The 423,767-nt window shown below is 69.6% G+C and carries 387 protein-coding genes, 2 tRNA genes, 5 pseudogenes and 2 riboswitches (1 of these 396 cut by a window edge); of the genes and pseudogenes, 179 read left to right on the top strand and 215 right to left on the bottom strand.

What is annotated here, in order from left to right; translation table 11 throughout:
- Positions 1-243: the beginning of a GNAT family N-acetyltransferase gene (locus AC6EUL_RS00255; RefSeq protein ID WP_499868165.1), read on the bottom strand. The gene continues 261 nt to the left of window position 1, outside the view; 243 of the gene's 504 nt are visible here — the first part of the coding sequence; the start codon lies at positions 241-243; its stop codon lies off the left edge, out of view.
- Between the two features lie 17 nt (positions 244-260).
- The gene (locus tag AC6EUL_RS00260; RefSeq protein WP_499868600.1) at positions 261-2,258 is read right to left on the bottom strand and encodes a 4Fe-4S binding protein; all 1,998 of its coding nucleotides are present in this window, start codon (positions 2,256-2,258) and stop codon (positions 261-263) included.
- A gap of 282 nt (positions 2,259-2,540) precedes the next feature.
- Between AC6EUL_RS00260 and AC6EUL_RS00265 the strand changes: the two genes are divergently transcribed.
- From AC6EUL_RS00265 to AC6EUL_RS00325, 13 genes are all read left to right on the top strand, one after another.
- On the top strand, positions 2,541-3,287 hold the full coding sequence (locus AC6EUL_RS00265; RefSeq protein ID WP_499868167.1) for a biotin/lipoate--protein ligase family protein: 747 nt from the start codon (positions 2,541-2,543) through the stop codon (positions 3,285-3,287).
- Positions 3,284-3,859: a DUF6505 family protein gene (locus tag AC6EUL_RS00270; RefSeq protein ID WP_499868169.1), complete on the top strand. Its 576-nt coding sequence runs from the start codon at positions 3,284-3,286 to the stop codon at positions 3,857-3,859. Before AC6EUL_RS00265 ends, AC6EUL_RS00270 begins: the two co-directional genes overlap by 4 nt.
- A gap of 35 nt (positions 3,860-3,894) precedes the next feature.
- On the top strand, positions 3,895-4,905 hold the full coding sequence (locus tag AC6EUL_RS00275) for a DUF6352 family protein (RefSeq protein ID WP_499868171.1): 1,011 nt from the start codon (positions 3,895-3,897) through the stop codon (positions 4,903-4,905).
- Complete coding sequence (locus tag AC6EUL_RS00280; RefSeq protein ID WP_499868172.1) at positions 4,905-5,480, top strand: DUF3305 domain-containing protein; 576 nt, start codon at positions 4,905-4,907, stop codon at positions 5,478-5,480. Before AC6EUL_RS00275 ends, AC6EUL_RS00280 begins: the two co-directional genes overlap by 1 nt.
- Positions 5,477-6,151 (top strand): DUF3306 domain-containing protein, encoded by a 675-nt coding sequence (locus tag AC6EUL_RS00285; protein WP_499868174.1) that lies wholly within the window; start codon positions 5,477-5,479, stop codon positions 6,149-6,151. Before AC6EUL_RS00280 ends, AC6EUL_RS00285 begins: the two co-directional genes overlap by 4 nt.
- Before the next feature lie 168 nt (positions 6,152-6,319).
- The gene (locus tag AC6EUL_RS00290; protein ID WP_244479525.1) at positions 6,320-6,922 is read left to right on the top strand and encodes a TorD/DmsD family molecular chaperone; all 603 of its coding nucleotides are present in this window, start codon (positions 6,320-6,322) and stop codon (positions 6,920-6,922) included.
- A gap of 68 nt (positions 6,923-6,990) precedes the next feature.
- Complete coding sequence (locus AC6EUL_RS00295) at positions 6,991-7,230, top strand: formate dehydrogenase (RefSeq protein WP_056219196.1); 240 nt, start codon at positions 6,991-6,993, stop codon at positions 7,228-7,230.
- Between the two features lie 7 nt (positions 7,231-7,237).
- Positions 7,238-10,180 (top strand): formate dehydrogenase subunit alpha, encoded by a 2,943-nt coding sequence (locus tag AC6EUL_RS00300; protein WP_056273118.1) that lies wholly within the window; start codon positions 7,238-7,240, stop codon positions 10,178-10,180.
- A 16-nt stretch (positions 10,181-10,196) separates the two neighbouring features.
- Positions 10,197-10,793, top strand: a complete 597-nt coding sequence (gene fdh3B, locus AC6EUL_RS00305) for a formate dehydrogenase FDH3 subunit beta (protein ID WP_055955987.1) — start codon at positions 10,197-10,199, stop codon at positions 10,791-10,793.
- A gap of 71 nt (positions 10,794-10,864) precedes the next feature.
- A complete protein-coding gene (locus AC6EUL_RS00310; RefSeq protein WP_056273121.1) occupies positions 10,865-11,905 on the top strand; it encodes a formate dehydrogenase subunit gamma in 1,041 nt (346 codons plus the stop codon).
- 39 nt (positions 11,906-11,944) lie between these two features.
- Positions 11,945-12,184 carry a hypothetical protein gene (locus tag AC6EUL_RS00315; RefSeq protein ID WP_056219187.1) on the top strand — a complete coding sequence of 80 codons (240 nt, stop codon included), beginning with the start codon at positions 11,945-11,947 and terminating at the stop codon, positions 12,182-12,184.
- Positions 12,185-12,202: 18 nt separating this feature from the next.
- A complete protein-coding gene (locus AC6EUL_RS00320) occupies positions 12,203-12,826 on the top strand; it encodes a hypothetical protein (RefSeq protein WP_499868181.1) in 624 nt (207 codons plus the stop codon).
- A gap of 2 nt (positions 12,827-12,828) precedes the next feature.
- Positions 12,829-13,683: a shikimate 5-dehydrogenase gene (locus AC6EUL_RS00325; RefSeq protein WP_499868183.1), complete on the top strand. Its 855-nt coding sequence runs from the start codon at positions 12,829-12,831 to the stop codon at positions 13,681-13,683.
- A gap of 298 nt (positions 13,684-13,981) precedes the next feature.
- Here AC6EUL_RS00325 and AC6EUL_RS00330 read toward each other — a convergent pair whose 3' ends face one another.
- Positions 13,982-14,218: a helix-turn-helix domain-containing protein gene (locus tag AC6EUL_RS00330; protein WP_056219182.1), complete on the bottom strand. Its 237-nt coding sequence runs from the start codon at positions 14,216-14,218 to the stop codon at positions 13,982-13,984.
- A 192-nt stretch (positions 14,219-14,410) separates the two neighbouring features.
- On the opposite strand from AC6EUL_RS00330, the gene AC6EUL_RS00335 reads away from it, so the two are divergent.
- On the top strand, positions 14,411-14,770 hold the full coding sequence (locus tag AC6EUL_RS00335) for a c-type cytochrome (protein ID WP_056219179.1): 360 nt from the start codon (positions 14,411-14,413) through the stop codon (positions 14,768-14,770).
- A gap of 106 nt (positions 14,771-14,876) precedes the next feature.
- Here AC6EUL_RS00335 and pufC read toward each other — a convergent pair whose 3' ends face one another.
- The 12 genes from pufC to AC6EUL_RS00395 form a co-directional block, all read right to left on the bottom strand.
- Complete coding sequence (pufC, locus tag AC6EUL_RS00340) at positions 14,877-15,998, bottom strand: photosynthetic reaction center cytochrome PufC (RefSeq protein ID WP_056383135.1); 1,122 nt, start codon at positions 15,996-15,998, stop codon at positions 14,877-14,879.
- Complete coding sequence (gene pufM / locus AC6EUL_RS00345; RefSeq protein WP_056383138.1) at positions 15,995-16,987, bottom strand: photosynthetic reaction center subunit M; 993 nt, start codon at positions 16,985-16,987, stop codon at positions 15,995-15,997. The genes pufC and pufM overlap by 4 nt, the downstream gene beginning before the upstream one ends.
- Positions 16,988-17,014: 27 nt before the next feature.
- Positions 17,015-17,839: a photosynthetic reaction center subunit L gene (gene pufL / locus AC6EUL_RS00350; RefSeq protein ID WP_056219170.1), complete on the bottom strand. Its 825-nt coding sequence runs from the start codon at positions 17,837-17,839 to the stop codon at positions 17,015-17,017.
- 108 nt (positions 17,840-17,947) lie between these two features.
- Positions 17,948-18,136 (bottom strand): light-harvesting antenna LH1, alpha subunit, encoded by a 189-nt coding sequence (gene pufA / locus AC6EUL_RS00355; RefSeq protein WP_018043293.1) that lies wholly within the window; start codon positions 18,134-18,136, stop codon positions 17,948-17,950.
- A 14-nt stretch (positions 18,137-18,150) separates the two neighbouring features.
- Positions 18,151-18,372, bottom strand: coding sequence for a light-harvesting antenna LH1, beta subunit (gene pufB, locus AC6EUL_RS00360; protein ID WP_056273133.1), 222 nt, complete (start codon positions 18,370-18,372; stop codon positions 18,151-18,153).
- 152 nt (positions 18,373-18,524) lie between these two features.
- A complete protein-coding gene (locus tag AC6EUL_RS00365) occupies positions 18,525-18,740 on the bottom strand; it encodes a hypothetical protein (protein ID WP_499868189.1) in 216 nt (71 codons plus the stop codon).
- A 134-nt stretch (positions 18,741-18,874) separates the two neighbouring features.
- Positions 18,875-20,341: a chlorophyllide a reductase subunit Z gene (gene bchZ / locus AC6EUL_RS00370; protein WP_499868191.1), complete on the bottom strand. Its 1,467-nt coding sequence runs from the start codon at positions 20,339-20,341 to the stop codon at positions 18,875-18,877.
- A complete protein-coding gene (gene bchY, locus AC6EUL_RS00375) occupies positions 20,341-21,951 on the bottom strand; it encodes a chlorophyllide a reductase subunit Y (RefSeq protein ID WP_499868193.1) in 1,611 nt (536 codons plus the stop codon). The genes bchZ and bchY overlap by 1 nt, the downstream gene beginning before the upstream one ends.
- 6 nt (positions 21,952-21,957) lie before the next feature.
- Positions 21,958-22,974 carry a chlorophyllide a reductase iron protein subunit X gene (locus tag AC6EUL_RS00380; protein ID WP_499868195.1) on the bottom strand — a complete coding sequence of 339 codons (1,017 nt, stop codon included), beginning with the start codon at positions 22,972-22,974 and terminating at the stop codon, positions 21,958-21,960.
- The gene (bchC, locus tag AC6EUL_RS00385) at positions 22,971-23,906 is read right to left on the bottom strand and encodes a chlorophyll synthesis pathway protein BchC (RefSeq protein ID WP_499868197.1); all 936 of its coding nucleotides are present in this window, start codon (positions 23,904-23,906) and stop codon (positions 22,971-22,973) included. Before bchC ends, AC6EUL_RS00380 begins: the two co-directional genes overlap by 4 nt.
- Positions 23,907-24,015: 109 nt before the next feature.
- A complete protein-coding gene (locus AC6EUL_RS00390; RefSeq protein ID WP_499868199.1) occupies positions 24,016-25,167 on the bottom strand; it encodes a methyltransferase in 1,152 nt (383 codons plus the stop codon).
- 1 nt (position 25,168) lies between these two features.
- Complete coding sequence (locus AC6EUL_RS00395) at positions 25,169-26,038, bottom strand: polyprenyl synthetase family protein (protein WP_056353397.1); 870 nt, start codon at positions 26,036-26,038, stop codon at positions 25,169-25,171.
- A 96-nt stretch (positions 26,039-26,134) separates the two neighbouring features.
- On the opposite strand from AC6EUL_RS00395, the gene crtD reads away from it, so the two are divergent.
- Together crtD and AC6EUL_RS00405 are read left to right on the top strand one after the other, a co-directional pair.
- A complete protein-coding gene (gene crtD / locus AC6EUL_RS00400; protein WP_499868202.1) occupies positions 26,135-27,658 on the top strand; it encodes a 1-hydroxycarotenoid 3,4-desaturase CrtD in 1,524 nt (507 codons plus the stop codon).
- The gene (locus tag AC6EUL_RS00405; RefSeq protein ID WP_499868203.1) at positions 27,616-28,515 is read left to right on the top strand and encodes a carotenoid 1,2-hydratase family protein; all 900 of its coding nucleotides are present in this window, start codon (positions 27,616-27,618) and stop codon (positions 28,513-28,515) included. The genes crtD and AC6EUL_RS00405 overlap by 43 nt, the downstream gene beginning before the upstream one ends.
- A 6-nt stretch (positions 28,516-28,521) precedes the next feature.
- Here the strand turns inward: AC6EUL_RS00405 and AC6EUL_RS00410 are convergent, their stop codons facing one another.
- The 22 genes from AC6EUL_RS00410 to bchF all read right to left on the bottom strand — a co-directional run bounded on the left by AC6EUL_RS00410 (position 28,522) and on the right by bchF (position 52,451).
- Positions 28,522-28,683 carry a hypothetical protein gene (locus tag AC6EUL_RS00410; protein ID WP_156389829.1) on the bottom strand — a complete coding sequence of 54 codons (162 nt, stop codon included), beginning with the start codon at positions 28,681-28,683 and terminating at the stop codon, positions 28,522-28,524.
- Positions 28,680-29,816, bottom strand: coding sequence for a phytoene/squalene synthase family protein (locus AC6EUL_RS00415; RefSeq protein ID WP_499868206.1), 1,137 nt, complete (start codon positions 29,814-29,816; stop codon positions 28,680-28,682). Before AC6EUL_RS00415 ends, AC6EUL_RS00410 begins: the two co-directional genes overlap by 4 nt.
- Positions 29,797-31,323: a phytoene desaturase gene (locus AC6EUL_RS00420; protein ID WP_499868208.1), complete on the bottom strand. Its 1,527-nt coding sequence runs from the start codon at positions 31,321-31,323 to the stop codon at positions 29,797-29,799. The genes AC6EUL_RS00415 and AC6EUL_RS00420 overlap by 20 nt, the downstream gene beginning before the upstream one ends.
- A gap of 108 nt (positions 31,324-31,431) precedes the next feature.
- A complete protein-coding gene (locus AC6EUL_RS00425; protein ID WP_056353379.1) occupies positions 31,432-32,064 on the bottom strand; it encodes a LysE family translocator in 633 nt (210 codons plus the stop codon).
- Between the two features lie 303 nt (positions 32,065-32,367).
- Complete coding sequence (locus AC6EUL_RS00430; protein WP_499868209.1) at positions 32,368-32,958, bottom strand: GNAT family N-acetyltransferase; 591 nt, start codon at positions 32,956-32,958, stop codon at positions 32,368-32,370.
- 114 nt (positions 32,959-33,072) lie between these two features.
- Entirely contained in the window at positions 33,073-33,981 is a 909-nt protein-coding gene (gene bchO, locus AC6EUL_RS00435) for an alpha/beta fold hydrolase BchO (protein ID WP_499868211.1), read from the bottom strand.
- Positions 33,982-33,991: 10 nt separating this feature from the next.
- Positions 33,992-35,689 carry a magnesium chelatase subunit D gene (locus tag AC6EUL_RS00440; protein ID WP_499868213.1) on the bottom strand — a complete coding sequence of 566 codons (1,698 nt, stop codon included), beginning with the start codon at positions 35,687-35,689 and terminating at the stop codon, positions 33,992-33,994.
- Positions 35,686-36,657, bottom strand: coding sequence for a magnesium chelatase ATPase subunit I (bchI, locus tag AC6EUL_RS00445; protein WP_499868602.1), 972 nt, complete (start codon positions 36,655-36,657; stop codon positions 35,686-35,688). The genes AC6EUL_RS00440 and bchI overlap by 4 nt, the downstream gene beginning before the upstream one ends.
- Positions 36,658-36,903: 246 nt before the next feature.
- Positions 36,904-38,121: a 5-aminolevulinate synthase gene (gene hemA / locus AC6EUL_RS00450; protein ID WP_499868215.1), complete on the bottom strand. Its 1,218-nt coding sequence runs from the start codon at positions 38,119-38,121 to the stop codon at positions 36,904-36,906.
- A 107-nt stretch (positions 38,122-38,228) separates the two neighbouring features.
- Positions 38,229-39,080, bottom strand: a complete 852-nt coding sequence (gene puhE / locus AC6EUL_RS00455) for a putative photosynthetic complex assembly protein PuhE (RefSeq protein WP_499868217.1) — start codon at positions 39,078-39,080, stop codon at positions 38,229-38,231.
- A 1-nt stretch (position 39,081) separates the two neighbouring features.
- The gene (gene acsF / locus AC6EUL_RS00460; RefSeq protein ID WP_200917666.1) at positions 39,082-40,125 is read right to left on the bottom strand and encodes a magnesium-protoporphyrin IX monomethyl ester (oxidative) cyclase; all 1,044 of its coding nucleotides are present in this window, start codon (positions 40,123-40,125) and stop codon (positions 39,082-39,084) included.
- 44 nt (positions 40,126-40,169) lie between these two features.
- Entirely contained in the window at positions 40,170-40,469 is a 300-nt protein-coding gene (locus AC6EUL_RS00465; RefSeq protein WP_056219521.1) for an O2-dependent cyclase accessory protein, read from the bottom strand.
- Positions 40,469-40,945: a photosynthetic complex assembly protein PuhC gene (gene puhC, locus AC6EUL_RS00470; RefSeq protein WP_499868219.1), complete on the bottom strand. Its 477-nt coding sequence runs from the start codon at positions 40,943-40,945 to the stop codon at positions 40,469-40,471. Before puhC ends, AC6EUL_RS00465 begins: the two co-directional genes overlap by 1 nt.
- Positions 40,946-40,949: 4 nt before the next feature.
- Positions 40,950-41,603 (bottom strand): photosynthetic complex putative assembly protein PuhB, encoded by a 654-nt coding sequence (gene puhB / locus AC6EUL_RS00475; RefSeq protein WP_499868605.1) that lies wholly within the window; start codon positions 41,601-41,603, stop codon positions 40,950-40,952.
- A 29-nt stretch (positions 41,604-41,632) separates the two neighbouring features.
- Positions 41,633-42,409, bottom strand: a complete 777-nt coding sequence (puhA, locus tag AC6EUL_RS00480; RefSeq protein WP_056273189.1) for a photosynthetic reaction center subunit H — start codon at positions 42,407-42,409, stop codon at positions 41,633-41,635.
- Between the two features lie 12 nt (positions 42,410-42,421).
- Positions 42,422-43,840 carry an MFS transporter gene (locus tag AC6EUL_RS00485; RefSeq protein WP_056273192.1) on the bottom strand — a complete coding sequence of 473 codons (1,419 nt, stop codon included), beginning with the start codon at positions 43,838-43,840 and terminating at the stop codon, positions 42,422-42,424.
- Positions 43,837-44,538 (bottom strand): magnesium protoporphyrin IX methyltransferase, encoded by a 702-nt coding sequence (bchM, locus tag AC6EUL_RS00490; RefSeq protein ID WP_056490516.1) that lies wholly within the window; start codon positions 44,536-44,538, stop codon positions 43,837-43,839. Before bchM ends, AC6EUL_RS00485 begins: the two co-directional genes overlap by 4 nt.
- 14 nt (positions 44,539-44,552) lie before the next feature.
- Complete coding sequence (bchL, locus tag AC6EUL_RS00495; protein WP_056219099.1) at positions 44,553-45,446, bottom strand: ferredoxin:protochlorophyllide reductase (ATP-dependent) iron-sulfur ATP-binding protein; 894 nt, start codon at positions 45,444-45,446, stop codon at positions 44,553-44,555.
- Entirely contained in the window at positions 45,443-49,153 is a 3,711-nt protein-coding gene (locus AC6EUL_RS00500; protein ID WP_499868223.1) for a magnesium chelatase subunit H, read from the bottom strand. The genes bchL and AC6EUL_RS00500 overlap by 4 nt, the downstream gene beginning before the upstream one ends.
- Positions 49,128-50,669: a ferredoxin:protochlorophyllide reductase (ATP-dependent) subunit B gene (gene bchB, locus AC6EUL_RS00505; protein WP_499868225.1), complete on the bottom strand. Its 1,542-nt coding sequence runs from the start codon at positions 50,667-50,669 to the stop codon at positions 49,128-49,130. The genes AC6EUL_RS00500 and bchB overlap by 26 nt, the downstream gene beginning before the upstream one ends.
- Positions 50,670-50,673: 4 nt before the next feature.
- Positions 50,674-51,951, bottom strand: coding sequence for a ferredoxin:protochlorophyllide reductase (ATP-dependent) subunit N (locus tag AC6EUL_RS00510; RefSeq protein WP_499868227.1), 1,278 nt, complete (start codon positions 51,949-51,951; stop codon positions 50,674-50,676).
- Positions 51,948-52,451, bottom strand: a complete 504-nt coding sequence (bchF, locus tag AC6EUL_RS00515; protein WP_056273211.1) for a 2-vinyl bacteriochlorophyllide hydratase — start codon at positions 52,449-52,451, stop codon at positions 51,948-51,950. The genes AC6EUL_RS00510 and bchF overlap by 4 nt, the downstream gene beginning before the upstream one ends.
- A gap of 310 nt (positions 52,452-52,761) precedes the next feature.
- Here bchF and AC6EUL_RS00520 point away from each other — a divergent pair, with 310 nt between their 5' ends.
- The 8 genes from AC6EUL_RS00520 (at position 52,762) to AC6EUL_RS00555 (ending at position 61,173) form a co-directional block, all read left to right on the top strand.
- Positions 52,762-53,646, top strand: coding sequence for a cobalamin B12-binding domain-containing protein (locus AC6EUL_RS00520; RefSeq protein WP_499868229.1), 885 nt, complete (start codon positions 52,762-52,764; stop codon positions 53,644-53,646).
- Positions 53,647-53,717: 71 nt separating this feature from the next.
- Complete coding sequence (ppsR, locus tag AC6EUL_RS00525; RefSeq protein ID WP_499868231.1) at positions 53,718-55,163, top strand: transcriptional regulator PpsR; 1,446 nt, start codon at positions 53,718-53,720, stop codon at positions 55,161-55,163.
- A gap of 132 nt (positions 55,164-55,295) precedes the next feature.
- Positions 55,296-56,180: a chlorophyll synthase ChlG gene (gene chlG / locus AC6EUL_RS00530; protein ID WP_056273219.1), complete on the top strand. Its 885-nt coding sequence runs from the start codon at positions 55,296-55,298 to the stop codon at positions 56,178-56,180.
- Positions 56,177-57,538, top strand: a complete 1,362-nt coding sequence (locus tag AC6EUL_RS00535) for a BCD family MFS transporter (RefSeq protein WP_499868233.1) — start codon at positions 56,177-56,179, stop codon at positions 57,536-57,538. The genes chlG and AC6EUL_RS00535 overlap by 4 nt, the downstream gene beginning before the upstream one ends.
- A gap of 4 nt (positions 57,539-57,542) precedes the next feature.
- On the top strand, positions 57,543-58,739 hold the full coding sequence (locus AC6EUL_RS00540; RefSeq protein WP_056219070.1) for a geranylgeranyl diphosphate reductase: 1,197 nt from the start codon (positions 57,543-57,545) through the stop codon (positions 58,737-58,739).
- A gap of 8 nt (positions 58,740-58,747) precedes the next feature.
- Positions 58,748-59,245, top strand: coding sequence for a TspO/MBR family protein (locus tag AC6EUL_RS00545; protein ID WP_499868234.1), 498 nt, complete (start codon positions 58,748-58,750; stop codon positions 59,243-59,245).
- Positions 59,246-59,248: 3 nt separating this feature from the next.
- Positions 59,249-59,557 carry a hypothetical protein gene (locus AC6EUL_RS00550; protein ID WP_499868236.1) on the top strand — a complete coding sequence of 103 codons (309 nt, stop codon included), beginning with the start codon at positions 59,249-59,251 and terminating at the stop codon, positions 59,555-59,557.
- Between the two features lie 35 nt (positions 59,558-59,592).
- Positions 59,593-61,173 (top strand): c-type cytochrome, encoded by a 1,581-nt coding sequence (locus AC6EUL_RS00555; protein ID WP_056353334.1) that lies wholly within the window; start codon positions 59,593-59,595, stop codon positions 61,171-61,173.
- Positions 61,174-61,285: 112 nt separating this feature from the next.
- Here AC6EUL_RS00555 and map (AC6EUL_RS00560) read toward each other — a convergent pair whose 3' ends face one another.
- Positions 61,286-62,035 carry a type I methionyl aminopeptidase gene (gene map, locus AC6EUL_RS00560; RefSeq protein ID WP_056490546.1) on the bottom strand — a complete coding sequence of 250 codons (750 nt, stop codon included), beginning with the start codon at positions 62,033-62,035 and terminating at the stop codon, positions 61,286-61,288.
- A gap of 177 nt (positions 62,036-62,212) precedes the next feature.
- Here map (AC6EUL_RS00560) and hrpB point away from each other — a divergent pair, with 177 nt between their 5' ends.
- Both hrpB and AC6EUL_RS00570 read left to right on the top strand, forming a co-directional pair.
- On the top strand, positions 62,213-64,717 hold the full coding sequence (hrpB, locus tag AC6EUL_RS00565) for an ATP-dependent helicase HrpB (protein ID WP_499868237.1): 2,505 nt from the start codon (positions 62,213-62,215) through the stop codon (positions 64,715-64,717).
- Positions 64,714-65,157 (top strand): DUF805 domain-containing protein, encoded by a 444-nt coding sequence (locus AC6EUL_RS00570; protein WP_499868239.1) that lies wholly within the window; start codon positions 64,714-64,716, stop codon positions 65,155-65,157. The genes hrpB and AC6EUL_RS00570 overlap by 4 nt, the downstream gene beginning before the upstream one ends.
- Before the next feature lie 5 nt (positions 65,158-65,162).
- Here the strand turns inward: AC6EUL_RS00570 and lpxB are convergent, their stop codons facing one another.
- From lpxB to AC6EUL_RS00615, 9 genes are all read right to left on the bottom strand, one after another.
- Positions 65,163-66,335 carry a lipid-A-disaccharide synthase gene (lpxB, locus tag AC6EUL_RS00575; RefSeq protein ID WP_499868241.1) on the bottom strand — a complete coding sequence of 391 codons (1,173 nt, stop codon included), beginning with the start codon at positions 66,333-66,335 and terminating at the stop codon, positions 65,163-65,165.
- Entirely contained in the window at positions 66,332-67,246 is a 915-nt protein-coding gene (locus AC6EUL_RS00580) for an LpxI family protein (protein WP_499868243.1), read from the bottom strand. The genes lpxB and AC6EUL_RS00580 overlap by 4 nt, the downstream gene beginning before the upstream one ends.
- Positions 67,243-68,055: an acyl-ACP--UDP-N-acetylglucosamine O-acyltransferase gene (gene lpxA, locus AC6EUL_RS00585; RefSeq protein ID WP_499868245.1), complete on the bottom strand. Its 813-nt coding sequence runs from the start codon at positions 68,053-68,055 to the stop codon at positions 67,243-67,245. Before lpxA ends, AC6EUL_RS00580 begins: the two co-directional genes overlap by 4 nt.
- Positions 68,052-68,507, bottom strand: a complete 456-nt coding sequence (fabZ, locus tag AC6EUL_RS00590) for a 3-hydroxyacyl-ACP dehydratase FabZ (protein ID WP_407067255.1) — start codon at positions 68,505-68,507, stop codon at positions 68,052-68,054. Before fabZ ends, lpxA begins: the two co-directional genes overlap by 4 nt.
- Positions 68,508-68,688: 181 nt before the next feature.
- The gene (lpxD, locus tag AC6EUL_RS00595; RefSeq protein WP_499868246.1) at positions 68,689-69,747 is read right to left on the bottom strand and encodes a UDP-3-O-(3-hydroxymyristoyl)glucosamine N-acyltransferase; all 1,059 of its coding nucleotides are present in this window, start codon (positions 69,745-69,747) and stop codon (positions 68,689-68,691) included.
- 45 nt (positions 69,748-69,792) lie between these two features.
- Positions 69,793-72,381: an outer membrane protein assembly factor BamA gene (bamA, locus tag AC6EUL_RS00600; RefSeq protein ID WP_056219042.1), complete on the bottom strand. Its 2,589-nt coding sequence runs from the start codon at positions 72,379-72,381 to the stop codon at positions 69,793-69,795.
- A 335-nt stretch (positions 72,382-72,716) separates the two neighbouring features.
- Positions 72,717-73,877 carry an RIP metalloprotease RseP gene (gene rseP / locus AC6EUL_RS00605; RefSeq protein WP_056273249.1) on the bottom strand — a complete coding sequence of 387 codons (1,161 nt, stop codon included), beginning with the start codon at positions 73,875-73,877 and terminating at the stop codon, positions 72,717-72,719.
- A gap of 184 nt (positions 73,878-74,061) precedes the next feature.
- A complete protein-coding gene (locus AC6EUL_RS00610) occupies positions 74,062-75,639 on the bottom strand; it encodes a DHA2 family efflux MFS transporter permease subunit (RefSeq protein ID WP_499868247.1) in 1,578 nt (525 codons plus the stop codon).
- A 9-nt stretch (positions 75,640-75,648) separates the two neighbouring features.
- Positions 75,649-76,899 carry an HlyD family secretion protein gene (locus tag AC6EUL_RS00615; protein ID WP_499868248.1) on the bottom strand — a complete coding sequence of 417 codons (1,251 nt, stop codon included), beginning with the start codon at positions 76,897-76,899 and terminating at the stop codon, positions 75,649-75,651.
- Positions 76,900-77,040: 141 nt separating this feature from the next.
- Here AC6EUL_RS00615 and AC6EUL_RS00620 point away from each other — a divergent pair, with 141 nt between their 5' ends.
- Positions 77,041-77,685 (top strand): TetR/AcrR family transcriptional regulator, encoded by a 645-nt coding sequence (locus tag AC6EUL_RS00620; RefSeq protein ID WP_499868249.1) that lies wholly within the window; start codon positions 77,041-77,043, stop codon positions 77,683-77,685.
- 8 nt (positions 77,686-77,693) lie between these two features.
- Here the strand turns inward: AC6EUL_RS00620 and dxr are convergent, their stop codons facing one another.
- The 8 genes from dxr to AC6EUL_RS00660 all read right to left on the bottom strand — a co-directional run bounded on the left by dxr (position 77,694) and on the right by AC6EUL_RS00660 (position 85,372).
- Positions 77,694-78,857, bottom strand: coding sequence for a 1-deoxy-D-xylulose-5-phosphate reductoisomerase (dxr, locus tag AC6EUL_RS00625; RefSeq protein ID WP_499868251.1), 1,164 nt, complete (start codon positions 78,855-78,857; stop codon positions 77,694-77,696).
- A 12-nt stretch (positions 78,858-78,869) separates the two neighbouring features.
- A complete protein-coding gene (locus AC6EUL_RS00630; protein WP_499868253.1) occupies positions 78,870-79,733 on the bottom strand; it encodes a phosphatidate cytidylyltransferase in 864 nt (287 codons plus the stop codon).
- 2 nt (positions 79,734-79,735) lie between these two features.
- Positions 79,736-80,569, bottom strand: coding sequence for an isoprenyl transferase (locus AC6EUL_RS00635; protein ID WP_082501245.1), 834 nt, complete (start codon positions 80,567-80,569; stop codon positions 79,736-79,738).
- A 63-nt stretch (positions 80,570-80,632) separates the two neighbouring features.
- Complete coding sequence (gene frr, locus AC6EUL_RS00640) at positions 80,633-81,199, bottom strand: ribosome recycling factor (RefSeq protein ID WP_056219022.1); 567 nt, start codon at positions 81,197-81,199, stop codon at positions 80,633-80,635.
- 563 nt (positions 81,200-81,762) lie between these two features.
- Positions 81,763-82,485: a UMP kinase gene (gene pyrH / locus AC6EUL_RS00645; protein ID WP_056219019.1), complete on the bottom strand. Its 723-nt coding sequence runs from the start codon at positions 82,483-82,485 to the stop codon at positions 81,763-81,765.
- A gap of 167 nt (positions 82,486-82,652) precedes the next feature.
- Positions 82,653-83,576 (bottom strand): translation elongation factor Ts, encoded by a 924-nt coding sequence (gene tsf / locus AC6EUL_RS00650; protein WP_056273267.1) that lies wholly within the window; start codon positions 83,574-83,576, stop codon positions 82,653-82,655.
- A gap of 185 nt (positions 83,577-83,761) precedes the next feature.
- On the bottom strand, positions 83,762-84,829 hold the full coding sequence (locus tag AC6EUL_RS00655) for a 30S ribosomal protein S2 (protein ID WP_056219011.1): 1,068 nt from the start codon (positions 84,827-84,829) through the stop codon (positions 83,762-83,764).
- A 168-nt stretch (positions 84,830-84,997) separates the two neighbouring features.
- Positions 84,998-85,372 carry a PH domain-containing protein gene (locus AC6EUL_RS00660; protein ID WP_499868259.1) on the bottom strand — a complete coding sequence of 125 codons (375 nt, stop codon included), beginning with the start codon at positions 85,370-85,372 and terminating at the stop codon, positions 84,998-85,000.
- 95 nt (positions 85,373-85,467) lie between these two features.
- On the opposite strand from AC6EUL_RS00660, the gene AC6EUL_RS00665 reads away from it, so the two are divergent.
- The 21 genes from AC6EUL_RS00665 to AC6EUL_RS00765 all read left to right on the top strand — a co-directional run bounded on the left by AC6EUL_RS00665 (position 85,468) and on the right by AC6EUL_RS00765 (position 104,463).
- Positions 85,468-86,229 carry a pyridoxine 5'-phosphate synthase gene (locus tag AC6EUL_RS00665; RefSeq protein ID WP_499868261.1) on the top strand — a complete coding sequence of 254 codons (762 nt, stop codon included), beginning with the start codon at positions 85,468-85,470 and terminating at the stop codon, positions 86,227-86,229.
- On the top strand, positions 86,226-86,639 hold the full coding sequence (acpS, locus tag AC6EUL_RS00670; RefSeq protein WP_056353278.1) for a holo-ACP synthase: 414 nt from the start codon (positions 86,226-86,228) through the stop codon (positions 86,637-86,639). The genes AC6EUL_RS00665 and acpS overlap by 4 nt, the downstream gene beginning before the upstream one ends.
- Positions 86,640-86,755: 116 nt before the next feature.
- A complete protein-coding gene (lepB, locus tag AC6EUL_RS00675) occupies positions 86,756-87,556 on the top strand; it encodes a signal peptidase I (RefSeq protein ID WP_056218999.1) in 801 nt (266 codons plus the stop codon).
- 13 nt (positions 87,557-87,569) lie between these two features.
- On the top strand, positions 87,570-88,364 hold the full coding sequence (gene rnc, locus AC6EUL_RS00680; protein ID WP_056218996.1) for a ribonuclease III: 795 nt from the start codon (positions 87,570-87,572) through the stop codon (positions 88,362-88,364).
- A gap of 79 nt (positions 88,365-88,443) precedes the next feature.
- A complete protein-coding gene (gene era / locus AC6EUL_RS00685; RefSeq protein WP_156389836.1) occupies positions 88,444-89,346 on the top strand; it encodes a GTPase Era in 903 nt (300 codons plus the stop codon).
- A gap of 127 nt (positions 89,347-89,473) precedes the next feature.
- Positions 89,474-90,394 carry a class I SAM-dependent methyltransferase gene (locus tag AC6EUL_RS00690; protein WP_156649910.1) on the top strand — a complete coding sequence of 307 codons (921 nt, stop codon included), beginning with the start codon at positions 89,474-89,476 and terminating at the stop codon, positions 90,392-90,394.
- Positions 90,395-90,408: 14 nt separating this feature from the next.
- Positions 90,409-91,146: a pseudouridine synthase gene (locus AC6EUL_RS00695; RefSeq protein ID WP_156394235.1), complete on the top strand. Its 738-nt coding sequence runs from the start codon at positions 90,409-90,411 to the stop codon at positions 91,144-91,146.
- 67 nt (positions 91,147-91,213) lie between these two features.
- Positions 91,214-91,477, top strand: coding sequence for a PepSY domain-containing protein (locus tag AC6EUL_RS00700; RefSeq protein ID WP_056273282.1), 264 nt, complete (start codon positions 91,214-91,216; stop codon positions 91,475-91,477).
- Between the two features lie 447 nt (positions 91,478-91,924).
- Complete coding sequence (rpsF, locus tag AC6EUL_RS00705) at positions 91,925-92,401, top strand: 30S ribosomal protein S6 (RefSeq protein ID WP_055956175.1); 477 nt, start codon at positions 91,925-91,927, stop codon at positions 92,399-92,401.
- 3 nt (positions 92,402-92,404) lie between these two features.
- Positions 92,405-92,692 (top strand): 30S ribosomal protein S18, encoded by a 288-nt coding sequence (gene rpsR / locus AC6EUL_RS00710; protein ID WP_056173092.1) that lies wholly within the window; start codon positions 92,405-92,407, stop codon positions 92,690-92,692.
- Between the two features lie 163 nt (positions 92,693-92,855).
- Entirely contained in the window at positions 92,856-93,881 is a 1,026-nt protein-coding gene (locus AC6EUL_RS00715) for a DUF2232 domain-containing protein (RefSeq protein WP_056218984.1), read from the top strand.
- Between the two features lie 30 nt (positions 93,882-93,911).
- Complete coding sequence (rplI, locus tag AC6EUL_RS00720; RefSeq protein ID WP_056218980.1) at positions 93,912-94,475, top strand: 50S ribosomal protein L9; 564 nt, start codon at positions 93,912-93,914, stop codon at positions 94,473-94,475.
- 290 nt (positions 94,476-94,765) lie between these two features.
- Positions 94,766-96,253, top strand: coding sequence for a replicative DNA helicase (locus AC6EUL_RS00725; RefSeq protein ID WP_056218979.1), 1,488 nt, complete (start codon positions 94,766-94,768; stop codon positions 96,251-96,253).
- Positions 96,254-96,371: 118 nt separating this feature from the next.
- Positions 96,372-96,878, top strand: a complete 507-nt coding sequence (locus AC6EUL_RS00730) for a DUF29 domain-containing protein (protein WP_499868267.1) — start codon at positions 96,372-96,374, stop codon at positions 96,876-96,878.
- Between the two features lie 20 nt (positions 96,879-96,898).
- Positions 96,899-97,996, top strand: a complete 1,098-nt coding sequence (alr, locus tag AC6EUL_RS00735) for an alanine racemase (protein ID WP_499868269.1) — start codon at positions 96,899-96,901, stop codon at positions 97,994-97,996.
- A gap of 48 nt (positions 97,997-98,044) precedes the next feature.
- The gene (gene radA, locus AC6EUL_RS00740) at positions 98,045-99,481 is read left to right on the top strand and encodes a DNA repair protein RadA (protein WP_499868271.1); all 1,437 of its coding nucleotides are present in this window, start codon (positions 98,045-98,047) and stop codon (positions 99,479-99,481) included.
- 396 nt (positions 99,482-99,877) lie between these two features.
- Positions 99,878-100,483 carry a CvpA family protein gene (locus AC6EUL_RS00745; protein WP_056218968.1) on the top strand — a complete coding sequence of 202 codons (606 nt, stop codon included), beginning with the start codon at positions 99,878-99,880 and terminating at the stop codon, positions 100,481-100,483.
- A 107-nt stretch (positions 100,484-100,590) separates the two neighbouring features.
- Positions 100,591-102,081 (top strand): amidophosphoribosyltransferase, encoded by a 1,491-nt coding sequence (gene purF / locus AC6EUL_RS00750; protein ID WP_056218966.1) that lies wholly within the window; start codon positions 100,591-100,593, stop codon positions 102,079-102,081.
- Between the two features lie 7 nt (positions 102,082-102,088).
- Complete coding sequence (locus AC6EUL_RS00755; protein WP_499868275.1) at positions 102,089-102,838, top strand: SDR family NAD(P)-dependent oxidoreductase; 750 nt, start codon at positions 102,089-102,091, stop codon at positions 102,836-102,838.
- A gap of 41 nt (positions 102,839-102,879) precedes the next feature.
- Positions 102,880-103,299: a dihydrofolate reductase gene (locus AC6EUL_RS00760; RefSeq protein ID WP_499868277.1), complete on the top strand. Its 420-nt coding sequence runs from the start codon at positions 102,880-102,882 to the stop codon at positions 103,297-103,299.
- A gap of 36 nt (positions 103,300-103,335) precedes the next feature.
- A complete protein-coding gene (locus tag AC6EUL_RS00765) occupies positions 103,336-104,463 on the top strand; it encodes a carboxylate-amine ligase (RefSeq protein ID WP_499868279.1) in 1,128 nt (375 codons plus the stop codon).
- 9 nt (positions 104,464-104,472) lie between these two features.
- Here the strand turns inward: AC6EUL_RS00765 and der are convergent, their stop codons facing one another.
- The 3 genes from der to AC6EUL_RS00780 form a co-directional block, all read right to left on the bottom strand.
- Positions 104,473-105,831 carry a ribosome biogenesis GTPase Der gene (der, locus tag AC6EUL_RS00770; RefSeq protein WP_499868281.1) on the bottom strand — a complete coding sequence of 453 codons (1,359 nt, stop codon included), beginning with the start codon at positions 105,829-105,831 and terminating at the stop codon, positions 104,473-104,475.
- Positions 105,832-105,877: 46 nt separating this feature from the next.
- Positions 105,878-106,591 (bottom strand): tetratricopeptide repeat protein, encoded by a 714-nt coding sequence (locus AC6EUL_RS00775; RefSeq protein ID WP_056218953.1) that lies wholly within the window; start codon positions 106,589-106,591, stop codon positions 105,878-105,880.
- A gap of 120 nt (positions 106,592-106,711) precedes the next feature.
- Complete coding sequence (locus AC6EUL_RS00780) at positions 106,712-107,320, bottom strand: NnrU family protein (protein ID WP_056273304.1); 609 nt, start codon at positions 107,318-107,320, stop codon at positions 106,712-106,714.
- A 119-nt stretch (positions 107,321-107,439) separates the two neighbouring features.
- On the opposite strand from AC6EUL_RS00780, the gene AC6EUL_RS00785 reads away from it, so the two are divergent.
- A complete protein-coding gene (locus AC6EUL_RS00785; RefSeq protein WP_499868284.1) occupies positions 107,440-108,624 on the top strand; it encodes a hypothetical protein in 1,185 nt (394 codons plus the stop codon).
- On the opposite strand, the gene AC6EUL_RS00790 is transcribed toward AC6EUL_RS00785, so the two are convergent.
- Positions 108,608-109,519, bottom strand: a complete 912-nt coding sequence (locus AC6EUL_RS00790; protein WP_499868286.1) for a LysR family transcriptional regulator — start codon at positions 109,517-109,519, stop codon at positions 108,608-108,610. The two genes, AC6EUL_RS00785 and AC6EUL_RS00790, sit on opposite strands and share 17 nt — an antisense overlap.
- A gap of 100 nt (positions 109,520-109,619) precedes the next feature.
- Here AC6EUL_RS00790 and AC6EUL_RS00795 point away from each other — a divergent pair, with 100 nt between their 5' ends.
- The gene (locus tag AC6EUL_RS00795) at positions 109,620-110,618 is read left to right on the top strand and encodes an aldo/keto reductase (RefSeq protein ID WP_499868288.1); all 999 of its coding nucleotides are present in this window, start codon (positions 109,620-109,622) and stop codon (positions 110,616-110,618) included.
- 9 nt (positions 110,619-110,627) lie between these two features.
- Here the strand turns inward: AC6EUL_RS00795 and AC6EUL_RS00800 are convergent, their stop codons facing one another.
- Positions 110,628-113,204: an ABC transporter permease gene (locus AC6EUL_RS00800; protein ID WP_499868291.1), complete on the bottom strand. Its 2,577-nt coding sequence runs from the start codon at positions 113,202-113,204 to the stop codon at positions 110,628-110,630.
- Positions 113,205-113,208: 4 nt separating this feature from the next.
- Positions 113,209-113,922: an ABC transporter ATP-binding protein gene (locus AC6EUL_RS00805; RefSeq protein ID WP_244476365.1), complete on the bottom strand. Its 714-nt coding sequence runs from the start codon at positions 113,920-113,922 to the stop codon at positions 113,209-113,211.
- 110 nt (positions 113,923-114,032) lie between these two features.
- Between AC6EUL_RS00805 and AC6EUL_RS00810 the strand changes: the two genes are divergently transcribed.
- Both AC6EUL_RS00810 and thpR read left to right on the top strand, forming a co-directional pair.
- Positions 114,033-114,713 (top strand): arylesterase, encoded by a 681-nt coding sequence (locus tag AC6EUL_RS00810; protein WP_407067249.1) that lies wholly within the window; start codon positions 114,033-114,035, stop codon positions 114,711-114,713.
- Between the two features lie 4 nt (positions 114,714-114,717).
- Positions 114,718-115,257 (top strand): RNA 2',3'-cyclic phosphodiesterase, encoded by a 540-nt coding sequence (thpR, locus tag AC6EUL_RS00815; protein WP_056273320.1) that lies wholly within the window; start codon positions 114,718-114,720, stop codon positions 115,255-115,257.
- A gap of 20 nt (positions 115,258-115,277) precedes the next feature.
- Here thpR and coaA read toward each other — a convergent pair whose 3' ends face one another.
- The 11 genes from coaA to petA all read right to left on the bottom strand — a co-directional run bounded on the left by coaA (position 115,278) and on the right by petA (position 123,986).
- Positions 115,278-116,282, bottom strand: coding sequence for a type I pantothenate kinase (gene coaA, locus AC6EUL_RS00820; RefSeq protein WP_056219487.1), 1,005 nt, complete (start codon positions 116,280-116,282; stop codon positions 115,278-115,280).
- 20 nt (positions 116,283-116,302) lie between these two features.
- A complete protein-coding gene (locus tag AC6EUL_RS00825) occupies positions 116,303-116,626 on the bottom strand; it encodes a phosphoribosyl-ATP diphosphatase (protein ID WP_056218930.1) in 324 nt (107 codons plus the stop codon).
- Between the two features lie 92 nt (positions 116,627-116,718).
- Complete coding sequence (hisF, locus tag AC6EUL_RS00830) at positions 116,719-117,495, bottom strand: imidazole glycerol phosphate synthase subunit HisF (RefSeq protein WP_056273323.1); 777 nt, start codon at positions 117,493-117,495, stop codon at positions 116,719-116,721.
- A gap of 17 nt (positions 117,496-117,512) precedes the next feature.
- Positions 117,513-118,271, bottom strand: coding sequence for a 1-(5-phosphoribosyl)-5-[(5-phosphoribosylamino)methylideneamino]imidazole-4-carboxamide isomerase (gene hisA / locus AC6EUL_RS00835; protein WP_499868294.1), 759 nt, complete (start codon positions 118,269-118,271; stop codon positions 117,513-117,515).
- 48 nt (positions 118,272-118,319) lie between these two features.
- On the bottom strand, positions 118,320-118,982 hold the full coding sequence (hisH, locus tag AC6EUL_RS00840; protein WP_056273328.1) for an imidazole glycerol phosphate synthase subunit HisH: 663 nt from the start codon (positions 118,980-118,982) through the stop codon (positions 118,320-118,322).
- On the bottom strand, positions 118,979-119,464 hold the full coding sequence (locus AC6EUL_RS00845) for a DUF2628 domain-containing protein (protein WP_499868296.1): 486 nt from the start codon (positions 119,462-119,464) through the stop codon (positions 118,979-118,981). The genes hisH and AC6EUL_RS00845 overlap by 4 nt, the downstream gene beginning before the upstream one ends.
- Positions 119,465-119,501: 37 nt before the next feature.
- On the bottom strand, positions 119,502-120,104 hold the full coding sequence (gene hisB / locus AC6EUL_RS00850) for an imidazoleglycerol-phosphate dehydratase HisB (RefSeq protein WP_056218915.1): 603 nt from the start codon (positions 120,102-120,104) through the stop codon (positions 119,502-119,504).
- Between the two features lie 97 nt (positions 120,105-120,201).
- Positions 120,202-121,077: an S-methyl-5'-thioadenosine phosphorylase gene (locus AC6EUL_RS00855; RefSeq protein WP_056273332.1), complete on the bottom strand. Its 876-nt coding sequence runs from the start codon at positions 121,075-121,077 to the stop codon at positions 120,202-120,204.
- Between the two features lie 100 nt (positions 121,078-121,177).
- Positions 121,178-122,068 carry a cytochrome c1 gene (locus tag AC6EUL_RS00860; RefSeq protein ID WP_499868299.1) on the bottom strand — a complete coding sequence of 297 codons (891 nt, stop codon included), beginning with the start codon at positions 122,066-122,068 and terminating at the stop codon, positions 121,178-121,180.
- A 22-nt stretch (positions 122,069-122,090) separates the two neighbouring features.
- Positions 122,091-123,377, bottom strand: coding sequence for a cytochrome b (locus tag AC6EUL_RS00865; RefSeq protein ID WP_056218907.1), 1,287 nt, complete (start codon positions 123,375-123,377; stop codon positions 122,091-122,093).
- 33 nt (positions 123,378-123,410) lie between these two features.
- A complete protein-coding gene (gene petA, locus AC6EUL_RS00870) occupies positions 123,411-123,986 on the bottom strand; it encodes a ubiquinol-cytochrome c reductase iron-sulfur subunit (RefSeq protein WP_056218904.1) in 576 nt (191 codons plus the stop codon).
- A gap of 588 nt (positions 123,987-124,574) precedes the next feature.
- Between petA and AC6EUL_RS00875 the strand changes: the two genes are divergently transcribed.
- Together AC6EUL_RS00875 and AC6EUL_RS00880 are read left to right on the top strand one after the other, a co-directional pair.
- A complete protein-coding gene (locus AC6EUL_RS00875) occupies positions 124,575-124,958 on the top strand; it encodes a TerC family protein (protein WP_499868302.1) in 384 nt (127 codons plus the stop codon).
- Positions 124,959-125,151: 193 nt separating this feature from the next.
- The gene (locus AC6EUL_RS00880; protein WP_499868304.1) at positions 125,152-127,341 is read left to right on the top strand and encodes an ATP-binding protein; all 2,190 of its coding nucleotides are present in this window, start codon (positions 125,152-125,154) and stop codon (positions 127,339-127,341) included.
- Positions 127,342-127,380: 39 nt separating this feature from the next.
- Here the strand turns inward: AC6EUL_RS00880 and AC6EUL_RS00885 are convergent, their stop codons facing one another.
- The 8 genes and pseudogenes from AC6EUL_RS00885 to AC6EUL_RS00920 all read right to left on the bottom strand — a co-directional run bounded on the left by AC6EUL_RS00885 (position 127,381) and on the right by AC6EUL_RS00920 (position 136,657).
- Positions 127,381-128,310: an amino acid ABC transporter substrate-binding protein gene (locus AC6EUL_RS00885; RefSeq protein ID WP_499868608.1), complete on the bottom strand. Its 930-nt coding sequence runs from the start codon at positions 128,308-128,310 to the stop codon at positions 127,381-127,383.
- A 309-nt stretch (positions 128,311-128,619) separates the two neighbouring features.
- Positions 128,620-130,296 (bottom strand): porin, encoded by a 1,677-nt coding sequence (locus tag AC6EUL_RS00890; RefSeq protein ID WP_056218894.1) that lies wholly within the window; start codon positions 130,294-130,296, stop codon positions 128,620-128,622.
- 721 nt (positions 130,297-131,017) lie between these two features.
- A complete protein-coding gene (locus tag AC6EUL_RS00895) occupies positions 131,018-131,185 on the bottom strand; it encodes a hypothetical protein (RefSeq protein ID WP_499868306.1) in 168 nt (55 codons plus the stop codon).
- Positions 131,186-131,217: 32 nt separating this feature from the next.
- Positions 131,218-131,610, bottom strand: a complete 393-nt coding sequence (locus tag AC6EUL_RS00900; protein ID WP_499868610.1) for a transporter substrate-binding domain-containing protein — start codon at positions 131,608-131,610, stop codon at positions 131,218-131,220.
- Positions 131,611-131,959: 349 nt separating this feature from the next.
- Positions 131,960-132,224 (bottom strand): annotated as a pseudogene (locus AC6EUL_RS00905) (cation:dicarboxylate symporter family transporter); the annotation flags it as partial.
- Between the two features lie 279 nt (positions 132,225-132,503).
- On the bottom strand, positions 132,504-133,121 hold the full coding sequence (gene eda, locus AC6EUL_RS00910; protein ID WP_499868308.1) for a bifunctional 4-hydroxy-2-oxoglutarate aldolase/2-dehydro-3-deoxy-phosphogluconate aldolase: 618 nt from the start codon (positions 133,119-133,121) through the stop codon (positions 132,504-132,506).
- A 32-nt stretch (positions 133,122-133,153) separates the two neighbouring features.
- Positions 133,154-134,977: a phosphogluconate dehydratase gene (gene edd / locus AC6EUL_RS00915; protein WP_499868310.1), complete on the bottom strand. Its 1,824-nt coding sequence runs from the start codon at positions 134,975-134,977 to the stop codon at positions 133,154-133,156.
- A gap of 201 nt (positions 134,978-135,178) precedes the next feature.
- The gene (locus AC6EUL_RS00920; protein ID WP_499868312.1) at positions 135,179-136,657 is read right to left on the bottom strand and encodes a SulP family inorganic anion transporter; all 1,479 of its coding nucleotides are present in this window, start codon (positions 136,655-136,657) and stop codon (positions 135,179-135,181) included.
- A 340-nt stretch (positions 136,658-136,997) separates the two neighbouring features.
- On the opposite strand from AC6EUL_RS00920, the gene AC6EUL_RS00925 reads away from it, so the two are divergent.
- On the top strand, positions 136,998-138,248 hold the full coding sequence (locus tag AC6EUL_RS00925; RefSeq protein WP_499868314.1) for a GGDEF domain-containing protein: 1,251 nt from the start codon (positions 136,998-137,000) through the stop codon (positions 138,246-138,248).
- A gap of 32 nt (positions 138,249-138,280) precedes the next feature.
- Here AC6EUL_RS00925 and AC6EUL_RS00930 read toward each other — a convergent pair whose 3' ends face one another.
- Together AC6EUL_RS00930 and AC6EUL_RS00935 are read right to left on the bottom strand one after the other, a co-directional pair.
- Entirely contained in the window at positions 138,281-138,919 is a 639-nt protein-coding gene (locus AC6EUL_RS00930) for a L,D-transpeptidase (RefSeq protein ID WP_499868316.1), read from the bottom strand.
- A gap of 75 nt (positions 138,920-138,994) precedes the next feature.
- Positions 138,995-139,432 carry a globin family protein gene (locus AC6EUL_RS00935; RefSeq protein ID WP_499868318.1) on the bottom strand — a complete coding sequence of 146 codons (438 nt, stop codon included), beginning with the start codon at positions 139,430-139,432 and terminating at the stop codon, positions 138,995-138,997.
- A 1,360-nt stretch (positions 139,433-140,792) separates the two neighbouring features.
- Between AC6EUL_RS00935 and AC6EUL_RS00940 the strand changes: the two genes are divergently transcribed.
- Entirely contained in the window at positions 140,793-141,662 is an 870-nt protein-coding gene (locus AC6EUL_RS00940) for a DUF4336 domain-containing protein (RefSeq protein WP_499868320.1), read from the top strand.
- 44 nt (positions 141,663-141,706) lie between these two features.
- On the opposite strand, the gene AC6EUL_RS00945 is transcribed toward AC6EUL_RS00940, so the two are convergent.
- From AC6EUL_RS00945 to AC6EUL_RS00955, 3 genes are all read right to left on the bottom strand, one after another.
- A tRNA-Leu gene (locus tag AC6EUL_RS00945) sits at positions 141,707-141,792 on the bottom strand.
- A gap of 37 nt (positions 141,793-141,829) precedes the next feature.
- Positions 141,830-143,014, bottom strand: coding sequence for an FAD-dependent monooxygenase (locus AC6EUL_RS00950; RefSeq protein ID WP_499868322.1), 1,185 nt, complete (start codon positions 143,012-143,014; stop codon positions 141,830-141,832).
- A gap of 17 nt (positions 143,015-143,031) precedes the next feature.
- On the bottom strand, positions 143,032-143,286 hold the full coding sequence (locus AC6EUL_RS00955) for a zinc-finger domain-containing protein (RefSeq protein ID WP_055956304.1): 255 nt from the start codon (positions 143,284-143,286) through the stop codon (positions 143,032-143,034).
- Between the two features lie 213 nt (positions 143,287-143,499).
- On the opposite strand from AC6EUL_RS00955, the gene map (AC6EUL_RS00960) reads away from it, so the two are divergent.
- The 6 genes from map (AC6EUL_RS00960) (at position 143,500) to AC6EUL_RS00985 (ending at position 149,318) form a co-directional block, all read left to right on the top strand.
- Positions 143,500-144,330, top strand: a complete 831-nt coding sequence (map, locus tag AC6EUL_RS00960) for a type I methionyl aminopeptidase (protein WP_056218859.1) — start codon at positions 143,500-143,502, stop codon at positions 144,328-144,330.
- Positions 144,331-144,340: 10 nt separating this feature from the next.
- Positions 144,341-145,054, top strand: coding sequence for a RadC family protein (gene radC / locus AC6EUL_RS00965; RefSeq protein WP_056218856.1), 714 nt, complete (start codon positions 144,341-144,343; stop codon positions 145,052-145,054).
- A gap of 102 nt (positions 145,055-145,156) precedes the next feature.
- The gene (locus AC6EUL_RS00970; protein ID WP_056218853.1) at positions 145,157-146,596 is read left to right on the top strand and encodes a circularly permuted type 2 ATP-grasp protein; all 1,440 of its coding nucleotides are present in this window, start codon (positions 145,157-145,159) and stop codon (positions 146,594-146,596) included.
- A 128-nt stretch (positions 146,597-146,724) separates the two neighbouring features.
- Entirely contained in the window at positions 146,725-147,669 is a 945-nt protein-coding gene (locus tag AC6EUL_RS00975) for an alpha-E domain-containing protein (RefSeq protein WP_056218850.1), read from the top strand.
- A 37-nt stretch (positions 147,670-147,706) separates the two neighbouring features.
- Entirely contained in the window at positions 147,707-148,534 is an 828-nt protein-coding gene (locus tag AC6EUL_RS00980; RefSeq protein ID WP_499868325.1) for a transglutaminase family protein, read from the top strand.
- 31 nt (positions 148,535-148,565) lie between these two features.
- A complete protein-coding gene (locus AC6EUL_RS00985) occupies positions 148,566-149,318 on the top strand; it encodes a proteasome-type protease (protein WP_056218845.1) in 753 nt (250 codons plus the stop codon).
- Here the strand turns inward: AC6EUL_RS00985 and AC6EUL_RS00990 are convergent, their stop codons facing one another.
- The 9 genes from AC6EUL_RS00990 to AC6EUL_RS01030 form a co-directional block, all read right to left on the bottom strand.
- Positions 149,319-150,392, bottom strand: a complete 1,074-nt coding sequence (locus AC6EUL_RS00990; RefSeq protein ID WP_499868327.1) for an NAD(P)H-dependent flavin oxidoreductase — start codon at positions 150,390-150,392, stop codon at positions 149,319-149,321.
- Between the two features lie 18 nt (positions 150,393-150,410).
- Positions 150,411-151,067, bottom strand: coding sequence for a thiamine phosphate synthase (locus AC6EUL_RS00995; RefSeq protein WP_499868328.1), 657 nt, complete (start codon positions 151,065-151,067; stop codon positions 150,411-150,413).
- Between the two features lie 40 nt (positions 151,068-151,107).
- The gene (locus AC6EUL_RS01000) at positions 151,108-151,893 is read right to left on the bottom strand and encodes a thiazole synthase (protein ID WP_499868330.1); all 786 of its coding nucleotides are present in this window, start codon (positions 151,891-151,893) and stop codon (positions 151,108-151,110) included.
- Positions 151,894-151,927: 34 nt separating this feature from the next.
- Complete coding sequence (gene thiS, locus AC6EUL_RS01005; protein WP_056218832.1) at positions 151,928-152,140, bottom strand: sulfur carrier protein ThiS; 213 nt, start codon at positions 152,138-152,140, stop codon at positions 151,928-151,930.
- The gene (gene thiO / locus AC6EUL_RS01010) at positions 152,137-153,342 is read right to left on the bottom strand and encodes a glycine oxidase ThiO (protein ID WP_499868611.1); all 1,206 of its coding nucleotides are present in this window, start codon (positions 153,340-153,342) and stop codon (positions 152,137-152,139) included. Before thiO ends, thiS begins: the two co-directional genes overlap by 4 nt.
- Before the next feature lie 77 nt (positions 153,343-153,419).
- A riboswitch (TPP riboswitch) is annotated at positions 153,420-153,548 on the bottom strand.
- Positions 153,549-153,593: 45 nt separating this feature from the next.
- On the bottom strand, positions 153,594-154,841 hold the full coding sequence (locus tag AC6EUL_RS01015; protein WP_056218825.1) for an adenylate/guanylate cyclase domain-containing protein: 1,248 nt from the start codon (positions 154,839-154,841) through the stop codon (positions 153,594-153,596).
- A 238-nt stretch (positions 154,842-155,079) separates the two neighbouring features.
- On the bottom strand, positions 155,080-157,074 hold the full coding sequence (rpoD, locus tag AC6EUL_RS01020) for an RNA polymerase sigma factor RpoD (RefSeq protein ID WP_499868333.1): 1,995 nt from the start codon (positions 157,072-157,074) through the stop codon (positions 155,080-155,082).
- A gap of 200 nt (positions 157,075-157,274) precedes the next feature.
- Positions 157,275-159,191 (bottom strand): DNA primase, encoded by a 1,917-nt coding sequence (gene dnaG / locus AC6EUL_RS01025; RefSeq protein ID WP_499868335.1) that lies wholly within the window; start codon positions 159,189-159,191, stop codon positions 157,275-157,277.
- Between the two features lie 86 nt (positions 159,192-159,277).
- A complete protein-coding gene (locus AC6EUL_RS01030; RefSeq protein WP_056218815.1) occupies positions 159,278-159,739 on the bottom strand; it encodes a GatB/YqeY domain-containing protein in 462 nt (153 codons plus the stop codon).
- Positions 159,740-159,947: 208 nt separating this feature from the next.
- Between AC6EUL_RS01030 and carA the strand changes: the two genes are divergently transcribed.
- The 8 genes from carA (at position 159,948) to AC6EUL_RS01070 (ending at position 169,758) form a co-directional block, all read left to right on the top strand.
- Entirely contained in the window at positions 159,948-161,189 is a 1,242-nt protein-coding gene (carA, locus tag AC6EUL_RS01035) for a glutamine-hydrolyzing carbamoyl-phosphate synthase small subunit (RefSeq protein WP_056273425.1), read from the top strand.
- A gap of 212 nt (positions 161,190-161,401) precedes the next feature.
- Positions 161,402-161,779, top strand: a complete 378-nt coding sequence (locus AC6EUL_RS01040) for a hypothetical protein (protein ID WP_056218810.1) — start codon at positions 161,402-161,404, stop codon at positions 161,777-161,779.
- 163 nt (positions 161,780-161,942) lie between these two features.
- Entirely contained in the window at positions 161,943-165,428 is a 3,486-nt protein-coding gene (gene carB / locus AC6EUL_RS01045) for a carbamoyl-phosphate synthase large subunit (protein WP_499868339.1), read from the top strand.
- 126 nt (positions 165,429-165,554) lie between these two features.
- Positions 165,555-166,031, top strand: coding sequence for a transcription elongation factor GreA (gene greA / locus AC6EUL_RS01050; RefSeq protein ID WP_181017364.1), 477 nt, complete (start codon positions 165,555-165,557; stop codon positions 166,029-166,031).
- Positions 166,032-166,038: 7 nt separating this feature from the next.
- Positions 166,039-166,551, top strand: coding sequence for a hypothetical protein (locus AC6EUL_RS01055; protein ID WP_499868341.1), 513 nt, complete (start codon positions 166,039-166,041; stop codon positions 166,549-166,551).
- A gap of 50 nt (positions 166,552-166,601) precedes the next feature.
- Positions 166,602-167,627 (top strand): mitochondrial fission ELM1 family protein, encoded by a 1,026-nt coding sequence (locus tag AC6EUL_RS01060; protein ID WP_499868343.1) that lies wholly within the window; start codon positions 166,602-166,604, stop codon positions 167,625-167,627.
- A gap of 14 nt (positions 167,628-167,641) precedes the next feature.
- Positions 167,642-168,616, top strand: a complete 975-nt coding sequence (trxB, locus tag AC6EUL_RS01065) for a thioredoxin-disulfide reductase (protein WP_499868345.1) — start codon at positions 167,642-167,644, stop codon at positions 168,614-168,616.
- Positions 168,617-168,867: 251 nt separating this feature from the next.
- On the top strand, positions 168,868-169,758 hold the full coding sequence (locus tag AC6EUL_RS01070; RefSeq protein WP_055956592.1) for a LysR family transcriptional regulator: 891 nt from the start codon (positions 168,868-168,870) through the stop codon (positions 169,756-169,758).
- A 57-nt stretch (positions 169,759-169,815) separates the two neighbouring features.
- On the opposite strand, the gene msrP is transcribed toward AC6EUL_RS01070, so the two are convergent.
- The 4 genes from msrP to AC6EUL_RS01090 form a co-directional block, all read right to left on the bottom strand.
- Positions 169,816-170,772, bottom strand: coding sequence for a protein-methionine-sulfoxide reductase catalytic subunit MsrP (gene msrP, locus AC6EUL_RS01075; RefSeq protein WP_056273437.1), 957 nt, complete (start codon positions 170,770-170,772; stop codon positions 169,816-169,818).
- A gap of 135 nt (positions 170,773-170,907) precedes the next feature.
- The gene (locus AC6EUL_RS01080; RefSeq protein ID WP_499868347.1) at positions 170,908-172,602 is read right to left on the bottom strand and encodes an AMP-binding protein; all 1,695 of its coding nucleotides are present in this window, start codon (positions 172,600-172,602) and stop codon (positions 170,908-170,910) included.
- A gap of 85 nt (positions 172,603-172,687) precedes the next feature.
- Positions 172,688-173,383, bottom strand: a complete 696-nt coding sequence (locus AC6EUL_RS01085; RefSeq protein WP_200941281.1) for a hypothetical protein — start codon at positions 173,381-173,383, stop codon at positions 172,688-172,690.
- A gap of 5 nt (positions 173,384-173,388) precedes the next feature.
- Positions 173,389-174,885, bottom strand: coding sequence for a leucyl aminopeptidase (locus AC6EUL_RS01090; protein ID WP_499868349.1), 1,497 nt, complete (start codon positions 174,883-174,885; stop codon positions 173,389-173,391).
- Positions 174,886-175,167: 282 nt separating this feature from the next.
- Between AC6EUL_RS01090 and lptF the strand changes: the two genes are divergently transcribed.
- The 5 genes from lptF to rsmA all read left to right on the top strand — a co-directional run bounded on the left by lptF (position 175,168) and on the right by rsmA (position 182,023).
- Complete coding sequence (gene lptF / locus AC6EUL_RS01095; RefSeq protein WP_056218783.1) at positions 175,168-176,337, top strand: LPS export ABC transporter permease LptF; 1,170 nt, start codon at positions 175,168-175,170, stop codon at positions 176,335-176,337.
- 15 nt (positions 176,338-176,352) lie between these two features.
- Positions 176,353-177,441 carry an LPS export ABC transporter permease LptG gene (gene lptG / locus AC6EUL_RS01100; protein ID WP_056218780.1) on the top strand — a complete coding sequence of 363 codons (1,089 nt, stop codon included), beginning with the start codon at positions 176,353-176,355 and terminating at the stop codon, positions 177,439-177,441.
- A 56-nt stretch (positions 177,442-177,497) separates the two neighbouring features.
- Positions 177,498-180,107 (top strand): LPS-assembly protein LptD, encoded by a 2,610-nt coding sequence (locus tag AC6EUL_RS01105; protein ID WP_499868612.1) that lies wholly within the window; start codon positions 177,498-177,500, stop codon positions 180,105-180,107.
- Between the two features lie 108 nt (positions 180,108-180,215).
- On the top strand, positions 180,216-181,166 hold the full coding sequence (pdxA, locus tag AC6EUL_RS01110) for a 4-hydroxythreonine-4-phosphate dehydrogenase PdxA (RefSeq protein WP_499868614.1): 951 nt from the start codon (positions 180,216-180,218) through the stop codon (positions 181,164-181,166).
- Positions 181,167-181,180: 14 nt separating this feature from the next.
- Positions 181,181-182,023 (top strand): 16S rRNA (adenine(1518)-N(6)/adenine(1519)-N(6))-dimethyltransferase RsmA, encoded by an 843-nt coding sequence (rsmA, locus tag AC6EUL_RS01115; protein ID WP_499868616.1) that lies wholly within the window; start codon positions 181,181-181,183, stop codon positions 182,021-182,023.
- A gap of 88 nt (positions 182,024-182,111) precedes the next feature.
- On the opposite strand, the gene AC6EUL_RS01120 is transcribed toward rsmA, so the two are convergent.
- The 3 genes from AC6EUL_RS01120 to AC6EUL_RS01130 form a co-directional block, all read right to left on the bottom strand.
- A complete protein-coding gene (locus AC6EUL_RS01120; protein WP_056378751.1) occupies positions 182,112-183,110 on the bottom strand; it encodes a Tim44 domain-containing protein in 999 nt (332 codons plus the stop codon).
- Between the two features lie 115 nt (positions 183,111-183,225).
- A complete protein-coding gene (locus tag AC6EUL_RS01125; RefSeq protein WP_499868353.1) occupies positions 183,226-184,341 on the bottom strand; it encodes an ATP-binding protein in 1,116 nt (371 codons plus the stop codon).
- Between the two features lie 87 nt (positions 184,342-184,428).
- On the bottom strand, positions 184,429-185,061 hold the full coding sequence (locus AC6EUL_RS01130; protein WP_056273458.1) for a S24 family peptidase: 633 nt from the start codon (positions 185,059-185,061) through the stop codon (positions 184,429-184,431).
- A gap of 218 nt (positions 185,062-185,279) precedes the next feature.
- On the opposite strand from AC6EUL_RS01130, the gene AC6EUL_RS01135 reads away from it, so the two are divergent.
- The 3 genes from AC6EUL_RS01135 (at position 185,280) to AC6EUL_RS01145 (ending at position 187,351) form a co-directional block, all read left to right on the top strand.
- Positions 185,280-185,672, top strand: coding sequence for a DUF952 domain-containing protein (locus tag AC6EUL_RS01135; protein ID WP_056218757.1), 393 nt, complete (start codon positions 185,280-185,282; stop codon positions 185,670-185,672).
- Complete coding sequence (locus AC6EUL_RS01140; RefSeq protein ID WP_499868356.1) at positions 185,669-186,748, top strand: quinone-dependent dihydroorotate dehydrogenase; 1,080 nt, start codon at positions 185,669-185,671, stop codon at positions 186,746-186,748. The genes AC6EUL_RS01135 and AC6EUL_RS01140 overlap by 4 nt, the downstream gene beginning before the upstream one ends.
- 228 nt (positions 186,749-186,976) lie before the next feature.
- Positions 186,977-187,351: a response regulator gene (locus AC6EUL_RS01145; RefSeq protein WP_499868358.1), complete on the top strand. Its 375-nt coding sequence runs from the start codon at positions 186,977-186,979 to the stop codon at positions 187,349-187,351.
- A 51-nt stretch (positions 187,352-187,402) separates the two neighbouring features.
- Here AC6EUL_RS01145 and AC6EUL_RS01150 read toward each other — a convergent pair whose 3' ends face one another.
- The 6 genes from AC6EUL_RS01150 to AC6EUL_RS01175 form a co-directional block, all read right to left on the bottom strand.
- Positions 187,403-188,872, bottom strand: a complete 1,470-nt coding sequence (locus tag AC6EUL_RS01150) for a PAS domain S-box protein (protein WP_499868360.1) — start codon at positions 188,870-188,872, stop codon at positions 187,403-187,405.
- A gap of 324 nt (positions 188,873-189,196) precedes the next feature.
- Entirely contained in the window at positions 189,197-189,649 is a 453-nt protein-coding gene (locus AC6EUL_RS01155; protein WP_499868362.1) for a BLUF domain-containing protein, read from the bottom strand.
- Positions 189,650-189,818: 169 nt separating this feature from the next.
- Positions 189,819-190,475 (bottom strand): SOS response-associated peptidase, encoded by a 657-nt coding sequence (locus AC6EUL_RS01160; RefSeq protein WP_499868364.1) that lies wholly within the window; start codon positions 190,473-190,475, stop codon positions 189,819-189,821.
- 3 nt (positions 190,476-190,478) lie between these two features.
- Entirely contained in the window at positions 190,479-190,787 is a 309-nt protein-coding gene (locus AC6EUL_RS01165) for a hypothetical protein (RefSeq protein WP_244476371.1), read from the bottom strand.
- On the bottom strand, positions 190,747-190,956 hold the full coding sequence (locus AC6EUL_RS01170) for a hypothetical protein (protein WP_056218733.1): 210 nt from the start codon (positions 190,954-190,956) through the stop codon (positions 190,747-190,749). Before AC6EUL_RS01170 ends, AC6EUL_RS01165 begins: the two co-directional genes overlap by 41 nt.
- A 337-nt stretch (positions 190,957-191,293) precedes the next feature.
- On the bottom strand, positions 191,294-191,554 hold the full coding sequence (locus tag AC6EUL_RS01175) for a hypothetical protein (RefSeq protein ID WP_056218729.1): 261 nt from the start codon (positions 191,552-191,554) through the stop codon (positions 191,294-191,296).
- Between the two features lie 344 nt (positions 191,555-191,898).
- On the opposite strand from AC6EUL_RS01175, the gene AC6EUL_RS01180 reads away from it, so the two are divergent.
- Positions 191,899-192,090 carry a hypothetical protein gene (locus AC6EUL_RS01180; protein ID WP_056218727.1) on the top strand — a complete coding sequence of 64 codons (192 nt, stop codon included), beginning with the start codon at positions 191,899-191,901 and terminating at the stop codon, positions 192,088-192,090.
- Between the two features lie 384 nt (positions 192,091-192,474).
- Here the strand turns inward: AC6EUL_RS01180 and AC6EUL_RS01185 are convergent, their stop codons facing one another.
- The 4 genes and pseudogenes from AC6EUL_RS01185 to AC6EUL_RS01200 form a co-directional block, all read right to left on the bottom strand.
- The gene (locus AC6EUL_RS01185) at positions 192,475-192,693 is read right to left on the bottom strand and encodes a hypothetical protein (protein WP_056273483.1); all 219 of its coding nucleotides are present in this window, start codon (positions 192,691-192,693) and stop codon (positions 192,475-192,477) included.
- Positions 192,694-193,054: 361 nt separating this feature from the next.
- Entirely contained in the window at positions 193,055-193,621 is a 567-nt protein-coding gene (locus AC6EUL_RS01190; protein WP_499868367.1) for a PilZ domain-containing protein, read from the bottom strand.
- Positions 193,622-193,773: 152 nt separating this feature from the next.
- A pseudogene (locus tag AC6EUL_RS01195) lies at positions 193,774-194,174 on the bottom strand (hypothetical protein).
- Between the two features lie 95 nt (positions 194,175-194,269).
- Positions 194,270-194,447 (bottom strand): annotated as a pseudogene (locus AC6EUL_RS01200) (recombinase family protein); the annotation flags it as partial.
- Between the two features lie 978 nt (positions 194,448-195,425).
- Here AC6EUL_RS01200 and AC6EUL_RS01205 point away from each other — a divergent pair.
- The gene (locus AC6EUL_RS01205) at positions 195,426-196,397 is read left to right on the top strand and encodes an alpha/beta fold hydrolase (protein WP_499868369.1); all 972 of its coding nucleotides are present in this window, start codon (positions 195,426-195,428) and stop codon (positions 196,395-196,397) included.
- Between the two features lie 24 nt (positions 196,398-196,421).
- Positions 196,422-196,721, top strand: a complete 300-nt coding sequence (locus tag AC6EUL_RS01210; protein ID WP_156389575.1) for a hypothetical protein — start codon at positions 196,422-196,424, stop codon at positions 196,719-196,721.
- 788 nt (positions 196,722-197,509) lie between these two features.
- On the opposite strand, the gene AC6EUL_RS01215 is transcribed toward AC6EUL_RS01210, so the two are convergent.
- The 3 genes from AC6EUL_RS01215 to AC6EUL_RS01225 all read right to left on the bottom strand — a co-directional run bounded on the left by AC6EUL_RS01215 (position 197,510) and on the right by AC6EUL_RS01225 (position 200,870).
- Positions 197,510-198,544, bottom strand: coding sequence for an efflux RND transporter periplasmic adaptor subunit (locus AC6EUL_RS01215; RefSeq protein WP_499868373.1), 1,035 nt, complete (start codon positions 198,542-198,544; stop codon positions 197,510-197,512).
- Positions 198,528-200,228 (bottom strand): ABC transporter transmembrane domain-containing protein, encoded by a 1,701-nt coding sequence (locus AC6EUL_RS01220; RefSeq protein WP_056379492.1) that lies wholly within the window; start codon positions 200,226-200,228, stop codon positions 198,528-198,530. The genes AC6EUL_RS01215 and AC6EUL_RS01220 overlap by 17 nt, the downstream gene beginning before the upstream one ends.
- 360 nt (positions 200,229-200,588) lie before the next feature.
- Entirely contained in the window at positions 200,589-200,870 is a 282-nt protein-coding gene (locus tag AC6EUL_RS01225) for a hypothetical protein (protein WP_499868374.1), read from the bottom strand.
- 360 nt (positions 200,871-201,230) lie between these two features.
- Here AC6EUL_RS01225 and AC6EUL_RS01230 point away from each other — a divergent pair, with 360 nt between their 5' ends.
- On the top strand, positions 201,231-202,121 hold the full coding sequence (locus AC6EUL_RS01230) for a LysR substrate-binding domain-containing protein (protein ID WP_244472736.1): 891 nt from the start codon (positions 201,231-201,233) through the stop codon (positions 202,119-202,121).
- 124 nt (positions 202,122-202,245) lie between these two features.
- Here the strand turns inward: AC6EUL_RS01230 and AC6EUL_RS01235 are convergent, their stop codons facing one another.
- Both AC6EUL_RS01235 and AC6EUL_RS01240 read right to left on the bottom strand, forming a co-directional pair.
- Positions 202,246-203,934, bottom strand: coding sequence for a methyl-accepting chemotaxis protein (locus tag AC6EUL_RS01235; protein ID WP_499868377.1), 1,689 nt, complete (start codon positions 203,932-203,934; stop codon positions 202,246-202,248).
- Positions 203,935-204,298: 364 nt separating this feature from the next.
- Positions 204,299-204,790: a hypothetical protein gene (locus AC6EUL_RS01240; protein WP_499868378.1), complete on the bottom strand. Its 492-nt coding sequence runs from the start codon at positions 204,788-204,790 to the stop codon at positions 204,299-204,301.
- On the opposite strand from AC6EUL_RS01240, the gene AC6EUL_RS01245 reads away from it, so the two are divergent.
- The 3 genes from AC6EUL_RS01245 (at position 204,783) to AC6EUL_RS01255 (ending at position 209,647) form a co-directional block, all read left to right on the top strand.
- Complete coding sequence (locus AC6EUL_RS01245) at positions 204,783-206,735, top strand: ATP-binding response regulator (protein ID WP_499868380.1); 1,953 nt, start codon at positions 204,783-204,785, stop codon at positions 206,733-206,735. The two genes, AC6EUL_RS01240 and AC6EUL_RS01245, sit on opposite strands and share 8 nt — an antisense overlap.
- Before the next feature lie 819 nt (positions 206,736-207,554).
- A complete protein-coding gene (locus tag AC6EUL_RS01250) occupies positions 207,555-208,001 on the top strand; it encodes a TadE/TadG family type IV pilus assembly protein (protein WP_056273508.1) in 447 nt (148 codons plus the stop codon).
- Complete coding sequence (locus tag AC6EUL_RS01255) at positions 207,998-209,647, top strand: TadG family pilus assembly protein (protein WP_499868382.1); 1,650 nt, start codon at positions 207,998-208,000, stop codon at positions 209,645-209,647. The genes AC6EUL_RS01250 and AC6EUL_RS01255 overlap by 4 nt, the downstream gene beginning before the upstream one ends.
- 529 nt (positions 209,648-210,176) lie before the next feature.
- Here AC6EUL_RS01255 and AC6EUL_RS01260 read toward each other — a convergent pair.
- The 5 genes from AC6EUL_RS01260 to AC6EUL_RS01280 all read right to left on the bottom strand — a co-directional run bounded on the left by AC6EUL_RS01260 (position 210,177) and on the right by AC6EUL_RS01280 (position 217,721).
- Positions 210,177-212,501, bottom strand: coding sequence for a TonB-dependent receptor family protein (locus tag AC6EUL_RS01260; RefSeq protein ID WP_499868384.1), 2,325 nt, complete (start codon positions 212,499-212,501; stop codon positions 210,177-210,179).
- Between the two features lie 493 nt (positions 212,502-212,994).
- Positions 212,995-214,371: a PepSY-associated TM helix domain-containing protein gene (locus tag AC6EUL_RS01265; protein ID WP_499868386.1), complete on the bottom strand. Its 1,377-nt coding sequence runs from the start codon at positions 214,369-214,371 to the stop codon at positions 212,995-212,997.
- A 43-nt stretch (positions 214,372-214,414) separates the two neighbouring features.
- A complete protein-coding gene (locus AC6EUL_RS01270; RefSeq protein ID WP_156389577.1) occupies positions 214,415-214,816 on the bottom strand; it encodes a hypothetical protein in 402 nt (133 codons plus the stop codon).
- Between the two features lie 38 nt (positions 214,817-214,854).
- On the bottom strand, positions 214,855-217,023 hold the full coding sequence (locus tag AC6EUL_RS01275) for a TonB-dependent receptor (RefSeq protein ID WP_499868389.1): 2,169 nt from the start codon (positions 217,021-217,023) through the stop codon (positions 214,855-214,857).
- A 108-nt stretch (positions 217,024-217,131) separates the two neighbouring features.
- Positions 217,132-217,333, bottom strand: a riboswitch (cobalamin riboswitch).
- A 76-nt stretch (positions 217,334-217,409) separates the two neighbouring features.
- On the bottom strand, positions 217,410-217,721 hold the full coding sequence (locus AC6EUL_RS01280; protein ID WP_056273520.1) for a hypothetical protein: 312 nt from the start codon (positions 217,719-217,721) through the stop codon (positions 217,410-217,412).
- Positions 217,722-218,028: 307 nt separating this feature from the next.
- On the opposite strand from AC6EUL_RS01280, the gene AC6EUL_RS01285 reads away from it, so the two are divergent.
- Entirely contained in the window at positions 218,029-220,326 is a 2,298-nt protein-coding gene (locus tag AC6EUL_RS01285; protein WP_499868390.1) for an FdhF/YdeP family oxidoreductase, read from the top strand.
- Positions 220,323-220,628 carry a hypothetical protein gene (locus AC6EUL_RS01290; protein WP_056211561.1) on the top strand — a complete coding sequence of 102 codons (306 nt, stop codon included), beginning with the start codon at positions 220,323-220,325 and terminating at the stop codon, positions 220,626-220,628. The genes AC6EUL_RS01285 and AC6EUL_RS01290 overlap by 4 nt, the downstream gene beginning before the upstream one ends.
- 12 nt (positions 220,629-220,640) lie before the next feature.
- Here the strand turns inward: AC6EUL_RS01290 and AC6EUL_RS01295 are convergent, their stop codons facing one another.
- From AC6EUL_RS01295 to AC6EUL_RS01310, 4 genes are all read right to left on the bottom strand, one after another.
- Entirely contained in the window at positions 220,641-221,441 is an 801-nt protein-coding gene (locus AC6EUL_RS01295) for a hypothetical protein (protein WP_499868391.1), read from the bottom strand.
- A 48-nt stretch (positions 221,442-221,489) separates the two neighbouring features.
- Positions 221,490-222,596 carry an alkene reductase gene (locus AC6EUL_RS01300; protein WP_499868393.1) on the bottom strand — a complete coding sequence of 369 codons (1,107 nt, stop codon included), beginning with the start codon at positions 222,594-222,596 and terminating at the stop codon, positions 221,490-221,492.
- A gap of 143 nt (positions 222,597-222,739) precedes the next feature.
- Entirely contained in the window at positions 222,740-223,336 is a 597-nt protein-coding gene (locus tag AC6EUL_RS01305; protein ID WP_499868395.1) for a hypothetical protein, read from the bottom strand.
- 82 nt (positions 223,337-223,418) lie between these two features.
- Positions 223,419-224,303 carry an HpcH/HpaI aldolase/citrate lyase family protein gene (locus tag AC6EUL_RS01310; RefSeq protein WP_056211552.1) on the bottom strand — a complete coding sequence of 295 codons (885 nt, stop codon included), beginning with the start codon at positions 224,301-224,303 and terminating at the stop codon, positions 223,419-223,421.
- 173 nt (positions 224,304-224,476) lie between these two features.
- On the opposite strand from AC6EUL_RS01310, the gene AC6EUL_RS01315 reads away from it, so the two are divergent.
- Complete coding sequence (locus AC6EUL_RS01315; RefSeq protein ID WP_499868397.1) at positions 224,477-224,806, top strand: ACR/YggU family protein; 330 nt, start codon at positions 224,477-224,479, stop codon at positions 224,804-224,806.
- Between the two features lie 13 nt (positions 224,807-224,819).
- Here AC6EUL_RS01315 and AC6EUL_RS01320 read toward each other — a convergent pair whose 3' ends face one another.
- From AC6EUL_RS01320 to AC6EUL_RS01355, 8 genes are all read right to left on the bottom strand, one after another.
- Entirely contained in the window at positions 224,820-225,158 is a 339-nt protein-coding gene (locus tag AC6EUL_RS01320; RefSeq protein ID WP_499868399.1) for a hypothetical protein, read from the bottom strand.
- Positions 225,159-225,202: 44 nt separating this feature from the next.
- Positions 225,203-225,574, bottom strand: a complete 372-nt coding sequence (locus tag AC6EUL_RS01325) for a tRNA-binding protein (protein ID WP_499868401.1) — start codon at positions 225,572-225,574, stop codon at positions 225,203-225,205.
- A 6-nt stretch (positions 225,575-225,580) separates the two neighbouring features.
- Positions 225,581-226,405, bottom strand: coding sequence for an FTR1 family iron permease (locus AC6EUL_RS01330; protein ID WP_056211543.1), 825 nt, complete (start codon positions 226,403-226,405; stop codon positions 225,581-225,583).
- Positions 226,406-226,452: 47 nt separating this feature from the next.
- Positions 226,453-227,778 (bottom strand): 4Fe-4S binding protein, encoded by a 1,326-nt coding sequence (locus tag AC6EUL_RS01335; protein ID WP_244479790.1) that lies wholly within the window; start codon positions 227,776-227,778, stop codon positions 226,453-226,455.
- 151 nt (positions 227,779-227,929) lie between these two features.
- Positions 227,930-228,271, bottom strand: a complete 342-nt coding sequence (locus tag AC6EUL_RS01340) for a cupredoxin domain-containing protein (RefSeq protein ID WP_499868403.1) — start codon at positions 228,269-228,271, stop codon at positions 227,930-227,932.
- A gap of 5 nt (positions 228,272-228,276) precedes the next feature.
- Entirely contained in the window at positions 228,277-228,840 is a 564-nt protein-coding gene (locus AC6EUL_RS01345) for an iron transporter (RefSeq protein ID WP_499868405.1), read from the bottom strand.
- 186 nt (positions 228,841-229,026) lie between these two features.
- On the bottom strand, positions 229,027-230,400 hold the full coding sequence (locus AC6EUL_RS01350) for an MATE family efflux transporter (protein WP_499868407.1): 1,374 nt from the start codon (positions 230,398-230,400) through the stop codon (positions 229,027-229,029).
- A 45-nt stretch (positions 230,401-230,445) separates the two neighbouring features.
- Entirely contained in the window at positions 230,446-230,919 is a 474-nt protein-coding gene (locus AC6EUL_RS01355) for a gamma-butyrobetaine hydroxylase family protein (RefSeq protein WP_056211534.1), read from the bottom strand.
- A gap of 161 nt (positions 230,920-231,080) precedes the next feature.
- Here AC6EUL_RS01355 and moaA point away from each other — a divergent pair, with 161 nt between their 5' ends.
- Both moaA and AC6EUL_RS01365 read left to right on the top strand, forming a co-directional pair.
- Positions 231,081-232,118 (top strand): GTP 3',8-cyclase MoaA, encoded by a 1,038-nt coding sequence (gene moaA / locus AC6EUL_RS01360; RefSeq protein WP_056273558.1) that lies wholly within the window; start codon positions 231,081-231,083, stop codon positions 232,116-232,118.
- A 76-nt stretch (positions 232,119-232,194) separates the two neighbouring features.
- Positions 232,195-233,061 (top strand): NAD(P)-dependent oxidoreductase, encoded by an 867-nt coding sequence (locus AC6EUL_RS01365; RefSeq protein WP_499868617.1) that lies wholly within the window; start codon positions 232,195-232,197, stop codon positions 233,059-233,061.
- On the opposite strand, the gene miaA is transcribed toward AC6EUL_RS01365, so the two are convergent.
- Positions 233,039-234,001 carry a tRNA (adenosine(37)-N6)-dimethylallyltransferase MiaA gene (miaA, locus tag AC6EUL_RS01370; RefSeq protein ID WP_056211530.1) on the bottom strand — a complete coding sequence of 321 codons (963 nt, stop codon included), beginning with the start codon at positions 233,999-234,001 and terminating at the stop codon, positions 233,039-233,041. The genes AC6EUL_RS01365 and miaA overlap by 23 nt on opposite strands.
- Before the next feature lie 19 nt (positions 234,002-234,020).
- Here miaA and serB point away from each other — a divergent pair, with 19 nt between their 5' ends.
- Positions 234,021-234,917 carry a phosphoserine phosphatase SerB gene (gene serB, locus AC6EUL_RS01375; RefSeq protein WP_056273562.1) on the top strand — a complete coding sequence of 299 codons (897 nt, stop codon included), beginning with the start codon at positions 234,021-234,023 and terminating at the stop codon, positions 234,915-234,917.
- A 357-nt stretch (positions 234,918-235,274) separates the two neighbouring features.
- Here serB and AC6EUL_RS01380 read toward each other — a convergent pair whose 3' ends face one another.
- The 6 genes from AC6EUL_RS01380 to AC6EUL_RS01405 form a co-directional block, all read right to left on the bottom strand.
- A complete protein-coding gene (locus AC6EUL_RS01380) occupies positions 235,275-236,813 on the bottom strand; it encodes a DegQ family serine endoprotease (RefSeq protein ID WP_499868618.1) in 1,539 nt (512 codons plus the stop codon).
- Between the two features lie 106 nt (positions 236,814-236,919).
- Complete coding sequence (gene hflC / locus AC6EUL_RS01385; RefSeq protein ID WP_056211525.1) at positions 236,920-237,873, bottom strand: protease modulator HflC; 954 nt, start codon at positions 237,871-237,873, stop codon at positions 236,920-236,922.
- Entirely contained in the window at positions 237,870-239,036 is a 1,167-nt protein-coding gene (gene hflK / locus AC6EUL_RS01390; RefSeq protein WP_499868411.1) for an FtsH protease activity modulator HflK, read from the bottom strand. Before hflK ends, hflC begins: the two co-directional genes overlap by 4 nt.
- A 275-nt stretch (positions 239,037-239,311) precedes the next feature.
- Positions 239,312-239,809, bottom strand: a complete 498-nt coding sequence (locus tag AC6EUL_RS01395; protein ID WP_499868413.1) for a dihydrofolate reductase — start codon at positions 239,807-239,809, stop codon at positions 239,312-239,314.
- Positions 239,809-240,603 carry a thymidylate synthase gene (locus AC6EUL_RS01400; protein ID WP_499868414.1) on the bottom strand — a complete coding sequence of 265 codons (795 nt, stop codon included), beginning with the start codon at positions 240,601-240,603 and terminating at the stop codon, positions 239,809-239,811. Before AC6EUL_RS01400 ends, AC6EUL_RS01395 begins: the two co-directional genes overlap by 1 nt.
- Positions 240,604-240,710: 107 nt before the next feature.
- Positions 240,711-241,538, bottom strand: a complete 828-nt coding sequence (locus AC6EUL_RS01405) for a CPBP family intramembrane glutamic endopeptidase (RefSeq protein WP_499868416.1) — start codon at positions 241,536-241,538, stop codon at positions 240,711-240,713.
- 434 nt (positions 241,539-241,972) lie between these two features.
- Between AC6EUL_RS01405 and AC6EUL_RS01410 the strand changes: the two genes are divergently transcribed.
- The gene (locus tag AC6EUL_RS01410; RefSeq protein ID WP_056273570.1) at positions 241,973-242,641 is read left to right on the top strand and encodes an SspB family protein; all 669 of its coding nucleotides are present in this window, start codon (positions 241,973-241,975) and stop codon (positions 242,639-242,641) included.
- Positions 242,642-243,007: 366 nt separating this feature from the next.
- Here the strand turns inward: AC6EUL_RS01410 and AC6EUL_RS01415 are convergent, their stop codons facing one another.
- Positions 243,008-244,417, bottom strand: a complete 1,410-nt coding sequence (locus tag AC6EUL_RS01415; protein ID WP_056211514.1) for a cytochrome P450 — start codon at positions 244,415-244,417, stop codon at positions 243,008-243,010.
- Positions 244,418-244,560: 143 nt separating this feature from the next.
- Here AC6EUL_RS01415 and fumC point away from each other — a divergent pair, with 143 nt between their 5' ends.
- The 3 genes from fumC (at position 244,561) to AC6EUL_RS01430 (ending at position 246,552) form a co-directional block, all read left to right on the top strand.
- A complete protein-coding gene (gene fumC, locus AC6EUL_RS01420; protein ID WP_056211512.1) occupies positions 244,561-245,973 on the top strand; it encodes a class II fumarate hydratase in 1,413 nt (470 codons plus the stop codon).
- A gap of 14 nt (positions 245,974-245,987) precedes the next feature.
- On the top strand, positions 245,988-246,179 hold the full coding sequence (locus AC6EUL_RS01425; RefSeq protein ID WP_056273581.1) for a DUF4169 family protein: 192 nt from the start codon (positions 245,988-245,990) through the stop codon (positions 246,177-246,179).
- Between the two features lie 154 nt (positions 246,180-246,333).
- On the top strand, positions 246,334-246,552 hold the full coding sequence (locus AC6EUL_RS01430; RefSeq protein WP_056211508.1) for a ribbon-helix-helix domain-containing protein: 219 nt from the start codon (positions 246,334-246,336) through the stop codon (positions 246,550-246,552).
- Here AC6EUL_RS01430 and AC6EUL_RS01435 read toward each other — a convergent pair.
- The gene (locus AC6EUL_RS01435) at positions 246,502-247,341 is read right to left on the bottom strand and encodes a helix-turn-helix domain-containing protein (protein WP_499868418.1); all 840 of its coding nucleotides are present in this window, start codon (positions 247,339-247,341) and stop codon (positions 246,502-246,504) included. The two genes, AC6EUL_RS01430 and AC6EUL_RS01435, sit on opposite strands and share 51 nt — an antisense overlap.
- 88 nt (positions 247,342-247,429) lie before the next feature.
- Between AC6EUL_RS01435 and AC6EUL_RS01440 the strand changes: the two genes are divergently transcribed.
- Positions 247,430-248,413 (top strand): MBL fold metallo-hydrolase, encoded by a 984-nt coding sequence (locus tag AC6EUL_RS01440; RefSeq protein ID WP_499868420.1) that lies wholly within the window; start codon positions 247,430-247,432, stop codon positions 248,411-248,413.
- A gap of 7 nt (positions 248,414-248,420) precedes the next feature.
- On the opposite strand, the gene AC6EUL_RS01445 is transcribed toward AC6EUL_RS01440, so the two are convergent.
- The 4 genes from AC6EUL_RS01445 to AC6EUL_RS01460 form a co-directional block, all read right to left on the bottom strand.
- The gene (locus AC6EUL_RS01445; protein WP_056211501.1) at positions 248,421-249,803 is read right to left on the bottom strand and encodes a heterodisulfide reductase-related iron-sulfur binding cluster; all 1,383 of its coding nucleotides are present in this window, start codon (positions 249,801-249,803) and stop codon (positions 248,421-248,423) included.
- Positions 249,804-249,966: 163 nt separating this feature from the next.
- Complete coding sequence (locus AC6EUL_RS01450; RefSeq protein WP_499868421.1) at positions 249,967-251,154, bottom strand: FAD-binding protein; 1,188 nt, start codon at positions 251,152-251,154, stop codon at positions 249,967-249,969.
- 101 nt (positions 251,155-251,255) lie between these two features.
- Positions 251,256-252,710, bottom strand: coding sequence for a lipopolysaccharide biosynthesis protein (locus tag AC6EUL_RS01455; RefSeq protein WP_499868422.1), 1,455 nt, complete (start codon positions 252,708-252,710; stop codon positions 251,256-251,258).
- Between the two features lie 88 nt (positions 252,711-252,798).
- Entirely contained in the window at positions 252,799-253,809 is a 1,011-nt protein-coding gene (locus AC6EUL_RS01460; RefSeq protein ID WP_499868424.1) for a magnesium transporter CorA family protein, read from the bottom strand.
- Positions 253,810-254,022: 213 nt separating this feature from the next.
- Between AC6EUL_RS01460 and groES the strand changes: the two genes are divergently transcribed.
- Both groES and groL read left to right on the top strand, forming a co-directional pair.
- Complete coding sequence (gene groES / locus AC6EUL_RS01465) at positions 254,023-254,310, top strand: co-chaperone GroES (RefSeq protein WP_018042554.1); 288 nt, start codon at positions 254,023-254,025, stop codon at positions 254,308-254,310.
- Positions 254,311-254,395: 85 nt separating this feature from the next.
- Positions 254,396-256,039: a chaperonin GroEL gene (gene groL / locus AC6EUL_RS01470; protein ID WP_056273599.1), complete on the top strand. Its 1,644-nt coding sequence runs from the start codon at positions 254,396-254,398 to the stop codon at positions 256,037-256,039.
- A gap of 645 nt (positions 256,040-256,684) precedes the next feature.
- Here groL and AC6EUL_RS01475 read toward each other — a convergent pair.
- Complete coding sequence (locus AC6EUL_RS01475; RefSeq protein WP_499868427.1) at positions 256,685-257,317, bottom strand: 2OG-Fe(II) oxygenase; 633 nt, start codon at positions 257,315-257,317, stop codon at positions 256,685-256,687.
- A gap of 195 nt (positions 257,318-257,512) precedes the next feature.
- On the opposite strand from AC6EUL_RS01475, the gene AC6EUL_RS01480 reads away from it, so the two are divergent.
- Both AC6EUL_RS01480 and AC6EUL_RS01485 read left to right on the top strand, forming a co-directional pair.
- Entirely contained in the window at positions 257,513-257,806 is a 294-nt protein-coding gene (locus AC6EUL_RS01480; RefSeq protein WP_156389580.1) for a hypothetical protein, read from the top strand.
- Between the two features lie 138 nt (positions 257,807-257,944).
- Complete coding sequence (locus AC6EUL_RS01485; protein ID WP_499868429.1) at positions 257,945-260,056, top strand: ABC transporter ATP-binding protein/permease; 2,112 nt, start codon at positions 257,945-257,947, stop codon at positions 260,054-260,056.
- A 3-nt stretch (positions 260,057-260,059) separates the two neighbouring features.
- Here AC6EUL_RS01485 and AC6EUL_RS01490 read toward each other — a convergent pair whose 3' ends face one another.
- Genes AC6EUL_RS01490 through AC6EUL_RS01500 form a run of 3 tightly spaced genes read right to left on the bottom strand, consistent with a single transcriptional unit; the run spans position 260,060 to position 261,658 of the window.
- Positions 260,060-260,776, bottom strand: coding sequence for an LrgB family protein (locus tag AC6EUL_RS01490; RefSeq protein ID WP_056270712.1), 717 nt, complete (start codon positions 260,774-260,776; stop codon positions 260,060-260,062).
- On the bottom strand, positions 260,773-261,171 hold the full coding sequence (locus tag AC6EUL_RS01495; protein ID WP_056270714.1) for a CidA/LrgA family protein: 399 nt from the start codon (positions 261,169-261,171) through the stop codon (positions 260,773-260,775). Before AC6EUL_RS01495 ends, AC6EUL_RS01490 begins: the two co-directional genes overlap by 4 nt.
- Positions 261,172-261,184: 13 nt before the next feature.
- Positions 261,185-261,658, bottom strand: coding sequence for a tellurite resistance TerB family protein (locus AC6EUL_RS01500; protein WP_056218101.1), 474 nt, complete (start codon positions 261,656-261,658; stop codon positions 261,185-261,187).
- 225 nt (positions 261,659-261,883) lie between these two features.
- Between AC6EUL_RS01500 and AC6EUL_RS01505 the strand changes: the two genes are divergently transcribed.
- A tRNA-Thr gene (locus AC6EUL_RS01505) sits at positions 261,884-261,959 on the top strand.
- A gap of 397 nt (positions 261,960-262,356) precedes the next feature.
- On the opposite strand, the gene msrA is transcribed toward AC6EUL_RS01505, so the two are convergent.
- On the bottom strand, positions 262,357-262,875 hold the full coding sequence (gene msrA, locus AC6EUL_RS01510; RefSeq protein WP_056270717.1) for a peptide-methionine (S)-S-oxide reductase MsrA: 519 nt from the start codon (positions 262,873-262,875) through the stop codon (positions 262,357-262,359).
- A 746-nt stretch (positions 262,876-263,621) separates the two neighbouring features.
- Between msrA and AC6EUL_RS01515 the strand changes: the two genes are divergently transcribed.
- Together AC6EUL_RS01515 and AC6EUL_RS01520 are read left to right on the top strand one after the other, a co-directional pair.
- Complete coding sequence (locus AC6EUL_RS01515; RefSeq protein ID WP_499868431.1) at positions 263,622-264,047, top strand: DUF3291 domain-containing protein; 426 nt, start codon at positions 263,622-263,624, stop codon at positions 264,045-264,047.
- Positions 264,048-264,301: 254 nt separating this feature from the next.
- The gene (locus tag AC6EUL_RS01520; protein ID WP_499868433.1) at positions 264,302-264,682 is read left to right on the top strand and encodes an energy transducer TonB; all 381 of its coding nucleotides are present in this window, start codon (positions 264,302-264,304) and stop codon (positions 264,680-264,682) included.
- A gap of 2 nt (positions 264,683-264,684) precedes the next feature.
- On the opposite strand, the gene AC6EUL_RS01525 is transcribed toward AC6EUL_RS01520, so the two are convergent.
- The 4 genes from AC6EUL_RS01525 to AC6EUL_RS01540 form a co-directional block, all read right to left on the bottom strand.
- Positions 264,685-264,978, bottom strand: coding sequence for a hypothetical protein (locus AC6EUL_RS01525; RefSeq protein WP_499868435.1), 294 nt, complete (start codon positions 264,976-264,978; stop codon positions 264,685-264,687).
- Between the two features lie 113 nt (positions 264,979-265,091).
- Complete coding sequence (locus AC6EUL_RS01530) at positions 265,092-266,387, bottom strand: arsenic transporter (RefSeq protein WP_499868436.1); 1,296 nt, start codon at positions 266,385-266,387, stop codon at positions 265,092-265,094.
- A gap of 147 nt (positions 266,388-266,534) precedes the next feature.
- On the bottom strand, positions 266,535-266,960 hold the full coding sequence (arsC, locus tag AC6EUL_RS01535) for an arsenate reductase (glutaredoxin) (RefSeq protein WP_056353059.1): 426 nt from the start codon (positions 266,958-266,960) through the stop codon (positions 266,535-266,537).
- Complete coding sequence (locus AC6EUL_RS01540; RefSeq protein ID WP_056212433.1) at positions 266,960-267,307, bottom strand: ArsR/SmtB family transcription factor; 348 nt, start codon at positions 267,305-267,307, stop codon at positions 266,960-266,962. Before AC6EUL_RS01540 ends, arsC begins: the two co-directional genes overlap by 1 nt.
- Before the next feature lie 47 nt (positions 267,308-267,354).
- On the opposite strand from AC6EUL_RS01540, the gene arsH reads away from it, so the two are divergent.
- The 3 genes from arsH (at position 267,355) to AC6EUL_RS01555 (ending at position 269,482) form a co-directional block, all read left to right on the top strand.
- Complete coding sequence (arsH, locus tag AC6EUL_RS01545; protein WP_499868438.1) at positions 267,355-268,152, top strand: arsenical resistance protein ArsH; 798 nt, start codon at positions 267,355-267,357, stop codon at positions 268,150-268,152.
- An 84-nt stretch (positions 268,153-268,236) separates the two neighbouring features.
- Positions 268,237-268,488, top strand: coding sequence for a DUF2171 domain-containing protein (locus AC6EUL_RS01550; RefSeq protein ID WP_056212438.1), 252 nt, complete (start codon positions 268,237-268,239; stop codon positions 268,486-268,488).
- Positions 268,489-268,600: 112 nt separating this feature from the next.
- The gene (locus AC6EUL_RS01555; RefSeq protein WP_056270737.1) at positions 268,601-269,482 is read left to right on the top strand and encodes an esterase/lipase family protein; all 882 of its coding nucleotides are present in this window, start codon (positions 268,601-268,603) and stop codon (positions 269,480-269,482) included.
- Positions 269,483-269,671: 189 nt separating this feature from the next.
- Here the strand turns inward: AC6EUL_RS01555 and dps are convergent, their stop codons facing one another.
- Positions 269,672-270,226, bottom strand: a complete 555-nt coding sequence (gene dps / locus AC6EUL_RS01560) for a DNA starvation/stationary phase protection protein Dps (protein ID WP_056270740.1) — start codon at positions 270,224-270,226, stop codon at positions 269,672-269,674.
- A gap of 672 nt (positions 270,227-270,898) precedes the next feature.
- On the opposite strand from dps, the gene AC6EUL_RS01565 reads away from it, so the two are divergent.
- Together AC6EUL_RS01565 and AC6EUL_RS01570 are read left to right on the top strand one after the other, a co-directional pair.
- A complete protein-coding gene (locus AC6EUL_RS01565; RefSeq protein ID WP_499868442.1) occupies positions 270,899-272,164 on the top strand; it encodes a glycosyltransferase family 4 protein in 1,266 nt (421 codons plus the stop codon).
- Positions 272,165-272,220: 56 nt separating this feature from the next.
- A complete protein-coding gene (locus AC6EUL_RS01570; protein ID WP_056212444.1) occupies positions 272,221-273,045 on the top strand; it encodes a WecB/TagA/CpsF family glycosyltransferase in 825 nt (274 codons plus the stop codon).
- A gap of 13 nt (positions 273,046-273,058) precedes the next feature.
- Here AC6EUL_RS01570 and AC6EUL_RS01575 read toward each other — a convergent pair whose 3' ends face one another.
- On the bottom strand, positions 273,059-274,183 hold the full coding sequence (locus tag AC6EUL_RS01575; protein ID WP_499868444.1) for a glycosyltransferase family 4 protein: 1,125 nt from the start codon (positions 274,181-274,183) through the stop codon (positions 273,059-273,061).
- 8 nt (positions 274,184-274,191) lie between these two features.
- A complete protein-coding gene (locus AC6EUL_RS01580; protein ID WP_499868445.1) occupies positions 274,192-274,971 on the bottom strand; it encodes a polysaccharide deacetylase family protein in 780 nt (259 codons plus the stop codon).
- A 200-nt stretch (positions 274,972-275,171) separates the two neighbouring features.
- Between AC6EUL_RS01580 and AC6EUL_RS01585 the strand changes: the two genes are divergently transcribed.
- On the top strand, positions 275,172-276,173 hold the full coding sequence (locus tag AC6EUL_RS01585) for a lipid II:glycine glycyltransferase FemX (protein WP_056212449.1): 1,002 nt from the start codon (positions 275,172-275,174) through the stop codon (positions 276,171-276,173).
- A gap of 22 nt (positions 276,174-276,195) precedes the next feature.
- On the top strand, positions 276,196-277,500 hold the full coding sequence (locus tag AC6EUL_RS01590; RefSeq protein WP_499868447.1) for a lipopolysaccharide biosynthesis protein: 1,305 nt from the start codon (positions 276,196-276,198) through the stop codon (positions 277,498-277,500).
- A 40-nt stretch (positions 277,501-277,540) separates the two neighbouring features.
- On the opposite strand, the gene AC6EUL_RS01595 is transcribed toward AC6EUL_RS01590, so the two are convergent.
- The gene (locus AC6EUL_RS01595) at positions 277,541-278,602 is read right to left on the bottom strand and encodes a helix-turn-helix domain-containing protein (protein ID WP_499868449.1); all 1,062 of its coding nucleotides are present in this window, start codon (positions 278,600-278,602) and stop codon (positions 277,541-277,543) included.
- 427 nt (positions 278,603-279,029) lie between these two features.
- Between AC6EUL_RS01595 and AC6EUL_RS01600 the strand changes: the two genes are divergently transcribed.
- The gene (locus tag AC6EUL_RS01600) at positions 279,030-280,427 is read left to right on the top strand and encodes an O-antigen ligase family protein (protein ID WP_056270752.1); all 1,398 of its coding nucleotides are present in this window, start codon (positions 279,030-279,032) and stop codon (positions 280,425-280,427) included.
- 155 nt (positions 280,428-280,582) lie between these two features.
- On the top strand, positions 280,583-282,694 hold the full coding sequence (locus AC6EUL_RS01605; RefSeq protein ID WP_499868450.1) for a GumC family protein: 2,112 nt from the start codon (positions 280,583-280,585) through the stop codon (positions 282,692-282,694).
- Between the two features lie 18 nt (positions 282,695-282,712).
- On the opposite strand, the gene AC6EUL_RS01610 is transcribed toward AC6EUL_RS01605, so the two are convergent.
- From AC6EUL_RS01610 to AC6EUL_RS01625, 4 genes are all read right to left on the bottom strand, one after another.
- On the bottom strand, positions 282,713-283,678 hold the full coding sequence (locus AC6EUL_RS01610; RefSeq protein WP_056494819.1) for a UDP-glucuronic acid decarboxylase family protein: 966 nt from the start codon (positions 283,676-283,678) through the stop codon (positions 282,713-282,715).
- Positions 283,679-283,888: 210 nt separating this feature from the next.
- A complete protein-coding gene (locus AC6EUL_RS01615; protein WP_499868452.1) occupies positions 283,889-285,874 on the bottom strand; it encodes a right-handed parallel beta-helix repeat-containing protein in 1,986 nt (661 codons plus the stop codon).
- Between the two features lie 192 nt (positions 285,875-286,066).
- Positions 286,067-286,276: a hypothetical protein gene (locus tag AC6EUL_RS01620; protein WP_056212464.1), complete on the bottom strand. Its 210-nt coding sequence runs from the start codon at positions 286,274-286,276 to the stop codon at positions 286,067-286,069.
- Positions 286,277-286,589: 313 nt separating this feature from the next.
- Positions 286,590-288,461 carry an ABC transporter ATP-binding protein gene (locus tag AC6EUL_RS01625; protein ID WP_499868454.1) on the bottom strand — a complete coding sequence of 624 codons (1,872 nt, stop codon included), beginning with the start codon at positions 288,459-288,461 and terminating at the stop codon, positions 286,590-286,592.
- 109 nt (positions 288,462-288,570) lie between these two features.
- On the opposite strand from AC6EUL_RS01625, the gene AC6EUL_RS01630 reads away from it, so the two are divergent.
- The 11 genes from AC6EUL_RS01630 (at position 288,571) to hslU (ending at position 298,407) form a co-directional block, all read left to right on the top strand.
- Positions 288,571-289,038, top strand: a complete 468-nt coding sequence (locus AC6EUL_RS01630; protein WP_056270768.1) for a tRNA (cytidine(34)-2'-O)-methyltransferase — start codon at positions 288,571-288,573, stop codon at positions 289,036-289,038.
- A gap of 85 nt (positions 289,039-289,123) precedes the next feature.
- Positions 289,124-289,813, top strand: a complete 690-nt coding sequence (locus AC6EUL_RS01635; protein ID WP_499868456.1) for a PspA/IM30 family protein — start codon at positions 289,124-289,126, stop codon at positions 289,811-289,813.
- Positions 289,814-290,046: 233 nt separating this feature from the next.
- Positions 290,047-290,316, top strand: a complete 270-nt coding sequence (locus tag AC6EUL_RS01640; protein WP_055948388.1) for a YiaA/YiaB family inner membrane protein — start codon at positions 290,047-290,049, stop codon at positions 290,314-290,316.
- Positions 290,317-290,381: 65 nt separating this feature from the next.
- Entirely contained in the window at positions 290,382-291,308 is a 927-nt protein-coding gene (gene hemF, locus AC6EUL_RS01645) for an oxygen-dependent coproporphyrinogen oxidase (protein ID WP_056212471.1), read from the top strand.
- The gene (locus AC6EUL_RS01650) at positions 291,305-291,895 is read left to right on the top strand and encodes a suppressor of fused domain protein (protein WP_499868458.1); all 591 of its coding nucleotides are present in this window, start codon (positions 291,305-291,307) and stop codon (positions 291,893-291,895) included. Before hemF ends, AC6EUL_RS01650 begins: the two co-directional genes overlap by 4 nt.
- A complete protein-coding gene (locus AC6EUL_RS01655; protein ID WP_056270781.1) occupies positions 291,895-293,016 on the top strand; it encodes an ATP-dependent DNA helicase in 1,122 nt (373 codons plus the stop codon). Before AC6EUL_RS01650 ends, AC6EUL_RS01655 begins: the two co-directional genes overlap by 1 nt.
- A gap of 83 nt (positions 293,017-293,099) precedes the next feature.
- Entirely contained in the window at positions 293,100-293,495 is a 396-nt protein-coding gene (locus AC6EUL_RS01660; protein ID WP_499868460.1) for a GFA family protein, read from the top strand.
- A gap of 112 nt (positions 293,496-293,607) precedes the next feature.
- The gene (gene hslV, locus AC6EUL_RS01665) at positions 293,608-294,144 is read left to right on the top strand and encodes an ATP-dependent protease subunit HslV (RefSeq protein ID WP_156389583.1); all 537 of its coding nucleotides are present in this window, start codon (positions 293,608-293,610) and stop codon (positions 294,142-294,144) included.
- A 79-nt stretch (positions 294,145-294,223) separates the two neighbouring features.
- Positions 294,224-295,894 carry a methyl-accepting chemotaxis protein gene (locus AC6EUL_RS01670; RefSeq protein ID WP_499868462.1) on the top strand — a complete coding sequence of 557 codons (1,671 nt, stop codon included), beginning with the start codon at positions 294,224-294,226 and terminating at the stop codon, positions 295,892-295,894.
- Between the two features lie 129 nt (positions 295,895-296,023).
- Complete coding sequence (locus AC6EUL_RS01675) at positions 296,024-297,094, top strand: hypothetical protein (protein WP_499868463.1); 1,071 nt, start codon at positions 296,024-296,026, stop codon at positions 297,092-297,094.
- Positions 297,094-298,407, top strand: coding sequence for an ATP-dependent protease ATPase subunit HslU (gene hslU, locus AC6EUL_RS01680; RefSeq protein WP_056212486.1), 1,314 nt, complete (start codon positions 297,094-297,096; stop codon positions 298,405-298,407). The genes AC6EUL_RS01675 and hslU overlap by 1 nt, the downstream gene beginning before the upstream one ends.
- Before the next feature lie 187 nt (positions 298,408-298,594).
- On the opposite strand, the gene AC6EUL_RS01685 is transcribed toward hslU, so the two are convergent.
- From AC6EUL_RS01685 to AC6EUL_RS01695, 3 genes are all read right to left on the bottom strand, one after another.
- Entirely contained in the window at positions 298,595-299,671 is a 1,077-nt protein-coding gene (locus AC6EUL_RS01685; RefSeq protein WP_056353022.1) for an MBL fold metallo-hydrolase, read from the bottom strand.
- Between the two features lie 79 nt (positions 299,672-299,750).
- Positions 299,751-300,836, bottom strand: coding sequence for a Rieske 2Fe-2S domain-containing protein (locus tag AC6EUL_RS01690; RefSeq protein ID WP_499868465.1), 1,086 nt, complete (start codon positions 300,834-300,836; stop codon positions 299,751-299,753).
- A 409-nt stretch (positions 300,837-301,245) separates the two neighbouring features.
- On the bottom strand, positions 301,246-301,818 hold the full coding sequence (locus tag AC6EUL_RS01695; protein WP_082487640.1) for a hypothetical protein: 573 nt from the start codon (positions 301,816-301,818) through the stop codon (positions 301,246-301,248).
- A 183-nt stretch (positions 301,819-302,001) separates the two neighbouring features.
- Between AC6EUL_RS01695 and pgeF the strand changes: the two genes are divergently transcribed.
- The 3 genes from pgeF (at position 302,002) to AC6EUL_RS01710 (ending at position 304,906) form a co-directional block, all read left to right on the top strand.
- Entirely contained in the window at positions 302,002-302,790 is a 789-nt protein-coding gene (pgeF, locus tag AC6EUL_RS01700) for a peptidoglycan editing factor PgeF (RefSeq protein WP_499868466.1), read from the top strand.
- 264 nt (positions 302,791-303,054) lie between these two features.
- Positions 303,055-303,930 carry an outer membrane protein gene (locus tag AC6EUL_RS01705; RefSeq protein WP_499868468.1) on the top strand — a complete coding sequence of 292 codons (876 nt, stop codon included), beginning with the start codon at positions 303,055-303,057 and terminating at the stop codon, positions 303,928-303,930.
- Positions 303,931-304,147: 217 nt separating this feature from the next.
- Positions 304,148-304,906, top strand: a complete 759-nt coding sequence (locus tag AC6EUL_RS01710; protein ID WP_499868469.1) for a DUF2076 domain-containing protein — start codon at positions 304,148-304,150, stop codon at positions 304,904-304,906.
- A 112-nt stretch (positions 304,907-305,018) separates the two neighbouring features.
- Here the strand turns inward: AC6EUL_RS01710 and AC6EUL_RS01715 are convergent, their stop codons facing one another.
- Positions 305,019-305,861: a L,D-transpeptidase gene (locus AC6EUL_RS01715; protein WP_499868471.1), complete on the bottom strand. Its 843-nt coding sequence runs from the start codon at positions 305,859-305,861 to the stop codon at positions 305,019-305,021.
- 246 nt (positions 305,862-306,107) lie between these two features.
- Here AC6EUL_RS01715 and AC6EUL_RS01720 point away from each other — a divergent pair, with 246 nt between their 5' ends.
- From AC6EUL_RS01720 to moaD, 4 genes are all read left to right on the top strand, one after another.
- Positions 306,108-306,842, top strand: coding sequence for a chemotaxis protein (locus AC6EUL_RS01720; RefSeq protein WP_499868473.1), 735 nt, complete (start codon positions 306,108-306,110; stop codon positions 306,840-306,842).
- Positions 306,843-306,920: 78 nt separating this feature from the next.
- Positions 306,921-309,014, top strand: coding sequence for an excinuclease ABC subunit UvrC (gene uvrC, locus AC6EUL_RS01725; protein WP_499868474.1), 2,094 nt, complete (start codon positions 306,921-306,923; stop codon positions 309,012-309,014).
- Between the two features lie 58 nt (positions 309,015-309,072).
- Positions 309,073-309,672 carry a CDP-diacylglycerol--glycerol-3-phosphate 3-phosphatidyltransferase gene (gene pgsA, locus AC6EUL_RS01730; protein WP_056212502.1) on the top strand — a complete coding sequence of 200 codons (600 nt, stop codon included), beginning with the start codon at positions 309,073-309,075 and terminating at the stop codon, positions 309,670-309,672.
- 13 nt (positions 309,673-309,685) lie between these two features.
- A complete protein-coding gene (moaD, locus tag AC6EUL_RS01735) occupies positions 309,686-309,937 on the top strand; it encodes a molybdopterin converting factor subunit 1 (RefSeq protein WP_499868475.1) in 252 nt (83 codons plus the stop codon).
- Positions 309,938-309,988: 51 nt separating this feature from the next.
- Here the strand turns inward: moaD and AC6EUL_RS01740 are convergent, their stop codons facing one another.
- Entirely contained in the window at positions 309,989-310,948 is a 960-nt protein-coding gene (locus AC6EUL_RS01740) for a metal ABC transporter substrate-binding protein (protein ID WP_499868477.1), read from the bottom strand.
- Between the two features lie 181 nt (positions 310,949-311,129).
- On the opposite strand from AC6EUL_RS01740, the gene AC6EUL_RS01745 reads away from it, so the two are divergent.
- Together AC6EUL_RS01745 and AC6EUL_RS01750 are read left to right on the top strand one after the other, a co-directional pair.
- On the top strand, positions 311,130-312,911 hold the full coding sequence (locus AC6EUL_RS01745; protein WP_499868479.1) for an ABC transporter ATP-binding protein: 1,782 nt from the start codon (positions 311,130-311,132) through the stop codon (positions 312,909-312,911).
- A gap of 55 nt (positions 312,912-312,966) precedes the next feature.
- Positions 312,967-314,007: an aldose epimerase family protein gene (locus AC6EUL_RS01750; RefSeq protein WP_499868481.1), complete on the top strand. Its 1,041-nt coding sequence runs from the start codon at positions 312,967-312,969 to the stop codon at positions 314,005-314,007.
- 20 nt (positions 314,008-314,027) lie between these two features.
- On the opposite strand, the gene AC6EUL_RS01755 is transcribed toward AC6EUL_RS01750, so the two are convergent.
- The 4 genes from AC6EUL_RS01755 to tesB all read right to left on the bottom strand — a co-directional run bounded on the left by AC6EUL_RS01755 (position 314,028) and on the right by tesB (position 320,174).
- A complete protein-coding gene (locus AC6EUL_RS01755; RefSeq protein ID WP_499868482.1) occupies positions 314,028-316,706 on the bottom strand; it encodes a DNA translocase FtsK in 2,679 nt (892 codons plus the stop codon).
- A gap of 312 nt (positions 316,707-317,018) precedes the next feature.
- Positions 317,019-318,524: an ammonium transporter gene (locus AC6EUL_RS01760; protein ID WP_056212514.1), complete on the bottom strand. Its 1,506-nt coding sequence runs from the start codon at positions 318,522-318,524 to the stop codon at positions 317,019-317,021.
- Between the two features lie 90 nt (positions 318,525-318,614).
- Positions 318,615-318,953: a P-II family nitrogen regulator gene (locus AC6EUL_RS01765; RefSeq protein WP_055948310.1), complete on the bottom strand. Its 339-nt coding sequence runs from the start codon at positions 318,951-318,953 to the stop codon at positions 318,615-318,617.
- A 342-nt stretch (positions 318,954-319,295) separates the two neighbouring features.
- Positions 319,296-320,174: an acyl-CoA thioesterase II gene (gene tesB / locus AC6EUL_RS01770; protein WP_499868485.1), complete on the bottom strand. Its 879-nt coding sequence runs from the start codon at positions 320,172-320,174 to the stop codon at positions 319,296-319,298.
- A 275-nt stretch (positions 320,175-320,449) separates the two neighbouring features.
- Between tesB and AC6EUL_RS01775 the strand changes: the two genes are divergently transcribed.
- The gene (locus AC6EUL_RS01775; RefSeq protein ID WP_499868487.1) at positions 320,450-321,706 is read left to right on the top strand and encodes an FAD-dependent monooxygenase; all 1,257 of its coding nucleotides are present in this window, start codon (positions 320,450-320,452) and stop codon (positions 321,704-321,706) included.
- Positions 321,707-321,790: 84 nt separating this feature from the next.
- On the opposite strand, the gene ppa is transcribed toward AC6EUL_RS01775, so the two are convergent.
- From ppa to AC6EUL_RS01790, 3 genes are all read right to left on the bottom strand, one after another.
- A complete protein-coding gene (gene ppa / locus AC6EUL_RS01780) occupies positions 321,791-322,339 on the bottom strand; it encodes an inorganic diphosphatase (protein ID WP_056212520.1) in 549 nt (182 codons plus the stop codon).
- Positions 322,340-322,463: 124 nt separating this feature from the next.
- The gene (locus AC6EUL_RS01785) at positions 322,464-322,793 is read right to left on the bottom strand and encodes a hypothetical protein (protein WP_056352998.1); all 330 of its coding nucleotides are present in this window, start codon (positions 322,791-322,793) and stop codon (positions 322,464-322,466) included.
- A 75-nt stretch (positions 322,794-322,868) separates the two neighbouring features.
- A complete protein-coding gene (locus AC6EUL_RS01790; protein ID WP_056270834.1) occupies positions 322,869-323,375 on the bottom strand; it encodes a GNAT family N-acetyltransferase in 507 nt (168 codons plus the stop codon).
- A 214-nt stretch (positions 323,376-323,589) separates the two neighbouring features.
- On the opposite strand from AC6EUL_RS01790, the gene AC6EUL_RS01795 reads away from it, so the two are divergent.
- Positions 323,590-324,315: a fused DSP-PTPase phosphatase/NAD kinase-like protein gene (locus tag AC6EUL_RS01795; protein ID WP_056352996.1), complete on the top strand. Its 726-nt coding sequence runs from the start codon at positions 323,590-323,592 to the stop codon at positions 324,313-324,315.
- An 85-nt stretch (positions 324,316-324,400) separates the two neighbouring features.
- Here AC6EUL_RS01795 and AC6EUL_RS01800 read toward each other — a convergent pair whose 3' ends face one another.
- From AC6EUL_RS01800 to AC6EUL_RS01820, 5 genes are all read right to left on the bottom strand, one after another.
- A complete protein-coding gene (locus AC6EUL_RS01800; RefSeq protein ID WP_156389716.1) occupies positions 324,401-324,559 on the bottom strand; it encodes a hypothetical protein in 159 nt (52 codons plus the stop codon).
- A gap of 234 nt (positions 324,560-324,793) precedes the next feature.
- A complete protein-coding gene (locus AC6EUL_RS01805; protein ID WP_056381622.1) occupies positions 324,794-324,994 on the bottom strand; it encodes a hypothetical protein in 201 nt (66 codons plus the stop codon).
- 123 nt (positions 324,995-325,117) lie between these two features.
- Positions 325,118-326,404 (bottom strand): oxalate/formate MFS antiporter, encoded by a 1,287-nt coding sequence (oxlT, locus tag AC6EUL_RS01810; RefSeq protein ID WP_499868492.1) that lies wholly within the window; start codon positions 326,402-326,404, stop codon positions 325,118-325,120.
- 304 nt (positions 326,405-326,708) lie between these two features.
- Positions 326,709-327,566: a prephenate dehydratase gene (locus AC6EUL_RS01815; protein ID WP_056270842.1), complete on the bottom strand. Its 858-nt coding sequence runs from the start codon at positions 327,564-327,566 to the stop codon at positions 326,709-326,711.
- A gap of 24 nt (positions 327,567-327,590) precedes the next feature.
- Positions 327,591-328,334 (bottom strand): 3-deoxy-manno-octulosonate cytidylyltransferase, encoded by a 744-nt coding sequence (locus tag AC6EUL_RS01820; protein ID WP_056352993.1) that lies wholly within the window; start codon positions 328,332-328,334, stop codon positions 327,591-327,593.
- Between the two features lie 315 nt (positions 328,335-328,649).
- On the opposite strand from AC6EUL_RS01820, the gene AC6EUL_RS01825 reads away from it, so the two are divergent.
- Positions 328,650-329,528 carry a c-type cytochrome gene (locus AC6EUL_RS01825; protein ID WP_499868494.1) on the top strand — a complete coding sequence of 293 codons (879 nt, stop codon included), beginning with the start codon at positions 328,650-328,652 and terminating at the stop codon, positions 329,526-329,528.
- A gap of 102 nt (positions 329,529-329,630) precedes the next feature.
- Here the strand turns inward: AC6EUL_RS01825 and AC6EUL_RS01830 are convergent, their stop codons facing one another.
- Both AC6EUL_RS01830 and AC6EUL_RS01835 read right to left on the bottom strand, forming a co-directional pair.
- Positions 329,631-329,966, bottom strand: a complete 336-nt coding sequence (locus AC6EUL_RS01830) for a type II toxin-antitoxin system PemK/MazF family toxin (protein ID WP_499868496.1) — start codon at positions 329,964-329,966, stop codon at positions 329,631-329,633.
- A gap of 40 nt (positions 329,967-330,006) precedes the next feature.
- Positions 330,007-330,174 (bottom strand): hypothetical protein, encoded by a 168-nt coding sequence (locus tag AC6EUL_RS01835; protein WP_499868498.1) that lies wholly within the window; start codon positions 330,172-330,174, stop codon positions 330,007-330,009.
- A 220-nt stretch (positions 330,175-330,394) separates the two neighbouring features.
- Here AC6EUL_RS01835 and AC6EUL_RS01840 point away from each other — a divergent pair, with 220 nt between their 5' ends.
- Genes AC6EUL_RS01840 through AC6EUL_RS01860 form a run of 5 tightly spaced genes read left to right on the top strand, consistent with a single transcriptional unit; the run spans position 330,395 to position 336,681 of the window.
- Positions 330,395-332,278 (top strand): extracellular solute-binding protein, encoded by a 1,884-nt coding sequence (locus AC6EUL_RS01840; protein WP_499868621.1) that lies wholly within the window; start codon positions 330,395-330,397, stop codon positions 332,276-332,278.
- Positions 332,275-334,134 carry an extracellular solute-binding protein gene (locus AC6EUL_RS01845; protein ID WP_499868500.1) on the top strand — a complete coding sequence of 620 codons (1,860 nt, stop codon included), beginning with the start codon at positions 332,275-332,277 and terminating at the stop codon, positions 334,132-334,134. Before AC6EUL_RS01840 ends, AC6EUL_RS01845 begins: the two co-directional genes overlap by 4 nt.
- Before the next feature lie 9 nt (positions 334,135-334,143).
- Positions 334,144-335,247 carry a microcin C ABC transporter permease YejB gene (locus AC6EUL_RS01850; RefSeq protein ID WP_056212538.1) on the top strand — a complete coding sequence of 368 codons (1,104 nt, stop codon included), beginning with the start codon at positions 334,144-334,146 and terminating at the stop codon, positions 335,245-335,247.
- Positions 335,244-335,747 carry a GNAT family N-acetyltransferase gene (locus tag AC6EUL_RS01855; protein ID WP_499868502.1) on the top strand — a complete coding sequence of 168 codons (504 nt, stop codon included), beginning with the start codon at positions 335,244-335,246 and terminating at the stop codon, positions 335,745-335,747. The genes AC6EUL_RS01850 and AC6EUL_RS01855 overlap by 4 nt, the downstream gene beginning before the upstream one ends.
- Before the next feature lie 43 nt (positions 335,748-335,790).
- Positions 335,791-336,681: an alpha/beta fold hydrolase gene (locus AC6EUL_RS01860; protein ID WP_499868504.1), complete on the top strand. Its 891-nt coding sequence runs from the start codon at positions 335,791-335,793 to the stop codon at positions 336,679-336,681.
- Between the two features lie 4 nt (positions 336,682-336,685).
- Here the strand turns inward: AC6EUL_RS01860 and AC6EUL_RS01865 are convergent, their stop codons facing one another.
- The 4 genes from AC6EUL_RS01865 to AC6EUL_RS01880 are packed head-to-tail and all read right to left on the bottom strand — an operon-like array spanning position 336,686 to position 343,572.
- Positions 336,686-338,770 carry a hypothetical protein gene (locus tag AC6EUL_RS01865; RefSeq protein WP_499868506.1) on the bottom strand — a complete coding sequence of 695 codons (2,085 nt, stop codon included), beginning with the start codon at positions 338,768-338,770 and terminating at the stop codon, positions 336,686-336,688.
- 28 nt (positions 338,771-338,798) lie between these two features.
- Positions 338,799-341,618, bottom strand: a complete 2,820-nt coding sequence (locus AC6EUL_RS01870) for a DUF4159 domain-containing protein (RefSeq protein WP_499868508.1) — start codon at positions 341,616-341,618, stop codon at positions 338,799-338,801.
- A 10-nt stretch (positions 341,619-341,628) separates the two neighbouring features.
- A complete protein-coding gene (locus AC6EUL_RS01875; protein ID WP_499868509.1) occupies positions 341,629-342,564 on the bottom strand; it encodes a DUF58 domain-containing protein in 936 nt (311 codons plus the stop codon).
- A 3-nt stretch (positions 342,565-342,567) separates the two neighbouring features.
- Positions 342,568-343,572, bottom strand: coding sequence for an AAA family ATPase (locus tag AC6EUL_RS01880; protein ID WP_499868510.1), 1,005 nt, complete (start codon positions 343,570-343,572; stop codon positions 342,568-342,570).
- Positions 343,573-343,811: 239 nt separating this feature from the next.
- Between AC6EUL_RS01880 and AC6EUL_RS01885 the strand changes: the two genes are divergently transcribed.
- From AC6EUL_RS01885 to AC6EUL_RS01900, 4 genes are read left to right on the top strand one after another with little or no spacing between them, the layout of a single operon-like run.
- The gene (locus AC6EUL_RS01885) at positions 343,812-344,390 is read left to right on the top strand and encodes a DUF1285 domain-containing protein (protein ID WP_499868512.1); all 579 of its coding nucleotides are present in this window, start codon (positions 343,812-343,814) and stop codon (positions 344,388-344,390) included.
- Complete coding sequence (locus tag AC6EUL_RS01890) at positions 344,387-345,028, top strand: CoA pyrophosphatase (protein ID WP_499868514.1); 642 nt, start codon at positions 344,387-344,389, stop codon at positions 345,026-345,028. The genes AC6EUL_RS01885 and AC6EUL_RS01890 overlap by 4 nt, the downstream gene beginning before the upstream one ends.
- 34 nt (positions 345,029-345,062) lie before the next feature.
- Positions 345,063-345,320 (top strand): DUF6111 family protein, encoded by a 258-nt coding sequence (locus AC6EUL_RS01895; RefSeq protein ID WP_056212558.1) that lies wholly within the window; start codon positions 345,063-345,065, stop codon positions 345,318-345,320.
- Positions 345,317-346,555, top strand: coding sequence for a CCA tRNA nucleotidyltransferase (locus AC6EUL_RS01900; protein ID WP_499868515.1), 1,239 nt, complete (start codon positions 345,317-345,319; stop codon positions 346,553-346,555). Before AC6EUL_RS01895 ends, AC6EUL_RS01900 begins: the two co-directional genes overlap by 4 nt.
- Positions 346,556-346,576: 21 nt before the next feature.
- Here AC6EUL_RS01900 and atpC read toward each other — a convergent pair whose 3' ends face one another.
- The 8 genes from atpC to AC6EUL_RS01940 all read right to left on the bottom strand — a co-directional run bounded on the left by atpC (position 346,577) and on the right by AC6EUL_RS01940 (position 353,683).
- Complete coding sequence (gene atpC / locus AC6EUL_RS01905) at positions 346,577-346,978, bottom strand: ATP synthase F1 subunit epsilon (RefSeq protein ID WP_056212562.1); 402 nt, start codon at positions 346,976-346,978, stop codon at positions 346,577-346,579.
- A gap of 82 nt (positions 346,979-347,060) precedes the next feature.
- The gene (locus AC6EUL_RS01910; protein ID WP_108039879.1) at positions 347,061-347,309 is read right to left on the bottom strand and encodes a hypothetical protein; all 249 of its coding nucleotides are present in this window, start codon (positions 347,307-347,309) and stop codon (positions 347,061-347,063) included.
- A 4-nt stretch (positions 347,310-347,313) separates the two neighbouring features.
- Complete coding sequence (gene atpD / locus AC6EUL_RS01915; protein WP_056212566.1) at positions 347,314-348,774, bottom strand: F0F1 ATP synthase subunit beta; 1,461 nt, start codon at positions 348,772-348,774, stop codon at positions 347,314-347,316.
- Positions 348,775-348,819: 45 nt separating this feature from the next.
- A complete protein-coding gene (locus AC6EUL_RS01920) occupies positions 348,820-349,695 on the bottom strand; it encodes a F0F1 ATP synthase subunit gamma (RefSeq protein ID WP_499868518.1) in 876 nt (291 codons plus the stop codon).
- Between the two features lie 121 nt (positions 349,696-349,816).
- A complete protein-coding gene (atpA, locus tag AC6EUL_RS01925; protein ID WP_056179751.1) occupies positions 349,817-351,346 on the bottom strand; it encodes a F0F1 ATP synthase subunit alpha in 1,530 nt (509 codons plus the stop codon).
- A gap of 69 nt (positions 351,347-351,415) precedes the next feature.
- Positions 351,416-351,988 (bottom strand): F0F1 ATP synthase subunit delta, encoded by a 573-nt coding sequence (locus tag AC6EUL_RS01930; RefSeq protein ID WP_056212570.1) that lies wholly within the window; start codon positions 351,986-351,988, stop codon positions 351,416-351,418.
- Positions 351,989-352,243: 255 nt separating this feature from the next.
- Positions 352,244-352,954: a DsbA family protein gene (locus tag AC6EUL_RS01935; RefSeq protein WP_056212572.1), complete on the bottom strand. Its 711-nt coding sequence runs from the start codon at positions 352,952-352,954 to the stop codon at positions 352,244-352,246.
- A gap of 102 nt (positions 352,955-353,056) precedes the next feature.
- The gene (locus AC6EUL_RS01940; protein ID WP_056212574.1) at positions 353,057-353,683 is read right to left on the bottom strand and encodes a 2-hydroxychromene-2-carboxylate isomerase; all 627 of its coding nucleotides are present in this window, start codon (positions 353,681-353,683) and stop codon (positions 353,057-353,059) included.
- A 208-nt stretch (positions 353,684-353,891) separates the two neighbouring features.
- Here AC6EUL_RS01940 and AC6EUL_RS01945 point away from each other — a divergent pair, with 208 nt between their 5' ends.
- Complete coding sequence (locus AC6EUL_RS01945; RefSeq protein WP_499868521.1) at positions 353,892-355,133, top strand: argininosuccinate synthase; 1,242 nt, start codon at positions 353,892-353,894, stop codon at positions 355,131-355,133.
- A 38-nt stretch (positions 355,134-355,171) separates the two neighbouring features.
- On the opposite strand, the gene AC6EUL_RS01950 is transcribed toward AC6EUL_RS01945, so the two are convergent.
- The 4 genes from AC6EUL_RS01950 to mtgA form a co-directional block, all read right to left on the bottom strand.
- On the bottom strand, positions 355,172-356,068 hold the full coding sequence (locus AC6EUL_RS01950) for an NAD(P)H-hydrate dehydratase (RefSeq protein WP_499868523.1): 897 nt from the start codon (positions 356,066-356,068) through the stop codon (positions 355,172-355,174).
- Positions 356,065-356,829: a histidine phosphatase family protein gene (locus tag AC6EUL_RS01955; RefSeq protein WP_499868524.1), complete on the bottom strand. Its 765-nt coding sequence runs from the start codon at positions 356,827-356,829 to the stop codon at positions 356,065-356,067. Before AC6EUL_RS01955 ends, AC6EUL_RS01950 begins: the two co-directional genes overlap by 4 nt.
- A gap of 80 nt (positions 356,830-356,909) precedes the next feature.
- Positions 356,910-357,476: a hypothetical protein gene (locus tag AC6EUL_RS01960; protein ID WP_499868526.1), complete on the bottom strand. Its 567-nt coding sequence runs from the start codon at positions 357,474-357,476 to the stop codon at positions 356,910-356,912.
- Between the two features lie 104 nt (positions 357,477-357,580).
- The gene (mtgA, locus tag AC6EUL_RS01965; RefSeq protein ID WP_082514021.1) at positions 357,581-358,279 is read right to left on the bottom strand and encodes a monofunctional biosynthetic peptidoglycan transglycosylase; all 699 of its coding nucleotides are present in this window, start codon (positions 358,277-358,279) and stop codon (positions 357,581-357,583) included.
- A 117-nt stretch (positions 358,280-358,396) separates the two neighbouring features.
- On the opposite strand from mtgA, the gene AC6EUL_RS01970 reads away from it, so the two are divergent.
- Positions 358,397-359,359 (top strand): polyprenyl synthetase family protein, encoded by a 963-nt coding sequence (locus tag AC6EUL_RS01970; protein ID WP_499868527.1) that lies wholly within the window; start codon positions 358,397-358,399, stop codon positions 359,357-359,359.
- Positions 359,360-359,422: 63 nt separating this feature from the next.
- Positions 359,423-360,529: a 3-isopropylmalate dehydrogenase gene (leuB, locus tag AC6EUL_RS01975; protein ID WP_499868529.1), complete on the top strand. Its 1,107-nt coding sequence runs from the start codon at positions 359,423-359,425 to the stop codon at positions 360,527-360,529.
- Positions 360,530-360,617: 88 nt separating this feature from the next.
- On the opposite strand, the gene AC6EUL_RS01980 is transcribed toward leuB, so the two are convergent.
- The gene (locus AC6EUL_RS01980; protein WP_056212588.1) at positions 360,618-361,025 is read right to left on the bottom strand and encodes a hypothetical protein; all 408 of its coding nucleotides are present in this window, start codon (positions 361,023-361,025) and stop codon (positions 360,618-360,620) included.
- 140 nt (positions 361,026-361,165) lie between these two features.
- Positions 361,166-361,945 (bottom strand): hypothetical protein, encoded by a 780-nt coding sequence (locus AC6EUL_RS01985; protein WP_499868531.1) that lies wholly within the window; start codon positions 361,943-361,945, stop codon positions 361,166-361,168.
- Positions 361,946-362,262: 317 nt separating this feature from the next.
- On the opposite strand from AC6EUL_RS01985, the gene AC6EUL_RS01990 reads away from it, so the two are divergent.
- The 8 genes from AC6EUL_RS01990 to truB all read left to right on the top strand — a co-directional run bounded on the left by AC6EUL_RS01990 (position 362,263) and on the right by truB (position 373,471).
- A complete protein-coding gene (locus AC6EUL_RS01990; RefSeq protein ID WP_499868532.1) occupies positions 362,263-363,276 on the top strand; it encodes an LLM class flavin-dependent oxidoreductase in 1,014 nt (337 codons plus the stop codon).
- A 265-nt stretch (positions 363,277-363,541) separates the two neighbouring features.
- Complete coding sequence (locus AC6EUL_RS01995; protein WP_056212594.1) at positions 363,542-364,573, top strand: aspartate-semialdehyde dehydrogenase; 1,032 nt, start codon at positions 363,542-363,544, stop codon at positions 364,571-364,573.
- Positions 364,574-365,272: 699 nt separating this feature from the next.
- On the top strand, positions 365,273-366,091 hold the full coding sequence (rimP, locus tag AC6EUL_RS02000) for a ribosome maturation factor RimP (RefSeq protein WP_499868534.1): 819 nt from the start codon (positions 365,273-365,275) through the stop codon (positions 366,089-366,091).
- A gap of 74 nt (positions 366,092-366,165) precedes the next feature.
- The gene (nusA, locus tag AC6EUL_RS02005; protein WP_499868536.1) at positions 366,166-367,767 is read left to right on the top strand and encodes a transcription termination factor NusA; all 1,602 of its coding nucleotides are present in this window, start codon (positions 366,166-366,168) and stop codon (positions 367,765-367,767) included.
- Between the two features lie 74 nt (positions 367,768-367,841).
- On the top strand, positions 367,842-368,585 hold the full coding sequence (locus AC6EUL_RS02010; RefSeq protein ID WP_056212604.1) for an RNA-binding protein: 744 nt from the start codon (positions 367,842-367,844) through the stop codon (positions 368,583-368,585).
- A gap of 73 nt (positions 368,586-368,658) precedes the next feature.
- Positions 368,659-371,577 (top strand): translation initiation factor IF-2, encoded by a 2,919-nt coding sequence (gene infB, locus AC6EUL_RS02015; protein WP_499868538.1) that lies wholly within the window; start codon positions 368,659-368,661, stop codon positions 371,575-371,577.
- A gap of 297 nt (positions 371,578-371,874) precedes the next feature.
- Positions 371,875-372,309 carry a 30S ribosome-binding factor RbfA gene (gene rbfA, locus AC6EUL_RS02020; protein ID WP_056352948.1) on the top strand — a complete coding sequence of 145 codons (435 nt, stop codon included), beginning with the start codon at positions 371,875-371,877 and terminating at the stop codon, positions 372,307-372,309.
- 133 nt (positions 372,310-372,442) lie between these two features.
- Positions 372,443-373,471, top strand: a complete 1,029-nt coding sequence (gene truB / locus AC6EUL_RS02025; RefSeq protein WP_056270930.1) for a tRNA pseudouridine(55) synthase TruB — start codon at positions 372,443-372,445, stop codon at positions 373,469-373,471.
- 406 nt (positions 373,472-373,877) lie between these two features.
- Here truB and AC6EUL_RS02030 read toward each other — a convergent pair whose 3' ends face one another.
- A complete protein-coding gene (locus AC6EUL_RS02030; RefSeq protein WP_499868540.1) occupies positions 373,878-374,252 on the bottom strand; it encodes a hypothetical protein in 375 nt (124 codons plus the stop codon).
- Positions 374,253-375,245: 993 nt separating this feature from the next.
- On the opposite strand from AC6EUL_RS02030, the gene AC6EUL_RS02035 reads away from it, so the two are divergent.
- Both AC6EUL_RS02035 and AC6EUL_RS02040 read left to right on the top strand, forming a co-directional pair.
- Positions 375,246-377,438, top strand: a complete 2,193-nt coding sequence (locus AC6EUL_RS02035) for a TonB-dependent siderophore receptor (protein WP_499868542.1) — start codon at positions 375,246-375,248, stop codon at positions 377,436-377,438.
- Positions 377,439-377,502: 64 nt separating this feature from the next.
- Positions 377,503-378,447 (top strand): alpha/beta hydrolase, encoded by a 945-nt coding sequence (locus AC6EUL_RS02040; RefSeq protein WP_499868544.1) that lies wholly within the window; start codon positions 377,503-377,505, stop codon positions 378,445-378,447.
- A gap of 367 nt (positions 378,448-378,814) precedes the next feature.
- Here AC6EUL_RS02040 and AC6EUL_RS02045 read toward each other — a convergent pair whose 3' ends face one another.
- The 5 genes from AC6EUL_RS02045 to AC6EUL_RS02065 form a co-directional block, all read right to left on the bottom strand.
- Complete coding sequence (locus AC6EUL_RS02045; RefSeq protein ID WP_056270939.1) at positions 378,815-379,990, bottom strand: M20 aminoacylase family protein; 1,176 nt, start codon at positions 379,988-379,990, stop codon at positions 378,815-378,817.
- A gap of 92 nt (positions 379,991-380,082) precedes the next feature.
- The gene (gene cueR / locus AC6EUL_RS02050) at positions 380,083-380,550 is read right to left on the bottom strand and encodes a Cu(I)-responsive transcriptional regulator (protein ID WP_156653333.1); all 468 of its coding nucleotides are present in this window, start codon (positions 380,548-380,550) and stop codon (positions 380,083-380,085) included.
- 5 nt (positions 380,551-380,555) lie between these two features.
- The gene (locus tag AC6EUL_RS02055; protein WP_499868546.1) at positions 380,556-383,054 is read right to left on the bottom strand and encodes a heavy metal translocating P-type ATPase; all 2,499 of its coding nucleotides are present in this window, start codon (positions 383,052-383,054) and stop codon (positions 380,556-380,558) included.
- 164 nt (positions 383,055-383,218) lie between these two features.
- A complete protein-coding gene (locus AC6EUL_RS02060) occupies positions 383,219-385,516 on the bottom strand; it encodes a PBP1A family penicillin-binding protein (protein WP_499868548.1) in 2,298 nt (765 codons plus the stop codon).
- Between the two features lie 247 nt (positions 385,517-385,763).
- Complete coding sequence (locus AC6EUL_RS02065) at positions 385,764-386,408, bottom strand: HdeD family acid-resistance protein (protein WP_056270948.1); 645 nt, start codon at positions 386,406-386,408, stop codon at positions 385,764-385,766.
- Positions 386,409-386,628: 220 nt separating this feature from the next.
- Here AC6EUL_RS02065 and AC6EUL_RS02070 point away from each other — a divergent pair, with 220 nt between their 5' ends.
- Both AC6EUL_RS02070 and AC6EUL_RS02075 read left to right on the top strand, forming a co-directional pair.
- Complete coding sequence (locus tag AC6EUL_RS02070; protein WP_499868549.1) at positions 386,629-387,900, top strand: HlyD family secretion protein; 1,272 nt, start codon at positions 386,629-386,631, stop codon at positions 387,898-387,900.
- Positions 387,897-389,537 (top strand): DHA2 family efflux MFS transporter permease subunit, encoded by a 1,641-nt coding sequence (locus AC6EUL_RS02075; protein WP_056212622.1) that lies wholly within the window; start codon positions 387,897-387,899, stop codon positions 389,535-389,537. The genes AC6EUL_RS02070 and AC6EUL_RS02075 overlap by 4 nt, the downstream gene beginning before the upstream one ends.
- 1 nt (position 389,538) lies before the next feature.
- On the opposite strand, the gene AC6EUL_RS02080 is transcribed toward AC6EUL_RS02075, so the two are convergent.
- Positions 389,539-390,726: a transglycosylase SLT domain-containing protein gene (locus AC6EUL_RS02080; RefSeq protein ID WP_499868551.1), complete on the bottom strand. Its 1,188-nt coding sequence runs from the start codon at positions 390,724-390,726 to the stop codon at positions 389,539-389,541.
- A 314-nt stretch (positions 390,727-391,040) separates the two neighbouring features.
- On the opposite strand from AC6EUL_RS02080, the gene AC6EUL_RS02085 reads away from it, so the two are divergent.
- The 11 genes from AC6EUL_RS02085 to AC6EUL_RS02135 are packed head-to-tail and all read left to right on the top strand — an operon-like array spanning position 391,041 to position 402,931.
- Positions 391,041-392,231 carry an inositol-3-phosphate synthase gene (locus AC6EUL_RS02085; RefSeq protein ID WP_499868553.1) on the top strand — a complete coding sequence of 397 codons (1,191 nt, stop codon included), beginning with the start codon at positions 391,041-391,043 and terminating at the stop codon, positions 392,229-392,231.
- Complete coding sequence (locus AC6EUL_RS02090; protein WP_499868555.1) at positions 392,231-393,154, top strand: hypothetical protein; 924 nt, start codon at positions 392,231-392,233, stop codon at positions 393,152-393,154. The genes AC6EUL_RS02085 and AC6EUL_RS02090 overlap by 1 nt, the downstream gene beginning before the upstream one ends.
- Positions 393,155-393,185: 31 nt before the next feature.
- A complete protein-coding gene (locus tag AC6EUL_RS02095; protein ID WP_499868557.1) occupies positions 393,186-394,370 on the top strand; it encodes a class I SAM-dependent methyltransferase in 1,185 nt (394 codons plus the stop codon).
- Complete coding sequence (locus AC6EUL_RS02100; RefSeq protein WP_056212631.1) at positions 394,370-395,386, top strand: Gfo/Idh/MocA family protein; 1,017 nt, start codon at positions 394,370-394,372, stop codon at positions 395,384-395,386. The genes AC6EUL_RS02095 and AC6EUL_RS02100 overlap by 1 nt, the downstream gene beginning before the upstream one ends.
- Before the next feature lie 19 nt (positions 395,387-395,405).
- Positions 395,406-396,995 carry a YcaO-like family protein gene (locus tag AC6EUL_RS02105; RefSeq protein WP_056381489.1) on the top strand — a complete coding sequence of 530 codons (1,590 nt, stop codon included), beginning with the start codon at positions 395,406-395,408 and terminating at the stop codon, positions 396,993-396,995.
- On the top strand, positions 396,992-397,837 hold the full coding sequence (locus tag AC6EUL_RS02110) for a sugar phosphate isomerase/epimerase family protein (protein WP_499868560.1): 846 nt from the start codon (positions 396,992-396,994) through the stop codon (positions 397,835-397,837). Before AC6EUL_RS02105 ends, AC6EUL_RS02110 begins: the two co-directional genes overlap by 4 nt.
- Positions 397,834-399,057, top strand: a complete 1,224-nt coding sequence (locus AC6EUL_RS02115) for a glycosyltransferase family 4 protein (RefSeq protein WP_499868561.1) — start codon at positions 397,834-397,836, stop codon at positions 399,055-399,057. The genes AC6EUL_RS02110 and AC6EUL_RS02115 overlap by 4 nt, the downstream gene beginning before the upstream one ends.
- A gap of 4 nt (positions 399,058-399,061) precedes the next feature.
- On the top strand, positions 399,062-399,826 hold the full coding sequence (locus AC6EUL_RS02120; protein WP_499868563.1) for a PIG-L deacetylase family protein: 765 nt from the start codon (positions 399,062-399,064) through the stop codon (positions 399,824-399,826).
- Positions 399,816-400,526, top strand: coding sequence for a uracil-DNA glycosylase (locus AC6EUL_RS02125; RefSeq protein ID WP_499868565.1), 711 nt, complete (start codon positions 399,816-399,818; stop codon positions 400,524-400,526). Before AC6EUL_RS02120 ends, AC6EUL_RS02125 begins: the two co-directional genes overlap by 11 nt.
- Positions 400,527-400,584: 58 nt before the next feature.
- Positions 400,585-401,622, top strand: a complete 1,038-nt coding sequence (locus tag AC6EUL_RS02130) for a lysylphosphatidylglycerol synthase domain-containing protein (RefSeq protein WP_056270971.1) — start codon at positions 400,585-400,587, stop codon at positions 401,620-401,622.
- 28 nt (positions 401,623-401,650) lie between these two features.
- Entirely contained in the window at positions 401,651-402,931 is a 1,281-nt protein-coding gene (locus AC6EUL_RS02135; protein WP_499868568.1) for an ATP-binding protein, read from the top strand.
- Positions 402,932-403,030: 99 nt separating this feature from the next.
- Here the strand turns inward: AC6EUL_RS02135 and AC6EUL_RS02140 are convergent, their stop codons facing one another.
- Positions 403,031-404,524 carry an AMP nucleosidase gene (locus tag AC6EUL_RS02140; protein WP_056381478.1) on the bottom strand — a complete coding sequence of 498 codons (1,494 nt, stop codon included), beginning with the start codon at positions 404,522-404,524 and terminating at the stop codon, positions 403,031-403,033.
- A 259-nt stretch (positions 404,525-404,783) separates the two neighbouring features.
- On the opposite strand from AC6EUL_RS02140, the gene AC6EUL_RS02145 reads away from it, so the two are divergent.
- Both AC6EUL_RS02145 and tsaA read left to right on the top strand, forming a co-directional pair.
- Complete coding sequence (locus AC6EUL_RS02145; protein ID WP_499868571.1) at positions 404,784-407,159, top strand: bifunctional diguanylate cyclase/phosphodiesterase; 2,376 nt, start codon at positions 404,784-404,786, stop codon at positions 407,157-407,159.
- Positions 407,160-407,265: 106 nt separating this feature from the next.
- Complete coding sequence (gene tsaA / locus AC6EUL_RS02150; protein WP_056270984.1) at positions 407,266-407,763, top strand: tRNA (N6-threonylcarbamoyladenosine(37)-N6)-methyltransferase TrmO; 498 nt, start codon at positions 407,266-407,268, stop codon at positions 407,761-407,763.
- A 27-nt stretch (positions 407,764-407,790) separates the two neighbouring features.
- Here the strand turns inward: tsaA and AC6EUL_RS02155 are convergent, their stop codons facing one another.
- The 3 genes from AC6EUL_RS02155 to AC6EUL_RS02165 are packed head-to-tail and all read right to left on the bottom strand — an operon-like array spanning position 407,791 to position 413,152.
- Positions 407,791-410,898 (bottom strand): efflux RND transporter permease subunit, encoded by a 3,108-nt coding sequence (locus tag AC6EUL_RS02155; RefSeq protein ID WP_499868573.1) that lies wholly within the window; start codon positions 410,896-410,898, stop codon positions 407,791-407,793.
- 59 nt (positions 410,899-410,957) lie between these two features.
- Complete coding sequence (locus tag AC6EUL_RS02160; protein WP_499868575.1) at positions 410,958-412,049, bottom strand: efflux RND transporter periplasmic adaptor subunit; 1,092 nt, start codon at positions 412,047-412,049, stop codon at positions 410,958-410,960.
- The gene (locus AC6EUL_RS02165; RefSeq protein WP_244472728.1) at positions 412,046-413,152 is read right to left on the bottom strand and encodes an efflux RND transporter periplasmic adaptor subunit; all 1,107 of its coding nucleotides are present in this window, start codon (positions 413,150-413,152) and stop codon (positions 412,046-412,048) included. Before AC6EUL_RS02165 ends, AC6EUL_RS02160 begins: the two co-directional genes overlap by 4 nt.
- Positions 413,153-413,398: 246 nt before the next feature.
- Between AC6EUL_RS02165 and AC6EUL_RS02170 the strand changes: the two genes are divergently transcribed.
- Entirely contained in the window at positions 413,399-413,971 is a 573-nt protein-coding gene (locus tag AC6EUL_RS02170; protein ID WP_056212657.1) for a TetR/AcrR family transcriptional regulator, read from the top strand.
- Between the two features lie 174 nt (positions 413,972-414,145).
- On the top strand, positions 414,146-414,373 hold the full coding sequence (locus AC6EUL_RS02175) for a hypothetical protein (RefSeq protein ID WP_499868578.1): 228 nt from the start codon (positions 414,146-414,148) through the stop codon (positions 414,371-414,373).
- Here AC6EUL_RS02175 and AC6EUL_RS02180 read toward each other — a convergent pair.
- Together AC6EUL_RS02180 and AC6EUL_RS02185 are read right to left on the bottom strand one after the other, a co-directional pair.
- Positions 414,331-415,233: a histone deacetylase family protein gene (locus tag AC6EUL_RS02180; protein ID WP_499868580.1), complete on the bottom strand. Its 903-nt coding sequence runs from the start codon at positions 415,231-415,233 to the stop codon at positions 414,331-414,333. The two genes, AC6EUL_RS02175 and AC6EUL_RS02180, sit on opposite strands and share 43 nt — an antisense overlap.
- A gap of 10 nt (positions 415,234-415,243) precedes the next feature.
- Complete coding sequence (locus tag AC6EUL_RS02185) at positions 415,244-416,242, bottom strand: NAD(P)/FAD-dependent oxidoreductase (protein ID WP_499868582.1); 999 nt, start codon at positions 416,240-416,242, stop codon at positions 415,244-415,246.
- Positions 416,243-416,353: 111 nt separating this feature from the next.
- Here AC6EUL_RS02185 and AC6EUL_RS02190 point away from each other — a divergent pair, with 111 nt between their 5' ends.
- Positions 416,354-417,553 carry a ceramide glucosyltransferase gene (locus AC6EUL_RS02190; protein WP_499868584.1) on the top strand — a complete coding sequence of 400 codons (1,200 nt, stop codon included), beginning with the start codon at positions 416,354-416,356 and terminating at the stop codon, positions 417,551-417,553.
- Positions 417,554-417,647: 94 nt separating this feature from the next.
- A complete protein-coding gene (gene eat / locus AC6EUL_RS02195) occupies positions 417,648-419,018 on the top strand; it encodes an ethanolamine permease (RefSeq protein ID WP_499868585.1) in 1,371 nt (456 codons plus the stop codon).
- A gap of 112 nt (positions 419,019-419,130) precedes the next feature.
- Here the strand turns inward: eat and AC6EUL_RS02200 are convergent, their stop codons facing one another.
- Both AC6EUL_RS02200 and AC6EUL_RS02205 read right to left on the bottom strand, forming a co-directional pair.
- Entirely contained in the window at positions 419,131-419,532 is a 402-nt protein-coding gene (locus tag AC6EUL_RS02200) for a response regulator (protein WP_499868587.1), read from the bottom strand.
- A 112-nt stretch (positions 419,533-419,644) separates the two neighbouring features.
- A complete protein-coding gene (locus AC6EUL_RS02205; protein ID WP_499868589.1) occupies positions 419,645-421,297 on the bottom strand; it encodes a sensor histidine kinase in 1,653 nt (550 codons plus the stop codon).
- Positions 421,298-421,634: 337 nt separating this feature from the next.
- On the opposite strand from AC6EUL_RS02205, the gene AC6EUL_RS02210 reads away from it, so the two are divergent.
- The 3 genes and pseudogenes from AC6EUL_RS02210 to AC6EUL_RS02220 form a co-directional block, all read left to right on the top strand.
- On the top strand, positions 421,635-422,351 hold the full coding sequence (locus tag AC6EUL_RS02210) for a glutamine amidotransferase-related protein (RefSeq protein ID WP_499868591.1): 717 nt from the start codon (positions 421,635-421,637) through the stop codon (positions 422,349-422,351).
- Positions 422,352-422,717: 366 nt separating this feature from the next.
- Positions 422,718-422,987 (top strand): annotated as a pseudogene (locus AC6EUL_RS02215) (transposase); the annotation flags it as partial.
- 202 nt (positions 422,988-423,189) lie between these two features.
- Positions 423,190-423,405, top strand: a pseudogene (locus AC6EUL_RS02220) (IS3 family transposase); the annotation flags it as partial.
- Positions 423,406-423,767 lie beyond the last annotated feature (362 nt).

Here is a 423,767-nt window from a genome sequence, read left to right on the forward strand (position 1 = left end):
CGGCACGGGCGCGAGTGATCGGTTCAAGGGCGGAACTCGTCCGAGCGGCCAGGGATACGCAACCGCATACCCCGCGACGCCTGCATGCGCGTCGCTCAGAGCCAGACACAGGCGGGCTCCCAACGCGAGCCGTTCGCCGAAATGCGCCGCATCCTCCGGATGGTCCGGGAACAGCCGGTCGGCCAGGGCGACGACCTGTACGAGATCCCGTTCCTCCATGCTCCGCCACGTCCAGTCGCCCATGGCAGCGGCCGATCCGGCTAGATCGCCTCGCCGCGGGCGGCGCGCTCGCGGAGATAATCCTCCGTGGTGCGCGGACGGTCGCGCTCGGGGCCGGCATGGGGATCGAAGCCCTGATTCACCGCGACCTCGACACGACAATCTTCGCACATCATGAGGGCCTGCACGCGCGCTTCGCCGGCTTCGCCCCGGAACATCCAGTGCCGATCGCGCAGCTTCTCCACTACGCGCTCGATGGTGCTGCGCGTGCCGAAGGGCTTGGCGCAGGCGATGCACGCGAAGGGCTCCTCCTCCTTCAACACCCGCCGTGGCGCGGCCCAGGCCTCGAAATCGACGCCCGGCTTCAGGGTGATGACACTCTCCGGGCAGGTATTCGCGCAGAGACCGCACTGCACGCAGAGGCTCTCCTCGAAAGCGAGGAACGGCCGGTCGGCACTGTCCGACAGTGCATGGGTCGGGCAGGCGCCGACGCAGGCCAGGCAGAGCGTGCAATCCTCGGTGCGGAACTCCAGGCCGCCGAATGGAGCCCCCCCGGCCAGCGCGATGCGCGCCACCGGCTCGGGGGCTGCCGCATGCATCTCGTTGAAGGCAAAGCGTAGAACCTCTCGCTTGCCGCCGATCGGCATGAAACGAGAGGGAACGCCGGCCGCTTTTCCGACCCGCTGTCCTGTCAGGGTGGCGCCCAGAACATCCGGGTCGTCGGTTTCGATCAGGGAGACGACCGGCTCTGAGGTTCCGCTGCCAAAACCGAGCCCGCGCGCCAGGGTGTCGCCGAGGGCCACCGCCCGGCGCAGACTGTCGAGGTCATGCTTGGGTCGGTCGCGGGCGAGAATGCGGACCCCGGCGGCGCCGTACGCAAAGAGTGCCGCGAAGGCCTCCGGGCCCAGTTGCGTGATCTCGTTCACCCGCACGGGCAGCACGTGGGCCGGCAGGCCGTCTCCATGACGGGCGAGGGCGTCGATCAGGGGTTCGCCGTGGTCGCCATCGTGAAACAGTATCACGCCGTCACGACCGCCAGCGGCCTGGTAGGCGACCATCAGGGTCCGCAGCCGGCGCATCAGCGCATCGGCCGGCGGCAGGGCATAGGCGGCAGCCCCGGTCGGGCAGACCGATGCGCAGTTTCCGCACCCGGCGCAGATATAGGGATCGATCACCACCGTATCGCCCGCTGGCGCGATCGCCCCCGTCGGGCAAACCTCGAGACAGCGGGTACAACCGGTGATGCGGGAGCGTGAATGAGCGCAAAGCTCGGCGTGGAAATCCACGAAGCGCGTCTTGTCGAAGGTGCCGACGAGGTGTGACGCCTCCGTGATCAGGCGCTCGACCGCCGCCGGATCTCGCGGATCCGCGCGGAGATAGCCGAGCCGGACCTCGTGCGCCGGAAACAGGGCGGTGCCGCCGCTGACGTCGATGACGATGTCGCAGGTCGAAGTGGCGCCGTTGCGGCTCGCTCCGAACAAGAGATGCGATCGGGACGACGGAGCCGGCAGAGCATAGTCGTCGATGCGCAGCTCGAAGGCCCCGAGCCGTCCCTTGGCGCCGGCGATCGTCCCCTGCACGATTGGAAAGTCGTTGCGCTTAGGCGGCTCGACCGTCTCCGGCCGGCTCAGAAGCACCGTCACGTCAAGGTGCTCCGCGAGACGGCGGCCGATCTCGATGGCGGTCGCATCGCGACCATAAACAAGTGCGATGCCCTGGCTCTCGATCGCGACGGTGGCTGCATCCGGGACCGGCTCGGCGCTGGCGGCGAGCAATGCTGCCATCTTCGGGCCAGCCGCGTCACCCTGGGACGACCAGCCTGCCGTCTCGCGAATTTTGGCGTAGACCACCCGGTCCTCGGCGCCGAGCTCGGAGGCGACCTCGTCGAAGAGGGGCGACTGAAGGGTGCAGGATACGGTGACCGCACCGCCCGCCTGCACGGCGCCCCGAAATCGGTCGAGCTCGCGGCCGCAGAGCTGATCGGCCACCCTGAGCGTCCCGCCGCACCCACGGCCGATCGCCTCGGCGTCGAGCGACATCGTCTTCTCGCAGGTGCAGGCGAATACGATACGGTCGGACACGGACGAACCCTGGATGGATCTGGGGAAGCTGACGCAGACGACGGGCCGGCACAGCGATGGCCTCTTCGCGTCGTCGTTCGTATCTCATATACTCAAATGGTTCAAAACTGCGATCCGACACCGGAGCGCAGCGACGACACGTCCCGCGCGCATCTTGCGCCTTGTGCCTCGGTCGCCGGGACGACATCTCGGTGGCAGCGCTTCTCCCGCAACCGGTTCCTCGCGAGTCCTGCCTTCTCCGTGACGACAACCCCAGACCTCGATCTCCGATCGACAGCGCTCGCTCTGCCACCGGCATTCACCGGCCGCCTGGTGGGAGGTGCCTGCGATGCCTTCACGGAAGCCCGGTCGCTGGCCGAGCATCAGGGGGCTGATGCGGCGGGCACCCTCGTGCTTACCGAACGCGCGGGCGTGCTCGACCTTGCAGTGATTCTGGCGCCGGAAGAGCCGCTGGTCTCGGCGCGCCGCGCATTCCTGGCTGCCATGACGGCCCTGGCCGACGCTGTTGGCGCGCATGGTCCACCGGAGATGCCGCTGACCTTCGGCTGGCCCGACGTGCTCGTCTTCGACGGCGCCCGGCTCGGGGGTGGGCGGTTGGGCTGGCCCGCCCACTGCCCGGAGGAATCGACGCCGGACTGGCTCGTCTTCTCGGCCATGCTTCTTCTCTCGAAAGGAGCCACCGGCGATCCGGGGCTCACTCCTGGTTCGACGGCCCTCGACGAGGAGGGCTTTCCGGCGGACATCCGGTTTCCGCTGGTGGAGAGCTTTGCCCGCAATCTGATCCGGACGTTCTCCCTTTGGACGGAAGATGGCTTCGACGGGATCGCCGCCCGCTACCTCGCGCACCTGCCGACTCCGCCGGGTGTGCCGGTCCATATCGATCGGGCCGGCGACGTCATCCTGGGTGAGTCCGAGCGCTGGCCTCTGACGCGGCTGCTGCGCGAACCGGCATGGCTTGATCCGGAAACCGGGACGGTCCGTTTATGACGGCGCTCAAGCTGCCGCGCACACTGCGGCTCGACCCCTCTGATTCCTTCGTTTTCGCGCATCCGGCCGAGCCGGGTGAATGGGCGGTGACGGGGTCGTTTCTCTTCTGGGACCAGGATCTTTCCGCCCTGGAGGGGAAAGCGCGCGCCGCCTTCCGGTCCGGTTTCGTCGGGGTGACGTCTCTCGGCTTCTCGACCCTGGTGGTGGTGACCGAAGCGTCCGAGACCGAGCGCGATGCTGCGGTCGAGGATTTGGCTCGACATCTTCACGAGCGTCTCGGTGCACCGGACCGGGTGACCGCACGGGCGGCGGCCCGCGAAGAGCTCGACTTCGCAGCCTCCCTCTGCGGCGTTCCCGTCGGGAGCGTCGTAGCGATGCACCGGACCCAGACGGACGGCGAGATCACCGAAGCCTTCCGGACGTTGCACCAGCGCGATGCCGGAACGCCGGGAGCTGACCGTCTGCATGCCCATGCCCGCGCCTTTCGCTTCGTGGAGACCGATGAGGAGGAACCCGAGGAACGCGCCGATCTCATCGGGCTCGCGCGCGCTTCGGCTTCCTCGGGAAACTGATCGATGCCAGCCCTCGTACCGGGACAGACCCTGCCATGACCGAATTCTGGGTCTCCAGCGGCCACCACCTGACGCAGCGCACCGAGGGTGGCGGATTGGCCGTCACCGACGAACTGATCCTCGCCTATCTGGCCCGCCCGGAGGTATTGCCGCCCGACGACGCCTGCGCCGCGGAGCGTGGCCTGTATGCCGACCTGCTCGCCCATCCACGCCGCGTCGTATCAATGGAGGCCGTGAGGGCCATCGCGGATCCGGATGCTCGGGAAAACTGGGAGGTGCTGCTTGCCTTCCGAGACCGCCTGTTGGCGGCGCGCTCGATCGAGGCAGCCTATCTCGGAATGATCCGGGAGGGCCTGCAGGGCATTCCCTCGCTGTTCCTGAACCAGCTGGTCCACCTGATCCTGCGCAACGCCCTCGACGGCTGCGACGACCCGTTCGTGCTGCGCGCGGCGGAGCTGTTGTTCCGGCCTCAACGGATCAGTCGCCTCGACAACGCCGTTCTCCTGGCCGACGCCGAGGTGATCGAGGCGCGGGAAGGGAGCGCCCCCCTGTCGCCGCTGGTGAGCATGCTGGGCAAGGACGCGGCGAACGAACTCGACATCCTGAACGAGGACAATGCCTGGAGCTATTGGAGCCGCTCCGATGCATTCTCGATGGCGCTGAACCTCGGCTCCAGCATGCGCAGCCGCGTGGCGCTGGCCCGGGTGATCGAGGCTTTCGTCGGGCACCTCCTGAACGTCGAGGTTCGGGTCAACCCGCTCGACAAGCTCGAGGATTCCGACTGGCGCTGGTTCGTCGGCCTGGATGCGGAAGCGACGCGGATCGGCAACGCCCTCTGGCGCGGAGAGCCGGTCTCGAACGCCGACCAGGAACGCGTCATCGCGCTCTTCAGCCTGACGTTCACCGACCGGACACGCCTCGAAGACTCGGTCGGCGACCGTCCGGTCTACCTCCTGCTGGCGGCGACGGGCGCGAACCTCGTGACGCTGAAGCCGCACAATCTGATCGCGGGTCTTCCCCTCAAGACAGCGCAGGCGCCTTGCTGATGCCGAACGATCCGACAATCCTCGACGAAGATGCGGGCGGACGAGCGCTGGACGACCCTGAGCAGGATCGCGCCAGGCCGCAGAATCATTTCGAGGTCGGTATCCTCGTCGCCCGACGGCGCCTGCGCGGCCCCTGGGCGACCCATGCCTGGCTGCCGGTCGCGGCACTCCCGGCGGCGCCTCCCGTCGCGAACTGGACCCCGCTTGCAGAAAACGAAGAGGAATCAACGTTCTACGCCGGATCCTACGAGGTTCTCCTCCACCCCGCGGAGACCTCGCATTATCGCGACAACCTCGTGTCCGGACGTCCTTCCCTCTGGGTCTCGTTGCGCAAACTCGGTGAGGATTCTTACGAGATCGCGACTGTGACGGCGGACCCCTACGAGGGCGAGGCCATGGCGGAAGGCATCGGCGAGATCGTGGAGGCGGTCCCGATGCCGACGGAATGCCAGGGCATCCTGCTCGCGTTCTTCGAGGCGTTCCATGTCGAGCGAAAGTTCGAGAAGCGAAAGCGCGACCGCGCCGATCCGGAAGCGCTGGCGCGGGGCGGTCAGGGCAAGGGACGCGGCGAATGAGCGAGAGCCTTCTCTCACGCTGGGCGCGACGCAAGCAGGAGGTTCGTCAGCACGAGCGCGCGCAGGCGGTCACGGAACCGTCGGTGCTCGCGGTCCCGCCCGAACCGCAAGTCGTTGACGAAGCTCTGGTTTCCACGGAACCAGCGCTCGATGACGAGAGCCTGGCGGACGCGATCGCCCGGTTGCCGAAGATCGAGGATCTGACCGCGGAGACCGAGCTCGTTCCGTTTCTCAGGGCGGGGATTCCGGCGGCGCTGCGAAAAGCCGCCCTTCGGCGGATGTGGTCCGTCGATCCGGCGATCCGTGATTTCGTCAGCGAGGCCCGGGAATATGCCTACGACTGGAATACGCCCGGTGGGGTGCCCGGGCTCGGACCCATGCTCCCCACGGACGACATCACGGCGATGGTCGAGCGGATCATGACCGGCCACGCCCCGAAGCCGCCGCAGGAGCCCGTCGGTATCCAAGAGGGTGACGTCGAGGTCGCGCCGTCGACCGTCCCGGTCGCGGATGAAACCGCCGCGGAAACGCAGATGGTCTCCATCCAGGACACGCCGACCGCGCACGTCGGCGCGGAGGACCTTCATCCATCGCAGAATGGCGAGCGCACGTTTCAATCGGCCCCGATTGTTTCGCCCCTGCGACGCCATGGCGGCGCGATGCCGAGCTAATGCGAAGAAACGCGATTGCCGTTCGGTGAAACCCTTTTTATTATCAATACAAACTAGACCGCACCTCAGGTGGAGCGGCGGGGGCCGGAAGGGTCGAGGAGTGGTATGCGTTCCGGTGCGCCGTTTTCAGAGCCGCCAGGGGAAGTCGGCGTCGGGGTGATGGATCGGATGGACGAGGCCACGACGGTGAGCTTGGCCCTGGACGAAGTCGATCACCTGCGCGCGCAGCAGTACGACCTTCTTGCGGTCCTCCTCGGCCGTCCTCCCACGGCGAATCTTCTTCGTGCGTTGGCGGGACTCGCGGGCGGCGACAGCGTCCTGGGCCGCGAGGTCGCTTCCCTCGCAGCCCTGGCCCGGGAGACGTCAGCGGATGCCGTGGAGCGGGAATATTTCGCGCTTTTCGTCGGTGTCGGGCGGGGAGAGCTTCTGCCCTACGCCTCCTACTACCTGACGGGGTTCCTGAACGAGCGGCCCCTCGCCCGGGTTCGCGAGGATCTCTCGGGACTGGGCATCGAGCGCGACCCGGCGACGACCGAACCCGAGGATCATCTCGCGATTCTCTTCGACGTGATGGCCGGGCTCACGGCCGGACGGTTCGAGGCCGAGCCCGGTGCCGCGCGCGCGTTCTTCCTCCGGCACATCGCGCCGTGGGGCGAACGTTTCTTCACGGATCTGGAGCGGGCCAAGGCGGCGCGCTTCTATCGCCCGGTCGGGGCCCTGGGACGGGCCTTCCTCGAGATCGAGGCGGCGGCTTTCGCGATGGATGCCTGAGGCATCCGTCTCTTTGGATCATGGCGCTCGACCCCGTGTCGGAGAGCGCCGGAGGGAGTGTGTGGGCGATGGGACAGGATCAGAAGGACCAGCTCGGCCGTCGCCAGTTCTTCCGCGCGCTCGGCGGCGGCACGGTGGCGGCCGCGGCCGGCATGGCGTCGCCGCTCTCGGTCACCGAGGCGCAGGCCTATGACCCCGGCACGGACGAGACCCGGTCGCGCTACCGCCTCACGGACGAGGTGAAGGCGTTCTACCGGACGAACGGCTACGAGACCCTTCAGAACAGCACGAACGCCGGAAAGAAGTGAGCCTGCGATGCTGACCAAGCGCAAGAGCGGCGAGGCGAGCCGCACCAAGCACCAGGCCGTCGCCGCGGGCCTCGCGGCCGGCGTGCTCGACCGTCGCGGCTTCCTGAAGAAGTCGGGCCTGACCGCCGGCGCCCTGGCGGCGGCCGGCACGATCCAGCTCGGATCGGTCCGTCAGGCCCGCGCCGCCGGCTCGTCGGCCGTCGGCCCCGACGTCCAGATCAAGAAGAACGTCTGCACCCACTGCTCGGTGGGCTGCACGGTGACGGCCGAGGTGGTGAACGGGGTCTGGGTCGGCCAGGAGCCGTCCTATGCGAGCCCGATCAACCGCGGCACGCACTGCGCCAAGGGCGCGGCGATCCGCGAGCTGGTCTCGTCCGACCGGCGCCTGAAGTACCCGATGAAGCTCGTCGGCGGCCAGTGGCAGCGCGTCTCTTGGGAACAAGCCATCGAGGAGATCGGCGACAAGCTCGGCGCCATCCGCGAGAAGAACGGCGCGGACTCGGTCTACTGGCTCGGCTCGGCCAAGTTCACCAACGAAGCCGCCTACCTGATGCGCAAGTTCGGCGCCTTCTGGGGCACCAACTCCGTCGATCACCAGGCACGCATCTGCCACTCGACCACGGTGGCGGGCGTCGCCAACACCTGGGGCTACGGCGCCCAGACCAATTCCTACAACGACATCCGCAACGCCAAGACGATGATCATCCTGGGCGGCAACCCCGCCGAGGCGCACCCGATCTCCATGCAGCACGTGCTGTCGGGCAAGGAGATCAACCGCGCGAACATGATCGTCATCGATCCGCGCTTCACCCGCACGGCGGCCCACGCCACCGAGTACGTGCGCATCCGCTCCGGCACCGACATTCCGGTGGTCTGGGGCATCCTCTGGCACGTCTTCCAGAATGGCTGGGAGGACAAGGAGTTCATCAGCCAGCGCGTCTACGCCATGGACGACGTCCGCAAGGAAGTCGCCAAGTGGACCCCCGAGGAGGTCGAGCGCGTCTCCGGCGTGCCCGGCGAGCAGCTGCGCCGGGTGGCGGAGAAGTTCGCCAAGGAGAAGCCCGCGACCCTGATCTGGTGCATGGGCGCGACCCAGCACACGGTGGGCACCGCCAACGTGCGCGCCCTCTGCATCCTGTGTCTCGCCACCGGCAACGTGGGCAAGCCCGGCACCGGCGCGAACATCTTCCGCGGCCACACCAACGTGCAGGGCGCCACCGATCTCGGTCTCGATGTCACCTCGCTGCCGCTCTACTACGGTCTCGTCGAGGGCGGCTGGCGCCATTGGGCCCGCGTCTGGGACGTGCCCTACGAGTGGCTGCAGTCCCGCTTCGACGAGGTTCCCGCCGCGGCCGGCCGCAAGGCCCGCTCGCGCAAGGAGAACATGGAAGCGCCCGGCATCACATCGACGCGCTGGTTCGACGCCGTGAACCTGCCGCCGGAGCAGATCGACCAGCGCAGCCCGATCAAGGCGTTCATGGTGTTCGGCCACGGCGGCAACACCGTGACCCGCCTGCCCGAGGCCATCGAGGGCATGAACAAGCTCGAGCTCCTGGTGGTCGCCGATCCGCATCCGACCACCTTCGCGGCCCTCGATGCCCGCCAGGACAACACCTACCTGCTGCCGATCTGCACCTCGCTGGAGATGGAGGGCTCGCGCACGGCTTCCAACCGCTCGCTCCAGTGGGGCGAGCAGATCGTCAAGCCGGCCTTCGAGTCGAAGAACGACTACGAGGTGCTCTACCTCCTCGCCAAGAAGCTCGGCTTCGCCGAGACGCTGTTCAAAAACATCAAGGTCGAGAACAACGTCCCTTCGGCCGAGGATCTGCTGCGGGAGATCAACCGCGGCGGCTGGTCGACCGGCTATTGCGGCCAGAGCCCCGAGCGGCTGAAGGCGCACATGCGCAACCAGCACAAGTTCGATCTCATCACCCTGCGGGCGCCCAAGGACGACCCGGAGGTGGGCGGCGACTATTACGGCCTGCCCTGGCCGTGCTGGGGCAAGCCCGAGCTGCGCCATCCGGGTTCGGCCATCCTCTACAACACCTCCCTCCACGTGAAGGACGGCGGCAGCACATTCCGGGCCCGGTTCGGCACCGAGCGCAACGGCCAGACCCTGCTGGCCGAGGACAGCTTCACCAAGGATTCCGACCTCACCGACGGCTACCCGGAATTCACCTTCGGGGTGTTCAAGAAGCTCGGCTGGGACAAGGACCTGACGGCGGACGAACTCGCCACGATCCTCAAGATCGGCGGCGACAAGGCCGACACCGTGAGCTGGGCCACCGACCTGTCGGGCGGCATCCAGCGGGTCTGCCTCGATCACGGCGTGATCCCGTTCGGCAACGGCAAGGCCCGGGCGAACGCCTGGAACCTGCCCGACCCGGTGCCGGTGCACCGCGAGCCGGTCTACTCGCCGCGCCCCGACCTCGTGGCGAAGTACCCGACCCGCCCCGACGAGCGGCAGTTCCGCATGCCGAACATCGGCTTCTCGGTGCAGAAGGCGGCCGTCGAGCGAAACGTGGCGCGCGACTTCCCCATCATCCTCACCTCGGGCCGCCTTGTGGAATACGAGGGCGGTGGCGAGGAGACCCGGTCGAACCCGTGGCTGGCCGAGTTGCAGCAGGACATGTTCGTCGAGATCAACACCGGCGACGCCGTCGAGCGCGGCATCAAGGACGGGTCCTGGGTCTGGGTCACCGGCGCCGAGAACAGCTCGAAGGCCAAGGTCAAGGCGCTCGTCACCGACCGTGTCGGCAAGGGCGTCGCGTTCATGCCCTTCCACTTCTCGGGTTGGTACGAGGGCAAGGACATGCGCGACTACTACCCGAAGGGCACCGACCCGGTGGTGCTCGGCGAGAGCGTCAACTCGGTCACCACCTACGGCTTCGATCCTGTGACGGGCATGCAGGAAACGAAGTGTACCCTATGCCAGATCAAGGCCGCGTGAGAGGAGCGCATCGACCATGGCCCGTATGAAGTTCCTCTGTGACGCCGACCGTTGCATCGAGTGCAACGCCTGCGTCACCGCCTGCAAGAACGAGCACGAGGTGCCCTGGGGCATCAACCGCCGTCGCGTCGTGACGCTCAACGACGGCAAGCCCGGCGAGCGCTCGGTCTCGATGGCGTGCATGCACTGCACGGACGCGCCCTGCGCGGCCGTGTGCCCGGTGAACTGCTTCTACACCACGGCCGACGCGGTGGTGCTGCACTCCAAGGACATCTGCATCGGCTGCGGCTACTGCTTCTACGCCTGCCCCTTCGGCGCGCCCCAGTATCCGCGCGTCGGAAACTTCGGCTCGCGCGGCAAGATGGACAAGTGCACCTACTGCTCGGGCGGCCCGGAGCCGGACCTGTCGGTGGCCGAGTACGAGAAATACGGCTCGAACCGCCTCGCCGAGGGCAAACTCCCCCTCTGCGCGGAGATGTGCTCGACCAAGGCCCTGCTCGCCGGCGACGGCGAGATGATCGCCGAGATCTATAAGCAGCGCGTGATCAAGCGCGGCTACGGCTCCGGCGCCTGGGGCTGGAAGACGGCCTACCGCGAGACCGTGGCGATCTGATCGCCCCCTCGCCCCTGGAGCCGGCGGCCATCCGGCGGCTCCATGACGACACGCCATCGAAAGGAACGCCGATGCGGCGGGCAGTCACGCTCCTCAGCACCCTCGTCGTCGCGACGACGCTCCTGGCCGCGCCGGGCGCGTTCGAACCGGCACGCGCCCAGAATCCGATCACGCAGGATGGGCAGAACCCCATGGGCGCCAGGCCCACGGCGGATTCGGTGAACGAAGAGTTTCTCTTCAAGAACGCGGACAAGATCACCGGCCGGATCAGCATCCCCGATCGGAAGGCCGCGAACCTGATCCAGCCGCAGGGTCGCGAGTACCAGTCGTTCCGCGAGCACTACCTGCCGTGGATCGGGGCCGCCCTCATTCTCGGCATGATCGGCGCGCTGGGGGCGTTCTTCCTCTGGCGCGGGCGCATCCTCACGGAGCACAGCCAGGAATCGGGCCGGAAGATCCTGCGCTTCAACACCTTCGAGCGCTTCACCCACTGGATGACGGCCGTGTGCTTCATCATCCTGTCGCTCTCCGGCCTGAACTACATCTTCGGCAAGCGCCTGCTGATGCCGCTGATCGGCCCCGAGGCCTTCGGCGCCCTGGCGCAGTGGGCCAAGTACAGCCACGTCTATCTCGCCTGGCCGTTCATGTTCGGCGTGGTGATGATGTTCGTGGTCTGGATCAAGGACAACATCCCGAACCGCCTCGACTGGGACTGGATCAAGGCCGGCGGCGGGTTCATCGGCAAGAAGCACCCGCACGCGGCCCGCTTCAACGCCGGTCAGAAGGGCGTGTTCTGGATGGTTGCCGGCTTCGGCGCCGCCATGAGCATGACCGGCCTGATGATGCTGTTCCCGTTCGCGCTGCTGGACATCAATGGCATGCAGGTCATGCAGGTGATCCACTCGCTGATCGGCATCGCCTTCATCGCCGGCATCCTCGCCCATATCTACATCGGCACGCTCGGCATGAAGGGCGCCTACGACGCCATGGGCAGCGGCAAGGTCGACCTGGCCTGGGCGCGTGCCCACCACGATCTCTGGGTGGAGCAGGAGCAGGCGAAGACGGCGAGCGGCCCGCAGCTCTCCGGTCGCCACCCCGCCCCCGCCGAGTAACCGAACACCCTGCACGCCCGCGCGGCGAGGACCCCGACCATGAAAGCCTTCATCCTCGCCATCATCGCGGCCATCGGGCTCGGCGTCGTGGCGATGTACGCCCTGACGAGCAATCAGACGTTCGCCTACCAGGCCTTCGCGACGTCGGGCGCCCGCGTGTCGGAGCCGGGCACCAATCTCGTCGGGGAGAAGTGGAACGGGGATCCGCAGACGAACGACACCGGGGAATCGGCTCACGGCAAGGCCACCGGCGAGCCCTCCCATCCGAAGCGGTCCTGATCCTTCCAGCGATCACCGATGAAAACCACGAGCCCGGACCACAGGGGACCGAAGATGATCCGACGCCTGCCCTTCGCCGCACTGCTCCTGTCGGGCTGCCTCGCGGCGTCCGCGGCCTTCGCGCAGGATGCGGCGCCCGCCCCGGCGGCGGCGCCCGCGAAGGGACCGGCGAACCTGTGCCAGGAACTGATCGCGTTCGTGCAGAAGCCGGAGGAGAAGAAGCAGGAGGCCGCCACGCCGCCCAAGCAGGCCACCGCCGTCTCCAATGCCTCCGGCAAGAGCGACGGGCAGCCCTCCACGGCCGGCGGTGACCCGCAGCAGAAGTCGGGGCTGAGCGGGCCCACGAACACCGACACCAAGGCGCCCACCAGCGACACCCGGGCCCCCGTCAGCGACGGCAAGACCGTCCTGGCGCAGGCCAATGCCGCCGCCAAGTCTCCGCCGCCCCCCGGTGCGCCGGCGCCGAGCCCGAAGCCGGATCCCGCCGTCGTGGCGCAGCTCGAGGCCGCCGCCGGAGCGAACGACCAGACCGCCTGCCGCGCGGCCGCGCGCGCCATGCGCGTCGCCGGCGTCATCATGCCCCCGCCCCTCCTGGCGCTCGCCGCCCTGAACCCGAAGCTCTTCGCGGGATCGCAGCCCTGAGGGTGGGCGGGACGGCGGAGAACGCGGAGGCGGGTCTGCCCGCGCGTCCCCTCATCGGACGGGACACGACCCTGTGCATGTCCCTGTCGGCCCGGCCGGGGCATTTCGGGTCGCGGTTCCACAACCGGCTCTACGCGCTGCTCGGTCTCGACTACGTCTACAAGGCGTTCTCGACCACCGACCTGCCCGGGGCGATCGGCGGCATCCGCGCCCTCGGCATCCGCGGCTGCGCGGTCTCGATGCCCTTCAAGGAGGCGGTGATCCCCCTCCTCGACACCCTTGATCCGTCCGCGCGGGCGATCGACAGCGTCAACACCATCATTAACGACGGCGGCACGCTGACCGGCGCGAACACGGACTATCTTGCCGTGCGCGCCCTATTGGCCCGGCACGCGATCAATCCGGCGACGCCGTTCGTCGTGCGCGGGTCCGGCGGGATGGCCAAGGCGGTCGTGGCGGCCCTGCGCGATTCGGGTTTTCGGCATGGGACGATCGTCGCGCGCAACGCGGCGGCGGGTGCGGCCCTGGCGGAGCGGTCCGGCTTCGCCCATGCGACCGCGCTCGGCGACCGCACGGCGCCGCTCCTCGTCAACGTCACGCCCCTCGGCATGGAAGGGCCGGATGCCGGGGCCCTGGCCTTTCCGGAGGCGGCCATCGCCGCCTGCGCCATCGCCTTCGACGTGGTCGCCCTGCCCTCCCGGACGCCGTTCCTCGCGGCGGCGGAACGCCTCGGGAAGCCGTGCATCACCGGGCACGAGGTCCTGGTCCTGCAGGGCCTCGAACAGTTCATCCGCTACACCGGCGTGACGCCGTCCTCCGCGCAGGTGGCGGATGCGGCCGCCTTCGCCCGGACCTGACGGGACGAGGGCGCGCGGGCGTTCAGCCCGAGGTCACCCGGGCGACGACGGCAGCGATCGACGCCATCGTGCCGAGGAGGCGCCGCGGTCGTGACCGGACCGGCACCCTTGGCGTTTCTTCCTCGGCGCGGACCATCCGGCCTTCGCCGCGGGGGACATCGGTCATTCGCGAACGAGCCTTGCGGGACCTTCGGCGAGCGTTCGCCAAGTGAAGGCGACGGCGCGCTTCGGGCGAGCGTCCAACGCGAAGACGGGCTGGATCCGATGCCGGCAGCGCCGGTGTCGGGAGAGTGGCAGTCTACGCGCGCGGAGGGCCGTGCCGATGCCCGCCGCCTGTCCGCGCCGCGACGCGGGCCTGCGCCTCCGCCGCGAAGAAGGCGTCCAGGACACGCACGAGGTCCGGGTTCGGTTTCTTCATGCCGTTGATGAAACGCGATATCCGCGGCTGGTTGATCCCGAGTTCCCAGGCGAGGCGCGCCTGGCTCCAGCCGGTGCGATGAAGGAACTGGCAGACGTCGGCGGGTTGGACCGGCATGGCTCCACCTGGGGCGATGGATTTCGCGCAGGGGCCTAAGGGTAGGCCCCCCAATCGGCCAAACCAGACGATCGCCGCCCTTAATCCCTCCCGGACGATCACGTTGCCGTGACAATCGTTGCGGTTCGCATTACTTTTGATAGCGGCGCTTTAGCTAGGTTTCACCACCAGAACGTTCTGCGAGGAAACCCCATGCGACACACGATCTACGGTGCTCTATTTGCCGCCCTGCTCCCGATGGCCGCGCATGCCGAGGGGGATGCCGCGGCGGGGGAGAAGGCGTTCGCACCCTGCAAGGCCTGTCACGCCTTCGGCAAGAATGGGGTTGGACCGAACCTGACCGGCGTCGTCGGCCGCAAGGCCGCCTCGGAGGAAGGCTACACCTATTCCGCCGCGCTCAAGGGCTCCGGGATCACCTGGGACGAGGCCAACCTGCACGAGTGGCTGAAGAACCCGAAGGCGAAGGTCCCGGGAACCAAGATGGTGTTCGCCGGCTATCCCGACGACAAGAAGATCGACGATGTGATCGCCTACCTGGCCTCCAAGAAGTAGTCCCGCGCGACGAGACGCGTCGCTCTTCGCGGACCGTCTCCGAACGTCGAAACGCCGCTGGAGACCTGTCCAGCGGCGTTTCGTGTCCGATCGGGAGACGGCCGGCCTATTGCGGCGTCGGAACGGGCATCGCGGGCTGATCCGGAACGGGCGATGGGGTGACCGGCGGACTGGGATCGGCGGCGCTCGCCGTCTCGGTCGACTTGGCGAGCTCGGGATAGGCGTCGATGACGTTCGCACCGTTCAGGGGCTTGCTGACCCCGTTGTGGCAGGTGGTGCAATTGACCTTCGGCACGTCACCCAGAGCGCCGAGGCGGTTCGGGGGGAACGTCGAGAGCAGCGGCTCGAGGTAATTGCCGTTGATGTCCCGCACCATCCGGATGCCGTGCCAGGCGGTGGTCCGTTGCGGCGTGCTCTGCGACCAGTTCGAGATCGCCCGGGTGTTGTGACAGAAGGTACAGTTGACCCCCAGTCCCTCCGACATGTGGATCATCAACCCGTAGGTCTTCTCCGCATCCTGGATCGGTTTGCCCTTGGTCGTCGGCAGCGCCGTCGTCGCATTCACCCGGATCGCATTGTTGTCGATGGTCTTGTCGGCGAGGTATTCGGTGAGGGTGTCGTAGGGGAGCGAGGCCAGGCCGACCGACGGCGCGGCCATGTTCTGCCCGTTGTTGCGGGCGATGAAGCCGCCCGGGCGATTGGGACCCGGCTGGGTGAACCAGATATTGGCCGGCACCGGCTGTCCCCGGTGGCAGGTGTAGCAGGTGACGCCCGCACCGCCGACGTGGTTCTCCTTCCAGGAACTGTTGATGTGCTGCGTCATCTGCAGCATCCGGCGGGCGACCTTCTTCTGATAGAGGCTGTCGTCGGCCATGTTCTCGGTATTGTGGCAGTAGGTGCAGCCTTGTTCGGGGCTGACCCACTCGGTCATCGACGCCATCAGGCGATTGAACTCGTTGACGCTGACGTTCTTGAGGACCTGGACGTTCTCGTAGGTCGTACCGGCGAGCTCCTCGCCGGGCTCGGCGGGATCGGCGGGCGCCGGCGCCAGGTTGGCGTCCCGGGTGTCCTCGACGGCTTCGCGGGTGTGGACCTGCGCCATCGCGGTCCCGCGAAAGCCATTCTGTTGGACCGCCAGCGGCGGTCGGTCCCAGTCGGTCAGACCGACCATTGCCACGGTGAGGAAGAAGGCGATGGAAGCTCCGAGGACGGCGAAGAAGGTCTTCATGGAGCTCCCCCTGGCAGGGTTGTGGGCGACACACTCAGCGGATCGACGACCGGCGGATAGACCTGCGGGTAGGACGGGGCGACGCCGTGCTTGACGGCCCAGAGGTACCAGTTGTCGACGACCGTCCCGGTGAGCAGGATTCCGATGCCGCCGGTGAGCGTCGTCAGGACCGCGAACCACCAGGCCCAGCGGTGGATCGATTCCATGGTGGCGTTGAAGCCCATGGTCCAGCGCCAGAACAGGGCGGCGCGCTCGGTGGCGGTGCCGCGGTCGACGATCTGGTCGATCTCGCGCTCGCCGCCGAAGCGGCTCACGGCCAGGATGGTGCCGCCATGCATCGCGAAGAGCAGCGTCGACCCGTAGAGGAAGACGATCGAGAGCATGTGGAAGGGGTTGTAGAACAGGTTGCCGTAGCGCAGCGAGAAGGCGGCGGTCCAGTCGAGGTGGGGGAAGATGCCGAACGGGACGGCCTCGCTCCAGGATCCCATCAGCACCGGCCGGATGAAGCCCAGCACCAGGAACAGCCAGATCGCGGAGGCGAAGGCCCAGGGCACGTGGTAGCCGAGGCCCAGCGCCTTGGCGCGCCGGAACAGCCGCAGCCACCAGAGCAGGATCGAGGCGGTCAGGAAGAAGCCGGCGATCAGCCACCAGCCGCCCTCGGCCAGCGGCGGCAGGACTTTCAGGCCGTATTGCGGACGGGGCGGTTCGAGGGCGAGCCAGGGCAACTGCCGCACGAACTGGATCGGATCCCAGTTCACGCTCGCCCACATGTTGAGGCCGATGATCTCGAAGGCGATCAACCCGCAGGCGAAGGAGAGCGCCCCGAGATAGCCGATGTAGATCGGGCCGACCTGCGCATTGCCGATGAGGCCGAACAGGTAGGAGTTGAACGGCGTGCCCCAGCGCTTGTTGGAGTCGACCGGGATGCCGAGGTCCGGCTGGACCGGGCGGACCTGCACTTCGGAGAAGATGTTCTGGTAGTAGGCCATGGTGTCGCGAGCCTCCCTATTCCGAGATCAGCGCCAGACGGGGAGATTGAGCCACCAGCCCCACCATTCGGGCCAGCCGCGGGTCCAGAACGGGCCGCTGATGACGATGCAGACCGCGCTCCAGAAGCCGGCCGACAGCGCCAGGAACAGGCCGAGCCGGTGGATGCCGAGCGTGCCGATCGAGTAGCCGATGGTGTCGCGGAAGAACGTGTCCTCGTGCTCGGGAGTCTTCACCACCTCGCCCTTGCCCGGATTGGTCGAGGACAGGATCAGCGAGCCGTGCAGCGAGAGCGCGAGCGTTGTGGTGAAGAAGAACGTCACCGCCAACATGTGCGCGGGATTGTAGTGGAAGTGCAGGTACTGGTAGCCGGTGTTCGAGACCCAATCGAGGTGGCTGAGGATGCCGTAGGGGAACCCGTGCCCCCAGGCGCCCATCAGGAGCGGCCTGACCACGACCAGGGTCACATAGGCGAAGATCGCCACCGCGAAGGCGAAGGGCACGTGGTAGCCGATGCCGAGCTTGCGGCAGATCTCGACCTCGCGCAGGGCCCAGGACGAGAAGGCGCCGACGGCGCAGAAGGTGATGATCTGCCAGAGGCCGCCCTCCTGGAGCGGCGCCAGGGCGAGCCCGTACTTCAGATCGGGCGGCGCGATGTTGATCTGCCAGATGTTCCAGGTCGGTCCGAGCGCCGCACCGTAGATGATCAGCGCCGTTCCAAGCACCGAGAAGAACAGCGTCGTGACGCCGAAGAAGCCGACGTAGAATGGCCCGACCCAGAAATCGAACAGGTCGCCGCCGACCAGGGTGCCGCCGCGGATGCGGTATTTTCGCTCGAAACTCAGCATCGCCATCGCGACCTCCCCGCTCCACCACGTCTCTCGACCACGTCTGTCGGCGATGGCCGACGGGGGGCTTTTGGGGCCCGCCCGCCGATCATCCGTGCTTGCGGTGCGCGCCGGTCAGGCGGGCATCGTGGGCAGAACCAGCGTCTGCGCGTTGGCGGCGCGCGGCGCCTTGGGACCTTCCAGCCAATTGAACCGGTCGGTGCTGAGCAAGATGAAGTGGATCAGCAGCGCCAGAATGAAGAGGAAGGTGAAGAGCGCCACCAGGGTGCGGCGCGGATCGAAGAGAAGCCAGACCTTGTGCATGATGAGGGTCCTTCTCAGGAGAGCAGGGAGGCGACGCCCTGGGCGGCCGTCTCGAGGGCGGCGTAGCCCTTCGGTCCGGGCAGCCAGGGGCGCCACAGCCACACGAGGATGTGGGCGACCACGGCGATCGCCGTGAAGATGATGAAGCTGGTCAAGAAGATCGCGTGGAACTCCTTGGCTTCCGGTTCCGTCAGCCCGGACAGGCTGCTCGGTTTCTCGACAATGCCATTGGCCATTGGGTCAAACCTCCGCTTTGGCTAGCCGCGCCCGCACGTCCGGGTACGGTGGGTGTCACCGGACCGCGCGGAGCGGCCTCGGCGGTCCTTCCCGCCTGTTCGGACGGGAGGTCGATCGGGGGCGGGCGGAACGCCTCGACCCGAGGGCGAAGTCAGCCCATGAACACGAAGGGAATGGCCGAGACGGCCATCGCCCGGGCCTCGGCGAAGACCGAGCGCCGCCGCTGCGGCAGCGCCGTCCGGGCCTGCGGGATCACGCGCTGCACCAGCGCCGCGATGAGGAAGAACGGATAGGTGCTGGCCAGGATGATCCGGAACTGGACCTCGTCCTGATGCAGGCGCGACACCGGACTGAGCGAACGTTGCATGGGATGGGTCTCCTCTCGGCGTTCCGCGGCGGGACGCGTCCGGGTCGGGACGCGCGGGGTCGGCATCAACCGCTTGGACGGCGCCGCGCCGTTCCAATCGGAAAGGGAATGGGCGCGGAGGCCGGGACGCGCGCTCATGCGGCGGCTCCCAGGCTGGCCTCGGCGCGGGCGCGCTCGACGTGATCGGCGATCACCCGGCCTCCGCCCTCGCCGCGCGCGACGCGCTCGGCGGCATCACGCAGGCGCTTGGCCGCCGAGATCCGCACCAGCACGGGATGGGCCTCGACGAGTTCGTCGAGACGGGCCCGGGCCGCCTCGTCCCAGGGCAGCTCCCGGTGGAGCCGCGCCGGGGTCGCCTCGACCCTGTCCATGTCGCGGGCCAGCGGCAGGATGTGGAAGAGCATGTCGAACAGGGCGTTGCAGACCTCCTGGACGAGGTAGGTCGCGCCGGCGAACCCCATGAAGGGCGTGCCGGTGTGGCGCCGGATGATCGCGCCGGGGAACGAGGCCGGCACGAACACCGCCCGGGCACCGGCCTCGGCCGCATACATCCGCTCGTTGAAGGAGCCGAACAGCACCAGAGGCGGGGTCTTCGCGATAAGGTCGCGGATCTCGGCGTTGTCGGTCTTCGCACCCGCCTTGCGAGCCACGGCGAAGTGGCAGGGCAGGCCCATCTCGTCCTCGAGGAAGTGCCGGACGCCCCGGGCGTAGGTCTCGGAGGCCACGATGCCGAAGCTCGCGGTGCCGAAGAAATCCTGCGTCACCGAGCGCCACAGGTCCCAGACCGGCTTGATCGAGGTGTGCTTCTCCCGCGCGATGAAGGGCTCGGGATCGAGGCTGAGGGCCTCGCCCAGGGCGCGCAGGAACCGCGTCGTCGAGTGGATGCCGATGGGCGCCTGGAAGTAGGGGCGCTCCAGGGCCTCGCAGAGCAGGCGGCCGAACTCGCGGTAGAGGCAGATATTGGCATCCGCGTTCACCAGGGCGGGCACGTCGGCGAGGTGCGAGCCGAGGGGGAAGACGAGGTTCACCTCGGCGCCGATGCCCTCCACCAGGCGGCGGATCTCGGCGAGGTCGGAGGGCATGTTGAAGGTGCCGTAGGCCGGCCCGATCAGGTTCACCCGGGGCTTCACGCCCTCGCTGCGGGCGGGCCGGGCCGGGATGCCCTTCTTGGCGAAGCGCTTGGCGCCGTACTCGTTCCAGAGCCAGGCCATGGCCCGGTCGGCGGCCTGCCACTGGTCCTCGTCGATGGTGCGCGGCAGGAAGCGCTGGAGGTTCGTGCCCTCGGGGGTCACGCCGCCGCCGATCATCTCGGCGATGGAGCCGGTGACGACGACGCTCGGCTGGGCCGGATCGAGGGTGGCGTGGGCCCGCTTCATCGCGGCCTCGGTGCCGTGGCGGCCGAGTTCCTCCTCGGCCAGGCCCGTCACCACGATGGGCAGTTCGTGCGGCGGCAGGGCGTCGGTGTAGTGCAGCACCGAGGTCACCGGCAGGTTCTCGCACCCCACGGGGCCGTCGATGACGACCTGCAGCCCCTTGATGGCGGTGAAGACGTAGACGGCGCCCCAGTAGCCGCCGGCCCGGTCGTGATCGAGGACGAGCATCAGGCCATCTCCCCGATCGGCGCGTGTTCGAACTGTCCCGGCGCGGGCTTGGCCCGCACGGCCGAGGCGACGTTCCGACGGAGCTTGGGCACATCCTCCCAGATGCCCGCGGCATGACCCTCGCCGACCCCGTCGAAGAACGCCCGCATGGCATCGAAGCGGCCGCGGTTGCCGAGCGCCGCGTTGATGACCTTGGCCAGCGACCCGGCGCCGGCGACGCCCATCAGCGGGCGGGCCGAGATCAGGTTGGTGAAGTAGAGGGCCGGGATACCGAGGGCCTTGGCCTTCTGCACCACCGGCGTGGTGCCGATGGCGAGGTCCGGCCGCGCGTCCCGCATGGCGCCGAGGTCGTCCTCCAGGGAGGCGCGGTAGCGCACCGTGACGCCGCGCGCCTCGAGCCAGGCCTGGTCGGCCTCCGAATAGGGCGTGCGCGGACAGGCGGTGCCCACATAGGCCAGGTCCGCGCCGCTCTCGACGAGGAGGCGCCCGACCAGCAGTTCGGACCCCTCGTACCCCGACAGCGTGATCCGGCCCCGGATCGGGTTGGCGGCGAGCGCGTCCCGGATCATCGGCAGGAGCCGGTTCTTGGCGGCCTCGACGGTGGCACGGGGCACCGCGCAGGCTTCGCCGATCCGGTCGAGCCAGTCGGCGGTGCCGTCATGGCCGACCGGGGCCGAACCCACGACGGGGCGACCGGCGGCGGCGAATTCCCGGATGGAAGCGGTGTAGAACGGGTGGATCGCCGCGACCGCCGTGCAGTCGAGGGCCGCGTAGAGTTCGCGCCATTCCCGCGTCGGCACCACCGGTCCGGCGCTGAGTCCGAGGGGCTCCAGCAGGCCGCCGATGACGACCGGGTCGGCCGGAAACATCTCGCCGAGGAGGGCCACGGTCGGGCGCTCGGCCCGCCCCGTGCGGGGCGCCTGGACGGGACCCTGCTCGGCCTCCGAGCGGGCGACCTTCAGCATCGCCCCGGCGAGCACGTCCTTGGCCTCGGCATGGGTCGGCACCCCGAAGCCCGGCACGTCGATCCCGATGATGCGGACCCCGTCGATCGCCTTCGGCAGGAGGCGCAGGGGCACGCCCGAGGCGGTGGGAACGCAGAGATTGATGACGACGACGGCGTCGTAGTCGGCGGGTTTGGCCACCTGGAACACCGCCTCGCGGATGTCCTCGAACAGCTTGCCGGTGACCAGGGTCTCGGAGTTGAAGGGCACGTAGCCCACGCTCCGCCTGGCGCCGTAGAAATGCGACGTGAAGGTCAGGCCGTAGACGCAGCAGGCCGAGCCCGAGAGGATCGTCGCCGTGCGGCGCATCCGCAGGCCGACCCGGAGCGAGCCGAAAGCGGGGCACATGCTCTGGGGCTGGTCGTGCGGGCCGGCGGGGTAGTCCGTCCGAAGCTGCTCGAGCGTCTCGGACATGCCGGCGGCCTCGGCCGCTGCCCGCATCGTCGCTTTGCCCGAGTGGCAGCCCAGGCCGTCCGCCTTCGCGGCAGCGAGGTTCACCACCTCGGCCGGGGCCGCGACGGGGGCCAGGGTCGAAGCCGGGCGCTCATGGCCGGCGCGAAGGGTCTGGCGGGCGCGGAGGTCGGCGATGTCGAGGGTGACGGCCATGATGCGTCAGACCTCGTCGTAGACGACTTCGAGGGACGGCTTCACGACCTGCGTCGTGCCGCACATGTCCGCGAAGGTGGCGGGCACCAGGGTGACGCCCCGGCCGACGGCCTCGCCCTTGAACAGGCCGAGGAGCCCATCCTGGCTGAGGGGCGTCGGATGGTTCGGCGCCGCCGCGTGGACGTTCCGGGCGAGATCGGAGAACAGGGAGCCCCAGGGGCTCTCGGGCCGTCCGATGATCTCGTAGTTCGCGCTCTTCCTGCGGATGTCGTCGTCGGCCGGGATCGAGGCCAGGACCGGGATGCCGACGGCGGCCGCGAAGGCCTGCGCCTCACCGGTGCCGTCGTCCTTGTTGATGACGAGGCCGCCGACACCGACGTTGCCGCCGAGCTTGCGGAAGTATTCCACCGCCGAGCAGACGTTGTTGGCGACGTAGAGCGACTGGAGATCGTTCGAGCCGACGACGATGACCTTCTGGCACATGTCGCGGGCGATCGGCAGGCCGAAGCCGCCGCAGACCACGTCTCCGAGAAAGTCGAGGAGGACGTAGTCGAAGCCCCATTCGTGGAAGCCGAGCTTCTCCAGCAATTCGAAGCCGTGGATGATGCCGCGCCCTCCGCAGCCTCGCCCGACCTCGGGGCCGCCGAGCTCCATGGCGTAGACGCCGTCGCGCTTGAAGCAGACGTCGCCGATGGCGACCTGCTCGCCGGCGAGCTTCTTCTTGGTCGACGTCTCGATGATCGTCGGGCAGGCGCGTCCGCCGAACAGCAGCGAGGTCGTGTCGCTCTTCGGGTCGCAGCCGATCAGCAGGACCTTCTTGCCCTGCTGGGCCATCATGTAGCTGAGATTGGCGAGGGTGAACGACTTGCCGATGCCACCCTTGCCGTAGATCGCGATGATCTGCGTCTCCTTGGAGGCGGCCACCGGCACGGGATCCGGCTCGATGCCGGCCTCGGCGCGAAGGCTCTCGGAAGCCGTCAGGGCGCCGCCGTTCAGCTGCGTGGCCTTCAGCTGGATGTTCATGCGGCTCTCCAATCCAGGATCATCTTCAGGCATCCGGCGTCGCCGAAGGCCGTGCGATAGGCGTCCGGTGCGTCCGCGGCCGGGCGCCGATGGGTGACGAGGTCGTCGAGGCAGAGGCGCTCCTCGGCGATGAGCGCGAGGGTCGCGGCGAGATCCTCCGGCCGCCACTGGGCGGCGACGCGGATCCGGGCTTCCCGGAGAAAGGCCGGCGCGAAGGCGAAGCCGAGGCGGTCTTCGTAGAACCCGGCGAGAACGACCTCGCCACCGGGCGCGAGGCGCGCGATCCCCGTATCGAGGATCGTGGAATCGCCGCTGACATCGAGGATCGTGGCGTAGTCGCGCCGCGCATCGTCGTCCGGAGCGAGGACGGGATAGGGACCCTCGCTCGCGCGCCGCACCGGGTTGGTCTCCCAAACCTGCGGCGTCCCCCCGAGGGCCTGGGCAATCCGCGCGACGAGGCGGCCGAGGACACCGTGGCCGATGACGAGGAGCGGCTGGCGCAGGTCGATCCCCGCCAGGGCGTGCCGCGCGGTGGCGGCCAGGGCGATCAGGGTTCCGCGCTCGCCCCACGCGTCGTCGATGGGAACGAGGCGCTCACCGGCGCTGACGAGGTGGGACGCGGCCCCGCCGAACAATCCGCGGACCGGACCGAAGCATCGCGCGCCGGGAACGAACACCGTCTGCCCGACCCGGACGCCACTCGCAACCCCGGCCTCGACGACCTCGCCCACGGACTCGTAGCCGGGCACCAGCGGGTAGCCCATGCCGGGAAACGACGGCATCCGGCCCGACCAGAGCAGGCGCTCGGTTCCTGTGCTGATGCCGCTCCAGCGGATCGCCACGACGGCATCGGCCGCCGTGGGAGCATCGAGAGCCAGGCATTCGAGGCTGATCCGACCGGGATCGCGGAGGACGACGGCATCTGTCTGCATCGCGCCTGCCCTCCCCCCATCCATCGACTCGGTTCGTTCAGTCCCGAACCCTTATGTCATCCTAGATAGACACGTTGGAACGTCAAGACAAACTTACATGGGACATGGCTTATCGCGTTGACACCAACAGGCGCGTCAGCAGAGGACGGCGCGTTGCGACCTCGACGGTGCGCCGGAAGCCTGCTTCGGAGAGAAGCGCCCTGAGTTCCCGCGCGGAGCGGCACCGCCCGCTGCCCATCGCGAGAAGGTAGAGGCCGAAATAGGCGTCCGTGATGGGCTCACCGCCGGGCGTGCCACTCATGGGCTCGGCAAGGATGAGACGCCCGCCGGGGGGAAGCGCTTCGCGTACCGCCGCGAGCAGGATGCGGACGGTTGCGTCGTCGTGATCGTGCACCACCCGCACCAGGGTGATCGCGTCGGCGCCGGGCGGGAGCGGGTCCGTCCGGAAGCTGCCGCCGAAGGCCTCGAAGCGGCCCGCGAGCCCGGCGCGCATCATGCGCTCCTCGGCGCGATCGGCCACCGCCGGCAGGTCGAAGAGCCTGAGCTGAAGGTCCGGCGCGACGCGGCCGGCCGCCGTCAGGAAGGCGCCCTCGCCGCCGCCGACATCCATGAGGCAGCGGTGGCGCCGCATCGGGTAGGCCTCGAGGAGATCCTCCGCGATCAGCGCCTGGGAGGCCGACATCAGCCCGCTGTAGGACGCAACCGCGTCGCCCTGCAGATCGGGCCCGTCTCCGGACGCATAGGGCCAGTACCCGGCGAGACGGGTCGGTCCCGCCTCGCCCTGCAGGAGGGCCACGGGGTCGCGCAGGTCCTCGTAGAGCAGCGCGTGGTGCTCGATCATCCGGCCGATCGCGGGGTTCCCCACCAGGGCGGCGCCGAGATCGGCCAGGAGGCAGTGGCCGTCCGGCAGCCGGCGGATCAACCCGAGGGAGGCCGCGGCCTTGAGGAGACGCGTCCCGGCCTCGGGCGCGAGCCCCATCCGGTGGGCGAGCGCCGCTTCCGGCACCGGCCCCTCCGACAGCATGCCGAAGAGATCGAGCCGAACGCAGGCGAACAGGGTCTGCGAATAGGTGAAGCCCGCGCAGAGATCGAACAGGGCGCGCGTCCGCGCCTGGGCGATCCGCCGCGTCAGGGGAAAGCCGGCCGCCCAGCGCTGGAATCGCGGATCGGCGACGAGGCGGGCCCGTAACGCGTACCAGCGCGCCCGAAGGCCACCGGCGCCTGCCCGGGCCGGTGGATCGAGGGTGGCGCCGCGCGCCACCTTACGCCAACTCCCGTGCCAGGCTCGCCGGCAGGAAGAGCCGCGTCTGCGCCTCGATCTCGGCGCGCAGCGTCTCGGCTCCCGGACAATCCGGAATGACGTCGACGGCCTCGCGCACCAGGCGCTTCAGGCGCGTGAGCGCCCCGCTCATCCCGAGGAGGGCGGCGGCGTTCGGGCGACCGAGGGTCGAGTCGCGGCCGACGGGCTTGCCGACCTCCTCCTGACGGCAGGCGACGTCGCGCAGATCATCGGCCACTTGGTAGGCCTCGCCCAGGCATTCGCCGAGGAGACGCCACGGGAGCGACGGTACGCCCGCCGCGGCGGCCCCCGTGACCGTCGCGGCGGCGAAAAGGGCCCCGGTCTTGGCCTGTTGATACTCGGTCAACGCCACGGTCGGCTCAGACTCCCAGGCCTGGCCGGCGGCGATCCCGGAGGGCGAACCGGCCGCCCGGGCCACGAGGCCGACCAGGGCGGCGAGCCGCTTCGGGTTCCGGGCGGCGCCGCGCGCCAGCGTCTCGAAGGCGGACACGATGAGGGCGTCGCCCGTCAGCACCGCCAGGGGCTCGCCGAAGGCCGCATGGACGGACGGCTGGCCGCGCCGAAGGGGCGCGTCGTCGAAGCACGGCAGATCGTCGTGGACCAGGGAGGCACAGTGCAGAAGTTCGATGGCTGCCGCCGCTGCGTCCGAGGCTGCCGGATCGTCGTCACCGCAGGCGCGCGCCACCGACAGGCACAGGCGGGGGCGGATCCGGTGTCCGCCGGGGAAGACGGCGTAGCGGATCGACTCCGCGAGTCGTGGCGGCGCTCCGGGTGCTTCCAGGTGGGAAACGGCGGCGTCGAGGGCCTGCTCGATGCGACGGTTGGCGTCCATTGGCCGTAACTCCCATGCCGCTTGTTCTTGGACATCAAAAGTGTCATTACTAATTGACAGTCGTCAAGTCAGATTTACTTGACGGGAGGGAACCACGTGAAGATCGTCATCATCGGCGCGGGGATCGGAGGTCTGGTGGCGGCCCTGCGGCTCGCCCATGCGGGCCTCGACGTGACGGTGCTGGAGCGGGTGCAGCGGCCGGGCGGCAAGATGCGACGCGTGCCGGTGGGCGAGGCGGCGGTCGATGCCGGTCCGACCGTGTTCACGATGCGCTGGGTCTTCGAGGAGATCTTCGCCGAATGCGGCGCGGATCTCGCCGCCCATGTCGGGCTGGAGCCGGCCGCGATCCTGGCCCGCCACGCCTGGGGACCGGGCGAACAGCTCGACCTCCACGCCGATCCGGACGCCTCCGAGACGGCCATCGCGAACTTCGCCGGGGCGCGCGAGCGCGACGGATACCGCCGGTTCCGCGCCCGGGCGGCCGAGGTCTACGCCACCCTGGAGGGGCCCTTCATTCGTGGCGAGCGCCCGAGCCCGATCGATCTGACCCGCCGGGCCGGCCTCTCGGGACTGGGCGACCTCTGGCGAATCCAGCCCTTCACGACCCTGTGGCGCGCGCTGGGCGACTACTTCGAAGACCCGCGCCTGCGCCAGCTCTTCGGCCGCTACGCGACCTATTGCGGCTCGTCGCCCTTCGCGGCCCCCGCGACCCTGATGCTGGTGGCCCATGTGGAGAGCCAGGGCGTCTGGCACGTGGCCGGCGGCCTCAGCCGCCTCGCCGCCGCGATCGCCGATCTGGCGGCGGAGCGCGGCGCCGGATTCCGCTACGGGACGGCCGCGCGGGGCATCGCCGTGCAGGGCGGCCGCGTCGTCGGCGTCGATCTCGACGACGGCGAGCGGCTGGCCGCGGATGCCGTCGTCTGCAATGCCGATGTGGCGGCCCTGGCCGACGGCCTGCTCGGACGCGACGCCGCCCGGGCGGCCGAGACCGTCCCGGCCTCCGAGCGGTCGCTCTCGGCGGTCACGCTCTGCGCGCAGGCCCGCGCCGAAGGCTTTCCGCTCTCGCGGCACACGGTGTTCTTCTCGGGCGACTCCGCCGCGGAGTTCGCGCGCATCCGTGCCGGGCATCTGCCGGACGATCCCACGGTTTACGTCTGCGCGCAGGATCGCACCGACGCGAACGCGCCGTCGGGTCGGCCCGAGCGCCTGCTCTGCCTCGTCAATGCCCCGGCCCGGACCTTCAGCCCCTCGGAGATCGAGACATGCGTGACCACGATGCGGCGGCGCCTGAGCGCGAGCGGATTGACCCTCTCGGAGACGGCGGATTCGGTGACGACGGGCCCGGCGGAGTTCGCGCGCCTGTTCCCGGGATCGGCGGGCGCCCTCTACGGACGGGCGTCCCACGGCTGGATGGCCTCGTTCAAGCGCCCGGGCGCCCGCACGCGGATTCCGGGCCTCTACCTCGCGGGGGGGAGCGTCCATCCGGGTCCGGGGGTGCCGATGGCGGCGCAGTCCGGGCGGATCGCGGCGGACAGCCTGCTGCGGGACCGGAGCGGCGCCCGCGCTTCGATACGCGGGTGGATCGCGACGGCTACGTCTGGTGGTACGTCGATGCCCTGAGCGAGGACGGCCGCCAGGGCCTGACCATCATCGCCTTCATCGGCAGCGTGTTCTCGCCCTATTACGCCTGGGACCCCGCCCGCGACCCCTTCGATCACTGCGCCGTCAACGTCGTGCTCTACGGGGAGCGGGCCAACCGCTTCTGCATGACCGAGCGGGGCCGTGCGAGCCTCCACCGGAATGCGGACCACATCCGGATCGGTCCGAGCGGCCTGTCCTGGGACGGCACAATCCTGACGATCCGCCTCGACGAGGTGACGGCGCCGATCCCCTCGCGGGTCCGGGGGACGGTGCGCCTGCGCCCGGGCGGCTTCACGCCGGGCCCCCGCACCCTCGACGCGCGGGGCCAGCACCGCTGGTGGCCGATGGCGCCCTCCTCGCCGGTGGAGGTGGCGCTGGAGGAGCCCGAGATCGCCTGGCGCGGAACCGCCTACTTCGACACCAACCACGGCGACACGTCTCTCGAGGCCGCATTTCGCGATTGGACCTGGTGCCGTGCCGACCTGCGCGACGGGGCCGCGATCCTGTACGACGTGAACCGGACGGACGGCACCCGGCAGGAACTCACCCTGTGCTTTGCCGCCGACGGAACGCCCCGGGACATCGATCCGCCGCGGCGTGTCGCGCTGCCGCCGACGCGGTTCTGGCGCATGCCGCGCGAGACACGCAGCGACGATGCGCGTGCCGAGGTCGCGCGGACCTTCGAGGACACGCCGTTCTACGCGCGCTCGTGGTTACGCTCGACCCTGCGCGGCGAGGCGGTGCGCCCGGTTCACGAGAGCCTGTCGCTCGCGCGTTTCCGTCACCCGCTGGTCCGGCTGATGCTTCCGTTCCGGATGCCGCGCCGGACGCGCTGAAACGGATCAGGCCGGCGGGTCCTTCGCCCGCTCGGCCACCGCGCGCTGGGCCGCCGCCCGGTCGCGCCGGATGCCGCGCTTCAGGACGACGAGCTGCCAGATCGCCAGCCCGAGGGCGAGCGCGAAGACGAGACCGATGTCGAAGGCGGCGAAGAGCGGGTCGGTCACGGGCCGGCCGGCAGCGCGGCCTCGCGCGCCCGCAGGGTCTCGACGAGGTCGAGGACCCGGGCCGCCTGGGCGGGGACGTTCCACCAGGCCGTCGGCACCGGCACGGGCTGGGCGGCCACGGCCTCCACCAGGAAGGCGGTCTCGGCCAGGGCCGGCTCGGCCAGGTCTCGCTCGATCAGGCCCGGCGCGGCGGCCAGGGGCAGGAGGGCCCGGGCCATCAGGGCGGCCTTGCGCCGGCCGGGAACGCGGGCGCGGGTGGCGACCGGGTCGAGGCCGCCACGCTCGAGGTCGCGGCCGATCTCGGCGTAGATCAGGCGGGCGGCGCGGATGGCGGGCCGGCAATCGAGGGGCAGCCCGGGAATGCCCGCCTCGGCCCGGGCGTAGAGCAAGTCGGCGACGGCGAGCAGACGACCGACGATCGCCCGCAGTTCCGGGCCGGCGACCGGATCGGCGAGGAAGGCGTCCGGGTCGAGGCCGGCCTCCCGCATCCAGGCGAGCGGCAGGTAGAGGCGCCCGGCCCGGGCATCCTCGCCGACGTCGCGGGCGATGTTGGTGAACTGCATGGCGACGCCGAGGTCGCAGGCCCGGGCGAGCACGGCGGCGTCGCGCACGCCCATCAGCACCGTCATCATCGCGCCGACGCTGCCGGCGACCCGGGCCGCATAGGCGGTGAGGTCGGACAGGGTCTCGTAGCGCCGCCCCTGCGCGTCCCAGGCCAGCCCCTCGATGAGGGCGGCGGGCAGGGCCTGGGGCAGCGTGTGGCCGGCCACGAGGTCGGCCATGGCCCGGTCGGCGGGGGAATCGGAAGGGGCTTCGTCGTAGATGCGGGCGAGGCGGGTGGCGAGGCGCGCCAGGGCCGCCGGACGGTCGCGGGCCGGGGCATGGTCCACCGCGTCGTCGGACAGGCGGCAGAAGGCGTAGAGCCCGTAGGCCGGCCGCCGGACCCGGGCCGGCAGCAGGGCGGAGGCGGCAAAGAAGCTGCGCGAGCCGTCCCGGATCGCGGCCCGGCAGGCGGCATGGTCGGCGGCATTCGCATGGGGTATCGCCCAGAGCGGCGGCCGCTCCGGTTCGCGCCGGACGGCGTCGAAGAACGGGCGGGCGGGCCGAACGATTTCAGGCGAAGAGACGCGCATCCGGCACCACCATGTCGAGGACCTTGGCCGAGGACAGGACGCCGGGAAGCCCGGCACCCGGATGGGTGCCCGCGCCGACGAGGTAGAGATTGCGGAACGCCGACGAGGCGTTGTGCGGCCGGAACCAGGCCGACTGCGTCAGCACGGGTTCCAGGCCGAAGCCGGAGCCGCGAAAGCTCAGGAAGTCGCCGGCGAAATCCGCGGGGGTGGTCACGCGGGAGGTCACGATCGAACCCGCGAGGCCCGGCATCACCGAACGCTCCAGGCTGTCGGCGATGGCCTTGCGGTAGGGCTCCGCGAGCACCGACCAGTCCTGCCCGCCGGCGAGGTTCGGCACCGGCGCCAGCACGTAGAACGCGTCGCAGCCCGGCGGCGCCAGGAGCGGGTCGGTGGCGGTGGGGCGGTGCAGGTACAGGCTGAAATCCGGCGCCAGCACCTTCCGGACGAAGATGTCCTCGATCAGTTCGCGATAGCGCGGCCCCATCAGGATGGTGTGGTGGGCGAGGTCGGGGAACTGCCGGTTGGTGCCGAAGTACCAGACGAAGAGGCCCATGGAGGAGGACGAGGCCTTCAGCTTCGCCCGGTGCCAGGACCGGCCCTCCCCGCCGAGCAGCGACAGGTAGGTCTCGGCGGAATCGGCGTTCGACACGACGATGTCGGCGGCGATGCGGGTGCCGTCGGCGAGGGTAACGCCGGTGGCCGCCCCGACCGCGACGTCGATGCGGGCCACGTCGGCCCGGCAGCGAAGGGTGCCGCCCTGTCCCTCGATCAGCCCGACGAGTCCGTCGACCAGGCGGCCGGTACCGCCCATGGCGAAATGCACGCCCCAGCGGCGCTCCAGATGGGCGATCAGGCAGTAGATGGCGCTGGCCCGGAAGGGCGAGCCGCCGATCAGCAGGGGATGGAAGCTGAAGATCGTGCGCAGGCGCTCGTCGCGGATGTAGCGCGCCACGAGGTCGTAGACCGAGCGGTGACCGCCCAGCCGCAGCAGCGACGGCGTGATCCGCAGCATGTCGCGGACCGAGGAGAAGGCGACGTGCCCGAGCTCCTCGAACCCGACCCGGCAGATCGCGGCGCTGCGCTCCATGAAGCGCTCGTAGCCGGGAACGTCCTCGGGCGAGAACCGCGCCACCTCCGCCCGCATCGCCTCCGGGTCGCCGCTGTAGTCGAAGGTGGCGCCGTCCGGGAAGCGGATGCGGTAGAAGGGCAGCATCGGCGCCAGGGTGACGTCGTCGGCCATGCGTCGTCCGCACAGGCTCCAGAGTTCCTCGAACAGGAACGGCGCCGTGACGATGGTCGGCCCGGCATCGAAGGTGAAGCCGTCCTGGCGGTGGACGCGGGCCCGCCCGCCGGGCTGGTCCAGGCGCTCCAACACCGTCACCCGGTAGCCGCGCGCGCCGAGGCGCACCGCCGCCGCCAGCCCGCCGAAGCCGCTGCCGATCACCACCGCGTGCGGGCGGGGAGACCGGGTCGTCGCGAGGCTCGGCGAGTCGGCGAGTGTCAACATAATCTGACACTATTCGTGGTCAGGCGTCGGGCGCAAGCGCGATTCTGCGCCGGCCTCGCCGGCACGCCGCCCCGACCCGTCCGGCAACTCACCGGAGCCGGCGAAGGGTCAGCGCCGCGCCTCGGTCATCATCCGGACGGCGAGGCCGGCCAGGACCGTTCCCATGATCCAGCGCTGGACCATGGCGAACGAGGGCCGGCGCGTCAGGAACAGGGCGATCGACCCGGCCGAGACCGCAATCGCGGCGTTGACCAAGACGCTGAGGACGATCTGGATCGCCCCAAGGCCGAGGGCCTGGGCGAAGACGCTGCCCCGGGCCGGATCGATGAACTGCGGCAGCAGCGACAGGTACATCACCGCGATCTTCGGGTTGAGCAGGTTCGTCAGGAAGCCCATCAGGAACAGCTTCCGGGGACCGTCCTGCGGCAGGGCCTTCACTTCGAAGGGGGAGCGTCCCCCGGGCCGCACCGCCTGCCAGGCGAGCCAGAGCAGGTAGAGGCCGCCGACGATGCGGATCGCGTCGTAGGCAAACGGCACCGCCAGGACCAGGGCGGTGAGACCGAAGGCGGCGCACAGCATGTAGACCACGAACCCGAGGGCGACGCCGCCGAGCGAAATCAGGCCCGCCCGCGGGCCCTGACAGATCGAGCGCGAGATCAGGTAGACCATGTTCGGCCCGGGCGTCAGCGCCATGCCGAGGGCGACCGCCGCGAACGCGAGGAGGCTCGTGGTTCCGGACATCGTCGGGTCCCCTTCCGTGAGAAGCCTGGGGGCGGGCGAGCCCGGACGGCTGGAGCGGCCGGCGCACGATCCGCGCCGGTCCCTCGTCATCGGACATCGGGGGCGCGATGGCTACGGGACACAGCCGACCAACCCCAGCCATTTCCCTCGGACCGGGCGGAGACGCTTTCGGCGCGGACCCGTCTTGCGGACCATCGGCGCGCGAAGCCACCTCGATCTCGGCGCTCGTCCGAACCGGGGCTCCGTCAAGCCCGCATGTTCGAGGAACTCGTCGTCGCGGTCACGCTGCTCGTGGCGGCCACGCTAGCGCGGCTTGGCGAGCTGCCAGGTCAGGTGGGTCCGCACGGTGGGCCAGTCCGGCGCGACGATGCTGTAGACGCAGGTGTCCCGCAATGAGCCGTCCGCGAGGCGCTGGTGGTGGCGCAGGATGCCGTCGAGGCGCGCCCCGAGGCGCTCGATGGCGCGCCGGCTCGCCTGGTTCAGGACATGGGTGCGGAACTCGACGGCGAGGCAGCCGAGGGCCTCGAAGGCGTGGCCCAGAAGCAGGCGCTTCGCCTCGGTGTTGAGATGGGTGCGCTGGACCCGCGCGGCGTACCAGGTCGAGCCGATCTCCACCCGCGGCCCGGCGGCGTCGATGTTCATGTAGGTGGTCATCCCGACAGGGCGCCCGCCGGGCCCGTCGAGGACGGTGAAGGGCAGCATCGTGCCGAGGTCCCGCAGGCCGAGCCGGCGCTCGATCTCGGCCGCCATCGTCTCCGGGGCGGGGATCGCCGTGTACCAGAGGCGCCAGAGCTCGCCGTCCTGCACCGCCTCGGCCAGGGCCGCGGCGTGGTCGTGCGCCAGCGGCACGAGTTCGACGTGCCGGCCGGTGAGGGTGACGGGCGCCAGGGCCATGGGCAGAAACCTCCCGGACGGGGGCCGGGCCGGCACCGTCGTCGGACATCCAAGATCGGACCATCCCCAGTCGGGCGTCCTCGCGCCCGTCGGTGCGGCCGGGCTGCGTCCGCGTCAAGTCCCGGCGGACGGTTGGACGGCGACCTGCTCCCGGTAGGCCGCGACGATCGCCTCGGCGATGCGATCCGGCGCCTCCTCGTGGGCGAGGTGCCCGAGGTTGCGGATGAGGCGGACCCGGGCGTCGGGCAGCCGGTCCTTCAGGGCGAAGGCGGTCTCGGGAGCGATCGCCTTGTCGTCGCCGCCGACGAGCAGCAGCGTCGGCACCGCGAGCCGGCCGATCTCCCTGTCGAGAGCGGCGAGGTTCCAGTTCGCCATCATGCCGAGGGCGCCGGCCACGTGGCCCGGGCAGCGGAAGAGGCGCCGGTAGAGTTCGAGGCCGCGGGCGTCGAGGCGCGAGCCGGTGCCGCGGATCAGGCGCTCCACCGCCGGACGGTCGGCGGTCCAGGCGAAGATCCTCGGGGTGACGGGGTTCAGGAACAGCATCCGGGCGAGCCCCGGGAACAGCACCGAAGCGAGGCCGGGAAACGGCGTCAGGGCGCCGTTCAGGGCCACCAGCAGGCGGGGCGCGAGCCCGTCGAGGCAGAGCCGCACCAGGATCGCCGCGCCGGCGGAATGCCCGACCACGAGGTCCGGCGACAGGTCGAGGGTCCGCAGGAGGTCGCGGATCGCTCCGGCCATGCCGGGCAGGGACAGGCGCCCGGCGGGCAACGGATCCGTGAAGCCGTGGCCCGGCAGGTCCGGGGCCACGACCCGGAAGTGTTCGGCGAGCAGCGGCGCGAGGCCGGCCCAGGAATGGGTGGCCGCGCCGGTGCCGTGCAGGAGCAGGACGACGGGGGCCTCCGGCGCCCCGAACTCCTGCACGTGCCAGGTCAGGTCGCCGGCGCGGACGAACCGGCTCGCGGCGCGGTTGGGCCAATCCGCGCCGTCGCGCTCCCACTGGGGCCGGTCGCTCGGCGCAGGCATCGCAGATCCTTCAGCGGGCCGAGCGGATCGCGGTGCTCATGGCCGCGGCATCGGCATAGGGAAGCGGGACATAGCGCGCGCCCATCGCTTCGGCGAGGCGCCGCGCGGTCTCCTGCGGCCGCGCCGCGGTGTCGATGAGGATCGTCCGGATGGCGTCGGCCCTCAGGAGGCCGGCGGCGTTCAGGGCTTCGGCGCCGGCCGCGACCCGGCCGGGCGCCCCGGAGCGGGCGACGTTGGCGCGCCCGTCGGTGAGCACCACCACCACGGGGGTGCCGCCGCCGCGCCGGACGGCGCGGGCGAGGGTGCCGGCGGCGTCGAGGCCCGAGGCCAGCGGCGTGCCCCCGCCCCCGGGCAGGGCCGAGAGGCCGCGCCGGGCCCGCGCCAGGGCGCGGGTCGGGGCCAGGACGATCTCGGCCCCGGCGCCCCGGAACGCGACGAGGGCGACCTTGTCGCGCCTGACATAGGCCTCGGCCAGGAGCAGCTCGACGGCGCCCTTCGCCTCGGCCAGGCGCTCCAGGGCGGCCGAACCGGAGGCATCCACGGCGAAGATGGTGGTGGTCTCGCTGCGCTGGCGGAACCGCGTGATGCGAAAATCGTCGCTGCGCACCTGGATCAGGCGCGGGGCTCCCTCCGCACCGGAGCGCAGGCGCTGCCAGGGCGCGGCGGCCCGCAGGGTCGGCAGGAGGGCGAGGCGGCCGGTGCGGGGCGAGCCGGGCCGGGTGCCTGCCGGACGTCCGCTGCGCGGCGCCTGCATCACCGCACCGACGCGCCCGGCCTTCGGTGAGGGCGGCGCCGCACCGGCCTGGGCCAGGCGAGCGAGGAGATCCGGCGGAATTGCCGCGCGGGCGGCCTCGGCGAGGCTCTCGGCGCCCGGTTCGAGACCTTGATCGGACGACTCGGTCCCGTCCGATGCGGGCGACTCGGGCCGATCCGCCGGCGCCGCCTCCGCGTCCTCCGGGCTCGACGGCAGGCGCGTCGCGCGCGGGGCGAGGACGAGGCAGGCGGCCTCGCGAACGTCTCGCGCGCGAAGCGTCTTGTGCCCCGCCAGCAGGCGGGCGATCCGCAGGGCCAGCAGGGGCGCCCGAAGGGAGGCGATGCCGAGCGCGGCCGCGACCGCGCAGAGATCCGCGACCGCGGCGTCGGGTTCGAGGTCCGGGTCGTCCGGTTCCGGCTCGCCTTCGGTCGCCGCCCCTTGCGTGTCGCCCCAGGCGAGACCGGTCAGGTCGAGGCGGAAGGCCAGGCGATCGGCCAGGGCCTCGGGAACCGCGGCGTCGTCGCCCTCCCCCTCGTCGAGGAGGATGAGGCCGATCCGCGTGCGGGTCCGCGCCGCCAGTCCGTCGCGCTCGACGCGCACCTCGCCGGCATCCAGAGCGGCGGCGAGGCGAGCGGCGGTGCCGGAGGACAGGCGCTCCGCCATGGGCACCACCACGAGCCCGCCATCGGCCTCGGCCAGAAGGCCGGACTGGGCGACGGGCCGCCCCGCCGCCAGGGTCGCGGTGAGGTCGAGTCCCCCGAGGAGGCGGTCGTCGGCGATGCCCGCCGGCATCCGGCGGACGGGCCGGGCGGGTGCGAGTTCGCCTGCGAGACGGTCGAGCCAGAGGTCCCGCACCGGGCCGGCCCCGGCCCGGACGAGGACGCCGCCGCAGGCATGTGGGTCGCGGGCGACGAGGTGCGCCACGCGCAGGGCGACGGCCCAGGCGGGGCTCATTGGCCCAGGATGTCCTCCACGGCGCGGGCGACCCGCGCGGTGGAACCGGATTCGTCGAGGGGGTTGCGGCGCAGGCGGTGGCGCAGGGCCGAGGGGGCGATCCGGGCCAGGTGATCGAGGCCCACGGTCTCGGCGCCCTCGTAGGCGGCGAGCGCCCGGGCGGTGCGCATCAGCGTGAGTTCGCCGCGCAGGCCGTCGGTGCCGAGCGCCAGGCAGAGGCGCGCAGCGGCCTCCAGGGTGGCATCGGGCACGGCGAGGGCGGGAAGCAGGGCGCGGGCGGCGGTCAGCGCCTTGCGGATGGCGCGGTCGGCCTTGGCGTAGCCGGCGCAGAAGGCCGCCGGATCGCGCTCGTAGGCGTCGCGGCGGCGGACAACGTCGATGCGGGTCGGCAGGTCCGTGGGCGTCGAAACCTCGACGGCGAGGCCGAAGCGGTCGAGGAGCTGGGGCCGCAGCTCCCCCTCCTCCGGGTTGCCGCTGCCGACGAGGACGAAGCGGGCGGGATGGCGGATGCTGAGGCCCTCGCGCTCCACGGTGTTCACCCCGGAGGCGGCGACGTCGAGGAGGAGGTCGACGAGGTGGTCCTCCAGCAGGTTGACCTCGTCGATGTACAGGAAGCCGCGATTGGCCCGGGCGAGCAGGCCCGGCTCGAAGGCCTTCTCGCCGCGGGTCAGGGCGCGCTCCAGGTCGAGGGCGCCGACCACCCGGTCCTCGGTGGCGCCCAGCGGCAGGTCCACCACCGGCACCGGAACGGATTCGGCCCGCAGCACCGCCTGCTCGCGGCAGCGATGGCAGTGCTCGGCGGGCCGGCCGGGATCGCAGGCATAGGGGCAGCCGACCACCGCCGCCATCGGCGGCAGCAGGGCGGCAAGGCCCCGGATCGCCGTCGACTTGCCGGTGCCGCGGTCGCCGAACACCAGCACGCCGCCCACCGCCGGATCGACGGCCGCGATCAGCAGCGCCCGGCGCATCTCGTCCTGGCCGACGATGGCCGAGAAGGGGAAGGTCGGCGTGGCCGAGGCCGTTTGGGCCTGCGGCGCCTTGACCGGACCCGCGGCCCGGAGGATCGGCGGCGTCTCGCTCGAAGGCGTCGCGGAGACCGGTTTGAGGGACATCGCTCGGATCGATCCATTCACGATCATGGGCTTGATCTTCCTTGCGCGAGACCGTGTGCGGGGTCCCCTGCCCCCATGCGGGGTGCAGGGTTCGCGGGCGTCCTACTCGGCCGCCGCGCGCTGGACGCCCATCCGGCCCCAGATCGTGCTCAGCGCGCCGACGAGGTGGTCGATGTCGCCGTCGCAATGCAGGGGCGAGGGCGTGATCCGGAGGCGCTCGGTGCCGCGGGGCACGGTGGGGTAGTTGATCGGCTGGACGTAGATGCCGAACTCGTCGAGCAGGGTGTCGCTGATCGCCTTGCACAGCACGGGATCGCAGACCATCACCGGCACGATGTGGCTGTCGTTCGGCAGATAGGGGATGCCGGCGGCGTCGAGGCGGGTGCGCACCGCGGCGACCCGCTCCTGGTGCCGGGCCCGCTCGGCTCCGCTCGCCTTGAGGTGGCGGATGCTCGCCGCGGCCCCCGCCGCCACGGCGGGCGGCAGCGAGGTGGTGAAGATGAAGCCGGAGGCGAAGCTGCGCACGAAGTCGCAGAGCCTGGCCGAGCCGGTGATGTAGCCGCCATGGACCGCGAAGGCCTTGCCGAGCGTGCCCTCGATCACGTCGAGGCGGTGGGCGAGGCCGTCGCGCTCCGAGATGCCGCCGCCGCGCGCGCCGTAGAGGCCGACGGCGTGCACCTCGTCGAGGTAGGTGAGCGCGCCGTGCGCCTCGGCGACGTCACAGATCTCCGCGATCGGGGCGATGTCGCCGTCCATCGAGTAGACCGACTCGAAGGCCACGATCTTCGGGCGGCCCGGATCGACGAGGCGCAGCTTGCGGTCGAGATCCTCGGGGTCGTTGTGGCGGAAGATGTGGCGCTCGGCGCGGCTCGCCTTGATCCCCTCGATCATCGAGGCGTGGTTGCCGGCATCCGAGAAGATCGCGCAGCCGGGGAGCTGGCTCCCGAGGGTGCCCAACGCCGCCCAGTTCGAGACGTAGCCGGAGGTGAAGAGCAGTGCGGCCTCCTTGGCGTGGAGGTCGGCGAGCTCGCGCTCGAGGAGCACGTGGTAATGGTTGGTGCCCGAGATGTTGCGGGTGCCCCCGGCACCGGCGCCGCAGCGATCCAGGGCCTCGTGCATGGCGTCGAGCACGGCCGGGTTCTGGCCCATGCCGAGATAGTCGTTGGAGCACCAGACGGTGACGGGCCGCGTGCCGGCCGGCGTGTGGTGGGTGGCGTGCGGGAAGCGGCCCGCCTGCCGTTCGAGGTCGGTGAAGACGCGGTAGCGACCCTCGCGATGCAGGCCGGCCAAAGCAGAGCCGAAGATCTCTTCGTAGTTCATGCCCGTCCCCTTCCCTCGTTGCACGGCGGGTTTCGGCCCGCTCGCCCATCCTGCCGCCGCGGCGGCGTCGATCGAGCCGGTCCGCGCGCGCGGACCGGGAACCTGTTTCAGCGTCCCTCGGCCTCGGCGAGGCGGGGCTCGCCGACGCAAGGGCTTTCCCCGCGCGCGGCCGGGACGGGCGAGGACACCGGGCCGCCCCGGTCCGGTTTCGGCAGGCTCCACTGCCACAGAGCGGCCGAGGGCAGCGGCAGCATGAGGAAGCCGTGTTCCAGGGTGGCCAGCGCCATCAGGGTCGCCAGGATGCTGAGGCCGGCGACTTCGTGGGCGGTGATGCCCTCGGCCAGGGCCGCCAGCACCAGGGCGGCGGTGGCGAGGCCGGCCGCCGTCACCGAGACCGGGAACAGCGGGTTCATGGCGCGCACCCGCAGGTAGCTGCCGAGATAGGCGAGGTGCTCGGGCAGGAATTCGGCGTTGAGGTTGCGCACCCCGAGGAAGAGGTTCAGCCGGGCGGAGAGATTCATCCCCCACAGGACGAGGTAGGTCCACAGGGCGAAGAGGTTCGGCTGGCGCCAGGTCAGGACCAGGATCGCGAGGCCGCCGGCGACGATGGCCGCCTCGTGCCACAGGCTGGTGGCCGCCGCCGCGCGAAAGCGCCGGAAGCCCCGTGCGTCGGGCGGGCAGCCCTCCGCCCGGGGGCCGGAGACGTAACCCATGTAGTAGCTCATCTCCTGCCAGCCCCAGACCACCAGGGCCGCCGTGAAGGCGACGTATGCGCCGCCCGCGCTGGCATCGCCGGCCGAGGCGCCGATGGCCCACAGCGCCAGGGCGAGCACGCCCGTGCCCGCCGCCATGCTGACCCCGTGCGTCGCGCGCGGGCGGTGGTCGAGGAGCAGGATCAGGCCGGTGGAGAACCACCAGACCAGCACCGCATAGAGGGCGGGAAGCGCGTAGGCGGCCATCCTACCAGACCGGCTCGAGGCGGATCTCCGCCGGCATCGGGTTGTCGCGGGTCGGCAGGGCGTAGAGCCGGGCGAAGTTCACCGCCGAGGCGGCGACCCAGGCGCCCTGCTTGAGCTTGCCGAGGAAGCCGCCTTGCGCCTTGGCATCGGCGATCCCCACCGAGCAGGCGAGCAGCCGGTCGAGGGCCTGCTTGAAGCGCGGGTTGTCGAGGTCCAGCGTCAGCGGGAACGTCTGCTTCGAGATCTCCGAGGTGATCCGGAAGACCTGGAAGTCGTAATCGGTCGGATCGACCCCGAGGGCCTCATGGAAGGCCGGCCGGCAATGGTCGCGGACATACATGGTCGCGAAGACCGCCAGGAGGAAGAACTTGATCCAGTAGCGGTTGACACCGGAGGTCAGCTTCGGGTTGGCCCGCATCAGCAGGGCGAAGGCCTCGCCGTGGCGGAACTCGTCGTTGCACCACTTCTCGAACCACTTGAAGATCGGGTGGAAGCGGCGCTCGGGCCTGCGCTCCAGCTCGCGGAAGATGGTGATGTAGCGGGCGTAACCGATCTTCTCGGAGAGATAGGTGGCGTAGAAGATGAACTTCGGCCGGAAGAAGGTGTACTTCTTCGACTTGGTCAGGAAGCCCAGGTCCACGCCGATGCCGAAATCCTTCAGCACGTCATTGATGAACCCGGCGTGCCGCGCCTCGTCCCGGCTCATGAAGCCGAACAGCTCGCGGATGTCGGGGTTCTTGGCGCGCTTGCGCATCTCGGCATAGAGCACGCAGCCCGAGAACTCGGCGGTGATCGACGAGACCAGGAAGTCCATGAACTCCTTGCGCAGGGCCGGGTCGAGCCCGGACATGTCGCAGTCGAACTCCGAATTGCGGGTGAAGTGGCGCTTGTTCGGATCGGCGCGCAGCTCGGCGATGAGCTTGTTCCACTCGGCCCGGACGGGCTCGACGTCGGTGCGGTCGAGTTCCTCGAAGTTGGTCGTGTAGAAGCGCGGCGACAGGAACGTCGTCTCCTGCGCGGCCTTGGTGGCCTCGTTGAGGGGCAGTTTGGGCGCGGGAGCCTTGGGAACGGACTGCTGGATGGCTGCGGTCACAGGCGCCTCCTCTCGGAAAAGCTGACTTCGTAGAGTTCGGTGAGCTCGAGGTGGCCCGCGAGCTTGGTCCAGAGCCGCTCCAGGCGTCCGGCGCGGGTCACGGTGGCGGTCCGGCGCACCACGAGGCGTTCGCCGTAGGGCACCGAGGTGGGCGCGTCGTGCACCTGCACGGCGTCGCCGGGCTCGATCTCGAAGCTGGCGTCGAGGACCACGTGGGCGTGCAGGCTCTCGGGCGTCTGTTCGATCTCGACGGTGCAGGGGACGTCGACGGTGCGGCGTCCGTTCAGCCAGGCCATCATCGTGCGGCTCCGTCGTTCGGCATCAGGCGGGCGAAGGCGGCGAAGTTCGAGGGACCGAAGGCGCCGAAATCGACGCTGCGGCCGGTGAGCGCGTCGTCGAGCCGGAGGGAGCCGTCGTCGAAGCGCGTCAGGCGGAAGGGGACGTCGCGCGGCAGGCCGGCCCGGAGCCGCCCCTGCGCGAAGCCCCGCAGGGTGGCACGGATGAAGTTGTCCGCGCCCGGCCGGACGGTGGCGACGAGGTCGCCGTGCTCGGCATCCCGCAGGGTGATCGAGCCGTCCGCCGCGTCGTCGACCCGGAGGGCGAGGCTCTGGACGGGGCGCGCCGGCTCCATCCGGGTCAGGCCGATGCTCTCGACCCGGCCGACGGTCACGGCCACCACGACGAAGCCGAGGAGGAGGCCGACGCCGACAACGAGGGACCGCGAGGTACGGCCGGCGGTGCGTGCGAGGGGATGCGGGTTGGATCGGGTCATCGGATCAGCTCGCAGTGGCGAGGCGCGGGCCGGGCGCCACGCGCGGCCGCAGGATGACCGGGCCGGCCGTCTCCTCCGGCGCCGCGCGATGGGCCGCCAGCGCGCGGGCCAGGATCGCGGCCACCTCGCCGCCCTGCGCCACCGTGCGCAGCATCGGCTCGGGCCGGTTCACGTGCCAGGGCCGGGCATGGGGCCAGAGGTGGAGGTAGGCGACGCGGTTGCTCGGGCGAAGGCGCAGGGGCAGGTCGGCGCTGCCGTCGCCATAGAGGTGACAGCCGGCCGCCTCCACCAGGGCGAAGGGCAGGTTCAGGGTCATCGGCAGGGCGATGCCGATCCGCAGGACCACCCGGCGGTTGGTGATGGTGTAGGTGGTGGTGCGGGCCGAGAGCCAGCCGAGGAGGCCCAGGAGCAGGACCGCACCGGTGCCGATCGCCAGCGTGGGCAGGGCGAGCGACGTAGCCTCCCGCACCTGTCCGGCGAGGGCCGCCGGGAGCGCCGCCCACAGGGCCAGCCCGACGAACCAGAGGCCGACGAGGCGCAGATGCAGCGCCCGGAAGGCGATGCCGAAGCCGCAGGGGCGTCCCTGCCAGAGGATGTGCTCGCCGGCGGGCAGCGGTGCCGGCAGGCCGGGCGGCGCGTCGAAGGCGTTGGCGGGCAGGTGCGGCACGGGCCGCCTGATGGACCGGTTCACAGGATGGCCTCCTGCCGGGTGGGGGTCGCGTAGAGGGTGCCGCCGCCGTAGAACGCCATGATCCGCTCCTCCTCGTTGAGGGTGACCGAATCCGGATCCTTGGTGGTGGGGACGTCGGCGAACTGGTGCGCCAGCAGGGCTTCGCAGGTCACGCGCTGGGAGAACCGGCCGGTCCGGCAGAAGGTGGCGGGCATCAGCACCCGCCGGCCGCCGGCGCCGAGCTCGACCTCGTAGTAGCGCACCATGGATTCCCCGCGATCGACCCAGAGATCGCTCACGGTGCCGGCCACCTGCCGGTCGGCGCCGAACACCGACATGCCGATGGGGTTCGGGCCGAGTTCATGGACCACGAAGTGCTCCGCGACCCGCAGGGGCACGATGCGCTTCTCGCGATCCCAGGTCTCGTCGTGGCTGTCCTCGCGGTCGGCGTAGGAGCCGGGACCGATGGCGTCGTGCAGCCCATCCGTATCGGGCTCCAGCGGCGCGCCCGGCCAGACCTCGTGCTTGTGGCCGCGATAGGTCCAGGGGGTGCGCTCGCCGGTCTGGGGCGCGTGCTTCACGTGGCCGTTGGAGAGGAAGAAGGCCTTCGGCGACGGGATCAGGAACGGGTCCGGGGGCATCGCCCGGCCGCGGGCGGCCTCGGATTCGAGCGGGTAGCCCTCGCGGCGATCCTCGCGGCGCAGGTAGAAGACGAGGCCGGCGAAGAAGATCCAGAACGCGTAGAGGACCAGCTGCGCGACGTCGACGTAGCCCGTGATTTCACCTCTCGGCATGGCCGGTCTCCTTCAGGCTGAGCGAGGCAGGGATCGAGGAAGAGGCGTGCGGCTCTCGGGCCGGACGAGCGGGCCGATGGCCAGCAGCGTCGCGAACAGCAGCGCGATCTCAAGATGGTAGACGATGAGGTACCCGGTGGAGGGCAGGTTCAGCGCCTCGCCGAGCCGGCCGGTCTCGGCCAGATGCGCGCCGAGATCGCGCAGGATGCCGCTCGCCGCGATGGCGAGGCCGGCCGCGCTGGCCTGGACCGCGCCCCAGGCGCCGAGGGCGAGGCCCGTATCCTCCGGGCCGGCCTTGGCCATGGAAGCCGTCAGTGTCCCGTGAGCGAAGAGGCCGCCGCCGAGGCCGATCAGGGCGACGCCCACGGCGAAGAGCCGGGCGGAATCCAGGGGCGCGGCGAAGACCACCGCGGAGAAGGCCGCGATGCCCACGACCGCCCCGGAGGCCGCGACCCGGAAGGCGTCGCCGCCCCGGTCGAGCCAGCGCGCCGCGATCAGGAGCCCGAGGCCGCCGCCGGCGGCCAGCAGCGCGGTCAGGGCCGTGGTGGCGGCCACCGGCAGGTGCAGGATCTGGCCACCATAGGGCTCGAGCAGGATGTCCTGCATCGAGAAGGCAGCGGTGCCGAGCCCGGTGGCGACGAGGCGGCGGCGCGCCCGGCCCTTGCCGGCATAGAGGGCCCAGGAGTCCGAGAAGGTCGGCCGGGGCAGGTCACGCGCCGTGCGGGTGGGCGACCGGGGCTCCTGCTTCCAGAGGGCGATGCCGTTGAGCACGACGGTGAGGAGCGCAGCCCCCTGGATCACCTTGATGAGGCGCAGGGCCGAGAAATCCGCCAGCAGCAGCCCGAAGGCGATGGCGCTCACCACCATGCCGGCCAGCAGCATGACGCAGAGGAGCGCCACCACCCGCGGTCGCGCATGGGCCGGGGCGAGGTCGGTGGCCAGCGCCAGGCCCACGGTCTGGGTGGTGTGGAGGCCGGCGCCGACCATGACGAAGGCGAGCGCGGCGGCCACGTGGCCGGGCCAGGCCGGGCCGGTGGTGTCGCCCGACAGGATCAGCAGGGCGAAGGGCATGATGGCCAGCCCGCCGAACTGCAGCAACGTGCCGAACCAGATGTAGGGCACCCGGCGCCAGCCCAGGACCGAGCGGTGGGTGTCCGAGCGGAACCCGACGAGCGCCCGAAACGGCGCGAAGATCAGCGGCAGGGACAGCATCACGGCGACGATCCAGGCCGGCACCGCGAGTTCGACGATCATCACCCGGTTGAGGGTTCCGATGAGCAGCACCGCGGCCATGCCGACCGTGACCTGGAACAGGGCGAGCCGCAGCAGGCGCCCCATGGGCAGCTCCGCTGTCGCCGCGTCGGCGAAGGGCAGGAAGCCGGGACCGACGCGTTGCAGGGCGCGGGCCATGGAGGCGCCAAGGCGGGTCATGGCAGCCGCTGGAGTTCGAAGGCCTGGGACAGGTAGAACCCGCTGTTCACCCGGTGCGCGCGCGCGACCCGGACACCGGCCAGGGCCGGCTCCGCCGCCAGGCGACGGCGCAGGTCCGCCGCGCCGACGGGCACGATGGCGGGCGCCCGGTCGCCGCGCGGGAAGGCGCGGCCGGCCATGTGCATCAGCGTGAGAAGGGGCGTGCGCGGCGCGACGGTGAAGAGGATGCCGGCCTCGGTCCGGGCCGCCAGGGCCGCGAGCGCCTGCACGATGTCGGGCGTGGCGTAGTGGATCAGGGAATCCATCGCCACGACGTGGTCGAATCGGCCCAGCGCGGGGTCGAGCATGTCGCCGACCCGGAAGTCGATCCGCCCCGGGGCCGACAGGGTGGTGCGCTCCCGGGCGAGGCCGATCAGCGTCGGCGACACGTCGATGGCGACGACCTCGGCGCCGCGGCGCGCCGCCTCCAGGCTCAGGGCCCCGGTGCCGCAGCCGGCATCGAGGAGGCGCCGGCCCGTGAGGTCGTCGGGCAGCCAGGACAGGAGGTTGGCCCGCATGGCGTCGCGGCCGGCCCGCACCGTGGCGCGGATCTTCGAGACCGGCGCGTCCGAGGTCAGCCGGGCCCAGGCCTCGACCGCGGTGCGGTCGAAGTAGGTGGTGAGCTGGGAGCGGCGGGCGGCGTAGCTGTGCGAGGTCATGGTCCGGCGCCCGCTCAATCGAAGCCGAGGAATTCGAACAGGTCGCGGTCCTTCATGGGGATCGCGTTGAGCGGCTTGCCGCCGGCCCAGAGATGCGCCGCAAGACGCATGTACTCGGTGGTGACGGCTTCGAGTTCCGGCGTCGGCTCCATCTCGAACAGGGTCGACTTCTTGAGGCGCGAGCGCCGGACCACGTCGAGGTCGGGGAAGTGCGCGATGCGCTCGAGGCCCACGGCGGCATTGAAGCGGTCGATCTCGTCGGTCTTGGCCGAGCGGTTGGCGATGACCCCGCCGAGGCGCACCGGATAGTTCTTCGCCTTGGCGTGGATCGCGGCCACGATCCGGTTCATGGCGAATATCGAGTCGAAGTCGTTGGCGGTGACGATGAGGGCCTGGTCGGCGTGCTGGAGCGGCGAGGCGAAGCCGCCGCAGACCACGTCGCCGAGCACGTCGAAGATCACCACGTCGGTGTCCTCGAGGAGGTGGTGCTCCTTGAGGAGCTTCACCGTCTGGCCGACGACGTAGCCGCCGCAGCCGGTGCCCGCCGGCGGGCCGCCGGCCTCGACGCACATGACGCCGTTGTAGCCCTCGGCCACGAAATCCTCGATGCGCAGCTCCTCGGAGTGGAACTGCACGGCCTCCAGGGCATCGATCACGGTCGGGGCCAGGCGCTTCGTCAGCGTGAAGGTCGAATCGTGCTTGGGGTCGCAGCCGATCTGCAGCACGCGCTTGCCGAGCTTGGAGAACGCCACCGACAGGTTCGACGAAGTGGTCGACTTGCCGATGCCGCCCTTGCCGTAGACCGCGAACACCTTGGCGGTGCCGATCTTGAGGTTCGGGTCGAGCTCGACCTGGACGCTGCCCTCGGGCTGGCGCGCGGTGACGGGATTGCGGATGGCGATGTTCATGCGGCGACCCCTGCGGTGATGCCTTCGACGCGGTCCTCGAGTTCCTCCTCGGCGCGGTCGAGCGCGTCGCGCGTCTCCGCGTCGGGGGTCCAGAAGCCGCGCTGGTGCGCCTCGATCAGCCGGTGAGCCACCTTGGCCGAAGCGGTCGGGTTGAGGGCCGCCATGCGCGCGCGCATGGCGGGGTCGAGGACGTAGGTCTCGGTGATGCGCTGGTAGACCCAGGGGGCGACGCCGTTGGTGGTAGCCGACCAGCCCAGGGTGTTGGTGAGGTGCGCCTCGATCTGGCGCACGCCCTCGTAGCCGTGGCCGAGCATGCCCTCGGTCCATTTCGGGTTGAGCATCCGGGTGCGGGTCTCCAGGGAGACCTGCTCCGTCAGGGTCCGGACCACGCCTTCGCCGCGGGTCTGGTCGCTGATGAAGATCGGCACCGCCGCGCCGCGGGCTTCGGCGACGGCGCGGCCCATGCCGCCGAGACCGTCGAAGTAGTGGTCCACCGAGGTGACGCCGACCTCGACCGAATCGAGGTTCTGGTAGGCGAGATCGACGGTGGCCAGCACGGCCCCCATCAGGGCGCGCTGGGCGGTGGGCACGCCGGTGCGGCCGTAGGCGAAGGATTTGCGCCGCGCGAAGGTCTCCGAGATCTCGTCGGCTTCTTCCCAACGACCGGATTCGACGAGCTGGTTGACGTTGGCGCCGTAGGTGCCCTCCGCGTTGGAGAACACCCGCAGGGCCGCGGTCTCGAGGTCGATCCCGTGCTCGGCCCGGAGCGCCAGGGCGTGCTTGCGCACGAAGTTCCGGTCGGACGGCTCGTCGGCGGTGGCGGCGAGATAGGAGGCTTCGGCCAGGAGCTTGGTCTGGAGCGGCAGCAGATCGCGGAAGATGCCCGACAGGGTCACGACCACGTCGATGCGCGGGCGACCCAGGGTTTCGAGGGGGATCAGAATGGCGCCGCAGAGGCGGCCGTAGCCGTCGAAGCGCGGGGCCGCGCCGATCAGCGCCAGGGCCTGGGCGATGGGACCGCCCTCGCTCTTCAGGTTGTCGGTGCCCCAGAGCACGAGGGCGATGCTCTCGGGCAGCGCCGCGCCCTCGTCGCGGTAGCGGGCCAGGAGACGCGCGGCCTGCCGGGCGCCGTCCGCGAGGGCGAAGGCCGAGGGCAGGCGGTAGGGGTCGAAGCCGTGCAGGTTGCGGCCCGTGGGCAGGATGTCCGGGTTGCGCAGGAGGTCCCCGCCGGCGACCGGGGCGATGAAGCGGCCGTCGAGGGCGGCGAGGAGGCCCCGGATCTCGTGATCCCGTGACAACAGGAGATCGGTCTCGCGCAAGGACGCGAAGGCGGCGCGGTTCGCATCGGAGGGGCCGAGACCGCCCTGCGCCAGGGCGGCGTCGATGGCCGCGCCGGCCACCAGGGCCTGGAGGCCGGCACGGGTGGGCACGAGGCCGTGGCTGGCCTCCGCCAGGGCGAGGAGGATGTCGGTCCGCTCCTCCGGCGGCGTCGCCTGCCCGACCACGTGGAGGCCGTGCGGGATCAGGGTGTGCTCCAGTTCATGGAGTGCCGTGCCGAGGCCGTGGACGTGGCCGGCGAGATCGGCGGTCCAGGCGGGCTCGGCGGCGACGAGGTCGAGGCCGGCGCCCTGGGCCTGGATCAGCTCGGCGAGATCGCGGCGCTCGCCCACCGCCTCCGGCTCCAGGCCGCGCCAGCGTTCGATCGAGGCCTTGAGGTCGATCAGGCCGCGATAGAGTCCGGCCTGGGCTAGGCTCGGGGTCAGGTAGCTCACCAGGGTCGCGGCCGAGCGGCGCTTGGCCAGCAGGCCCTCGGACGGGTTGTTGGCGGCGTAGAGATAGATGTGGGGCAGCGCGCCGATCAGCCGCTCGGGCCAGCAGGCGCCGGACAGGCCGGTCTGCTTGCCGGGCATGAATTCCAACGCCCCGTGGGTGCCGAAATGCAGGACCGCGTCGGCGCGGAAATCCTCGCGCAGGTAGCGGTAGAAGGCCGAGAAGGCGTGGGTCGGGGCGAAGCCGCGCTCGAACAGCAGCCGCATCGGGTCGCCCTCGTAGCCGAAGCCCGGCTGGACGCCGACGAAGACGTTGCCGAACTGCGCGCCGAGTACGAAGATCTGCGAGCCGTTGCTGTTCTGGCGGCCGGGGGCCGGCCCCCACTGCGCCTCGATCTCGGCGAGGTGGCGCTCGCGGCGGACATGGTCGTCGGCCGGGATGCGGTGGTGGACGTTGGCGGGCGTGCCGAACCGGGTGGCGTTGCCGTCGAGCACCGCCCCGCGCAGGGCTTCCACGCTCTCGGGCAGATCGACCGCGTAACCCTCGGCCTTCAGGGCCGCGAGGGTGTTGTGGAGGGAGTGGTAGACCGACAGGAAGGCGGCAGTGCCGATGCTGCCGGCGTTGGGCGGGAAGCCGAACAGCACCACGGCGACCCGGCGCTCGGCCCGCGCCTTGCGGCGCAGGACCACGAGGCGCTCGATGCGGGCGGCGAGCATGTCGGCGCGCTCGGGATGCACGACCATGTCGCGGGCGCTGGCGCCGAGGGAGCGGCTGGAGCGTCCGCCGAACACCATCGGACTGGTCGCGCCGTCGAGCTCGGGGATCGCCACCATCATGGTGGCCTCCACCGGCGACAGGCCCCGGTCGGAGGCCTCCCACTGCTCCAGGGTCTGGAACTCGAGGGCGTGGGCCGCGAGGTAGGGCACGTCGAGGTCGGCGAGGAGCGCCTGGGCCCCGGCGGCGTCGTTGTAGGCCGGGCCGCCCACCAGGGAGAAGCCGGTGAGCGAGACCAGCGCGTCGATGGTCGGGCGCCCGTCGTGCCGGAAGAACGCATCGATGGACGGGCGGTTGTCGAGGCCGCTGGCGAAGGCTGGCACGACGCTGAGCCCCCGCGCCTCCAGGGCGGCGATGACGCCGTCGTAATGCGCCGTGTTTCCGGCCAGCACGTAGGAGCGCATGACGAGGAGGCCGACGCGGCCCTTCAGGGCGCCGGCGGGTGCGGGCACCTTCGCCCCGTCCTCACCGATCCGGCCGGCCATGCGCGGATGATACAGCCCGGTCTCGGGGTAGCTGAGCGGCGCCGGCGCGGCGGCGATTCGGCGCCAGCCCTCGCGCGGGCCGGCGGCGTAGCGGCCGACCAGGAAGCGCACGAGGTTGGCGATGTTCTCGTCCGAGCCCGAGAGCCAGTATTGCAGGGTGAGGAAATAGGCCCGGACGTCCTGGGCCGAACCGGGAATGAACCGCAGGATCTTGGGCAGCTTGCGGATCATCGCCATCTGGCGGGCGCCGTTGCCCTGGGCGCCGGGCTTGCCGCGCAGCTTCTTCAGGAAATCGAGGGCGCCGCGCTTGGTGCTGTCCATGTCGAAGCGGTTGAGGCGGGTGGTCTTCACCACCTCGCTCGCCGACAGGCAGCCGATCATGGCGTCGCAATGCGGGCGCCGGGCCAGCAGGGACGGCAGGATCGCCCGGACGTGCTCGTCCATGAACAGCATGGTGGAGAGGACGATGTCGGCGCGGGCGATGTCGGCCTTGCAGGCCTCCAGGGCGGTGGCGTCGGTGTCCCAGGCGGCGGCCGCGTGGAAGTCCAGGGTGAGGCCCGGCAGGTCGCGGGCGAGCCGTTGGCGGGCGCGCTCCAGCGCGCTCGCCACGTGGTTGTCCATCGTCACGAGGACGACCCGGAGCGCCGGGCGCTCAGCGTCCGAAATGCGCTTTGGCATCGTACAATGTCTCGACGGTGATGAGCGGCAGGGCACGTTCCCGTGCGAAGCGCTCGGTGTTCGCGCGGGCCTTGCCCCGCACGAAGAACGGGATCTTCTTCAGTTCCTTCTCGGCATCGGTCGCCCAGGTCAGGAGAATCGGTTCTGCGGCCACAGAAGGTGCCGGGGCGACCGGCTGCGGCGCAGCGACGCCGTGCCGGGGCAGGTGCGAGGGCGCGGCGGCACCGTGGAACTCGGCATCCTCGCGGAACATGCCGAGCAGGTGTTCCTCCAGGCCCATCATCAGCGGGTGGACCCAGGTGTCGAACAGGACGTTGGCGCCTTCGAACCCCATCTGCGGCGAGTGGCGCGCGGGGAAGTCCTGGACGTGGATCGGCGCCGAGATCACCGCGCAGGGCAACCCGAGGCGCTTGGCGATGTGCCGCTCCATCTGGGTGCCGAGCACGAGCTCCGGTCCCGCGGCCTGGATCGCGGCCTCGACGTCGAGGTAATCGTCGGTGATCGTGGCCTCGATGCCGTGGAGCGCCGCCTCGGCCCGGACCTCGCGGGCCAATTCGCGGGTGTAAGTGCCCAGGCCCACCACCTTGAAGCCGAGTTCCGTGGCGGCGACGCGGGCGGCGGCCAGCGCGTGGGTGGCGTCGCCGAAGATGAAGACCCGCTTGTCGGTGAGGTAGGTCGAATCGACCGAGCGCGAATACCAGGGCAGGCGCGAGGGGGCGCTGGCGAGGACGGGGGCGGGATCGACGCCCGCGGCGGCGGCCACCGCCTCAACGAAGCGGATGGTGGCCTGGACGCCGATCGGCACGATCTCGACCATCGGCTGGCCGAAGGTCTTCTGCAGGTGCAGGCCGGCGGCGCGGGCGATCTCGGGATAGAGCACGACGTTGAAGTCTGCCGCGCCGAGGCGTCCGAGATCGGCCGGCGTCGCGCCGAGGGGCGCGACCACGTTCAGGTCGATGCCGAGCGCCCCGAGGATCTTGGTGATCTCGACGAGGTCGTCGCGGTGGCGGAAGCCCAGCGCCGTGGGGCCGAGGATGTTGCAGAGGGGGCGGCGCCCGTCGCGCGCGCTCGGCGTGCCGCCGGCCAGCGCCCGGACGAGGCGGTAGAGGGTCTCCGAGGCGCCCCAGTTCTCCTTCTTCTGGTACGCCGGAAGCTCCAGGGAGATGACCGGGATCGGCAGGTCGAGGGCGCGGGCGAGGCCGCCCGGGTCGTCCTGGATCAGCTCGGCGGTGCAGGAGGCCCCGACGATCATCGCCTGCGGCTGAAAGCGCGCGTAGGCCTCTCCCACGGCGTTCTGGAAGATCGCGGCGGTGTCGGCGCCGAGATCGCGGGCCTGGAAGGTCGTGTAGGTTACCGGCGGGCGGGCGTCGCGCCGCTCGATCATGGTGAAGAGCAGGTCGGCATAGGTGTCGCCCTGCGGCGCGTGCAGCACGTAGTGCAGGCCCTGCATGGCGGTGGCGATCCGCATGGCGCCGATATGCGGCGGTCCCTCGTAGGTCCAGAGCGTGAGCTGCATCGCCTCAGACCTCCAGCCGGGCGCGGCGCTTCAGCGGGCGCGCAAACAGTTCGGCGAGGTCTCCGGCCTGGTCGTAGCCCTGGATCGGGGTGAACAGCAGCTCGATCGACCACTTGGTCGCCAGCCCTTCCGCCTCCAGCGGGTTGGCGAGGCCGAGGCCGCAGACCGTGAGGTCGGGCTTTTCCGACCGGCAGCGATCCATCTGCGCGTCGAGGCTCTGACCCTCCACCACCTTCGTGCCGGCCGGCAGCAGCGCCAGTTCCGGCGCATGGTGCTGGCGATGGAGGTAGGGCGTGCCGACCTCGATCAGCGCCGCCCCCATCTCGCGCGACAGGAAGCGGGCGAGCGGCAGTTCGAGCTGCGAATCGGGAAAGAAGAACACCCGCTTTCCGGCGAGGCGCTCCCGGTAGAGATCGAGGGCGACGGCGGCGCGGGCTCGACCCGGGGCGGTGACGCGGGCGAATCGCTCGGCCGGGACGTCGAAGGCCTCCGCGGCGGCAGCGAGCCAGCCTGTCGTGCCCTCCGCCCCGAGGGGGAACGGCGCCGGGAGCCGCTTCGCACCCCGGGCCTCGAGGGCGCGGGCGGTCTCGGCCAGGAAGGGCTGGGCGAGGAGGAAGCGGGTGTTGGGCCCGACCGCCGGCAGCGCCCCGGCGCGGCGCGCGGGCAGGAAGGCCACGTCGGCGAGGCCGAGATCCGTGAAGAGGCGGGCGAACTGGTCCTCGACCACGTCGGCCAGGGCGCCGACCACCAGGAGCGCGGGCGCCCCGGTCTCCGCGGCGCGGGGCATCTCGGGGACGAGGGCGGCGAGGCAGGCATCCTCCCCTTGCGTGAAGGTGGTCTCGATGCCGCTGCCCGAGTAGCTCAGCACCCGCACGTCGGGGTGGAAGCTGCGGGACAGGCGCTGGGCCGCCCGCGACAGGTCGAGCTTGATCACCTCCGAGGGGCACGAGCCCACGAGGAACAGCAGGCGGATGTCGGGGCGGCGCTCGATCAGGCGGGCGACCACCCGGTCGAGCTCCTCGTTGGCGTCGACGAGGCCGGCGAGGTCGCGCTCGTCGAGGATCGCGGTGGCGAAGCGCGGCTCGGCGAAGATCATCACCCCGGCGGCGGACTGGATGAGGTGGGCGCAGGTGCGCGAGCCGACCACGAGGAAGAAGGCGTCCTGGATCTTGCGGTGCAGCCAGACGATGCCGGTCAATCCACAGAACACCGCGCGCTGGCCGCGCTCCTGGCGGATGTCGCAGCCCGTCTCCAGGGCGGGAAGCGGCGCGTGGGCGTTCATCGCGCCGCCTCCGCGACGAGGCGGGACGGCCGCGTGTGGAGCCGGGCGGCGCGCAGCTTCAGCACGAATTGCGCAGCGTTGACGGCGTAGGAGGCGTAGGCGGCCAGGGCGAGGCCCATCAGGCCGGCGGTGTCGAGGGCGCCGGCGGCCAGCGCTACGAGGTAGGCGGTGTGCAGGGCCAGCACGAGCATGCTGACCATGTCCTCCCAGTAGAAGGCTGGGGCGAAGAGGTAGCGGCCGAAGACGGCCTTCTCCCAGATCGAGCCCGTGACCATGATCGCGTAGAGCACAAGGGTCTTCACCACCACGGACGCGTTGGCGGCGGTCGCGCCTTCACCTGTCCACAGGGTGCGCAGGACGAGGCCCAGACTCACGGCGAACACGAGGAATTGAAGGGGGGCCAGAACCCCCTGGACCAGGGTCCAGCGGGTGGCGTCGCGACGGGCGCGCTGATCGGCGTCGTAGAGAGGTCGTCTGGGCCTGTCCGCACTCCGGATCATGCTGTCCGCCCCCCTGTGGAGACCCCTTGCGACCAGGTCGCCGGGCCTCGTTGAAGGGGAGGTTAGGAAGGCGGTCCCGATGTGTCAAGCCAGCTTTACGTCAAAAGAGAATGACAGATTGAATGCAAAATAGTTACAGGGTGCGTATTGATAAAGTCAGTTTCGGGCGTATCGTGCGACTTCATTGCAGAGGCCGGCCAAGCTGGCCCTCCCCGGCGCCGGGGTACTGAGGCGCGTGCTCAGACGTCCCGGAATTCGACGCGCAAGATCGAACCGACAGTAAAGCCGTCAGCCACATTGGGAGGGACCAATGGATGATGTGAGTCAGTTCGGTGATCGCTTGCGCTACGAACCATCCAGCCGGGATGTCGCGGACCTGTGCGAATCCCGCATCAGCGCCCAGCTCGCAGTCTTCGGACATGCGATCCGGCTGCAACGGGATCTGGCGCGCGTCGTCGAATCCGAGATCATTCCACGCCTGATGCTGGCGCACCGGATCGAGCCGGCCCCGGAGCCGACGGACGTGCTGCCGAGCGAGGAGCAGATCGCGGCCTTCACGGCCCTCATGCTCGACCCGGCCGGCGACGATGTGGAGGGCCGGCTCGCCGAACTCCTGGCGACCGGCCTTGGGACCGACAGCCTCCTCCTCGACCTCCTCGCACCGACGGCCCGCCACCTCGGCACCCTGTGGGAGGAGGACCTCTGCGACTTCGTCGAGGTGACCCGCGCCATGGGGCGGCTGCAGCGAATCATGCGCGAGATCACGAGCCGCTTTCGCAGCGAGCCCGTGGCCCCCGCCGTGAACCGGAAGATCCTGCTGCTGCCCTGTCCGGGAGATTCCCACAGGTTTGGCCTCACCCTGGTGGAGCAGTTCTTTCGGGAAGCCGGCTGGTCGGTGACCTCGACGATCACGCAGCCGGAGACGGACAGCCTCCGCTGCATCCAGGAGGAGTGGTTCGACGTCGTGGGACTGTCCCTCGCCTCCGAGACCCTGCTTCCGACGATGACCGAGACCGTGGCGGCCTTGCGCCGGAATTCTCGGAACGAAGCGCTGCGGGTCCTCGTTGGGGGTCCGGCGTTCGCCGCCAATCCGGACAGCTTCCGGCGCGTCGGGGCCGACGCGAGCGCCGGCGACGCCCGCACGGCCCTGTCCGTTGCCGAATGCTTGCTTGATCTGCCGGTCAGACCCTGCTGAAAGACAGTTTCAATCGACACAGCCTCCCTCCCTGATCCGACCTGCCCGACCACATCCCGACGTGGTGATCCGTGACCAGCCTGGCGCTTCCTGCCGCGAGCCATACGCTCGCGGCGCTTCAAAAGTCACTCGGCCCTCTCGACGCGCAGGCGGCAGGATTGCTGGTGGCTGCCGCGACGGACCTGTCCCTGGTCATCGACGGTGACGGCGTCGTCCGGGAAGCGACGTTCGGCAGCGCCGATCTCGCGGACGAGGGCTGCGAAGCCTGGCTGGGTCGGCCGTGGGTCGACACGGTCACGGTGGAGAGTCGCCCGAAGATCGCCGCGCTCCTCAAGGATGCCGCGCCCGGCGCCGTCACGCGCTGGCGCCAGGTGAACCACGTCTCGCCCACCGGCACCGACCTGCCCGTGCGCTACGCCGCCATGCGGTTGGCCAAGGACGGCCAGATCCTCGTCCTCGGGCGGAACCTGCGTGCCATGGCCTCGCTGCAGCGGACCCTGGCCGAGACGCAGCAGGCGCTGGAGCGCGACTACCTGCGCATGCGCGGCGCCGAGACCCGGTACCGCCTGCTGTTCCAGCTCGGCTCCGAGCCCGTCCTCGTGGTCGATGCAGCGACCCGCCGGGTGACCGAGGTGAATCCCGCCGCCTCCCGGCTGATCGGGCGGGCCGAGAAGCGCATCGTCGGCCAGGATGCGGTCGACCTGTTCGACGGCTCCTGTGTCCGCGACCTCGAATCGCTTTTCGCCGGCCTGCGGATGACCGGGCAGGCGGCCGACCTGGAGGCGAGGCTCGGGCATGGACGCGGCGCCGTGCGCGTCGCCGCCTCGCTGTTCCGCCAGGAGAACGCTACCAGCATCCTGCTGCGGCTGGCCTCCCCCGAACCCCTGGAGACGAGCGCGGCCCGTACGGGCGCCGGCGCGCTCGACGTCCTGCGCAATCTGCCCGAAGGCTTCGTGGTCACCGACCCCGCCCGCCGGGTGCTCACCGCAAATCCCGCCTTCCTGGACCTTGTGCAGCTCGCCACGGAGGAGCAGGTTCGCGGTCAGCCCCTCGACAGCTGGATCGGGCGGGAGGAATCGGAGGCCGCCGCCCTGTTCGCGACGCTGTCGCAGCATGGCTCCGTCCGCCACTTCCCCACGCAGGTCCGCGGGGCTTACGGCAGCGTCGAGGATGTCGAGATCGCCGCCGTCTCGGTCCCCGGCGGCAGCCAGCCCTGCATCGGCTTCACCCTCCGTGCGACGCCCCGGCGCGCCGCGGCCGTGGCCGGCGGGCGCGAGCTGCCCCGCTCCGTCGAGCAGATGACGGAGCTCGTCGGGCGCGTCTCGATGAAGAACCTCGTGCGCGAATCCACCGATCTGATCGAGCGCCTGTGCATCGAGGCCGCTCTGCGCATCACCCGCGACAACCGGGCCTCGGCCGCCGAGATGCTGGGCCTTAGCCGCCAGGGCCTCTATGCCAAGATGCACCGCTACGGCATCGGCGATCTCGAAGGCCGCGACGCCCCCGACGAAGCCTGACCTGCGGCGGAGAGCCGGTCGTCACGAACGTCTGACCGGGCGACCGGATGCGGCGTCGCCGGGGCCCGACCTCACGACAATGTTGTAAATCAAACTTGACACTCAGGTATGTAAAACTCTAGCGTCGTCGATATGGCAACGCCTGCACCCAGCGCCCTCATCGAGCTTCTGAAGCCGATCACATGGTTCGCGCCGATGTGGGCCTTCACCTGCGGAGTGGTCTCCTCCGGCGCTTCGCCCACCGGGCAATGGCCGGTGATCGCCGCGGGGGTGATCCTGGCCGGCCCCCTCGTCTGCGCCACTTCACAGGCGGTGAACGACTGGTACGATCGCCACGTCGACGCCATCAACGAGCCGCAGCGGCCGATCCCCTCGGGTCGGATGCCCGGGCGCTGGGGTCTCTACGTCGCCGCGGGCTGGACCGTCCTGTCCCTCGTCGTGGCCACCGCCCTCGGTCCCTGGATTCTCGGCGCCGCCCTGTTCGGCCTCGTGCTGGCCTGGATCTACAGCGCCCCGCCCCTGCGCCTGAAGCGCAACGGCTGGTGGGGCAATTCGGCGGTGGCGATCTGCTACGAAGGGTTGCCCTGGTTCACCGGAGCGGCGGTGATGGCCGCGTCGGTGCCGGACCACCGGGTCCTGCTGGTCGCCCTGCTCTACTCGGTCGGTGCCCACGGCATCATGACCCTCAACGACTTCAAGTCGGTGGAGGGCGACGGCCGGACCGGCATCCGCTCCCTGCCCGTGCAGCTCGGAACGCTCGGGGCCGCCCGTCTCGCCTGCCTCGTCATGGCCGTCCCCCAGGTGGCCGTCATCCTCGGCCTGTTCGCCTGGGACCGGCCCTGGCACGGAACGGTCATCGGCCTCCTGCTGCTCGGTCAGTTCATCCTGATGCGCCGCCTCCTGGCCGCACCCCGCGAGCGGGCCGCCTGGTACAACGGCACCGGCACCACCCTCTACGTGCTCGGCATGCTGGTGGCGGCCTTCGCCCTCCGGCCCCTGGTCCAGGGAGGTCCATGATGCCGAACCCGACCTTCGGCTGGCTCGCCATCGTCCGGCTCGGCCTCGTGCAGACGGCCCTCGGCGCCGTCGTGGTCCTGATGACCTCGACCATCAACCGCGTGATGGTGGTGGAACTCGCCCTGCCGGCCATCGTGCCGGGCGGCCTCATCGCCCTGCACTACGCCGTCCAGGTCCTGCGCCCGCGCTGGGGCTACAGCTCGGATCGCACCGGCCGGCGCACGCCCTGGATCGTGGGCGGCATGGCGGCTCTGGCCCTCGGCGGGTTCGGCGCGGCTGTCGCCACCGCCCTTGCCGAGACGCACCAGGCCGCGGGCCTCGCCCTGGCGGTGGTGTCCTTCCTCACGGTCGGGATGGGCGCGGGGGCCGCCGGGACCTCGCTCCTCGTGCTCCTCGCCACCGGCGTCGACGCCCGCCGGCGCGGAGCCGCCGCCACCGTCGTCTGGGTCATGATGATCGCGGGCTTCGCCATCACGGCGCCGCTGGCCGGGCACTTCCTCGATCCCTTCTCGGGCGACCGCTTGATCGCCGTATCCGGCACGGTCTCGCTCCTCGCCTTCGCGATGGCGGCCCTGGCGCTGCGCGGCGTCGAGCCGGCAAAAGGGCCGTCCGGCGGCACCGAGGCGGCGGAGAAGCGTCCGTTCCGCGAGGTGCTGGCGCGGGTCTGGGCCGAGCCGGAATCCCGGCGCTTCACGATCTTCATCTTCATGGCGATGCTGGCCTACAGCGCGCAGGAACTCATCCTCGAACCCTTCGCCGGCCTCGTCTTCGCGATGACGCCCGGGGTGACCACCAAGCTCGCGGGCCTGCAGCACGGCGGCGTGCTCGCCGGCATGCTGACCGTGGCGGGCCTCACCATGGGCCTCGGCGGTCCGGTGCTCGGGTCCCTGAAGGTCTGGACCACGCTGGGCTGCCTCGGCTCGGCCCTCGCCCTCCTGGCCATCGCGGCGGGTGGCCTGGCGGGCGCCGACTTCCCCTTGCGGGTGCCGGTCTTCGCCCTCGGCCTGTTCAACGGCATCTTCGCCGTAGCGGCCATCGGCTCGATGATGGCGCTGGCCGGGGCCGGCGGCGAGGCCGAGCGCGGCACGCGGATGGGCGTCTGGGGCGCGGCCCAGGGCGTGGCCTTCGGAGCCGGCGGATTCCTCGGCACCGTCGCGGTGGACCTGGCCCGCCTCGTCACGCCGCGCGTGGTCGACGCCTATGCCAGCGTGTTCGCCGCCGAGGCGCTGCTCTTCGTTCTCGCCGCCGCCCTGGCCCTGCGCATCGCCCATGCTCCCATGACCCAAGCCCCAGCAACCCAGGTGCCGCGGGGCCGGCGTCTTCAATCGTCGTTCGAGACATCGCTATCCACGAGGTGAGATCATGGCGGCCGACCGGGACACCGACCTCGAAACCTACGATGTGGTGGTTGTGGGCGGTGGCCCGGCGGGGGCCACCGCGGCCACCGACCTGGCCCGCAGCGGGCGTCGCGTGCTGCTCCTCGACAAGCCCGGACGGATCAAGCCCTGTGGCGGCGCCATTCCGCCGCGCCTGATCCGCGATTTCGCCATCCCCGACCATCTCCTCGTTGCCCGCATCCGCTCGGCCCGGATGGTCTCGCCCCGGGACAAGCGCGTGGACATGCCGATCGGCGACGGCTTCGTCGGCATGGTCGACCGGGCCGACTTCGATCCCTGGCTGCGGGAGCGGGCCGCCGCAGCGGGCGCGGTGCTCCGGCCCGCCACCTTCCGGCACATCGAGCGCGACGCGGAGGGGGTCGCCGTGCACTATCTCCAGGACGGCTTTCCCCGCGCCGCCCGGGCGCGCCTCGTCATCGGTGCCGACGGGGCGAGTTCGGCGGTGGGCCGCGCCGAGATCCCCGGCCACGCCGCCATGCGGCAGGTTTTCGCCTATCACGAGATCGTCCGCCTGCCCGAGGGGGATGCGCACGACGTCGAGGCCACGCGCTGCGACGTCTATTACCAGGGCAAGCTCTCGCCGGACTTCTACGCCTGGGTGTTCCCGCACGGCGACACGGTGAGCATCGGCACCGGGAGTGCCCGCAAGGGCTTCTCCCTGCGGGGCGCCATCCGGGCCCTGCGCGCCTCCACCGGCCTCGAGGCGGGCGAGACCGTCCGCCGCGAGGGCGCCCCCCTGCCCCTGAAGCCCCTGCGCCGCTGGGACAACGGCCGCGACGTCCTCCTCACCGGGGACGCGGCCGGCATCGTCGCGCCGGCCTCCGGCGAGGGCATCTACTACGCCATGCTCGGCGGGCGCCTCGCCGCCGAGGCGGGCCAAGCCTTCCTCGCCACGGGGCAGGCCCGGGCCCTCGCGGGCGCGCGCCGCAACTTCATGCGGCTGCACGGACGCGTCTTCCTGATCCTGCGGATCATGCAGGCGGTCTGGTATCGCAACGACGGCCTGCGCGAGCGCTTCGTGTCGATCTGCCGGGATCGCGACGTGCAGCAGCTGACCTGGGATTCCTACATGAACAAGGAGCTGGTCCGGGCCAAGCCCGCGGCCCATGCGCGAATCTTCTTCAAGGATCTCGCGCACCTGTTCCGCTGGGTCTCGCCGTGAATCCCGCCATGGCTCTCGACGGGGCGAGCGGCTGGGCGCCGGCCGGAATCGCCGCCGTCACGGCGATCCTGGTGGCGCTGGCGGGTGGCCTCCTGACCACGACCGGGCCCTGGTACCAGGCCCTCAGGCGCCCCGCGTGGAAGCCGCCGGACTGGGCCTTCGGCCCGGTCTGGACCACGATCTTCACGCTGACGGCGATCTCGGCGGTGCTCGCCTGGAACGCCGATGCGAGCCCGGCGGCCCAGGCGGCCCTGGTGGCCGCCTACGCTGTCAACGCCGTGCTGAACATCGCCTGGAGCGGCCTGTTCTTCCGCCTGCGCCGGCCGGACTGGGCCTTCGTCGAGGTGCTGTTCCTGTGGCTGTCGATCGCGGTGCTGATCATCGTCACAGGGCGCGTGCACGGGATGGCTGCCCTTCTCCTGCTGCCCTACCTCCTCTGGGTCGGGATCGCCGCCTGCCTGAACCGGGCGATCGTCCGCCTCAACGGTCCGTTTCGGAGCGCGTGAGCGATGGAGGCCTTTCTCGCCAGCGGTCACCTCGTGGACGCCATCCTGCTCCTCGTGGCCATCGAGGCGTTGGGGCTGATCCTGTGGAGCCGTCGGGCGCAGGGCGTCTGGCCGCTCGCGCTCCTGTGCAATCTGACCGCCGGCGCGGCCCTGATGCTGGCGCTGCGCGGCGCCCTGACCGGTGCCGGCTGGCCCGTGATCGCCGGATGCCTCGCCGGGGCCGGGCTGGCGCACCTCACCGAGATGGCGCTGCGCCTCGGCCTCCTCGCCCCGCCCATCCGCCTTCGCGATCCCCACGACACGCCCATCTGATCACCCCCCCGACACCACAGTTCCGGAGAGACGCCATGGACTACCGCCGCACCGCTCTCCGTCTGGGGACCGGCCTCGTCGTGGGATTGGCCGCCCCGGGCGTCTCGATCCATGGCGCCTCGGCCCAGGATGCCGAGCTGATCAAGCGCGGCGAGTACCTGGCGACCGCCGGAGACTGCGTCGCCTGCCACACGGCACCGGACGGGAAGCCCTTCGCCGGCAACTACGTGCTCAATACGCCGATCGGGAAGATCCGCACGCCGAACCTGACCCCGGACCCGGAGACCGGCCTCGGCCGGTGGAGCGCGGACGACTTCTACCGCGCCTTCCACGAGGGCATCACCAAGGACGGCTCCTACCTCTACCCGGCCTTTCCCTTCGCCTGGTACACGAAGGTCACCCGCGCCGATTCCGATGCGATCTTCGCCTATCTGAAATCGCTGCCGGCGGTGCACGAGCCGCGCAAGCCCTCCGAGATTCCCTTCCCCTTCAACATCCGCACGGCGCTCATCACCTGGCGCACCGCCTTCTTCACGGCCGGCGAATTCCAGCCGGACCCGCAGGCGAGCGCCGAGGTCAACCGCGGCGGCTACCTCGTCGAGGGGCTCGGGCATTGCGGCATGTGTCACAACGCCAACAAGATCGTCGGCAACAGCGGCCTGGCCGGCAAGCTCGGCGGCGGCGTCATCGACGGCTGGTACGCCCCCAACATCACCCCCGACGACCATACCGGCATCGGTGGCTGGAGCGACGACCAGGTCGTGACCTACCTGAAGACCGGCGCCGCCCCGGGGAACCAGCCAGGCGTCGCGGCGGGCCCGATGCGCCAGACCATCCAGGAATCCCTGTCGAAGATGACCGATGCGGACCTGAAGGCGATGGTGGCCTACCTGCGCACGCAGAAGGCCAAGGAGAGCTACAAGGTCAAGGACATCCAGGCCTTCAACCAAGCCGACGCCCCCGGTGCGGCGACCTATCTCAGCTATTGCTCCTCCTGCCACAAGCCGGACGGGAAGGGCGTCGAGGGGGCGATCCCGGCGCTCGCCGGCAACACCTCGGTGCAGGCGCAAGGCCCCGAGACGGTGATCCGCGTCATTCTCGGCGGCCTCTCGGCCCAGAACGGCTACGCGCCGATGCCCGCCATCGGCGCGGGCATGACCGACCAGGAGGTGGCCGACGTCACCGACTACGTCCGCAATGCCTGGGGCAATGCCGCCCCGGTGATCAGCGAGCGCGGCGTCGTCGCCACGGCGCGCAAGGCGACCGAGACGATGCTGGCCGGCACCGCGCCCTGCGCGGAGATCGCCCAGCCGGAGATCGCCAAGGCGGTGGCCGAGTCGGGGGCCGCCCAGAGCCTCGCGGGCCTCGACCCCGAGAACTTCATCCCGATCCTCAACGCGCTCTTGCCGAAGATCAAGGCCGCCGTCCCGGACGCCAAGGGCGACGACATCGTCAACGGGCTGACGACGGCCTTCTGCAAGGCCGGACGGAACGACACGCGCTACGACAAGGCCGGATGGCACGCGGTGATCGGCAGCTTCGCCAGCGTGACCTATGCCCAGCTCAAGAATCCCGAGCTGAAGGCCTCGACCATGGGTTCGACGCCCACGCCCTGACGGGATCGCCTTGAACGGGGCCGGTCGCGAAGACGGTGGATCCTGCGCCGCGGATCCTGCCGCGACGGGTCGCCCGGCACGGGCTCCGCTCCTGCGCCGGTGGTGCGCCTCCCTAGCTCGCCATGGTGACGACGAGCGGGCCGTTGCGGGTGGCGACGACCGTGTGCTCGTACTGGACCGTGGGCGCCTGCGGCCGGCTGTAGAGGGTCCAGGGATCGTCCCCGTCCTCGGCGAATTCGGCCCCGAGGGAGAGGAATGGTTCGACGGTGAAGACCAGGCCCTCCGTCGCGACCCGGCGCTCGGAGGCGTCGGGCCAGGTGGCGATCTCGGTGGGCTCCTCGTGGAGGGAGTGGCCGACCCCGTGGCTCGCCAGGTTGCGCACCAGCGTGTAGCCGTTCCGGCGCGCGAAGGCGCCGACCGCTTGGCCGATGGCGGCGATCGGCTTGCCGGTGCCGACCTGGCGCAGGCCGGTCCACATCGCCCGGCGGCCATCCTTGCACAGCCGCTCCACCGCGCGGGTCACGGGCGGCACGGGGAACGAGGCGCCGGTATCGGCGAAGTAGCCGTCCTTCGCCGCGGAGACGTCGATGTTGACGAGGTCCCCCGGAGCGATCCGGCGGTCCCCCGGGATGCCGTGGGCGACCTCTTCGTTGACGCTGATGCAGGTGGCCCCGGGAAAGCCGTAGGCCAATTCCGGCGCCGGCTGGGCGCCGGCCGCCTCCAGGAGCCGGCGTCCGATCCGGTCCAGCTCCGCCGTCGTCATCCCGGGCTCGATGGCCTTCCCCATCGCGTCCAGCGTCTGGGCAACGATGCGCCCGATCCGCTTCAGCGCCGCCAAGTCGTCGTCGCTCGATACCGTCATGTCGCTGTCCCTCGGGGCCGCCCGAATGGCCGGCCGCGCGCATCGCCGCTCGTCGCGGCATTCCCATAGCGGATCGTCGGCCCCGGGACGACCGGGGGTTCGGCATGGCGGCCATCAGCCTTCATCGGGCGATGTCCCGGCTTGCGGATCGCGCCGGATCGCGTCACCAGCACCGCGATGGCTCAGACGCTTCCCGCCACCGCCGTATCGGACCTGCCGATCGAGGACGCCCTCCCGGCCCTGCGCGACGCCCTCGCCGGAGGGCCGGCCGCGGTGCTGGTGGCACCGCCCGGCGCGGGCAAGACCACCCGGGTGCCGCTGGCCCTCCTCGACGCGCCCTGGCTGCGGCCCTCCCACAAGATCATCCTGCTGGAGCCGCGCCGCCTCGCCGCCCGGGGGGCCGCCGAGCGCATGGCCGCTACGCTGGGCGAGCGCGTCGGCGACACGGTCGGCCTTCGGGTCCGCCTCGGCTCGAAGATCTCCGGCCGTACCCGGATCGAGGTCGTCACCGAGGGCGTCTTCACCCGCATGATCCTCGACGACCCGGAACTCACGGGCATCGGCGCCGTCCTGTTCGACGAGTTCCACGAGCGCTCCCTCGACGCGGATCTCGGCCTCGCCCTGGCCCTCGACGCGCAGGGCGCTCTGCGCGAGGACCTGCGGATCCTCGTCATGTCGGCGACCCTCGACGGCGCCCGGGTCTCCGGGCTGCTCGGGGCGGCGCCGGTGATCGCATCGGAGGGGCGCGCCTACCCGGTCGAGACGCGCTACTGGGACCGCGACCCGAACCGGCGAATCGAGGAGGTCATGGCCGAGGCCATCCTTCGGGCCCTGCGCGCCGATCCGGGCTCGGTCCTGGCCTTCCTGCCGGGCCAGGGCGAGATCCGCCGGGTCGGGACCTTGCTGGGCGACAAGGTCGACGCCGTCACCGAGATCGCGCCGCTCTACGGGGCGCTGACGCCCGCCGAGCAGGATCGGGCTGTCGCCCCCGCGCCCCCGGGCCGGCGCAAGGTGGTGCTCGCGACCAGCATCGCCGAGACCTCGCTGACCATCCAGGGCGTGCGCATCGTGGTCGATTCCGGACTGTCGCGCGTGCCCGTCTACGAGCCCGGCCTCGGGCTGACCCGCCTCGTCACCGCGCGCGCCTCCCGGGCCTCCGTGGACCAGCGCCGGGGACGCGCCGGGCGCACCGAACCGGGCATCTGCCACCGCCTCTGGGCGGAGGCCGCCACCAACGCCCTCGAACCCTTCACCCGCCCGGAGATCCTCGCCGCCGACCTCTCGGGCCTGGTGCTCGACTGCGCCGCCTGGGGCGTGTCCGATCCGGCGACCCTCGCCTTCCTCGACCCGCCGCCCGCGCCGGCCCTGGCCGAGGCGCGGGCGATGCTGCGCGACCTCGGGGCGATCGAGGCCGACGGGCGTCTCACCGAGACCGGCCGGGCCCTGCGCGCGCTGCCCCTTCCGCCGCGCCTCGCCCGCATGGTCGTCGGCGCGGCCGGATACGGCACGGCCCGCGCGGCGGCGGATCTCGCGGCGGTGCTGGTCGAGCGCGGCCTCGGCGGGGACGACACCGACGTGACCCATCGGGCCGAGCGCTTCGCCCGCGACCGCGGCCAGCGCGCCAGCGACATGCGCCGCCTCGCCCAGGGCTGGGCCCGGCAGGCGGAGGGCTTCGCCGGCAAACTGATCAGCGCACCGGCCGGCCTCGACATGAGCGAGGCCGGACCGCTCCTCGCCCTGGCCTATCCCGACCGCGTCGCCCGCGCCCGCGGCCGTGACGGCGAGTTCGTGATGGCCAATGGCCGGGCCGGGCGCGTGGATGCGGCCTCCGCCCTGGCCCGCGCGCCCTTCCTCGTCGTCGCCGAGCTCACCGGCAGCGCCGCCCAGGGGCGCATCCTGTCGGCGGCCCCGATCACCCTGGAGGCGATCGAGGCGTTGTTCGGACCGGCGATCGAGGCGGCGACGCAGATCGCCTTCGATCGGAGCGCCTGCGCCCTGCGGGCCCGCTCCCTGCGGCGCCTCGGCGCGCTCACCCTGGGGGAGCGCACCCTGCCCGTCCCGGCCGACCTCGCCTCGGCGGAGATCCTGGCGCGGGGCGTCGGCGAGATCGGTCTCCAGGCCCTGCCGTGGACGCCCGCGCTGACGCAGTGGCGCGCCCGCCTGCAGTTCCTGCGCACGGCCGATCCCGAGACCTGGCCCGACCTGTCCGACGCCCACCTCGTGTCCACGATCGAGGCCTGGCTGGCGCCCGAGATCGTCGGGCGCACCAGCCTCGATGCGATCGGTGCCGACGACCTGGCGCGCGCCCTCCAGGCGCTCCTGCCCTGGTCCCTGCGCGCCCGGCTCGATGCGGAAGCCCCGACACACGTCGAGGTACCCACCGGCTCGCGCATCGCCCTCGATTACGAGGCCGAGGGCGGGCCGGTGCTCGCCGTCCGGGTGCAGGAGCTGTTCGGGCTCGAACGCCATCCGAGCATCGCCGGGGGACGCATCCCCCTGGTGCTGCACCTGCTCTCGCCGGCCTCGCGGCCGATCCAGATCACCCGCGACCTGCCGGGCTTCTGGCGTGGGTCGTGGAGCGCCGTGCGCTCGGAGATGCGCGGGCGCTATCCCCGCCATCCCTGGCCCGAGGATCCGGTGGCCGAGCCGCCGACCCGGCGGGTGAAGCCGAGGGGCACGTGAGCGAACGCCTCCACTCCCCCCTCGCCCTCTACGATCCGCGCGGGCGGCTCGCGGTCTCCGCCTACCGGCACCTGCTGATCCGCGCGCTGCTCCTCGGCTTCGGGCTGCTCTGCCTCGGTATCTGGCTCGCGAGCCTCGGCCTGCGCTGGGTCGGTTTCCTCGCGGTTGCCGGGATCCTGCCGGTGATGGGGGCGACGGCGATCCAGACGGTCCGGCGCCTGCACGACCGGAACCGCAGCGGCGGCTGGCTCGGCCTGTATGTCCTGGCGGAAACCGTCGGCGTCCTGCCCCTGGAGCGGGCCGTCGACACCCATCCCCTCCCCGTCATCGCCCTCGTGGCGGCGATGCTCGGCGTCTTCGTCTGGTTCTTCGTCGAGACGGTGTTCCGGGCGGGGAGCCCCGGGACCAACCGGTACGGTCCGGTCCCCGCAGCGCCTTGAGCGGGTCAGGCCGCGCGCCGGGCGGCCAGGACGATGCGGGCGGCGCTCCGGCTCGGGGGCTCGTCGTCGGGCAGGCGCATCAGGCTGTCGATGCGGGCGAGCGCATCGACCTGCGCCTCCCGCGCCGGCTCACCCGCGAGGAGCGGCGCCACCGCCTCGGCGAGGCGCGGGGCCGTGCACTCGGCCTGGATGAATTCCGGCATGGCATTCCGCCCGAGGATCAGGTTCGGCAGCACGATCGTGGGCACCTGGATGAGGCGGCGGGCCACCGCCTCCTCGATCCGCGAGACCTTGTAGGCGACCACCATTGGCACGCCGGCCAAGGCCAGTTCCAGGGTGACGGTGCCCGAGGCCGCCAGGGCCGCCCGGGCCCGGCGGAAGGTGGCGTGCTTGGCCGCCTCGCCGTGTACGAGGGTGACAGGGCTGTCCCAGGACAGCGCGAGGCGCTCGATTAGGGCCCTGTGCCGGGTCACCGCCGGCAGCACCGCCTCGATCGGCCCGAAGCGCGCCGTGAGCCGCGCCAGGGTGGCGCCGAAGACCGGCATCAGTCGCTCGATCTCCGAGCGGCGCGAGCCCGGCAGGATCGCCAGGACAGGCCGCCCCGCCATGCGGGCCTCGGCCTCGACGGGGTCCGGCCGCAGCTCCCCGAGCCGCTCGATCAGCGGGTGGCCGACATAGGTGCAGGCGGGGCCGTTGAGGCGCCGGTGCGCCTCCGGCTCGAAGGGAAGGAGGGCCAGAACGTGGTCGATGAAGGGGCGCATCTTCGCCGCCCGCCACGGACGCCAGGCCCAGACGCTCGGGGAGACGTAGTCGACGATGGGCAGGTCCGGCATCCGCTTGCGTACCCGCGAAGCGACCGCGTGGGTGAAGCCGGGGCTGTCGATGATGACGAGGACGTCCGGCCGGGCCTCGACGACGTCGCGGACGGTCTGGCGGATGCGGCGCAGCAGGGTGCGCAGCCGGGCGGCCACCGGCAGGTAGCCCATCACCGCCACGTCATCGATGGGAAACAGCGAGGCGAAGCCTTCCGCCGCCATGGCCTCGCCGCCGACGCCGCCGAAGCGGATCGGCCGGTCGGACAGCTCGCGCAGGCCGCGCATCAGCTTGGCCCCGAGCTGATCCCCGGAATCCTCGCCGGCCACCAGCCAGATCGTCCGCTCGCTGTGCGGTGCCTTCATGATCCCGATCCCGTTCCGGCCTCCGGGCCGCTCGCGTCGGCGCCGAGGCCGAGGAGAAAGAGGCCCGCCCGGTCCGCGGCCGCGATCGTGGCCGGACGGTCGATGATCAGGGTGAAGGCCGCCTGGATAGCGAGGCCGGCGCAGCCCGCCGCCGCCGCGTTCGCCACCGTGCGGGGGCCGATCGCCGGCAGGTCGACGCGCAGGTCCTGACCGATCTTGGCGCATTTCACCAGCACGGTGCCGAGCTGCGCGCTGCCGTAGCCGAAGGGGCGGCGTCCGAGCATCCGGGCCCGGGCCAGCATCCGGTCGGTCCCCTCCGGACCCTCGACGGCCAGGGCCCGCTGCCCGACGACGACGGAGGCCTGGCCGACATCGAAATCCGACAGGGCCGCCAGTAGGGCGCGGCCGGTGACGATGGACTCCCGCGCCGCGGCATCGGGCGCGTGCCGGCCGAGCAGGCCCTCGGGCGTGAGAAGATCCGGGGCGACCTCGTGGACGCCGACCACGCCGTGGCCGTGCTCTTCCAGGAGCGCCAGGGCGCCGCGCAGGAGGCGGTCGTCGCCCCCGCCGGAGATGGCCTTCAAGGCGTCGCGGTTGCGCAGGGCCGCGGCGGCGTTGAGGATCGCGGCCGGGTTCGGCCGGGACACGCCGCCGGCCGGCACCACGGTGACCGGCCCCCAGGCTTTGAGGATCGCCAGGATGCCGGCGATGTCGAGGAGGTCGACGGTGGCGTCCGCACGGGCGCGCATCGCCCGCTCGGCGAAGCCCCGGATGGCCAGGACGCGGAACGGCCGTCCGGCCCGGTCGAGGGAGGTGGCCACGAGTTCCGGCAGGCGGCCGGCGCCCGCCACCAGGACCAGCGCCGCCGGTGCGGGAGCGATGCGCGCCGCCGGCACCGGGTTCGCGCTCAAGCGGCGCCCGGCGTCTCGCGCGGGGTGCAGAGCGAACGCTTGCCGCCGGCGCGGATGAAGGCGACGATCTCGGCCACGGCGCGGTGGGTCTCGAACTCGGCGGCGACGTCCTCGAGCCGCTCCATCAGCGTGCCCTCGTTGGCGAAGAGCAGCCGATAGGCCCTCCGCAGGGTGTGGATGTCCTCCCGGGCGAAGCCCCGCCGCTGCAGGCCGATGATGTTGAGGCCCGACAGGTAGGCCCGGTTGCCCAGGGCCATCCCGTAGGGGATGCAGTCGTTCTCCAGTCCCGACAGGCCGCCGACGAAGGCGTGGGCCCCGACGCGCGCGAACTGGATCACGGCGGCACCGCCGCCGAGGATGGCGTAGTCGCCGACGCTGCAATGGCCGGCGAGCATGACATTGTTCGAGAACACGACGCCGTCGCCGACCCGGCAATCGTGCCCGACATGCGAATTGGCGAGGAAGGTGCAGTGATCGCCGACCGTGGTCTCGAGCCCGCCCCCCGCCGTGCCGGGATTGATGGTCACGCCCTCGCGGATCAGACAATCGGCGCCGATCGTGAGGGTCGAGGCCTCGCCCTTGAACTTCAGGTCCTGCGGCGGATGGCCGATGGAGGCGAAGGGATAGAGCCGGGTCCGGGGGCCGATCGTGGTCTGGCCGGCCACCACGACGTGGCTGACCAGCTCGCAGCCCGCCCCGAGGGTCACGGCCGGGCCGACATGGCAGAACGGACCGATCCGGACGCCCTCGCCCAGGGTCGCGCCGTCCTCGACCACCGCGCTCGGGTGGATCTCCGCGGCGGCGCTCACTCCGTCACCAGCATCGCGCCGATCTCGGCCTCGGCGACGAGGACGCCGTCGACCCGCGCCTCGCCCCGGAACCACCACATGGTCCGCCGGTGGTTCGTCTTGGTCATGTGGTAGCGGACGGTGTCGCCGGGCACGACGGGCTTGCGGAACTTGCACTTGTCGATGGTCATGAAGAACACCTGCTTGGTGCGCAGCTCGTCGCTCATGATGTGGCGGCAGCAGATGGCGCCCGCGGTCTGGGCCATGCCCTCGATCAGCAGGACGCCGGGAAACACCGGCAGGCCGGGGAAATGCCCGGTGAATTGCGGCTCGTTGATCGTGACGTTCTTGATCCCGACGCAGCTCCGGTCGCCGTCGATCTCGACGATCCGGTCGATCATCAGGAAGGGATAGCGGTGCGGCAGGAGTTCCAGAACCGTCTGGATGTCAGCCGAGCCGAGTTCACGCGGCATGTCGCTCATCGATTGCAATACCCTGCTGCGCGTCGGCGCCTCCGCCGCCCGCCTTTTTCCCGTGTGTCGCCAGACCTGGAGGATGCGCCTTCATTCGGCAGAAGCCCGGCGGATGCAAGCCCTCGGCGACGAATGCGGCGGCAACATGCCGTCTCCGCGCCCGGATGAACGCGGCCGCGCCTCAGGCCTTCGGCTCGTCTCCGCCGGTGGACCGCTCGGCCAGGCGCGCCAGCATGGTCAATTCGCGGAACCAGGCCCTCACGGGCTTGGCCGGGGTCCCGCCCCATCGGCTGCCCGGGGGGACGTCGCGGTTCACGTTCGACGACCCGGCGATCTGGGAGCCCATGCCGATCCGCAGGTGGCCGACGACGCCGACCTGGCCACCCAGGACGACGTAGTCCTCGAGGGTGGTGGAGCCGGAGATCCCGACTCCCGAAACGATCACGCAGTGGCGTCCGACGACGACGTTGTGGGCGATCTGCACGAGGTTATCGATCTTGGTGCCCTCACCGATGATGGTGTCGCGGCTGGCGCCACGATCGATCGTGGTGTTGGCGCCGATCTCGACATCGTCCTGAACGATGACCCGGCCGATCTGGGGCACCTTCAGGTGCCCGCCGGGGCCCATGGCGAAGCCGAAACCGTCCTGCCCGAGGCGGGCGCCCGGATGGATGATGACCCGGTTGCCCAGGAGGGCGTGGGTCAGTGTGGCCCCGGCCCCGATCGCGCAGTCGCGCCCGATCCGGACGCGGGGGCCGATGCTGGCATTCGGCCCGATGACGGTGCCGGAGCCGATCTCGGCACCGGGGCCGACGACGGCCCCCGGATCGACCCGCACGCCGGGTTCGAGGCGGGCCTCGGGATGGATGTGCGCGCCCGGGGCGACGCCGGTGGAGCCGAAGAGCGAGGCGGGCCGCATCGCCTCCGGATGAAGCCGGGCCAGCAGGCCGGCATAGATCCGGTAGGGATCCCGCAGGACGAGGGCCACGGTCTCGGCCGGGACGCGCGGGGCGAACCGGGGCGACACGAGGCAGAGCCCCGCCCGGGTCGCCGCGAGGGCGTCGCCGTAGCGGGCGTTGTCCATGTAGGCGACGTCGGCCGGCGTGGCGGATTCCAGCGGCGCGGCGCCGGTGATCACGCCGTCGGGGTTCGCCCCCTGGGGAAGCGAAACGCCAGCAGCCTCGGCGATGGCGCCGAGGCTGAGGGTTGTGGTCGCGGAGAAGAAGATCGGATCTGACATGCCGTCACAACGTGCTGCCTCCCCGAAAGGAGGCAGCGCTCCGGGTCAGAACCGCGAGCCGCCGGAGAACCGGAAGGCCTGGAGCTGATCCTTGCCGACGCGGCCGAGGTAGTTGCCGGTCGCATCGTAGGCCTTCACACCTTCATCCTTCGAGAGGGCGTAGGCGTAGTCGAAGCGGATCGGACCCAGCGGCGAGTTCCAGAGGATCGACGCGCCGACCGAGGAGCGGATCGTCATCTTGTCGCGCACGTTCACGCATTCGGGTTCGACGCCGATGGTGTTCTGGTTGAAGTTACAGGCGCCGCCCGGAGCGATACCGTTGATGAAGGCATCGCCGTTCACGTTGAACTGCGTCCGGCCGTTATAGCCGAACAGCGTACCGGCATCGGCGAACACCGCGCCCTTCAGGCCGAGATCGCGCGGCACGCCGGGAAGCGGGAACTGAACTTCGACCGTACCGCCGAAGTAGGTCGAGCCGCCGATGGCGTTCGAGCGGCTGTCGCTGATGCCGACGTCGCGCGGACCGATGCCGTTGGGCGCGAAGCCGCGGACCAGCGACGGTCCGAGGAAGAACTGGTCGGTGATGCGCAGGGGCTGGTCGTTCAGCGCCGTGATGTGGCCGCCCTGGAAGCGGACGAAGCCGACCACGTCCTCGTAGAGCTCCTTGTAGTACCGGGCGTCGCCGGTCACGCGGAAGAACTTCGAGTCGCCGCCCAGGCCCGCGACGTCGGGCTTCAGCTCGGCGTAGAGACCGTTGCGGGGCGAGCCCAGGTTGTCGAGGGTCGAGTAGGCCAGCGTCAGGCCGGCGAGCGAGGTCAGCGTGCTGCCCTGCGAACCCTTGAGCGCGATCGAGGCTTCGCCGTCGAGGGCACAGTTCGGGTAGATCGCCTGACCACCGACGTTTCGCACCGGGTCACCCGGGTTCAGACCCGGAAGCGTCGCGTTCGCGGCGTAGGTCGCGGTGTAGCCGGAAATCGGGTTCGAACAGTCGTTGTACGGCCGCTTGACCGTGTTCGGGACCTTCAGCTCGGTGTTGTAGAGCGAGTAGCGCAGCGTGATGCCGAACTCTTCGGTGATCGGCAGGCCGACGCGGAGCTGGCCACCATAGACCGTGGTCTCGTAGCGCGAGTAGCGGGTCTGGTCGCTGTACTTGTAGAAGGCGTCGAAGCCGGCGGCGAGACGGTAGCCGAGGAAGTACGGCTCGGTGAACGAGAAGTCGAAGCCGCGTGAGTACTGTCCACCGGTACCGGCCACGCGGACGTACTGGCCGCGTCCGAGGAAGTTCGACTCCGAGATCGAGACCTCGCCGATGATGCCGTCCTGGGTGGAGTAGCCGCCCGCCACCGAGAACGAGCCCGTGGGCTGATCCTCGACGTCGATGTTGATGATCACGCGGTCGGCCGAGGAGCCCGGCTCGTTGGAGAAGCGCACCTTCTTGAAGAAGCCGAGACCGTTCAGGCGCCGCTCGGCCCGGTCGGTCAGCACCCGGTTGTAGGCATCGCCCTCGGTGATATCGAGCTCGCGCCGGATCACGTAGTCGCGGGTGCGGGTGTTGCCGCGGATGTTGATGCGCTCGACGTAGACGCGCGGGCCGTCCTCGACCACGAAGCCCAGGGCCACGGTGTGGGTGGCGCGGTCGCGCTGGCCGGTGGGACGCACCTGGGCGAAGGGGTATCCCTGGCGCCCGACCTGGTTGGTCACGCCGTTGAGGGTCCGCTCCACGTCCTCGGCGTTGTAGACGTCGCCGACCTGGGCGCGGATCTCGCCGTCGAGGGTCTGGGTGTCGAGGCCCGGCAGGCGGGAATCGATCGCCACCGCGCCGACGCGGTACTGCTCGCCCTCATCGACGGTGACGGTGACGACCCAGCCGGCATCGCCCTCGCCCTCGACGTAGCGGGCATCGGCATTGACGACGCGGAAGTCGGCGTAGCCGTTCTTCAGGTAGTAGCGCCGGACGATGTCGAGGTCGTTGGTGATGCGATCCGGGTCGTAGACGTCGGACGTCTTGATGAAGCTGAGGAAGTTCATCTCCGAGGAGGACATCAGCTCGCGCAGCTTGGACGACGAGTAGGCGCTGTTGCCCACGAAGTTGATCGCCTTGATGCCGGTCTTGTCGCCTTCCTCGATCACGTAGATCACGTCGAGGCGGCCGTTCGGCAGGTCCACCGTCCGGTAGGTCACCTTCGCCGTCCCGCGGCCCGCGCGGCGGTAGACTTCCTTGATGCGCTGGATGTCGGCCTGGACCACGGCCTCGCTGAAGGCGCCGCGCGCCTTGGCCTCAACCTCGCCCTCGAGGGTGGCCTTCTCGATCTTCTTGTTGCCCTCGAACACCACCCGGTTGATCAGGTTGTTTTCGCGGACGCTGACGACGGTGCTGGCGCCGCTGCGGGAGACCTTCACGTCGGAGAACATGCCGCTCGCCAGCAGGTTGCGGCGGGCTTCCTCGGGCGAGCCGGAGGCGGTGCCGGTCACGTAGGACCGGATGGTGTCGGCATCGACACGCTTGTTACCCTGGACGACGATCTGCTGCGCCTGAGCGGTTCCACCGAGAACGAGGCCAGCGGCCGCCGCGGCGACTAGGACGATGGTCTGTTCCGCCGACTTACGCCGGCGCTTCCCCGTCATCGACATCATGTAATCGCCCGTCTCTTTATATCTTCAGCGCGAGTTTGCACCCGCAATCAGGCGCCCGTTTTCCGGGCGTCCTGACATCTGGTCCCAAGCTCAGCTTCTATCGGGATTCCGGCGTTAAGCAAACGCCGGGGGGTCCTGCACACTGGGGATTTTGGGGAGACGTGGCCTTCCGGTCACTTAACGCCCCGGCCCGATCGTCGAACAGGGTCAACAAACGGTTGCGCGCGAAACCCGGAGGTTCCGCGCGCGCGACGGATTGTGGTTAAGATCGAGGCGGTTGCGTGTCCCGTCGCGGGACCGGAGCGCGAACGCCGAACGGTCGCGCCCAGGCGTGTTCAGGTTCCGCGTGCGCCCCAGGACGCGCCGAGGTTGAGGATGTCGTTCCAGGCGGCGAACAGCATGAGGAACAGCACGAGGGCGAGGCCGATGCGGAAACCGATCTCCTGGGCCCGCTCGCTCAGCGGCCGGCCGCGGACGGCCTCGAAGGCGTAGAACAGCAGGTGGCCCCCATCGAGCAGGGGCACGGGGAAGAGGTTGAGGAGGCCGATCGAGACCGAGAGCAACGCGATCAACCCGATCAGGCCCCCGAGGCCGCCGCTCTGGGCCACGGCACCCGACACGCGGGCGATCCCGATCGGTCCGGAGAGCTGATCGGGGGATTCCCGGCCGGTGACCAGCTTGCCGATGTAGTCGATCGTCCGGTCGACCACGAAGTAGGTCTCGTAGGTCCCGAGGCCGAGGGACTGGACCGGGCCGTAATGCACGAGCTTCGCCTCGCTCGCCTTCGGACCCTGGATCCCGAGCCGGCCGAAGCGGTGACGACCGAACGGCGTCACATCCTCCTTGCGCTCGGGCACGGCCACGAGCTCGCGGGTCTCGCCGCCGCGCTCGACCGTGAAGGTCAGGCTGGAGCCGGCCGCCCCCGAAACCGTCCGCTGCATGTCGGTGAAGCTGTTGACCCGCGATCCGCCGATGGCGCGGATCACGTCGCCGGGCTCGAAGCCGGCCCGGGCGGCGGCACTGTCGGGCATCACGGCCTCGACGCGGGCCGGCGTCTCGTAACGCCCTCCGAAATAGATGGCGCCGGAGAACAGCGCGATGGCGAGGATGAAGTTGGCGATCGGTCCCGCGGCCACGATGGCGGCGCGCTTCGGCAGGGGCTGCGTCGGGAAGCTGGTGGCCCGCTCCTGTGGGGACATGCGGGCCAGGGCCTCGGGATCCGGAACGCTGGCGCCGTTGGCGTCGCCGTGGAACTTCACATAGCCGCCGAGGGGGATCGCCGAGAGCTTCCAGCGCGTCCCATGCCGGTCGTTGAAGCCGAACAGTTCCGGTCCGAAGCCGAGGGAGAAGGCGTGAACGCCGACCCCGCACCAACGCCCCACCAGGAAATGTCCCATCTCGTGCACGAACACGACAATGCTCAGCACGATCAGGAAGGGGATCACGGCGCCGAAGAAGCCGCTCGCCGTGCCGCCCATGGCGTTCAGAAAGTCCATTGGTCGATCCTCTCGGCCTCCCCCGGGGCCGTCGCTCCGCTGTAGCAGATCGGATGCGTCGAACGCGAACGCAAACCTTTTGGCCGGGGTTTGCGGTCGCAGGGGCGCATCGCGCGGCGCTATCCCCGCATTCCCGGGGTCAGGGTAAAGAACCGCGCCGGCTTCGGATGCGCGCTCGACGTCCTCAGTGCCCGCCGCCGCCGGCCGCCGCACGGGGCCGCCGGATGAAGGGCACAGCGCAGGCCATGGCCACGAACAGGACGGTCAGAACAAGGAAGACGTCGGTGAATCCCATCACCAGACCTTGGACCCGCACGGTGTTCATCATGGCCTTCAGCGCCATCGCGTCGGCATCGCCGCCGAGCACCTCGAACTGCCGGCGGGTCATGTCCAGGCGCTCCAGCACGGCGGTGTTGGTCCAGGTGAAGCGCTCGTGCAGGCGGGCGAGGTGAAGGTCCCAGCGGTCGTTCAGGACGGTGTTGATCAGCGCGAGCCCGACGGCCCCGCCGAGGTTGCGGGTGAGGTTGTAGAGGCCCGAGGCATTCTTCATGCGCGCCGGCGGCAGGGTGCCGAGGGCGATGTTGTTGATCGGGATCATGCACAGCATCAGCGAACAGCCCCGCAGGATCTGCGGCACCAGGAGTTCCCAGAAGTCCCAGTCCTTGGTCAGGCCCGTGACCATCCAGGTGCCGGTGGCGAACCCGAGGAAGCCGAGCGCCATCATCAGGCGCGGGTCGACCTTGCCCGAGAAGCGCCCGGCGATCGGCGCGGTGGCGAACATAAAGAGGCCCGAGACGAACATCGTCTCGCCGATCTGGAGCGCCGAGTAACCGCGCACGCGCCCGAGATAGACCGGGTAGAGGTAGGTCAGGCCGTAGAGGCCGATGCCCAGGACGAAGCTGAAGAGGCAGCCGGCCGTGAAGTTGCGGTCGGAGAAGGCCCGCAGGTCGACGATGGGCTCGGCGGCCGTGAAGGCCCGCCAGAAGAAGGCGGGTCCGGCGGTCAGGCACACCACCGCGCAGGCGAAGACCGCCTCGTCGGCGAGCCAATCATGGTTCGGACCTTCTTCCAGCACGTATTCGAGGCAGCCGAGCATCAGCGCCATGAACACGAGGCCGAACCAGTCGAAGCGCTTGAACAGGGTCAGGTTCGGCTCGTCGAAATCGACCAGCAGGTAGGTCGACACCGTCACGAAGATCCCCGGCACGACGTTGACGAGGAACAGCCAGTGCCAGTCGAACAGGTCGGTGAGGTAACCGCCCACCGTCGGCCCGATGGTGGGCGCGAGCGTCGCCACGAGGCCGATCATCGGCGAGACGATGGAGCGCTTCGAGGGCGGGAAGATCGTGAAGGCGGAGGCGAAGACCGTGGGGATCATACCGCCGCCGATGAAGCCCTGCGCGGCCCGCCAGACGATCATCTCGTCGATCGAGGTGGAGGTGGCGCACATCAGGCTCATCAGCGTGAAGCCGCCGGCCGAGATCACGAACATCCAGCGCGTCGAGACGACCCGCGACAGGAAGCCGGAGAGCGGGATCGAGATCACCTCGGCGATGAGGTAGCTGGTCTGGACCCAGGGGATCTCGTCGCCCGAGGCCGACAGACCCGCCTGGATCTCGGCGAGCGACGCCGAGACGATCTGGATGTCCAGGATCGCCATGAACATCCCGAACACCATGCAGACGAACGCCACCATCCGGCGGCGGTCGAGCGGCGGCTCGGCGGCCGGTGCGGCCGGTCCCAGGGTGGCGGTCGCGGCCATCGCTGGCGCCTAGTGCCGGGCGGCCGTGCGGAGGCGGTCGTCTCCGGCCGCGGTCTCGGCGTTCTCGCGGGTGTCCACCCGGACGGTCACGGACAGGCCGGGCCGCAGGAGGCCCGCTCGGGCAACGTCCGCCGGTACGTGGACCCGCACCGGCAGGCGCTGGACGATCTTGGTGAAGTTGCCGGTGGCGTTGTCGGGGGGCAGCAGGCTGAAGACCGAGCCGGAGGCGGGGGAGAGCGACTCGACCTCGCCGACGATATCGCGATCCGGATAGGCATCCACCGCGATGTGCACGCGCTGGCCCGGATGCATGCGCTCGACCTGGGTCTCCTTGAAGTTCGCGTCGATGCGGACGCTCTCCAGGGGAACCAGGGCGGCGATGCGCGAGCCCGGGGAGACATAGGCGCCGGCCTCCGCGGCCTTGTTGCCGATCACGCCGTCGAAGGGCGCCCGGATCGTCGTGAAGTCCAGATCGCGCGCGGCCCGTGCCTCGGCGGTGCGCAATTCGGCGGCGAGGCCCTCCGCCTCCTTGCCCTGCGCGCGCAGCACCTCGACATTGGCGCGCATGGCCACCAGGGCGGCCTCGGCCCCCTTCACGGCGGCGTCCGTCCGGTCGCGGTCGGCCCGCGCCTGCTCGATCCGCGCCTTGGCGACGAAGTCGACCTTCTCGAGCTGCTGCTGGCGGGCGTAATCGGCCGTGGCGCGGACCGCATCGGCCCGGTTGGCATCGATCTGGGCCGAGGCCTGCAGCATCTGCGCCTGCGCCGCCTCGACCTGCCGGGCGATCCGGGCGATGGCCGCCTGTCGGGTGACGAGCTTGTCGTGGGCGGCCTGCGCGGCGAGGCGGTAATCGCCGTCGTCGATCCGGGCGATGACGTCGCCCCTGTGCATCATCTGCCCGTTCACGACCGGAACCGCCGCGAGATAACCCGGGATCTTGGCGGCCAGGACCGAGATGTCGGCCTGGACATAGGCGTCGTCGGTGCTGACGAAGAACCGTCCGACGGTCCACCAGGCCTGCGCCTTGTAGGCCCCCCCGCCGAGGGCGGCGAGGAGCAGCGTCGCCAGAACGACGTTGCGCGTCCGCCGGGGCTTGACGCGGGCTTCGCCCGTCGACGGCGCGATGACCGCCGGCGTCATCGGCTGGGCCGGCGCGGCGGCCGGTGACGCCGAGACAGTCCGCGTCTCGACGGCATCGGCTCGGATGGCGTCGCCTTGAGCCGGCTCGGCCCGAAACCCGTCGTCCTGGCGCAAGCTCATGGCATCGATCTCACGGCTTCGATCCCGTTCTTCGAGAGAATTGACCGAACCGTTCGGTCATTTTCGGGCCTGCGAACGCTGGCGCGACCCACGGCCTTGGGATATTGTGACCGAACCGTTCGGTCAATGAGGGTCAGGGCCATGGCGACCGCACAGGCCCCGCGCGATGCGCGGGAGCGCACATCGGGGGAGACCGACAAGCGTCGCCAGATCCTCGACGGGGCGCGCGCGGTCTTCATGGCATCGGGTTTCGACGGGGCGAGCATGGGCGAGATCGCCAAGGCGGCGGGCGTCTCGAAGGGGACCCTCTACGTCTACTTCGACAGCAAGGAGGCGCTGTTCGAGGATCTGGCGCTCGCCGAGAAGCGGGGTCTCGCGGAGGTGCTGTTCCGGCTCGATGCGGACGATCCCGACGTGCGGGGCGTCCTCACCCGTCTCGGCCGGAGCTACCTTGCCGAGATGATCCGGCCGGAGCACGTCACGGTGATACGGATGGTCATCGGCGCCTGCGAGAAGTTCCCGCGCCTGGGCCAGGCCTATTTCGAGGCCGGGCCGGTGCAGGGCACGACGCGCCTGGCCGCCTATCTCGATGCGCAGGTCGCGGCGGGGCGCCTGCGCCCGGCCGGTACGAATCTCGCCGCGCGCCAGTTCCTGCAGATCTGCCAGGCCGGCCTCCTGACGCGCCTCCTCTTCAACGCCGGCGACGGCGTCTCCGAGGCGGAGATCGAGCACAACGTCAGCGAGGCCGTGCGCGTGTTCCTGGCGGGCTACAGTCCCGAGGCCTGAGCCCGGGCTCAGGCCGCCGCGACGGCCTGGCTGCTCCAGCGGCGCACCTCGGCATCGATGGCCAGGGCCTCGTCGACATCCTCGGGCGCGGTCCGGTACTGGCCGGCGAAGTGCGCGCAGGCGCGCTCGACCAGGTCGGCGATGCCGTAGAAGCCGATCGCGCCCTTGATGAAGGCCGCGACCGCGATCTCGTTGGCCGCATTCATCACGGTGGGCGCGGCGCCCCCGGCGGCGAGCGCCGCCCGGGCGATCGCCAAGCAGGGGAAGCGCGCCTCGTCGGCGGCCTCGAAGGTCAGGCTGCCGGCGGCGGCGAGATCGAGATGGCGGCCGCGGGCGATCGTCAGGCGCTCGCCGAGACCGAGGCAATGGGCGATCGGTACCCGCATGTCCGGCATGGCGAGGCCCGCGGTCACCGCGCCGTCGCGCCAGTAGACGAGGCCGTGCACGATCGATTGCGGATGGACGATGACATCGAGGCGCTCGGGTTCGAGGGTGAACAGGTGGTGCGCCTCGATCAGCTCCAGCCCCTTGTTCATCAGGGAAGCCGAATCGATGTTGATCTTCATGCCCATCGACCAGGTCGGGTGGGCCGCCGCTTCCGTGGGCGACGCGGCGGCGATGCGCTCGCGCGTCCAGGTCCGGAACGGACCGCCCGAGGCGGTGATGGTCATCTTCGCCACGTCGTCGAGGCGGCCGTCGCCCAGGGCCTGCGCGAGGGCGTTGTGCTCGGAATCGACCGGCAGCAGGGTGGCGCCGTAGCGCTTGGCGTCGCGCATGAAGGCATCGCCGGCGCAGACCAGGCTCTCCTTGTTGGCGAGGGCGACGGTGCGCCCGAGCTTCAGCGCCGCGTGCGTCGGGCGCAGACCGGCGGCCCCGCTCACGGCCGCCACCACGATGTCGGCATCCCGGGCGACCGCCTCGAGGACGGCGCCCTCACCGGCCCCGTTCGGGATGCCGGTATGGGCCAGGGCGTCGCGCAGGGCCGGACCGGCGGACGCGTCGGCCAGGGCCACGAAATCGGGCTGCAGGTTGCCGGCGAGCCGGGCGATGGCCTCGACGTCGCGCCCCGCCACGAGACCGCCGATGCGGAAGCGGTCGGGATGCTGAAGCAGCAGGTCGACGGTCGATTGGCCGATGGAGCCGGTGGCGCCGAGAATGGTGACGGTCAGCAACGGAAGGGTCCTTCAGGCCGCCGCGAGGCGGCGGGCGATGAGATAGAGGCCGACCAGGACGGCCACGGCGAAGAAGCCGTCGAGGCGATCCATGACGCCGCCATGGCCGGGAATGGAACGGCCCGAATCCTTCACGCCGTAGCGGCGCTTGAGGGCGGATTCCACGAGATCCCCGCCCTGGCTCAGGATGGAGGCGGTGGCGCTGACGAGGGCGACGAGGGCGAGCGAGGTGGTCGCGAGGTCGCTCCAGCCATGGTCGCGCGCGACCATCACCAGGGCGACACCAGCCAACGTGCCCGCCGCGAGGCCGCCGAGCGCCCCGGACCAGGTCTTCTTCGGGCTGACCTTCGGCATCAGCTTCGGGCCGCCGAAGGTCCGGCCGGTGAAGTAGGCGATAATGTCGGTGGACCAGACCACGGCGAACATCCAGGCCGGTCCCAGGAGGCCGATGGCCGGATCGTCGCGCAGGGCGGTGGGAACCAGGGCAATCACCGCCGAGCTGGCCAGACCCGCGAGGGCCCGCCCCCGTCCCGCCCCGCCGCGGGCCACGGCCGCCACGAGGATCGCCCCGACGGCGCCGACCCCGAGGGCGATCCCGAGCGGCGCGTCGCCGTGCAGGCAGAGGACGAGGCCGAACAGCGTCGCGGCAGTCAGCGCCAAAACGAGGCGCCGGGGCACGACCGCGCTCATGCCGATCCACTCGGCCGCGAAGACGATCCCGGCGGCGAGCCAGATCACCGCGAAGGGCCAGCCGCCGAGGACGAGGGCAGAGAGCACGATCGCGCCGAGCAGGACGGCCGACACCAGGCGGGTGTGGAACTCGCGGCTGGCGAGGAGGCCGCGCTGCGAGGCGGGTGCCGCCTCTCCGGGTGCCATGATCAGCCGGCCTTGCCGCTGAGGCCGCCGAAGCGACGGTCGCGGCGGTGATACTCGTCGACGGCGGCGCGGAAGGCGGCATGGTCGAAATCCGGCCAGAACTCCGGCACGATCACGTATTCCGCGTAGGCCGTCTGCCAGGTCAGGAAGTTCGACAGGCGCTGCTCGCCGGAGGTGCGGATCACGAGATCCGGGTCCGGGATGCCGGTGGTGTCGAGGGCGCCCGTGAGTACGTCGAGATCGATGGCATCGGGTGCGAGCCGTCCCGCCGCCACGTCCCGGGCCAGGCTGCGGACCGCCCGCAGGATTTCCTGCCGGCCGCCGTAGTTGAACGCCACGATGAGGGTCAGGCCCGTATTGGCCCGGGTGCGCTGCTCGGCCTCGTCGAGCAATCCGGCGATGTCCGCCGGCAGGCCTTCGCGCTCGCCGATGATGCGGATGCGCACGTTGTTGCCGTGGAGATCCGCCAGGTCGCGGCGGACGAAGAGCTTCATCAGACCCATGAGGTCCGCGACCTCGGCAGGCGGCCGCCGCCAGTTCTCGGAGGAGAAGCTGTAGATCGTCAGGTAGCGCACGCCGAGTTCGATGGCGGAGCGCACGGCGCGCCGGACCGCCTCGACGCCACGCCGATGCCCCTCGACCCGTGGCAGGCCGCGATCGGCGGCCCAGCGGCCGTTCCCGTCCATGATGATGGCGACGTGCGTCGGGGGCGCCGCCAGGGCAGGCAGGGGCGCACCCGGATACACCGCCGCAGCGGTCTCCGCCGCGCCCAGCGCGACGTCCGTGCCGTGCACCCGCGCCGTCTCGATCTGACGCGCGCCTTCTGAGCGACCCAACGCGCTTCTCCCCCAACCGTCTCTCGTGCCGATCACACGTGGCTCCGATCCCGATCTGGGATCCTAGACCTGCATGATCTCCTTCTCCTTGGCGGCGAGCACGCCGTCGATCTCGGCGATGAACTGGTCGGTGGCCTTCTGGACCTCGCCGGCCTGACGCTTCTCGTCATCCTCGCTGATCGCGCCGTCCTTCTCCAGCTTCTTGAGATGGTCCAGACCGTCCCGGCGGACGTGGCGGACGGCGACGCGCGCTTCCTCGGTGTACTTGTGCGCGACCTTGACCATCTCCTTGCGGCGCTGCTCGTTCATCTCGGGCACGCGCAGGCGGATGGTCTGGCCCTCGGTCTGCGGGTTCATGCCGAGGTCGGATTCCCGGATCGCCTTCTCGACGGCGGCGATCATGCCGCGGTCCCAGACCGAGATGCTGAGAAGACGGGGCTCGGGCACGCTCACCGTCGCCACCTGCGCCATGGGCATCATCGCCCCGTAGGCATCGACCTGGATCGGATCGAGGATGCTCGGGGTCGCGCGGCCGGTCCGGAGCGATCCGAGATCCCCCTTCAGCGACGTCACGGCGCCCTGCATGCGACGCTTGAGGTCATTCAGGTCGAATTCTGGAATGGCTGCCATGCTGGACTATCCCGACGCGAACTTGAGGGAATGGGTCGGGCCGCCGGGGCCCGTTCGTGGGCCTCAATGAACCAAAATCCAGTGGGTCGCAAATGGCGTTCGTGTCGTTGGGGCAGGAAACGCCCGGGCCGGGCGGGCGCGCTGCGGGCCCGAGCCTTCCCGGCCTCCGCTGCAGCCGGTCCGGAGCGCGGCACGCCCTGCCTTCCCCCGACATCGGCGCGGGCGCGCAGGCGGGCAGACGCGGGCCGCGGACAGCGGGATCGGATCGAATCGCCGCAGCGGATGGAGAGCCTCACGGGCGTGCGGCGCGACCGTCATCCCCGACCCTACACCTGGAGACGTCGCACGGCTCGATCGGCACCCGACCGCCGTGGCGGCGATGCGCCGCAAGACGCTTGCGCCGCACCGGCGAACGGAGCTCCTCCGGGGCTTCAAGAGATCGCCGGCGGCCCGACCCGGCGCCAGGCTCGCGAACCCCTGATCAAGATCGGGCGCCACAGCCGCAAGGACAGCGGCGACGTCCGCAGGCGTCGCCCACCGAAAGGCCGCGGCCGCAGCGGTGCCTAGGGGACGACCTGGGTCGCCGGGGCACCGCCCGTGAGGATCGCCAGGATCGAGCTCGGCGCATGGACGGACCCGACGACGATCGACAGGCGGCTCTCGCGGGCGAGCGCGAAGGCGGCGGTGTCCATCACCTTGAGGTCGCGGGCGATGGCCTCGTCGTGGGTCAGCCGGTCGTAGCGCGTGGCGGTGGGGTCGCGGTTCGGATCGGCCGAATAGACGCCGTCGACCTGCGTGGCCTTCAACACCGCATCGCAGCGCAGCTCGGCCGCCCGCAGGACGGCGGCGGTGTCGGTGGTGAAGAACGGGTTTCCGGTGCCGCCGGCGAGGACGACGACCTGGCCCTTGTCGAGGTGGTGCAGGGCCGGCTGGCGCGCATAGGTCTCGCAGATGGTCGGCATCGAGACCGCCGACATCGTGCGCGCCGGGACGCCGGCGGCGTTCAGGGCCGTTTCCAGAGCCAGGGAGTTCATCACGGTCGCCATCATCCCGAGGGAATCGCCGGTGGCCCGGTCGATCCAGCCGGCCGCCGAGATGCGGGCGCCGCGGATCATGTTGCCCCCGCCGACCACCAGGGCGATCTGCACGCCGGCCTCGCGGGTGCGGGCGATGTCGTCGGCGATGCCCGCCAGGGTCGGGGGATGCAGCCAGTACCCATCGGGTGCGGCCAGCGCCTCGCCGGAGAGTTTCACGAGGACGCGGCGAAACGGTGTGGTCTCCGGCATCGAGCCAGTCCCCTCTAACCCGGCCTGGATCAGGTCGGGGAGCCAATCGGAAGCGGAGGGGTGTCTAGCCCAAGGGAGGCCGGAACGTCGAGGGGCGGCGGCATTCCTGCCGCCGCCCCTTGGACGATTCCCTGGTTTCCGCGGGGCCTTACCCGGGACGGTCCGGCTCAGCCGCGGGCGGCGGCGGCCACCTCGGAGGCGAAATCGGGCGCCTCCTCCTTCTCGATACCCTCGCCGAGGGCGTAGCGCACGAAGGCGGCGAGCTTGACCGGCGCGCCGGCCTTGCCCTCGGCCTCCTTCAGCACCTGGGAGATGGTCTTGGAGCCGTCATGCACGAAGGGCTGCTCCAGGAGGGTGACCTCCTTGTAGTAGCTCTTCAGGCCGCTCTCGACGATCTTGGCGAGCACGTTCTCGGGCTTGCCGGCATTCTTCTCGCGCAGGATGTTGATCTCGCGGTCGAGGGTCGCCTGATCGACGCCGGCGGCATCGAGTGCCACCGGGTTGGTGGCGGCGACGTGCATGGCGATCTGACGGCCGAGGGTGGAGAGCACCTCGACGTCGCCCTCGGACTCGAGCGCGACGAGCACGCCGATCTTGCCGAGGCCCTCGACCACCTGGCCGTGGACGTAGGAGGCGATCACGCCCTTGGTCACGTCGAGCTTGGCGACGCGGCGCAGTGTCATGTTCTCGCCGATGGTGGCGATGAGGTTGGCGAGGCTCTCCTTGACCGTGGTCGCGGCGCCGGGGAACGTAGCGGCTTCGAGGCCGTCCAGCGTGCCGTCGGTGTTGAGCGCGAGCTTGGCGGCCTCGCGGGCGAAGGCCTGGAAGCTGTCGTTGCGTGCGACGAAGTCCGTCTCGGAGTTCACCTCGACGATCGCGGCGTGGTGGCCGGCGGACTCGACGGCGACCAGACCCTCGGCGGCCACGCGGCCGGCCTTCTTGGCGGCCTTGGCGAGGCCCTTCTTGCGCAGCCAGTCGACGGCGGCTTCGATGTCACCATCGGTCTCGTTGAGCGCGCCCTTGCAGTCCATCATGCCCGCGCCGGTCTTCTCGCGGAGCTCTTTCACCAGTGCGGCGGTGATGTTGGCCATGGCGGGTCCTTTCCGTGTCTTGTCGGATGCGAAACCTTCCCGCGGGAAGGCTTCTGAAGCGAACGGGTTCAGCGAAGCTGAGTCTTTTGAAGCGACTGAGCCCGGCGCTCTTGGAAAGCACCGGGCTTCAGGAAGCAGTGTCCGATCTGGCGATGGCGGCCCGATGACGGGCCGCCGCAGCGGGATCAGGCGGCAGCGGCAGCCTCGACGAAGCCGCGGGCCTGGTCGACCCAGCCGTCGCGACCGATGCGGCCGTTCAGCTTCAGGTCGGCATCGACCTTGGCGACGTCGTCGGCGCTCATGGAGGCCAGCTGCCAGTAGTGATAGATGCCGGCTTCGTTGAGCTTCTGCACGATCTGCGGGCCGGCGCCGTGGAGCTTGGACAGGTCGTCGGGCGCGCCGCGGGGGGCCGAGAGCAGCTCGAAGTGCTCGGTGGACTCGACGAGGGCGGCGACGTCGGCCTGGTTGACCGAGCCCGACTCGACGGAGGTCGCGCCGTCGTCGTTCGCCGGCAGCTCCTCGGCGACCGGCTCCTCGGAGGCGCCGAGATCGATGCCCATCGAGCCCTGGCCGCGCGAGATGCCGTCGATGGCGGCGCGGGCGATCAGGTCGCAGTACAGGGCGATGGCGCGGCCGGCGTCATCGTTGGCGGGAACGACGTAGGTGATGCCGTCCGGGTTGCAGTTGGTGTCGACGATGGCCGCCACCGGGATCCCGAGGCGCTGGGCCTCCTTGATCGCCAGCTGCTCCTTGTTGGTGTCGATCACGAACAGCAGGTCCGGCACGCCGCCCATGTCCTTGATGCCGCCGAGCGCCTTCTCGAGCTTGTCCTTCTCGCGGGCGAGCATCAGGCGCTCCTTCTTGGTGAGGCCCTGGGCCCCGCCGTCGAGGGTCTCGTCGACCTTGCGCAGGCGCTGGATCGAGCCCGAGATGGTCTTCCAGTTGGTCAGCATGCCGCCGAGCCAGCGGGAGTTGACGTAGTACTGGGCCGAGCGCTTGGCGGCTTCCGCGATGGTGTCGGCCGCCTGGCGCTTGGTGCCGACGAACAGCACGCGGCCGCCCTTGGCGACGGTGTCGCTCACCGCCTGCAGGGCCTGGTGGAGGGCCGGCACGGTCTGGGCGAGATCGATGATGTGGATGTTGTTGCGCGTCCCGAAGATGTAGGACTGCATCTTCGGGTTCCAGCGGTGGGCCTGGTGTCCGAAGTGGGCGCCGGCCTCGAGAAGCTGACGCATGGTGAAATCGACGGCCATGTCTTTTGTACTCTCCGGTTGGTACCGCCGCGGAGGAAGCGATCGCGCCCGAGGGACGACGACCACCGGAAACGCCTCATTCAGGCATGAGGCCGGCTCCGCGTGTGGAATGGGCGGGGCCTTAACAGAGCCCGGCCGCCGAGGCAAGGTTCGCCGGGGCGGTCGATCTCACCGGATCGACGCCGCGATCGCCTGCTGGATCGCCAGGATGTTGGCGCCGCGCTTGAGGGTCTTGCGGATCGGCTCGGGTCGGCCCGACACCCAGATCGCCAGTTCGGAATCGAGGTCGAAGCTGCCCGCCGTCTCCACCGAGAACGACGTGATCGCCCGGTAGGGCACGGTCAGGTACGAGACCTTCCGGCCGGTGAGGCCCTGCTTGTCCACCAGGATCAGGCGCCGGTCCGTGAACACGATGAGGTCGCGCAGGATCCGGAAGGCGACCTGCACCGGCTCGCCCTCGGTGAGGATGCCGGCCATCTGCTGGTTGACCTCCGCCGGCGAGAGATCGCTGCCGTGGCCGAGCAGTCCATCGAGAAAACCCATCGCGCGCCGTATCCCCCTGAAGCCTCGCCGCACCTATGTAGGGGCACGTCCGCCGTTCCGTCAGGGCGCCACGCCCGTGCCCGGAGTCCGCCTCCATGTCCTTTTCTACCTCACGGCCGAGCCGCCTCCGGCTCGGCGTCAACATCGACCACGTCGCGACCGTGCGGAACGCCCGCGGCGGCACGGCGCCCGATCCGATTCGCGCGGCCCGCGAGGCGGTCGCGGCGGGAGCGGATGGGATCACGGCGCATCTGCGCGAGGACCGGCGGCACATCCGCGACGCCGACATAGAAACGCTGGCGCGCATCCTGACGGTGCCGCTCAATTTCGAGATGGCGGCCACCGACGAGATGATCGAGATGGCGATCCGGCTGAAGCCGCATGCCGCCTGTCTGGTGCCGGAGAAGCGGGCGGAGCGCACCACCGAGGGCGGCCTCGACATCATCGGCGGCCAAGACGCCCTGCAACCCCGCATCGCCCGCCTGTCCGAGGCCGGCATCCGGGTCTCGCTCTTCGTCGAGCCGGACGAGGCGGTGATGGAGGCGGCCCGCCGGCTCGGGGCGCCGGTGGTCGAGCTCCACACCGGCAGCTACTGCGAGGCGGTGGCCGAGGGCGACGCCACGCGCACGGCGCACGAGCTCGACCGCATCGCCCGGGCGGCCGCCCACGGGGCGGGACTCGGCCTGGAGGTCCATGCCGGTCACGGCCTGGCCCTCGACAGCGTCGGTCCGGTGGCGGCCCTGCCGGAGATCGCCGAGCTGAACATCGGCCACGCGCTCATCGGCGAGGCGATCTTCGTGGGCCTGCCCCAGGCGATCCGCGACATGCGCGCTGCCATGGACGCGGCCCGGGCATGATTCTTGGCATCGGCTCCGACCTCTGCGACATCCGCCGGATCGAGAAATCGCTGGACCGTTACGGCGAGCGCTTCACCCATCGGGTCTTCACCGATGGCGAGCGCGCCAAATGCGATGCCCGCGCGGCGCGGGCCCCCTCCTATGCCCGTCGCTTCGCCGCAAAGGAGGCCTGCGCCAAGGCGCTGGGCACCGGCATCGCCCGGGGCGTCTTCTGGCGCGACATGGAGGTGGTGAACCTGCCCGGCGGCCGGCCGACCCTCCGCCTCACCGGGGCGGCCGCAGAACACCTCGCCGCGATGGTCCCGGCCGGCCACGTGCCGAAGCTGCACATCACCCTCACGGACGACCCGCCCATGGCTCAGGCCTTCGTGATCATCGAGGCGGTGCCGGACAGCACGCCCGGGACTTAGCCGATAGCCCCCTGCGTTGCGGCGCCTTTCCGCATGGTCTATGCCGCCGGTCGACCGTCAACGACGGAAGCCGCCCGGAATCCGGGCGCGAGCGTCGGACCGGAGATGGCAGCCAGATGGAACGTGCCCGCGTGGACCAGCAGACGAAGCGTGACCTGAAGGCTGCTGACACCGGCACCTGGGCGAGCATCAAGGAGACGCTGAAGGTCGGCGGCCAGGCGCTGCTGATCGCGCTGGTGGTGCGCACGCTCCTGTTCCAGCCGTTCAACATCCCCTCGGGCTCCCTCGTTCCCACGCTCCTGATCGGCGATTACCTGTTCGTCTCGAAATATTCGTATGGCTATTCGAAGTACTCCCTGCCCTTGAGCGAGTACCTGCCCTTCACGGCCGATGGCAGGATCTGGGGCGCCGAGCCCAAGCGCGGCGACATCGCCGTGTTCAAGCTGCCCAAGGACAACGCCACCGACTACATCAAGCGCGTCATCGGCCTGCCCGGCGACAAGATCCAGATGAAGGCCGGGCTGCTCTACATCAACGACGTGCCGGTGAAGCGCGAGAAGATCGCGCCCTTCGAGACCACCGGGCCGTACGGCGAGCAGGCCAAGGCCGAGCAGTACCTCGAGACTCTTCCCAACGGCGTCACCCACCGGGTGATCGAGCGCGACGGCGACAACGGCTACTGGGACAACACCGAGCCCTACACCGTACCGCAAGGCCGGTTCTTCATGATGGGCGACAACCGCGACAACTCGACGGATTCGCGCGATCTCGCCAATGTCGGCTTCGTGCCGTTCGAGAACTTCGTCGGCCGCGCGGAGATGATCTTCTTCTCCATCGACGAAGGCACGCCGGCATGGCAGATCTGGAACTGGCCGGCGAAGGTGCGCTGGAACCGGCTGTTCACGACCATCCACTAGGACGTTATCCATCGTGACCGAAGAGGCGCGTCCCTCCAGCCGGGCGCGGCGCGCGCCCCGTCCGAAGCCCGACCTCGCGGTGCTCGAGGCGCGGGTCGGCCACGTCTTCGCCGACCCGAAGCTGCTGGTCCAGGCCCTCACCCACGTGAGCAAGGCCGGCGGGAACGGGCGGCTCGGCAGCTACCAGCGCCTGGAATTCCTGGGCGATCGCGTCCTCGGCCTCGCCATCGGCGACCTCCTCTACGAGGCGTTTCCGCAGGCCGACGAGGGCGAGCTGTCGCGGCGTCTCGCCGGGCTCGTCCGGCGCGAGACCTGCGCCGCCGTCGCGACCACCTGGGACGTCGGCCCGCATCTCGCCCTCGGCCCCGGCGAGGTCCAGAGCGGCGGACGGCGCAACCAGACCATCCTGGCGGACGTGTGCGAGTCGATCCTCGGGGCGGTGTTCCTCGATGCCGGCTACGAGGTCGCCAAGGGCATCGTCAACGCGGCCTTCACCCCCGACACCGACACGGCGGCCCCCCGCGGCCGCGACGCCAAATCGGCCCTGCAGGAATGGGCCATGGCCCGGGCCCTGCCGATCCCGTTCTACGAAGTGGTCGAACGCTCGGGCCCCGACCACGCGCCGGTGTTCCAGATCGCCGTCCGCGTCGAGGGACTGGAGGCCGGCATCGGCATCGGCCCCTCGAAGCGCCTCGCCGAGCAGGAGGCCGCCCGCCTCGTGCTGGAGCGCGAGATCACCGGCCCCGCTCCCTCCCGAACCCAGGAGACGTCGGCGGACGTCGCTGAAGGACATGCCCCCGATGCCTGACGCCGATGTGCCCGACGACGACTTCGACGGCGACGACGACTTCGCCCCGCCACCGCTGCAGCCGCTTCCCGCGGTGACGATGCCGGAGAACACCACCGCAGGGTTCGTCGCGCTGATCGGCATCCCCAATGCCGGCAAGTCGACGCTGCTGAACAGCCTCGTGGGCACCAAGGTTTCGATCGTCTCCCGCAAGGTGCAGACCACCCGCGCCCTGGTGCGCGGCATCGTCATGCACGACACCGCGCAGATCATCCTCGTCGACACGCCGGGGATCTTCGCCCCCAAGCGCCGCCTCGACCGCGCGATGGTGCATTCGGCCTGGAGCGGCGCCTCGGATGCCGATGCGGTCTGCCTGCTGATCGACGCCCGCAAGGGCGTGAGCGAGGAGGTCGACGCGATCCTGGCCAAGCTGCCGGACGTGAAGCGCCCCAAGGTGCTGATCTTGAACAAGATCGACCTGATCCCGCGCGACCGCCTGCTGGCCCTCGCGGCCTCCCTGAACGAGCGGATTCCGTTCCTGCACACCTTCATGGTCTCGGCCCTGAACGGCGACGGCATCGAAACGCTGAAGACGACGTTGGCCGGCATGATGCCGAAGAGCCCTTGGCTCTACCCGGAGGACCAGGTCTCGGACGCGCCGATCCGGATGCTCGCCGCCGAGATCACCCGCGAGAAGCTGTACGACCGCCTGCACGAGGAACTGCCCTACCGCTCCACCGTCGAGACGGACCAGTGGCAGGTGCGTCCCGATGGATCGGTCCGCATCGAGCAGACCATCTTCGTGGAGCGCGAGAGCCAGCGCTCCATCGTGCTCGGCAAGGGCGGCCAGACCATCAAGGCCATCGGCCAGGCGGCCCGCCACGAGATCGCGGAAGCGGCCGAGCAGACGGTGCACCTCTTCCTGCACGTGAAGGTGCGCGAGAACTGGGCGGACGATCCGGCGCGCTATCGGGAGATGGGTCTGGAGTTCCCGCGCGGCTGAGCATGGGCTATGAGAACGGGAGATCGGCACCGCGGCGATTCTTGTCGCGCGCTGGCCGAGCCTCCCGATTTCCTGTCACGCCCTGAGCCGTCGAGGCGCGCGCGCCGTCGCGCCGGATCCCGTCACGATGTCCACCATGCCTGTCTCGGAAGCCGTCTACGGCGCGCCGCCCCTGGAACTGGTGGAGGTGCCCCCGCACGCGGTCCAGCTCTCGCCGCTGAGCCCCGGCGCGGCCCGCCTCGAGGATCTGGAGCCCGGGCGCCTGGAGCGGCTCGACATCCTGGCGCCGGCCGGGACGATTGAGCGGCGCTACGTGCTGGCACTCGGCCTCAAGGCCCTGCAGCCCGGCGGGCGTCTGACGGCGCTGGCCCCCAAGGATCGCGGCGGCAGCCGTCTCGCCAAGGAACTCGCCGGGTTCGGCTGCGCGGTTCAGGAGGAGGCGCGGCGCCACCACCGGATCTGCGTCGGCACGCGCCCGGAAGCGATCAGCGGTCTCGAGGACGCCCTCCACGAGGGCGGTCCGCGCCACATCGACAACCTCGCCCTCTGCACGCAGGCCGGGATCTTTTCCTACGACCGCCTCGATCCCGGCACGGCCCTGCTCCTCGCCCACCTGCCGCCCCTCGCCGGCGCCGGCGCCGATTTCGGCTGCGGCCTCGGCATCCTGGCCCGGGCCGTCCTCCATTCGCCGAAGGTGACGGCCCTGACGCTGATCGACCTCGACCGGCGCGCCATCGAGATGGCGACGCGCAACGTCGGCGATCCGCGCGCCACCCTGCGCTGGGCCGATATCCGCGCCGGCGGCCTCGGCCTGTCGCGGCTGGACTTCGTGGTGATGAACCCGCCCTTCCACGACGGCGGCGCCGAAGACCAGGCCCTCGGCCAGGCCTTCATCGCCCGGGCGGCGGAAGCCCTGCGCCCGGGGGGCAGCCTCTGGCTCACCGCCAACACCCACCTGCCCTACGAGGCGCCCCTGAAGGCGGCCTTCAAGAGCGTGACGCTGAAGGCCTCGGCCGGCGGCTACAAGATCTACGAGGCGCGCCGATGACGCGGCCGGCCAAGATCGCGCAGCTGCGGCTCGACCGCCTGCTCGCCAATATGGGCTACGGCTCGCGGCGGGAGATCGCGCTCCTCACCCGCGCCGGCCTCGTGGTCCTCGACGGCTCGCCCCTGCGCGACGCGGATCAGCGCATCCCGGTGACGCCGGACCTCGCCCAGCGGATGACCGTCGACGGCGCCGCCCTCGACCCGCCGCCGGGCCTGACCCTGATGCTGCACAAGCCCCTCGGCGTGACCTGCTCGCACAAGGAGGCGGGCCCCCTCGTCTACGGTCTCCTGCCCGATCGCTGGCGCCGGCGCGACCCCGCCCTCTCCACGGTCGGCCGCCTGGACAAGGAGACCTCCGGCCTCCTGCTCCTCACCGATGACGGCGCCCTCCTGCATCGGATCATCGCGCCGAAGGCCAACGTGGCCAAGCGCTACCGCGTCGCCCTGGATCGTCCGCTGAAGGGCGACGAGGGCACGGTCCTCGCCTCCGGCACGCTGATGCTGGAAGGCGAGGAGAAGCCGCTCCTGCCGGTCGGGTTCGAGGCCGAGGGCGAGACCGGCGCCGTGGTGACCCTGCACGAGGGGCGCTACCATCAGGTCCGGCGCATGTTCGCCGCTCTGGGCAACCACGTCACCGCCCTGCACCGCGACCGCGTCGGAGGCCTCGGCCTGCCGGACGACCTCGCGCCAGGCGAATACCGCGTCCTCGGCCCGGCGGAGATCGCCGCGATCTTCGCGGGCGAGGCGCCCTGACCGGTCCGGAACCGGACCCGGCGCGACCTGTTGGATCGGCGAACGCCAACCCGACGGGTGATCCGCAATGAACCGGTTCTCGACGCTCCTCCTCGCCCTCGCCCTCAGCACCGGCCCGGCGAGCCTCGCCCTGGCCGACACGCCGGGCGCCGACTGGATGCCGGCCGATCAGGTCAAGCAGAAGCTGATGGCCGCGGGCTACACCAGCATCACCGAATTCGAGGCCGATGACGGCCACTGGGAGGGCGAGGGCGTGAAGAACGGCGTCAAGATGCAGTTCCACGCCGACCCGAAGACCGGCGCGATCCTCTCGGAGAAGCCGGACAAGTAAGCCGGTCCCGATCGGTCGCGAACGCCGCGATCGGCCTACCGACCCGGCCCGCCGCGTCGGGGACTCATCCCGGCCCGCCCGCGTTGCGGGGTCGACCCGCCGGCCCGGGTGGCGATCCGTTCGAAGCGGATCAGGCTCCGGGCGGCGGCTCGGACAGCCCCCCGCGTCCGCCCCGGCTTGCCAATCCCGACCGACTCGTTTATCCGCCACCCCTCGCGTTCGCTCCGGCTGGGGGCTGAACGGACGGTGTCGATTCGTTCGGCACAGGGTGAAGCCTCGTGAAGGGCCGATCCCGTCGTCCCGTGTCTCCGCCTTCGATCAACCGCTCGGGCCTTCAAACGGCTCGAAGGGCTTGGCGCCGGGCGATTGCGGATGAACCGGCCCGACGCTTCCTTTCCCGCACGTTTTTCGTGCCGTCGGGTCCCTTTGAATATGAAGGGCCCGTTAATGCCTCTCTACGAACACGTCTTCCTGGCGCGCCAGGACGTGACGGCCCAGCAGGTCGAGACCATGGTCGAGACCTACAAGGGCGTCATTGAAGCCAATGGCGGCAAGGTCGAGAAGATCGAGATGTGGGGCGTGAAGTCCCTCGCCTACCGCATCAAGAAGAACCGCAAGGCGCATTTCACGCTCCTCAACGTCGACGCCCCCCCGGCCGCTCTGGCCGAGATGGAGCGCCAGATGCAGATCTCCGAGGACGTCCTCCGCTTCATGACCGTCCGCGTCGAAGAGCTCGAGTCCGAGCCGTCGGCGATGATGCAAAAGCGCGACCGCGACGACCGCAAGGATCGTGAGCGCGGCCGTCGTCGGGACGACGAAGGCTTCGGCGGTGGTGGATTCGGCGGCGACCGCGATCGCGGCGACCGGGGTGATCGCGGCGACCGGGGCGACCGCCCCGAGCGCAGCTTCGGCGGGGAGGCTTAAGTCATGGCATTTGGTGCTGGACCCGGTGCACCCGCCGCTGGCGGGGCTGGTGGTGGTGCGGGCGGCGGACGCCGTCCCTTCTTCCGTCGTCGGAAGACCTGCCCCTTCTCGGGCGCGAACGCGCCCAAGATCGACTACAAGGACGTCAAGCTCCTGTCGCGCTACGTCTCCGAGCGTGGCAAGATCGTCCCGTCGCGCATCACGGCGGTGTCGGCCAAGAAGCAGCGTGAGCTCGCCCAGGCGATCAAGCGTGCCCGCTTCCTCGGCTTCCTGCCCTACGTGATCAAGTAAGCGCCCCGGCGCTCGCCCCGGCCCGTCACCACGGGCCGGGGCCTCACGCCGCTCGCGCGGCACACAGGTTCGTACCGGCCGATCCGACAGGTGGGCCGGGAATCGTTGGGGCCGGACGTGCCTCTAACCCTGCCCGGACCGGGACAGTGGGACAGCGGGATTGATGACACAGTTTCTCGGCATCGGTATCGGCGCGGGCCTCGTCTCCGCCCTCCTCTTCGGCGTCCTGCTGAAGGCGACGGCGCTCGCGATCCTGCTCTACCTGCTCGCCCCGCTCCCGATCCTGATCGTGGGCCTCGGCTGGAGCCACCGGGCCGCTCTCGTGGCCGCCGTCACCGGCGCCCTGGCCCTCGCCCTCGTGGTCCAGCCCTTCCTCGGCCTCGGCTTCTTCGCCTATCTCGCCCTGCCCGCCTGGTGGCTCGCCTATCTGGCGCTACTCGGACGGCCGGGCGCCGACGGCACGATGGAATGGTATCCGACCGGGCGCCTGCTCGCCTGGACCGCCGGGACGGCCGGCCTCGCCTTCGTGGCCATCGCGGTCATCGCCGCCCCGAACTACGAGACCTTCCAGTCCCAGCTGCGGGGCATGACCCGGACGCTGATCCAGGTCCGGGCTGACCGCGCCGCCAATCCGGCGCCCCCCGCTCCGAAGCCGGACGCCCCCGAGGCAGACGCCAAGCCTCCGGCCGAGGCCCCGGCCGAGCCGGGTCCGCAGGATCCCGCCGAGGCGACCCGGACCGAGGTCGCCAACGCCCTCGCGGCCATCGCGCCCGGGCTCGCCACCCACGGCCTCACGGTCCTGCTGACCTTCTATCTCTGGGCCGCCGCCCGCATCGTGCGCATCTCCGGGCGCCTGCTCCGCCCCTGGCCGGACCTCGCCGCGACGATGATGCCGCGCCGGGTGCTGGCCGTGCTCGGGGGTGCGGTGCTGCTCGCCCTGGTGCCGGGCTATCCGGGCGTGCTCGGCGTCGCCGTGGCGGGGGCGCTCAGCGCCGCTTTCGCCATCCAGGGCCTCGCCGCCTTCCACGACCGCAGCCGCGGCCGGCCCGGGCGCCTCGCCCTCCTGCTCGGCCTCTACCTGATCCTCTTCTTCACCCAGGGCGTCGCTCTCGTCGCCCTGACCCTGTTCGGCATCGCCGATACCGCCCTCGACCGCCGACGTCCCCGCGACGCGGCCGGACGACCCTGATCCTCCCCCCCCAACCGAAGGACCAACACCATGGAAGTCATCCTCCTCGAGCGCGTCGCCAAGCTCGGCCAGATGGGCGAGACCGTGAACGTGAAGCCGGGCTACGCCCGCAACTTCCTCCTCGCCCGCGGCAAGGCCCTGCGCGCCACCGACGGCAACAAGAAGCACTTCGAGACCCAGCGCGCCCAGCTCGAGGCCCGCAACCTCGAGCGCAAGTCCGAAGCGCAGTCCGTCGCCGAGACCCTCGAGGGCAAGAGCTTCGTGCTCATCCGCCAGTCGGGCGAGACCGGCGTGCTCTACGGCTCGGTCTCGACCCGCGACCTGGCCGACGTCGTCACCGCCGACGGCTTCACCGTGGGCCGCGACCAGTTCGCCCTCAACCAGCCGATCAAGACCCTGGGCCTGCACACCGTCCCGGTCGTGCTGCACCCCGAGGTGGAGGTCTCGATCACGGTGAACGTCGCCCGTTCGCCCGAAGAGGCCGAGCGTCAGGCCCGCGGCGAGTCCACCACCGAGCGCGAGGCCTTCAACCTCGACGACCTCGGTCTCGAGGTCGGTGCCGCCCTCGCCGAGGCCGGCGACGACCGCGAGTAATCACGCCACAGGACGGTGAAGAATGGGGACGACCGGCCTTAACGGTTGACTAGTTCCGCATTTGTTCCAGCATGGACGCCCGTCATCCGCGAGGATGGCGGGCGTTTCTGCGACCGCCCTCCCCGTCCGCGCGTCCAAAGAATGCGGCCGCGACGGAACGGGAAGCCGCAAAGCGCGAATCGGCTAAGGTTCGGCTAACCATGCCGGCGCCATGGTCGGGCGATAGCGACGTGCGGCGGCGGACCACCGCGCGGACGATGAATCGACGAGTCGGAGCCTCGAATCAGCCCATGGCCCTGCCCAACGCCCTGACGGCCAACCTTCAGCCCGTCGCGCAGGAATTCCGCGTCGCGCCGCACAACATCGATGCGGAGCAGGCCCTGCTCGGCGCGATCCTGGTGAACAACGACGCCTATTACCGGATCTCGGACTTCCTCCTGCCCGAGCACTTCATGGAGGACGTCCACCGCAAGATCTTCGAGGTGGCCTCGCAGCTCATCAAGGCGGGCAAGCTCGCGACCCCCATCACCCTGAAGACCTACCTGGGCGACGCCGACCTCGGCGGCCAGACGGTGATGCAGTACCTGGCGCGCCTCGCCGCCGAGGCCACCACCGTCATCAATGCCGGCGATTACGGCCGCACCATCTACGACCTCGCCATCCGCCGCCGCCTCATCACCATCGGCGAGGACCTGGTGAACGGCGCCTACGAGGCGCCGGTGGAATCCTCGCCCCGCGACCAGATCGAGGGCACCGAGCGGCGTCTCTACGAGCTCGCCGAATCGGGCAAGTACGATGGCGGCTTCCAGAAGTTCTCCGACGCCCTCACGGCCGCGGTGGACATGGCGGCCAAGGCCTACCAGCGCGAGGGCAAGCTCTCGGGCGTCGCCACCGGCCTGTCGGACCTCGACGCCAAGATGGGCGGCCTGCAGCGCTCGGATCTGATCATCCTCGCGGGGCGCCCGGCCATGGGCAAGACCTCGCTCGTCACCAACATCGCCTTCAACGTCGCCAAGGCCTACCAGTCGGAGAAGCTGCCGGACGGCCGGACCGAGACGAAGAACGGCGGCATCGTCGGCTTCTTCTCCCTCGAAATGTCGGCCGAGCAATTGGCGACCCGTATCATCGCCGAGCAGTCGGGCGTGCCGTCCTACAAGATCCGCCGCGGCGACATCCAGCCGGCGGAATTCTACAAGATCACCGATGCCGCCCGGGACATGCAGACGATCCCGTTCTACATCGACCAGACCGGCGGCATCTCCATCGCGCAGCTCGCCGCCCGCGCCCGGCGCCTCAAGCGCCAGAAGGGCCTCGATCTCCTCATCGTCGACTACCTGCAGCTGCTCTCCGGCTCGGGCAAGCGCAGCGACAACCGCGTGCAGGAGATGACCGAGATCACCACCGGCATGAAGGCGCTGGCCAAGGAGCTGGCGGTGCCGATCATCGCCCTGTCCCAGCTCTCCCGTCAGGTCGAGAACCGCGAGGACAAGCGCCCGCAGCTCGCCGACCTGCGCGAATCGGGCTCGATCGAGCAGGACGCCGACGTGGTGATGTTCGTCTTCCGCGAGGAATACTACGTCAACAACAAGAAGCCCCGCGAAGGCACGGAGGAGTTCTTCGCCTGGGAGGCCGAGATGAACCGCGTGCACGGCAAGGCCGAGGTGATCCTGGGCAAGCAGCGTCACGGCCCCACCGGCACCGTCGAGCTGCAGTTCGACGCCAACATCACGCGCTTCTCGGACCTTGCGCAGTCCGACCGCCTGCCGGAGCAGATGTAGGCGGGCGGCTTCTGGCCGGGGCCGCCTGTGCGCCGACGCGCCTCGCGGACGATCCAGGAATCCTGTAAGATCGCCCGCATTCGTGAACCGTCGCACTCGGACGCGAGAAGGAGCGACCGTGGCACATCCCAAGCGCGTCGAGGCCGAACCGCGCCTCGGCGCCTCCTATGACGGCGATCTGGCCGCCTGGTCCCTTGAACAGGCCGGACATCTGCGTCAGCGCGCCTGGGCGAAGCTCGACATCCCCCATCTGATCGACGAGGTGGAATCGGTGGCGCGCGCGGAACGGAACGCCCTGACGAGCGCACTTCGGATCATCCTGCTGCACCTTCTGAAATGGGACCATCAGCCGGACATGCGAAGTCGGAGCTGGACGACCTCCATCCGCGTCCAGCGCCTCGCCGCGCTGGAGCGGATGGAGGACAGTCCGAGCCTCGGAGCGCAGATGGAGGACCTCCTGGCCCGTGCCTATCGACGCGCACGGATCGAGGCGGCGGCCGAGACGAATCTCCCAGAGGCCACCTTTCCCGAGTCCTGTCCCTATTCCGCCGACGCGGTGCTGAACCGTGACATGCCCTGGCCCCAGGCCGCCAACGAGAAGGCGGGCATCTCATCCGAGCCCTGAATGATTTGGAACGGCGCCCGATGCTCGAAGGCACCCACGGCGCCCGCCTCACCATCGACCTGGCGGCCATCGCGGAGAACTGGCGGCGGCTCGGAGCGCAGGCGCCGGGGGTGGCGTGCGCCGCCGTGGTCAAGGCGGATGCCTATGGCTGCGGCCTCGCCCGGGTCGCGCCCGCTCTGTGGGCGGCCGGGTGCCGGACGTTCTTCGTCGCGCACCTGAGCGAGGGGATCGCGGCCCGGGCCGTCCTGCCCGAGGCGACGATCTACGTGCTGAACGGCCTCCTGTCCGGCCTCGGCCCGACGCTGGCGGCGCATGCGCTGCGGCCGGTCCTCGGCAGCCTGGAGGAACTCGCCGAATGGGCCACCCTGGCGGAGGCCGCCGCCGCCCCCCTTCCGGCGGCCCTGCACGTGGACACCGGCATGAACCGCCTTGGCCTCTCGGTGCCCGAGGCCCTGGCACTCTCGGGCGATCCGCTGATCGCGCGCGCCGGCATCGCGCTGCTGATGACCCACCTCGTCAGCGCCGAACTGGCGAGCGACCCGGTCAACGGGCGCCAGAGGGCGGATTTCGCCCGGGTCCGGGCCGCGCATCCGGGCCTGCCCGGCTCCTTCGCCAATTCCTCGGGGATCTTTCTCGGCGCGGACGCGCATCACGACCTGCTGCGACCCGGCTACGCCCTGTTCGGCGGCAACCCGACCCCGTGGAAGCCCAACCCGATGCGGCCGGTGGTGCGGTTGGACGCGCAGGTCGCGCAGATCCGCGACGTCTCGCCGGGAGAGACCTGCGGCTATAACGGCCGCTGGCGGGCCACCGAGCCGCGGCGGCTGGCGACCCTCTCGATGGGCTACGCGGACGGCTATCCGCGCGCCGCGAGCGGACGCGGCATCGCCCTGGTCGACGGCGTCCGCTGCCCCATCCTCGGGCTGATCTCGATGGACCTCGTCATCCTCGACGTCACCGACGCCCCCGAGACCCGGCGCGGCACGACCGCGACCCTGATCGGCGACGCCCTCGACGTCGACACGGTCGGACGCGCCGCCGGCACCATCGGCTACGAGATCCTGACGGGTCTGGGTTCTCGCTATGTTCGCCATTATGTGACAGGAACCGGGGCCTGACCTCCGCCTGATCCGGGCGAGTCCTCCGGCTCCTCCAGCGGAATCGCGATGGCCAAGATCCAACAGAGCTTCGTCTGCCAGTCCTGCGGGGCGGTCTACAACCGCTGGCGCGGGCGCTGCGAGGCCTGCAACGGCTGGAACACCATCGTGGAGGAGACCGGGGCCACCGGTCCCCAGTCCGGGCCGGTCAAGACGCGGCCGAGCCGGGCTCGCGGCCGCGTCTTCACCCTGGAGGGCCTGACCGGCGCGGTGAAGGAGGCGCCGCGCATCCCGTCGGGGATCAACGAGCTCGACCGCGTCACCGGGGGCGGCTTCGTGCGCGGTTCGGTGATCCTCCTGGGCGGCGATCCCGGCATCGGCAAGTCGACCCTGCTGATGCAGGCCTCCGCCGCCATGGCCCGCACGGGCGAGCGCGTCGTCTACATCTCGGGCGAGGAGGCGGTGGCGCAGGTGCGCCTGCGGGCCGAGCGCCTGGGCCTGACCTCGGCGGCGGTCGAACTGGCGGCCGAGACCAATGTCGAGGACATCGTCGAGACCCTGTCGCAGGGGCGCCCGCCGGCGCTCGCCATCATCGATTCGATCCAGACCATGTGGACCGAGACCGTGGAATCCGCCCCCGGCACCGTCACGCAGGTGCGCGGCTCGGCCCAGACCCTGATCCGCTTCGCCAAGACCAGCGGCACGGCGGTGATCCTCGTCGGGCACGTGACCAAGGACGGTCAGATCGCTGGCCCCCGCGTCGTCGAGCATATGGTCGATGCCGTCGCCTCCTTCGAGGGCGACCAGGGTCACCACTTCCGCATCCTGCGCGCGGTGAAGAACCGCTTCGGGCCCACCGACGAGATCGGCGTGTTCGAGATGACCGACATGGGACTGGCCGAGGTTCCGAATCCGTCCGCGCTGTTCCTCGCCGGCCGCGACCACGCGGCCCCCGGCACCGCGGTCTTCGCCGGCATGGAGGGCACGCGCCCGCTCCTCGTCGAGATCCAGGCCCTCGTGGCGCCCTCCTCCCTCGGGATGCCCCGTCGGGCGGTGGTCGGCTGGGACCCGAACCGCCTGTCGATGGTGCTGGCGGTGCTGGAGGCCCATGGAGGCATCCGCCTGGGCACGCACGACGTCTACCTCAACGTGGCGGGCGGCCTGCGCATCTCGGAGCCCGCCGCCGATCTCGCGGTGGCCGCCGCCCTGGTCTCGTCCCTGTCCGGGGCCACGCTGCCGCCCGAGACGGTGTATTTCGGCGAGATCGGGCTCTCCGGTGCGGTCCGCCCGGTGGCCCAGGCCCCGGCGCGGCTCAAGGAGGCGCTGAAGCTCGGCTTCGCCAAGGCGGTGATGCCGCAGGGGCGCGGCGAGGGCGGCGACGGCGCCCTCTCGACGGAGGCCCTGCGCCACATCGCCGACATGGTGGCGGGCATCGCCAGCAACGGTCCGCGCCGGGTCGCGCAGCGCCGCGGCCACAACCCGCCCGATTACGGCGACGACGATTAGGCCCTCGGCCGCACGGGCGGCCCGGTGAGCGGGCCTCGCTCGAGACCTCGGATCAGGTCTAGCGCCGGCCCGAGCGGAGGGCCGACAGACGATCCTGGCCGGGCGGAAGGTCAGGCCCGCGATCCCGGCGATGTGTTTCGGGGCAAAACCAGAAAACGGCCGGTACGCCGCCGAACAACGCGGCGCTCGGCCGGCTTTCTTGCCGTCGGAAACGGCCGGAGGACGTCGTCATGGAACCGGGCGTCACGCCGGACCCGCACGAGCACCGGACGGGAATGGGCCTCCACGCCAGGGTGACGGCCGAGTTTCCGCACGATATACAGGGCCGCGGCCGGGGGAAGCCGCACGATCCGGTCATCGTCGCCGCTCCGCCCCTTGAAGTGACAATCGTCAGAGATGCCGTTCTCCGTTCTCGATCTCGTCGTGCTGGGTATCGTCGTGGTCTCGGCGCTGTTGGCCGCCGTGCGCGGCGCGACCCGCGAAGTGCTCGCCATCATCGCCTGGGTCGCCGCCGCCGCCATCGCCTGGAAATTCCATCCGCTCCTGCTGCCCACCGTCAGCCAGCACGTGACGAATGCCACCGTCGCCCTGGTGGCCTCGATCGCGGCGATCTTCCTGGTGACGCTGATCGTCGTGTCGATCATCACCGTGAAGGTGTCGGACATGATCCTCGATTCGCGCATCGGCGCGATCGACCGTTCGCTGGGCTTCCTGTTCGGCGCCGGCCGCGGCTTCCTGATCTGCGTCATCGGGTGGGTGTTCCTGGCCTGGCTCGTGCAGGGCAAGATGCCGCCCTGGGCGTCCGAGGCCCGCAGCCGCCCGATGCTGGAGAAATCCGGCGAGGCCCTGGTGGCCCAGCTGCCCGAGAATCCGGAAGGCCTGCTGAAGCAGTTCAAGAAGCCCAAGACCGAGACGCCGGCCGATCCCGTCGAGCCGCCGGAAGGGGAAGTCCCGGCCCAGCGCCGCACCGAAGCGCCAGCCACGCCTGCCCCGCGACGCTGATCTGCGTCCCTGCGCGCTTGGTTGCAGCGCGAAGGCCGACTACATGACGCCTTCTTGACGGTGCCCGCCCGGGATTCGCGCGGGGCCAAGCAGGGAACGACATCATCATGTCTGTAGCCAAGTCGAGCGCCCGCCCCCCTGTCGAGGTCGTGGACGGGCTCGACCGCGACGGCGACACGCTGCGCGAGGAGTGCGGCGTGTTCGGCATCTTCGGCCATCCCGATGCCTCCGCCATCGTCGCCCTCGGCCTGCACGCCCTGCAGCATCGCGGCCAGGAGGCGGCCGGCATCGTCTCCTTCGACGGGGCGGTCTTCCATTCCGAGCGCCGGCCCGGCCTCGTCGGCGATTCGTTCTCGGATCGCTCGACCATCGAGCACCTCGAAGGCCCGGCCGCCATCGGCCACGTCCGCTACTCCACCACCGGCGGCACCATCCTGCGCAACGTGCAGCCGCTCTTCGCCGAACTCGCCAGCGGCGGCCTCGCCGTGGCCCACAACGGCAACCTCACCAACGCCCTCTCGATCCGCCGCGACCTCGTGCGTGACGGCGCCATCACGCAGTCGACCTCCGACACCGAGGTGATCCTGCATCTGGCCGCCCGCTCCCGGGCGCCGCGCATCGTCGAGCGCTTCACCGAGGCCCTGCGCCAGATCGAGGGCGCCTACGCCATCGTGGCCCTGACCAACAAGAAGCTCATCGGCGCCCGCGATCCCATGGGCATCCGCCCCCTGGTGCTCGGCGAGCTCGATGGCCGCTACATCCTGGCCTCCGAGACCTGCGCCCTCGACATCATCGGCGCCAAGTTCATCCGCGACATCGAGAACGGCGAGATCGTGGTGATCTCGGAAGAGGGCATCGAATCGCTCCGCTTCGCCCCGGCCCAGCCGATGCGGCCGTGCATCTTCGAGTACATCTACTTCGCCCGGCCGGATTCGGTGGTGAACGGCAAGAGCGTCTACGCCGTACGCAAGAACATCGGCCACGAACTGGCCCGGGAATCGGCGACGGAGGCCGACGTGGTCATCCCGGTGCCGGATTCGGGCGTACCGGCGGCGCTGGGCTTCGCCCAGGAGACCGGCCTGCCCTTCGAGATGGGCATCATCCGCAACCACTATGTCGGGCGCACCTTCATCCAGCCGACCCAGTCGGTGCGCGAGCTCGGCGTCCGCATGAAGCACTCGGCCAACCGGGCCGTGGTCGAAGGCAAGCGCATCGTGCTGGTCGACGACAGCCTCGTGCGCGGCACCACCTCGGTGAAGATCGTGCGCATGATGCGCGAGGCCGGCGCCCGCGAGGTGCATTTCCGGATCGCCTCGCCGCCGATCACCTACCCGGACTTCTACGGTATCGACACGCCGGAGCGGGAGAAGCTGCTCGCCGCCACCCACGATCTCGAGGGCATGCGCCGCTACATCGGCGCCGATTCGCTGGCCTTCCTGTCCATCGACGGCCTCTACAAGGCCATGGGCGAGGCGCGGCGCGACGAGGCCTGCCCGCAATACACCGATCATTGCTTCACCGGCGACTACCCGACCGGCCTGACCGACCTCGCGATCGCCGGGCCGCGCCGCCTCGCCATGCTCGCCGAAGCCGATTGAGCGTCCGATGAGCGACCCGACCCAGCCGCTCGCCGGCCGCCTCGCCGTCGTCACCGGCGCCTCGCGCGGCATCGGCCGCGCCGCCGCCCTCGCCCTGGCCCAGGCCGGCGCCCACATCGTCGCCGTCGCTCGGACGCAAGGGGGCCTCGAAGAGCTCGACGACGCCATCCGGGGCGTCGGCGGCAGCGCCACCCTCGTGCCCCTCGACCTGACGGACTACGACGCCATCGACCGCCTGGGTGCGGGCATCCACGAGCGCTGGCAGCGCCTCGACATCCTGGTGGGCAATGCCGGCATCCTCGGCAACCTCACACCGATCGGGCACGTGACGCCGAAGACCTGGGCGCAGGTGATGGAGATCAACGTCACGGCGAATTACCGCCTGATCCGCTCGTTCGATCCGCTGCTGCGGGCCTCCGATGCGGGCCGGGCCATCTTCGTGACCTCCGGCGCCGCCCAGAAGTGCCGGGCCTATTGGGGGCCCTACTCGGTCTCCAAGGCGGCCCTCGACGCCCTGGTGCGCACCTACGCGGCCGAGACGGCGACGACGCCCGTGCGGGCCATGCTGCTCAATCCCGGCCCCTTGCGGACGTCGATGCGCAAGGCCGCGATGCCGGGCGAGGACGAGATGACCCTGAAGACGCCGGAGGACCTCGCGCCGCACTTCGTGCGCCTGGCCAGCCCGGATTTTTCGGAGTCCGGCAAGATCTACGACTTCCCGAGCGACCGGATCCTGACGCCGCAGATGGCGTGCTGACGCCGGACGCCGTCCCTCCTCCTCCGTTCTTCGAGACCGCCATGATCGACGTTCGCTGCATCTGCGCCATCGGCCTTCGCGGACAGCTGGGCCTCAACGGGCACCTGCCCTGGGAGGGCAACACCGATCCGCTCTTCGTCGAGGACGTGACGCGGTTCTTCGCCGTCACCATGGGCCACGTCCTGATCGCCGGGCCGAAGACCATCGCTTCGGTGCCCGAATTCGCCTTTAAAGACCGGACCATCGACGTCATCCGCAGCCACGAGGACCCGCAGGCCGTGCTGGCGCGCTATCCCGGGCGGCGCATCTTCGTGGGCGGCGGCATCGCGGTCTGGAACGTCTACGCCAAGTATATCCAGCACTGGGACATCACCCGCCTGCCCTACGACGGCGAGGCCGACCGCTGGTTCGACCCCGCCTGGCTTGTGGGCGGCCCCGCGCGGGCACAAACCGGCGCCTGACGGGTTGAGGGGAGCCACCCTTCCACAAGGCTCCCGATGACCTCAGCCCCTTACCGCTTCGGCATCGAGGAAGAGTACTTCCTGGCGGATGCCGAGACACGCGGCACCCCCCGTCGCTCGGTGAAGCCCTTCCACGTCCAGGCCGGCGAGGAATTGCCCGAGATCGGGCGCGAACTGCTCCAGTGCCAGGTGGAGGTCTGCACCCCGCCCTCCACGGACTTCGCGCAGGCGCGGGACGTCCTGTCGCGCCAGCGCTCGGCCCTGGGCAAGCTCGGGCGCGAGCACGGTCTCCTCGTGTTCGCGGCGGGCACGCATCCGGTGGCGGACTGGGCGCGCCAGCTTCCCACCAAGGGCGACCGATACCGGGGCATCCTGCGCGACGTCGGCCTCGCCGGGCGCCGCAGCCTGATCTGCGGCATGCACGTCCACGTGGAGGTGCCCGATCCCGACGCCCGCGTCGACCTGATGAACCGGCTCCTGCCTTACCAGCCGCTGCTCCTCGCCCTCTCGGCCTCGTCGCCGTTCTGGCAGGGCAAGCCGACGGGCCTCAGCGCCTATCGCCTCAGCGCCTTCGGCGAGTTGCCCCGCACCGGCCTGCCCGATCTCTTCGCCGACACGGCCGCCTACGACCGCTACGTGCGGATCATGACCCGGGCCGGCTCGATTCAGGATGCGAGCTTCCTGTGGTGGTCGCTGCGCCCCTCGATCAAGTTCCCGACCCTCGAATTGCGGATCGCCGATTCCTGCACCCGGCTGGAGGACGCGCTGACCATCGCGGCGCTCTACCGCTGCCTCGTCCGTCTGATGGTGCGCCGGCCGGAGCTCAACGCCGACCTCGACGGCGTCTCCCGGGCGCTCGCCCAGGAGAACCTGTGGCGGGCCCAGCGCAGCGGCACCGAGGCCGAGCTGATCGACGAGGCGAGCGAGGAAGCCCTGCCTTTCGCCCGGGCCCTGGACGATCTCCTCGTGCTCATCGCCGAGGACGCCGCCGCCCTCGGCTGCGAAGCGGAGGTGGCGCAGGCCCGCCGTATCCTCGCGGACGGCACCAGCGCCGAGCGCCAGGCGGCCACCTTCGAGGGGGCCCGCGACGGCGACACCTCGAACCGCCAGGCCCTCGATGCCGTCGTGGATTGGCTGGCGCGGACGACCTCCGGCGCGGCCTGAGCCCGAGGCTCAGCCCTTGTTTTCCCGGTCGAAGGGATTCTTCGAGGTGCGCAGGGACAGCCGGATCGGCGTACCGGGCAGTTCGAACGCCTCGCGCAGGGCGTTGACGAGGTAGCGGGTGTAGGATTTCGGCAGGCCGTCGAGCTGGTTGCCGAACAGGGCGAAGTGCGGCGGCCGCGCCTTCACCTGGGTGGCGTAGCGGATCTTGATCCGGCGGCCCGACACCGCCGGGGGCGGGTTGCGCTGGGTGGCGGCGCTGAGCCAGTCGTTGATCCGTGAGGTGGAGACGCGGGTGCTCCAGATCTCCTCGGCGTAGGTCACGGCCTGCATCAGCTTGTCGATGCCTTCGCCGGCGAGGCCGGAGAGCGGCACCACGGAGACGCCGCGGACCTGCGGCAACAGGCGGGTGCAATCCTCGCGCAGCTTCTTGAGGAGGCCGTTCTGGTCGGCCACGAGGTCCCACTTGTTCAGGCCGATGACGAGGGCGCGGCCCTCGCTCTCGATCAGGTCGACGATGGTCAGGTCCTGCTTCTCGAACGGAATCGTGGCGTCGAGGAGCACCACCACCACCTCGGCGAAGCGCACGGCGCGCAGGCCGTCCGAGACCGCGAGCTTCTCGAGCTTGTCGTCGATGCGCGCCTTGCGGCGCATGCCGGCGGTGTCGTGGAGCTTGATCCGGCGGCCGCGCCATTCCCAGTCGAGGGAGATCGAATCGCGGGTGATGCCCGCCTCCGGACCGACGAGGAGGCGCTCCTCGCCGAGCATCCGGTTAATTAAGGTCGACTTGCCCGCATTGGGGCGACCGACGATGGCGACCTTGAGGGAGCGGTTCGACGGATCGTCGTCGTATTCCTCGTCGTCGTCGTCGGGCTTCGGCAGGGACTCGATCAGCGCGTCGTGCAACTCGCCGATGCCCTCGCCGTGCTCGGCCGAGAACGGGATCGGGTCGCCGAGGCCCAGGGAGAACGCCTCGTAGGCGCCCGACAGGCCCGCGCCCCCTTCCGCCTTGTTGGCGATGAGGATCACCGGGCAGCCGGCCCGCCGCACCATCTCGGCGAAGGGCTGGTCCGCCGGGAGCACGCCCGCGCGGGCGTCGATCACGAACAGCACCACGTCGGCCTCGAGGATCGCGGCCTCGGTCTGAGCGCGCATGCGGCCGATCAGCGAGCCGGGATCGGCCTCTTCGAGGCCGGCGGTGTCGATGATGCGGAAGACGAGACCACCGAAATTGACGTCGCCCTCGCGCCGGTCGCGGGTCACGCCGGGGCGGTCGTCCACCAGGGCGAGCTTCTTGCCCACGAGGCGGTTGAACAGGGTCGACTTGCCGACGTTCGGCCGTCCGACGATCGCGACGGTCGGCATATCCATGGTGTGCTCGTTTCGATCAGGCGTCCGTGAGAAGCGGGTCGAGGGCTCAGCGCGTGACGGGTGGGGGAGCGGCCGGGGCGGCGGGGGCCGCAGCGGTCACGGTGACGGGTCCGCCGGCCACCAGGGCCGCGTAGACCTCGATGCGCTGGCGCAGGTTCTGCGGCGTCTGCGGATCGGCGTTGATCTGGTCGAACCAGCGCCCGGCGCCGTCGTAGTCGCCGCGCTTCAGGGCGACGAGGCCCAGCATCTCGCGGGCGGTGTGGCGGAAGGGGCCGTTCGGCGCGGCGAGGCCCTGGAGCGTCGCCAGGGCGGCGTCGGGCTCCGTGCCGTCGAGGCGCAGCAGGGCCGAGCGAAGGCGGGCGAGGTCACGCAGGCCCGTGCTCACGCGGGTGTCGTTGGCCAGCGCGTCGTACTCGGCGGCCCCGGCCTTCGGGTCGCGCTTGGCGGTCTCCGTGGCGGACCGGAAGCGCGCCAGGAGGGCGTAGCCGGAGGGTGCATCGCTCTCGATCGCCTCGAAGGCCTTGTCGGCTTCCGCGGCCTTGCCCTCGCGGGCGAGGCGGTTGGCGACCTCGAAGCGCTCGGAGGCCGCCTCGGCGCGCACGCGCTGGTCGTGCTGCCAGTAGCGCCAGCCGCCGACGGCGACCACCACGAGGACCGCCAGGGCGATGATCACGCCGCTGTAGCGGCGCCAGATCTCGGCGACCTGATCCCGGCGATAGTCCTCGTTGACCTCGCGGATGAACTCGTTGTTTTCGGCCATGTCGTCTCACGCCGATCGGGAACCGAGCGGCCGCTGCATGAAGATGAAGGCTTGCGCCTATCACAGGCGCGGGCGGTTGGCGACCGGCTTCGACGCGAGGCCCTTCGGTCCGGACGCGTCTCAGGCCTGGCCCGGCCAGGCGGCGACGCCGATCAGGAGCGGATGCAGGTAGCGCGCGAACGCGAACCAGACGCCGAGGCCGATGACGACGGCCAGGGCATCGTTGCGCCAGCCCGCCGGTGCGGCGGCGGGGCCGCCATGCTGCGCGGCCACGGCCCCGGGGGCGAGGGCCCGCCGCTTGGCGCTGATCCGGGCCATCACCGCCCAGGCGAGGAAGCTGCCGAACAGCAGGATCGAGCCGAGGTCGCCATTGGCCAGCAGGTGCGCGGTGGCCCAGATCTTCACGGCCAGCAGCATCGGGTGCTTGGCCCGGGCACGGATGTGCCCCGGCAGGTAGGCCGAGGCCAGGGCGACGAAGGCCAGGGCGGTCAGGAGCAGGGCGAGGTGGCGCGTCCAGACCGGCGGGTCCCACACGGCGATGTAGCCGGACTGGCGATAGAGGTGGAAACCGTAGGCGATCAGCACGAGGCCCAGGAGGGAGGCCAGGGTGTAGGCGAGCTTGTAGCGGCCCTCGCCGACCTGATCGATCACCCGCGCCCGCCGTGCCCGTGCCATGGAGAAGGCATGCGTGCCGAGGAAGAGCACGAGCCCGAGGATGAGGAGGAGCATGGAAGGCCTTCGCGGGAGGGCGTCGGGGATCTGTGGATAGGGCCGGAATCGGACGCGTGCGCACAATCGAACTGTAACGGTTCAAAACCCAATCTGCGGCCGATGTCCAGGGACTCCCGATGACGCGCCCCCTTCCCCTCGCGGCCCGGCTCCTGCTCGCGCTGGTCTGCCTCGGCGGCCCGGCGCGCGCCGCCGCGGAGCCGCCGCTCTCCGCCCTGACCCTGGTCGGCCCCCCGGTGGTGATGTTCAAGGCCGGGCGCGACGCCTGCGACGGGGTCGACGTGCCCGACGCCTCGGCCCGCGCCTTCCGCGAGGCCTCCGGCGCCGTCGCCCTGTTCGGCATGCACTACCGGAACCGCGCCTTCCGCGGTCCCCGCCTCGACGCCCTGAAACTGGACTGCGCGGTGGTGCTCGAATCCGGCGGCAAGGCCGATCCGGCCGCCTACGACGACGCCTCGTGGATCACCGCCACCTGGACCGAGGAAGGCCGCGCCGTCGCCGCCCTGGTCCACCACGAGTACCGGGCCAACGAGCATCCGGGCCGCTGCCGCGCCAAGGAGTACATGGCGTGCTGGTACAACAGCGTGGTGGCGGCCGCCTCGACCGATGGCGGACGCAGCTTCACCCGCGCGACCCCACCGGTGGTCGTGGCCGGCGCCCCCTTCCGCCAGGAGGTCGGGCAGGGCAGCCATCGCGGCTTCTTCAATCCGTCGAATGTCTTCTCGGACGGGACCTGGCGCTACTTCCTCGCCTCCACCACGGGCTGGACACAGCCGGGCAGCGACCAGTCCGCGGGCGTCTGCCTGTTCCGCAATCGCGATCCCGCCGACCCGACGGGCTGGCGGGCCTGGACCGGCACCGGCTACGAGGCGGCTTTCCCCGACCCTTACGCGAAACCCGTCAAGGCTCCGGCGACCTGCGCACCGGTGGCGCCGTTCCCGACCCCGGTGGGCGCCGTCGTGCGCCATCGCGCCAGCGGCGCCTGGATCGCGGTCTTCATGGCCAAGGCCGGGCCGGGCTTTCCGCAATCCGGCTTCTACTGGACCACCTCCCGCGACCTGCTGGACTGGGACACGCCGCGCCTGCTCCTGGCCGGCGCCACCCTGTACGACGATCCCTGCCGGGCGCCCAGCGGACTCATCGCCTACCCGTCGCTGCTCGATCCCGACGCGCAGGGGCGCAACTTCGACGACACCGGCGACACGGCCTTCCTCACCTACGTGACCCTGCGCACCGAAGGCTGCACCATCACCTCCGATCGCGACCTTCTCCGGCGCAACCTCGCGATCAAGGTGTGGCCGTGAGCCCCGCCTCCGGCCGCCGCACGAGGTCGATGAAGGCCTGCAGCGGCGGGGGGATCTGGCGCCGGCCGGCATAGTACAGGAACAGCCCGGGGAAGCTCGGACACCAGTCGGGCATCAGGCGGACGAGCCCACCGGACGCCAGGAGGTCGGCGACGCTGTCCTCGAAGACCAGGCCGAGGCCGAGCCCCGCCAGGGCCGCCTGCACGATCATCTCCTGATCGTTGACGACGAGGGGACCGTCGACGGAGACCGCCAGCGCCCGCCCGTCCTTCTCCAGTTCCCAGCGATACACCGCACCGCCGGGAAAGCGCTGCCGGATGCAGCGGTGCGCCACGAGATCGGCCGGGCTCTCGGGCGTCGGCCGTCCGGCCAGATAGGCGGGGGCGCCCACCAGGGCGAAGCGCTGGGGCCCACCGAGGGGCACCGCGATCATGTCGCCGGCCAGGTGCTCGCCGAACCGGACGCCGGCATCGAACCCGCCGGCCACCACGTCGGTCAGCGCATCGTCCCCCACGACCTCGACGCGGACGCCGGGATAGAGCGCGAGGTACCGCGCCACCAGCGGCATCAGGACGAGGCGGCAGGCCGCGCGCGGCGCGTTGATGCGCAGGGCGCCACCGAGCGTGGCGCGGAACGCGCCCGCGGCTCCGACCGCCGCGGCGATCTCGGCCAGGGCCGGCCCGATCCCCGCGAGCAGGGCCGCCCCCGCCTCGGTCGGCGCGACGCTGCGGGTGGTCCGGTGGAGCAGACGCACCCCCATCCGGGTCTCCAGGCCCCGCAGGGCGTGGCTCAGCGCGGAGGGGGACACCCCGAGTTCGAGGGCGGCCCGCCGGAAGCTGCCGTGCCGGGCGATGGCCGCGAACGCCGCGAGGTCCGCGAGGTCGGCCCGCTGCATTGATGAGCCTCGCTCAACGGTTCGTCCAGGAGTGTCGATCTTATCGCCGATCCGGCCCCATGGCACACCGATGCGGCGATTTTCGAACCCAGGCACCGCGATGCGACACCACCCCCTCGGCCAGACCGGCCTCACCGTTTCCGTCCCCGGCCTCGGCTGCATGGGCATGTCCGAATTCTACGGGCCGGCCGACGAGACGGAGTCCCTCGACGCCCTCGCGGCGGCCCTCGACCTCGGCTACGACTTCCTCGACACCGCCGACACCTACGGGCTCGGCCATAACGAGACCCTGCTGGGCCGCTTCCTGAAGGGCCGCCGCGACCGGGTCGTGCTCGCCACCAAGTTCGGCATCATCCGCCCCTCCGACAGCCCCGACGACAGCGCGAAGCGGCGGATCGACAACACGCCGGCCTATCTCACCGCGGCCTGCGAGGCGTCGCTGACCCGGCTCGGCGTCGAGACCATCGATCTCTACTACTGCCACCGTCGCAACCCGGAGACCCCGCTGGCCGAGATGATCGGCGCGATGGCGCGCCTGGTCGAGCAGGGCAAGGTGCGCGGACTCGGCCTGTCCGAGGTCTCGCCCGAAACCCTGCGGGCCGCCCACGCGATTCATCCGATCGCGGCGGTCCAGAGCGAGTATTCGCTGTGGAGCCGGGGAGCCGAGGACGAGGTGCTGCAGACCTGCCGCGACCTCGACGTCACCTTCGTGGCATACGCACCGCTCGGACGCGGGTTCCTCACCGGCAGCCTCGATCCGGCGCGGCTCGCCGCGGACGATTTCCGCCGGGGAAATCCGCGCTTCCAGTCCGACGCCCTGGCCCGGAATCAGCGCCTGCTCGACGGGCTCAGCGCCATCGCGGCGCGCCGGAACGCCAGCTCCGGCCAGATCGCCCTCGCCTGGCTCGTCGACCGCGCACCGGGCGTGGTGCCGATCCCGGGGACGCGGCGGGTGGCCCGCCTCGCCGAGAACGCCGCGGCCATGGACCTCGCGCTCACCCCCGGCGAGATCGCCGAGCTCGACGGGCTGTTCCCGCCCGGCGCCGCCGCCGGCGCCCGCTATGCCGAGGGCGGAACCGCCGGCATCGAGGTTCTGTGACGACCGCCGTCAGAACTGGCGCAGATACGGAGCCGGCTTCTGGCCGAGGATTCGCCAAGTCCCTGCCAGACCGAGGAGAATCGCGAAGGCGACCGCGAGGGCCGCCGCGAGGATCGCCCCCGACAGGTCGAGGGTGAACTCGAGCTTCATCACCCGGGTCACGATGACCCAGCCCGCCAGGGTGCCGGCGGCGAGGCCGAAGATCGCCGTGGCGAGGCCGAGGGCGCCGTATTCGAGGGTGTAGGCTGCCAGCAGCCGGCCCCGCGTGGCGCCCAGGGTCTTGAGCACGACCGCGTCGTAGAGCCGGGCGCGGTGCCCGGCCGCGAGGGCGCCGGCCAGAACGAACAGGCTCGCCACCACGGCGACGCCGCTGGCGCCGCGAATGGCTAGGACCAGCTTGGCGACGATGTCGCTCACGGCCTCCAGGGCCTCCTTCACCCGCACGCTGGTGACGGAGGGGTAAGCCTTTGCCACGTCACGCAGAATTTCCGCCTCTGCCTTGGCGTCGGGTCCGTTCGGCAGGGTGAGGGTCGCCAGATCGGAGTGCGGCGCCCCCCGGAACGTCCCGGGCGAGAACACCATCACGAAGTTGATCCCGAGCGAGCGCCACTCGACCTTGCGCAGGTTGGCGATCCTGGCCGTCAGCGTCCGCCCCAGGACGTTGACCGTCACGTTGCTGCCGACGGCGAGGTTGAGCTTGCCCGCCAGTTCGGCATCGAAGGACACGAGCGGCGTCCGAGCCTCCTCGGGGGTCCACCAGTGACCGCCGACCAGAGACGAGCCCTCGGGAAGGTCGTCGGCGTAGGTGATGCCGCGGTCCCCGTCGAGCACCCAGGCGGCATCCTCGGGCGCCTTGATCTCGCCGGCCGGAACGCCGTTCAGGGCGGTGATCCGACCGCGCATCATCGGAACGCGTTCGATCTTCGCCCCCGGCGAAAGGCCGCCGAGGAAGGCGTGGAAGGCGTCCGCATCGCTCGACGGGATGTCGAGGAAGAACAGGTTCGGCGCCTTAGCCGGCAGGGAATTCGTCAGCGTCCGCCGAACGTTGGCGTCGATCAGGCTCAGGGTGACGAGAAGGGTCACGCCGAGGCCAAGGGAGAGCACGATGGCGGGGGTGAGCGCCCCCGGCCGATGCAGATTCGCCAGGGCCATGCGGGGAGCCGCCATGCGCGGGCGCGGGAGTCGTCGCGCTACCGCCATCAGCCCGAGGGCGACGAGGCGCAGCAGCCCGAAGGCGAGCCCGGCGGCAACGATGAAGACGAGCGCCAGGCGCCGGTCGAAGGCGGTGACCAGGGCCAGCCCGATCAGCCCCACGAGGGCGGCCGCCAGGATCAGGCGATAGCGCAGGCGGGTGCGGGCGGAACCCGGATCGACCACGTCCCGGAACAGCCCCGAGACGGGAATGTCGTGGGCGCGCCCCAGGGGCTGGATGGCGAAGGCGACCGCCGTCAGGAATCCATAGGCCGCCGCGAGCGCGAGCTCGCCGGGCGCGATGGTCGGATTGAGCGGCAGCGGCAGGGCATCGTGGAACAGCGCGTCGAGGCCGAAGGGCAGGAGCGCGCCCACCGCGAGGCCGATCGCGATCCCGAGGGCAGCGATCAGCAGGACCTGGGTCAGGTAGAGCACCACCACCTGTCCGCCCGGCGCACCGACGCTCTTCAGGGTGGCGATGGAGCCGCGTTTTCGCTCGACGAAGGCCGCGACCGCATTGGCGACCCCGACGCCGCCGACGATGAGCGCCGTCAGGCCGACCAGGGTGAGGAACTGGGTGAAGCGCTCGATGCTCTTGGCAAAGCGCGGATCGGCGTTGGTGCGCGCCCGCATCTCCCAGCCCGCATCCGGAGCAGCCTTGGCGATGGCGGCGGCGCGCGTCTCGAGATCGGCGTCTCCGACCCCCGGGATCTGCAGGCGATAGCTCCAGCGGTTCAGGCTGCCCGGCCGGATCAGGCCCGAGGCCGTCAGGGCCTTGTGCGTGATCAGCACCCGGGGGCCGAAACCGATACCGTTGGCGATGCGATCGGGCTCCGACACGAGGGTGGCGCGGATCGCGAACGGCTTGCCCGCGATGGTGATCCGGTCACCGACCGTGAGGTCGAGGCGAGTGAGCAAGGCCGGGTCCGCCACCGCGCCGGCAGCGCCGTCGCGTTCGGCCAGGAGATCGGCGAGGGGTTCGGCCGGTTCGGTGACGAGTTCGCCCGTGGTGGGGTAGTCGGCGCCCACCGCCTTCAGCTCGACCAGGGCCGCGCCGGTCTCTCCGGCCACGGCCATGGCGCGCAGGGTCGTGACCACGGAGACGCGACCCTGCGCATCCAAGGCGGCGCGCTCCTCGGGCGTCGCCTCCCGGTTGATCAGGCTGTAGGTGAGATCGCCGCCGAGGATGCGCGCCCCCTCGCGGCCGAGACCGTCGGTGAGGGAGCGCGAGATCGAGGCGACGCCGGCGATGGCCGCGACGCCGAGGGCGATGCAGGCGAGGAACACGGTGAAGCCCGCCAGCCCGCCGCGCAATTCGCGAAGCGCGAGGCGCAGGGTGAGTGGAACGTGCCCCCCTGAGGAACGTCCGCTCGGCTTGGGAAGGGTGCCATGCATCGGGTCAGGCCTGGACCGGCACCGGCGCTTCCACCCGGCCAGAGCGGAGGCGGACGGTGCGGTCACAGAGACGCGCGAGGCCGGGGTCGTGGGTGACGAGGACGAGGGTCGCGCCGCGGTCGCGCTTCAGGGCGAAGAGCAGGTCGACGATCTGGCGACCGGTCGCCTCGTCGAGGTTGCCGGTCGGCTCGTCGGCCACGAGGATCGCGGGGTCGGGCGCGATAGCCCGCGCGATGGCGACCCGCTGCTGCTCGCCACCCGAGAGCTGGGCCGGATAGTGGTGCAGGCGGTGGCCGAGCCCGACCGCCTCCAGCTCGACCTGTGCCCGGCGGTGCGCGTCGGGTTGGTCAGCGAGTTCGAGGGGCAGCGCCACGTTCTCCAGGGCGGTCATCGTCGGGACGAGGTGGAAGGCCTGGAATACGATGCCGATGCGGCGCCCGCGAAAGCGCGCCAGGGCATCCTCGTCCAGACTTCCGAGATCGATACCCTCAACAAGGATGCGACCTGAATCCGGCCGTTCCAGGCCCGCCATGACCATCAGCAGAGTCGATTTGCCGGAGCCGGAGGGACCCACGAGACCGACCGCCTCGCCCGGCGCCACATCGAGGGAGATGCCGCGCAGGACATGGACGCGCGCCGCCCCACGGCCGAGGCTGAGGTCGATGTCGGAGAGGGCGATGGTCTGCGCCGTCGGCGCAATGGGGTTGTCGGACTTCAACGGGCGACCGATCTGTGTGCAGCTGTCGTCATCGTGACGGCGGGCAAGGTGGATGCAAGGGTCGGGGTTGTGATCGAATGGGTCTGTGTGGAGTCTCACGCCTCGCCGATATGGTCCGCTCACGGGCGGCGCGCCATGCCGGGCTCGGCCTCGCCGCTCTGATGACGCTCTTTGCCGCACTCGGGCTCGGCACGATGCCATCGCACGCCACGCCCGACGTGCCGCCGGTGAAGCTGGTGGCCTTCGGCGACAGCCTGACCGCTGGGTATCGCCTGCCCGCGAACGCGGCCTTTCCGGTGGTGCTGGAGCGGGCCCTGAAGGCACGCGGACGCGTCGTCACGGTGGCGAATGCGGGTGTCTCGGGCGACACCACGACCGGAGGCCTTGATCGCCTCGACTGGTCGGTCCCCGACGACACCAACGGCGTCATCCTCGAACTCGGCGCCAACGACATGCTGCGCGGCACCGACCCGGCGGTAACCCGCAAGGCCCTCGATGCGATGATCGAGCGGCTCAAGGCACGCGGCATTCCCGTGCTGCTTGCGGGGATGAAGGCCTCCCCCAACCTCGGGCCGGACTACGCCGCGCGCTTCGACGCGATCTACCCGGACCTCGCCAAGCGCTACGACCTCGTCCTGTACCCGTTCTTCCTCGACGGCATCGTCGGCGACCGGCAGGCCCACCTGGACGATGGCCTGCATCCGAACGCCAGGGGCGTCGAAACGATCGTGGCCGGCATGTTGCCGACGGTCGAGACCTTCCTCGACCGTCTCCATCCGCAGGCGCGCTGAGCCCGTGCCCCGCCTATTCACCGGCCTCGAAGTTCCCCCCGACCTCGCGCAGGCGCTCGCCCTGAAGCGCGGCGCTCTGCGCGGAAGCCGCTGGATCGAGCCCTCGGACTATCACATCACCCTGCGCTTCCTCGGCGATGTCGAGATCGACCTCGCGGAGGCGCTGCACGAGCGCCTGATCGAAGCGCGACCCCGGTCCCCCTTCCCCGTGACCCTCGACGGTATGGCGAGCTTCGGCGGCGACAGGCCGCGTGCGATTCTCGCCACGGTGCTGCCAACCCCGGAGCTTCTCGACCTTCAGGCCGAACAGGAGCGTCTCGCCCGTCAGGCCGGTGCCGAGCCGGAACGGCGCAAGTTCACGCCGCACGTCACGCTCGCACGCCTCCGACGCGAGGCCGGCGCGGAGGATGTCGCGGCCTATCTGGGCGAGCGCGGCCTGTTCACGCCCCTCACCTTCACGGCGGAGCGTGTGACGCTGTTCTCGGCGCGGGAATCGAAGGGCGGCGGTCCCTACGTGGTCGAGGCAGCCTACCCGCTCGGATAGGGAACGGGCGCGTGGAGACGTCAGAGGCGGCGCAGTGCCACCGACTCGATGCGGTGGCTGGCCCCCTTGGCGAGGATCAGGCTGGCCCGCTGCCGGGTCGGCAGGATGTTGTCACGCAGGTTCGGCAGGTTGATGGTCGTCCAGAGCGTATCGGCGATCTCGATCGCCTCGGATTCCGTTACCTCGGCGTACTTTCGGAAATAGGAGAGCGGATCGCGGAAAGCGGTCTGGCGCAGGCGCAGGAAGCGATTGACGTACCAGCGGTGCAGGTCGTCCTCGTGGCCGTCGAGGTAGATCGAGAAGTCGAAGAAGTCCGAGACGAACGGGATCGCGGTGCCGTCGCGGGGCAGGCGCGCCGGCTGCAGGACGTTCAAGCCCTCGACGATGAGGATGTCGGGCGATTCGATGATCCGCTCCTCGCCCTGCACCACGTCGTAGACGAGGTGAGAGTAGAGGGGCGCCGCGACACGCTTCTTGCCGGCCTTGATGTCGGTGAGGAAGCGCAAGAGCGCTGCTGTGTCGTAGCTTTCGGGGAAACCCTTGCGCTCCATCGCGCCCATCCGCTTCAGCTCGGCATTGGGCAGCAGAAAGCCGTCGGTGGTGATGAGGTCGACCTTGGGGGTGTTGGGCCAGCGCGCGAGCAGGGCGGCGAGGACGCGGGCGGAGGTCGACTTGCCCACGGCCACAGATCCGGCGAGGCCGATGATGTAGGGTACCTTCGTCTCGTGCTCGGCGAGAAGGAATCGCTGGGTCGCCTTGAACAGGCCCTGCGTCGCTGCCACGTAGAGTGAAAGCAGCCGTGAAAGCGGCAGGTAGATCGCCTCCACCTCCTCGACCGAGATCGGATCGTTGAGGGATTGCAGGCGCGCCACCTCCTCCGCTGCCAGGGTCAGGGGGGTGTCGGCACGCAGCTGAGCCCATTCTTCGCGGGTGAACAAGCGGTAAGGCGACAGCCGCTCCGAGCCCTGGCCGGTGACTGGGTCCTGGCCCCGGGCGGTCGGGCGTTCGATCACGGCAGGCGGCATCGTGAAAAGCGATTCGGCGTTCACGCGGGGCTCCGGGAGGCCTTCTCCGCGATCCCGCTCTGAACCGTGCGCCGCTCGAGCTCGGCCAGCACCTCGTTCAGAGTCACGCCACCGGCCCGCAGCAGGACCAGGAGATGGTACAGCACGTCCGCGGCCTCGCTGACGAGGCCGGATCGGTCACCCTGTACGGCGGCGATCGCCGCCTCGACCGCCTCCTCGCCGAGCTTCTTGGCCGGTTTGGCCGGGCCGCCGGCTAGGAGCTTTGCGGTGTAGGAGGTCTCGGGAGACGCTGCCGCACGATCCGCGACGAGGGCTTCGAGATCGCTGAGAGTGAACTGGGTCATACAATCCTGGTCCCGGCGAACCGGGCCTATCGTGCCGTGCAACCAAACGTGCGGCACGATGGATCATGACGCAAGGGCTGCGAAGGTCCGCCTCAGAGATCGAGGCGCATGGAGAGACCGGCCGCGGCCATGTGGACCTTGGCCTCGGATACCGTGTGCTGCCCGAAATGGAAGATCGAGGCCGCCAGAACCGCACTGGCACCGCCTTCGCGGACTCCCGCCACCAGGTCGTCTAGGCCGCCCACACCGCCCGAGGCGATGACCGGCACCGTGACGGCATCAGAAATGGCCCGCGTCAGGCCGATATCGTACCCGGAGCGCATCCCGTCGCGATCCATCGAGGTCACGAGCAATTCACCGGCGCCGCGGGCCGTGACGGTGCGGGCGAAGGCGATGGCGTCGATGCCGGTAGGGTTGCGCCCGCCATGGGTGAAGATCTGCCATTCCGGCGCTTCGCCGGGACCGGAGGTCCGCTTGGCATCGATCGCCACGACGATGCACTGGCTACCGAACTTTTCCGCACCGCGGGCGACGAAATCGGGATCGTTCACGGCTGCCGTGTTGATGGAAACCTTGTCGGCCCCGGCCAACAGGAGAGTGCGGATATCCGCCACCGTACGGATGCCACCACCGACGGTGAGCGGCATGAAGCAGGCTTCCGCCGTTCGGCTGACGACGTCGAGGAGCGTCCCGCGATCCTCATGGCTCGCCGTGATGTCGAGGAAGCAGAGCTCGTCGGCACCAGCCGCGTCGTAGGCCTTGGCCGCCTCAACGGGATCGCCGGCATCGCGCAGTTCCAGGAACTGGACGCCTTTCACGACACGGCCGTCCTTGACGTCGAGGCACGGGATGATGCGAGTTTTGAGCACGAATAACCTCGGATGCGTCAGGCCGCCGGAGCCGCATCGGGCGCACCGGTCGCGCGCCGGATGGCCGCCAGGGCCTCGCGCGGGTCGATCCGCCCGTCGTAGAGGGCACGGCCCGTGATGGCGCCGGCGAGGAGCGCGCAGTCCGGTTCCAGGATGCGGTGGACGTCATCGATCGAGGCAAGGCCACCGGAAGCGATCACCGGGATGGTCACCGCGCTAGCAAGGCCGAGGGTCATCTCGATATTGAGGCCCTTCAGGATGCCGTCGCGGGCGATGTCGGTGTAGATGATGGCGGCAACGCCCGCGTCCTCGAAGCGACGCCCGAGTTCCTCCGCCGTCATGCTGGAGGTGGTGGCCCAGCCCTCGACCGCGACGCGGCCGTCCTTGGCGTCGATGCCGACCGCGATCTTGCCCGGATAGAGGCGGGCGGCCTCGCGCACGAAGGCGGGATCGCGCACGGCGGCAGTGCCGATGATGACGCGGCTGACGCCTTTAGCGAGCCAGGCCTCCAGGGTCCGCATCTCGCGGATGCCGCCGCCGAGTTGCACCGGAAGCTTGGTCCGCGCCAGGATCGCATCGACGGCATCCGCGTTCATCGGCGCGCCCGCGAAGGCGCCGTCGAGGTCGACGACGTGAAGCCAGGAGAAACCCTGCTCCTCGAAGACCGCCGCCTGGGCCGCAGGATCGTCGCTGAACACGATGGCCTGGGCCATGTCGCCCTGAACGAGGCGTACACAGCGCCCTTCCTTGAGATCGATGGCCGGAAACAGGATCACGCGTCGGTTCGCTTTCGGGTGGGACGGGTCACAGGTGGGGTCTGCGCCTCAGGGACGCCAGCGGAGGAAGTTGGCGAGCAGTGCGAGGCCGAGCCGTTGGCTCTTTTCCGGGTGGAATTGGGTGCCGGCGACGTTGTCGCGCGCCACCATCGCGGTGACCGAACCGCCGTAATCGCTGTGGGCGACGCGATCTTCCATCCGCTCAGGCGAGAGCGCGTAACTGTGTACGAAGTAGGCGTGCAGTCCGCCCTCGCCCGTCGGGATCTCCGACAGCAAAGCGTGTGGCCGGTCGATCTCGAGGGTGTTCCAGCCCATGTGGGGTACCTTGAGGCCGGAATCGTTCGGCTGGATCGGACCGACATCGCCGGGAATCCAGCCGAGGCCCGCGGTCGTGTCGTATTCCAGGCCCCGCGTCGCCAGGAGCTGCATGCCGACGCAGATGCCGAGGAACGGGCGACCCCGCTCGTGCGCCGCATGGGTCATCGCCTCGACCATGCCAGGTACGGCGTCGAGACCGCGGCGACAATCGGCGTAGGCGCCGACGCCGGGCAGCACCACCCGGTCGGCCTTGGCGACCGCCTCGGCCTCGCTCGTCAGAACGATGCGCGTCGCGTCGAGGCCGGCCTCCCGAGCCGCCCGCTCGAACGCCTTTGCGGCGGAATGCAGGTTGCCCGAGCCGTAATCGATGATCGCGACGGTCTCTGCACTCACCGCCGACCCTCGCTGAACGGGAACATGCCGATGGCAAGGTCACTCGGCGGCACCGAGATGCCGATATGGGGCGCCGGTCCGGTGCGCCCTGTGGAAACACCGTCCAGCCAGCGTGCAGCAGCCTTCATTTCGGCCTCCTCAGCATTCGCGGCCGTCACGGCGTCGCGCACCGGACGCCCCGCCCGGGCGTAGGTCCACCGTCGGAGGGACGAAGCCTCCAGTCCGATCAGGAGCGAAACGAGGACTGTTATGACAAAACCGGCGATCGGCGTCAGCCCAAGGAACCGCCCCCCGAGCGCCACCACGGCCAGCAGCGCCAGAACACCGAGGCCGGCGAGCCAGAGCCGGTGAAAGAAGAACCAGAGCGGCCCGAAAGCGAAAGCCGGCCAGGAGAAGCCATCCGGCACGAGGTGCGCCCGCTCGAGACCGTGTGCCTCGCCGACGAGGGCCCCCTTCGCGGGGTGCAATGTGTAGGTGCGCATCACGTCTAGCATCCTCCCTGCCGACCCAACGGGCGGATCAGAGCGATCCCTTGGTCGAGGGAACACGGCCGCCCTCGCGGGGATCGATCGACACTGCGTGCCGCAAGGCGCGGGCCAAGCCCTTGAAGCAGCTCTCCGCGATATGGTGAGCATTCTCACCGTAGAGCGTCTCGACATGCAACGTAATGCCAGCGTTCATGGCGAAGGCCTGGAACCACTCGCGGACGAGTTCCGTATCGAACTGTCCGATTTTTTCGACCCGAAACTGGGTTCGGAACACGAGGAACGGGCGGCCCGAGATATCGATGGAGACCCGCGTTAGGGTCTCGTCCATCGGCAAATGGATGTCGGCATAGCGGCCGATGCCGCGCTTGTCCGCGAGGGCCTGCGCGAAGGCCTGTCCCAGGGCGATGCCCGCATCTTCCACCGTATGATGGTGATCGACATGGAGATCACCCGTGACCGCCACGTCGAGGTCGAACAGTGCGTGACGCGCGAACAGCTCAAGCATGTGGTCGAAGAACCCGACCCCCGTCGAGACTTGAGCCCGCCCCGTCCCGTCGAGGTCGAGCGCGACCTGCACGTCGGTCTCCGCTGTCTTGCGGCTGATGCGGGCGGCGCGCTTGGCCTCGTGGGTCACGGTTCGGTTCCGGTTTGGGGAAGAACCCGCCTTCTAGAGGGAAGACTGGGTCGCGGAAAGGGTGGACGGAGCCGATTTCACCGGCGCTCCCGGTTCCTCAGCGGTGCAGGACTCGGCCCGCCACCGCGTCGAGCTTGGCGAGTAGGGCTGGGTCGCGCTGCGCGGGAGCGGTCATGATGGCGCCGTCGAGGGCGTGCTCCGTACCGACGGGGCAGGGCTCGCGCTCGGCCGGGAAATCGCGGGCGAGACGGGCGACGAGGCGCGCGGCCTTGTCGGCATTGGCTCGCGCCACCGCCACCACGGCAGCGACGTCGACGGCATCGTGGGTCGGGTGCCAACAGTCGAAATCGGTCACCATCGCGATCGTCGCATAGGTGATCTCGGCTTCGCGGGCGAGCTTAGCCTCCGGCATGTTGGTCATGCCAATGACGTCGTAGCCGAGCGCCTTGTAAGTGGTCGACTCGGCATAGGTGGAGAATTGTGGACCCTCCATGCAGACATAGGTCCCGTCGCGATGGACCGCGATATTCTCCGCCTGTGCCGCCGCAGCGATGCGCGCCTGCAGTGTCGGTCCGACGGGATGCGCCAGGGAGACGTGGGCGACGCAGCCATCGCCGAAGAACGAACCGGCGCGGCCGTGGGTGCGGTCAACGAACTGATCGACGAGCACGAAAAGACCGGGATGCAGCTCGGCTTTGAACGAGCCGCAGGCCGAGAGCGAGACGAGGTCGGTGACACCAGCCCGCTTCAGCACGTCGATGTTCGCGCGATAGTTGATACCCGATGGCGAGAAGCGGTGCCCGCGGCCGTGGCGGGCGAGGAACACCACCTTCGTCGCGCCGATGCGGCCGATGCGCAGCGCGTCTGAAGGCGCGCCCCAGGGGGATTCGATCCGCTCCTCGCGGACATCCTCCAGGCCGGGCAGGTCATAGACCCCGGACCCGCCCATCACGCCGAGCACCGCTGCCGTCATCCCCATCTCCAAAAGTTAGCGCCGGTCGCCCTTCCCTGGGACGCCGGCGCGGGTCGTGTCAACGGAGGACGGGCAGCCCAGAAGGACTGCCCGAACCGGATCAGTAGGTCTTGTGCAGTTCGGGCTGGAGTCCGTGGACCTCGCCGCCGACCTTCGCCCAGATCTTCTTCTTCACGTAGTAGAGCAGACCGGAGAGCACGAGCAGGAACAGGATCACCCGTAAGCCGAGAGCCTTGCGCGCCATCATGTGGGGCTCGGCCGCCCAGGCCATGAACGCCGCAACGTCGCGGGAATACTGCTCCGTGGTCTCCGGCACCACCGGCTCGCCCTTGTCGTTCTTGGCGTAGGTCACCTGCCCATCGCTGATCGGCTTCGGCATCGCGATGAGGTGACCGGCATAGTACTTGTTGTAGTAGGTGCCAGCCGGAATCTCCTTGCCGGCCGGCGGATCCTCGTAGCCGTTCAGGAGCGCGTGAATGTAGTCAACGCCCTGCTCCGAGAAGCCGATGAACGGCATCGCGTCGAGGACGAACCACGGGAAGCCGCGCTCGTAGGTGCGGGCTTTGGCCAGCACGGAGAAGTCCGGCGGCGCCTTGCCGCCATTGGCGGCGGCCGCCGCCTTCTCGTTCGGGAAGGGCGACGGGAAGGCGTCGGCAGCGCGGGCGGGACGGTCGACGTCCTCGCCGGCATCGTTCTGCTCCTTCACCTTGTACTGGGCGGCGAGTTCCTTGACCTGCCCGGTGGTGAAGCCAGGCCCTCCCTCCTCCGAGAGGTTGCGGAAGCGCACCAGGCTCATGCTGTGACAGCTCGAGCAGACTTCCTTGTAGACCTGAAAGCCGCGCTGAAGCTGAGCTTGGTCGAAGCGGCCGAAGGTGCCAGCGAAGCTCCACTTCTCACGGGGCGGATGGGGAGTTCCCTCATCCGCCGACGCGACGGTGATGCTCATGACAGCCGCGAGCAGGGTTGCGGCGAGGACGCGGGTCGTTTTCATGGTTCTCAAAAGTCCCCTGCCTTCAACCCTTGGAGGACGGTGCGGCTGCGGCGCCGACCGGCATGCCGGACCCGCCCACCTGCTTTCCGGGACCCGTCACCGTCTCGAGGATCGAGCCCGGAAGAGCCTTCGGCGTCTCGAACAGGCCGACCAGCGGCATCACGAGCAGGAAGTGCAGGAAGTAGTAGGCCGTGCAGATCCGGGCGGCGATGACGTAGCCACCCTCGGGCGGCTTGGCGCCGAGCCAACCGAGCACCACGCAGACCACCACGAACAGCCAGAAGAACTGCCGGTAGATCGGGCGGTAATTGCACGAGCGAACCCGGGACGTATCGAGCCAAGGGGCCAGGGCCAGGATGAGCACGGCGCTGAACATCAGAATGACGCCGCCGAGCTTGTCCGGCACGGCGCGCAGGATCGCGTAGAACGGCAGGAAGTACCATTCCGGAACGATGTGGGCGGGCGTCACCGCCGGGTTGGCCGGCACGTAGTTGTCGGCGTGACCGAGATAGTTCGGCTGGTAGAAGATCCAGTAGGCGAAGAAGGCGAAGAACACGACCGAGGCGAAGACATCCTTGATCGTCGCGTAGGGCGTGAAGGCCACCGCGTCCTTGCCCGACTTGATCGGAATTCCGGCCGGATTGTTCTGCCCCGTCACATGCAGCGCCCAGACGTGCAGGATCACCACGCCGGTGATCATGAACGGCAGGAGGTAATGCAGCGAGAAGAACCGATTCAGGGTCGGATTGCCGACGGAGTAGCCGCCCCAGAGCAGGCTCTGGATGGTGTCACCCACCACGGGGATCGCGGCCAGGATGTTCGTGATGACGGTGGCACCCCAGAAGCTCATCTGGCCCCACGGCAGGGTGTAGCCGAGAAAGGCGGTCGCCATCATCAGGAGGTAGATGATTACGCCCAGGATGTAGAGCACCTCGCGCGGCGCCTTGTACGACCCGTAATACAGCGCCCGGAAGATGTGGACGTAGACCGCCACGAAGAACATCGATGCGCCGTTGGCGTGCATGTAGCGCAGCAGCCAGCCGTAGTTCACGTCGCGCATGATGTGCTCGACGGAGTTGAACGCGTTAGCGGCCGACGGGTCGTAGTGCATCGCCAGCCAAACGCCGGTGACGATCTGCGACACCAGCATGGCGATCAGGATCGCGCCGAAGGTCCAGAAGTAGTTCAGGTTCCGCGGCACCGGAAAAGAGACGAAGGACGAATGCACCAGCCCGATCAGGGGGAGGCGCGATTCGAACCACTTCGCCAAGGCGCTCTTGGGAACGTAGGTATTGCCGTGTCCGCTCATGGGGCGACCCGCTCCAAATCCTGTTTCAGGGTGTCAGGCGACGGCCTTGCCGCCCTCCTCGCCGATCCGGATCTTGGAGTCCGACTCGAAGACGTAGGGGGGGATCGGCAGGTTCGTCGGGGCGGGACCCCGGCGTACCCGGCCCGACGTGTCGTAGAGGGAGCCGTGACAGGGGCAGGACCAGCCCTCGTACTGTCCTTGATGGCCGATCGGCACGCAGCCGAGATGCGTGCAGTTGCCGTAGACGACGAGCCACTTGGCGTGGCCTTGCTTCACGCGAGCCGAATCGGGCTGCGGATCGATCAGATCGGTGAGCTTCACCTCGGAAGCTTCCTTGATCTCTTTCTCGGAGCGACTGCGCACGAAGATGAGCTTGCCGCGCCAGAACACGTTGACGATCTGGCCTTCCTGAATTGGCGTCAGGTCGACTTCGAGGGGTGCGCCGGCCGCGATGGTCTCGGCATCGGGCGCCATTGAGGCGACGAAGGGCCAGGCCAAGGCACCGGCCCCGACGGCCAGTCCCGCGCCCGTCGCGAGGAACATGAAATCGCGACGCGTGCCGTCCGGCGCGCCGTGGGAGCTGTCGGGATCGGCTGCCGTGTTCGCCAAGTGTCAAACTCCAAGCATGATTGCGCCGGGCGACCCTGATCCCAACCCTGCGTCCAGGGCCGGCCGGGACCTTAGAGGCTTTAAAAGGAATGTCATCCCGGCGGGACGGAAGCACCATCCAACATGATTGTGCAATGCGACCCCGCGTCACCCGAAGTCAAGGCGCGAAGCCTTTCAGAACGCGCGGTTTCTATTCGTGGAGCGACCCCGTCGCGGGGGTGGCGCAGGAAGACCACAGAAGACATGCGCACACGCGCGGACCAGCTCGAATCCCGCCGGCGGCTATGCACATGCCGGGGGTATCGACAGCGGCATTCCACTGGGTGGAATTTGGAAGAATATCTCCGAACGCCGGTTCCGCGGGCGAACGCTGTCCAGCGGCGTGCCGGCTCGAAGAGCTCGCATTGCAACCGGCACAAGCTCTGGATCCGAAAGCGGCGCTGACTTTACGCGCTCCGGTTGCATGCCTTACGCCGATCCTTCACCTTACCCCGCCTGGGCGCGATCGGCCGGATGGAGTACCTAGGCCGGACTGACTCGACAGCTCTGTCGGCGCGCTCGGTCCGGGCAGAAGCGCCGAAAGATTCGATGGATACCCCTGATCTGCAGTCCCCGCCGGCCGTGCTGCTGCGCATCGTCGCCGCCCCGGTGGTCTTTTCCTGGCGGACGACGCCACGTCTGCGGATTGTCGGCGGAACTCCTCCGATCATCGCGGCGAACCTCGCGGGCGGTGAGGACGAGGCGCATCCGAATGCTACGGAAAGCGTGACCCGCTGGCGCGCGTTCCGGACCGTCGCAGGCACTGACGTGGTGATGATCCTCGAAAACGTCGTCGCGGACGCGGCGGTACGAAAGGGCCTACCATCCTGTTCCTCTTCCGCCGCGCGCTCTCGTTTCTCCTCGTCGTCTCGGGAGCCGCCCCGCGGGTCTCGATTGACGGCAGGGCGATCGCCACCGATCCCCTCGCGGTGAGCACGATCTCAAAATACGCTCAGCCGACGACCATGGCGGGAGCCGCAGGCGCCCGCCTGGCGGAAGGTATAGGCTGGTTCTACTCGCGACATCGGACGGCGCAGTTCGGAGGTGCGACGTGAAGGGAGCACTCCAAGGGCTTCAGGTCATCGGACGGATGCTCCAGCGCAGAAGGCGTGATGCGCCAAAGCGGGTGCTTCTCGACGCCGAGGTCCTGCGCGACGCGTTCGAGGCCTTTCCGGATCCGCAATTCATCGTCGCGCTCCGACCCGGCGACGAAGTTCGGCTCGAGGACTGGAACGCAGCGGCGCGAAACCATCACGACAGCGCCGACGCCATGGGTCGCGCATTTGCCGATCTGCTGCCTGCAAGTCAGGCGGCGCTGTTGCGCGCCGGCGTCGAGCGGGCGGCCGCGACCGGTGCGAGTCTTCGCATTCGGAGCGAGGCCGCGGGTGTCGAAGGTCAGAACGCGTACGAAGCGACCTTCGTCCCGCTTCGGGCGACGGGTGCGCAGGCAGACCGACGGGTCATGGTCAGCGTACACGACCTCGGACCCTCGAGGCTGGTGGACTCCGGGCCGCCGGGGCCCGATCGTCTCACCGGCGAGGCCGGATCTTCGCCTCTTCGAGAACAGGGACCCATCGAATCCGATCCCGACCGCCCCTCCACCGAATCGGCTTCGACGCGGATCGGATCGGATCGCCGCCCGGCTGAGGCGCCCCCGGCCTCGGTTCGAGCGGATCTGATGGAGTGGCGGCCCGCGGATGAGCGCGTGCGGGAAAGCGAGGCGCGCTATCGCCTGTTGGCCGACTACACCTCGGACCTCATCGTCCTCGACGATGTCAGCGGCCGACATCTCTACATCTCGCCCGCGGTGACGAGCATGCTCGGCTACACCGTGGACGAGGCCAACCGCATGGGTCTTCGGACGCTCGTCCATCGGGAGGACATCGCAAACCTCTCGGCGATTCTGCATGCTCTTGGGCTCGGGCAGCCGACCGGATCGGTGATCTACCGGATGCGGCACCGTTCCGGGCATGACCTCTGGGTCGAGGCCGCCTTTCGGCGAATCGAGGAGCAAGGCGAGATCCAGGTCATCCAGGCGATCCGCGACGTCACGCAGCGACAGAGACAAGAGGCCGACCTGCACAGCGCCCGCATCGCAGCCGAGGCCGCCGTGCGTGCGAAAGCTGAATTCCTGGCCACCATGAGCCACGAGCTGCGCACACCGTTGGCGGGCATCCTCGGCGTGCACGACCTTCTCCAGGGCGATGCCAGCCTCAACCGAAACCAGGCACGCCTCGTCGGTCTCGCGCAGGAAGCGGGGCGCTCGCTCCTCACCATCGTGAACGACATCCTCGATGTCTCGAAGATCGAGGCCGGTCGCCTCGTGATCGAGTCACTCCCCTTCAGCCTGGCCGGGCTGATCGAGGGCTGTCGGGAGCTCAGCGTCGAGATCGCACAGGGCCGCGAGATCCGCGTCGCCACGCAGATCGGACCTGACGTCCCGGACTGGGTCCTGGGCGATCCGACCCGATTGCGCCAGGTCATCCTCAATCTCACCGCCAACGCCATCAAGTTCACGCCCCAGGGCTCCGTCACCATGCGCGTGGCCTGGAAAGCGGCATCGAACGGCGGTCCGAGGCGGCGACCGGCCCTGCGGATCGAACTCATGGATACCGGGATCGGCATCCCGGAAGATGTCCTGCCCCACCTGTTCGAGCGTTTCGCGCAGGCGGACGGATCGATCTCGCGACGCTATGGTGGAACCGGTCTCGGCCTCACCATCTGCAAACGCCTGGTGCACCTGATGGGCGGCGACATCGGTGCGCTGAGCCGGGTCGGCGAGGGCTCTACGTTCTGGTTCGAGGTGCCGCTGCGGCTCGCCGAGGCGGAGAACGATGTCGAGCACTCGCGGCTCGCCACTCTCAGCCGACCATCGCCGCAGCGCTGGCGCATCCTGTTGGCGGAAGACAATTCGATCAACCAGGAGATCATCGGGACGGTGCTGCGCCACAAGGGTCACACCGTCACGGTGGTGGATGACGGAGAGCAGGCGGCGACGGCGGCCTTCGGCCACGAACGTCCGGACCTGATCCTGATGGACGTGCAGATGCCGGGACTGGACGGTCTCGCAGCGACCCGCGTGATCCGCGCCCGGGAGCGGCAGGAAGGGCATTCTCCCACCCCGATCATCGCACTGACCGCCAATGCCATGCCCGAGGAGATGGAGCGGTGCCGCGCCGCCGGTATGGACGCACATGTCGCGAAGCCGATCGAGTGGCCGATGCTGTTTGCGACCCTCGAACGCCTGGCGGCGCGGGTTGAACCAGCCGACCGCGAGGACATGCTCGCCCTCACAGAGGAACGCCCCACCCCGTGAGGGGCGAGGCGTTCGAACGCGCGACGATGGTGTGTCGGCTCAGTACGCGGCCGGGTCGGCACTATCGCTCGGCGAGACGAAGGCTTTCGCCATGGCCTCGCTCATCGGCAGGTTCAGGTTGATGCCGCGCGGCGGAATCGGCTTCGTGAACCACTTGTCGTACAGCGCCTTGCCCTCGGAGCTTTTGTAGAGCTTGGCGGTGGCTTCGTCGGCGACGGCCTTGAAGGGCGCGTCATCCTTGCGCAGCATGATGCCGTAGGGCTCGGGTTTCGACAGCGCCTCGCTGGAGATCGCGTAGGCACCCGGGTCCTTCGAGCTGGCGGCCAGCGAGGCCAGCAGTACGTCATCCATGACGAAGGCGACCGCGCGGCCAGTCTCGACCATCAGGAAGGCTTCTGCATGATCCTTGGCCGGCAGGATGGTCAGGCCGAGATTGCGCGCGGTGTTCGCCTCGTTGATCTGGCGGATGTTGGTGGTGCCCGAAGTCGAGACCACGGTCTTGCCCTTCAGATCGTCGATCTTGTCGAGCTTGGCCGACTTCTTGGCGACGAAGCGAGTGGCCGTCAGGAAGTGGGTGTTGGTGAAGGAAGCCTGCTTCTGACGGTCGGCGTTGTTCGTCGTCGAACCGCACTCGAGGTCGATGGTGCCGTTGGCGATCAGCGGGATACGGGTGGCCGAGGTGACCGGATTCAGCTTCACCTCAAGGTTCGGAAGCTTCAAATTCGTCTTCACGGCCTCGGCGATCTTCTGACAGATCTCAAGGGCGTAGCCGACCGGCTTCTGGTCGCCGTCGAGGTAGGAGAACGGAACCGACGCGTCCCGGTAGCCAATGGTGATCGTATTGGTTTCCTTGATCTTCTTCAGGGTTCCGGTGAGCTCTTGCGCCTGGGCGCTCCCTACCGCGAGTACCGACAGCGCGAAGCTGACGGCAACGGCGGATAGGGTGGATCTCTGGTGACACGAACGCATCTGCGGGCTGACTCCGGGAGGTCGATCACGGTTCGGCGATCGACAGGACTGACCTGGGCAACGTAGCAGCGGCACGAGCCGCCGCAATCGTTGTTTTCGCGCTGTGCAAGCTGGCAACGCCCCCGTCCCTGGCAAAGCCCGTGCCGAATGATCCCGCTGCGTAGATTTCGTCAGGTCTCGCCCATGCAGATCAACACTTGGTACGCAAAAAGGCCCGACTTTTCAGCCGGGCCAGTTCGCATGTCTCGAAGATTCGGATCTGTGAAAATCCGGGCTCGCAAGGAGCCCGGATTGAGCCGCTCTGCCGCCTTAGAAGTCGCGCTGGACGCGGCCGCGGATCTGGAAGGTGTCCGATGCAGTCACAGTGCGCACTGCTCCGCTGGCGATGGAAGCAGCGGTGACGTTACCGGTGGACCGGGTCTGGTCAACGACGCGACCGTCCTGAACACCAACCTTGGTGTAGAAGCCTTCCAGACCGATATCGAGGTCCTTAACAGGTGACCAGATGATGCTTCCACCAGCAACAATCTGGTAGTTGTCACGCAGGACGGGGCTGACGGCGAAGGACGCCTGACCCGGAATACCGGTGAACTGGCCAGTCGAGCCAAGCGTCTGGAACACGGCGGCGTTGGCGGCGCGGGCACCGTTGGCAAAGTTGAGCTCGCCGTAGCTGGCGAACACGGCCGAACGCCACTCAGGCGACCAGTAGTGCAGCAGCGAACCGACCACCGTGAAGCTGGTGGACAGCTCGATCTTGCCCGTGAACGGGTTGAGCGTCGCATCTGACATGTAGGGGTCGAACGCAGCGCCGTTAATGGTGCTGGCGCGCGAGGCGTAGCTGCCGTTGTACGAGGAGTAGCCAGTGTAGAGGGTCGCACCCTCGCCATAGGCACCCTGCAGGTACAATGTGTCGCCCGGGGCGATGAAGGGCAGGTTGATCTTGGCACCGGCCTGCACGGCCCAGCCGTACTCGCTGGGCGGACGCTGGTTCACGATCGCAGCGCCGGTCACGCCCGGGATGAAGGGCGCGGTCAGGATGCCGCCGTTGAAGTTGGTTGCATTGCCGGCGATGGCGTTGCCGGTGTTCAGCTCCTTGACGGCAGCAGAGAGCTGCATGGAGCCCCAGGCCGCATCGTAACGAAGCACACCGACGAAGTCAGGCATGCGGTTACGCTGGGCTACGTCCACGTTGCCGTAAGTGCCGACGCCGGTCACGTTGTTGATGCCAATGAGCACCGGCGAAGTCGCACCCGAGAAGGCAACATTCTGAGACTGTGAGCCGGCCGGAGCAAAGTTGGCATTCGCACCGAACTGCTGCGAATAGATCGTGTTGCGACGGAAGGACGGATCTTCCAGCGAGATCGTCGCCGAGAGGCCGCTGTCGCCGAGCTTGCTCGTATAGGCGAGCAGGTTGGTGGACTGCAGATCCGAGTTGGCGGTCGCGCCGGCGAACTCGAAATCGTGAGCGTAGAAGTCGAAGAACGAGGAAGCGCGACCGGCGGTGAGACCGGCGAACTGGATGAAGGCTTTGTCGGTGTTCACGAACTGCTGGACACGGCCGGCCTGATCCTGGCCGGTCGCACCGAACGCGTTGCCGATACGCTCCTGGGTGCCGGAGCGGAGGCCGCCGGTAGCGCCGGTGCGCGAGGCGAACTGGAGACGCACGAAGGCGCGCAGGGTGCCGTAGGCGGTCTGGGTGCGGGCATCGACGTTGATGCGGGCGAGGCCGATATAGCCGGTGGTGTCACCGTTCGTGCCTGAGCGGCTGTCGGTCGGCTGGTAGCCGACGTCAAGGCGAGCGCGGCCCGAGAGACGGATGCAAGTATCGGTGCCCGGGATGTAGAAGAAGCCGGCGCCGTAGGCGGAGCAGACACGGACGTACTCGATCGGAACAGCTTTCTTGACCGGAAGGTCGGCTGCCTGTGCTCCTGCGACCGCAGCAAAACCTGCCGCGGAGGCGAGAAGCGAGCTCTTCAAGAGCTTCATTGATATCTCCAAAAGCTTCGAGACCCGAGGGAAGGCTTACTGCGCCCGAGACCTCTATGGATCCCGGTGTCGCGTGGCCCTTTGTTCTTGAATGACCGAGCGTTCACCGCTGGAAATTGACTTGCTGCTCTGGCGTTGCCCCCAGCGCAGGATCACTCTGTGCGAGGTGGTTCCTCGCGGCAACTCGGAATCGTGATCGGCGAAGCGGTTCCAAGGCGCTGTTGCGGCGCTGCAACGTTACGCAGGCGACTAAGTAACTGTTCTGTGGGCAGGTTTTCAGCGCTCCGGCCACCGTTCTACAGTTCGCTCCTAAGGACGCGGACACCGGCAAGTCCTCGAAAATACGAAATAATCTGTGATCTTTGACACATTTCGATACCTTAGCGTTCAGGACTATTTCTCGGAAGCGTACCCAGCCGGCCAATCTGCAGGGCATACCCTCCGGCATGCTGTGGATCGCCGCCTGGGACGGATCTGCCGCTGCGCCTCGCGGCGGACGCGTCCCGACAACTGGCGCCGAATCGGGTCGCGCGGCGACAGAAGCCCGTGGCGTCCGTCCGGGATCGACCAAGCGATCAATCCTGCAAGCCGATCACCTCAAAGTTGGTGCGTAGCTCATCGGACATCGGCACATTGAGACGGATGCCGGTCGGCAGGCGCTCGAGGAACCAGCGCTTTTAGATCCAGCGCAGCTCGCGGGATTCGGCAAGACGCTGCAAGGTTACGGTGACGAAGCCGGCGAGTTGCGGAACATCAGCCCATAGGGCTCGAACGAGAACTTGTCGGGCCCGACCGTGTCGGCGGAGCCGCCCGGCCCCGCGGCGGCGATCAGGCCGTAGAGCTGGACATCGTCGGGACCGAGGGCATCCGCATGCCTGTCCCGGACCATCGCGAAGGGTTCGGCATGGTCGTGCCCAGTCCTTAGGGTGACAGGGATGCCGAGACGAGCGAAGAGCGCGCACACCACACCCCGTAGGTGGTACCGGCGGTGACCGCCACCGTCCGGTCGGCCAGATCGCGGAATGAACCGACCGGAGCACCGCGCTCCACCAGAAGCTTGATCGCGCTGACATAGGTGATGGGCGAGAAGGCCGCCATCTTCCGCCGCTCGGCATTGTCCGTGGTCGAGCCGCACTCGAGGTCGATCCGCCCGGACTTCACCGCCGCGATCCGCGTCTCCGACGTCACCGGCTCATACAGTACCTTCAAGTCCCTACGCCCGAGTTCCGTCCCGATGTCGTCGACGACCGCCAGGCAGAGGTCGGGGGCGTAGCCGACGGGTTGGCCGAGCGGGTCCCTGAAGGAGAACGTCAGGGCGTTCTCTCGATTAGCGAAGGCGGACGGTGGCGGTCTCGCCGATCGTCTTCAGGAGCCGGAGAGAACGTCGATCGCCCAGGATGGACTGTCGCTGGCCAGCAAGCCGACGCTGGCCAGGGCTCCCACAAACGGTGCGACGTGCTGACATGTGAGTCCTCGCCACGAAGCCGTACCGGTGCATCGGACGTCGCCCCGCGACGCTTGCGACCGCTTGCTACGCGACCGGTTCCGGCAGTGGACTGACTTAATGATCCAGCCGCTGGTCGGTAAACGATAGTTGCCCTTCTTACTTGGCCACCGCCACGGTCGCGACGCTGTTGCGCAGCACGTTGGTGGCCGAGCGGCCCTCGCCGGGCCGGAGAATGAGGACCATCACCAAACCGAGAAGCAGCGAGAAGAGCGAGGCCCCCACGAACCAGAGCATCGCCTTGCCCCCGACGCGACCCACCGAAGCTGTGTCGCCCCCAATGTGCGATGCCCGCGACGAGCCTCGAGAGGACGAGCGGCGCAATGATCATCTTGATCAAGCGCAGGAAGACATCACTGATCAGGGCGCTGTATCCGGAGATCTCCTTCGAGGTCTGCAGGTCAGGCCACGTGACGTTGCACAGCTACCCAACAGCGATCTCGAGCAACATTTCGTTGAGGATGGAGGTGGTGAGCCTGGACTGCATCGCTTCCCCCCCAACCGCCGCGCCTGATGGCGCTCCACACCGGGAGCTAAGCGTCTGGTTCACCCGACACAGTTGAGCACAGGGCGTGCGAGGCTTGAGGTCGCGCCGTCGGCCAGAGGATGAAACTCCTGGCCGGACCATGCATTTCAGGACCTCGTCGCAGAAGACTAGCCTTTTTCCGGCTACAGCTAAACGCGTCAATCGGCCGAGAAATCGTCAGGCGGCTCGCAGGCGCCGGGCCGCCTCGGCCGAGCGCCGGATGAGATCCGGCTCCGGCGCGCCCGGCGGGACGACCCAGCTTCCACCGACGCAGAGCACCGGTTTCAGGGCGAGCCAGTCCGTTGCGGTTGCTTCGGAGATGCCCCCGGTCGGGCAGAACCGGACCTGCCCGAAGGGACCGGCGAGCGCCTTCAGTGCCTTGATGCCGCCAGCGGCTTCGGCCGGGAAGAACTTGAACCGGTCGAGGCCATGGTCGAGCCCTCGCATGATGTCCGCCGCATTGGCGACACCCGGCAGGTAGGGCACCCCACGCGCGAGGGCGGCGCGGGTCAACGGATCGGTCAGGCCGGGGCTCACGATGAACTGCGCACCCGCCTCCATCGCCGCGTCGAGGTCGCGCGGGTTCAGGACCGTTCCAGCTCCCACCACGGCGCCTTCCACCCGCGACATGGCGCGGATCACGTCGAGGGCCGCTGGCGTACGCAGGGTGACCTCCAGGGCGGTCAAGCCCCCCGCCACCAAGGCACGGGCGATCGGTTCCGCCTGGGCGACTTCCTCCACCACCAGCACCGGGATGACGGGAACGGAGCGCATCAGGGCATCGATGATGGTCATGGGGAGCGTCCTTGGCGGGGAATGCGGAGGCTTCAGAGGCCGGCGGCTGCGAGCATGGCAGAGGCGCCCTGCTCGGCCCCGTCGGCACCGTGGCGCATGAAGGCAAAGAGCTCGCGGCCCGTGCCCAAGGCCGGCGGCGGCGCGGCTGCCTCTTCTCGAGCCTTCCACTCGACCGGGTCGACAAGGGCCTCCAGGGAGCCCTCCTCCGCGCTCAGGCGCACGACGTCGCCGTCGCGGATCTTGGCCAGGGGACCCCCGCCGAGGGCTTCGGGGCTGAGATGGATGGCCGCAGGCACCTTACCGGACGCGCCCGACATCCGCCCGTCGGTGACGAGGGCGACGCGAAAGCCGCGATCCTGCAGCACGCCGAGCTGCGGCGTCAGCTTGTGGAGTTCGGGCATGCCGTTGGCCCGGGGGCCCTGGAAGCGCACCACCACCACGACGTCCCGGTCGAGCTCGCCGGCCTTGAAGGCCGCCATGACGTCGTCCTGGTCGTCAAAGACGCGGGCCGGCGCCTGGACCGTCCAGCGCGCGGGGTCGACTGCGCTGGTCTTGAAGGTGGCCCGGCCGAGATTGCCCTTCACCAGGCGCATGCCGCCGTCGGGCTGGAAGGCGTTGGCCGGACTGCGAAGGATGCTCTCGTCGTGCGAGCGCTCCGGAGCCTCCTCGAAGACGAGGTCGTCGTTGATCAGCTTCGGATCGCGGGCATGATCGCGCAGGCGCGTGCCGGCTACGGTGAGGATGTCGTCGTGCAGGAGGCCGGCATCGATCAGGCTGGCGATGACGTAGGACATGCCGCCGGCCGCGTGGAAGTGGTTCACGTCGCCTGAGCCGTTCGGGTAGACCTTGGCCACCTGCGGAACCACAGCCGAGAGGCGATCGAAATCCGCCCAGTCCAGGATGATGCCGGCTGCCCGTGCGATGGCCGGCAGGTGGATGGCGTGATTGGTCGAGCCGCCCGTGGCGAGCAGACCGACGACCGCGTTCACGATGGCCTTCTCGTCGATACAGCGCCCGAGCGGCCGATAGTCGTTGCCCGAGGCGCCGATCTCGGAGAGGCGGTGCACCGCAGCCCGCGTCACAGCTTGGCGCAGCTTCGTGCCGGGATTGATGAAGGAGCCGCCGGGCATGTGCAGGCCCATCACGTCCATCATCATCTGGTTCGAGTTGGCGGTACCGTAGAAAGTGCAGGTGCCCGCGCCGTGATAGGATGCCGACTCGCTCTCGAGTAGTTCGTCGCGGCCGACCTTGCCCTCGGCGTAGAGCTGGCGGATGCGCTGCTTCTCCTTATTGGCTAGCCCCGAGGGCATCGGGCCGGCCGGAATCAGGATCATCGGCAGGTGGCCGAACCGAAGCGCCCCGATGAGGAGGCCGGGCACGATCTTGTCGCAGATGCCGAGCAGGGCCGCGCCGTCGAACATCCCGTGGCTCAGGGCTACCGCGGTGGAGAGCGCGATCGTGTCGCGCGAGAACAGAGACAGCTCCATGCCGCGCTGGCCCTGGGTGACCCCGTCGCACATCGCCGGTACGCCGCCGGCGACCTGCGCGGTCGCGCCGACCTCACGGGCGAACAGCTTCATCTGTTCGGGATAGCGGCCGTAGGGCTGATGCGCCGAGAGCATGTCGTTGTAGGCGGTGACGATGGCGATGTTCATCGCCCGGCCGGACTTGATGACGGCCTTGTCCTCGCCGGAGGCCGCGAAGCCGTGGGCCAAGTTGCCGCAATTCAGCATCGGGCGCTGAACGCCCGAGTCGCGCTCGCGGGCGATCAGGTCGAGATAGGCCTTGCGGGTCGGTCCGGAGCGTTCGATCACGCGCGCCGTAACGGCCGCGATTTCCGGGTGAAGCGCGCTCATGGCCAATTCCTCCTCGAATTCGGGCGATGCCCGACGCCCGCTTGCGCCGGGGGCGGCGGCCCGCGCCTGCATCAACCTCTCGCGCCAGCACGACAGGGGCGCGAAAGCGGGGCCTGATCGCAATCGGACCCACGCGCCGTCAATGGCATCCGGGCGGCGGCCTGGCCAGCACCTCCTGCAGGTTGCGGGCCAGGCCGTTCGTTAATGACTGCCAGCCGCGAGGGTTGCGCCGGGCTTGTGGTGGGTACCCAGGCGCTCGACCATCGTGGCCGTGGCGGCGTTCATGCCGACGATCTCCACCGCCACGCCGTGGTGGCGATACTTCAGCACCACGCGGTCGAGGGCATTGACCCCGCTGATGTCCCAGAAATGGGCCGCCGTAAGGTCGAGGACGATCCCCGTCAGCCCGGCTTCGCGAAACTCGAAGGCGCCGTGAAAGGCTTCCGCCGTGGCGAAGAAGATTTGGCCGGTCACCCGGTAGGTCCGCACCGTGTCGGTCCGCTCGGAGGCCACGGAGAAGTACCGCGTGACCTTGTGGGCGAAGAACAGGCCGCTCAGCACCACCCCGAACAGGACGCCCTTGGCGAGGTCGTGCGTCGCCACGACCACGGCGACGGTCCCGACCATGACGACGCTCGAACTCTTTGGATGCGTAAGCAGGGTCCGCAGGGAACCCCATTGGAAGGTGTTAATCGACACCATGATCATCACCGCCACCAAGGCCGCCATGGGAATCTGCGCCACGTAGGGGCCAAGCACGACGATGAGGAAGAGCAGGAATACCCCGGCCCAGAGTGTGGAGAGCCGGCCCCGGCCGCCGGACGAGACGTTGATCACCGATTGTCCGATCATGGCGCAGCCCGCCATTCCACCGAACAGGCCGGCGCCAATATTGGCAACCCCCTGCCCGGCACATTCGCGGTTCTTGTTGGAGCCCGTATCCGTCATTTCATCGAGGATCGCCGCCGTCATCAGGCTCTCCAACAGCCCGACCATGGTCAGCGTCAGCGCGTAGGGCAGGATGATCCTCAGGGTCTCCCAGGTGAACGGGACCTCCGGCAGGGCGAAGACCGGCAACTCGGTGGGCAGGTCGCCCATGTCGCCGACCTTGTGGATCGGCAGGCCCATGGCCATCGAGAACGCCGTCAGGACGAGGATTGTGATGAGCGGCGACGGGACCGCCTTGGTCAGGTAGGGCAACCCGTAGATCAGGCCGAGACCGATTGCCGTCATCAGGTAGACGGTGGTCCCCTGCCCCATCAACTCGGGCATCTGCGCCAGGAAGATCAGGATCGCCAGCGCATTGACGAAGCCGGTCACCACGGAGCGCGAGACGAAGCGCATGAGATTTCCCAGGCGCAGAAGGCCGGCCGCGATCTGCAGCAGGCCGGTCAGGAGCGTCGCGGCGAAGAGGTAACCGAGGCCATGTTCCTTCACCAGCGACACCATGACCAGGGCCATGGCCCCGGTCGCGGCAGAGATCATCGCCGGCCGCCCTCCTGCGAAGGCGGTGATCACCGCGATGCAGAACGACGCATAGAGGCCGACCTTCGGATCCACCCCGGCGATGAGCGAGAAGGCGATCGCCTCCGGGATCAGAGCCAGGGCGACCACGGTGCCGGCCAGGATTTCACGCGTGATATTGGGAGCCCACTGGCTCCGCAGGTTGGTCAGGGTCATGGAAACGAACCATCCAATCGTTCCCGCGCGCGGTCGGCGGCTGGGAATCGAGACAGGGAATGCGACATGGGCCGCCGGACATGCGTCGCGGGACGGCCGAGATGGAGCCTGAGACGGGAGGCAGGCGCTGAGGAGAGCGGAGCTACGGCGGCGTGGGCCGTGCGTACAATCTGGCTCGATCCTTCAGCATGCGCTGGGTCTTAACAGGATTATGCGGCGATGCAACGGGACCGGCAACAGCCCTGCGGGAGACCGGCCCTCCAAGCGGCGATCGAGTGTCGTTCACGCGCATGCAAGCAAAACGCGTGTAAGATCTATGGAACGTCGGTAAACGAGCCTCATGCCCGAATCGAATCCTAGCCTGATCGAGGCTGCGCGCCGCAGGCCCTGGTATCGTCTGCGCCTACCGGAAGACCTCGAAGCACAGTTTGCCGAGACGACGCGCTGGTCGCGGGCGACCTACATCCAATCTTGGCTCCTAATTTTCATCGTATTCAATGTTCTGTCGCTGAAGATGGATTTCGACCTGTTCGGCCCTGAACAGTTCGCGGTGCCCGCTTTCCTGACCTTGGGCGTGTTCATGCCTGCCGGACTGATGGCGATCGTGGCGCTGCACGGGATCACCAGTGCCAAGCGCCAAGCGGGAATCGTCACCGGCATTGCGCTGCTGGACATGGCGATCGTCCTGAACAGCGCCAGGATTGCGCCGCAGACCCATGCGGACACCTACCTGATCCTCGCCGTGATCGTCCCGATGGTGGTCGGCATGATCGCTCCGCTCTCCTTCCGGCACAGCCTCGTCCTCTGCGGATGCGCCTTCTGCCTCTACGCGGCCTACGCCGTCGGATTTGTTCTCCCGCGCAGCCGGGGAACCGGATTGCCCCTCTTGATCGGAAGCCTCACCCTCGTACCCATCAAGCTCGCCTATTCGCGCGAGTGGACCTGCAAGGAAGCCTTTCTCCTCACGCTGGAGAAATCGGCGCGCGACGTGGACCTCGCCGCCGCGAATGCGCGCCTGACGATTCTGTCGGAGACCGATACCCTGACCGGGCTTGGCAATCGACGCAGTGCCAATGCGCAGTTACAGGCCGGATGGGTCGACGCCTGCGCGGACAGCACCTGGGCCACGCTGATGCTGATCGATATCGACGCGTTCAAGCGCCTGAACGATACCGCCGGTCATCCCGAGGGTGATCGTTGCCTGAGACGCGTCGCCCAGTCGCTCGCGGCGGCGGCTTTCCGCCATGGCGCACAGGTGGCGCGCTACGGCGGCGAAGAGTTCGTCGCCTTCCTTCCGGGAGCAGCCCCTTCGGAGGCCGCGGAGATCGGAGAGAGCCTGCGCCTGGCGGTCCAGGACCTGACCTATTCCCATCCGGGTCTACCCGAAGGGGGCTGCGTCACGGTCAGCATCGGCGTTGCCACGGCCCATGGAAGCCTGGGATCCCTCGACATCGCAGCCGCCGATCTCCTCAAAGCCGCGGACGATGCCCTCTACCGGGCCAAACGCGGCGGCCGAAACCGAGTCGAATGCGCGATCCTGGTACCCACATCGGCCAATTCCGATGGAGTTCGAACCAGCGCGTTCGGCTGACATCCCTATGTCGGCGGAAAACCGCGCCGCAGTCAGTCCGCCTGCTCGAAACCGTCACCTAGGACATAGGCGTCCCCGTCGCCGGCCGGATCTCGGACGTCGTAGACGGGGCCCCGGCGCGGTACCGATCGCACGACGGCAGCCGGCCGATAAGTTCCGTAAGACTCGCGCCCCATCTGCATCCCCGCGGACATCACCCCATCTTCGTCGCCGCGGCGGCGCCGCGACGCCATCACGGAACTGCCCTCGATGACCACCCGGGTCTTGCCCATGCCCTCAGCCTTGACGAGGCTGAACAGGGTCGCGGCATTCTTCGGGGCGAGCCGGACACAGCCGTGGGAGGCCGCGCTGCCGAGGCGACGGGTGTGACTGGTCCCGTGGATCGCGTGGCCCTGCCCGGTGAAGAAGATTGCGTTCGGCATCGGAGCGTCGTCGAACTCCCGTGAGAAGTGCGTGCGCTCCATTCGGAACGGCCGATGAGCTCCGCCGGGAGTGTCGTAGCCGTCCGCGCCCGTGGAGACGGGCCAGTCGTAGCGGGTCTGGCCATCGACCGTCACAGTCATGCGTTGCGCATCCTTGTCGACGGCGATCAGGACCTCTGCCCAGGCGGGACAGGTCAAGAACGTCGCCAGGGCGAAACCGGAGACCAGTGACGTCAGACGGGAACGCATCGGAATACTCGAAAACACAAAACGAATCTGAAACGCTTACGCTTGCCGCGCGCGTTGGTTCCAGCGCAGCGCGGATCAGGCGTCGGCGGTCGATTCCGGTCGACGAACCTCGGCAGCCGCCGCCTTCATCACATTTGCCACGAGCGCATAGGTTTCCACCCAGGCCACCCGGACCGCGGGGGTAAAATCCGGACCCAGGCCCTGCTCCAGCGCCCAGAGCAGGGCGGCGCCCACCGGTTCATAATGCGCGGCCTGGGTTCCGAACGAGACGTGCTGTCGGCCCAACGTCTGCAGCGCCGGCACCACCATCTCGGGCTTATGCAGGTTGGTGACCGCAAGCCCCAGCATCGCCATCAGTTTTTTCTTCTGCTCGCGCATGTCATCCGGAAACATCGGCCGAACCTGCGGAGCGATCTCGAACAGGCGTCCATAGAAAAGGTCTGCCGCAGCGCCGGCGATCGGCCGAACTTTGGCGAAACTGTCCTGGACGAGAACAACTTGTTCCGGGGTCATGCGGAGCTCTACGCGGGAGGAAGGGATTGCGGCGCGAACGCCGCGTATGACGTTCTTGCCCCGGCAGCGACATCCCACAAGAGAGAACCCTGTCCTAACCTGTGATAGGATCGATTCGCGAAGGGGCATTCCCCGCGACGGACGTTTCTCCGATGAAACTGAACGGATGCCGCCAACGTGCTTAAGCCTGGGTGCAGCGCCGCTTTGGCAATCTCCACCTGAACAGCCGGGACAACACCGGTTGGGCCACCGAGACCGCGCACGATGCCGGCCTCCTCGACAAAGCAGGGGATGGGCGATGAAGACGTTGGCAGCTTTCACAGCCGTTGCGCTCTTGGCGATGGGCACGTTCGGAACGCCAGAGGCGCAGGCCCGGGGCCAGGGCGGCGCCATCTTGGCCGGCGTGATCGGGGGGGCTCGCGGCGGGCGCTCTCCTGGGAACCGCCGCCTCGGAAGCTCACTAGGCTCCTGCCTACGGCTACGGTTACGGCCCTCCCGAACCCCGCTATGCCGAAGACGACGAGGCTCTCATCGTGCGCGACCGCCCGGCACCGCTGGTTCGCCACTACGGGTACGACGAGGCCCCGGTCTATCGCAGATCGCGTACCGTGGTCCGAACCTATGGTGAGGAATTCGGCGGATACGGCTATCGCCGCGCCGGATACGGGGATCGTCCGGACTGCGACCGTCCCTACGGCCGTGGCGGCTGGTAGTCAGGCCCCTCTCGAAGGCCGGCCGGGCGAACCGGACGGCCTCCTTCCAACGTCACCAGGGACGCCGGCGCAACCGTCTGTGCCGAGTCGCGTTGTCACTATTCGCAGGTAGATAGACTATCCGTCAGCGAACGGTGCCGTAGCCGACTGTTAGGATGGATTTCGAATACCTCTATCTTTGCTTTCCTCGCCCCGACAATTGCAATCGGACGCCCTTTCGAGTCGGGGTCGACCGCGCCTTGGCGCTCTCGTTTCCGCTTCAAATGGACGGAGACCTTCCCGATCGGCTGATACACGCTCTGGAAGCGCTGATCGCCGTCCTCTCGCCGCACTATGAAGGGGGCGGGCGATCACGACCGAGCTAGCGTCCCGGCGTAGCCGAGGGCGCAGCGCCGGGCGTGTGAGGTTCATCGCAGAAGCCGGCCGAAGGCGGGAAACCATCCCGCGGATTCAACCCATCGACACGCATGACGCCTCGGCAAGCGAAGATGCGCCCTTTCCTTCGGAACCGACCTGGGCGGGCGTGGTACCCGACGATTTCGGGCGGCGCCCGGCGCGAGGGATGGTCATGGTCGCGCATGACAGATGGACCTCCGGGTTCTGCCGAAGCGTTCCCCCGAGTGTACGTCGATGTGGAGTGCAGGACCTTGGCGCATGACCTCAGCTATCCGCCCCTGAACCAACCGAAGGAGGTGGCGGACGGCGTCTGGATCGTCGATGCCGCACCGATTCGTGCGGGCGGCATTCCACTCCCTTTGCGGATGACGGTGCTGCGACTGGCCGGCGGTGAGCTGTTGCTCCACTCGCCCGTTCCGCACCACCCGGGCCTTCAATGTGCCGTGGAGGGACTCGGGCGTATCGGGCACCTTGTAGCGCCGAGTGTCGGGCATTGGATGTTCCTGAAGGACTGGCAAACCGCTTGCCCCAACGCGATCACCTGGGCGGTGCCGGGGCTCGAAGACCGGAGCCAGGTGCGCCGATCTGGCCTCGCGATCGATGCGGAATTGGGAGACCAGCCGCCACGCGTCTGGGCGAACGAGATCGATCAGGTCCTCGTCGCCGGACCCGTGTTCCAGGAAATCTGTCTATTCCATCGCCCAAGCCGGACCCTCCTGCTGACGGATCTCATCATCAACCTCGAGGGCGACCTTCTGCCGGTCTTCGCGCGCCCCCTGGCCCGTCTGCTCGGCATCGTCGCCCCGGATGGCAAGGCACCGCTCTACCTGCGAGTCCTTCTGCGCCTGAACCATCGGGACACGGTCCGCGCCGCGCAGCGTCTCGTCGGCTTTCATCCGGACCGGGTGATCTTCGCGCACGGCCAATGGTTCAACCGCGATGCCGCCGATGCACTCCGGCGCTCGCTCGCCTGGATCCTCGACGAAGACCGCGCCTTGGCTCGACTGTCTGCGGACGGCGAGATGTCCACCCGAGCGCCCCTGCGTTCGACGGCACTCGCGGGCGTGGCCCTCGCGGGTGTCGTGGGGCTTTTCGTCTATCTCCGTCGGTCGCGGCGCTGATCGTCGCTGCAAGCCGATGAGTGCAGAGACAGGATCGCGTGAGTTGGTGCGGACGGCGGGACTCGAACCCGCACAGCCAAAGGCCGCAAGATTTTAAGTCTCGTGCGTCTACCGGTTTCGCCACGTCCGCATGCCGGCATCAGCGGTAGCGGGGCGGCCTCCGCAGATCAAGGCGTCCAGCCGTAGAGCCAGGCGTAGCGACGGTTCATTCCGTCCGGCCCGAGGCGGCCCATCACGACATTACGGATCGTGCCGACGAGAGCCCCCGCATGATAGGTCCGGCCATTGGCACGGGCGGCCCGGCGAACGCGGCGCACCCGCGCACGCCGCACCGCATTGTAGCGGGCCAGGGCGGCACCGAGATCGGCGCCGTCCGCGCCCAGTTCCCTGGCGAGGATCGCCGCATCCTCGATGGCGAGGGCGGCCCCCTGTGCGAGAAAGGGCAGGATCGGATGGGCGGCATCCCCGATCAGGGCCAGCCGTCCGCGTGCCATCGGACGGGCGGCACCCCGATCCTCCAGCGACCAGACCAGCCAGGAATCCGGTACGGCCAGGAGGGCCGCGAGGGGCGGCGCCGCGTCGCGAAAGCGGGCGCGCAGCACGGCCGGCTCACCGAGTTGGCCCCAGCCCTCGCTGTCCTTCCGCTCCGGAATCACGGCGACGACGTTGACGTGCTGGCCACCCCGGATCGGGTAATGCACCACGTGGCGCGCCGGCCCAAGCCACAGGCCCGTGGCCTCGCCCGAAAGTTCGGGTGGCAGGGCTTCCCGCGGAACGATGGCCCGCCACGCCGCGGCACGCCCGGACCTCAGGTTCTTGCCGTCGAGGTGGCCGCGCAGGCGGGAGCGTACACCGTCGGCCCCGATGACGAGGTCGGCGGAAAACCGCTCGGTCCGCGTGCCCGTGCCGCTTTCCAGGGTCAGGTCGACACCGTCCGGTCTCTCCGCCAGACCGGTCACGTCCCGTCCCATCAGGAGGCGGATACCCGGCCGGCCGCGCACAGCGTCGAGGAGCAGGGTCTGCAGGTCGGCCCGGTGGATGACGTAGTAGGGCGCGCCGAAGCGCTCGCGCAGATGGGCTCCTAGAGCGACGCCGCCTATGACCGTCCCACTCGTCAGGGCCCGCACCACCACTGCCGGCGGCTCGCTCGCCGCGCGTCGCAGGGCGGCGCCGAGGCCGAGGCCGATCAACACTCGGCTGGCATTCGGCGAGAGCTGGATCCCGGCCCCGACTTCGCTGAATCCGGTGCGGCGCTCGATGAGGGTGACGGCATGGCCGGCGGAATCGAGGGTGAGCGCAGCCGTCAGGCCGCCGATGCCCGCGCCGACGATAGCGATGTTCAGGGCCGGCACGGAGCCGCCTCGCCTGATCAGGCGGCGGCCGAGGTCCGGTCGTCCCAGACGCAGATCGCCGGATCGGCGTTGCCAGCGGCCAGGGTCGGCCGGTAGCGGAACAGCGTCGAGCAGTACTGGCAAATGGTCTCGTCGTCCGTGCCCATGTCGAGGAAGATGTGCGGATGATCGAAGGGGGGCTTGGCCCCGATGCACATGAACTCCTTGGAGCCGACGTGAATGACCGCCACGCCGGGCTCGTTGTGGAAATGCGGGACCGCCTTGTCAGCCATCGCCTCGTCCTGCCTGCCGGCCCGCCGAAGCCTCGTCCTCGAGGAAGGATCGTGCTCGTGCGGGCATCCGTGTTGTCGGGGTCTGCCGGGACCCGTCTCTAGCCTCTCCCTCGGCGCAATCCTAGTGCGCAGCGCGCGAAGGGTTGGCCTCGCGCGCGCGTCACCGTACATAGGGGCAGGCCCCGCCCCGGTTCCCCTCCGCGAAACGTCCCCATGACCCAGAACGAACAGGCCGTGTCCGAGAGCGGACGCCGCGCGCCCCAGCCGCCGATTCATGGACCGGAGGCCTTCGAGGGCATGCGCAAGGCCGGCCGTCTGACCGCGGAAGCCCTGGATCTGCTGATGGAGGCCACCGCTCCCGGCATCACGACGGACCATCTCGACAAGCTCGCCTACACCTTCGCTATGGACCACGGCGCCTATCCGGCCTCGCTGCTCTACCGCGGCTATCCGAAATCGATCTGCACCTCGATCAACCACGTGGTCTGCCACGGCATCCCGAACGACAAGCCCCTGCGCGAGGGCGACATCGTCAACCTCGACATCTGCCTCATCGTCGACGGATGGCACGGCGACTCGAGTCGGATGGCCTATGTCGGAGAGGTGCCGCGCAAGGCCCAGCGCCTGTGCGAGATCACCCACGAGTGCCTGATGCGCGGCATCGCGGCGATCAAGCCGGGGGGCTCCACCACGGATATCGGCCGGGCGATCCAGTCCTATGCCGAGGCGGAGCGCTGCTCCGTCGTGCGGGATTTCTGCGGCCACGGCCTCGGGCGCACCTACCACGATGCCCCAACCATCCTGCACTACGTCGAGCCGAGCTACGACGTGAAGTTCCAGCCCGGCCAGTTCTTCACGGTCGAGCCCATGATCAATCTCGGCCGGCCAGCGGTGAAGGTTCTCTCCGACGGCTGGACCGCGGTCACCCGCGACCGCTCGCTCTCGGCGCAGTTCGAGCACACCGTGGCGGTGACGGAGACGGGGGCGGAAATCTTCACCCTCTCGCCCAAGGGTCTGCACCAGCCCGCGCCGACCGCCGGTTGATTTCGGGCTCATGACCACCCGGCCGCCGTCCGCGCCCGACCCGTCGGACGGCGAGCCGCATTACCTCGGCCATCGCGACCGCCTGCGCGCCCGGTTCGCCCAGGGTGGGGCTGAGGCCCTTCCGGATTACGAGCTTCTCGAACTCGCCCTGTTCCGGGCCATTCCCCGCCGGGACGTGAAGCCCCTGGCCAAGGCCCTGATCCGACGCTTCGGCAGCTTTGCCGAGGTGGTGAGCGCTGAGCCGGCGCGACTTGCTGAAATTGAAGGCATCGGCCCCGGAGTCATCGCCGACCTGAAGCTCATCGAAGCGGCAGGGCATCGGCTGGCGCGCGGGGCGATCGCCGACCGCCCTCTGCTCTCGTCGTGGAGCGCCGTGCTGGAATATTGCCGCGCCACCATGGCTTTCGCGGCGCGCGAGCAGTTCCGCGTGCTGTTCCTCGACCGGCGCAACCACCTGATCGCCGACGAGGTCCAGGGGCGGGGAACCGTCGACCACACGCCAGTCTATCCGCGCGAGGTGGCGCGCCGTGCCCTCGAGCTCTCGGCCACCGCCATCATCCTGGCTCATAACCATCCCTCGGGCGACCCCACTCCCTCGGCCGCCGACATCCGGATGACCCGCGAGCTCATCGGGGTGCTGGACCCCCTCGGCATCCTGATCCACGATCACATCATCCTGGGTCGGGAGGGTCACGCCAGCTTCAAGGGCTTGAAGTTGATCTGAACGTGCTACCCTACACGCAAGGGCGGTGGGCGCGGACTCCGATCCCAGGTCGCTGGCGCGCCTCTTGCCTAGACAAGAACGGTGTTCAAGGGGGAGACGCGAATGGCGCTCGCTGCATTCGACGAGATGACCGGGCTGCCCGATGGGGCGCTGAGCAACCCCGCCGTGCGCGAAGCCTACGATAGCCTGAAGCACTGGCTCGACACCACGCCGCCCGAGCATTTCAACACCCGCCGCAGCCAGGCCGAGATGCTGTTCCGGCGCATCGGCATCACCTTCGCGGTCTACGGCGCGAACGAGTCCACCGAACGGCTGATCCCCTTCGACATCATCCCGCGGGTCATCACGAAGCCCGAATGGGGTTTCTTGGAGCGGGGCCTCAAGCAGCGCGTCACCGCCATCAACGCCTTCCTGAAGGACATCTACGGGGCGCAGGAATGCATCAAGGCCGGCGTGATCCCGGCCGACCTCGTCTACCGCAACCCGCATTACCGCATGGAAATGCGCGCTTTCCGGGTGCCGCACGACCTTTACGTTCACATCGCCGGCATCGACATCGTCCGCACCGGGGAGAACGACTTTTTCGTGCTGGAGGACAATGCCCGGACCCCGTCCGGCGTCTCCTACATGCTCGAGAACCGCGAGGTCATGCTGCGGCTGTTCCCGGAGCTGTTCTCCCGCCACCGCGTCGCGCCGGTAGAGAACTATCCCGACGCACTGCTGGCGACCCTGCGCAGCCTCGCGCCGTCCACGGCGACCCGCGACCCCACCGTCGCGCTGCTGACGCCGGGTCGTTACAACTCGGCCTTCTACGAGCACTCGTTCCTGGCCGACAAGCTCGGCGTCGACCTCGTCGAGGCCTCCGACCTCTTCACCAAGGACGACGTCGTCTACATGCGGACGACCGAGGGCCCCCGCCGGGTCGACGTGCTGTACCGCCGTCTCGACGACGATTTCCTCGATCCACTGGTCTTCCGCCCGGACTCGGTGCTCGGAGTCCCCGGCATCATGAACGCCTACGAGCGCGGGACCGTGACCCTAGCCAACGCCGTCGGCACCGGCATCGCCGACGACAAGGCGGTCTACAGCTACATGCCGGAGATCGTGAAGTTCTTCACCGGCGAGGAGCCGATCCTGCACAACGTGCCGACCTACCGCTGCCGCGAGAAAGAGGCTTTTGCCTATGTGATGGACAATCTCAGCGAGCTTGTGGTGAAGGAGGTCAACGGCTCCGGCGGCTACGGCATGCTGGTCGGCCCACACGCCACCAAGCGCGAGATCGAGGAGTTCGGACGCAAGCTGAAGCATGCGCCGGACGGCTTCATCGCCCAGCCGACCTTGGCCCTCTCCACCTGCCCGACTTTCGTCGCATCCGGGGTCGCACCCCGGCACGTGGATCTGCGCCCCTTCGTGCTGTGCGGCTCGGACGAAATCCGCATCGTCCCCGGGGGCCTCACCCGGGTCGCGCTGAAGGAAGGGTCGCTCGTCGTGAACTCAAGCCAGGGCGGCGGCACCAAGGACACCTGGGTCCTCGACGCCTGAGCCATCGCGCGGCATCCGGCGGGGCCTTCCGTCCCGGGTGCCTTTCCAAGTCCGTGCCGGCTCCGGCATAGTCCTTTTCGCCCTGCGGCCTGCGTTTCCGACGCCAGCCGACGTCCCGATGGAACCCCATGCTGTCCCGGACCGCCGACAACCTGTACTGGCTCTCGCGCTATGCCGAGCGAGCGGAGTTCGTCGCCCGCATCCTCGATGCCGCCCTGCGCCTGGCCGCCCTGCCGTCAAGCTACGGCGGCGGCGAGACCAACGAGTGGGCCTCCGCTCTGGCCTCGGCGGGTGATCCGGACGTGTTCAAGCCGCTCTACGCCAGCGTCACGGAAGCGACCGTCTGCGATTTTCTTGCCTTCAGCCCCCACAATCCTTCCTCGATCCGCTCCTGCATCGAGACCGCGCGCGAGAATGCCCGCAGCGTCCGCACGGCGCTGACCACCGAAATGTGGGACGCCATCAACGGCGCCTGGCTCGAACTGCGCAACTACGAGGGACGCGACCTCAACCGCGACGAGTTCACCCGCTTCCTCGACTGGGTGAAGGGTGTCTCCCTCGCCTTCGACGGTTCGGCCTACCGCACGATGCTGCGCAACGACGCCTACTGGTTCACACGCCTTGGAACGGCGATCGAACGGGCGGACAACACCGCCCGCATCCTGGACGTGAAGTACCGCATCCTGCTCCCCGCCACGGAGAAGATCGGCGGCAGCCTCGATTATTTCCAGTGGACCACGATCCTGCGCGAGGTCTCGGCCTTCAATGCCTATCACTGGGTCTACCGCGAGAGCGTGAAGCCACTCCTGGTGGCCGATCTTCTCATCCTGAACCGGCAGATGCCGCGCTCATTCACCAACTGCTACGGTATGCTGGTGGAGCACCTCGACCTCATCGCCGACGCCTACGGGCGGCGCGGCGCGAGCCAGCGCCTGGCTAGCAATACCCTGGCACGCCTGGAAGGCGAGAACATCAACCGCATCTTCTCATCCGGCCTGCATGAGTTCGTGACGGAGTTCATCGTCGAGAACAATCGCCTCGGCGCAGCGGTCATCGAGCAATATCTGGTATAGGGCCGGCCCCGGCCCGACGCCGCGCAAAGGTCGCCGCATGCGAATCCGCGTCTTCCACGAGACCAACTATACCTATGAGCAGCCCGCCCGCGGGCTGATTCAGGTCCTGCGTCTGCGTCCTCGCGACCATGACGGCCAGTATGTCCGGCGCTGGCGCATCGAGCCCTCCGTTGACGGCCGCGTGAGCGAGCGCGAGGATGGCTTCGGCAACGTGGTGCACTGGTTCACGGCGGACGAGCCGGCCGAGGCCCTGTCGATCCGGGTCACCGGAGAGGTCGACACCCTGGAGATGCACGGCATCGTGCGCGGCACCATCGAGCGCCTGCCGGACGTGTTCTACCTGCGGGATTCGGATCTCGCCCTGGCCAACGACGCCATTCAGACCTTCGCCCAGGAGATCGCGGCGGCCGGCGACCCGGCCCCCCTACCGTGTCTGCACCGGCTGCTCGCCGCCGTGCACCAGCGGGTCACCTTCGTCCCCGGCCCGGCCAGCGCCAGCACGAACGCCGCGCAGGCCTTCGTGCAGGAGAAGGGCGTCTGCCAGGACATCACCCATCTCTTCATCGCGGCGGCCCGCCACCTCGAGATTCCCACCCGCTACGTCTCGGGCTACTACCACCACGCCGACCGGGATGCGGATCAAGGCTCCGGCCATGCCTGGGCTGAATCGCTGGTGCCGGGGCTCGGCTGGATCGGCTTCGACGCCGCCCACGGTATCGCCACCACCGAGGCGCATATCCGCGTGGCTGTCGCCCTCGACTATCTCGGGGCGGCTCCGATTCGCGGCAGCCGCATGGGCGGCGGGACAGAAACACTCGACGTGACGCTTCGCGTCGAGCAAGCACAGGCTTCCGTCCAGTCCTGATCGCGGACGGACGCGCGAGAAAGACCGCTCCATGACCTACTGCGTCGGTGTCCTCGTCGAGGAGGGGCTGGTGATGATCGCCGACACCCGGACCAATGCCGGGCTCGACGACATCTCGACCTACCGCAAGCTCCACCACTTCAACGTGCCGGGCGAGCGCGTGATGATGCTGGCCTCCGCCGGGAATCTCTCGATCACCCAGTCGGTCCTCAGCCTTCTGGCCGAAGGTGTCGAGGGCGATGCCGGCGAGCCGAAGATGAAGCTCGTCGAGGCGCCGACGATGTTCCAGGCGGCCCAGCTCGTGGGCCGCGCCATTCGGCGGGTCCGCGAGATCGAGAAGGCGGGGTTCGAGGCGGCCAACCTGCGCTTCTCGGTCTCGCTGTTGTTCGGCGGACAGATCGGCTCAGACCCGATGAAGCTCTACCTGATCTACTCGGCCGGCAACTTCATCGAGTGCAGCGGCGACGCGCCTTTTCTGCAGATCGGGGAACACAAGTACGGTAAGCCGATCCTGGACCGGGCGGTGAAGTACGAGACCGACCTCTACGACGCCCTTAAGGTCGGCCTCGTCTCGATGGATTCGACGATGCGCTCGAACCTCGGCGTCGGCCTGCCCATCGACATCGCGGTCGCCCGCCGCAACGCCCTCGACCTCGAGGTAAACCACCGGATCGAAGCCGGCGAGAGCTACTTCCACGATCTGCGGGAGCGCTGGTCGGCGGCGCTGCGTGCCGCCCATCGGGCGATCCCCCGGCCGCCCTACGGCCCGGCCACGGCGAAGTGATCACGCCCTCGCGCGGCCGAGGAGCCTGAGCGCGCCCTCCGCGAGCTCAACGGTCAGGCGACCCGCCTCAGTTTCGCGGGCAAGGGGCGCCCCCTGCCCGGCCCAGAGGGGCGAGAAGTCGCCGGAGCCGCGTCGCTCGGCCTCGATCCGCAGGGGCTGGAGCCCGATGGCGGCGGTGGGGAAGACCGGCACCTCCGCGTGCCAGGGCCCGAGTTCGCGCATGACGCGGTTCACGAGTCCCCGGGCCGGCTTGCCCGTCAGGACGTTGGTGATCGTGGTGTCCTCGTCGCGGGCACGGCGCAGGGCCTCCTGGTGCGGCCCCGAGAGACCGGCCTCGGTGCAGCGCAGGTAGGCCGTTCCCAGCTGAACGGCGGAGGCGCCGAGCATGAAGGCGGCGGCGATCCCGCGGACATCGGCGATGCCCCCGGCCGCGATGACGGGCACGTCCACCGCGTCGACCACCTGGGGCACCAGAGCCATCGTGCCGACCTGCGTCGCGGGATCGCCGCCGAGGAACAGGCCGCGATGCCCGCCGGCCTCGGCTCCCTGCGCGATGATTGCATCGACCCCGCGCTCGGCGAGCCAGCGCGCTTCGCGCACCGTGGTTGCGGACGAGAGAATGATGCAGCCGAGCGCCCGGACGCGGTCGAGGAGCGCCGCTTCCGGCAGGCCGAAATGGAAGCTGACCACCGCCGGCCGGACGTCGGCGACGACCGCGAGCATCGCAGCGTCGAAGGGCGACCGCTGTGCCATCGCGATCGGAGCCGACGGATCAAGGCCGAGTTCCGCATAGTAGGGCGCGAGCCGGCTGCGCCAGGCGGACTCGCGCGCTGCATCCGGCACGTCCGGCACGTGACAGAAGAAGTTCAGGTTGAACGGCGCGTCCGTCCGCGCCCGAATCGCCGCCGCTTCGTTGCGTACCGTGTCCGGGTTCATCGCCGCGCAGGCGAGGGAGCCGAGGCCCCCGGCCGCGGTGACGCTGGCGGCAAGGGCCGGCTTCGGTCCGATCATCGGCGCCTGGATGATCGGATGCTGCACCCTTACGCGCTCGAGAAAGCGGTTCTTTCCCCACATGCGCTGCCTCCTTGCCTGTCACCGCTCGTCGGATTTCGCGCCGAGGTGGGCGAGATAGGCGCGCACCTCGGCCACCGGGTCCGCGCCGTGCATCAGTGCGCTCATCACCGCGACGCCGGCAGCGCCCGCAGCGCGGCATGCGTCCACGCGGTCGACCGTGATTCCCCCGAGGGCGATGACCGGCATGCCGAACCCGGCGGCGGTTTCCAGGGCCGCCGCTCCGAGGGCGGGACCGTAGCCGGGCTTGCTCTGCGTCGGAAAGATCGGGCTGAGGGTAGCGTAGTCGGCGCCGGACCGCGCGGCCACCGCGATCTCCTCCAGTGTGTGCGCCGAAACCCCGATGCGACCGCCGGATAGGCGCCGGCGGGCTTCGGCGATCTCGGCCGCGGTGGTTCCACCGGGCAGATGGACTCCGTCGGCCCCGAGTTCGGCGGCGAGCGCCACATCGGCGCCGATGGTCAGTGAACCGCCCTCGGCCTGAACCAGGCGCGCGATATCCCGGGCGAGCGCGCGCCGTGCATCCGGCGCCAGGTCGCGCTCCCGAAACCAGACCCAGCGGGCGCCGGCCCGCAGGAGGCGTTCGAGGGTGGCGCGGAGGTTCCGGGCGGCGACCTCCGGTACGTCGGTCGCCGACCTGTCCGTCACCACCAGCAGCCGCGCGGGCAGGCCGCTCATCGCCGTGCGCCGGTAGCGGGCGCGTCGGACGCAACCCAGCTCACGAGCCCACGAGACCGAGTTGCGGGCTCGACGGCTCGGCCCGGCCCCGCTTCGGGATGCGGCCGGCAAGATACGCGTCGCGGCCGGCCTGGACGGCGTTGCGCATGGCACGAGCCATCCGCACGGGATCGTCGGCTTTGGCGACCGCGGTGTTGAGGAGGCAGCCGGCGGCGCCGAGCTCCATGGCGATGACCGCGTCGGAGGCGGTGCCAATGCCGGCATCGACGATCACCGGCACCGGCGAGCGCCGACAAATCAGCTCCAGGTTGGCCGGGTTGGCCACACCCATGCCGGAGCCGATCAGCGAGCCCATGGGCATCACGGCGGCGCAGCCGAGATCGGCGAGACGCTGGCAGACCACCGGATCGTCGTTGCAATAGGGCAGCACGGTGAAGCCGTCGTCGACGAGGTGGCGGCAGGCCTCCAGCAGCTCGGCCACGTCGGGATACAGCGTTTCGCGATCGCCGATGACCTCGACCTTGATCCAGTTCGTGTCGAGGGCCTCGCGGGCGAGTTCGGCGGTCATGATCGCGTCGCGCGCCGTCTCGCAGCCGGCGGTGTTGGGCAAGAAGCGGTACCCCTTAAGCCGGCGCAGCGTATCCGAGCCGTGCCCCTGGAGCGAAACCCGCCGGATCGAGGCCGTGACCACCTCGGCGCCGGAGGCCGCCACCGCATCGAACAGAATGCTCTGGGTGGGGTAGCCGGCGGTACCGATGAAAAGACGCGAGCCCAGGCTCACACCGCCAATCACCAGCGAGTCAGTGTCATTCGCGATCTCGGTCATTCCCACCTTCCTGTCATGATGTCTCCCCTTTCGATCATCCGCCCTGCATCGCGCGGACGATCTCGACGCGGTCGCCGTCGCTGAGGGCGGTGAGCGCCCAGTCCCGGCGGCGAACCACGGACCCGTTGAGCGCGATGGCGATGCCCTGCGGGCTCTCGATGCCGGTCTCCTCGGCCTCCTCCCGGAACAGGGCGTCGAGGTCGGCAGCCGTGCTCTCGCGGGCCTCTCCGTTGACCGTGAGCTTCATGCGAACACCCTCTGCGGTGCCGACGCGAAGCGGGCTCGACCAAAATCCCGGGCGTAATCCGGCAGCGTTCCCTCGGCGACCAGGGCCGCGACCGCATCGGCGGTGGCGGGGGCCAGCAGGTAGCCATTGCGGTGATGACCGGTGGCGACGACGAGGCCGGGCGCCAGGGCATCGATGATCGGCGCATCGTCGTCCGAGGTCGGCCGGAAGCCGCTCCAGATCGCCTCCACTGCCATCTCCTCAATGCCGGGCAGGACGCGGCGGGCGCCCTCCAGCAGGGCGTAGAGGCCGCCGGCCGTGACGCCGGGGACGAAGCCGCAATCCTCCACCGTCGCGCCGACGATGAGATGGCCGTCGCTCTTCGGCGCCATGTGAATCTGCTCGGTCCAGACCATGTGGGCGAGGGTGCCGGTGCGGGCCGTGGTCCGTAGGGCGAGGGACTGGCCGCGCAGGGGCCGGACCGGCAGGGCGAGATGATCGGGCAGGAGTCCCGTCTCCCCACTCCAGGCGCCGGAGGCGAGCACGACGGTGTCGGCCCGGCTGATGCCCTGGGCCGTACGGACGCCAGTGACCCGGTCGGCACTCCAATCCAGCGCCTCGACCGCGCAGCCCTCCACGATGGCGACTCCTGCGGCGAGGCAGGCCCGCACGAGGGCGGCCATTACCCGGCTCGGATCGACCTGATGGTCGTGCGGGCAGTACAGGCCGGCGGTGACGGCGGGGCGCAGGCGCGGCTCGCGGGCCCGGGCCTCGGGACCGGTCAGCCAGCGAGCGTCGAGGCCGGAGCGCTTCTGCAGATCGTGCCGGAAGCGCAGGCGCTCGACCTCGTCGCGGCCGATGGCCAGCACCAGGGTGCCCTCCTCTCGGTAGTCGATGTCGAGGCCGGCCGCGGCCTGAAGGGCATCGCGGAAACCAGGCCAGCGCGACAGGCTCTCCAGGGCCAGGGGCAGCAGCGGGTCGGAGCCGGGCTCGTGCTCGGCAGCGGGGGCCAGCATACCGGTGGCGGCGAGGCTCGCCCCGGCGCCGACGGTGTCGCGCTCCAGCACGGTCACGGATCGCCCGGCCTGCGTCACGCGCCAAGCGATCGACAGCCCGATCAGGCCGGCGCCGACGATGACCACGTCACTGCGTGCCGGGGCAACGGCGGCCGGCGGCGCAACGCCATGCGTCCGTCGCAGGTTGAGGAAGGCGTTCGGGGTCACGTCCAACACAATCTCCGCAACAGGCGTCGAGATTGGTGGGGCTGCAGCTTCGCGTCGTGAAGCGTGCCGGGCTCGAGGAGAATCCCGCGGTCCAATCCCTACGCCGGTATGAACCGGGTCAGGTTCGAAGGATTTCCGCGCCGCCATCCGCGAGCGGACGGCCATCGGTTTCTCAGCCCCTTGCCGGGGATCTCCCTGGAACACCCCTGATGTGGGCCGTCCGCGCATCGGGGTCAATCCCCGCGCGGGTCTCAGGCAGCGGGCGGGCGCGCCGGCCGATAGACACCCATGGGTTCGGCGAACCCATCGAGCGCATGTTCGCCGAGAGGCTCCGGCATGTCCCAGAGGAAGTCGACGAAGGGCTTCGTCATCAGGATCGGTTCGCCCAGCGTCCGGTTCAGCCGGGCGACGCGGCTCGCCAGGTTCACGTCGCGTCCAATTACAGTGAAGTCCAGTCGGGCGCCGGAGCCGACATTGCCGTAGGCGGCCTCGCCGTGATGCAGGGCGATGCCGGCGGCCACGGGATTGGCGAAGCGGCCGAGCGCATTGGCCTCCGCGAGGGCCGCCATGGCGCTCTGCGAGGCGGTGAGCGCCCCCTTGGCGGCACCACCCAAATCGTCTCCGGGCTCGCGAAAAATCGCCAGCAGACCGTCGCCGAGATATTTCAGGACCTCGCCGCCCTCGCGCTCGATGGCCGGCACCAGGCAGTCGAAGAAGATGTTCAGGAGGTCGACCGCCTCTTCCGGCGTCATGTCGGCGGAGATGCGCGTGTAATCGCGCATGTCGGCAAACAGGATCGCCGAGCGGATGCGCTGGACGTGACCGCGACGGATGGAGCCGCCGAGGATCGCCTTGTGCGGCTCGTCGCCGACATAGATCCGCAGGACGTGATCCAGTTGCTTGTTGACGCTGCGCATCTCCATGACCGCCGCCAGTGTCGGCATGACGAAGCGGAGAATCGCCACGTCCTCGTCGCGGAACCCCGCTTCGGATCGGGTGGCGAAGGAGATGCCGTTGCGCGTGCCGTTGGTGAAGAACAGCGGCGCGACGATGTAGTGCCGGTAGCCCTCGGCCTTCAGGTCCGGAATGACCGCGAAGGCCTCATCCGGAGTCTCGGCGAGATCGAGGATCAGCCACGCGCCGGTTTCGTGAACACGGAAGAACGGGCTTGCCCGATAGGCCTTGTCCGACGCTTCCCCGTGCGGGAACAGACGGACCGTGGAGCCCGTCTCGCGGGTCCAGAACCGCCCGACACCGGAATACTCGGAGTGCAGGGCGTCGATAGCCGTAGTGGCGCGGTCCACCGGCACATCCAGCGCGATCAGGCGTTCGGCGAGGCCGGAGAGCAGGTCTTCCGCTTTCGGCATGCGCGCCCCCTCGCTCAGCAGCCAGTCGCGCAGGGCCACGCATTGCTGGAGGGCTCCGAAGGGGACGTCGGCCGCCTCCGAGCCATCGGCTTCGGCGGTGGGGGAAGGCTGGGGCGGGCCTTGATCGAGCATATGGCCAAGGTGGGTTGGAAGATGGCGTCCGGCAACGGCCACCGCTCTGGTTTCGTGCGTATCGTGCCGGCGTCACCGCTTCAACAGTGCAGACCGGGCCGGACGCCGGAGCCGACGCCGCTCGGCGCGCTTCATGCGCATCGATGGCCGGGAAGTCGAAACGAAAGAGCCGACCCCGAGAGGAGCCGGCTCATTCGGAGGGTTCGTTGCCCGGGGCGAGCCAGCGCAAACGAAGATGTCAGTTGTCGAGGAAGCTGCGCAGCTTGCGCGAGCGGCTCGGGTGCTTGAGCTTGCGCAGGGCCTTCGCCTCGATCTGACGGATGCGCTCGCGGGTTACTGAGAACTGCTGGCCAACCTCCTCGAGGGTGTGGTCGGTGTTCATGCCGATGCCGAAACGCATGCGCAGCACCCGCTCCTCGCGGGGCGTGAGCGAGGCGAGCACGCGCGTCGTGGTCTCCCGCAAGTTGGATTGGATCGCCGCGTCGATGGGCAGTACGACGTTCTTGTCCTCGATGAAGTCGCCGAGGTGGCTGTCCTCCTCGTCGCCGATCGGGGTTTCGAGCGAGATCGGCTCCTTGGCGATCTTGAGAACCTTGCGTACCTTCTCCAGCGGCATGGCCAGCTTCTCGGCCAACTCCTCCGGGGTCGGCTCGCGACCGATCTCGTGCAGCATCTGGCGCGAGGTCCGGACGATCTTGTTGATCGTCTCGATCATGTGCACCGGGATGCGAATGGTGCGGGCCTGATCGGCGATCGAGCGGGTGATCGCCTGACGGATCCACCAAGTGGCGTAGGTCGAGAACTTGTAGCCGCGGCGGTACTCGAACTTGTCGACGGCCTTCATCAGGCCGATGTTGCCCTCCTGGATCAGATCCAGGAACTGCAGGCCGCGGTTGGTGTACTTCTTGGCGATCGAGATCACGAGGCGCAGGTTGGCCTCGATCATCTCCTTCTTGGCCTGGCGGGCTTCGCGCTCGCCCTTCTGGACCATGTTGACGATCTTGCGGTACTCGCCGATCTCCAGGCCCGTCTCCGAGGCGAGGGTCAGGATCTGCTCGCGTAGGCGGGCGACCTCGTTCGAGCCCTTCTCAACGAGGTTCTTCCAGCCGCGGCCGCCGAGGCTGCCGACGCGCTCCATCCAGTTCGGGTCGAGCTCCCAGCCCTGGTAGTGGCGCAGGAACTCGTCGCGGGCGACGCCGTGGCTCTCGGCGTAGCGCATCAGGCGGCCCTCATGGGAGATGAGGCGCTTGTTGATGTCGTAGAGCTGCTCGACGAGGGCCTCGATGCGGTTGGCATTGAGGGAGAGCGACTTCACGTCGGTGACGACGGCGTCCTTCAGCTCCTCCTGCTTACGCTCCTGCGCATCGGTGCGGGTGCCGCCCGAGGCCTTGAGCTCGGCATGCTCGATCTGCAGCTTGCGCAGCTTACGGTAGTTGTTGGCGATGTTGTCGAACGTCTCGAGGACGCGCGGCTTAATCTCCGTCTCCATGGCCGCCAGGGAGACGTTGTTCTCCATGTCGTCCTCGTCGTCGCCCTCGGGCGGCGTCGGCGCGTCGCTCTCAGCGTCCTCGCTCTCCTCCGTGCCGTCGGCGATCTGCATCGCGTTCTTGGCGTCGGGGCCCGCATAGGTCGCTTCGAGGTCGATGATCTCGCGCAGGAGCACCCGGCCGTCGACGAGTTCGTCCCGCCAGATGATGATGGCCTGGAAGGTCAGCGGGCTCTCGCAGAGCCCGGCGATCATCGCCTCGCGACCGGCCTCGATGCGCTTGGCGATGGCGATCTCGCCCTCGCGGGACAGGAGCTCCACGGAGCCCATCTCGCGCAAGTACATGCGCACGGGATCGTCCGTGCGGTCGGTGGGCTCCTTGGTCGTCTCGGCGCGCAGGGCAACGGGCTTGGTGGGGGCGATCTCGGCGACCTCGGTCCCCTCCGCCCCGTCCTCGTCGTCGGCCTCGCCGTTGCCCTTGGCCTCCGTCGTCTCCTCGGTCTCCTCCGCCTCGACGACGTTGATGCCCATCTCCGAGAGCTGCGACAGCACGTCCTCGATCTGGTCGGGGTCGGACTGACCGTCGGGCAGAACCTCGTTGATCTCCTCATAGGTGATGTAGCCGCGCTTCTTGGCGAGCTTCACCATCCGCTTGACGGAGGCATCCGTCAGATCGAGGAGCGGCCCGTCGGTCTGTTGCTCCGGAGCAGCATCCGTCTCGTCCCGTTCCGTTGCCTTCGTCGCCATGGTCCGCCTATGGTTGTCGTGTCAGCGTCGCGCGGGAGCATGTCGCTCACTCCGCGTCGTCGACGCTGAAATGCATGTGATGTGCGGTCCGCCGAAGTGACAGCCGCGTCGAAGTCAGATCCCGGTATGCAAGCGAGACGCTTGACCGATTGTTAACCATGAGCCGCCAATGGCGGCCGAATTCGTTCGCGGTGCGCGTCTCAGGGTGTCGACGCCTCATCCGGCACCACCTCGTCCGCCTCCGCACCAGCGATGACGGCCATACGGGCCTTTACGTCGCACAGCCAAGCGAAGTTCGCCTCCGTCTCGTCCTCGACCAGGGCCCGCTCAGCCAAGCGGAGTTCGCTATTTAGCGCTCCAGACTTGCGGTGCAAGATCACGGCCTGACGCAATGCGTCTTCGAGACGCACAGGATCGGCATGCGCGTCAAGGGTCCATCGATCGCCCGGGCGCACATGACTGGCGAGCCGGGAGGCGGCTTCCGTGAGCCCGGCCCGCTTCAATCGGCTCTCCAGAACCGCGACGCCGGGCTGATCCGCGTCGGCGTGGCTGTCGAGCAGGAGGGAGCGCAACGCCTGCGCATCCGGGTCGCCCAGTTCGAGCTCGGCGAGATCCTCCGCCTCGATCCCGAGCAGTTCGGGGTGGACGAGGAGGCTGGAGACGATCATCGCCTCGCGGTCGCGAAACGCCACCGGGCCGGAGGCGCTGGTCTCGCCGGCATAGAGCGGATTGAACTTGGTGGTGATTCGCGGCGAGGGTGGCGGATCGCCCGGACGGGGCTGCCGCTGGAAGGCGGGTCGCGCGGAGGCCGCCCGCGGCTCCCAGGGGCCGCGGCGCCCGGAGGCGGCCTGCGGAGAGAGAGCGCGCAGGCGGCCCTCGATCTCGTCCCGGTAGAATCCCCGCACGGTCTCGTCGCGGATGGAGGCGACCATCTCGCGCAGCGATTTGGCGAGACCGGCTCGCCGCTCGGGCGTATCGAGCGGCGCCCCGTCGGTGGCGCGCGACCACAGCACTTCGACGAGGGGCCGGGCCGCGTCGAGCACCCGGTCGATGGCCGATTTTCCCTCGGCGCGCAGGAGGTCGTCGGGGTCCTGGCCCTCGGGCAGCATGGCGAAGCGCAGGGACTTGCCCGGCGTCAGGCCGGGCAGCGCCACATCGAGGGCCTTGAAGGCCGCACGCTGGCCGGCGCCATCGCCGTCGAAGCATAAGATCGGTTCGTCGGCGTTGCGCCAGAGAAGGCCGATCTGCTCCTCGGTGAGCGCCGTGCCAAGGCCCGCCACCGCGTTGGGATGGCCCGCCAGGGTCATGGCGATGACGTCGACGTAGCCCTCGACGGCGATGATGACGCCGCGATCGTGCGCAGGCTTGCGGGCCTGGTGCAGATTGTAGAGGAGCTGCCCCTTGTGAAAGAGCGGCGTCTCCGGCGAGTTCATGTACTTCGCCTTGGCGTCCTTCTGCATCGCCCGGCCGCCGAAGGCGATGACGCGCCCGCGCGAATCGGCGATCGGAAACATCACCCGGTCGCGAAATTTGTCATAGGGAACGCGGATGTCCTCGCCGGCCACGAGCAGACCGAGCTCGACCATCAGGTCGCGGTCGACATCCTTGGCGGCGAGGTGGTCGCGCAGAGCGTAGCGGTCACCGGGCGCGTAGCCGAGACGGAAGCGGCTCCGGGTCTCCGAGCCGAGCTGGCGCCGGTCGAGATAGGCGCGTGCCTCCGCACCGGCGCGGCCGCGCAGCTGCTCCTCGAAGAACGCGGCGGCCATCTCCATGACGTCGAAGGCCCCGGCGCGCTTGGTCTCCTGCTCGCGGGCATCGGCGCTTGGCGCCGGCAGGGTCACGCCGGCCTCCGCCGCCAAACGCTCCACCGCCTCCGGAAAGCTCAAGCCCTCCGTCTCCATCAGGAAGGTGAAGACGTCTCCGTGCTTGCCCGAGGAAAAGCAGTGATAAAACTGCTTCTGGTCGTTCACGTAGAACGAGGGCGACTTCTCGGCATTGAACGGCGACAGACCGCGCCACTCGCGGCCCGCTTTCTTCAGCCGGACGCGCCGCCCCACGATATCGGATGCGGGCAGGCGCGCACGGATCTCTTCAAGGATGTGGGGCGGGTAACGCACGGCAAGAACCGGACCTCTGCGGCCGCCCATCTTAGCGACCCGGGCTTAAAGAGTCCCCAACGCCGATGCGGGGCGCTGGGACGCCCTCAGGCCTTTGCGTTCAGCGCCTCTTTCACGAGGCCGCTCGCCTTGGCGAAGTCCATGCGGCCGGCATAGGCGCCCTTCAGGGCGGCGATGACCTTGCCCATGTCCTTGGGCCCGGCGGCGCCCACTTCGGCCACGGCCTTGTCGATGGCCGCCCGGGTCTCGGCCTCGTCCATCTGCTGCGGCAGGAAGCCGGCGATGATCGCGACCTCGTTGCGCTCGTTCTCGGCGAGCTCGGGCCGGCCACCCTGGTCGTAGACAGCGGCCGATTCGTTGCGCTGCTTGATCATCTTCTGCAGGAGCGCGAGGATTTCCTCCTCGGAGGCCGGCTCCTTGCCGAGGCCGCGCGCCTCGATGTCCTTGTCCTTCAAGGCGGCCTGGATCATCCGGACGGTGGCGAGCTTCGCCTTGTCGCCGGCCTTCATGGCTTCCTTCATCTCGGTGGTGAGACGGGCGCGCAGCATCGTGTGACTCCTGAAAAATGAACCCAGGGCAGCGGATCAACGGCGTGGTCTGCGAATTGCTGCGCGAACCAGGGTTCTTGAGACGCGCCGACGCGAGGGCCACATTGACCCTAACACGGCACGCTCGCTATGAGCGCCGCACGACAAGCCGCCCGCATGCGCCGCTATACGGCGCCGGGATCGGCCGGACATAAGCGAGATCACGCCGATGCTGCAAGATGATGGCGTCCAGACGCCTGCCGTGCCCGCGCCCCCCGCTCCCTGGGCCGAGCCCCTGGCTACAGCCCTTCTGGTCCTGGCGGACGGGACCGTGCTGGAGGGCTTCGGCATCGGCCAGACCGGAACCGCCGACGGTGAGGTCTGCTTCAACACCGCGATGACCGGTTACCAAGAGATCCTGACCGACCCATCCTATGCCGGCCAGATCGTCACCTTCACCTTCCCGCATATCGGCAACACCGGTACCAACGACGAGGACCTTGAGAGCCTCGATGCGGCGCCGGCCTCCGGCGTGCGCGGCACCGTGATCGCGTCCGCCGTGACCAAGCCATCGAACTGGCGCTCGTCGAGCCACCTCGACGCTTGGCTCAAGGCCCGCGGCATCGTCGGCATCACCGGCGTCGACACCCGGGCGCTCACCGCCCTGATCCGCGACAACGGCATGCCGAACGCCGTCATCGCCAACGATCCGGAGGGCCGGTTCGACCGCGAGGCCCTGAAGGCCCGCGCCGCGGCTCTCGCGCCGATGGAAGGTCTCGACCTCGTGCCGCCGGTGACGAGCCGTGAGCGCTCGGAATGGTCGCAGACCATCTGGGACGTGAAGGCCGGCTACGGCGACCGCAAGCCCGGCACCGGCCTCAAGGTCGTGGCGATCGACTACGGCGTGAAGCGCAATATCCTGCGGCTTCTGGCCGAGGCCGGCTGCGACGTCACCGTGGTGCCCGCCACCACCACCGCCGACGAGATCATGGCGATGGAGCCCGATGGCGTGTTTCTCTCGAACGGCCCGGGCGATCCAGCCGCCACCGGCGAATACGCGGTCCCGGTGATCCGGGCATTGCTCGCCGAGAAGGTGCCGACCTTCGGCATCTGCCTCGGGCACCAGCTGATGGGCCTGGCGCTGGGCGGCCGCACCGTGAAGATGGCGCAGGGCCACCACGGGGCGAACCATCCGGTGAAGGACAAGACCACAGGAAAGGTTGAGATCGTCTCGATGAATCATGGCTTCGCGGTCGATCCGGCGAGCCTGCCCGAGACGGCGCTAGAGACCCACGTCTCCCTGTTCGACGGCTCCAATTGCGGCCTCACCCTCACCGACCGGCCGGCCTTCTCGGTTCAGCACCACCCGGAGGCCTCGCCCGGCCCACGGGACAGCCACTACCTGTTCGAGCGCTTCGTCGCCCTGATGAAGGCCGGCAAGCCCGAGACCCTGGTCACCACCGCCGACTGATTCGTATGGCCGGACGGAGGCGATGCCCCTTCCGGCCACCGCGGCGGCGGCAGGCCAGCCCTGCACGCAGGCGATGCCAACCGCGAGAAGGTTCCCGCCGCGTCACAAAAAATCCGGCATTCCGGGGCATCCCGGCATCGTTAACGGCCCGCTAAGGACGGCGTTCGAAGATCGTCGCCGGGTCGGTTCCGACGCTTGCCGGGGATTTCCACATGACGTTCGACGACGCGCGCGACGACTTCTCGCGCCTGCATCGCCTCTTCACGTTCCATCTCGGCGTGGCCGTCAGCCTCGCGTGGATGACCGCCCTCTACTCGGCCTGCTATGCGCCGTGGGTCCGCAACATCCGCGCCTTGATCGACCCGGCCGCGAGCCTCGACCGCGTCGAGAGCACCTGGTCCTTCCTGTTCGCGCTACCGGTGGTGATGACGCTGGCCTGGATTGGCCTGTATTTCGGCCGCGAGATGCTCCGCCGGAGCCAGACCCTCTCCAATGCGGCACTCGAATTCGCCGCCGCCGCCGTGGTCGCCTTCGGGGTGTTCTACCTGTCCATCGACCGCGCCGTCTCGGCTCTCTACCTGGGCTTCTGAGACGCTTCAGCGCTTCACCTTCGGCCCGCGCCCTTCCAATGGCGGCGGGCTGCGTGTAAGTGCCAGGATCAACGACAATCCACGCCGCTAGCGCCCCCAGGCCCGTGCCGCTTCTCCGGCACCGCGCATGGCCGGGCGCGCGTGCCTGCAGCCAAGGCGCCCGATGCCGAAACGCACCGACATTTCCTCGATCCTGATCATCGGTGCGGGGCCGATCGTCATCGGTCAGGCCTGCGAGTTCGATTATTCCGGGACCCAGGCCTGCAAGGCCCTCCGCGAGGAGGGCTACCGGATCGTGCTGGTGAATTCGAACCCGGCCACGATCATGACCGACCCGGACATGGCGGACGCGACCTACGTCGAGCCGATCACGCCCGAGATTGTCGCCAAGATCATCGAGAAAGAACGCCACGCCATTCCGGGCGGCTTCGCCCTGCTCCCGACGATGGGCGGCCAGACGGCGCTGAATTGCGCCCTGTCCCTCAAGAAAATGGGCGTTCTGGAGAAGTTCGACGTCCAGATGATCGGCGCCACCACCGAGGCGATCGACAAGGCCGAGGACCGCCACCTCTTCCGCGACGCGATGACCAAGATCGGCCTGGAGACGCCGAAATCGGCCCTGGCCAACGCCTCGGCGGCCAAGAAGGCCGACCGCGAGAAGTACCTGGCCGAGGTCGCCCGCATCGAGGCGGCGAACGAGGGCGAGGCCCGCGCCGCCGCCCTCGCCGCCTTCGAGAAGACCTGGCACCGGGGCGAGTCCGAGCGGCGCAAGCGCTACGGCGAGCACGCCATCGGGCAGGCGCTGATCGCGCTGGCCGAAGTCGGCCTGCCGGCGATCATCCGCCCCTCCTTCACCATGGGCGGCACCGGCGGCGGCATCGCTTACAACCGCGAGGAATTCCTGGACATCGTCGAGCGCGGCATCGACGCCTCGCCGACGAACGAGGTCCTGATCGAGGAGAGCGTCCTCGGCTGGAAGGAATACGAGATGGAGGTCGTTCGCGATAAGAACGACAACTGCATCATCGTTTGCTCCATCGAGAACATCGACCCGATGGGCGTCCATACCGGCGATTCCATCACCGTCGCGCCGGCTCTGACGCTCACGGACAAGGAATACCAGGTGATGCGCGACGCATCCCTGGCGGTCCTGCGCGAGATCGGCGTCGAGACCGGCGGCTCGAACGTCCAGTTCGCGATCGACCCCGCCACCGGCCGGATGATCGTCATCGAGATGAATCCGCGCGTCTCGCGCTCCTCCGCCCTGGCCTCGAAGGCCACCGGCTTCCCGATCGCCAAGGTCGCGGCCAAGCTCGCCGTCGGCTACACCCTCGACGAGATCGCCAACGACATCACCGGCGGCGCGACACCGGCCTCGTTCGAGCCGTCGATCGACTACGTCGTCACGAAGATTCCCCGCTTCGCCTTCGAGAAGTTCCCCGGCGCCGAGCCGACGCTGACCACCGCCATGAAGTCGGTGGGCGAGGCCATGGCGATCGGCCGCTGCTTCGCGGAATCGCTCCAGAAGGCCCTGCGTTCCCTCGAGACCGGCCTCACCGGTCTCGACGAAATCGAGATCGAGGGACTCGGCAAGGGCGACGACCACAACGCCATCAAGGCCGCCCTGGGAACCCCGACGCCCGATCGCCTCCTGAAGGTCGGCCAAGCCCTGCGCCTCGGCGTCAGCCACGAGGAGGTCCATGCCTCCTGCAAGATCGATCCGTGGTTCCTGGAACAGCTTCAGGCGATCATCGACCTGGAGAACCGGGTCAAGGCCCACGGCATCCCGAACACCCCCGGGGCGCTGCGCCAGCTCAAGGCGGCCGGCTTCTCCGATGCCCGCCTGGCCGTGCTCGCCAAGACCAACGAGGACAGCGTGCGGGCGGCGCGCCGCGCCCTGGGCGTGCGCCCGGTGTTCAAGCGCATCGACACCTGCGCCGCCGAGTTTCAGGCGCCCACCGCCTACATGTACTCGACCTACGTGGCGCCCTTCGCCGGCACGGTGGTGGACGAGGCACGCCCGACCGACGCCAAGAAGGTCATCATCCTCGGCGGCGGCCCGAACCGGATCGGTCAGGGCATCGAGTTCGACTATTGCTGCTGCCACGCCTGCTTCGCGCTCTCCGAGGCCGGCTACGAGACCATCATGGTCAACTGCAACCCGGAGACGGTCTCGACCGACTACGACACCTCCGACCGGCTCTATTTCGAGCCGCTGACCCAGGAGGACGTGCTCGAGATCATCGAGACCGAGCGTCAGGCCGGGACGCTCCACGGCGTCATCGTGCAGTTCGGCGGGCAGACCCCGCTGAAGCTGGCCCGCGCCCTGGAAGCCGCCGGCGTGCCGATCCTCGGCACCTCGCCGGATGCCATCGACCTCGCCGAGGACCGCGACCAGTTCAAGCGCCTCCTCGACAAGCTCGGCATGAAGCAGCCCAAGAACGGCATCGCCTACTCAGTGGAGCAGAGCCGGCTCGTCGCCTCGGATCTCGGCCTGCCCTTCGTGGTGCGTCCGAGCTACGTCCTGGGCGGCCGCGCCATGGCGATCATCCGCGACGAGGCGCAGTTCGCCGACTACCTCCTCGACACCCTGCCGAGCCTGATCCCGTCGGACGTCAAGGCACGCTATCCCAACGACAAGACCGGACAGATCAACACGGTCCTGGGCAAGAACCCGCTCCTGTTCGACCGTTACCTGTCGGACGCCACCGAGATCGACGTCGACGCCATCTGCGACGGCAAGGACGTCTTCATCGCCGGCATCATGGAGCACATCGAGGAGGCGGGCATCCACTCGGGCGATTCCGCCTGTTCGCTGCCCTCGCGCTCGCTGTCGCCGGAGATCATCGCCGAACTGGAACGGCAGACCCGGGCCATGGCCTTGGCGCTGAAGGTCGGCGGCCTGATGAACGTCCAGTACGCCATCAAGGACGGCACGATCTACGTGCTCGAAGTGAACCCCCGCGCCTCGCGGACGGTGCCCTTCGTCGCCAAGGTGATCGGCGATCCGATCGCCAAGATCGCCGCCCGCGTAATGGCCGGCGAGTCGTTGGCGAGCTTCGACCTGAAGGCGAAGGTCCTCAATCACATCGCCGTCAAGGAAGCGGTGTTCCCGTTCGCCCGCTTCCCCGGCGTCGATGTGCTGCTCGGGCCGGAGATGCGCTCCACGGGCGAGGTCATCGGTCTCGATTCGAGCTTCGGGGTCGCCTTCGCCAAGAGCCAGCTCGGTTCGGGCACCCTGGTGCCGAAGGGCGGCGCGGTCTTCGTCTCGGTGCGTGACGCCGACAAGGAGCGCATCCTGCCGGCGATCCGCCTGCTCTCGGAGCTGGGTTTCACCATCATCGCCACCGGCGGCACGCAGCGCTACCTGGCCGATCAGGGCGTCCCGACCGAGCGCGTGAACAAGGTCCTGGAGGGCCGGCCGCACGTCGTCGACTCGATCAAGAACGGCGACATCCAGCTCGTCTTCAACACCACCGAGGGGGCGGGCGCCCTGTCGGACTCGCGGTCCCTCCGGCGCGCGGCCCTCTTGCATAAAGTGCCGTACTACACCACTCTTGCAGGAGCGATGGCTGCGGCCGAGGGCATCAAGGCCTATCTCGGAGGCGATCTCAAGGTCCGCGCCTTGCAGGAATACTTCGCGGCCTGAAGTCTCGCGCGGCTTCCGTGTTGAACGGAAGCCGTGTTGTTGGCGGTTCAGGAGTAACTTACTCTGGCCCGGAAGGAGCGGCGTGCTCCTGGCCGGGCTTATTCATTGTGGCGCGAGACGATGACGATAGACAAGGTTCCGATGACGGTGCGCGGTTACGCAGCGCTGGAGGAGGAGTTGAAGCACCGCCAGCAGGTGGAGCGCCAGCGGATCATCCAGGCCATCGCCGAGGCCCGCGCCCTGGGCGACCTGTCGGAGAATGCCGAGTACCATGCCGCCAAGGAGGCGCAGTCCCACAATGAGGGCCGCGTCCTGGAGCTCGAAAGCATGATCTCGCGCGCCGAGGTGATCGACGTGTCGAAGCTTTCCGGGACGAAGATCAAGTTCGGGGCCACGGTGAAGCTCCTCGACGAGGACACCGAGGAAGAGAAGACTTATCAGCTCGTCGGCGAGCCCGAGGCGGACGTGCGCTCCGGCCTGGTCTCCATCACCTCTCCGATCGCCCGCGCGCTGATCGGCAAGGGCGTCGGCGACACCGTCGAGGTGACGACGCCGGGCGGCGGAAAGTCCTACGAGGTCGTCGCCGTCCAGTACGGCGGCTGAGCCGCCCATGCGATCGGGACCCTTCCGGGCAGCGGCTCCGCTGTTCGGTCTCGTCGCGCTGCTCGGATCGGCCTGGGCCGAGGACCTGCCGAGCCTCGGGGGCGAGCGCCTGGCCGGCGTCGACGTCGATGTCCGACCCCTGCTTGCCCTCGGCGGCGGCGTTCCGGCCCTGGCGCTGCGTGAGGATCTGCTTTCCGCCCTGAAAGCTGAATTCGCCGACCAGCTCGGCGGCCGCGGGCCCGTGCTACTGGTGCGGATCACGGGCCTCTCGATCAATCCCTATGCCGGTGGCGACGGCGGACGTGGCCGCCTCGGCGGTGGCACGCAGAGCGATTATCTTGACGGCGAGGCCCTGCTCATCGGACGTCGGGGCGAGATCCTCGCGCGTCATCCCCAGCTCTCCGCGGTCCCGTCGAGTTCGGGCGGGGCCTGGTACGACCCGGCTTCCGAGCGCCGCCGGGTGACCGCCATCGCCCAGCACTATGCGGGCTGGCTCCGGCGCGCCCTGCCCCAGGATTGAGTGGACGGCGTGGCGGATGACTCCGCTCGAGGATTGACCTGGATCACCTGATGTCGGCAGCGTCCGCGATGCCCTCCACCACCGGCGCCGCTGCGCCGCTTCCCGACCTCGCTCAGGCCAGGACCTGGATCGTCACCGACGGCAAGGCGGGCGACGAGAACCAATGCGTCGGCCTCGCCGAAACCCTCGGCCTGCCGTTCGAGATCCGTCGGATCGCGCCCCGCCCCCCCTTCGGCTGGATGGCACCCTGGGGACCGATCGACCCGCGGGACCGGCCGGGCAACGCACGCGGCGCCTTGTCCGGGCACCTCCCCGATCTGCTGATCGCGTCCGGGCGCCGGTCCGTCCCGTACCTCCGCGCCGTGCGCACGGTGTCCGAGGGCCGCACCTTCACGGCCTTCCTGAAGGATCCCCGCATCGGCCACGACGCGGCGAACTTCGTCTGGGTGCCCGATTACGACGACCTGCGCGGCCCCAACGTCTTCACCACCCTGACACCGCCGCACCAGGTCACACCGGAGCGTCTCGCCGAGGCCCGCGCGCACCCGGACCCGCGCCTGTCCACCCTGCCCTGGCCCCGCATCGCGGTGCTGATCGGCGGCGACAGCCGACATTTGAGCTATCGCCCGGCGGATATGCGCAGGCTCCTGCGCGACCTCGACAAGCTCACCGAGGGCGGCTGTTCCCTCATGGTCACCGTGTCCCGGCGCACGCCGCAGAACCTGCGGGACGCTCTGCGGACCATGGTGGCGACGAAAGGCGGTTTCTTCTGGGACGGTGGCAGCCCGAATCCCTATGTTTCGATGCTGGCGATCGCCGATTCGATCGTCGTCACCTCGGATTCGGCCAACATGGTCGGGGAGGCTGTAAGCACCGGAGCTCCCGTCCTCCTGTTCGACCTGCCCAAGACCTATATCCGCCACAGGCGGCTGTTCGCGGGACTCGCGATGGCCGGGGCCCTGAAGCCCTTCGTCGGCCGCCTGGAGGAATTGCACTACCAGCCCCTGGATGCGACCCCCGTCATCGCAGGCGCGATGGCCAAGGCCTATGCCGAGCACCGCGCGCGATGGGCCTGAAGGAGACGAGAGCGATGGCGCACACCCATTCCAAACTCATCATCATCGGCTCCGGCCCCGCCGGCTACTCCGCCGCGATCTACGCCGCCCGTGCCATGGTGGAGCCGCTGATGATCTCGGGCTTCCAGCCCGGCGGCCAGCTCATGATCACCACCGATGTCGAGAACTATCCGGGTTTCGCCGAGGCGATCCAAGGTCCCTGGCTGATGGAGCAGATGCGCTCCCAAGCCGAGCATGTCGGGACCAAGATCGTGTCCGAGTACATCACCAGGGTGGATTTCCAGGTCCGGCCGTTCCGGCTGGAGGCCGATTCCGGCGAAACCTACTCGGCCAACGCGGTCATCATCGCCACGGGGGCCCAGGCCAAGTGGCTCGGCCTGCCGTCGGAGGCCAAATACCAGGGCTTCGGCGTCTCGGCCTGCGCCACCTGCGACGGCTTCTTCTTCCGGGGCAAAGAGGTCGTGGTGGTCGGCGGCGGCAACACCGCCGTGGAGGAGGCGCTCTACCTCGCCAACCTCGCCGCCAAGGTCATCGTGGTCCACCGCCGGGGCGAGTTCCGCGCCGAGCGCATCCTGCAGGAGCGCCTGTCCAAGCACCCCAACGTCGAAGTGGTGTGGCACCACGCGGTCGAGGAGATCTGCGGCAGCGAGAAGCCGCCGTCGGTGACCCATGTCCGCCTCAAAGACACCCGCACCGGCGAAATCACGGAGCGCCGAACGGATGGCGTGTTCATCGCCATCGGCCACCAGCCGGCGACCGCGATCTTCGACGGCCAACTGGCCATGCGCGACGGCGGCTACATCGAGACGGCGCCGGGCACGACGCATACGGCGATCCCCGGGGTCTATGCCGCGGGCGACGTCACCGACGACGTCTACCGTCAAGCGATCACCGCCGCCGGCATGGGCTGCATGGCTGCCCTCGACGCCGAGAAGTACCTGGCCGCCCTCGAAGTCGGCGAAACACCCCAGCAAGCCGCCGCAGAATAGGAAGATTCTGGCGGACGACGGCGCCATGCGTCTTGCGCGCGACGTCAAGACAATCGCAAGGTCGACCCACTAACCTAAGCGCTGACGGCATGAGCCGTCGGCGTCACCCGCATGACTCGAACCTTTCCGTCCACGTCCCGCGTGGGCCGGAGGGTCCGGGTCGCTCGGGCCAGGCACGGATAGCCGACTCGCACGCCGCGAGACGGGAAGCTTGGTCAGCCGGCGTCGGGTTGCGTACGGGAGTGGACGCCTTGGACTGGGACAAGATCCGCATCTTCCTCAACGTGGCGGAAGCCGGCAGCTTCACGCGAGCGGGCGACGACATCGGCCTGAGCCAGTCGGCCGTCAGCCGTCAGATCAGCGCCCTCGAACGCGAGTTGAAGGCGCCGCTGTTCCACCGCCACGCCCGCGGCCTGATCCTGACCGAACAGGGCGACCTCTTGTTCCGCGCGGCGCGGGACATGAAGCTGCGCCTGGAGAACACCAAGGCGCGCCTCGTCGAAACGAGCGAGCGGCCGACCGGCGACCTCAAGGTCACCACCACCGTCGGCCTCGGCACGGCCTGGCTGGCCCAGCGCGTCGCCGAATTCCTCGACCTCTACCCGGACGTGCGCGTCGAACTCATCCTCACCAACGAGGAACTCGACCTGGCCATGCGCGAGGCCGACGTGGCGATCCGGATGCGGCGTCCGGCCCAGCCGGACCTGATCCAGCGGCGCCTGTTCACGGTCCACTACCACGCCTTCGCCTCGCAGGATTACGTGAAGCGCTTCGGCGAGCCGAAATCCATCGCCGACCTCGATAATCACCGCCTGGTCTCGTTCGGCGGCAACGAGCCGTCCTACCTGCTGGCGACGCACTGGCTCTCCACCGTCGGCCGCGAGGGACAGGAGCGCCGGACGATCCACTTCACGGTAAACAACATCACGGCTCTGCAGCAGGCCATCGACACCGGCGCCGGCATCGGCATCCTCCCGGACTACGCGGCGGAGGGTCAGGCGGGCCTGGTTCAGGTCATGCGCGAGACCGAGATGCCGCACATGGAAAGCTATCTCGTCTATGCCGAGGAGATGCGGTCCGTCGCCCGTGTCCAAGCGTTCCGCGACTTCCTCGTGGCCAAGGCCCAGCGCTGGACGTACTAGAAGCGACACCGGACGCCTGAGCGGACGGGGCAGCGACCTACCCCGCCGCAGGGCCCGTCAGACGAACAGGCGCTCCTTCTCCAGCCCCTTGTAGAGGCCGGCCACCTGTTCGCCGTAGCCGTTGTAGATCAGGGTCGGCACGCGCTGGTCGGTGCCCAGGACCCGTTCCGTGGCCTGGCTCCAGCGGGGATGCGACACCGCCGGATTGACGTTGGCCCAGAAGCCGTACTCGGCCGATTGCAGCCCTTCCCAGAAGGTCTTCGGACGCTCGGCCACGAAAGAGATCTTGGTGATCGATTTCACCGACTTGAAGCCGTATTTCCACGGCACAACGAGGCGGATCGGCGCGCCGAACTGGTTGGCGAGCGGCTTACCGTAGACGCCCGTGGCGACGAAAGCGAGGTCGTTGCCCGCCTCTTCCAGGGTCAGCCCCTCGGTGTAGGGCCAGGGATACAGGAACGACTTCTGGCCCGGCGCCATCGACCGGTCGAGGAAGGTCTGCATCTGGATGTACTTCGCGCCTGAGGTGGGCTTCGCCAGCGCCACGAGCTTCGCGAGGGGGAATCCGGTCCAGGGCACCGACATGGACCAGGCCTCGACGCAGCGGTGCCGGTAAAGGCGCTCCTCCAGCGGCATCTTGCGGATGAGGTCGTCGATTCCGAGGGTCATCGGCTTCTCGACGAGGCCGTCGATGGCCACCGTCCAGGGCCGCGTCTTCAGGGCGTTGGCGGCCGGCAGGACCGACTTTGAGGTGCCGTATTCGTAGAAATTGTTGTAGTCGGCGCTGAACTTCTCCGGGGTCAGCGGGCGGTCGAGGGTATAGGCCTCATTGCGCTTGGCCGGATAGAGATCGGCGGTCGGGTCGGACGCCGCCCGGGCGCTCTCCGTCCCGATCAGCGAGGCGGCCGCTAGGCCCGCGGCCCCTCCAAGCAGGCGCCGGCGATCGAGGAACACGCTCTCCGGCGTCGCGAGATGTTCGGGCATCTCCCATGCGTGGGTGCGTCTGATGTTCATGTCGTTCCCTCCGTTCAGCGCGAATCGCGGCGCGCCGGCCTGTTGTCCTGACATTGGCCGGACGCGGCGAGCGCGCAAGCCGTCTCAATGTCACCCTTCGCCGGCAGGCGGCCGCAGGTTACGGGCGGAACGCGATCACGGAGGGGGCGGATCGTCGCGAAGGGCCCGACGCAGCACCTTGCCCACGTTGGTCTTGGGCAGGGCGTCGTGGAAGACGACCCGGCGGGGAACCTTGTAACCGGTGAGCTGCGAGCGGGCGAAGGTCCGGAGTGCGTCGGTGGTCATCGCGTCGTCCTTGCGCACCACATGCGCGACGACCATCTCGCCGGTCTCGTCGTTGACCGCGCCGACCACGGCGCATTCGAGTACGCCCGGATGGCTCGCGAGCACGTCCTCGATCTCGTTCGGGTAGACGTTGAAGCCCGAGACCAGGATCATGTCCTTCATTCGATCGACGATGCGGACCTGTCCATCGGGGTTCAGCACCGCCACGTCGCCGGTGCGGAAGTAGCCATCGACGGTGGTGGCGTGGGCCGTCTCGTCCGGGCGCTTCCAGTAGCCGGCCATGACCTGGGGGCCGCGCACGCAGAGTTCGCCGGGCTCGCCGATATCGACCTCGCGGCCGTCGAGCCCTCGGATCGAGACGTCGGTCGAGGGCAAGGGATACCCGATGGTGCCGCTCCACGCGGAGAGATCCGGCGGGTTGACGCAGACCACCGGGGAGGTCTCGGACAGGCCGTAGCCCTCCACGATGGCGCGACCGGTGATCGCCTTCCACTTCTCGGCGACCGCCGCCTGCACCGCCATCCCGCCCGCGATGACGAAATCCAACCTCGAGAAGTCGACCTCGCGGATCTTCGGATGGTTGATGAGCAGATTGAACAGGGTGTTCACCCCTGAGAAGTGGGTGAAGGGCGTCCCCTTGAGGGTCTTGATGAAGCCGTCGGCATCGCGCGGGTTGGCGATCAGCAGGCAACAGCCACCGACCTTCATGAAGAAGAAGAAGCAGCAGGTCAGGGCGAAGATATGATACAGTGGCAGCGCCGTGACCATGACGCGCGCTGCGCCGTCCTCGGCCGAGACGCGGAACCAGATCCGACTCTGCTCGACATTGGCCATGATGTTGCGATGAGTCAGCATCGCGGCCTTGGCGACCCCCGTGGTCCCGCCGGTATATTGCAGGAACGCCAAGTCGTCCGGCACGACGGGAACCCGGACCTTCGGCTTGCCGGTGCCCGCGCGGATCATCGCGTCGAAGCGGACCGCGAGTCCTTCGGGCAAGCGATAGGCCGGAACGGCTTTCTTCACATGGCGCGAGACCAGGGTGATCAGCCGCCCCTTCAGGCCGAGGCCGTCGCCGGGACCGGCCAGGACCACGCGGTCGAGGGCGAGGTCCGGCAGGGCCTGCACCACGGTATGGGCGAAATTCTCTAGGACGAAGAGGATGCGCGCGCCCGAATCGTTCAGCTGCGCCGTCAACTCGCGCGGCGTGTAGAGGGGATTGACGTTGACGACGATACAGCCGGCGAGGAGCACGCCGAAGATCGTCGCCGGATAGGCGGCGACGTTCGGCATCATGATGGCGACGCGATCCCCCTTGGTCAGGCCCTGCGCCGCCAGCCACGCGGCGACGGCCTCCGCCGACGCCCCGAGGGCCGCGTAGGAGATGCGGGCTCCGAAGCTCTCCAGCGCGGGCCGCGCGGCCGAGCGCGCCGTGCACTCCTCGAACAGGTCGACCAGCGTTCCGAGGCCGTCGACATCGAGCTCAGCGGGAATGCCCGGCGGATACGCGGACAGCCACGGGCGCACGGCGCTCCGGGTTTCGGCCATGTCGATCCTCCCTGCGATGCGACCCGGCGGCTTCCTGCCTCCTTAGTTCACACCTAAACTATCCTCAGGCATTCCGGCGGCGGGATCAAGCGTCGGCGCGGGACAGGCGCAAACGATCCTGCCGCGTCGTCAGCCCGTTGCAACTCAGGTGCGGCAGAAACGCGATGCAGGCCAGGGTACCCGCTAACAGGGCATCCCCGATCGTCATCGATCGGCGCGGCCAGATGCCGAACCCCGCCGCGTGGGCGAAGCCCAGCATGGCCAGGGCGAACCAGAGGGCGAGGTACCGGAGCAGGACGTCGACCGCGGCCCGCATCCAGCGCCGGGGCTGGGATCGACCCGCAGGACCGTTGCCGATCAGCAGGGCGCCGACCCCCAGGACGCTTCCGAACACCGTCGCGGCGAGGGCTGATCCGAGGGCGTAGGCCGCCGGCATCGGCTGCTGCGTGATGAAGGCGGTGCCGCCGCTGGCGAATGCGAGGCGCAGGGCTACGCCGCCGAAGGTGGGATAGAGGCAGGCCGCCAGGAACAGGGCCACGGCCAGCGCCCCGCCGATGAGGCGGCGGGGCCAGCCGGCCGATCCCGGCCGCAGGATCCGCAGGCCGAGGCAGGCGAGCCCGTAGACGATGGCCACCGCGAAGAGTGGGTAGCGATCGAGGAAGAAGCCGTAGAAGCGGGCGTCGAGCTCGGGCGGCATGGCCACCCGCTGGTCGAACCCCGTGGCGAAAGTAAGCGCGATCGCCAGGAGCGCTGCCGCCAGCGGAGTCACGGCCGGCAGCACGCGGCTCAGGCCTCGTAGTTGTCGCGCACCAAGCGGTCGAGCAGGCGCACGCCCCAGCCCGCCCCCCAGCTCCTGTTGATCTCGCTCGCCGACGAGGACATCGCCACGCCGGCGATGTCGAGATGCGCCCAGGGCACGTCGTTGACGTAGCGCTTCAGGAAGGACGCCGCGGTCGCCGCGCCACCATGGCGGCCGCCGGAGTTCTTCATGTCGGCGAACTTCGAGTCGATCGCCTTGTCGTAAGCCGGAATCAGGGGCATCCGCCACACGGCCTCGCCCGTCGCCTCGCCGGCGGCCGTGATCTTGGCCGAGAGCGCGTCGTCGTTGGAGAACATCCCGGCGATGTCCTGGCCGAGGGCGACGATGATCGCCCCCGTCAGGGTCGCGAGGTCGATCATGAACTTCGGCTTGTAGGCGCTCTGGATGTGCCAGAGCACGTCGGCGAGGACGAGGCGGCCCTCGGCGTCGGTGTTGATGATCTCGATGGTCTGGCCCGACATCGAGGTGATGATGTCGCTCGGGCGCATGGCGTTGCCATCCGGCATGTTCTCGACGATGCCGATGGCACCGACGACGTTCACCTTCGCCTTCCGACTGGCGAGCGCGTGTATCGTGCCGACGACGCAGGCGGCTCCGCCCATGTCACCCTTCATGTCCTCCATGCCGCCGGCAGACTTGATCGAGACGCCGCCGGAATCGAAGCAGACGCCCTTGCCGACGAAGGCCAGGGGCGCCTCGGCCGGGTCGGCGGCGCCGTTCCAGCGCATCACCACGACGCGGGCCTCCTTCGTCGAGCCCTGCGCCACGGCGAGGAGGGCGCGCATGCCGAGCGCCTCCAGCTTGCCAGGGCCGAGAACCTCGACCTCGACGCCGAGCTGCGTCAGTGCCTCGGCCCGGCGGGCGAACTCCTCCGGATAGAGGACGTTCGGCGGCTCGTTGATCAGCTCGCGCGCCAGGATGACGCCGTCGGAGACCGCCTCCGAGACCTTCGCGGCCGCCTCGGCGGCGGCGCCATCAGCCACCATCAGGGTCAGCGCGGTGGCCCTGGCATCCTCGCCCTCGGGCTTCTTCTTGGTCTTGTAACGGTCGAAGCTGTAGTGGCGCAGGCGGGCCCCGAGGGCGAAATCGGCAGCGTTCTCGGCCGTGACATCGAGACCGGCGAGGATCAGGGCGGCCTGGGCGTTCCGGCCCGAGACCTTGCTGGCGGTGAAGCCGCCGAGCGCAGGCCAGTCGATCTTGGCGCGGTCCTTCTCCGAGCCGAGGCCGATCACCACCAGGCGGTCGGCGTCGAGGCCTGCGGGTGCGGGCAGTGCCAGGGCCGACAGGGACTTGCCCTTGAAGCGCTCGCTGGCGGCGGCACGGGCGACGAGATCGGCCACGCCGCCGCCGATCGCCTGGGCCACGGCCGGAGCCAGGGCGAGATCGTCGCCGACGAAGAGGACGACGTCGCCCCGGCCCACCGGGCCGAGGGGCCCGAACGCGATCGTAATTCCGTCCGCCATGACGCTAGCTTTCCGAGGATTGGGCTCGAACGAACCGTGCGTTCGAAGTGGTGCGTGCAGGATGTGCGGAGCGGCACGGCATCGGACGTGCCACTCCCGGCGCTTCTGTGTACCTGTTGAGGCACAGAACGCAACGCGACCGGACGGCCGTGAAAGCGCCCAAATCGGCGCGCCCGGATCGGAGTCGACGGCCGGGGGGCGGGACGGATACAAACGGGTGGGGCCGAGGCCTCGCCGGGCGATGCGGGGGGCGATCCGCGAGACGCCGATCCACGAGAACCCATGACGCAGATCGAGCGCTACATCTTCAAAATCGCGCTCGGGGCCTTCTTCGCCTGCCTCGTCGGCCTGACCGGTACGATCTGGGTGACGCAGGCCCTGCGCGAGCTCGACCTCATCACCGCCAAGGGTCAGACCCTGGTCATCTTCTTCCTCATCACCGGTCTTTCGCTGCCGACCCTGATCACCGTGATCGCTCCGGTGGCGCTGTTCATCGCCGTCGTCTACGCGCTGAACAAGCTCAACGGTGATTCCGAGCTCATCGTCATGTCGGCGGCAGGGATGCGACCGCGGCAGATCCTGCGCCCCTTCCTCAGCCTCGGCCTCGCGGTCAGCCTTGCGGTGGCCTTCCTGACGATCCAGGTGATGCCATCGTCGTTCCAGGAACTGCGCGACGTGCTGACCCGGGTGCGCGGCGACTTTATCGCCAACGTGGTCAAGGAGGGGCAGTTCACCAGCCTCGACAGCGGCATCACCTTCCATTTCCGCGAGCGCGGCCCGGGGGGCGCCCTGCTCGGCCTGTTCATCCAGGACAAGCGCGAGGCGGGCAAGTCGGTGGTCTACCTCGCCGAGCGCGGACAGGCGTTGGACTATGGCGGCCAGAGCTATCTCGCCCTGGAGAAGGGCAGCATCCACCGCCAGCAGAAAGATTCCCGCGACGCCTCGATCATCACCTTCGAGCGCTACACCGTCGACCTCGCCGCGTTCACGCCGCCCGACGCCGAGCTGGTCTACAAGCCGCGCGAACGCGCCACGGCGCAGCTGCTGTTCCCCGACACCAGCGAGACCTACTACAAGCAGCAGAAGGGTCGTTTCCGGGCCGAGCTGCACGACCGGCTCTCGTCCTGGCTCTACCCGCTGGCCCTGACCTTCATCGCCTTCGCGGCTCTCGGCGACCCGCGCACCACCCGCCAGGGGCGCGGCCTCGCGGTGGCCGGCGCCGTCCTCGCGGTGGTGGTTGTGCGCATCGGCGGCTTCGCGGCTTCCAGCGCGGCGGCGCGCAGTCCGGGCGCGGTGGTGGCCGTCTACGCCGTGCCCCTCCTCGCCATCCTGATCTCGGCGGTGATCATCTTCAACGGCGCGGCGGTGCGGGACTGGAACGCCCGGGTGGGCCGGGCCGCGACCGGGCTCGTCGGCCGCTTCGGCCGGCGCCCGCGCCTCGGCGTGCAGTGAGGCGGAGCTGACGCCATGCTGATCGGCGCCACCCTTGGCCGCTACTTCGCGATGCGCTTCGTGCGCACGATCCTGGGGGTGTTCCTCACGGTCTTCACGCTGGTCTACACCCTCGATTTCGTCGAACTCCTGCGACGCGCCGGCGACGCCGAAGGCGCGTCCACAGGTTTGATGGCGCAGCTCTCGCTCTATCGAACCCCGGCAGTGGCCGAGGGCGTACTGCCCTTCGCCATCCTGTTCGGCTCGATGGCCGCCCTGCTCCAGCTCTCGCGCAAGCTCGAACTGGTGGTGGCCCGGGCCGCCGGCATCTCGGCCTGGCAATTCCTGCAGCCGGGCGTGTTCGTGGCGCTGGCCATCGGGGCCTTCACGGTGGGGGTCTACAATCCCATTTCGGCGCTGATGAAGCAGCGCTCCACCGAGATCGAGGCGAAGATCTTCGCCCGCTCGACCAAGGCCAACTCGGGTAAGGATCTCTGGATCCGCCAGCGCAGCCTCGACGGGCAGGCCATCATCCGCGCCGACACCGCGGTGGAGGGCACCACCACGCTGGCCGGCGTCTCGGTCTTCGCCTTCGACGAGGCCGGCATCTTCACCGCGCAGATCGAGGCGGCCAAGGCCAGCCTGCACGACGGCTACTGGGAGCTGAGCCAAGCCCGGGTGATGGCCAAGGGCCAGCCTGCCGAAACCTTCGACACCTACCTGATCGCCTCGACCCTGGTACCCTCGCAGGTGCGCCAGCGCTTCACGCCGCCCGAATCCGTGCCTTTCTGGCAACTGCCGGAGACCATCTCACGCTCCGAGCGGGCCGGCCTCGACGCCACGCGGTACCGCCTCCAGTACGACGTCCTGCTGGCGCGGCCCGTCCTGTTCCTGGCCATGGTGCTCGTGGCGGCCAGCGTTTCCTTAAGGTTCTTCCGCTTTGGTGGTGTCGGCAAACTGGTGCTGAGCGGCGTCGCGGCGGGGTTCGTGCTGTACGTCGCCCGACAGGTGCTGGAAGGCCTCGGTGCCTCGGGAATCGTGACGCCGGCTGTGGCGGCGTGGTTCCCGGCCGTGGTAGGGAGTCTCCTTGGTACGCTCACGCTTCTCTATCAGGAGGACGGCTGATGTCGGACTCGGTGGTGGCGAAGGGGCGCAGGCCTTGGCAGGAGTTGGGACTGGCGTTGCGTAAGGTCGCCGACATCACGTTGGCCACGGGGTTCGTGGCGCTGCTCACAGCCGTCGCCCCCGCGGCGACCGGCGGGCAGGCGCTCGCCCAGGGGGCTCCGCGGGCCAGTGCCTCGAAGGCGGACGCCGGCAAGCCGGACTCGGGAAAGCCGGCCGAGCGCCTTCTCGTGGAGGCCGCCGAGCTCGTCTACGACAACGACCGCAACACGGTGACGGCCCGCGGCAACGCCGAGCTGCACTACGGCCCACGCACCTTGCAGGCCGACCGGGTGATCTACGACCGCAAGGCGAGCCGGGTCTTCGCCGAGGGCAACGTGCGCCTGACGGAAGCGTCGGGCGCGGTGGTCACCGGCTCCAAGATGGAGCTCACCGACGACTTCAAGAACGGCTTCATCGACGCCCTCCGGGTGCAGCAGAGCGTCCAGCTCAACGGGCAGACCGTCCGCACCCGCTTCTCGGCGCCCCGCGCCGAGCGGATCGAGGGCGACAGCACCAGCTTCGAATACGGCACCTACACGGCCTGCGAACCCTGCAAGAACAATCCGGAGACGCCGCCGCTCTGGCAGATCCGCGCCACCAAGATCGTCCACAACAATCAGACCCACACCGTCGCGTTCGAGGAATCGACCCTTGAGATCGGCGGCATCCCGGTCGCCTACCTGCCGTATTTCGAGACCGCCGACCCGACGGTGAAGCGCAAGACCGGCTTCCTGACGCCGCGCTTCCTCACTTCGACGGCCCTGGGCTCCGGTCTCGCGACCCCGTTCTTCGTCAACCTGGCGCCGAACTACGACCTGACGCTGTCGCCGGCCTTCCTGAGCAATCAGGGCGTCCTCGGCCAGGCGGAGTTCCGGCACCGGCTGGAGACGGGCTCCTACAACCTGCGCCTCTCCGGCATCTTCCAGACCACGCCGAGCGCCTTCCTGCCCGGCCCCCTCGGGGCGGGAGACCGCGACTTCCGCGGCTCGGTGGAGTCCAAGGGCCAGTTCTACATCAACGACCGCTGGCGCACGGGCTGGGACGTCGTCGGCGTCACCGACAAGTGGTTCCTCGACAACTACCGCATCCGCAACCAGAGCATCACCACGGACTATTTCCGTGAGGCCGTGTCGACCGCCTACCTGATCGGTCAGGGCGATCGCTCGTGGTTCGAGGCGAGGGGCTACTACTTCAAGGGCCTGTCGAGCTTCGACTGGCAGAAGGAGCAGCCCTTCGTCGCGCCGGTGATCGACTACGACAAGCGCATCAACGGACCCGGCTTCCTGGGCGGCGAGGTGCGGTTCGAGGCCAACATCACCAGCCTGACCCGCCAGGCGACGGATTTCCAGGCCGTTCAGAGCCCGACGGCCTATCTCCAGACGCCGACCATCAATGGCCGGACCTACTACCTCTACGAGACATGCACGTCCTTCTCGCGCGGCCAGTGCGTGATCCGGGGCCTCGCCGGCACGAACACCCGCGCCTCGGCCCAGCTGTCCTGGCGCCGCAGCTTCATCGACGACGTCGGCCAGGTCTTCACGCCCTTCGCCTACCTGCGCACGGACGCGTTCTTCGTCGACCCGCGCACCTCCGGCTACCAGAACGCCCTGTCCGCCAACATCGCGACGCAGGACGCGGATTTCTCGGGGCGCGTCCTGCCCGCCGTCGGCATCGACTACCGCTACCCGTTCGTCAGCAATTTCGGGCCGCTGGGCGTGCATACGATCGAGCCGATCGCGCAGGTCATCGCGCGACCGAGCGAGACGCGGATCGGCCGGCTGCCGAACGAGGACGCGCAGAGCCTGATCTTCGACGACACCTCGCTGTTCGAGTGGGACAAGTTCTCGGGCTACGACCGGGTCGAGGGCGGCATGCGCACCAATCTGGGCGCGCAGTACTCCGTCGTGACTCCCGCCGGTTGGTACGCGAACGTGATGTTCGGCGAATCGATCCAAATCGCCGGCGTGAACTCGTTCCGCCGCGGCGACATCGCCAATGTCGGCCTCGATTCCGGCCTCGACAGCCGGGCCTCGGACTTCGTCGGCCGGTTCCAGCTGTCGCCCAACCAGCACATCACCTTCATTACCCGCGGGCGCTTCGATCACGCCGATCTCGGCGTGAACCGGGTCGAGACCGGCGTAATTGCCCGCCTCGCTCCCTTCGCGCCGATCGATCTCTCGGCGTTCTACTCCTATTACAAGGCCCAGCCCGCCCTCGGCTTCGCCAACCGTCGCGAGGGCGTCACCGCCTCGGCCACCTATCACGTGACGCCGAACTGGTTCGTCACGGGCTCGGCCCTGGTGGACCTGTCGCACTACCTCGACGTGCGCGACAACTTCCAGACCGCCTACGCCTCCTACCTCGCGAACCCCGTCGGGGACGCGCCCGTCTACCGCAACCCGGGACGCGCCTATCTCTCGGGCATGAGCATCGGCGGCGGATACCAGGACGAGTGCACGACGGTGTCGGTCAACTACATCGTCTCGCCGGTGGCGGCGGCCCTCGGCACCAGCGAGCGCAACCGGACCGTCCTGCTCCGGCTTGAACTGAAGACCCTGGGCGAGGCGGACTTCCGCCAGAACCTGAACACGGCCATCACGGCCGACGGCATCTCAACGGTCCGCTGAGGCGGCTTGGCCCCTGGAACGACACGGAGTGTTGCGGTGAGCAGCCTGCACGGGCCGATCGCCCTCACCCTCGGAGATCCGGCCGGTATCGGACCGGAACTCGCCCTCATGGCCTGGCGCCTGCGGGACGCCGGGCCCGGGCTGCCGCCCTTCTTCCTGATCGGCGACCCCGCCTTCATCGAGCGGCGGGCAAGCGAACTGAACTTGCGAGTTCCCATCGCGGATGTCGGCCCGGATCTCGCCACCGAAGTCTTCGGGCGCGCCCTGCCGGTGATGGCCCTTCCCAGTGGCGCCGCCATTCATGCCATGGCGGGCCGGCCGGATTCCGCCAATGCCGGTGCGACGCTGGAATCGATCACCACGGCGGTGACCCTCGTCCGTGCCGGGGCGGCGACCGCCCTCGTCACCAACCCGATCGCCAAGTACGTCCTGACGCAGGTCGGCTTCGCGCATCCGGGCCATACCGAGTTCCTGGCCGCCTGCGCGGTGGAGCCCGGCGAGATCCCGCCGCTTCCCGTGATGATGCTGTGGAGCGAAACCCTGGCGGTGGTTCCGGTGACCATTCACGTCGCCCTTCGGCGGGTGCCCGACCTGCTGACGCAGGATCTCGTCCTGCGCACCGCCCGCATCGTGGCGGAGGACCTGCGCCGGCGCTTCGGTCTCGCCCGGCCGCGCCTCGTCCTGTCCGGCCTCAACCCACATGCGGGCGAGAACGGCACCATGGGCACGGAGGATCGTGACGTGTTGGAGCCGGCGGTGCTGCAGTTGCAGAGCGAGGGCATCGACATCCGCGGGCCGTTGCCCGCCGACACCCTGTTCCATGCGCGGGCCCGGGAGACCTACGACGTGGCCCTGACGCCGACCCACGACCAGGCCTTGATCCCGATCAAGACCCTGGCCTTCGACGAGGGCGTGAACGTCACCCTCGGCCTGCCCTTCATCCGGACATCGCCGGACCACGGCACCGCCTTCGACATCGCCGGCAAGGGCATCGCCCGACCCGACAGCCTGATGGCGGCGCTCCGCCTCGCCGCCCGTCTCGTGAAGGCCGGCGCGTGAGCGAGGACGGAAGCATCAGCAGCGATGGCCTGCCGCCCCTGCGGGAGGTGGTGCGCCGGCACGGCCTGGAGCCCAAGAAGGCGCTCGGGCAGAACTTCCTGTTCGACCTCAACCTCACGGGACGGATCGCCCGCTCGGCCGGCCCGCTCGACGGCGTGACCGTGGTCGAGATCGGCCCCGGCCCCGGCGGCCTCACCCGTGCGCTCCTGGCGGAGGGCGCCGCCCGGGTCATCGCCATCGAGCGCGATCCCCGCGCGCTTCCGGCGCTGGCCGAGATCGCGGCGCACTATCCGGGGCGCCTCGACGTGGTCGATGCCGATGCCCTGAGCTTCGACCCGGTGCCGCGGATCGGCACGGGGCCGGTACGGATCGTCGCCAACCTGCCCTACAACATCGGCACGCCCCTGCTGGTGGGCTGGCTCGCCAGCGCAGCCTGGCCGCCCTGGTGGGATTCCCTGACACTGATGTTCCAGCGCGAGGTGGCCGAGCGCATCGTCGCCGACCAGGACGACCGCGCCAATTACGGCCGCCTCGGCGTCCTCTGCGGCTGGCGGACCGAGGCCCACATCCTCTTCGACGTGGCGCCCTCGGCCTTCGTGCCGCCACCGAAGGTGACGTCCTCCATCGTGCGGCTGACGCCCCGGCGCGAGCCGCTGGCCTGTTCGGTTCAGGCCCTGGAGGCGATCACCCGGGCGGCCTTCGGGCAGCGGCGCAAGATGCTGCGTCAGAGCCTCAAGGCGGCGGTGCCCGATCCGGCCCGGCTTCTGGACGCGGCCGGCATCCCCGAGACGGCAAGGGCGGAGGAAGTGCCGGTCTCGGCCTTCGTGGCGATGGCGCAGGCTTACAGGCCCGCCTGATCGCCGCCTCCTGAAACGCGGAAGGGCCCGCGCGGACATCTCCGCGCGGGCCCTTCGTTTTCAGCGGCTCATCGCCGATGTCGGTCGTTCAGCGACCCTGCTGGATCGCCGAGAGGATCCACCGGCCGCCGCGCTCGCGCACGAAGGTCCACAGTTCGACCGCCTCGGGCTCGCCGGTCTCGACGACCCGCTGGGTCTTACGGTCGAGAGTCACATCCTTGATCGCGTAGCGCATCGCCACCGTGGCGTACTCGGCATTGCCCTCGCCCCAGGACTCGGAGAGGTCGCCCTGCAGCAGCTTCACGTCCGAGATCCGATTGACGACACCGCGTGCCTCGTTGGCGCGCAACTCCTCAAGGAAGTAGCCGGCCATCTCCGGGGTGGCGAGGTTGCGGAGCGCGGCCGCATCCTCACGGCCATAGGCAGCCTGCACGTCGTTGAGGGCGATCTCGAAGCTCTCGAAGTCGCCCGGTCCGATCTGGACCGGACGCGCCTGCGCGGGCTGGACCGGTGCGGGACCGCGCTGGGCGTTGCCGTAGCCGCCGCCCGTCGGGGCGCCCCCCAGGGGTGCGCCACCCAACGGGCCCGGATTCGCGCCGGCGCCGTCGAGATTGGAGCGGGACAGGCCGGCCGCGGCCGGTTGGCCCTGGCGCCGGCGGAACCAGCGCACGGCGAAGGAGACGAGCAGGACCACGAGGCCGACCTGCAGGATCAGGCCGAGGAACGAGGCGATGCCGCCGAGGCCGCCGAAGAAGCCGCCGCCCAGGAGCGCGCCGAGCAGGCCTGCGCCGAGCAGGCCGGCCATGAAGCCGCCGCCGAAGCGCCGTCCGGGCTGGGCCGCGGTGTTCATGCCGGGATTGCCCATGGCGGGGCCGGGCTGGGTCTGCGAGCGCTGGATCGGGGCCGGGGCGCCGGGCGCCGTGGTGGTGGCCGAGGGCGGTGCGTAGGTGCGCGAGCCGCGCGAGCCCATGCCACCGCTGCTGCCGCTACCTGGACGCGCCTCGACGACGGGCGCTGCGAGAACCAGCGTCGCGGCGAGCGCGAGGATGGATGCCGCGCGCTTCCGGCGAGTGGTGGAGGTGAGCATGAAAACGCCTCTGGTGAACAACTGGGAAGTCCGGCGATGACGCCGCTCCTGATATGGTGACGTTCGCGCCGGAGTTTTAGTCCGCTGTTCTTGGCAGAATCCTGTTGGATTCCCCTCAGAGCGCGGCAGGGAACACCATCCGGACCGTGGCGCCCTCACCGGGCTTCGAGTCGATCGACACCGTGCCGTTCTGGCGCTTCACGAGGCCGTGGACGATGGCGAGCCCGGCACCCCGACCGGCCTCGCGGCTGGTGACGAAGGGCGCGAGGGCGCGGGCCGCCATTTCGGGGGACATGCCCTGGCCCTCGTCGGTCACCGTGATGCCGACGGCGCCGTCGCCGGGCCGCTGCAGGGCCCGGTCCCCCGGGGGCACAGCGAAGGTCGCGATCACGATGCGCCCGGGCACCGGCATGGCCTCGCAGGCATTGGCCACGATGTGGTTGAGGGCGAGCTCGATCTGGGTCGGGTTGCTGAGGCCGCAGGCGAGCCCCGGCGTGGTCCGGGTCTCCAGGGTGATCCGGGCCGGCAGCGTCGGGCCGATCCGGGCGCCGAACGCTTCGATCAGCCCGTTCAGGTCGACCGGGCGGACATCGGGCGCGATGCGGCGCGAGAAGGCCAGGAGCTGGCGGGTCAGAGTGGTGGCGCGCTCGGCCGCGTCCGTGGAGCGGACGATGGCGCGCTGAATGAAGGGCTCGTCGCGGTCCCCCAGACGACGCTTCAGCCCGTCGATGTAGCCGATGAGGATCTGGAGGAAGTTGTTGAATTCATGGGCCACGCTGTTGGTGAGCAGGCCCAGCGCCTCGCGCTGACGGGAGAGTGCGAGGGCTCCCTCGGCGTCGTGGCGGCGGGTGACGTCCACGACCTGCGCCAGCCGGTAGGGGGTTTCCGGAACCGGGACGAGGTAGACCTGCACCCAGAATGCCGCACCGCCGCCCGGGCGCGCCAGCACCTCGACGCCCTCGGGCGCCCCACCGGAGAGGGCCGCCGCGAAGGTGGCGCCGGAGTCCCGGTCACCGGCGAGCCCGAGCCAGTCGCGCAGGTCGCCGTCGGAGGGCGCATCGGCGGGCCGGCGGACGAGGTCGCGGAGGGCGTGGTTGGCGAGGAGGATGCGGCCGCCGGGCGCGTCCGGCGCCAGCAGCGCGGCCGGCACGGCCGAGGCGGTCAGCAGTCGGGCGAGGCCGGCCTCCGGCGCGCTTTCCGCAGGGTGATCGTCCGTCCGGGGCGATGCCATGGCCTGTCCGCCGATCCGGGGCACGCGGCCCCTCCGGCCGCAAGGCATAGCCCCAACCGGGAGAACGGCAAAGCTGCGCCGGAGACGCTACTGGCGCACCCACATCACCCGGCCGATCCAGGCGATGTCGCTGACGTTGACGACCCGGTCCTCGTGGTCCGGATTCAGCGAGGCGAGCTCGATGGTGCGTGCGGTCTTGCGCTTCAGTTCCTTGGCCAGCACCTCGCCGGCCGCGAGCCGCACCACCACCCGGTCGCCCTTGCGGACCCCGGCGGTCGGCGAGACGATGAGCACGTCGCCGTCGCGGTAGAGGGGGGCCATCGAATCGCCCTGCACCTCCAGGGCGAAGGCGCGATCGTCGGCCAGGTCCGGAAACTCGATCTCCTCCCAGCCGGGACCGCCGGTGGGCATGCCCTCGTCGGTGAAGAGGCGCCCGGCGCCGGCCTGGGTCATGCCGATCAGCGGGATCATGGTGCGCGGCGGTCCATCGCGCGCTTCGATCAGACGGAGAAATTCGTCGAGGCTCGCCCCGGTGGCGGCCAGCACCTTTGAGACCGATTCGGTGGAGGGCCAGCGCTTGCGGCCATCGGGGCCGATGCGCTTCGAGCGATTGAAGCTCGTCGCGTCCAGCCCGGCCCGCCGAGCGAGACCGGACGCGGAGAATCCGTGACGTTCCGCTAGGCGGTCGATTGCGGTCCAAATCTGTTCATGAGACAGCATCGAAAGCTCAAAGCGTATTACGGGTAAGACGTCCAGCCTAGAGTTAGGAAAGTAGAACTATTCTACTCGGATGGCAATGGTGCGAAGGCTGCCGATTCAGCCGGTCGCTTCATCCCCGGGTCCTGGCAACTCATGATGTCAACTTAGTCCGTGAGGTTGCAGTTTCGGACGTCGCGGCGGCGTTTGATCGGCCCTGCGAAACCCGGTACGGAGCGGGCATGGCGCTCATCTACAAGATCTCCCCCCGGGCCCTCTGGCGCAGGGCCGAGGATATCGGCCGCTTCGAGGGCGCCCCGATCGACCGCACCGACGGCTACATCCATTTCTCCACCGCCGCTCAGGTGGGGGAGACCGCGGCCCGCCACTTCGCCGGCGTCGAGGACCTCGTTCTGGTCGCCGTGGAGGCCGAAGATCTCGGGCCGGCCCTGCGATACGAACCGTCGCGGGGGGGCGATCTGTTCCCGCACCTCTACGCCGTCCTGGACCTGAAGGCCGTCCGGTCCGTGACCGACCTGCCCCTCGGGGCCGACGGGCGCCACGTCTTCCCGAGCGATCTCGGCGCAGCCCCCCTCGCCGGCGCGGGCCCCCAAGCCGAAGGACGCCCGGCATGATCGGCGCCCTCTTCCCCCTGGCCAAGCCCCTGCTGCACCGCCTCGATGCCGAGACGGCGCACAATCTCACGCTGCGCGGCCTCGCCGCCCTGCCCCCGCGCCGGCCGCCGGCCGACGATGCACGCCTCTCCGTCGAGGCCCTGGGCCGCCGGTTTCCGAATCCGGTCGGTCTCGCGGCGGGCTTCGACAAGGGCGCCGAGGTGCCCGATGCCCTGCTCGGACTCGGCTTCGGCTTCGTCGAGGTCGGCGGCGTCGTTCCGAAGGCGCAGCCGGGCAATCCCCGCCCCCGGGTCTTCCGGCTGGCACAGGACCAAGCGGTCATCAACCGCTTCGGCCTGAACAGCGAGGGCCTCGAGGTGGTGCGAGGCCGCCTCGCCGCCCGCCAGGGCCGGCCAGGGCGCGTCGGCGTCAATATCGGCGCCAACAAGGATTCGACCAACCGCCTCGCCGACTACGTGACCTGCACCCGCGCCCTGGCGCCGCTGGTGGATTTCGTCACCGTCAACGTCTCCTCGCCGAACACCCCCGGCCTGCGGGACCTCCAGGGCGAAGCCTTCCTCGACGAGCTGCTCGCCCGGGTGGTCGAGGCCCGCGACACGACCCATCCGGCCTCCGCCATCCTGCTGAAGATCGCGCCCGACATCACCCTCGACGCCCTCGACGCGATGACGGCCACCGCCCTGCGGCGCGGCGTCCAGGGTCTGGTCGTGTCCAACACCACCATCGCCCGGCCCGGGACCCTTCGCGAGGCGAGCCTCGCCCACGAGACCGGCGGCCTCTCGGGCCGGCCGCTCTTCGCGGCGGCGACTCGTCTCCTCGCCGAGACCTATCTGCGGGTCGGCGGAAAGCTTCCCCTGGTCGGCGTCGGCGGCATCGACTCGGCGGAGGCCGCCTGGACCAAGATCCGGGCCGGCGCCAGCCTGCTCCAGCTCTATTCGAGCCTTGTCTATGCCGGTCCCGGGCTGATCCCGAAGATCAAGGTCGGGCTGGTGGAGCGCATGAAGGCCGAGGGCGTGCCCCAGCTCGCCCCCGTGGTCGGGCGCGACGCCGCCGCCCTGGCAAAGCTGCCGGGCTGACGCCGCAGCGCCGGGCCAGCGCCCTTACGCTCTCTTCACGTTACCGGATCGCGCGACGGAGTGCCCCGCTTCCAGGGAGAACCCGGACCAGAGCGCGTCCCTCGCAGCATGGTGCTCAGCCATATCACCACACCGCGGGATCAAACACCGAGGCGGCCAAGGTCGGGAATGCCCCTGGGCCTAACGATCCAACAGGCAACCGTTCCGGAGGTAGCTTGTTGAACAGCAATGTCGAGGAAACGCGATCCCGAAACATCGTTGGTGCTTGTGGTCGAGGACGATGACCTCGTCCGCATGATGGCGGTCGACATGGTGGAGGATGCCGGCTTCTCGGTGGTCGAGGCACGTCAAGCCGATGAAGCTTGGTTCATCCTTCACGAGCGTTCGGACATCGGCGTGCTCTTCACGGACGTCGATATGCCCGGGTCTATGTGCGGAGTGACCCTGGCCGAGCGCGTCCACCACGCCTGGCCCGACATCCGGCTCGTCGTGACCTCGGGACGCAACCGGTTCGCGAATCGGGACATGCCGGATCACGGGTTGTTCGTCGCCAAACCCTACAGCTCCTCCCAGGTCGTCGACGCCATCCACCACGCGGCCTGACATCTGGATGGCGTTTACCAGAATGAGGATGCCAGACCGAACGGCGCCCCTTCAGTCTCGGGTGATCTCCAGCAGCGGCGCCTCGGCCGTGAACACGACGCCGCGCGGGCGGTAATCGATCTCGGCCGTCCCCCCGATCTCCTGGGCCAGGGCGCGCTCGATCATGCGGGAGCCGAAGCCGGTTCGCGTCGGTCGCGAGACCCGAGGTCCACCGACCTCCTGCCACTGGAACCAGAGCCGGTCGGGACTGGACCCATCCACGATATCCCAGCTCACGATCACCCGTCCGTCGTCCCGCGAGAGGGAACCGTACTTGACGGAATTCGTCGCGAGTTCGTGGATGGCGAGCGCGAAGGCCAGGGCGACGCGCGGTGCGAGGCGCAGGATCGGTCCGCCGATCTTGAAGCGATGACCCTGCTCGACGCCGAACGGGTGCAGCGCCGCAATGACGACCTCCGTCAGAGTCGCCCAATCGCCACTGCCCCGGGCCAGCATTTCCGTCGCGGCCGACAAGGAACGTAGGCGGGACTCCATCGCGACCTGCGCCTCCTCCAAGGAAGCGGCACCCCGCAGCGTCTGGCGGGAGATGGATTGGACGGTCGCCAGGGTGTTCTGGATGCGGTGGTTGAGCTCGCCCGCAAGGAGGTCGCGGTGCTCTTCGGCCCGCTTGCGGTCCGTGATGTCCAGGCTGATCCCGGCGATGCTCAGAGGTGTGCCATCCGCGCGGTACGAGGCCTGGCCGCGAAACTGCAGCCACCGTGTCTCGCCTCGCGGAGTGATGACACGGATCTCGACGTCGTAGTCCGAGTGGCCGGCAATCGCGGCGTCCCGGGCCGCGAGCTTCCTGGGGAGATCCTCCGGATGGATGGCCTTGAGCATCTCCTCGTAGGTCAGCGGTTCGTTCTGCGGGCGACCAAGGTTCTCCTTGAACCCATCCGACGAGACCAAGCGCATGACGCCGAGATCGAGCGTCCAGGCTCCGAGGCGTCCGGCCTTCAGGGTGAATCGGAGGCGCTCCTCGCTCTCGATGAGTTCGAGGGAGCGGCGGGCCGACTCCGCCTCCAGGGCGTCGCGGTCCTTCTGGAGGACGACAAGCCGCTCCTTTTCGAGGGTCACGTCATACTGCGAGGCGAAGAAGTAAGTCAGTTCGCCGTCGGGCGCGAAGACAGGCGAGACGAGGAGGCGGTTCCAGAAAGCGATGCCGTCCTTGCGGTGGTTCTTCAGGTCGATCTCGATGGTGACGCGCCGGTCGATGGCGTCCCTGACCCGCTTGACGTCCTCGGGGTTCGTCTCGGGGCCCTGCAGGAAACGGCAGTTGCGTCCGATGATCTCCGGGCGTTCGTAGCCGGTGAGCTTCACGAACGCGTCGTTCACGTACACGATGGGATTGTCGGGCAACCGCGGATCGGTGATCACCATCGGCATGCGCGTCGCGCGCACGGCAGCGGCGAAGGGATCGGAGCCGACGACGGAGCTGGTGATCTCGGCGTCGATGCGCGCGCCGTCTTCGTAGTCGTTCAAGTGTCGGCCGTCCCGGTGATCAGAAGCGTTCTAGTGAACGATCCTGATCAGGCCAGGGGTGTGATTGTCACACCGCCCATCGCCGCTGCGCGTTCGGTCCCGACGCTCGTGAACATCGGGAAGCGCGAGCCCAGCCGCCGATCTCGAAGACCTTCACGGGCGTCAAGACCTGAACCTCGTCGGCGTTCGGTCTTCCGCTCCAACGACCGGCGAGATCTCGGGCTGCGCCTCAGCCGCTGAACAGCGACCGAGGCCTCCCACGGCGTTCGATTCCAGTAAGGCCAGAGTGGTGATCGGCGCCACCAGAATGACGGTGGGATACCGTTAGCTGGCGAGACGCTGCGCCTGACGCTTGGCGGTATCGAAGGCCTGGAGGTCGAGCGCGAGGTTGATGACCTGCGTGCTCTTCAGGCGTGTGGGCTCGATGGCGCTGCCGATGCCATGCTGCAGGTAGACCTCTTCCACCTCCGGCGTCCGCATGGCGCCGCCCATGGTCCAGTTGGGAAAGGAGCGGCTCGGACTGTTGCGCGCATCCATGATGGTCGCCGTCGTGTGGCGCGGATCCCGTGCAATACGATTATAAGTCGCGCTTACCTGCGCCTGCTCACCCTCCAGGATCTGGATGAACCAGGTCTTGTCGAAGATCAGGAACCCGGTGATCCCGTCTCGGCTGTTGTTGCGCTGTGAGGCTGTGACGATCTCCCGCAAATTCGTCAGCATCGCCCGGTCGTTGCCGAGGACGACGTTGCGGCTGTAATAAACAAGCTGGTGGATCATCGCAGTTTTTCGCTTCTGCCATCAGGCGTTGTATGAGTAGATCTTTTTCTCTCTCGACCAGATGGATTGATAACGTAGCCCGGCGAAGATCGTCTTTAATCTGATTTGCTTGTTTGGCAGCTAAGTTAATCAAATGTCAAGGTAGGAATTTGCGAAGCCGCTCGATTTTTCACTCTGCCGGATCCTTTCGAGATCCCGTCGCCACGATCCGCATCATCGCATCCGGCAGGGGACGCTGAAGCTCCAGCGCAATCTCGGTCGGGGCCGCGAGCCAGGTGCTCCACGCCTCCGGCGTCGTCAGCAGCACCGGCATGGCCTTCGGGTGGATCGGGCCGACGATACCGTTGGCCTCGCAGGTCAGGAAGGAGAACAGGTGGTGCTCCTCCTCGATGCGGTCGGGGTTCTCGGCCTTCGTGCCGCGCACCCCCGTCCAGGGGCGCCAGATGCCGGCGAACGCAAACAGCGGCCGGTCCTCGCCGAGAGCGAACCAGGTCGGCGTCTTTCGCGGCTTGGTGTCGGCGTACTCGCTGAACGAGGACACCGGTACCAGGCAGCGGTACTCCGGCCTGAGCCAGGGCCGCCAGTGCGGGCTCTTCACGTTGCGCACGTTGGTCACAGGATGCTCGCCGAACGACTTCGGGCCCGGGATGCCCCAGCGCAACATCTCCAGGACGCGTTCGCCGTCCTCGGTCACGCGCACGATCGGCGCGCGCTGATCGGGGAAGATGCCCGGCAGCGGCGGCAGGTTGCCGGTGCGATCGACCGACACGCCGAAGGAAGCGCGGATCTCGGCCTGTGGCGTGATCAGGCTGTAGAGGTTGCACATGGCTCAGGTCCTCGACGGCAGCCCCGCGGGTTCAGGGCCACCCGTGGTGTCGAGCTTGGCCCGGCACGTCATGCCGTAGACGTTGGGGGTCCGGCTTCCAACCTCGCGCTGGAAGCGGCAGGTTTGCGTGAGGGCCAGGTACACGTCCAGCACCGAGGCATGCGCGCCGAAGCGCTGGCGCAGTCGCTCGATCACATAGGATCCGCGCCGTCCGCAGGGACTGCACAGGAGGACGATGCGTTCGGCGCGGACATCGCACAGGCGCTCCACGTCAGGTGCCCCGACCGGGTCCGGCACCGCGAACGTAGCCATAGGAGATCCGCCGTTCGGCCGTGGCCAGCTTCGCCTCCAAGCTCAGGATGTCCTCGATGGCCTGCAGCAGGGCCCGGCGGGCATCGCCACCGGCCGCTTCTGCGTAGGCCAGAGCGATCATCTCGGCCTCGCTCATGGACGCCATCTCGGCGATCTGCGTTGCGGTCATGGGTCTTGTCCTACCTTCAGTACAAAGCAGGAACATTCTGGACGGGCGCGGGTCAAACGCTTTGTGGACGACCTGTGCAGACCGGGGACAGAGGGCAGAAACGCCTTGCCAGGGGGAGCGTCACGCTGCGCTTCGAAAAGCTGTCAAGCATAGCAAGAGACCCGCCGCGGCCAGGGCCAGGCGGGTCTCGAAGGCATATCCGTAGGGCTCGGCCTTTACAGGCTCAAGGAGGCGTTGGCCGAGCCGACGATGCTGCAGACGATGCCACCCGCGAAGGCAGCGATCATCGCGGTGGAGAAGCCTTTCAGCAGCATGGGAGTCTCCGTCGCGAGCCCAATCAGCAGCGGTTTCCGCCCGAGGTCTGGCCGTATTGCTGGGTGGGGAAGTTCTGCTGGTTGGCGTTGCCCTCGGCGGCCGAGCTCATCGGGCAACCGAGATAGGCCGGAGGACGGCGCACATCGTTGACCGAGCCCGTGGTCTCGACGTCGTAGGGTGCGAACGACGTGTAGCGAGAGGGGCTGTCATAGGCCATGGCGGACGAGATCGGAGCAACGCCAAGGACAAGGGCGGTGGCGAGGGCGGCGATACGGGTCTTCATTAAAGCTTACGAGCTCCTTCACAGTACGAACCAATGTCTTGGTTCGTTTCTCTCTGTGTCTGAAACCAATATGGGGAGCCGTTTTCATTCTTGACGTGCCAGGGGACACGCACTGCACCGGATTAAAACTGAGCGTCGCAAATCCGGCCTCGGCTGGTCAGGCACGGGGCACCGAAGAGACATCCCAAGGCGTTGCATTTGATAGAGGTATACCAGAGACATTGCCTGAGCGGACGTTTCCGATCCAGGATCCAGGCTGCCCCACTTGGCCACCTGTGATCCGATCCGGGCTACGATCTCGCAAATGCCAACCCCATATCCCGGTCGAGAGCGGAGACGATGTCGTGTTCACAGTGAAGGGGATTGATCCGAGTGGCAGGGTGATGACCTTCGCCTGCGGCACGGACGAACAGGCGATGGAGAAGACGTGGGAGCTGCGGCGGCGAGGCTTTCGGGACGTCGTGGTCGTCGATCCCAAAGGCAAGGAGCTCGGCGATGGGGCGTTCGAGCGCTCCCTGGAGATCGACTGGGAATGAGCCGCGTGGCAGGCGGGTTACCCGGTGCGTGGCTCTAGCGCGTGCAGTCAGGCGCGACGCCACCGCATCGCGGCGAGCGTGCCCTCGATCTGCCCTCGCATTCATAGGTTCGCCGTCGAACGCTCCCCCCGGCTGCCGAGGGCATGAAGGGTTGCCATGGGCTCGTTCCGATGGGCCTCGCCCCGGGCGATCACGTCATCGCGTACCTCGACCGTCTCCGCGGGCAACCCGTTCGTATGCCCTCCCCGTTCAGGCATCTCGGCTTTGGCCGCCGTCGGCACGACATGGAACGCCAGGGAGGCCTTTTGGCTTGCGCGGGAACGACCGGCTTCACGAGCCTCGATCAGTCGAACTGGTGGTCGAATGGTGCGGTCCCCCCGACAGTCAGCCCGTGCGCCGCCCCTGTTCGGCCTCTGCGCGCCAGGCATCGCACTCGCGCTCGGCCTGCGCCAGTCGGAGACGCAAGGCCTCGTTCTCAGCGTGCTGCTCACCCGCGTCGACCGCCAGCTCGACGCATTGGTCCTGAACCTCCGCGAGTTGTCGGCGCAGCTCCGCATTCTCGATGACCACGGCAAGGAAATCGGCGCTGCGCTGGTCGCTCATTCCGTCCCCTATCACACCCATCCTGGGGCGGCGGGTCTATCTCAGCTCGCTGAACGCCACCACCCGGGACAGCGCGGCCCCCGGCCGCGGATCCCTGCCGCGCGATGCACGATGGCCTCGTACCGATCCACGGACTCCCTCAGGAGATCGCCCAGGCGAGCACCAGCATGCCGCCGAGGAATATCCCATAGGTGGCCATCACGGCGACGACTTCGCGATGCTGCCGGAGGACGGAATGGGAAGCGAGGAGCATGACACGGGACCAGAAGCTGGAATGCCCCCTCTTCTGATCCAAGACCCCTCCTGAGGCGAGACCTTCGGCCTGCGGAACGAACGAGAAACATCGCTCGTGGTGCGGCGGTCACAAAGCCGCCGAACGACGGCCTTGCCCCTTGCTGAAGGGAGGCGCCAAGAGCTTTGCGGTCGAGGCCGGCATCAGAGCCGCGCTGGTGCTGCGAAGCGATTCCCGAGATTGATCAAACGGATCCGGCAAGGGCTCGATATACGCCCAGCCCATGGCGTTGCGCCGCTCGATCAGATCCATCACCGCGTCGACGGCTCGACGAAGACGCACCCGGGTCATCGTGGCTTCGCTGTCCAGGGCTGGGTTGAGCGCTTCGAAGACGAGGTCTTCCTTGAACGCGGTCTCGATGAGGATTTCCTCTATCTCATGACGAACAGGATCAAGGAATTCGATGCCATAGCCGTCCGCTTCTCGCCGGGCGATGCGACACGCACGGGGTAGGCTGCTCAAGCCGATCGCAAGATCGAAATTTGCCGGGATGGGCGCGTTCTTCGGCGTACGCACGAAGCTTCCGTGAGTGGAGATATCTGTGATGAGGCAAGGAATAGCGTTACTTGAGAGCGGAACGAAGATCCTCGCCTCCAGATTGCATTGCTGTCTTTTGAATCGCCGCCGATCGGGCATCTACTATACCATTTTGTTGCATTAATACATCAAACTCGAGCCAATATCCCGATTGCCGGGTTAACAAACAATGAAATTACCCGGGAAAAGAATTTTGTGTCTCTGCGGAACTTCCTGTGAGACATTGGGTACATGCAAATCTAGTACGGGCCTCAGAAGAGATCACCAAAAGCGTTGCGCCTGAACAAGGTATACCAGCGCCGGCGCTGGTGCTCGGGTGATCGGGGTTCATGAGGCTGCGCTGGCCAAAGGCCGAACGGTCCCGGGTCGCGTTGTTCGTCGTGTCGCGGTCGCCGGTGGTCAGGATCACGCGTGTGGTTCGTACGGTACCCAGAGCATCGTCGGCCCCACTCGCCGGACAGACGAAGCGCCCTGCCCCGTCACGCCAGGAGCCCTCCCCTCCGTCCCACCAGCGCCCATCCGTTAGATGGAAGACGCGCCGTCCATGCGGACGGGCGCAGACCTCGCAACGTCCCTTGGCTCGCTCGAAGCGGATCACGGCCGAGAGATGCGGCCAGTCGGTGGGGTAGACGAAGCGGTGCTCGCGCCGGATCCGCTACGTCTGCCTCGCTGCGGGGGCGGGCCTGGAGGAACTCGCTGAAGAGCGTGTCCCGGCTGACCCCGAGGCGCGTGGCGATGGCCGCGATCGAGAGAGTCGATGGTGCGCATCATCTGGACGAGCGAGCGTCCAGACGACGAGCACGTCGGTGGGGCGGAGTGAGGCGAGGGCCGCCTCGAACTCGGGGCCCTTGATCCCGGCCTTATCGAACGTCTTCTCCTCGAGCAGGCACTCGCAGCCGGCTCGTGTCAGCGCATCACGCTGCAGGTCGAGGGTCGAGACGAGGGCATATCGGGATCGTGATTCCGGTACGTTTCATCCGCACTGGAAATCCAATCCTATCTTTCCCGACAGAGATGGGGCGTCTCGAGGGTGCGTAGATCGGACCCGGCAAGGGTAATCGGAAAACAATCGGATCTTCGACATCCCGGCCATTCGAGCGAATGCCTAGTGCTTTCTGGGGTTCATCATCGAGGTTCCATCGCAACCAATCACCCTGCGATCAGTTTCTTGTGATCAGCACCTCCGAACGCGTCTGCGCCGTTCCCGGCTGATCCAAGGACATCGACATGCGGGCTTTAAAGGCGATGACGATCGCCGCGCTGGTTCTGAACCCAGCCCTTGCACGCGCTCAAGGCGCATTGAGTCAGCCCACGCCCGATAGCAGCGGCGGAACCGGTAGACCTGCGAACCTTTGCACGGAACTCGTTGCCTTCGTGAAACAGCCCGAGGCCGCGACAAAGGCCGCGGAGGCACCGCCACAGCTCGCTACGGCGGTGACGGCCAAGAAGAGTGACGATACGTCAGCGAAGCCCTCAGCTCCGGGCACGCCCCAGAACACCTCGGGTCAGAGCGGGCAGATCACGGCCTCCGGACCGGGTGCGGCTGGCCCCCAGGGTGAGGCGCAGAACAAGGCCGCTCCGGCAGGCTCCACGGCCACGGCATCGGGACCTGCGAAGGTTGCGTCTGCGACGGTCCCGGCTGCGCCCGCGGCTCCCAAACCTTCCGCCGAGAACGTGCAGCAGATCGAGAGCGCGGCGGGCACGAACGACATCCAGGGTTGCCGAGCCGCTGCTCAGACCATGCGGCGGGCCGGCGTCGTGATGCCAGGGCCACTCCTGGCTCTCGCCGCAATGGCACCCCGGCTCCTGGAAACCGCCCCTCGTCCCTGAGAACGCTCGACCCCCGTCGCACGCGCACCGTCTCCTCGATCAGGGAGCCACTTTCACCACAGAGGATCACACTATGACGCGCCGCTCGACCACGCCCTGGCTGGTTCCCGCTCTCATCGGGTCTGCTGCTGCTCTTGGTGCATCCGCGCTGTTTGCGGTCGTGAGCGCCCGCGAAGCCGAGCGGCGCACGCGGCCCATCGGCGACTTCATGACCGTGGATGGTGTGCGCTTGCACTACATCGTCCGAGGCCACGGTCAGCCCTTGGTGCTGATCCACGGCAACGGCACGATGATCCAGGACTTCCTGGTCAGCGGAATCGTGGACGAACTCGCCAAGCGCTACCGGGTCATCATCTTCGACCGGCCGGGCTATGGCTACAGCAGCCGGCCCCGCGGGATCTGGACCCCGCGGGCTCATGCGACGTTGTACGAAAAGGCTCTGGAGCGGCTTGGCGTCTCGAACGCGGTGGTCCTTGGGCACTCCTGGGGCAGCCTTGTCGCCATCGCGCTGGCGCTGCAGGCGCCAAGCCTCGTGCGGAGCCTCGTCTTGGCTTCGGGCTACTACTACCCGACGCTGCGGGCCGATGTGATCCTGGCTTCACCCCCGGCGATCCCCGGCATTGGGGACGTCCTGCGCTACACCGTATCGCCACTCGTTGGTCGGGCTCTCATGCCGGGCATGATCAAGGGGATGTTTGCGCCGGCTCGCGTGCCGGAGCGGTTTGATCGGGAGTTCCCCAAGGAGATGATGCTGCGACCTCTGCAGCTCCGAGCATCCGCTGAGGATGCTGCGTTGATGACCCCGGTGACGGTCGAACTGCAGGCGCACTACCGCGAACTCAAATTGCCCGTCGTCATCATCGCCGGGGCCGACGATCAGATCGCAGATGTCGGACGTCAATCCGAGCGATTGCACCACGCCTTGCCTCAGAGCGAATTCATCGTCGTCCCAGGCATGGGCCACATGATCCATCATCTTGCGCCAAAGCAGGTCGTTCAGGCCATCGACCGCGCGTTCGAGATGGCACGCGGCGACCGTGTGTAATCAGAAAGGGCGGGACGATTTCGCATGGCACACTACATCGCAATCGAGAGAGCTACGGGCCGCGTCTACGGCGATACGGCACGCTTTGGTCAAGCCGGGAACGTGGCTTCCCCGGATGATGCGGTCTTTCTCTTTGACCGCCATCATGGCCGTGCGGCTCGCGGGTTTGGTCACGTCGGGCCAACGAGCACGGCGGCAAGCTATGACGTCTATGAGATCCAGCCATCCGGCTCTCATGCTCCGACGGCCAGCGAGGCTGGAGCACAGGCCCTCGTGAAGGACCACGGATCGTGGGTGGTCGCGCTCGTCAGCTACAATTCCTGACGGGCCTAGGACCGCGCAATCGATCTCGTCACGGAAAAGGCCAGAAACGCACTGGCTCCGACGGAAAGAGCTGCGATCACCAACAAATCGACGTCCGGCTCAAGCCACCTCAAGCCGGCCCCGATGTGCCAGGCATGAAGCCAGAAGCCGCTGATGGGAAGTGCCAGCACCGCTGTCGTCACAAGGTAGATGCGCCACCTGAACATCCGGCGAGCCTACGCTTGATCACGTGGAAGCGCTATTCCCGCAACATGTTACGCCTGTCCCAGGCATGGCGAAGCCGGTCAGCGCGACAGGCGAGCAAGGCTCCCGCTCCCATCGGACCAACCGGCTTCAGTCGTACAGTATTGCGGCCGGCCGTGTCGGCCAGCAGCGTGATCGGCTTGGACCGAGGCAAACACCTCATCTCCGATCTGACAGATGCAGTTTCGGTCAAGGTGGTTAAAGCTTCCTTACCTTTCACCGGAAGACCGCGAACCGAAACGGTGGGCCTTCGCGTTTCAGGCCGGCCTGAAGGTCGGCTGACAGCCGCCTCGGCGACGTCTGATGTCGGAACGACCGCTGTTTCCCGACATCGTTGCCGTCCGGTGTGCGTATGACCGCATCGTGACGCGGGCCATCCGCATTCGACCCACCCCTGCCCTTCAGCGTCCTTGAGGCGATGCTGGGAAGCAGGCGTTCGACACCCCATCCGGGATCGGAATCCTCGAACGCAGGAACCGCGCGGATGGCCGCCATCGGCCTTCCGACCATCGGGGAAGACAACGGGCGTGCTGTCCGACGGCGTCTCATCTTGTCGCCTCCTGCCCCTCGCGACCGGGCCTGCGGAATTCCAGCGGGAAGTTGTTCAGGACGCGCCAGAGTTCGTAGCCGACCGTCACCGTCTCCATCTGGATCCATCCGCGCACCTTGGCGCCCAGGGGAATGAACGCGACGTCCGGCCAGGCGATCTTGCCGGGTGCCGGCTCCACCAGGACCCGGAACAGGCCGTTCGGCTGAGCCGAGGGGTCAATCATCCGAACCTGCCCATCGAACAGGCCGTGGGCCACCGATGGCCAGCCGCTGAACTGAATGGCCGGCCAGCCCTCGAAGGCGAGGCGCACGGGCTGCCCGGGCCGGATCAGGGCCACGTCGCGGCCATCGACCATCAGTTCCACCACGCGCGTGGAGGCGTGCGGAGCCAGGGTGGCGAGGATGTCCCCGGCATTGACCAGGGTCGCTCCGGCCGCCGCGTTGATATGCAGGATCCGCCCATCGCGTGGTGCGCGCACCAGCTGCGCCGCCTGACGGTTCGCCGTCACATCCAGGCGACTCAGCTTCCCCCTGACCTCGGCCAGCCGCACGCGGCGCTCCGCAACACGGATCTGCGCGGCCTCGAAGTTGCGCCGCGTCACGAAGCCCTTGTCCGCGGCCTCCCGGGTCTGGCTGACCTCGCTCTCGACCACCCGCACCGCCTGTTCGGCGGCCGCGATCTCGGCCTCGATCTGCTCCCGCTCGGCCCCGAGCCGCTGAAGCAGGAAGGGGTCGTTGTCGGCAAGCCGTGCGATCGGATCGCCCGCCCGGACCCTTTGGCCATCCTCCACGTACCAGTGCTCGACCCGCCCTTGGACGAGGGCCGTGATCGTCTGCACGCGGTCGGCCGGGTTGGGCGCGATCACGCGGCCCGTTCCGGCCGAGGTCTGGACCCAGGGCACGGTGAGGAGGATCAGCGCCGCCAGGACGAGGCCGATACCGAGCATCCAGGCGAGCGCGAGGGCGGCACGGGGCGGGCGGATCGCGGTCAGCGTCGGGAAGTGATGCAGGTGTTCAGGCCGCGACAGCACGGGACGTCTCCTTGTCGTTGGCGCGGGCGAGCAGACCCGCGGGATCCGCGAACCGGACCTGGTCGCGCCTGCAGAGCCAGAGATAGCCGTCGTAGGCCTGTATCTCGGGACGTTGGGTGAAGTGCAGAACCGTCGTGCCCGCCTGGCGCAGGGCCACCAGAGCCGCCGCGACGTGTTCGGGCGCCACGAGGTCGTAGAGGGTACTCAGGATCAGGAGCTTGGGGGGCCGCGCCACCGCCGCGGCCAGCTTCAGGGCCATGATCTCGCGGGTCGAGAGCGGCCAGCCCGAGGACGAGAGCGGCGTGTCGAGGCCCTGCGGCAGCTGCAGGATGCGCTCCGACAGACCGAGGCGGTCGAGGCAATCCTGGGTCGTGGCTCCTCCCTGGTCGTCCGCGAGGGCGAGGTAGGCGCGGATCGTGGTCTCGACGAGCGTCGGACGGTCGAGAACCAGGATCTCGGAGCGCAGGCGATACATCTCGAAGGAGGCGATGTCGGCCCCGCCGATCATCACCAACCCGCGCCGCGGCTGCACCGAGCGCTTGAGCAGCGCGGCCACCGCTTGCTCGACCTGCGCCTCCGCGGTGACGGCGATCTGCTCGCCGCTGCCGACGGCGAAGTCCAGGCGCCCGCCCTCGACCTCGACGTCGCGTAGGCGAAGGGAGCCGGTCGCCGGCACCGCCCCCGTCCGCGCGAGGTCGTTCTCCTGCTCGATGTCGTAGAACAGCGACAGTTCGTGCAGCGCGGCCACGAGGTCGTAGAAGCTCTCCAGGTAGGAGCCGAGCTGCGAGATGCCGTAGAACACCCCCGACAGGACGAGTTCGGCCGCCACGAGCTGCCCGATCGAGAGCTGGCCCTGCAGGATCAGCCATCCGCCCAGCGCCAGCAGGGCCGCGCTGGCAACGGCGTAGACCGTAAGGCAGCCGAGGGTCTGCGCGAAGGTGTGACCGAAGTGGCGGCGGTGCGCCCGCACATAGGCGGCCGTCACGGCTTCCGAGCGCTGCAGGGCGAAGTCGAGGTGGCGGCTGCTCTTGTAGAACCCGTTCGAGCCGCCCACGCTCTCCAGCCAGCGGGCGGTGTCGTGCTTGGCGTGGCTGAGCCGCACACCCGAGCGGATCGCCGGGCCGGCCCAGACCAGCCACAGGAACAGCAGCGCGCCGACGAGGACCCCGTTAAAGGCCAGGAAGAAAGGGTGGTAGAAGCTCGTCAGGATCAGGCCGAGGGTCGATTGGAGGACGATGGCAAAGCCGCCGATCAGAAGGTGCGGCACCGCCCTCTGGACCGTCATGAGGTCGAAGAACCGATTGAACAGGTCGCCCCGCTGGGCGTCGTCGAAGAACGGATTGCGGGCGTGGACCGCGCGCAGGGTGATCTCCGCCACGATGCGGCCGAAGACGCGCCGCTCGAACAGCGCCATGAGGTAGACCCGGGCGGCGCTGAGCGCCGCCGCGATCGCCAGCAGGAGCAGGAGAAGTCCGGACAGCACGAACAGGGGCGCCGGCAGCGCGGTGTTCGCGACCGAATTGATCAGCAACTGGACCGAGATGGGCGTGGCAAGGCCCAGGAGGGCGATGGCGGCCCCGTAGACGACCGCCATCCAGACGTATCCGGCCTCCGGCTTCAGGAGGCGTCCGATCAGCTTGCAGGCCTTTGCCAAGGTCAGCGGTGTGTGCGGCGGCGCGATCATGGTTCACATCGTTCCAGGGTGGCGCACGCAGCCGCTCGCGATCCGCGACCGGCCAGTGCTCGGATTTCGTATGAGGACGGCGCAGCCTTTGCCCCGGCTGCGCGTCCGCGCGGACTCGACCGATCCGCTCTGCAACGGGCGGTCGGCTGGGCGCCTGACGGGCGCCTCGCACTCCAGGCAGCCGCGGGAAAAGCGGTCCTGCCGGATGCAGGGCTATGCGGGGGTCTTGGAACGCATGTGCGGCGGGCGCTCGCGTAGCGGTTCGCCAGAAGCCTGTCGGCTTTGGCGAACCGAGGGGGGCGGGCCGGCGGCCCGCGGGGTCAGCGTCGTCCACCGGCCCATGGGCCGGCGGCAGGGGCGTCAGCAGCGATAACCACCCGAGACCTGGCCGTACTGCTGGAACGGAAAGTTCTGCTGATTGGCGTTCCCTTCCTGAGCCGAACTCCGCCGGCAACCGTATGCGCTGTAGCCCTGATCCGTCGGCAGCGTGATCGCGCCGGTGACCAGACCGTCCCAGGTGGTGGGGGGAAGGGGGCGCTGCTGCGGACCGACCCGGTAGTCGGCCATCGCCACCGAGGTCGCCCCGGCGACACCGAGGGCGACCACGAGCGTCGCAGCAAAGGTCTTCATCACGGCTTTCATGGCTCATCTCCATTGCTTGGGCTTGGGGCACGCGAACCGGTGGGTTCGCGTGATTGGGCTGGGGCTCGAAGCGGCCTCTGTCCGCCGCATCGGTCCCGTGCTGCCACAACAGAGATTTGGATAAGCCCAGGCAATCGACAATGTCTCCGTCACAATACAAAGCATTGCGTTTTCAAATGGAGCGATCACCGCCGCTTACGATACGGCAGAAGTCATTGTATTCAAAATACCCACTAGCATACACTTCAGTCTTCATGTGCGATCCGTCACACGGGAACCGAATTCGGTCAATCTGCTCAGCGAGACTTTGTCCCAGCTTCTTGTACGGCGAATGAAGGCCTCGACATCAAAGGGATGCCGATGCCATCGCTCCCCTTCGATCTCGATCTTTTGCGCACCTTCGTGGCCATCGTCGACAATGGCAGCTTCACCCGCGCCGCCCGGCGCATGGAGCTGACCCAGTCGACGGTCTCCCTGCAGATCAAGCGGCTGGAGGAGGGCCTTGGACAACGCCTGTTCGACCGGGATGGTCGGGAATTGCAGTTGACGCCCGAAGGCGAGGTTCTGCTGACGTATGCGCGGCAGATGCTGAAGCTCGGGAGCGAGGTCCTTTCTCGCATCGTCGAACCGGATGTGCGGGGCGTGGTTCGGCTGGGCACACCCGAGGATTTCGCCACCGTGCACCTATCGGACATCCTGGCCCGCTTCGCGCGCGCCCACCCGCAGGTCGCGCTGGAGGTGTGCTGCGACTTCACCGTGAACCTGCTCGACGATTTCTCGAAGGGCCGCTACGACCTGATGCTGTTCAAGCGCGAGCCTCAGGGGTCCGGCGGCGGCACGAAGGTCTGGCGGGAAATCCTCGACTGGGCCGCATCGCCCCGCCTCCTCACGGAAGCCAGCGATCCGGTGCCGCTCGTCCTTCCGCCTTCGCCCGACGTGTACCGCCGGCGCGCCTTGTCCGCGCTGGATGCGAGTGGACGCCCCTGGCGCGTGGTCTACACGAGCCAGAGCCTGGCGGGCCTTCAAGCGGCGGTTCAGGCGGGACTCGGTGTCACCGTGCTGCCGACCGAGATGATCCCGGCAGGACTGGTCTCGGTCGGCAATCGCCTACGATTGCCGAAGCTGCCGGACACCGAGATCGTCCTCTACCGGGCGCCCGGCCCCCTCTCACCGGCTGCAGAACTCCTGTCCTCCACGATCATCGCTGCACTGGAGCGGCACGCGACCTGCCAGGAAACAGTCGCTTTGTAGCGTCGCCAGTCCGGCAACACTGTCGTCCTACGAACACCGCAGGTGGTCCGAGACGTCCCGAAACAGGGCTGCACCGTCTCGTCGATGGGAACCACATCACCGTGTCCGGCGCTTTGCCGGCCATCTATGCCGCCCGCACCGTTGCGAGAAATTGACGGACCTGGGCGTTCAAGTGCTCGGACTGACGTGACAGCTCGGAGGCGGCGCCCAGTACCTGGGCGGCGGCCGCGCCCGTCTCTTCGGCGGCGCCGGCTACCCCCGAAATGTTACTCGTGACTTCGCTCGTCCCCATCGCGGCCTGCGCGACGTTGCGCACGATCTCCTGGGTGGCCGCCCCCTGCTCCTCCACCGCCGCCGCGATCGTCGTTGCAACCCCGCTGATGTCCTGAATACGTGCGGTGATGCTGCCGATCGCCGAGACGGCGCGCGCTGTCGAGCCCTGGATCTGGGCGATATGCCCGCCAATCTCCTGCGTGGCCCGCGCCGTCTGGTTGGCCAGCTCCTTGACCTCGGCGGCCACCACCGCGAAGCCCCGGCCCGCCTCGCCGGCCCGCGCCGCCTCGATGGTGGCGTTGAGCGCCAGCAGGTTGGTCTGGCCGGCGATCGAGGTGATCATCGTCACCACGTCGCCGATGCGCGCCACGGCCGTGTTGAGCTGCTGGACCAGCTCAGCCGTCTCGGCGGCCTCTCGAACCGCGCTCTGCGCCATCGTGGCGGACGTGCTGACCTGGCGGCCGATCTCCTGCACCGAGGAGCCGAGCTCCTCGGCCGCGGCCGCCACGGTGTTGACGTTGGAAGCGGCTTCTTCCGCCGCGGCAGCGACACTGGTCGTCTGGTTGGCGGTCTGGGTGGCCGTGCCGGCCATGCTCTGGGCGTTGGCCTGCAGCTCGGTGGCCGAACTCGTCACCATGCCGATGATGCCGCCCACCGCCCCTTCGAAGCTGTCGGCCATCGCCCGCATCGCCGCCTGGCGCTGCGCCTCCGCCCCCGCCCGCGCCTGGACCGTGTCCTCCTCAAGGGCCCGCATTCTGATCAGACCGTCCTTGAACACCTGGACGGCGTCCGCGATGGTGCCGATCTCGGTCCGGGCGCCCTGGTGCGGGATGGTCACGGAGAGGTCGCCGCCCGCCAGCGCCTGCATGGGCCGGACCACGGCGCGAATGCCGTGCGTGACGCCGTGGATGATGAGCGTTGCAGAGACGGTGGAGATGAGGAGACACAGTGCTATGGCGATGAGCCCCCAGGTATGGGTCGTCTCGAAGACGGTCTTGCTCTCGGCCTGAGCTGCACTGGCGCCCTCGTTGTTCATGGCAACGAGCTTGTCGAGGGCTGCGGAGGCTGCACGGCGGGGGATGATGCCCTGACTTTCATAGAGCGCGTAGGCTTGAGCCTTCTGACCGGCACGCGAGAGCTGAAGAATGGACTGGCGCACGCCCTCGAAATTCCGGGCTTCACGCGTGAACGTCTCGTAGAGCGCACGCTCGTCAGACGTGTCGATCATCGGCTCGAAAGCGGACTTCTTCTCGTCGAGCTTTTTGCCAAAGCGCTCCATGTCGGTCTCGATGCGTGCGACGAGTGCCGGGTCGACGGCTTGCGTGTGACGCAGGACGAGAGCGCTGGTCCGTGCAGTGAGCGTATCAATCTCGCCGAGGAGGCGCATGCTCGGCAGCCAGTTGGTTTCGATGTTGAGCGCCTGCTGCCGCATGCGGTGCGTGCCAATCACCCCCAGCAATCCTAACCCGACAGCAAGCAGTGTCAGCAGCGAGAAAGCGGCGATCAGCTTGGCGCGGATAGACAGATTTCTGACAGACACGATGAGTTCCCGGCGCTACCGAGCGGAGAGGTCCGATGCAGTGGCGGCGCATCATTACGGGAAAGTGTTAAGCGGATACTCTCTGGTGTCCCAAATACCAGCCAGCGCCTTCAGCCTCAACACGCGGGAAGGCGCACTTTCGCTGGCCGATCTTGCTCTCGTCTGAATCCGGCATCCGCCTGAGGACACCGCAGCGCATCGGGATAGACACCACAACGTGAAAGCATAAGAGCTCTAGCCCATTGCCTACAACAAATAAAATTGCTGCGGACCATGTAATGGCAATTATTCATAACCTTAGATTTTCAATAAATTCATATGCGACCATAGTCCGTCATTTTTACGACGAGATCTCCAAAGTGTATCAATTCGTTTCGATGACGCGACCCTTCTCATGGAGAGCCATGACCGCAACTTTTAAGCTGTTTGGCAAGATGTCGTGTAAATCCACCGGAAACACCCGATTCAGTGTTCCACAAAGACCGAATATTTTCAGTTCCGCCCGTGCCGGAACGCCCGCACGGGACTGGTTGCAGGACCACATATCCATCTGACTAAGAACCACCCCAACCATGCACTGGAATAGTTGATTGAAAATAATTAAACGCAGACAAGCATGATCTGTAAAATTTAAGGATATCTCCAAAGGGCGACGCGGCGCCTGCTCCCCAATTCTAAGCTTGCTCGCTCGAAACGCTTCCAACGGCATTGCAATTCTTGCACGAGAAACCACCGGATCGGCGACAACGCGGCCGATGGGACCCATGTCTTCATTCAGGCTGGGCAGGGGCGGGAACCGGTCGCTTTCCAAAGGACACCGGTCGTGACACTCACACCCCATGAGCAGCTTGAACACACTGATCGGGACGGTCGCCCTCCGACGTCCATCAACAATCACCGACTACGGTGTCACGCTGCTGCTGGTGGGCGCCATGACGTTCATTCGGTTCCTGGCTCCAGCCTATGTCGCCCCGTTCCTCCTGTACATTCCGGTCCTCCTGGTCGTGAGCTTGGCTTTCGGCTGGCGCGCAGGAGCGTTGGCACTGTTCTTATCGACCCTGATTGCGACGTGGTTCTACACGCGGGATGGAGTCCTCGGAGGCGTGGATGTCGCCCTGCTGGGGCAATACCTCCTGGTCGGCGCGACCATGGTGTGGATCTGCCATGCCCTGCGCCGGTCCGTGGCGCAGAACGAAGCCACGCTAGAGCGGCTCAACACTGCGAACCACGTTCTCGTCGACAGAGAGGCGGCGTTGACCAGCGCCAATGCCGCCGCAGAAGCCGCCAAGGAGGCGGCCGAGCTGGCCAACACGGCGAAGAGCGATTTCCTGGCGAACATGAGCCATGAACTCCGCACCCCTCTGTCCGCCATCATCGGCTACAGCGAGATGATGGGAGAGGAGATCTCCGATGGCTGCGCGGCGTCGGACCTCGTGGCGGATATCGGCAAGGTCGAGCGCAACGCCCGTCACCTGCTTGGGCTCATCAACGACGTGCTGGACCTCTCCAAGGTCGAAAGCGGCAAGATGGAGGTCTACGCCGAGGATTTCTCGGTGGGGGACATGCTGCGCGACGTTGCGGGTTCGGTCGCGACGCTGGTCAACAAGAAGGGCAACGCCCTGGAGACGAAGCTCGCGCCTGGGCTGGGCCGAATGCATTCCGACCTGACCAAGACCCGGCAGGTGCTCTTCAACTTTCTGAGCAACGCGGCCAAGTTCACGGAAAGCGGGACCATCACCCTGGCGGCCTCCCGCATGACCGACGCCTCGGGGGTCGACCGGCTTTCGTTCTCGGTCTCGGATTCCGGGATCGGGATGACGGCCGAACAGGTGTCGCGCCTGTTTCGGCGTTTCGAGCAGGCCGATGCGTCCACGACGCGCAACTTCGGGGGGACCGGGCTTGGCCTCTCGCTGACCCGTGCCTTCGCCGACATGCTCGCGGGAACCATCACGGTGTCCAGCGTCCCCGGCCGGGGCAGCACCTTTACCTTCACCGTGCCGGCAACGTTCGTTCCTCCGGTCGACGCGCAAGCCTTGCCCGATCCGGACGTCATCGCCGCCGATGTGGCGGAAGGCGATGTCATCCTCGTCATCGACGACGATAGCGACCAGCTCGCCCTCACCACGCGGTTCCTGCATCGCGAGGGATTTAAGGTCCAGACGGCCACGAACGGCAGGAGCGGGCTCGAGATCACCCGACGGTTGCGGCCACGGGCCATCCTGTTGGACGTGATGATGCCGGGCGTGGACGGTTGGTCGGTGTTGAGCCAGATCAAGGCGGACGAAATGCTGGCGCAGATCCCGGTCGTGATGGTGACGTCCGTCGACCAGCGCAATCTCGCGGCCTCCCTCGGCGCTTCGGACTACATGCTGAAGCCGGTCGACTGGACGCGGTTCGGCAAGATCGTGAACCAGTTCAGGCTGGCGGAGCCGGACCGGCGCGGCACCGTGCTCCTGGTCGAGGACGAGGCCGTCACGCGCCTGGCGATGCGCGCCAGCTTGGAGGACGAAGGCTGGTCGGTCTTGGAGGCCTCGAATGGTAAGGAGGGCCTGCAGCAGGCGACGGAGACCAGGCCGGACGTCGTGATCGTCGACCTGAACATGCCGATCATGGACGGCTTCGGCTTCCTGCAAGGCGTTCGCGCCATTCCCGGCTGCTCGGATATCCCGGTGATCGTCCTGACAGGGCGAGAATTCTCGGCGGACGACCGGAGCAAGCTTCGCGGCGCGAGTCAGATCCTCAATCGCGGCGACTTCGCCTCGGCAAGTTTGGCCGAAAGGCTGATCGGTCTCAGAACCTGAGAAGGGTTGGAGCCGGCTCTGCGTCCGCTCTGGAGCTTCGGTTCTGCGAGCCGGAACCGCGGGGTTAGAATGGCGGCGGCCATAGGCCGCCGGAAAGCGAGATCCGGGACGGTGCCGGGCGCGGGTGGGCGGTCACCCAAGGAGGCGTGCGGCTGGAGGTGGTTGAAGGCGCTCTCCCGGATCCCGATGAGGATCTGCGCCGCCTTCAGCGGTTAGACGATCTCTTGGCGGAGGCACTCGTCTCTGGGCTTGCCATCGAAGCTCGCACAGTCGGCGGCCTCCCGTGGCGAGCCTGGGCCAATGCTTAGCTCAGGCATACCAGCGCCGACGCTGATGCTCGGACTGAGCGTGGCTCCTGCGACTGCGTTCGGAGAGGGCCGTGAGGTTCTTCGTGGCGGTGTACGCCGTGTCCTGATTCGGTGCCCGGCGGCCAGGACGAGGCGGGGGGCAGAACCTGCCCGAGGATATCGTCCGCGCCGATTGTGAGGCTGATGAAGCGCCCTGCCCCACCGGGATCGAGGACGCGCTGTCGCATTTGACAGTGGCAGACTGCCGGAGGCTGGACGACTTAAAATTGCTTTGTTTTCCTCATTCGAGGGCTAGCGTCACTTAAACCAGAAATTGCAGGACTGAATCACGCTACGGCGGACCTGACATTTTTGTATAGTGCCTGTATTTCACTATCTTGTATTGATCAATGTTATTGGTTTTATCTTGACGTATCCGGCCGCTCGGATGTCGTCGTATAAAGGTCTCGTTAGGAAATCCGTGAAAACATAACATCGATCAATAACCGTTGTGCATGACGGGTGCCTTCTCATGCGTTTTGAATACAATTTCCAGGCGTGGATTGGGCGTGCTTTGCGTGCTCAGGCAGGAAGCGCTGCTGTTGAATTCGCCCTGGTCGTCCCCGCCCTCTTGGCGCTCTTTGCGGGTATCGTGGCATTCGGGATCTATCTCGGGGCCTCGCACAACCTGAAGCATATCGCGTCGGAGGCGGCCCGGGCTTCGATCGCCGGCGTGAGCGATCAGGAGCGCGCCGCTCTCGCCCGGCAGAGAGTGGCGGCGGCCCTGACGGAGGGGGCCATGTTCAAGCCCGGCACCGTGATGGTGACGGTTGGCCCGAACGCCCAGGATGCTTCCCTCTTCACCGTGACCCTGACGTTCGATGCGAAGTCGCTCGGGTTCTCGGGACTCTCCGGCTTGATCCCACTCCCGCCAGACCTCATCCAGAGCACGGTCAGCGTGCGCCGGGGCGGCCTGTGATCGGCCGTTTCGCGCCCGACGCGCGTGGGGCTGTCGCGGTCTTCACCGCGCTGGCCTTCACCACACTCCTCGCGGCGACGGCCGTTGGGGTGGATTACGGCTTCATGGTCGTCGCCCGGCGCAAGGCGCAAGGGGCGGTCGACCTCGCCGCCACCCTGGCGGCCTCCGATCCGCAGCGGGCCGACCTGCTGGCGCGCCAATCGCTCGCCGACAATGGCTTCGGGGCCGCTGCGGTGATCACGGTCCAGCCGGGTGTGTATGTGGGCGATGCCAAGGTTCCAGTGGCGGATCGCTTCGTCGCCAACGCCGCCTCGCACAGTGCCGTCCGGGTCGATCTTCGGACGCAGACGCCGACCTTCTTCGCTCCGGCTCTCGGCTTCAAGCGCGACGTGCAGATCGATGTGCGTGGGACCGCCGCCTCGGCGCGGTTCGCCTCCTTCAGCATCGGCTCCGGACTGCTTCGTCTGGATGCCGGGGTGCTCAACGGCGTTCTCGGCGCGTTGCTGGGGAAGCCGCTCAACCTGTCTGTCGGGGATTACGAGGCGCTGGCGGCGGCCCAGGTCGACGGCTTCCGCGTGCTCGATACCCTCCAGCCCGGCCTCAATCTCAAAGTCGACAACTACAACGACGTCGTCACCGCGAATGCGACGCTGGGACAGGTGCTCTCGGCGCTCCAGTCGGTCGCGGCCACGACCGCAGGCAACGCTGCGGCAGCAGCCGCCCTCGGGCAGTTGAACAACGTCGTTCGAGGTGCCGGCGGATCCGTCCGCCTCGGGCGAATCATCGATCTCGGAGATGCCGCGAACCTTGCGCCGAGTACAGGGGTCAAGGGTCCATCGATCGGCCTGATGGATACCCTGTCGGCCGCCATCCTGGTGGCGAACGGCGATCGCCAGGTCTCCGCGGATCTCGGCGCGAGCATACCGGGCTTGCTGCGGACCCAGGTCACGCTGGGGATCGGCGAGAAGCGCCAGAGCTCCGGCTACGTCCAGCCCGGCAGTTCGAAGGCCACGGTGCAGACGGCGCAGACCCGCCTCCTCATCGAGGCCAGCCTGGCCCTGCCGCTCAATCTCGGCCTCCTCCAACTGCCTCTCTACGTGCAGGTCGCCAAGGCGCAGGGGCGGCTGCGCTCGGTGACCTGCCCCTGGTCGGACCGGCAGAGCCGACAGGTCGTCCTGGAAGCCCAGACCGGCGTCGCAGACCTCGCGGTGGCCGACATTCCCAAGGCGCTCCTCGACCCCAATGCGCGCGTGCCCGACCTCAATCAGCCGGCGACGCTCCTGCGGGTCGCTCCCGCCCTGACGGTGACCGGCCAGAGCCGCGTCACGGTCGGAAACGCCTACACGCAGCTCGTAACGTTCAGTGACGACGACATCACCCGCCACACCGTCCGGACAGTGTCCTCAGGCGGGTCCTTCCAATCCCTCACCGGCCGTCTGATCAACGATCTCGACCTTCAGGTGAACGGTCTCGGCGTCCTGGCGCCCGGGGTGATCAAGAGCACGGTCGCCACGGGTCTCGCGGCGGTGACGCCCGCGCTGGACAAGGTCTTGGACAACACGCTCCGGGTCCTCGGCATCCGCCTGGGCTACGCCGACCTCACCGTGGAAGGCACACGCTGCGACCAGGCCGTGCTCGTCCAGTGAGTGTCCCGCTCGTCTTGGGATGTCAAAACCTGACGCAAAAGATCATGGATCATGACCTGTTGGAGACATACAGAGGCTCGGCGGATCTTCGTGATCGTTCGCTCGAATTCAGTGCGGAGATTTTTGCGGCCGAAATTCGGGGGGCTGTGCGCGCCAGCGATAGCCTTGGTGCTATCGAGCGTCCCAGGGGACTTGCTGAAGCCGCGGCATCGTTCTTCGCGTCTGAAAGAGCGGGCGACTCGTGGACCTCATCCTGCCCCCACGGGTGATCCACCCACTCGTCCGCGTCCGGACCGGTGTTCGCAACGGTCGGATCGCCGCCACCGACGCTTGCCCCATTCGGCGTCGCACCGGTCCAGGGATGTCCGATGGTGAGGAAGCTGATCCTATCGATCAGGGGGCAAGCGCAGCGTTCGACGCCACGATAACGATGGTCGAGGCGGAGGACGCGTTTGCGGACAGGCCTGTTCGGCTCCCTTCCTCGATGAGAGAACGTTGCCGAACCTGCGGATCATCCGATGCCGGACGGTCAGAACGCCAGCTTCATTCCCGCGATGATGGTACGGGGCGCTCCGGCGAACACTGACCCCGTGGTTCCTGCGAGGACGCTCGCACCGTTCTGCAGGCCCGTGGTCGCGCTGATGGAATTCGCGAGGTTCTGCGCCGAAGCGACGTAGACGGTATCGAAGACGTTGCGCACCTCGGCATAGGCGGTGAAGCGCTTGGCATAGCCGCTCGTGAGCTCCGTGGCGTAATGGATGTTGGCGTTGACGATCGTATAGCCCGGCGCCCTGAGCTGGTTGGCGTTGTCGATGAAGAAGTCGTCCTGGAACACGGTCTCGACGAACGCTCCGAGGCCGGCGAGCGGTCCGGCCGGGACATCGTATCCGATGCGGGCGAGCAATTGGTTGGCCGGGACACCGGGGATCGTTTTGCCGGAGCGGTCGAATTGGCGGCTGAGAGATCCGGCGCTCAGCCGTTCGACGTAGCGCGTGTAGATCTGGTCGTCGAACGTGTAGGCGGCGACCGCGCGCCACCCGGGTGCGAACGCCCAATCGGCCGCCACTTCGATGCCGCGATGCTCGGAGGCCGGCGCGTTGAAGGTGTAGCTCATCAGGCCGGCGCCGGGAGATTGCGACACGAGCTCGTTCCGGAAGAACTCGTAGAAGCCGGTCACGCTGAGGCGCAGGGTCTCGCTCGGGCTCCAGTCGACGCCAAGGTCGAAGCCGAGGTTTTCCTGCGTGCGAAGTTGGATGTTGTTGCCGGGGAGGCCGGCTGCGGTGATGAAGAGATTGCTCGCGGCCGGGGTCGTGTAGCCGGTCGCGACCCGGCCCCGAACCGCCCATTCCGGGGTCGGCCGATAGACCAGGGCGAGTTCGGGCGCGACGTTGAGGAAGCTGCGGTTGGCATCGGCGACGGTCGTGGTCACGCCTGAGGCCGAATAGGCGTAGGCGACGTTGCGTCCCGTGATCGCGGTGTTCTCCGCGCTGACGCCGACGACGCCGGTCCATTGTTCGGAGAGCGCCACCTCGGTACGGGCCCGCCCGCCGAGGTTGGATTGGACGGCCTCTTGGTTCCCAATGAGTGCACCGAGCAGCGGACCACCGCCGGGCGCGCGATTGAAGGTCGTGATGTGGTTGTCGATGGTGTTGTAGGCCAGCGCCACGTAGCCCACCGCGGGCAGCCCGAACAGATCGTAGCGCCGGGTCAGGTCTGTGAGGAAGTTCCAGGATGGATAGGAGCCGCGCGAGGAGGTCGTATAGAAGGGCTGGTTGAAGTTGCGCTCGTCGAAGCCGAGCTGGGTGCGCCAAGTCGTCTGCGCGTCGATGTCGTGCTCCCAGCGCAGGGCGACGATGGTGCGCCGGTCGTCGCGCCCGAACCCTGCCTCATCGGCGGTGACGCCCACCGTCCGCCCGAAGGCTCCATTCACGAAGAGGTTCGTCAGGGTACACCCCGGCGCCGCCAGCGCCGCCGTGCCGCAACCGCGCTGGTAGGGATTGATCTGATACTGGTTCAGGGAGGACCGGGCCGGCAGATTCGCATTGAGCGTGTTGTTGATCACCTTCAGGGTGAAGCGGTTGTCCGGCGTCGGCGTGTAATTGGCCAGCAGGTTGACCGTCTGCGTGTCGTAGGAACCGTGATCCTGATAGCCGTTGGCACGGACATCGCTCGCGAACAGGCTGATCTCGACGGGGCCGCTGACGCCGCCGACCGTGAAGTAATTGCTGAGGTAGCCGAAGCTGCCCGCATCGGTGCCGATCTCGAAGCCGTCGATCTCGCGGCCCGTCCGGGTGCGGAAGGCGAGCGCGCCGCCGGTGGCGTAGTTGCCGAAGAGCGCTGATTGCGGACCGCGGAACACGTCGATGCGGCCGTAGGCGCGCGGATCGACGAGGTCGAAGCGTGAGGCGCCGTCCGGCTGGGTCAGGATGAAGCCGTCCTCCAGCACGACCGTATTCTTGATCACGCCGGTGGAGCGGGCATTGTTGCCCCGGATGGAGATCACCACGTCGCGCCCGCCATTGCCCTGGCGCACGGTCACGCCGGGGCTGTTGGCCAGAACCGACCCGATGCTGGTGGCCGGACGGTTCTCGATGATGCCGTCTCGCCCGAGGCTGGTGACGACCTCGCCGACGGGGCGGTCGATGGGTGTCGGTGCGGCGGCGGCGGCGGGCGAGAGGGCAGTCCGACCCCGCCCCTGTCCGGCGCCACCGCCCTGGCCCTCGACGGAGAGCTCTTCCAGGGTCACGGCCTGACCGGCGGTCTGGGCCTGCGCCATCGCGATCGCGAGCGGGCTTGCGCCGAGAAGGATCGCCAGGGCGCGCATGGGCCGGCGGGCGCTTGGGTACGGGAACATGGGGAAAGCTCGACGGATCGGGGAGGACGCTGCGCAGGCACGCTGCGGTGAGGAAGGGTGGTTCGGCGATCAGACGAGGTGAGGCGGAGCCCGGGGCTGCCCCAGGCAACGGGACGGAGGCCGTGTGCGCGTGGGAGGGGGGATCGGCCACGATACCGGATGCCAGTGCACGCTCCGTATGGCGGCCGGGCCCGATGGCAGCGTGGGGAGGGCGACCCCTGCACAGCACAACTGGCACAGGGCGCAGCCCGGGTGTGCCGGGGCGGGCACCCCCACGTTCGAACGGACCTCCTCGCCCCCATCGACCGCAGGGCCGCAGAGAATGGGATTGCGCAGCGGATCGGACATCGCCGCGAGCATGCGCAGGGCCGCCGCCGGCGCGAGCACCTGTGTCCAGAGCGCGAGCGCGATCAGGACGACGCCGAGGATGCCGCGGCGGCCGATCAGCACGGGAAGGATGGGGTGCACGGGAACGCCGCCCGTTTCGGCTGCCTCAGGTCCTCGCCTGGGTTCGCAGCGCCTGCAAGCCGAGGTCGAGCAGCAGCATGCCGAGGATGACGAGCCCGGTCAGGGGGAACAGGGCCCCGAGGACGAGGACGATCAGGGTCACGCCGGCCGCGACACGCCGGTCGCGTGGCCACGGTGGTACGCCGAGGCGACCGGCGGGGCGCCGCTTCCACCACATCGTCGCGGCGGTCACGGCGAGCAGGATGGTCGCCAGGCAGAAGGCCAGCATCGCGAACTGATTGGCTCGACCCCAGTGCTCGCCCTTGTGGAGGCCGATGCCGTACTGGATGGCGCGGGCGACCCCGCCAAGGTCCGCGAACCGGACGTCGACCAGCGGCGTGCCGGTGTACTGGTCGAGGGAGATCATCCGCTGCCCCGTCACGTCCTTCGGGTAGGCGGCCGCGGCGTAGACGCCGGTCTCCCCCGACGGCAGGGAGACCTCGAAGCCGCGCGGCATCCCGAGGGCTCGCAGGATGTCGACGGCGCGCGCGAGCCCGATGGTGGGGGTGGCGGCCGGCTGCGAGGTCGGAAGCGGAGCGTCCTCCATGGCCCATCCGGTGGTGGTGAGCATCTCCCGCATGGGCACGGTCGAGATGGGCTTGTTGGCCCAGAGGGCGCTGGGCTGCCCGACGCCGGCCGCGTTGGACCAGCTGCGCAGGTGCTGGCCCCACCAGGCAGACCAGGGCAGCCCGGTCAGGGCGAGGAAGAAGATTCCGGCCCCGGCGACCAGACCGGTGACGGCGTGCAGGTCGCGCCACCAAACGCGCCTGCGGGGCGTGCCGCGGAGACGCACGACCCCGCCGCCCTGCTGGCGCGGCCACCAGAGATAGAGGCCCGTCAGAACCAGGATGATCGTGAACCCGGCCACGACCTCGATGAGTCCGTTGGCCACCGGTCCGAAGTAGGCGAGGCTGTGCAGGCCTCGCACCACCATCATGAACTCGTCGTCCCGGGCGACCCGGTCCAGCACCGAGCCGTCGTATGGGTTGAGGTAGACCAGGATCCTGCGGGATCCCTCGGCCATCGTCACGACCGCGGAGGCGGACGGATCGGCGGGCTCGGTCAACGAGACCGGTACGGCGGTCGGCACGGCCTCGGAGGCGTTGAACAGCAGGACGTCCACACCCACGGGCGGGCTCGCCTGCACGGCGACCCTTGTCCGGTACGCGAACAGGGTCGCGTTGACCTCGTCCTTGAACAGGTAGAGCGAGCCGGTGACCGAGAGCAGGATCAGGACGGGCAGGCAGAGCAGGCCGGCGTAGAAGTGCCAGCGCCAGACGGCGCGATAGACGGCATCCTGCATCGGGCGGGCAGAAACGACGGCGCGGAAGGCCGTCGCGTCACCCTGGAGGGACTGAGACATGGTTGGGGGTCCGGCACGGAGCGATCTGGGACAAACGGATCGATCAGGCGGTCGGCGGACCTCGGGGACTGACGGATGGATCGGGCGGCGCCCGTGCGGTTCCCGGGTCTCCGGTCCGCCAGGCGCGGAGCACCGCATCGCCGGGCGACCAGCGCACGGCAACGAAGGCGAGAACCAGAACGGGCACCATGACGGCTTGCACCAGGGTGCAGCACGAATGCCGACAGGGCAGTGCCGCGTCCGCCGGAGCGTCCGTTCCGGCGTGTTCGGCACAGATGATGGTGTTGAAGCTCAGCTGGGGCACGGGCGCCATGGAGCCCAGCAACGCCTGCAGGCAAAGCGCGTAGAGGACGGTCAGGGCGATGACCGCACGGCAGAATCCCCAATCTGGCCGCCAAGCACGCATGACAGCCGCGTAAGCTGTGGTTCCACGCTTCGTCAACATGGCAAAGTCATCTCACAGACTTTCACCCGGCATGTGACCTAGAACCGCCCCGCCAGGGTCAGGCGCACCGCCGTCGGCTCGACGGGGTGGAAGTGCCGGTCCGCGACGCCATCCGCCGCCTCGCCGGGCAAACGGGAGGTGTAGAAGTAGGTGATCTGGTCGGCCTGGGCGTTGGTCAGGTTCAACACGTCGAGGGACAGGCTGATTCCGTTGTCGAAGTTGTAGCCGACCCGCCCGTTGACCAGCGCCGTCGGGCGCGAGCGCACCGAATTGTCCTCGATCAGCGGCCGCGGCCCGAAGTAGCGCAGGCGCATCGCTCCGAACCAGCCCGGCCCCTCGCCGAAGGTGAACCCGGCCGAGGCGATGGTGGTGGGCGCCTCCGGGACCCGGTTGCCGACGGGGTCGCGGTCCGCGAAGCGGGCATTCGTCACCGTCAGGTCCCCCTCCAGGGAGAGCCAGGGCGTCACCGCGTAGCGGTTGGTCCATTCGACGCCGAAGCGGCGGGTGGGACGGCTCGGCTCGGTGGTGCCGCTGTCGCCCTGGAACAGGTTCTCGGAGGCGAAGTCGAGCTGGAACAGCGTCACCGCCGTCTCCAGCCCGGCGAGGCTGCGGTTGCGCAGGCCGATCTCCGAGCCCGTCGAAGGCACGAGGAAGGGCGAGCGGCTGATGTTGAAGAGCGGGCTCGCCGGATCCACCGTGGCGGTGACGCCGCGGGCATCGTTCGAGTGGAAGCCGCCCCCGTAATTCACGAACACCTCGGTGTCGAACCAGGGTCCCAGCACGAGGCCGAGCTTCGGGTTGACGATCCCGTCCCGGGCCGTGCCGGAATTGGCCGGCGTGTCCGAGCGGACATCGGCGGAGAACCCGTCGGCGCGCACGCCGACACTGGTGCGCAGCCAGTCGGTCCAGCGCATCCGGCTCTCGACGTAGAGGGCCGCGCTCGCCTCCAGCACCCGGTCATCGAGCACGGTCGAGCGGGTTTGCCGCGCCGTGGTGTTGAACAGGCCGACCCGGATGGCGTCGGTGCGGGTCTGGAGGCCGATCTCGTTCTCCACGGCCAAGCCGAACAGGGTGCCCTCGACGGTGTGGCTGACCTCGCCGCCGCCGAGCACCCGGCTGTCGCGCTGGCGGAACTGGTCGCCGTTCACCGGATCGTTGAGGAAGTAGGTGAAGTCGTTGAACAGGTTCATGCCGTAGCGGATGACATAGCCGCTCGCCCGGGTGATGCCGGCGTCGGTCGTCCGGCTCCAGCGGCCCGAGAGGGAGAAGCGGCCGGTGTCGCCACCGTCCGTGGGATTCAGGGAGCCGAAGCGGCCGATGATCCCCTCCGCCACGGCGCGCTCCGGGATCTGGTTGGTGGCGTTCCACTTGGCCCAGTAGGCCATGCCCGTTAGCGCGAAGCCGTCGAGGGCCGTGCCCTGGCTGTAGCGGACGACGGCGTTCAGCTTGGCGAGGCGGTCGGGCACGTCCCAGGGGCCGTCATAGGTCTGGGCCTCGCCGGCCACGAGCAGGTGGCCTTCGCCGAGGGGCGCGGAGGCGATGCTGAGGGCGCGCTTGTAGCCGAAGCTGCCGAGCGACGTCAGCGCGAGGTTGCGCGCGACCGTGTCGAGATAGTCGATCCGCACCGAGCCGGCAGAGGCGAAGTCGCCGTCGCGGACGAAGTAGGGTCCCTTGTGGAATTCGACCGCGCCGACGAGTTCCGGGATCAGGAAATTCAGGTCGGCATAGCCCTGGCCGTGGGCGTGGGTGCGCATGTTCACCGGCATGCCGTCCACGTGAAGCGCGATGTCGGTGCCGTGGTCGAGGTTGAACCCGCGCAGGAAGAACTGGTTGGCCTTCCCCTCCCCGGAATGCTGGGTGACGATGAGGCCGGGCACGCTCTCGAGCGCCTCGCCGGGCCGGGTGATCGGCCGGCTGTTGAGTGCCGCCCCCGAGATCACGCCGGCGCTCGCCGCATCGACGCTGCGGAGGCCGCCGCCGATGCCGGTGACGCCGCCGACGAATCCCGCATGGGCGGCTGGCCCGCGGCCACCGCTGGCCGGGGCCTCGGCGGTCACGGACAATTCGGCGAGGTCCGCCTGCGCAGTCTCGGCGAACGCGTCCGGAATACCGGCGCCGTAGGGCAGGAAACCGGCGCAGGCGCCGAGGAGCCAGGATCGGGCGGTGGGCCGTGAACGGGGAAACGATCGAGAACGGGAGGACGACATGGGACCTCGGGCGACGTCTGTGGCACGTCACCGCGAACGAGGCCGGCCCGGATGCCGCACGGCATCCGCCCCGACACCCACCAGGACACCCCGCCCGATGCGTTTCGCGTGTGACCACGACTGACGGCAGGTCTCCTGGCTCGCGGGTCACCGCCCTCTCATCGTCTTCCCAGATGTCGAGACACCCAGTGACGTGCTGATGAGGAACTCGCCGCTTACAGTTGCGGGGGCAGCCGCGGCGTTGGAACAAAATTCCTCACCGCGTTCCCTTTTGATCCTCCGGGGAGGAACCGTCCGACGCCAGGAAGCCCGACACGCGGTGACGGCGTCAATGGCCGCGCGGGGTTTTCGGGCCGGTGTGCCCGGCAGGCGACAGGCGTCGGGCGTCAGGGTCGGTCATCCGGTTTCCGCGCCGGCGCGCGCCGGTGGCCCGTGCCGGCCAGGACCGCGCCACCGGCCGCGAGGCCGAGGAGGATCCATTTCAGGGGAAGGCGCTCCGCGCCCTCGCTGCGCTGGGGCGCGGTCACCATGTGGCCCGGCGGAAGCTCCACGCCGGGCTTGCCGTAGGCCTGCGCGTCGGCGATCTGCTCGGCCGACACGGCCCATTCGGCGCCCATCTGCCGGTCATGCGCCATCACCGCGAGGCCGACCGCGAGGCCGACGGCCGCCGCCGCGAAGATCCTCACCGGCGTCCGCATCTCCCCCGCTCCCGTCTTCCCCGCTTTCCAGCGGCCGATCCGGCCCGAGGGTTAGGCGATCGACCCGCCCTCCGCCAGGGACCGGGGCCGGAGAGGAAGGTCCCGATTGTCCACATTGCGGCCTGGAACGGTTTTAACCCGGTCTTCATCGGCTCTGCAAAAAACGCATGGGACCCCTAACGGCATGACTGGCCTGCGTTTTCGCGCGATTGAGCGCGCGCTGTGCATCGCGATATCGCTGGGGCGAGACTGCTCCGCTTCGCGGCCGATCGTCGGCCATGCGAGCCCTGCCCCCCAGGACCCCGTCATGGATCATCCGGTCGCGACCCCGAAGCGCTCCTCCGCGGCTGGCGGCTGGGGGGCCCTGAAAAGTTGCGGCAAGCACCTGCTGGGAAGCCGGGCGCCCCTGTCGGGTGCGCGCGCCATGCTGAAGGCCAACCAGCCCGACGGCTTCGACTGTCCCGGCTGCGCCTGGGGCGATCCGGCGCACGGGTCCTCGTTCGAGTTCTGCGAGAACGGCGTGAAGGCGGTGTCCTGGGAGGCCACCGACAAGCGCACGCCGCCGAAGTTCTTCGCCAAGCACACCGTGAGCGCGCTGCGCGGCTGGACCGACTACGCCCTGGAGGGCGAGGGCCGCCTGACGCATCCGATGCGCTACGACGCGGCCAGCGACCGCTACGTCGCCACGACGTGGGACGCCGCCTTCGCGGAAATCGGCGCCACCCTGCGCGGGCTCGACCACCCGGACCAGGCCGAGTTCTACACCTCGGGCCGCGCTTCGAACGAAGCCGCCTACGTCTACCAGCTCTTCGCCCGGCACTACGGCACCAACAACTTCCCCGACTGCTCCAACATGTGCCACGAGGCCAGCGGCATCGCCCTCCAGGCGGCCATCGGCGTCGGCAAGGGCACCGTGCTGCTGGAGGATTTCGAGAAAGCCGACGCGATCTTCGTCGTCGGGCAGAACCCCGGCACCAACCATCCGCGCATGCTCGGCGACCTGCGGCGGGCGGCCCAGCGCGGCGCGAAGGTCGTGGTGTTCAATCCCGTGCGCGAGCGCGGGCTGGAGCGCTTCGCCGACCCGCAGAACACCGTGGAGATGCTGCGCGGCGCCAGCGCGCCGGTGGCGAGCCACTACTACCAGCCACGCCTCGGCGGCGACATGGCGGCGTTCCGGGGCATCGCCAAGGCGGTGTTCGCGGCCGACGATGCGGCCCTGGCCGTCGGTCAGCCGTCGCTGCTCGACCGGACCTTCCTGCGCAACCACACCGCGGACTACGAGGCCTACCGGGCCGCCGTGGACGCCACCCCCTGGGAATCCATCGAGGACCAGTCCGGCCTGGCCCGGGCCGACCTCGAGGTCGCGGCCGAGGTCTATCTCGCCGCCGACAAGGTGATCTGCACCTGGGCCATGGGCGTGACCCAGCACCGCCACTCGGTGGCCACCGTCCGGGAACTCGCCAACGTGATGCTGCTGCGCGGCCATGTCGGTCGCCCCGGCACCGGCCTGTGCCCGGTGCGCGGCCATTCGAACGTGCAGGGCGACCGCACCGTCGGCATCAACGAAAAGCCGCCGGCCGCCCTCCTCGACGCTCTGGAGCGGGAATTCGGCTTCACCGCCCCGCGCGCGCACGGCCACAACGTGCTCGCCGCCATCCGGGCCATGCTCGACGGCTCGTCGAAGGCCTTCATCGGCCTCGGGGGCAACTTCGCCCGCGCCACGCCGGACACCACCCTTGTGGCCAAGGCCCTGGCCTCCTGCGAACTCACCGTCCACATCGCGACGAAGCTCAACCACTCGCACCTCGTGCCGGGCCGCGTCGCCTACCTGCTGCCCTGCCTCGGCCGCACCGAGATCGACCGGAACGCGAAGGGCAAGACCCAGATCGTGACGGTCGAGGATTCCATGAGCATGGTCCACGGCTCGGGCGGCATCAACAAGCCGGCCTCGGCCGAGCTGCGCTCCGAGATCGGCATCATCGCCGGCATGGCGGCGGCGACGGTCGGCTCCGCGCGGGTCGACTGGGCGGCCCTCGCCGACGATTACGACCGCATCCGCGACCTGATTGAGCGTACGATCCCGGGCTTCACCGGCTACAATCTGCGCGTCCGGCGCCCGCGCGGCTTCATGCTGAAGAACCTCGCCGCCGAGCGCAGCTTCGAGACGCCGACCGGCCGGGCCAACTTCTCCACCGATCCCCTGCCCGAGGCGACGGAGCACCAGCGGGCGAAGCGCGCGAGCGACACCTTCGTGCTCCAGACCTTCCGCAGCCACGACCAGTACAACACCACGATCTACGGCCTCGACGACCGCTACCGCGGCGTCTACGGCGAGCGCCGCGTGGTCTTCGCACACCCGGACGACCTGGCCGAGATCCGGGCCCGAACGGGCGACCGGGTCGACATCGTCGGCACCCATGACGACGGCGTGACCCGGGTGGCCGAGGACTTCCGCCTCGTGCCCTTCGACATGCCGCGCGGATCGCTCGCCGGCTACTACCCGGAGCTCAACGTCCTCGTGCCGCTCTCCACCTTCGGCGAGGGCAGCGACACGCCGACCTCGAAGTCGGTGCTGGTGCGCCTGCGCGCGCCGGCCGCCGCATGAGCGAACCGCCGGCCGACGCGGAGACCTTCCTGGCGGCCACCGACGCGGTGGTCGCCCTCCAGCCCGGACTCTCGACCCTGGAGGCCGGCATTCTCGCCGCCCTCCACCTCGACCTCGCCCGCGACAGCCGCAGCTTCGCCCGCGTCTTCGACCTGGAGCACGCCCTGGTGCTGCGCGCCGTCGAGACGCTGGCGAGCGAGGCGGGGCTCCTCGCCCTGACCGACCGGAACGCGCGGACCCAGCGCACGCGCTACGTTGCCAGCCCGGCGGGGGATGCGGTGCTGGCGCAGCTGCATGGTTAGGTTGTTCGAGGGTCAGCGGACCGAGGGGGCGATCACCTCGGTGCAGTCACGGGTTTCCGTCCGGATACCCGTCTCGATGAACGGCGAGCGAAGAAGCTGCGCCTTCTCCTCATCGAGCAGAATCGCACGCGGATAGGTGATATAGCCCTGCATCATCAAGGCCTCGGCACGACACTGGGCAGTTTGGCAGGCTGGTGACCGGTCCGGATGCATCAATCCGATCGTGTGCAGAAACTCATGCCCGATACCGCCGATCCAGCGGCACCTTCCCGCAATTTCAGCTCCATTCGCCCTGTCGCAGGCAGGAACAATACGCTCGCCAGATAAGCCGCGAAGGTCGTTGGCCGAGACAACGGCGACGCCACTGCCACCAGCGCCGGATTGTCCGCAGGCATGGTCAGCATCGACGTAGACCAAAAAGCGTGAGGCGGGATCGTTGAATCGGACAACGCCCATACGCAAGAGTTCATCCACCGTATTGCGATAGAATGCGCTGTAGCCGGTGTGTCGTTGGGTGGAGCGAAACCAAGCTGCGTTCTTCTCGGACCGGACGATGCGCACCGCCGGATCTGCAAGGCGAAAGGTCGGGCCCCTGAGCGCATCGCTTAGCCAAGCTTGAAAATGCCTGACTCCGAACTCGGCAGCACGCCGGTAACTCTCGGACTCCTGACGGTCGGCTGGCAGCAGATAGATGACCTGCACGCTCGGCGCCGCGCTCACGGCGCCGCCCGAGAGGGCGGCGCCAATGAGGCCGAACACAACGAAGGCCACCTGAAATCCACGCATCGTCATGGCTCCGAGCGTGGCAGCCATTTCTTACGAAGTATCTCCACTCAACCCTAAACTGTGATTCTTGCCCGTTCAGCGCTTGATCGCCACCGGCCCGTTCATGCCGGGCCAGTCCGAGTAGCCGTTGGCGCCGCCGCCGTACCAGTATTGTTTCGGGGCCTCGGCGAGCGGCGCGCCGGCCTCCAGGCGCTGCACGAGGTCCGGGTTGGCGATGTAGGGGCGGCCGAAGCTGAACAGGTCGGCGCGGCCGTCCGCGAGGTCCTTCTCGGCCAGTTCCAGGGTGTACTGGTTGTTGCCGATATAGGCGCCCTGGAAGCGCTCGCGGATCTGGCCAAAGTTTACCGAGTCCGGCACGTCGCGGGTCTGCTGCGTCACGCCTTCGATGGTGTGGACGTAGAGCAGGCCGAAGCCGTTCAGGGCTTCCACGTAGGCGCCGAAGGTCGCCTTCGGGTCGCTGTCGAGGGGGGTCTTGCCGGGCTCGGTGGTGGCGGGCGACAGGCGGATGCCGACCCGGTGGCCCCCGCCCCAGACCTCGGTCACGGCCTTCACCACGGCCAGCGGGAAGCGCAGGCGGTTCTCGATCGAGCCGCCGTACTGGTCGGTGCGGTGGTTGGTGGAATCGCGCACGAACTGCTCGAGCAGGTAGTTGTTGGCCGAGTGGATCTCGACGCCGTCGAAGCCGGCGCGCTTGGCATTCTCGGCGGCCCGGCGGTAATCCGCGACGATACCCGGGATCTCGTCCGTCTCCAGCGCCCGCGGCGTCACGTGCGGCTGCATGCCGGATTCCGTGAAGGCCGTGCCCTCGGGCTTGAGCGCCGAGGGGGCCACCGGCAGCTGTCCGCCCGGCTGCACGTCGGGATGCGAGATCCGGCCCGTGTGCCAGAGCTGGAGGAAGATCAGGCCCCCATTGGCGTGCACGCCGGCGGTGACGGGCTTCCAGGCCTCGACCTGCGCGTCGCTCCAGATCCCCGGCGTGTAGGCGTAGCCCACCGCCTGGGGCGAGATGTTGGTGGCCTCGCTGATGATGAGGCCGGCATTGGCGCGCTGGGCGTAGTAATCCACCGCGAAGTCCGGCGGGACGCCCTCGGTGGAGGAGCGGCTGCGGGTGAGCGGCGCCATCACGACGCGGTTCTTCAGGGTGAGGTCGCCCAGGGTGAAGGGCTGAAGGATCGGGCTCATGCGGTCGGCTGTGTCCTGGATGGGGCCGGGCGCGCAGGCGCGCCGGGCTTCAGGCGGGACAAGCAGCGGCGCCGGAGGGTGTTCCCGCGCAGGAGCGGGACGCAATCCTGCCCCGCTGCGTTGATCAATCCGACGCGATGCGCTCAGCGCTCCACCCTCCCGCCATTGGCGGCTACGAGCGCAAGCATCGTCTGGCCGAGAACGTGTTGGCGGACGTCGAGGTTGGTGATGTCGACGTTGTACAGATCCGGGGTTCGACGCCCAAGCAGGCCCGTACCGCCGCGATCGAACAGGCGCCGGGGCGGAAGGGGCGTATGCAGGCCCAGGCGAACCCAGCACCCATTCCTCCTCGGAACGATCCGCGCGGTCGCCACGTCCGTCCAGCGAAGGATCTGTCCCGAACGCCGATCGGTGACGCCATCGGAATCGAGAATCAGGGTCAGTCCGCCACGGGTAAGATCCTCCATCCCGAAGAGGGCCTTCGGCATGAAGCAAAGCAACAGGAACGCCAGGGCGCACAGGACCAGCACCGATCCGCCGGGATCGGCCGCGACCGTCAAGGCGTGCCAGAGCAGCATCACGAACAACGCCAGGGTGGGCATCATGAAGCACCACGCGATGGCCGTGATCGCGACCTGCGCGAACGTGCGGGCCCCGGCTGTCAGCGGAAGCGATACCGGAATCGGCGGGATGTTGTAGGTCCGCGAGAAGGTGATCTCACCCGGGATCTCGATGTTCAACGAAGTCCGCCCGTCGTTGGCCGCGCCAGAGACGGGCGATCCGCAAATGGATGATCGAGGATCATCGAGGCCGGACGCGGCTTCAATACCCCTTGGCGGCGATCGCTTCGCGCCAGTTCACCGCCCGGCGGGCCATGCCGATGTGCTGGCGCTCGTACATGCGGCCCTCGATCTTGATCGCGCCGCGCTTGGCGTTCTCCGCGCGGTCGAAGGCCTCGATGACGAGGCGGGCGCGGCGGACCTCCTCGTCGGAGGGGGCAAAGCAGGTGTTGGCCGGCTCGAGCTGGTTGGGGTGGATCAGGGTCTTGCCGTCGAAGCCGAGGTCGCGGGCCTGCTGGCACTCGGCCCGGCAGCCCGCCACGTCCTCGATGTCGTTCCAGACGCCGTCGAGGATGGTCAGGCCCTCGGCGCGAGCGGCCGCCAGGGTGAACATCATCCAGGGCAGCATCGGCACGCGGCCGGGCACGAGCTGGGCCCAGGTGTCCTTGGCGAGATCGTTGGTGCCCAGCACGAAGCAGGTCAGGCGGGTGCGCCGGTCGCGCTGCGCCTTGGCGATCTCCTGGATGTTGAGGATCGCCGCCGGGGTCTCGATCATCGCCCAGACGGCGATGCTCTCGGGGGCGTCGAGGGCTTCGAGGTGGTTGGCGATGCTCTCCAGCACGGCCGGGGAGGACACCTTCGGCATCAGGATCGCGTCGGGGCGGGCCTGGATCGCCGCCTTGAGGTCGGCCTCGCCCCAGGGGGTCTGGGGGGCGTTGACGCGGATGATGATCTCGCGCTCGCCGTAGCCGCCGCCCTTCACCGCAGCGCAGACCTGCTCGCGCGCGACGTCCTTGGCGTCGGGCGCCACCGCATCCTCCAGGTCGAGGATCAGCGAATCGGCCGACAGGGTCTTGGCCTTGTCGAGCGCCCTCTGGTTCGAACCGGGCATATACAGCACGCTGCGGCGCAAGCGGAGGTCGGACATCTGGCGTTCCCGTGATTTTCGCTGAAGCTTAGTGCAACACGTCAGGCGAGACACCCCGATACCGCCGGATTGACGTGGCATTCCAGCGATTTTGTTGCAACGCACGCGGCGAACGCGGTCCGCCCCGTCCGGCGACACGGATTTCGGGCCGGGCCTTGGAGGGTCGGATACGGATGAGCGAGCCCTACAAAGTGACCCCGGACGGCCTGCGCCTCGCCCTGCGCCTGACACCGCGGGCGGGCCGCGACGGGCTGGACGGTCTGGTGGCGGATGCGGAAGGGCGCGTCGCCCTGCAGGTGCGCGTGGCCGCACCGCCCGTCGCGGGCGCCGCCAACGCGGCGCTGCTCGCCTATCTGGCCAAGACCCTGAAGCTCCGCCGGTCCGATATCCGGATCGTCTCCGGCGAAACCGCCCGCCTCAAGATCGTCGCCCTGTCCGGCGACGGCGCGGCGCTCGCCGCCCGGCTGGCCGCGTGGACCGAGGGTGCCACCCTGCGCCGGTAGGGCGGTGACGCCCTCAGTGGCGGAGCGGGGCGGTAAGGCTGAAGACCACCGTATAGTCGGGGTTCTCGACCACCGGGTCCTCGGGGGAGAGCTGATACGAACCGGGATCGGCCGGCTCGATGGCTTCGAGGATCGGCACCATCGTGAAGGCCGCTGCGCCGTCGAAGGGCCGGATCGTGATCCCGGCCTCGGCATCCACCGTCTCGACGCGGCCGAAGACCTGCTCGCGGCGGATCAGGGTTCCGTCGTGATCGAGATAGGTGATGCCGACGAAGAGCGTCGCGCCGATCAGCTGATCGGCGAACCCGTCGTCCCACTCGATGCCGGATTCGTCGTGTCCGTGGTCGCTCATGCGGACAGGGATGGCGAAAAACCGACCGTCCGGCAACCCGCCCCTCAGAACAGGCGGCTGCCGTTCGGCACGGCCTGGTCGGGGCGGACCAGCACCACGGCGCCGTTCGGATCGGCGAAGCCCAGGGTGAGCACCTCCGACAGGAACTTGCCGATCTGGCGCGGCGGGAAGTTCACCACGGCGGCGACCTGCCGGCCGGGCAGGTCCTCGGCCCGGTAATGCTCGGTGATCTGGGCGCTCGACCGCTTGGTGCCGATCGCCGGACCGAAATCGATGACGAGCTTCAGGGCCGGCTTGCGCGCCTCGGGGAACGGCTCGGCCGAGACGACGGTCCCGACGCGGATATCCACCGCCAGGAAGGCGTCGAAGGGGATGGGCGGGGCGGCCGGTGCATCGGCGGGGTGGGTGACGTGCATGGACGCTCAGGCGGTGCGGAGCTGGCGGCGCTTGCCGGTGGACGACACCTGCATCAGCGCGACCATGACCAGGATGGTGCCGAGATAGACCAGGACCTGCATGCCGCTCGGGCGGTCCGTGTAGCCCACGAGGGCGTGGAGCACGCGTCCGACGAGGCTGTCCTCCCGCAGGACGGCGGAGGTGTTCCACAGGGGCCGGTCGAGCACGGTGATCAGGCCCGCATTGGTGAGGAACTGCGCCGCCTGCGCCGCAAGGCCCGCCGCCAGCAGGACGATGAGGCCGCTCGTCACCGAGAAGACGTAGCGGGTCGGGATCGCGGCGAGGCCGAAATAGCTCACCGAGGAGGTCGCTGCGCCGACGGCGACGCCGGCCAGGGCGCCGAACTGGATGTCCGGCCCGGAGGTGCCGGACGCCACGAGGCCGTAGAGGAACAGCACGAGCTCCGCACCCTCGCGCAGGATCGCGGCGCCGACCACCAGGGCGAGGCCGGCGGCCGTGCTCTGGCCGGTGCGCACCGCCTCGCCGGCGGCCCGCAACTCGCCCGCGAGCTCGCGCCCGTGCTTGGCCATCCAGGTGTTGTGCCAGATCAGCATCAGCACCGCGACGATGAGGACGCCGGCGTTGAGGATCTCCTGTCCCGCGCCCTCGAAGGCGTCGGAGATGCGTTCGGCGAAGAGCGCCACCAGGGCCGCGCCCGCGAGGCCGCCGAGGACGCCGAGGGCGATCCAGCGTCCGCGCCCGGCGATGCCGCGGGTGGCGGCGAGCACGATGCCGATGATGAGGCCCGCCTCAATGACTTCGCGGAAGGCGATGACGAAGGCTCCGATCATGCGGAGAATTCCTTTACGAGTTCACGGTCGCGGCCGAGACGGCCGCCCTACCAGATCCAGAACAGCAGCACCCAGCCGGAGACCGAGAGGGCGCAGGCGGCGGCGATGCCGAGGGTCGCCCCGAAGCGGCGCAGGCCCCGCGCCGAGAGGCCGGCCACCGACCAGGCGAGCCAGACGCTCCACAGGCTGGTGCCCAGCAGCAGCGCGGCGCGCATCTCCGAGACGTAGGGAATGAGGATGCCGTCGCCGCGCAGGAAGGTGACGGTCAGCGCCGAGAGGCCGAGGAACACGCCGCAGCCCGCCACCGGGATCAGCGCCTGGGTAAGGTGGTGGAAGCGGGCCCGCGACCAGCCGAGGGACAGGGTGGCCAGGGCCACGAGGCCCGAGAGGGAGACGCCGAGGACGATCGCGGCGGCGGCGATGTAGCCCAGCAGCAGCCCGCCATCGAGGAGGCTGAGCACGTCGTTGTGCTCGGGATAGTTCGTCAGGATGTACCAGGGCAGCGTGGTCTCGAGGGGCCAGGTCGTGCCGCGCTCGATCAGCCAGGTGGCCAGCGCCTGCTTGACGTCGATGAACCAGGGACTCGACGACCACTGGAAGGCGCCGACGGCCAGGCCCATCATGCCGAACAGGATCAGCACGGTCTGGTCGAGGCTCGGCTCGGTGCCGGCGACGTGGACGATCTCGTGGGTGGGCGAGCGCCGGGCAAGGCGCACGGCCCCGCGATAGCCGGAGCAGCGCCCGCACATGTGGCAGGCGCCCGCGCCGGTCATCGTCTTCACCGGCACCAGCGGCGCGCAGTTGAAGGTGTCACCGCGCGGCTTCGGCGAGGCCGCCCAGCCCGCGTGATCGACCTGAAAGCTCACCGGCGCGAGCTTGGCCAGCACCGCGAAGACCCCGTTGACGGGGCAGAGGTAGCGGCACCAGACCCGCTTGTTGCGGCCGTAGAGCAGCCCGACGACGATCGCCGCCACGGTGGAGCCGCCGAGCACCGCCAGCACGGGTTTGGGATAGCCGTAGACGCTGACCATCTGGCCGTAGACCGTGGTCCCGGCGAAGGCGATGAACGGCCAGCCGCCCCAGGTGATCCAGCGCGGCACGGCGCGGCCCAGGCTCCAGCGGCTGGCGAACTCGGTCAGCGCCCCCTCGGGGCAGAGGATGCCGCACCAGGCCCGGCCGACCACCACCATGCTCACCAGCACGAAGGGCCACCAGATGCCCCAGAAGGCGAACTGGGCGAAGACGGTCAGGTTGTTCCACAGGTGCGCGCTGCGGTCGGGCAGCGGCAGGAAGGCCGGCACCGCGACCAGCACGAGGTAGACGCCGACCACGCCCCACTGGATGGCGCGGATCGTGCCGCCGTGGCGCTGCATCCACTGCCCGAGTTCCGCGAGCTTCGCGTCGATCCAGGCATCCCGGACGTCACGCGGCGTCCGGGCGCCGCGCGGGGAGCCGGCGTCGTGCGGCTTGAGGGACGTCGAGGCTGCCATTCCGGTTGGGTTCGCCAGGGTTATCGGAGCCGCATCACTTCGCCACCAGGGTGGCCTTCGAGTTGGGATGGAAGTCGTCGAAGACGTCGTAGCGGCCGGGGTCGACGGTGCGGAACACGATGGAGGAGGTCGCGCCCGCGGCCAGCGCCTTCTCGCGCTTCAGTTCCACGCTCTCGAACTCCACCGGGCTGGTGCCCGTGTTGGTGATCTCGAGCTTGAAGCGGGTGTTGGCCGGGACCTCGATGACGTCCGGGGTGATGGTCCCGTCCTTCATCTCGATCTTGATGACCGGCAGATCCTCGGCACGCGCCGGACCGGCGGCGGCCAGTAGACCGGCCGCGAGGGCGGCGGTCAGGGTTCGGGAGAGAACGGCCATGGGGCTCAGTAGGCTCCCTTCTTGCCGATACCCGCGAAGGTGAAGTCCTGGATCAGGTCGAAGGGCTTGAACCACTCGGCAACGCCGGTCTCCTTGTCGACGTGGCGACCGAAATGGCTGTGCGGGCCGGGCGGCGCGACGGTGAGCTTGAGGCGGTAGCGGCCGGGGCCGGAGAGCTTGACGTTGTCGCCGTAATGCGGACCGTCATTGGCGACCATCGGCATCAGCGAACCGGTCACCTTCGGCCCGGTGGCGGCCTCGCCCTCCAGCTTGGTGATCTCGAAGCTGACCGTCAGGGACGGCACCCAGTCGCCCTCGGCGAAGCCGTTGCGGTTGTCCTTCGCCGCGTGGATGTCGGCCTCCAGATGGATGTCGGACGCGGCTGCGGCGCGCATCATGTCCGGCGGATCCATCTCGATCGGCTGCAGGTAGACGGCCCCCACCTCGATCCCGTTCTGGGTCACGTGCGGGCCGATGGGCGTCTCCTTCGCCTGGGCCCCGCTCCCGAGGGAGACGGCGCCGGCGACGAGAACGACCAGGGCGAGGGCGGAGCGGAGATTCTTGCGCATCGTGTCTAGCGCGTAGACCAGACGATAAACCAAGCAAAGAGGCTTTTTCGTCACGTTCCTTAATAAGAACAATTCCAAACTAAAGCTCTACCTGAGCGCCCAAGTAAACCCTGATGCAGTCGCGGTCGCTGATCTTGTGCGTGACTGACGACGCCAATGCCGACGCGCCGCCGTGTCGGACCCGCGTCACGCAGGCGTGAAGTCCCCCGCGTGCTTCTCCCGAGGGATCGCGCCCGTCGGAGAAAAGGTCCGGCGCGTCAGGCCCGGATAGGCCAGCGCCTGGCTGATTCCGCGCCCGGCCAGCAGGATCAGGAACGAGAGCCAGAGGCCGCCATTGCCGAGGCCGGCCGCGTGGGCGGCGAGGAGGGCGAGGCCGTAGGCCGCGCTCGCCACGAGCATGAGGTTGCGCATCGCCCGGGTCCAGGTGGCGCCGATGTAGATGCCGTCGAAGGCGAAGGGCAGCGCCGCCAGGAAGGGTGCCAGGGCCGCCGGCAGCAGGTAGAGCCGGGCCATGGCCCGCACCTCCGGGCTCGTGGTCACCGCGTCGATGAAGGCGTTGCCGGCGAGGAGGAACCCGCCCGCGATGGCGCCGCCGAAGGCGAGGCACCAGAGCAGGCTCAAGGTGGCGGCGCGGCGGAAGCGGGCCTCGTCCCGGGCGCCCACCGCCTGGCCGCACAGGGTCTCGGCGGCGGTGGCGAAGCCGTCGAGGAAGAAGCCGCCGATCATGAAGAGATTCCACAGGACGGCGTTGGCCGCCAGCACCACGTCGCCCGAGCGGGCGCCGAGCGCCGAGAACAGGGTGATGCAGCCCACCAGCAGCAGGGTCCGGATCATCACGTCGGCGTTGACGCTGAGCATCCGGGCGAGCGCCAGGGGATCGCGCACCACCCGGAACGGCACCGCGAAGGGGCGCGAGCCGAGCCGCGCCAGCAGGAGCAGGCCGAGGCCGGCGCCGGCCGCCTCGGCGATCAGGGTGGCGAGCCCGGCCCCGGCGACGCTCATGTCCGCGCCGAGGACCAGGGCCAGGGTGAGGACGATGTTGGTGAGGTTGATGGCGACCTGCAGGATCAGCCCGAGATCGGTGCGCCCGCGCCCCAGCACCGAGCCGAGGATGGCGTAGTTCGCCAGGGTGAAGGGGGCCGCGAAGATGCGGATGTGGAAATAGGCCGCCAGCGCGGCGATCACCGCGGGGCTCGCGCCGCTCAAGGAAAAGGCCGTCCGGCCGATCGGCCCCTGCAGCCCCACGATCACCAGCCCGACCACGACGGCCGCCGCGAGGGCGCGGGCCAGCGTCCGGTCGACCTCGGCGCGGTCGTTTGCCCCCACCGCCTGCGCGGTCAAACCGGCGGTGGCCATGCGCAGCGAACCGAACGACCAGAAGATCGCATCGAAGATCACCGCGCCCAGGGCCATGGCGCCGAGGAGCGCGGCATCGCCGAGCCGGCCGATCACGGTGGCGCCGACGAAGCCGAGAAGCGGCGTCGTCACGTTGGCAAGCGTCATCGGCAGCGCGAGCGCGAGGACGCGCCGGCTCGTCGCCGGGCTGGTCGAGGGCGTCATATCGATGGGGTCCTGCAGCGGCCTTCCGGGCGGCGGTCGATCCGTTCAGTGGCAGCCGCAGCCGCTGCCGCAGCTTCCGCCGCCCTCGCTCGGGGTGGGGGTCGGCTTCGCGGCCCGGCGCACGGGATCGCGACTCAGGCCCCGATCCTCCAGCTCGGACAGGTAGGTCGCCCAGCGGTTCCGGTACTCGCGCCCGAGATCGTAGAGGTAGCCCCATCCGAACAGACCGGTGTCGTGCATGTCGTCGAAGGTCAGCTTGACGGCGTAGTTGCCGATCGGCTCGACCTTGAGGATCGCCACGTCGCGCTTCGCCCCGATCACCTTGCGCTCGGAGGGCGAGTGCCCCTGGACCTCGGCCGAGGGGCTCGAGACGCGGAGATACTCCGCCGGCAGGGCGAAGCGGCCGCCATCCTCGAAGGCGACGTTGAGGGTGCGCTTGTCACCCGAGAGGCGGATCTCGGTGGGCCAGCGCTCGGATGCGGCCGGGGCCGCGTGCGGATCGACAGCCTGTTGAGTCATGGTGGCTTCCTTCCGGCCGCGTCGGCCGCACGGGTTGCATGGCCCCTGCGACCGACGCAAACTTGCCCGCGAGGGTGCGAGACCTCATATGACGTGCCATGTTAGGTTCGTCACGCGACCGCGCCAACGTTTCCTCACCCCAACAGAGCACAGAATCCCGCATGTGGGGTCCCCGCGCCACCGACGACGCTGCCCCGATCGCGCCCGCGCCGCTGATCGACCCGTTCCAGCGGGCGATCACCTACCTGCGCATCTCGGTCACCGATCGCTGCGACCTGCGCTGCGTCTACTGCATGTCCGACGACATGCAGTTCCTGCCCAAGCGCGACCTGCTCTCCCTGGAAGAACTGGACCGGCTCTGCGCCGTGTTCATCCAGCGCGGCGTGCGCAAGCTGCGCATCACCGGCGGCGAGCCGCTGGTCCGCCGCGACATCATGCACCTGTTCCGGCGCCTGTCCCGCCACCTCGACACGGGCGCGCTCGAAGAGCTGACGATGACCACCAACGGCACGCAGCTCGGCCGCTTCGCGCCCGAACTCGCCGAACTCGGCGTGCGTCGCGTCAACGTCTCCCTCGACACCCTCGACCCGGACAAGTTCCGCGCCGTGACCCGCCGGGGCGACCTGAAGGTGGTGCTCGACGGGATCGAGACGGCGCGCAAGGCGGGCATCAAGGTCAAGATCAACGCGGTGGCGCTGAAGGGCGTCAACGAGGATGAGATCGCCGACATGATCGCCTGGGCCCACGGCGACGGCATGGACATGACTCTCATCGAGGTCATGCCGCTGGGCGAGATCGAGGGCGACCGCACCGACCAGTTCCTGCCCCTCTCGGTGGCCCGCGCCCGGCTCGAGCAGCGCTACACGATGACGCCCCTGCCCGACCGCACCGGCGGCCCGGCCCGCTATGTCCGCATCGCCGAGACCGGTGGACGCCTGGGCTTCATCACGCCGCTGACCCACAATTTCTGCGAGAGCTGCAATCGGGTGCGCCTGACCTGCACGGGCAAGCTCTACATGTGCCTCGGCCAGGAGGATGCGGCCGATCTCCGCGCGGTCCTGCGCGCCTCGCCCGACGATGCCCTGGTGACCCAGGCGGTGATCGACGCCATCGCGCGCAAGCCCAAGGGCCACGACTTCGTCATCGAACGGGCCCGCCCGGCCGCCGTGCCGCGCCACATGAGCGTCACCGGCGGATAAGTCTCCGCGATGGTTTGACGCTCGGGAGCATCGCTCCTAGACCCCGCTCGTATTCAGGATACGAGCGGAGATGATGATGGCGAAGGTCGCGTTTCTGGGCCTCGGCGTGATGGGTGGCCCGATGGCCCGCCACCTCGCCGCCAAGGGCCACGAGGTCACCGTCTACAACCGCACCGCCGCCAAGGCTGAGGCCTGGGTCGCCGCCCATGGCGGCGCCTTTGCGGCTACCCCGCGCGAGGCCGCCAAGGGCCAGGCCATCGTCTTCGCCTGCGTGGGCAACGACGACGACCTGCGCAGCGTTACCCTCGGCGCGGACGGCGCCTTCGCCGGCATGGAGAAGGGCGCGGTCTTCGTCGACCACACCACCGCCTCGGCCGAGGTCGCCCGCGAGCTCGCCGACGCCGCCGGGGCCGCCGGCCTCGGCTTCATCGACGCCCCCGTCTCGGGCGGGCAGGCCGGCGCCGAGAACGCGGCCCTCACCGTGATGTGCGGCGGCGAGGCCGAGACCTATGTGGCGGTCGAGCCCGCGATCCTGTGCTTTGCCCGCGCCAGCCGCCTGATGGGCCCGGCCGGCTCCGGCCAGCTCACCAAGATGGTCAACCAGATCGCCATCGCGGGGCTGGTCCAGGGCCTGTCCGAGGCCGTGCACTTCGCCAAGCGCGCGAACCTCGACGTCGAGGCCGTGCTGGAGGTGATCTCCAAGGGCGCCGCCGGCTCCTGGCAGATGGAGAACCGCGGCAAGACCATGAACGCGGGCAAGTTCGACTTCGGCTTCGCCGTGGACTGGATGCGCAAGGACCTCGGCATCCTCCTGGCCGAGGCCCGGCGCAACGGGGCGCAGCTGCCGGTCACCGCCCTGGTCGACCAGTTCTACGCCGACGTGCAGGGCATGGGCGGCAACCGCTGGGACACCTCGTCCCTCATCGCCCGCCTGGAGAAGTAAGCGCCGCCTGCGCCCGCCCGAGGGCCTCCTCGGGCGGCGTCCAGAGCCAGTCCGGCCCCATCTGGTGCCGGAACCAGGTGAACTGGCGCTTGGCGTAGCGCCGCGTGTCGCCCTGCCCGCGCCGGATCGCCTCCGCTCGCGACAGCGTCCCGTCGAGATGCGCGATCAGGCCCGGCACCCCGTGGGCGCGCATGATCGGCAGCAGCGGGTCGAGGCGCCGGTCGCGCAGGGCCTCGACCTCGCCCAGCGCCCCGTGCGCGATCATCGCCTCGAAGCGCGCGTCGATGGCCCGGCGCAGGGCCTCGCGCTCGGGGGCCAGGAACAGCTTCACGAGCGGCAGGCCGGACAGCGGCCCGGGGGTGCGGGCCCCGTGGAATTCCGCGATGGGCCGGCCGGTCGCCGCGAACACCTCGAGGGCGCGCATCACCCGCGCCCGGTCGCTGGGGCGCAGGGCCGCCGCCCCGGCCGGGTCGCGCTCGGCCAGATCGGCGTGAAGCGCTTCCGTCGCCCGGCCCTCGGCCCGCGCCCGCAGGGCCGACCGGACGTCGTCCGGCACCGGCGGCAGCTCCGAGAGCCCCTCCTCCAGGGCCCGGAAATACAGGCCGGTGCCGCCGACGAAGATCGGCAGGCGCTTCTCCGCGCGCAGCGTGCCGATCAGCGGCGCCGCCTCGCGGGCGAAGTGCCCGGCCGAGTAGTTCACCGCGCCGTCCACGTGGCCGTAGAGCCGGTGGGGCGCCTCGGCCTCCTCGGACGCGCTCGGCCGGGCGGAGAGCCGGCGCAGGTCGGCATAGACCTGCATCGAGTCGGTGTTGATCACCACTCCGTCGAAATCGCGGGCGAGCGCCAGCGCCAGGCCCGACTTGCCCGAGGCGGTCGGCCCTGCGATGAGGATCGCCGCCGGCAAAACCTGCGCGTGCGTGCGTTGCGTGACCGGCGACACTGGCGTGGAAAACTCCCGGATGACCCTCGTCGCGATCCTGATAGCAAACGAGAGCCGCCCCGCCATCACCGATGCGGTGCTGGCCGAGACCCGGGCGGTGCTGCGCACCGAACACCAGCCCCGCATCCTGCATGGCGAGGTCGCCGCCGAGGTGCTGGTCCCCGGCGCGTCCGCCGATGCGCCGGCGCTGGCCCGGCGCCTGCGCGCGGCCCTGGCCCACGAGCCGATCGATGTGGCGGTGATCGAGGCCGGTCCGCACCGGCGCAAGCGCCTGTTCCTGGCCGACATGGACTCGACCATGATCGAGCAGGAATGCATCGACGAGCTGGCCGACACGATCGGCCTGAAGGACCGGGTCGCCGCCATCACCGAGCGGGCGATGCGGGGCGAGATCGCCTTCGGCCCGGCCCTGCGCGAGCGCGTCGCCCTCCTGCGGGACGTGCCCGTGGACACGATCGACGCGCTGATCGAAGCGCGCATCACCCTGACGCCGGGCGGACGCACCCTGGTGCGGACCATGAAGGCCCACGGCACCCACACCTGCCTGATCTCCGGGGGCTTCACCCTGTTCACCGGGCCGGTCTCGGCCCGGATCGGCTTCGACGAGGCCCACGCCACCACGCTGGGCATCCAGGACGGCCGGCTCACCGGGGAGGTGATCGAGCCGATCGTCGACAAGGAGACGAAGCGCGCGACCCTGGTCGCCCTGCGCGGCCGCTTCGGCCTCGACGCCGCGGAGACCCTGGCGGTTGGCGACGGAGCCAACGACCTCGACATGCTCGCCGAGGCCGGCCTCGGCGTCGCCTTTCGGGCCAAGCCCAAGGTGGCGGCCGCCGCGCAGGTGCGCATCGACCACGGCGACCTCACGGCGTTGCTCTACCTGCAGGGGTATTCGTCGGCCGAATTCGTGGGCTGAGCGGCGCCGCCATGCCGGGGCACCTTGGGCGGCCCCGGAATGACATGGTGCTGAGCGCGGGTTTCCGGCCTGACCACAGCCGACACCGCGCCGTCATTCCGGGGCGCCACAGGCGAGCCCGGACCCGAAGGGGCGCGCCAACGGCGTGCAATCCAGAACCGCCGACCCTGCAAGACCTTGCGCCACCTGTGTTTCTGGATCCCGGGCTCCGCTGCGCGGCCCCGGGATGACGGGGAACGACTTGACATGCTTCGGCCGGTGAATCGGCCGGCTGCGAATCAGAGTAGCCCCCCCTGCCAAAACGAAACCGCCGCCCTCTCGGGCGGCGGCCGGGTGTGTTCGAATGGCGTCTGGGAATCAGTCGATTCCCAGCGCCACGAAGCGGACGTCGCCGCTCGCACTGGCGACCAGGAGCAGGACGGACTTGCGTCCGTCCTTCTTGAGCTGGTCGATGCGCTTGCTGACGTCGGCGGGTGCGTTCACCGCCTCCTGCCCGACCTCGACGATGACCTCGCCCGGCTTGATCTGCTTGTCGGCCGCCGTGGAGTTCGGATCGACGCGGGTGACGAGGACGCCCTTGAGGCCGTCCTTGAGGCTGTAGCGCTTGCGGGCCTCGTCGGTGATGCCCGACAGGTTGAGGCCGAGCACCTGGCGCACGGCGCTCTCGGCCTCCGGCTGCTTGACGCTGGCGAGGGTCGGCTTCTCGGTGTCCTCGAGACGGCCGAGGGTGACCGACTTCGTGGTCTCGGCGCCCTTGCGGATCACGAGCACGTCCACGACCTTGCCGACCGGGGTCGAGGCGACGATCCGGGGCAGGTCGCTGGACGACTTCACCGCCGTGCCGTTGAACCTGACGATGACGTCGCCGATCTCGAGGCCCGCGGCCTTGGCCGGGCCCTTCTCGTCGACGCCGGCGACCAGGGCGCCCTTGACCCCGTCCTTCATGTCGAGGGCTTCCGCCGTGGTCTCGTCCACGTTCTGGATGCGCACGCCGAGCCAGCCGCGGCGGACCTCGCCGAACTCGCGCAGCTGGTCGATGACCTGGGACGCGTTGTTCGAGGGCACCGCGAAGCCGATGCCGACCGAGCCGCCGGTGGGCGACAGGATCGCCGTGTTGATGCCGATGACCTCGCCGTTCATGTTGAACAACGGACCGCCGGAATTGCCCTTGTTGATGGCAGCATCCGTCTGGATGTAGTTGTCGTAGGGGCCGGACTCGATGTTGCGGCCCCGGGCCGAGACGATGCCGGCCGAGACCGAGCCGCCGAGGCCGAAGGGGTTGCCGATGGCGATGACCCAGTCGCCCGGACGCATCTTCTCGGAGTCGCCGAAGGGCACGGCCTTGAGGGGCTTGTTGGCCTCCGGCTTCACCCGCAGCACCGCGAGGTCGATCTTGGCATCCTTGCCGATGATCTCCGCCTTCAGCTTGGTGCCGTTGTGCAGGATGACCTGGATGTCGTTGGCGTCGCCGATGACGTGGTTGTTCGTCACCACGATGCCGGACGCATCGATGATGAAGCCCGAGCCCAGCGAGTTCGACTTACGCTGCTGCGGCTTCGGGCGGTCGGCCTCGCTGCGGTCGCCGCCGCCGCGCTGGCCGCGCTTGTTGAAGAACTCCTCGAACAGGTCCTCGAAGGGCGTGCCCTGTGGGAGCTGCGGGCCGGAGCGGGCGTTGGGCCGGGCGTCGACCGTGGTCGAGGCCGAGATGTTCACGACCGCGTCGGTGACCTGATCGGCGAGGTCGGCGAGGGATTCGGGGCCCTTGGCGAAGGCCGGGGCCGGGGCGCCGGTCACGGCGAGGGCGGTCGCCAGCGCGGCGGCGGCGAGGGCAGAGCGCAGGCTGCGCTGAAGCGCTCGGGAACGGGGCGCCCGGACGGCGCTCGCGACGGGAACCATAATCGACCTCATCTGTCTCAAGACGTCCTTAGATCGTCTCCGCCGTCCGCCGATCAAGAGTCCGGCGGCGAACCGGGGTCCGCCGCCGGAGCGTCATGGTGACCGCTCAGCGCAGCGTGCCGGTGGAGCCGGGCTCCGCCGGGGCGCGCGTGCGGGCGGCCGGCGTCGCCGGGGTCCGGCCCTGCGGATCGCTGAAGTAGCGGAAGAAGTCCGACGAGGGGCTGATCACGAGCCGCGTGTCGGAGCCCTTCAAGCCGGTCTCGTAGGCCTGCATGGAGCGGTAGAAGCTGAAGAAGTCCGCGTCCCTGCCGTAGGCTTCCGCCAGGATGCGGTTCTTGTCGGCGTCGCCCTGTCCGCGCAGGGTCTCGGCCGTCTGGTTGGCCTCCGAAAGCAGCACGGTGACGTCGCGGTCGGCCTTGGCCTTGATCGTGACCGCGGCCTGCTCGCCGGTGGCCCGGATGTCGGCCGCCTCGCGCTGGCGCTCCGTCGTCATGCGCTTGTAGACCGCCGAGCTGTTCTGGGCCGGCAGATCGACGCGGGTCATGCGCAGGTCGACGATCTCGACGCCGAGCTCCTTGGCCTGCCGGTTCACGTCGGCCTGGATCTGGTTCATCAGCTCGGCGCGCTGGGTCCGGACGATGGCGTCGCGGGTCGAGCGGGCGAGCAGGTTGCGCAGGGCCGAGTTGGTGAAGCTCGCCAGCAGGGTGTTGGCGCGGGCGATGTTGTTGGCCGACTGGTAGAACTTCAGCGGATCGATGATCCGGTAGCGCGCGAACGCGTCCACCTCGAGGTTCTGACGGTCGGTGGTCAGCAGGGTCTGGACCGGGAGATCAAGGTCGAGCACCCGCTTGTCGAACAGGACGACGTTCTCGAAGAACGGCAGCTTGAAGTAGAGGCCGGGCTTGTCGGTGCCGGTCTGGTTCAGGACGGCGCGGACGCCGCCGAAGCGGAGCACCAGGGCCTGCTGCATCTGGCCGACGGTGAAGACCGAGGCGTAGAGGCCGACGGCCACGGCGGCCGCCACGATCATGAGGCCGGTGCGGAGGGCTTGGTTGTTCATCGGGCCACTCCACCGGCAGCGTTGCGGGGACCGAACTCGGTCAGCGGCAGCACCGGCAGCACGCCGGCAGCGCTGGCGCCGGTGCCGGCACCGGCTCCGTTCTGGTCGATGATCACCTTGTTGACCGAGCCCAGGACCCGCTCCATCGTTTCGAGGAAGATGCGCTCGCGGCTGATGACCGGGGCGACCTTGTAGGAATCGTAGACCTGGGTGAAGCGGGCGGCCTGACCGGTCGCGTCGGCGGTGGACTGCGTCTTGTAGGCTTCCGCCGCCTGGATGATCTTCTGCGCCTCACCCTTGGCGAGGGGCACCTTCTGGCTCTCGTAGGTGCGCGCATCGTTCTTGGCGCGCTCGGCGTCCTGCTGCGCCGCGTTCACGTCGAAGAAGGCGGGCCGCACCTCCGGCGGAGGCTGCACGCTGACGAGCTGCACGAGCTCGATGCGCACGCCGGCGCCGTACTCGTCGAGGGCCTTCTGGGTGATCTCGCGGACCTCCTGGGCGACGCTCGACTGCTCGTTCGTCAGGATCGGCTGGATGTTGCGGCGACCGACGACCTCGCGCATCGCGCTCTCGGCGATGGCCTTGATCGTCCCTTCCGGGTTCTCGAGGTTGAAGACGAAGTCGGACGCTTTCAGGGGATTGATGCGCCACTGCACCTCGAAGTCGAGGTCGACGATGTTCTCGTCGCCCGTGAGCATCAGGCTCTCCTCGGGCTTGTCGACGGTGCGGCTCTGGTTGCCGAGCCCGGCGCGGTAGCCGATCTGCACGCTGTTGACCTGGCCGACATTCGGCTTGGTCACGGCGCCGATGGGAGCCGGGAAGTTGTAGTTCAGGCCCTGGCCGGTGGTGCTGAGATAGCGGCCGAACACCGTCTCGATGCCCACCTGCTGCGGCGCCACGGTGTAGAACCCGGTGGCGAGCCAGACGGCGACCACGATGCCGCCGGCGATCAGGAGGCCGCGGCCTCCACCGAACGATCCACCCGGGAGCACCCCGCGCAGGCGGTCCTGGCTGCGCCGGAGGAGGTCCTCAAGGTCGGGCGGGGTCTTGCCACCGCCACCGCCGCCCCACGGGCCACCCCCGCCGCCATTGCCGCCGCCGCCTCGGCCCCAGGGCCCTCCCCCGTTGCCGCTACCGCCGCCGCTCTGATTGCTCCAAGGCATGCTCGCCGATCTCTCCTGTTCCAGCAGCGTCTGCGCCGCGCACGAAGCCCACCCGCGCTCCCCGTCCCGGCCTCCTCAGGAGGCGGGCCGAATCTCCCCCGCGTGGACAAGAGTGTTGATCTCGTCGTGACCCGACCCCGGCACCTGCGTGGGCGCACCGGATCCTGTCAAGATTGCCACTTGGGCATCGGGCCGCCGAAAGACAACCGCACGGGAACCCAATGCGCAATGGGTCGCGCCGGATTGGTTTACGGCGCTTCTCCGCGCCCCGGCCCTCACCCGGCCCGTTCCAGGTCGACGAAGCTGAAGCCGCAGGCGTCGTGCTCGCCCGGCGGATGGGCTTCGCGCCGGGTCTCCCGATAGAGCGCACGCTCGAACGGCGGGAACACGGTGTCCCCCTCCGGCGCCAGATCGACCTCCGTGAGGTGGATGCGGTCGGCGTGGGGCAGAGCGAGGGCGTAGATCTCGCCGCCGCCGGCCACCATCAGCTCGTCGGCCCCCTCGGCCGCCGCCAGGGCGCCGGCCCAGTCCTGCGCCACCGCGACCTCGGGCACCGCGAAGGCGGGATCGCGGGTGAGCACGATGGTGCGCCGCCCGGGCAGCGGCCGGCCGATCGACGCGAAGGTCTTGCGCCCCATCAGCAGGGGCTTGCCCATGGTCAGGGCCTTGAACCGGCGCAGGTCGCTGCGCAGGCGCCAGATCAGGTCGTTGTCGCGGCCGATGACGCCGTTGCGGGCGACCGCCGCGATGATCGTGATGCGGGGGGCCGGCATCAGACCGCCACCGGGGCGCGGATCGCCGGATGGGGTTCGTAGCCCTCGACCGCGATGTCCTCGAAGCGGAAGTCGAACAGCGAGGTCACGGCCGGGTCGAGCACGAGGCGCGGCAGCGGGCGGTGCGCCCGCGTCAGCTGCAGCCGGGCCTGCTCGAGGTGGTTCACGTAGAGGTGGGCATCGCCCAGGGTGTGGATGAAGTCGCCGGGCTGCAGACCCGTGACCTGCGCGATCATCGCGGTGAGGAGGGCGTAGCTCGCGATGTTGAAAGGCACGCCGAGGAACACGTCGGCCGAGCGCTGGTAGAGCTGGCACGAGAGCCGCCCCTCGGCGACGTAGAACTGGAACAGGCAGTGGCAGGGCGCCAGCGCCATCCGGTCGAGATCGGCCGGGTTCCAGGCCGAGACGATGAGGCGCCGGGAATCCGGGTTGCGGCGGATCTCGTCGAGCACCCAGGCGATCTGGTCGACGCTGCCGCCGTCGGGCTTGGCCCAGGAGCGCCACTGCCGGCCGTAGACCGGCCCGAGGTCGCCGTTCGCATCGGCCCACTCGTCCCAGATGCTCACGCCGTTGGCCTGGAGGGCGCGCACGTTGGTGTCGCCCGTGAGGAACCACAGCAGCTCGTGGATGATCGAGCGCAGGTGGAGCTGCTTGGTCGTCACCAGCGGAAAGCCCTCGCCGAGGTCGAAGCGCATCTGGTGCCCGAACACCGAGAGGGTGCCGGTGCCGGTCCGGTCGTCCTTGCGCACCCCGTCCTGCAGGATGCGTTCGAGAAGCTGGTGATAGGCGTGCATCGCGGCTCCGAGGCGGGGGCTCCCGGAATAGCCCGAAGCGCCGGGGCTGGCGAGGTGGCGGACCGGGGCGTCAACAGGTCGTGCCGTCCCCGGACCGCGCTCCGGCCTCAGCCGATCGCGGGCCCGAGCACGTAGGCGATCATCGCGAGGTTGCTCCAGGCGTGGAGCAGGATGCCCGGCCAGAGCCGGCCGCTGCGCCAGCGGACCCAGCCGAGGATCAGCGCCAGGGGGATCAGCGAGACCGGCCGGGCGAACCCCGCGGGCGTGAGATGCGCCCCGGCGAACAGGAGCGCCGTCGCCAGGATCGCGCCCCGCGCCGTAAAAACCTCCCGCGCCCGGGCGAACAGGGCCCCGCGCATCAGGAGTTCCTCCGCCACCGGGGCCAGGACGAGCACGTAGGCGAACCACAGGGCCGCCGCGGCCGGGGTGAGGCCGGGCGACAGGGCCGTGTGCCGGCCGATCGGCATCCGGAACAGATCGGCGATGCCGGTCACCCAGGTGATGTGGATCACCGGCCAGGCCAGCAGGATCACGGCGAAGCGGCGCGCCGTCAGGCCCGGGGCGCCGGGCCCCCAGGGTGGCGGCACCGGCGCCACCAGGGCCAGGGTCCGGCGCCAGGCGGCGCCGTCGCGCCAGCGCACCGCGACGACGACGAGGAGGGCCAGGACCCCCTGCCGCACCACGTCCACCGCCAGTTCCCGCATGGCGAGCTGGCGCGGGTGCAGGCGGGGACGGTCTCCGCCCAGAAGCGCGATGCCGTCGATCCAGTCGCCGCCGACCCGCACGATCACCAGGGCGAGGAGGGTCGCCACCGCCAGCGCCAGGAAGGCCGCGAAGGCCAGCCCGACGAGCGCCGTCGCCGCGCCGAGGCCGGCACGGACCCGGGACGGCCGGAGGAGCGCGGAGGCGGACCAGGCCGCCGGCGCCTCGGGCATCGGCGCACCATCATCGGGCTTCAAATGCGGCGGCACTCCCACTATAATCAAGGCGTTGGCCGAGAGGCTCGGCGAGGACGGGGATCCGGCGGCGCCGGAACGGCTTCGAGGCCCGAACGGTAACCCGGCAGCCCCTTTCCGGACCACGGGCTTTTGGACGCAAGGGCCCGAGGCTCGACAGGCCCCGGGTTTTGGCGGAAGCTCGCTCCGGCGCGGGGATCTCGGTCGGAGCCGCGACGGGCGACCGCCGCGTCGCGGAACGGTGGTTCTGGGTAGCGGACGGACTTGGTAGCAAACGTCCGGATGGCCGCGACGGCCGTTCAGGCAGGGTTCTGGGAGGGTCGGGCACCGGCATTCCCATTCGATTTTCATCCGACCCGGAGCGCCATCGCGGCGTGTGACGGCGGGCAGTGACCGGGCATAAGCGACCGCAGATGGCAGACGACCTGATCCGCTACGATCTTCTGGTGCAGGACGCGCTGCGCGGCGTGGTGCGCAAGGTGCTGACCGACGCGGCCCGCGAGGGTCTCGCGGGCGAGCACCACTTCTACGTCTCGTTCCGCACCGAGGCGCCGGGCGTGCGCATGTCGCAGCGCCTGCGCGAGAAGTACCCGCAGGACATGACGATCGTGCTCCAGCACCAGTTCTGGGACCTCGGCGTCACCGAGCACACCTTCGAGGTCGGGCTGTCCTTCTCGGGGGTGCCCGAGCGCCTGCTGGTGCCCTTCGACGCCCTGACGGGCTTCTTCGACCCCTCCGTCCAGTTCGGCCTCAAGTTCGACCTCAGCGAGGGCACGGAGACGGCCGCCGCCGAGGAGGATTCGGAGGAGGCGCCGGCTGCGGCCGGAAAGACCCCGCCCCGGGGTGCCGCGTCCGAGCCCACCGAGATCAAGCCGAAGGGCACGGGCCTCGCCACCATCGGCAGCGCCGTCCCCAAGATCGGCGCCGGCACCACCCCGGTGCCCGCCGCGGCCCAGGCTGCCAAGGGAGCGGGCAAGTCGGAGGACGGGACCGAAGCCAAGCCCCCGGCGAAGAAGGCCGAGGACGGCACCGAGACCAGCGCCGAAGTCGTCAGCCTCGACGCCTTCCGCAAGAAGAGCTGAGCGAAGCGGCGCCGACGCGGACGCTCAACGAAAAAACCGCATCGTCATTCCGGGGCGCCAAAGGCGAGCCCGGAATCCGGAGCCGCCGACGGCGTCAATCCTGGCACCGCCCGTGCCTCTGGATCCCGGGCTCCGCTGCGCGGCCCCGGGATGACGTGGTGTTGCGCGCGGGTATGTCCTCCGATCCCGGTTGGACTGAGACGACGGCCCTTCGGACAGCGAAACGCGTCTCTTTCCCCTTCGCGGGGAGAGGCGAGGCGTGGGGGTCGCTCCGCCAGTCCCCGCCCGTCGAGGGTCGCCCAACCACCCCCACCTCCAACGCCTCCCCGCAAGGGGGGGAGCAGGGTTATGTCGAGCTTCCAGCCCTCACCCCCGGGGGTTCACCGTCATGTGCAACCCGTGCTCCGGGCGCAGGGTGACGCGGTGGAGCGGGACCACCGGGGCGTGGTCGTCGGCCAGGGTGAAACGGGCGGCGCGGGCGATGTGGGCCAGCACCACCACCGCCTCCTGCAGCGAGAAGTTCTGGCCGATGCAGACGCGGGGGCCGGCCCCGAACGGCAGGTAGGCGAAGCGCGGGATCGCGGCCCGGGCCTCGGGCAGGAAGCGCTCGGGCATGAAGGCGTCCGGCTCCTGCCACAGGGTCCGGTGGCGGTGGAGCACGTAGGGCGCCACCATCACCAGGGAGCCCTTGGGAATCTTGATGCGGCCGATCCGGTCCTCCGCGATGGCCTGCCGGCTCAGGAACGGCACCGGCGGGAAGAGCCGCATGGTCTCTTCCATCACGGCCCTGGTGTAGGGCAGCGCATCGGCGTCGAAGTCCTGGTCCGCCGGCACGGCATCGACCTCCGCCTCGATCCGCGCCTGGGCGGCGGGGTCCTGCGACAGGCAGTAGAGGGCCCAGGTCAGGGCGTTGGCGGTGGTCTCGTGGCCGGCCGCGATGAAGGTGACGATGTTGGCCTTCACCTCGAGGTCGGTGAGGCCCTTCCCCGTTTCCGGGTCCTGCGCCTTCAGGAGAAGCGTCAGCAGGTCGGCCGGCGCGGTCCCCTGCGCGATCAGGGCGCGGCGACGGTCGATCAGTTCGTCCACCACCTCGGCGAAGAAGCGGATGGCGGGCCGCGCCCGCAGGCGGCCGATGCGGGGCACGAATCCCGGCACCCCGAACACGTCGAGGGGATCGATCGGCCCGACGGATTCGAGGAAGCGGGTGATCGCCCGGCCCAGGGCGTCAGGGTCGCTGGCGAGGCCGTGGGTGAAGATCGTCCGCTCCAGCACGTCGAGGGTGACGCGGGTCATCTCCAGGGCGACGTCGATGCGGGTGCCGTCGCGGCGGGCCAGGCGGCGGGCGATGCGGGCGCCGGCGGCGTTCATGGCTCCGTTGAAGCCGAGCACGTGCCGGGCGGAGAAGATCGGCGCCAGGGTCCGGCGCTGCAGCTTCCATTCCTCGCCCTCGGCGGTGAGCAGCCCGTTGCCGAGGCCGGGGGCAAGGACCCGCCGCTGCAGGTCGTCCTTGCGGTAGTTGGCGGCGTTCTCGACGTAGAGGTAGCGGATCAGGGCCGGGTCGCTCACCACGGTGACGCGCCCGAGGGCGCCGTCGGCGGCCACCACCGGCTTCTCGAAATGCACGTCGAGCCAGGTCGTCAGCGGGTTGGCGCGGGCGGCCTTCAGGAAGCCGAAGAGGCCCGGCTGCTCGCGCAGGGGTTTTGGGACCGCCGGGCGGAAGCGGACCGGCACGGGGGCATCGACAGGGGCTTCGACGCGGGCGGCGGCACTCGACATGAACGACAACTCCGGGCCCGGGCTGAGGGCTGACAAGCCATGACAATTCAGCGCCGGGCACACGGCCCTCTCGCGATGCGGCATCGCGGTTTGCTGGCGTGCAGTTTAAGTAGGGTCCGGATTGACCAGACGAAGAGGCCACGATGTCGCCCACCGAGACGCCCGCCACCCGCACCGAGTCCGACACCTTCGGCCCGATCGAGGTCCCGGCGCATCGCTACTGGGGCGCGCAGACGCAGCGCTCGATCCAGAACTTCAAGATCGGCACCGAGAAGATGCCCGCGCCTCTCGTCCACGCCCTCGGCATGGTCAAGCAGGCCGCCGCCCTGGTGAACCAGGACCTCGGCGCCCTCGACCCGAAGGTGGCCCAGGCCATCGCGGCTTCGGCGGCCGAGGTGGTCTCCGGCGAGCACGACCAGGAATTCCCCCTGGCGGTGTGGCAGACGGGCTCCGGCACCCAGTCGAACATGAACGCCAACGAGGTGATCGCCAGCCTCGCCAACGAGCTGCTCGGCGGCAAGCGCGGCGGCAAGTCTCCGGTCCACCCCAACGACCACGTCAATCGCGGCCAGTCCTCGAACGACGTCTTCCCGACGGCGATGCACATCGCGGTCTCGCGCGAGATCAACGACCGGCTGCTGCCGGCCCTGCAGCACCTGCACGACGCGCTCCAGGCGAAGTCCGAGGCGTTCGCCGCCATCGTGAAGATCGGCCGCACCCACCTGCAGGACGCCACCCCGGTCTCCCTCGGCCAGGAATTCTCCGGCTACGTTGCGCAGGTGGCGCTCGGCACCGAGCGCGTGAAGGCGACGCTGCCCGGCGTGCTGGCGCTGGCACAGGGCGGCACGGCGGTGGGCACCGGCCTCAACGCCCATCCGGACTTCGCCGAAAAATTCGCCGCGAAGGTCGCGGAGCTGACCGGCCTGCCCTTCACCTCGGCCGCCAACAAGTTCGAGGCCCTGGCCACCCACGATGCCCTGGTCTTCACCCAGGGCGCGCTCACGGCGCTGGCCTCCGGCCTGTTCAAGATCGCCCAGGACATCCGCTTCCTCGGCTCGGGCCCGCGCTCGGGCCTCGGCGAGCTCTCGCTGCCGGAGAACGAGCCCGGCTCGTCGATCATGCCCGGCAAGGTCAACCCGACCCAGTGCGAGGCGCTGACGATGGTCTGCGCCCAGGTGATCGGCAACGGCACCACGGTGAGCTTCGCCGGCAGCCAGGGCAATTTCGAGCTGAACGTGTTCAAGCCCGTCATCGCCAACGCGGTGCTGCAGTCGATCCGCATCCTCGCCGACGCGGCGGTGAGCTTCACCGACAACTGCGTCGTCGGCATCAAGGCCAACGAGGACAAGATCGCCGACCTGATGAGCCGCTCGCTCATGCTGGTGACCGCGCTCGCCCCCTCGATCGGCTACGACAAGGCCGCCGAGATCGCCAAGACCGCGCACAAGAACGGCACCACCCTCAAGGAGGAGGCCCTGCGCCTCGGCTACGTCACGGCCGAGGAGTTCGAGCGCGTGGTGCGCCCCGAGACGATGCTGGCGCCCGGCGCCGCCTAGAGGAGCCCACCGGCATGGCGGAGATCATCAACCTGCGTCAGGCCCGGAAGGACCGGGCGCGGGTGGAGCGGGAGGCGAAGGCCGCGGACAACCGCATCGCCTTCGGCCGCCCGAAGAAGGCCAGGACCCTGGCGGAGGCCAAGAAGGCCATCGAGGTCTCGCGCCACGAGGGCCACAAGCTCGTGGGGCCCGAGTCGGAGGGGTGATGGGGGACGCGGCACGTGACCCTCTCCCCTCTGCGGGAGAGGGTGCCTGCGGAGCAGGCGGGAGAGGGAGCGACCTTTCCGGATATGGCGCTCCCCTCTCCCGGTCGCTCCGCGACCACCCTCCCCCGCAGAGGGGGGAGGGTCGGGTGCCGGAATGACCACCGGCATCACCAAGCGCTCCGTGATGATCGCCGGCCACCGGACCAGCGTGTCCCTGGAGGACCCGTTCTGGGACGCCCTGCGGGAGATCGCAGGCGCGCGCGGCCAGTCCGTCCAGGCCCTGATCGGCGCCGTCGATGCCGGTCGGGAGGGCCAGAACCTCTCATCCGCCCTCCGGGTGTTCGTGCTGGCGAGCGTGCGTGATCGTGCCTGACGGCCGCGACGGGCTCGGGCGGCGAATGTCCTGCAGGCTGTAGGAGGCCGGCGCGCCGAAGGTCCGGCGGAAGGCGTTGGCGAAGTGCGCCTGGTCGGCGAACGCCGCCTCATGGGCGGCCCCGGTGAAGTTGGCGCCGCGGACGACGGCCGCGATGGCGCGGCGCATGCGCAGCCAGCCGCGATAGCGCCGGAACGGGACACCCATGGTCGCGCTGAAGAGGTGCTGCATCCGCGACGAGGACAGGGATGCCGCCGTGGCCAGCCGTCCCGCGCTCATCCACGCTTCCGGCCGGGCCCGCAGGTCGACGAGGACCTTCGCGATCCGGGGATCGACCGGCCGATCGAACCGCCGTGCCGCGAAGCCGGAAAGGTCGGCGATGGCCTCGCCCGCCCAATCGCAGGCGTCGCGTCGCTCGAAGAGCGACCGCAACGGGCCGACCTCCCCGCCCCTGCCCACCAGGGCGCTGCCGACCGCCTCGGCCGGACCCATCAGGCCCGTCAGGGCCCACGCCCCGGCATCGGGCTCGCGATAGAGGACGCCGAGGGGAGCGCCGCCGCAATCCAGCTCGTGCGGCATCCCCGCCGGAACGAAGGCCGTGCGGCAGGTGATCCACGCCCCCGGCGCGAAGCGGATGCGGAAGGCGTCGTAGAGCCCCGCGAGATAGACCGGGGCGCCGTGCTGGTGGCTGGCATTGTACGCGAGCGGCCCCGCGAAGAGGGTGTGCGCCCCCTCGACATGCCAGATCGGGAGGGACGACGCGCCGGACGGCGCAGCACGTTCGTTCAAGCTGGCCCCCCTCCCACCGCGATAGACCGTTCGCGACCGGTCCCGCACACATCCTGACGGAACCGGCCCTCTCGGGAAACGTCCAGCGATGACCGAACTCACCCGTCGTCATCTCGCCGCGACCCTGGTCGCCGGCCTCGCCCTTCCGACGGCCGCACGGGCGGGCATACCGACGCAAGCCCTGCCCCCGAGCCTCTCCGCCGGCCTGCGGCGGATCCGCCTCGGTGCCTTCACCGTCACCGCCCTGTGCGACGCCGACGCGGTCATCGACGGCCCCTGGCCGATCGTGGGCGAGGACCGTCCGAAGGCGGAGGTCGAGGCCCTGATGCGGGAGAACCGGCTTCCGCCGGACCGCTTCGAGCCCGGCTTCACGCCGATCCTGGTCCAGACCGGCCGCGAGACCGTCCTGTTCGACACCGGGAACGGGGCGGTGGGCTTCATCCCGCGCCCGGCCGGCGGGCAGCTGGCGCAGCGGGTGCGGCAGGCCGGCCTGTCGCCGGACGCGATCGACCTCGTAGTCCTGACGCATTGCCACACCGACCATATCGGCGGACTCTTGGAGGATGGGCGCCCGCTCTTCCCCAGGGCCAGCTACGTCATGGGCGACCGGGAATTCGCCTTCTGGAGGGACGACGATCGCCTGGCAGGCCCGCCGGACGGCAACGCGTACAAGTCGGCCCGCGTCTTCCGCAGCCACCTGCTTCCCCTCGCCGAGCACATCCGCTTCGTGTCGCCGGGCCAGACGGTGGTGCCGGGCATCGACGCCGTGGCGGCCTTCGGCCACACGCCGGGCCACCTTGCCTTTAACGTGGAAAGCGAGGGCCAGCGCCTGCTGGTCTGGGGCGACTGCGCCCATCACGAGGTCGCCTCGCTGGCCCGGCCCGACTGGCACGCCCTGTTCGACATGGACAAGGCGGCCGGCGCCGCGACCCGACGGACGATCTACGACATGGCCGCCACCGACCGCGTCCTCGTCGCCGGCTACCACACCGCCTTCCCGTCGCTCGGATACGTCGTCCGCGACGGGCTCGGGTACCGCTGGATCCCGATGGCGGACCGGAGCGAGCGCTGACGCGCCTCTACTCCGCCGCCGCCATCGTCCGGTCCGGCAGCCCCTCCAGGGCCGCCGGCTTCGGGCCGCCGGTCGCCCAGTCCAAGAGCTCCGCCGTGTGGACGATCGGGATCGCCGTGCCCTTCCCGATCTGGGTGGCGCAGCCGATGTTGCCGGTGGCGATGACGTCGGGGCGCATCCGCTCGATGTTGGCGACCTTGCGGTCCCGCAGGCGGTTGGCGATCTCGGGCTGGAGGATGTTGTAGGTGCCGGCCGAGCCGCAGCAGATGTGGCCCTCGGGCACGTCCTTCACGGTGAAGCCCGCCGTCTTCAGGAGATTCTTCGGCTCGGTGCGGATGCCCTGGCCGTGCTGCATCGAGCAGGCCGAGTGGTAGGCGACCACGAGGTCGGTCTCGACGATCGGCGGCATCAACCCGATGGTGGCCATGTACTCGGTGACGTCCTTGGCGATGGCGGACACGCGCTTCGCCTTCTCCGCGTAGGCCGGGTCCTCGCGGAACATGAAGCCGTAATCCTTGATCGTCGTGCCGCAGCCGGAGGCGGTGACGAGAATCGCGTCGAGCCCGGCGCCGTCCATCTCGGCGATCCAGGCGTCGATGGTGCGCTGGGCCTGGGCATGCGACGAATCCGCCTTGCCCATGTGGTGGGTCAGGGCGCCGCAGCAGCCCTCCCCCGCGGCCTGCACCACCTCGACCCCGTGCCGGGTCAGGAGCCGGATCGCCGCTTCGTTGAAATCGGGACGCAGCACGCTCTGGGCGCACCCGCGCAGCAAAGCCACGCGACCTCGACGCGACGGCGCGGTATACCCATGCAACGCCGCGCTCGCCTCCAGGGCCCGCGTCTCGGCCGGGAAGGTGCCGGGCCGGTCGGTGGGATTGCGGTTCGGCAGATGGGCCGGGGCGAGGTCGAGCATGGCCGCGAGGCGGTTGCCGACCCGCGGCAGGCGCGCCACCAGGGGCCGGAAGGGAGCACCGATCTTTGCCCCCAGCAGCGCCAGGCGGAAGCGGTTCGGGTAGGGCAGCACGAAGGCCAGCACGCTGCGGAGCAGCCGGTCGCTCAACGGACGCCGATAGGTTTCCTCGATATAGGTCCGCGCATGGTCGACGAGGTGCATGTAATGCACGCCCGAGGGGCAGGTCGTCATGCAGGACAGGCAGGACAGGCAGCGGTCGACATGCTTGACGACTTCCGGCACCGCCGGTTTTCCGCCTTCCAGCATGTCCTTGATCAGGTAGATCCGCCCGCGCGGGGAATCGAGTTCATCGCCGAGCAGGAGATAGGTCGGGCAGGTCGCGGTGCAGAACCCGCAATGCACGCAGGTCCGGAGGATCTTCTCGGACGCCGCCATGGCCGGATCGGCGAGCTGCGTCAGGCTGAAATTGGTCTGCACGGTGCGTCCTCGGGTCCACCCTCGTGCCGTCCATCGGGTCCGGCCCGCGTCGGCATCGTCGTTCTTAGTCCCTGCTGTTTAGAGGGTCTCGCGCCGGTTGCCGAGCCTTGGAATCGCTCCGAAGAGCGCGATCGACGCGACCTCGTCCCGCACCGCCCCTCGCTCACAGACCGGCGTACATCCGCCCCGAATTGAACAGGCCATGGGGATCATGCGCCGCCTTGATGCCCGCGGTGATCCGCATCAGGGGCTCGGCCAATGGCTCGAAGACCGGCACGGCCGCCCGGACGGCATCGGGTGCCCGCACCAGGGTCGCATGCCCACCCTGTGCGCGCACGGCCGCCCGGACGACCTCGGCGCCGGCATCGCCCCCGGCATCCGTGGCGAGCCAGACCAGCCCACCGCCCCAGTCGTAGAACCAACGGGCGTCGCGCTGGGCGCCGATCGCGGCGGTGACGGCGGGGCCGCGGGTCGGCGCAGTGGAGATGCGCCAGACCGCGGCACTCCGCGGCTCGGCGAAGCTCGCAGCGTCGCGGATGCGGGCCCAAAGCGCTGTCCCCGCCTCGCCCTCGACGATCTCGGGCTGGCCGAAGCGCTTGAGCAGGCGACGCAATTCGCCGAGACGATAATCGATCGACTCCGAGAAACCCTCGATCCGCATCAGCGTCCGCGCCGCCCCGCCTTCGATCCCGGCCGGCAGGTGAGCGGCTCCGGTCAGCTCGAAGGGCGAGCCGAGGGCCGCACTCAAGGCCGCGATGGCGCGGGCATCGTCGAGGTCCGGGAACGCGAGTGTGGCGACCCGTTCCTGAACGGGGAGCACCTTGAACGTCACTTCCGTCAGCAGACCCAGGGTGCCCCAGGAGCCGGCCATCAGCTTCACCAGGTCGAGCCCGGTGACGTTCTTCATCACCCGCCCGCCCGACTTGATCGCCTGGCCCCGTCCGTTGATGAAGCGCACGCCGATCAGGCTGTCGCGGGCGGCGCCCGCGTTGATCCGGCGCGGTCCGGAATTGTTGGCGGCCGCCACGGCGCCGAAGGTCGGTTCGCCAGTCGTGCCCATCAGGGAGCGGTGGTCCATGGGCTCGAAGGGCAGCATCTGACCGCGCGCCGCGAGGAGGGCCTGAACCTCGGCCAGGGGCGTCCCGGCCCGGGCGGCGACGACCATCTCGGCGGGTTCATAGAGTGTGATGCCGGTCAGAGCCACGCTGGAGAGCGTCGCTTCGTCCTGGGCCGGTCGGCCGATCCCAGCCTTGGTCGCTCCGCCAACGAGGCGAAGCCGCTCCGGGCTCTCGACCGCCCCGCGGACGATCTCGGCCGCGGCGCCCTCGTCGTGAGGCTCATATGTACGCATCGAATCCCACCCGATCCGGGGCACTCTGCGGCACCCTCGATCCTGTTCCTGTGGAGCCACCTTAGAGGAGGTTCACGCCGATGGCATCCGGTCAGGAACGGCTATTCGGCCGGTGCGGTCTCGGGTGGTGAACGGGTCAACCGCGCCGCCACGTGACCGCGCAGGCCCGCGATGTCGAAGAGCCAGACGAGCGCACCGTAGATCGCCACGCCGAGAGGCACGGAAAGCAGCAGCGCCCGTGTCGGCTCGATATGGCGCAGGGGTAACAGGCAGAGCGCCATGGCGAGGGAGGCGATGCTGGCAGCCAGGATTTCCCACCAGGGCAGGTGCAGGCGCTGGGGTCCCGTGAGCGCACGCCAGGCCAGGATGAGGGTGGCGGCCCCGAGGCCGGCGGTCTGTGCGATCGCGACGCCCTCGGGACCGTACCGGGACGGCAGGAGCCACAGCCCGAGCCCGTTGAGGGCGAGCCCAACCAGAGCGGCGGCGATGACCGGGCGCGTGCGCCGACGAATCTGGAAGATCGGATTGAGGGCGAAGTTGGTCATCGCGAGGCAGAAGAAGCCCGGAACCATCAGCCCCGCATAAGCGGCGAAGGGGCCGCGGTAGGCCTCCGGCACCACCAGCGCCTCGAGGGCCGGGAGCACGGCCCAGAACCCGACCGCGCAGGGCAGAAGCAGCGCAACCACCACGCCGATATTGAGCCCGACCTGGCGCTCGGCCGCGGCACGCCCCTGTTCCTCCTCGACCCGGACCGCGAGCTGGAAGAGCAGCAGATCGAGGGCGGTCCCGAGGGTGCCGATGCTCCGAGTGGTGACATCGGCGGCGAGGGCGAAGTAGCCCGCCTCGGCGAGGCCCGCATGGGACGCGATGCTGCCCCGATTGAGGAACGGCAGCAGCTGGTAGATCGCGTTGGCCGCGATGAGGGGTAGGCCGTAGGCGACGAAGAGCCGCCAGGCTTCCCGCAGCTTCAGCCGTACGCGTGGAACGATCGGATCGCGCAGCGGTCGATACAGCAGCAGGATCGCGAAGGCTTGGCTGATCCCGGCCGCCGTCAGAACCCAGACGGGTTGGGGGAAGAACCAGGCGGCACCCGCCATCAGCACGAAGGCGAGGCCGTTCTTCACCGCGACGAGATTGAAGTACAGCCGGCCGTCGAAGCGCGCCCGGGCGAGCGCTGCGTGATAATCGAACACGCCGATGCCCAATGCGGCGACCGCGGCGCCCGCTGTGATCGCCAGGCGGCTTCCCGCGTTGGGCTCGAGCGTGAAACCCAGTCCCGCGCAGATCAAGGCCGCCACGAAGAGACTGAGCGTGAGGGCCATGTAGGCCCGGTCCAAACCCTGCCGGATCCAGGGCTCGTCGATGCGGACCCGGGCTGAATAGAATCGTGTCGCGGACAGACGCAGCCACTCGAACAGGACGGTGTTGGCCACGATCGCACCGGCGGTCGCCAGAGCGAACAGACCGAACTCCGCTGGTCCCAGCAGCTTGGCGATGAGGAGGCCGAGGACGAAGTTCAGGCCGGCATTGAGGACGAAGGCAGCGATCACGGCCATGGCGCGACGGGTCATCCTCGGAGGCCGGCTGGACGGGGCATCGCCGCGCACAGCTCTAGCGCAGGAGGCCTGACAGTCCATTAACCGGTTACAACCAACCCCGGATGCGGAAGAAAACGATCGGAATGATGGCGCTTACGAGGATGAGCGCGAGGCCGTAGGGATAGCCGTAGGCCCATTCGAGTTCGGGCATGTGCTTGAAGTTCATTCCGTACATCGAAGCGATCAGGGTCGGCGGAATGCCGACCACCGATGCCACGGTGAGAACGCGGAAGGTGTTGTTCTGCTCGATGCTGATCAAGCCGAGGGTCGCGTCGAGAAGGAACTGGACGTTCTCGGAGAGCCGGATCTCGAACTCGTCGAGGGAGGCAATGTCGCGCCGCACGGCCTCGAAGCGCGGCACCTGTTCCTCGCCGAGGATATGCTCGCACTCGTTGGCCACGAAGGGCACGATCCGCTCCAGGCCGAGGAGGCTCGACCGGACCTTACCGAGGGTCTTCCCGCGGCGTCCGATGCCGCGCAGGATTCGGCGCAGCGCCAGGTCGCGCCGGCGCGGCGTGTGGTTGCGCAGCTTGGTGTCCCCGGCAGGCGCACCGCTGCGGACGTCGAAATCGAAGATCCGCGTGGACAACTCGTCGAGGTCGGCGCCCATGTCCTCGAGGGCATCGGCGAGGCTGTCGACGAGCTCCTCTATCAGGAGAAGGAAGATCTCGGTGGAGGTGGTGCCCGGCCCATCGCCGGTGTCGATGCGCTTCTTGACCTCCGCGAAAGCCCGCAATTCGTGGAAGCGCACGGTGACGAGGCGGTCCCGGGTCAGCACGAAGCCCAACGGCTTCAACTGCGTATCGAGCTTGTCGAAGGTGACCATCGGGGTTGAGAGTGAGAACCCGGTCTTCAAACGCCTCAGGCGGCTCGAATTCTCCACCTCGCTGAGGGCCTTGCGCGAAGGGACCCGGATGCCGGTGCAGGCCTCGACCCGTTCGGCCTCCTCGGCGCTCGGATCATCGAGATCGATCCATACGACCTCCGACGGATAGGCTGTCGCGGGCGCCTGTGCCTCGGGCTCGACCGCGCCCTGCGGACCATGAAGCTTGATCATCCGCGAAGGACTTTCCGGCGGCTTGTGGGATCGGGGGATGATCCTGTCGCCGGATCGTCGTCGGAGCCTGCGACAGTCTTGACTCGAACGGCTTCCGCGCCTAACTCGACGCCATCGTTAGCACTCACCCAAGGCGAGTGCTAACGGCCTGGGTTGAGCGCGCTGCCGCGCCGCATCAACGCCATCCACGAATTTGAAGCAAGAGGGCAGCTCATGAAGTTCCGTCCGCTGCACGACCGTGTCGTCGTCCGCCGCATCGAAGGCGAAGAGAAGACCAAGGGCGGCATCATCATCCCGGATACCGCCAAGGAGAAGCCGCAAGAGGGCGAGATCGTCGCCGTCGGTCCCGGCGCCCGCGATGAGGCCGGCCGGGTGAACCCGCTCGACGTCAAGGCCGGCGACCGCGTCCTGTTCGGCAAGTGGTCCGGCACCGAGGTCAAGATCGACGGTCAGGACCTCCTGATCATGAAGGAATCCGACATCATGGGCGTCGTCGCCTAAGTCGGGTTTCGGTTCTCCTCCCGTTCACGAGCCCTTCGAGGGTGCCGTCCGGCGCCTCGGGGCCCATCACTGACAAGGATCTGACATGGCAGCGAAAGAAGTCCGCTTCGCCTCCGACGCCCGCGAGAAGATGCTCCGTGGCGTCGACATCCTCGCCGACGCGGTGAAGGTCACGCTCGGCCCCAAGGGCCGCAACGTCGTCATCGAGAAGTCCTTCGGCGCCCCGCGCATCACCAAGGACGGCGTCACCGTCGCCAAGGAGATCGAGCTCGCCGACAAGTTCGAGAACATGGGCGCCCAGATGGTGCGCGAAGTGGCCTCGAAGACCAACGACATCGCGGGTGACGGCACCACCACGGCCACCGTTCTGGCGCAGGCCATCGTCCGCGAAGGCGCCAAGTACGTCGCCGCCGGCATGAACCCGATGGACCTGAAGCGCGGCATCGACCTCGCTACCACCGCCGCCGTGAAGGACATCACGAGCCGCGCCAAGAAGGTCGCCTCGTCCGAGGAAGTTGCCCAGGTCGGCACCATCTCGGCCAACGGCGACAAGGAAATCGGCGAGATGATCGCCCACGCCATGCAGAAGGTCGGCAACGAGGGTGTCATCACCGTCGAGGAAGCCAAGACGGCCGAGACCGAACTCGACGTCGTCGAGGGCATGCAGTTCGACCGCGGCTACCTCTCCCCGTACTTCATTACGAATGCGGAGAAGATGGTCGCCGAGCTCGAGGACCCCTACATCCTCATCCACGAGAAGAAGCTGTCTTCGCTTCAGGCGATGCTGCCGGTTCTCGAGGCCGTGGTGCAGACCGGCAAGCCGCTCGTCATCATCGCCGAGGACATCGAGGGCGAGGCGCTCGCTACGCTCGTTGTCAACAAGCTGCGCGGCGGCCTGAAGGTCGCGGCCGTCAAGGCTCCGGGCTTCGGCGATCGCCGCAAGGCCATGCTCGAGGACATCGCGATCCTGACCCAGGGTCAGATGATCGCCGAGGATCTCGGCATCAAGCTCGAGAACGTCACCCTCCCGATGCTCGGCCGCGCCAAGCGCATCCGCATCGAGAAGGAGACCACCACGATCATCGACGGTCTCGGCGAGAAGGCGGATATCGAAGCGCGCGTCGGCCAGATCAAGGCGCAGATCGAGGAGACCACCTCGGACTACGACCGTGAGAAGCTCCAGGAGCGTCTGGCCAAGCTCGCCGGCGGCGTCGCGGTCATCCGCGTCGGCGGCGCGACCGAGGTCGAGGTCAAGGAGAAGAAGGACCGCGTCGACGACGCGCTCAACGCCACCCGCGCTGCGGTGGAAGAGGGCATCGTCCCCGGCGGCGGCACCGCCCTCCTCCGTGCCCGTGAGGCCGTCCGTGCTCTCAAGAGCGACAACCCGGACGTCCAGGCCGGCATCAAGATCGTGCTGAAGGCCCTCGAGGCTCCGATCCGCCAGATCGCCGCGAATTCCGGCGTCGAGGGCTCGATCGTGGTCGGCAAGATCACCGACAACACGTCCTCGATCACCTTCGGCTTCAACGCCCAGACCGAAGAGTACGTCGACATGATCCAGGCCGGCATCGTCGACCCGGCCAAGGTCGTGCGCACCGCCCTGCAGGACGCCGCCTCCATCGCCGGCCTCCTCGTCACCACCGAAGCCATGATCGCCGATGCTCCGAAGAAGGACAGCGGCGCCCCGGCGATGCCGGGCGGCGGCGGTATGGGCGGCATGGACTTCTAAGGCGTCCGAACTGCACCTTATCGGAATGGGGGTCGCCGCGAGGCGGCCCCTTTTTTCATCCGCGGCACAGCCATCGGCGGCCTAATGGTCGGGACAGCAGCAGGCGCGTCAGGCGGCCTTTTTCTTTCCCCGCACCGCCTTCGCCGTAGCTGTAGGCGGTTCTCCCCCCAAAGTCGTTTCCCGTCGCTGTCGGTTGGGGCGGCAAGCCGCGGACCGGGGGGGCCAGGCGAACCGGACGCGCGAAACATGCGAGCGACGCAGATCGATGCGTCGCGCGTCGGCGTCCGGAAGGCATTTCCTGGCGGACACGGCAACACGCGATTGTCAGGGCTGCGCAATGTCTGCAGAGCCGAGTGGAGAGAGTCTCCGATCCCGCTATCGTCAGGCTCACGCGCGTACCACCCGCGATCTTCGCCGCACATGTCGGGGCGGCCGACGGCGCGCGCAGAAATCCAGCCCCGCTTCGGCGGAAACCGGGTCGACAGAGAGGGGTGTGAGTGAGGGGAAGCCGACCGGGACCTAAGGAATCTCCGAAGCGCGAACGGTCAGGCTTGCTGCCGGGATCGCGCGGAAACGATGCGCTGCCGATCGGGTGGGGGGCCCCGGTCCCTTGAAACCGGAGCCAAACAGGCATTTGGCGCGGACCTACCGTCCGAAGATGCCCTTCAGGAATTGGGCGGTGCGGTTGCGCTTCTTCTTGCGCTCGAGTTCGCTGGCGTCCTTGACCCATGCCACCTGCACGACGCGGCGCTCGCCCTCGAAGGGCTCGTGGCCGTGCCAGGAATTGTCGGCGCGCAGGAAGGCGAACATCGTGCCCATGGTGGGCGGCACCTCGACCGCGAAGGGTTCGTAGTTCTTGCCGTCGTAGAGCACCCGCAGGCGGCCGGCGGCCGGAGCGTCCCAGGCATCGTTCATGTAGATCAGCATCGTCATCACTTTCGACGGGCCGTCGGTGTGGATCGAGCCGTATTTCAGCTGGCTGCGCTTCATGATGGTGGTGAGGCGCGGGCAAGAGACCAGGTCGATGCCGAACTTCTCGCCCATGATGCGGGAGAACGCATCGCTCTCAAGCTCGTCGATCAGCGCCTTGAAGCGACCCTTGAGGGCGACTTCGTCGACCGTGAGATAGCCGGGCTTGGCGATCGCGGGGAAATCCTGGCGGATCTCGTCGACGGCCTCGGGCTTGAGCACGTCATTGCCGAGAAAGAAACTGTAGGGCTCGCGCGAGACAGGGGCGGCCCGCACGGCATCAAGGTTGAGGATCGACAATCCCGTCATGGCTTCGACGTTCGTCCGTTCGGGCGCACCAGGCCCGGTTTGAGCGGGTGCACGCTGGGTTGGAGCGCCGCTGCGAGGGCGCAATCCCGGTGGATAGAGCGCCCGATTGCGGCAAGCGGACGGCAAGCCCTTTCCGCGCAACACGGAAACTGCCATGCTTGACCGTATCGAAACTGAAAAGTGGCGCCGAGCATCGTGACGAGACGCCTCGCACTCGCCTTCTGCGTCGCCCTGGCGACGCCGGCCAGTGCCCAGAGCCCCCTCTCGACGACCCAGCGCATGATCTGTGCCGATGCAATGGCTCTGGTGAAGACCCGAGGTTCCGTCGCGATCAGTTCCGGCGGAGCGCCCGAGCGCTTCGTACGGGACCGTAGCCAATGCAATCTAACCGAAATCGCCGAACTCCGCTTCGTGCCCACCCGGGACAACCCGGAATGCCCGATCGGCTATCGCTGCCGCGAGCCGGAATTCGGCGACTGGGACTGGTGAGACGGACCGGCGGTACGAGGATAGTCCGCCGCAGCGGTGCGCCACGATCTCGCCACGACCCGCCTGCAATGCCGATGCATGGGCGGTCCCCCCCGGGGCACGGCGCCGGACGATGACAAGAACTGAGGGGAGACGCGCGTGGCCGTATTGAGGACAGGCCTCGGCCTGCAAGCCGCCGTCACGGCGCTCTTCGCCCTCGCGCTCCTGGTTTCACCCGGCGTATCCGCACCGCTCTACGTCAGTCTCAGCGGCCTTGCCATGGCAGGCATCCTGCTCGCATCGGGGCGCCTCTCGTCATACCTAAAGGTCTTCGTCTCGGTCTACGGCGTCGGCTACCTGTTCCTGGCCGGAGCCAAGCAACTGGCGGTCATGGGTTTCCTGCCCCCGACGCTCGCCGCCCTCCTGCCGCCGAGCTTCGCCGCAACCGGGGCCGTGGTGTTCGCCGGCATCGTCTTGGCGATCTCGTACCTCGAGCCGATCCGGGCGATCACGCTGATCGCGGATCCCTATTTCGCCACCACCGACAAGCCGACACGGGAGATCGGACCCTTCCGCCTGTTCGGCAGCACGGAGGGGAAGGTTGGCCAGCGCCTCGTCGCCCTGTCGATCTTCATCACCTTCGCACAGGTCGCCCTGCAGCTGCGGCTGAACTTCTGGTTCCGCGACCTGTTCAACGCCCTCCAGGAATACAACGCCGACGCCTTCTGGTACCAGTTGGTCTGGGTGTTCACGCCGCTCGCCACCATCTGGGTCGTGGTCGGCATGTTCGACACCTTCGTGGATGCTACGCTTCACATCCGCTGGCGCACCTGGCTGACCCGCAGCTTCTACGGTCGCTGGCTGGATGCCGGGACGCATTACCGGGTCCCCTTCACCGGGGAGAGTGCGGACAACCCGGATCAGCGCATCCAGAGCGACATCAATCTCTTCATCTCCCAGACCACCACGCTGTCCATCCGGCTCCTGTCTCAGGCGGCGACCCTGGTGTCCTTCATGGTCATCCTGTGGGGCCTGTCGCGCGACTTCGTGCTGCCCTTCACCGATACGGTGGTGCCGGGCTTCCTCGTCTGGCTGGTGGTCGGTTACGCGGTGGTCGGAACCTGGCTGACGCACGTCATCGGACGCCCCCTCATCGGCCTCGACTTCCGCCAGGAGAAGGTGGAGGCGGATTTCCGCTTTTCCCTGGCCCGGACCCGCATCTACGGCGAGCAGATCGCCCTCCTGCGCGGCGAGCGTGCCGAAACGGTGCGCCTGGGTAGCCTGTTCCACGCGATCGTCGACAACTACCTCGACATCATCGTCCGGCGGATCAAGCTCGGCAGCTTCACGCTGTCCTACAGCCAGATCAGCGTGGTGTTTCCCTACATCCTCGCCGCGCCATCCTACTTCCTGAAGAAGATCACCCTAGGTCAGTTCCAACAGACCGGCGATGCCTTCAGCAGCGTGCAGTCTTCGCTGTCGTTCTTCATCAATTCCTACGTTACCATCGCGGCCTACCGCGCCAACACCAACCGCCTCTCCTCGTTCCGGCAGGCGATGACCAAGGCGGAGGCGATCGGAGGGACCGGCGAAGGCCTGATCCAGGGCAACGACACCAAGGGCGACGTCACCGCTTCGAAGCTCAGCCTCGGCCTGCCGGACGGACGGGAGATCGTGGCCGCGGACGCTTTGACCATCACCAAGGGCGGCGCCACGCTTCTCACGGGTCCCTCAGGTTCCGGCAAGTCGACCCTGTTCCGTGCCATCGCGGGCATCTGGCCCTTCGCCAAGGGCCGGATCGACCTGCCCAAGGGACAGTCGGCCCTGGTCCTGCCGCAACGACCCTACATCCCCCTGGGGACCCTGCGCGGCGCCGTCGTCTACCCGAACACCACGGACATGTTCCCGGACGAGGCGATCCGCGACGCCCTGGTGGCTGCCCAGTTGCCGGCGCTCGTCGACCGTCTTGACGAGGTGGATGCCTGGGATCAGCGCCTCTCCGGCGGCGAGCAGCAGCGGCTGGCGGTGGCCCGCGCTGTCCTTGCCAAGCCCGACTGGCTGTTTCTCGACGAATCCACCGCCGCCCTGGACGAGCCGAGCGAGGCTGCGATCTACCGGATGCTGCGGGAGCGCCTGCCCGGCACCACCATCGTCTCAATCGGCCATCGGTCGACCCTGCACGCCCTGCACGAACGCCGCCTCGACATGCAGCCTGCCAATGATGGCCGGTTCGTGCCCCGCGACGTGCCGTCGCCCGTCGCCGCCGAGTAAGGTTCAGCGCAGGAACGTCACCGCGATGGGTGCCAGGATCGCGGTTAGGAACGCGTTGAACCCAAGGGCGATGCCCGCGAAGGCGCCCGCCACCTCGTTCACCTGGAAGGCGCGTGCGGTGCCCACGCCGTGGGCGGCGAGACCGGCCGCGAAGCCGCGGGCCCGCATGTCCCGGATGCGTAGGACGTTCATCAGCGGTGTGACGAGGATGCCGCCGGTCATGCCGGTGAGCATGACGATGACGGCGGCGAGCGTTGGGTCTCCGCCCAGTGTCTGAGCGATGCCCATCGCGACGCCGGTTGTCACGGATTTCGGCGCCAGTGAGACGATGACGTCACGGGGAATACCGAAAGCTTGGCCCAACAGCAGGGCCGAGCTCAGCGCGACCACCGAACCAACAACGAGGGCTGCCAGCATCGGCGCAAGAGAGCGCAGCACCGTGGCACGATACTCATAGAGGGGAATCGCCAGTGCCACGGTGGCCGGCCCCAGCAGAAAGTGCACGAACTGGGCGCCCTCGAAATAGGTGGCGTAGGGCGTCTTCGTAAGCTCCAAGACGGCAGCGGTGAGCGCGATGGCGATGAGGACTGGGTTCGCGAGCGGATGGCGGCGAGTCGCCAGAGCAATCCGGTCGGCCACCACGTAAGCGAGCAGCGTCACGGTCAGCCACAGAAGCGGCGTCCGCGAGAGATAGACCCAAACGGCGAAGTCGCCGGTCACGGCCGCGCCTTCGGCTTGGCGAGCCAGCGCGAGACTGCGACGAACGTCAAGGCCGTGGCGGCCAGAGTGGTGACTGTCGAGACCACGACCACCACCGCCAACGCGATTCCGTGCACGGCCAGAACGTCGAGGCGACCGACGATACCGGCTCCGGCCGGCACGAACATCAGCGATAGATTGGCGAGAAGCCCCTTGCCGGTACTTTCCAGGCGACCGTCCACCAGGGGGGGCGCCAACATTCGGGGGGCCAGGTGGGTGGCTCGATCCCGCATGACCAGGAACAGCAACAGCAACGCCATGCCGATCAGGGGTCCGGGCACAGGCAGGTGGCTCGACCGCGCCAGCGCCTCGCCGATGAGCTGTGCCAGGAGGATCAGAGTGAGGCTGAGAATCATCGTGGCAGCGCGCTCAACTAAGCGAGACCTGCCCTTCCGCGGCACTGCGCCGGGCCTCGCCGATAGCAGCCTCATCGAGGCCGAGAAGGCCGCCGAGACGCCAGACCAGGGCCTCCTCGAACTCGTGAACGCTACCGTCCGCTCCGGCCACCGACCAAGCCATGGCAAGGAGGCGGGCCCGCCGATCCGGCCCGACCTCGTGCCCGATCATCTCGACGAGTTGTGCCATGTCGCGGGTCTGGGCGTCGAACGCGGCGGCCCGCGCGATCAGCGCCTCAGCCTCCGCCCTGGTCTCTGTGAACCGGCCCTCGACCAGACGGCCGAGGCGCTCGGTCTCTTCGGGGGCGAGAATACCGTCGGCCCGCGCCACATGCACGAGGAGCGCGATCGCTGCCAAGCGCTCATCGGCCTCCTCAGCCGCCGTGGCATGGCTTCCGAGACCGAAGGATTCGGCGGCATAGGCGCGGAGTCGGGCAATCAGGGACATGGAGATCCTCGGAACGCCGCGAATCCTTCGAGGTCGACCACCGGGCCGTCAAGCAACCGGCGGTGTCGCCGTCACGATGCCCCGGCACCGTGGCCGTGCTGCACCGCTTTTCGCCGCGCATTCCACCGCCCACAATGCCGGTCAAAGCTTGCCATTCCACGCCACGACCGATATGACCCTCCCCCGAACGGTCCCGTTGGACATCAGCGTCCGATCAGGAACCGCGCCGCAATAGCTCAGCTGGTAGAGCACCTCATTCGTAATGAGGGGGTCGGGGGTTCGAATCCCTCTTGCGGCACCACTTCCTCCTGTCTCAGCACCACAATCAGGCCGGTCGGTCGATCGGCATCGCGCAGTCTCGGCTCTCAGCGTGCCTCGAAAAGCGCATCGGCAAGGGAAGGCCCCTCCCGGTCACGACACGATCGACCCGAAACCGAACCACCGCGCCGTGCGATCCTCGTCCGGAGGTCGACGGGATCGTCTGCGCGGCAGCGGGGCTGTCCTGCGGTCTGGAGGTCCGGTTGGCCCGTCTTCGCAGCGCCGGAGCGTTCGCGAACGGCAGCAATTAGACCGATACCCGTGCTGACGTAGCCAATCCGGCCGAGTGATTCCAGAACCTCGCGGTCGGACAGACGTCCAGCCAGTCCACCAACCGATCCAACCGCCTCGGACAAGGCACTTCGCGGGATCCCCGACGGTCAGGCATTCTGCGAAGCGGGCGTCCTCACAGGAAGCCGCCAATTCGGGCGGATGAAGTGACACGTATAGCCGTCGGGGCGGCGCTCGAGGTAATCCTGGTGCTCAGGCTCGGCCTCCCAGAAAGGCCCGACGGGAGCCAGTTCGGTGACGACCTTTCCGGGCCAGAGACCCGATGCATCGACATCGGCGATGGTCTCCGCGGCGACCCGGCGTTGAGCGTCATCGGTGTAATAGATCGCCGAGCGATAGCTCAGGCCACGATCGTTTCCCTGCCGATTCGGGGTTGTCGGATCGTGGATCTGAAAGAAGAATTCCAGCACCCGGCGAAAGCTCGTCCGCTCGGGATCGAAAATGATCTCGATCGCCTCCGCATGTGTGCCGTGGTTCGGGTAGGTTGCGTTCGGAACATCGCCCCCCGTATAGCCGACACGGGTCGACACGACGCCCTCCTGCCGCCGGATCAGGTCCTGCATCCCCCAGAAGCATCCTCCTGCGAGGACTGCGCGTTCATGGCTCATGGTTCCCTCTCTCCCGGATCGACGCCTGACGTCGCTGGTGAATAGATAGGGTGCCGCAGCGCCTTTTGCCGCCGTTCGATGTTGTCGCGGGACACCGTCGCGATGAGTTTGGACCTGCCGCCGCGTCGCGCGGTGCGGCGGGCAGGTGCAGTCAGGGTGTTTCGATATCCCCTACCCCGATGTGCGGGGTGACCGAGACGTCCCCCCAGAGGTACGGCCGGACTGCCAGACTAGGAAGCTGTCCTGCTCGGCATTCTCCTCCGGTGCAAAGGGGGTTGGCGGCCATACCCGCTGGAGACGCGGGTGATGTCGCCGCCGGGGGGTTGATGTCCACAGGGTACCGCGTCGGCAGCGACGCCCGCCAAATGCCTTAACGCACCGCGTAACCGTAGGCGAAGCAACGGCTTCGGCGAGCATAACAAATGCAGCCAAAACGAAGCAACACGCGGATCCGTAGCGCCGTCCAACCGGGTTTGCATGGTCTCCATCAAGTTTCGGCTAGATGCGGCTTGTAACGCGATGTCGAACCGGCATCTCACAACCGGAAAAACCGTGCCGTTCGGCACGTTGCCAGCGTTTGATCATTGGCATGTCGGAAGCGAGAATGGCGTAGAAGCCCGGATCGGTCCGCAACCACAGGAAGGGACCATGCGGCGGACGAATTCCCGCTCGGTCGGCTGATGGTCTAATCTGGCTGAAGAACCGTCGCAACGAGAGGTGACCGGGGACTGCATGACGTGCCCTTCGTGAGTATCACGCGCTTGAGAATCCGCTCGGTTCGGTTCCTGCCGGGCTTTGCCGTCCACGCCGTCCGCACGCAGAGACAGGCGGGGAAGGCGGCCGGGTTCCGGGCGGGATCAATCCTGGCCGATCATGCCTGGACCTTCTGGACCATGACGGTGTGGGACGACGAGGCTGCCATGCGCCGGTACATGATGGCCGGCGCGCATCGGCAGGCGATGCCGAAGCTGATCCATTGGTGTGACGAAGCTTCCTTGGTCCACTGGACGCAGCCCGGGGCCGGACCACCATCCTGGGCCGAAGCGGATCAGAGGATGCGCGCGGACGGACGCCCGTCCCAGGTGCGGCACCCCAGTCCGCATCACGCAACTCTGGACTATCGTCCACCGCGCCTGACGCGGAGCGGGCCGATCAAACCCTCGGCACCGTGAGGGACAGGCCCGCAAGCCGCCGTGGATGCAACCGCAACCGGTCACGTCGCACTGGGCGTGTTTCGGCGCACATCCGCGCGGGCGATCCGGGCGCATCACACCTGCGGCCGCCTTCGCCCCCTCGGCGGCCAGAACCAGCGGCGCAGCGGCCTCAAGGCCCTGCGCCGTTTGTGTTTCATCGGCGCCGCGGGGTGGATGGCCCGGCGGGCCGGACCGGTCGAACGTTCTGACGGCAGCGTGCTGGAGTACCCACGATGAGACTGCGCTCGGTCGTCGGCTGGATCAGCGTTGGCGCGACGCTCTTGAGCGGCGCGGGGCTCGAGGCACGGGAGCGCCCCTCTCCGGAGGTGACGGGCTGGGTGTCGGCGGTACTCGCGAAGATCGATATGGCCGAGGGGGGCCCAGCCCCCGCCTGGCGCAAGCGCGGGCGCCGAACGGTGGGGGTGCGGGTCCAGATCGCGGCCGACGGCTTCGTCAATCGGGTGGAGGTCGAGCGGAGTTCCGGCGTGCCGGATCTCGATGAGCGGGCACGGAGCCTGGTCCGGGCAGCCGGGCCGTTCGGCCCGCCGCCTGCGCCGCTTCTGACCCCGGCCGGCACCACGGAACTCAGCTTCCCGCTCCAGGTGCAGCGGTGAGATTACAGGCGTGCGGCGCGGTCCGGCGCCGGACCGGACAGGACCGCCGCGAGGGAGGCATCGACTTGCCCGACGGGGTCGGTTGGCACCGGATGGACGCCGATCAGCAGGGTCCGTTGCGTCCGCATGATCTTGAGGAGGCGCTCGGTCCGGCGCAATGCGTCCTGCGCGTCGGTCGGGTCCCGTTCCTCGGCGAGGAGAACGGCGATCCGGATCATCTGGTCGACCCGGCGCTCCTCGGCCGTGGCGATGATCCGCTCCAGGGCCGCCAGCCCCTCCTCCAACGCCGCTCTCATGGGACACCCTCGGAGCCTCGGTGAGCGGACAGGGTCCGGCATCGGGCCGGAGCGCGCATTCACGATTGTTGGTCGCCGAGCGATTTCGCGCCGCGGCGCAGGCCGCGGGCGGCTCACGGCGTCCCGAGATGCGGGAGCCAGAGGGCCAGGGCGAGGAGGCTCGCCAGCAGGACCGGCGGCGTGATCAGGAGGCCGACCCGCATGTACTGGCCCCAGGTGATGCGGTGGCCCTTGGCGTCGAGCACGTGCAGCCACAGCAGGGTCGCGAGACTGCCGATCGGCGTGAATTTCGGGCCGAGATCGCAGCCTATGACGTTGGCGTAGATCATCAATTCGCGGGTCAGGGGCGACAGGTCGGGGGCCTGCTGGATCGCCAGCGCCCCCACCAGGACGCTCGGCATGTTGTTCATCACGGAGGACAGCAGGGCGGCGGCGACGCCCGTGCCGAGGGTGGCGACCACCGGGCCCGCCTGGGCGAGCCGGACCAGGCCCTGGGCGAGGAGTTCGGTGAGGCCGGCATTCTTCAGGCCGTAGACCACGAGGTACATGCCGAGGCTGAACAGCACGATCTGCCAGGGGGCCCCGGCGAGGACCTTCCGCAGGGGAATCACGCCGCTTCGATTCGCGAGGGCGAGCAGAAGGAGTGCGCCGGCACCGGTGACGGCGGAGACCGGGACGCCGAACGGGGCGGTGACGAAGTAGGCGCCGAGGAGCACGGCGAGAAGCGGGAAGGCCGCCCGGAACACGCGGGCGTCGCGGATGGCGGAGGCCGGCGGGTCCAGACGGTATACCGCGTAGGTCGTGTCGAGGTCGCGCCGGTAGAACAGCCACAGCACCGCGAGGGTCGCGGCCAGGGACACGAGGTTCACCGGCCCCATCACGGCGGCGTAGCGGCCGAAGGAAATGCCGAAGACATTCGCCGAAACGATGTTGACGAGATTCGAGATGACCAGCGGCAGGCTGGTCGAATCGGCGACGAACCCGCAGCCGACGATGAAGGCCATCGCGGCCGCCGGCGGGAAATCCAGCCGGAGCAGGATCGCCAGCACGATCGGGGTGAGCAGCAGGGCGGCCCCGTCATTGGCGAAGACCGCCGCGATGGCGGCGCCGAGCAGGATCACCAGGGGGAACAGCCGGCGACCGCGACCGCCGCCCCAGCGGGCGACGTGCAGGGCGGCCCATTGGAAGAAGCCCGCCGCGTCGAGGAGGAGGGAGATCACGATCAGCGCCACGAAGGTGAAGGTGGCGTCCCAGACGATGTGCCAGACCACCGGGATGTCGCCGGGCTGGATCACGCCGGTGGCCAGGGCGACGGTGGCCCCCGCGAGGGCGCTCCATCCGATCCCGAGCCCTCGCGGCTGGACGATGACGAGGACCAGGGTGACGACGAAGATGGCGAGGGCGAGCATCGGCGTTTCTTGTTGGTGTCGCGACGAAATCTTGCGAGTTCTTTCACCCGGGCGAGTTCTTTCAGCCGAGCGAGTTCTTTCACCGGGGCGAGTTCTTTCACCGGGGCGAGGTCTTGCTCCCCGGCGAGGACTTGCTCCCGGGCGGGATCAGAGGCTCGTGGCCGGCCGCCCCTGGGCATCGACGACGGGGGCGCCATCCTCCTTGGCGAAGGCCCCCCGCTGCGGCGGGAGCAGGGCGAGCACGGTCTCGGAGGGTCGGCACAGGGCGACGCCCAGGGGGCTCACCACCAGGGGCCGGTTGAGGAGGATCGGGTGCGCCGCGATGGCGTCGAGGAGCTGGTCGTCGCTGAGGGTCGGGTCGTCGAGGCCGAGTTCGGCATAGGGCGTCCCCTTCTCGCGCAGGAGATCGCGGAGGGTGAGGCCCGCCCGCTCCGCGAGGCGGCGCAGCAGCGCGCCGGTCGGGGGCGATTTGAGGTACTCGACGACGTGCGGCTCGAGGCCGGCGTTGCGGATGAGGCCGAGGGTGTTGCGGGACGTGCCGCAGGCCGGGTTGTGGTAGATGACGACGTCCATCAGGCGGGCTCCGGGCAGCAGGTCGAGAGGGCGGCGACGGCGGGGGCGCAGACCTCGGGGCGGCCCTGACAGCAATCGCGCATCAGGAACTGGATCAGCGCCGACAGGTCCGGGTAGGCGGCGCGGTAGCGGATCGAGCGGCCTTCGCGCTGCGCGGTGACGAGGCCGGCGCGGCTCAGTTCCTTGAGGTGGAACGACAGGTTGGTCGCAGAGACCCCGACCGCCTCCGCGAGCAGCCCCGCCGCCAGGCCGTCCGGCCCGGCGGTGACGAGGCGGCGCACGATGCGCAGGCGGTGCTCCTGGCCGAGGGCCGCGAAGGCGGCGACGGCTTGCCCCTCGTCCATCATGATGTCAATGTTTCAAACATCATTGAAACGTAGAGGATGCCGAGCCCTTGGACAAGACCGATCCGAACACGACCGATGGGGACAGGACCGATCGCGCCGGGCCCCCGCGGCCCTTCGCCGATGGGCTGCCGGCCCTGAGCGCGACGCATTTCGCGGTCCCGACCTCCGCCGACCTCGGGATCCGCGAAGCCTTCACCCACGCGCCGCGCTTCCTCATCCTTTACGGGTCTCTGCGGGAGCGCTCGTTCAGCCGGTTCCTGGCCTACGAGGCGGCGCGCCTCCTGGAGGCCATGGGCGGCGAGGTGCGGATCTACCACGCGCACGGCCTGCCGCTGCCGGACGACGCGACCGCCGACCATCCCAAGGTGCAGGAACTGCGCGCCCTCTCGGTCTGGTCCGAGGGCCAGGTCTGGGTCAGCCCCGAGCGCCACGGGGCCATGACCGGCGTAATGAAGGCCCAGGTCGACTGGCTGCCCCTGTCGGAGGGCTCGGTGCGCCCGACCCAGGGGCGGACCCTGGCGGTGATGCAGGTGTCCGGCGGCTCGCAATCCTTCAACGCGGTCAACGGCCTGCGCGTCCTGGGGCGCTGGATGCGGATGATCACCATCCCGAACCAGTCCTCGGTGCCGATGGCCTACCGGGAGTTCGACGCCGCCGGCCGGATGAATCCGGGGCCGCTCTACGACCGGGTGGTCGATGTCTGCGAGGAACTCGTGAAGTTCACGCTCCTGACCCGCGAGCGGGCCGATTACCTCGTCGACCGCTACTCGGAGCGCAAGGAGCGGGAGCCGGAGCGGCTCCGGGCGGTGGCGGCGGATATCGGCTTCACGAAGCGGCCCGCCTGAGGCCCCGTGGCGAAGCGCCCGCGGGGTCGAACCAGGGCGGCGCTTGGCCGTTGTGGCACGAAGGGTCCAAGGCGGAAAGGCGACATGGCAGAGCCATCGGAGATCACGGCGCAGGCGATCGCGGCGCACATGGAGGTGCGATCGTCGGACGGACTGCATGTCGGGACGGTCGACCACATGGAGGGCGATACCCTCATCAAGCTGACGCGGTCCGATCCGGCGGCCCATGGCCGCCACCACCTGCTGCCGCTGTCCTGGGTCGAGCGGGTGGACGAGCAGGTCCACCTCACCGCCACGGCGGCCGATGTCCGGGGCTACTGGGAAGATGCCGGCTGAGCGCCCTCCCGCCGGGCGACCTTTCGCCCGGTCGCCGGCCGCGCCATCGACCCTAGCTCCCCGGTGAGCGCGGCAGAACCGCCCCCCCACGATCAGGACGCCCTCGGACATCATGGAACGGCCCAGCGTCATCGTCGGCATCCACGGCTTGGCCAACAAGCCGCCGGTCGATGAGAAGACGCGCTGGTGGCGGGACGCCATCGCCGAGGGCCTGGCGCGCAACGAGGGCGTCGACGGCGCCGCGTTCACCTTCGCCTTCGTCTACTGGGCCGACCTGCGCTACGAGACGCCGCTGGCCAGCGACGACCTCGCCGAGCCCTACCGCCCCCAGGCGACCTCCGACCCCCTCCCCGCCGAGGAGGATGCACCGAGGCTGACGGGTCAGGACGTGCTGGCCACCCTGTATGCCGGGATCGACCGCATCGAGGGGCTGACGGGGGTCACCCTCGTCGACGACGTCATCCTGGAGCACCGCTTCGACGATCTCTGGCACTACCACGGCGAACGCGCCTTCGCGGCGGAGGTCCGGACCCGCCTGAGCGAGCGCCTCGCCGCATTTCGCGACCACCGCATCCTGCTGGTCGCCCATTCCATGGGCTCGGTGATCGCCTACGACGTCCTGCGGCAGCTGGAGCGCGACGCGCCGGACCTGCGCGTCGACCACCTGATCACGGTCGGCTCGCCCCTCGGTCTCGCGAAGGTGAAGATGAAGATCGCGAGCGAATTCGGCGCCACCCGGGTGCCGAACAACCTGAAGCATTGGACCAACCTCGCCGACGGCAACGACATCGCCACCGTCACCGGCACCCTGGCGGAGGATTACGCTCCCAGCGACACCGGGGTCGCCATCGCCGATCACCGGGTGGTGAACGATTACCGGCGGCCCACGGGCGAGGCGAACCACCACAAATCCTACGGCTACCTGCGCACGCCGGAGTTTTCGCGGATCGCGAGCGGGTTTCTGGAGACCGGGGCGGTCGGACGGCGTCGGTGACCGGCCGCCCCTGCGAGACGCAAAGGCGCTCCCTCTCCCAGAAGGAGACGAGACCCGCACAGGACGCCGGACGGGGGTTGGGAGGTCTTGCGACCACCGAAGGGAACCGGTCGTCCGGTCACGGCACTCCGCCCACGAAAAAGGGGACGCCGCGTGGCGTCCCCCAATCCGTCGGTTCTTGGCTGGCGCTCAGCGCTGGCCGGCGTGGTCGCCGTCGCGCAGAGCGCCGGTCGGCTCCTGCACGTGGGCCTCGAGGAACCAGAGCTGCTTGTCGACGCCGCGCGACACCTCGGTGAGGAGGTCGGCGGTGCCGGCGTCACCGGCCTCGTCGGTGTCGTCGATGTTCTGACGCACCGCGTTGGCGTAGACGCCGTAGCGGTCGATCAGTGCGGCCAGGTGGTCGGCGATCGCGTAGGCGTCGAGGGGGTAGGCCTTCAGCTGCGAGGCCGATGCGACCGCCTGGGCGGTGCCGCGGGCGGTGCCGCCGAGCTGGGTGATGCGCTCCGCGACCTTGTCGTTGTAGTCGTCGAGCTCGGTCCGGAATCCGTCGAGCATCTCGTGGATGCCGATGAACTGCGGTCCCTTCAGGTTCCAGTGCGCCTGCTTCACGTCGAGGGCGAGGTCGATCCCGTCCGACAGGCGCGCGTTGAGCACCTCGATCGAAACCTTCTTCGCGTTGGACTTCGTACCGTTCTGGGTCTCGTGGAGACGCTGGTTTCCGGCTTGGGTCTTGGAATCGGCCATTCGGTTCGTCCTTCAAGTCTCATGGAAGGCGCGTCGCTCATCCCGCAGCCTGCGCGGTCGCGACGCCGAGCCTCCGATGTCGGCGGAACATGATCTCGGGCAGGCGAGATGCGCCGCCCGTGCGATCAGTCTGCCCCATCAACGACAGGCCCCGGCCCATGTTCCTGGCCCTGTGGTCGCGCATCCCTGATCTGCGGGGATCACACCCCGCGGCATGCGATTCCCGCATGGGCCGGCCGATCCGATCCGGCCCGAATCCCGCACGACCGGGCCGGCGCGGCACGGGCGGGCGATCGTCAACCATAAATTGGCTTTCGCGCCACCGGCGCGAACGGCCACGCTAAAACGGCGTTGGCCCCGGAGAGGCCGGACTGACAGTCCAAGGCGCTCCCCTAATCTTGAACGACGACTCTTTGTCGCTGGCCCGACCGCGAAACGACTCGCCGAGGGGCCCACAATTCGGGGCGATGCATGGTGGTCGACGGGTTCTGACGCAACGCAATCAAACTTGGTAAGATCTTGGTGAACGGCAGTTTACAATGCTTGTCGTTCCGCGGTGTGAAATCTTAAAGGACACGCTGTTATTCTTGCAAAACACCGACGATCACGTCACGATCGTCTCGCTCTTCGCCGGCAGCCCCGCTGCCATTCTCCGTGGCTTGGCATCCTGCGATGATGGAACCAGAAGTCGCACAGCGTCGCCCGACCACAGCGCTTCCGGACCGGCGGGATACGCCCGCGGGCCCCGTCACGGCCGCGCCCCTGCGCATCCTCGTGGTTCACAACCGCTATCAGGTGCGCGGTGGCGAGGATTCGGTGGTGGCCCAGGAGGTGGCGAGCCTGCGCCGCGCCGGGCAGGTCGTGGAGACCCTGTTCTTCGACAATGCCGCGATCCGGACGGGCTGGGACCGGCTGCGCACCGCCTACGAAGCGCCGCACGCCCCGCGCGGGATCGCCGCCGTGGTGGAGGCCGTCCGCGCCTTCCGCCCCGACGTGGTGCACGCGCACAACGTCTTCCCGCAGGTGTCGCCGGGCATGCACGCCGCGGTCCGGGCCGAGGGGGTCGCCACCGTCCAGACCCTGCACAACTTCCGCGTGACCTGCGCCAACGGCATCCTCATGCGCGAGTCCCGCCCCTGCGAGGATTGCGTGACCGGCTCGCCCTACCAGGCGGTGCGTCACGCCTGCTATCGCGGGTCCCGCCTGGGGTCCCTGGCCGTGGCGCGGATGATCGACGTGCACCGGCGCGCCGGCACCTGGGAACGGGACGTCGACCGCTTCATCGCGCTGACGCCCTTCGCCCGCACCCGCTTCCTCGCCGCCGGGCTGCCGGAGAGCCGCATCCGCATCAAGCCCAACGGTTTGGCCGATCCGGGCCTCGACGCGCGCGGCCCCCGGGCCGGCATCCTGTTCGTCGGACGGCTCATGCCCGAGAAGGGCGTCGGCACCCTGAGTGCGGCCGCGCGCCTGACCCGGGCCCCGATCACCGTCATCGGCGAAGGGCCCGAGGCGGACGCCCTCGCCCGCGAGCCCGGCCTGACCCTGCTCGGCCCGCAGGACCCCACGGCCGTGCAGGCCGCGATGGCGCGGGCGGCCGCCCTGGTGGTGCCCTCGCACTGGTACGAGGGCCTGCCGATGGTGATCGCCGAGGCGTTCAGCCTCGGCACGCCGGTGGTCGCCGCGCGCATCGGCGCCCTCGCCGACCTCGTGACGGAGGGCCGCACCGGCCTCCTCGTCCCGCCCCGCGATCCCCACGCCCTCGCCCAGGCCCTCGACCGGATCGTCGACGACCCGGACGCCGCGCGGGCGATGGGGCGCCACGCCCGCCTCGCCTACGAGCGCGACTGGACCGAGGACGCCGTCACCGCGCGCGCCCTCGCGATCTACCGCGAAGCCATCGCCACCCGTTCCGCCGCCATGCCCCGGGCTGCCGCATGACGCGCCCCCTGACTTCGCGCCCTCTGACTTCGCGCCCTCTCACACCGGACCATGACATGCCCGTGCGCGCCTGGGGCCACGACCCGGACGTCCCCCACTTCCTCCTCGGCGGCGTTCCGATCTCGATCACCGACATGGCCGGCCTGGTCGCCGCGCTCCGGCGCCGCCTGAGCCGGCAGGCTCCGGCGCCCGGGACCTTCGTGGTCTTCCGCGACGCCCACGGCATCGTGCGGGCGCAGGACGAGCCGGAGGTGCGCGCCGCCCACGACGCCGCCCTGCTGGTCTGCGCCGACGGGCGGCCCCTCGCCTGGGTCGGGCGCCTGCGCGGCCACACGGCCATCGCGCAGGTGCCGGGCATCGAATCCGTCGAGGCGGTGTGCCGCGCGGGACTCGAGGCGGGTTGGCGCCACTACTTCCTCGGCGGCGGGCCGGGGGTCGCCGAGAAGCTCGCCGCCGAGATGGCCCGGCGCGCGCCGGGTCTCGCCGTGGCGGGGGCCGAGACCCTGCCCTACCGGCCGCTCACGGAGCCCGAGGCCCAGGACCTCTACGCGCGCCTGCGCGCCAACGGCACCCAGATCCTCTGGATCGGCCTGAGCACGCCCAAGCAGGAACTCTTCATGCAAGCGCACACGCCCGCCCTGCCCGGCGTCATCGCCATGGGGGTCGGGGCCGCCTTCGACGTGAACATCGGCACGATCCCGCGCGCGCCCCGGCTGATGACCTGGTGCGGCCTCGAATGGCTCTACCGGCTGATCCAGGAGCCCCGGCGCCTGCGCGCCCGCTACGCCCAGGTGGTGCCGCGCTTCCTCGCCATCGTGGCCCTCGACCGGGCCCGCTGCGCCAAGCGCGCCCCGCGCCCGGGCGGGGTCCGGCCGGTCTGAGAGCGGGCGCCCCTCAGCCGACGACGGGGGCCAAAGCCGCGCAATAGGCCCCCGTCGCGGCCTCGAGGGAGAACCGCGCCAGGGCCGGGACGGCCCGGGTGCGATAGGTCGCGCGCCGGGCGGGATCGTCGAGGAGCGCCAGCGCCGCCTCGGCCCAGCCCGCCACCGTCAGGGGGCGGACCTCGCCGCAATCCCAGGCTGCCACGAGCTCGCGCGCCGCGCCCGAATGCGGCGAGGCCAGCACCGCCGCGCCGCTCTGCAGGGCCTCCTGCAGCACGATGCCCCAGACGTCGCCGCGGCTCGGGAACAGGAAGAGGCGCGCCGAGGCGTAGACGGCCCCGAGGTCGGCCTGCTGCACGAAGCCGTCGAACTGGGCCGCGATCCCGGCCGCCGCCAGCCGCGACTCCATCTCCGCCCGCAGGGGGCCGTCGCCCGCGACCCGGACCCGCAGGGTCCGGCCCCGGGCCTGGCAGGCGAGGACGACGTCGGTGAAGAAGCGCGCGCCCTTCACGTCCTCGTTCAGGATGCCGCAGAACAGGAGGTCGTAGGGGCGCTCCGTCTCCGGCGTCGTGGCGGCCGGGCCGGGCTCCCAGGCGGGGAAGAGCGGCGCCAGGGCGAGGCGGTCGGCGGGGAGGCCGTAGCCTTCGAGGAGCGCGAGGCTGCCGGCGCTCGCTCCGAGGCCGAAGCGCGCCCCCGGCACCAGCAGGCGCCGCATCGCCCGGTGCGGCCGCGAGCGCCGGCCCGGATCGGTCTCCGGCACCCCGTCGGTGCGCAGGCCGTAGGGCACCCCGAGCCACCGCGCCGCGGCGGCGGCCATCAGCATGGTGGGGGCGAAGTCGTTGACGACGACGAGGCTGGGCCGCAGGGCCGCGAGACGCGGCACGATGGCGGGGTTGATGTAGAGGTTGCTCACGGCGCTGCGGTACCAGCGCAGCCCCGGCACCACGGCGAAGCGATAGGCCTCGGGCTCGGGCATCTCCCAGTGCCGGGCCGCCTCCCGGGCGCTGCAGGCGAGGACGTGGAGCGGCCGGTCCAGGGTCGCTCCCAGGCGCTCGTAGAGGCGGTGCATGTAGGGCGCGCGGGCGCCGATCACGATGACGACGGGTCCGTCGCGGCGCCCGGATGCGCGGCGGCTCATCGCGTGGATCATCGGGCGGCGCGCGTCGGCCCGCCCACGAGGGCATCGATCTGGTAGAGCCCCCAGGCGGGTTCGAGGACGTGGCGGGGCATCAGCAGCAGATCCTCCGGGCCCCGGGCCACGCCCCGGCGGGTGGTGTGGAAGCTGTGGTAGCCGGCGTCGCGGGCAAGGGCCGGGTCGCGGCCCGGGTCGAAGTCGGTGCCGGCCACGCCCCAGGGGCAGGCGAAGTGCCGGACCGGACGGCTGGTCATCGCCTCCAAGTCCCGGCGCGACCGACCCAGTTCCCCGGCGACCTCCGTCGCCGCGAGACGCCCGAGGTTGCGGTGGCTCGCCGAATGCGACCCGACGTCGAGCCCGGCGGCGAGCCAGTCGGCCACGGCGGCGCGGTCCATGTAGCCGGCCCGGTCCCCGCCGGGGGGCGCGTCGACCCAGTCGCTGACCAGGAACACGATCGCGGGAATCGACAGCGCCCGCAGCACGGGGAGCGCCACCCCGTGGGTGTCGGCGTAGCCGTCGTCGAAGCTGACGAGGAAGTGGCGGCCCTGCCCGGCCGTGCCGCTCGCGACGAGGTCGGCGGCCCGGTCCGCCGTGACGAACGTGCCGTGGCGGCCGAGGAAGCGCATCTGCCGGGCGAAGCCTGCCTGCTCGCCCGGCGCGACATGATGGTAGCACAGGGTGTAGAGACCCGCCGGCGCCGCCGCCATCGACCGGGACAGCGCCCGCACCCGCAGGGCCGCCTCGCGCAGGACGGGCGTGTCGCGGATGAAGTGTTCGAGCGTCCTCGGCATCCCGGGACGTTAGCAGCTTCGCGGCCGGGCGGCACGGATGGGACACCGATCCCCGGCAGCATTCGCCAACAGCGTTAAATTAAGGATCTTCGCAGTCTGGGCGGGAGATCTCCGGTCCGCAGGAAGGGATGACAAGCGTTTCGCCGTAGGAAGGCCCGTCCCGCGAGGGATGCGTCGAGGACACGAGGCATGAAGCTCCGATGAGCGCGGTACTGAGCATCCGTCCCTGCCTGGATCCGGCCGTCTGGGACGAAGCGATCTGGGCTCTGCCGAACGGCAACGTCTTCGCCTCGTGGATGTGGGGCGCGTACAAGTCTCAGGTCGGCTGGGCCGTGACGCGTCTCATCGTGCGCGACGCCAGCGAGGCGCCGGTGGGGCTGATCCAGGTTCAGGTGAAGCGCCGGGGCTTCGTGCGGTTCGTCCTGCTCCAGGGCTGCCCGCTCCTCACCGAGAAGGGCGAGAAGCACGCCGAGGCGGTGGTCGCCCTCCTGCTGGAGCACCTCGCCCTCGGGCGCCTCGATCTCCTGGCGGTGAGCTTCGAGCACTTCCAGTCCGACGCCATCCTCCTCGCCCTGCTGGGCCACGGCTTCGTGCCGGCGCAGTCGGCCAAGTACTTCACCCTGGAACTCGACCTCACGGGGGGCACCGCGCCGCTCCTGCAGGCGATGGACCAGCGCTGGCGCAAGGCCCTGCGCAAGGCCGAGCGCAACCCGGATCTCACCACCCGCTTCCTCACCGACCTCGACGAGCGCCTCGCGGCCTTCGACGCGTTCTGGACGATGTACGGCGCGCTGCAGGCCCAGAAGGGATTCCGCGACAGCCTCGACGGACCGCTCTTCCGCGACCTCGTCGCGCGCGATCCCCATCACCGCATCCTGGAGGTGCGGGAGAAGGGCGAGCGGGTGCTGGTGCGGATCGCCCACGTCTCGGGTCGGCGCTTCACCGATTTCTACACGGCCTCGAACGACCGGGCCCGGGCCTGCGCCGCGCCCACCCTGGCGGTCTGGCGCTTCGTCGAGCAGGCCCATGCGGAGGGCCGCGAGACCTTCGACTTCGGCGGCATCGACCCGGCGGGCAACCGCGGCGTGTTCGAGTTCAAGCACGGCCTGAGCAAGCGGCCGGCCCTGAGCGGCCCGCGCTGGATCTATGGCCGCACCCCCCGCCTGCGGGATGCCGCGGCGGCGTTCCTGTCCTATCGCTGAGCGAGGCATCCCCCGGAGGTCGATGGTCCCGCAAGCTCCCGTGATCCAGCCCCTCGGCGACGAGGCCGGGCTCGTCGCCCGCGCGCGGCGCTTCGCCCGGCGTCCGGCCCTGGCCTCCCTGCTCGACCAGGCCGTCGTCAGCGGCTTCGGCTTCGTCAGCGGCATCGTCACCGCACGCCTGGTCGGCATCGAGGAATTCGGCCTCTTCGTCCTGATCCTGATCGTCACCGCCTTCGCGCAGGGGCTGCACAACGCCCTGGTGACCGCCCCCATGATGACGCTCGCGGCGCAGGGGCGCCGGTCGGCCCCGACCTACGACGCCACCGTCCTGGCCGCGGCCCTCCTGGCCGCCCTCGCCGCCGCCGCCGGGGTGGCCCTCGCCCTCGTGGGCATCTTCGCCCTGCGCCACCACGCCGTGGAGTGGGGCGTGGTCCTCGCCGGTGCCGGGCTCGCGCTGGCGCAGAACCTCCAGCTCACCGTCCGCCGGACGCTGTTCGCCCGGGGGCGCGGCCTCGTCGCCGTGGCGATGGACACCGCCCGGGCCGTCGCCTTCCCCCTGGTGCTCGGGGCGGCCTGGGGGGCGGGCCTGCCCCTCGACGCCGCCCTCGCCACCGCGGCCCTGGCGGGGACCGCGCTCGTCACCGCCGCCCCCCTCGCCTACGGGATCTGGCGCGCCCCCCGGCGCGCCCTGCGCCTCGGGCCGGTGGCGCGCCGGCACTGGGGCATCGGCCGCTGGATGTTCCCCCTGGTCTTCGTCACCTTCGGGCAGGAGCAGATGGCCTGGATCCTCGCCGGGATCATGCTCGGCGACGAGGCGATCGGCGGCCTGCGCGCGGCGCAGTACCTCGTGGGCTTCGTCATCATTTTGCTCACCGCCACGGAGAACATCCTGCCCACGGCGGCGGCGCGGGCCTACGAGACCGGCGGCGAGGGAGCCCTGCGCGCCTATCTCGAGAAGGCGACGCTGACCCTCGGCCCGGTCGTCGCCCTGCTCCTCCTCGCCATCGCGCTTCCGGCGGGGACCTGGCTCACCCTCGTCTTCGGACCGGCGTTCGCGGACTACGCCGCCAGCGTGCGGATCCTGGCGCTGGCGGTCGCCTGCATCTTCCTGCGCGATATGGTGACCCAGTATTTCCGGGCGATCCAGGAGACCGGCCCGGTCTTCCGCGCCTTCGTCGTCAGCCTGGTCGTCTCCCTGACGATCATGGTGCCGCTCATCGCCTATGACGGCATCACCGGCGCGGCCCTCGTCATCACGATCGGGCACGCGGTGTCGGCGACCCACCTGATCCTGACCCTGCGCCGACGCTCGGCCCGGGGCGGCTGAGCCCCCGGCCGGACCCGTCGGAGACCCGCATCCGTCGGCGTCAGGCCGCCAGGGTCTTCATCCAGGAGAAGAGGGGCAGCTGGGCCTCGCGGCCCATGCCGGACAAGGCCTCGCCCAGGCCCGTCTCCCGCGGCAGGACGCCGAAGCGCCGGCTGAAGGCGCGGCTGAACGCGCTCTGGCTGGAGAACCCGGTGGCGTAGGCCACGGACGAGACGCGCGGCGTCCCGCCGGGGGCGGTGAGCAGGCGCATGGCGCGCAACAGGCGCCGCTCGCGGATGTAGGCGGCGACCCCGCCCTCGGCCTCGAACAGGCGGTAGAGCTTCGAGCGGGAGAGGCCGAACCGGGCGAGGATCGCCTGGGCATCCAGGGCCTCCGAGCCCAGTTCCGCCTCGATGAAGCGCCGGATCGCGATGCCGGTGAGCTGGTCCGCGGCACGGGCGGCGCCCTCCTCCGGCTGGAAGCAGGCGCTGCACAGGTGCGCGGCCGAACGGGCGAGGTGGTGGGCCTCGTGGGCGCTCAAACCCCCGGCACAGGCGGCGAGCCCGGACAGGAAGGTGTGGAACAGCCGGCGCACCGGCGTGCCGCCGTAATCGAGGGACTGGCCGTGCAGGCCCTCGATCGTCGCGCCGTGCTCGGCCAGGAGCGCGCGGGGCAGCATGATGTTGGTGGCGCAGACGGCCTCCGCCTCGGTCACCACCGGCTGGGCCATGTCGAAGACGACCAGCTGCCACGGCTTCACCGCGGCGGCCCGGCGCCCATTCGCCACCCTGCTCTGCCCGACCGTGTAGAACTGCAGGAGGATGTGGTCGATGCCCTGCTGCGCGATCATGCGGGCGTTGCGCTCCAGGCGCTGGACCGGCGCCGAGACGCTGCCGAGCAGCACGGACCCGAAATGGTAGGTCGTCAGGCCGAAGCCCGCCGACAGGTCGGCATCGCGGGCGACCGTCACCGCGTAGATCGACGCCAGATGCTCCTCCCAGGCGCGCGCCCACCGGTCCGGATCGGCGGGAAAGCGGAACCGGTCGCACGGGATCGCGGCGGCCTGATCGTCGGACGCGGGATTTTCGGATGCGGGATCTCCCGGAGCGGAATTCTCGGACATCGCATCTCGTTCGAGGGTCGGCGCCGCGTCGAGGGCCGTCGTGGACTGGGGACGCCCGCCGGACTCGCCCAGCCCCGGCCTGTGTTGTGTCCGTACTTTCAAAGGGCAGGCTTAGACAAGCACAAGTTCGTCGAGAAACCCGGCTCGTCGCGTCGCCATTGGAGGACATGGCCTCTTTGCTAGGATTCGCCGGCCGGCCGGGCCCTCCGTGTCGAGGTCGATGCCGGGCAAGCGGGCCGGGGCCGGTCGTCCACAAGCTTTTCCCCGCCTGTGTCTTCTGCGACCGAGAGTCGTCGAGACCGTTCGGCCGGCATTTACGATATTGTCGAAGTCCGGTCGCGTTTCGGGAGCAATTCACATCGATGAAACGCTTCACACCGGAAGTGTCGTCAGCGTCGGACCCGCAGGCCACCAGGGAGGAACACGCGTGCTGAACCTGTTTCTCGTCCTGGCGATCCCCGCCTGGTTCACGATGCTCTATCCCGTGGTCCGGCGCAGGCTCGCGGCGGCGGTTCGCCCGCTGGATGCCCGGCTCGTGCTGCCGATGGTGCTGGTCTGCACCTTCGCGTTCATGCCCCTGGTCTTCACGGTGCCGCGGGAAGACGGAAACGCGGTGCTGGAGGAAGGACTGAGCGCCTCCAACATCATCACCCTGGTGCTCACCGGACTGACCGGCCTCTACCTGTTCGGAAAGATCGCCCTCGACCGGCGGGTGGCGCTGCTGCCCTTCGCGATGCCCTACCTGCCCTTCACCCTGATGATCGGCGTGAACACGCTGAGCGCCGCCTGGTCGATCGTGCCGCCCTACACCCTCTATCGCAGCGCCGAACTGTTCATCTTCTATCACGCCTCGATCGTGATCTTCGACCGGACCGACATCGAGCGGCGCTTTGCCGACCTCCTGGCGATCATCACCGTGGCCTGGCTCGTCGCCGTGCTGCCGATCATCCTGGACAGCCTGGCGCACGGCATCGTGTTCTCGGCCGCCAAGAACAACATGATGCCCTTCGTCTGCGCGATGCTGGGCTTCCTGGTGATCTTCCGGCCGCCCGAGCGCCGGCGCCGGACCTACCTCGCCCTCGCCCTCGCGGGCTTCGTCATCGCGGGCTCGGCGGCCAGCACCGGCGCCCTCGTCGCGGTGGGCCCGGCCCTGCTGATGTCCTCGCGCCACGCCGTCCTGCGCCGCCTCGGCATCGCGGGCGCCCTCCTGGCCATCGTGGGCTTCGTCCTGCTGATGCTCGACCTCGCGGCCTTCCCGGCGCTCCTCGACCTTCTGGCCACGATCCTCCAAAAGCCCGCCATCGAGCTCGCCAACGGCACCGGGCGCTCGACCTTCTGGCCGACCTTCATCGCGGCGACCCAGGACCGGCTGGCCGGATCGGGCTTCTCGGCGGGCGACCGCTTCATCCAGCTCCTGATCCCCACCACCGCCCTGGCCGAGACCCTGGGGCGGGAGGACGTCTTCATCACCAGCTCGCACAACATGTTCCTCAGCGCCTGGGCCGGCACCGGGCTGATCGGCCTCGGCTTCGCCCTCGTGGTCCTGCTCACCACCCTGTCCTGGGGCATGAAGCTCGACCTCGGCGGGCGCCGCTTCGTGGCCGCCTCCGTGCTGATGCTGGTGCTCAACGGCATGACGACGCCGGGGATCTTCCAGGACTGGAACGTCAACGTCCTGGCGCTCGCGGGCCTGCTCGCCTTCATCCGCGTCCAGCTGCCGCCTGACGGGCGCGTGCCGGCCTATCCCCGCGCCCCGGCGCCCGCGCCGGTTGCGCGCCCGCCCGCCCCCGAGGCCGGCCTCCCGAGCACGTGGCGCATTTCATGAAACGCGCCCTCCACCCGGCGGCCTTCGGCGCGCGACGTGCCGAAATCAGCCGGATCGACCGACCGGGCCGGGACTCGGCGGACCGCGGTGTCCCAGGGCGGGACACGGGCGGCCCCGGGCCCCAGTCCTCGCCGATTGCGTAACGGAAAGCGTCCATGGCTGTCATCGAACGCGCCCCCCCGGCGATCCTGCAGCACCTCGGTGCCGGCACCGAGCCGTCGCGCGAGTCGCTGCCCTGGTTCCTGGACATGAGCGAGGTCGGCCGCATCCTGCGCCGGCGCTGGCCAACCGTGATCCTGCCGATCCTCGTCCTCCTGGGCCTGGCGGCGGGCTACCTCGCCCTGCCCGCCCAGTACGCCGCGACGGTCCAGCTCCTCATCGACCCGCGCGGCCTATCCGTGCTGAAGGACGAGGCCAACCCGCAGGGCCAGGCCAACGAATCCACCCTGCTCCTCGTGGACAGCCAGCTCCGGGTGCTGCAGTCGGACGACGTCCTGCGCAAGGTCGTGGCCACGCAGCACCTCGCCACCGACCCGGACTTCGTGGAGCCCGGCGCCCTCGACCGCTTCCGCGCCTGGGTGGGGCACCTCCTCGGGCGCCCCGCCGAGCCCGAGGCCGACCCCGCCCTGACCGCCCTGCGGGCCCTGCGCGACCGGATGTCGGCCCGGCGCCTGGAGCGCAGCTTCGCGGTCGACGTCTCGGTCTCGTCCAACGACCGCGAGAAATCCGCCCGCCTCGCCCAGAGCATCGCCGAGACCTACCTCGCCACCGAGATCGGCACCCGCTCCGAGGCGATCCGCCGGGCGCGGGAGGGGCTGAACAGCCGCCTCGGCGAATTGCGCGACGGCGTCCAGCAGGCCGAGACCGCGGCCCAGGCCTTCCGCACGAAGAACAACCTCGTGGGCACGCGCACCCAGCTCGTCAGCGAGCAGCAGCTCGGCCAGCTCAGCGACCAGCTCGGCGCCGCCCGCGCCAAGGCTGCCGAGCAGCAGGCGAAGCTGCGCCAGATCGAGGGCGCCGCCGGCGGCGACCCGGCCAAGCTCGACTCGATCCAGGAGGTGCTGCAGTCCCAAACCATCGGGCAGCTGCGGAGCCAGCTCGCCCAGGCCGAGCGCCAGCGCGCCGACGCGGCCCTAAGCCTCGGCGAGCGTCACCCGGCGATGAACGCCTCCGACGTGCAGGTGCGCAGCGCCCGCAACCAGATCGACGCCGAGGTGAAGCGCATCGGCGCGGCCATCCGCAACGAGTACCGCGCCAGCCTCGCCAACGTCACCGAGCTCTCGCAGGCCCTGGAGAAGCGCAAGGCCGAGGCCCTGAAGGTCGGCGACAGCTTCGTGAAGCTGCGCGAGCTGGAGCGCCAGGTCGAGGCCCGGCGCGGGGTCTACGAAGCCTTCCTGGTGCGCACGCGCGAACTCCAGGAGCAGCAGCAGCTCGACACCTCCACCTCGCGCATCATCTCGCCGGCCCTGCCGCCGACCCGGCGCCAGGGGCCGCCCGCCGCCCTCGTCCTGGCGGCCGCCCTCGTGGCGGGACTCGGCCTCGGGATCGGCGGCAGCCTGATGGCCGAGCAGTTCAGCGGGCGCATCCGGTCGCGCACCCGCCTGGAGGCGCGGACCCAGCGCCTCGTCCTCGGGCTCCTGCCGACCCTGCCGCGCGGGGCCCGCAACGGGACGGACCGCCTGGGCAGCGGGCCCTACGAGGTCGCCATCACCCGCCTGCGCAACCGCCTGCGGCGCGACCTGCCGGCCAAGCGCCCGCACGTGATCGTGGTCACCTCCGCCGACGACGTCGCGGGCCGCTCGATGCTCGCCCTCGACTACGCCGCCTCGGCCACCCAGGAGAATGAGCGCGTCCTCCTGGTCGACGCCTCCGCCGACGGCACCGTGACCCGCGAGGTCGGGCTGCCGCCCCGGCGGGGCGGGGCCCCGGTTCCGGGCCGATCCGACCTCTCCGACGTGCTGGTGCGCCACCGCTCGGGCCTCGCTCTCATCCCGCAGGACGGCCAGACCGCGCGCAGCGACCTGCGCCACTACGTCGACAGCATCCTGGGCACCCAGGACGCTTACGACCTCGTGGTGATCCATGTGGGCCTGATCGGGGCCGACGCCATCGCCGAGCGCCTGGCGGCCGATCCCCGGGTCACGGCGGTGCTCGTCACCGTCCGGCACGGACAGAGCCGCTATTCCACCCTCGACCGGGCGCTCGCGGCCATCGGCCCGCGCCCCTTCGTGGGCCTCGTGCTCACCGGGGCCGAGGCGCTCGACTGAGGCGCCGGAACACCCCCGTCAGGCGGGGGTGTCGGCGCCGAGGTGCCGGTCGAAATAGCCGATCGTGTGCATCAGCCCCTCGCGCAGCGACACGGTCGGCTCCCAGTCGAGAAGCGCCTTGGCCTGGGCGATGTCGGGGCGGCGCTGGCGCGGATCGTCGGCGGGCAGCGGGCGGGCGACGATGCGCGAGCGCGAGCCCGTCAGCGCGATCACCAGCTCGGCGAGCGCGCGGATCGAGAACTCGCCCGGATTGCCGAGGTTGATCGGGCCCGTCACGGAGGGGCCGGTCGCCATCAGGCGCAGGACGCCGTCGATGAGGTCGTCGACGTAGCAGAAGGCCCGGGTCTGCGAGCCGTCGCCGTAGAGCGTGATGTCCTCGTTGCGCAGGGCCTGAACCACGAGGTTCGACACCACCCGCCCGTCGTTCGGGTGCATGCGCGGGCCGTAGGTGTTGAAGATCCGCGCCACCTTGATCGAGAGCTTGTGCTGTCGGTGGTAGTCGAAGAACAGCGTCTCGGCGCAGCGCTTGCCCTCGTCGTAGCAGGAGCGATGCCCGATCGGATTGACCCGGCCCCAGTATTCTTCCGGCTGCGGATGCACCTCGGGGTCGCCGTAGACCTCGCTGGTCGAGGCCTGGAAGATCTTGATCTTCAGGCGCTTGGCCAGCCCCAGCATGTTGATCGCCCCGATGACGCTGGTCTTGGCCGTCTGCACCGGATCGAACTGGTAGTGCACTGGCGAGGCGGGACAGGCGAGATTGTAGATCTCGTCCACCTCGACGTAGAGCGGAAAGGTCACGTCGTGGCGCATGAACTCGAAGCGGGGATTGTCGAGCAGCGGCGCGATGTTGCGGCGGGACCCGGTGAAGAGGTTGTCGACGCAGAGCACCTCGTGGCCCTGTTCCAGCAGGCGCTCGCAGAGGTGGGAGCCCAGGAAGCCCGCCCCGCCGGTGACCAGCACCGTCTTCGTCTCGCCGTATCGCATGCCGGATCCGAACCGCCTCGCATTGCAGGATGATACCGTCGTGGTCGCCGGGGTTCGGCGCGCGCGACCCGAAGGCGCAGCGGGGCCGCGATCATGGGGCGTCCGCCACCGTATCGACCCGCGCGACCGATGTCTCCGCGGCGAACGCGGCCGCGCAGGACCCGATGCGTCCCGGCCGGAGACCGACCGGGGGCCGCCCGCGGTTCGGGGCTATCGTTCCGCCGGGGACGGAGGAGAGGGGGCGAGCCGCGCGTCGCGGTCCAGCCGCGCGAGATCCGCCTGCCGCACCACCGCGCCCGCCGCGTCGAGCACCGTGCCGAAGCGCGCTGCACCCTGTGCGGGGGCGTCGGCGGGCAGGCGCAGGCCGTCCGGGCCACGATTGCCGGACCGGACCTGCTCGTCGGCCCGGGCGCCGTCGGCGAACCGGAACGGGTCGCTGTCCAGGAAGACGTTCCCGGTCAGGCTGTTGCGCGCCGCCGCCGGATCGTCCTGGAGGATCGTGGCCAGGCCGGGATAGCGGGCGCGCCAGAGCTTGGAGCCCACCGGCATCGCCGCGAAGGCCGCCCGCAGCTCCGATTGCGGGTCGGCGATCGCGTCCCGGGCCCAGGTCCGGCCGCGGGCATCGACGTGAATGGCCGGGCTCGAGTCCACGAACAGGTTGTCGACGATGCGGTTGTCGCGGCCGCCGCCGAGGAAGACGGGCTGGTCGACGCGGACGAACAGGTTGTCCCGCACGGTGACGCCGCTCGCCATGTCGTCGAGATAGACGCCCTTGATCTCGAAGCCCGGCGCGGCGCGGATGTCGTGCAGGTAGTTGTGTTCGATCACCGTGCCGCGGGCGGTCCAGTCCCGGCCGGAATAGATCGCGCCGCTGTCCGTCGAGCCGGACAGGACCCGGGCGATCTCGTTCCAGGCGACCCGGTGGTCGTTGCCGCGCAAGTGGATGGCGTACTCGTCGGTGTCGTGGATGTAGTTGCCCTCCACCACCTGGCCCACGCCGTCGAGGGTGATCGCCGGGCTCTGGGTCCGTGCCACCTGGGCGTAGTCGCGGATCCGGCAATCCCGCACGAAGAGCCCGGCCGGGGTCAGGCTGGCCCGGTCCCCGCCCGACAGGCGCAGGGCGCCGATACCCGTTTCCGCCACGTTGCTGCGCTCGAGGCCGCTGGCGGTCGCGCGCGCGATCGACAGGGCCCGGCCGGGGGTCCGGCGCAGATTCACGCCGGACAGGACGACGTCGGTCGCGTCCGCGACCCGGACGAGGTCGCCGCGCGCCTGTTCGAGGGTCAGCCCTTCGAGACGCAGGTGCGACGCGCCCTCAACCGCCAGCAGGGTGTCGGTCACCGCCACCTCCGGCGCGGCGGCAGGATTGCGCGGCCAGACCAGGAGGACGCCCCAGCCCACGTCCCGCCACCATTCGCCGGGCGCATCGAGTTCGGCGAGCGCGTGGACGATGCGGTAGCGGGCGCCCCGGGCGATGCCCTCATAGGGCCGGTCCCCGAGGGTCAGGCGCTTGGCCGCTCCATCGAGGCCGACCACCGGAAAGGCCTCGAACAGCCAGTCCCAGTGCCAGTAGCCCTCGGCCCATAGGTCGGGCTCGCCGCGCCAGCCGGCCGCGCGGCCGTCCGAGATGGTGAAGCCGGGCGCGTCGTCGGAGGCGGCCGCCACCTTCGCCCAGCCGGCATTCGGCCAGCGCGCCGGCCAGAGCGACCCGGCCCCGTCGAAGACGGCGAGGTTCACCCGGGCGTCGCGTTGTGCGAGGGTGCGGGGTTCCTGGATACGGGGTTCGAGGCCGGCCGCCGCCGGCAGCCGATAAGCGCGGACCTGGGTCCGGGCGGATGGGGGCAGGCGCGCGAGGAGATCGGCGGGAATGCCGCCGGGTGCGGGCTGCAGGGGAATGGAGCCGACGAGACGGCTGGTGCCGTCCGGGCTGCCGCGCACCACCAGGGGGGCGGCCGTCGTGCCGCCATCCTCGGGACCGAACCGGACGGGCTCGGCGAGGCGGTGAAGGCCCGGCGCGAGGACGATCTCGATCGCGCGACGCGGATCGGATCGGCGCCAAGCCTTCTGCCAAGTGCGGCGCAAGGCCAGGGCTTCCGGCAGGGTGGCGACGACGGCGTGACCGACGGCGCGCTTCGGAGCGGCTGCGCCGGACTGGGGATCGACCGTGATGACGACGGGCTCGGCCGCGTGGGCCACGCCCGGGGTCGCGGAGAGGAGGATAGCCGCGAGGCCGGCCCGGAGACGGGACGCGACGGCGTTCCGTCGCTTGCCCGCGTTCCGACGGGTCCACGTGCGCTTGGCAGAAGTCCGGTTGCCTCGCTCCAAGCGGCGCCCCTTGATTCACCGGCACCCCGACGACGGGATGTCGGTCAGGGCGCCTCGGTGATCTTAGGCGGTCGGGTAGGAGAACACACCCACCGACTTGTGGAACTGCACGGTCTCGCGCACCCGGTGGCGGCGGGCCTTGTCGAGCAGGCGGCTGTCCAGGCGGTCGCCGCCGATATCGGCGAACTGCTGGTCTGTCAGGTCGGCGATCTGGCGCGCCGAGGCGTTCTCCTTCCAGGAGGAACGGATGTGGTTGAGGATCGCGTGTACCATGGGAGTCTGGGTCCGAAACGGTTCGTGCCACGGGGTCTGTCGCCCCGTCGCCATGGCCCTGATGTAGGCGTCGCCGCAGCGCAGCACGAGGGCTGAGGCGGCCGGTCTGCTATGCAGGGTGGACATGAAAAGGGCAGGAATTGCCTAAGCCCTGGGCAAACCGATCCTAAATCCCTCTTGACGCTGGGTTTCTTCGGCCTGACGCCAAACCCGCCCAACGCCCCCTGCCCAAGGCTCCGGCAAAGCCAGCACCGCCCGTGTGCGGTGCAGCACGGATGTCCCGGAACTGGACACCGTCTGCCGGCGAGCCCCCCTACTCGGCGGCCGCCTCGTAGGGCTGCGCGGCCAGGCCGTCGGCGAGGAAGCCGCCGGACTGGCGCTGCCACAGGCGCGCATAGAGTCCCCCACCGGCGATCAGCTCGGCATGGGTGCCCTCCTCGATGACCCGTCCGGCATCGAGGACGATGAGGCGGTCGAGGGCCGCGATGGTCGAGAGCCGGTGGGCGATGGCCAGCACCGTCTTGCCCTCCATCAGGGTGTCCAGACTCTCCTGGATCGCCGCCTCCACCTGGCTGTCGAGGGCCGAGGTCGCCTCGTCGAGGATCAGGATCGGCGCATCCTTGAGGATCACCCGCGCGATGGCGATGCGCTGGCGCTGGCCGCCCGAGAGCTTCACGCCGCGCTCGCCCACCTGGGCGTCGTAGCCGGTGCGGCCCTTGTGGTCGACGAGATCGCGGATGAACGTGTCGGCCTGGGCCAGCCGCGCGGCGCGCTCAACCTCGGCCTGGGTGGCGTCGGGGCGGCCATACGCGATGTTGTCGCGGATGGAGCGGTGCAGCAGCGAGGTGTCCTGGGTCACCATGGCGACGGCGCTGCGCAGGGACCCCTGGGTCACGCCGGCGATGTCCTGGCCGTCCACCAGGATACGCCCGCTTTCGAGGTCGTGCAGGCGCAGCAGGAGGGCGGTGATCGTGGTCTTGCCGGCGCCGCTGACGCCGACGAGGCCGACCTTCTCGCCCGGCCGGATGTGCAGGTTCAGGCCCTCGATGATCGCGGCGTCGTCGCGGCCGTAATGGAAGCTGACGTTCTCGAAGCGGATGTCGCCGCCCGTCACCGCCAGGGTCCCGGCATCGGGCCGGTCGGTGATGGCGTGCGGACGGGCGATCGTCTGCATGCTCTCCTGGATGACGCCGACATTCTCGAAGATGCCCCGCACGGTCTGCATCACCCAGCCCGACATCGCCATCAGGCGCAGGACCAGGGCGAGCCCGGCCGAGGCCTCGCCGGTGGTCATGCCGCCGCGCTGCCACAGGATCACGCAGACGCCGGCGGTGGCGAGGATCAGCAGGCTGTTGAGGAGGCCGAGCAGGGTCGTGGTGCTGCTCACCAGGCGGAACTGGTGCAGGTAGGCCTTGGTGTGGACGTCGACGGCATCGCGCACCGCCGCACGCTCCTCGCGGTCGCGGGCGAAGAGCTTCACCGTCAGGATGTTGGTGTAGCTGTCGACGATGCGCCCGATCAGGGCCGAGCGGGTGTCGGCGGTGAGCAGCGAGCGGGACCGGGCCCGGGGCACGAACCAGCGGGTCAGGGCGGCGTAGGCCGCGATCCAGAGCACCACCGGCAGGGCGAGCCACAGGGAGATCGAGCCGAACAGGCCGACCGCCGTGACCGCGTAGATCGCGACGTAGAGCAGCGTGTCGATGAAGACGACGGCGAGTTCGCGTACCGCCGGGCCCACCTGCACCACCCGGTTGGCGAAGCGCCCAGCGAAATCCGCCTGGAAGTACGAAAGCGAGTGACCGAGGGTGTAGAGGTGCGTGCGCCAGCGGATCTGGTTCGTCGCCTGCGGCACGATGAGCTGGTTCGAGAGGATCTCGTGCAGCCAGATCGTGATGGGGCGCACCACCAGCAGGAGGCCGGCCGCCAGCATCAGGCCGGTGCCGTGCTCCTGCCACAGGGTGGCGCGGTCGGCCTTGTTCAGGAGGTCGATGAACCAGCCCATGAGCAGGTAGAGGGAGGCCTCCACCGACCCGGCCAGCACCGCCACCACGAACAGGATCGCCAGGGCGCCGCGGATCGGCCGGAGGTAGAAGCCCGCGAAGCCGAGGACGGATTTCGGCGGCATACGGCCGTCGTCGAACGGCGCGAAGGTGTCGATCCGGCGCTCGAGCCAATCGAGAAACATGAGACCATCCGGTTGCTGCAGCGCACGCTTAACTATGCCGCCTTGACCGCCTGCCAACCGGGGGGCGATGCCGCACGGACCCGCCCGCCCCCATCCTGAGACGCCGCCAATGCTCCGCCTCGCCCTCTACCAGCCCGACATCCCGCAGAACACCGGCACCCTCCTGCGTCTCGCCGCCTGCCTCGGAGCCGCCGTCGAGATCATCGAGCCCGCCGGCTTCGACGTCTCCGACCGGCACCTGCGCCGCGCGGGCCTCGACTACCTCGACCGCGTCGCCGTCACCCGCCACCGCTCCTGGGACGCGTTCTCGGAGTGGCGCCGGGCGGAGACCATCCGCCTCGTCCTTGCCACCACGCAGGGCGCCCTGCCCTACACCGACTTCGCCTACCGGGACGGCGACTGCCTGCTGATGGGCCGGGAATCGGCCGGCGTACCCGAGGCCGTCCACGCCGCGGCGGATGCCCGGGTGGTGGTGCCGATCCGGGCCGACCTGCGCTCCCTCAACGTCGCGGTCTGCGCCGCGATGATCCTGGGCGAGGCCCTGCGCCAGACCGGCGGCTTCCCACGGTCGGATTGAACGCTGTGCAATTGCGCACTTGAACAGTGTTCAAAAACTGCGACAACCGGGGGGTGGACCGCAACCACCGACCCGGAGCCCGACGATGCTCAGACTGTTTCGCACCCTCGCCCGCGGCGCCGCCGCCCGCTCCGAAGAAGACCTGTTCGACCGCAACGCCCTCCTCATCCTCGACCAGCAGATCCGCGAGACCCGCGCCGCCCTGGAGCGCAGCCGCCAGGCGCTGGCGGCTTCGGTGGCCGGCGACCGGGCCGAAGAGCGCCGCCTCGCCGAGGTCGAGGCCCGCGCCACCGACCTCGAGACTCGCGCCGTGGCGGCACTCCAGTCCGGGCGCGACGACCTGGCGTCGGAGGCCGCCGAGGCGATCGCCGAACTGGAGGCCGAGCGCGACGCCATCCGCGGCGCCCGCGGCCGTTTCGCCGCCGAACTCGTCCGCATCCGCGCGGCGGTCGCTGACGCCACCCGGCGCCAGGCGGACCTCGAACGGGGCCGGCGCCTCGCCGCCGCGGCCGAGACGGCCCGCCGCCTGCGGGTGAGCCCGGCGCCGCAGGACCGGGCGACCCTCAAGGAAGCCGAGGCGACGCTGGCGCGACTGCGCAGTCTCCAGGCCGAGGCCGACGACACCGAGGAGGCCCTGCGCGAGGCCGAGCCCGGCGCCGACCTCGCCGAGCGGATGGCGCGCGCCGGCTTCGGCCCGAGCTCCCGCCCGGCCCCGTCCGCGATCCTCGACCGCCTGCGCGCCCGGGCCGAGGCGCCCCGCCAGCCGGCCGCCTGATTGCCGCGCAGCGGCTGCGCAAGCGGGCCCCTCCCCCCTCTGGGGGAGGGTGCCTGCGGAGCAGGCGGGAGAGGGGCGACCTCTCCGAACAGCGCGCTCCCCTCTCGCGGGACTTCGTCCCGGCCCGATCCGCTTCGCGGGCCACCCTCTCCCGCAAGGGGGAGAGGGAATGCGCGGCGAGCTTCATCGCCAGACCCACCTTCCGAAATCACCCCAACCCGAGGAGAATCCCCATGACCAACGAGACCACGCAGCATTCCGGCGCCTGGGTCGCCTTCACCTACGCCTCGTTCCTCGGCTCCGCCGCCATGGTGGGCCTCGGTATCCTGTTCATGCCCATCGACATCTGGATCAAGGGCTACCTCGCCATGGGCACGATCATGCTCGTGCAGTCCTGCATCACCGCCACCAAGACCATCCGCGACGTCCACGAGGGCCGGCGCATGGTCAACCGGATCGAGGACGCCAAGACCGAGCGGCTGCTGATGTCCGTCAAGGATTGAGCGCTGCGCCCCGACCGCCGCCCGGCGAATTGACGGCCGGGCGGCGGGATGGGACATCCCCCGGCATGACCATGCCCGAATCCTCCGTCCCCCCGCTGCCCGAGGCCGAGCGCGACGCCGTGAAGGCCGAGGCGACGGCCTGGTTCACCACCCTGCGCGACCGGATCGTCGCCGCCTTCGAGACCCTCGAGGCGGAGGCGACCGGGCCGTTCCATCCCGACGCCCCGGCCGAGCCCGGCACCTTCGTGAAGACGCCCTGGCAGCGCACCGACCACACCGGCGCGCCCGGCGGCGGCGGCACCATGGCGATGATCAAGGGCCGGGTCTTCGAGAAGGCGGGCGTCCACGTCTCGGCCGTGCACGGCGAGTTCGCCCCGGAGTTCCGCGCCCAGATGCCGGGGGCGGCCGAGGACCCGCGCTTCTTCGCCACCGGGATCTCGCTGATCGCGCATCCCTGGAACCCGAACGTGCCGACCGTGCACATGAACACCCGCTTCGTGGTGACCACGAAGACGTGGTTCGGCGGCGGCGCCGACCTGACCCCCGTGCTCGACCGGCGCCGCACCCAGGACGACCCGGATTCCCTGACCTTCCACGCGGCCATGCGGGAGGCCTGCGACGCCCACGCGCCCGCCGCCGACTACGCCCGCTACAAGGCCTGGTGCGAGGAGTACTTCCACCTCAAGCACCGCAACGAGCCGCGCGGCATCGGCGGAATCTTCTACGACTATCACTGGACCGGCGACCCCAAGGCCGATCTCGCCTTCACCCGCGACGTGGGCGGGGCCTTCCTCAAGGCCTACCCGGCCATCGTGCGCGCCAACCTGGCGACACCCTGGACCGAGGAGGACCGGCTGGAGCAGCAGGTCCGGCGCGGACGCTACGTGGAATTCAACCTGCTCTACGACCGCGGCACGATCTTCGGCCTGAAGACCGGCGGCAACGTCGCCTCGATCCTGTCGTCGCTGCCCCCCACGGTGCGCTGGCCGTGAGCGCTCCGGCCGCCCCTCCGGCGGACATCACCGAGACCAACCGGGCGGTGGCGCGCATGCTGGCGGGCGCCTTCGGCGGCGTGCCCTCCGTCGCCCGGCACGCCGACGAGACGGGTCGCAGCCACGTCGACATCCTGACCTGCCGCGACGCCCCTCGCCCCGGCCTCACCGCCTGCGCCACGGTGACCCTGGCCAACCACCCGCTCTACCAGGACGGCGTCGAATTCCCCGGGCGCTGCGAGATCCTGGGTGTGAGCACCGACCCGGACGTGGCGCGGATGGTGGCGGCCTGCGCCTTCCAGGTCATCGACGGGCGCTGGTTCCTGGCCCCCGGCATCGTCTTTCCCGGCCTGCTCACGGGCCTCCCGGCGAGCCTCGCGCACGTCCTGTTCGTGCCGCCGGCCCTGTTCGAGGCCCGGCTGGAGACACCGGCCACCGCAGACGCGGCGCTGGCCTTCCTCCAGGCGGTGCCGATCTCGGAGGCCGAGTACGCCTTCGCGCAGGAATCCGGGGGCGATGCCCTGGAGGACCTGTTCGCAGCGCGCGGTACCGACCTCTTCGACCTGCAGCGGCCCTCGGTGCTCTGATGGCCGATGCCCCCCTGCCGACCCGCTTCGCCCCGCAGCAGGACGCGGCCCTGAAGGCGATTTCCGACTGGCGCAAGTCCGGCGGCCAGCAGGTCTTCCGCCTCTTCGGCTACGCCGGCACCGGCAAGACCACCCTCGCCCGGCGCATCGCCGACGACGTCGAGGGCACGGTGGTGTTCGGCGCCTTCACGGGCAAGGCCGCCTCGGTGATGCGCCAGAAGGGCTGCCACGACGCCGCGACGATCCACAGCCTGATCTACCGCACCAAGGAGACCGAGGACGGCGGCCCGGCCTTCACCCTGAACCGCACCGGGCCGGTCTCGAAGGCCGAACTCATCGTCATCGACGAGTGCTCGATGGTCGATTCGGATCTGGGCAATGACCTCCTCTCCTTCGACCGGCCGGTGCTGGTGCTCGGCGACCCGGCGCAGCTGCCGCCGGTGCGCGGGGGCGGCTTCTTCACCGAGGCCGAGCCCGACGTGATGCTCACCGACGTCCACCGGCAGGCGGCCGACGACCCCATCGTCCGCATGGCGATGACGGTACGCGAGGGCGGGCGCCTCACCCTCGGCGACTACGGCGAGAGCCGCATCGTCTCGCGCCGGTCCATCGACCCGGCCGTGGTGCTGCAGGCCGACCAGGTGCTGGTGGGCATGAACAAGACCCGGCGGCTCTACAACAACCGCCTGCGGGAGCTCGCCGGCCACACCGACCCGATGCCGGCGGTGGGCGAGAAGCTCGTCTGCCTGCGCAACGACCGGACCAAGGGCCTCCTCAACGGCTCCACCTGGACGGTGCATGCGCAGCGTTCGTCACCGCGCTCCGACACGGTGCGCCTCGACGTCGTGCCCGAGGACGACCCGGCCCTGCGCCGCCGCCCGGTGGACATCAAGGTCCTCAAGGCCGTGATGTCGGGCTCCGAGGAGGAGATCCCGGCCTTCCTGAAGCGCGAGACCGACGAGTTCACCTACGGCTACGCCCTCACGGTCCACAAGGCGCAGGGCTCGCAATGGGACGACGTCGTGCTGTTCGACGAGTCCTTCGCCTTCCGCGAGCACCGGGCGCGCTGGCTCTATACCGGCCTGACCCGGGCGGCGAAGCGGATCACCGTCGTGGTCTAGAGGGGCTTGCGTGGCCCCCGGCGGCTTGCGCGTTGCCGGCCCCTCGGGGACAACGAAGGCGTGCGCGGGGGGGAGAGATTCGCATGGCCTTGACCGGACGATGCCGCTGCGGCGCCATCCAATACTTGGCCGCGGGCGAGCCGAGCCACAGCGCCCTGTGCCACTGCACCGATTGCCGACGGTCCTCGGGCGCACCCGCGGTGGGGTTCGCGCTGTTCCCGGACGAGCGGATCACGATCACCGGCACCCCGACCGCCTACGAATCCTCGCCCGGCGTGCTCCGCGAATTCTGCGGGACCTGCGGCACCAACCTGTTCTACCGCAACGCGGCGGTCTTCCCGGGCCAGGTCGACCTCCACACCGCGACCCTGGACGATCCCGACGCCCTGCCCCCGTCGATCCGCATCCAGGTCGCGGACGCGCCCGAATGGTTCGGCCGGTTCGACGCGCTGCCGGCCTTTCCGCGCTATCCCGGATAGGCCGAGACCCCGGCGGCGCTTGGAGCGAACCCCGCGAGCACCTACGTGAGCGGTTCTCCCACCCGAACCGGAGCCTGTCTTGTCCCATTCCGAAGCGAGCGGTCCGCCGCAGATGCACGCCACCACGATCCTCATGGTCCGCAAGGGCGGCCGGGTGGTGATCGGCGGCGACGGGCAGGTCAGCCTCGGCCAGACCATCGTCAAGGGCAATGCCCGCAAGGTCCGGCGCCTGGCCAAGGGCACGGTGATCGGCGGCTTCGCGGGAGCCACCGCCGACGCCTTCACGCTGTTTGAGCGGCTGGAGGCCAAGCTCGAACAGTATCCGGGGCAGCTGACCCGGGCCTGCGTCGAGCTGACCAAGGACTGGCGCACCGACCGCTACCTGCGCCGCCTGGAGGCGATGATGCTGGTGGCCGACAAGGAGGTCAGCCTGCTGCTCTCGGGCGCGGGCGACGTGCTGGAGCCGGAAAGCGGCGTGATGGCGATCGGCTCGGGCGGGAACTACGCCCTGTCGGCTGCCCGCGCCCTCGAAGACAGCAGTCATGACGCAGAAGAGATCGTTCGCCGGGCCATGCGGATCGCCGCCGAGATCTGCGTCTACACGAATGACAGCCTCGTGATCGAGACCTTGGAAACGTCTGAAAGCTGACCGAGCTCCGATCCGTTAACCGAAGTTTTCGAGACACTGCTTACGAGCTTGAATGAAAGCTCGTGACGGGATCTCGGACATGACGATCAAGGCGAAGATACTGATGTTCGTCCTGGCCTGCGGGGCGATCACCCTAGTGGTCGCTGGCGTCGGGATCGGTACCCTTTCGGCCTTCAACGCCGCGATGGTCGAGTCCCGGCAGGCGGCCCGCCGGGCCCTCGACGCGGCCAACGTCAACCGGCTCGTGAGCAACGTCGTCCTCGAATCCCGCGGCGTCTACGCCGCCAAGGACACGGCCGACGCGCAGAAATACGCCGACCGGATGCGGCAGAACCTGACGGCGATGAACGACCTCCTCGCCGCCCTGGGCCGGCGGGTGCCCGAGGCGGAGCGCGCGCAGTTCGAGCGGGTCGTGCAGGGGGCCGCCACCTTCACCAGCCTGCGCCAGGAGATCGCCCGGGCGGGAACCGCGGTCGCCCCGAAGGCGGCGGCGGATTTCGGCTTCAACGAGGCCAACCGCGCCAACCGACAGGCCTTCCAGGATTCCATCGACGCCCTGGTGGCCGGCGGCCAGGCCCAGGTCACCGCCATCGATGCCGCGACCGACGCCCTCTACGACAGCCGCCTGACCCTGCTGATCGCCCTGGCGGCCGGCGGCACCCTGGCGAGCCTCGTGCTCGGCATCCTGATCGGGCACCGGCAGATCGCCGCGCCCCTCGCCCGGGTCGCCGCGGCGATCCGGCGTCTGTCGGAGGGCCAGCTCGACCTGCCGGCCGTCAAGCCGGGGCGCGACGAGATCGGCGCCATCTGGGCCAGCATGCAGGTCTTCGCCCGCTCCATGCGGGAGGCCGAGACCCTGCGGGCGACGCAGGACGAGGCCGCCGGGCTCGCCTCGACCCGCCGCCGCACCGAGCGGACCGAGCTGGCCGACCGCTTCCAGGGCAGCGTGGGCGCCCTCGTGGGCGACCTCTCCGATGCCGCCGCCGCCATGGAGGAGACCGCCCGCTCGATGTCGGCCCAGGCCGAGCGCACCAACCGGCAATCGGCCGCGGTGATGCGCGCCGCCCAGGAGACGGCGCAGAACGTCCAGGCCGTGGCCGCCGCCACGGAGGAACTCGCCGCCACCGCCAACGAGATCGGGCAGCAGGTCGGCCAGACCTCGGCGGCAGCGGCCAACGCCGTCGAGAGCAGCCGCCAGACCAACGCCCGCGTCGAGGCCCTCGCCGAGGGCGCCGCCCGCATCGGCGACGTCGTCGCCCTGATCTCGAACATCGCCGGCCAGACCAACCTGCTGGCGCTCAACGCCACGATCGAGGCGGCGCGGGCCGGCGAGGCGGGCCGGGGCTTCGCCGTGGTCGCCACCGAGGTGAAGACCCTCGCGGCCCAGACCGCCAAGGCCACCGACGAGATCACGGCGCAGATCGGCATGATCCAGGCCGCCACCCGCGAGACCGTCGAGGCGATCCGCGAGATCGGCACGACCATCGGCAGCGTGCACAGCATCGCCCTCGGCGTCGCGGCGGCGGTGGAGGAGCAGCAGGTCGCCACGCAGGAGATCGCCCGCAGCGTCAGCGACGCCGCCCGCGGCACCCATGACGTCACCGAGACGATGGCCGAGGTCCAGGGTGCGGCGGTGGAGGTGGGCGCCGGGGCGGCGCAGGTTCTCGCCTCGGCGGCGGAGCTCGCCCGCCGCTCCAGCGCCCTCGACGGCGAGGTCACGCACTTCGTGGGGTCGATCCGCGCCGCCTGAGACACGGGACCGTCTGGAAAGGGCGGGGCGGCGCGCTTAAGTCGGGGACGTGCGTCGCCCAGCCCCCTGTCCCGCCCGACGCGGCATCGCCCTCGCCCTGCGCGGGGCGACCCACCGCGAGGTTCCGTCGTGATCACCGCCGACCACCTCCGCCGCGCCGTGGCCGAGGGCATCATCACCGAGATCCAGGCCGCCTCCCTCGATCGCCTGGCGCGGGCGAACCCGGGGCCGGATATCGGCCTCGACGCGCCGCGCGACGACGAGCGCCTGCGCTTCGTCTCGGGCTTCGCCGACATCTTCGTCACCCTCGGGCTGTTCCTGTTCCTCGGCGCCTGCGCGCATTTCGGCCTGTCGGCCCTCGGCCCGGCGCCCGGCTACGCCCTGATCGCCGCCCTCGCCTGGGGGCTCGCCGAATTCTTCACCCGCCGGCGCCGCATGGCCCTGCCCAGCATCGTTCTGCTGGTCCTCTTCGCCCTCGCGGTGCAGTCGTCGGCGGCCTTCGGACTCGCCGGCGCGGGGACGACAGGGGCGAGCTGGCCAACCCTGTTCGACCTGATGGCGACCGACCGCCTGGGCCCAGGCCCGCTGATCGGCAGCGGGCTGGCGACCCTCGGGCTGGTGACCCTGCATTACCGGCGCTTCGCCGTGCCGATCACCGTGGCGGCGGGCGCGGCCGCCCTCTGCGCCGTGCTGCTCGGCCTCCTGCTCGTCGTGGCGCCGGACCTGACCCTGGCGGCGCGCAACGCCCTGTTCATCGCCGCCGGCCTCGGCGTCTTCGCCCTGGCGATGCGCTTCGACCTGTACGACCCGGCCCGCGTCACCCGGCGCACCGACATCGCCTTCTGGCTGCATCTCCTGGCCGCCCCCCTGATCGTGCATCCGATCCTCGGCACCCTGACGGCCGGCGGCGGACAGGCCGCGACCCTCGGCGTGCTGGCGATCGTGCTCGGCCTCGCGGGCATCGCGCTCGCGGTGGACCGCCGCGCGCTGCTGGTCTCAGGCCTCGTCTATGCCGGGATCGCCCTCGGGTCCCTGGTCCGGGAGGCCGGGTTCGCCGGCAGCACGATCCCGCTGAGCCTCCTCACCCTCGGGGCCTTCATCCTGGCGCTCAGCGCCGGGTGGCACCCGTTGCGCGCCGCCCTGCTGCGCGCCCTCCCCCGCCCCCTGGCAGCCCGGCTGCCGCATCCGATCGGAGCGTGATGACCACCTTCTCCCCCCGCGAGATCGTCTCGGAACTCGACCGCTTCATCGTCGGGCAGGCCGACGCCAAGCGCGCGGTCGCCATCGCGCTGCGCAACCGCTGGCGCCGGCAGCAGCTCACCGGCCCCTTGCGCGAGGAGGTCGCGCCGAAGAACATCCTCATGATCGGGCCGACGGGCTGCGGGAAGACGGAGATCGCCCGCCGCCTCGCACGCCTCGCCGGAGCGCCGTTCCTCAAGATCGAGGCCACCAAGTTCACCGAGGTCGGCTATGTCGGCCGCGACGTGGAGCAGATCGTGCGCGACCTCGTGGAGGTCGGCATCGGCCTCAAGCGCGAGGAGAAGCGCCGCTCGGTGAAGGCCAAGGCCGAGGCGGCGGCGGAAGCCCGCATCCTCGACGCCCTGGTGGGCCCGACCGCGGGCCAGGCCACCCGCGACAGCTTCCGCAAGAAGCTGCGGGCGGGCGAGCTCGACGACAAGGAGGTCGAACTCGAGCTCTCCGGCGGGGCGCCGGGCGGCCTGCCGATGTTCGACATCCCCGGCATGCCGGGCGCGTCCATGGGCGCGGTCAATCTCGGCGACATGCTCGGCAAGGCCCTCGGCGGCCAGAAGGGCAAGCCGCGCCGGATGACGGTGACGGACGCCTACGCCCCCCTGCTGGCGGAGGAATCCGACAAGCTGGTCGACGCCGAATCCCTGACGCAGGAGGCGATCCGCGAGGTCGAGGACAATGGCATCGTCTTCCTCGACGAGATCGACAAGATCTGCGCCCGCGAGGGCCGCTCCTCGGCCGACGTCTCGCGCGAGGGCGTGCAGCGCGACCTGCTGCCCCTGATCGAGGGCACCACCGTGGCGACGAAGCACGGGCCGGTGAAGACCGACCACATCCTGTTCATCGCCAGCGGCGCCTTCCACGTGTCGAAGCCCTCCGACCTGCTACCGGAGCTGCAGGGCCGCCTGCCGATCCGCGTCGAGCTGCAGCCGCTCACCGTCGAGGATTTCCGCCAGATCCTGACCTCGACGGAGGCGAGCCTGCTGAAGCAGACCGTGGCGCTGATGCAGACCGAGGGCGTCACCCTCGAATTCAGCGAGGACGCGGTGGACGCCCTGGCCCGCGTCGCCGTGGACGTGAACAACTCGGTGGAGAACATCGGCGCCCGCCGGCTCCAGACCGTGCTGGAGCGCGTCATCGACGAGATCTCCTTCACGGCCACCGACCGGTCGGGCGAGACCGTGCCGATCGACGCCGCCTACGTCCGGTCGCGGGTGGAGAGCCTGGCGGCGAACGCGGATCTGAGCCGGTTCATTCTGTAGGTCGGGTCGCCGCCCGGACCGCAGACGCGGCCCGGCGGCGCCGGAGGGTCCCGGACCTGCCCCGGGGTGCGTTGCGCCCGTGGACCGGGCCGGCTGGTGGGGCGCCCGCCACGGGATGGCCGGCGCCCGCCGTCTCCGCGAGGCGCCGTCACGGAGTGCCCAGCCGCGGCGGTGGCCCCGGACCGCGTCAGGCTTCCCAGACCTGGCCCGGCCGCATGGCGAGGAAGCGCTCCGGGGCGAGGCCCTGCGCGGCGCAGGCTTCCGCCAAGGCGTCCACCGGCTGCTCGATGCCCTCGTCGGTGAGCTGGAAGGTCCCCCAGTGGTGGCCGAGCATCTGGTCGGCTCCGAGGAGCAGCCCCGCCTCGACGGCCTCGCCCGGGTCCATGTGCTGGTCCTTCATGAACCAGCGCGGCTCGTAGGCCCCGATCGGCAGGGTGGCGAGGCGTGGCGGCCCGAAGCGCGCGCGGGCTTCCCGGAAGGTCGCCCCGTCGCGGAGGCCCGTGTCGCCCGAATGGTAGTGCACGCCCGCCGGGGTCGTGAGGACGAAAGAGCACCACAGGGCCATGCGCCGGTCGTTGAGGCCGCGGGCCGACCAGTGATGGGCGGGGGTGACGTGGAGGGTCAGGCCGCCGCCGAGATCCACCGACTCGCCCCAGTCGCGGGTCTCCACGTGCATGGTGTCGTCGTAGGCGCGCAGGATCGCCTCGTTGCCGAGCGGCGCCAGGACTAGCGGCTGATGCGCCTGCCAGATCCGTGCGACCGTCGCCCCGTCGAGATGGTCGTAGTGGTTGTGGGTGATCAGCACCGCGTCGATCGGGGGCAGGTCGGCGAAGGCGATCCCCGGCGGGTTCACCCGCTTGGGGCCGGCGAATGCCACCGGGCTCGCCCGGCGGGCATAGACGGGATCCACCAGAATGTTGCGGCCGGCGACCTGGAACAGGTAGCTCGCATGCCCGATCAGGGTGACGCGCAGGCCCGACACCCGCTCCGGCGGCACCTCGGCGGCGTAGGGGCTTGGGTGGAAGGCTGGCCAGGCCTGGCGCAGGGGGCTGTCGACCCCGCGCCGGGAGCGCCAGCGGGCGATGTCGCCGAGGGTCTTGTCCGGCGGCTGGTCCGGGCTGTGGAAGCGGACCCCGTCGAAATGGTCGCTGCGCGGCCCGCGATAATAGGGGTTGCGCCCGCGCTTGTGGGCGGCATAGCCGACCCCGCCGAGCGTCATCACCGTGGCGGCGCTCAACGCCTTGATCAGACTGTGCCGTTTCATGGATCCGAGATGGCGGCTGCGGCGCGCCGATCAAGCGCCGCGGCCACGCATCGCAGGTCGATGCGCGGGTGCCGGCCGATCACGAGCGCCAGCGCAGCTCCTGCGTGGCCAGGGGATTGGCGAAGGGCCGCCCCTCCCGGGCCGCCTGCAAGGCCTCGCGCTTGAGGCGGAAGTACCATTGCGACGGCAGGTCGCCCTGGCCGAACAGCACCATGGTCGGCTTGCGGTCGAGGCCGGCCTGGGCGTGCTGGAGCACCTGCTGGTCCTGGGTGAGGAACTGGCGCATTAGCGGCCGCGCCACGGGCTTGAGGAGATTCAGCGCCGGCATGTTCCAGTAGAGGGCGTTGGTGAGCATCGTCCGGTTCTGGGTCAGGGGCGTGGCGAAGGTGTAGTTCGCCACCCGCTTCGTCCCGGCCTCGATCCGCTCCAGCCGCACCCCCGGCAGGCGGAACTCGATCTCCACCGCGGGCACGCCGCCGAGCAGCCGGTAGACCGGCGAGCTCGTCGTGGTGGCGTGGCTCGTCATGGTGAAGCCGTGCGGGGTCGGCGTGAAGGTCTTCACCTTCTCCCGCAGCTCCTTCGAGGGCCGGAACCACCAGGAATCGTGCACGAAGGCGACGTGGCCGGGATCGACGAGACTGAGCGTCGTCAGGTCGAAGGAGGCCTCGACCACGAGTTCGACCACCAGAGAGCCGGCCGCCGTGAAGCCGAGGTCCGGCAGCGCCGCCGGGGGCGAGCCGGTCTCCGGCCCGAGATACGGATTGACCCAGGCGAAGCCCGCGCTCTCACGGATGGGAAAGCGCTGCACCGCGATGCGCGTGAAATCGGCCGTGTCCGAGGCCGAGAGGGTCGGCACGTCGCGACAGCGCCCGTCGGTGCCGAAGCGCCAGCCGTGGAACGGACAGGTCAGTTCACCGCCGTCGAAGCGGCCCTTCGACAGGGCCATGCCGCGATGGGGACAGCGGTCGCGCAGGGCGAAGGGGGCGCCGGAGGCTTCGCGGCCCAGGACGATCTGCTCGCCGTTGAGCTCCACGGCGCGCAGGGCCCCCGCCTTCAGGGACTCGGACCGGCCGACGCAGTACCAGGCGTCGGGCAAGGGCTGGCGCATGGCGTCCGGGTCGAGCGCCGCCTCGTCGGGCGCCGGCATCCGCAGGGCTGTGGACATGGAGGGGAGCGGGTCCGTGGCCGGTGGGCGCGGACACGAGGCCGGTGCCGCGCCGCACGAGGGGAAGGCCGGAACCTTTAGACCGCCGGCGGGGCCGAGGCCAGCCGCCCCCTGCGGCTCCGGGGACCCTTCCCAAGGGAGCGGCGGAAGGGCGCGGGCGCAGGCCTTTTCAAACCGGAAGGGGCTGACTAACTTCGGCTCACCCGCAACGAACGAAAGGAGGTGATCCAGTGTCTCATTGTCATCAGCCGCTCACCCCGGCCACCCGGACCTGGACCGTCGCCTCCGGCGCAGCCTTCTAGCGCTCGACGCGAACGTGAGAGTTCCGGCCGGACAAGAGCGGTTCGGCAATGGAAGGGCCGCCCCTCACGGGGCGGCCCTTCGCTGTTTCAGGGTGGGGGCGCAGGCCTCAGAGGCCGTTACGCTTCTGGAAGATGGGCTGCGCCAGCGCCTCGGCCCGGGCGGCCCAGAGGTCGCGCTCGCTGCGCATCTCTGAGAGCTGCGCGGCCTCGTCCGCGCTCCTGGCCCGGAGGTCGCGGACCTCCTTCTCGAGTTCGCCCTGGGACGCGCTGAGCCGGTCGCGCTCGCGGCGCGCCTCTTCGAACTCCTGCATCTCGGCTTCGACATGGGCGCGCAGGTTGCGCAGCTCGCGGGCGATGACGCCCTGGAGCGCGTCGTAGCGGTCGTTCTCGACCTTGAGCTTGGCCTTCAGCATGATGTTCTCGGCCATGAGGTCCGAGAGGTCGCCCTCGGCGGCCTCCGCCGGGGCGGGGGCCGGCGTCACGACCCGCGGCGTCCAGGTCTTGGTCGGCTCGGCGGCCCGGGCCTCGTCCGCCAGCGGAGCCGGAGCGACGGTCGGCTGCGGCTCGGCGCCCGCCGGATGGGTCGCGGCTTTCATCGCCGCCAGCCAATCGCGCAGCGGACCGGGCTGCGGACGGGTTGCCGTTTCGTACGGGGCGGGGTGACGGGCTGCTTCGGACATCGGCTGATCCTCGACTCTTGAGACGCATCCGATCAAAACATGCTTAACGAACCGTAAAGAGCCGCGACGTCAGGGTGTCGCCGGGGTCTCTCGAGGCCCCGCACGCAGACCTCGCCGTCGCGAAGGCCGTGCCCACGCAGTCCCTGTCCAGAAACGACGTCCTCCTCAAGGATCGCAGTGCCTATGACGCGCGAACATCCCGAAGCCCTCGAGTCCCCGCATCTCGCCGGCCTCCCGGGCATTCGGCACGCCTTCTTCACCCGGCGCGGCGGCGTCTCGGAGGGCATCTACGCCGCGCTCAACGGCGGCCTCGGCTCGAACGATGCGCCCGACCACGTGGGCGAGAACCGCCGCCGCATGAGCCGTCATCTGGACGTCCCGGCGGACGCCCTCGTCAGCCTGTACCAGGTCCACTCGCCCGACGTGGTGGTGGTGGAGGGTCCGATCGCCCTGGCCGATCGCCCCAAGGCCGACGGGATGGTGACACGGGTCCCCGGCCTCGCCCTCGGGATCGCCACGGCCGATTGCGGGCCGATCCTGTTCGCCGATCCGGAGAACCGCGTCGTGGGGGCGGCGCATGCGGGCTGGAAGGGCGCCCTGGGCGGCGTGATCGACCGGACCCTCGCGGCGATGGAGGGCCTCGGCGCCGCGCGCGACCGCATCGTCGCGGTCCTCGGCCCGACGATCGCGCAGGCCTCCTACGAGGTCGGGCCCGACTTCATCGCACGATTCCGGGCGGACGCCCCCGGCTTCGAGCGCTTCCTCGGTCCCGGAGCACGGGAGGCTCATGCTCAGTTCGACCTGCCGGGCTTCATCCTGGCGCGCCTCGCGCAGGCTGGGGTCACCCGGGCGAGCGATCTCGGGTGCTGCACCTACGCGGATCCCGACCGATTCTTCAGCTACCGCCGGACCACCCATCGCGGCGAAAGGGATTATGGCCGCCTGATCTCCGCGATCGCGCTGTCCCCGTAGGCTGCCCAGCCCCTGCGACACTTTGTCAAAGACGGGTGAGGAAAAAAGCGTGGCCGTACGCGAACCTTGGCCATTGATGCGCGTTCGGTGTTCACGGAGTGGGTGAGAATAAGACGAGTACCGCCACAAAGGGGCCGCGTTCGCTGCGGCTGGCGTGATCGTAACGCAACAGCTTCTCGCACGCTGCTGGCTTAAAGACGGGGAACTGCAGCGGACGCCACCCGTAAGAGTGGCGCCGGTGCGTAACGGTTAGAGGACCAGATCATGAAATCCTTCCTTCGCAGCGCCACCGCGCTCGCCGGCATCGCGATCGCCGGCTCCGCCTTCGCCGCCGACCTTCCGCGTCGTCAGGCTCCCCCGCCGGTGTTCGTGCCGGTTCCGGTGTTCACCTGGACCGGCTTCTACGCCGGTTTCAACGCCGGTTACGGCTTCGACGCTTCCAGCAACAACCAGCCGACCGTCATCGGCGTGAACGGCGCCAGCACCCTGGTCCTGCCGGGCACCACCGCCGCCATCGCCTTCAGCAACGGCCAGAGCAACGACGGCTTCGTCGGCGGTGGTCAGGTTGGCTACAACTACCAGTTCACCCCGGGCTCCGGTGTCGTGATCGGTGTCGAGGCCGACGCCCAGTACGTCGACTTCGGTCGTGAGCGGAACCGCTTCTCGGCCACCGGCCCGCTGGCCGCCCAGCAGGTCTTCAACCCGGCCGGCGTCTCGGGCCTCGACTACTTCGGCACCGTCCGCGGTCGCCTCGGCTACGCCTTCGACCGCACCCTCGTGTACGGCACCGGCGGCTTCGCCTACGGTTCGGGCGGCGGTCGCGACTTCGGTCTGACCAACCGCAGCCGTGACGACTTCCAGACCGGCTGGGCTGCCGGCGGCGGTATCGAGTACGCGCTTCCCACCGACTCGTTCCTGAACTTCTTCAAGTCCTCGGCCGTGACGCTGAAGATCGAAGGTCTGTACGTGAACCTCGACCAGGGCAACCGCAACAACGGTGTCTTCGCCGTCAACAACGCCGGTCAGGAAGTCAGCGTCACCAGCCCGGGCGTCGTGCTCGCCAGCGGCGGCCGCCAGGTGCGCGACACCGAGTTCGCCGTCGTCCGCGCCGGCCTGAACTATAAGTTCGGCTCCTACTAGGATCCGCTCCGGTCGCGCCCCTCGCGGGGCGCGCCTCGACAGGAAAGCCCGGTCCGCAAGGCCGGGCTTTTCCGCGTTCTGCGCAGATTCGGATTCGGCGCATGCATCCGGGACGGCAAAGTTTGCGTTGAACCCCTGACAAAGGCCGGCGGCACCCCCATCTCTGACCCGCCCGTGCGGGTGGTCACCCGCCGGCTTGCCCCAGGAGGACGACTCCATGAACAGCGAAGAACGCGACGTCATCGGCGGCATTTTCCAGCGCCTGGAGCAGGCTTCGAGCCAGCCCCGTGACGCGGAAGCCGAGCGCTTCATTGCCGACAAGATCCGGGCACAGCCCTACGCGCCCTACGCCATGGCGCAGCTCATCTACGTGCAGGAAGAGGCGATCAAGAGCCTGAACGAGCAGCTGGAGCAGCTGCGCCGTGCGGGCCAGCAGCAGCCCCAGGGCGGCGGCGGCTTCCTGTCCAGCATCTTCGGCGGCGGCTCCTCCGCCCGCCAGACCGAGCCGCCACGCCAGGGCGGCGCCTGGGGCAACCAGGGCGGCCAACCAGGCTACGGACAGCCGCAGCAGCCGGGCTATGGTCAGCCGCAGCCCGGCTACGGACAGCAGCCGGGCTTTGGCGGTCCGCAGCAGGGGGGCCCCTGGGCCGGCCAGCAGGCGGCGCCGGCGCGCGGCGGCGGCTTCATGGCGACGGCGCTGCCCATGGCGGCGGGTGCCGCCGGTGGCATGCTCCTCGGCAGCGCCCTCTCCAACGCCTTCGCGGGCGGCCATTCCCAGCTCGGCAGCGCGGCGGCGGCCGGTCTCGGCGGCACCCCGAACATCACCGAGAACAACTTCTTCGGCGGCAGCGGCAACGAGGATCTCGGCTCGGCCCTCGGCGGTGGCAACGACCTTCAGGATGCGTCCTTCACGGAGGATTCCGGCGGCGATTTCGGGGGCGACCTCGGCGGCGGCGGGGACGACGACTGGGTCTGATCCAGGATGACGAAGAGCCGGCGCCTCGAACAGGCGCCGGCTCTTCCGTTTCAGGGATCAGGTCTTCTCCAGGGGTCAGATCTTCGGGGCTCGGATCTTCGGGGCTCGGACTTCAGAGGACCTCGACGCGCGTGCCGACCGGCGTGCGCTCGTAGAGATCGATGACATCCTCGTTCATCATGCGGATGCAGCCGGACGAGACGTTCTGCCCGATCGTGTGCGGCTCGTTGGTGCCGTGGATCCGATAGAGCGACGAGCCGAGATAGAGAGCCCGGGCGCCGAGCGGATTACCGGGGCCGCCGGCCATGTGGCGCGGCAGGTCCGGACGGCGGCGGATCATCTCCTGGGGCGGCGTCCAGTCCGGCCATTCCCGCTTCTGGCTGATCGTCTTCAGGCCCGACCAGGCGAAGCCCGGTCGGCCGACGCCGATGCCGTAGCGGATCGCCTGGTGCCCGGGCTGCACCAGATAGAGAACCTTCCCCGGCGTATCGACCACGATGGTGCCGGGACGCTGCGGCCCGTCGAAGGCGACCACCTGCCGCGCGTAGCGGGCATCCGGGGCACGGGCGATGCTCTCGACCGCCGGTTCCCGCGCCGGCGCCGTCGGCAGGGCGGCGAGGCGGACCGGGACGCGCTGCGGCGCGATCTGCGCCTGCGGCTCCCATTCCGGCTCCGGGGGAACCCGATCGCCCGAATGCAGCTGGCGCGGCACGGCTGCGGCATAGGCCGCCGGCGCGCGCGCCTCCGTGCGCTCGTCCGGCAGGCGCCGGCCGGGGATCGGGCGCTCCGCCATGGCCCGAGGCGCCTGCGCGCCCGGCCGATCGCTCATCAGGAGTTCGAGGAAGCCGCCGCCATAGGCGCCCGGCCGCGGCGCGCCCTGCGCCTGCGCCCCACTCCCCTGCCCCGCAAATCCCGCCGTCAGGCAGGCGATGGCCACGCACCAATCGAACCGCATGCTCGTCAACGCTCCAAGCCCGATCGACCCCGCTCAGGGGTGCGACATGGGGCCAGGATCGCGGTCCGGTGCGGACACCCGGTGAAGGAACATGGTGAATCGTTCAGGCCGACGCGGCGGCGAACAGGGGAATGGATTCAGCGTGAACGCGCCGTAAAGGTTGCCGATGAGTTGTGACGTTCAAGAAATCGCAATCAGTTGGGCGCAGGATGACCCGGCTTCACTCTTGCTGGCTGATCGCGACCGATGACTCTCAAACGTTACCGCATCGAAGACAGTCTCGGCCTCGCGAGCGCCCCCGTGGCGATGGAACCCGCCGTCTCGTCGGAGGCGGTCACCTTGAACAACAAGCGCCTGGACGAGATCCTGTCCGCGATCCAGGACCTGCGCAAGGTCACGCAGACCAGCACGGTGGAGACCATCGAGGCGTGCCGGAAGGAGCTGAACGAAGCCTTCGCCATGCGCTCCGAGCTCGACATCATGAAGGATGCGATCACCCGCACCAAGCAGGAGATCGCGACGCTCTACCGTTCCGAGAACACCGGCAAGGGCATGCGCCGCGTGGCGGGCGAGCTCGATGCCGTCGTCGACTCCACTGAGCGCGCCACCAGCACGATCCTGGGCGCGATCGAGGAGATCGAGACCAACGCCAGCATGCTGCGCGCCATGACCACCACCATGGCGGGACGCGAGAACATCGACGCGATCCTCGACCGCGTCGTGGTCGCGTTCGAGGCCTGCAACTTTCAGGACCTCACCGGCCAGCGCATCAACAAGATCGTGGGCGTGCTGAAGTTCATCGAGGAACACCTCGACCGGATGATCGAGGCCTGGGGCGGCCTCGACACCTTCAGCGAGCTGCTGGGCGCCCATCCCGCCAAGGTGGACATCGACGACGAGAGCTCGCTCCTCAACGGGCCGAAGCTCGCCGACGATATTGGCCACGTCGACCAGGGCGACATCGACGCGCTGTTCGATTGAGGCGACGGGGCCGGGTCGCCTGGCGCGCCTCCTCCGTCGCCCCTTCCCTCGCCTTCCCCCGAGGCTTAAGTCAGCGGCATGAGCCGCGCGCCCGCGAAAGACCCCGCCTCGAACGATCTGCCGCCTGACGGCTTCGACGATCAGGACGGCTTCCCGCAGGACGGCTTCCGGGAGGACGCCTCCGAGGAGGCGCAGGACCTCGCCCAGGCCGACGACGCCCCCGAGATCGACTTCGATTTCGAGGAGGGCGCGGTCAAGGCCGGCACCGAGGTGATCCGGCGGTTCTGGACGACCCTGCCGACCTCGCCCGGCGTCTACCGGATGTTCGACGAGAAGGGCGACGTCCTCTACGTCGGCAAGGCCAAGAACCTGAAGGCGCGGGTCGGCTCCTATGCCCGGGGCCAGGCGCATTCCAACCGCATCGCCCGCATGATCTCGCAGACGGCGGCGATGGAGTTCGTCACCACCGCCACCGAGACCGAGGCGCTGCTCCTCGAAGCCAACCTCATCAAGCAGCTGAAGCCCCGCTTCAACGTGCTGATGCGGGACGACAAGTCGTTTCCCTACATCCTCGTCACGGCGGATTCGGAAGCGCCGCAGATCATCAAGCATCGCGGCGCCCGGCGCCGTAAGGGCAGCTATTACGGCCCCTTCGCCAGCGTCTGGGCGGTGAACCGCACGGTGAACGCCCTGCAGCGGGCCTTCCTCCTGCGCACCTGCACGGACAGCTACTACGAGAACCGCACCCGGCCCTGCCTGCTCTACCAGATCAAGCGCTGCTCCGGCCCCTGCACCGGCGAGATCGACCTCGACGATTATCGCGCGCTCGCCGACAGCGCGAAGAGCTTCCTGGCGGGCAAGTCGAACGCCGTGAAGGACCGCATGCGCGAGGAGATGCAGGACGCCTCGGAGAAGATGGAATTCGAGCGGGCGGCGCGGTTCCGCGACCGCATCGCGGCCCTGTCGGCGATCCAGGGGACGCAAGGGGTGAACACCCAGGGCGTCGAGGAGGCCGACGTCTTCGCTCTCGACGAACAGGCGGGCCAGTTCTGCATCGAGGTGTTCTTCTTCCGCAACTTCCAGAACTGGGGCAACCGCGCCTACTTCCCCAAGGCCGACCGCACCATGACGCCGGACGAGGTCCTGGCCTCATTCATCGGGCAGTTCTACGACGACAAGCCGGCGCCGCGCAGCGTCCTGGTCTCGCACGCCATCGAGGATGCGGAGCTCCTGGCCGCCGCCCTGTCGAGCCGCACGGAGTACCGGGTCGAGATCCACCAGCCCCAGCGGGGCGAGCGCAAGAACCTCGTCGAGTACGCGCAGCGCAATGCCAAGGAGGCCCTCGGCCGGCGCCTCGCCGACACCGCCTCCCAGGGCAAGCTGCTCGCCGCCCTCGGGCAGTCGTTCGGGCTTGCCGGCACGCCCCGGCGGATCGAGGTCTACGACAACTCGCACATCATGGGCACGAACGCCGTCGGCGGCATGATCGTGGCCGGGCCGACGGGCTTCGCCAAGCAGCATTACCGCACCTTCAACATCAAGTCGGAGGAACTGACCCCGGGCGACGATTACGGGATGATGCGCGAGGTGCTACAGCGGCGCTTCAAGCGCCTCGTCAAGGAGAACCCGCGCACCGCCCGGGAGGCCGCGATCGCCGCCAGCGAAGGCGGCGCCGAGGTCCCCGTCCCGGAGGCGTCCCCGGAGAGCGACACCCTGCCGGCCTGGCCCGACCTCGTGCTCATCGACGGCGGCAAGGGGCAGCTGGACGCCGCCCGCACCGCCCTGGAGGAGATCGGCGTCACCGAGGTCGCCCTGGTGGGCATCGCCAAGGGCCGGGACCGCGACGCGGGGCGCGAGACGTTCTTCGTGCCCGGCCGCCCCCCCTTCAAGCTGCCGCCGCGCGACCCGACCCTCTACTTCGTCCAGCGCCTGCGCGACGAGGCGCACCGCTTCGCCATCGGCAGCCACCGGGCCAAGCGCAAGCGCGAGATGGTGAAGAACCCCCTCGACGAGATCGCGGGAATCGGCCCCAGCCGCAAGCGCGCGCTGCTGCACCACTTCGGCACCGTGAAGGCGATCCAGCGCGCGGCGTTCGAGGACCTGGCGAAGACCCCGGGGGTCAACGCCGCCACGGCCCGCGCCGTCTACGACTTCTTTCACACCCATGCGTGACGAGATCGGCGCGTCCGGGCGGTTGACCCCCACCGCCGCACATGGTTTCACGCCTGCGATGAATCCCGTCCTCACCCGCCGCCGGTCGCCAGCCTGGACGCTCGCGAACTGCCTGACCTACGGGCGGCTCGTGGCGGTGCCGGTCGTCGTCGCTCTGCTGTACTGGCCCACCGAGCCGGGCGCGCGCTTCGGCGCCCTGGCGGTCTACATCCTGGCGGCGATCACCGATTATCTCGACGGCTACGTGGCGCGGACCTACGACCAGAGCTCGGCCCTCGGGCGGATGCTCGATCCCATCGCCGACAAGCTCCTGGTGGCCGCCTGCCTCCTCATGCTGGCCGCGGACAACACCATCGTGGGCTGGACCCTCTGGGCCGCCATCGTGATCCTGTGTCGGGAGATTCTGGTCTCGGGCCTGCGCGAGTACCTGGCCGAGCTAAAGGTCGGCGTTCCGGTGAGCAAGGTCGCCAAGTGGAAGACGACCGTACAGCTGATCGCCATCGGCTTCCTCGTCGCCGGCCCGGCCGGGGAAACGATCCTGCCCGGCACGATCCGGGCGGGAACCGTCCTCCTCTGGATCGCCGCCGCGCTGACGCTCTATACCGGCTGGGACTACCTGCGCGCCGGCATCAAGCACGTCATCGACGACCCACGCTGAGGGACACCACGCGATGAAGCTCGTGTATTTCGCCTGGGTGCGCGAGCGCGTCGGCAAGGTCGAGGAGACCGTCGACCTCCCCGAAGGAATCGTCACGGTCGCGGACCTCGTCGACTGGCTGCGTGGCCGGGGCGAGGAATACGCCTACGCCTTCGAGACCACCGGCATCGTCCGCGCGGCGATCGACCGAGTCCACGCCAAGCCGGACGCACCGATCGCCGGCGCCTCCGAGATCGCGTTCTTTCCCCCCATGACAGGGGGCTGAGGCTCGGGCCTCAGCCCTGGCGGCCGATGATCGGCGGCTGGGGCGCCCTGCTCAGCGCCTGCCCAGGGCCGCCGTGAAGGCCGTGAGGTTGTGGCGCATCATCGCCACGTAGGTCGGCGCCGGCCCGTCCGGCCCCGACAGGGCGTCGGAGAAGACCTTGCCCCCGATCACGGCGCCGCTCTCGCGGGCGATCTGCTGCATCAGGCGCGGATCGCTGATGTTCTCCAGGAAGACGGCCGGGATCTTCTCCTGGCGGATCTGGCGAATGATCCGGGCGACGTCCCGGGGGCTCGCCTCGCTGTCGGTGGACACGCCCTGCGGGGCGATGAAGGTCAGGCCGTAGGCGGCGGTGAAGTAGCCGAAGGCGTCGTGGGTCGTGATGATCCGGCGTTGGGCCTTCGGGATCGCGGCGATCCCCGTCCGGACCTCGGCCTCCAGGGCGTCGAGGCTGGCGAGATACGCCTTGGCGTTGTCGGCATAGGCCGCGGCATGGTCCGGGTCGATCCGCACCAGGGCATCCCGGATGTTGCCGACGTAGATTCGCGCGTTGGCGATGCTCTGCCAGGCATGGGGATCGTCGTGGTGGCCGTGCGCGTGGCCGGGGCCGCCCTGGTCGTGTCTATGGCCGTGATCGTCGTCCTCCGCCTCGATCGGCTTGACCCCCGCGGAGGCGACGACGACGGGCGCCTTCGTGCCCGAGGCCTTGATGAGGCGGTCGATCCACCCTTCCAGCCCAAGGCCGTTGACCACGACGAGCTTGGCATCCGCCAGGGTGCGGGCGTCGCTCGGCGCCGGGGTATAGCCGTGGGCGTCGGCGTTCGGCTGCACCAGGGAGGTCACGGCGACATGGTCCCCGCCGACCTGGGCCACCAGGTCGGCCAGGATCGAGAAGGTCGCGACGGCCCGCAGCTTCGTCTCCGCCGCCGAGACCGGACCGAGCAGGCCGAGCAGGAGCACGAGGGCGGCAGGTAGACGGAAGCGCAGGCGCGGGGACAGGAGCCGGAACGGCATCGGGGACGATCCTTTCGGTAAGCTCCCCCGCTCTACTGTAACATTATCACATTTCCTAGCCGGACCGCGGAGCGCGCCCCCAATGGCTTTTGCTTGATCTCGCCGGCGGGCGGACGCAAACACCCCCGCAGTCGCGGCCCGCGTGCCGGCGGACGGGCACGACACGGAAAGAGCGGATCAGATGGCGCGACGGGCGCTTCCCAAGGGCGACATCCTGCCCCTCCTCGGCCGGGTCTGGCGGGAATGGCTGCGTCCGCACCGGGCGACCCTCGCGGTGGTTCTGGTGCTCATCGCCATCGTGGGCGCGGCGACCGGCCTGTACCCGACCCTGATCAAGCTCGCCTTCGACGCCTTCGACCGCAAGGACATGGCCGCACTCGCCTACGGCCCGGTGATCGTCATCGCCATCACGTCGATCCGCGGCTTCGCGCTGTTCGGCCAGAACGTCCTGACCAACCGGGTCGTCACCCGGGTCGAGGCCGACATGCAGGCCGCCCTCTACGGGCACCTCATCGAATCCGACCTCGCCCAGCTCGGCCGCGAGAGCCCGGCGGCCTTCACGCAGCGCTTCACCACGGATTTCGCCTTCATCAAGGAGGCTCTGACCCGCATCTCCACGGTGCTCCTGCGCGACATCGCCATGCTGATCGCCCTGGTGGCGGCCCTGGTCTGGATGGATCCGGTCCTCACCCTGGTGGCGGGCGTGGTGGTGCCCTTCGTCGCCGGCCCGATCGGCCGGGTCGGCAGGAAGCTTCGCCGCGTCTCCACCGCGACGCAGGAGCGGATGGGCCTCACGGCGAGCCTCATCACCGAAAGCCTGCAGGGCGCCCGCATCGCCAAGACCTACGCGCTCGAAGGCTACCTGAAGGGCCGGGCGAAGGGGGCCTTCGACGAGGTGCGCCGCCTCAAGATGAAGGCCGCCAATGCCCGCGGGCGCCTCGACCCGCTCCTCGAGATCGGCGGCGGCTTCGCGGTGGCGGCGGTGCTGGCCCTGGTCGGCCAGCGCGTGACCTCGGGCGACCGCACGGTCGGCGACTTCACCGGCTTCGTCACTGCGCTGCTCCTGGCCTCGCAGCCGATCCGCACGCTGGGCACCCTCAACGCGATCCTTCAGGAAGCCGGGGCCGCGCTCCAGCGCTACTTCGCCCTCATGGACGAGGCGCCGCAGATCCGCGACGTGCCGGGGGCGCGCCCGCTCCAGGTGGCGGGGGGCGAGATTCGCTTCAGCGACGTGCAGTTCCGTTACCGCGCCGACGCGCCGGCCCTGGAGGGGATCGACCTTACCGTTCCGGCCGGGGCGACGGTGGCCCTGGTCGGGCGTTCGGGCTCGGGCAAGTCCTCCCTGCTCAACCTCGTGCCGCGCCTCTACGACGTGACCGAGGGCGCGGTGCGCATCGACGGGCAGGACATCCGCACCGTCTCCCTCGCCTCCCTGCGCGCGGCGGTGGCCGTGGTCTCGCAGGACGTGGTCCTGTTCGACGACACCATCGCGGCCAATATCGGCTTCGGCCGGCCGGGGGCGACCCGCGCCGAGATCGAGGCGGCGGCCGAGGCGGCGGCGGCGCACGGCTTCATCAGCCGCCTGCCGGAGGGCTACGATTTCCCCGTCGGTCCCGCGGGCGGACGGCTCTCGGGGGGCGAGCGCCAGCGCATCTCGCTCGCCCGCGCCTTCCTCAAGGACGCCCCGATCCTGCTCCTCGACGAGGCGACGAGCGCCCTCGATTCCGAGTCCGAGCGCCTCGTCCAGGACGCGCTCCTGCGCCTGATGCGGGGCCGCACCACCCTGGTCATCGCGCACCGGCTCTCCACCGTGCGCGATGCCGACTGCATCGTCGTCATGGAGGCCGGGCGGATCGTCGAGACCGGGCGCCACGAGGCGCTGGTGGCGGCGGGGGACGCCTATGCCCGGCTCCATCGGATGCAGCTCTCCGGCGACGTCGAGGACGCGGCCGTGCCGGCCTGACGGGACCGATCCGCCCGCCGCGCGTTGAGCCGGCCGGAGCGGGACTCGGACGTCGATGCGGACAGAGCCATTCGGAACCACGGCGGACGGCGCGGCCGTGATGCGCCACACCCTCGCGCGGGGCGACCTGCGGGTGCAGGTGCTCGATTACGGCGGCATCGTCAGCCGGATCGACGTGCCGGACCGGAGGGGCCGCGTGGCGAACGTCGTCCTCGGGGCCGCCGACCTCGCGGGCTACGCGGCGAGCGACGCGCATTTCGGCGCGATCATCGGGCGCTACGCCAACCGCATCGCCGGCGGCCGCTTCCGCCTCGACGGAGCGGCGTACCAGCTGCCCCGGAACGCGGGCCGCAACACCATGCATGGCGGGCCGGAGGGCTTCGACCGGCGGATCTGGCGGGTCGAAGCCGCCGACGCGGCCAACCTGACCCTGGCCTACCGATCCCCCGATGGCGAGCAAGGCTTCCCGGGCAATCTCGACGTTGCCGTGACCTACCGCCTGGACGACGACGGCACGCTGGCGATCGACTACGTCGCCGTCACCGACCGGCCGACGATCCTCAACCTGACCAACCACAGCTACGTCAACCTTGCCGGCGAGGGCGCGGGCAGCGCCCTCGGGCACGTCGTCACCCTCGCCGCGGACGCGGTGCTGGAGATCGATGCCGAGCAGATTCCCACGGGCGCGATCCTGCCCGTGGCCGGGACGCCCTTCGACTTCCGGACACCGACGGCCCTCGGGGCCCGCATCCGGACGGCGCACCCGCAGCTCGCCCTGGCCCACGGCTACGACCACACCTACGTGCTCGGCGGCGAAGGGACTCTTCGCGTGGTGGCGCAGGCGGTCGATCCAAAGAGCGGACGCTGCCTCACCGTGGCGACGACGCGGCCGGGGCTGCAGCTCTACACCGCCAACATGCTCGACGGGACGGTGACGGGTTCGGGCGGCGGCCTCTACCGCGCGGGCGACGCCGTCTGCTTCGAGGCGCAAGGGTTTCCGGACGCGCCGAACCACCCGGCCTTTCCCAGCACCGTCCTGCGGCCGGACGCGCCCTTCCGGGCGACCACGACCTACCGGTTCGGGAGCGTGCCGTAGGTCGGGCGCCGCCGAGCGCCTCAGCCGTGGTGGGAATCCGCCTCGATCAGGATCTCGCGCTTGCCGGCATGGTTGGCCGGACCGACGATGCCCTCGATCTCCATCTTCTCCATCAGGGAGGCGGCGCGGTTGTAGCCGATCTGCAGCCGACGCTGGATGTAGGAGGTCGAGGCCTTCTTGTCCCGCAGCACCACCTGCACGGCCTGGTCGTAGAGGTCGCCGCCGGCCTCGCCGAAGCTGCCCTGGTCGAAGACCGCGCCGTCCACCTCGATCTCGTCCGCGCCGCCCTTTCCGCCCGACGCTCCGTCCTCCTCCGCCGTGACGGCTTCGAGGTAGGAGGGCCGGCCCTGGCGCTTGAGGTGGGCGACCACGCTCTCGACCTCCGCATCGGAGCAGAACGGCCCGTGCACGCGCGTCGTGCGCCCGCCGCCGGCCATGAACAGCATGTCGCCCTGGCCCAGCAGCTGCTCGGCGCCCATCTCGCCCAGGATCGTGCGGCTGTCGATCTTGCTCGTCACCTGGAAGGAGATCCGGGTCGGGAAGTTGGCCTTGATCGTGCCCGTAATCACGTCGACCGAGGGACGCTGGGTCGCCATGATCAGGTGGATGCCCGCCGCCCGCGCCATCTGCGCCAGGCGCTGGATCGCCCCCTCGATGTCCTTGCCCGCCACCATCATCAGGTCGGCCATCTCGTCGACCACGATCACGATGTAGGGCAGCGCCGAAAGGTCCATCTCCTCCGTCTCGTAGACGGCCTCTCCGGTCTGCCGGTCGAAGCCCGTCTGCACGGTCCGGGTCAGGATCTCGCCGCGCCCGCGCGCCTCGGCGAGGCGTGCGTTGAAGCCGTCGATGTTGCGCACACCGACCTTCGACATCTTCTTGTAGCGCTCCTCCATCTCGCGCACGGCCCATTTCAGGGCGATGACCGCCTTCTTCGGGTCCGTGACGACGGGGGAGAGCAGGTGCGGAATGCCGTCGTAGACGGAGAGCTCCAGCATCTTCGGGTCGACCATGATCAGGCGACACTCCTCCGGCTTCATCCGGTAGAGGAGCGACAGGATCATGGTGTTGATGGCCACGGACTTGCCGGAGCCCGTGGTGCCGGCCACCAGCAGGTGGGGCATCTTGGCCAGATCCGCGATGATCGGCTCGCCGCCGATGTTCTTGCCCAGGCACAGGGCAAGGCTCTGCTTGGTCTCGGCGAAATCGGCGGAGGCCAGCAACTCGCGTAAGTACACCGTCTCGCGCCGGGCGTTCGGCAGCTCGATGCCGATGGCGTTGCGGCCGGGGACCACGGCGACGCGGGCGGAGACCGCCGACATCGAGCGGGCGATGTCGTCGGCGAGCGAGATCACGCGGCTCGACTTGGTGCCGGGCGCCGGCTCCAGCTCGTAGAGGGTGACGACGGGTCCAGGACGCACGGCCAGGATGTCGCCGCGCACGCCGAAGTCGCTGAGGGTCGCCTCCAGCAGGGTGGCGTTCTGCTCCAGGGCCTCCGACGAGATCTGGCTCGAGGCAGGCAGGCGCGGCGCGTCGGCGAGAAGCTCCAGAGCGGGGTGCCGGTAGTTCTCGGCATTCAGGGGTTGGGGCGGAGCCGCGCGACGGGCGGCGGCCGGGACGGGCGGCGGGGCCGCGGGCGCCACCCGGGAGCGCGCCGGCGCGGCGGCCTCGACGGGCGCGACCTCGACCTCGTCCGTGTCGTCGGCCTCCTCGTCGCCGTGATGCACGGGCACCGGAGGGCGCCGCGACGCGGACGGCGCCTGCGGCGGCGCGTCGAAGACCGGCTCGCGCCGGCCGTCCGACGAGGCCACCCGGGCATCGGGGGCGTGGGTCGCCCAGGGGGCGTCCTCAGGGGCCGCGAAGGCGCGCTGCGCGGCGAGGGCCGGCGAAGCGCCCGCATAGGCGAGCGCTGTGGCCGCGGCCGCGCGCTCGGCGCGCCAATCGGCGATGCGCGCCGCCAGGGCCGTGCGCCCACCCATCAGGGCCTGCGCCATCGCCCCGAGGGAGACGATGCCCAGGCTCGGCTCGTCGTCCTCGTAGCGTCCGTCCTGGCTGGCGTCGGGCCGGCCGCGCGCGGGCTGGCGCACGGGGGCCGGCGGCGCGTCGTAAGCGTCGAGATCCTCCGCATCGAGCTCGCCGACCCGGCAGGCCCCCGTGAGGCACAGGATCGCGACACCGGCGAAGAGGAAGCCCGCGAAGGCGCGGAACGGGGTCGCCACGATCCCGAGCATCGTGCGGGCGGCATGCATCAGCGCGTCGCCGGCGACGCCGCCGAGGCCGGTGGGCAGGGGCCAGCGCGCCGTCGAGGGCAGCGCGCTCGCCACCGCGCTCGCGGCGAAGAATCCGATGATCCACAGGGTCAGGCGCAGGCCGCCCCGGGGCAGCGCCCGCGTGCGCATCAACTGGATGCCCCAGAGCGCCGGGGGCAGCACGAAAGCCAGGGAGCCGAGCCCCAGGAGCTGCATCGCCAGGTCCGAGACCACGGCGCCGCCGGTGCCCAGGACGTTGTGGGCCGGGTGGTCGGTGGCGTGGTTGAGGCTCGGATCGTCGATCGACCACGTCGCCAGGGCGACCGTCAGCGCGGTGGCACCGGCAAACAGCACGAGACCGCCCAACTCCGTCATTCGCTTGGCCAGGAACGGGCGAAAGCTGTCGACGAAAGTATCGTAGGGCGATGCGGAACGGCGAAGCGAGCGCATGCGGTACCAGACACGATGGGGAACTGTCCGGCGACGGTAGCGTCGCCGGAGTTAACGGCTGGCTAAGGTTGAGACTTCCCTGCGCGCGCCGTTGCAATGCCGTCCTTCCCTGGGTCGCTCCGGCATCGAGTCATTCCGCTGCGGTGGGCGCTTCGCGGGCAGGTGGCGCGCGACCGGGCAGGTCCCGTCTCACGGCCCCGTGAGGCCGCGGGACGCCTGCGCAGAGCCCGCTCGACCGGGGGCCGGAACGAGAAAGGCCCCGGTCGCAGGGACCGGGGCCTTTCCGTCCGACGCCCGGGGGCGTCGTATGGCTCAGTAGTTGTAGGCGCGCTCGCCGTGATCGGCGATGTCGAGGCCCTCGCGCTCCTCGTCCTGGGTGACGCGCAGGCCGATGGTGAGATCGACGAGCTTGTACAGGATGGCGGAGCCGACACCCGACCAGACGATGGTGAAGCCGACGGCCTTGATCTGGCTCATCAGGGCGGCGCTGGTCTCGTAGGCGCCGACCGCGAGTTCACCGGGCTTGGAGGTGTAGTCGGGCAGGCCGACGCCGCCGAAGTCCGGGTTCACGAGCAGGCCCGTGGCGATGGCGCCTAGGATGCCGCCGATGCAGTGGACGCCGAACACGTCGAGGGAGTCGTCGTAGCCGAGGGCGTTCTTCACCGTGGAGCACATGATGAAGCAGACCGCGCCGGCGACGAGGCCAAGGATGATCGAGCCCATCGGGCCGGCGAAGCCGGCGGCCGGGGTGACGGCCACGAGGCCGGCGATGGCGCCCGACAGCATGCCGAGGAGGGACGGCTTGCCCTTCAGCATCCACTCCACGAACAGCCAGGAGAGGGCTGCGGCGGCGGTGGCCACGAAGGTGTTGAGCATGGCCATGGCGGCGGTGCCGTTGGACTCGAGGTTCGAGCCGGCGTTGAAGCCGAACCAACCCACCCAGAGGAGCGACGCGCCGATCGCCGTCATGGTCAGGGAGTGCGGGGCGAGCAGGTCACGGCCGTAGCCGATGCGCTTGCCGAGCATGAGGCAGCCGACGAATCCCGCGATCCCGGCGTTGATGTGCACCACGGTGCCGCCGGCGAAGTCGAGGGCGCCCCACTTGAAGAGCAGGCCGGCATCGGCGTTCACCGCGTCGAGGGCCGCCTGGGCGGTCGCCTTCGAGGCGTCGTCGGTGGCGGCGGCCAGCGCCTTGGCGGCGTTGCCGACCGCGTCCGGGCCACCCCAGTACCAGACCATGTGCGCCATCGGGAAGTAGATCAGCGTGGTCCAGAGGATCATGAACACGACCAGGGCCGAGAACTTCATCCGCTCCGCGAAGGCGCCGACGATGAGGGCCGGGGTGATCATCGCGAACGTCATCTGGAAGCAGATGTAGACGTATTCGGGGATCACGACGCCGTTCGAGAAGGTGGCGACGGTGGAGTTCGCGTCGATGCCCTTCAGGAAGGCCTTGGACAGGCCGCCGACGAAGTCGTTGAGGCCGCCGCCGTTGGTGAAGGCGAGGCTGTAGCCGAAGATCACGAACAGCAGGCAGGAGATGCAGGCGATGGCGAAGACCTGCGTCAGGACGGAGAGCATGTTCTTGGTGCGAACGAGGCCGCCGTAGAACAGGGCGAGGCCGGGCACGACCATCAGCAGCACCAGGGCGCTGGAGATGAGCATCCAGGCGGTGTCGCCCTTGTTCGGGACGGGCGCGGCGCTCGCGGCGGCCGTCACGGCCTCCGCCGTGGGCGTCTGCGCAAGGGATGGCTCGATGAACAGGAGTGCCAGCGCGGCACCCCCCAGCCCGAGCGCCAGGGCATTGCGAAGCTTCATGGAAACGAGACTCCCGATCGCGGTGCGATGTTGATGTGAAGGGGACGTGTCAGGGGCGCCCGGACGCGATCGTCCGGACAGGCGGTCGCCTCAGAGGGCGTCGACGTCGGTCTCGCCGGTGCGGATGCGGACGGCCTTCTCGAGGGGCACGACGAAGATCTTGCCGTCGCCGATCTGGCCCGTGCGGGCGGCGGCCGCGATCGCGTCGATCACGCTCGCGACCAGGTCGGAGGCCACGGCCACCTCGATCTTGAGCTTGGGCAGGAAGCTCACGGCGTACTCGGCGCCCCGGTAGATCTCGGTGTGGCCCTTCTGGCGTCCGTAGCCTTTCACCTCGGTCACGGTCAGGCCGTGGACGCCGATGCCGGTCAGAGCGTCGCGGACCTCCTCCAGCTTGAACGGCTTGATGATGGCCATCACGATTTTCATGGGCGACGCCCCCTTAAGCTACGAGTTGAGTTCGACGAGGTGAACCGAGTGGACAGACACATGCGCGCGTGGAGGCCACCGGCCGGCGCACGCAAGCGTCGCGACACGATCGGACCGGCCGGTGCGCCCGGGCCGCTTCCGACCCGTTCACCCGCACCCATATTCAAGGACTATGCCAACGGAACTTTTTTGCCGAACCCACATCTGCCCAAGAAGTATCCGGTCACTGACTCATGACGCGGCGTTTCGACGGCCAAGTTTGCCCTCAGATTAGGCACAGAGCCGACCAGGCAGGCAATCCGTGCACGGCGCAGGCGTTTTTCGCCGGTTGCGCCGAGCCTGTCAGGCTTCGGCGCGGCGCGGCCGGATCATGCCTTCCTGGGCCACGGACGCCACGAGGGTGCCGTCGCGCGTGAAGATCTGACCGCGCGCGAAGCCCCGGGCCCCGTCGGCGCTCGGGCTGTCCTGGGCGTAGAGCAGCCAGTCGTCGGCCCGGAACGGCCGGTGGAACCAGAAGGCGTGGTCGAGACTCGCCGACTGGATCTCCGGGTCGAACACGGTCTGGCCGTGCGGGATCAGGGTGGCGTCGAGGAGCGTCATGTCAGAGGCGTAGGCGAGGACGGCGCGGTGGATCGCCGGATCGTCGGGCAGGCGGTCGACGGCGCGCATCCAGACGTGGAAGCGCGGCTCCCGCGGAGCCCGGCGTAGGTAGCGCTCGATCTCGACGGGCCGCAGCTCGATGGGCCGGCGCCGGCCGAAATAAGAGAGGATCGGCGCCGGGATCGCGAGCCCGCGCCGGGCGGCGTCGGCGGTGGCGGCAGGCGCCTCCGGCACCTCCTCCGGGGGAGCCACGTCCGGCATGGTCGCCTGATGGGTCGCGCCCGCCTCCGCGTCATGGAAGGAGACCGACATCGCGAAGATCGCCCGGCCGTGCTGGTGCGCGACGACGCGGCGGGTGGTGAAGCTGCGGCCGTCGCGGATGCGCTCCACCGCGTAGTCGATGGGGGCCTTCGGATCGCCGCCGAGGAGGAAGTAGGCGTGGAGCGAGTGCGGCGGCCGGGTCTCCGGCACCGTACGGGTCGCCGCCACCAGCGCCTGCGCCACGACCTGCCCGCCGAAGACCCGGAACCAGCCCGTCTGCAGGCTCTCGCCCCGGTAGAGATCCGGCTCCAGGCTCTTCAGGTCGAGGATGTCGAGGAGTTCGGTGACGATGCCGGTCATGCCGCTTCCCTGGTCGCCCGGCGATCCGCGAGCCGGGTGGGCGCCGCGGCGCCACGGGCGATCCTTCACATGTGAACCATTCCGATGGCAAGGATCGGATCGCAAGGATCGGATCGCGAGGATCGGATCACGAGGATCGGATGGCACGGCTTCGGGCCGGTTTCGGCGACCGGCCCCAGCGACGATGGCGCGGGCCCGATCCCTGACGCCGCGCGTTGCCCCCGGCGCCGGGGAATGGCACTCCCTCCCTGGCAGCGAGGGCGGCGGGGATCGGCATGGACGGATCGGAGAAGCGCGGAAACCGGCGCAGCGTGGTCATCGCCGGCGCCGGCATTCCCGGCCTGACGCTCGCCCTTGCGCTGGCCCAGGCCAACGGCCCGGCCTTGACGATCACGGTCTGCGATCCCGCTCTGAGCGCCGGGGCGGCGCGCCATGCCGGGCGAGCCTACGCGGTGGCGGCCGGCGGCCGGCGCATGTTCGCGCGCCTCGGCATCTGGGATGCGGTGCAGGGGGCGGCGCAGCCGATCCACGACATGGTGGTAAGCGACAGCCGCCTGTCGGACCCGGTGCGCCCGGTCTTCCTCACCTTCGCGCAGGAGGCGGAGGCCGGCGCGCCCTTCGCCCATATGGTCGAGGCCGAGCCCCTCGTGGCCGCGTTGCTCGCGGCGGCCGAGGCGGCCGGGGTGCTCTTCGAACCCACCGGCCTTCTCGAGGCCACGCCCGCCGGCGGCACCACCCGCATCGCGCTTGCCGACGGACGCGTGCTGGAGGCCGCGCTCCTGGTCGCCGCGGACGGGGCGCGCTCGCGCCTGCGCGAGGCCGCGAAGATCGGCTGGGTCGGCTGGTCCTATCCGCAGATGGGGCTCGTCGCCACGATCGGGCACGAACGCGACCATGCGGGCCGGGCCTACGAGCACTTCCTGCCCGGCGGCCCCTTCGCCATCCTGCCCCTGGTGGACGGGGGCGCCCTCGGGCACCGCTCGTCCATCGTGTGGACGGAGCGATCGGCCGACGTGCCGGCCCTGACCGGAGGCGGCCCCGACGAGACCCTGGCGGAGATCGAGCGCCGATTCGGCCTCAACCTCGGGCGCCTGGCGCTGGAGCGGGGCCCGAGCGCGCATCCCCTCGCCTTCGGCATGGCCCGCAGCTTCCGGGGCGAGCGCCTGGCGCTCCTGGGCGATGCCGCGCACGTCATCCACCCGATCGCCGGCCAGGGCCTGAACCTCGGCCTCGCCGGCGCGGCGGTGCTGGCGGAGGCGGTGACCGACGCCCTCCGCCTCGGTCTCGATCCGGGAAGCCCGGACGTGCTGAAGCGCTACGAGCGGGGGCGCCGCTTCGACACCGTCGCGATGGGGGCGGTGACGGACGGGCTCAACCGCCTCTTCTCCAACGACGTGACGCCGCTGCGCCTCGCCCGCGATGTCGGCCTCGGCCTCGTCGACCGGCTTCCCGGCTTGAAGCGGCTCTTCATCGGCGAGGCGGCCGCTGCGCGCGGACCGCAGCCCCGGCTGATGCGCGGCGAGGCGCTCTGAAACGCGAAACGGCGGCCCCTTCCATCAGGAAGGGACCGCCGCGCTGCGAATTGCTGGTCTTTGTGGACGACGTGCCGGGGGACGTTACTTGCCCTTGGCGGCCTTGCTGGCCTTCTCGCGCTCAATGCCCTCGAGGATCAGGCGGTGCGCCTCGTCCTTGCCGCCCCAGCGCTTGATCTTGACCCACTTGCCGGGCTCGAGATCCTTGTAGTGCTCGAAGAAGTGCTGGATCTGGTGGATCGTGATGTCGGGAAGGTCGGTGTAGTTCTCGATCCGATCGTAGCGCATGGTCAGGTGGCGCGACGGCACGGCGATGATCTTCTCGTCCTCGCCGGAATTGTCCTCCATCACGAGGACGCCGATCGGACGGGCGCTGATGATGGCGCCGGGGGCGATGGCGCGGGTGTTGGCCACCAGCACGTCGCAGGGATCGCCGTCGCCCGACAGGGTGTGCGGGATGAAGCCGTAATTGCCCGGGTAGTGCATCGCCGTATAGAGGAAGCGGTCGACCACCAGGGCGCCGGCCTCCTTGTCCATCTCGTACTTGATCGGGTCGCCACCGATCGGTACCTCGATGATGACGTTCACGTCGTCAGGCGGATTCTTGCCGATCGAGACCGCGTCGATGATCATATGTGTGCTCCCGCAAGCAGGGACATTCCGGCCCCGTTGCCGGGTGTCTTAAGGCCCTTCCGCCGCGAAGGAAATCGTACCGTGCGGCGGGCGGCGACGTTTGCACGAAATTGTCGGGCGCGTTTCAGGGCCGGTCCGAGGGACCGAAGCGCCGGCGCCAGGCCGCGGCGAGGCGCTGGACCATGCGCTCGATCCAGCGGGCCGCGTGCTCCAGGGGAACCTTCAGGGCGGGCACGTCCTGGCTCAAGAGGGCGAGACCCAGGGGCAGCATCCACAGGCCGAGGATCGGCAGGATCGAGAAGATGCCGCCCAGGATGAAGAGGATCGCCGCCAGGAGACGGACCCAGATCCGCGACGGCTCGCGCAGCCAGTCCACGGCGCGGCGCATGCGGTCCGGCAGCTTCGCGCTGAGGTCCGTGACCCGCCTGTCCCAATCCGCCGCCGTCACGCTCATCCGTCGTCCCGCTCGCTCGCCCGAGGATCCGACTTGCCGAGCCGGACCGCAGGGGCGGCGCAGGCTTCGGCGAAGTCAGCTGAATCGGAAACCGACCTTGGGCAGAACCGTTCCGGCCATCCGGTCGACAGCCTGGCCGATCGCGATGCCGCCGAGCCCGGCATAGAAGGCGCAGGCCCGCTCGTTCCCTTCGAGCGCCCAGACCCCGACCCGGGTCAGGCCGTGGTCGGCCAGGTCGTTGGAAACCGCCCGGAACAGGCGGCGGCCGAGCCCGAGACCCTGGTAGGCCGGGCGGATGTAGAGTTCGTCGATCTCGCCGGGTGCCTGCAGGATGCGGCCCCGCGCCGGTCCGTAGACCGCGTAGCCGACGATGGTGCTCGCCTGCTCGACCACCACGAGGGGTCGACTGCGCTGGGTGGCCCCGAGCCACCACTGCGAACTGCGCTGCGCGATCATCCGCTCCAGGGCGACCCCGGGGATGATCCCCCGGTAGGCCTCGCGCCAGGTCTCGTCGAACAGGTCCGCCAGGGGGTCGGCGTCGGCCGGACGGGCGCGGCGGATGCTGGTGGTGCTCGTTCGCATGACGGATCCCCGCGCTCGATGAAGACGATGGACGGTTCGCAATCGGTGTCGACCACCGCATCGGAGGCGACGATCCGGGCGAAGACAAGGCGACGGGGAGCAACGCAAGGTCGATGCCGGTTGCTCCCCGCTCTCCACAGCGCGTTTGCCGCGGCCGCCGCGCACTGGTAGATCAGCCCCTCCCCGTCCCCGACAGAGCGGTCCCACCGTCCCCGTGTTCAACCGTTTCCTCTCGTACGAGACCCGCTACGCCCGGCGCATGGCGCGGATCGCGCGCTTCGAGCGCCCGATCGCCGGCCCGGTCTCGCGGGCCAAGGCCTGGGCGAACATGCTGCTGGTGGATCACGGGGTGTTCCGCCTCGCCTACCTGAATCGCCACCGGATCGGCGCGGGCAAGCTGTGGCGCTCCGCCCAACCGACGCCGCACCAGTTGGCCTGGTTCAAGCGCCAGGGGGTCCGCACCGTGATCTCCCTGCGCGGCGGGCGCGAGCACGGCTCCTGGCCGCTCCAGCGCGAGGCCTGCGAGCGGCAGGGCCTGACCCTGGTGGAGTTCGTGCTGCGCTCGCGGGAGGCGCCCTCGCGGGAGACCATCCTGGCCGCCAAGGCGTTCTTCGACGGGGTCGCGTACCCGGCGATGATGCACTGCAAGTCGGGCGCGGACCGCGCCGGCCTCGCGGCAGCGCTCTACCTCATCCTGCACGAGGGCCTGCCGGTGTCGGAGGCCATGGGCCAGCTCTCGGCCCGCTACGGCCATTTCCGGTTCGCCAAGACCGGGATCCTCGACGCGTTCTTCGCGCTCTACCGCCGGGAGGGCGAGCCCAAGGGCCTGGATTTCCTGACCTGGGTCGAGACCGAATACGATCCCGAGGCGCTGAAGCGCTCGTTCCGCCCCGGCTTCTGGTCCGACCTCGTGGTGGACCGGATCATCAAGCGCGAATAGCCGGGCACGAAAAACCCGCCGCGGCCGGGCCGGGCGGGCTTTTCATGGACCGTTCGCCAGGGCGTGGACGCCCGGCGGAATCGCCTCAGGCGGCGAGGCGGATCGTCGACGGGGCGTTCTCGTTGCTGGCGATGAAGCGGCCGGAATTGGAAAGCGGGCCGTTGTTCGGCGTCAGGAGGTTCGCGGCCACGAAGACCAGCGAGACGTTGAGAGCGACGGCGGCGAGGACGAGAAGAGCGATCATCGGTGGTGTTCCAGGGCGATTGCGTTGCACCGGATATGGCACCGCACCATTTCCGTTGGTATACTGAATTCTACACACCACTTATGCCGTCGACGCAGGGCTGGGACCGCCCCTCCGTCTCAAGGACCGTCGCCCCGCGACGTCCGCATCGCTCAATCGTCCATCCTGCAGGGCTGACCGGATTTCCGTGCGAAGACGCTTGTCTCGGTTGCGATGGATTTCGCAACGCAGCAATCAGTTGACGGACAGGCTTTCGAGATCCGTGGCGAAGGACGAGACGTCGCTCGGACTTTCGCCGGTGAGGATGATCAGCGTCAGGATCAGGCCCACCGCACCGAGATACACGACCGCGAAGAGATCCTGGTCGTCGCGACCGGCCAGGACGATGCCGGCGAAAGGGAGCGTCTGGAGGGTGAGTGCCGCCGCAATGTTCATGGACAACCTCGGTTCCGGGACGGCCTCGACCTCGATCTGACCGTCCATTCGATCCATCGCCCGATCGGCACGCATTCGGCCGATCGGACGTCGACGCCCGCCGCACGCGGGACGGCCTGCGCGTCAGGCGGCCTGGGCAGGCCGGGCCGCGACGGGAATCGGGACGGTCTCGTCGTTCAGGTAGCGGAGGCGCAGGGGCTTGAGCACGAACATCGCCAGGATCGCCGCCACGACGTTGAGGCCGATGATGATCGAAAACACCGCCGACCAGCCGTACTTGGCCGAGATGACGCTGGCGATCGGCACCAGGAACGCGGCGGAGCCCTTCGCGGTGTAGAGCAGGCCGGCATTCGTCGTGGCGAACTTCGAACCGAAGGTGTCGCCGCAGGTCGCCGGGAACAGTGAGTAGATCTCGCCGAAGACGCCGAAATACACCGCCGTGGCGAACACGAAGACCAGCGGATACGAGCCGTAGGTCAGGAGGGTGATGATCGCCAGGGCGGCGATCGAGAAGGCGATGAACATGGTGTTCTCGCGCCCGAGATTGTCGGAGACGAAGCCGAAGAACGGGCGTCCGAAGCCGTCAAAGATGCGGTCGAGGGAGATCGCGAAGGTGAGCGCTGCCATCTGCAGTCCAAATAGGCTGACGGGGACGTCCGCGACCTTGAAGTCGTGGGCGATCGGGGCGATCTGCGCCGCCGCCATCAGCCCGCCGGAGGCGACCATCACGAAGATCACGTACATCAGCCAGAAGACGGGGGTGCGCACCACCTCGCGCGGAGTGCGATCGACCTTGGCCTGCGGCAGGCGCAGGGTCTTGCGCTGGATCGGCACGGCCTGGGACGGCTTGCGCAGGAAGAACGAGAGGAGGACCACGATGGCCCCCTGACCCAGTCCGAAGAACAGGAACGCATCCTGGTAGCCGCTGGTGGCGATCATCTTGGCGATCGGGACCACCGTGACGGCCGCGCCCGCACCGAAGCCGGCCGCGGTGGCGCCGGCGGCGAGGCCGCGGCGATGCGGGAACCACTTCAGGGCGTTGCCGACGCAGGTGCCGTAGACGGACCCGGCGCCGATGCCGCCGATGACGGCCGCCGCATAGAGCAGAAAGAGAGAATCGGCGTGGGCGTTCAGGAACCACGCCAGGGCGATCATGATGCCGCCGAAGCAGACCACGATGCGCGGGCCGTAGCGGTCGACGAACCAGGCTTCGACCGGCACCAGCCAGGTCTCGGTGGCCACGAAGATGGTGAACGCGAACTGGATCGCCGCCCGGCCCCAGTGAAACTTGGTGTCGATGGGGTCGACGAACAGAGTCCATCCGTACTGGAGGTTAGCGATCATCGCCATGCAGAGCACGCCGAAGGCGAGTTGCCACCACTTGGCGGACGGTGAGTCCTGACGTTCCATCCCGAATTCCTTCTCGATCGGATTGTTCGCCCCGATCGTGCCAGCATGCATCAAATTTCTTTGTATGCAATATACCAGAGAATAAAATGTCGGTTCGGACGTGCGACGGTGACCGGACCCCGCGCGGAGGCTGGCGCCGTGTATCATCGTGCCGGTTGTGGGAGGATGCCCATGGGTTGGCTGCCGCACACCGAACGCGCGGCCCCGGCCCGCGGAACGGCCACGAGGGTCATCCGCCGCGGCATGGCGGCGGCCGGCCCCGGTGCGATCCTGCCCTTGCCAAGGGAGCGACGGGGCGGAGCCCCTATTCCGCGGCGATGCGGCTCGCCTCACGGTAGGGATGCGCCGGGTAGGTCCCGATGATCCGCAATTCGCGCGAGAAGTATCCGAGTTCGGCCAGCGCCCGCGACAGGCCCGGCTCCTCCGGATGGCCATCCACCTCGGCGTAGAACTGGGTCGCGACGAACTGGCCGTCGACCATGTAGCTCTCGAGTTTCGACATGTTCACGCCGTTCGTCGCGAAGCCGCCCAGCGCCTTGTAGAGGGCCGCCGGAATGTTGCGGACCCGGAACACGAAGCTCGTGACCATCGGGCCGGCCTCGGGCGAGACCGGCTCGGGCTCGGGCGAGAACACGACGAAGCGGGTGGTGTTGTGGCTCTCGTCCTCGACGTCGTGCTCCAGGATGTCGAGGCCGTAGACCTCGGCCGCCAGCGCGGGGGCGAGAGCGCCGCGCGTGGGATCGCCCGCCTCCGCCACCTCGCGGGCGGCGCCCGCCGTGTCGCCGGCCACGATGGGGCGAACGCCGAGACGCCGGATGATCTTGCGGCACTGCCCGAGGGCGTGGACGTGGCTGTGCACCGTCCGAATCTGCGCCACGGGCGTGCCGGGCAGGACCATCAGCTGGAAATGGATCGGCAGGAAGTGCTCGGCGACGATATGCAGGCCCGAGGTCGGGATCAGGTGGTGGATGTCCGCCACCCGGCCGGCGATCGAGTTCTCGATGGGAATCATCGCCCGCGTCGCACGGCCCTCCTTCACGGCCGCGAAGGCGTCCTCGAAGGTCGGGCACGGCAGCGGGGTCCAGTCCGGATAGGCCTGGGCGCAGATGATGTGTGAGTTCGCGCCGGGCTCGCCCTGGTAGGAGACGATGTGTTGGGGCATGCGGGCTGGTCTTTCCGGGGCGCTTCAGTTCAGGCGGCGGGCCGACAGGATGGCGCGGGCGCGCGCAAGGTCGGCGGGGGTGTCGACACCCAGAGGCAGGTCGTCGACGACGATGGCGTCGATGCGCATCCCGGCCTCGAGGGCGCGGAGCTGCTCCAGCCTCTCGCGGGCCTCGAGCTCGCCGGGCGGCAGGGCCATGAAGCGGGCGAGCGCCTTCCGGCGATAGGCGTAGAGGCCGATGTGATGGTAGAGCGGCCCCTCCCCCCAGGGCGCCTCGGCGCGGGTGAAGTAGAGCGCGCGCAGGCGGCGGGTGCCCACCGTGTGGCCGACGAGCTTGACCACGTTGGGATCACGCCGCTCGGAATCCTCGGTGATGATGGCGCAGAGGGTGGCGATGTCGACGGAGCGGTCGGCCAGCGGCAGGATCGCCGCGCCGATGATGCCCGGGTCGATGGTCGGTAAGTCGCCCTGGACATTGACCACAACGTCGTGGTTGCCCTGCGGATCGATGATCTCCAGGGCCTCGGCCAGACGATCCGATCCGGAGGGATGGTCGGCCCGGGTCAGGACCGCAAGGCCGCCCACGGCCTCGATGGTCTCGACGATGGCGGGCGTGTCGGTGGCCACCACCACGGGGCCGATGCCGGCCTCCACGGCGCGGCGCCAGACATGCACGATCATCGGCTCTCCAGCGAGATCGGCCATCGGCTTGTTGGGCAGGCGGGTCGCGGCCATGCGCGCGGGAATGAGGACGATGGGATCGGACATCGGTCTGGGCCCTGCTCCGGCTGGGGCCGGTGCTTACCAGCGGCGCCCCGGGTTGTCATGCTGGCGATGTGGCGCCGGGCCGGGAAAGCCGCGTCGGGCGAGGCGGGAACCGGATGCGCCCGCCCGCGTCTGAAGAAGTGAGGGATGGCGGCGACACCGGCCCGTCTGCGACTACGCGAAGCGTGACTCGGCCATTGTCAAGGTCGGGCTTCAGCGGCTAAGCACCCTCGACCGTTTCCAAAGTCCGGCACAGGTACGCGCTGGACTTCGCCCTGAATTCTCCCCCTCAGGCCGGCCGCACCGGAGTTGTCGAGAATGGACTCTTTCGAGCTGAACAAGGTCGCGGGTGCCGCGCTCGGCGCGCTGCTGTTCGCCGTGGGGTCGGGCTTCGTCGCCGAGCTGATCTATCATCCCAAGCCCGCGGGCAATGCGGGCTATGCCCTGCCCGAGCCGCAGCCGAAGGCTGCCGGTGGCGCCGCGCCCGAGGCGAAGGCCGAGCCCCTGCCGATCCGTTTGGCCAGCGCCACCGTCGAGAAGGGCCAGGCCGCGGCCAAGAAGTGCGCCTCCTGCCACAGCTTCGAGAAGGGCGGCCCGAACAAGGTCGGCCCCCATCTCTGGGGCGTCGTCGACCGCCAGCGCGCCCACGAGCCCGGCTTCGAGTACTCAGCCGCGCTCAAGGAGAAGGGCGGCACCTGGACCTACGACGAGCTCGACCACTTCCTGACCAACCCGAAGGGCTACGTCCCCGGGACCAAGATGGCCTTCGCGGGCATCACCTCGCCGACCGAGCGCGCCGACGTGATCCTTTACCTGCACAGCCTCGCCGATACCTCGGCGCCGCTGCCGGCCGTGGAGAAGAAGGCCGAGGGCGACAAGCCGGCCGAGGCCCAACCGGCCGCCGCAAAGACCGGGGATGCCAAGCCGGCCGAGGCCAAGCCCGATCCCGAGTCGAAGCCCGCGGCGGAAGTGCGGCGCGAGCAGGCGCCGAAACCTGCGGACGCCTCCAAGTCGACCGAGGACCAGAAGCCGGAGGTCGCCAACCCGGCGACGGCCGCCAAGCCCACCGTCGCGGGCGAAGAGGCGAACAAGCCGGCATCCGTGAAGCCCGCCGACGATACCCCGGTCGGGGCAGCCCCCGCCGCGCCTCCCGCTCCGGCCGCAACCGTGCCGGCCGAGAAGCCGGCCGGGCAGTAAGACGCCTGTCTTCGCCGCGGACCGAGATGCTCTGAGCGAGATATCTGGAGAGTGACCAAGGCCGGGCCAGAGCCCTGCCTCTTCGTTCGAGGTAACCCTGCGTCAGCGGTCGAGGTCGAGGAATTCTTGCACGGCTTCTTCGAGGCGGCGCATGTAGGCATCCTCCAGACGCCCGACGATGCTTCCGACCTTCACGCGCGGGACCGTGACGATCTTGTCGACCTGGATCTGGCTGGGTTCGCGAAGTCCGTTGGCTGGGCTCGGCTCAACGTCGATCCGGAGCATCGGCGACCCCAGCACACGCGCGCTCGTCATCAGGCACAGCGTGAGGCTGTCCGTGTGGAGAAAGCTGTCCGTCTGGATGACCACCCACGGTCGCGGTTTGCTCGTATAGCTTACCTTGGTGGCGAGGATCACGATCGCCTGCCGTCCGGTCACGACCGAGATTCCGCATCCCCGAGATCTTGTACGTCGGCGATCAGAGCCTCCGTCTCATCCGCGTCCGGCGGCTCTCGCGCACGTAGGCTTGAACGAGGGCGCGCAGCGCCCCGGACGGGGTGGTGCTGTCCCGCCTCGCCGCATCCGCGAAGGCCTGCTTCAAGCGCTCATCGAGCCGTACCTGCAAAACCGCGCTGTCCTGGGCCATGATGGCTCCTGCATGACGCTTCTGTCGTACATGGGAAGCATACCACCGGGCCTATGGCTTGAGGCGCCGCGCCGCGGTCGCTCGCTCGCAAATCGGGACGGGGCCGTGCGCGCACGCGCCGGCTTGGCGTTCGCGGCCGGTCCGTCCTAGAACACCCGCCTGCCGTCGCCGGTGCGGCGGCGGACCCGCGCACCCGGAATCCGGAGACCGCCTGCCCGTGATGCGAATTGCCTTGATCGGACGCCTCGTCGCCACCCTCGCCTTCCTGGCCTGTGGCCTGCCCGCCCGGGCCGCCCCCGATCCGGATCCCGCCGCGCCGAAGGGCGCCTGGATGCCCGCGATCACGCTGATGGGCGAACCGAAATACGGCCCCGACTTCCAGCATTTCGATTATGCCGACCCGAGCGCGCCGAAGGGCGGCCTCGTGCGGCTGGGGGCTCAGGGGGGCTTCGACAACTTCAACTACGTGGTCTCGGGTCTGAAGGGCGATCTCGAAGGCGGGATCGTCCAGATCTACGATACCCTGATGACGGAATCGGCCGACGAGCCGTTCACGTCCTACGGCCTCCTGGCCGACGGCGTGCGCCTCGCCGACGACCTGTCCGCCGTTTCCTACCGCCTGCGCGAAGGGGGCCGCTGGCATGACGGCGAGCCGATCACACCGGAGGACGTGGTCTGGTCCTTCGACGTCCTGAAGGCGAACAGCCCCTTCTATTCGGCCTATTACCAGACCGTGACCAAGGCCGTCGTCACCGGCCCGCGCGAGGTGACCTTCACCTTCTCGGAAGCCGGCAACCGCGAGCTGCCGCAGGTACTCGGCCAGCTGCGGGTGCTGCCCAAGCACTGGTGGACCGGTACCGACGCGCAGGGGCGGCCGCGCGACGTTACCCAGACCACCCTCGAGATCCCCCTGGGCTCGGGACCCTACCGCTTGGCGAAGTTCGAGGCCGGGCGCAGCGCCACCTACGAGCGGGTGGCGGATTACTGGGGCAAGGACCTGCCGGTGAATGTCGGCCGCAACAATTTCGGCACGATGCGCAACGAGTATTTTCGCGATGCGACGGTGCTGATCGAGGCGCTGAAGGGCGACCTGTTCGACTTCCGGGCCGAGAACGTGGCGCGCAACTGGGCCACCGCCTACGACACTTTCCCCGCCGTGAAGGAGGGCCGCCTGATCAAGGAGGAGTTCCCGGATCGCGGCAACGGCAACATGCAGGCCTTCGTGTTGAACACCCGCCGGGCGAAGTTCGCCGATCCGCGGGTGCGCCGAGCCTTCAATCTCGCGATGAACTTCGAGGAGATGAACCGGTCGCTGTTCTTCGGCCTCTACAAGCGGATCGACTCCTATTATTTCGGCTCGGAGCTGGCCTCGTCCGGCCTGCCCCAGGGCGACGAGCTGGCGATCCTTGACGGCGTGAAGGACAAGGTCCCTCCTTCCGTCTTCACCACGCCCTACACGAACCCCGTCAACGGCACGCCGGACGCGGTGCGCGCCAATCTGCGCGAGGCCGTCAGCCTCCTGAAGCAGGCCGGCTACGAGCTGCGAAACGGCCAGATGACCGACGTCAAGAGCGGCGAGCCGCTCACCGTCGAGTTCCTGGAATTCCAGAGCGTGTTCGAGCGGGTCGTGCTGCCCTACGCGGCGCAGTTGAAGCTCATCGGCATCAACAGCACCCTGCGGGTCATCGACCAGGCCCAGTACCAGAACCGCCTGCGCGCCTTCGATTTCGACATCACCACGAGTTCATGGCCGGAATCCCTCTCCCCGGGCAACGAGCAGCGCGAGTACTGGGGTTCGGCCTCCGCCGACAAGGCCGGCTCGCGCAACCTCATCGGCATCAAGGACGCAGGCGTCGACGCCCTGGTGGAGAAGGTAATTTTCGCGAAGGATCGCCCGGGCGTGCTGGCGGCGACCCACGCCCTCGACCGGGTGCTGCTGGCTCACAACTTCGTCGTGCCGCAATGGGGCTCGAACGTCTCGCGCACCCTGCGCTGGAACCGCTTCGGGCACCCGGCGGTGCTTCCGAAATACGGCAGCTCGGGCTTCCCCGCGACCTGGTGGTACGACGAAGCCCTGGCGGCCAAGACCGGGGCCCCGCGTTGAGCGCCGGCCCGACCCGGCGTGCGGTCGTCGCAGGCGCCGGTGCCCTCGGGGCGACCCTGGTGCTGCCGCCCCCCGCCCGGGCGGCGGCCCGCACCAGCCACGGCCTGTCGAGCTTCGGCGACCTGAAATACCCGGCCGACTTCCCGAACTTCGACTACGTCAACCCGGACGCGCCGCGGGGGGGGCGCTTCTCGGCGCAGCTCGCCGCCACCCTGGGCAACCAGGCCTCCGACACCTTCAACACCCTGAACATCTACGTCCTGCGCGGCGACGGCGCCGCCGGCATGAACCTGACCTTCGACTCGCTGATGGTCCGCGCCCTCGACGAGCCGGACGCCCTCTACGGGCTCCTCGCCCGCTCGGTGGAGATTTCCGAGGATGGGCTGACCTACCGCTTCAGCTTGCGGCCGCAGGCCCGCTTCCACGATGGCGCGCGCCTCACCGCCCACGACGTGGCGGCCTCGTTGCGCCTCCTGAAGGAGAAGGGCCACCCCGAGATCTCGCAGGTGATCCGCGACCTCGCCGAGGCCGTCGCCGAGGACGACGCCACGGTGACCCTGCGCTTCGCGCCCGGCCGCAGCCGCGATCTGCCCCTCTTCGTCGCCACCCTGCCGGTGTTCTCCGCCACCTACTACGCCAAGCGCGATTTCGAGGCCTCCTCCCTGGAGCCACCCCTGGGCTCGGGGCCCTACCAGGTGGGCCGCGTGGAGGCGGGCCGCTTCATCGAGCTGGAGCGGGTGAAGGATTACTGGGGCGCCGAGCTGCCGGTGAATGTGGGCCAGAATAATTTCGACGCCATCCGGTACGAGTATTTCCGCGATCGCCAGGTCGCGTTCGAGGCCTTCAAGGGCGGCGCCTTCACCTTCCGCGAGGAGTTCACCGCCCGGGTCTGGGCCACGGGCTACGACTTCCCCGCCGTGCAGGAGGGCCGCGTCCGCAAGGAGACGGTGCCCGATGCCCGTCCCTCGGGCACGCAGGGCTGGTGGATGAACACCCGCCGCGAGGCCTTTCGCGATCCCCGGGTACGCGAGGCGATCGGCCTGTGCTTCGACTTCAACTGGTCGAACGCCAACTTGATGTACGGCGCCTATCTCCGCACGGCCTCCTACTTCGAGAACTCGGACCTGAAGGCCACCGGCCGCCCGGCGCCGGAGGAGCTGGCCCTCCTCGACCCGATGCGGGGCGACCTGCCGGCGGAGGTCTTCGGCGAGGCCTGGAGCCCGCCGAGTTCAGACGGTTCGGGCCAGGACCGCGCCCTGCTCAGCCGCGCCGTGGCCCTGCTGCGGGAAGCCGGCTGCACCCGCGACGGCGGCGTGATCCGCTTGGCCTCAGGCAAGCCGCTGGAAATCGAGTTCCTCGACAACGACCCGGTGTTCCAGCCGGTGACACAGCCCTTCATCCGCAACCTCGGCCTGATCGGCATCCGCGCCAGCATCCGGCTGGTCGATCCGTCGCAGTACCAGGCCCGGGTCAAGGATTTCGACTTCGACCTCACCGCCCGCCGCTTCGCCAGCGGGCTCACGCCGGGCCCCGAACTCCGAGAGGCCTACGGGTCGCGCGCCGCCGGCACGCCCGGCTCGAGCAACCTGGCGGGCATCGCGAACCCTGCCATCGACGCCCTGATCGAGCGGGTGACGGAGGCGACCTCTCGCACCGACATGATCCACGCCGCGCGCGCCCTCGACCGGGTGCTGCGGGCCGGCCGCTACTGGGTACCCATGTGGTACAAGGCCGATCACCGGCTGGCCCTCTGGGACGTCTACGGCCGCCCGGCCAAGGGGCCGACCTACGATCTCGGCGCGCCGAGCGTCTGGTGGTACGATGCCGCCAAGGCCCGGCGCATCGGCCGAACCTGAGGGACACCCGTGCTCGGCTACATTCTGCGCCGCATCGCGCTCATGGTCCCGACCATCTTCGGGATCATGCTCATCACCTTCGTCATCGTGCAGTTCGCCCCCGGCGGCCCGGTGGAGCGGGTGCTGGCCCAGCTCCAGGGTCAGAACGAGGGAAGCCTGTCGCGGGTGACCGGCGGGGCCGGCGACCTCGGCGGCGCCGCCCGCAGCGGCGGCGGAGGCGAGGCGAATGCCCGCTACCGCGGCGCGCAGGGGCTCGATCCGGCCTTCATCAAGAAGCTCGAGCAGCAATTCGGCTTCGACAAGCCGGCGCCCGAACGCTTCGCCAAGATGATCTGGGATTACGTCCGGTTCGATTTCGGCAACAGCTATTTCCGCGACGTATCGGTGCTGCAGCTGATCCGCGAGCGCCTGCCGGTGTCGATCTCGCTGGGCCTCTGGATGACCCTGATCTCCTACGCGATCTCGATTCCGCTGGGCATCCGCAAAGCGGTGCACGACGGTTCGCGCTTCGACCTCTGGACCTCGACCGTGGTCATCATCGGCTACGCGATCCCGAGCTTCCTGTTCGGCATCGCGCTGATCATTCTGTTCGCGGGCGGGTCCTTCGTGCAGATCTTCCCGATCCGGGGCCTGACCAGCGAGAACTTCGAATCCCTGAGCCTTTGGGGCAAGGTGGTCGACTACGCCTGGCACATGACGCTGCCCCTGGCGGCCCTGGTGCTCGGCGCCTTCGCGACCTCGACCTTGCTGACCAAGAACTCGTTCCTCGACGAAATCCGCAAGCAGTACGTGCTCACGGCCCGGATGAAGGGCCTGTCCGAGCGGCGGGTGCTGTACGGGCACGTCTTCCGCAACGCCATGCTGATCGTCATCGCGGGCTTTCCGGCGGCCTTCATCTCGGCCTTCTTCACGGGCTCGCTGCTGATCGAGACGATCTTTTCCCTCGACGGGCTCGGGCTCCTGTCCTTCACCTCGATCGTCGGGCGCGACTATCCGGTGGTGTTCGCGACCCTGTACATCTTCTCCCTGCTCGGGCTGGCGGTGAACCTGCTCTCCGACCTGATCTACACCTGGATCGACCCGCGCATCGATTTCTCGGCTCGGGCGACGTGACCACCCTCCCCCTCGTCATCCGGCACGAGCACGCGAGCGACGCCGAGGCGATCGAACGGCTGCATGCCCGCGCGTTCGGTCCGGGCCGCTTCGCCCGCACGGCCTACCGCCTGCGCGAGGGGACCGCACCGGTCGCCGAGCTCTGCTTCACCGCCCTGGTGGCGACCTACCTCGTCGGCTCGGTGCGAGTGGGTCCGGCCGAGGCGGGCGATCCGCTCCTCGTGCTCGGGCCGCTCACCGTCGATCCCAGCTTCGAGGGGCGCGGCATCGGCGCCGCCCTGATGACGGCCTGCCTCGACGCGGCGACCGCCGCCGGCCACGGCCTCGTCATCCTGATCGGCGACGCGCCCTACTACCGGCGCTTCGGCTTCGCGCCGATCCCGTCCGGGCGTCTCATTCCGCCCTCCCCCGTCGACCCGGCCCGCTTCCTCTGGCGCGAACTGCGCGCGGGCGCGGCCGCAATGGTCTCGGGGAACGTCACCGCCCTCCGCCGGCGTTGACTCCGCCGAGGGCGCCGACCCGGCGCCGGCAGGGACGGAAACGATGGACGCGACGGCAATCCGGCACGACACGATCACGGCGAACGGCGTCGCCCTCCACGTGGCGCGGCTCGGGCACGGCCGCCCGCTGGTGCTGCTGCACGGCTGGCCGGAATTCTGGCTGACCTGGGAGCCGGTGATGCGGCGCCTCGCTGGCCGCTTCGAGCTCATCGCACCGGATCTGCGCGGCTTCGGCGCCAGCGAGAAGCCGGATGCGCTGCCGTCCGCCAAGGCCGGCGCGGAGGTGCACGCCGACGATGTCGTGGCGCTGCTCGATGCCCTCGGCCTCGACCGCGTCAGCGTCGTCGGCCACGATGTCGGGGCCTACGTGGTGCAGGCCCTCGGCCGGGCGGCTCCGCAACGGCTCACGGGGCTCTTCACCTTCAATTGCCCCTATCCGGGCATCGGCCCGCGCCTCGCCGCACCCGAAATGCTCGCCGAAATCTGGTATCAATCCTACCACGTGAAGCCGTTCGCGGCAGCGCAGGTCGGGGCCTCGCGCGAGGGCTGCCGGCTCTATATCGGTCACTTCCTGCACCACTGGGCCGGCGGGAACCCGGCCGCGTTCGACGATGTGCTCGACGCCTTCACCGACAACTTCCTCGCCCCCGGCAACCTTCAGGGCGGATTCAACTGGTACGTCAGTTCACAGGCAGGCCGCTTGGCGATGATTCGTGGCGAGGCGCCCGTGCTGCCCCCGATCGGCGTGCCGACCTGCGTCCGCTGGGGTGTTTCCGACCCGCTCTTCCCCTACGCCTGGACGGATCGCCTCGGCGAGACATTCTCGGACCTCGACCTCGCGCCGATGCCCGGCGTGGGCCACTTCCCTCACCGGGAGGACCCCGACCGGGCTGCGGCCGAGATCGCGCGATTCTTCGAGCGGCCGCCGGCGTGACGCGTCACACGGCTTGGCCGCGCCGGCCCTCCACCAGCCACATCGCCAACACGGCACCGGCCAGGGCGACGAGCGCCCAGAGGCCGAGGGCGAGGGGATAGACCTCGACGCCGCGGATGTTGGCACTGTCGCTGGGGCGGAAACCGATCCAGTCGGCGCCGCCGAGACGGCCGCTGCGGACGGACTGCAGGCGTGGCACCACCGTACCTCCGGCGGCGTCCGCGATTCGGCGGATCGAGCCGCCGGTGCCTTCGGCGAGCGCCTTCAGGCGCTCGGTGTCGCTGAAGACGTCGGCGAGTTCACGCGGGTTCGGCGGACCGACGCTGACGAAGGCGACGAGGCTGCCGGACCGCAGGGTGTGGAGGCCGAGCTCGGTCGCCTCGAAGGTCGTCGAGAACAGGCCCGGCTCACCCTGGGTCAGCGTCAGGGTGCGCTGGCGACCGGTCGGACCCGTTACGGAGACGGGCTCGGCCGTGTCGGCCATGGTCTGGCGCTCCACGCGGACCTCGCGCCCGTGCCCCGTGGTCTGGGCCCGCAGGGCCTCCTCCTCCAGGGCCGGCTCCTTCATCAGCCAGTGACCGAGCCGCCGCAGCAGATCCAGATAGGGCCCGCCCTCCTGGTAACCGCGCGCCCACAGCCAGGCATGGTCCGAGGTGAGCAGGGCGACCCGGCCCTTCTCCTCGCGCGACAGGGCCAGCAGCGGCAGGGCGTTCGGACCCTGCAGGATGGGCTGGATGCCGGGCCTCACCTGCGTCGAGACGATGCGGAGCCAGTCCCCCCAGGCCGGCGGCGAGGCCTCCGAGCCCGGCAGGGCGCGGGTCACCGGATGGCGGTTGCCGATGTTCGTGAGGGCCGCCTTATACGGCTGCTCGAGCACCCGCCCGTTCGGCTCGCCGGGCAGGATCGCGGCCAGCCGCGTACGCGACAGGCTGGAGGGCGAGGCGAATTCGGGTCCGGCCGCGATCAGCAGGGCGCCGCCCTCGCGAACGTAGCGGACGATGTTGTCGAAATACGCCGAGGGCAGCACGCTCTGGTTCGCGTAGCGGTCGAAGATGATGAGGTCGAAATCCTTGATCTTCTGGACGAACAATTCGCGCGTCGGGAAGGCGATCAACGAGAGCTCGGAGATCGGCGTCCCGTCCTGCTTCTCCGGCGGGCGCAGGATGGTGAAGTGGACGAGGTCGACGTTGGCGTCGGACTTCAGGAGGTTGCGCCAGGTGCGCTCGCCCTGATGCGGCTCGCCGGACACGAGGAGCACCCGCAGCTTTTCGCGGATGCCCTCGATCGGCAGGACCGCGCGGTTGTTGATCGTGGTGAGCTCGCCGGGAAGCGGCTCGACCTCGATCTCCACGACGTTTGGGCCGCCATGCTCGATCCGCATCGTCAGGGAAAAGGGCTGGCCGGTGGGGAAGGTCCGGCGGCCGACCTCCTCGCCGTCGCGGCGGACGGTCACGGTGGCGCTGCCGGTTCCGCCCCGCTCCATCACCTCGGCCCGGATGGTGAGGTCGCGCCCGACGATGCCGAAACGCGGCGCCTCGATCAGCTTGATCTGCCGGTCGCGCTCGTCCGGATGGCCGGTGACGAGGACGTGGAGCGGCCCCTTGAGGCCCAGGGCCGCCGCCGAGGCCGGGATGTCGTGGACCACGCCGTCGGTGAGCATGACGACGCCCGCCAGGCGCTCGGCCGGCACGTCGGCCAGCGCCTGCGACAGGGCGGTGAACAGCCGGGTGCCCTCGTCGCCCTCCTTGGCGTCGGGCACGTCGATGAAGCGCGGCTCGATGTTGGTCAGGGCCCCGAAGCGACGCTGCAACTCGGCGCGGACCGCATCGGTCATCGCCGGCCGGTCGCCGAGGGCCTGCGAGCCCGAGCGATCGACCACGATGGCGGCGATGTCCTTCACCGGTTCGCGATCCTCGCGCACCAGGGACGGGTTGGCGATCGCGAGAAGCACCAGGGCCAGGGCGAGCGCCCGCAGGATCGCGGTGCGGCCCCGGGCCAGGAAGGCCAGCACCGCGAAGACCACGACGAGCACGCCGAAGGCGATCAGCACCGGCCAGGGCACCAGGGGGCTGAAGCTGAGGCTCAGCATGGGCGGATGGCCTCCGGTGAAAGGGTCATCACTGGCCCAGGCGCTCCAGCAGCGCCGGGACGTGGACCTGGTCGGCCTTGTAGTTGCCGGTGAGGGTGTAGATCACGAAATTGATGCCGCCGCGGAAGGCCATCTCGCGCTGGCGCTGGTCGCCGCCGACGATGGGGTAGAGCGGCTCGCCGCGCTTGCCCACCGCCCAGGCGGCCGCGAGATCGTTGCTCGTGATCACGATCGGCGAGACGCCGTCGCCGGCCCGCGCGGGCCGGCGCTCGGAGCCTTCGCCCGCCGGCGGCAGGGTCTCGACCCAGGTCTGGCCGGTGGCGTAGCGGCCCGGAAAGGTGTCGACGAGGTAGAAGGCCTTGGTCAGGACGTGGTCGGGCGGCACAGGCTCGAGTTCGGGGACCTCCAGGGTCGCCAGCATCTTGCGGAGATACGCTCCTTCCGGCGTCGGCGGGCCGCCCGGCCGCGCGGTGAGCGCGTCGCGGGTGTCGAAGATCACCGTGCCGCCATTGCGCATGAAGGCGTCGATGCGCCGGATCGCGGTCTCGCTCGGCTGCGGCCGCCCGGCGACGATGGGCCAGTAGATCAGCGGGTAGAAGGCGAGCTCGTCCTTGGCGGGATCGATCCCGATCGGGTCGCCGGGCTCCAGGGCGGTGCGGCTCGCCAGCATCTGCGTCAGGCCCGTAAGTCCGGCCCGGCTCGCGGTGTCCGCCGCCTCGTCTCCGGTGATCACGTAGGCGAGCCGGGTGGCCAGGGCCGAGTCGAAGGTGCCCGCGCGCACCGGCGGGGCCGGCTGGGCCTGAACCGGCACGGGCGTGCCGATCAGCGTGCCGAGCGCCAGGCCGGCGACGAGGAGCGCGGCCGGGCGCGAGACGAAGCCCCGTCCGCGCCGCAGGAAACCGCTGAGCCAGAGGCCCGCGAGGGTGTCGAGGATGAGGAGCATCAGGGCCAGGGTGAAGAGAAGGGCGCGCAGGTCGAGGGTCTCGGCACCGGCGAGCGAGCCGAGGCGGGCGCCGGAGAGGGCCGCGAAATCGAGGGGCTTCAACCGATCCGCCGCCGCGAGGGCGTTGACCGCGATGCCGCCATCGGCCGGGCCGTAGAAGCCCGGCGGGTGTTCCAGCGTCGCGCGATCGGTATCGTCGGCGGAGACCGCGGTGGCGCCGGCCGGCGGCGCCCCGAGTGCGCCGAACCCGTCGAGGGTAAGGCGCGGCGCCAGCACGGCGTTCGCCCGCGCGGCGGCATCGCCCTCCGGCAGGGCCTTGGCCCCCGCGAGATTCACCACTCGGCGCAGCATGTCGATGAACAGGCCCGACAGGGGCAGGTTCGACCAGGTGGTATCGGCGGTGACGTGGAAGAGCACGACGAGGCCCTGGCCACGCTTCTGCGCCGTGACGATGGGCGTGCCGTCCTGGAGCGAGGCCCAGGTCCGACCCGGCAGGTCGCCGTCGGGCTCGGCCAGGATCTGCCGGCGCACGCCGATATCGGCCGGCGGGGTCAGGCCGGCGAAGGGACTCTCGGGCGCGAAGGGCGCCAGGGTCTTGGGACTGTCCCACGAGAGGGTGCCGCCGAGGGTGCGGCCGCCGCGGCGCAGGCGCACCGGCACCAGGGGGTCGTTGCCGGCGGCGAGGCGCGGTCCGGCGAAGCGCAGGAGGAGGCCGCCCGCGTCGACGAACTGCTCGACACGGGCCAGGGTCGGACCGTCGAGGGCGCCGACATCGGCGAGGACGAGGACCGAGACCTGGTTGTCGAGGAGCTGCCCGATGGATTCCGCGATGCCCTTGGCACCCCGGGGCTCCTGCACGTCGGCGTAGGGACCGAGCGCGCGCGACAGGTAGTAGGTCGGCGCCAGCAGCGGCTGGGCCTGGTCACTGGTTCCGCCGAAGACGAGGCCGACGCGGCGGCGCTTGCCGCGCTCGTCCACCAGGGTGACGGCGCCGGCCGAGCGCTCGGCCGCGACCTCGATCCGGCTGATGCTGTTGCGCAGCTCCACCGGCAGGTCGAACCCGACCTCGGCCTCGGTGGCGTTCGCCCCGAAGGTGAAGGCGTGCTCGGCCAGGGGCAGGCCCTTCTGGTCGACGGCGCGCACGAGGCCGGTGTCGCGGCCGTTCGGGGCCGCCCGCAGGACATGCGCGGTGAGCTGCCCGCTGGCTTCTGCGGCCGAGAGCGCGAGCGCCGGCGGCTGATCGGCCTTCAGGATGGTGAGCGCGGCCCCGGTCCGGCCGACGAGGTCGGCGAAGCGCTTGCCGAACGTCTCCTCGCCTGGGCCCGCGACGCCGTCGCTGATCCAGAGGATCGCCGTGCTCGGGCTGCGCTCAAGGAAAGCAGTGAGCGATGCCAGGTGCGCGCCGCGATCGGCCAGATGCGGACGCGGTGCAATGGCACGCAGGCGCTCCAGGGCCGCGGACGGGACCTTGGCTTCCAGGGCCGCCGCCGGCTCGGCCAGGGCCGTCACCGCCACCGGGCGGCCGTCGCGGGCCGCGCTCTCGATCGCGTCCGTGGCCACCCGCAGGCGGTCGCGCCAATCGTGGGCGGCGGTGAAGCCGTTGTCGAGGACGACGAGGAGCGGCGTGCGCCCAGAGGCGGCGCCCGTGCCGGAGGGGTTCCAGACAGGGCCGGACACCGCCAGGATCAGGCAGGCGGCGGCGAGGATACGCAGGATCAGCAGCCAGGGCGGCGTCCGGGCCGGCGTCTCGCGCTTGCCCAGCAGGTCGGCCATGATCCGCAGGGGCGGGAAATCGATGCGGCGCGGGCGTGGCGGGGTCACCCGCAACAGGAACCAGAGGGCGGGCAGGGCGACGAGGGCGGCAAGCGCCAGGGGCGCGGCGAAGGTAAGGGGCAGTCCGAGCATGCGGCGATCCTCAGCCGGTCCCGCGCGCGGCGGCGACGAGGGTGAGGAGGCGCAGGGCCGCCTCGCTCGCCGGACGGTCGGTGCGATGGATCGTCAGGGTCCAGCCCTGGGTCCGGGCGATCTCCGCGAGGCGATCGCGATGGGCGGCGATCCGCACCCGATAAGCCTCGCCCCAGGCGCCGGCATCGCCGACATTGAGGCTGAGCTTCGACTCGAGATCGTACAAAACCGCCTGACCCGTGAACGGAAAGGTTTCCTCGACGGGATCGACGATCATCACGAGGTGACCCCGGGTGCCTCGGCCGGCAAGCCGGTCCACCGACGCCCTGACGGCATCGGGCGGCGACAGGAAATCGCTGATCAGCACGGCCTCGTCGAACCGGCCCGGCGTGGCGAGCGGCGGAGTATCGTCGTCCTGACCCTTGTCATCGGCGGCGAGGGCCTGCGCCATGGTCTCGACGATGCGGCGGGAGGCGGTGGCGCGGGTGAGGCCGAGCAGGCCGGTGCGCTCGCCACCCTCCACCAGGGCGTCGGCCAGGGCGAAGCCGAGCACCAGCGCGCGCTCCACCTTGGGAGCCTGCGCCAGGTGCGAGGCGAAGCCCATGGAGGCCGAGCGGTCGATCCAGAACCAGATGTTGTGGGTGGCCTCCCACTCGCGCTCGCGCACGTAGAGCCGGTCGTCGCGGGCCGAGCGGCGCCAGTCGATGCGCGCGGCGGCCTCGCCGGCGACGAAGGGCCGGAACTGCCAGAAGCTCTCGCCCGGCCCAGCCCGGCGGCGGCCGTGGATGCCGTGAGCCAGGGTCGAGGACACCCGGCGGGATTCGAGGATCAGCCGCGGCATGCGCTCGGCCAGGGCGAGCGCATGCTCGGTCTCGCGGCGTCCGGGATTGCGGGCGCTCCGGTCGAGGACCTGGGGGGCGCCGCCGCCGGGCCGGGGAATCGCCATGCCCTAGAGCTTGCCGGCGAGCTGGGCGATGAGGCCCGAGATCGTCTCGCCATCGGCGCGGGCCGCGAAGCTCAGTGCCATGCGGTGCTTGAGCACGGGCTCGGCCAGGGCCTTCACGTCGGCGATGGACGGGGCGACGCGGCCCTCGATCAGGGCACGGGCGCGCACCGCCAGGGTCAGGGCCTGGCTGGCGCGGGGGCCCGGCCCCCAGAGGAGCTTGCCCTTGAGAGACGGATCGCCGCCCTCGGGGCGGGCGGCGCGCACGAGGTCGAGGATGGCATCGACCACCGCATCCCCGACGGGCAGCCGGCGCACGAGGCGCTGGGCCGTCAGCAGGGACTCGGTGGACATCACCGCCACCGGCTTGTGCTCGTCGACGCCGGTGGTCTCGATCAGGATGCGGCGCTCGGCGGCGCGGTCGGGATAGCCGACGTCGATCTCCAGGAGGAAGCGGTCGAGCTGGGCCTCGGGCAGCGGATAGGTGCCCTCCTGCTCGATCGGGTTCTGGGTCGCCAGCACGTGGAACGGGCGCGGCAGGTCGTGGCGCTCGCCAGCCACCGAGACGAAGTTCTCCTGCATGGCCTGCAGCAGCGCGGACTGGGTCCGCGGGCTGGCGCGGTTGATCTCGTCCGCCATGAGGAGCTGGGTGAAGACCGGCCCCCTGACGAAGCGGAACGACCGGTGGCGATCGGCGTCCTCGTCCAGGATCTCGGTGCCGAGGATGTCGGACGGCATCAGGTCGGGCGTGAACTGCACCCGGCGGGCATCGAGGCCGAGGACGGTGCCGAGGGTCTCGACCAGCTTGGTCTTGGCGAGCCCCGGCAGGCCGACCAGCAGGCCGTGGCCGCCGGCCAGGATCGTCACCATGGCGAGGTCTACGACCTGCTCCTGGCCGAAGATGACCTTGTGGATCGCCTCGCGGGCCTGCCCCACCGAGCCGAGGCAGGCTTCCGCCGTGGCGACGATGCCGTCATCGAGGGTGGTGGCCGACTGGGAGCCCTGAATCATGCGTCTCGGTCCTGACTTCTCCGCATCGGCCGGCGAGGGCCGCCCGCGGCGGGAATGCGCCATCGAGGGGCGGGCCTGGCGTCGGCCGTCTGTCCGGGAGTGTGGCGCCCTTTGCGGCACGCTGGCAAGGTCGGCGCGACGACGCAGGGTTCGGACCTGCGCGCGCTGGCCTTCGGCGGCGCGGAGAGGACGTCGCGCCGCCGTTCCCCCGCCGTCCGGATGCGCTATCTTGTGACCGCATGACCGAACCGACCCCTCCCGTCGCCGATCCGACGATCGACCGCCTCAGCGCCGCCCTGGGCGATGTGGCGCGCCGCGGCCTGCCGCCGGTGGAGCGCTGGAATCCGCCCTTCTGCGGGGCGATCGACATGCGGATCGCCGCCGACGGGATTTGGCACCACGACGGCAGGCCGATCCGCCGTCCGGCCCTGGTCAAGCTCTTCGCCTCGATCCTGCGGCGCGAGCCCGGTGGCGGCTACGTGCTGGTCACCCCGGTGGAGAGCGTCGGCATCACGGTGGAAGATGCGCCCTTCGTAGCCGTGGAGATGGCGGTCGAGGACGACGGTCCGGGGCGGCGCATCGCCTTCCGCACCAATGTCGACGACCTCGTGCCCGTGGAAGCCGGCCATGCCCTGCGCTTCGAGCAGGATGCGGGGGGCGGCCTGCGCCCCTACGTCCATGTCCGCCGCGACCTCTGGGCGCTGCTGACCCGGGCGCTGACCTACGACCTCCTCGCCTTGGCGGAGGAGCAGGACGGCTGGCTCGGCGTCATGGCCGGCGGCATCTTCCACCGCATCGCGCCCGCCGAGAGCGCATGAGGCAGGACGCTGCGCTGGCGGACCTCGTCGCCCGGGCCTCCGCGTACCTGTCGGCGGAACCGCCGGGCGATGGCGCTCCGACGGCGAACCCGCGGGGCGACCACGACCTCGACGGAACCGATGGGGCGGTGGTGCCGGAGCGCCCCCACCGGCGCGCGGCGGTTCTCGTGCCCGTGCTGCCCCGGGCCGAGGGCCCCCATGTGCTGTTCACCGTCCGCGCCGCGCATCTGCGCGATCATTCGGGGCAGATCGCCTTCCCGGGGGGTAAGATCGACGCCGGCGATCCGAGCCCGGCCGATGCTGCCCTGCGCGAGGCTCGCGAGGAAGTCGGACTTCCCGCCGAGGCGATCCGTGTGCTCGGCTACCTGGATCCCTATCTCTCGGCCACGGGATTCCTGGTCCTGCCCGTGCTCGGTCTCGTCGACCCGGAGGCAGACCTGTCGCTGAACCCCGACGAGGTCGCCGCCACGTTCGAGGTTCCCCTGAGCCACCTCCTCGATCCGGCCCAGCGCCGCATCGAAAGCGCGATCTGGCGCGGTCGTCAGCGGCGCTACTACGCCATCACCTACGGCGCGTTCCGGATCTGGGGCGTCACCGCCGGGATCGTCAACAACTTGCAGGAGCGCCTCTTCCCGTGACGCAGCGCCCATCCCATCGCGATTCGAGACGTTCATGATCCGCCGCGTCCTCGAAGAACTCCTGATCTTCCTCTCGCCGTTCCTACTCTACGCCCTCTACCTGGCGGTCCGCGGACGCCGGCCCGACCACGGCGTGCATTGGGACGGGCAGGCCTTCCGCCTGACCCTGGCGGGCATCGTCCTCGTCGTCCTCTCCCTGGTGGCGACGGGGCTCTTCAGCGAACGGCATCGTGGCGGCTACGTACCGCCCCACCTGGAGAACGGCCAGGTCGTGCCCGGGCGGTTCCAGTGAGCGGACACGTCCTCGATGGAGCGGGCCTCGGCCACCTTCTCGACCGACCGGGGGTCCGTCGCGTGCTCGGCGCCCTGTCCGCCGAGGGCGAGGCGACCCGGCTCGTCGGCGGTTGCATCCGCGACGCTCTGCTCGGGCGCGCCGGCGACGACATCGACCTCGCCACCACGCTGCTGCCCCCGGCGGTGATCGCCCGGGCCGAGGCGGCCGGCCTGCGCGCCATTCCCACCGGGATCGAGCACGGGACCATCACGCTGCTCGCGGGCGAAGCCTCCTTCGAGGTCACGACCCTGCGGGAGGATGTCGAAACCGACGGGCGCCGCGCCGTGGTGCGGTTCGGGCGCGACTTTGCCCTCGATGCGCAGCGCCGGGACTTCACCATCAACGCGCTCTCCCTCACGCCCGACGGCACCCTCCACGACACGACCGGCGGGGTCGACGATCTGCGGGCGGGACGCGTCCGCTTCATCGGCGAGGCCCGGACCCGCATTCGCGAGGATGCCCTGCGCATCCTACGGTTCTTCCGGTTCCATGCCCGCTACGGCGCCGGACCTCCTGACCCGGAGGGCCTGTTGGCCTGCATCTCCGCCCGCGATGCATTGGATGGGCTCTCGCGCGAGCGCATCCGAGCGGAATTTCTCAAGCTGCTCCTCGCGCCGGGGACGGCCGCGGCCGTCGCGATTTTGAGTGAGACCGGACTGCTGTTGCGGCTGATCGGCGGATTCGGGGATCTCGAGCGCTTCGCTCGTGCCCTCGCGGATGGCTCGGAGACGTCCGCGATCGACCGACTGGCGGCGCTGGCGGTGTGGTCCGCTACGGATGCCGCACGGCTGGAGGCCAGGTTACGGCTCTCGAAGACCGACCTTGACGCCCTCGCGGCCTATGGGCGGGCCCTCGATGCTCTGCATGGACGGGCCATGATCGACGGCATGGAAATCCGACGCCTGGCCGCCGATCACGACCGCCGGGTCCTCTCTCTCGCGCGGACGACCACCCGGGGCGAACCGATGCCGGACCTCTCGCCGGGGGCGGAACGCTATCTCGACGATCTGGCGAGCGGACGCGTCGGGGCGCCGAAATTTCCCCTCGGGGGGGCCGATCTGGTGGCGCGGGGCGTTCGGCCCGGTCCCGAGATCGGTCGTCGACTCGCCCGGGCCCGGGCCCTGTGGCTGGATTTGGGCTGCCCGGACGATGCGTCCGCGCGCGAGGCCTTGCTCGCGCACGCGGCCGGGTAGGACCTCGTAGGCGATGGGCCTTCAGAGCTTGAGCGCGACCTTGGCATCGCGGAGTTGGACGATCTGGCCGGTGAGCTCGTCCTTCTTGGCGAAGTCTTCGGTGGCGTCGCGCAGGAGTTCGACCGCCTCGATGTCGCGGTCGAGGGACTCCGGCGAGATCTCCTCGAAGGGGTTCGCACGCTCGGCGATGACGGTGACGGAGGTCGGGCCGATGTCGGCGAAGCCGCCGCGGACCAGGACGCGCTTGCCGGTATGGCCGGCCTCGTTGATCACGATGACGCCGACCTTGAGGGCGGTGAGCACGGGAGCGTGGCCGGGGAGCACGGTCATTTCGCCCTCGATGCCGGGCAGCTGCACGGCCTCGATCTGGCCGGAATACAGCGTCCGCTCGGGACCGACGAAATCGAACTGGAAGGTGGCCATGAGGTCGAGGATCCCGGCTCGGGGTGTCTGTGCGGAGAAACGACGCGCCGGACCCGGAGGGCGCGCGCCGTCGTGTTCGTCGTCAGGCCCTGCGGCGATCGGCGACGAAGCCGATCCCGAGGCCCAGCACCGCGCCGATGACGGCGAAGATGCCGATATGCTGCATCTGGCCCGTGGTCAGGGAGCCGCCGCGGGTTCCCGCCGGCGAATCCCCCTGAACCTCGAGGCTGAACGACCCGATCTTGATCTCGGCGGCCTCGGGCCGGGTGAGATACCCGGCGAGACCGCCGACCACGAGACCGACGAGAAGGAGAACGACTTTGGCGTTCAAGACCTCAGGCCGCCGCGGCGATCTTCTTCGCCTTCTCCTTGGCGTCCTCGATCGTGCCGACCATGTAGAACGCCGCCTCCGGCAGGTCGTCGTACTCGCCGTTCACGAGACCCTTGAAGCCCTTGATCGTGTCGGCCAGCGGGACTTGGATGCCCGGCGAGCCGGTGAAGATCTCGGCCACCGAGAAGGGCTGCGAGAAGAAGCGCTCGATCTTACGGGCACGGGCGACGGTGAGCTTGTCCTCTTCCGAGAGCTCGTCCATGCCCAGGATCGCGATGATGTCCTGCAGGGCCTTGTAGCGCTGCAGGGTCTGCTGGACTTTGCGGGCGACGTCGTAGTGCTCCTCGCCGAGGACGGCGGGGTTGAGCATGCGCGAGGTGGAGTCCAGCGGATCCACGGCCGGGTAGATGCCCTTCTCGGCGATCGAGCGGGACAGCACGGTCGTGGCGTCGAGGTGGGCGAACGAGGCGGCCGGGGCCGGGTCGGTCAGATCGTCGGCGGGCACGTAGATGGCCTGCACCGAGGTGATCGAGCCCTTGGTGGTGGTGGTGATGCGCTCCTGGAGGGCGCCCATATCGGTGGCGAGCGTCGGCTGGTAGCCCACCGCCGACGGGATGCGGCCGAGGAGCGCCGACACTTCCGAGCCGGCCTGGGTGAAGCGGAAGATGTTGTCCACGAAGAACAGCACGTCCTGGCCCTGGTCGCGGAAGTCCTCGGCGATGGTGAGGCCGGTGAGGGCGACACGCGAGCGGGCGCCGGGGGACTCGTTCATCTGACCGTAGACGAGGGCGCACTTGGAGCCCTCGGCGGAGCCGTTGTGCTCCTTCGGGTCCATGTTCACCTTAGACTCGATCATCTCGTGGTAGAGATCGTTGCCCTCGCGGGTTCGCTCACCGACGCCGGCGAACACCGAGTAGCCCGAGTGCACCTTGGCGATGTTGTTGATGAGCTCCATGATCAGCACGGTCTTGCCGACGCCGGCGCCGCCGAACAGGCCGATCTTGCCGCCCTTGGCATAGGGAGCGAGGAGGTCGACGACCTTGATGCCGGTGACGAGGATCTGTGACTCGGTGGACTGCTCGGAATAGGCGGGCGCCGGCTGGTGGATGGCGCGGAGCGTGTCCGACTGGATCGGGCCGGCCTCGTCGATCGGCTCGCCGATGACGTTCATGATGCGGCCAAGGGTGTTGAAGCCGACCGGGACCTTGATGGCCTCGCCGGTGTCGGTCACTTCCTGGCCGCGGACCAGGCCTTCCGAGGTATCCATGGCGATGCAGCGCACGGTGCTCTCGCCGAGCTGCATGGCGACTTCGAGAACGAGGCGGCTGCCGTTGTTCTTGGTCTCCAGGGCGTTCAGGATCTCGGGCAGGTGGCCGTCGAAGTGAACGTCGACCACGGGGCCGATGACCTGGGTGATCTTGCCGACCTTGTTCGAGCCGGCGCCGGGGATCGCGGTGTTCGCCATGTTACGGGTCCTTTGGATATGTTGCGGTCAGGGCGTCGTCTGCGCTTAGAGCGCTTCGGCGCCCGAGATGATCTCGATGAGTTCCTTGGTGATCATGGCCTGACGCGTCCGGTTGTAGATCTGCGTCTGCTTCTTGATCATTTCGCCCGCGTTGCGCGTGGCGGAGTCCATGGCGCCGGTGCGAGCGCCCTGCTCGGAAGCGGCGTTCTCCAGGAGTGCCCGGAACACCTGGACGGTGAGGTTGCGCGGGAGCAGCGTGTCGAGGATGGCCTCCTCGCTCGGTTCGAACTGGAGGGCGGCATCCGGAGCGGAAGCGCCGGTCACCGGCAGCTCGGCCGGGATGAGCTTCTGCGCCGTCGGGATCTGCGAGATCACGGAGCGGAAGCGCGAGTAGAACAGCGTCGCGACGTCGAACTCGCCGGCGTCGAAGCGGGCGATGATGCTGTCGGCGATCTCGGCGGCGAACTCGTAGTCGACCGCCTTGTTGCCGCGCAGGTCGCGGTTCTCGATGATCTCGTCGCGGAACTGGCGGCGGAGGAGATCGTAGCCCTTCTTGCCGACGGTGATCATCTTCACCGTCTTGCCCTCGGCCATCAGCCGGCGGGCATGTTCACGGGCGAGACGGGCGATCGAGGAGTTGAAGCCGCCGCACAGGCCGCGATCGGCCGTGCAGACGATGAGCAGGTGGGTCTTCTCCGCGCCGGTGCCGGAGAGGAGTCGGGGCCCCTGCACGCCGCCGACGAGGTTCGCCGCGAGGTTTCCCAGAACCTGGGACATCTTCTCGGCATAGGGACGCGCGCTCTCGGCGGCCATCTGGGCGCGCCGCAGCTTGGCGGCGGCGACCATCTGCATCGCCTTGGTGATCTTCTGCGTGCCCTTCACCGAGGTGATGCGGTTCCGCAGATCCTTCAAACTCGCCATGGGGTGACTTCCAGATCCATCCGCTGCCGCTCAAGGCGAGGCGCCCGGACGATCCGGGCGCCTGCGCTCGCTCAAGATCCGGTCGCCCGCAGGCGACCGAGTTCGCTGTCGATGCCGCGACTTACGCGAGCGACTTGGCGACGCTCTCGACGACGCCCTTCAGCGTCTTGGCGCTGTCGTCCGACAGGTCCTTCGAGTCGCGGATCTTGGTGAGCAGGTCGGCGTGCTTGGTGCGCAGGGCCGAGAGCAGGGCGTCCTCGAAGGGACGGACCTTGTTCAGCGGCAGGGTGTCGAGGTAGCCGTTCACGCCGGCGTAGATCACCGCCACCTGCTCTTCCATCTTCAGCGGCGAGAACTGCGGCTGCTTCAGGAGCTCGGTCAGGCGCGAACCGCGGTTCAGGAGCTTCTGGGTCGAGGCGTCGAGGTCCGAGCCGAACTGCGCGAAGGCGGCCATCTCGCGGTACTGCGCGAGCTCGCCCTTGATCTTGCCGGCGACCTTCTTCATCGCCTTCGTCTGGGCCGAGGAGCCCACGCGAGAGACCGAGAGACCGACGTTCACCGCCGGGCGGATACCCTGGTAGAACAGGTCGGTCTCGAGGAAGATCTGGCCGTCGGTGATCGAGATCACGTTGGTGGGGATGTAGGCCGAGACGTCGTTGGCCTGGGTCTCGATGACCGGCAGCGCGGTCAGCGAGCCGTTGCCGGCGGCATCGCCCATCTTGGCGGCGCGCTCGAGCAGGCGCGAATGCAGGTAGAACACGTCGCCCGGGTAAGCCTCGCGGCCCGGCGGACGGCGCAGCAGCAGCGACATCTGGCGGTAGGCGACGGCCTGCTTGGAGAGATCGTCATAGACGATCACGGCGTGCATGCCGTTGTCGCGGAAGTACTCACCCATGGCGCAACCGGCGAAGGGTGCGATGAACTGCATCGGCGCGGCGTCGGACGCGGTGGCGGCGATGACGATCGAGTACTCGAGCGCGCCGTTGTCTTCCAGCGACTTCACGAACTGGGCGACGGTGGAGCGCTTCTGCCCGATGGCGACGTAGACGCAGTAGAGCTTCGCGTTCTCGTCGGTGCCGGCATGGGCCGGCTTCTGGTTCAGGATCGTGTCGAGGGCGATGGCGGTCTTGCCGGTCTGGCGATCGCCGATGATGAGCTCGCGCTGGCCGCGGCCGACGGGGATCAGGGCGTCGATGGCCTTGAGGCCGGTGGCCATCGGCTCGTGCACGGACTTGCGCGGAATGATGCCCGGCGCCTTCACGTCGACGCGGCGACGCTCGGTGGTGGCGATGGGGCCCTTGCCGTCGATCGGGTTGCCGAGGGCGTCGACGACGCGGCCGAGCAGCGCCTTGCCGACCGGCACGTCCACGATCGCGCCGGTGCGCTTGACGGTCTGGCCTTCCTTGATGTCGCGGTCGGATCCGAAGATCACGATGCCCACGTTGTCCTGCTCGAGGTTGAGGGCCATGCCGCGCACGCCCGACTCGAACTCGACCATCTCGCCGGCCTGGACGCTGTCGAGGCCGTAGGCGCGGGCGATGCCGTCACCGACGGACAGAACCTGACCGACCTCGGTGACTTCGGCTTCCTGGCCGAAATTCTTGATCTGATCCTTCAGGATCGCGGAGATCTCGGCGGCGCGGATGTCCATCGTCGGGCCTCTTGTCTTGGATTGAATGAATGGGGTTGGGAACGGGAAGCGGTCGGGCCTCGAGGGCCCTTACCGGGCTTCCCGCATCGCGAGGCGAATTCCGTTGAGCTTGGTGCGCAGGGACGCGTCCACCATGCGGCTGCCGATCTTGACCACGAGGCCGCCGATCAGGCTGGGGTCGATCTTGAGGTCGAGGTCGATCTCGGCGCGCGCCACGTCGCGCAGGGAGGCCTTAATCTCCTCCACGACGGCGTCGGAGGGACGCTCGGCGACGGTCACCTCGGCGCGGACGATGCCCTTCGACTCGCGCACCAGGGTGCGGAAGGCGCGGATCATGTCGGGAAGGGCGAACAGTCGACGGTTGGCGGCCGCGAGGCGGATGAAGTTGCCGCCGATGCCGCCGATGCCGGACTTCTCCAGCAGCGAGACGATGGCGGCCTCCTGCTCGGCGCCCGTGAAGATCGGGCTGCGCACGAAGCGTCGCAGGTCGGCGCTCTCCTTGAGCATCGCGTCGAACCGGTCGAGGCTCGCCGCCACGCCATCGACGTCGCGCTCATCGCGCGCCAGCTCGAACAAGGCCGACGCGTAGCGTGCCGCTACGCCTGCAACCGGGGAACCCGCCTCGGAACCGTTCTGCGCCACGCGCCGCTCTCTCTTCAATCCTGCCTGAGGGCTCCGGCCGCGTCGCGCCGTGTTCGGCGCGGGCTCTGAAACCGTCAGGATTGGGAACGTGCCGGTCTGCGCGGGCCATGAAAAGCCCGCCCTTCCGGCGCGGCGAGGGCCTAGCATGCGTGTCCGGGGGGCGCAAGACGATGGAACTTGCGCCGGTGCGTTGTGCAACGCGAGATGCCGAACCCTGTTCCGATGCGGACAAACGGTGGCGAAGGTGAGGCCGCCTCAGCAGGCGATGCGGTCGCAGCGTCGGGTCGCGGCGACCATCCGCGCGAGGGCCTTCGGGCCGGGATGGCCGAGAAGCCCCGTGTTGCCGAGCACGTAGGAGGGGGTCGCGGCGAGGCCGAGATCGGCGGCCATGCGCATCTGCGCCTTGAGGGCGAGCCGCACCTCCTCGCTGTCGGCGATGCTTTCGATCTCGGCGGCGGGAACACCGAGCTTGGCGGCGGCCTGGAGGGCGCCGGGCCCGTCGATCTTGCCGGGCTTGGCCAGCAACGTTCGATACAGGCTCCAGGCCGCTGCCGATCCGAGCTTGCGCTGGATCGCAAGGGCGACCTTCGCGGCCTGGGCCGATTGCACCGCGAGAATGGGATTGTTGATCAGGCCGATTCGCAGCGATGGATCGCTCTCGCTGAGGGAGACCATGTCGGCCGCCGCCTTCCGGCAATACGGGCAATTGTAGTCGAAGAACTCGTACAGGGTCGTCTCTGCCTCGGCCGGTCCGACATAGGTGACCCCGCGCAGAGCTGGAATCTCGCCGACGATCTCGCCGGGCAGACGCATGTTCGCGACCGGGCGGCCCTCGTCGTTGTCCACCTTGAACGCCTGGCCGTAGCCCTGTGCCGCACTCTCCCCGGCGATCGCGAGGCCAGCGGCGAGGCCGGTGGAGGCGAGGAGGAAGCGCCGGCGGTGGAGGCCCGGTAACGCGAAGCTCATGGGGCGGCCCTGGTAGCGTGGGGATCGGGGAAGCGTGCGGAAAGCCGCCCGGCTTCTAGACCCGCCGGTGCCCGACCGCCAGCGCCGCCGCGCCGCCCCGCCTCAGCGCATCGCGCCGGGCCGGTCCCCCGCCGCCCATGCGAGGGCCTGTTCCAGGCGGTCGTTGCCCCAGAACAATTCGCCGTCGCCGGCCAGGAAGGTTGGTGCGCCGAAGATCCCGCGGGACCGCGCCTCCTCGCCGTTGACGCGCAGCCGCCCCTTGTTCGCCTCCGCCGCCGCCTGCTTCAGGATGATCGTGCCGTCGAGGCCAAGGCCGTTGAGGATCGACACCACGGCGGGCGGCTCGGCGATCGACTGTCCGCGGGCGAACTCGGCCTCGTAGACGGCCTTGGAGAAGGGCACGAGCCAATCGTGGTCCATGCCGTAGGTCGCCGCGCGGGTGGCGCTCAGACTGTTCTGCGGGAAGGGATCGGGGCGCTTGACGGGTGGGAGTCCGAGCCGGGCCGCCTCGCGCTCGACGTCGCGCCACATGTGGCGCCCCTTGGCGGCGTAGAGGTTGAACGGCGAAGAATTCCAGCCCTGCGCGGCGAAGATCGGCCCGACCAGGAACGGGCGCCAGCGGATCTCGACCTCGGCCGCCGCCGCCAGGGCCTCGATCCGCATGGCCGAGAGGTAGGAATAGGTCGATGCGAACTCGTACCAGAATTCGAGGGTCGGCCTGCGCGGCATGCGTCGAATCTCCGGGGTCGAGAACGGTCGTGAGTGTCGCCCGCCCGAGGGCTCGCGACAAGGCGGTTCACGCTCACGGCCACGCTGAGCGAACGCGTCCGACGGCACAGCGGTTGCACGGCCCCGCGCTCCGCTGATAAGCCGCGGCAATCACGACGCGGAGGCGCGCGACGCCGACGCACACGACGCCCGAACCGGAAGCGAGCTCATGACCGACGCGAACCCGAAGCCCGTCAACAAGGTCGTGCTCGCCTATTCCGGCGGACTCGACACGTCGATCATCCTGAAGTGGCTGCAGACGACCTATGGCTGCGAGGTCATCACCTTCACGGCCGATCTCGGCCAGGGCGAGGAGCTCGAGCCGGCCCGCAAGAAGGCGGAACTGCTCGGCATCAAGCCCGAGAACATCTTCATCGAGGATCTGCGCGAGGAATTCGTGCGGGACTACGTGTTTCCGATGTTCCGGGCCAACGCCCAGTACGAGGGCGTCTATCTCCTGGGCACCTCCATCGCCCGGCCGCTGATCGCCAAGAAGCAGATCGAGATCGCCGAGAAGCTCGGGGCGGACGCCGTCTGCCACGGCGCCACCGGCAAGGGCAACGACCAGGTCCGGTTCGAGCTCGGCTACTATGCCCTGAAGCCCGACGTCACGGTCATCGCCCCCTGGCGCGAGTGGGACCTGAAGAGCCGGGAGCAGCTAATCGCCTTCGCCGAGCAGCACCAGATCCCGATCTCCAAGGACAAGCGCGGCGAGAGCCCCTTCTCCGTGGACGGCAACCTCCTGCACGCCTCCTCGGAGGGCAAGGTGCTGGAGGACCCCGCCGACGAGGTGCCGGATTACGTCTACTCGCGCACTCGCTCGCCCGAGGAGGCGCCGGATACGCCGACCGTGATCACCATCGGCTTTGAGACGGGAGACGCCGTCTCCATCGATGGCGAACGGCTGTCGCCCGCGAGCCTGCTCGCCAAGCTCAACCAACTCGGCCACGACAACGGTATCGGTCGCTTGGACCTCGTCGAGAACCGCTTCGTCGGCATGAAGAGCCGCGGCATGTACGAGACGCCGGGCGGCACCATCCTGCTTCCCGCCCATCGGGCCATCGAGTCGATCACGCTGGACCGGGGTGCCGCACACCTCAAGGACCAGCTGATGCCGCAATACGCGGAGCTGATCTACAACGGCTTCTGGTTCTCGCCCGAGCGCGAGATGCTGCAGGCCTTGATCGACAAGAGCCAGGAGATGGTCACCGGCGAGGTCCGGCTGAAGCTCTACAAGGGCGGCGTCCACGTCATCGGCCGCACCAGCCCGAACTCGCTTTATGACCAGGACCTCGTCACCTTCGAGGAGGGCGCCGTCGCCTACGACCACCGCGACGCGGCCGGCTTCATCAAGCTCAACGCCCTGCGCCTGCGCACCCTCGCCCAGCGCAGGAAGAAGCTCGGCGCCTGAGGCGAAACCCGCCGGGTCCCCTCCCCACGGGGACCCGGCTAGACGGACGGACTTGCAGAGAAGCCCTGGAGGATCTGGGGCACCTCGCCGGAAATCTGCCGGGCGAGGAATCCCACGGGCCCGACCGATTTCGCGAGCCGGGCGCCGGCGTCACCGTGGAGGTAGACGCCCCACAGAGCGGCGGTCAGCGGATCGACGCCCCGGGCGAGGATGCCGGTGATGACGCCCGCGAGGACGTCGCCCGAGCCGGAGGTGGCGAGGCCGACGCCGCCGCCATCGTAGTGCCAGTGCGCGCCGTCGGGGGCGACGATCCAGCTCTCGGCGCCCTTCATGATAACCACGGCCCGCAGCATTTCGGCAGCGCGCCGGGCCGCCTTCAGGGGTTCGGCCTCTACGGCCCCGCGGTCCCAGTCCAGGAGCTGCGCCATCTCCCCCGCATGCGGTGTCAGCACCGGCGGAGCGCGAAGGGCGCGCACCGTCTCGGCATGGGCAGCAAGGCCGCAGATGGCGCCGGCATCGAGGACGTAGGCGATCTCGTCCTGGTCCGCGAGCAGCGTGCGGACCAGCGTTGTGGTGATCGCGCAGGTGTTCATGCCGGGTCCGAGCAGCACCGCGTCGCAGCGCCGGGCCGCCTCGGCGATGCGAGGGGCCGCGGCCTCCGCCTCGATCTCGCCCCCGCCGGTCTCCGGGAGACCGATCACCATCGCCTCGGGCACGGCCAGGGCCATCGCCACGGCGACGCTTCGCACGGAGGCGATCTTCAGCTTGCCCGCACCGGCCCGCAGGGCCGCAACGCCGGCGAGGAAAATGGCGCCCGGCACCTCGGCGCAGCCGCCGAGGACGAGAACGCTGCCGCGGTCGTCCTTGCTGCCGGCCTCCGGGGTCGGAAGCGGACGCGCCCGCAGGCACGCGGCGTCGAGTTCGGCCCCGGTCATCGCACGTCTTCCGTCGGCGAGGGTTCGGCGGTGACGGGAGCGCCTGCCCGCTGGACCGGGGCGACGAAGTTATAGCGCGCGAGATGGAGGCGGCCGGTGGAACCCGTCTGCGCCCGGAAGGCATATTCCGTGACGGAGCAGTTCAGGACGTCTCCCTCGGCATCGATGCCGAGGATCTCGGCCTCGCTGAGGTTCTCGATGAGGTAGCGCAGACAGAGCACCACCACCTGGTGGGCGACGATCAGGACGCGCTTCTCACCGTGGTGCAGGGAAATCGTGTCCATGGCGCCGCGCAGACGCAGGATGACATCGCACCAGCTCTCGCCGCAGGTGGGGCGATAGTAGAATTTTCCGAGGCGGGCCCGCAATTCGGCCTGTTCCGGATGAAGCGCCTCGACGCCCGTGCGCGTGAGCCGGTCGAGCAGCCCCAGTTCCTTCTCGCGCAGTCGCTCGTCGACGGTGTCGTCGGCCGTGTCCGATGCGAGACCGCCGGCCCGGCGAATGCCCGCGACGGTCTGCTGTGCCCGGAGGTAGGGCGAGCTCAGCACCACGTTCGGACGCTCCGCGTCCGGCATCTCGGAAAACCAGCGCCCCAACGCCTCGGACTGCCGACGGCCGCGATCGCTCAGGGGAACGTCGACGTCGCGCTCCGGGATGTCGATGCGTTCCAGCCCAGCGTCATGGGCGGCATCGCGCGCGACGTTGCCCGCGCTCTCGCCGTGTCGGACGACCCAGATCCGGCTCGGCCAGCGTTGCAGCATCCGTCACGTTCCTCGGCTTGTTCTCCAACGCCAACGTTCCTGCAGGCCGATCCGTTCGCTTGCTGCGTCGTTCGCACCCCTCAAGCCGGCTGCCAGCCCGAGGTGCCGCGGGAGAAGTCGCCCGGGCCGAGATCGGCGTAGCGCAGGAAGATCTGGAGCACCGGCTGCATCTCGCGGTGCTCGGTTGGCAGGCCGACCCCCGGGCCGTAGGGTGCGTCCGTGTCCACGGCCGGCACGTCGCGGGCGGCGTCCCAGCGGATCGCCAGGGCTTTGACGCGGGCGACCTGCTCGGCCGCGACGTCGAAGGTGACGTGCTCGGGCGTCTCACCGGTGGCCTCATCGCGAAAGACGTCGCCGACATCGTCGGAGGCAAGCTTCGCCAGGGTGTTGTGATAGGCGTAGCGCCCCGGCTTGAGGACGGCATTGGCGGTGAAAACCGCAAGGGCATCGCCCAGAGCGCGGTGCTCCTCGTCGGCCCCGTCGTCGTCGCCGGTGACGTTGAAGATATCGCCGTCGCGGTCGGTGCTGCCGTAGGGCGCGTCGGGGTGGACGATGGGCGCACCGACGCCCTCAGGGTTCCAGGCCACCACCATCCGGCGAATCAGCGCGATGCGCTCGAGGGTGAGTTCGAAGGTCGGCTGGGTCATCGTCGGTCTTTCGCCCATGGGGTCGCGCGGGGGCAGGTCGTGGTCGCGGGGGCTCAGCACCGCGATGAGGATGGGCGGCAGGTAGCCGATCCCGTGGCCTCGGGCTACCGCTTCAGGCAGCCCATCAGCCCCGAGACGCCGTTCATCCGCGCTTGGATCCGAGCGGCCTGGGCCCGGACGCCACGCGAGGGCAGAGCTGGATTGCGCAGGATCGGGTTGGGCAGCACGGCGGCCAGCAGCGCCGCCTCCCCGCGGGTGAGGGCGCGGGCCGGCTTGCCGAACCAGCGCCGGGCGGCGGCTTCGGCCCCGAACACCCCCTCCCCCCACTCGGCGATGTTGAGGTAGATCTCCATGGTGCGCGGCTTGCCCCACAGGGTATCGGCCACGAGGGCCAGGGGGATCTCGAGCGCCTTCCGGATCACCGATCGACCCGGCCACAGGAAGACGTTCTTCACCGTCTGCATCGGGATCGTCGAGGCGCCGCGGCTCGGGCCCTCCTCGTCGTCGACCACGTCCCGCAGGGCGCTCCAATCCACGCCGTTGTGCAGGCAGTAGCGCTGGTCCTCCGACGCGATGACGGCCTGGACGAGGTAGGGTGAGATGGCCTCGAGCCCCACCGCCTGCCGGTCGACGGACTGCAGCGTCAACCATCGCCCCAGCATCAGGGTTGAGGGCGGGGTCAGCGCACTATAGACGAGCGCGAGCGACAATAAGAGGACGAGGCCGATGACGGGGAGGAGCAGGATGAGGTTGACGATCCGTCGCAAGCCTCTCGCCCGTGTCCTGCCGGATGCCTCGCGCATCGGCAGCGGGCGCGCCGAAACCTGCCGCAACGGCTGCTCCGCGCTCTCCTCCCGATCCTGAATTCGAACCTCCCCCGCCCACGACACGACACCGTCTGACCGAAGGCCCGACCGAACATGACCTCAACGCAAGGATCCCACGCTTCGGTCAAGGCGGATGCCCCGGTCGACGCGTTTTCCCACAGGCTTGCCACGGTTGCGGACACGGTGGAGGCCTACCTCGCCGAGCGCCTGACCCCGGAGACGCAGGCCGGCGAGATCACCCGTCCGGTGCGCCTGATGGACGCGATGCGCCACGCCGTGCTCGGCGGCGGCAAGCGCCTGCGCCCGTTCCTGGCCATCGAGACCGCCCGGATGCTCGGCGGGACAGAGACCGGCGCCCTCGCAGCCGGCTCGGCCATCGAGCTGGTGCACTGCTACTCCCTCGTCCACGACGACATGCCCGCCATGGACGACGACGACCTGCGCCGCGGCAAGCCCACCGTGCACAAGGCCTATGACGAGGCGACCGCGATCCTGGTGGGCGACGCCCTCCAGACCCTGGCCTTCGAGATCTTGGCCGACGCCGCCTGGCAACCCGATCCTGCCGTGCGCGCGGACCTCGTGCTCGGTCTCGCCAAGGCCTCGGGCCTCGGCGGCATGGTCGGCGGCCAGCTCCTCGACCTCGGCGCCGAGGGTCGCTTCGGTCCCGTCTCCCTCGATGTCGACGATACGCTGCAGCTTCAGGCCATGAAGACCGGCGCGATCCTGGCCTTCTCGGTGGAAGCCGGTGCGATCGTCGGCGGCGCGACCCCGGACCAGCGCAAGGCGCTGCTGCGCTACGGCCACGCCCTGGGCCAGGCTTTCCAGATCGCCGACGACATCCTCGACCGCGAGGCTTCGGCCGAAGCCATGGGCAAGGCCACCGGTAAGGACAAGGATGCCGGCAAGGCGACCCTGGTCGACCGCCTCGGCCTCGACGGCGCCCGTGCCGAGTGCGACCGCCTCGTCGGCGTCTGCGAGGAGGCCGTGGCATGCTGGGGCGACAAGGCCGAGACCCTGCGCCAGGCGGCGCGGTTCACGGTGGCGCGCAAGGTCTGACGCCTGATCCGACGGCGGACCGCCTGCCCCCCGTCCTTCGAACATCCATCGCGAGTTGATCCCATGACCCCCTACAAGCTCCTCCTCCTCCCCGGCGACGGCATCGGCCCCGAGGTGATGGCAGAGGTCGAGAAGGTGATCGGCGTTCTGGATGCGCTGGGTCTCGCCCACTTCGAGATCGAGCGCGACCTCGTCGGCGGCAGCGCCATCGACGCCCACGGCAAGCCGCTGACGGACGAGGCCCTGGCCCGGGCCGATGCCGCCGATGCCATCCTGCTCGGCGCGGTGGGCGGCCCGAAATGGGCGGATGTCGCTTACGAGATCCGGCCCGAGGCAGGGCTCCTGCGCCTGCGCAAGGATCTGGGCGTCTTCGCCAACCTGCGTCCAGCGATCTGCTACCCGGCCCTCGCCGAGGCCTCGGCCCTGAAGCGCGAGCTGGTCGAAGGCCTCGACATCATGATCGTGCGCGAGCTCACGGGTGGCGTCTATTTCGGCGAGCCGAAGGAGATCACCACCCTGCCGGACGGCTCGAAGCGCGCCGTCGACACCCAGGTCTACACCACGGCCGAGATCGAGCGGATCGCCCACGTGGCCTTCGACCTCGCCCGCAAGCGCTCGGGCCGGGTCGCCTCGGCCGAGAAGCACAACGTGATGAAGTCGGGCGTCCTCTGGAAGGAGGTCGTGACCCGGGTCCATGCCGAGTACAGCGACGTGAGCCTGGAGCACGTGCTCGCCGACAACTGTGCCATGCAGCTGGTCCGCCGCCCGAAGCAGTACGACGTCCTCGTCACCGACAACCTGTTCGGGGACGTGCTCTCGGACGTGGCGGCGATGCTCACCGGCTCGCTCGGCATGCTGCCCTCCGCCTCCCTGGGCGCCGTCGATGCCAAGGGCAGCCGCAAGGCCCTCTACGAGCCGGTCCACGGCTCGGCACCCGACATCGCCGGTAAGGGTTACGCGAACCCGATCGCCATGATCGGCTCGCTGGCCATGTGCCTGCGCTACTCCTTCGGCCTGGGTGAAGCCGCCGACCTTCTGGACTCGGCCGTCACCCGCACCCTCGCGTCCGGCGCCCGCACACGGGACATCGCCGCCGAGGGAACGGCTCCGATCAGCACCGCCGAGATGGGCGACGCGATCATCCGCGAACTGAGGCACGCCGCCGCCTGATTCAGGTGCGGATGTCGCAGCGAGCGACGTCCAAACGAAAACGGGCCCCGTGAGGGGCCCGTCGCATGTCCGGCTTTCGTGGCTGAAATTAGTAAGGGTTGCCGAAGCGCGAGACGTAGGAGGTCGGGTCGATCGCGTCGATGGCCGACAGGTCGACGTTGCGGATCGCGCTCGAACGGGCGCCGACGAACGGGCCGTTGGTGATCGGATCCGACAGGATGCCACCGCCGAAGCGATCGTTGCGGCCATAGGGGGGCGAGTTCAGGTAGCTCGCAGTGATGAACTGCGGGTTGGTTGCCGGGTTGCTGACCGAGCCGTTGTTCGCCTCGACCACGTTGCCGGCATCGAGCCAGCTCCGCGGACGGATGCGGATCGGCAGGGGCTGGCTGACGCGGTAGCCGGCCGGCGCATAACGCCCCTGGGCCTCGGCAGCGGTGTTCGCGCCGACGGCTGCGAGCGTGAGGGCACCCATCAGGGCAATCGAGACAGAGCGCATGACGCACCTTCGTTGAAGCTGTGGGACTGTAGGCCGGGCTTCCTTAAGAAACTGAGGCCTTAGCATGGAGGGAAGACGTGCCAGCCCGGCCGAGGTTCCCGGATTATGGCCGCGCTTCGCGTGATCGCCGCAGTTTGGCCTCATTTTTTCGTGTGGCCCGGCTTTCGTGTGGCCCGGCTTGGGATCGATCCGGTCTCGCTTCCGAAATCCCGCGGCGAAACCGTCGCGACGAGGGCAGGCGGCCCACATCCGGGATCGCGCCGGGCTTCGAAGCTCGCGTAGGCGGCCTCTCGCTCCGGAGAAGCTTGACCGTTCAGCACGACCTTGTCGAGAAGACAGGTGATGGCCCGCGGCTCCGGCGCCTGTCCGAGGGGCGCGCAGAGCCAGCCGTCCAGGCGGAGCGCGCCGGGGTTCAGGCTGGCAAAGCCCGTGCAGGCGCGCTTGCCCTCGCCACCGAGAGTGAACTGGAGGGTCTCCATGGGGCCGAACTTGGTCTCGATGGCACCGCGCTCTCCGGTGCGGATCACGGCCAGGGCCTGACCATCCGCGGCCCGTCGGGCCAGGGTGATGAACAGGCTAGGGCCCGGCTCGGTCTCGGATGCTTCGGTCAGGGTCAGGCGCAGGTATGGTGCCTCGATCGTATCGAAGCCGCCCTGGACCAAAAGGTCCTCCCGACGGCCGCTCGACGGATTGAGCCGGGCCGCCTCCGCGCGCGGCGCCTCGATCGCCTCGGGGTCGTTCAGGCGGAAGCGGGGCGCCGACAGGGCGAGGGGCATCGCGGGGCGCACGGCCTGAGCCGAGACCGGCACGAAGCCGGGCCCGGGCGGCGCCTCCATGGCCGGAGCGGCAGGGTCGGGCCCTCCTCCCCGTGCCGCCAGACTCAAGACCGCGACCACGGCCCCGGCTGCCAAGACCTGCATGAGGTGGCGGACCGACGGACAAGGAAGCCGCATCCGCTCAGTAGCCGTCGCGTCCGTTTCCAATCCGTCTCGCTCGAAAACCGTTCGCATCGCGTTCAGGGGTTCTTCGGCGGCCGCGCGCCGCCCGAGCCCATCCTGCTCCCCACTCCGGCAAACCGGGGTTTCCGGATCGGGTGCGGCCTCCGCCTTTCCGACGACAGGGTGAATCGTCGGTATCGACCCATGCGGGCGACACATGCCGGCCCGTGCTTGCAGCGGGCCCTGCCCATCGCGATCTCTCGGTACGGGGCCCACTGCGCGACACACAGAAGGACTTCATGATCCCCCTTTCCGTCCTCGACCTCGCCTTCGTGCCCGAGGGCGCGACGCCTGCCGATGCCCTGCGAAATAGCGTGGATCTCGCCCGCCACGCGGAAGAGCACGGCTATCGTCGCTTTTGGCTCGCCGAGCACCACAACATGATCGGCGTCGCCAGTGCGGCGACGGCTGTCGTGATCGGGCACGTCGCGGCTGGCACAGGGACGATCCGCGTCGGCGCGGGCGGCATCATGCTGCCGAACCACGCCCCCCTGGTCATCGCCGAGCAATTCGGTACCCTGGAGACCCTGTTCCCCGGCCGGATCGATCTCGGCCTCGGGCGCGCGCCCGGCACCGATCCGCGCACCACGCGCGCGTTGCGGCGCTCCCCAGATGCCGCCGACACCTTTCCGCAGGACGTGCTGGAACTGCAGGCCCTCTTCGGCGACCCGCAGCCCGGACAGACGGTCCAGGCAGTTCCGGGGACGGGGCTGAAGGTGCCCCTTTGGATCCTCGGCTCGAGCACCTACGGCGCGCAGCTCGCCGCGATGCTGGGACTTCCCTACGCCTTCGCCTCGCATTTCGCGCCCGAGCAGCTCTTGCCGGCCCTCGCCCTCTATCGCGAGCGTTTCAAACCGTCAGCGCAGCTCAGCCACCCGCATGCGATGATCGGCATCAACGTGGTGGCGGCCGAGACCGACGCCGCGGCGCGCCGGCTCTTCACCTCGGCCCAGCAGCAGTTCACCAACCTCGTGCGCGGCACGCGCGGCCTGCTGCGACCGCCGATCGACGATATCGAGACCTATTGGGCCCCGCACGAGAAGGCACAGGCCTCGCGCATGCTGGCCCGCAGCCTGGTCGGCTCGCCCCAGACCGTGCGGGCGGGGCTCGCCGAGCTGATCCGGGAGACGGGCGCCGACGAGATCATGGTGGCGGCGGCGATCCACGACCAGGGCGCGCGACGAACCTCCTACGCCATCCTGGCGGAGGCGCGGGACGCCCTCGAGGCCGCCCCGGCCGCCCTGGTGGCGTGATCGGAGCGTCCAACCCTTGACAGAGGCGGGAGCGAGGCGTCTTGCTCCCGCCCTTGGCGACTCATGCTGCGATGCGGCGGGCGCCAGACGGCGCGGACCGGGATCGGGCCGCGCACCTTCGCGGCCGGCGGGCCGCCGGCCGCCGTGGGCGGCTCGGCGCACGGCAGGGAGGCTTGAGAACGGCGCCGGTACCGGACGATGCGCTTCGCCAGACCGGCGGGCGCCGCACGGGCCCTCGGCGCCCGTGCAGAGCGGAGTGAAGAGCATGGGTTACAAGGTCGCCGTCGTGGGTGCCACGGGCAATGTGGGCCGCGAGATGCTGGACATCCTGTCCGAGCGCGCCTTTCCGGCGGACGAGGTGGTGGCAATTGCCTCGCGCCGCTCGGCCGGCCAGGACGTGTCCTTCGGCGACAAGATCCTGAAGGTGAAGGCCCTCGATTCCTACGACTTCTCCGATACCGACATCTGCCTGATGTCCGCGGGCGGCGAGACCTCGAAGGAGTGGTCGCCCCGCATCGGTCAGTCCGGCTGCGTCGTGATCGATAACTCGTCGGCGTTTCGCTACCATCAGGACGTGCCGCTGATCGTTCCGGAAGTGAACCCGGACGCCATCCACGGCTTCTCCAAGCTCAACATCATCGCCAATCCGAACTGCTCCACGGCGCAGCTCGTGGTCGCGCTGAAGCCCCTCCACGACGCGGCCACGATCAAGCGCGTGGTGGTGGCGACCTACCAGTCGGTCTCCGGCGCCGGCAAGGACGCCATGGACGAGCTCTTCCAGCAGACCCGCTCGGTCTTCACCGCCGGCGAGATCAAGGCCGAGAAGTTCCCCAAGCGCATCGCCTTCAACGTCATCCCGCACATCGATGTGTTCATGGAGGACGGGTACACGAAGGAAGAGTGGAAGATGGTCGCCGAGACCAAGAAGATGCTCGATCCCAAGATCAAGCTCACGGCCACCGCCGTGCGCGTGCCGGTGTTCATCGGCCACGCGGAAGCCGTGAACGTCGAGTTCGAGCGCCCGATCTCGGCCGAGCAGGCCACCGCGATCCTGCGCTCGGCCCCTGGCCTCATGGTCGTCGATAAGCGCGAGCCCGGCGGCTACATGACCCCGCACGAGGCCGCCGGCGAGGACGCCACCTACGTCTCCCGCATCCGTGAGGACGCTACGGTGGAGAACGGCCTCTCGTTCTGGTGCGTCGCCGACAACCTGCGCAAGGGCGCGGCCCTGAACACCGTGCAGATCGCCGAGATGCTGGTGAACCGCAAGCTCCTGAAGCGGGCCCAGGCGGCCTGAGGTTCGATCTGGGTCCGGACCTCGGGACCCAGACGACCGACAGCGATCATCGACGCCGTCCCGCCCTGCGGGGCGGCGTTTTTCTTGGCACCGACGCAACGCGGGAGGTCCTCCGGGCTCGCTGTTGCGCCGGACAGTCGTACGCGAGGGCCAAGCCTCGGATCGCAACATCCACCGGCGCGGCCCAGCACCAGGGGGATTGAGAGGTCTGCGCCGGCGGCGCGCGATCCCGACACCGTGGACTCCGTTCGCGGTACGCACTGCGAGTCCGAAGGGCCGGGCTGCATGGTTCCGATCGGCAACAGGGTTCCATCCGCGTGCCCAGCACGACGCCGGGGTCGTTGCAGTCCCGTCCGTTCGGGGTGGGGCGCGAGCGGGATCGCCGAGCGGCCCAAGACTGGTCTTCAAATTTTTTCTGATTTCTGCCAGGTGCGTTGTGGAACCGCCGCGCGGATCATGGGGCATCAAGGCAGCTACGTAGGCGGTGGTTTTCGCCCAGGCCGGCCCAGGGTCCGGGTTCGACGCAGGGCGGAAACCGCTTGAAAATGGGAGCGAACGCGCTTATTCTGTTGCTATCAGTTCTGGTTGCAGTTGTGAGACTGCGGTTCGGGAGTGGGCCCCACCGGGTCCGCTCTTTTTTATTGCCGCAATGACTCTCGCGCCGGATCGCCTCGGACAAGGCCGGACTTCAAGCGCAGCATGGCGGACAACCTCAACAGCGACCCGCTCAACAGCGATCTCAACGAAAAGCGCCTCATCACCGAGACCGGCGTGGCCGCGCGGGTGGTGCAGGTCATCGAGGGCTCGATTCAGGGCCTGGGCTATCGCATCGTCCGGGTGAAGGTGACGAGCGCCAACGGCTGCACGGTGCAGATCATGGCCGAGCGGCCGGACGGCACCATGACGGTGGATGATTGCGAGGCGGTGAGCCGGGCCATCTCGCCACTGCTCGATCTCGATGACCCGATCGGCAAGCCCTACTACCTCGAGATCTCCTCGCCGGGCATCGACCGGCCGCTGGTGCGGGCCGTCGATTTCGCGCGCTGGGCCGGCTACGAGGCCAAGATCGAGCTCGCCGTGCCGATGGACGGCCGCAAGCGCTTCCGCGGCATCATCGGCGCCCCGACTGCGGACGGGCTCACGGTACCGATCGACCTGCCCGACGTGAAGGAGGGCCTGCCGAGCCGGATCGACCTGCCGCTGCGCGACCTCGGCGACGCCTACCTCGTGCTCACCGACGAGCTGGTACGCGAATCCCTGCGCCGCGGCGGTCCACCCGCCCTCGACGACGAGATGGACGACGCGGAGGGGGACGAGGCGGAGATCGAAGCCGAACCGACCCCTGCCCCTGCCCCGCTGAAGAAGAAGATTTCCCGTCCCCTGAAACCGAAGGCCTCGCAACGGCCCAAGCCCGTGAAGGTCGAGACCGAGGAGAGTCTCGCCATCAAGGCCCGGAACAAGGCGAAGCCCGTCCGCACCAAGGCGGTGCGGGTGAAGGAAGACGGCAAGCTCCACTAACACGCCCGGATCCCTGCCCCGCCGAGCGGCGGGGGGATCGCGACAGAACACGACGAAGAGAAGGACGAAAACCGATGGCCGTCGTCAGCGCCAACAGGCTCGAACTCCTGCAGATCGCCGAAGCGGTCGCCCGTGAGAAGGTGATCGACCGGTCCATCGTGATCGACGCGATGGAGGAAGCCATCGCCAAGGCCGCACGCTCCCGCTACGGCGCCGAAACCGACGTGCATGCCGAAATCGACCCGAAGACGGGTGCGCTGCGCCTGTCGCGCCACCTCGTGGTGGTCGACCAGGTCGAGAACGACGCCCGCGAGGTCACCCTGGAGCAGGCCCGCCGCTACAACCCCGGCGCCCTCGTGGGCGACGTCATCTCCGACACACTGCCGCCCTTCGATTTCGGCCGCGTCGCCGCCCAGTCGGCCAAGCAGGTCATCGTGCAGAAGGTGCGCGACGCCGAGCGCGACCGGCAGTTCGACGAGTACAAGGACCGCATCGGCGAGGTGGTGAACGGTCTCGTGAAGCGCGTCGAGTACGGCAACGTCATCGTCGACCTGGGCCGCGGCGAGGGCATCGTCCGCCGCGACGAGATGATCCCGCGTGAGACCTTCCGTCCGGGCGACCGCATCCGCTCCTACCTGTTCGACGTGCGCCGCGAGGTGCGGGGGCCGCAGATCTTCCTCTCGCGCTCGCACCCGCAGTTCATGGCGAAGCTCTTCGGCCAGGAAGTGCCGGAGATCTACGACGGCATCGTCGAGGTGAAGGCCGTGGCCCGCGATCCCGGCTCGCGCGCGAAGATCGCCGTGATCTCGCGGGACGGCTCGATCGACCCTGTCGGCGCCTGCGTCGGCATGCGCGGCTCCCGCGTCCAAGCGGTGGTCGGCGAACTCCAGGGTGAAAAGATCGACATCATCCCGTGGTCGGAGGACCAGGCGACCTTCATCGTCAATGCGCTGCAGCCGGCGGAAGTCGTGAAGGTGGTGCTAGACGAGGAGGCCGACCGCATTGAGGTGGTGGTACCCGACGACCAGCTCTCCCTGGCCATCGGCCGCCGCGGCCAGAACGTGCGCCTGGCCTCGCAGCTCACGGGCTGGGACATCGACATCCTGACCGAGGCTGAGGAGTCGGAGCGTCGTCAGAAGGAATTCGCCGAGCGTACCGCGATCTTCATGGAAGCCCTCGACGTCGACGAGACCGTGGGCCAGCTCCTGGCGGCGGAGGGCTTCCGCAACGTCGAGGAGATCGCCTACGTCGAGCCGGGCGAGCTCGCCAACATCCAGGGCCTCGACGAGGAGAGCGGAACCGAGATCCAGGCCCGCGCCCAGGATCATCTCGCCCGCGTCGAATCGGAGTTCGATGCCAAGCGTCAGGAACTCGGCGTGCAGGACGAGCTGCGCGAGATCGACGGCATCACCACGCCCATGCTGGTGGCGCTGGGCGAGAACGACGTGAAGACGATCGAGGACCTCGCCGGTTGCGCCACCGATGATCTCGTGGGTTACACCGAAGGGCGCGGCCCCGAGGCCAAGCGGCACACGGGCTACCTCGAGGGATTCGAGATTTCGCGGGCGGAAGCGGAGGCCATGGTCATGGCGGCCCGCGTCCATGCCGGCTGGATCGAGGCGCCGACCGAGACTGAGACGAGCGAGTCCACCGATGAGGAGCCCGCCTCCGTCTGAGAAGGCGAATCATGGCTCCCCGCGGCCACGGATCGCGGGGATGTTTTCCAGTTGACGAAAGAATCCCACGCCACATGACGGGCGAAACCGCAGATGTGACCGACGATGCCGTCGAGCCGGATCCGAGCACGCTGCTCGATCCGGGTCTGGGGCGGGGTCGTGCCAATGCTCTGCGCACATGCCTCGTCACGCGGGTGACGCAGGCGCCGTCCGGCTTGATCCGTTTCGTGCTCGGGCCCGACGGCGCCGTGGTGCCGGATCTGCGGGCTCGCCTACCCGGCCGCGGTGCCTGGCTTACTCCCACCCGCGCGGCGGTCAACGAAGCGGTGAAGCGGCGCGCCTTTCAACGCGCCTTCAAAAGCAAGGATGCCATGGCATCCGACCTCGCCGACCGCATCGCCGAGGGTCTGCGCGCCGACCTGCGTCAATCGTTGTCCCTGGCCAACAAGGCCGGCTGCGTGGTCGCGGGCTTCGCCAAGGTCGAGTCGGCCATCGGCGACAAGGCCGGTGTGGCGGCGGTGATTCAAGCCTCCGACGGTAGCGCCGACGGACGGCGGAAGATCGTCGCGGCATTGCACCGGCGGCATGGCAGTGCCATATCGTGCATTCCCGTCATCGATGACCTGTCCAACGAAGAATTGGACATGGCCTTGGGTCGGGATCATGTGATACATGCGGCTCTCGTCGCAGGAGTCGGAGCTTCCGGCTGCCTTGCGCGTTGGCGTCGGCTCCGCACCTTCGAAGGTTTGGCGACGACGGCCGAGGAGGCCGGCTCCGCCCGTATTGGGCAGGCCGTTTCCGATCTGCACGACGATTGAAGCGATGGATCTACCCGGCGCACAGCAGTTTGCCGGTTCACGGGACGATGGAAACCCTCAGGGTTTGGACTGAATGAGCGATACGAACAATCCGGGCGACAAGACGCAGGCGAGACCCCCTTCGAAGCCGCTGTCCTTGAAGCGTCCGATCGAGCAGGGAACGGTGCGTCAGAGCTTCTCCCATGGCCGCTCCAAGCAGGTCGTGGTCGAGACGGTGAAGCGCCGTGTCATCGGTGCCGCGCCGGCCGCCCCCGCGCGTGAGACGACGCCCGTCGCCCCTGCGACGCGGGTGGCGCCGCCTCCGCCGCCGGCCGCACCGCGTCAGGCCCAGCGGTCCGCAAATGGCGTGGTGCTTCGCACTCTCAGCGAGCAGGAGAGCAACGCCCGTGCGGCTGCCCTCGCCGACGCCAAGCGCCGCGAAGCCGAGGCGCAGAGGCGTGCCGAGGCAGAAGCCGCGGCTGAGCGCGAGCGCATCGCTGCGGAACAGCGCGAGCGGGAGGCCGCCGAGGCGAAGAAGCGCGAGGAGGAGGCCCGCCGCCGCAAGGAGGAAGAGGATCGCCGCGCCGCCGAGGAGGCAGAACGCGCCGCTGCAATTGCGGCTCAAGACGCTGCGAAGGCCGATGCCGCACCAGCTGCCGCCCCGACCGTGTCGAAGACCGCCCCGATGCCGGCGGCCCCGACCATCGTGCGCTCGGCGCCTCCGGCCCCGGCTGCCCCGGCGGCGGAGCGTCCCGCTCAGGCGGCCCCTCCCGCCCGGCCTGCGGCTCCGACAACGCCGGCCCGTCCGGCTGCCCGCCCGCCGCTGACGGCGCGTCCTGCCACGGCCGAGCCGCGCAAGACCATCACGGCCGACGTGCGCAAGCCGCGCGACCTGAATTTCATGGCCCGCCCGGCTCCGGCGCCGGAGCCCGAGCCCACCGCTCCGACCGCGGCCACGGCCGCCCGTCCGGCCGGTGGAGCCACGCCGGCCCGTACGGCTGGCCGCCCGCAGGCTGCCGAGGAGGAGAGCGAGCAGAAGCGCGTGATCCGCCGCCCCGGCATGCCGCTCAAGATCATCACGCCGCCCAAGACGCCGAAGCAGCCGGGCGGCGATCGCAACCGCGGCCGTCTCACGATCGCCACCGCCACGTCGGGTGAGGACGAGCGCACGCGCTCCGTCGCCTCGTTCCGCCGCCGCCAGCAGCGCATGAGCGGCAACCGGCAGGTGGAGCAGAAGGAGAAGCTCTCCCGCGAGGTGACGATCCCGGAGACGATCACGATCCAGGAGCTCGCCAACCGCATGTCGGAGCGGGCGGTGGACGTAATCCGTCTGCTCATGAAGCAGGGCGAAATCCATAAGATCACCGACGTGATCGACTCGGATTCGGCGCAGCTCATCGCCGAGGAACTCGGCCACACCGTTCGCCGCGTTGCGGAGTCGGACGTGGAGGAAGGCCTGTTCAGCGACGAGCCGGAGCTGGAGGAGGATCTCGATCCGCGTCCCCCGGTGGTTACCATCATGGGCCACGTCGACCACGGCAAGACCTCGCTGCTCGACGCAATCCGCAAGACCACCGTTGTCTCCGGTGAGGCCGGCGGCATCACACAGCATATCGGTGCCTACCAGGTCGCGTCCCCGAGCGGCGACATGGTCACCTTCATCGACACCCCCGGCCACGCGGCCTTCACCTCCATGCGCGCCCGCGGTGCCAAGGTGACGGACATCGTCGTGCTCGTGGTGGCGGCAGATGACGGTGTCATGCCGCAGACGGTGGAGGCGATCTCCCACGCCAAGGCCGCCGGCGTTCCCTTGATCGTTGCGATCAACAAGATCGACAAGCCCGAGGCGAATCCGCAGCGGGTGCGAACCGAGCTGCTGCAGCACGACATCCAGGTCGAATCGATGGGTGGCGAAACCCTCGAGTTCGAGGTGTCGGCCAAGACGGGCGACGGTCTGCCGGAGCTTCTCGAGGGCCTGCAGCTCCAGGCCGAGATCATGAACCTGCGCGCCAACGAGACGCGCGACGGCGAGGGTACGGTCATCGAGGCCAAGCTCGATCGCGGTCGCGGCCCGGTGGCGACCGTTCTGGTCCAGCGCGGCACCCTGTTCACTGGCGACATCGTCGTGGCCGGCGCCGAATGGGGCCGCGTGCGTGCCCTCATCGACGACAAGGGCGAGAACGTCCCCTATGCCGGTCCTTCGGTCCCCGTGGAGGTGCTCGGCTTCAACGGCACCCCGGATGCGGGCGACCGCGTCGTGGTCGTGCCGAACGAGGCCCGCGCCCGTGAGGTCACCGAATACCGGGCCCGCCAGAAGCGCGAGCGCCTGGCTGCCCGTACCGGTGGCGCGAACCGCTCGCTGGTCGACATGATGCGCGACCTGAAGGAAGGCGCCGGCCGCAAGGAACTGGCGCTGGTCGTCAAGGGCGACGTACAGGGCTCGGTCGAGGCCATCAACGGCGCGCTGGAGAAGCTCGGCAACGACGAAGTGTCGGCGCGGATTCTGCTGGCGGGCGTCGGCGGCATCACCGAGTCGGACATCACCCTGGCGGAGGCTTCGAAGGCCGTCGTCATCGGATTCAACGTGCGGGCCCACAAGGAAGCGCGCGAGTCGGCCGAGAACAAGGGCGTCGAGATCCGCTACTACAACATCATCTACGACCTCGTGGATGACATCAAAGCGACCCTGTCGGGCATGCTGCCGCCGACGCTGCGCGAGGAGCGTCTCGGCGAGGCCCAGATCCTGCAGATCTTCGACGTGTCGAAGGTCGGCAAAATCGCCGGCTGCCGCATCACCGACGGTGTGGTCCAGCGCGGTGCCCATGTCCGCTTGATTCGCGACAGCGTGGTCATCCACGAGGGCAAGCTCGCTCAGCTGAAGCGCCTGAAGGACGATGCGAAGGAAGTGACCGCCGGCTACGAATGCGGCATGTCCTTCGAGAACTTCCAGGACATGCGGGCCGGCGACACCATCGAGTGCTACCGGGTCGAGGAGATCCGTCGCACGCTCTGAGCGGCGGATTCGCTTCGGAATACCGACGGGGTCGCGACGAGGTCGCGGCCCCGTTGCGCGTTTCGGAGCCGGTGCCGGCCGTCTTCGCGGAAAGACGACGCGGAAACTGGCGCGACGGGCCTATATCCCGGACGCCGATCTGCGCTAAGAGGGTCGCCTTCGACGTCCGCTTCGTTTCAGCCGGCTCGGCGTTTCCGTGCGGCGGCACCTCGATGTTCCGTTTCAGCGACGCATCGTCCGCGGCTCCCGGCGCGCCGGTGTCGAACCGTTTCGACGACAAGACGATCAGAATCCGACATGGCCCAGAAGCAGACCCCCACCGGACCCTCGCAGCGCCAGCAGCGCGTCGCCGAGCTGATCCGCCACGCCATCGCCGAGGTTCTCCAGCGCGGGGACATCCAGGACCCGGTGCTGAGCGCCCACGTCATCACGGTGCCGGAGGTGCGGATGTCGCCGGACCTGAAGCTCGCCACGGCCTACATCATGCCGCTCGGCGGCCTGGACGAGGCCCCGGTCCTGGCGGCGCTGGCGCGCAACAAGAAGGCGCTGCGCCAGGAGGTCGCCCGCCGGGTGAACCTGAAATACGCGCCCGACCTGCGCTTCCTGCGCGACGAGACCTTCGACGAGGCCGACCGGATCGACGCCCTGCTGCGGACTGATAAGGTGCGCCGTGACCTCGAATCGCCGGCCCCGGAGAAGGACGACGGCGCCTCGGACCCCGACGCCGCCTGACGCGCACCGGCCTTGAGCGGTCCCCCGTCTCCGGCCCGAGGCGGCGGGGACACCGAACAGCGAACCCCGACCGGGACGGATGACGGCGCAGGACGTGCCGCCCGCCCCCTGTGAGCATTGACCGAGGACCCCCATGATCAACGAACCGACCGTCGAGCGCACCGAGGGCTCAGCGCCGCCGAACCCGGCGGACCGGCCCGTGGCCGCCGAGGGCCGGCGTCCGCCGCGGGGCGCGCCGCGCCCCGACCGGCCGAAGCGCCGCGACGTCAACGGCTGGGTGATCCTCGACAAGGGCGTGGGCATGACCTCGACCCACGCGGTCGCGGTGGTGAAGCGCGCCTTCAACGCCAAGAAGGCGGGCCATGCCGGCACCCTCGACCCCCTGGCCTCCGGCATCCTGCCGATTGCGCTCGGCGAGGCGACCAAGACGGTCCCGTTCGTGATGGACGGGCGCAAGGCCTACGTCTTCACCGTGACCTGGGGCATCGAGACCGACACCGACGACGCCGAGGGCCGGCCGGTGGCCACCAGCGAGGCGCGCCCGACCCGCGAAGCCGTGGAGGCGGCGCTGCCGACCTTCATCGGCGCCATCGAGCAGGTGCCGCCGCGGTACTCGGCCATCAAGATCGCCGGAGAGCGCGCCTACGACCTCGCCCGGGACGGCGAGGAGGTCGTGCTGGTGGCCCGCCCGGTGCAGATCGACCATCTCGCGGTGGTCGAGCACAGCCCCGAGCGCACGGTGATCGAGGCCGCCTGCGGCAAGGGCACCTATGTCCGGGCCATCGCCCGCGACCTCGGCCGCCTGCTGGGCTGCTACGGCCACGTCTCGGCCCTGCGCCGCACCCGCGTCGGCCCCTTCACCGAGGCGGATTCCTGCCAGGTCGCCGCCCTCGAGGAAGCCGGGCCGGACGGCAATGCCGGGCATCTCCACGCCGTCGAGACCGCCCTCGACGCGGTGCCCTCGGTGCCGGTGTCGCGGGACATGGCCCTGCGCCTGATGCGCGGCCAGCCGGTGATCCTGCGCGGGCGCGACGCCCCGGTGGAGGGCAAGGCCTTCGCTACCTGCGGCGGCATCCTCGTGGCGGTGGGCGACGTCGAGCGCGGCGAACTGGTGCCACACCGGGTCTTCCACCTCGGCGGGACCGCCAACCGCCCGGTCTGAGCGGGGCTTCCGGGGGCCCTCCCCCCACGGGGAGGGTGACCGCAGGCGCACGCCGCACGGGACTCCGCGCGGGCCCCCTCGCCGTCGGGCGGTGGCACCCGTGCCCGTCGATCCGGGGACGCCGCAGTCGAGCCCGGCCCGAAGGAGAGGCGCGCCGTCCGGAGCCGCCGACCGTGTCAGGTCCGGCACGCTCGGCGTGCCCGGGTCCCGGGCTCCGCTGCGCGGCCCGGGGATGAGGGGGTTCCGGACTCCGACTTTCGGTTCGATCATCGGCCCTTGCGATCGCCCTTTCCTGGACAGGAGTCGGCGTCGCGTCTTCCAACTCGCCCTCGATGGACCTGCGTCACGCGCTTCCCCGAAGCGGTCGGCATCTCCATGGCCCTTCCTGCTCCGGCGAAACGGTCGCCTACGCGCAGGCGGCGGTGAGGCTCTCGGAACGCGATGCGATCTGTCGGGCGACCTCGACCGCCTGATCCGGATGGTGGGGAACGAGAACCGCGAGCCCTCCCGTCATGGGCGTGAGGAGGCGCCCCGATTGCGAGACAGGGAGGCCGTCGAGCCGGACTGTCAGGCGACAGCCGACAGGCGCGGCCGTGGATGTCGCGAACGCCGCCGCACCGCCATCATCGAAGCGGACCACGATGTCGGGTTGGTTCGGACCCTGACCATTTGCCCGCACCGATGTCGATGCGACCGTCAGGCTGACCGCATCGCCGGCGAAGGCCGTCGAAGGGATGCAGAGAAGCAGCGGAAGCAGGAAACGATCGATCTGTCTGCGCATCGCATGAACTCTCCGTCCTCGGGCTGAAACTCCGTCCGCTCGTCTGTGTGAAGGGCCGCTGAGAGTGAGAAGCGGAGCTTGGCCTTTTGCCCTGGAGCGGACGATCTCGCGATGACCCAGCTCGGTCGTCGGCGGGCCGACGGCGCTCGTCCCTCAGAAGTCCTTCCGGCATCTGTCGTGAAGGGAGTCCAAGCGGCCTCCGATCCCGTTGGATGGGACTCCCCATGGGTCGATATTCCACCAAACGGAGCGGCATTCGGAACCCGAGGTGCGTTCGATGTCGCGACATTCCACGGACCAACCAAAACCGGGTGCGCCCTTGATCGTACAAGCGTCAGGGCGTGCCGCGATCGTCTCCGAAAGAGCTTTGTCTCGGATCGCCTGATGCGACAGCCGGAAGGCGTCTGCGGTCGTTGGTACGGTCGCGACGGCCCAGACGATGCGGCCCACGATGATGAGCATGACCAGTGCACTGACGCAGCCGAGAAGCAGCGCTGAGGAGCTTCTATGCCTGGCTTCATCGGACCTTCGCATTCGAGGAGCTTACGAAGTGAAATGTCCGCGATCCACTCGATCCGGTGGTCGAGCGGAGGGGCAAAAACCGACCCCCGTCAGGCAGACCGCCCGGTATTGCCGCATCTCGAAGGCGGCCATTCGTCAGCGATTTGATCGGGTCAGTGAGGAGTCGCTTCAGTACGAGACCCTCCAGCCCTGAGCGGGCGTTCAGTGATCGACCCGACTTCATCGCCGCAATCAGTCATTTCCTTCGATCAAGCCAGTGGCTTAAGGCTGATGGAATCGGCCATGAAGGAAAGCGATGATAGGCCGATGTAAAATCTCATTATCCAATGCTATAGGGTTACAGATTGGAACAACTTCAGATTTGAAGTGCTCTAATTGTGTGATAAATATCACGTTTCCAACTTGCCATGCAGATCGTATCTGGCAATGAATACGATACTGCGCCGCTTAAGGCGCTTATCAGCGTGCCATATGCCCCATCGCGCCCCCTCCCTTGCTTTACTTCTCGCCACAACAGCTCTCTCCTGGCCCGTGGCAGCACAGCAAACGAGCGTGCAGCTCGACCAGCTCTCCGTCGAAGGCGTTGCACCTGGACCCCGGATTGGTAGTGGGGCCAATCTCAGTGGTGGGGATGGCGGCACGGCGGCGACCAGCGGCGGCGGCGGAGGCCCTTCCGGAATCACCGGCTACACCGCTCGGATCAGCCCCACGGCGACAAAGACCAACACACCGCTGCTTGAGAGCCCACAGTCGGTCACGGTGCTCACCCGTGAGGCGCTCAACGACCGCAACGTCCAGACGCTCAACGAGGCCATCGGCTACGTGGCCGGCGTGTCCTCGAACGTCTTCGGCTTCGATCCGCGCTTCGATTCGTTCTTCGTGCGCGGCTTCAGCCTGACCTATGACGGCATCTTCCGGGATGGCCTGCGCCAGGTCGCATCGGGCCTGACGGTACCGCGCATCGAACCCTACGGCATCGAGGCGGCTACGATCCTGCGAGGGCCGGCTTCCGGTCTCTACGGGCTCGGCTCGCCCGGCGGCATTCTCGACGTCACCACGAAACGACCGGTCTTCGTGCCCTTCGGCGAGGTGCAGCTACAGGTCGGCAACTTCGACCGCTACCAGGGCAATTTCGACATCGGCGGCCCGGTGGAGGGCACGGGCGGCACCCTCGCGTACCGCGTCACCGGCATCAAGCGGCAGTCGGACACTTTCATCCCCGGGGGCTCGGACGACCGGAGCTACATCGCGCCGTCCTTCACGTGGAAGCCATCCGCCGACACCACCTTCACGTTCCTGAGCGAGTATCAGGAGACCAAGCTTCCGGGCAGCACGACGTTCTTCAACCAGAACCTGCGCCCGACCCGGATCTATTCCGGCGACCCGGCCTTCAACGACTTCAGGCAGCAGCAGGGGCGCGTCGGCTACGCGTTCGAGCACCGCTTCGACGGGGATCTGGTCTTCCGGCAGAACTTCCGTTTCTACGATATCAGCAACGACTATCGCTACGCGTCGATCGCCGCGCTCAGCCCCGACGGCCTGAGCGCCAGCCGATCGACAGGATATTCGCGCCAGTTCCTGAGCCAGATCACGCTCGACAACCAGATCGAGGCCCATGTCACCACGGGGCCGGTCGCGCATACGCTGGTGGCGGGGCTCGACTACGCGCATTCCGACTTCAACTATCGCTTCGGTTTCGGCGCGGCCCCCGATCTCAACCTCGTCACGCGCAATTACGGCCAGCAGCCGATCCTCGCGCCGCTGCTGGGCCCGCGCACCGCGCAGAGCCAGGATCAGGTCGGGCTGTATCTGCAGGAGCAGGCCAAGTTCGACCGCTTCGTGCTGACCCTGACCGGGCGCTACGACTGGGTGTCCCAGACCACGACCGCGGCCCCCGCTGCCGCGACCCAGCAGAACGACCAGGCCTTCACGGGCCGCGTCGGTCTCAACTATCTGCTGGCCCCCGGGCTGGTCCCCTATGCCAGCTACGCCACCACCTTCGCGCCGCAGCCGGGCGTCGATGCCGCCGGACGCGCTTTCAGACCGGCGACGGGGGACCAGATCGAGGCCGGCGTCAAATACCTGATCCCCGGCACGAACATCCAGGCAGGGTTCGCCGGCTTCGATATCGTCCAGAGCAGCGTCCTGCGCACGGATCCGAACAACGTCGCCTTCCAGGTGGCCACCGGCGCCGTCGAGTCCCGCGGCTTCGAGATGGAGGCCATCGCCAACTTCGCGCCGGGCACCAACCTCACCCTCGCCTACACCCACCTCAATCTGCGCTATCTCAGCCAGACCTCGTTCGCGGGCCAATCCCTGGACGGCAACGCCCTCTCGGGCATTCCCGGGGACACGTTCACCGGCTTCCTGAGCTACCTGTTCCCGTCGAGTTCGGCCCTGCGCGGACTGACGCTCGGTGGCGGCATCCGCTTCAACGCCAACAGCTTCGCCAACGACGAGAACACCGTCCGCAACCCGACCGTCACGCTGTTCGATGCGCTGGTGGCCTACGACTTTGCGGCCATCGATCCGGCGTACAAAGGCTTTCGCGCCCAGATCAACGCCAACAACGTCTTCGACCGCGACTACTTCACCTGTCAGGCGGGCTTCTGCTACCGCGGCGCGCCGGCGACCGTCATCGGCAGCTTGATCTACCGATGGTAGACGGCAGAGCTGACACCGGAGCGCCCCTCTCCGCATCCGTTGCCCCCCCCGCGAGCCGAGACCGATGAAGGCACTTCCCTCGCGGCGCCGCCTGGCGGCTCTTCCCGCCGCCGCCTGGTTGCTGCTGAAGCCGAGCCTGGCCCGTGCGACTGCCGACGAGCCGGCCCGGCTCACCGGCGCGGTCGCCTTCGATCTGGGCGGCAACGGCCAGCAGGTGCCGTGGCGGATCACGCTCTACGTTCCGCCCGGCGAAGTGCCTGCGGACGGCTGGCCCGTGCTGTACCTGCTGGACGGCAACGCGGTGACGGCCACGGCGATCGATATCGAACGCGTACAGGCGCCCTACCCCGACGCCACGGGTATCGCCACGCGCTTCGTCGTCGTCGGCATCGGCTATCCCGGGGACGATCCTTACGATGGCCTGCGTCGGTCCTGGGACTACACGCCACCGCCCGGACGGTCCTACCCACCGGCCCAGCTCGGCGGTCCTCCGATCCGGACGGGCGGCGCCGACGCGTTCCTGCGCTTCGTCTTGGACGATCTCCGGCCTGCGATCGCACGACGCTGCAGGGTCGATCCTTCGCGGCAAGCGGTGTTCGGACACTCGTTCGGGGGACTGTTCGTCCTCCACGCCCTCGCTCGGGCGCCCGCGGCCTTCTCGCACTGGATCGCCGCCAGCCCGTCCATCTACTGGGAAGACGCCGTGGTGCTCGAAAGCATCGCGGAGTTGGAGAAGGCCTCTCCAAACGGCGCGCGCGTGCTTCTCCTGGCCGGTGCCTACGAGGAAGCCCTCGCTCCGTTCCAACGGGTCGCCCCGGACCATGAGGCGCGCCGCGCCCGCCTTGCATCGACCCGCACCGTGGAACTGACCCGTGCGATGACGGAGCGGTTGAGCCGGATCTTGGGCGTGACAAGCGCCTTCAGCCTTATCCCTGGCCGAACTCACATGACCGTCCTGCCCGAAGCGCTCAACGAGGCGGTCGCCTTCTTCATGCAACGTTCGGGATAGCCTCGCCAAGAAGGTCGACGGCTTCGGCAATGCTCGGATCGTTCGTTCGGGCATACGACAGATCCGCTGCCGGCTCCTGCTCCAGCGAACGTCCGATGTCACGACGTTTCGGACTGTCGGCAATCCGTCACCGACCCAACCGATCCGGCCGTAGAGCGTCGTCCGGCAAGCTTCCGAGAAGCGGACCTCCAGAGGTCCAACACGGGGTCGAAAGTCGCTCCTTGCAGGGTCGGGACGTTCGGCTGTTGCCCCCAGGGCCGGGCCCTGTCAGGGCCGTCGATCGGCCTGCGCGGCCCGGCCGCCCGGAACCCGCCGTTTCAGGAGGGCGCCCGGCTCGGCCGGAGCCTGCCTCGCGTGACGATCCGCGTCACGCGCCCCGGATCGGCAACCCCGTCTCGATCACCCGCGCCCAGAGCGAGGCGCCGTAGGGTGCGGCGGCGTCGTTGAAGTCGTAGTCCGGGTGGTGCAGGCCGGCGCTGTCGCCGTTGCCGAGGAAGATGTAGGCGCCGGGGCGGTGGGCGAGCATGTAGGAAAAGTCCTCGGCGGCCATCATGGGGGCCACCGCCCGGTCGATGCCGGCCTCGCCGACGAGCCCGGCCGCCACGTCGGCGATGAAGTCCGTCTCCGCCGGATGGTTCTCGGTGACGGGGTAGCCGCTGTTGAAGTCGATGGCGCCGGTGGCGCCGAAGCCCCGGGGCACGTGGGTGACGATCTCGGTGATCCGGTCTTGGATCAGGGTCCGCATCGGCTTCGAGAGGGCCCGCATGGTGCCCCGCAGGACCACGCATTGCGGCAGCACGTTGAAGGCCTCCCCCGCCTCCAGGGCGCAGACCGAGACCACCGCGCTCTCCAGGGGATCGACGGTGCGCGACACCACGGATTGGAGCGCCGTGATCACGTGGCTCGCCACCAGCACGCTGTCGATGGCGTTGTGCGGCTGGGCGGCGTGGCCGCCCCGGCCCGTGATGGTGATGGTGAAGCGGTCCGTGGAGGCCATGATCGGGCCCGGCCGGATGGCGAAGGTGCCCAGCGCCTGGCCCGGGATGTTGTGCATGCCGTAGACGGTCTCGACGCCGAAGCGCTCCATCAGCCCGTCGCGGACCATGGCTTCGCCGCCGCCGCCGCCCTCCTCCGCCGGCTGGAAGATCAGCACCGCCGTGCCGTCGAAGGCGCGGGTCTCGGCGAGGTACTTCGCCGCCCCGAGCAGCATCGCCGTGTGCCCGTCATGCCCGCAGGCATGCATCTTTCCCGGCACCGTGGAGCGGTAGGGCAGGTCGCGCGCCTCCTGGATCGGCAGGGCGTCCATGTCGGCGCGCAGGCCGATGGCGCGGTTCGAGCCGTGGGCCCGGCCGCGGATAACCCCGACGACGCCCGTTCGGCCGATGCCGGTGGCGACCGTGTCGCAGCCGAAGCCCCGCAGCTTGTCGGCGACGAAGCCGGCGGTGCGGTGGACGTCGTATTGCAGCTCGGGATGCGCGTGGAGATCCTGGCGCCAGGCGGCGATCTCGTCCGCGAAGGCGGCGATCCGGTCGAGGACGGGCATGGACAGCGACTTTCGAGAGGCGACGGCTCTCAAGGGGGGGACGCGCCGGGGTTGCGACGCCGGTCCCAGCAAACAAGAGGCCAGGGATGCGGTCAACGCGTCCCGCGCCGCGAAGGCGACGCTCCGGGGTCGCGCTCCCCCTGCCGCGGTGTCGCGCCGGGCCGGCCGTGGGGACCGCTGGCGAGGTCGTCGAGGATCGGGCAGTCGGGCCGGGCGTCGCCGCCGCAATGGGCGGCCAGATCCTCCAGGGTGCGGGCCATGCCGTCCAGGGCGTCGATCCGGCGCCGCAGGTCCGCCACATGATCGAGGGCGAGGCGGCGCACCTGGGCGCTCGCCCGCGCCCGGTCGTGCCAGAGGGCGAGCAGCGCCCGGATATCCTCCATGGTGAAGCCGAGGTCGCGGGCCCGGCGCACGAAGCGCAGGGCATGGAGGTCGGCCTCCGTGTAGAGGCGGTAGCCCGCGGCCGTCCGGCCGGCCGGCGCCAGCAGGCCGGTCTCCTCGTAGTAGCGGATCATCTTGGCCGAGACGCCACTGGCGCGGGCGGCCTCCCCGATGGTCACGGCGCTCACGCCCCCGCTCCCGTCGTCGACGCCGTACCGCCGGCCCGGCGCAGCCGCAGGGCGTTGGCGAGGACGAAGACGCTCGACAGCGCCATGGCGCCCGCCGCCAGGACCGGCGAGAGCAGCGGTCCGCCGACCGCGTGGAGCAGCCCCGCCGCCACCGGAATCAGCGCGACGTTGTAGGCGAAGGCCCAGAACAGGTTCTGGCGGATGTTGCGCATCACCGCGGCCGAGAGCCGGATCGCGGTGACGAGGCCCGAGAGGGCGCCCGACATCAGCACCACGTCGGCGGCCTCCACCGCGATGTCGGTGCCGGTGCCGAGGGCGATGCCCACATCGGCCTCGGCCAGGGCCGGCGCGTCGTTGATGCCGTCGCCCACGAAGGCCACCGCGCCGTGGCGGGCACGCAGGGCCTGCACCGCCGCGACCTTGCCGCCGGGGAGGATCTCGGCCGAGACCGACGTGATGCCGAGGGTGCGGGCCACGGCCTCGGCCACCGCGCGGCCGTCGCCGGTCACCATCGCCACCGCGAGGCCGCGGGCGCGCAACGCCGCCACGGCCTCGGCCGCGCCGGGCTTGATCGGGTCCGCCACCGCGACCAGGGCGGCGAGGCGCCCGTCGAGGGCGATGAAGAGCGGGCTGCGGCCCTCCCGGGCGAGGCGGTCGGCCGCGTCGTCGAGGTCTCCGGCCGGGATCGCAAGGCGGTCGAGGAAGCGCCGCGCGCCGACGACGACGGCGCGGCCGTCCACCGTCCCGGCGATGCCGTAGCCGGGCTCCGCCGCGAAGGCCGTGACCGTTCCGAGGGCCAGGCCCCTGTCCGCGGCCGCCGCCACGAGGCTGCGGGCGACGGGGTGCTCGGAGCGGGATTCGAGGCTCGCGGCGAGGCGCAGGGCCTCGTCCGCCGCGACGCCCGGCCCGGCGACGAGGTCCGTCAGGGTCGGGCGGCCCAGGGTGAGCGTTCCGGTCTTGTCCAGGGCGACGACCCGGACCGCGCGCAGGCGCTGGAGCGCGCCGCCGTCGCGGAAGAGCACGCCGAGCTCGGCCGCGCGGCCGGTGCCCACCATGATCGAGGTCGGGGTCGCGAGGCCCATGGCGCAGGGGCACGCGATGATGAGCACCGCGATGGCGTTGACGAGGGCGAGGCCGAAGGCGGGGCTCGGCCCGAAGGCCAGCCAGCCCGCGAAGGTTGCCGCCGCGGCGGCGATGACCGCCGGCACGAACCAGCCCGTCACCCGGTCGACCACGGCCTGGATCGGCAGCTTGGCGCCCTGCGCCGCCTCGACCATGCGGACGATCCGGGCGAGCACGGAGTCGGCCCCGACGGAGTCCACCCGCAGGTCGAAGCTGCCATGGGTGTTGAGGGTACCGCCCACCGCGCCGTCGCCGGGCGCCTTGGCCACCGGCACCGGCTCGCCGGTGATCATGCTCTCGTCGACGTAGCTCGCCCCGGAGACCAGGACGCCGTCGGCGCCCACCCGCTCGCCCGGGCGGACCCGGACCACGTCCCCGCGCCGGAGGCTCGCCTGGGCCACCTCCGTCTCGACGCCATCGCGGATCACCCGCGCGGTGGCGGGGCTGAGGCCGACGAGGCGGGCAATGGCCGCGCCCGTCCGCCCCCTGGCCCGCGCCTCCAGGGTCCGGCCGAGGAGGATCAGCGTGACGATCAGGGTCGCGGCCTCGAAGTAGAGGTGGGCCGTCCCCGCCGGGAGAAGCGCCGGCGCCAGGACCGCGACCAGGGAATACAGGTAGGCGGCGCCGGCCCCGAGGGCCACGAGGGCGTTCATGTCCGGGTGGCCGCGGACCAGGGCGGGCAGGCCCTGGCGGAAGAAGCGGGCCCCGGGTCCGGCGAGCACCAGGGTAGCGAGCCCGGCCCGGAGCCCGCCGGCCCAGGCGCCGAGGGCGCCGTGAACCGCGTGGCCGAAGGCCGGGACGAGGTGGCCGCCCATGTCGAGGACCACGATCGGCGCCGACAGGAGCGCCGCCGCGACGAGGTCCCGGCGCAGGGCCGCGCCCTCCTGCGCCAGACGGGTCTCCCGGGCCGCGACCGGCGCTTCGGCCGGAGCCTGCGGCTGGTAGCCCGCCTTCGCGACCGCCGCCTCCAGGTCCGCGCGCGCCACCAGCCCCTCGGGGTGGCGCACCGTGGCGCGGCCGGTGGCGAGGTTGACCGTGACCGCGGCGACGTCCGGGACGGCGACCAGCGCGCGCTCGACCCGCCCGACGCAGGCAGCGCAGGACAGTCCGGCGATCTCCAGGGTGGTGACGGCCTCCGGCACGGCGTAGCCGGCCCGCGCGACGGCCTCCACCGCCGCGGCACCGGGACCCGGCAGACGCAGTTCGGCCCGTCCGGTGGCGAGGTTGACCGAGACCTCCGAGGCTCCCGGCAGGGCGCGCAACGCCCGCTCCACCCGCCCGACGCAGGAGGCGCAGGTCAGCCCCTCCACCGGGAAGCCGAGCCGCCGGCCGGGCGTGGGAATCGTGGCGTCGAGGGTCGGGCGCTTGTCCATGTCCTCCCATGTGGGGGTTCCCATGGTGGGAAGGTCAAGGGCCGGGCGGGGGTACTGACCGGACCGGTTCCGCCCGGTCGGCGCGCCGCATCCGCGGGAGGGGGGCCAACGCATCGCGGAACGGTGCGGAACGCGATGTTCCGCTCAGCCCAGGATTCCGGCCCCTACCGCCGCCGGCCCCAGATGCCGGCGCGCTCGGAGCGGGCCTGCTCCTCGGCGGCGAGGAGGTCGGCCGGCGCGTCCTCGGCGGCGCGGGCGCCGCCGGCCGTGAGGATCAGGGCGGCGAGGTCGTCGCCATCGATCTGGCAGCGGAGCTGCTCGCCAGCCGCCTCGGCCCCGGAGGCGGGGGCGCAGGTCACCTCGCGGCGGCGCAGGTAGCGGGCGAGCTGCCGGGCGAGCGCCCCGCCCTCCCCTTCCACCCCGAGGAGGCGGACGGTGCGGCCGCGGAAGGCCAGGGTGCCGGTGTCGACCACCTCCGGTACGCCGCGGATGCCGGGCGCGGCGGCGCTGGCGGCGACCTCGCGGGCGGGCGCCGGCTCGGCCCGGGCCGGCTCGCCCCGCGCCGCCGAGGGGCGCTTGCGGCCCTTGGCCAGCTGCGCCGTCGCCCGCTGGACGAAGTCGTGGAAGATGCTCGCCGGGAGATCGCCGCCGCCGACGCGGTTCATGGAGGCATTGTCGTCGTTGCCGACCCAGACGCCCACGACGAGGTCCGGCGTCATGCCGATGAACCAGGCATCGCGATAGTCCTGGGTCGTCCCGGTCTTGCCGCCCACCGGCAGGCCGGCGACCCGGGCGGCCTTGCCGGTGCCGCCGTCGACCACGGCCTGGAGGGAGTCGAGCATCATCGCCCGGGCCTCGGTGGGGATCGCGGTGCCGCCCTTGGCGTCGGCGCGCAGGTAGAGCGGCTGCGGCTGGGCGCCCCGGATGGCGTGGACGCTGTGGGTGTCCACCGGCGCGGCCCCGGCCAGCACGCCCGCATAGGCGCGGGTCATCTCCAGCAGCGTCACCTCGGCCGAGCCGAGGGCGAGGCTCGGCACGTTGGGCAGCTCCGCGGTCACGCCCATCCGGTGGGCGGTGGCGATGACCGCCGGGATGCCGACCTCGTCGGCCAGCTGCGCCGCCACCGTGTTGATCGACTGCGCGAAGGCGCTGCGCAGGGGCATCGCGCCCTTGAACCGGCCCGTGGAATTCTGCGGTTCCCAGTCGCCGATCTGGATCGGCCGGTCGACCAGCACCGTGTCGGGGTTGAAGCCGTTCTCGTAGGCCGTGAGGTAGACGAACAGCTTGAACAGCGAACCGGGCTGGCGCTTGGCCTGGGTGGCGCGGTTGAACTGGCTGTCCTCGTAGTCGCGCCCGCCCACCAGGGCGAGGATCGCGCCCTCCTTGTTGAGCACCACCATGGCGCCCTGGCCGGCCTTCTTCTTGGGCCCCTCGGCGTCGAGGCGGCGGGCGACGACGCCCTCCGCGAGGCTCTGCAGGTCGAGGTTGAGGGTGGTGCGCACGGTGACGTCGCCCGGCGCGTCGGCGAGCTTCTTCGACTCCGCCGAGACCATGTCCAGGAAGTAGTTGGTGCCCGGCGGCGTCTCGGGGGGCGTGCGCAGGGTGATGGTCTGGGCGCGGGCCTTGTCGGCCTCGGCGGCCGTGATCGCGCCGGTCTCCACCATGGTCTGCAGCACCACGTCGGCGCGCTCCTTGGCGCCGCCGAAGTTCCGGGTCGGGGCCAGCTGCGAGGGCGCGCGCACGAGGCCCGCCAGCATCGCGGCCTCCGGCAGGGTCAGGGCCTTGGCCCCCTTGCCGAAGTAGCGCCGGGCGGCGGCATCGACGCCGTAGGCGCCGGCCCCGAAATAGGCGGTGTTGAGGTAGCCGAGCAGGATCTCGTCCTTCGACATCGTCGCCTCGACGCGCAGGGCCAGGAACGCCTCCTGGATCTTGCGGCGCAGCGACTTCTCCTGGTTCAGGGAGACGAGCCGGGCATATTGCTGGGTGATCGTCGAGCCGCCCTCGCGCACGCCGCCGCCGACGGCGTTGCGGTACAGGGCGCGCAGGAAGCCGCGCGGGTCGAGGCCCCAGTGGGAGCGGAAGCGTCGGTCCTCGATCGCGATGATCGCCTGGCCGAGATGGGCCGGCATCTCCGCCGCCGTCAGCTTCTGGCCCTGGAACGCCCCGCGGGTGGCGAAGACCCGGCCGTCATCGGCCTCGACGGTGAGCGCCCGCTGGCCCGCTTCCGGCACCACGCCGCCCAGGGGCGGCAGGGTGGCGAAGCTGTAGAGGACGAGCCCGGCCAGGGCCAGCAGCGGCAGCAGGACGACCGCCAGGGCCGCGGCGCGCCAGGGATGGCGGCGCAGGCGGGCCGGCCAGCCGGCGGCGCGGGGCGCCGGCGCGCGTGCGGGCGCGGGCGTCGGCCCCGCCGCAGGCGCGGCGGTGGACGGGGGCGGAGGTCCGGCCGGCGCGCGGGGGCGCATGCGGTCAGCCCATCCCCGCCAAGCTGGCCCCGCCGCCCGTGCCGCGCCGGCGGCCCGGCGTCCGGCACCCCGTGCCGCACCGACGGCGAGCACGCCGAGCTGGCGGCCGAGGGTCCGCGCCGCTGCCGCGGCTTCCCGCGCCGCGGCGCGGGTGTCCGCATTGTCCGGCCCGGCGGCGCTCCGGGGCTCGGGCGGCGAAGCGCCCCGCGGTGTCCCGCCGGTTCTAGACCATCTCGCGCGGCCAAAGCTACGCCGTTCCGGGGCGCCCCAGGGGGCCGGGCCGGCCCGCTTCCGCGTGGCGGCCGCGCAGGCGGAAGGCCAGGAGCACCAGCAGGATTCCGAACACCATCGTGTAGCTGCCGATCCACCAGGTCAGGACCAGGGCCGACATGCCGGGATCGACCAGGAGCGCGATGCCGAACAGGATCGAGACGACGCCGCCGAGCACCAGCCACCAGCGCCCGTAATGGGCATGCAGGCGGAAGCCCGCCGCCACCATGAGGCCGCCGGTGACGAGGGCCCAGAACGCCACGAGGTAGACGAAGGCCCAGACGGCCGCCGCCGGGACGAGCACGGCGGCGACGCCGACGACGAGGTCGAGGAGCCCTTCGAGGAGGAGGAAGCCCCAGCGCTCGTGGCGCTGGGCGGCCCGCACCGAGGCGATCACGCCGACGATGCCGTCCACCAGCATGTAGGCGGCGAAGAACAGCACGAGGGAAAGGACGAAGGCGCCCGGCGCCACGAAGGCGATCAGCCCGAACAGGATCGCGACGACCCCGCGCAGGGCCATCAACCACCAATTGCGGGCCAGCACCGTGCTCATCGCGTCGAGACGGTCGAGGCCGCCCGGACCGGCGGCACCCGGTGGCGACAGGGAAGAACCGGCTGTCATACGCGCCTCCTGCAGGTTGCGGACGAACCGGGATCCGGCCCGTCAAACCCGAAAACGCGCGCCGGATTTCGGACGTTCCGTCGGGCCACGAACGGGGCTCGCAAACGTCATGCGCACTGGGAACAATCGCCGGCGCTACTTCTTGTTGTCGCCGAGGCGGGAGTTTCGGGCGGCGCGGTTTCGATCGCGCGGCCCCTGGGCGCGTTCGGACGGTTCGTCGATGCTTCAGGATCAGCAGGCCGTGGGGCGCCAGCCCGCACGGGGCGACGCGGTGCGGCCCTCCGACCCGGAAGGGGCCGATCCGCAGGAGACGGCGTCCGCGACGAGGTCCCCCGGAGAGGCGCCTCCCGGCGAGACCGAGCCGGGCGCGGAGTCCGGCGCGCCCGAGAAGTCCGGCTCGTCCGAAAAGTCCGGCTCGGGCGAGGAGTCCGCTGCGGCCGAGGAGTCCGACGCGGACAGCAAGCCGAACATCCTGCGCCGGCATCCGTTCTGGGCCCTTGGCATCACCGTGGCGGTCGTCGCCGTGGCGGCCGGCGCCTACGTCTACTGGCTGACCCGCCTGCACCCGTTCGAATCCACCGACGACGCCTTCGTCGATGCGCGGCAATTCTCCATCGCGCCCAAGGTCGCCGGCTACATCGTGGACGTGCCGGTCACCGACAACCAGCATGTCGAGACCGGGGCCGTTCTCTTCCAGATCGACCGGCGCGACTACGCGGTGGCCCTGGCGCAGGCGAAGGCGCAGGTCGCCTCGGCCGAGGCCTCGATCCGCAACTTCGAGGCGCAGATCGAGGGCCAGAAGGCGCAGGTCGCCGCCTCCCAGGCGGAGGTGACGCAGGCCGAGGCCTCGCTGAAATTCGCCCGGGAGGATGCGGCCCGCTACCGGGACCTCGCCGAGAAGGGGGCGGGCACGATCCAGCGCTCGCAATCTTCGTCCTCGACCCTCGACCAGCAGCAGGCCGCCTACGATCGCGCGCGGGCGACCGTCGTCGCGGCGCGCACCCAGGTCGGCGCGCTCAATGCGCAGAAGGCGGGGGCCGAGGCCAGCCTCGCCACCGGCAAGGCCCAGGTGGCGCAGGCCGAACTGAACCTCGGCTATACCACCGTCAGGGCGGCCCAGCCGGGCCGGCTGGTGCAGCTGTCGGGCGCCAAGGGCCAGTTCGCCCAGGCCGGGCAGACGCTGTCGACCTTCGTGCCCGACGACATCTGGGTGATCGCGAACTACAAGGAGACGCAGATCACCGACATGCGGCCGGGCCAGCACGCCGACATCGAGATCGATGCCTATCCCGAGCGCAAGATCACCGGCCACGTGGAGTCCGTGCAGCCCGGCTCCGGCACCGCCTTCAGCCTGCTCCCGGCCCAGAACGCCACCGGCAACTACGTGAAGGTGGTCCAGCGCATCCCGGTGAAGATCGTCGTCGACCAGTGGCCCACCGATGTCGCCATCGGCCCCGGCATGTCGATCGTGCCGCGGGTCCACGTCCGGTGAGCGGTGCGGCTTCGCAGGCGGGGGGCAAGGCGGGGGGCAAGGCGAGCGACGCGTCGGGGGCCTCCGCCAAGGCGCCGGGCGGGCACAACCCCTGGGCGATCGCCCTCGTCGTCTCGCTGGCGACCTTCATGGAGGTGCTCGACACCACCATCGCCAACGTGGCCCTGCGCTACATCTCCGGGGGCCTGGCAGTGGGCCCCGACGAGGCCGCCTGGGTGGTGACGAGCTACCTCGTGGCTAATGCCATCGTGCTCACGGCCTCGAGCTTCCTCGCCAAGCGGTTCGGCCGCAAGGCGTTCTTCATGTGGAGCATCGCGCTCTTCACCGTGGCCTCGGTGCTGTGCGGCTTTGCCTGGAACCTCGAATCGCTCCTCGTCTTCCGCGTGCTCCAGGGCTTGGGCGGGGGCGGCATGGCGCCGCTGGCCCAGTCGATCCTGGCCGATTCGTTCCCGCCGGCGAAGCGCGGCCAGGCCTTCGCCCTCTACGGCCTCGCCGTGGTGGTGGCACCCGTGATCGGCCCGACACTGGGCGGCTGGCTCTCCGACAACGTCTCCTGGCACTGGTGCTTCCTCATCAACGGCCCCATCGGCCTGATCGCCCTCGGGCTGATGCATGTGCTGCTGGAGGACCCGCCGGGGGCGGCGGCGGAACGGCGTCGCCTGCGCCGCGCGGGCGTGCGCTTCGACCTCGTGGGATTCCTCCTCGTCGCCACCTTCCTGGGGTCGCTCGAGGTCGTCCTCGACGAGGGCCAGCGCAAGGACTGGTTCGGCTCGACCTTCATCATCGTGTTCGCGGCGATCTGCGTCGTCGCCTTCGTGGCGATGATCCCCTGGGAGCTGACCCGGAAGAACCCGGTCGTGGACCTCCGGCTCCTCGGCAGCCGCCAGTTCGGCGCGTGCTTCCTGGTGATGATGGCCACCGGCGCGATCCTGATCGCCACGACGCAGTTCGTGCCGCAGCTGGTGCAGGAATATTACGGCTACACCGCCACCCTCGCGGGCCTCGTCCTGGCGCCCGGCGGCCTCGTCACGGTGTTCATGATGCTGGTGATCGGCCGGATCTCGGGCAAGGTGCAGCCGAAATACCTCATCGCCCTGGGCGCCGCGATCGTCTCCGCGGCGATGTACGACCTCACGCGCCTCTACGGCGACACCAGCTTCTGGTTCTTCGCCTGGTCGCGCATCTATATCGGCATCGGCCTGCCGATGATCTTCATCTCGATCACCGCCGCCTCCTACGAGGGGATCGACAAGGGGCAGACCGACCAGGCTTCGGCGCTGATCAACGTCGCCCGCAACGTCGGCGGCTCGATGGGCGTGAGCCTCGCCCAGAACGTGCTCGCCTACCGGCAGCAATTCCACCAGAGCCGGCTCGGGGAGAGCATCTCCGGCGCCAACCCGAACTACCAGGAGACCCTGCGGGCGGCGACGCAGTACTTCCAGGCCCATGGGGCGTCCGGCGTCGAGGCGCAGAACCAGGCCATCGCCTGGATCGGCCAGCAGCTCCAGACCCAGGTGGCGTACTGGGGCTACATCGACGTGTTCTGGTCGCTCTGCCTCGTTTCGGGGGCGGCCGTGCCGCTCGCGATGATCCTCAGCAAGGTCAAGCTCGGCGGGGGCGCGCCGGCCGGGCATTGAGTCAGTCGGCCGGCGTGGTCGCCTCGGTGACGTGGACGCGCGCGGCCGGCGCCGGGGTGGGGGCCGCGTCGGTCTCGATCTCCATGAGGGTGACCTCGGATTTCAGCTCGGGTCCCGCCAGGGCGGCCACGCCCTCGTAGCGGTCGAGGCGACGGTCGATCATGCCGCCGATCTTCTCGCGCACCTCGGCGACCGTGAGGCTGCGGCGGCCCTTGCCGGCCTTCTCGGTGAACAGGCTCCGGTTCGCCTTCGCCGCGGCCTTGAAGACCTGCTTGGCGACCTGGCCCGGCTTCTCGGCGGTGAGTTCGAGGAAGCGGCCGGCGCTGGCGGTGCCGAGGAAATGCGCGAAGTAGAGCTCGGCGGTGGAGAGGTCGCGGCCGATGCGCTGCTCGATCCGGCCCTTGTCGCGATTGATGAGCTCGCCCGCCATCAGGGCGGCGACGTAGGGGTCCTGGCGCAGGCGCAGCACGCGGGTCCGCACCGCCTCGTCGGCGATCGTGATGGCACTGCCGCGCCCCTTCACCGCCGCCGCCTCGTCGGCGAGGCCGTGGCGGGCGCCGTAGGTGCGGATGAGTTCGAGCCAGGTGCCCGACAGGAACTGGAACAGGCCCTCGGCGGAGGAGGTCGAGGCCTTCACCGTGGTCGAGAAGCTCGATTCCTTGTCGGCCAGTGCCATCATGTAGGCGGGATCGACCCCGGTTTCGGTGGCGGCCCGCAGGATGGTGTCGACGATCTCGCGCGGCACGGCCATGTCGCCGAAGCGCAGGCGCTCGGCGCCGGCGGCGTCGCGGCTCGGGGCGAGGGCGGCGAGGTCGCTCTCGATCAGCGACAGCGTCGCGGGTTCCTGCTCGACCACGGGAACCCCGGCCCAGTCGGCCGCGTTGGGGGCTTCAGGTGCGGGCGCGGACTGCTCCCGGACGAGGGTCTGCGCCGTCAGGGCGCGCTCGTCGATCCGGTCATGGGCCGCCGCGGCGGGGGCCAGGGCGTTCTGCGGCAGGGCGCCGCCCAGCAGCGCGCCGGTGACGAGCGTCGCAAGGGTCCGGCGGCGGAGAGTGGCGAAGGTCCGGCGCGTCCTGCGCTCGGTCCGCGGCAGCCACGCCACGGTCAGATCTGCGTTGAAGGTCTCGTTGGGCACGAGACGGCTCACGTCGTCGGCGCAGAGCGCCGGCTCCGGGAAAACCCCCATCATTGGTCCTTGTTCGTACCGCTGCCTTCGTCGGGCGCGGCTTCGTTGTCGTTCAGCGAGGGGACGTCTCGCCGGCTGCTGTGACCAGAATGGGACAGCTCCGTGATTCAACGATGGCAGGCTTAACGTTGGGTTAAGCCCTTGTATTTACGAATTTTTAACGCCTCGTTCGGAGGCCGTTCAGGCGCACCGCGTCAAAAAGGCGTCCTGGCCAGGGTTGGAACGCAACCCCGGAAGCCCAGTTAGTGAGGGCTGAGCGGAACGGCCCCCAGGTTGGGACAGGCTCCCGTTCGCCTAAAGAAGGAAGCCGTTTCCCAATGAGCATGCAGACCGGTCGCCGAGTCGGCGTTGCTTTCGTTGGCATGGGTGGCGCTGTCGCCACCACCGCCATCGCAGGCATCGAGATGATCAAATCCGGATCGAACCGCCTCGATGGCCTACCCCTGGCGGGCGTCTCGGTCGCCGGAATGGCCGACTACAAGGACCTTGTGTTCGGCGGGTGGGACCTGAACGACGATGACCTCGCCTCCGCCGCAACCGGGCACGGCGTCCTCTCCGGCCAGGACATCGAGAACGGTGCCCAGGTCCTGAAGGGCATCAAGCCCTGGCCGGCCGTCGGCAGCGCCAAGTTCTGCAAGAACATTGAGGGTGCCAACCGCATCGTCGCCAAGGATCACCGCGAGGCGGTCTCCGTCATCGCCAACGACCTGCGCCGCTTCAAGGCCGAGAGCAATCTCGACGAGGTCGTGGTGATCAACCTCGCCTCCACCGAGCGCTGGCCCGACCTCTCCGACCCGACCCTGAACTCGACGGCCGCCTTCGAGAAGGGCCTCGACAGCAGCGACGAGTCGATCAGCCCGGCGATGCTCTACGCCTACGCGGCGATCAAGAGCGGCGTCCCCTACGCTAACTTCACCCCCAGCGTCGCCGCCGACGTGCCGGCCCTGCTCGAACTCGCCAAGGACCTGAACGTCCCCGTGGCGGGCAAGGACGGCAAGACCGGCCAGACCATGATGAAGACGGTGCTGGCCCCCGCCCTGAAGGCGCGCGCCCTGCACGTCGATGGCTGGTTCTCCACCAACATCCTCGGCAACCGTGACGGCCTCGCGCTGAACGACAAGGACTCGCTCCAGTCGAAGCTCAACACCAAGGGCACGGTGCTCGACTCGATCCTCGGCTACCCGGTCGAGGACCACCTCGTGCACATCCACTATTACCGTCCCCGCGGTGACGACAAGGAAGCCTGGGACAACATCGACGTCACCGGGTTCCTGGGTCAGCGCATGCAGATCAAGGTCAACTTCCTCTGCAAGGACTCGATCCTGGCCGCTCCCCTCGTCATCGAGATCGCCCGTGTTCTCGACCTCGCCAAGAAGCGCGGCGACGGCGGCCCCCAGGAGCAGCTCTCGAGCTTCTTCAAGGCGCCCATGGTGAAGAACGGCCACGGCCCCGAGCATGATTTCGGCAAGCAGCAGACCATGCTGCTCGAGTGGCTCGGCGCCCACTGATGATCGCCCAGACGGAGGGCGCCGGTCCCGCGGCCCCGCTGGCGCTTCGCGCCCTCCTCGTCGAGGTCAACGACCTCAAGCGCGTGCACTCCGCCGGGCGCACCGGCTCCATCGCCGAGCGCCTCTTCGCGCAGGGCTGGAGCGCCCTCACGGGGGGCGCCGCGCCGGAGGCCGTGGCCCTCGACATCACCGCCAAGGCGCTCGCCGCCGCCCGCCTCTGCGACCTCGACGCGGCCTTCCTGGCCTCCGCGGGGCTCGAGGCGGGCGAAACGGCCGACGTCCTGGTGGCGGGCTTCGATGCCGTCACCGACAGCGTCGAATCCGGCCTGCGGGACCGCCTCCGGGCGGCCCTGCGCGCGCCGTCGGGCTTCGGGCAGGGGCCCCTCCCGGGCTTCGTCGCCGCCCTGGCGCATCAGCCCCGCGCCGGCGTCACCTGCCCCGGCAAGCCCCGCATCCTGCTGGAGCCGCCGGAGAACCACGCCGAGCACTGCCTGATGGTGGCGGTCTACGGCGTCGTGCTGAGTCCGTTCTACCGGGCCGACCCGACCCAGGTCTTCCTGGCCGCCATGGCCCACCACTTCCACAACGCCGCGATGCCGGATGCCGGCTTCACCGGCGAGATGCTCCTCGGCAACCACCTCCTGCCGATCATGGCCCGCACCACGCGATGGGCCCTGGACGAACTCGATCCCGAGCTGCGGGAGACCGTGGAGCGGGCGCGCGCCGTCCTGCCCGACGACGCCACGGCGGAGGGCCGCGCCTTCCACGCCGCCGACTGCATCGACCGCGTCCTGCAGATCGCCCAGCATCTGCGGGCCGCGACCCTGACCATGGGCACGATCCTCGACGAGATGGAGCTCGTCCACGCGGGTCCGGTGAAGGGCTTCCACGACCGCGTGCTCAAGGACATGCAGATCCCGTGATGTTTCCTCGCGACCGCGCGGGTGCCCCGTCATGATCCCCTTCGATCTTCGCTCGCCGGAGACCGGTGAGCCCCTCAAGGCCGACACCCCGCACTCGCTCCGAGACGGGGCGAGCGGGGCGCGCTGGCCCGTGATCGACGGCATTCCCTACCTGCGGACCAACCGCGCCGACCTCGTGGCCCAAACCCTGGCGCTGCTCGATTCCGGCGAGGCGAACCTCGCCCTCGAAGGTCTCCTCGCCGACCAGGACGACTGGTGGACGGGCCCACCGGCCGATCCCCTGGACCTCCACGAACTCGTGCGCGAGCGGGACAGACGCTCCCTGCGCGACGCGGTGCGGCTCCTCGGCTGGGGCCGGGTCGGCGACTACTTCCTGAATCGCTGGACCGACCCGACCTTCCTGGCCGGGCTGACGCTCCTCGAGGCCCACTGGAACGACCCGGTCTGCGTGTTCGAGTTCGCCTGCGGCATCGGCCACTACCTGCGCGAATTCCAGACCCGCGGCATCAAGGTCGCGGGCGCCGACGTCGTCTTCGCCAAGCTGTGGGTCGCCCGGCACTGGGTCGTCGGCAAGTCGGCCCAGCTCGTCTGCTTCGATGCGAATTCGCCCCATTGGCCGATCCCGGGCGCGCCGGTCGACCTCGTCGTCTGCAACGATGCCTTCTACTTCCTCGACCGCAAGACCGAGGTGCTGGAATGCCTGCGCCAGAATGCCGGTGACGACGGCTGGCTCGCCGTCAGCCACATTCACAACAGCGACCGCCCGGGATTCTCGGCGGGGCGCGCCGTCTCGGCCGCCGAGATCGACGAGCTCTTCCCCGACGGCCTCGTCTACGACGACGACGACCTGACCCGGGCCATGGTGGAGCGGCGTGCCCCCTCCCCCCGCAAGCCCCAGGACCTCACCGCCTGTGAGGCCTTCTCGGTGGTGGCGGGTCCCGGCATGCGCCCGGCCCCCCGCCGCGTGATCGATGGCATCACCGTGCCGCGCCCCGGCCGGAGCCTTCGGCTCAACCCGCTCTTCCTCTCCGAAGGCGGGGCGCGGCACGCGATCCGCTGGCCGTCCGAGCGCTACGAGGCCGAGTACGCCGCCCGCGCCACCTATCCGTCGACCTACACCGGGCCGGACACCCTGGATTGGCAGGGCGACCTCGACGCGCCCGAGGCCGACCGGGTCCGTGACCGGACCTATGTCGACCTGCCAGAGCGCTGGTGATGGGGGGTTCGAAGTGGAGCCCCGTCGCCTGGGGCATCGTCGGCTACGGTTGGGTCGCCCGCGACTACATGGCACCGGGTATCCGCGCGGCCGGGCACCGGCTCGTCGCCGTCGCCGATCCGGGCGAGGCCTCGCGCGCGGCGGCCGAGGCCGAGGGCGCACGGGCCTACGCGCGGCTCGAAGACCTCGTGAACGACCCGGAGGTCGAGGCGGTCTACGTCGCCACCCCGAACCACCTGCACCGGGAGGCGATCGCGGCGCTGGCCGGCTCCGGCAAGGCGATCCTGTGCGAGAAGCCGATGGCGGCCTCCCTCGACGATGCCGAGGCGATGGTCGCGGCCTTGGCGCGCGGCGACACCTTCTACGGCACTGCCTTCGACCAGCGCCACCACCCGGCCCACCGGGCCATGCGGGATGCCATCCGCGCGGGCCGCCTCGGCACCGTCACGGCGATCCGCATCGTCTATGCCTGCTGGCTGCCGCGCGCCTGGACCTCCTTCGCGGGCCAGGACAACTGGCGCATCGACCCGGCCAAGGCCGGCGGCGGCGCCCTGATGGATCTCGCCCCCCACGGCCTCGACCTCGTCGACTTTCTCCTCGACGAATCGATCCACGATCTGGCCGCCCTGACCCAGGCGCGGGCGCAGGACTACGCCGTCGACGACGGTGCACTCCTGATCGGGCGCACGCCCTCGGGCGTCCTCGCCAACCTGCACGTCGCCTACAATTGCCCGGACGCCCTGCCGCGCCGGCGCCTCGAAGTCACCGGCACCCAGGGCCTGCTCACCGCCGTCGACACGATGGGACAGGTGGCAGGCGGAACCCTGTCGTTCACCGACGGGTCAACCGGCGTCTCCGAAACTCTGCCCTTCGATGGGGAGGCCTCGCCCTTCCTCGAACAGGTGAAGGCCTTCGGCTCGGCCCTGCGCCGACCGGAGGAGCGCGAGGCCTACAGCGCAACGCGCGACCTTCACACCATGCGCTTGCTGGCCCGCGCCTACGAAGCGTCGGCCTGAACAACGGAAACGCACGACCGTGAACGAGCAGGACCAGGACGACCGCGCCCGCCACAGCCGGATCAAGGCACCGCGCGCCTACACCCACGGCGCTCCCCGCCGGATCGAGGGACTGCCGGCCGCCCTGCCCGAGCCGGTGCGCGCCTATCTCGACATCCTGCCGGAGGGCCGCATCGTCGGCTTCCCCCTGGCGCCGCTGGACCGCACCGGCATCCCGGTCTGGTTCGTGTCGCTGTTCCTCGATGATCCGTTCTTCGTCGGCGCCATGCCGAGCGGCATCGGTTACGGCGCCACCGACGACGAGGCGATCATCGGCGCAGTCGCGGAGATCGCCGAGAACCTGATGCCCTCGCTCGCCGTGATGCCGCGCAAGAAGGAGCGCGCCAGTTACGACGACCTCGTGCGGGTCTACGGCGCCGGCGCGGTGGCTGATCCCCTCACCCTGTGCCTGCCCGCCGGCAGCCCGGTGGGGCGCGCCACCACCCTCGAATGGACGCCCGCCCTCCGCGCCCGCAGCGGCGAGACGGTGCTGATGCCGCTCGACATCGCCGCCACCGATTATTTCGAGCTGTCGGAGGGCTACAAGCCCTTCACCAACCTCATCACCAACGGTCTGGGCGCCGGGCCGGACGTCGACTTCGCGCTGGGCCACGGCCTGCTCGAACTCCTGCAGCGCGACGGCAACGGCCTCCTGTTCCGCGCCCTCGACCAGGGGGTGGTGCTCGACCTGTCGGAGGGCCTCGGCCCGGAGACGCGCGGCATGCTCGATCGGCTGGATTCCCTCGGGATCAAGGCCCTGCCGAAATTCGCCACCGACCAGTTCGGCCTGACCAACCTCTACGTCGTCGGCTACGACCGGAATCTGGCCGATACGCCGGTGCCGATCGCGCTCTCGGCCTGCGGCGAGGCCTGCGACCCGGACCGCGAGCGGGCGCTGCGCAAGGCGCTGCTCGAGTTCCAGGCCGCGCGCGTGCGCAAGGCCTTCGGCCACGGGCCGCTCGCCTTCGCCGAGCAGGTAACGCCGCCGGGCTATGTGCAAGCCTTCATCGACAAGGCCTTGCCGAGCCTCGATCTGGAGGAGAGCCGCGCCCTCAAGGCGATGCTCGAATGGATCGTGCAGCCCCCCGAGGGCATCGCCGCGACCTTGCGCGACACCGTCTATTCCGAGCGCGCCACCAAGCGCTTTTCGGAGTTGCCCACGACGCAGGCCCCGGACGGGCACGCACGGGGCCGCATCGCCCGCGAACGGCTGGAGGACGCCGGGTTCGACGTGCTCTACGTCGACTGCTCGCCGCCCGGCGGCCGGGTCGGCGTGGTCAAGGCCATCGTGCCGGGGCTCGAGGTCGAGACCATGAGCTATCACCGCATCGGGGCGCGCAACACGCAGAAGCTCATCGACCGCGACCACCCGCTGATCCGCTTCGGCGAGGCCACCGACACCCTGAAGCCCGTGCGCCTGACCCCGGAGGCGATCGAGCACTTCGGCGGGCAGCCGCTGTTCGACACCGCTCTGGCCGACCGGATCGTGGGCGCCCACTACCCGCTCTACCGCGAGCCGGAATCGCACCACGCGCCGTTCCGCCTGAGCCAGCAGGGCCGCGCCGCATGAGCCTGCGCTTCGCCTACAACACCAACGGCACCGCCCATCACCGCCTGGACGATGCGATCGACCTCATCGCCGAGGCCGGATACCAGGGCGTTGCGCTGACCCTCGACATCCACCACCTCGACCCCTTCGCCGAGACCTGGGTGCAGGAGGCGCAGCGGGTGTCGAGCCGCCTGCAGCGCCTCGGCCTCGGCTCGGTGATCGAGACCGGTGCCCGCTTCCTCCTCGATCCGAAGGCCAAGCACGAGCCGACCCTGGTCAGCGGCGACGCGTCCGGCCGGGCGCGGCGCATCGGCTTCCTCAAGCGCGCCGTCGACATCGCGGCGATCCTGCAGTCCGAGGCGGTCTCGTTCTGGGCCGGCGTGCCGAAGCCCGGCATCGATCCCGACGCGGCGAGGGCCTGGCTGCGCGAGGGCCTGACCGAGGTCGTCGCCTACGCCGCCGAGCAGAACGTCATCGCCTGCCTGGAGCCCGAGCCCGGCATGCTGATCGAGACCCTGGACGACTACGCCGCCCTGGACCTGCCGGGCCTGAAGCTCGCCCTCGACACCGGCCACTGCCTCGTCACCGGCGAGCGCGACCCGGCCGTCGCCGTCGGCGAGTTCGCCGACCGCATCGGCACCGTGGCCCTCGAGGACATGGCGCGGGGCATCCACGTCCACCTGCCCTTCGGCGAGGGCGACATGGACGTGCCCGGCGTGCTGGACGCCCTCGAGGCGATCCGGTTCGACCGGCTGATCTGCGTCGAGCTCTCCCGCGAGAGCCACCGCGCCGACCTGATGGTGCCGGCCTCGCTGAAATACCTCCGCGATTGCCGCAATCCGAACCCGGGAGCCTCCGCGTGAGGATCTGCTTCGTCTCGCGCCGCTACTTCCCGGCGATCTCCGGCATGAGCGTCTACGCGCAGAACCTGCTGCGCGAGCTGGTCGAGGCCGGCCACGACGTCACGATGATCTCCCAGTATCGCGGCGACGCCTTCGGCACCCGCGTCTATGGCGGCGGCCCGCCGCCCGACGTCCCCGGCGTCACCGTGATCGGCCTGGAACAGCTCGGCGAGCAGGAGAGCGGCGACTTCGAGCGCGACATCGACACGATGGTGGCGGCGATTCGCACCGAGCACGCGAAGAAGCCCTTCGACATCCTGCACGCGCAGTACGGCTACCCCACCGGTTGGGCCACGCTCCTGGCCTCGCGCGCCCTCGGCGTGCCGAACGTGGTCTCGATCCAGGGCGGCGACGGCCACTGGGTCGGCTCGTGCTGCGAGACCCACCGGGTCGCCATGTGCGAAGTCCTGGCCCATGCCAACGCCCTGCTGATCGGCGGCGCCTCCTTCGTCGGCGAGGTCTGCGACCGGCTCGGCTCGGACCCCGCCCGCTTCACCATCGTACCGGGTGCGGTCGACACCGCGCGCTTCACGCCCGGCCCCGATAACCATCCCGGCCCGGTGCGGCTGTTCTATCACGGCCGAGTCGACCGCCGGAAAGGCGTCCTCGACTTCATCGACGCCCTCGCGCTGGTGCGCGCCCGCGCCATCCCGTTCGAGGCGACCATCTCCGGCATCGGGCCAGACGTGGACTCGTCGAAGGCTCGCGCAGCGGACCTGAAGTTCTCGGAAGCCGAGATCCGCTTCACCGGCTACGCCGACTACGACACCGTGCCGGATCTCTACCGGGCGGCGGACGTCTTCGTCTCGCCGACCTATGCGGAAGGATTCTCCAACACGATCCTGGAGGCGATGGCCGCCGGGCTCGCGGTGGTCTCGACCCATGCGGTCGGCGTCTCGGACTGCCTGCGCGACGGCGAGAACGGACTCCTGGTCCAGCCCGGCGACGTACCGGCCCTGGCCGAGGCCCTGGCCCACGTCATCGAGGACGAGCCCCTGCGCCGGCGCCTGGCCGAGGATGGGCTCGCCGAGTGCCGGCAGGTCTATTCCTGGCGGGCGGTGGGCCGGCAGATCATGGACGTGTACGCGCGCGTGGCGAACGAGCGCCCGGCGATCGATTTCGCCGCGACCCTGCCGCACGACCCGTCCTGCCGCTTCCGCGCCGAACCGCACCTGCTCTGAGCCGATGCCCACCGCCCTCGCCCTGTCGCCGCATCTCGACGATGCCGCCTTCTCCTGCGGCGGGCTGCTCCACGCCCTCGGCCGGGCGGGTTGGCAGGTCGAGACCGTGACGGTGTTCACCGCCGCGGTGGCGAACCCGACCGGCTTCGCCCTCGCCTGCCAGACCGACAAGGGGCTCGGGCCCGAGATCGACTACATGGACCTGCGCCGGGCCGAGGATGCGGCAGCCGTGGCCGCCCTTTTGCTCGCACCCCCGCGCCATTGGCCCTTCCGCGAGGCGCCGCATCGCGGCTACGGCTCGGCGCCGGAGCTGTTCGGCGCGGTGCGGGCCGAGGACACCATCGTGCCCGACCTGACCCGCGCGATCCGAGCGCTCCTCGCCGAGACGGCACCCGACCTCGTCCTGGCCCCCCAGGGCATCGGCGGGCATGTGGATCACGTCCAGGTGGTCCGCGCCCTGGACGCGGCCGAGCCGACCGCGCCGATCCTGTGGTGGCGTGACTTTCCCTACACGGTGCGCAACCAGACCCCGAAGGAGCCCCTGCGCCCGCGCTTCGCCGATCTGCCGGAGACGGAATGCCGGTTCGGCCCCGAGGGCCGGGTGGCCAAGGGCGCGGCCTGCGCGGCCTACGCGACGCAGCTCGGCTTCCAGTTCGGCGGTCCCGAGGGCCTCGCCCGGCGCCTGGCGCAGGAGGACGGGCGCGAGCGCTTCCGCCGGCAGGGCACCCTGCCGGAAAGCCTGGGGCGCCTCGTCGCCGATGTCGGCTGAGGCGCCGCCCGCCGAACCAAAGAGCCTGCGCGACCCCGTCACCCTGGCCGCGCGCAAGTCCCGGCTCGACAGCCCCCACCTCGCCCCGATCCGCGCCCTCGGCCGGGCGGTCGCCGCGGCGCAGGGCGCCGAAGTCCCCGAGCCGGACCCCCTCGACGGCGGCGTCGCGGCCCGCCTGCTGCTGCTCCTGGAGACGCCGGGTCCGCGCATCCGCGGCACCGGCCTCGTCTCGCGGGACAACCCGACGGGCACCGCCGCCAACCTCTTCCGCTTCCTCGCCCAGGCCGGGATCGCCCGCCGCGACACCCTGATCTGGAACACGATTCCGTGGGTCATCCACGCCCCCGGCGCCCGCAACCGGCCCCCGCGCCGGTCCGAGGTGCGGCAGGCTCTGCCCTGGCTGGCGCCCCTCCTCGCCTGCCTGCCGCACCTGCGCGTCGTCGTGCTCTCCGGACGGGTCGCGGGCTTCGCGCAGTCGGACCTCGAAGCGTCGCGTCCGGATTTGAGGCTGATCCCGATTCCGCATCCGAGCCCGACCTTTGTCTGCACGGCGCCGAGCGTCGCCGCGCGCATCCGGGCGGGGCTGGCGGAGGCGCAAGCCTGCATCGCCGGTGGGCATTGCGCCTCCCTCGCTGGCAATTGCCGGCCGATGCCCCTAAATGCGGGCGACGGGCCGTGGTCCGGCACAAGCTCGGGTTGACCCCATGCCGCCGATGCGGCCGTGCGCGGGGAGCCCAGCGGAGGCGGACGCCGACACGATGAACTTTGCGAGACAGCAGAAGCAGATCGAGACGGCCGAGGCGCTCGCGCCCGAGGCGTCGCCGATCGACGCGGCGGAGACCGAGGCGCCGAAGGGCGGCCTGCGCGGTCGCTACGCCTGGCTCGGCACCATCGCCAGCCTCGCCATCCTGGCGGGCTCGCTGTTCGTCCTGTGGAAGCTCGTCGAGACGGTCACCTGGGCCGAGATGCACGCGGCCTTCACGGGCGCCTCGGCCGAACAGCTCGGCTTCGCCTTCCTGTTCGTCGGCCTGAGCTACCTCTTCCTCACCTGCTACGATGCCCTGGCCCTCCGGCAGCTCAAGCTGAAGGTTCCGTATCGAACGACGGCCCTGGCCTCGTTCACGAGTTACGCCGTCAGCTTCACCCTCGGCTTCCCGCTCCTGACGGCCGGGACGATCCGCTACTGGATCTACTCGAGCAAGGGGCTGGGAGCGGCCAAGATCGCCGCCCTGACGGTGATCGCGGGCTTCACCTTCTGGCTCGGGATGGGCGTCGTCCTGGGCCTCAGCCTCATCGTCGAGGCCGGCCAGCTCGCCGCCCTCACCTTCACCAGCATCGCGCTGAACCAGGGGGTCGGCTTCGGCGCCCTCCTCGCCGTGGTGGCCTACCTGCTCTGGGTCTCTCTCAAGCGCCGCCACGTCCGGGTGAAGAGCTGGCGGCTCGAACTGCCGGGCGCCTCGGTCTCTCTGAGCCAGATGGTGGTGGGCATCGGCGACGTCTGCGCGGCGGCCGCGACCCTCTACGTGCTGCTACCAGCGGGCACCTCCATCGGCTTCACCACCTTCGTGGCGATCTACGTCCTGGCGGCCATGCTGGGCATCGCCTCGAACGCGCCGGGCGGCATCGGGGTGTTCGAGGCGACGATCCTCCTCGCGCTGTCGAGCCTGCCCCGGGACCAGGTGCTCGGATCGCTGCTGCTGTTCCGGGTCTGCTATTATCTCGTGCCCTTCGTCATCGCGCTGGCCATGTTGACCGTCTACGAGATCGTCAAGCGCACCCGGGACGCGCGGGCCTGAGGCGCGGAGCTGAGCCGGGAGGGTCCGCATGGCACGGGGCGCACGCCGATCATCCTGGACCGCCGCCACCATCGCGACGGTGGGACTCGGGGTGTTCGCGGCCGGACGGGGAACCCTCGACGGACCGATGATCGCGGCTTCCCTGGTCGTCCTCTGCCTCGGCGGCGTCATCGGCAGCCTCGGGCGGGCCCGCATCGTGCGGGTGACCGAGAGCCCCGGGGCCAGCCGGCATTCGGTGGCGGAAGCGCTCCTCGCCAACATTCCCGATCCCGTCATCCTCGTGGATCGCCGTGCGGTGGTGATCGAGGTCAATCCCGCCGCCCGGGCGCTGCTGCCGGCCCTGAAGCTGCGCCACCCGCTCTCCTTCGCCCTGCGGGCCCCCGACGTCCTCGACGGGATCGAGGAGGTGCTGCGCACCGGCGCCCCGCTCAAGACGCTCTACGCCACGCGCGTCCCCACCGAGCGCGCCTTCGAGGTGCAGATCGGCGCCCTGCCGATGCCGGACGGGGTGGTGGGCGGGCAGCCCAACGTGGTGCTGTTCCTGCGCGACCTCACCTCGGCCCGGCGCCTGGAGGCGACGCGGGTCGATTTCGTCGCCAATGCCAGCCACGAGTTGCGCACGCCGCTGGCCTCGCTGCTGGGCTTCATCGAGACGCTGCAGGGCCCGGCCCGCAACGACCCGCCGGCGCGCGAACGCTTTCTCGGCATCATGAAGACCCAGGCGCAGCGGATGGCGCGCCTCGTCGACGACCTCCTGTCGCTGTCGCGGATCGAGCTGCGCGAGCACGTTCCGCCGACGCGCCCCGTCGACCTGACCCGGATCGCCCGGCAGATGGTGGACACGCAGGGGCCGCTGGCCCGCGACCGCGGCGTGGTGCTGAGCATCGCCGCCGAGGGCGCCTTCCCCATCCTGGGCGAGCGCGACGAGCTGCTGCGGGTGGTCGAGAACCTGATCGAGAACGCGGTGAAGTACGGCGGCAGCGGGGGGCGCGTCGAGGTCGCGCTTCGGCGCCAGACCGAGGCGGCCAGCGGGCGGACGAGCATCGAGCTCGCCGTGCGCGACCACGGGCCGGGGATCGCGGCCGAGCACATCCCGCGCCTGACCGAACGGTTCTACCGGGTCGACGTCGCCTCCAGCCGCGACCAGGGCGGGACCGGCCTCGGCCTCGCCATCGTCAAGCACATCGTCAACCGGCACCGGGGCCGCCTGCTGATCGAGAGCGTGCCCGACGCGGGCACCACCGTGCGGGCGATTTTTCCGGAATTCGAGGCCGTCGAGCCCCCGGACGTCCTCGCCGAGCCGGCCTAGAGCGTTTTCAAGAAAGGGGGATGCCGGCTCGCGTGAAGACAACGCGACCACACAATAAGAAAGGGCATTTTCGGTGATCCGGAAATCACCGAAAATGCTCTAGCGGAACGGCGGCTCGTCGAAGCTGCGCAGTTTGCGCGAATGCAGGCCGTGGCGCTCGGCCCGCAGGTTGTCGAGGGCGGCGAGGCCGATGAGCAGGTGCTCGGCCACCGCCCGCTCGTAGAAGGCGTTGGCGGCGCCGGGCAGCTTGATCTCGCCGTGGAGCGGCTTGTCGGAGACGCAGAGCAGCGTGCCGTAGGGAACTCGCAGGCGATAGCCCTGCGCCGCGATGGTGCCGCTCTCCATGTCGACGCCGATGGCGCGGGACAGGTTGATGCGCCGCCGCTCCTGGCTGAAGCGGAGCTCCCAGTTGCGGTCGTCGTAGGTGACGACCGTGCCCGTCCGGAGCCGCCGCTTCAGGTCCTCGCTGCGCTCGCCGGTGACGTGGGCGGCCGCCGCCTGGAGGGCGAGCTGCACCTCGGCCAGCGCCGGCACCGGCACGTCCGGCGGCACGAGTTCGTCGAGGATGCGGTCGCGGCGGAAATAGCCGTGGGCGAGGACGTAGTCGCCGATGGTCTGCGACTGGCGCAGGCCGCCGCAATGGCCGACCATGAGCCAGCAATGCGGGCGCAGGACCGCGAGGTGGTCGGTGATCGTCTTCGCGTTGGACGGGCCGACGCCGATGTTCACCAGGGTCGTGCCCTGCTGGCTGCCGTCGGGCCCCCGGGCCACGAGGTGGTAGGCCGGCATCTGGTACTTGTGCCAGGGCGAGGCGGCGATCAGCGCGGCCGGGTCGACGGTGGCGGCCTCCGCCCGCGAGACGGTGACGCCGCCCGGCAGGATCATCCGCTCGAACCCCTCGTCGCCGCGCGCCAGGCGCTCCAGGCCGTGGCGGATGAAGCCGTCGACGTAGCGGTGGTAGTTGGTCAGCAGGATCCAGGGCTGCACGTCGCCCCAGTCGCTGCCGGTGTAGTGCACCAGGCGCCGGAGCGAGTAGTCGGTCCGGATCGCGTCGAAGAGGGCGAGCGGGCGCGGCGCGTCGGGCAGGTCCTGCCAGAGCCCGTCCGCGATCTCGTCGCCCACCACCGAGAGCAGCGGCACCGGGAAGTAGGTGGCGAGGTCCCGCGGGGTGACGCCGCTGCGCCCGAGATCGGCGCCCGGCTCGATCACGTAGGGATACGGGATCTCCTGGGCGCTGAGGCCGACCTCCAGGGTGACGGCGTAGTCCCGAACCAGGGGCCGCAACTGCTCCAGCAGGTAGCCGCGAAAATGGTCCGGCTGGGTCACGGTGGTAGCGTAGGTGCCCGGCGCCTGGAGCTTGGCCGTGGCCCGGGAGACCTGCGGCATCGGCCCGGCCGGCTGGTAGGTGAGGCGCAGTTCCGGATAGCGGAACTGCAGCCGCTCCGTCGCGTCCGGCGGCGGGCCGCCATCGAGATAGCGCGCGAGGGCCGAACGCAACGCCGCGATCGCCCCCGCATGGAGCGCCGCCAGGCGTTCCACCGCGGTCTCGGCATCGGAGACGGATTCCATCGGTCGCAACTCGTCGCGGATCACGGTGACTCCTGCCCAGGCGCTCGGTCCCCAGGGTCTTACACCGGGCGAACCCGGGAGGCGAACGCGGGACGGATCGGGGATTTTTATCAACCGTCATCGCGGCCTGGGCGATTCCGAATTGCCGCTTGGCTCCAATACAACCATTTCGTTTCGCCTCCGATTCCCTTAACATATGCAAGGTATCCGTTTCGTCCGGAAGAGACGAAGACTGGGTCCTCGGACTGGCATAAGCGGCGACGACAGGGAGAACAGGGCGTCGATGCTCACAGTCTTCGGGTGCTCCATTACCGAACATGATCCGTGGCTGCTGACGCTCGCGGCGATCATTTGCGCCCTGGCCGCGACGTCTACGGTCGCGCTTCTGCACCACGCGAAGCAGACCCGGATCGGCTGGCGCAGCGGATGGGTCGGGGTCGCGGCGGTCGCCGGCGGCTCGGGGATCTGGGCGACGCATTTCCTCAGCATGCTGGCCTCCGATCCGGGCCTGGTCGCGGCCTATGCGGTCGGCCTGACGGTGCTGTCGCTGGTGTTCGGCATCGGGGTGAGCGGGATCGGCCTCGCGACCGCGGCGTTCTGGAGCGCCCGCAGCGCCCCCCTGGTCGGGGGGGCCATCGTGGGCCTCGGCATCGCCGCGATGCACTACACCGGGATGGCGGCCTATCAGGTCGCCGGGCGCATGGTCTGGAATCCAGCGCTGGTGGCGCTCTCCGTCGCCGTGGGCGTCGGGCTCGCCATGGCGGCCCTGGGGATCGGGCTGACCAGCGCACGCGCACGGGGTCGGGTCGTCGGGGCCGCGCTCCTCGCGGGCGCGATCTGCGGCCACCACATCCTCGGCATGCTGGCCCTGACGGTGATGCCGGATCCCTCGGTCGTCGTGCCCGAAGAGACGGTCCCCTCGCTCTGGCTCGCCCTCCCGGTGGGGCTCGCGAGCCTGACGATCCTCCTGATGGCCTGCACGACCCTGGTGCTCGACCTGCGCGACCGCCAGCGCGAGGTCTATCGCGGACGCCTGCACAGCCTCGCCAACGCCGCCGTCGAGGGCCTGGTGATCTGCCAGGACGGCGTCATCGTCAGCGCCAACGACAGCTTCGCGGCCCTGGCCGGCGGCGAGGCGAAGGCCCTGGCCGGATTGCCCCTGGCGCAGTTCGTTCCCGACAGCGCGACCCGCGGCAGCCTCGCCGACCACCCCGACGACGGGGTCGAGGGGACCCTGTACCGGCTCGACGGGTCCGACCTCCCGGTCCAGCTCATCATGCGCCCGGTCGCCTATGGGCGGACGCCGCACGTCGCCCTGGCGGTGCGGGACCTCACGACGCGGCGGCGGGCCGAGCGCCAGATCCGGTTCCTCGTCGGGCACGATCTCCTGACCGGATTGCCGAACCGCCGGCATTTCCAGGACTGCCTGGACCGGAACATCCGGCAGGCGGGCAGCGGGCGCCTGGCGCTCCTCCACATCAACCTCGATGGGTTCAAGGAAATCAACGATCTCTTCGGAAACCCGATCGGGGATGCCACCCTGGTGCGGGTCGCCCGCCTCGTCGGCGGCCTCCTGGACGACACCCAGACGATGGCGCGGATCGGCGGCGACGAGTTCGCCGTGCTGACGCCCTGCACCCACGCGGTGACGGCCGGCCGCCTCGCCGAGACCATCCGGGCGACCCTCCAGGCCGCGGCCGAGAGCGCGCTCCAGGGTGAGCCCGTGCCGGCCGCCACCATCGGCATCGCGGTGTTCCCGGACGACGCGCGCGACCGCAACGACCTCGTGAACGCGGCCGATACGGCGCTCCTCCTGGCGAAGTCCGAGGGGCGGGACACCTACCGCTTCTTCGAGGCGTCCATGGGACAGGATGTGCGCGAGCGCCGCCTCCTGGAGAAGCAGCTGCGCCGCGCCCTGGCGGAGGACCAGCTGCGCCTGGTCTACCAGCCGCAGATCGAGACCCGCTCCGGGACGGTGATCGGCTTCGAGGTCCTGCTGCGCTGGCACCAGCCCGGGCGCGGGCTGGTCTCGCCGGCGCTCTTCATCCCCATCGCCGAGGAGAGCGGTCTGATCCGGGAGATCGGCGCCTGGGTGCTGCGGGAGGCCTGCCGGGAGGCCGCACGCTGGGAGGTACCCCTGGCGGTCGCGGTCAACGTCTCGGGGGTCCAGGTCCATGATTCCGGCTTCGCGCCGGCCGTCCAGGCGATCCTGGCCGAGACTGGCCTCGATCCGGCGCGCCTCGAACTCGAGATCACCGAGACCGCCCTGATCCGCGATCCCGAGCGGGCCCTGACCAACCTGCGTCGGCTGAAGGCGCTGGGGCTGCGCCTCGCCATGGACGATTTCGGTACCGGCTACTCGTCCCTCTCGAACCTGCGGCTCTTCCCCTTCGACACCATCAAGATCGACGGCTCCTTCATCGCGACCGTCGATTCGAACCCGCAGGCGGCCGCCATCGTGCGCTCCGTGCTCGGGCTCGGCGCCGGCCTCGGGCTGCCGGTCATCGCCGAAGGGGTGGAGACCGCCGAGGAGCTCGGCTTCCTCGTCACCGAGAAGTGCCACGCCGCGCAGGGCTACTTCATCGGCCGGCCCGGCCCCATCAGCGAGTTCGCGCAGCAGACCCGCGGCGCCCGGCAACGGTCGTCGGTCGCCGCCTGAGCGGCGGCGACCCGCCCGCTCCCGGTCTCGGCTTGCTCCCGGTCTCGGCTTGCCCGAAACGAGAGGCCCGGCGCTTCAACCCGCGCCGGGAGGAGAGGCGCCGCGCATGCACGACGAGACCGACCATCGTCCCGGTGAGGTGGCGATCCCGCTGCCCGACGCCTTCGACGCCGGGCTCTACTTCATCGGCCGCGTCCGCACGCCCTGGGCCACGCGCGGCGAGTGCCCGAAGAACGGCCTGAAGACCGACGCGGTCTGCACGCTCGCCGTCGATGCGCCCTTCGCCGAGGCCCTCCAGAACGTCGAGGGCGCGAGCCACCTCATCGTCCTCTACTGGATGGACGAGGCCGCCCGGGACCTCGCGCTGCAGCGCCCCCGCCATGCGGAGGGCAGCCGGGGCACCTTCTCCCTGCGCTCGCCGGCGCGCCCGAACCCCATCGCCCTCTCGGTGGTCGAGCTCCTGGCGCGGGACGGGGCGAGCCTGCGGGTGCGCGGTCTCGATTGCCGCGACGGCACCCCGCTCCTCGACATCAAGCCCTATTTCGCGTCGACGGATTCGCGCCCCGGCGCCACGGTGGACCGGGCCGGGACGAGCCCGCGCTGACGCGGTGCCCGCCCGCGGATCCGCGGATCAGCCCGCGGGCGCCTCGGCACCGTGGACCTGCCCGTCCGCGCCGTGGACCTTGCGCGGAGTGCCCTTCGGCGGCGCCTTGATCCGGTACCAGCCGACATAGAGGGCGGGCAGGAAGAACAGCGTCAGGAAGGTGGCCGCCAGGATGCCGCCGATCATCGCGTAGGCCATCGGTCCCCAGAACACCTCGCGGGCGATGGGGACGAGGCCGAGGCTGGCCGCCGCCGCGGTCAGCAGGATCGGGCGCATGCGGTGGCAGGTGGCATCCACCACCGCGTCCCAAGGCGCCAGCCCGTCGCGCTCGTACTCGTCGATCTGGGTCACCAGGATCACCGAGTTGCGGACGATGATGCCGATCAGCGCCAGCACACCCAGGATCGCCACGAAGCCCATGGGCTTGTTGAAGGTGAGGAGCGCGATGGCGACGCCGATGAGTCCGAGCGGCGCCACGCTGGCCACCAGGAAGAGCTTCTGGAAACTCTGGAGCTGGATCATCAGGAACATCGCCATGGTGAGGAGCATCACCGGCGCCACCGCGGCGATGGGCCCCTGGCCCTTGGCGCTCTCCTCCACCGCCCCGCCCACCGCCAGGACGTAGCCGTCGGGCAGGGACCTGCCGAACGCGGTGATCGTCTCGTCGAGCTGGGCGACCACCGTGGCGGGCTGGGTGTCGTCCGCGATCGAGGCCCGCACCGTGATGGTCGGCAGGCGGTCGCGGCGCCAGACGATGGGCTGCTCCAGTTCGTACCCGATGGTGGCGAAGGCCAGGAGCGGCACCACGCTGCCATTGGCCAGCGGCACCTGCAGGCTCTGCAGCGTGTCGAGGGAGTTGCGCTCCACGGCCTGCGCGCGGGCGACCACGTTGACGAGGTAGATCGAGTCGCGGACCTGGGTGATCGACCGGCCGCCGACGATGCCGTTGAGCAGTCCGGCGATGTCCTCCGAGGTCACGCCGAGCTGGCGCGCCTTGTCCTGGATGATGTCGACCTTGAGCACCTTGCCGGGCTCGTTCCAGTCGAAGGTCGGCACATCGAGATGCGGGTTGGCGCCGACGATGTTGCCGAGGGTGAGCGCCTGAGCCCGCAGGGTCTGCAGGTCGGGGCCGCTGAGGCGGTACTGCACCGGACGCCCCACGGGGGGGCCGAGGTCGAGGGAGTGGATGAGGAAGTCGGTGCCGACGAACTGCTCGCGGGCGAGCTTGTCGAGCTTCAGCTTCATGCGCTCGCGCGCCTCGATGGACTTCGTCTCGATCACGATCTGGCCGAAGAAGGCGTTCCCGAGCTGCTGGTCGAGGGGCAGGTAGAAGCGCACCGCGCCCTGACCGACATAGGACGACCAGCGTACGATCTCGGGGTCGCCCACCAGGGTCGCCTCGAAGCGGTCCATCTGGCCCTTGGTCTCGGCGATGCTGGCGTTCTGCGGCAGCGTCATGTCGACGAGGAGTTCGGGCCGGTCGGAGGCCGGGAAGAACTGCTGCTGGACGAAGCCCATGCCGACGATCGCCGCGCCGAGCATGCCGACGCAGGCCGCGACGGTGGTCCAGCGCCAGCGCATGGCGCCCAGCAGCAGGCCGGTGAAGATCCGCATGGACCGGCTCGGGGCGCCGTGGTCCTTGTGCTTCATCTGCTTCGGCAGGAGCTTCACCCCGATCAGGGGCGCGAACAGCACCGCCACCACCCAGGAGACCAGGAGCGAGGCGGCGATGACGACGAAGAGCGAGTAGGTGTACTCGCCCGCCGACGAGCCGTTGAAGCCGATGGGCAGGAAGCCCGCCACCGTCACCAGGGTGCCGGTGAGCATCGGGAAGGCGGTGGAGGTGTAGGCGAAGGTGGCGGCCTTCTTCAGGCTGTCGCCGACCTCCAGCCGCGCGACCATCATCTCGACGGTGATCATGGCGTCGTCCACGAGGAGGCCCAGCGCGATGATGAGCGCGCCGAGCGAGATGCGCTGGAGCGTGACGCCCATCACCTGCATGACTACGAACACGATGGCGAGCACCAGCGGGATCGACAGCGAGACCACGAGGCCGGCGCGCCAGCCGAGCGAGATGAAGCTGACCGCGAGCACGATCACCACGGCCTCGACGAGCGCCTTGGTGAATCCGCCCACCGCTTCCTCGACGATCTTGGGCTGGTCCGAGACGAGGTGGATGCCGACGCCCACCGGCAATTCGCCCTCGAGCTTGCGCATCCGCTCCTTCAGGTCGTGCCCGAAGGTGAGCAGGTTGCCCGAGGGCTGCATCGCGATGGCGAGGCCGATGGCCGGCTGGCCGTTGAAACGGAACAGGTCGGTCGGCGGGTCGGTGAAGCCGCGGGAGATCTCGGCGACGTCGGAGAGGCGGAAGAAGCGATCGTTCACCCGCAGGTTCACGGCGCGCAGGCTCTCCTCGTTGACGAACTGGCCGCCCACCCGAACGGAGACCCGTTCGGGGCCCGCCTGGATCACGCCCGAGGGCGCGATGGCATTCTGCGACTGCAGGGTGCGGATGACCGAGTTGGTGTCGAGGCCGAGGCCGGCGAGCTTGCGGGTGGAGAAGTCGAGGTAGATCACCTCGTCCTGGGCGCCGAGGAGCTGCATCTTGCCCGCAGACGGCACCTTCTTCACCTCGGCGCGGACGCGCTCGACGTAGTCGCGCAGCTGCCGCGGGGTCACGCCGTCGGCCGTGAAGGCGTAGACGTTGCCGAACACGTCACCGAACTCGTCGTTGAAGAACGGACCCTGGATGCCCTGCGGGAACGTGCCCTGGATGTCGCCGATGCGCTTGCGGACCTGGTAGAAGATCGCCGGGATGGTCTTGGGCGGCGTCGTCTCGCGCAGCTGCACGAACACCGTGGCCTGGCCCGGCGTGGTGTAGCTGCGGCTGAAATCGACGGCATCGATCTGCTGCACTTCCTTCTCGATCCGCTCGGTGACCTGATCGAGGGTGTCGCTGATGGTGGCGCCCGGCCAGCGCGCCTGCACGATCATGGTCTTGATCGCGAAGGGCGGGTCCTCCTCGCGGCCGAGGCGCTCGTAGGCCAGGAAGCCGGCCACCACCGAGATCAGCATCAGGAACCAGACGAAGGAGCGATGCTCCAAGGCCCATTCGGAGAGATTGAAGGACTTCACGGGTTTGCTCTCGCCTCACCGGGATGGCGGCTGATCATGGATGGCGGCGGTGCCCGGGCTCAGGGCACCGGGTCGGGCAAGCGCACGGCCTGCCCCTCCTGGAGCGAGTGGACCCCGGCCAGGACCACCCGCTCTCCGGCGTTCAGGCCCGTGCCGATGCTCACGCGCTCCGGGTCGCGGCGGGTGACGGTGACCGGCCGCTTGCGCACGCTCTTCCCGTCCGGCGCGACGACCCAGACCGCGTCGCGGCCGTCCTCAGTCAGCACCGCGGCGGCGGGCAGGTCGACGTGAGGCGCCTCGGCCCGCGCCAGGGTGACGGTGAGGGTCGAGCCCAGCCGGAAGGCCTCGGAGGGCTTGAGCAGGGTCATGAGGATGCGCCGGGTGCGCGTGGTCTGGTCGGCGAAGGGGGCGATCTCGCGCACCCGCGCCGTCGCCGTCACGTCCGGGGCGCTCTGGAGCGCCACCATGAACTGGGCATCCGTGGGCATCGTCCCGACGAGCTCCTCGGGGATGTCCACCACGGCCTCGCGCTCCTCGGGGCGGGCCAGGGTCGCCACGGCCTGGCCCGCGCTGAGCACCTGCCCGACCTCGGCGCTGCGTACCGTGACGACGCCGTCGAAATCCGCGTGCAGCTCGGTGTAGCCCATCTGGTCCCGGGCCCGCTGCAGGTTCGCCTCCGCCTGGGAGACGCGGGCCTGGGCGGTGTCGCGGCTCGCCACGGCGGTATCGAGCTGGGCCTGGGTGACGTTGCCGCCGGCCAGCAGGCGCCGGCGCCGCGATTCCGTGGCGCTCGCGTTCTCGGCCTGCGCCCTCGCGTCGGCGAGGTCCGCCTCGGCGCGGGTCAGGGCGAAGCGCGTCACCACCGGATCGAGGGCGGCGATGCGCTGGCCCTTGTGGACGATGTCGCCCACGGTGACGTCGCGGGCGATCATCCGGCCGGCGATCTGGAAGCCGATCTCCGACTGGTAGCGGGGGGCCACGACCCCCGCGAAGGGGCCGAAGACCTGGGCCGCTACCGGCTTCACGACCCGGTACAGGACCGGCCGTACGGGTGGCGGCGGGGCCGTCTCCTCGGCGGCCTGGCAGGCGCCGAGGGGCGAGACGAGCGCCAGGGCGCCCAGGGTTGACCGGAGCAGGGTCGGGCGGATCATCGCGCCGCCTCCAGGGTCTGCGAGACGGCAACGGTCTGGCCCGGGCGCAGGAGCTGGATGCCCGCGATGACGACCTCCTCGCCGGGCTCGACGCCGCCCTTGAGCGCGATGGTGTTGGGCCCGTAGCGCTCGATCACGACCGGACGGGGCGCGACGGTGCTGTGGGTGGGATCGCGGACCCAGACGGCCGGGGCGTTCTCCCAGCGGTAGAGGGCCGACCAGGGCAGCACGATCGCCTGGCGCGGCCGGAACTTGCCGGTGCCGACCACGATGGCGCCGAGGCTCATGGCCTGGGGCGTCGCGTCGAGCCCGACCTTGACCCGGACCGTGCCGGAGGCGGCATCGACGCTGGGCGAGATCTCGCGTACCCGGCCGGTCGCCTTGACCCGCGGGTCGGCCTGCAGCGTCACCTCCACGGTCTTGCTCTCGGGGGGCGCGGCCAGCACCGCCTCGAAGATGTTGAAGACCGCGTCGCGGGGGCCGTCCTGGGCCATCGCCAGCACCGTCTGGCCGGTCTGCACGACCTGGCCGACTTCGAAGGTCCGGCTGAGGACGATGCCGTCCACGCCCGCCTTCAGGTCCGTGTAGGAGTACTGCTCCTCGGCGCTTCCGAGGGCGGCCTTGGCGGAATCCACCGAGGCCTGCGTGGTGCGCAGCTGCTGTTCGGCATCGTCGTAGCTCGGGCGGGTGGTGTAGCCACTGGCGAGGAGCTGCTCCTGACGCTTGAAGTTCAGCTTGGCCTGGGTCAGCAGCGCCTCGGCCGAGGTGAGCGCGGCCTGGGCGTTGTTGAGGTTGGCGCGCTGCTCCTGGGGATCGAGCTTGGCCAGCACCCGATCGGCGGTGACGTGGTCGCCGACCTCCACGAGGCGCTGCGCGATCTTGCCGTTGGTCCGAAAGGCCACGTTGACCTGGGACTGGGCCTGGATATCCCCGGTGAAGATCAGGTCGGAGGCGATCGTGGTGGCGCGCGCCACGGCCGTGCGCACGACGGCGACGGCGGGGCTTGCCGGCTTCCCCGTCTCCCTGGCCGTTTCCCCGGCCACCGCCTCGCCGCCCCGGGCCGGCGCCAGCGCGACGGCACAAACCGCGAGCACGAAGGCCACGCCCGCGCACCTGCGCGGCCACACCCTCAGCCTACCCACCATCGCGTCCTCGAACTCGAAAAGGCCCTCTCTGGCGTCACCCATATCGGCTCCGCTACCGACCGTCCAGACGGTTTCTTTTTTCGGCGAACCGTCTTCCCGCCGCCGTCGTTCCCCGATATCCCATTGTCGTTTCCCGATCTTCGCGCCGGCTCTGGCAACAGATCTCCCGCCCTCGAAACCGCCGGTGAACCGGCTGGATCGTCGATGATGAAGGCGCGTACCCGCCGCGAAGACCGACCGGTGGTCATCCTGGATGCCGCCGAACGCCTGATCCGGCGCATGGGCACCCGGACGCTCACCATCGACGCGGTGGCGGCCGAGGCCTCGCTCAGCAAGGGGGGCGTGCTGCATCACTACGCCTCGAAGGACGCACTGATCTCCGCGCTGGCCGAGCGCAAGCTGCGGGAGATCCGCGAGAGCGTGGCCGCGCACGAGGTCGAGCAGGGTCCGGGTCCGGCCGCACTCCCCCTCGCCCTGATCGCGCATGCCCGTCAGGTCTACGCCGACGAGGACGGGTTTCCCCGCGCGCTCCTGCTGGCCTCGGCGGAAAACCCCGAGGCCTTCGCGGGCTTCAACGCCTTCCTGAAGCAGCGCCTCGCCCAGATGGAGGACGTGGCCTGCTGCCCGGGGGCCGGCGCGATGCTGACCTTCGCCACCCTGGGCTTGCTGCTCAGCCGCACCCTGGGCTTCCACTGTCTCGAGGGCGCGGAACTGGAGAAGCTGTTCGACGCCATGGAGAGCGCCGCCCGGAGCCTGCCGAAGCCGATCCCGGCCTGAAGCCGCACGCGCGCCGCGCGTGCGTTTCTTGAACCTTGAGGAGTGAACGGCGACACAGACCTCTGCCGCGTAGCGATGCCGACGCGTTTCGGTCGCCGGCCGACCGGGCCTCCCTTACGCCGGGAGCGCGCCGGCGGAAGGCACGCGGGACGCCCCCCCCTACGACATTGGCCGGTGCCGCCCGCCTCCGGCGACAGCCACATCCTGGCGCAGGAGGATGCCCAAGGCTTCGAACTCCTGCACACGCCGTATTGCGGCGGGCAGCCGGGTCGGACGATCGACCGGATCGTCGCCCGCCACGCGGCGCTGTCGAAAGCCGAGGTCGAGGTCACCGCCGCGACGGCCGAACGGGTGCCCGGTCAGGCCGCCCGTTCGGCCATGGCTGCGAAGACCAGGGCGTGACGGGCCGCGAGGGCGTCGATGTCGGTGGAGTAGCCGCCGCCGATCACCCCGACGAAGGGAATGCCCCGCCGATGCGCCTCGCCGACAACGAAGCGGTCGCGCGCCAGCAGGCCCGCATCGGTGAGATCGAGGCGGCCGAGCCGGTCGTCGCGATGGGGGTCGACGCCGGCATTGTAGAAGACGATGTCGGGGCGGATCGCATCGAGCAGCGGCCCGACATGGGCCGCCAGCACCGCAAGATAGCCGGCATCGTCGACGCCGTCGGGCAGGCCGACATCGCGGTCGCCGGCGATCTTGCGCGTCGGGTAGTTCTTCTCGGCGTGGATCGAGAGGGTGAAGAGATCGGGTGTGCCGCCGAGGCAATCGGCGGTGCCGTCGCCCTGGTGGACGTCGCAATCCACCACCAGGGCACGGGCGATGGTGCCTTCGGCGTGCAGCGTGCGCGCGGCCACCGCCACGTCGTTGAAGATGCAGAAGCCAGCGCCGGTCTCGCGGCGGGCATGGTGGCTGCCGCCGTCAGTGCTGCCCGCGAGGCCGTGCGCCAGGGCGAGGCGGGCCGCCAGCAGCGTCCCCCCCACCGAGGCGCAGGAACGGGCGACCACCGAGGCGCCCACGGGCAGGCCGATGGTGCGCTCGATCTCGCGGGAGACGTCGAGGGCGAGCACGGCCTCCACGTAGGCGCGGTCGTGGGCCGCGGCGAGGAGATCGGCCCCGGCGGGCTCCGGCCGCGCGAAGCCGCCCGGCACCAGTCCCTGCTCCACCAGCAGCGCGGCCAGGCGCCCATACTTGCGCATCGGGAAGCGATGGCCTTCGGGCAGGGTCGCCTCGTAGGCCGGGTGGAAAACGATGGGCAGGCTCATCGCGACAGGCTCATGCGAGATCCGCGATCAGCCGGTCCGCGAGGGCGAGCCCGCTGTCGAAGGCGGCCTCGATGCGCGGCCCGAGGCAGCCGTCGCCGGCATAGCCGAGACGCCGGCCCGGATCGTAGAGACAGGGGGCGCCGCAGGTCTCCTCCACGAGGGCGTAGCGCCAGCGATGGGCGCGGGCCTGCAAGGGGATGACGGGGTCGCCGAACAGGTCGCCCAGGGCGGCAAGCAGCGCGGCCCGCACCGCCTCCGGGGCCTCTTCGAGATGCGTCTTCGACCAGTCCGGCGTGGCATGGACGGTGTAGGCGACGGGCGCGGTCGGGCGCCCGGGCTTCGCGCCCTCGCGGAACATCGCGGCGACCGGCCCGTCCGCGGGGCGCAGGACGTCGCCCGGGAGGGGCAGGTCTTGCGCGCAGGCCAGCATCAGCGACCAGCAGGGCGCGTAGGTCGCCCGCTCCACCCCGGGCAGGGCGAGACCACTCACGGCGAGGAGGCGCAGGGCCTGCGGGCCCGGCAGCGTCAGGGCGACCGCGTCGAAGAGCCGGTCCTCGCCGGCCTCCGCCAGGGTGAGTCGCCAGCCGCCGTCGGTGCGCGCCAGGGCGGTGACGGTGCGCCCGACCTGTACGTCGAGGCCGGCGAGGAGGTCGCGCACGGGCGCGGTCATATCGGGCACGGCGGTGACGCTGCCGGGCGCATCGTAGGGCGCGACGCGGCCGCTGGCCGCCCAGTCGGCGAGGCGGGCGCGGAAGGCGGGTCCGTGCGCCCGCATCACCTGCGCGCCGTGGTCGAAGCTGAGGCCGGTCTCGTCGTCGCGGCGGTTCGCCATGCGGCCCCCCGGCTGCCGGCCCTTGTCGAACAGGGCGACGGAGAACCCGGCCGCGTAGAGCGCGCGTGCCGCGCTCGCCCCTGCCATCCCGGCCCCCACGATCGCCACACGCGCCGGTCTCGCCCCTTGCACCGGTTCCGCCACCCGCATCCCCCCCTCGTGATCCGGGGCTGTCATACGACTGAAGCATCACGGCTGTTAGGGGCGCTGTGCAGCCGGGGACGCGACGCGGTGTCCAACCCGCGCCGGGCTGCGATGGTGGGGTTTCGCGAACGGGGGACGTCGCGGATGTGGGACCAGGCGCTGCAGGATCTGTCGGAGCCGGGCGCCACGGCCGCCCTCTGGCTATGCGTCGCCCTGACCTGCATCAACCTCGTGGGCATCGCGGTGGCGGCCCTGCGGATCGGGCGGCGCAACGGCGCGTCGGTGTTTCCGAGCGCCGCCCCGATCTCCCTGGTGCGACCGGTCTGCGGCGTCGAGGCCTTCAGCGAGGAATTACTGACGCGCGGCTTCCATCTCGCCCATCCCGACTACGAGCTGATCTTCTGCGTCGCCCACGGGGCCGACCCCATCGTGCCGTTGCTGGAGCGCCTGATGGCGGCGTATCCCCGCGTGCCCGCCCGCCTGATCGTCGGCGACGAGCGGATCAGCGACAACCCGAAGCTGAACAATTGCGTGCGCGGCTGGGAGGCGGCCCGCCACGACTGGGTGGTGCTGGCCGACTCGAACGTCGCGATGCCGCCGGACTACCTGCAACAGCTGCAGGCGGCCTGGCGCCCGAACACCGGCCTCGTCTGCTCGACGCCGATCGGGGCCCGCCCCGCGGGCCTGTTCGCCGCGGTGGAATGCGCCTTCCTCAACACCCTGCAGGCGCGCTGGCAATATACCGGCGAGGCCCTCGGCCTCGGCTTCGCCCAGGGCAAGAGCATGCTCTGGCACAAGCCCTTCCTGGAGGCCCGCGGCGGCATCCGGGCGCTCGCGTCCGAGATCGCCGAGGATGCGGCGGCGACGAAGCTCGTGCGCGCGGCGGGGGCGCAGGTGCATCTCGTGGCCGTCCCCTTCGACCAGCCCCTCGGGCAGCGCACCCTCGCCGAGGTCTGGTCCCGGCAGCTGCGCTGGGCGCGCCTGCGCCGGGTCACCTTCCCGCTCTTCTTCGCCCCCGAGATCGGCTGCGGCCCGCTCCTGCCCTTCGCGGCCGCCCTCGCGGCCGCGCCGTCCATCCCCTTGGCCGGCCTCCTCCTCGGGCTCACAGGCCTGTGGTACGGGGCCGAGATCGCCCTGGCCGTCCGGGCGCGCTGGTACCGGCACCCCCGTCTGCTCCTGGCCTTCCTGATCCGCGACGCCCTGGTTCCCGCCCTGTGGGTGAGCGCTTGGCTGCGGGGCGCCATCGTCTGGCGCGGCAATCCCATGGACATCCGGACGAAGGCCTCCGAGCCCTCCCGGCGCAACCCCTGGCGCCGCCCGCGGCCCCGCGCCAGCGCCGCCTGAACGCGCCGGTGCCAGTCCTCCGTCCGACGCGAGGGCACGGCAGCGCTCTTGCTTCAAGCTCCCCCGCCCGCGACGGGCGGACGGAGCCAGGGCGATGCAGACCGAGACGAGCGGCCTCCACAGGGGCCTGAACGCCTTCCACCTATGGGGCATCGCAGTCGGGCTCGTCGTTTCGGGCGAGTATTTCGGCTGGAGCTACGGCTGGGCCTCCGCCGGGACCCTGGGCTTCCTCATCACCACCACGGCCGTGGCGGCGATGTACGTCGCCTTCATCTTCAGCTTCACCGAACTCACCACGGCGATCCCGCAGGCCGGCGGCCCCTTCGCCTACAGCCGGCGCGCCTTCGGGCCGGTGGGCGGCTGCATCGCCGGCTACGCCACGCTGATCGAGTTCGTGTTCGCCCCGCCCGCCATTGCCCTGGCGATCGGCGCTTATCTCAACGTGCAGTTCCCGGGCCTCGATCCGAAGCACGCGGCTTTGGGCGCCTACCTCGTCTTCATGTCCCTCAACATCGTCGGCGTGCAGATCGCCGCGACCTTCGAGCTGTTCGTGACGATCCTGGCGGTGGCCGAACTCTTGGTCTTCATGGGCGTCGTCGCCCCGGCCTTCGCCTGGTCGCACTTCGCCGCCCACGGCTGGGCCGGCGCGGACCGGTTCGGCCTGCCGGCGATCGGCGGCATGTTCGCCGCGATCCCGTTCGCCATCTGGTTCTTCCTCGCCATCGAGGGCGTGGCGATGGCCGCCGAGGAGGCCAAGGACCCCAAACGCACCATCCCCGTCGCCTACATCACGGGCGTGCTGACCCTGACGGTCCTGGCCTTCGGCGTGATGCTCTTCGCCGGCGGCTCGGGCGACTGGCGGACCCTGAGCAATCTCAACGATCCCCTCCCCCAGGCGATGAAGGGCGTGGTGGGGGAATCCAGCGGCTGGCTGCATATGCTGGTCTGGCTCGGCCTGTTCGGCCTCGTCGCCTCGTTCCACGGCATCATCATGGGCTACTCGCGCCAGATCTACGCCCTGGCCCGGGCCGGCTTCCTGCCCCGCGGACTCGCCCGATTGCACCCGCGCTTCCGCACGCCGCACGTCGCCACCCTCGCCGGGGGCGTCGTCGGGATCGCGGCGATCTACAGCGACAACCTGGTGACCATCGCGGGGCAGTCGCTCACCGCCAGCATCGTCACCATGGCGGTGTTCGGCGCGCTGGTGATGTACGGGATGAGCCTAGCGAGCCTGTTCCGGCTGCGCCGGATCGCGCCGGATCTCGCCCGTCCCTATCGCGCCCCCCTCTACCCGGCGGCGCCCGCCTTCGCCCTCACCCTGGCGGCGGTCTGCTTCGTCGCCCTGGTCGTCTACAACCCGGCGATCTTCGCGATCTTCCTCGTCCTGATGGGTCTGGCCGTGCTCGCGGCGAAAGGGTTTGCGACGTCGGGCTCGGGCAAGCCGCTCTGCGACCCGGCGCTCTGAACCCGAATGCCGCCGGAGGCCGATCGCGGCGCCTTTCGCAATGCCGCGCGGTGGTGGCCGGGGGCAAGGGGCGCGGTGAAAGGCGCCCGGGGGCGTAGCCCAGGCCCAGGCGCTACTGAACCTTCAACCCGTTCTCGTCGATCATCTGCTGCAGATGGCGATTGACGATGCGGGCGCTGTAGGGCTTCTCGATGAAATGGGCGAGCGCGGGCATGTCGCCGACGACGGGACGGGCAATTCCCGACGAGACCAGGATGGCGATGTGCGGGTAGGTCCGCGCGGTCTCCCGCGCCAGGGAGAAGCCGTCTTGCGTGCCGGGCATCCGGACATCGGTGAACAGGATGGTCACGTCCCGATGGCAGCGGCGCAGCAGGTCCAGGGCCTGATCCGCGGTCTGAGCCTCAAGGGTGGCGTAGCCCGCCCGCTCGAGAATATCGACGGCATCCATGCGGATCAGACCGTCATCCTCCACCACGAGAGCGTGCGAGCCTTTGGCGGAGGTCGGGTAGGGCATGAACCTCAACGCTTCGCGGTCGAGAAAAGGTCCGGCATAGCGGCCCTGTCGCCGCCACCGGCCTCGAGCGATCCTCGCGTCCCGCACTCCGAGCCGGCGGACCCTATGGGCCTTACTCCTCCGCTTCTATCCCGCGCAGGGGCGCAGCCAGGGTACAGACCAGGCCTGTGGACGCGTAGGTGGTGCTTACCGCCCCGCCCACCGCGCCGGCGAGGCCGCGCTCGATCAGGCGGCTTCCGAAACCCCGGCGCGTCGGGGTGACCACCGCGGGGCCGCCACGCTCGGTCCAGCACAGGGACAGCATCGCTTCGGGCCCCTCGGTCTCGATGGTCCAGATCACGGCGACCGAGCCCTCGGATCGGGACAGCGCCCCGTACTTGGCCGCGTTCGTCGCCAGTTCGTGGACCATCAACGCAAGGGAGAGGGCGGCCCTGGAGCCGACCTGGACGAAGGGACCGGCCAGGTGCAGCCGCTCCGACCGGGCATCGTCGTGAATCTCGAGAGCCCCGCGAATGACCGCCTCGATGCTGGCGCTCTCGCGGGTTCCGCTGAGAAGCAGGTCGTGGGCCTTGCTCATCGCGATCAGGCGGTCGGCCAGCACGTCCCTGGCGGTCTCGAGGTCGGGTGCGCTGCGCAGGGTCTGGGTCGCGATCGCCTGGACCATGGCCAGCATGTTCTTCATGCGATGGCTGAGCTCGCGATTGAGCACCGCCTGATGTTCCTCGGCCCGCAGGCGCGCGATGCCCACTTGGACGCGATCCGCGACGTTGCGGACGAAGGCGATCTCCTCGTGCCGCCACGGGCGCGGCGCGTCACTGTGCACGAAGAACAGGCCGACGCTGCGACCGCGCTCACGCACCGGGACGTTGAGCATCGCGCCGACATTGATTCGCGAGAGGAGCGCGGCCGCCTCCACGGTGCGCGGATCCTCGGCCACGGCGTCGACCACGAGGGTCTCTCCGCGCGAAAGGCAGGGGCCGAGGGTCTCGTGGTCCATGAATCGATGCCGCCCGACGAGGCTGTCCGAGCCGACGGTGGTCCAGTCGCGATGGATGGTGATGTACTCGCCGGCCCCGTCGAGTTCGCCGTATCCGGTCCGGCTGGCGTCCAGGGTCCGGCCGACGATCTCCGCCGCCCGGTGCGTCATCACCGGCACGGAGGCCTCGTTCCGCAGGAAATCCCCGAGTTCGATCAGCGCGGCGCGCCGGAGGGAGGCCGCACGGGCATAAACCTCCTCGGCCTTCACCAGGGCGATCTGCCGGCGCTCGTCGATCAGCGTCGTCACCTGACGCGTCAGGCGGCGCAGACCGTCCGCCTGATCGTCCGTCAGACCACCCGCGCGCGGCTGGTGATCGAGCACGCACAGGGTGCCGAGCACGCGGCCGCTGGGCATCCGCAGGGGGGCGCCGGCGTAGAAGCGGATATGCGGGTCTCCCGTGACAAGGGGGTTCCGGCAGGTGCGGGGATCGCCCGTCAGGTCGGGAATCACGAGCAGGTCGGGCTCGCTCAGGGCGTAGACGCAGACCGACGCATTGAGATCGGTCTCGCAGCGGGGAAACCCGACGCGGGCCTTGAACCATTGCCGATCGCTGTCGACCAGGCTGATCAAGGCGACGGGCGATCCGCACAGCAGCCGGGCCAGTTGAACGACATCATCGAACGCCTGCTCCGGAGCTGTGTCGAGGATGTCGAGCGCGGCCAGCTCAGCAAGCCGCTGCGGATCGGATGTATCTGGCCTGATACCCTGATCGAGATGACAGCTCATGAAGGGAACTTCCCCGGCGGCCAGCCGTTGTATCCCCCGTTTCGGATGAAGTCACTGAGCCCGTGTCGGCACGAGGGTGCCACGGGAAGACTCCCATGGATGAAGACCATGCGGACGTATTCCGGAACTGTTGCACAACGGGGGCGCGCGCGAAACCGGGTCCTGCGCCGGATCGCGGTGCCGGTCGGTCGGGCCGCCGGACTCGGGCCCCATCGCCCACCTCCCGAAGCCCGAATCGTGAATCACCGCCGCGGCGCGATTCACATGAAGAATCGGCGGGCTGACCGGAGGGGGTTCTGGTATCGGGGGTGAAACGCCGGTTCACCGTCTCCCATCCATGAAGATCGCGATTCTCGAAGCGGGCACGCCCCCGGAGCGGCTCGCCGGCCGATACCCGGGCTATGGCCGGATGACCGCCGACCGGCTCGGCCCCGGGCACGACGTCTCGGTGTTCCGGGTGAACCGGGACGAATGGCCCACCGATCCGGACACCTTCGACGCCACCCTCGTGACGGGTTCGCCGGCCGGCGCCTACGATCCCCTCCCCTGGATCGGAACGCTGATCGCCTCCCTACGCGATCTCGACCCGGACAAGCCTCTCGTGGGGATCTGCTTCGGGCATCAGGTCATGGCGGCCGCCTTCGGCGGACGGGTCGAGAAATCGCCGAAGGGCTGGGGGATCGGGCTGCACACCTACGACATTCATCGGGCGGCAGACTGGATGGATGGAGAGCCGCGGGTCGCCGTCCCGGCCATCCACCAGGATCAGGTCGTCGAGGCGCCGCCGGGGAGCCGAACGCTGGCGGGCAGCGCCTTCACGCCCCACGGCATCCTCGCCTATTCGGACCGGCGCGCCTTCTCCGTCCAGTTCCACCCGGAATTCACCACCGACTATGCCCGTGCCCTGATCGCCGGGCACCGTCCGGGCGATCTCGACGCGGCCGTGCAGGCCCGGGCCCTGGCGTCCCTCGATGCCCCCAACGACGGCGCGCGCGTCGCCGGATGGATTCGGCGATTCCTCAGGGATCCTGCCGAACAGGGCCGAGGCGTCTGAGCGAAGGGCTCACGGCCGTGATCCCCCCTTCGCGAGCGATGCGACGTGACGCGCGAACCGCTGGGCAGGAGGAAGGCCCAGGGCCTTGCGAACGGCTGCCCGCGCCCAAACCGAGGGGCATCCGGCGGATGGATCTCCGCGTGCACGACCCCCGCGCCGCCACGACACCCTGCCGGAACGGCCACGCTTGACACGCAGCTTCCCAAGGGTGGGGCCTTGGCTCGCCCTGCGTTCAAGGGACAACCTCACCGACCCGTCGGCTCGAGCCAGCGCGTGATGCCCCCATCGAGCGACGCGCGCGACCACTCAGCAGGTTTGACCCGTGCCGGGTTTTCCGGAGGCCTCAACTCTTGCGAGGATGGAGCCATGACGAAGCGAACCCCACCTTTTTCCCCTGAGGTCCGTGAACGCGCGGTGCGGATGGTGTGGGAGCACCCGGGCGAGCATGATTCCCAGTACGGGGCGAGCCGCTCGATTGCCGCCAAGATCGGCTGCTCGGGCGAGACGCTGCGGAATTGGGTACGCCAGGCCGAGCGGGACCAGGGCCAACGAGCCGGCCCGACGACGGACGATCGCGAGCGGATCAAGGCCCTGGAGCGGGAGGTTCGCGAACTCCGGCAGGCTAACGCCGCGCTCTACCGGGTCGTGATCGTGCGCCTGCGCAGCCATCTGCCGACGCTGGCCTACATGCAGCGGCGTTTGGCCGAAGGCCTGACGCAGCGCGAAATCATCCGCTGCCTGAAGCGGTTCGTCGCCCGTGAGATCTACGCCCATCTCTGCGGCCGCCTGCGAGCTTCCGAACCGCTCGCGAACACCGCCTGACGACGATAGGAGCATCAATGCTCTCGCCGAGACCGTGATCGGACTGTTTAAGACCGAGGTCATCCACCGGCGCGGCCCGTGGCGGTCGTTCGAAGCCGTCGAGTTCGCCGCTTTCGAATGGGTGGATTGTTTCAATCACCGTCGGCCGCTGGAAACGATCGGCAACGTGCCTCTCGCCGAAGCCGAAGCGCGCGACTATGCTCAAACCGAGGTGCAAACCTTGGCCGCTTGACCCAAACCAAATGGCCTCCGGTGAACCCGGCGCGGTTCACTACCGGACGTATGTCTATCATCGCGGCGACGGATGCAGGATCGTAGGGGCCGTTTTGTACGGTCAGGCGCACAAGGCGCTTCCGACCTTCAAACGCCTACCCCGCATGAAGGGATCACGACCTTGGGCGCAAGCCCGGTTCGGACAGCGGGATCTGTTCGCCCTCTGAACGCAGTGAGGGGCCATGTTCGTTGATCGAGATGTCTGCCATCCTCCGCTGCCGTTCGGCTTCGAAGGCTTCAACTCGCCAAGGCGCGCATCTCCGAGACACCATCGTGGAGCACGTAACCACGGCCCCAGACGGTCTCGATGTAGTTCTTGCC

The sequence above is a fragment of the Methylobacterium sp. 001424705 genome (genome assembly GCF_059816145.1).

Excerpts from the sequence above, each read along its gene's own strand:
- AC6EUL_RS00260 (WP_499868600.1), bottom strand. The coding sequence starts at position 2,258 with ATGTCGCTCGACGCCGAGGCGATCGGCCGTGGGTGCGGCGGGACGCTC.
- AC6EUL_RS00270 (WP_499868169.1), top strand. The coding sequence starts at position 3,284 with ATGACGGCGCTCAAGCTGCCGCGCACACTGCGGCTCGACCCCTCTGAT.
- AC6EUL_RS00275 (WP_499868171.1), top strand. The coding sequence starts at position 3,895 with ATGACCGAATTCTGGGTCTCCAGCGGCCACCACCTGACGCAGCGCACC.
- AC6EUL_RS00280 (WP_499868172.1), top strand. The coding sequence starts at position 4,905 with ATGCCGAACGATCCGACAATCCTCGACGAAGATGCGGGCGGACGAGCG.
- AC6EUL_RS00285 (WP_499868174.1), top strand. The coding sequence starts at position 5,477 with ATGAGCGAGAGCCTTCTCTCACGCTGGGCGCGACGCAAGCAGGAGGTT.
- AC6EUL_RS00290 (WP_244479525.1), top strand. The coding sequence starts at position 6,320 with ATGGACGAGGCCACGACGGTGAGCTTGGCCCTGGACGAAGTCGATCAC.
- AC6EUL_RS00295 (WP_056219196.1), top strand. The coding sequence starts at position 6,991 with ATGGGACAGGATCAGAAGGACCAGCTCGGCCGTCGCCAGTTCTTCCGC.
- AC6EUL_RS00300 (WP_056273118.1), top strand. The coding sequence starts at position 7,238 with ATGCTGACCAAGCGCAAGAGCGGCGAGGCGAGCCGCACCAAGCACCAG.
- fdh3B (WP_055955987.1), top strand. The coding sequence starts at position 10,197 with ATGGCCCGTATGAAGTTCCTCTGTGACGCCGACCGTTGCATCGAGTGC.
- AC6EUL_RS00310 (WP_056273121.1), top strand. The coding sequence starts at position 10,865 with ATGCGGCGGGCAGTCACGCTCCTCAGCACCCTCGTCGTCGCGACGACG.
- AC6EUL_RS00315 (WP_056219187.1), top strand. The coding sequence starts at position 11,945 with ATGAAAGCCTTCATCCTCGCCATCATCGCGGCCATCGGGCTCGGCGTC.
- AC6EUL_RS00320 (WP_499868181.1), top strand. The coding sequence starts at position 12,203 with ATGAAAACCACGAGCCCGGACCACAGGGGACCGAAGATGATCCGACGC.
- AC6EUL_RS00330 (WP_056219182.1), bottom strand. The coding sequence starts at position 14,218 with ATGCCGGTCCAACCCGCCGACGTCTGCCAGTTCCTTCATCGCACCGGC.
- AC6EUL_RS00335 (WP_056219179.1), top strand. The coding sequence starts at position 14,411 with ATGCGACACACGATCTACGGTGCTCTATTTGCCGCCCTGCTCCCGATG.
- pufC (WP_056383135.1), bottom strand. The coding sequence starts at position 15,998 with ATGAAGACCTTCTTCGCCGTCCTCGGAGCTTCCATCGCCTTCTTCCTC.
- pufM (WP_056383138.1), bottom strand. The coding sequence starts at position 16,987 with ATGGCCTACTACCAGAACATCTTCTCCGAAGTGCAGGTCCGCCCGGTC.
- pufL (WP_056219170.1), bottom strand. The coding sequence starts at position 17,839 with ATGGCGATGCTGAGTTTCGAGCGAAAATACCGCATCCGCGGCGGCACC.
- pufA (WP_018043293.1), bottom strand. The coding sequence starts at position 18,136 with ATGCACAAGGTCTGGCTTCTCTTCGATCCGCGCCGCACCCTGGTGGCG.
- pufB (WP_056273133.1), bottom strand. The coding sequence starts at position 18,372 with ATGGCCAATGGCATTGTCGAGAAACCGAGCAGCCTGTCCGGGCTGACG.
- AC6EUL_RS00365 (WP_499868189.1), bottom strand. The coding sequence starts at position 18,740 with ATGCAACGTTCGCTCAGTCCGGTGTCGCGCCTGCATCAGGACGAGGTC.
- bchZ (WP_499868191.1), bottom strand. The coding sequence starts at position 20,341 with ATGCTCGTCCTCGATCACGACCGGGCCGGCGGCTACTGGGGCGCCGTC.
- bchY (WP_499868193.1), bottom strand. The coding sequence starts at position 21,951 with ATGGCCGTCACCCTCGACATCGCCGACCTCCGCGCCCGCCAGACCCTT.
- AC6EUL_RS00380 (WP_499868195.1), bottom strand. The coding sequence starts at position 22,974 with ATGAACATCCAGCTGAAGGCCACGCAGCTGAACGGCGGCGCCCTGACG.
- bchC (WP_499868197.1), bottom strand. The coding sequence starts at position 23,906 with ATGCAGACAGATGCCGTCGTCCTCCGCGATCCCGGTCGGATCAGCCTC.
- AC6EUL_RS00395 (WP_056353397.1), bottom strand. The coding sequence starts at position 26,038 with ATGGACGCCAACCGTCGCATCGAGCAGGCCCTCGACGCCGCCGTTTCC.
- AC6EUL_RS00415 (WP_499868206.1), bottom strand. The coding sequence starts at position 29,816 with ATGCGCGTCTCTTCGCCTGAAATCGTTCGGCCCGCCCGCCCGTTCTTC.
- AC6EUL_RS00420 (WP_499868208.1), bottom strand. The coding sequence starts at position 31,323 with ATGTTGACACTCGCCGACTCGCCGAGCCTCGCGACGACCCGGTCTCCC.
- AC6EUL_RS00425 (WP_056353379.1), bottom strand. The coding sequence starts at position 32,064 with ATGTCCGGAACCACGAGCCTCCTCGCGTTCGCGGCGGTCGCCCTCGGC.
- AC6EUL_RS00430 (WP_499868209.1), bottom strand. The coding sequence starts at position 32,958 with ATGGCCCTGGCGCCCGTCACCCTCACCGGCCGGCACGTCGAACTCGTG.
- bchO (WP_499868211.1), bottom strand. The coding sequence starts at position 33,981 with ATGCCTGCGCCGAGCGACCGGCCCCAGTGGGAGCGCGACGGCGCGGAT.
- AC6EUL_RS00440 (WP_499868213.1), bottom strand. The coding sequence starts at position 35,689 with ATGAGCCCCGCCTGGGCCGTCGCCCTGCGCGTGGCGCACCTCGTCGCC.
- bchI (WP_499868602.1), bottom strand. The coding sequence starts at position 36,657 with ATGCGCCGGGCGCTGCTGATCGCGGCCGTCGATCCGGCGGTGGGCGGC.
- hemA (WP_499868215.1), bottom strand. The coding sequence starts at position 38,121 with ATGAACTACGAAGAGATCTTCGGCTCTGCTTTGGCCGGCCTGCATCGC.
- puhE (WP_499868217.1), bottom strand. The coding sequence starts at position 39,080 with ATGGCCGCCTACGCGCTTCCCGCCCTCTATGCGGTGCTGGTCTGGTGG.
- AC6EUL_RS00465 (WP_056219521.1), bottom strand. The coding sequence starts at position 40,469 with ATGGCCTGGCTGAACGGACGCCGCACCGTCGACGTCCCCTGCACCGTC.
- puhC (WP_499868219.1), bottom strand. The coding sequence starts at position 40,945 with ATGACCCGATCCAACCCGCATCCCCTCGCACGCACCGCCGGCCGTACC.
- puhA (WP_056273189.1), bottom strand. The coding sequence starts at position 42,409 with ATGCCGAGAGGTGAAATCACGGGCTACGTCGACGTCGCGCAGCTGGTC.
- AC6EUL_RS00485 (WP_056273192.1), bottom strand. The coding sequence starts at position 43,840 with ATGACCCGCCTTGGCGCCTCCATGGCCCGCGCCCTGCAACGCGTCGGT.
- bchM (WP_056490516.1), bottom strand. The coding sequence starts at position 44,538 with ATGACCTCGCACAGCTACGCCGCCCGCCGCTCCCAGCTCACCACCTAC.
- bchL (WP_056219099.1), bottom strand. The coding sequence starts at position 45,446 with ATGAACATCGCCATCCGCAATCCCGTCACCGCGCGCCAGCCCGAGGGC.
- AC6EUL_RS00500 (WP_499868223.1), bottom strand. The coding sequence starts at position 49,153 with ATGCCAAAGCGCATTTCGGACGCTGAGCGCCCGGCGCTCCGGGTCGTC.
- bchB (WP_499868225.1), bottom strand. The coding sequence starts at position 50,669 with ATGCAGCTCACGCTCTGGACCTACGAGGGACCGCCGCATATCGGCGCC.
- AC6EUL_RS00510 (WP_499868227.1), bottom strand. The coding sequence starts at position 51,951 with ATGAACGCCCACGCGCCGCTTCCCGCCCTGGAGACGGGCTGCGACATC.
- bchF (WP_056273211.1), bottom strand. The coding sequence starts at position 52,451 with ATGATCCGGAGTGCGGACAGGCCCAGACGACCTCTCTACGACGCCGAT.
- AC6EUL_RS00520 (WP_499868229.1), top strand. The coding sequence starts at position 52,762 with ATGGATGATGTGAGTCAGTTCGGTGATCGCTTGCGCTACGAACCATCC.
- chlG (WP_056273219.1), top strand. The coding sequence starts at position 55,296 with ATGGCAACGCCTGCACCCAGCGCCCTCATCGAGCTTCTGAAGCCGATC.
- AC6EUL_RS00535 (WP_499868233.1), top strand. The coding sequence starts at position 56,177 with ATGATGCCGAACCCGACCTTCGGCTGGCTCGCCATCGTCCGGCTCGGC.
- AC6EUL_RS00540 (WP_056219070.1), top strand. The coding sequence starts at position 57,543 with ATGGCGGCCGACCGGGACACCGACCTCGAAACCTACGATGTGGTGGTT.
- AC6EUL_RS00545 (WP_499868234.1), top strand. The coding sequence starts at position 58,748 with ATGGCTCTCGACGGGGCGAGCGGCTGGGCGCCGGCCGGAATCGCCGCC.
- AC6EUL_RS00550 (WP_499868236.1), top strand. The coding sequence starts at position 59,249 with ATGGAGGCCTTTCTCGCCAGCGGTCACCTCGTGGACGCCATCCTGCTC.
- AC6EUL_RS00555 (WP_056353334.1), top strand. The coding sequence starts at position 59,593 with ATGGACTACCGCCGCACCGCTCTCCGTCTGGGGACCGGCCTCGTCGTG.
- map (WP_056490546.1), bottom strand. The coding sequence starts at position 62,035 with ATGACGGTATCGAGCGACGACGACTTGGCGGCGCTGAAGCGGATCGGG.
- hrpB (WP_499868237.1), top strand. The coding sequence starts at position 62,213 with ATGGCTCAGACGCTTCCCGCCACCGCCGTATCGGACCTGCCGATCGAG.
- lpxB (WP_499868241.1), bottom strand. The coding sequence starts at position 66,335 with ATGAAGGCACCGCACAGCGAGCGGACGATCTGGCTGGTGGCCGGCGAG.
- fabZ (WP_407067255.1), bottom strand. The coding sequence starts at position 68,507 with ATGCCGCGTGAACTCGGCTCGGCTGACATCCAGACGGTTCTGGAACTC.
- lpxD (WP_499868246.1), bottom strand. The coding sequence starts at position 69,747 with ATGTCAGATCCGATCTTCTTCTCCGCGACCACAACCCTCAGCCTCGGC.
- bamA (WP_056219042.1), bottom strand. The coding sequence starts at position 72,381 with ATGATGTCGATGACGGGGAAGCGCCGGCGTAAGTCGGCGGAACAGACC.
- rseP (WP_056273249.1), bottom strand. The coding sequence starts at position 73,877 with ATGGACTTTCTGAACGCCATGGGCGGCACGGCGAGCGGCTTCTTCGGC.
- AC6EUL_RS00610 (WP_499868247.1), bottom strand. The coding sequence starts at position 75,639 with ATGGCCGCGACCGCCACCCTGGGACCGGCCGCACCGGCCGCCGAGCCG.
- AC6EUL_RS00615 (WP_499868248.1), bottom strand. The coding sequence starts at position 76,899 with ATGAGCTTGCGCCAGGACGACGGGTTTCGGGCCGAGCCGGCTCAAGGC.
- AC6EUL_RS00620 (WP_499868249.1), top strand. The coding sequence starts at position 77,041 with ATGGCGACCGCACAGGCCCCGCGCGATGCGCGGGAGCGCACATCGGGG.
- AC6EUL_RS00630 (WP_499868253.1), bottom strand. The coding sequence starts at position 79,733 with ATGGCACCCGGAGAGGCGGCACCCGCCTCGCAGCGCGGCCTCCTCGCC.
- frr (WP_056219022.1), bottom strand. The coding sequence starts at position 81,199 with ATGGCAGCCATTCCAGAATTCGACCTGAATGACCTCAAGCGTCGCATG.
- pyrH (WP_056219019.1), bottom strand. The coding sequence starts at position 82,485 with ATGCCGGAGACCACACCGTTTCGCCGCGTCCTCGTGAAACTCTCCGGC.
- tsf (WP_056273267.1), bottom strand. The coding sequence starts at position 83,576 with ATGGCCAACATCACCGCCGCACTGGTGAAAGAGCTCCGCGAGAAGACC.
- AC6EUL_RS00655 (WP_056219011.1), bottom strand. The coding sequence starts at position 84,829 with ATGGCCGTCGATTTCACCATGCGTCAGCTTCTCGAGGCCGGCGCCCAC.
- AC6EUL_RS00660 (WP_499868259.1), bottom strand. The coding sequence starts at position 85,372 with ATGGGTTTTCTCGATGGACTGCTCGGCCACGGCAGCGATCTCTCGCCG.
- AC6EUL_RS00665 (WP_499868261.1), top strand. The coding sequence starts at position 85,468 with ATGTCCTTTTCTACCTCACGGCCGAGCCGCCTCCGGCTCGGCGTCAAC.
- acpS (WP_056353278.1), top strand. The coding sequence starts at position 86,226 with ATGATTCTTGGCATCGGCTCCGACCTCTGCGACATCCGCCGGATCGAG.
- lepB (WP_056218999.1), top strand. The coding sequence starts at position 86,756 with ATGGAACGTGCCCGCGTGGACCAGCAGACGAAGCGTGACCTGAAGGCT.
- era (WP_156389836.1), top strand. The coding sequence starts at position 88,444 with ATGCCGGAGAACACCACCGCAGGGTTCGTCGCGCTGATCGGCATCCCC.
- AC6EUL_RS00690 (WP_156649910.1), top strand. The coding sequence starts at position 89,474 with ATGTCCACCATGCCTGTCTCGGAAGCCGTCTACGGCGCGCCGCCCCTG.
- AC6EUL_RS00700 (WP_056273282.1), top strand. The coding sequence starts at position 91,214 with ATGAACCGGTTCTCGACGCTCCTCCTCGCCCTCGCCCTCAGCACCGGC.
- rpsF (WP_055956175.1), top strand. The coding sequence starts at position 91,925 with ATGCCTCTCTACGAACACGTCTTCCTGGCGCGCCAGGACGTGACGGCC.
- rpsR (WP_056173092.1), top strand. The coding sequence starts at position 92,405 with ATGGCATTTGGTGCTGGACCCGGTGCACCCGCCGCTGGCGGGGCTGGT.
- AC6EUL_RS00715 (WP_056218984.1), top strand. The coding sequence starts at position 92,856 with ATGACACAGTTTCTCGGCATCGGTATCGGCGCGGGCCTCGTCTCCGCC.
- rplI (WP_056218980.1), top strand. The coding sequence starts at position 93,912 with ATGGAAGTCATCCTCCTCGAGCGCGTCGCCAAGCTCGGCCAGATGGGC.
- AC6EUL_RS00725 (WP_056218979.1), top strand. The coding sequence starts at position 94,766 with ATGGCCCTGCCCAACGCCCTGACGGCCAACCTTCAGCCCGTCGCGCAG.
- alr (WP_499868269.1), top strand. The coding sequence starts at position 96,899 with ATGCTCGAAGGCACCCACGGCGCCCGCCTCACCATCGACCTGGCGGCC.
- radA (WP_499868271.1), top strand. The coding sequence starts at position 98,045 with ATGGCCAAGATCCAACAGAGCTTCGTCTGCCAGTCCTGCGGGGCGGTC.
- AC6EUL_RS00745 (WP_056218968.1), top strand. The coding sequence starts at position 99,878 with ATGCCGTTCTCCGTTCTCGATCTCGTCGTGCTGGGTATCGTCGTGGTC.
- purF (WP_056218966.1), top strand. The coding sequence starts at position 100,591 with ATGTCTGTAGCCAAGTCGAGCGCCCGCCCCCCTGTCGAGGTCGTGGAC.
- AC6EUL_RS00755 (WP_499868275.1), top strand. The coding sequence starts at position 102,089 with ATGAGCGACCCGACCCAGCCGCTCGCCGGCCGCCTCGCCGTCGTCACC.
- AC6EUL_RS00760 (WP_499868277.1), top strand. The coding sequence starts at position 102,880 with ATGATCGACGTTCGCTGCATCTGCGCCATCGGCCTTCGCGGACAGCTG.
- AC6EUL_RS00765 (WP_499868279.1), top strand. The coding sequence starts at position 103,336 with ATGACCTCAGCCCCTTACCGCTTCGGCATCGAGGAAGAGTACTTCCTG.
- der (WP_499868281.1), bottom strand. The coding sequence starts at position 105,831 with ATGGATATGCCGACCGTCGCGATCGTCGGACGGCCGAACGTCGGCAAG.
- AC6EUL_RS00775 (WP_056218953.1), bottom strand. The coding sequence starts at position 106,591 with ATGGCCGAAAACAACGAGTTCATCCGCGAGGTCAACGAGGACTATCGC.
- AC6EUL_RS00780 (WP_056273304.1), bottom strand. The coding sequence starts at position 107,320 with ATGCTCCTCCTCATCCTCGGGCTCGTGCTCTTCCTCGGCACGCATGCC.
- AC6EUL_RS00785 (WP_499868284.1), top strand. The coding sequence starts at position 107,440 with ATGACGCGCCCCCTTCCCCTCGCGGCCCGGCTCCTGCTCGCGCTGGTC.
- AC6EUL_RS00790 (WP_499868286.1), bottom strand. The coding sequence starts at position 109,519 with ATGCAGCGGGCCGACCTCGCGGACCTCGCGGCGTTCGCGGCCATCGCC.
- AC6EUL_RS00795 (WP_499868288.1), top strand. The coding sequence starts at position 109,620 with ATGCGACACCACCCCCTCGGCCAGACCGGCCTCACCGTTTCCGTCCCC.
- AC6EUL_RS00800 (WP_499868291.1), bottom strand. The coding sequence starts at position 113,204 with ATGCATGGCACCCTTCCCAAGCCGAGCGGACGTTCCTCAGGGGGGCAC.
- AC6EUL_RS00810 (WP_407067249.1), top strand. The coding sequence starts at position 114,033 with ATGGTCCGCTCACGGGCGGCGCGCCATGCCGGGCTCGGCCTCGCCGCT.
- coaA (WP_056219487.1), bottom strand. The coding sequence starts at position 116,282 with ATGCCGCCTGCCGTGATCGAACGCCCGACCGCCCGGGGCCAGGACCCA.
- AC6EUL_RS00825 (WP_056218930.1), bottom strand. The coding sequence starts at position 116,626 with ATGACCCAGTTCACTCTCAGCGATCTCGAAGCCCTCGTCGCGGATCGT.
- AC6EUL_RS00845 (WP_499868296.1), bottom strand. The coding sequence starts at position 119,464 with ATGCGCACCTACACATTGCACCCCGCGAAGGGGGCCCTCGTCGGCGAG.
- AC6EUL_RS00855 (WP_056273332.1), bottom strand. The coding sequence starts at position 121,077 with ATGACGGCAGCGGTGCTCGGCGTGATGGGCGGGTCCGGGGTCTATGAC.
- AC6EUL_RS00860 (WP_499868299.1), bottom strand. The coding sequence starts at position 122,068 with ATGAAAACGACCCGCGTCCTCGCCGCAACCCTGCTCGCGGCTGTCATG.
- AC6EUL_RS00865 (WP_056218907.1), bottom strand. The coding sequence starts at position 123,377 with ATGAGCGGACACGGCAATACCTACGTTCCCAAGAGCGCCTTGGCGAAG.
- AC6EUL_RS00875 (WP_499868302.1), top strand. The coding sequence starts at position 124,575 with ATGGATACCCCTGATCTGCAGTCCCCGCCGGCCGTGCTGCTGCGCATC.
- AC6EUL_RS00885 (WP_499868608.1), bottom strand. The coding sequence starts at position 128,310 with ATGCGTTCGTGTCACCAGAGATCCACCCTATCCGCCGTTGCCGTCAGC.
- AC6EUL_RS00890 (WP_056218894.1), bottom strand. The coding sequence starts at position 130,296 with ATGAAGCTCTTGAAGAGCTCGCTTCTCGCCTCCGCGGCAGGTTTTGCT.
- AC6EUL_RS00895 (WP_499868306.1), bottom strand. The coding sequence starts at position 131,185 with ATGGTCCGGGACAGGCATGCGGATGCCCTCGGTCCCGACGATGTCCAG.
- eda (WP_499868308.1), bottom strand. The coding sequence starts at position 133,121 with ATGACCATCATCGATGCCCTGATGCGCTCCGTTCCCGTCATCCCGGTG.
- edd (WP_499868310.1), bottom strand. The coding sequence starts at position 134,977 with ATGAGCGCGCTTCACCCGGAAATCGCGGCCGTTACGGCGCGCGTGATC.
- AC6EUL_RS00920 (WP_499868312.1), bottom strand. The coding sequence starts at position 136,657 with ATGACCCTGACCAACCTGCGGAGCCAGTGGGCTCCCAATATCACGCGT.
- AC6EUL_RS00925 (WP_499868314.1), top strand. The coding sequence starts at position 136,998 with ATGCCCGAATCGAATCCTAGCCTGATCGAGGCTGCGCGCCGCAGGCCC.
- AC6EUL_RS00930 (WP_499868316.1), bottom strand. The coding sequence starts at position 138,919 with ATGCGTTCCCGTCTGACGTCACTGGTCTCCGGTTTCGCCCTGGCGACG.
- AC6EUL_RS00935 (WP_499868318.1), bottom strand. The coding sequence starts at position 139,432 with ATGACCCCGGAACAAGTTGTTCTCGTCCAGGACAGTTTCGCCAAAGTT.
- AC6EUL_RS00955 (WP_055956304.1), bottom strand. The coding sequence starts at position 143,286 with ATGGCTGACAAGGCGGTCCCGCATTTCCACAACGAGCCCGGCGTGGCG.
- map (WP_056218859.1), top strand. The coding sequence starts at position 143,500 with ATGACCCAGAACGAACAGGCCGTGTCCGAGAGCGGACGCCGCGCGCCC.
- radC (WP_056218856.1), top strand. The coding sequence starts at position 144,341 with ATGACCACCCGGCCGCCGTCCGCGCCCGACCCGTCGGACGGCGAGCCG.
- AC6EUL_RS00970 (WP_056218853.1), top strand. The coding sequence starts at position 145,157 with ATGGCGCTCGCTGCATTCGACGAGATGACCGGGCTGCCCGATGGGGCG.
- AC6EUL_RS00975 (WP_056218850.1), top strand. The coding sequence starts at position 146,725 with ATGCTGTCCCGGACCGCCGACAACCTGTACTGGCTCTCGCGCTATGCC.
- AC6EUL_RS00980 (WP_499868325.1), top strand. The coding sequence starts at position 147,707 with ATGCGAATCCGCGTCTTCCACGAGACCAACTATACCTATGAGCAGCCC.
- AC6EUL_RS00985 (WP_056218845.1), top strand. The coding sequence starts at position 148,566 with ATGACCTACTGCGTCGGTGTCCTCGTCGAGGAGGGGCTGGTGATGATC.
- AC6EUL_RS00990 (WP_499868327.1), bottom strand. The coding sequence starts at position 150,392 with ATGTGGGGAAAGAACCGCTTTCTCGAGCGCGTAAGGGTGCAGCATCCG.
- AC6EUL_RS00995 (WP_499868328.1), bottom strand. The coding sequence starts at position 151,067 with ATGAGCGGCCTGCCCGCGCGGCTGCTGGTGGTGACGGACAGGTCGGCG.
- AC6EUL_RS01000 (WP_499868330.1), bottom strand. The coding sequence starts at position 151,893 with ATGACCGAGATCGCGAATGACACTGACTCGCTGGTGATTGGCGGTGTG.
- thiS (WP_056218832.1), bottom strand. The coding sequence starts at position 152,140 with ATGAAGCTCACGGTCAACGGAGAGGCCCGCGAGAGCACGGCTGCCGAC.
- AC6EUL_RS01015 (WP_056218825.1), bottom strand. The coding sequence starts at position 154,841 with ATGCTCGATCAAGGCCCGCCCCAGCCTTCCCCCACCGCCGAAGCCGAT.
- rpoD (WP_499868333.1), bottom strand. The coding sequence starts at position 157,074 with ATGGCGACGAAGGCAACGGAACGGGACGAGACGGATGCTGCTCCGGAG.
- AC6EUL_RS01030 (WP_056218815.1), bottom strand. The coding sequence starts at position 159,739 with ATGCTGCGCGCCCGTCTCACCACCGAGATGAAGGAAGCCATGAAGGCC.
- carA (WP_056273425.1), top strand. The coding sequence starts at position 159,948 with ATGCTGCAAGATGATGGCGTCCAGACGCCTGCCGTGCCCGCGCCCCCC.
- AC6EUL_RS01040 (WP_056218810.1), top strand. The coding sequence starts at position 161,402 with ATGACGTTCGACGACGCGCGCGACGACTTCTCGCGCCTGCATCGCCTC.
- carB (WP_499868339.1), top strand. The coding sequence starts at position 161,943 with ATGCCGAAACGCACCGACATTTCCTCGATCCTGATCATCGGTGCGGGG.
- AC6EUL_RS01055 (WP_499868341.1), top strand. The coding sequence starts at position 166,039 with ATGCGATCGGGACCCTTCCGGGCAGCGGCTCCGCTGTTCGGTCTCGTC.
- AC6EUL_RS01060 (WP_499868343.1), top strand. The coding sequence starts at position 166,602 with ATGTCGGCAGCGTCCGCGATGCCCTCCACCACCGGCGCCGCTGCGCCG.
- trxB (WP_499868345.1), top strand. The coding sequence starts at position 167,642 with ATGGCGCACACCCATTCCAAACTCATCATCATCGGCTCCGGCCCCGCC.
- msrP (WP_056273437.1), bottom strand. The coding sequence starts at position 170,772 with ATGAACATCAGACGCACCCACGCATGGGAGATGCCCGAACATCTCGCG.
- AC6EUL_RS01080 (WP_499868347.1), bottom strand. The coding sequence starts at position 172,602 with ATGGCCGAAACCCGGAGCGCCGTGCGCCCGTGGCTGTCCGCGTATCCG.
- AC6EUL_RS01090 (WP_499868349.1), bottom strand. The coding sequence starts at position 174,885 with ATGGCGGACGGAATTACGATCGCGTTCGGGCCCCTCGGCCCGGTGGGC.
- lptF (WP_056218783.1), top strand. The coding sequence starts at position 175,168 with ATGACGCAGATCGAGCGCTACATCTTCAAAATCGCGCTCGGGGCCTTC.
- lptG (WP_056218780.1), top strand. The coding sequence starts at position 176,353 with ATGCTGATCGGCGCCACCCTTGGCCGCTACTTCGCGATGCGCTTCGTG.
- pdxA (WP_499868614.1), top strand. The coding sequence starts at position 180,216 with ATGGCCTGGCGCCTGCGGGACGCCGGGCCCGGGCTGCCGCCCTTCTTC.
- AC6EUL_RS01120 (WP_056378751.1), bottom strand. The coding sequence starts at position 183,110 with ATGCTCACCTCCACCACTCGCCGGAAGCGCGCGGCATCCATCCTCGCG.
- AC6EUL_RS01125 (WP_499868353.1), bottom strand. The coding sequence starts at position 184,341 with ATGGCATCGCCCCGGACGGACGATCACCCTGCGGAAAGCGCGCCGGAG.
- AC6EUL_RS01130 (WP_056273458.1), bottom strand. The coding sequence starts at position 185,061 with ATGCTGTCTCATGAACAGATTTGGACCGCAATCGACCGCCTAGCGGAA.
- AC6EUL_RS01135 (WP_056218757.1), top strand. The coding sequence starts at position 185,280 with ATGGCGCTCATCTACAAGATCTCCCCCCGGGCCCTCTGGCGCAGGGCC.
- AC6EUL_RS01140 (WP_499868356.1), top strand. The coding sequence starts at position 185,669 with ATGATCGGCGCCCTCTTCCCCCTGGCCAAGCCCCTGCTGCACCGCCTC.
- AC6EUL_RS01145 (WP_499868358.1), top strand. The coding sequence starts at position 186,977 with ATGTCGAGGAAACGCGATCCCGAAACATCGTTGGTGCTTGTGGTCGAG.
- AC6EUL_RS01155 (WP_499868362.1), bottom strand. The coding sequence starts at position 189,649 with ATGATCCACCAGCTTGTTTATTACAGCCGCAACGTCGTCCTCGGCAAC.
- AC6EUL_RS01160 (WP_499868364.1), bottom strand. The coding sequence starts at position 190,475 with ATGTGCAACCTCTACAGCCTGATCACGCCACAGGCCGAGATCCGCGCT.
- AC6EUL_RS01165 (WP_244476371.1), bottom strand. The coding sequence starts at position 190,787 with ATGGCTACGTTCGCGGTGCCGGACCCGGTCGGGGCACCTGACGTGGAG.
- AC6EUL_RS01170 (WP_056218733.1), bottom strand. The coding sequence starts at position 190,956 with ATGACCGCAACGCAGATCGCCGAGATGGCGTCCATGAGCGAGGCCGAG.
- AC6EUL_RS01175 (WP_056218729.1), bottom strand. The coding sequence starts at position 191,554 with ATGAAGACCCGTATCGCCGCCCTCGCCACCGCCCTTGTCCTTGGCGTT.
- AC6EUL_RS01185 (WP_056273483.1), bottom strand. The coding sequence starts at position 192,693 with ATGAGCGACCAGCGCAGCGCCGATTTCCTTGCCGTGGTCATCGAGAAT.
- AC6EUL_RS01190 (WP_499868367.1), bottom strand. The coding sequence starts at position 193,621 with ATGCCCGATCGGCGGCGATTCAAAAGACAGCAATGCAATCTGGAGGCG.
- AC6EUL_RS01205 (WP_499868369.1), top strand. The coding sequence starts at position 195,426 with ATGACGCGCCGCTCGACCACGCCCTGGCTGGTTCCCGCTCTCATCGGG.
- AC6EUL_RS01210 (WP_156389575.1), top strand. The coding sequence starts at position 196,422 with ATGGCACACTACATCGCAATCGAGAGAGCTACGGGCCGCGTCTACGGC.
- AC6EUL_RS01220 (WP_056379492.1), bottom strand. The coding sequence starts at position 200,228 with ATGATCGCGCCGCCGCACACACCGCTGACCTTGGCAAAGGCCTGCAAG.
- AC6EUL_RS01225 (WP_499868374.1), bottom strand. The coding sequence starts at position 200,870 with ATGAAAGCCGTGATGAAGACCTTTGCTGCGACGCTCGTGGTCGCCCTC.
- AC6EUL_RS01230 (WP_244472736.1), top strand. The coding sequence starts at position 201,231 with ATGCCATCGCTCCCCTTCGATCTCGATCTTTTGCGCACCTTCGTGGCC.
- AC6EUL_RS01250 (WP_056273508.1), top strand. The coding sequence starts at position 207,555 with ATGCGTTTTGAATACAATTTCCAGGCGTGGATTGGGCGTGCTTTGCGT.
- AC6EUL_RS01260 (WP_499868384.1), bottom strand. The coding sequence starts at position 212,501 with ATGTTCCCGTACCCAAGCGCCCGCCGGCCCATGCGCGCCCTGGCGATC.
- AC6EUL_RS01265 (WP_499868386.1), bottom strand. The coding sequence starts at position 214,371 with ATGTCTCAGTCCCTCCAGGGTGACGCGACGGCCTTCCGCGCCGTCGTT.
- AC6EUL_RS01270 (WP_156389577.1), bottom strand. The coding sequence starts at position 214,816 with ATGTTGACGAAGCGTGGAACCACAGCTTACGCGGCTGTCATGCGTGCT.
- AC6EUL_RS01275 (WP_499868389.1), bottom strand. The coding sequence starts at position 217,023 with ATGTCGTCCTCCCGTTCTCGATCGTTTCCCCGTTCACGGCCCACCGCC.
- AC6EUL_RS01280 (WP_056273520.1), bottom strand. The coding sequence starts at position 217,721 with ATGCGGACGCCGGTGAGGATCTTCGCGGCGGCGGCCGTCGGCCTCGCG.
- AC6EUL_RS01285 (WP_499868390.1), top strand. The coding sequence starts at position 218,029 with ATGGATCATCCGGTCGCGACCCCGAAGCGCTCCTCCGCGGCTGGCGGC.
- AC6EUL_RS01290 (WP_056211561.1), top strand. The coding sequence starts at position 220,323 with ATGAGCGAACCGCCGGCCGACGCGGAGACCTTCCTGGCGGCCACCGAC.
- AC6EUL_RS01295 (WP_499868391.1), bottom strand. The coding sequence starts at position 221,441 with ATGGCTGCCACGCTCGGAGCCATGACGATGCGTGGATTTCAGGTGGCC.
- AC6EUL_RS01300 (WP_499868393.1), bottom strand. The coding sequence starts at position 222,596 with ATGAGCCCGATCCTTCAGCCCTTCACCCTGGGCGACCTCACCCTGAAG.
- AC6EUL_RS01310 (WP_056211552.1), bottom strand. The coding sequence starts at position 224,303 with ATGTCCGACCTCCGCTTGCGCCGCAGCGTGCTGTATATGCCCGGTTCG.
- AC6EUL_RS01315 (WP_499868397.1), top strand. The coding sequence starts at position 224,477 with ATGAGCGAGCCCTACAAAGTGACCCCGGACGGCCTGCGCCTCGCCCTG.
- AC6EUL_RS01320 (WP_499868399.1), bottom strand. The coding sequence starts at position 225,158 with ATGAGCGACCACGGACACGACGAATCCGGCATCGAGTGGGACGACGGG.
- AC6EUL_RS01325 (WP_499868401.1), bottom strand. The coding sequence starts at position 225,574 with ATGCACGTCACCCACCCCGCCGATGCACCGGCCGCCCCGCCCATCCCC.
- AC6EUL_RS01330 (WP_056211543.1), bottom strand. The coding sequence starts at position 226,405 with ATGATCGGAGCCTTCGTCATCGCCTTCCGCGAAGTCATTGAGGCGGGC.
- AC6EUL_RS01335 (WP_244479790.1), bottom strand. The coding sequence starts at position 227,778 with ATGCAGCGCCACGGCGGCACGATCCGCGCCATCCAGTGGGGCGTGGTC.
- AC6EUL_RS01340 (WP_499868403.1), bottom strand. The coding sequence starts at position 228,271 with ATGGCCGTTCTCTCCCGAACCCTGACCGCCGCCCTCGCGGCCGGTCTA.
- AC6EUL_RS01345 (WP_499868405.1), bottom strand. The coding sequence starts at position 228,840 with ATGCGCAAGAATCTCCGCTCCGCCCTCGCCCTGGTCGTTCTCGTCGCC.
- AC6EUL_RS01350 (WP_499868407.1), bottom strand. The coding sequence starts at position 230,400 with ATGACGCCCTCGACCAGCCCGGCGACGAGCCGGCGCGTCCTCGCGCTC.
- AC6EUL_RS01355 (WP_056211534.1), bottom strand. The coding sequence starts at position 230,919 with ATGACTCAACAGGCTGTCGATCCGCACGCGGCCCCGGCCGCATCCGAG.
- moaA (WP_056273558.1), top strand. The coding sequence starts at position 231,081 with ATGTGGGGTCCCCGCGCCACCGACGACGCTGCCCCGATCGCGCCCGCG.
- AC6EUL_RS01365 (WP_499868617.1), top strand. The coding sequence starts at position 232,195 with ATGGCGAAGGTCGCGTTTCTGGGCCTCGGCGTGATGGGTGGCCCGATG.
- serB (WP_056273562.1), top strand. The coding sequence starts at position 234,021 with ATGACCCTCGTCGCGATCCTGATAGCAAACGAGAGCCGCCCCGCCATC.
- AC6EUL_RS01380 (WP_499868618.1), bottom strand. The coding sequence starts at position 236,813 with ATGGTTCCCGTCGCGAGCGCCGTCCGGGCGCCCCGTTCCCGAGCGCTT.
- hflC (WP_056211525.1), bottom strand. The coding sequence starts at position 237,873 with ATGAACAACCAAGCCCTCCGCACCGGCCTCATGATCGTGGCGGCCGCC.
- hflK (WP_499868411.1), bottom strand. The coding sequence starts at position 239,036 with ATGCCTTGGAGCAATCAGAGCGGCGGCGGTAGCGGCAACGGGGGAGGG.
- AC6EUL_RS01395 (WP_499868413.1), bottom strand. The coding sequence starts at position 239,809 with ATGCCGGCCCCCCGCATCACGATCATCGCGGCGGTCGCCCGCAACGGC.
- AC6EUL_RS01400 (WP_499868414.1), bottom strand. The coding sequence starts at position 240,603 with ATGCACGCCTATCACCAGCTTCTCGAACGCATCCTGCAGGACGGGGTG.
- AC6EUL_RS01405 (WP_499868416.1), bottom strand. The coding sequence starts at position 241,538 with ATGCCCGAGGCGCCGGCGGCCTGGTCCGCCTCCGCGCTCCTCCGGCCG.
- AC6EUL_RS01410 (WP_056273570.1), top strand. The coding sequence starts at position 241,973 with ATGGCAGACGACCTGATCCGCTACGATCTTCTGGTGCAGGACGCGCTG.
- AC6EUL_RS01415 (WP_056211514.1), bottom strand. The coding sequence starts at position 244,417 with ATGTCGAGTGCCGCCGCCCGCGTCGAAGCCCCTGTCGATGCCCCCGTG.
- fumC (WP_056211512.1), top strand. The coding sequence starts at position 244,561 with ATGTCGCCCACCGAGACGCCCGCCACCCGCACCGAGTCCGACACCTTC.
- AC6EUL_RS01425 (WP_056273581.1), top strand. The coding sequence starts at position 245,988 with ATGGCGGAGATCATCAACCTGCGTCAGGCCCGGAAGGACCGGGCGCGG.
- AC6EUL_RS01430 (WP_056211508.1), top strand. The coding sequence starts at position 246,334 with ATGACCACCGGCATCACCAAGCGCTCCGTGATGATCGCCGGCCACCGG.
- AC6EUL_RS01440 (WP_499868420.1), top strand. The coding sequence starts at position 247,430 with ATGACCGAACTCACCCGTCGTCATCTCGCCGCGACCCTGGTCGCCGGC.
- AC6EUL_RS01450 (WP_499868421.1), bottom strand. The coding sequence starts at position 251,154 with ATGCGTACATATGAGCCTCACGACGAGGGCGCCGCGGCCGAGATCGTC.
- AC6EUL_RS01455 (WP_499868422.1), bottom strand. The coding sequence starts at position 252,710 with ATGGCCGTGATCGCTGCCTTCGTCCTCAATGCCGGCCTGAACTTCGTC.
- AC6EUL_RS01460 (WP_499868424.1), bottom strand. The coding sequence starts at position 253,809 with ATGATCAAGCTTCATGGTCCGCAGGGCGCGGTCGAGCCCGAGGCACAG.
- groES (WP_018042554.1), top strand. The coding sequence starts at position 254,023 with ATGAAGTTCCGTCCGCTGCACGACCGTGTCGTCGTCCGCCGCATCGAA.
- groL (WP_056273599.1), top strand. The coding sequence starts at position 254,396 with ATGGCAGCGAAAGAAGTCCGCTTCGCCTCCGACGCCCGCGAGAAGATG.
- AC6EUL_RS01475 (WP_499868427.1), bottom strand. The coding sequence starts at position 257,317 with ATGACGGGATTGTCGATCCTCAACCTTGATGCCGTGCGGGCCGCCCCT.
- AC6EUL_RS01495 (WP_056270714.1), bottom strand. The coding sequence starts at position 261,171 with ATGATTCTCAGCCTCACTCTGATCCTCCTGGCACAGCTCATCGGCGAG.
- AC6EUL_RS01500 (WP_056218101.1), bottom strand. The coding sequence starts at position 261,658 with ATGTCCCTGATTGCCCGACTCCGCGCCTATGCCGCCGAATCCTTCGGT.
- msrA (WP_056270717.1), bottom strand. The coding sequence starts at position 262,875 with ATGAGCCATGAACGCGCAGTCCTCGCAGGAGGATGCTTCTGGGGGATG.
- AC6EUL_RS01520 (WP_499868433.1), top strand. The coding sequence starts at position 264,302 with ATGAGACTGCGCTCGGTCGTCGGCTGGATCAGCGTTGGCGCGACGCTC.
- AC6EUL_RS01525 (WP_499868435.1), bottom strand. The coding sequence starts at position 264,978 with ATGAGAGCGGCGTTGGAGGAGGGGCTGGCGGCCCTGGAGCGGATCATC.
- AC6EUL_RS01530 (WP_499868436.1), bottom strand. The coding sequence starts at position 266,387 with ATGCTCGCCCTCGCCATCTTCGTCGTCACCCTGGTCCTCGTCATCGTC.
- arsC (WP_056353059.1), bottom strand. The coding sequence starts at position 266,960 with ATGGACGTCGTCATCTACCACAACCCGGCCTGCGGCACGTCCCGCAAC.
- AC6EUL_RS01540 (WP_056212433.1), bottom strand. The coding sequence starts at position 267,307 with ATGATGGACGAGGGGCAAGCCGTCGCCGCCTTCGCGGCCCTCGGCCAG.
- AC6EUL_RS01550 (WP_056212438.1), top strand. The coding sequence starts at position 268,237 with ATGGCAGAGCCATCGGAGATCACGGCGCAGGCGATCGCGGCGCACATG.
- AC6EUL_RS01555 (WP_056270737.1), top strand. The coding sequence starts at position 268,601 with ATGGAACGGCCCAGCGTCATCGTCGGCATCCACGGCTTGGCCAACAAG.
- dps (WP_056270740.1), bottom strand. The coding sequence starts at position 270,226 with ATGGCCGATTCCAAGACCCAAGCCGGAAACCAGCGTCTCCACGAGACC.
- AC6EUL_RS01565 (WP_499868442.1), top strand. The coding sequence starts at position 270,899 with ATGATGGAACCAGAAGTCGCACAGCGTCGCCCGACCACAGCGCTTCCG.
- AC6EUL_RS01570 (WP_056212444.1), top strand. The coding sequence starts at position 272,221 with ATGCCCGTGCGCGCCTGGGGCCACGACCCGGACGTCCCCCACTTCCTC.
- AC6EUL_RS01575 (WP_499868444.1), bottom strand. The coding sequence starts at position 274,183 with ATGAGCCGCCGCGCATCCGGGCGCCGCGACGGACCCGTCGTCATCGTG.
- AC6EUL_RS01580 (WP_499868445.1), bottom strand. The coding sequence starts at position 274,971 with ATGCCGAGGACGCTCGAACACTTCATCCGCGACACGCCCGTCCTGCGC.
- AC6EUL_RS01585 (WP_056212449.1), top strand. The coding sequence starts at position 275,172 with ATGAGCGCGGTACTGAGCATCCGTCCCTGCCTGGATCCGGCCGTCTGG.
- AC6EUL_RS01590 (WP_499868447.1), top strand. The coding sequence starts at position 276,196 with ATGGTCCCGCAAGCTCCCGTGATCCAGCCCCTCGGCGACGAGGCCGGG.
- AC6EUL_RS01595 (WP_499868449.1), bottom strand. The coding sequence starts at position 278,602 with ATGTCCGAGAATTCCGCTCCGGGAGATCCCGCATCCGAAAATCCCGCG.
- AC6EUL_RS01605 (WP_499868450.1), top strand. The coding sequence starts at position 280,583 with ATGGCTGTCATCGAACGCGCCCCCCCGGCGATCCTGCAGCACCTCGGT.
- AC6EUL_RS01610 (WP_056494819.1), bottom strand. The coding sequence starts at position 283,678 with ATGCGATACGGCGAGACGAAGACGGTGCTGGTCACCGGCGGGGCGGGC.
- AC6EUL_RS01620 (WP_056212464.1), bottom strand. The coding sequence starts at position 286,276 with ATGGTACACGCGATCCTCAACCACATCCGTTCCTCCTGGAAGGAGAAC.
- AC6EUL_RS01625 (WP_499868454.1), bottom strand. The coding sequence starts at position 288,461 with ATGTTTCTCGATTGGCTCGAGCGCCGGATCGACACCTTCGCGCCGTTC.
- AC6EUL_RS01630 (WP_056270768.1), top strand. The coding sequence starts at position 288,571 with ATGCTCCGCCTCGCCCTCTACCAGCCCGACATCCCGCAGAACACCGGC.
- AC6EUL_RS01635 (WP_499868456.1), top strand. The coding sequence starts at position 289,124 with ATGCTCAGACTGTTTCGCACCCTCGCCCGCGGCGCCGCCGCCCGCTCC.
- AC6EUL_RS01640 (WP_055948388.1), top strand. The coding sequence starts at position 290,047 with ATGACCAACGAGACCACGCAGCATTCCGGCGCCTGGGTCGCCTTCACC.
- hemF (WP_056212471.1), top strand. The coding sequence starts at position 290,382 with ATGACCATGCCCGAATCCTCCGTCCCCCCGCTGCCCGAGGCCGAGCGC.
- AC6EUL_RS01655 (WP_056270781.1), top strand. The coding sequence starts at position 291,895 with ATGGCCGATGCCCCCCTGCCGACCCGCTTCGCCCCGCAGCAGGACGCG.
- AC6EUL_RS01660 (WP_499868460.1), top strand. The coding sequence starts at position 293,100 with ATGGCCTTGACCGGACGATGCCGCTGCGGCGCCATCCAATACTTGGCC.
- hslV (WP_156389583.1), top strand. The coding sequence starts at position 293,608 with ATGCACGCCACCACGATCCTCATGGTCCGCAAGGGCGGCCGGGTGGTG.
- AC6EUL_RS01670 (WP_499868462.1), top strand. The coding sequence starts at position 294,224 with ATGACGATCAAGGCGAAGATACTGATGTTCGTCCTGGCCTGCGGGGCG.
- hslU (WP_056212486.1), top strand. The coding sequence starts at position 297,094 with ATGACCACCTTCTCCCCCCGCGAGATCGTCTCGGAACTCGACCGCTTC.
- AC6EUL_RS01685 (WP_056353022.1), bottom strand. The coding sequence starts at position 299,671 with ATGAAACGGCACAGTCTGATCAAGGCGTTGAGCGCCGCCACGGTGATG.
- AC6EUL_RS01690 (WP_499868465.1), bottom strand. The coding sequence starts at position 300,836 with ATGTCCACAGCCCTGCGGATGCCGGCGCCCGACGAGGCGGCGCTCGAC.
- AC6EUL_RS01695 (WP_082487640.1), bottom strand. The coding sequence starts at position 301,818 with ATGTCCGAAGCAGCCCGTCACCCCGCCCCGTACGAAACGGCAACCCGT.
- pgeF (WP_499868466.1), top strand. The coding sequence starts at position 302,002 with ATGACGCGCGAACATCCCGAAGCCCTCGAGTCCCCGCATCTCGCCGGC.
- AC6EUL_RS01705 (WP_499868468.1), top strand. The coding sequence starts at position 303,055 with ATGAAATCCTTCCTTCGCAGCGCCACCGCGCTCGCCGGCATCGCGATC.
- AC6EUL_RS01710 (WP_499868469.1), top strand. The coding sequence starts at position 304,148 with ATGAACAGCGAAGAACGCGACGTCATCGGCGGCATTTTCCAGCGCCTG.
- AC6EUL_RS01715 (WP_499868471.1), bottom strand. The coding sequence starts at position 305,861 with ATGCGGTTCGATTGGTGCGTGGCCATCGCCTGCCTGACGGCGGGATTT.
- AC6EUL_RS01720 (WP_499868473.1), top strand. The coding sequence starts at position 306,108 with ATGACTCTCAAACGTTACCGCATCGAAGACAGTCTCGGCCTCGCGAGC.
- uvrC (WP_499868474.1), top strand. The coding sequence starts at position 306,921 with ATGAGCCGCGCGCCCGCGAAAGACCCCGCCTCGAACGATCTGCCGCCT.
- pgsA (WP_056212502.1), top strand. The coding sequence starts at position 309,073 with ATGAATCCCGTCCTCACCCGCCGCCGGTCGCCAGCCTGGACGCTCGCG.
- moaD (WP_499868475.1), top strand. The coding sequence starts at position 309,686 with ATGAAGCTCGTGTATTTCGCCTGGGTGCGCGAGCGCGTCGGCAAGGTC.
- AC6EUL_RS01740 (WP_499868477.1), bottom strand. The coding sequence starts at position 310,948 with ATGCCGTTCCGGCTCCTGTCCCCGCGCCTGCGCTTCCGTCTACCTGCC.
- AC6EUL_RS01745 (WP_499868479.1), top strand. The coding sequence starts at position 311,130 with ATGGCGCGACGGGCGCTTCCCAAGGGCGACATCCTGCCCCTCCTCGGC.
- AC6EUL_RS01750 (WP_499868481.1), top strand. The coding sequence starts at position 312,967 with ATGCGGACAGAGCCATTCGGAACCACGGCGGACGGCGCGGCCGTGATG.
- AC6EUL_RS01755 (WP_499868482.1), bottom strand. The coding sequence starts at position 316,706 with ATGCGCTCGCTTCGCCGTTCCGCATCGCCCTACGATACTTTCGTCGAC.
- AC6EUL_RS01760 (WP_056212514.1), bottom strand. The coding sequence starts at position 318,524 with ATGAAGCTTCGCAATGCCCTGGCGCTCGGGCTGGGGGGTGCCGCGCTG.
- AC6EUL_RS01765 (WP_055948310.1), bottom strand. The coding sequence starts at position 318,953 with ATGAAAATCGTGATGGCCATCATCAAGCCGTTCAAGCTGGAGGAGGTC.
- tesB (WP_499868485.1), bottom strand. The coding sequence starts at position 320,174 with ATGACCGGCATCGTCACCGAACTCCTCGACATCCTCGACCTGAAGAGC.
- AC6EUL_RS01775 (WP_499868487.1), top strand. The coding sequence starts at position 320,450 with ATGGACGGATCGGAGAAGCGCGGAAACCGGCGCAGCGTGGTCATCGCC.
- ppa (WP_056212520.1), bottom strand. The coding sequence starts at position 322,339 with ATGATCATCGACGCGGTCTCGATCGGCAAGAATCCGCCTGACGACGTG.
- AC6EUL_RS01785 (WP_056352998.1), bottom strand. The coding sequence starts at position 322,793 with ATGAGCGTGACGGCGGCGGATTGGGACAGGCGGGTCACGGACCTCAGC.
- AC6EUL_RS01790 (WP_056270834.1), bottom strand. The coding sequence starts at position 323,375 with ATGCGAACGAGCACCACCAGCATCCGCCGCGCCCGTCCGGCCGACGCC.
- AC6EUL_RS01800 (WP_156389716.1), bottom strand. The coding sequence starts at position 324,559 with ATGATCGCTCTTCTCGTCCTCGCCGCCGTCGCTCTCAACGTCTCGCTG.
- AC6EUL_RS01805 (WP_056381622.1), bottom strand. The coding sequence starts at position 324,994 with ATGAACATTGCGGCGGCACTCACCCTCCAGACGCTCCCTTTCGCCGGC.
- oxlT (WP_499868492.1), bottom strand. The coding sequence starts at position 326,404 with ATGGAACGTCAGGACTCACCGTCCGCCAAGTGGTGGCAACTCGCCTTC.
- AC6EUL_RS01815 (WP_056270842.1), bottom strand. The coding sequence starts at position 327,566 with ATGCCCCAACACATCGTCTCCTACCAGGGCGAGCCCGGCGCGAACTCA.
- AC6EUL_RS01820 (WP_056352993.1), bottom strand. The coding sequence starts at position 328,334 with ATGTCCGATCCCATCGTCCTCATTCCCGCGCGCATGGCCGCGACCCGC.
- AC6EUL_RS01825 (WP_499868494.1), top strand. The coding sequence starts at position 328,650 with ATGGACTCTTTCGAGCTGAACAAGGTCGCGGGTGCCGCGCTCGGCGCG.
- AC6EUL_RS01835 (WP_499868498.1), bottom strand. The coding sequence starts at position 330,174 with ATGGCCCAGGACAGCGCGGTTTTGCAGGTACGGCTCGATGAGCGCTTG.
- AC6EUL_RS01840 (WP_499868621.1), top strand. The coding sequence starts at position 330,395 with ATGCGAATTGCCTTGATCGGACGCCTCGTCGCCACCCTCGCCTTCCTG.
- AC6EUL_RS01860 (WP_499868504.1), top strand. The coding sequence starts at position 335,791 with ATGGACGCGACGGCAATCCGGCACGACACGATCACGGCGAACGGCGTC.
- AC6EUL_RS01865 (WP_499868506.1), bottom strand. The coding sequence starts at position 338,770 with ATGCTGAGCCTCAGCTTCAGCCCCCTGGTGCCCTGGCCGGTGCTGATC.
- AC6EUL_RS01870 (WP_499868508.1), bottom strand. The coding sequence starts at position 341,618 with ATGCTCGGACTGCCCCTTACCTTCGCCGCGCCCCTGGCGCTTGCCGCC.
- AC6EUL_RS01875 (WP_499868509.1), bottom strand. The coding sequence starts at position 342,564 with ATGGCGATTCCCCGGCCCGGCGGCGGCGCCCCCCAGGTCCTCGACCGG.
- AC6EUL_RS01880 (WP_499868510.1), bottom strand. The coding sequence starts at position 343,572 with ATGATTCAGGGCTCCCAGTCGGCCACCACCCTCGATGACGGCATCGTC.
- AC6EUL_RS01885 (WP_499868512.1), top strand. The coding sequence starts at position 343,812 with ATGACCGAACCGACCCCTCCCGTCGCCGATCCGACGATCGACCGCCTC.
- AC6EUL_RS01890 (WP_499868514.1), top strand. The coding sequence starts at position 344,387 with ATGAGGCAGGACGCTGCGCTGGCGGACCTCGTCGCCCGGGCCTCCGCG.
- AC6EUL_RS01895 (WP_056212558.1), top strand. The coding sequence starts at position 345,063 with ATGATCCGCCGCGTCCTCGAAGAACTCCTGATCTTCCTCTCGCCGTTC.
- atpC (WP_056212562.1), bottom strand. The coding sequence starts at position 346,978 with ATGGCCACCTTCCAGTTCGATTTCGTCGGTCCCGAGCGGACGCTGTAT.
- atpD (WP_056212566.1), bottom strand. The coding sequence starts at position 348,774 with ATGGCGAACACCGCGATCCCCGGCGCCGGCTCGAACAAGGTCGGCAAG.
- AC6EUL_RS01920 (WP_499868518.1), bottom strand. The coding sequence starts at position 349,695 with ATGGCGAGTTTGAAGGATCTGCGGAACCGCATCACCTCGGTGAAGGGC.
- atpA (WP_056179751.1), bottom strand. The coding sequence starts at position 351,346 with ATGGACATCCGCGCCGCCGAGATCTCCGCGATCCTGAAGGATCAGATC.
- AC6EUL_RS01935 (WP_056212572.1), bottom strand. The coding sequence starts at position 352,954 with ATGAGCTTCGCGTTACCGGGCCTCCACCGCCGGCGCTTCCTCCTCGCC.
- AC6EUL_RS01940 (WP_056212574.1), bottom strand. The coding sequence starts at position 353,683 with ATGCCGCGCAGGCCGACCCTCGAATTCTGGTACGAGTTCGCATCGACC.
- AC6EUL_RS01945 (WP_499868521.1), top strand. The coding sequence starts at position 353,892 with ATGACCGACGCGAACCCGAAGCCCGTCAACAAGGTCGTGCTCGCCTAT.
- AC6EUL_RS01950 (WP_499868523.1), bottom strand. The coding sequence starts at position 356,068 with ATGACCGGGGCCGAACTCGACGCCGCGTGCCTGCGGGCGCGTCCGCTT.
- AC6EUL_RS01955 (WP_499868524.1), bottom strand. The coding sequence starts at position 356,829 with ATGCTGCAACGCTGGCCGAGCCGGATCTGGGTCGTCCGACACGGCGAG.
- AC6EUL_RS01960 (WP_499868526.1), bottom strand. The coding sequence starts at position 357,476 with ATGACCCAGCCGACCTTCGAACTCACCCTCGAGCGCATCGCGCTGATT.
- mtgA (WP_082514021.1), bottom strand. The coding sequence starts at position 358,279 with ATGCGCGAGGCATCCGGCAGGACACGGGCGAGAGGCTTGCGACGGATC.
- AC6EUL_RS01970 (WP_499868527.1), top strand. The coding sequence starts at position 358,397 with ATGACCTCAACGCAAGGATCCCACGCTTCGGTCAAGGCGGATGCCCCG.
- leuB (WP_499868529.1), top strand. The coding sequence starts at position 359,423 with ATGACCCCCTACAAGCTCCTCCTCCTCCCCGGCGACGGCATCGGCCCC.
- AC6EUL_RS01980 (WP_056212588.1), bottom strand. The coding sequence starts at position 361,025 with ATGCGCTCTGTCTCGATTGCCCTGATGGGTGCCCTCACGCTCGCAGCC.
- AC6EUL_RS01985 (WP_499868531.1), bottom strand. The coding sequence starts at position 361,945 with ATGCAGGTCTTGGCAGCCGGGGCCGTGGTCGCGGTCTTGAGTCTGGCG.
- AC6EUL_RS01990 (WP_499868532.1), top strand. The coding sequence starts at position 362,263 with ATGATCCCCCTTTCCGTCCTCGACCTCGCCTTCGTGCCCGAGGGCGCG.
- AC6EUL_RS01995 (WP_056212594.1), top strand. The coding sequence starts at position 363,542 with ATGGGTTACAAGGTCGCCGTCGTGGGTGCCACGGGCAATGTGGGCCGC.
- rimP (WP_499868534.1), top strand. The coding sequence starts at position 365,273 with ATGGCGGACAACCTCAACAGCGACCCGCTCAACAGCGATCTCAACGAA.
- nusA (WP_499868536.1), top strand. The coding sequence starts at position 366,166 with ATGGCCGTCGTCAGCGCCAACAGGCTCGAACTCCTGCAGATCGCCGAA.
- AC6EUL_RS02010 (WP_056212604.1), top strand. The coding sequence starts at position 367,842 with ATGACGGGCGAAACCGCAGATGTGACCGACGATGCCGTCGAGCCGGAT.
- infB (WP_499868538.1), top strand. The coding sequence starts at position 368,659 with ATGAGCGATACGAACAATCCGGGCGACAAGACGCAGGCGAGACCCCCT.
- rbfA (WP_056352948.1), top strand. The coding sequence starts at position 371,875 with ATGGCCCAGAAGCAGACCCCCACCGGACCCTCGCAGCGCCAGCAGCGC.
- truB (WP_056270930.1), top strand. The coding sequence starts at position 372,443 with ATGATCAACGAACCGACCGTCGAGCGCACCGAGGGCTCAGCGCCGCCG.
- AC6EUL_RS02030 (WP_499868540.1), bottom strand. The coding sequence starts at position 374,252 with ATGCGCAGACAGATCGATCGTTTCCTGCTTCCGCTGCTTCTCTGCATC.
- AC6EUL_RS02035 (WP_499868542.1), top strand. The coding sequence starts at position 375,246 with ATGCCCCATCGCGCCCCCTCCCTTGCTTTACTTCTCGCCACAACAGCT.
- AC6EUL_RS02040 (WP_499868544.1), top strand. The coding sequence starts at position 377,503 with ATGAAGGCACTTCCCTCGCGGCGCCGCCTGGCGGCTCTTCCCGCCGCC.
- AC6EUL_RS02045 (WP_056270939.1), bottom strand. The coding sequence starts at position 379,990 with ATGCCCGTCCTCGACCGGATCGCCGCCTTCGCGGACGAGATCGCCGCC.
- AC6EUL_RS02055 (WP_499868546.1), bottom strand. The coding sequence starts at position 383,054 with ATGGACAAGCGCCCGACCCTCGACGCCACGATTCCCACGCCCGGCCGG.
- AC6EUL_RS02060 (WP_499868548.1), bottom strand. The coding sequence starts at position 385,516 with ATGCGCCCCCGCGCGCCGGCCGGACCTCCGCCCCCGTCCACCGCCGCG.
- AC6EUL_RS02065 (WP_056270948.1), bottom strand. The coding sequence starts at position 386,408 with ATGACAGCCGGTTCTTCCCTGTCGCCACCGGGTGCCGCCGGTCCGGGC.
- AC6EUL_RS02070 (WP_499868549.1), top strand. The coding sequence starts at position 386,629 with ATGCTTCAGGATCAGCAGGCCGTGGGGCGCCAGCCCGCACGGGGCGAC.
- AC6EUL_RS02080 (WP_499868551.1), bottom strand. The coding sequence starts at position 390,726 with ATGATGGGGGTTTTCCCGGAGCCGGCGCTCTGCGCCGACGACGTGAGC.
- AC6EUL_RS02085 (WP_499868553.1), top strand. The coding sequence starts at position 391,041 with ATGAGCATGCAGACCGGTCGCCGAGTCGGCGTTGCTTTCGTTGGCATG.
- AC6EUL_RS02090 (WP_499868555.1), top strand. The coding sequence starts at position 392,231 with ATGATCGCCCAGACGGAGGGCGCCGGTCCCGCGGCCCCGCTGGCGCTT.
- AC6EUL_RS02095 (WP_499868557.1), top strand. The coding sequence starts at position 393,186 with ATGATCCCCTTCGATCTTCGCTCGCCGGAGACCGGTGAGCCCCTCAAG.
- AC6EUL_RS02100 (WP_056212631.1), top strand. The coding sequence starts at position 394,370 with ATGGGGGGTTCGAAGTGGAGCCCCGTCGCCTGGGGCATCGTCGGCTAC.
- AC6EUL_RS02110 (WP_499868560.1), top strand. The coding sequence starts at position 396,992 with ATGAGCCTGCGCTTCGCCTACAACACCAACGGCACCGCCCATCACCGC.
- AC6EUL_RS02120 (WP_499868563.1), top strand. The coding sequence starts at position 399,062 with ATGCCCACCGCCCTCGCCCTGTCGCCGCATCTCGACGATGCCGCCTTC.
- AC6EUL_RS02125 (WP_499868565.1), top strand. The coding sequence starts at position 399,816 with ATGTCGGCTGAGGCGCCGCCCGCCGAACCAAAGAGCCTGCGCGACCCC.
- AC6EUL_RS02130 (WP_056270971.1), top strand. The coding sequence starts at position 400,585 with ATGAACTTTGCGAGACAGCAGAAGCAGATCGAGACGGCCGAGGCGCTC.
- AC6EUL_RS02135 (WP_499868568.1), top strand. The coding sequence starts at position 401,651 with ATGGCACGGGGCGCACGCCGATCATCCTGGACCGCCGCCACCATCGCG.
- AC6EUL_RS02145 (WP_499868571.1), top strand. The coding sequence starts at position 404,784 with ATGCTCACAGTCTTCGGGTGCTCCATTACCGAACATGATCCGTGGCTG.
- tsaA (WP_056270984.1), top strand. The coding sequence starts at position 407,266 with ATGCACGACGAGACCGACCATCGTCCCGGTGAGGTGGCGATCCCGCTG.
- AC6EUL_RS02160 (WP_499868575.1), bottom strand. The coding sequence starts at position 412,049 with ATGATCCGCCCGACCCTGCTCCGGTCAACCCTGGGCGCCCTGGCGCTC.
- AC6EUL_RS02170 (WP_056212657.1), top strand. The coding sequence starts at position 413,399 with ATGATGAAGGCGCGTACCCGCCGCGAAGACCGACCGGTGGTCATCCTG.
- AC6EUL_RS02180 (WP_499868580.1), bottom strand. The coding sequence starts at position 415,233 with ATGAGCCTGCCCATCGTTTTCCACCCGGCCTACGAGGCGACCCTGCCC.
- AC6EUL_RS02185 (WP_499868582.1), bottom strand. The coding sequence starts at position 416,242 with ATGACAGCCCCGGATCACGAGGGGGGGATGCGGGTGGCGGAACCGGTG.
- AC6EUL_RS02190 (WP_499868584.1), top strand. The coding sequence starts at position 416,354 with ATGTGGGACCAGGCGCTGCAGGATCTGTCGGAGCCGGGCGCCACGGCC.
- eat (WP_499868585.1), top strand. The coding sequence starts at position 417,648 with ATGCAGACCGAGACGAGCGGCCTCCACAGGGGCCTGAACGCCTTCCAC.
- AC6EUL_RS02200 (WP_499868587.1), bottom strand. The coding sequence starts at position 419,532 with ATGCCCTACCCGACCTCCGCCAAAGGCTCGCACGCTCTCGTGGTGGAG.
- AC6EUL_RS02205 (WP_499868589.1), bottom strand. The coding sequence starts at position 421,297 with ATGAGCTGTCATCTCGATCAGGGTATCAGGCCAGATACATCCGATCCG.
- AC6EUL_RS02210 (WP_499868591.1), top strand. The coding sequence starts at position 421,635 with ATGAAGATCGCGATTCTCGAAGCGGGCACGCCCCCGGAGCGGCTCGCC.